Here is a 461,373-nt window from a genome sequence, read left to right on the forward strand (position 1 = left end):
TTTTTGATAAAAATATGTCAAGTTTACTAAAAATTACTCAAAAAACACTAACTATTAACAGTTAAATGTGCAATTGTAGCAACTGTAAAGGGAATTACATACAAGAATAGTATCTTTGTATCCTTAAATTCAAGTAAATGCATAAAACTATTACTGGCTTTTCTAAATTGTCGAAATCCAAAAAAATTGATTGGATCGTAGACACCTATTTTTCAAATAACGCTAATGCTAAAACCATTTTAAAACAATATTGGAATAGCGATAGTAAACTTCAACAACTGCATGATGAATTTATAGAAAATACAATTACCAATTATTATCTTCCTTTTGGTGTAGCTCCAAATTTCTTAATTAACGGACAAACCTATACAATACCAATGGCAATTGAAGAAAGTTCGGTCGTTGCTGCAGCAAGCAAAGCTGCGAAATTTTGGTTTGATCGTGGTGGATTTAAAACTGAAGTGATTTCAACGACGAAAATTGGTCAAGTTCACTTTACTTATGATGGTAATTCTGAAGTTTTAGAGTCATTTTTCAATGGAATAAAATCTAAATTCTATGAAGATACGTCGTCTATCACTAATAGTATGGTGAAACGTGGAGGAGGTATTTTAGATATCGAACTCAAAAACAAAACTGAAAGTCTAGATAATTACTATCAATTGCATGCCTCGTTTGAAACCATGGATGCCATGGGAGCAAATTTTATAAATAGTTGCTTAGAACAATTTGCAACAACATTAAAGACAGAGGCACAGACTAAATTGCAAGGCAATATTAATGTTGTGATGAGTATTCTGTCCAATTATGTCCCAAATTGTTTAGTACGAGCTGAAGTAAGTTGCAAGGTTGAAGATTTAACTGAAAACCCAAACATATCACCTGAAGCATTCGCAGAAAAATTCATTCAAGCAGTTAAGATTGCAGAAGTTGAACCATATAGAGCAGTTACTCACAATAAAGGCATTATGAATGGCATAGATGCCGTTGTTTTAGCAACAGGTAATGACTTTAGAGCCGTTGAAGCTGGAGTTCACGCCTATGCTTCAAGAAAGGGAACTTACAGTAGTTTAACACATGCTGAACTGAATAATGGGTTGTTCAAATTCTGGATGGAAATTCCTTTAGCTCTTGGCACTGTTGGTGGTTTAACAAGTTTGCATCCTTTGGTGAAATTGGCTTTAGAAATGCTAGGTAAACCTTCAGCTAAAGAACTTATGCAAATTGTTGCTGTTGCTGGTTTAGCTCAAAACTTTGCTGCTTTACGATCGTTAACAACCACTGGGATACAAGAAGGTCATATGAAAATGCATCTCATGAATATTTTAAATCAGTTTGAGGCCACTTCAGAAGAAAAAAAGATTCTAGTATCACATTTTAAAACAAATGCTGTTTCGCATAGCGCAGTAGTAGACACCATTAATAAGTTAAGAGCCAACAACTAGTGAAACGATATTATAGCCATGGAAAATTGCTCCTCACAGGAGAATACGTCGTTCTTGATGGCGCTATATCATTGGCTATTCCTACTAAATTTGGACAAGATCTTTTGGTTAAGCCTATTGAAGATTCTAAACTCTTATGGAAAAGTTTTGACGAAAACAACGTGGTTTGGTTTGAAGCAACATTTTTAATTAAAAATAATGAGATTCTGAAACCAGTTCAGGATAACGATTCTATTTCTAATCGATTGCTACAAATTTTAAACGCTGCCAAACAACTTAATCCTGAGTTTTTACATGGAAATCAAGGGTTTGACATTAACACCCAACTTGAGTTTCCAAAAAATTGGGGTTTAGGCACCTCTTCTACTTTAGTCCACAATATTTCAAAATGGGCTAAAATCAATCCGTATACGTTACTTGATTTAACTTTTGGAGGTAGTGGTTATGATATTGCTTGTGCTGAAGCTAAAGGACCTATTACTTATAAGAAGATCCTGAATCAAGTTCAGGATGACAACAAACAGGATAACAAAAAAAGAGAAATCAAAATCGTTAGTTTTAATCCTTCATTTAAAAGTCACTTGTATTTTGTTCACTTAAATCAAAAACAAAATAGTAGAGAAGGTATATCTCAATATAGAGCTAATACTTCCGATTTAAGAAATGATATTGAACAAATTAATCGAATTACACATAACATGATTGGATGTGATTCGTTGGAACACTTTCAAGAATTAATAGATGGCCATGAACAAATTATTTCTAAAATCATAAAACAAAAACCCATCAAGGAGCAACTTTTTAAGGACTTTAATGGCAGCATTAAAAGTCTCGGAGCTTGGGGAGGCGATTTTGTTTTAGCCGCTTCAGACTATAATCCTAAGCAGTACTTTAAAGACAAAGGTTTTTTAACCGTTATTGCCTATGATGACATGATTTTAAACTAAAAAAGCTCCACATAACGTGAAGCTTTTTTATATTTTAAATGACAAAGTCTAGAAAAACTTAGCTCTATTATCTTCAATATCTGCCGTTTCTTTTAAAGCTTCATACACTTTGGTTTGCGCTGCGCCAGTTCTTGCAGTACTTAAACGATTTGCAATTGCTTGGTAATTGTCTAATGATGTAGCCTCGTTAATTTTAGTAACTTGAACAACATAAACACCTTTATTTCCAATAATCGGTTTAGAAACGCCACCTTCTTCCAATCCGAAAGCAGCACCAACAACTTTAGGTTCTGCACCAGCTCCAGATAAGGTTGGGTTTTTCATATTTACAGCAGTTGCTGTGTTTGTAGCTTTATTTTGATTTTTAGCAATCTCAGCAACTGTAGTTCCTGTGATACCTTCTATAATCATTGCCGCTTTTTTACCATTTCTTATTTCAGTAAGTACTGTTGCAGAAGCGCTCTCAGCATCCATTAATCCTTTTTTAGTCGCTTTTACAACTTGAACTACAGCATAACCTCCACTAGGAATAGAGAAACGTTTATAATCTCCTACCTTTGTTCCATCTTCAAAAGCCCAACGAACAATTGCTCTTTGGCTCCCTAAACCTGGAATGTTTTCATCAAGTACCTTAATACCATTAACTGGTTTAGTAGTTAATTCACGTGCCTTTGCAGCATCTTCATAAGATTCCTTTTGCAATGCTAATTCAAACTTAGAAGCTTCAGTAAATGTTGCATCAATAGTTTTTTCAGATGGCTCAATAGCACGTGCTATTGTCGCAACTTTAATTGCTCTTGATTTATTCTTTTGATCTAAGATTTCAATAATATGGAAACCAAATACAGTTTGAACTACACCTATATCACCTATGTTATTTTGAAATTCAAAATCGCTAAATGGCTTTACCATTTGAGTGATTGGGTGAAAATCATACTCACCACCATTCTCAACACTTCCTTTATCTGAAGAGAACTCAGTTACTAATTCAGGGAATTTTGAAGGGTTAGCTGTCACAACTGTTTTTATACTATCTGCTAATGCTCTTGCATCTTCAATGGTTGCTGTAACGTCTGGTTGAGCACTTTGAGCTCCAAGGTGAGGCACTAAAATATGTCTTACTTTAACTGAATCTGGCAATTGTGTTTCGGCAACTACTTTAGATAATTTGTAGAATCCGTTATCTTTATAAGGACCGTAAATCCCACCAACCTTAGTATTATAAATTGTATCTGCAGCTACTGTTGGTAATTGAGATTTAGTTAAAAATGTATCGCTATACGAAACATCTGAATTAGAATTTACAAAATTTTCTACATCTGTTGTATTTCTAAAACCAATAATAGTATCTGTATTTTTTGTAGATTCATTAAATAAAGCTTGATTATCTAATAACTTTAATAAATCAGCTTTTAGGTTGTCTTCATCTTCAATACTAGCAACTTCTTTAAATTCAACAAAACTAATATCTCTGGTTGCATCAACTTTATATTGGTCTTTATGCTGACCAATGTATTTAGTAATATCTGCTTTAGACACTTCTACCAAGCTATCTGCAATAGATGTAAAAGGTATTTGAACATAACTTAAATCTCTCGTTGCATTTTCTAACATATAGTCAACTTCAGCTTCTCCTAAAGTAGCATTTACACCAGCCTTAACCATAGCGTAATACGCTCTTTCTTGAGCTCCTAATGCTATATTGTTTTCTGTACTAACCCATTGTTCATAGTTAATTTGAAATGTACTCAATGGCGCACTTTGTCCGTTAAGAGCTTTTAGGTTATTTACAAACTCAGTTAGTTTATTTTCATCAAAAACACCAGCTTCATTTTGAAATTCAGGATAACTTGAAAAACTTTGTTTAAGTAAATCTTTCATTTGATCTTGTTCAACACTTAAACCTAGGTTATCGAATTGAGATGCCATAATTGCTTTTCTCACTTCTTGATCATAAACTCTAGACATTGCTTGAGTTGATGTAGAATTTGGACCTAACTGATTTTGCATTTGCTCAACTCTGTTCATAAAGTCAGTTCTATTAATGTTTGTACCATTTACGGTAGCAACTACATCTTGAGAACCTCCAAAAAGCGCATCACTGTTTCTAAACAAATCGGTAAGTACAAATGAGAACAATGCTAGTGCAATGATTAGAATCAAAAACAAAGAACGTTGTCTAATTTTATTTAAAACTGCCATTTTATGTATATTTTATCAAATAATAAGTGGGCGAAAATACCATTTTCTATTAAATAATAAAAGGAGAATTATGTTTTTATTACTTAAATATCAAGGTATGTGCAAGACTTTGGATGAGTGTCGGGTTTTATCGGTTAAATACTGGAGACACCTTATAATTTTTCAAACTACTTTTCGTGTGAATTGACTTACTTATTTTTAAATATCTAATCTTCTTGGATAATTTTTAATTCAACGACATCAATCTTAGTAGATGACACCTCTAAAATTTTAAATTTAAAGACACCAATAGTAACAACATCACCTTCTTGAGGAATTTCTTCAGCTTCGTCAACAATTAGTCCTCCAAGGGTTTCATAGTTTTCTCCATCCGGAAGGTTTAATTTATACGTTTCGTTAATATAATCCACTTCCAAACGAGCAGAAAACCTGAAATGATTATTCTCTAATTTTTCTTCTGTTAATTCAACACTATCATGTTCATCTTCTATTTCACCAAAGAGTTCTTCAACGATATCTTCTACAGTCATTATACCGGCAGTTCCACCATATTCATCAATTACCACAGCAATACTTTTTCGTTTTTTAGTTAAAATATTAAGTACATCTTTCACTAACATGGTTGCTGGAACAAACACTACTGGTAATGTAATTCCTTTTACAGATTTAGGCTTTTTGAATAATTCAAACGAATGTACATATCCTAAAATATCATCAATAGAATCTTGATAAACTAATATTTTTGACAGACCACTATCAATAAACATTGTACTAATATTCTTCACAGATTCCTTTACGTCTACAGCAATAATTTCGGTTCGAGGCACCATGACTTCACGTGCTTTAACTTCAGAAAATTCTAAGGCATTCTGAAAAATCTGAATCTCGCTATCGACCTCATCATGTTCTTCAACAGATTGCATTTGTTCGCTAATATAATTCCCTAACTCAACCTTGGTTAAAGCCAATTCTACATCATCACCATCGGTTTTAAAGAAGGCTTTCAACACTTTATCTGAAATCCAAATGATAAATGAGGATAAAAACCAAAAGAACAAGTAAAATAAATACGCTGGAAAGGCAAATATTTTCAAAAATGAATTCGCATATATTTGAAAAAACACCTTAGGTAAGAATTCGGCAGTAATCAAAATAATAACTGTAGAAATTACCGTTTGTGTTAGCAGACTTAAATCATTAAGTAAATAATTTAAAACTTGATAATCTGTGGGCAATTTCGATTGGAACCAAGCCACTAAAACATCACCCATTAAGAAACCATAAATAACTAAGGCTATATTGTTTCCAATAAGCATAGTTGCAATAAACTTAGAAGGCTTTGCAGTTAAAAGTGTCAATATTTTAGCAAGAAAATCACCTTGCTTTTTTTCAATCTCTATGTGAATTTTATTGGAAGACACATATGCTATTTCCATACCTGAAAAGAAGGCAGAGAGCAATAACATTATAATAATGGTCAGGATGCTTAAGTCCATATTTATTTAGGATTCCTATCGTCAAATTTTTTCCTGAAACGTTTTCGGAAGAAAAACATAAAAATAGCTAACGCTGCAAAAACGAATGAGATATAAGATCTATTGGTTCCATCATTCCAACTTGCAAATCCATCATAAATAAAAAGCACACCAAAAAAAAGGTATATGTATTGAAAAAATTGAAGTAGCTTCATATCGAAAATAAATATTTACTACAAAGATAGAGATGTTTTACTAAATTAGTTAAACTATTAGTCTTTTAAAAGCATATCACCACTTCCTTCGAGTATGGTATAATTTTTAAATTTAGTATCAGAATCAAAAATATTTCCTTTTCCATGATTAGAAGTCGCAGATTTTAGTCTTACTTGTTGATTAGTAAATAACCATTCGCGCTTTTGGTCGTAATACAACTGATCTGCAAATAGGCTATCATTTTGCGGTGTAATTAAAATTACATTCCCTTGTAAATCGATTAAATCAGTTTTATTATAAACAATTGCATAGTCTGCCAAAATAATATTTTTATCTCCGTTTTCATCGAAAAGAGACAAGTTCACGCCTTCTGGAAACTCAGAAAATGAAAACCCTCTATTTGAGTAATCTAACATTTTCGGGCTTTTGAGATTTGCAATTACTTTACCATTGGCATCTTCAGCTTCAGTATATCTTAAATCGATATTTTTTGCTTCACCAATAGGTTGATTTTGAAGTACTCCTATTTGCTGAACATCTTTAAAATTGTTCTTACATGAAAAAAACATAGTCACAACAATTGTTGTGACTATGACTATTTTTATATGTAAAAACTTTAATTTCATTTACAGATTAGGCACTTTCACACTACCACCAATCCAACAACCAATGTTAATTGTTGTACCTGCATTTCCTTCCTGGAAAATCTCAGATTTAGTTGGTGCATTTGCATTATAAGAATTAGCAGCTTGTTGTGCAGCAGACTTCATACTCGCATCTACTCTTCCTGCTTTTAAAGCTTCTTCAGCTGCATACCAAAACACAGCTCTTTTATTAAAGTTAGTGTCACCACAACTATTAGCACTCTTAGCATACATTGCAGCTATTTGCAAGTGAGGTGTCCCATCTGAAGGATTTAACTTTAATGCTTCTCGGTAGTAATTTCTAGCAGCTCCATAACTTCCACGTTTTTTATAGGCATTGGCAATTTTCTTAGCCAAACGTCCTTTTTTAAACACATCTGTCTCTAACTCGTAAGCTTGTTTAATGTAATCATCTCCTTCTTTGTTTTTGTCTTGCTTATATAAAATAGTTGCGACAAAGTATTTAGTATCTGCAGAAGGCGCAGTTGCATCATACGCTTTTACTAAATCAATGTATAAAGGATCATCAGTACATTCTTTATTATACATTCTGCTCACGGCTCTTTTTAACCAAATAGCATCCGTTTTATAAGTTGGAAAATCTTTTTGGTATAGTGGAATTAAATTCTCACAATTAGCTAACTGACCAAGATATGTATCTAAACTTCCTGATATTTTATCATTAGCTACTAAAGATTTTTGATAAAATGGCTTGTATTTCCCTTCTTTCTTTGATAATGCTTGTCCAGCTTCTTCTTTCTCAATTAGTTTATTCAACTTAATTGTATAATCCGCATTAATTGTTTCTAACTGCTCAGACACATCATCATATTTATTAAATACATCTTGTATTGGCGCTTGACCAGCTTTAAATAAATCTACAATCTTAGTAAAGTACACATATAATCCTTTAGCACTTGTAAAGTTTTTTAAGTCTTGCTTATAAGCTTTATCAAAGGCATCATATACTTGTTTATCTGTAAGACCCATTTCTTTTTGGTTGTCATACATCAATAATCCTTTATCTGTAAGCACCTCTCCTATATCATATTTACTTGGGTAATACTCCATTCCCTTATCCCAAACAACAATCAGATCATTAATAAAATCCAGTTTTTCTTGTCCAGCAGAGTTTTCAATTTTATGATCTAGTATCTTTTCACCGTATGCGTAAATAGCATAACCAAACTTTGGACATTTGTTTCTCACTTTCATCCAAGGTTCATAAGCTTCATCATATTTCTTACTCTTAACATAATCGCTCATTATGGTTAAGTTAAGCATACACTCTTCATCTTGCTGAGCAAAACCGAAGTTTGCTGTTAAAAACAAAGCAGCTAATACTAAAATAATTCTCGTTTTCATTGTCATAATTTTATGTTAGTTATATTTTCTTTTTTCGAACCATCTATCGTTTAATGATAGACTTAGTTGGAAATTCACAAAATTTTCTTGTATTAAATTCTGGTTAGTTGTACCTCTTCTACCAAGTTCAAAACCAAGGTTAGCATTTGAAAAATATTTCCCAACTGGTAATCCAACTCCAAAAGATATGCCAAACTCGTTTATTGTTTCATTATTTATTTCTAATCCAGTATTCTCAAAATGGATACCACCTCTGTAAGTGATTCTTTTCCAGTAAGAAGAGAAATAATCAGGATCTGGAACAAAAAATCCTCCAATAGAAAAATTAGATGCATTTACAAAATTAGCATTATCTATAGTTACTATTGGGTTTGAAAATTTACTGGTATTAAGATACGTATACTCTGCTCCTAAAAACCATTTTCTTGGCGCTCCAATTCCTGCTCCAAAAGACAATCTAGATGGCAGCCTTAAATTAGTTTCATCTAAACCTTTTGCTTTTAAATCTTCATCGATTGAATTTACAACAACTTCTTGACCACTTTGCTGATTTATTACAATAGTTGCAAGTGATCTTGTATTTCTTGATGAAATATCACTTTGTGGAGAATATGTGAATCCAGATTGTAATTCAAGTTTGTCATCAATCATGGTTTTATATGTCAATCCAAAATTGATATTTAAACCACTCAAGTTTGATTTATTTTCCTCTCTTGATTGATATTGAATAATATTTCCTTCATCATCATATAGAAACTCAATCGCTGTATTCTCGATGTTTCCAAAATTATAATTCATATCAATTCCTGCACTCAGCTTATCTGTAATTCTATAGCCTAGACCCACAAATGCTTTATTTAAACCTCCTTCCCCTCTATATCTATTTACAACCTGGTTACTACTATTCGTGTTTTCTAATTTGTAACCCACTGAAGTATATGGCAAAATACCTAAACCAAATCCTAATTTATTTCCAAGTGGCATTGATATGGTCATATAATCTACTGTAGTAGAACTTGTCTTTGCGCTTCCAGAATCTGCTTTTAAATTGATTTTATTATGACTCGTACCAATTGCAAATTTAACTGGACGACTTTCATTATTAAAAATCTGTAAATTCGGACCTACATATGCAGCAGGATTTCTAAGGTTAACATGAATACTATCTGTATAGATACTCAATCCACCCATGCTTCTATTTTCTACTGTTCCTTTAAATTTTAAAGAACCTATTCCATAAAACGAATATGGAGAAGCTGTACCTTCTTGAGCATTCATTTGTAATGCAAAAAAAGCAACTAAAACTAATACAAGTTTTTTTATCATTATTGTGTATTATATTCTAAAATAAAATTCAAACCTTCTAAAAGAAAATTTGAATTGGCAAATATGCCATTTTTTAATTGTTTAGACAAGAAATTGGTATCTCCTCCTGTTAAAATAACTGTTAAATCCGAATATTTTTCTTTATAGTCATTAATAACACCATCTATTTCTTTCAAAACACCAAAAACAACTCCGGAATGAATTGAACTATCTGTAGTGTTTCCTATTATAGATTCAGGTAGTTTAGATTCAAGTAACGGAAGATTTGCGGTTAAATTATGGAGACTTTTATATCGTAATCTTATTCCAGGTGAAATTGCGCCACCGAAATATTCATTTTCAGTATTTATAAAATCGTAGGTAATACAAGTTCCTGCATCTATAATAAGTACATTAGAGTTTGAAAACTGTTGAACCGAAGCGCTAACTAACGCTATTCGATCAACACCAAGAGTTTTAGGTGTTTTATAAAGGTTTTCAAAAGGTTGTTTTGTTTCAGAATTTAAAACTAAAATATCAATCTCTGATGCGACAGCCAGAACATCTTCTTCATTTAATTTACCTACAGACGAAATTATTCCTTTAGAAATAATTGGATACTTATTTAGCACCTTCCTAATCGAAATTAAAAACCCATCATGTGGTGTTACAAATTTCTCAAATAGCACATTGTCTTGAAAAACAGCCAGTTTCACTAAGGTATTTCCTACGTCTATTATTAAATTCATCGTAAATTAATAAGTGGTAAACATACAAAATGCAAAAAAAACTTAAAGTCGGTTTAACCAAAATATAACATATTAATCTATTGTAATTATTGATGTTTGGCATTTTAATAAATAAAGGCAATAAATTTTTAAAGTTTCTTTTTGGTAATACTAAAAATGCATATATATTTGCACTCTCGTTTTAAACGACTGGTGCCTTAGCTCAGTTGGTAGAGCAAAGGACTGAAAATCCTTGTGTCCCTGGTTCGATTCCTGGAGGCACCACCACTAAAAAGCCTTAAACATTTGATTTCAAATGATTTAAGGTTTTTTTGGTTTTTAGAAGGAACAACAAAAGGGACAGAGCACTCTTTAAACATTACCTGATTTTAGGCTGAATAAATGAATAAAACTACGAATAGAACTCAATTTTAGAGTTCTATTCGTAATTGCTATGTTAATGATTGTGATCTGAATGGTCTTCTGATTTCGTTTCTCCAGATTGATTCATCATCATTTCATGGTCGTATTTGCAACAACCTGGTAAATCTTTATAAGCTTCTTCACTTCCTGCAACTTTTTCAGTATCGTAACCTGAAGCTGCTATAGCCTTATGAATTGCCATGGCATCAGTTTTGGAAGCATCAAAAGAAACATCAATTTTCTTTTTATCGACATCCCAACTAGCACTTGCTACACCATCTACTCCGTTAGCTGCTTTTTCAATAGTACTTTTGCACATTCCACAATTACCTCTTACCCCAAAAGACAGGTCTGTCATTGCCATTTCTTTTGATACTTCTGTAGCCGTAGTTTCTTCAACTTTTTTGGTTTCGTTCTTACAACTTGTTAAACCTAATGCTGCTATTACAGCTACACTTAAAATTACTTTGTTCATTGTTTTAAAATTTAATTGTTATTATTTGATTTATTATTCTATCACTTGTTTTACTTCTCCACAGGTTAACATTGCTTCACCAAAATATGGATTGATTACTTTTTCTTCTGTACTCAACCAATATGCACCATTGTTATCATCTGCCATCGGACAAAATTCTACATACACTTTTTCCTTAACACCAAATAGTTGAACAGCACTTATTAAGTGTGATGATAGATGTTTGAAATGATCTCTTTGTGCTTTAATATCTGACGTTTTAGAAATAGATGTTGCAGAAGATTGTATTTCTTTTATTAATGACATCCAATGTGTGTGAGCATTATTGTCTGATAACAATTTCATATCTACTTTACCTAAATTATTCAATAAACTTGATGCATTAACTGAAGTGTTTTTTGAATCTTCTTTAACTAAAGCATCTTTTAAATTGATATAATCATAGTAAACAACTTTTAATTGTTCTTGAAATTTCTCTGATACTGTCAATCTTCCGCTCATATTAGCATGGTCACTTTCTTTTTTTGATGCCTTATTATCCATTCCTGAATGTCCTTCGTGACCAGTCATTACTTTTCCACCATCTTTATTCATCATTGATTTTTTGCCTTGTAATTGTGCTGCTGCATCTACAGTAAATGTTCCGTTAGTTACTATTTCATTGCCAACAAATAAGCCTTCTAAAACTTCATATTCATTACCAATTTGATTACCTAAAACAATTTCTCGCATTTCAAAAACGGTTTGGTCTGGATTGGTTTTTAAATAAGCCACAGAACGTTCACCTGTCCAAAGTACAGCAGAGGATGGAATTGTTAATACTTCATTATTACTACTTAAAACTCGTTCAATATTTGCTGTTACAAACATTCCTGGTTTAAATACATCGTTTTTATTAGTAAGCACCACACGTAAGGTTACTGTTCTTGTTCTGGTATTTAAAATTGGCTCAATAAAATCTACTTTCCCTTTAAACTCTTTATTAGCATAAGCGTTTGTAGTCACTAAAACTTCTTGCCCCTTTTTAAATAAATCGATTTGATTTTCATAGACATCAAAATTTGCCCAAACCGTATTGAGGTTTGCAATTTTGAGCAATGGTTGACCCTGTTTTATGTAGTCACCTTGTTCTACTAATTTTTCGGTAACTGTTCCTGAAACCGTTGCATAAACTGGAAAGTTTTCTTTTACTTTTCCAGTTTCTTCTATTTGATTGATTTGATTTTCAGAGAGCTTCCACAATTTTAATTTGTTACGAACCGCTTTGTATAATGTAGGTTGTGATTCCTTTAATGATGAAGCTGTAATCAATTCTTGTTGTGCTGCATACAATTCTGGCGAATAAATGGTTGCTAATAATTGACCTTTACGGACTTCTTCTCCTGTAAAACTGATATTCAAACGTTCTATTCTACCCGAAAAATAACTTACTTGTACTGCATTAGCTTCTTCATTTTCAGCAATTTTACCAGATAATTTAATTGTGTTGCCATCAACATTTCCTTTACCGACTATGGTTGTTTGAATATTGGCTAAAGCCATAGCATTTTCGGTTAATTTGAATTGGTCTGCTAATAAACCATCAGAGCTATTTTCAGCAGGAATTAAATCCATACCACAAATAGGACAATCACCTGATTCTGGTTGCATAATTTGTGGATGCATAGAACACGTCCACATTTGATTAGTTGCTGAAACCTTATCGTGATTGTGCTCTGTTTCTTCTTTTGATGAACCACCAAATAGGAACCAACCCAAGAGCAAACCTACTGCCAATAAACCTATGTATATGACTATTTTATTATTTTTCATTTTCTAATCGTTTTATCATTGCTTTCATTTCTTCTATTTCCTTTTTCTGTGCTTTAATAATATCCTCTGCTAATTGTTTAACTTCTGGGTCTTTTATATCTGCTCTTTCGCTTGTTAGAATTGCTATGGAATGATGTGGTATCATACCCTTCATCCAAAGTACATCACCAACTGTTGATTCTTGGTCACGTACTAAACCTAAAGCTCCAAGAAAAAGAACTATACTACCTATTACAATTCCTAAATTTTTCTTTTTACTGCTATACATATTTTTCATAAAGAAAAACATAATTAAAGCCATTGTAGAGATCCCTAAACAAACCATATAGAATCTTGTAAGACTAATCCAAACGTGGTCAAATTCGTATGTATTGAGATACATAGTGATGTACATTGCAACAAAAGATGCTCCCAACATTAAGAAGAACTTTGTGTAGTTGCTCATTCCGTTTTTGTGTTCTTGTGTGTTCATAATTTTTGGTTTTTGTGTTAATATTTTTTTCTTTAATTTTCTAATTGTAGGTGAGGAAGTAAACCAAAGTAAAAATCCGCTTAATACAGTAATTAAACCCAATAGAGAAAAGACTCTTAAAACAATTGTATTAAAGTTATCCCTTCCTTCATAATCCATCGTATGTGTCATCCATAAAAAATCAAACCAACGCCAACTCCGATGTCTTACGGTTTGAAACTTCCCATCAGTAATAGATACATAGGATTTAAGAGCTTCATCAGATTCATAGGATATTACATAAGCAGGTAACAGCTTTTCTCTGTACTCGTGTTGTTTTCCTGTTTCACCAATCTGCTCTATAGATACTACCTTTAAGCCATCTTTCATATTAAGTTGTGCTATATACAAAGCCTCTTCTTTTGTGATATTAGATTTTAAACTCCCATCGATAGCATTGTATAGCTGATTGTTATTCACCCAGTAGTAAGGCGAATTATTAATGTCTCTCAATTCAATAGTATTGATACCTTGAGAACCATTAAGTTGTGATGGACTAATGAGGTTGTTAAATGCTTTAGGCTGGTATTCCATATTTTTAAAATGGTCTCCGTGAATTTCATCAATATTTGTCCAACTAAAATACAGACCACTAATAGTCCAAAATAAAAACTGAATACCCAAAAACAACCCTAAATAGCGATGTGTTTTCCTTATTTTTAATGCTGTATGCCTGTTTACCATTTTATTGATTTATTTTGAATTGAAAGCTAATTGTAACCTTTTCCCAAGCAAGAGAAATACTTCCTTCAGTTTCACTAATCTTATTTACTTTATACTCTAAATGCTCTGTAATTTTATCTGAAATACTTGGCGTCACTTTAAATCGTATCACATCATCATTTGCATCATAATCGTCTTTCCCGTGCTGATTCCAGTTTTTATTAATCATTATAGTCCAATCCTCTTTTGATGGAATTGTAAAAAATCCATATTTACCTTTTGGAAGAATATCGCCATTTATGATTAAATCCTTATTTGTTTCTATCCAAGTGGCATTATGCGCTCCTGCCTGCCATACATTGTCATAACCAACTAACCCACCAAAGATGATTCGCCCTCTTACACCTGGTGATGAATAGTCTATACGAATATGCGCATCGCCAATCATTTCCATTACAGATGTATGTGGGCTTAGAGGTTTCTTTTTAGATGGTTCTGAATTATCATCAATTACCTTTTCAGATTTACTATTAAAAACATCTTTATTTTTTTCTTTACAACTCATTATTAGAATTCCTATAACTAAAATTATTTTTACTGCTTTCATACTATTTTAATTTATTTATATTTAAATCAGCAAGCGCCTTACTAACACTTAATGGTATTTTGTCAAAAGACACATGTCTCTTAAACAAAAACCATTTTTCTTTACGAATTACATAAGGTGTAAATCCAGATTTATAACACCCTTTTAAAGATGGAATATTCAAAAGATTAACAAAAACTATTATTCTATTATACCCGCTTTTAAAACCAACTTCGGATATTAATGACATCGCTCTAGGCATAACACCTAATCCTCTAAAATCTGGGTTAGTGTAAACACCTTCAATCAAAGCTTCATGCTCCTTTAGGGTAGGAAAAAGGTCCCCAAAATAATTTTTAATTTTAACATTTTCAGATGAACCTATTAACCATTGTTTGTAACAATTATTGTTATTAGAATCAAATGCTATATAACAAGTCTCCATTCTTTCTTTTACCAACCTTTCGTGTCGAAATTGTTCTTTTAATGTATTTAAATCTGAGTCTTTAAATGGACGAATTGAAAAACTTATTTTCGAATTAGGGGTTATAAAGCTTTTGCTTGATTCTCTCTCAAATCCAATTGAAGTTATTTCTGAATTAATTCTAGTGGAAATATTTTTGATAATAATCCTCAAATTGCCTGACCAAATTAATTTAGCTGCTATTTTCAATCTCATCAAGAACTTCTTTAGATTCTTCATTATTTTATATATTTATATTTCTTAATCTCAACGCATTTGCTATTACTGAAACAGAGCTAAAACTCATTGCTAACGCAGCTATCATAGGCGATAATAAAATGCTAAAAAATGGGAATAATACGCCTGCTGCAACTGGCACACCTAATGTGTTATAAATAAGTGCAAAAAATAAATTTTGCTTTATGTTTCTCATTACGGAATGACTTAAATTTTTAGCCTTTACTATTCCGTGTAAATCGCCTTTTATTAACGTTATCATTGCACTTTCTATAGCTACATCTGTTCCTGTACCCATTGCAATACCTACATCACTTTTTGCCAATGCTGGTGCATCATTAATACCATCTCCTGCCATAGCAACCACTTTTCCTTTTTCTTGCAGTTTCTTTACTTCTTTGAGTTTATCTTCTGGTAGCATACTGGCTTTAAAATCTGCGAGATTAAGTACTGATGCTACAGCTTGTGCTGTATCGTGATTATCGCCTGTAAGCATTATAACATCAATGCCTTTATCTTGAAGTGTTTTAATTGCTTTGGCACTTGTTTCTTTTATTTTATCTCCAATAACTACATAGCCAACAACGGTTTTATCTATCGACAAATAAGAAACTGTCTTACCTTGTTTTTGGTAAGATTTAGCTTCGTCTTTCATTGTAGAAGTAATATCTGCTTTGGCATATTCCATCATTTTAGGATTACCTAATGCTATTTTTTTATCATTTATTATAGCTTCAACACCTTTTCCTGTAACAGCACTAAAGTTTTCAGATTTTGTTATTTCAGCATTATGCTCTTTTCCATATTTAACAGTTGCTTCTGCTAATGGATGTTCGCTATTGGTATTTAATGAAACGATGTATTGTAGTAGCTCTTTTTCGCTTAAAGCATCACTAAAAGCACCTACTGTTTCTACCGTTGGTTTTCCTTCTGTAATAGTTCCAGTTTTATCAACTATAAGTGTATTTACCTTATCCATTTTTTCAAGAGCTTCTGCATTTTTAATCAATACACCATTTTGAGCACCTTTGCCCACACCAACCATTACAGACATTGGTGTTGCTAAACCTAAAGCACAAGGACACGCAATGATTAGTACTGCAATTGCATTCACAAACGCATACACATAAACTGGTTCTGGACCCCAAATTGCCCAAACAATAAATGTGATAATAGAAATAAGAACTACAACAGGTACAAAATATCCTGATACCTTATCTGCTAAATTCTGAATAGGTGCGCGACTTCTACTTGCATCATTAACCATATGAATGATTTGTGAGAGTAACGTATCACTTCCTACTTTTTCCGCTTTCATCAAGAATGATTGATTCCCATTAATTGTTCCGCTACTTACTTTATCTTCTTGAGATTTGTTTACAGGAATAGGTTCTCCTGTAATCATAGATTCATCAATAGTTGTTTCGCCTTCAGTTATCACACCATCCACAGGAATTTTATCTCCTGGTTTCACTTTTAGAATATCATTTAATTCTATCTCATCGATACTGACTTCAACTTCTTCACCATCTACTATTTTAATGGCTTTATTAGGTGCTAACTTTAATAATTCTTTTACTGCCGAATTGGTTTTGCTATGTGCATGAGCTTCTAACAACTGTCCTAAAAGCACCAAGGTTAGAATAACCGTTGCTGCTTCAAAATAGACGTGTACTGCACCTGATTCAGTTTTAAATTGTTCAGGAAATACATCTGGAAATAACATTCCAAACACACTAAATAACCAAGCCACACCTGCACCAATCCCAATTAGGGTAAACATATTGAGATTCCACGTTTTTATACTTCTATAAGCACGTTCAAAGAACATCCAAGTAGCATAGAATACGACTGGAATTGATAAAACGAATTGAATCCAGTTCCAATATTTTTGTTCCATTATATCGTACAAAGGATTGTTATTGAGCATTTCGCTCATTGCGATTATAAAAATTGGGAAAGTGAAAACGGATGCTATCCAAAACTTATTCAATAGTTTTTTATAGGTTTTTTCTTCTGCTGAAACATCTGGTTGCATTGGTACTAAATCCATACCGCAAATAGGACACGAACCTGCCTCATCTTTTACAACTTCTGGGTGCATTGGACACGTCCATTGTTCAGTTGTAGCTGTTGTTAGATTTTGTTCTTCGACCAAATCCATTCCGCAAACAGGACAATCTCCTGCTTTATCATAAGTTTTATCTCCTTCGCAATGCATAGGACAATAAAATGTACCTGTGCCTTTTGCTTTTGGTTGTTTTTCCTTTTTATCTTCTAAATGGTGATGATGTTCACCTTGTTTATGAATACTGTATCTCCCACCATCATTTCTTAAGGCTTCTTGAAATGTTTCTATAGGAATATGCGATTCCATTTCGATTGTAGCTTCTGCCTTTTCTAAATTGACTGTTGCTTTTGAAACACCTTCCACTTTAGAAAGTGTTTCTTCTACGTGAGTACGACAACCGTTGCAAGTCATTCCGTGTATGTGATATGTGTGTTTCATCTGTTGTTATTTATTTTTTCTTAATGGACAGATGTAATTCGCTTATAAAAATCTTGAATAGATTTATAATAAATACATCTACTCATTTCATTACTATTGTATTAAATAATTAATAATTGTGCTTTGCACATAGTAGCCTTTAATAGACTCTATTTGGTTCATTTGAAACTTTAATTGTAGTTCTTGAATATCTAAAACATCATTAAAATCAATCGTTCCTGTTTCGTAGCTTTTGATTAAAATTTCTTCAGCATCTTTGGCTTGTTTTAAGCTCTTGGTTTGCGTAGCATAACTTATTCTTGCAGAAATTCGTTCATTAATCGCTTTACTTAAAAGCGTTTCCAAAGTGTTTAATCGTTCTTGTTTTTGAGCTGTTATTTCTTGCTGTTCTAACTCATTTTGCTTGGTTTGAGATTTATATTTTTTATTAAAAATTGGGATTGTCAACGAAACCATTGGCATCACAATATCTTTACCGTTATCCGAGAAATTCATATCTGGTCTTTCAGAAACATTGATATAGTCTAATCCAAAACCAATCATAGGACTGCTTTCTTTTTGGTTTAGTAATTCTGATTGCTCTATGGATTGAAATAGTTTATCATACTTCAACAATTCGGGATGTAATGCTAAATTTTTAGTAGTGATTTCAAAGTCTTCTGAAGGCATCATTAAACTATCTACTACAGTAACAGGAACATCATTTTCCCTGTTCAAAAGATTATTCAAATTCGTTTGTTCTGCTAAAAACTGTTGACTTAAAACATCTTTTAGTTGTTGCATTTCATTTTGACGCATTTGTAATCGCAACACATCTACAGCAGATGCTTTACCAACCTCAACAGAGGTTAGTGCTAATGTCTCATAGGTTTCCAATAGTTTAATGTTTTCTGTTAGCACCTTTTGTTTCGATTTGTTGGCGTATAAATTATAATAGGATTGTGATACAGAAGCCATCAATTTTCGTTTTGCAATAACAATGTCTTCATATTTTGCATCAACTAATGATCTGACATAATTTTCTCGTGAAGTAATTGTTCCGAACCACGGTAACATTTGTTTAGCAGATACTTTAAAGCGTTGCGCTCCTGTTCTCGTTTCTGGTTCGCTCACAAAGTAACCTACACCAAATTCGGTATTAGGAATGGTATTGACTTCGTTTACTTTTTCAGAAGCTCTTTTGTATTGCAACTCAAATTTTTGAATTTCTGGATTGTTATTTAATGCTACATCAATAAGCGTTTCTAACTCTTGACTTTGTGCAGAAAGAACAAAGCATAAAGAACAAAGAACAAAGACTGTTTTTAAATTGATTTTTAAGTATTTCATTTTGTTGCTCTTTTAAGTTGAACTTCGGATTTCCAGCTATATAATACTGGAACTACAAATAAGGTTATTAAGGCTATAAGCATTCCACCAAAACTTGGTATTGCCATTGGAATCATAATATCGCTTCCTCGTCCTGTTGAGGTTAGAACTGGTAATAATGCCAAAATTGTAGTAGCTGTAGTCATTAAACAGGGTCTGATACGTTTTTCTCCTGCTTCAACTATGGACGCTCTAATTTCCTTTTTATTCTCTGGTGTATTTCTATCAAAAGTTTGCGTTAAATACGTTGCCATTACTACACCATCATCTGTTGCAATACCAAAGAGTGCAATAAACCCAACCCAAACCGCTACACTTAAATTAATGGGATGCATCTGAAATAAGTCTCGCATATTTTCGCCAAAGAAATTGAAGTTTAAAAACCAATCTTGACCATAGAGCCATATCATTATAAATCCACCTGCAAACGCTACTGCGATACCTGTAAATACCATTAATGAGGTTGCCACAGAACGGAATTGGAAATACAGAATTAAAAAGATAATTGCCAAGACTAATGGCACAACAACAGATAGCGTTTTTTCTGCTCGTAATTGATTTTCATAAGTTCCTGTGAATGCATAGTTGATTCCTTTTGGAACTATTAATTCGCCTGAATCTATCTTTTCTTGGATTAATGCTTGTGCATTTTCAACAACGCTTACTTCTGCAAAACCATCTAATTTATCAAACAAGACATAACCTACTAAAAAGGTATCTTCACTTTTAATGACTTGTGGACCTTTTTCGTAGCGAATGGTTGCCAATTCGCTTAATGGAACAGGACTGCCTTTTTCAACTGGCACATAAATCTGTTGTAAGTCTGTTGGATTTGCTCTTAATTCTCTTGGGTATCGCACACGAACACCATATCGCTCACGACCTTCAACCGTTTGTGTTAATACCATACCACCAACTGCTACTTTTAATACATCCTGAACATCTTGTATAGAAATTCCATAACGTGCAATTTTCTCTCTATCAATATCAATTAACAAATAGGGTTTACCAACGATACGGTCTGCAAAAACAGCTTCCTTTTTAACGCCTTCGGCTTCCTTGATAATGTTTTCTAATTGCACTCCAAACGCTTCAATTTGCTTTAAGTTTTGACCTTTTACTTTAATTCCCATAGGTGCTCGCATTCCTGTTTGAAGCATTACCAATCTGGTTTCAATAGGTTGTAGTTTTGGTGCTGATGTAACACCTGGCAATTTGGTGACTCTTACAATTTCATTCCAAATATCGTCCGGTGATTCAATTTCTGGTCTCCAATTACGATAGTATTCGCCATCCTCATCTTCAATTAGTTGAGATCTTTGGACATTTAATAAAGTTGATTTGATTATCGCTTTGTTCTCGACTGCGCTCGAACTGACAGCTATATTTACGTTATGAATTAATCGACCATCTTTTAATTCAAACAAACCATCCTCATTTACTTTGTAACGTTGGCGTACTCTGCTTTCATTCAGCATATACTCTGGCTTATACTGAATCATATTCTCGTACATTGATAGTGGTGCTGGATCTAAAGCTGATTCTGTTCTTCCTGCTTTACCAACCACCGTTTCAATCTCTGGAATACTGGCTACTGCCATATCTAATTGCTGTAAAACTCGTTTATTTTCTTCGACGCCGGAATGAGGCATTGAAGTTGGCATAAGTAGAAATGAGCCTTCATTTAAGGATGGCATAAACTCTTTGCCTGTATTCTTCATAATGAAAAACCCTGCAATTACAATAGCTGTTGGTACAGATAGAAACAATAATTTATTATCTAAACACCACCTTAAAATACGTGTGTAATATTTAATGAATAATGAGAAAACACCTAATAAACCAAAGCATATAACACTTACAAAAATGAGATTCCAGAAGATACTTTTATCAACACCTAATGGTCTCCAATATTCGGCTAACAGGAATACTATCGCTGATACCGAAATAATAATATTGATAAGGTTGGCTTGTTTTTCTGATACTATTTCCTGTTGCTTTATAAGTGCAACAATTCCAAAACCAATCAATATTAAACCTAACCAATAACCGTAAACTATTGCTACTATACCCAATGCTATAAAAATGCCATTTAAAACATATTTAAATTTGGTTTTAATGCTTTTCTTTCTGAATAAAAATGCTGCAAATGGTGGTATTAAAAACAAAGCAACAATAATAGATGCTGTTAAAGCAAAGGTTTTTGTAAAGGCTAATGGTCTAAATAATTTTCCTTCTGCACCAATCATAGTAAATACAGGAATGAAACTGATTATTGTTGTCATTACTGCGGTAACAATAGCGCCTGAAACTTCTGCTGTCGCATTATAAACTACTGTATTAATGGATTGTGTTCCATTATCTTCATCCAAATGCCTTATAATGTTTTCTGAAAGTATGACACCGACATCAACCATTGTACCAATAGCAATTGCAATACCAGATAAAGCGACAATGTTTGCATCTACACCAAAGAACTTCATAGCTATAAAAACCATTAAAACCGCAACAGGCAATAAGCCAGAAATTAATATTGAAGCTCGAAGATTAAATACCATAATGATAATAACCAAAATGGTAATTAGGATTTCTAAAGTCAATGCCTCGTTAAGTGTGTCTAATGTTTCTTGAATTAATACTGTTCTATCATAAAATGGTACTATGGTGACTTGTGAGGTTCTACCATCTGCTAATACTTTTGAAGGTAATCCTGCACTTAATTCGTTAATTTTCTCTTTTACATTATTGATTACTTCCATTGGGTTTGCACCATATCGCGCAACTACAACAGCACCTACAACTTCAGCACCTTCTTTATCTAATAACCCACGTCGTGTTGCAGGACCTAAAGAGACTTTTCCAATATCTTTAATTCGTATTGCTGTATAATTTTCGGAAGTAACGACTGCATTTTCTATGTCTTCAATAGATTTCACATAACCTAAACCACGTACTAAATATTCTGCATTATTAATTTCAATAGTTTGTGCACCAATGTCTTTATTACTTTCCTTAACTGCTTTTACAACGTGATGTAATCCAATATTATATTGACGCATCAATTCAGGATTAACATCTACTTGGTATTCTTGAACATAACCACCAATAGATGCTACTTCAGAAACTCCACTTGCAGAGGACAGCGCATATTTTACATAGTAATCTTGAATGCTTCGTAATTCTTGTAAGTCCCAACCACCAGTAACGTTTCCGTTTTCATCACGTCCTTCAAGTGTGTACCAAAATATTTGTCCTAATCCTGTTGCATCTGGTCCCAAAGCAGGATTAACACCTTCAGGTAATAAACCACTTGGTAATGAGTTTAGTTTTTCGAGAATACGACTTCTGCTCCAGTAAAATTCTATATCTTCTTCAAAAATGATATAGATACTTGAAAAGCCAAACATAGACGAACTACGAATGGTTTTTACTCCAGGAATACCTAACAAGGATGTGGTTAATGGATAGGTAATTTGGTCTTCAATATCTTGTGGTGAACGACCATCCCACTTTGTAAATACAATTTGTTGGTTTTCTCCAATATCTGGAATTGCATCTACAGCTACAGGATTGCTTGGTAAAAATCCTGTATCCCAATTGAAAGGTGCATTTACTGTACCCCATCCTACAAAAAGGACGAGTAGTAGTACTGCAACGAGTTTATTCTCGATAAGAAATTTGATTGCTTTATTAAGCATATATTTTGATTATTAAACAGTTAGACATTGGTGTTGAGAAAACACCGAATACAACAAATTATCCACATAGCATAAAGCCATAGGATAAAACAGTCTATTGTTTAAAAATCAAATTAAATAAGTCTCGTCAATCTTAAAGATTTGCCTGACGACGAGTGGTGGTTTGTACTCTTCGTAAGAAGATACATTGTTATCTAAACCTTCGAAAAGGTTAATATAGGTATGAACAAATGAAGCAATGAATACCTGTTGTTCAAATGAAATTTTGTCAACTTGTAATTGAAGTTCGTCTTGACCTTCAATTGCTAATTGTTTATCATCGCAACAATTTTTCTTGGTAATAGAACATCCTTCAGTAGAAGGTTTTTCCATTTCCATACCGCATCCTTTGGCTTTATGGAAAATAGCCGTTTCTACTAAAGTATCTCCGCAATAATGCATATTCATAGTAAATGACATTGTAGAGAATAACACTACAAAAGCCATTGCTAAAGACATTATTTTATGGAATACTTTTTTCATACTGATTGCGAAGTTACAAAAATTTAACAACTCCTTATTTTGTTTAACAGAAGTTTAATGGTTAACTCCATCTCATTTGTTGTAATCTAACTGCATTTAATATTGCTAATAATGCTACACCTACATCTGCAAAAACCGCTTCCCACATTGTTGCTAAACCACCTGCTCCTAAAATCAATACAATCACTTTTACTCCAAATGCTAAAATGATGTTTTGCCATACAATTTTACGAGTGGAACGACTAATTTTAATAGCCCTTACGACTTTTGAAGGTTGGTCTGTTTGAATGATAACATCTGCTGTTTCAATAGCCACATCACTTCCTAAACCACCCATTGCTATTCCTACATCACTTGCTGCTAAAACTGGCGCATCATTAATTCCATCACCTATAAAAGCAATTTTATTTTCAGGATTTTGTTTTAAAAGCTCAACTTCATTTAATTTATCTTCTGGTAACAAACCACCTTTAGCTTTTTCAATATTTAATTCTCTTGCTACTTGTTGGGTAATGGAATCCTTATCACCTGAAAGCATCTTTATATTATTAATACCAACTTTATGTAAGGCTGTAATTGTTTCTTTTGCATCTTCTTTTAATTCATCTGCAATGACAACATAACCTGCAAATTCATTGTCTATAGATACTAATACTATAGATTCTACAATAGTTTCTGTTTCCTCTAAAATTTTAATATTATTGGCTGACATTAGGGCTTTATTACCAACTAAAACAGTCTTACGATTTACTATACCTTTTAAACCTTTTCCTGCTATTTCTGTAACTTCGGAAGCCTCATAATCTGCGACTTCACCTTTATATTCTAAAATAGCTTTTGCAATAGGATGTGTGGATTGTTCTTCCATCGCCATTAAGTACTTCATAAAATCGGATTCTTCCCAACCAATAGCCTTTACTTCTTTGATTTTAAAAACGCCTTTGGTTACCGTACCTGTCTTATCCATTACCAACGTGTTAACTTTGGTCATTGCATCTAAAAACGAAGCTCCTTTGAACAAAATTCCATTTTTTGAAGCTGCTCCCAAACCACCGAAATAACCTAATGGAATTGATATTACCAAAGCACAAGGACAAGAAATTACAAGAAAAATCAAGGCACGATACAACCAATCTCTAAAGACATAATCATCTACAAAAAAGTATGGAAGAAACGTAACACCTATTGCTAAAAACACAACAATTGGTGTGTAAATTCGAGCAAATTGTCTGATGAATAATTCTGTTTTAGATTTGCGAGCTGTTGCGTTCTGTACCATATCCAAAATCCGAGCAATGGAACTATCTTTAAATTCTTTGGTGGTTTCAATTTCAATTACTCCATCCATATTAATACTTCCAGCAAATACTTTTTCGCCTTTTGCAATAGTATCTGGTTTGCTTTCGCCTGTTAATGCTGCTGTGTTGAATGAACCTTTGTCGGAAAGTAGAATACCATCCAATGGAATTTTTTCTCCCACACGTACTTGCACTTTTTCGCCAATTTCAACCGTTTCAGGACTTACAGACACATAATCATTGTTGCGATATACCAGAGCTTCATTTGGTCTTACATCAAGTAAGGCTTTTATATTTCCTTTTGCTCTGTTAACTGCTGCATTTTGGAATAATTCCCCAACTGCATAAAACAACATTACTGCTACTCCTTCAGGATATTCGCCAATAATAAACGCACCAATAGTAGCAATAGACATTAAAAAGAACTCTGTAAATACATCGCCTTTTTTAATACTTGCCAAACCTTCTTTTACAACAGGAAGCCCAACTGGTAAATAAGCAATACCATACCATATAATGCGAATCCAATCCTTGAAAAAGGTAACATCAAAATAGTCTAACCCAATACCAATAATAAGCATTGAAAAACTTATGATTGCTGGAATATAGGCTTTAATATTACCTGAACTGCCGCTATGATTGTGACCATCATCGTGACTATGTTGCTCTTCTGAATTTGGTTTTAAATCTCTTAAATTGACTTTTTTTTTCATTTTGAATTGAATAAATTTTTAATATCATTAGGTATAGGCATAGATTTTAATGGTGGTACGTTTGCACCACCTGTGTTACCAAGTGGCACGTGGTCAATAAATGATTTCCAATAACCAACAAGTAACCTAATAATTTGACCGAGTACTTCTTTAGTATCTTTTTGCATAAATCCAAACTTTAGCATTAACCAATGTGAATAGGTATGTTCTATTGGGTAAGATTGCCCTATGATATGACTGCGTTCTAAATGATACCACGCATTAGTAAAATCACTTTTAGCCAAAGCAACTTCATATAAACCAAGTTCTTTATTATAAGCATCTTTTAAATACTTTGGTATTTTATAATTCAGTTTCATTATTATCTATTTTTATTGTAAAAATATAATACCAATGCGTGCAATGGAAGTGCAATTATTGTCCACTACATTTATCACAAATACCTTTTACTACTAAGTTTACATTTTCTGAAACGAAGCCTTCTGGCACTTTAATTTGGGGAATCTTATGATCTGTTAAGCAAATGGTTTCATTACAGTTATTGCAATGAAAATGCAAATGCAAATCGGTTTCAATCTCGCAATTACAGCCGTTTTCACACAACGCATATTTAGTGATTCCTGTACCATCATCTATTTGATGCACAATATCCATTTCCTCAAATGTTTTAATAGTTCTGTACAAAGTGGTTCTATCTGCCTTTTCAAAAGCATTTTCTATATCACTTAATGTTACTGCTACTTCCTTTTCTGCAAGAAACTTATAAATTAATAGACGCATTGCCGTAACTCGAATATCTTTTGACTCTAATAATTGTTCTATTGTTTGCATAATTAATGTTCGTGTTCTGCTTCGCCTTTTTTCATTTCTGCTATAAGATAATAGGCATTGTTATAAGCGAATTTTGTGATTTTATCTTGTTCTTCAGTAAATTGAACTGCTATCCAATTGCCATCTTTCGCTCCTAAAAGCACTTCAACTGGTTTAAAACTCCAATCGTCATTTTCTTTTTCTGCCGAAAACACAAAAAATTTATCACCTTCTTTTACTATCGCACTTTCGGGCAACGCCATAGTTTTCGTATTTTCAGTTTGGATTTTCCCTTGAATATACATTCCAGGAATTAGAATGCCTTTTTTGTTTTCAATTTCTGCGTGTACGTGTACCGCTTTAGGGTTATCTTCAAATGTTTTACTTACGGAATAAATTTCTGCTGTTAATTCTTCATCTTGCATTGTTTGTACATTAAAGGTTACTTTTTGACCTTTCTTAACTTTATACACATCTTTTTCAAACACCATTAAGTCGGCGTGAACGTGATGTGTGTTTACTATTTCAAAAAGTTCGGTTTGTGGTTCAACATACTGTCCTGTTTTTACTTCTACCTTTTGTACATAGCCTTCAATAGGACTTCGCAAGGAAATACTATGAGAAATTGTTCCATTTCGTACTGATAACGGATTTATGTTTAATAGTTTCAATTGGGCTTCCAATCCATTTACCATAGCTTTAGAAGCATCATATTCGGCTTCGGCTTTTTGAAAATTTGCGCCAGAGCCAACTCCTGCATCATATAATTTTTGCTGACGCTCAAAGTTCTTCTTTAAAAAAATACTATTGCTAAAAGCATTCAAATAATCGGTTTGCATTTGAATAATATTTGGATGTGAAAGATATGCCACAACTTGACCTTTATTCACTTTGTCTCCTTCAATCACTTTTATGGATAATACATTTGCACCAACTACAGAAGTTATTGCTGCTTCACTTTGTGGTGGCACTTCCAATGTGCCATTTGCTTCTACATAACCACTCATATTACGCAATGCAATTGTGTCTATCTTCATTTTTAAGGCTTCAAACTGTTGTTGTGAAAGCATCACTTCTTCGCCTTCGCTATGGTCATCGTTTTTTTCAATCTTTTGTTCTTCGTTATGGGAATGGCCATCAACTTTTTTATGGCTTTCTTTATTTCCGCAAGCAACAACTAAAAATGAAACTGTTAGTAGTGCTAAAATTAAATATCGTGTGTTTTTCATTGTCTTATTGATTAAAATATTGTAGTTGAAATGTGCTTTCTAAATAATTTATTAATGCTTCCTGAGCTTGTAATTCAGATTGAATAGCTTCTTTTATAAGTTGTGTAAACGCTGTGTAATCAATCTCTCCTTCTTTATAAGCAAACAAAGCACCAGTTTTTTGTTCTTTAATAAGTGGTAATACTTCATCCTTATAGAATAGCCAAGATGTTTTCCATTTTTGGTGATTTTCTTTGGCTTGATTAAATTTAGATTGCACTTCCTTTTGCTTGAACTGCATATTTGATTCGGCAATTTGCCTATCAATTTTTGCAGTTCTAACTTGTGCTTTTGTTGTACCAGATAAAAACGGTATGGAAATACCAGCTTGATAGGTATAAAACCCTGAATTTCCGTTTACTTTTTGCAAACCACCTTGAAGGTTTAACTTTGGTAAATTTTCAGCTTTGGCAGCTTTAAAGTTTGCTTCTGCCTCTGCGAGTTGAAGTTGAGAAATAGTATATAAAGGGTGTGCTTCTATACTAAAGGATTCTACATTTAATTCATTCTCTATATTAATTTCATCTGAAACCGTGAAAAAATCATCTGAAATCAACCACAAGTTTAATTGTTGTAAAGCAATAACATATTCGCTTTTTGATTGCAAAAATTTATTCTGTATCTGTAAGGCTTGATTTTTGGCAGCCGAATATTCTAACCGTGAAATAGCTTCTACTTCATAATTTAGCGCTACTGCTTTTTCAAAGTTGGCATAAATAGAATCTAACTCCTTGTATAAATTATAATTCCTTTTACTCTGTAAAGCATTTGCCCACGCTTTTTTTACTTCCAATTCTAAAGCTAATTCTGAAAGCTGAAAGGCTTTTTGGGCTAACTGAATACGTTGCTCCTGTAATTTTCTCTTTGGTGAAATACCAAACACGTCTATATTTGATTGACCAACACCAATAGTTGTATAAATACCATTTCCGTTATTAATTTCTTCGCCACCTGTAAAAATTTGGGTAGTCCCAAAATCGAAAGCAGTTCCTTTTAATTGTTGTTGCTTATCAATTTCAAGTTGTTGTTGTTTTAAACTTGGATAGTTTTCTTTAGCCAATTTTACAGCTTCTTGCATCGAAATAATAGGTAACGAATCATTTATTTGTTGCGCATTTCCAGATATTGGGAACAAAAACATAAAAGCTATGATGGTAGTAACTATAATTACTTTTTGGTTAGCTCTAAAATGGAATGATTTATTTTCTACCCAATGATATAATATAGGTAAAACGAATAATGTTAATAATGTAGAGGTTAACAAACCACCAATTACAACGGTTGCTAAAGGTCGTTGTACTTCGGCTCCAGCTGATGCTGAAATTGCCATAGGCAAGAAACCCAAAACATCTGTAAAAGCGGTTAACATAATAGGTCTAATTCTTCGTTTTGTACCTTCTATAATTCTATCTTTTAGGTTGGTAACTCCTTCTTCTTTTAACTCATTCAAACCACTAATCATTACTAATCCGTTTAATACTGCTACACCAAACAACACAATAAAACCAACACCTGCCGAAATACTAAAAGGCATATCTCGTAACCACAATGCTACTACACCACCAATGGTTGCCATTGGGATTGCGATGTAAATCATCAAGGTTTGTGGTAAGGATTTCAATGCAAAATAAATCAGTACAAAAATGAGTAACAAGGCAATTGGAACAACAGTTTGTAAACGGTTACTGGCACGTTCTAAATTTTCAAAAGCACCACCATAGCGAATGAAATAACCTGATGGCAGTTCTAATTGTGCATCTAATTTAGTTTTGATTTCGCCTACCAATGATTTAACATCACGACCTCTTACATTGATACCTACATAAGTTCTTCTGTTGGTATTGTCTCTACTGATTTGCATTGGACCTCCTTTGTAACTTACATCAGCTATTTCGCGAAGCGGAATTTGCGCACCAGAAGGCAAGTTGATATACAAATTTTGCACATCTGTAATATCCTTTCGATTTTGCGAAGTCAAACGCACAACCAAATCGAACCGTTTTTCACCTTCAAAAATAACGCCTGCCGTACCTCCTGCAAATGCGGATTGTACAATTTGGTTTAAAGTATTTATTTGAAGTCCATATTGTGCCAATTTATTTCTGTTATACGAAATCGTCATTTGCGGCAAACCTGTTGTAGCTTCCGCTTTCATATCGCCAATACCATAAGTACCAGCAATAATTTTAGATATTTCTTCTGCCTTTTGTGATAGCACCTCTATATCTTCACCATAAAGTTTAATAGCAATATCTTCACGAACGCCTTCAAGCAGTTCATTAAATCGCATTTCAATAGGTTGTGTAAACTCATAGTTAACACCAGGAATTATTTCCACAGCTTCTTTCATTTTTTCAATGAGTTCGTCTTTTGTTTCAATGGTTGTCCATTCGCTTTTTGGTTTTAAGATTACAAAAACATCGGCTAAATCCATTGGCATTGGGTCTGTTGGAATTTCGGCAACACCAATTCGACTTACTATTTTTTCAACTTCTGGAAACTTTGCTTTTACAATTTGTTCAATTTTTGTAGTGGTTTCAATCGTTTCAGTTAGAGAACTTCCGGGTTTTAAAATGGCGTGAAATGCAATGTCTCCTTCATCTAATTGTGGAATAAATTCGCCACCCATTCTCGTGAACATAAAGACTGTAATTCCGAATAGCACGACTGCCATACCAATAATCCATTTCCCTTTTTGCAATGCCTTCACCAATAAGGGTTGGTACTTATCCTCAACCCAATGCACAAATCTATCACCATACGATTTTTTATCGCTTTTTGGTGCTCTTAACACCAGTGCAGACATCATTGGGACGTAGGTTAAGCAAAGTACCATCGCACCTATCATCGCAAAAATGAAAGTCAATGCCATTGGTTTGAACATTTTCCCTTCAATACCTTCTAATGCTAATATTGGTAGAAATACAATTAAAATAATTAACTGACCGAAAAAGGCAGCATTCATCATTTTTTTTGAGGCATTTGCTGCAACACCATCACGCTCTTTAGATGTTAACTTCTTTTTCTTTAGGACTTGTGAAGCAATTAGAAAAACGGTACTTTCTACAATAATTACAGCACCATCGACAATGATACCGAAATCTATTGCACCCAAACTCATTAGGTTTGCCCAAACATCAAACACATTCATTAGTATAAATGCAAATAATAAAGACAATGGAATTGTTGAAGCAACGATTAAACCACCTCGCCAATTTCCTAATAAGAAAATAAGAACAAAAATAACTATCAATGCGCCTTCAATAAGATTAGTAGCAACCGTTGAAGTCGTTTCTGCTATTAATTTACTTCGGTCTAACAAAGGTTCGATAATGACTCCTTCTGGTAGCGATTTTTCAATTTGAGCCATTCGTACTTTAACATTCTCAATAACATCGTTTGAATTTGCACCTTTAAGCATCATAACCAAACCACCAACGACTTCGCCTTCGCCATCTTGAGTTAAAGCGCCATAACGAATAGCAGCACCATACTGTACTGTAGCAATATCGCCAACAGTAATTGGAATATTGTTTGTGTTTTTAACCGTGATCTTTTTAATATCCTCTAAACTACGTACCAATCCTTCTCCACGAATAAAATTGGCTTGATGGTTCTTTTCAATGTATGCACCACCTGTGTTTTGATTGTTGGCTTCAAGAGCTTCAAAAACATCAGTAATGGTTAAACCAATAGCTTTTAGTTCGTTTGGGTCAACAGCCACTTCATACTGTTTAATTTTGCCACCAATGGCGTTCACTTCAACAACACCTTCCACCATTGCCATTTGACGCTGTACAATCCAATCTTGCATGGTGCGTAAATCGGTAATTGAATATTTGTCTTTATATTCTGGTTTTACTTTTAGTGTGTATTGATAGATTTCTCCTAAACCAGAAGAAATTGGTCCCATAGTTGGCTCACCAAAACCACTCGGGATCTGTTCTTTAACTTCGTTTAGTTTTTCAGCTACTAATTGACGCGGGAGATACGTTCCCATATCATCGTCAAAAACTATAGTAACCACAGATAAACCAAAACGAGAAATGGAGCGGATTTCCTGAACGTCAGGTAAATTGCTCATTGCCACTTCTACTGGGTAGGTTACAAATTGTTCTATGTCCTCTGTACCTAAATTAGGTGCTTGCGTAATGACCTGTACTTGGTTATTGGTAATATCTGGAACAGCATCGATTGGTACTTGGGTCATACTCCAAATACCTGCTCCAATAATGGTAAGCGTTAGCAAACCAATAATGAATTTGTTATTGATTGAAAAATCAATGATTTTATTAATCATAGAAAATGTTTTAATTCAGTTAAACTTTTCGGTACAATTCTGATATAGAAAATAGAATTACACGAAATGAAAAGAACCTTTTAGGCTCAAAATTGGATATAGTCATCCTTTAAATAACTGAATTATGCCCTTGGTGGCTGGAAAAGTGATTCCAAATATCTGGAAGTGAAGTTTACTTTATGTAAGTTATATTGTTTTTTCTCTTCAAACTTTAATCGATAGTTTAAAGCCAAATTGTTGTTCAAAATAATTAATACCAAAGGGTGACAACACTGATTATGGGAATGGATTGGTGTATTCTCCTTATCTGGGTTATGATGATGCTCTTCATTTTTAGCATCATTGCCAAAGTAGTCTTCCACTACATATTCAAAGAAAGAGTCGCCATAAACTTTGTGGTCTTGATAATGGGTAATGATGCTTGAAATTTCTTTTATTGGGCCACAAAAGTCAATATCTATGCTAATCCCTTGAAAAAAGAATAAAATAGACATTGATATGGAAACGAATATTTTCATATAATTTAGACAAATATATTAATTATTTAATGCAATGGTATTGCAAAGTCTTATTGAAAATACTTAAAAAATACGTTGGCGAGTAAATACAGTTGAAAACATTCTCATTAAAACAACAAACATTATTAACTATCAATCTCCTTCTCCTTTGTTTGATTTGAAATTGTTTATTCATTTTTTCCCTATAAATAGATAAAACAGATGCATCTTGTTTTAAGAAACAATACAATGAAAATAATTAATTCTTTTAATTATTTCTATGCAAAATAGTATTGAAATTTATCCATTTTACTTGCGATAGAAGGAAAGGACATTGGTTTAGATTCTAATTTTATATATATATCTTTTAAATCCAACAAGGTTGAATTGATGTAGTATAGGTCATGCTCATTATTGTCAAGTGGTTTTCTGCATATTTCTAACTCTTCAATAAGTTGTTTGCATACATCTGGGGAATTGTTTTGAGCAATAGCATTAATTGATTCAACAATAAACCTTATAGGGTTGCTATACTCATCAAATTTAAACTCATTATTTTCATAGTAAGTTTTAATTAATACAATGATATATGGGATTGATTTTGGGTTGTTATGCTTAGGAAAGTCCTCTGTACGTAAACTATTTTTAGTTCTTCGAGTATATATTTTTTGTTCTTTAATCCAATTATTAAAATATAGGAATGCCTTTTCATAATTAGATTTAATAAGGTATTTAATAGTGATTAATTCTTTTGAGTGTTCATCATTTGCATTATAGTAATATCGTATTTTATCAATAACGAAATCACTTTGGTTATTTTCAATTAGAATATCGAAAATTGACCATACTATATCATCTGTAATCTCTTCTTGCATATTTTTGTTTGCAATTTTTTTAAGTAAATCTACAGAAGGGTTAATTTGGTAATATTTCTTTAAGATTTCTTTTCTAAAGTAATGGTTTTGATTGTTATCTAATAAGTAGTCTTCTATTTTAGGATAAGCCTTTCTTAAGCGGTTATCAATAGCATAGATAAAGTGGTTTTTTCTTATTTGCTCAACATTAATGCCTTTTTCAATGTTTCGAATAATCCTATCATCAACAGTTGATTTATCTAATATTTCACATATATAGCCAATACCATGATGCTGTCCGTTAAAATTCATTGTGCCATCAACCTCCAATAATTCTAAAAGTATTTCATCAGGATACTTTAAATTAAGTAGATTTCTAAAATACCAAAGAAAATCACATTCCTCTTTATCTAATAAAGATTCTGATTCAAGATTTATGGATTTAATCGATTCTTGGCACCAATTATTGATAAAATCATATTGCTCTTTTGTAATCTTTACTCCTTGATTTAGTCTGTTTTTCCGTTTAGAATGAATTTCCTCTTTAATTTTCTTTATTAGGTATAATTTGCTGTTGATTAATTTAAAAACATCACCACAGCTAACGTGTTTGAAATCAGAAAGACGTAGTGTATCATGGACAATATTAATGGATGATTGAGGAATAGATTTTTGTAATTCAAGACTTTTCCAATAAATTTGCTCAAAATCGTGAAGAGTCTCCCAACTTGTCCTATCTGATTGAAGATTATTGAATAGAATTTTTATTGAATCTTTTATCCTACTTTTGTCAAATAATAAATCAAAATTTAAACTCTCTTTAACATCATTAAATTGTTTCCATTGACTCCTCTTTACCTCTTCTAAAATATCTCCTTCAAAATCATAGCTCGTCTCTTTTAGAATAATTCTTTGAAACTCTAAACTTAACTTTAAATTATCCCAACTTAGAATATTTCTAAACTGTAGTATTGCTTTGCTATTGATATTGTTCTTTATGTATTCTTCAGCCAAAAAACTGATACATTTTTCAGTAGCTATATAAGACATAAATCGCACGCCAATTTTATTTCTTAGTGTATAGAATTTTAAAAAGCCTTTGTGTTGGGTATTCGTAATTTTAAAAAACTCACAAAATCGTTTTTCAAATTCAAAGAGGTATTGCCTTTTTTTAATTCCTATATAAATAAAATTCACAACTTTGTCTAAAACCTTTTCATCATTAGAGTACATTGCAGATAGCCTTTTAACTGAATCTGTAATTTCACTTTCGTTAAGATGATAATTGTCCTTTCTTATTAAAAGAAAATCTAAAGCAAATAAAAATGAATCAATATCACGAAATTGCAAAAGAGCATTCTTCAAATTTTGTCTTTCATTAGAAGCAATATTCCTCTCTTTTGGGTGCTTTCGTTCCTTTTCACCGCTTATTACTTTAGCTACTTTCTTAATATAATCTATATGATTATTAGGGTCAACCGATTTTTCATTGATAAATAGCTCTTTTTGAAAACATTCTAATATGGAAGTAAATATTCTGTGATGGTCATTTTCTTGAATTTTAGACAACAACTTTGTAAAGAACTCTTCATCTAAATGATATTCTAATCGTTTTACAAACCTTAATAAATCTGATTTTGCATCTAAATCAAAATCTTCATTATTATCATCTAAATATTTTAAGACCAAAGCCTTTATTTCTTTTTCTCTTTCATTCAAACTCATGTGAGACAATAAATCAAAAGCAGATATTCTTGTTCTTCTATGATTTGTTATGTCTTTTATTTCAGAGATTAAAAAATCAATATTTTTAACGTCGTCTCCAAACTTGGCAATTTTTATTGTTTCACTATCATTCGTCCTTATCCACAAAGTATTAACCTTACATCTTTTAATAAAATAATCCTGAAAAACATCTGACCTTATGTCTTTCGATATTCTGTCTGAATCAGATTTAAATAGAACTTCTGAATCGTATTTTTTTAGCCATTCAGTTAAATTTATGTAAGTTTCATCAGTTGATTCTAAATCATTAATCAAATAGGATATTGAATTTAACCATGATGGGTGCGTTTTATTATTATCAGAATTAAGACTAATAAAGCTAATGATTTCATCAAATGGAAGCTTCATCAAGGCTTTTGAGACAAAATACTCTTGAAGGTTTTTATGCTCAAACTGCCATTTATCAGCGTTGTAAACTTTTTCAATAAAACAAGAATTAATTAGTTCTGCCTTATGATTTGGAATTAACATTGTTAGTTCGGAATCTTCAATCACTCTTGATTGCATAGCCTCTATAGTTAATGCAGTTTTTTTACATGCGGAAAATATTATAGACTTATCATATTCTTTATTCTGAAACTTTCTAACCCTATCTTCCTCTAACCTTTTATCAACGTATTTTTCAATTAGGTCAGTTTTGTTTTTTGGTAAACTGGAGTTTTCCGAATAGTATTCTCCGAAAAGGTTTAAATAAAAAGGGTTTTCTAAAAACTCTCTTTGGTCTTCATTAACATGTAAGCCTAAAATTACTTTACGTGGAAATTTGAATGCTGACTGTAAATGATTTATTGCGCTTTGATAGCTTATACTGTCAAGAAAAAAGCATTCAAATTTTGGTATTCCTTTTACAATATTTTCATAAATGTTGGTTCTACAACTAAGAACAAAATAAATATTCTGAAATTCATCTTTGTTATTAGAAATGAAGTTTTGGAGTTTAGCCTTAAACTCATTTATATAGGATATTTCATCCAAGCCATCCAAAATAATCAAAAGGTTAGGTATCTTATCCCAATCTTTTGGAAGAAAATCACTTATTTTACTATCAATAGTAAAACTGTTTATTACTCTGTAAAAAGGGATGGTATTAGTTTCTTCTCTATTCTCCCAAAAGTATTGTGCCAGTTCAGCTAATTCTACAGATTTGCCTAAACCTGGATTTCCTAACAATGCCAACCCATCATTTTTTGATTTTAAAATATTGTCCTTAACTATTGAGATTAGATTATCTGAATCATCTTCTTCGTGATATAAATATCTATGAGACTTCTTAGCTTTTCTTTCCTTAATTAAACTTCGTGGAATATAATTTGAACATTTTTTTGCATTCGAAATAAATTTTTCTTTATCCTCTTCGCTAACTATGATTTTTCTAAAGCTGCCCCTTGAAAAAATAATACTTTTGAACCTTTCAATTTCCTCCTCTTCATTAATTTTAAGACTACACTCTTGTTTGTAAATTTCCTTGTAGATGTCTTTGTTTAAAGCAAACAAGTTTTTAATCCCATTTGATTTCTCTAATAGTCTTATATCGAAAGGGAAAATTCCATTTAATGTTGGTTCTGATTTTTCTGCATTCTTACTATTTTTAAAATCGGATTTGGGACTAACGAATAGCGCCATATCGTTCTCACTCAATTTATAATTAGTTAAAAGTTCATATGATTTCGTAACTATACTAGCAAAGTTCACATCCGTTGAGTAATCTTTACACTCTATATAAAATATTCGCTCTTTATAATCTTTACCAATAGCTATTTGGACATCAAAACCATCTTGTGTTCCATTAAATTGGATACGCTCTTTATGAACTAAATATCCTAACCTTTTGAATAGATAAGAGAAGAACTCTTTAGTTAATTTTTCAAAATTTTTACCATCATTTTTCATTAATGAAGTTTAGTCAATTTTCTAAAAAATACCAAGGACTTAGTTATTTTTGATTCAAGTTTAGTTCGATTAAGATTATAATCATAAACCCTCACAAACAATTCATCCAAAAACTTGACTTATTATTGCTCCTCTTTAGAGTTTTTAATATTCTCTTGAATGGTTAGGTTGTGAAAATACATGGTGTAATTTTTATAGGCACGTTCTACTGCTAAATTATCTTGTTGGGTTAAATAGGCTTTTAATATTGAAGTTTGGAATAATGCCATAAATTTAATTACCAATAATACGGTCGGATAAAAGTAACAAATATTGTGGTCATTTACCTATAGCAATTATTTATAATCAAAAAAAAGGATGCTTATTTGTAGTATGTTGTTGTAACATTCTTTTCAACTCATTTAACTCATTCTTCAAGGCAAGAATATCACCTTTTGTTGCGGGCAATGTATTTGGAGCAAACAATTTTTTTGCGGTAAAAATAGCCGCATCGGCAGCAGCACAACCTATTGTCGTATTCGAAATAGAAGCTGCATTTATCTTAGGAACTTTTTGAATGGTTTCAATCTTGTTTTCTATAGCTTTAATAGAATCCATTATATCAGTTTTTACAGGAAGACTTAAACTCTCAACTTTTGATAACATTTCTTCTTTTTGATAGTGTCCTGAAACATATTTATAATCATTTCTTTTATAACTTGCCTTTGTTTTGCAGCTCGTGGTGCAATACACATGATTGGTTCTTCTAGCTTCAAAAGTTTGGAAACAATGTTTACATAATTTTGTTGTTTTCATAGTTTTTTTAAAATTTTGATTAATTAAAACGTAAAATAAAGTTTAATTTAACCTTTTATCTTCTCATGCTCTTTCCTTTAAAAACAACGATGTTAAACATTTCAAAGAAACGGTCGTGCATCCTTCCACCATACCTTTTACCTAAATCTAACAATGTTTGCTCTATGTTGTTTTCGGGATTCGTATGGTTGCACGTTACATAAGTTATGTATTTTTTTTCGTTTTGTTTAAAGAGAATATCCTCAATTACATCACAATTTCCGTAGTTGCTTGCAATTCGTTCTGAATTAATATCGTCAATAAACAACTTTGGCCTTACCGTTTTATCCAACATATAACTCCTATCAAATGGTGTAGGACATGCTTCATAACTTTTTACCAAATCTTTTGCACCATAGCCTTTAAACCTTAATATTTTATGCTTATTAAATATTTTCTCAAACACCTTAAAATATGCACTTTTGCCAATGCCATAACTCCCCACTACCATCAATCCTTTCTTAAAAGATGGTTCATTCTCAGCATATATAAGGTTTTCACATTTAAAGAACTCTAAATCATTTAAAAAGTAGTAAAACAAAACCTTGATATTTGCCAAGTTATCAGTAGACCCTTTAAATTCTCTACGATATTCCATTTGAAACTCGATAATAAATTCGTCCCATAACTGCTGTTTGGTGAAGATTTGTTGTGGATGCATTATCAATTTCGGACAATCAGTTTTCACTTTTTGTGTTTTAAAATTGCTAACTAATTCCCCGATTTTTTGTGTCTGGTTAAGTCTCATAATTTCATTATCTATTAGTTAATAATTCAGGTTTAACTTTTGTTGAAATCATTTTAGGTCGTTCATTTGCAGCCCATTTATTTAAACGTTTCTCAATTTCAAAAAATCGTTCTGTTTCAAAACGCATTTTTGTTTTATCAGCGTTAAGCTCGCTCCAGTAATCAAAAAAAGATTCTAAAATTATATTATCAAAAGTGGAGTGAGAGAAAACCTTGTCTCTAAATATCTTTTTTCTATTTTTTATTAAATTATTATTAGTATTCGTTGTTGCTAAATGATTGTCATTTGATTGTGAAATGTTTGTTACTTCATTGCTATTTGGTATGTCATTTGGCGTGTCATTTTGTGACTGACCAACTTCAACAACAAAATCATTTAATTTTGGAAAGCTGATTTTAGTATAAGCTGCTGTAGTTTCTACTTTGAGGTAATTTGTTTTTTCTAATTTTGATAAAGCTGTTCTTACCTTACTTACCGTTAGCCCCGTTTCGACTGTAAGTTTATCGTAAGATGTAATAAACTCTCCTTTATTCACAACAATCCCCTGCCATTTTTTTTTGCTGTAGTTAACCCTTAGCAAACAATGCACGAACAATTTGCAAACATTAACATCCGTATACCATTCCCAATCGATTAACTCACGATGTAGCATTATAAATCCTTTGTTTATCATACTATTCCTGTTTAATGAGTTTCGAAAAAATATCACTCTTTTTGTAGTAGACACGATTCCCTAATCGATAACTAGGGAGTATACCGTTTTTGCGCCAATTCCAAAGTGCTTGTTTGGAACATTTTAGAATTTCAAGAGTTTCACCAACCGTGAGAAGCTCTTCTTCATTTTTTTTAGGTGGCTTATATTTATCAAAAAACTCCTTTAACTTACAATCAACACCAATCAAGATATTTTCAGTAAGCTCCTCGGGAGTTGTTTGATAAACGTGTGTTTGTGTTGATTTCATTTGATGCTATTTCAATTACTCCATTTCAAAACTACATCATAACCAACTGTTTTTCAATTTTTTAATGTATATAACAGTATATATACAGCATGAAAATTAAGTGTAATCCGCATCAGGAATTGAAAACCCTCGTTTGTCAAAAACCTCTTTAGCCTTCTGGTATCTTTTATTACCTGAACTCAAATATATTTCTATTGATTTTGGAGAATCACAATCTTCAATAGAAAAAGCTTTAAATAATTCTCTCGATAGACGAGAGTTATTAATTTCTCCACGAGTTTTATCGGCTTCCATATATCCCTTATTTATCAACTCTCTTATGACAATAGCCAATTGTGAAGGGCCAGAAATCCATTTAAGAGGTTTAGTCATAGCCTTTTCTTCATATTCGTCAACAAAACCTTGAACTATTTGTATTCTTTTCTTAAATTGATTTTGCAGTTTCTTTAGCCCTGCAAGGTGATACATTTTTGGATAGTCTAAGTCCCAATTATAAATAACCCCTTCGCTTTCAATAAATCCACCTTCCAACACTTCCTCATTATAATATCCACGCCCTTGAAAATTAGGTTCTGCATTCTCAATAATTTCTAAAATTTTTGGAATGATTTCAAGATCGAGAATAGAGTAATATTTTTCAGGATTCTCACAATAATCATAATGATATTCAAGAAAATCCGTTAGTTCAATTATTCTTGTATCGAACAGAAGTTTATAAATGAAATATTTTAAATAAAAGTTAACGTCTAACTTAGGTTCATAACAGCAGTAATTCTGTAATACAAATTTTGAGCTGTTTTCAATATCATCTTTATTCAACTGATTAAATTCTATTTGATGAATTGCGAATGCGTCTTTATCGTTCATAAATAAATTTTTATTAATTACTAATTTTTAAAAAATGCACTTTCGGCTATTTTCACAGCACGTTCTTGAGGTGTCACTTTAATGTACTTGTAAAATTCTCGCTCTGTAGAATGACCGCTTATAGCCATAATATCCATTGTGGGCATTTTTGACAAATATGCATTTGTGCAAAACGATCTGCGAGCTGTATGTGAAACAATTAGACTATGCTTTAATACCGTTTCAAGTTCTTTTTTCCCTCCAGTTGTTTTTTGAATAGTTATTTGCTCATTTATTTTCGCTTTCCTACCTGCCTCTTTAACAAATTCATTGATATCAGGAGCGTTTAGTTTTCGAGGAAGATTACCATTATACCTCTCTTTCATTATAAATTTTATCCTTGGATGAATAGGCACATAAACCGTTTTAGAGGTTTTTTTTTGCTTAAACTCAAAAACTTCTCTACCATCAAATGTTTTTATTTGACCTTTTGCAATACCATTGTAATCTGAAACTCTTTGACCTGTATAATAACCTATCAGAAAAATATCTCGTGCGAGTTCCCAATCTTTAGTTTTAGACAGATCCACCTTAAACAAAGCATCAATTTCTGATTCATTAAGGTAAATTGAAATTGTTTCCTCTGATACCGCTTTAAACTCTCGATGTCTATATTTAAAATTAGTATTAACACCATCTTCAGATGCCCTATTTAAAATGGTGATTAGGTTTTTGATGTGCTTGCCGATGGTATTTATAGAGTAATTATTGTTTTCTAAATATTGTATGAATGTATAATAGAATTTTAAATCTATGAGATTAAAATCCAAATTGTATTTGACGTTTTTATTAAATTCCCTTAATCTATTTACAGTTTGCTTATATGACCTTACTGTGACTGGACTTAATTTGACTGCTCCTATATTTTTGGCTTGATTTTCTTTGCGTTTTATAAAATCATCAGCAAATTCAAAAAATGAAGTGATTAGTTTATCAACTTCCTCCGTTTCACGAATTATATTAACTAACAAACCTCTAAGGATATCTCTGTTTTGTTTCTCAACTTCTGATAGATTTGAAACTTGATTAGCAAAGTCTGAACAAAACCTCAACAAATCCTTATTTACTTTTTCCCTATTTTTCAATGTTGATAACGCTCTAATTCTTTGATTAGATTTATCCCAATTTTTAGGAATTACTTTATAACCTGTAGCAAATTTTAGACGATTATTTCTCCCAAAACTGTAATCTAAAATTATTGAAGTTTCTGCTTTAGCGTTGACGTCTTTTAATCTATATTTAATGGTTCCTGAAGTAGATTGAATTGCTCTGCTCATAAAATAATAATTTAAATATATTTATTAGGGGACAACAAAAGGGACAACATCCTCTTTACTTATTGTTATATCAAATATAGATAAATTATTCAAAAACCTATATTAAATCAAACAAATTAAGGCTTAAGATTAAATATAGTTAAAATAAGATAACATATGTTCAAGTCAAAAATGGTACTGGAGGCACCACCACTAAAAGCCCGATTCTATTTGAATCGGGTTTTTTGGTTTTAACTAGGATTATAAAGCGAAATATTCATTTTAAAAAATAGTATATTAGCTTGTTCAACTTTATTTAATTAAACAACTTAAAATTACATGTGCAAAGACAAATTTATGCAAGAAGCTGTTAATGCAGCTCTAAAAGGAATGAATAACAATGAAGGCGGACCATTTGGTTGTGTAATCGTTAAAGACGGAAAAATCGTTGGAAGAGGAAATAATAAAGTAACCTCAACTAATGATCCAACAGCACATGCAGAAGTCACGGCAATTAGAGATGCTTGTAAAAATTTAGATTCATTTCAATTAGATGGTTGTGAAATTTATACCTCATGTGAACCTTGTCCTATGTGCTTAGGTGCTATTTATTGGGCAAGACCAGATAAAGTATATTATGGAAGTAATCAAGTAGATGCAGCAAATATTGGATTTGATGATGAGTTTATTTATAAGGAAATTCCGTTACCTTACGCCGAAAGAAGCATTCCTTTTGAGCAATTAGCTCGTGAGATTGCTTTACAACCATTTCAAGAATGGACCAAAAAAGAAGATAAAACTGAATACTAGTTCATGATAACCTTCATTTTAAATAATAAAACTATTAAAACGTCTGAACATTCTGGGATGACATTACTTGATTTTGTGCGATATGAACAACGTCTTACTGGCACCAAAATTGGTTGTCGTGAAGGTGATTGTGGTGCATGTACTGTTTTAGTTGGAACACTTAAAAATGATTCGATTAAATACCAAAGTATCACCTCATGTATTTCTCCTTTAGGAAATGCCCATGGAAAACATATTGTAACTGTTGAAGGCACAAATCTTCAAAACAAATTAACTGCAGCTCAAGAAGCTATGAAAGCAAATTATGCAACGCAATGCGGATTTTGCACTCCTGGATTTGTGGTTGCATTAACAGGTTTTGCTTTATCAAATTCAGAAAACAATCTAAACAATGCTTTAGATGCTATAAGTGGAAACATTTGTAGATGCACAGGTTACAAAGCCATTGAAAAAGCTGCAATTCAAATGGTTGAGCAGCTTCAAAACCAAAAACATGACACCAACTTTAATTGGCTGATTGAAAATGAATTTATTCCAAACTATTTTAAAACCATAACTAAACGACTTACTGACTTAGAGACTAAGGATAGAAATCAACCTAAAGGAAAATTTGTTTCAGGAGGAACTGATTTATACGTTCAACAAGCTGATCATTTAGCTGATAATTCAGTCCATCTTATTGCCGAAAAAGACTATTTAAAAGGTATTCAGATTGAAAATAACAGTTGCACAATTGGCACGAATTCTACTGTGTCTGATTTATGGAATCACATTGAAATCAATACTTATTTTCCTAATCTAAAAAAACACCTTAAACTGGTCTCTTCAGAGCAAATACGAAATATGGCTTCCTTTGGTGGCAACTTGGTAAATGCCTCTCCAATTGGCGATATGACTATTTTCTTTTTAGCCCTTAATAGTGATATTACTGTTTCAAATAAAAATGGCAATGAACGACAAGTTCCACTTAAGAAGTTCTATCAAGGCTATAAAACCTATGATTTAAAAGAAGGTGAATTATTAACAGCTATTAGCTTTAAATTACCAACTAATTCTTCTTTTTTTAATTTTGAAAAAGTCTGTAAACGAACACATTTAGATATTGCTAGTGTCAATTCTGCAATTCAACTTTCTGTTGAAAATGATATCATTTCAGAAGCACATGTATCGATTGGTGGAGTTGCTGCTATTCCGAAGTATTTACATGAAACTTCAAAATTTTTATCTGGAAAACGGTTAGCCTCAGAAACAATTCTTGAAGCTAATTCTATTCTTCAAAATGAAATCGCACCAATTAACGATGTGCGTGGTACAAGTGAATACAAACGATTACTTGGCAGACAATTATTTTTTGCACATTTTACCAAATTATTCCCTAAGCAATTCTCATTAAACGACTTTGTTCAACATGCATAAACATAAACCAAATAACACATTGGGTTCTAAATTAGATGCAGTTTCTAAATCATTAAAACAGAGCATCAAAAATTTAGATTCCTATACACATGTTAGAGGTGAATCTTTGTATGTAGATGATGTTAACATTAGGCAAGGTACGTTTTATGCTGTTGTTTTTGACTCACCAAAAGCGCATGGAAAAATTAAACATATTGACTATTCTAAAGCGGAAGCTTTAGAAGGTGTTGAACGTATTTTTACCTACAAAGATGTTCCAGGTGAAAACCAAATTGGAGGTATTATTCCTGACGAACCTTTATTTGCTGAAAATGAGGTTCATTTTTGGGGAATGCCAATCGCTTTAATTGTAGCTGAATCTGAATTTATTGCTAGAAAAGCAAGAGAACTAATTGAAATTGAGATTGACGAATTACCAGTAATAACAACTGCAAAACAAGCCAAAGCAAAAGGAAGCTTCATCAATGCACCTCGATCCTTTAGTTTGGGTGATACTCAAAAAGGATTTGAAGAATGTGACTATATTTTTGAAGGCGAAACCTTTTCCAATGGTCAAGAACATTTGTACATCGAAGCACAAGGTGCTTATGCCGAACCTCTTGAAAAAGGCAATATAAAAATCACATCTTCAACCCAAGGACCAACTGCTGTTCAAAAAACAGTGGCAACGGTTTTGGGTGTTGCTATGCATAAAATTGAAGTAGATGTCACACGTCTTGGTGGTGGATTTGGAGGAAAAGAAGATCAAGCTACACCTTGGGCTGTAATGGCTGCTTTAGCAACCTATCATTTAAATCAGTCGGTTAAACTAGTATTAAACCGTCATGACGATTTACGAATGACAGGAAAACGTCATCCATACGAAAGCACTTATAAAATAGGATTATCAAAAGACTTGAAAATTTTGGCCTATGAAGCTGAGTTTCTTCAAAATTCTGGAGCTGCTGCCGATTTATCGCCTGCTATTGCCGAACGAACTTTATTTCATGCAACGAATAGTTATTTTGTTCCTAACGTAGAAACCACAGTCATTAGTTGTAAAACAAATTTACCTCCTAATACCGCATTCAGAGGTTTTGGTGGTCCTCAAGGCATGTTCGTTATTGAATCTGCAATTGCCAGAGCGGCAAATGACATTGGTGTATCTCCTAGACAAATTCAGGAAGCAAATCTATTAGATGAAAACGACAGCTTTTCTTATGGTCAAATTGCGAAACAAGTAGAAGCAAAAAACACTTGGAATTCTGCAAAAACCATATATGATGTAGAAGCGCTTGAAAAAGAGGTTAAAAACTTCAATACAACGAATTCCAGCTTCAAAAAAGGATTAGCTTTTATGCCAATCACTTTTGGGATTTCATTTACGAATACACCAATGAACCATGCTCGTGCTTTGGTTCATATTTATCTCGATGGAAGCGTAGGAATTAGCACAGCTGCAGTTGAAATGGGACAAGGTGTGAACACGAAAATGATGCAAATTGCAGCTCAAGTATTTTCCATTCCTATTGAAAAAATTAAAATTGAAACCACAAATACTACTAGAGTTGCAAATACATCCCCTTCTGCTGCAAGTTCTACAGCCGATTTAAACGGAAAAGCAACCTTGAAAGCTTGTAATGCCTTACTTGGTCGTTTGAAAAAAGTGGCTTCTGAAGAATTAAATGTTTCCGAAGACGTCATCGAATTGAAAGATGAATACATCTATATTAAATCTGAAAAATCAGAATTAACTTGGACAGAACTCATCGGTAAAACCATGTTGAAACGCGTTGCTTTGACTGAAAATGCGCACTACGCCACGCCAGAAATTCATTTTGATAAAACCAAAGAAAAAGGCCATCCATTTGCTTATCACGTCTACGGAACAGCCATTATAACAACTACTGTAGATTGCACTCGTGGCACCTACGAATTTGATTCGGTTAAAATTGTTCATGACTACGGAAAAAGCATGAGTGAAGGCATTGATTTAGGTCAAGTCGAAGGTGCTTTGGCGCAAGGAATCGGTTGGATGACCATGGAAGAAATCGCATATAATGATGATGGACGATTACTGTCAAATGCTTTATCGACGTATAAAATTCCAGATATCTTTTCTGTACCGAAACACGTGGAAGTGATTCCTGTGGAAACTCAAGGTCATGACTTAGCAATCTTAAAATCTAAAGCCGTTGGAGAGCCTCCTCTTATGTACGGAATTGGTGCTTATTTTGCGATTCAAAATGCTATTAAAGCTTTTAATCCTGATTATGATTTAAAATTTCATGCGCCAATGACTCCAGAGAAAGTTTTAATGAGTCTTTATAATAAATAAAAGCGATATCGCACTACACTACAAAAAACAAAACATATTAAAAGGCGCACTAATTTACAGTGCTGGAGATACTATTCCTGCGTTTTTATTAGATGAGTTTTCATGGTATCGATTACTTGGAATGGTCTTTATTGGTGCAACTTTTTATGCATTTGAAATTCCGAATTACTTTGATTGGATTGTTAAAAAAACAGAACATTTAAAAAGCTTAAAAGCGACCTTAACCAAAACAGGTTTAGCTATTTTATATTTTAATCCGTTGTGGATTGCAAGACATTTATTATGTATCAAATTATTCTCAGGCCAAATAGAAGCTATTGGTTTTAATCTTCTTGAAATAGCATTTTGGTCGTTTGTAGTCAATATTCCTATTTCGTTTATTGCGAATTATGTCATTCAGAATAGATTCAAACTCAAATGGCGTTTTTTAGGAAGCGCTCTGTTTTCAGCAATTATGGCAATTTATTATGCCTTAAGTGAGACTCTTTTTAGTTAACAAATTACATTTCGCATCAATTACAGAATGACAGATTATTCAGAAGGTAAATTAAAATGAATACAATTTGAAATACTATTCGCCATAAAATATTTGAAACGCGTATACCCTTTTAAGTATTTTGTTTCCTTCCAAGTGTATAAAATAATCTGTCGGAAATACGGAAATAAGTCCATAGCATTAGAAATATCGTCTTTGTACTTCGACTTCTTTGTACTGAGATATTTCTGAACCAATTTCAATAGAAAAGGTCCTATGACTAAATACCAAAGTAGTAAAATTAGTAGACTACGTAGCATGATATAAACTCCTTTTTGCCAACCAAACAAATCGCCTCCAAAAAATGTAAACGCCAAAACAATAATGGTGACTGTTAGTAGCCAAATCCAAACCACTTTAAATTTAAATGCAGCTTTAGTTGTCTTCTTTTCAGGTTCAATTTCGTTAGGTACTAAGTAAAAATTGTCTTGCTTCTTATTCGAAATGATCTTGATCATACTTCTAATGAATAATCCGGCTAGAATTCCGCAAATTCCATAAACTAATAGATAAGTCGTCACTAAAACCGAAGCAGTTGATGTTTCAGAAACAAAATCCATTTTTCTCTGGACATAAGCGCCATATATATTAATAGCATCCCAAAGTTCAGTTCCATAAACAATAGTGAGAATTAATAATTTTTGAAGCGCAGATTCTAAAAATGTAACCATTCCTAAAACCATTAAAGTAGCGCCTTTCCAAGAAAACTTCGAAAACAAAAAGGCACCAACAAGCGCTTGAAAGCTTACGGCTACATACGCTCCAAATGGAGAATATGGACTAACAGCCATTTTTATAATTAAAACAATCAATAGTGCTTTTAAAATAGCCTTCCATTTGTTTTCTGCATAGTACGCAATTAAACTAATGAGTAAAATAGCAATTCCGCCAACAATTATTCCGGTAAAAGGTGTTTTAAAAACATGAAGAAATCCGCCAAGACCTGATTCATTTAAAGCCCAAAGAGCAGTTAATTTATCTATTACAGATTTATTATTCTTCATCCTTTGTAGTGCACTTCTAGTAATTGAGCAACAACACTAATCGCTATTTCTTTGGGTGTGTCACCTCCAACTTGCAATCCAATAGGACAAACCACATTGCTCATCCCTTCTTCGATATTCATCTCTTTTATGAGCATATTATTAAATCGAACGCGTTTTGTTTTACTCCCAATTAATCCTAAGAATTTAGTGTCATTTTGAAGTGCCATTGCAACAATTTCGAAATCAATGGAATGATCATGAGTTAATACTAAAACATAGCAGTTTTTTCCCCATTTCACAACATCTCTAAATGTTTTAAAGTCATCGATATTAACTTGACAACAGGTTATATTCTCATCTAATGTTTTGTCCTTAAACCAATCTTTACGAGAATCGATAAGATTAACTTTAAATGGTGTATCAATTAAAATATTAGCTATTTCTAAGCCAATATGTCCTGCTCCAAATAAAAATAATTCCGGTAATTGATTCATAGGTTCTATCATAAATTCAACTTTTCCTCCACAGCACTGTTCAAACTCGGGACCTAGCGTATAACTAGATTCAATAATCCTATTTTCGTTTAAGGCTCTTATGGCTTCATCAGTAGCCATAAATTCCAACTTCCCACCTCCTATGGTTCCAAATAGCGCTTTATCTTGCGTAATAATCATTCGCGAACCAACAACACATGGTGTTGACCCTAAACATTTTGTTACAGTAACTAAAGCGACAGGTTGTTGCTTTTTATTAAATTCCGATAATAGTTCAATCCAATTCTTCATTCCTTGTAAAAAGAGAATTTAAAAGTAAGGTTTTTTTAGTGTAAACCATATTTCATTTTAGTGATAAAAAATAAATTAGCTTTCTGCTAAATTTTCTGTTAAGTTTGATAATTAAAACCGACTTAAAACCTAATATCTACTTTTTACGTAGATGAATTAACGCTTAAAATTTTAAATATGTCAAAAACATATTACGACCCAGCCGATCTTAAAAAATTTGGAAAAATTACTGAATGGAGTGAAGAATTGGGAACTAAATTTTTTGAATACTATGGAAAAGTTTTTGAAGAAGGCGCTTTAAGTGCTCGAGAAAAATCTTTAATCGCTTTAGCAGTATCGCATACTGAACAATGTCCTTATTGCATTGATGCGTATTCGCAAGACGGACTTCAACGTGGTATTACCAAAGAAGAAATGATGGAAGCCATTCACGTTGGTGCAGCAATAAAAGGTGGTGCAACTTTAGTACATGGCGTGCAGATGATGAATAAAATTAATAAACTAGACGGTTAGTAGTTGATGACGAAATTAAAGACCCAATCTCTACATAAAAAAGGAAGCGATTTAGCACATAGCAATAGACAATTAGAAATTTTATCAAATGGTATTTTTCAAAATGGAGGATTACCAACTTTTAAAAATAAGATTTCCGAAACAAGTCAGTTTCCTTTAAAAGCGAGAAAACTTGAAATACTTCAAATAAATGTAGGCTATATGTGCAATCAAGTCTGTGATCATTGTCATGTTGATGCTGGTCCAGATAGAAAAGAAATAATGACTAGAGACACGATGAAACAGTGTTTGGAAGTGATTAAAAATTCTGGTGCACATACTTTAGATTTAACTGGTGGAGCTCCAGAAATGAATCCAGATTTTAGATGGTTTGTTGAAGAAGCTTCCAAAGTTGGCATTAAAGACTTTATAGTAAGATCTAACTTAACCATCATTAGAGCTAACAAAAAATATTACGATCTACCAGAGTTTTTCAAAAAGCACAATGTTCATGTAGTGAGTTCAATGCCGCATTGGACAAGAGGAAAAACAGACAAACAAAGAGGCGATGGAGTTTTTGACAAATCAATTAAAGCCTTACAAGATTTAAATGCTATTGGTTATGGCATGCCCAATAGTAATTTAAGACTAGACTTAGTTTATAATCCTTCAGGTGCTTTTTTACCAGGTGATCAAAGGTCTATGGAAAAAGATTTCAAAAAGGCATTACATGATGATTTTGATATTCAATTTCATAACCTTTTTGCTATTACTAATCTTCCAATATCTCGTTTTCTAGATTACTTAATTGCATCAGAAAACTATGAAGATTATATGTATCAATTAGTAGAAGCTTACAATCCTACAGCAGTTTCAAATGTCATGTGCACCAATACCTTATCAATAAGTTGGGAAGGTTATTTGTACGATTGTGATTTCAATCAAATGTTAGAACTACCAGTAAACAGTAAGGTAAAGCATATTTCAGATTTTAATGAAGAATTATTGGAAGGACGAAACATAGTCATTTCACAACATTGCTATGGATGCACAGCTGGTGCAGGAAGTAGTTGTCAAGGTGCTGTTATATAATATGAGAATACTGATTATATACATCGTTTGTTTGTTTTCATTTTTCAGCTTCTCGCAAGAAAACTTATCAGAGTTGTTAGGAAAATATAATTCAAATCAAGTCCCCTATATTTCTGTTGATCAATTATCGATACAAAAAACTGAAGTCATTCTTTTAGATGCGAGAGAACCAAAAGAATATGCTGTAAGTCATCTTAAAAATGCCCTTTGTGTTGGATATGAAAATTTTGATATTGAAGTTTTAAAAAACCAAATACCAAATAAACAACAGGAGATTGTTGTGTATTGTTCTCTTGGAATTCGTTCAGAAGTAGTGGCAAGCAAATTGAAAAAAGCTGGATATGCCAATGTAAAAAATTTATATGGTGGAATTTTCGAGTGGAAAAATAAAAACGGTTCAGTTGTCAATGCTCAGGATAAAGAAACAGATAGCATCCATACGTTTTCAAAAAAATGGAGCAAATGGTTAAACAATGGAATTAAAATTCATGAATAAGGAACTCGTCATTGTTTTCGTGAAAAACATCACATTAGGAAAAGTAAAAACCAGACTTGCAAAAACTATTGGTAATGAAGCTGCATTTGAAGTTTATAAAGCACTCGTAAAAGTCACAGAAGAGGCAACAGACGATTTAGATAATGATTTACGAATCTATTTTTCTGATGCTGTTGTAGATACCAAATGGCAAAATGCGTATAAAGCTGTTCAAGAAGGAAAAGATTTAGGTGAACGCATGAAAAACGCATTCTTAAAAGGTTTTCAAGATGGTTACAATCGCATTGTCCTAATTGGATCAGATTTACCTGACATTAATGCTTCTCACATTCGAAAAGGTTTAAACGCTCTAGAACATTCTGAAGTTGTTTTTGGACCTGCTGAAGATGGTGGTTATTACCTCATAGGCATGTCAAAAATGAATACCAAAGTATTTGAAAACAAACCTTGGAGTCAAAGTTATTTATTATCTGAAACGCTTTCAGAATTGAAAAACAACAATACAACATTTGCTACCTTAGCTGTTTTAAATGACATTGATACATTTGAAGACTTAGAAACATCAGATTTTTATAAAAACAACGAAGAATTACAATACAAAATCAAACAACTAAATGATTAAATTCATAACAGAAACTGCTAATTATCTGGCTGATAAAGGTTTTAAAAATCCTGAAATCGGAATCATCTTAGGGACAGGCTTAGGTAAACTTACAAACGAAATTGAAGTGATTTGCGAAGTGAGTTATAATCACATTCCTAATTTTCCAACAGCTACGGTTGAGTTTCATAAAGGTAAATTAATTTATGGCCTAATAGAAGGAAAAAAAGTGGTTGTGATGCAAGGACGTTTCCATGTTTATGAAGGCTACACTTTACAAGATGTCACCTTTCCCGTAAGAATTATGAAAAAGCTTGGAATTAAAACACTACTAGTTTCAAATGCTGCCGGTGCCATAAACCTAAACTATAAAAAAGGAGAATTGATGTTGATTGATGATCATATTAATTTACAAGGAAGTTCTCCATTAGCATTTAAAGGGGTTGAAGAACTAGGAGAGCGATTTACAGATATGAGTGCACCCTATAATTTGGAAATTAATGCCAAATTTAAAAGCATTGCAAAAGCACATAACATCAAATTACATGAAGGTGTTTATGCGAGTGTTGTTGGACCACAATTAGAAACAAGAGCAGAATATAGAATGCTCAAAATTATTGGTGCTGATGCCGTTGGGATGAGTACAGTTCCTGAAATCATTGTTGCGAACCATTTAAATATGAAAGCAGCTGCAATTTCGGTATTAACAGACGAATGTGATCCAGACAACTTAAAAGCAGTCGATATAGCAGAAATAATAGCAATTGCCGGAAAAGCAGAACCTAATATGATTACCCTTTTTAAAGAATTAATAAAAACTATTTAATGTGTAATATATGTTACACATTTTTGTTGATGAAGAGACTACCTTTATGAATCAAAATATGATACAATAATTTAAGCTATGAGCTACTTAAACGCAACTAACGATTTATATAAAGAAGCAGCCTTAACACCTGATGTTGGTTTATGCTGTACTACGAACCCTATTTGGGAATTACCAGGTTTAAAAATCCCAAGAATCATGCAAGAAATGAATTATGGCTGCGGAAGTACAGTTCATGCTCGTGATTTAACAAACAATCCTAAAATGCTTTATGTTGGTGTTGGAGGTGGTATGGAATTACTACAATTTGCCTATTTCAATCGTCAAAAAAGTGGAGTTATTGGAGTTGATGTTGTAAACGAAATGTTAGAAGCATCTCGTAAAAATTTCATCGAAGCTGAAGCTCAAAATGATTGGTTCAAATCTGAATTTGTTGATCTTAAAAAAGGTGATGCTATGCATCTTCCTGTTGACGATAATAGTATCGATGTGGCAGCTCAAAACTGTCTATTCAATATTTTTAAAGCTGATGATTTAAAGAAAGCCATTGAAGAAATGTATCGCGTATTAAAACCTCATGGTCGTTTAGTAATGAGTGATCCTACTTGTGAGCAACCCATGAATGACGAATTGCGAAACGATGATAGATTAAGAGCACTTTGTTTAAGTGGAAGCTTACCTATTTCAGAATACATAAAAGCTCTAACTGATGCTGGCTTTGGAACTATTGAAATTAGAGCAAGAAAACCGTATCGAATCTTAGACCCTAAACATTATCCAACAAACGAATTGATTTATATTGAATCTATTGAAGTTGCAGCCATTAAAGACCCTATGCCAAGTGATGGACCTTGTGTTTTCACAGGAAAAGCGGCAATTTATTATGGTGAGGATGATTATTTCGATGATAAAGCTGGACATGTATTGCTTAAAAATCAACCTTTAGCGATTTGTGATAAAACGGCTGGAGTTTTGGCAAACTTAGAACGAGATGATATCTTTATAAGTGAATCTACATACCATTATGATGGTGGAGGTTGTTGCTAGAAGATAATCGTCATTTATTTATCTCACTCATTCAAGAAAATAAAATTATCATAAAAAAGCGCATCGTTAAAGAATGCGCTTTTTTTTGATTAAACTAACCATGCATAACCATCAACTCTTCCTAATATAAATATTACCAGAGATGGTTTCCATTTCTAAAGGAAGTGTTCCTCCATTTATTTGTTTTGAAACTCTATTATGAGATCCATTGTAAGATTTACTAGACGTGTTTTTTCTAAATTCTAAATCTGAATAAATCGTGCCTGTCAATGATTTTGCTCTTAAATCGGCTTTTTTTACGGTAACATCTAATGCTCCACTGATGGTCTTTAGTCTAAGCTCTCCATCATATTTTTTAATTATTACGTCTCCAGATATTAAATCAGTAACTAAATCTCCTTGAAAAACATCCATAATAACACTACCAGAAATACTTTTTATTTTTAAATTGACATTCTTAGGAACTATGACCACATAATTTATAATTGTTGTCCTATCGCAATTGTTTCTGTTTTTATCCTTCCATTGGTTTTTAAAATAATCTCCAAAATCTGAATATAGTTTTAAATGTCTTGATGAATTGTCTGTTTTAATATTGAAAAACGCATTACCTACTCCATCATCAATATTAACTGAAGCTTTCACTTTTATATCATTTGTATTGCCGTGTTCTACTCTTATATCTTGCGCAAATTTAAAATCGAGAAATACATCTTGGTTTTTTGATAGACTTTCTTTGATTTCAACATGTCGTTGTGCATGAAGTGTTGCAACACTTAGCAAAGCAATTATTATTAATTTATTACTCACGCCTCTCCTATTATGGAAGAGTTCGTGAAAAAATGAGATTTTTTTCATGTGTTCGATTTTTTGATTGATTATTGTTTTCTTAGATATACGTTTCCAGTGGAAGAACGTAAGACGATTTTGACACCTCCATTATTGAGTTTAGTTTCAATTCTTTGGGTAGAACCTACAACCTTCATTCCATCGCTTGTAGGTATTTGTAAATCAAAATCGGTATAAATGGTTCCCATGTTAGAACGCAATTCTAAATCGGCTTTCGTATTAGCTGGAAGAGACACATCTACAATCCCTGTTGAACTACTCATAGTGATTGGTGACGATTGGCTAACGCTTGAGAAATCTACATCAATAGTTCCAGTACTGGTATGTGCAGTAATTGGACCTGTAACATCTTTAAGGATAATCTTGCCAACATTTGTGTTCACTTCTATTTCCGAAGAAAACCCTCTTAAAACCGCACTCCCTAGATTACCACAATCTAAATGAATATCCATAGTTTTTGGTAAAATAATTTGCAATCCGCTACGTTGCATCCATGATTTTAAATCTTTAATTCGTAATACAGTGCCTTCTTGCTCAATAGACATTCCAAATCCAGTATTATCGACTCCTCCAGAGTACACGGCTTTTAGGCCTTTAGAACGATCATCCCTATTATTCTCCTCACAATCGTGACATTCTACATTATGCTCATGGTCACAATTGTCATGATCGTGGTCGTCATTATCATACACATATTTTGTGAATTTCAATTCATTCGTTGTACCCGCTATTATCTTAACATGTGTACCTGTTTCAATTTTTACTTTTGTAATGCCGTTTAAACGCTTCGAATAATCTTCTTGAGCATTGGTAAACATAAAGCATAATACTGCTATAAAATTTACTATAATTCCTGTTCGTTTTATCTGTTTCATTTTACTGATTTTTTAATTGATTCTTATTAAATAATTTCCGAAATACCACTGTTTGCCTGCTCTTTTACAAAATCTGCTGTATCCTCGTGCTCTAATAATTGTTGCATTGGAGCAATCGCGCGTTTCTCCTGGATTTTTACCAAAAATTGAATAATTGCAATTTGTAAACTTGGATCTTTCTGGGTAGTTAGTGCTTCAATAAACGCTTCTTTTACAATAGTTGATTTTGGAAATTCTGATAATGCTTCTGCTGCAGCTAATCGCACATTCATATTTCCGTCATATTGCATACGTTCTATTAACGCTTCTAATATTTTAACGTCTGGTTTTACAAAGTTTTCTGTAAAACTTACGGCTTGAATACGTTTACTTGGTGATTGATTTTCAATCATTGCCAACATCATATCTTCTCTTAATTCAATGGTTTCTTTTTGTAATGCAGAAATTTCTTGATTTGCAGTCTGTTTCGAATTGTGACTACCTAAAAAATAACCACCAAACATCAATATAATGGAAGCTGCAATTTGAAATGCTTGTTTCCATGGAAAATCTTTTTTCGATTCAGTAAGCTTCACAATTTTATCATCATGCCATTGCTTTTCTTCCTCTAAGAGGTTATAAAATCCAGTTCTTAAGTTATCACTTGGAGTTTCTTCTTTTACCTTTTCAAAAGCCAAAAACAGTGCCTTTGTGTCTTCATAATTTGACTTGCAAGCATCACATGATTTTATATGTTGCTTAATGTTTTGAGAATCTTCAGGAGGCAATTGGCCATCAATAAAATCTACTAATTGTTCTTCTATATTTTTACACTCCATGACTATATGGTTTCTAAATAAACGGTTTTCAATTTTTTTATAATACGATGTATCTTCACTTTAACTGCACCTTCACTGCTTCCAATTATATCTGCTATTTTATCGTATTTTATGCCTTGAAATCGATTTAAAATGATTAATTCTTTTTCTTCTTTATTCAATATGTTTAATGCGTAATGCAAATGGGCAATATCATCATTTCTTTCAATCTTACTATCTGCATTATTACTGGCAACAAATTCGAGATTTTCGGTATTTGATGTTTTTTTAGACTTCTGATAATGATCTGAGAATACATTACGTGCAATCTTAAAAATCCATGACACAAATTGTCCGCCTTTGTAAGATGTTCTATAACGCATGACTTTATAAAAAACAGCTTGAGTCATGTCTTCACAAGCATCCTTATCTCTTATCATTTGAAAATAGAAATTATACAACCGCTTGTTATAGCGCTCAAAAATGTGAGCCATAGCATCTAAATTTCCTCGAGATACATCGAGCATTACTTCTTCGTCGGTTAGTCTTTTCAATTCTCTTTGATGGTTGTTTGGTATGAAGACCTTTAATTTACAAAAAGGTTACACAAGCCTATTATTTTTTTTAAAAAATGTATCTTTATAGTCTATGGAAAAATATCTCGACATAATAAAAAACTCGTACTCTGGCTATTGGAATTACCTCAAAAATGAGGTTCTTTTTGAAAATAACTGGGACAATTATTTTTATGGACTTATTATTATTTCTATTGCAGTTTGGTTATTAGAAATTACATTTCCGTGGCGAAAAAATCAAGCGTTGTTTCGTAAAGATTTCTGGCTAGACACCTTTTATATGTTCTTTAATTTTTTTATTCTGAATTTAATTGTGCTCATCGCCTTATCAAATACAGCTGCCGAATTCTTTAACGATATTTTAGGTGCTGTTGGTTTATCGCTTTCCAGTTTTCAATTATTTGATTCTACAGATTTACCAAAATGGTTAGGTTTACTGATTTTCTTTTTAGTGAATGATTTTGTACAGTGGAATACACACCGATTATTACATCGTGTGCCTTGGTTGTGGAATTTCCATAAAGTACATCATAGCGTAAAAGAAATGGGATTTGCAGCACATTTACGCTACCATTGGATGGAACCTGTTGTTTACAATTCCATTAGATATATTCCTTTAGCAATTATTGCAAATTATAGTGCGCAAGATGTTGCTATTGTGTATTTCTTCGCTATCGCAATTGGACATCTTAACCATGCAAATTTGGGTTGGGACTACGGAAAACTAAAATATATCTTTAACAATCCGAAGATGCATATTTGGCATCATGCAAAAGAACTACCTAAGCATGTTAGGTTTGGTGTTAACTACGGACTAACATTAAGTATCTGGGATTACATTTTCAAAACAAATTATGTTCCGCATAGCGGAAGAGACATAGAATTAGGTTTTGATGGTGATGAACAATTCCCAAAAGATTTTATTAGTCAGGAGTTATATCCGTTAAAGAAAAAGTAGATGTCAATTAAACCTATTTCAATTTTAGTCTTAGTGTTATTAATAATTTCTTGTGGAAGCAGCAAACAAATTGCTAGTACTTCTACAACAGAGGAAGTTATTCAAGTTGAAGAACAAAAAGAGGAAGTGTTCGAATCAATTGAAAATGAAAGCACTACAACCATTGAAACTCCATCCGAAATAGAATCGAATGAAACTATTTCTGAAGTTGAAACTGAACCTGAAATAACTGGAAGCCAAGACACAGAAGTATTTAATCATGAAGCATGGAACAATTTGCTTCAAAAACATGTTTCAGAACAAGGCAATGTTAATTATAATGGTTTCAAATCTGATAAAACTGAATTTTACAGCTATTTGAATTCACTTTCTGAAACACCACCTGAAGATTCTTGGAGCAAAGATGAAACACTTGCGTATTGGATGAATGTTTACAATGCGTTTACCATAAAACTTATCTTAGATAATTACCCAATACAAAGTATTAAAGATATTGATGGACCTTGGAATCATCGTTTTATTAAAATAGGAGCTAAATGGTACACGCTTAATGACGTAGAACACAGGATCATTCGAAAAATGGATGAACCTCGTATTCATTTTGCATTAGTTTGTGCCGCAGTTTCTTGTCCGAGATTATACAATAAAGCCTTTACATCCAAAAATCTGGATTCCGATTTAGTCCTTCTAACAAAAGGGTTTTTAGGTGATTCGTCTAAAAATGAACTTAGTGAAAGTAGCATCAAATTATCTAAAATATTTAAATGGTATGGAGGTGATTTTAAATCAAACGAAAGTTCTTTAATCGACTTCTTAAACCAATATTCAGACGTTACAATTTCAGAGAAAGCAAAAAAAAGCTACAAAGATTATAATTGGAATTTGAATGACTAAAATTTCTATTATAATTCCAGTTTTAAATGAAGAAAAAGACATTGGAAAACTCCTTGTTCATTTAAATGAACATTCTTCAAAATCGAATATAAGTGATATCATTTTAGTGGATGGCGGAAGCCAGGATAATACAATACAAATCATAAATAAAGTCACTTCGAGCGCAGTCGAGAGGTCTCGAAAAAGAGGTTTCGACTGCGCTCAACCTGACATAACACTTTTACATTCTGAAAAAGGACGTGCTAAACAAATGAATCTTGGAGCAAAAAAAGCAACTGGCAACATCCTTTATTTTTTGCATGCTGATTCTTATCCACCAAAACATTTTGATGATCTTATTATTTCTGAAGTCAACAAAGGCCATCTAGCTGGTTGTTTCAGAATGCAATTTGATAGTCAACATTGGTGGCTAAGATTAGCAAGTTGGCTCACGCAATTTTCTTGGCGAGCATGCAGAGGTGGTGATCAAAGTCAGTTTATTACGCGTGAACTTTTTAATGAAATTGGAGGTTATGATGAAAGCTTCATCATCTACGAAGACAATATATTAATCAATGAACTATACGAAAGAAAGCAATTTATTGTCATTAATAAAAAGATTCGCACTTCAGCAAGACTTTACAAAAAGCATGGAATTTGGACCTTACAATACCACTTCTGGGCCATCTATGTCAAAAAATGGTTTGGTGCGTCGGCAGATGATTTATTTGCTTACTATAAGACACATATTAAGTGATTAACTTTTATTTCTTCCTTGTTCACTTGGATATAAATCTTGTAAGGTCTCACTTTGAAAAATTTCTTTTGTATGAATATCTATAGCAGATAGTTTTCCAGTAAATGCAGCTCCTGTATCAATATTCCAAACGTTAATTGCATTCATAGGTTTGTCTTTATAAAAATTTATTGTTGGTGTATGACCAATATAAATTTCGAAATACTGCTTTAACCGATTTGGATACAGTTCAGAATCCTTTTTGATACTATTATCCATCGTTATTGCCATTTCCCAAAGCGTGCGATCAAAATAAAAATTTCGAAAATTATATTCTTTTTCAACGCCATGCATTGATGTAAAACCTGCATGAATAAATAATCGATTGTCATCATCAATATGGTAAAGATCCATAGCATCAAAAAAATACAAATGTTGTTTCTTTTCTGCTTCCGAAAGAGATGCATAACTTTCAACTGTTTCTTGTCCACCATGAGCTAACCAAACTGGTTCACCTTCGCCAGTTCGCAACCAATCTTCACACCAAACATCGTGATTCCCTTTAATAAAAATACAGGTATTTGTTTTCGATAATTCCATTAAATACTGAATTACCTGAGCAGACTCACTCCAGCCATCAACATAATCACCCACAAAAATGAGTGTATCGTCTTTACTAACCTTAGCAATTTCCATAAGTTGAATCAATCCTCGTAATCCTCCATGAATATCTCCAATGGCAAGTGTTCTCATAATTTACTTTTTAATACAAATATAAATAGGTAATTTGATTTATTCGGACTTATAAAAGGATTGAATTATGGCTTCAACAGGTTTGTTTTGAGGTGTAAATTGATTGTCTTTATCGCCTCCACTTTTATCGTAGTTATGAAACCATTTCCAAACAAATCCTCCTGCAAACCAGTCTTCATGCCAAAACTCTTCAAATAATGCTTGCGTTGCATTTGCTTGCCCTTCAAAATTTAACGACTGAATTGTGTGGTCGCTTTCCCATGGTTCTTTACCAGTAAAATCCATACTTCGGTAGCCATATTCAGTAAATAAAATTGGTTTATTATGTGTTTCAGATAGTGATTTGATAAGCTGTTTATGCTTTTGCCAACCAGCTTTACATTCTTCAATCGTAGGCGTTTGATTGTCACTCACTGGAAAGTAAGCATCAACTCCAATATAATCAACATCACTCCAAAATGGTGTGCGTTTAAACTCATCCCAATTGGCTGCATACGTTAGTTTCCCTTTGTAAACACTTTTAATTTCTTTTATTAATTTATGCCAATATTCAGGACGTTCTTTGACGAAGTTTTCTAATTCGGTTCCAATACAAAAGATTTCAGCATTAGTTTCTTCAGCGAGATCTACGTATTCTAAAATAAACTTAGAATAGGATGCTTCTAAAGCTTTCCAGTTATCTTCATTAGACATTTTTATAAGTCCGGTAAATTCGCCTTTCCAAACCCAAATTTGAGGCTTAATCATGATTTTGACCTTCCGCTTTTTTAAGGCTTCAATATATTGTTTTGCTCCTGCTCTAGTTTCTCCAAACCATTGTCTATCTGTATTATGAATAATCTCAGGATGCTCTAAATCACGTATAAAACCAAAAGGCATAATTGCAGTATAATTCGCACCAACTTTAATTACAGGTTCTGTATGTGTTTCATTAATAGTTTCGGGCGACGCAACAAAACTAAGTCCATTAACTTTTTCTTTCTGCGCAGCACATGCGGATACTATAAAAAGAAGAAGTAAAACACGTAATGTCAAAATTATTCTCATACCAAATATTTAATCTTTAAATTTAATCAAAAAGCCAATACCGTTTAAGGTTTTAACAAAACCTTCGACAAAAGATTCATCTAACTTAAATCTATGGATAATATCGTAATCATCGGAAACGGAATTTCAGGAGTCACTTTAGCAAGACATATTAGAAAGCTTTCCGATAAAAAAATCACAATTATATCTTCAGAAACTGATCACTTCTTTTCACGTACTGCGCTCATGTATATTTATATGGGACATATGAAATTTGAACACACACAACCTTATGAAGATTGGTTTTGGAAAAAGAATAAAATCGAATTACGTAATGCATACGTTGAAGCCATAGATACCGATAATAAATCTTTAAAACTTGCTAATGGTCCAGTTCTCAACTACGATAAATTGGTCATTGCTACTGGAAGTAAACCAAACAAATTTGGATGGCCTGGACAAGACCTTAAAGGTGTTATGGGAATGTATCATAAACAAGATTTAGATAATCTAGAGGTACATGCACCTAATAATAAAGTTTGTAAAAGAGCTGTGATTGTAGGTGGTGGACTTATAGGCATCGAACTTGCCGAAATGCTAAACTCGCGACGTATTCCTGTAACATTTTTAGTTCGAGAATCTAGTTTTTGGAATGGCGTTTTACCAGAAGGTGAAAGTCAGATGATAAATAGACACATAAAAAACCATCATATCGATTTGCGGTTATCAACAAATCTAAAGGAAATAAAATCTGATGAAAACGGACATGTAAAATCCGTAGTCATTGAAGAAACAGGAGAGGAAATTGCTTGTAATGTCGTTGGATTAACAGCTGGTGTTTCGCCAAATATAGGTTTTGTGAAATCTTCAAAAATTGAAATTGGCAGAGGTGTTAAAGTTAATCGCTTTCTTGAAACAAACATTCCAGATGTGTATGCAATTGGAGATTGTGCCGAACAACATGAAGCCATTGGAAACAGAAGACCTATTGAAGCCGTTTGGTATTCAGGTCGAATGATGGGAGAAACATTAGCGCAAACCATTTGTGGTAATCGTATGGCATACAAACCAGGTCATTGGTTTAATTCTGCCAAATTTTTAGATATTGAATATCAAACCTATGGTTGGGTTTTTGGAAAAAAAGGAAGGCCAGACTATGAACAACATTTCCATTGGAAACACAATGATGACACTAAATGTATCACAGTTGCTTATCACAAAGACAGTAATGAGTTTTTAGGAATTAACACCTTTGGAATTAGAATGCGTCATGAAACATTTGATACTTGGCTCAGTGAGAAAAGAGATGTTGATTATGTGATGAATCATCTTTCTGAAGCAAATTTTGATCCTGAATTCTATAGTCATTACGAAGCTGAAATCTTATCGGCTTATAACAAACAACTAGAAACCGCATAACCATGAGTAATAAAATAAATCATAGCATGTCTTTAGCAAAACCTGACGCTTTAGATATTACAACCAAACAAAAAGTTGCTTTAGCAATTGGCATTGTAGGTTTACTAATTTTAACATTAGCAATTTTAAATACTAATTTTCCAAATCAAGGCTTGTTTTTAAGTTTATCACTAGGAATGATTTCACTTGGAATAATTATCTATTCAAGGGAAGCCTACTTGACCAAATTAGAAGGCATAAAAAATGATGGTGTTTGGTTTAAATCCATTTCATCTCGAGGAATTTGGGGTTGGATAGTTGGTGTTATTCTAACGTCATTTTATATTGTGCTGTATTTTTATCCACAGTATTTGGGCTTAGGAGTTGATGGTGCTTCTAACAATGGTTTAATTAGCTTATTTGACCCTCTTAGTCAGTTATTAAGCGGACGAAATGCAAGTCAGTGGTTTGTTTACGGAACGCTGTACACCATAGCTATTCTAGCTTTTGGTTATAAATTTATTCTAAAGTATAGACACAACCGATATCAACAAGTTCGAACAATTTCTGTGATGTTTTTCCAATTAGGTTTTGCCTTTTTGATTCCAGAATTTATGTATGTCATGAACAACGATTTACCTTATTACGATTTAAAAAGTGTCTGGCCTCTCAATTATTACATTTTTGATGAATGGTCTGTAAAAGGTTTTTTATCGAATGGAAACATTGGTTTAGCCTTGATTTTATTTGGTATCATTTCAATCTTTGTTATTTCACCAATATTAACTTATAAATACGGAAAACGTTGGTATTGCTCTTGGGTTTGTGGTTGTGGTGGATTAGCAGAAACTGCAGGAGACTCCTTCAGACATTTATCATCTAAAAAAATGTCTGCTTGGAAATTAGAACGCTGGTTAATTCATCTTGTTTTGGTATTCTCAGTGGTTATGACAACTGCAATGGTTTATACGTACTTAGGGTATGATAGTAATGATTTTTGGTTAACAAAAGCTGTATTTATTAGTTTGGTGATTGGATTCTTAACACTAGTATTTGTGGGAGTTATGCTTTTTAAAAGACATGAATTAGGTAAAGACGCAAAATATGGTGCGATTGGCTTCTTTGTTGTAATTGGTTTATTAGTAACTATGCATTTCACTGGTTCGACAGATCACGTCTTCTATGTGAAAGCTGGGACTTTACGATCTACTTACGGAATTTACATTGGCTCCATTTTTTCAGGAGTTATTGGGACAGGTTTTTATCCCATCCTAGGAAGTCGTTCTTGGTGTCGATTTGGCTGTCCTATGGCTGCTATTCTTGGTTTTCAACAACGTTTATTTTCTAAATTTAGAATTACTACAAATGGTGGTCAATGTATTTCGTGTGGAAATTGCTCCAACAGTTGCGAAATGGGTATTGACGTTCGTCACTATGCTCAAAAAGGTGAAAACATTGTGCGTTCAAGCTGTGTTGGTTGTGGAATATGTGCTGCAGTTTGCCCAAGAGGTGTTCTTAAATTAGAAAATGATAGCATGAAAGGACGTATTAATCCAACTGAAATTCTTTTAGGGAATGATGTCGATCTAATGGAATTGGTAAACGAAAAATAAGATATTGTATTTTTACACTTTCAAACCAACTAAATGCCCAATATAAAAGTTATTATTCCTGCCTACAATGAAGCAGATTCTATAGCACATGTCATTAAAGATATTCCAGATATTGTAAATGAAGTTATTGTAGTCAGTAATAACTCTAATGATGGTACAGAAGTAATTGCTGAAAAGGCTGGAGCAACAGTTCTTACTGAAGAAAACAAGGGTTATGGTTATGCTTGTTTAAAAGGAATGGGTTATATTTCTGGTCTACTAGAACAACCTGATATTATTGTGTTTTTAGATGGTGATTATAGTGATTACCCAGAAGAACTCACTAAAATAGTTAATCCAATTATTGAAGACAATATCGATTTTGTAGTTGGAGCACGAGTAAAACAATTAAGAGAAAATGGGTCGATGACCATTCCTCAAGTTTTTGGAAATTGGCTCGCTACCACTTTAATGTCCTTATTCTTTAGAGCAAAATTTACAGATCTAGGACCTTTTAGAGCTATTAAGTATGAAAAGCTTCTTAATTTAAACATGGAAGATAAAACTTATGGTTGGACCGTTGAGATGCAATTAAAAGTCTTAAAACAGCGATTGACTTATGTTGAAATACCCGTAAACTACAGAAATAGAATAGGTGTCTCAAAAGTTTCAGGTACCGTAAAAGGTGCTATATTTGCAGGCGTAAAAATCTTAGGTTGGATTTTTAAATACAGTTTAAAAAAATGATTCTCGAAACGATAATTATTGTCATTTACACTATAGCAATTATACTGATTTTCATGTATTCTTTAGCTCAACTCAACCTGCTATTCAATTACCTGTCTTCAAAAAAAGCAAATAAAGTTTGTGATACTTTTGATTTATCTAAACCAGAAGAAGTTCCTTTTGTCACCATTCAACTTCCTGTTTTTAACGAAATGTATGTTATGGATCGTTTGCTGGACAACATTGCACTTATTGATTATCCAAAAGATAAATTGGAAATCCAAGTACTAGACGATTCTACAGATGAGACTATTGAAACAACAAGACTTCACATAGAAAAAATTCAAACTAAAGGTCTCGACATAATACACATAACGCGAACGGATAGGTCGGGTTTTAAAGCTGGTGCATTAAAAGAAGGTTTGGAAATTGCAAAAGGTGAATTTATTGCCATTTTTGATGCCGATTTTCTTCCTAAACCAAATTGGCTAAAACGTACAATTCCATATTTTAAGGATGAACATATTGGTGTTGTGCAAACGCGATGGAGTCATATTAATCGTAACTATTCAATACTTACTAAAATTCAAGCTTTTGCTTTAGATGCTCATTTTACACTCGAACAAGTTGGACGAAATAGCAAAGGGCATTTTATCAATTTTAATGGAACAGCAGGAATTTGGAGAAAAGATTGCATCCTAGACGCTGGAAATTGGGAAGGCGATACCTTAACTGAAGATTTAGATTTAAGTTATAGAGCACAACTTAAAAATTGGAAATTTAAGTACCTCGAAGATGTTGAAACTCCAGCTGAATTACCTGTAGTTATAAGTGCTGCACGTTCACAGCAATTTCGTTGGAACAAAGGTGGCGCTGAAAATTTCAGAAAGATGTTAAAGCGAGTAATTTCCTCAAAAAACATTTCAGCTAAAACAAAAATTCATGGATTACTACATTTATTAAACAGTACCATGTTTTTAAATGTTCTTATTGTTGCTGTCCTGAGCATACCAATGTTATATATCAAAAATGAATATGCTCATCTACGGTTTTACTTTTACTTCATGAGTTTTTTCGTAATGAGTACTGTAATCTTTTTTATCTGTTATTGGTTTATGTATAAACAGATATATGGTAGTGGTTTTAAAAATTTCTTCAGTTACATAGGACTGTTTTTTACATTCTTTACAATAGCAATGGGATTTTCACTACACAACTCTATTGCTGTTTTAGAAGGTCATTTGGGAAAACGAAGTGAATTTGTTCGTACACCAAAATTTAATATTAGCACCTTAAAAGATTCTTGGAAAGGAAATAAATACCTCAGAAAAAAAATATCGCCTCATGTCATTATAGAAGGCATCCTTATGCTCTATTTCGGATTTGGTTTATATAGCGCATTTATAGTTGGAGATCAAGGCGGTGATTTCGGATTATTCCCATTTCATTTAATGCTATTCTTAGGTTTTGGTTATGTGTTCTTTAAATCAATATCCTCAAAAATGTAATGCAGTTCTGGAAATTTTATAAAATTCCGTTGTTGCTTACTTTTGTTGGCCTTTTTCTCTATTGGCTTTTTAGTTATAACTTAATAAGAACAGAATATACTAAACTTATTACATTCTATACTGCGCTTTGGATTATATTTATTCTGCTTCTGAAGTACGCTAAAGACAACATCAAATTCTTAACCATTATTGCCTTTCTATTTCGAGCAGTTTTCATTTTAGCAATTCCAAATTTATCACAAGATTTCTATCGCTTTATTTGGGATGGACGCATGATTCTAGAAGGATTTAATCCATACTTATATACTCCAGTATCGTTTATAGATACGCAAAATTTTCCAGTAGCTCAAGCTAGAGAATTATATGCAGGAATGGGACAACTTAATGGAAGTCATTTCACCAATTACCCACCTTTAAATCAATTGTGTTTTGTAATTGCAGGACTATTTTCTGGTCATAGTATTTTGGGTTCAGCAATGGTATTACGTTTATTAATTGTTGCTGCCGATTTCGGAACTCTCTACTTCGGAAAACGCTTGCTTAAGCAACTCAATATTCCGGTTAAAAATATCTTTTGGTATATTTTAAATCCGTTTATTATTATTGAATTAACTGGGAACTTACACTTTGAAGGTGTTATGATTTTCTTTTTAGTTTGGAGTTTATACCTATTACATTCAGGCAAATGGAAATGGGCAGCAGTTATATTTGCTCTATCAATTTCGGTGAAATTGATTCCACTTCTTTTTTTACCATTGTTGTTTCGATACTTCAAATCAACTTCGCTCAATGACCAGAATAAAAACAATGAGATTCTGAAACGAGTTCAGAATGACGATTCCTCTTCAAAAATTGACTTTAAAAAGTTGATTTCATTTTATGGTATTATTGGTTTAACAACATGCTTACTATTTGCGCCTTTTTTCTCTTCGGAATTTATTAATAATTATACGCAAACAGTTGCACTATGGTTTCAAAATTTCGAGTTTAATGCAAGTATTTACTATGTTGCTCGAGAGATAGGCTATCTATTTACAGGTTATAATGAAATTGCATTAATTGGAAAAATAGTATCAGTTGTAATAGTTGTGTTTGTCCTTGTATTATCATTCTACAAAAGGCAGATTTCAACCAAAACCCTTCTTACAACAATGCTCTTCGCCTTTTCCTTTTATTTGTTTTTGAGCACAACTGTGCATCCTTGGTATTTAGCAACCCTTTTAATTTTGAGTGTATTTACTAATTATAAGTTTCCATTGGTATGGAGTTTTGTAATTATATTCAGTTACTTGGCTTATATTAATCTCAACAAAGCTGATAAATCTGAAAATCTATGGATAATAGCTTTTGAATATGGTATCGTTTACGCGGTTTTGATTTGGGACGTCTTAATTTCAAAACGTTTGAAACACCAATAAAAAAAACCAACTCATCTGAGTTGGTTTGTTTATCATATAAAATATTTTATAGTTTATTAAGCGCTCTGATTGTATAGGTTTCAATCTCATCTTCATAACCATCTTCATCTTTTAAAGTTTCAGATTTTATAGTATAAGTGACCATGAATTTTGAGCCTATAAGTTTTTCAGATTTTAAATCGAATGTTTTTAGGAGTGATTCATCAATGTCTTGAAATGTCATTGTGTATTCTTCATCTTCTTCATTAATGCCAATAAAATTGTAACCGTAATCTTCTTTACCATCGAAAACACCTTCAAATGTTTCAGTAGAATTTACAGAAACCATTGATGTCAAAAAGAATAAACATACCATTAAAAAGCTAGCATTAATTGCAGTTTTTGTTTTCATTTTAATAAAATTTAAACGTTGAAAATAAGAGTTGTTTCCTTCGGAAGCTAACCACTTCAAGTCCGTTAGTGCTTTTAGTAATGTCATCATGATGACTTACATGTGGAATAAAATATATGCGTTTTTAATAAGTACTAGATTTGACAACCAATGTGCAAAATCTAAAAAATGATTTAGGCTTTAAAAATATTGTCTTCTTTTTTAAAACATTTAAATTCCAACATATAGTCGTTAGGATCTTTAACAAAAAAGGATTGATGCTCTCCAGCTTTATCTTTTAGAAATGAGCTATGATCTACAAGTTCTAGTTTTTTTTCCTTTAGTTTCTTATAAATGGTGTTCCAAATGGTTTCATTAACTATAATTCCAAAATGGAAGGATGGTAAAATTTTACCTTCAAATACGTAATTGGGACTATTAAAATTAAACTTTTGGGCTTTAATAAATGTCAATTGATGCCCAAATAAATTAATATCTACCCAAGTTTGGGATGACCTTCCAATTGAGGCTCCAATAGTTTCAATATAGAAGTTTTTGGTTTCCTTTACACTTAAGCAAGGTAGTGACATGTGAAAAGCTGTTTCCATAATAAATGAATTTAAAGCAAGTCGTTAATTTCTATAAAGTAAATTACAAAATAATCTGAAATAAAATTCAAAAAAATTAATCTAAATCCTCTACGTCTTCGTCACGAGTTAGGTCTGGATCTTGTACTGCATCTGGATCATCATCTTCAAATTCTTCATAGTCATCTTCATCATAATTTTCCATGGTCAATTCAAGTTTCGTACTCACTTTTACTAAGTACTTAGTATCTTCAGTAGTGACTTCAACAGCTTCAACGGTTTCATTATTGGCATTTCTGAAGGTGATGATGTTATCATCATCATAGCCATCAGGATATTTCTCAACCAACAAGGCTAAAATTTCAGGAGTTAATTTTTTAAAATCAACAATAACTCGTTTTAAATTTGCGTCTTTGTGTTTCATTTTTCTAATAATTGGAGCTAATTTAGCCTAAATATAGTATTTATTTTTCTACACGGATAACGTTATACACATCTTTTCTTCTGTCTTTTAAATTTTTCACAGCTCCAAAAGAATGCAACTCCCTTAACAAACCTAAATCGACGTCCGCTACCAAAATCATCTCGGTATTTGTTGTAGCTTCTGCTTTGATACCACTACTTGGAAATGAAAAATCACAAGGTGTAAACACAGCCGACTGTGCATACTGAATATCCATGTTATTAACGTTCGGTAAATTCCCAACACTTCCTGCAATAGCAACATAGCACTCATTTTCAATAGCTCGTGCTTGCGCACACAAACGCACTCTAGAATAGCCATTTTGAGTGTCTGTTAAAAACGGTACAAATAATATATCCATACCTTCATCAGCTAATAATCTAGATAATTCTGGAAACTCAGAATCATAACAAATTAAAATTCCAATTTTACCACAATCTGTTTGAAAGGTTTGCAATTTATGACCTTGTTGCATGCCCCAAACTTTTGCTTCATCTGGCGTAACATGAATTTTTTCATATCGTTCTAGACTTCCATCTCTTCGACATAAATAACCTACATTATACAATTTATCATCAATAAGTTCTGGCATACTTCCAGTAATAATATTGATATTGTATGAGATTGATAATTGTTGCATTTTTTCAACAATAACCTTAGTATATTTAGCTAATTCTCTAATCGCATCTGGCTCGTGCATATGATTATACTTTGCCATTAATGGTGCATTAAAAAACTCAGGGAATAATGCAAAATCTGATCTGTAAGCCGCAACACTATCTACAAAATACTCGACTTGTTGCATTAATTCTTCCAAACTATTATAGGTTCTCATTTGCCACTGTATTAACCCTAACCTTACAATAGTTTTAATGGTAGTTGCCTTCTTTCTTTTATTTGTATAATATATATTATCCCATTCCATTAAAACGGCATACTCATTAGATGCTGTATCACCTTGTAAATAGCCTTTTAAAATTCGAACAGGATGGAAATCATTAGAAATTTGAAAATTTAAAACGGGATCGTGAATTTCTTTGCGTTTTACTTTTTCGATATATTCTTTTGGTGTTAATTCTTTATGCTTGTGAAAATTTGGCATTCGTCCGCCAAAGACAATACCCTTAAGATTTAAGTTTTCACAGATTTCTTTTCGGTAATCATAAAGACGTCTTCCTAAGCGTAATCCTCTAAATTCTGGTTTTATAAAAACGTCTATTCCGTAAAGGACATCACCATCAGGATCGTGGTTTTTAAATGCATCACCTTCAATAATATCGGCATAGGTATGATGGTCATCAATTTGGTCGTAATCTACAATAAGAGATAGCGCGCATCCAGCAATTTGTCCATCAATTTTAATAACCACTTGACCTTGAGGAAACTTGGTTGTAAGTTGTTGGATGTGATCTTTTTTCCAATAAGAATCTAACACGCCTCCATAAGATTCGAGCGTTGCCGATTTTAATTCTTCAAAATCAGCAACCGTTAAATACTTTAACTCTATATTTTCAATTTTATGATCGTCCATTATAAATCTAGAAGGTAAGCAAAAATTAATGGTGCTACGATTGTCGCATCACTTTCAATAATAAATTTTGGTGTATCAATATCTAATTTTCCCCAAGTAATTTTCTCGTTAGGCACAGCTCCAGAATAGGAACCATAACTTGTTGTAGAATCACTTATTTGACAAAAATAACTCCAAAACGGTGTTTCTGGACGTTCCATATCTTGATATAGCATTGGCACAACGCATATTGGAAAGTCTCCAGCAATACCTCCTCCAATTTGAAAGAAACCTATTCCTTTTTGGCAATTGTCCGTATACCAATCAGCCAAAAATGTCATATACTCAATACCAGACTTCATAGTACTTGCTTTCAATTCGCCTTTAAGCACATAACTAGCAAAAATGTTACCCATTGTACTATCTTCCCAACCTGGACAAACGATAGGTAGATTTTTTTCTGCTGCTGCATACATCCAAGAATCTTTTAAATCAATTTCATAGTGTTCTTCTAATACACCTGATAATAATAACTTGTACATATACTCATGAGGTAAATAGCGTTCACCATTAGCTTCAGCATCCATCCATATTTTTACAATATGTTTTTGTATTCTTCTGAAAGCTTCTTCTTCTGGAATGCACGTATCTGTAACTCGGTTTAGTCCTTTTTCTAATAAATCCCATTCATCTTGAGGTGTCAAATCTCTATAATTTGGCACACGTTTATAATGTGAATGTGCAACTAAATTCATAATATCTTCCTCAAGGTTTGCACCTGTACAAGACACAATATGCACTTTATCCTGACGAATCATCTCAGCAAAAATCTTTCCCAATTCGGCAGTACTCATAGCTCCTGCTAATGAGACTAACATTTTTGCTCCTGAATTTAATTGATCTTCATATCCTTTTGCTGCATCAACTAAAGCTGCGGCATTAAAGTGTAAATAATACTTTTCTATAAACTGTGATATACTTCCTTTAGTTGTCATCGTCATCATTAAATTTAGAAACCTTGTTAGATTTTCCGTTAGATTCATTAAAATTATTATCGAAATCGTCTTCAGCATCGTCGTTCAAAAACTTATAACTTAGCATTTTGTAATACAATTTTGCTGCAAGGAAATCTGAAGACTTTTCATTAGAGTTTGGACATAATTCTACGATATCAAATCCTATTACATTTTTTTCTTCAAAAACCTGACGTAAAAAATCTAAAGTTTCATACCATAGTAAACCACCGGGTTCAGGCGTTCCTGTAGATGGCATAATTGAAGGATCAAATACATCTAAATCAATAGTGATATAAACATTTTCGGTCATTTGATCTATTGCAGAATCGACCCAATTATCATCTTCTGCCATGTCGTGAGCAAAATAGGTTTTATCTTCATCCATAACGGTAGTTTCGATCACATCCATACTACGAATACCAACTTGAATTAGGTTTGTCGTCTGACTTGCTTCATACAAGGCACAAGCGTGATTGCTTTTGCTACCTTGATATGTTTTTCGTAAATCTGCATGTGCATCTAATTGTAATACAGTTATATTATCAAAACATTCGTTGAATGCTCTAATTGTTCCTATTGAAATAGAATGTTCTCCTCCGAAAGTGGTTACAAACTTATTCTTTTTAATGTAAGTTTTGACTGCTTGGTGAACTGCCTCGACCATAAGTTCAGGAGAGCTATTTTCTGTAACAGGATCTGCCAAAAACACACCTTGTTTATACACTTCTGTTCCTGTTTCAATATCATAAAGTTCCATGTTTTCAGAAGCATTTAAAAACGCTTCAGGTCCTTTATCTGCTCCTTTTTGCCAAGTACTTGTACCATCATAAGGTACTGGAATTAGTACAATTTTTGAACTGTCTAATTTAGAATATTGGTCTTCTATTCCTGCGTAACTTTTATTGCTCATTATAACCTAAGATTTTAAGTAAGTCTTCACTTTTTTGTTGTTCACTAAATAATTTTGTGGTGATGTTTCCGTCATCATCCTTGTTTATTAAAATATGCTTTGGAGACGGAATTAAGCAGTGTTGCAAACCTCCAAATCCACCAATAGATTCTTGATAAGCTCCTGTATTAAAGAAGCCAATATATAAGGGTTTTTCTTTATTGTACTTTGGAAGATAGATAGCGTTCATATGTTGTTCGCTATTGTAATAATCATCACTGTCACATGTTAATCCGCCTAAAAGCACTCGCTCATAACTATCATACCAACGGTTAATTGGCAACATTATAAAGCGCTTATTGATTGCCCAGGTATCTGGTAAAGTCGTAATGAAAGACGAATTAATCATGTTCCATTTCTCACGATCATTTTGTTGTTTTTGATATAAAATCTCATAAATAGCTCCACCACTTTCTCCAACAGTAAAGCTTCCGAATTCTGTAAATATATTTGGCACATCTACGTCTTCCTCTTCGCAAACTAGTTTGATTTGATTCACGATTTCATCAACCATATAAGCATAATCAAAATCGAATACTAAGGAGTTTTTAATTGGGAATCCACCACCAATATTTAAACTATTAAGTGAAGGGCAAATCTTTTTTAAACTTGTGTAAACTTTCAAACATTTTGCAAGCTCATTCCAGTAATATGCATTATCACGGATTCCTGTATTGATAAAAAAGTGAAGCATCTTGAGCTCTACCTTATTATTATTCTGAATTTGATTCTTGTAAAAAGGAACAATATTCTTATAACCAATTCCTAACCTTGAGGTATAGAATTCAAATTTTGGTTCTTCTTCTGAAGCAATACGAATACCGACATTAAATTTTCCTTTGATTTCAGCTGAAAGAAGATCAATCTCCTCATAATTATCAATAATAGGAATCGCATTTTTATGTCCATTATTAATTAATCGCGCAATATTAGTAATGTATTGCGCACGCTTAAATCCGTTACTTATTACAAAAGTTTTATCTGTAATTTTCCCTTCGGCCTTTAGCCTTTCAACAATATCAATATCAAATGCAGAAGACGTTTCAATATGAATATCATTGGTTAAAGCTTCATCTAATACATGCTTAAAATGTGAGCTTTTTGTGCAATAACAGTAATGATATTTTCCTTTATAATCATTCTTTACAATAGCATCGGCAAACCATTGTTTTGCACGATTTATGTTATTAGAAATTTGAGGTAAATATGTGAATTTTAGAGGTGCTCCATACTGTTCAACCAATTCCATAAGGTTGACATCATGAAACTCTAATGTTTTGTTTTCAAGTTTAAATTCTTCTTGAGGAAAATCAAACGATTGATTCACCAAGTCAATATACTTTGTGTTCATTATTATTTTTTTAAAATTTAAGGGTATAAACTGAAATTAAAATTCAGCATTTATGCGGTATTAAATTTTAAAAATCAAACTTGAATTTGAGGATGAGTTGTAGGAATGAACCCAAACAAATGTTGGCTCATCAATATGTAGTAAGCGGAAGTAAGCTCTAAAATTCGGTTACTTAATCTATAAGCTGCTTTTGAATATGACTTCCTAATTTTCAAAAACCCGAACATAAAAACATGTTTCAATGTGTTCAGCTATATGCTTTGCTTTAAAATATAAATTCTTAAAAAGCGACGCAAATGTAATTTATTTTTTGACACGCAAAACATTTTTAGATTTTTTTTTAACTAATATTTTCAAAGAATTTATTTTATAATCTTTAATTTTATGACTTACTCATTAAAATGTAGGTTTCACTAAGTGAAACAGTTAGAATACTAAAAGTAAATTGATATCAATCTATTCATTTCATAGTTTTGATAGAAACAAAATCATAATAATCATGGAAACACAAGTAAAACTTTCTCAAAGTAGAACAGACTTAATTAGAACTAGGATGATTCAATATTTATTATTGGGTATCTTTATGATTGCTACAGTGGCATTCAATACAATTTCTGCTCAAACACAAACAACAACTACTACTGAAATTACGGTAAAAGGTAAAGTAAGTGATGAAACTGGGCCTCTGCCAGGAGTAAATATTGTCCTTAAAGGTAGTAAGACTGGTGTAATAACAGATGAAAACGGAGCATTTACCTTTCCAAAGTTATTAAGTTCTGGTGATGTATTGGTGTTTAGTTTCTTGGGATATGAAAAACAAGAAATAAAAATTGATGCAAGTACAACGTTCATCAATTTAACCCTAACGACAGACCTTGTCGAAATTATGGGTGCGCCAAACTCAGACACACCTTATAAGTCTAAACGCTAGAAATAAGAATCTCTTTTTAGAATTGAACAGAACATAATGAGATACTTATTGCTCTTCATAGTTGCATTTCAATCTCATGCTCAAATATCTGATTTTGATCATATTGATTTCAAAAAAGCAGATCAAATAGCATTAGCCTGTAAAGATGAAGGGCTTGATAATTTACCACAATTATCTTTTAAGCTTACTGAAAACTTAACTACAGATGTTGAACGGTTTAGAGCTATCTATAAATGGGTGTGCTCAAATATTGCCAATGATTACAATCTCTATTTAAGGAATAAAAGAAAACGAACAAAGTTTAAAAATGATAGCCTAAAACTTAAGGCTTGGAATGATCGTTTTAAGAAAGAAATATTTAGAAAACTCCTAAAACAGGACAAAACGATTTGTACTGGTTATGCTTATATTGTTCAAGAACTTTCAAAATTAGCTAACTTAGATTGTGAAATTGTACATGGGTTTGGACAAACAAGTACTACTAACATTGAAGAATTTGATGTTCCTAATCATTCTTGGAATGCAATAAAATTAAACAACAAATGGTATCTCTGTGATCCTACTTGGGCAAGTGGCATTCCAAACCAAGAAACATTCGCCTTTAAATTTCAATATAACGATGGTTATTTTCTTGCCGACCCAAAACTCTTTTCGGTTAATCATTTTCCCTTAGAAAATAAATGGTCACTTTTAGACTCTAATCCGACTTTTGAAGAATTTTTAGGAGCACCTATCATTTATGGCAAAGCCTATTCCAATTTAACGGATCATAAGTATCCTAAACAAATGCATCAAGTGATTCTGAAAAATAATAAGGTCACATTCAGATATCAACTTCAAAAAACAGTTGATGCTAAGGATGTTCATTTTTTAATCGACAATGGATTTCATCCTAAAACTGTAAAACCCTCAAGTATTGTTTTAGATAATTTGTCTTTGACTTTAGAGCTCAAATTTGAAGACACTGGTTTTTATGATACACACTTTTTAATTGGAAACGATTTGATTGCTACGTATACCTTTAAGGTTGAGAAATGAAAGCAATCATCTACAACATCTTTAATGTATTGAGTTCTTGTTCGGTCAAATGTTTCCAATGACCACGAGGTAAATCTTTTTTAGTAAGGTGACCAATGGCTACACAATCTACACGTACAATATCGTATTTTAAATAATCAAAAATGGTATGCAAAATGGTATTTCCGGTATTTTTAATCTTAAGACCAACTTTAGATTTAGGAGCATCTTCGATGTAACTAATTTCTTCAACAGGCACTAATTTCCCTTCAATCTTTAAGCCGTCTTGGATCTTTTTTAAATCTTCAAATTTCAAGTTTTTATCCAATTCTATTTCGAAGAGGCGCTCCACACCATTTTTAGAATTTGTAAACTTCTTAACAATAACATCATCATTTGTAAACAACAGTAATCCAGTAGAATTACGTCCTAAACGTCCTATTGGCTTTATTCGTGCAGATGTTGAATTAGCAACCAAATCCATAACTGTTTTTCCTTTGCTTTCACTAGTGGTAGTAGCAAAGCCTTTAGGCTTATTTAATAAAACGTAGGTTTTCTTTTCTGGATTTATACGAGCACCATCAAATCTTACTTCATCTTCAAGTTTCACCTTGTAACCCATTTCGGTAACCACCTTTCCATTTACAGTAACACTTCCTACTGAAATATGCATATCAGCATCACGTCTAGAACAAATGCCTGAATTGGAGATGTATTTATTCAATCGAATCACATCCGGATTTGAAGGTTTTGAAGGCGTTTGTTTTTTCTTAATAGGCGCATTTACTCTTGTTGGAGCATTACCTCTAGATAAACTATTGCTTTTGGCATTATCACGTCCTCTACCCGATTTTTTATTGGTAGGCTTACTTGCTCCTCTTCCTGAAGGTTTCCCTTTTCCGCTTGTGCCTTGATGTCTGCTCATAGTTACTAATTTTCCGCAAAGGTAGTATATTACTCCTTACGAATCGAAATATTCTGTCGTAGATTGACGTTTGCGATTTACGGATAGTTTTGTGACGTCTGGCCTCGAATAATGCCCAACAGGATCAAAGTTTTGTCGCTCTTCTAATACGCGATTAAAATCTAAATTAGCAACAATCAAGCCTTCTGTACTTAAAACAGGTTCAATAATCCATTCGCCATCAGGACCAGCAACACAGCTTCCTCCATTTGCAAGAACATTAGGAGATTTATCTAGAATATTTTCAATATGTGGTGTATCCTTCGGAAAGTCGTCTTTAGTCATTACACTAGATACTGAAATGACATAAGATCGAGATTCTCTGGCTATAAATCGTGTAATATCTTTGGTATTATGTTCACTACCAGGCCAAACTGCGATGTGTAAATTTTCACCTAAACCATACAATGCAGCTCTTGGTAATGGCATCCAATTTTCCCAGCAATTCAGTCCACCAACAGTAAACTCTTTAAGTGAATGCACTCTAAGTCCGTTTCCATCTCCTGGAGCCCAAGTTAAGCGTTCATCATAAGTGGGTTGAAGTTTTCTATGAACTGATTGAATACTTCCTTCGGCATTAATATACACCAAAGACGCATATATACTATGACCACCACGATCTCCAGGTCGTTCAATAACACCTAAATAGACTGCCATTTTATGCGTTTTTGCTAAGTTACAAATAGCATTTAAATCGCCTTTTTCAATCGTAATAGAATTCTTTACATAATGTGCATGAAGTTCTTTATTAACTGTTTTATTCCATTCTGCTCCTCCAGTTAATGCAAGCCAAAACGGATAGCCAGGCACCACACCTTCTCCAAATACAATGAGTTCAACATCTGCTTTCGCAGCTTCGATAATTGAATTTTCAACCTTTTTAAGCGTCTCGACTTTATTCAACCAAACTGGAGAAATTTGAGCTAGTGCAACTTTAAGGATATGATTCATTAGATTCGGTTTAAAACAAGGTTTACATTAATCAGAACAATACTAAACACACCTGCTAAAATTATAAATTTTAAAATATTATGTAGAATTAAATACTGAGTTTTGGTGTTTGACTTCCAAAGCAATACTAAAAAAACAAGTAGCAAAACAACAGATAAATAGAAGAACAGATACATGTGACCAACGTCATAATGATTTAAAAGCAGGTACACAGGAATACTTGTAAGTAATATCAAAACTGTCAACATAAGTTTTGATGCTTTTTCACCATAAACCACAGGAATTGTTTTATAATCTAATAAAAGATCACCTTTCACATTTTCCAAATCTTTAGTGAGTTCTCGCATAGAAATTATTAAAAATAAAAAACAAGCATGAACAAAAATGACAGATTCAAAGTTTTTGTAATACAAGAAAATGGCAAAAAATGGGGTAATCGTTAAAATAGCTGATATGAGATTACCTATAAAAGGGAGTTTCTTTAGCTTATGTGAATAAAACCAAATTCCGAAGATATAAACGGAGAAAAACAAAACTGCACTAAACGACACATAACTTGCCATGACGACAGCAAAAAAATTAAGCACGAAATAAAAAGACAACTTTGTATTCTGACTTACTAAACGGTCTAATTTAGATTTATTGGGTCGATTAATTAAATCTTTTTCTGAATCGTAAAAATTATTAATGATATAACCTGCAGCAATGGTAGCTGCCGAAGCCAACACCAACATTAGTAAATTTAAATCAAGTAAAACTGCTTTTAAGGGTTTGTCGTGTGCAAGTATGTAAATAGATGCTAAGTATTGAGCAATAACGATCACAAGAATATTGTAACCACGCACTACAGAAAACATACTGAAAAATTTCAGTAATATGTGTTTTTGTTTGCGCGTAAACATCAATACGAATTAATTGGATAAATACCTTTTGTATAATTTAAAAAGAATAAATACTATCCCAACAAATCCTAGGATAAGGAATGCTTGCCAAACAAATAAACTAACTGAAAAGTCACTAATTGTATTTTGCATAGGATTAAAAATTATAGACCACTTCTAATTTGTAGTCTCTAAGTGATTGTTTGGCAGTATCGATATCTTTCGTAAATCCTAAGATATAACCTCCTCCTCCAGAACCACATAATTTTAGGTAATACTCGTTAGTTTCAATTCCTTTTTTCCAAAGTTCATGAAATTGTTGTGGAATCATAGGTTTGAAATGATTCAATACCACTTTTGATAATTGTTTTGTGTTTTTGAAAAGGGATTTTACATCTCCTTTTAAGAAATCATCAACACAAGCATCAGTATGTTTAATAAACTGATCTTTAAGCATGCTTCTAAAACCTTCTTGTTTCATGTTTTCCATAAAAATTCGGACCATAGGAGCAGTTTCTCCTATAATTCCAGAATCTAATAAGAATACTGCACCTTTACCTTCCGTTTGTTGTGCTGGAATTCCAGTTGCTTCAATATTATCGTGAGAATTTATTAAAATAGGAATGCTTAAATAGCTATTTAATGGATCTAATCCCGAAGATTTTCCATGGAAAAACGATTCCATTTCAGAAAAAATCACTTTAAGTTTTAATAACTTTTCTCTTGTTAAGTTTTCTAAAACTGTGATTTTATCATATGCATATTGATCATAAATAGCAGCTACTAATGCACCACTACTTCCAACTCCATATCCTTGAGGTATAGATGAATCAAAATACATTCCTGCTTCTACATCATTAGCTAAAGTTTCAATATCAAAAGTCACTAATTTAGCATCTATCTCTTTAAGATAAGCTACAAAACGTTTCAAACTTTCATTAGACTTTACAGCGTCTTGAGACGGATTTTCTTCAGTCTTTAATGCGCCATTATAAAAGTTGTAAGGAATCGATAAACCTTTAGAATCTTTAATGATTCCGTACTCTCCAAAGAGTAAGATTTTTGAGTAAAAAAGTGGTCCTTTCATGAATATCTAGCAATTTGCTTTAACAAATATACGTATTATTCTATTATTTGGTTTATTATCAAGCGTTAAGTCTTTTATAATATTTTGATTTTTAATCGGAAATCAGTTGTGCACCAAAGCCAATTTGATCGCAAATAAAATGTCCGTTTTGACAATAGTTAACTAGTTCAGTTCTAATAAATTCTAAAACTGAATCCTTTTCGCTTTCAGGATATAACACATGAACATTGGCTCCAGCGTCTAAAGTGAAACACACTTTTGAATTAGTTCTGGTCCGATAAGCCCATATTTTATTAATGATTTCCAATGTATTAGGTTTCATCAAAATAAAATAAGGCATACTGGTCATCATCATGGCATGAAGCGTTAAGGCTTCACTTTCTACGATTTTTATGAAGGTATCTACATCGCCAATTTTAAAAATATTGATAAGTTTAGACATGTTTTCATGAGCTTGCTCAAAACGTCGAATAGCAAATGGATGGTTATGCATTAAATTATGACCAACAGTACTACTGACTTGCTTCTCTCCTTTATCAACTAATAAAATAGTGTCTTGATAATTTTTGAAGTTTTGATGCACTGTATAAGGGTATTTTACCCCAAACAAGTCTGAACTGCCTTCAATGTCTTTATGAGTTCCCCAAACAATCAAGTCACCTTCAATACTTCTACAAGCACTTCCGGAACCTAGGCGTGCTAAAAAAGAGGCTTTTTTATTGAAATTATCTTGAGATTCTTCGCTTTCGTTCTGAAAGTCATTAAGTTCATTCTCAATACTCATCAAACATAACGCAAGAGCACTCATACCTGATGCCGAAGATGCAATACCAGAACTATGAGGAAAAGTATTGGACGTTTCTATTTTAAAATGATAATCTCTTAAAAATGGCACATAGCGCTCTATTCGTTTAAAGAATGTTTCAATTTTTGGTTTGAAATCATCTTTCTGCTTACCATCTAAAAACACGTCAAAAGAAAAAGAATCGCTATTATCCTTTTTTGAATAACCTAGCGTTGTTGTAGTTTTACAATGGTCTAGGGTAAAACTTATGGATGGATTCTCTGGAATTTGATGGTCCTTTTTTCCCCAATATTTAACTAAAGCAATATTGCTTGGTGATGACCATGTGACGCTTCCATGCTTAATTTTATTGAAATAAGACTTAGGAATAAATTGTTGTTCTGACATTAAAATATATTCTTTTTCAAAAATAAGGTATATTTAAAACATAATACAATAAGAATAAACTGATAAATTAGACTTTATTGAAAATAGATATTCTTTACAGCTTTGTTATTGCAGCAATATTCCAAGGGTTGTTACTTGGTTCATTTATATTATTTTCTAAAAAGTATAATTTAAAATCGGCTAAATTTCTAGGTTTAATGCTTTTAATGGTTGCTTTGTCGCAATTGCAATATTTCATTGAAGACCTTGAAAACGTATCATGGCATGAATTCAATTTAATTTATCTGCCCTTTGGTTTTTTAGAAATTCCTTTTTTATACTTTTTTATTAAATTTTACCTCTACCCAAAAAGTAACATAAAAAAAGTTGAGTGGCTACTATTTATTCCTGCAGTATTCTTTATGGTAAATACAATTGCTTTTAAAATAGTTTCGCTAATTACTAACCAAACATGGAAAACTAATCAGTTTCTTAATGAATCTTCAGATTTGACAGATTCTTATGGAGATTATGTAAACATATTATTGCTTCTAATTGTCCTTTGTATTCTTTTCATTAAAATTCGAAACTACAAAAAGCGAGCATCGCTTATCAATAACCAACAGATAATTTCAGAATTTATTTGGCTAAGGGTCTTTCTAATTTTACTGCTAATAACAACTATACCTTGGCTCTATTATACATATCAATACATGTTAGACGAAAATGCTTTCTATATGCCTATGGATCTAATTGTAAGTATAATCATATATATTATGGGATATATTGGAATGCATAAGTTGAATATTTTAAGTGAACGTAAAAAGATTAGATCATCAAAAATTGAAAACTATGAAACACCCAATAAGAAAACTTCAAAAAACAACCATATTTCAAGACTTGAAGACATTGTCTATAACAATAAGCGTTATTTAGATTCTAATATTTCATTAGATCAATTATCTGAAGAACTACAACTTAGTAAAAGTCACCTGTCTAGAATTATAAATGCTGAACTTAATACAAACTTTAGCGGCTATATTAATTCCTTAAGAGTGGATGAAGCAAAAAAACTATTACTAAACCCTGAATTTTCAAAATACACTTTGGTCTCCATTGGACTAGAATCCGGATTTAATTCTAAAACAACATTTAATAATACCTTTAAAAAATTTACAGGACAGACTCCTTCTCAATTCAGGAAAAACACTACAAATTAGTTCCGATAGTTGCGAAATAGCAATAATCCGAACGTCATAATTTGGTTCCTAAGTACTTTAGATTCATAATTTTAAAACTTTTATTTTATGAATCGTTCAAACGTATTATTCAAAGTGATACTTGCTGCCATTATGTGTGTGCCTTGTATCAATTCGGCCTCAAATCCAGAAAGAGAAGCTACACTCTCAGTGCAACCTTCAGAATCTAAACAAAAAAGATCTCTAAATTACTTTCTTATTACATATACGCAGCAAAATATGCTATCTGCTATAATATCAGTCCAAAAGATTGGACATTAAGCGTCAATCCCAATTACAATCCTAATGGTGACCTCAACGTAATTAGCACTTGGACGGAAGCTCAAATCAACCATTAATATTCTACTCATTTAATAATTAGAAATCATGAAAACATATATATACACATTATTTACAATCTTAATTTCATTTTCTGCCATAGCTCAAACTACAGATATAGTTACAGGAATCAGTGACCCTAAACGAATGTTATTGGATGATAACACACTTTATTATGCAACTGACGATACTTTATTTAAAATTGATATAACAGAAGCCACTCCTGTACCACAACAAGTAATAGCGGGTTTAGCTGGTATACGTGGTTTGGCAATAGATGGTAATACACTTTATATCTCAGAATTCAGCGCTGGTAGAATTTCTACAATTGATGTTACCGATACAAATCCTACTCGGTTAGATTTTATAACTGGGCTTAACACTCCCAATTATCTTCTGATTGATGGTGATTTTTTATACTATTCAGATCCAAATAGTAGTATAGTTGAAAGAATTGATATTACAGAAACAACTCCGACTAGAGTGCTAGTTTCCACAAGTGGCTTTAATTTTTCCCCTACAGGACTTGCTATACAGGGAGACATTCTTTATATGGCTCAAGGTATTGCAGATAGGGTTTCAATAGTAAATGTGGCAGATGCAAATACATCACCTACAAATCTGGTAACTATGTTGAATGTGCCTTTAGGTATTGTTATTGATAATAACCAATTATTTATTGCAGAGAGATTTGATAATAAAATTTCTGTGAAAGATTTAAGTAGTTCAGGTCCTTTTGCAACAGATTTAGTAACAGGACTAGACAATCCTTTTGATATAGCAATAAATGATACTACTATTTTTATTCTTGAGAATGGTGCTAATAAAATATCCAAATTTGATAGAGCATTAGGAATAGGTGATTTTTCAATAAACAACATTAGTATCAGTCCAAATCCCGCTGAAGACTTTATAAAAGTTAATATGCTTTCTGAAACAGAAAATTATAATATTTATGACATTTTAGGAAAACAAATTGCAAATGGCAGTATTTCCCCTATGGAACGATTAGACATTTCTGATTTATCTGGTGGTATGTATTTGCTTAAAATATCTGAGAAAGAAGCAGTGCGATTTATCAAAAAGTAAAGCGAGTATTGATGTTTCTGATTTAAGGATGACACACATCAATCAACTTATAACTAGTGACAATCCAAATTATAATCCAAATGGGGGTTTAAACGTCAATGGCACTTGGACAGAAGCTCAAATCAATAATAAATCAACCTACATATTCAAAATATTAAAACTATTAATCATGAAAAAACACATACTTTTATTAATACTTATATCTGCATCAATTACTACTAATGCACAAAACGAATTTACTGGCGAAGGCGATGGTTATTCATGGGATGATCCTTTTAATTGGATTTCTGGCGATGTACCTTTCAATGGTGAAGATGTTTTAATTGATGGCTTTGCGGTTGAATTTATTGGTTCTTCTTTTACTTATGGATCTCTAAGTTTAGCAAATGGAGCAAATTTACTTATGTATGGAGATTTAAATATATCTGGAAATCTTAATGTAGATAATTTTAGTGTCATTTCTCCAATTATTACAGATCTAAATGATTATGCTAAAGTTATTTTAGGAGGTGGTTATTCCTTTTTTGGAGATGTAGATATTAGTTTTTCTGCTTATGTGCCACAAATAGGAAATAGTTATCAAATTATTCAAGGAAACTCAAATTTTTGTAACATAGCTACTACCGATATTGTTCCCGAAAATCAATCTGGAGGAGGCTATGAAACGACATTAGGCATTCAATGTCAAGCTGATGGTATATTATTTACTGTGATAGGTATTAATTATACATCTGCTAAATCATGGGATGGAGAAGCAGGCAATGGATTATGGAATACACCTACAAATTGGGATCCAAATGGTGTACCATTAACGACAGACATTGTTATAATCAACTCACCAACTGGTGCTACTGTTACTACAGATGGTGCTGGAACAACAACTGCTGATCGTATTATCATTGGAGATAATAATGAATTGGTAATAAATGGTAATTTAGATATGTTTTCTTTTGTAGGCGTTAATGAGTCAGCCAGTTTAAATTGGAAAGCGGGATCTCTTTCTAGAATTGATACTAATGTTCAGTCATTTATTATTAATAGAGGCTCAATTCTTGTAGATGGACCAGGAGATAAAACTATAGAGAATGGATTTGAAATTACATCTCAAGGAGCAAACTCTTCAATGGTTGTAAGTGAAAAAGGATTTGATATTAATAATGGTACCGTTACAATTTACCGCAATAATCTTGTTATTGATGGGGACAATATAATAATTGGTTATACCAGTGGCTCTCAGCACACTTTAAGAATATTAAATAGTGAATCGTTGATAAAAACTTCAGGCACTGGAATATCTTCAGTAAACTTAACAGATTTACAAATAGGACCCTTCGCAAGTGTTATTTGCCAAGAAGGCACTTTGGCTTTTGGAGAAAACTTAACAAATAATGGAACTTTGTCAGGTAGTGGTAGTTTCCAATTACCTAATTCACATGTAGAAACAGGAAAAATTTCTCCTGGAAATTCTCCCGGAATTCTAACCATTGTTGGAAACTTAACAACAGCTTCTGAAGCGGTTTTTAATATTGAAATCGATGGCCCAACAATCGGCACTGAATATGACAAAGTTGTCGTACAAAACAATGCTGATATTAGTGGAGGTATTAATATTATTTTAGGGTATTTACCTCCTACTGATGCCGTATTTGAAATCATTTCAGCATCATCTCTTAATACTACTAATTTACCAGAAACTATTGAAGCCGATTTTGGTGGAAACTCAATAATTTTTTCAGTTGAAAGTAAAGATAATGCTATTTACTTAGTTGGACCAGGAGCGACATTAAATACTTTAAATGATGACCTAGCAGGTTTTAAGGTGTATCCAAATCCAACAAATGGACATATAAATGTAAATGTAGGACCACACACTAGAGAATTAAACATTATTGTTTCAAATATTCTCGGACAAGTTATTTCTAATGAACGATTCGTAAATACAAATACTGTTGATTTAACTATTGACGGTAGTCCGGGAATATATTTTGTTAACATTAAAACTCTTGCTAGAAAATCTAAAACTATGAAAATCATTAAACGGTAAGCATTTCCGTAACATCAAGTATTTTTATTACATTATACCATTCCTCATTAATTTTGAGTAATGGTATTTGTACGTTTAAAAAATACTACTTAGCTCAATAAGTTTAACCATAGTTTTATAATTTCTTGAGGTCGCTTTTAGGTTTAGCTTTCTCTCAAACGAATTCATATTAAATTTAGAATTGCCATAACCTATGGAAGAATGAAAGTACAGACAATCTTTAATAATTATTATTTCTTCATTATCGAACGTTATATCTGAAACCAAACTCAAATATTCTGCTTTTGGAATTTCACTCAGCATAATGAAATAACTAGTCGCCTTTTTTTCTTCTGAAAATGGACAGGTGTCAAAAATGATTTGTAATTCTTTTCTTGTTTTGGCAATCACAGGAACTTCAAATCCGAAATGGTCTAAAATCGACTTTTGAATACGACTTTCAATTTCTTTTTTATCTGAAAGGGACGATTGTAAAATTATATTTCCGCTTTGAATGTAAGTCGCCACATTTTCAAAACCAGATTTTGAAAGTATAGCTCGTAGTTCAGCCATGGGCACTTTTTTATGTCCACCAACATTTATTCCTCTTAAAAGTGCAATATATGTTTTCATAATTGTGACATCGATTTTGAAGCAATAAATGCGCCAGACCAAGCATTCTGAAAATTGAAACCACCTGTAATGGCATCAATATTTAAAATTTCTCCTGCAAAAAACATGTTTTCATGAAGCTTACTTTCAAAGGTTTTAAAATTCACTTCTTTAAGGTTAATTCCACCAGCAGTGACAAATTCTTCCTTGAAAGTGCTTTTGCCAGTAACCTTAAATGTTGCTTTTGTAAGTTGAGCTGCTAATTGTTCTAATTGCGATTTATTCAAATCTGCCCAACGTGTATCATTAGTCATTTCTGAAGCCAACACTAATTTTTGCCATAAGCGTTTTGGCAAGTCAAATTGGGCCATTTTAAACACAGTTTTCCTAGCAAAATCTTGTTTTAAATCTTTTAATTCTTCCAAACAATCATCAAAGGTTTGCCTGATAAAATTGATTTCAATTTCAAATTTATAATCGCGTTTCGCTAATTCTATTGCTCCAAATGCAGATAATTTTAAAATTGCAGGAGCACTCATTCCGACGTGAGTTATTAAAAGTGGACCTTCACTATATAAATCAGAATCGACTACAGAGACCTCAACATGTTGTGCTACAACTCCTGGAATATCTGCAATGCGTTCATCTTTTATATCAAATGTAAATAACGACGGAACTGGCTGAGAAATCGTATGTCCAAGATCTTCTAATAACTTCCATATTTTAGGATTGCTTCCAGTGGCAATTAGAAGTTTTGCACAAGAAAAATCACCTTGGTTAGTGTTAATTTCAAAATTGAGACCTTTCGACTGCGCTCGAGGTAACACGTTAATATTTTTTACAGAATGATTATATAACACATCAATCTGATGCGTTTCAACTTCATTTAGAAAACAATCTATTATAGTTTGAGATGAATTTGAAATAGGAAACATTCTTCCATCGTCTTCTATTTTCAATTCGACACCTCTTTTTTCAAACCATTCTATAGTATCTCCAGTCATAAATTGATGAAAGGGTCCTAACAATTCTTTCTCACCTCTTGGATAATTTAAAACCAATTCGGAAGGCATAAATTCGGCATGCGTGACATTACAACGTCCTCCACCTGAAATTTTAACCTTCTGAAGTCCTTCTTTACCACGCTCAAGAATAGCAACTTTTAAAGCTGAATTTTGCTCTGCACTATTAATCGCAGCAAAAAAGCCTGCTGCTCCTCCTCCAACAATAATAATATCGTATGCCTTCATATCATATCAGGATTATCAGAAATTATACCATCAACTTGATATGTTTTCACTCGTTCGATAGTTGACTGGTCATTAACTGTCCAAGTTAAAACTTTATAGCCTTTATTTTGAGCTAAACTCACATTATCTTTTGTTACTAATGCCACATTTGGATGAATGGCATAGGCATTAATGGTTTCAGCAAAATCTATAGCATCTAAAACACTAGCTTTGGTTAAAACACCCAAACGCAATTGATTATTGAGTTTATAAACCATCTCTAATTCCTGATGCTGAAAGCTTGAAATTATAAAATGGTCAACATTCCAGTGCTTCGTTTTGATATAGTCTTCAATTATTTTACAAGTCGTTGTCGCTGTATCTCGACCTTTCAGTTCAATATTTAGAAGGCATTTTTTATCAATAGCATCAAGAACCTCTTCTAATGTAGGAATCTCATATTGATTATTTACTTTCAGTTTTTTGAGTTGCCTTAGAGTATGCTTTGCGACTTCACCAGTCCCATTTGTCATTCTATCTAAAGTGAAATCATGAAAGACAACTAGTTCTCCTGAAGCACATCTATGAACATCAATTTCTATAGCATCAACTGCAAGATTTAAAGCTTTTTCTACTGACGCAATTGTATTTTCAGCAACATATGTTTTTGCGCCTCTATGGCCTATTTTTAAAATTTTTTTTGACATTATTTTGGACGCATTAAACCTTCTTGAGCCACAGAAGCAATTAAAACACCATCTCTTGTAAATAAGTTTCCTATAGCAAAACCTCTAGCATTAGATGTGTTTGGGGATTCGATAGAGTAGAGCAACCAGTCGTCATAATCAAAATCTCTAAAAAACCACATTGAATGATCTAAACTAGCCGTTTGTGTATTATTCCAATTGGCTTTGCTCGCATGTCTATTCATGGCAGAAGTTAGAATATTATAATCTGAAATATAAGTTAAAATTTGTTGTTTAGCGCTTCTATCCAAATTGGAAACATCTCCTTTAAGTTTCACCCAAACATCTGTAAAAGGCGGTAAATCTTTTTGATCTAATGGATTAGGAATTTGAGTTGGTTTGAATTCTATAGGACGTTCAATTTCAAAAAACCCTTTAATTCTACTCGGAAGCACATCACGATAGGTATCAAGCAAATCTGTCCAACTCATTAATTCTTCTGGAGGTTTAATATTACTCTTCATCTCAATTTGATGCTCATAACCTTCTTCTAGTCTATGAAATGAAGCTGATAAAATAAATATAATCGTTTCGTTTTGTAATGCAGTTACCCGTCGTACTGAAAAACTTCCGCCATCTCTCGCAACACCAACATCATAAACTATTGGCACCTCTAAATGTCCTGGTTCTAAAAAATAGGAATGTAAAGAATGTAAAATCCTCCCATTTGTAATTGTTCGAGAAGCGGCATTTATGGCTTGAGCTAACACCTGACCTCCAAAAACATTTGGACTACCAACGGTTTTACTTAACCCTTCAAATTTGGTGTCTTCAATTTGTTTTAGATGAATCAATTGTAATAAATCTTGTACTGAATTCATAAGGCAATGTTTATTTTTCCAAAGCTAAAAAAAATGGTAATTCTAAAGGTCCAAAAAAGTGAACTTTATATTTAGTTTAAGATTTAAAATTTTAGTTTTACGATAACTATGTTATATTTCGTACTATGAAAACATATATAAAACATATTTTAATCGGTCTATTTTTCATGTCTTGCAAAACAGGAAATCTTGATGTTTTAGCGGACATTTCTTCTAGCTTAAAAGAAACATCTGCTATAGAAAAAATTAAGGGTTCGGATGTGTTATGGGTCATACAAGATGCAGGAAATACGAACCATTTATATGGATTAAACCTTGAAGGAGATATTGTAAAGGATATTAAAATTAACAACTCAGAAAATATTGACTGGGAAGATTTGGCATCAGATTATGAAGGCAATATTTACATAGGTGATTTCGGCAATAACAATGAAAAAAGAACAAGTTTTACTATTTACAAAGTTGATAATGCTGAAAATGCAACATCTTCTACACATGCAAGCGTAATTAATTTTACACTACCAGAAGACATGGATTCGGTAGATTTTGAATCGTTCTTTTTGTATAATGATTTCTTTTATATTTTCAGTAAAGACCATAAAAAATGTGAACTCATTAAAGTCCCTAACAAAATTGGCAATCATGTAGCACGTTACATTTCGAAAGTTAAACTTAAGGGCAAACATACTAAGGTGACTTCAGCCGATATTAGTGAGGACGGCAGGACTGTAGTTTTGCTTAATCATGATAAAGTATGGAAGTTATCAGGTTACCAAAGTGATGATTTTTTTAGCGGAAAAATAGATGCTTTAGAGTTTGGTCATGACACTCAAAAAGAAGGAATAAATCTAGTTATGGACAACCAAGTTCTTATTTCGGATGAAAAAAACAAAAATGAAGGCGGATATATTTACCGTTTTGATTTAAAATAAATAAATCTATTTACTCTAATAACTTTGTCATTTTCACATAGCTGTAATTAATTTCACCTAGATGTTTGTATCTCTCTTCGTCATCTTGTAGTTCTCCCCAACCAAAATTCCTTTCAATTACCTCATCTTGATATTGATTTAATAACTGTTCTGAAATTAATAAATATTCGTCTTCCTTAATATCATTCTTTAAAAGACGATGAGCAACAATAACATCTTCTCCCATGAGTTTGATGCGATTACCTATTTGGACAGATTCTACATTATCTCCAAAATGGAGGATTATTTTCAATCCTAATTGAGGTACATTACTGACTCCTTTCTCTTTACTATATTTCTTAGATAATGCATCTAACTGTTGATAGAATTGAGTGAAAAATGACTTGCATTGATTTATTAAGTCTTTAAAAGGAGGCAGCTCTCCTTTTTTAAAAAACAAAATTGCATCGCCTTCAATTTCGGAAACTCTCAAACCAATTTCGTTGGCGTAAATAATCTCATTTAAAAGTGCTGGAATGACTTTAGCACTTAATTCTATGTTTGTATCACTCATAAAACGAGTAAATCCACTAATATCTGGTATGCAAATTAATGTTGGATTGTGAAGTGCCATCGTACTATCTTTATGTATTAAAAATTTAAACCAAACCCAAAAGAAAACCTTAAACCTTCAGTGCTATTAAATAAGTTGAAGGTTCCTGAAAGGCTATCTGCAGCCGTAATCCAAAAACCTCCACCATAATCGTTATGCCATTTATTTGAAAAATCCCCTTTCAGCCATACTCTACCAACATCAAATCCACCAAAAACACCAATTTGCAAAGGTAATGTATTCGTTTTAAACGAATTAAAACTGTAACGCAAATCTGCGCTCCCAACAAATGAATTTTTCCCAGTAAATCGTTCCGTACGATATCCTCTTAATCCATTTTGGCCTCCAATGTTTGCTGCTTGATAAAAAACTAAGTCATCTCCAACTCTTACTTGTAATCTAGCATCTGTTTTTAATACCAACTTTCGATTTCGACTTAAGGCATTATAAAAGCCTAAATCCGTATTAAGATAACCATAGGTGTTTTTTGTTTCTTCAAATTCGGTTTTTCCACCAGCATTAATAAGGAATGTCATTCCGCGAGTTGGATTTAACTTATCATCAAAACTAGCGTACTTATATTCTGCTTCAAGCGCTCCGAAGATTCTCCTACTGTAGAAATCTTCGAAAGGCATTGCGAACTCAGCAATAAATCGATCAGGTGTATTATCGATTTCAATGGCTTCAACAATGGCTCTAAATCCATAATCACTACCGAAGTTTCCTTTCTTGAGGATTCCAGCTTTTGCCATGTAAATACTTGTCTTAACCCTGTTAAAATCTAGGTCAAGTTTATCATCATTATTAATTGTTTCATTTCCATAACCAAAGAAATTATTCGTAAAGTTTTCAGAAGTAAATCGACCTCCAACATGCAAGTTCCAATTATTCATTATATTGGCAAATTCACCATCGTAAGCAAGAGAAAATCCACTAGTAGCAAAAAAATAACCTCCTTTAAAGCGGTGTTGTTGTGAGTATGGATTTCTTTGAAAACCATTCTTAGTTTTTACAAATTGAAAGCCCAATGACATGCCGTCATCAGGATTAAAACCAATGGCAGGTGTAATCACACTAGTATTTACAATATGCTTCTGAAAATCAAAAAGATTAAGGGTATATACATCTGTTAATCTTATTGTACCTCCATTGTTTTCTTGTATAGTATTTTGTTTACTTTGATGATCATAAACTTTAACTCTTCGACCAGATTTAATAATATAAGTATCATTTTCTTGGCCTCCAATGAGCCTCGTAAAAATAAGATTATTGGCTTTTCCAGTAACTTCAAAAATGTCTTTATCATCTAATCCATATATCCAGAGTTCTTTGGTGACATCCTTATGAAAAACTTTATCGACGATTACTTCACCTTTTTTTCCATCAATAATTCGTGATATTTTAACATGTGTTTCATTATCACCAATTCTTATTACTTCAATATAGTCATCCTTATCAGTACCTGTTAAAATTACTAATTCATTCAAAAACTCATAATATCTTTTAGCAATATCTAGAAGGTTTGATCGTCTTCCTTTTAAATTTTTCTTTATTTCATCTAAGGTTTCGTCTTGCACTTCTTTAGGTACTTTTGAAAACGCTTTTTCTATAACCTCATCTGTAATATTCTCTTGTAAAAATTGAGCATGTTCTAGCCATTTTTCTTTGGTTGCTTGCTGTACCATTATACGGTCTAGTTTTACACCTGCTGCATTCATCCATTCAATATCTTTGAGCTCATCATCATACACTTGCAATTGCTTTGTAGATCCTGAAATGATTCGCATTACATCTAATAACGCTCCATCAAAGTTTGAAAATACTTGATCTCGGTCTCTTGGAATTGGTCGAAACCATTTATCACCATTTTCTTGGTCAAATTGTGCCCAACGCCATTGATCTTGATGACGATCCCAATCTCCAATTAGCATATCAAATAAACGTGCTCTCACATAAGCATTTTCATCAATTTTATACTTTTCATCTTCTCTAATTTTCTCAATAATATCATGAGTGCTTTCAATATCATCAGCAAAGCCAAAATTTCTTTCGTTAGAATAATTATCTTCTGGTCGTTCTTCGATCATATACAATTCTCCACCATAATCATTATTATATTTCCCTAATTCCTTGTGCTTTGGAATAAAGTAAATCTTTGGATTGGTATGAAAAATTTCTGCAGCGTCAGATAAATCTGGAACAACAGTAAAAGCATAAGGATGTGCTGCTGTATAAAAATCTTGAATTAAACCTTCTATAGCCGTTTTTTCAAACTCGTCTTGGATATATGTGTCTTTAAATAAAACCGTTTGTAAATATTGTGTAGCACTTTTACGAAGCGCTCTCATATTAAGTTGACGACCATCTTTAGTTTTCAATCGGAGTGACCTTGTTTGATGTCCTCCTCCAGCTCTAACCACTTCTAATCCGCCATACAACGTATCTAAGGTTGCAACTTTGACCTTAATTTTTGTACTGTATAAATCTCGATAATGGCTTCCCCAAACAGATTCAAAAAAACCAGAGACATCAGTTTCCTCTTTAGAATATACTGATGCTTCAATTTCTTGCGGAAAACTTTCAGGTAAATCTGAAACATCATAATCTTTAGTTGGTTCATATACTTCTTTTGCGAAAAGTCGTTTAGGTTGACCATTCTCTTCTCCATAAATGGTGACCCAACTGCTGCCATCTTTAAATACTGTTAATTCGGCAAAACCTTGTTTTCCATAAGAAAATAAACCATTATTACTTAACTGGGCAAAAGACTCTTTGGCACCTGAACCTGAAACAATTTGTTTGATTTTCTCGTTTTCAATGTACTGAAGTGTATGCTCATGCCCTGAAACAAAAACCAGGTTATTAGCATCAAATGCTAATGTTTCTAAGCGTTTCATTAATTGATTATAACGTTCATTAAATCGGTCTTGAATTGAAACACCGCCTTGAGTTCTAATTTGAGCAATTAAAGAAGCTACAACGGGTACTGGAAATTTACTTTGCGTTGGATATAAATGTTTTTTTGCTGCATAATATCCACCATGTACTCCATTGGTATACATAGGATGATGCATTGCTAAAATGATGGTTTTATTCTGTGCTTTTTTTAGCTCACCTTCTAATTCTTCAAAAAAGCGATTTCTTGTTTTGATTTCACATTCATCATTTATTGTTGGATTGTCATTCCAATTCTCTAAATACCATTGCGTATCTATAGCAATTAACTGAATAGATTCACTTACATCAATACTTTCAAGCGGACAACCATTTTCTGGTTGAAATGTGTTTTTACCAAGTGCATCTTCTATATACTTTTCTTGCCGTTTTAAGCCTTTAAGTCCCTTTGCATACCAGTCGTGATTACCTGGAATAAACAGAACTTCTCCTTTAAAACCTTTAACTGCTTTTATTTGACCATTGAGGGCATTCTCTGCTTCATCTCTACCTTTTTTGCCTTTAGCAGGCAAACCATCTGGATAAATATTATCTCCTAGAAAAATAGTATAATCATCTTTTGTGTCCTTATTTTCGATATGATTATTAAAAGCTGTTAAAGCTTTAGACATTCCTCCATTAGGCGATTTACCTGCATCACCAATTAAATAAAAAACTTTATCTATTTCTTTATTTGGTAGTTCAACAGTTTTATCTTCTTCTGCTTTATATTGAGCTTTATAAGTAGCGCAAGCATTTAAGAATACAATTGCTACGAGTATTGAAATTATCCTAAAAGGTTTCTTCATAATTTTATTTAAAAGTTTTTCCATTAGGAAAGACTTTTTATTATTAGTGTTAAGCTTAAATATATTAATTCTAAAACTATTTTTTAGTTTAGAGGTGTTTCATGAACTACAAGATAACATTGAACAGCCTACTTTATGTCTAGCCCAATCTGGACGTTTAGCAAACCATTTTTCATGATTTGGTTGTTCATTATAAGGTTGTTTTAGTAATTGAAACAACTCATCAATTAAATTATAATCTCCTTTATCTGCGTCATCAATTGCTAATTGAGCCATATAATTTCGGAGCACATATTTTGGATTTACTTTATTCATTTTTACTTGCCGGTCAGTATCAGAAATCAATTCTTTTTCTAATCTAAAATCATAACGTCCAAACCAATCTCGCCATTGTTGTGCAATAGTATCAGATACTTCATTTGAAACATAAAAAGCATCTTTTACAATGTCTAAACCTTTTTTACCATCACCTTTTTTAAAGTTACTTAAGTTTCTGAAAAAGATAGTCATATCAGTTTCTGTTAGTTGCAAAGCATCTTCTAGAGCTTGAATTAGTAAATGATCGTTCTCCTCTCTAGTTTCTAATCCTAACTTTGATTTCATCATTTGCACAGATTGTGTTTCAAAATCAGTTTTATAACGCTCTAATATATTTTCTAAAGGTTCGGTGTCTTCAATTAAAGGATATAAAGCATTGGCTAGTTGGTATAAATTCCAAAGTCCGATATTAGGTTGGTTTCCAAATCTGTATCTTTTATGTTGGCTATCGGTTGTGTTTGGCGTCCATCCAAAATCGAAACCTTCCAGCCAGCCATAAGGTCCATAATCTATGGTTAAACCTAAAATTGACATATTATCTGTATTCATCACACCATGAACAAAACCGACACGTTGCCAGTGAATAATCATTTGCAATGTACGTTCTGAAACTTCAGCAAAAAACTTAATATACGTCTCTTTTGAAGGAACTCCTAAATGTGAGAAATGGTGCTTTATCGTAAAATCAACTAAAATCTTTAATGTTTTATGATCTTGTCGAGCCGCAAAAATTTCATAACTGCCGAATCGCAGAAACGAAGGTGAAATTCGAGAAACTATTGCTCCTTTTTCGTAAGCAGAATTACCATCATACAACATATCTCTTAAGACCTCATCTCCAGATAAAGCCAAAGACAAAGCTCTAGTAGTTGGTACTCCTAAATGGTACATAGCTTCACTGCATAAATATTCTCGAATAGACGAACGCAAAACTGCTAAACCATCTGCAGTTCTTGAATATGGCGTTTCTCCAGCACCTTTAAGTTGCACTGTCCATTGCCTATTATTATGCTCAATTTCAAACAAATTAATAGCTCTACCATCTCCTAATTGTCCTGCCCAATGCCCAAATTGATGTCCACCATAGCACATAGCATAGGGTTTTGTGTTAGGTAAAAGTTGGTTTCCAGTAAAGACATTTACAAATGATTTAGTAGACAAATCACTTGCTGAAATACCTAAATTTACGGCCATTTCTTTTGATACGTGGAGCATTTCTGGAGCATTTGTTTGCCTAGGATTTACATAGGAAAAACAAGCTTCTTTTACTTGTCGTCTCGAATTCTCTAAAATAGGATCTGAAGGTAATTCTTCAGTAAAAGTATGTTTGAAGTTTAAATTCATTCTTTTTTATCTAGCCATTTTAAAAGCTCTTTTTCTGACGGATTTCTCAATCGCTTAGTATTAATAGTTATAGTTGGAAAATTGAGTTTCCTATTGCTGTATAAGTTACGCAAATCTTCAGCAAAATTTAAATTTTCCTCAACATCGTAAAACTTATAATTAAGATTTCGGTTTTCAAAAATGGTTTTATAATATTGTGTTTTATGGCACCTTTCGGTGCCATAAAGTTTGATTTCTAGTTTCATTATCTACGTTTATTAAACCTAAATGGTTTTCTAAAAACTAATTAATTGTTTTTAAAAAATCTATTGCTGCATCAGGATTAATATGAAAATCACTAAACACAACATTATCATGTTTATCAATAAACAAAAACCAAGGTGTTCCTCCTGTTTGATATTTATCCATAATTATAGATCGTGACTTTCCATCATGTCCAGCATCATGACCAAATGGAATTTGTAGCTGGTATTGCTTTTGGGTGTCTACCATTTTTTGATAGGTGTTAGCGTGATGCCCTTCAAAAACAGTTTGTATCGCTAAAAAAACTAGGTTATTATTTCCTTCTAAGGTCTCTACCATCTGCTTTAAATCTGGTAATCCTTTGCTATGGCAACCTGGACACCAACTTTGAAAACAATACACAATTTTAAATTTTCCTTTAAAGTCTGATAGTTTAATTGGATTAGATTTATTACCGTTGGCATCAATCCATTGGTTGACGTTAAATTCAGGTGCTTTAAACGCTTTGTTTTCTTCTACTTGTTTTGACATTTTTAATTGTCCTTCCTTTTCTTAATTAAGATTATTTCAATTTATCGGCATGCAGCTTACGAAGCTTAGCTAATTTTGGAGTAATCACAAAACTGCAGTAGCCTTGAGATTGATTTTCTTTATAATAGTTTTGATGTTCTTTGGTCGCCTCATAAAACACCTTTAAAGGTGAAATTTCAGTTACAATTGGGTTTTCATAATACGGCTGAAGTTCTTTAACCACAATTTCTGAACTTTCTTTTTGCTCTTCATTATGATAAAAAATCACTGAACGATATTGTGTACCACGATCTGCACCTTGACGATTTAAAGTTGTTGGGTCATGAGTCGTCATAAAAATGACAACAATATCTTCAAAAGTGATGATATTAGCATCAAAAGTTACTTGAATGACCTCGGCATGACCAGTTAAACCTGAGCAAATCTCACGATACGTTGGATGACCAGGAACAGTTCCTCCAGAATATCCAGATACTACTTTTTTAACACCTTTTACTTCTTGAAACACAGCTTCTGTACACCAAAAACAACCACCTCCTAAAGTGGCAATTTGTAAATTTCTAGTTGTCATTAGTCACCTCCTTTTCGAGCTGCATAGATTCTGAATTGATACAATATCGCAATCCGCTTGGTTCTGGACCATCAGGAAATACATGACCTAAATGGCCATCACACGTATTACACATAACTTCGACACGAACCATTCCGAATGCTGTATCTCTTTCGTATTTAATGGCATTTTCTTTAATAGGCTGAGTAAAGCTCGGCCAACCTGAACCCGAACTAAACTTTATCGTAGAATCGAATAAAGGTGTATTGCAACAAATACAGTTGTATTGACCTTCATCATAAATACTACATAAAGCTCCACTATGTGGTCGCTCTGTTCCTTTTTGTCTTGTAATTCTAAATTGCTCTGGAGTTAATTGAGCTTGCCATTCGGCTTCTGTTTTTTCTACTCGTTTGTTTGGAGTAGGATTTCCCTTAACGGAAAAGTTAATCACTTCTTTCCAAGTAAGCATATAATAGGTCCTTTCTTTTTTTAATTAATATTGTATGCTTTCAACTTAATAATAGTCGATGTAAGTTTCAATTCCTTACACCATTTATCTTTTCATGGATTGATGAAAGCATTTTATAAATTTACGACAAATAAAAGCACATATATTACATTAACTAAAGTTTAGTATTTTTACTAAAAATCAAATCTTCTTATGGATACTTTAATTGCTAAAGCTGAAACGTTTGTTTTTGAATTATTGAAAAACGAATTAGATCAAACCTATTTGTATCATAATTATAAACATACTGAACGTGTATTAAAAAGTATACGTGAAATTATTAAGAACACCGAATTATCAAAAGAAGATGCCTTAATTCTCGAATTAGCAGCTCTCTTTCATGACACTGGTTATATTGAAGGTGCAGATAATCATGAAGAGAAAAGTGTTGAAATTGTCACAAAATTCCTAAAAGAACAAGATGTCGAAAAGACAATTATTGAGTCTGTTGGCAAATGCATTATGGAAACAAAATTTAAGGAGGAACCAACAACAAAACTCGGGAAAATAATAAGAGATGCAGATGCGTCCCATTTTGGTAAAAAATATTTTAGTGAAGCAAGCGAATTTTTAAGAAAAGAGCTCGAATTAAGACACATAAATACCTATTCACCAACTGAATGGCGAAATGAAAACATAAAAGTACTAGCTAAAAAGCATCAATTTTATACTGATTATGCATTGAAAAATTGGCAACCTACTAAAGACAAGAATCTTTCAAAACTCTTCAAAGCAAAGAAAAAACAAAAACAAAAATTCAAGAAAGAAGAAATTAAAGCTAAATACAAAGCACAATATAAAAATGACAGTCCTGAGCGTGGTGTTCAGACATTTTATAGAGTTGCGCTTAGAAATCATATAAAACTAAGTGATATTGCTGATACAAAAGCCAACATTTTACTTTCTGTAAACGCTATTATAATTTCTGTTGTTTTGGCTAATTTAATTTCTAAATTAGATACCAATCCTTATCTAACTTGGCCAACAGTTATATTTACCTTATTTAGTGTAATATCTATGGTCATGTCTATTATTGCTACACGTCCTAATGTTACGAGTGGCCAATTCACAAAAGAAGATGTAAAAAACCAAAAGGTAAATTTAAGTTTCTTTGGAAACTTTCATAAAATGAAACTAGAAGAATTTGAATGGGCTATTCAAGAAATGGTTAATGATAAAGACTACATTTATAAAGCGTTAACTAAGGATTTATATTTTCTAGGAAAGGTATTAGAGCGTAAATACAGAATCCTTCGGATTACCTATACTGTTTTTATGGTAGGCATCATTGTGTCTTTAATAGCCTTTGGTATTGCTGTGAAAAATAATCCAGGAATAGATATTCAAGAGGTTTTAGATCCAGACTCTGAAACCCATTTAATTCAAGAAAAGAAGGATCATAAAAATTTGTATGCTGTCTAAGATTTAATCTCTTTCATTAAATCATCATAAGTATAAAAATCTTTATCATTGTTTTCCTTGTGATACAGTACGCTTACTCTAATCGCTTTTAGACCAGTTACTGCCTGTAAATCTTGCAACTCAACGATTTCTACATCATCATCTAAATACTTTTTAGATTGTAAAAATTTAATATATCTCAAGTATTCAACTTCATCTTGTTTTTGTGAGTAAACAATGCTGATCTTACCTTTTTGAGTTACACGTTCCTTAGTACCTTTGATATAAGCCTTATCAACTCGTTTTTTAACAATTTCGTATCGAGCATTATAAGTGCCATCGACATCAAATTGTTTTTCATCCATTCTAAAACTGATAGATAAGGGTTGATTAAACACTAATATCATTGAAGCTACATCAAGATGGACTGGAAATTCAGATTGCATTAAATAAAATGCATTTTCCATTTCAACCATCACTTGTAATTGCCACAATCTTAAGTTATATAAGTAAATAGGATTAAAACTTTCATCTTTGGTAATAGACTCACCTATGTACATGTTGTGTTCAACACCATCTGTTTTAAACCGTTCAAAATAATGAGGATACATTGCTTGAGCTTCAACCTGTTTTTTATCAAGAAGTGAAGCCATTTCTTTGTTGATTAAGGCAATGGTATCATCGTAGTTTTTTCTGTGATGGTATAAGACTTCAACCTTATCATCAATACTATCAAAATAAGAATCTAATTGTGATTTTAATACGTCTATTGATTGAAGGTGTTGCAAAACAGGATCAATATCGTGCTTAATAAAAGCTGATATTTGTTGTTCACTATCCACTTGAAAATTCTCTTTTAAGCCTTCTAAATAACTATTTATTTGAAACAAACACTGCTCATAAATTGGCAAGTTTTCTATTTTCAATGCATTTTCAACGATAGATTTTATTGCATTTAATTGAATTGTCAAATCTTCTCTTGTTGCTGAATTTCTGGCTTCTGAAGATCCCTTGATATCAATTTGTCCATATAATGGATAAATATTTTCGAATGCAATTTTATTAAAGTTTGGTTCAATACCATTAAGCTTGTCCTTAATAAAGTTTTTCGCTTCTTTTTCAAATAGCCAATGTACACTAGGATGAATTGAAGTACATTCCGTTTGAATAATGGCTTCAATTAAATTCTTTTCTTCATTCTTAGAACGTTCAACAGCCGACACAATAAATGGCATCACATCATTTAATTTATTGGCATTAATACTATTTAGAATTTTTGGTTCTTCTGAAACAATTTCAAGAATTCCCATTAATCCTTCTTCATTGGCAATAGGAGCTAAAATTGCGCTCTTTATATTTTGGTTTTTAAGGGTTTTATATTGTGGTGCTTTTCCTTTTGATAACTCATAATATTTATCGACATCTGAAACAGTGTAGAATTTTTTATCTTGAAGTAAGGTTTTATAAGACCTACTACATAAGGTTCCTGAACAAGAATTAGATTCTAAATCATGAAGCAAAAAACTATTCATATCAGTTCCATAAACACGTTCAAAACGACTTTCTTCCTCATTAAAAATTGAAAAACCGACTTTAATTTCTTTTAAGCCTAAAAGCGAACGGAAGATTTCATGAAAATCATCCATAAATCCTTCACTTTGTCTTTTCTCTTCACCAATTAAAGCAGTTTTTATATTTGAAATAGATTGGTCATCAGTAACATTAAAAATATTAGAAATCACAAATCCTTTAAATGTATAGCTGTCTTGTGGAAACTTCTCTTTCCATAACTCAATATTTTCGAAATTATCTAAAAGTTCATCGATATCATTTTGAGTTATTTTTGGCGCGCTTTCAGTCCGAACAATTTCCGTAAAATCGGCATTATACAATATTTTATAAAATTGCATAATTCCTTTAGCATTCGGAATTTCGTAATAAAACGGTCGTTTGAAATTCATTTCAAATCCATAACAAAATGCTAGAATAATAGTACAAGCGATTATATACCTATCATCTTCAGGCATATTCTTTATCTTCAATTCGAAATCATCTCCTGCTTCTTGTATAATACTTTTGAAACGCTCAGAAGAGTTAAAAATAAGATTATGAAAAGGAACAGATGCTGTTTTAATTTCATTTTTAGACAACACTGGACTAAATGAATCTTGCAGTATAATTCCAATTTCTTTTTCGCGTTCTTTAAGGATTGAAATATCACTAAACCCTTCTCGAAGAACTGGATAAGCATCAGCTGTTTTTAAAACACGCTTCGCCTTAGCAGCAATAAATTCATCGTCACTTTCAGCTAAAGCCTCATAATGCTTAAGCAGTTTGTTAAAACTAACTAAGAGTTTAAAAGGTGACACTAGATTATCGTTGATGTCTTTCATAATAACATTTTGGAACATATAAAGTTACAAATTAATAGTTTGGTCGTTATTATTAAGACTTTCTTACGTTAAAAATGTTACAAGAATAGTTTTTAATCGGTATAATATAATTGAATTAAAATCCTAAAATTCCATAAGTCCAATTAGACCCATCACTAATAAAAATAAGTGTTTTTGTTCTATGACCTCCTCCTAAACCTGTATCCATGTTTACTGGCCCAACAAATCCAGTACTACTGTCGCCTGCAAAAAACAAAACACCAGCAGTAATATCTGTAGGAGATAAAACAATGTCTGCATTCACAGTATCTTGAACGTTTCTTATGATATAGATTCTTCCAGGAAAATCACCAGCATTAGGCAATTGAAAATCTTGATCATTAACTGTAGGAATGACCGAAATATAGACACCATCATCAATAAGTGTTGGAGTTCCTGCACCTGTTAAAGTCACATGTTTTACAGATAGATTCCCATTAATATCTAACGTACTTTGTGGAGTTACAGTTCCAATGCCAACTTGAGCGAATGTAGATATACCACTCAATAAAATTACTAGTATTAAAATTCTCTTCATAATCATTCCTTTTTTATTATACTGATTGCAGTACCACCACCTTCAGCAAGTTCTAATGTTAATTTGGAGCGATTATTAACAGTCAAGGTTTCAATTTTTATATCCAAAGGGTTTTTATCCCAATGAGCATCTTTTCCATCTTTATAAATAATAGCAATGTAGTCTTGATTCTCCTCTAAAAAGTTAAAACTAACATCAAATGTTCTAGAATTTTCATCAGTAATACTTCCTAAAAACCAATTACCAGTTTCACGTTCTTTTCTTGCTATAGTAACAAAGTCTCCCACTTCTCCATTTAAAACTATAGTCGATTCCCAATCTACACCAACATCCTTTATAAATTGTAAGGGTTCTGAATTAGCTTCATAGTGTTCTACTAAATCTGCTACCATTTGTATTGGACTATAAATTACAACATATAAAGCCAGTTGTTGGGCTAGTGTTGTATTTACTTGATTGTCTTTTTTGTAGTCATTAAATTTTATATTGAAAATCCCTGGTGTATAATCTATTGGTCCAGCTAGCATCCTTGTGAAGGCAACAATAGGTAAATGCTCAGGTGGATTTCCTCCTTCTTGTCCCCAAATACTAAACTCTTGGCCTCTTAACCCTTCACGTGTTATCGCATTTGGGTAAGTACGTCTTAAGCCAGTTGGTTTTATCGGTTCGTGTGCATTAATTGCAACCTGATATTTGGCAGCTTTTTCAACAGTATGGTTGTAATGGTTTACCATAAATTGTCCGTGATGATATTCTCCTTTTGGTTTTAGCCTACCAACATATCCTGTTTTTACCGAATGAATTCCTAAACTTTGCATTAATGCATAAGCAGTATCTTGTTGTTTAATATAACCTTCAACATCTCCATAAGTTTCATGATGCATGATTATATGAACTCCTTTTTCTTTGGAATAAGCTAGAATTTCCGATAAGTTGTAATCTGAATATGGAGTCACAAAATCAAAGCCACCTTCTTCAGCTGCCCATCCTGTGTTCCAACCTTCAACAAGAACACCTTTAATATTATTTTTCGCTGAAAAATCAATATACTGTTTAACATTTTCTGTTGTTGCTCCATGATGTCCTGAGTTCATATCCCAAGACGATTTACCTAAATGCATTTCCCACCAAACACCAGTATATTTCATAGGTTTAAACCAGGATACATCTTCAAGTTTATTAGGCTCATTAAGGTTAACAATTAAATTAGATTCTATTAAATCTGATGCACTATTTGTAATTTGAATTGTTCGCCAAGGTGTATAAAACGGCAGGTTTCGTTTGACCTTATAATCTGTATTTTCAGAACCAACCAGGTTGCTTTCAAGATTTAATTTTTCAGTGTCTACTTTCAAAGTCATCCCAGAATAATTCACTAATGCTGCCTCGTGAAAACTCAAATGCGTACCATCTTTTCCAACCATCGTGACAGGTGTATTCACCGCATTTTCTGGAATATATGTCTGAGCTATAGGTTGATTTACATAGTTTAGCGCATTAATTTCTGAAAACTTTGTTGTTTTATACAAGTGTTCATAGATATCCCAATCTCCTGGAATCCAAAAGGTTTTATAGTCTGCAGTTAAATTGAATTGTGTATGTTCTTCGGTGATAAAAACCTCATCCCAATTGTCTTGTTTTGGGAACTCATATCTAAAACCAATTCCATCATCATAAACTCTAAAAATGATGTTTAAAAAGCGATTTGGTGATACTTTTTCTTGAAGCTCTATTTTGAGTTCATTATAATTATTGACTACGTCCAATTGTTCTCCCCAAGGCATTTGCCAAGTTTCATTAAACACTGAACTATTTGAGTTTTTTACAATGAAATTTTTATCGAAATCAGGCACATCTTTAAAATCAAAACCTAAAAAAGACGTATCAATAATCACCTTATCTTCTTTGGTAACCTTATAATACGGTTTACCGGTTTTAGAAAGGCTAAAACTGACTTTAAGAGTATTGTTTGGTGAACCAACTTTCAAAGATTGCACTTCGGAATCATGGCATGACACCATTAAAAAGACAGATATGACTATCAATATAGCTTTCATTATTTGACTTTATTTCTTTTCTAATAGAACGATATCATATTCTGAATTTAATATCGCATTTCCATTATTAACTGTAACATCTTGTTTAGAATATGCATCATGAAGTGTTACTCCATCCTTAAAAACCTTTGAAACGTTTAAGGTCTTTTTACCTAATTCCAAATCTAAACCAACCACTACTACATCCTTGTAATTGCCTTTTGAAAATGTTCTATAAAACAGATAAGGTTTCTGAGAAATCCTTTGGTGCCTTCCAGCTCCAATTGCAGGATGTCTTTCTCTAAATTTTCCTAATTTTTGCCAATGACTTAACACTTTTTTTGTTCTTGGGCTTTTCGCAATTGAATCCCAATTCATTAACGAACGTAAAGTTGCATCTCCAACAGTCTCAGGTATAATAAGCGCACGTGAGGATTCATCTCCGTAATACACTTGAGATGTTCCTGGTGACAACAATAACTTATTAGCCGTTTCATATGGCTTTTTCCTTTGGGCATCAAAAGGCCTACCATCGTCATGAGACGTTAAATAATTTAGAGTGCCAAAGTCTTTTAGATCACCATGTAATACTTCAAAGTAGCGATTGAACAATGCTTCATATTCCATCTCTTTAGAATTCCATTTAAACTCAAAATTTATCAAACTATGAAAACTTGCAGGATCAAAATAATTCACCTTCCTATCTCCAAAATCAAATTCCTGACCTGAACTTACACCGTAATTATACACTTCACCCACGATGTAAAAACCATTATCATCAAGAACCTTATCAGGATTGTTCTTTTTATAATCTGCAAACGCGTAATCACACTCCGTTTTAAATTCTTCCCAAACATTTTCTTCCGTATGTTTTACTGTATCAGCTCTGTATCCATCTACTCCAAATTCTGTAATATAATCTGTTAACCACTTTATAATGTAAAAACGTGGAGCTCTTGGGTGACCTGTGCGTTTAAAAAAGGCATCTAATTCAGCAACTTCTTGTTCGTAACGACCTTCAGATTTCCACTTTTCAACTAATTGAGGAGGTAGCTCAACATTATCATTACTTTCAGTTTTAATATCTGGTAAATTAGCAACTAACGTACATGTTATTGTACTCTCGTAATCATTGTATGTACATTGCGGACCAGTTCTAACCCATTCCTCAGGCCAAACAGGATCTTTATCTGTGACAGGTCCTGTGTGATTAATTACAGCATCTAAAACAATTCTTATTCCTCTGGCATGCGCTTCTTGTACCAATTCATGCAAATCTTCTTTTGTTCCAAAATTAGGATCAATTTTTGTCCAATCTTTTGCCCAATAACCATGAAAACCGTAAGTAACTCCAGTCCCTTCATCGGTTCCTCCATGGATCTGTTCCACGATTGGTGTCATCCAAATGGCGTTGATTCCTAACTCTGTAAAATAACCTTCCTTTACTTTTTGAGTCACACCTTTGATATCTCCACCTTTAAAACCTCTGAGTTTTGCCGTTTCCAATGTTCTATCAAAATTAACATCGTTAGACGAATCTCCATTATTGAAACGATCTGTTAATAGAAAATATAGATTAGCACCTTCCCAAATGAAAGGCCGATCAACAGTTTCTGAAACTTCATTAGTAACCTCAACTGCGGTTTGATTATTGTTCGTATTGTTGTCTTTACAACTCAATGCTAATAAGATTAAAATTATTGTTATTAGTCTTTTCATATTACTTTATTTTTAAAATAAATGATTCAAGTGGCTTGATATCTATCCTTACTTTTGCTTTACCGTTTTCAACTTTTAATGTTGAAGTATAGTTATCATATAATTGGTCTTTAACTTCGTATTCACCATTTTCAAGGTTCAATTTTTCAACTAAATCTTCAGGTAATTGCAACTCAAAACCATAGGTGTTTTCTGCATTGAAGTTTGTAACAATTATTAATTTTTCATCATCACTCCAACGTACATAAGACAAAACTTTATCATTGTACCATGCTGTGTTTTTATGGTTATAGGCATGAATATCTTGATAGTTTGAAGCTAAGGCTGAACTGTGTATTGTAAAGTTCAATAAACGCTTGTAAAAATCTCTTAATGCCTTTTCATCCTGAGTTGATTGTCCACCATCAAATTGTTTTTTGTTTACCCATCGCACCATACTTGGCACTGAGCCATAATCAAATATTGAAGTACGAGTTGGATCACCAAAACCTAAATCTTCAGCACCTGGCTCACCAAATTCTTGTCCGAAATATACCATGGTTGGTGATGTACTAATCGTTGCTGAAACTACCATTGCTGGTTTTCCTTTTTCTGCACTTCCTGCAAAATCTGGACTAGCAATACGTTGTTCGTCATGATTCTCTAAGAAGTGAAGCATATGGTGTTCAATATCTTTTAAATCCTCTTGTATAGGCGGAATATTATCTGTTTTTCCATGACCTTGCATAACATGTTTCAATGTATCATACAATTGAACTTTGTCATACAGATAATCCATTTTCCCTTTTTTAATATAGTCTCTATATAAACTCGGATTATAAACTTCGGCTAATAAAAATGCATCAGGATTTTTCATTTTAATATGCGAATTCATATAACTCCAAAATTCTACTGGAACCATTTCAGCCATATCAAATCTAAATCCGTCAACGCCTTTAGCTGTCCAATACAAAGTAATATCCTTGAACTTTTTCCAAGAACTTGGAATTGTTTTGCCTTTCCAAAATTCAAAATGAGATTTGTAGTCTTCATTTTCAGAACCTTCAGGAAGCTCATCAAAATTTTTCTCACCATCAGGACTAACACCATAATTCACTTTTACAGTTTCGTACCAATCGTACATATCTGGTTGCGATGCTCTTGATCCGTTACCTGTCCATTTTGCTGGATTTTCGTCAAATTTACCATCTGCCATTGAATGATTTTCACCACCTAGAGGCTGGTATCCGTTTTTCCAATTTGGGACGATAAACGCTTCACCAGGATTGTAATAAAAGTTGTTATTGACATCATAAACCACTGTTTTGTCATCTTCAGCACCAAAATCTGAAGTACCTTCAGGATTAGATAAACTTTGATAATTTCTCGCGACGTGATTAGGTACTATATCGATAATGACTTTTAATCCAGCCTCATGAGAACGTTCAATAAGTGCTTCAAATTCTTGCAAACGACTATCTACATTTTCAGCTAAATCTGGATTCACATTATAATAATCTTTAACGGCATAAGGTGATCCTGCGCGACCTTTAACGATATCTGGATCATCATTAGAAATTCCGTATTTGGTATAATCTGTAATCACATCATGATGCGGCACACCTGTATACCAAATGTGAGTAACACCTAAATCTTTGATTTCTGCTAATGCTTTATTAGTAAAATCACTAAACTTTCCAACGCCATTTTCTTCCATAGTTCCCCAGGGTTTATTCGTTGTATTCGTGTTTCCAAATAATCTAGTAAAGACTTGATAAACGACTTCTTTTTTCTTCATTTCAACTTTTGGCTTTGTAGGTTCTTCAATTGTTTTTTCTTCGTGTTTACATCCAAAAAAACAAGTAATAACTAGTAATAACAGGATTAGTTTTGTTTGATTCATTCGGATTATTTATTTAGTTTGATTTTGATTTCGGAATTTTTGATGTAAACAAATTCTAAAAGTTTATGTTCATTCTTCCATGAAAAATCCACTTTCTTGCCATTAACTTTGACGTACTTTGGTTTATCGATGTTGTGAATTTTCATTGTAAAGGCTGTTTGTTTATCAGCAAATGGCACTCCCAATATTGAAGTGCTAATAATTTTTAGTATGTTTCCATTTCTATAACCTGACAGTTTAAAAAACTCAAAATTTGCTTTTTCAAAAGCACTTGGTAAGGTTCCTCCATCATTATAGAAATTACTTTCGCTAGTTATTTCGTTGTCGTCATAATAATAATGAACTTCTATATTTTCACCAGTATAATCAGAAGTAGATTGAACCACCTTGGTCATTGGAATAAAGGCACCAGCTCTTACATAAGTTGGAATTGAATTTTCTTTTAATTGAATAGTTTGTGTTTGTCCACCTTCAAATTTTTTACCTGTATAGAAATCAAACCAATTAGAGTTCTTCGGAAAATAGACTTCTTTATCTGAAATACCAGCCTCTAAAATAGGAGAAACCAAAATATCTTTTCCCCATAAATAGGTATCTGAGTAAGTAAACAAATCTGAATTATTTGGTTCTTCAAAAAACAAAGGTCGCATCAAAGGAACTCCTGTTTGATTATTCTCAAACATAAGATTATAATTATATGGCAAGAGTTTATAACGTAATTCTATCGCTTGCTTTGCCAGAGCTTTCGCCTTATCACTTCTAAAAACCGGTTCACTTGCTACATCTTCTTGAGCGTGCGGTCTAAAAATTGGTTGAAAAACACCATACTGTAACCATCTTACATACAATTCGTCATCAAGATTTTCACCAGCAAAACCACCTAAATCACTATGCATATAACCTAAACCTTGCATTCCCATTTGAAGTGCAATTTCGGGTTGCGATTGCAATCCTCCCCAAGTTCTATTCACATCACCAGACCAAGGGACTAAGCCGTAACGTTGTGAACCTGAATAACCAGCTCGCATTAGAATAAATGGTCGTCTGTTTGGGTCTGCTTCTAAGCTTGATTCATACACTAATTTTGCCCAATCATGACCGTAAATATTATGGACTTCGTCAGCAGAACCAGTGGCATGTTGTACCCAACTTGGATGTACTTCAGGTTCTCCTAAATCTCCCCAAAACCCACTAACTCCCATATTAGAAATATCTTTGTATATATTTTTAAACCATTGTTTTCCTTCAGGTTTATATATATCTACAATGCCTGTATTACCAAAATAGAAATCATATTTTGCAGGTTTTCCAATCGAATCTTTTGCTAAAACATCTTTTGTTACTGCTTCATCCCACTTTTTGGAAGTGGTTAAAATAAAAGGTTCAGTAATGGTAATCGTTTTTACGCCTTTATCATTTAAGCGTTTAATCATACCTTCAAAATCTGGAAATGAATCTCTAAGGACTTCAAGATTTCCCATAGTACCTTTCAACTCTTTTCCGAACCAAAACAAATCCAAAATTATAGCATCAACTGGAATTTTATCTTCTTTGAATTTATCGATAGTCATTTCAACTTCTTCTTGAGAATGGTATCCAAATCGACTCGAAAAATTACCTAAAGCCCAACGTGGCAGCATTGGCTGTTTCCCTGTTAAATCTGTATAGTTATCGACGATATCATACCATGAATCACCAGCAATCACCTGATAGGTTTTACGTCCTGAAATGGTTTCATAAGTTAAAGTATTGTCACGTCTACTGTCTAAGTCTAAAAACCCAATTGGTGCATTGTCAAAATGTACCATGTATTTATTTGAAGACATCACAATGGGCAATGTAAAATTCATTAATTCACTATGAGTTTCATAACCATAATGTGCTTTATTATAGAGCTCTAAACGGTTACCACGTCGATTCATCCCTAGTGCTCTTGCACCTCCACCATATAAGATTTCATCTTTTGTGAGATTGAATTGAATGGTTTCCAAGCTATCATTTTTAACGTAACCTACTTTTTCTGAAATGATTGGATTATCCTTATAATTATAAGAAATTTGAAAGGGTGATTTAGATATTTTTACATCAATTCCATTGGACTGTAAAATAATATTTTCAGTAGTATCAAAAAATTCAACTTTAGGGTTTTTAGCTTCTAAAACAACTGCATGTGAATTACTGAGAACCGTTTCTCCCGTTGGAATAAAGGTTGTTTCAATAATTTCAGAAGTATACCATTGTATCTTATAACTACCATCAGAAACATTAATTTGCAATTGATTATTTTTCCATGTTGCATCAATAAAGGTTCTTTCTTTGACGTTTTCAGAAAACAACCATAATATTGTTTCTTCAAAATTAGTTCTCCAAAGTTCTTCGTTATGTTCACCTTCGGGAACAATTTTAGACTGTATATTTTTGGGATTAAAACCTTGATTTTTTAAAATGGTTATGACCCTATTTAAATCAGTTTCCGTCTGGCTTATTTCTTCAAAACTCACATTACCACCTTCTTTTCCACCAGCCAAAAAATACAGTTTGGAGTCTTTTAAGTTTCCGTGGCTTTTAGAAAACTCATTCACTTCTGGTGCAAACCAGAATGCAGGTGAAAAAATGCCTACTTTACCGAAAGTATCTGAATATTTCAAGCCTGCATAATGTGAAATCAATCCACCCATCGAGCTTCCTATTATAGCCGTATTATTCTTATCTTTTAAGGTTTTATAGTTGTTATCGATATACGGTTTTAAAGTTTCAACAATAAATTTAGTATATGCTTCTCCTTTGCCTCCACCATATTTTTCGTTTTTCCAAGGTGAATATTCATCTAATCGTTTTGTCCCTCCATTATCGATACCAACAACAATCAATTTTAGGTCTTTTTCACTATATAATCTATTAAGTGTTTCATCTACACTCCATTCTCCTGAAAAAGACATGCTATTGTCAAAAAGGTTTTGACCATCATGCATGTAAACTACGGGATATAATTCGTTTGATGTATCATAATTTGGAGGTAAATATAACCAGATACGACGTTTTGTATTGAGTTGTGGAATCTCAAATTCTTCAGATAAAACGGACACATTTTTAGTAGCTGTGGATACCTTTTGGGCATCAAAAAGATTGGTCCAACCAGCAATTTTTACATGCATGGTGTCGTTTGCTTTTTTAAAGATGTAGTTTCGGTTATCAATGGCCTCACCTTTATAGTTACATTCTACCGATTGCCATGATCCTTGTGTGAATTTGAATAGCAAATTTTCAGAAAATGGTAAAGTGATTTGGTATGTTCCATCTTTTTTTTCGAGTCTGTATTGTTCTTGTCCACCAGTCCAATCTTCAAAACCACCTGAAATAAAAATGGAGGCATTCTCCGGAGTTTCTTCAGGGAGATTATCAACTACAATAGTTACTTGTGCAGAAACACTAAATCCGATAAGTAAGCTTAATATGTATGCGAGTTTTTTCATTTAGAAACTAGTGCTTTGTCGTTAATAGAAATACCCCTTTTGAATCCAAGCTGAACGTGTCTTTCCATATGAATGTATCATCAGAAATGATGTTTTTTAAAGTTTTTCCTTCTAAACCAACTTCAGAATAACGCTCTAAATCTAAAGTTACTGGCTTATCATTTTTATTTAAAAAGAGAACAACGGTTTCATCTTCAGAGGAACGTGTTAACACATATATACCATTAAATGGCGCAAAATGTATTGTTTTACCGTCATGAATGGCTTTACTATGTTTTCTGTAATTTAATAGTTTTCTCATAAATAATTGCATGTCTTTTTCATCCTCTGACAAACCTTCACCTGTGAATGCATTTTTGGTATCACCTTCCCAACCTCCTGGATAATCTGTGCGAATTAATCCATGATCACCAGGTTTTTCGAAATCGTTCATCAAGATTTCGGTTCCATAATACATTTGTAAAATTCTAGGCATTGTCGCATAGGTTGCTACAGCCATTTTAGTGTTTGTGATATCACCTTTCAATTGTGTAAAAATGCGACTCATATCGTGATTGCCTTCAAAAACCATTATATCTTTCGGACTCGCATAATGGAAATCGTTGGCTAAACCTTCATAGATTTTTACTAAACCTTTATCCCAAGATTCTGTTTCATTTAGCGCTTCAACCACTTTAACTTGCATTGCAAAATCCATTGATGACCTTAAATTTGAATCATAACCATCTCTATTATTTGCACCTTCTTGCCAGTATCCAATAAGTAATGGATTGTAACTCCATTCTTCTCCTACGATGCTAAAGTTTGGATACTCTGTCATAATTGCTCCAGCCCAATCACTCATAAAATCTTTATCTGGATATGGATATGTATCTTGACGAATGCCACCTAACTGAGCTGTTTCAATCCACCAAATACTATTTTGTGTAATGTATTTAGCCATAAAAGGATTACGCTGATTTAGGTCTGGCATTGTCGCCACAAACCAACCTTGAGAATTACCATCGCTATCGTATTTTGAAGCATATGTATCTTGATTAGTAGTTCGTCTATGATTAGAGTTAATTGTTGTTTTCCAATCCCAATTGTCAATATTTTTTTCATAATTGGCTTGAAGATTCACCCAATCTTTAAACGGTAAATCTTTCATCCACCAGTGTTCTAATCCACAATGATTAGCTACTTGATCCATGACTAATTTCATCCCTTTTTCTTCTAACTTTAGAGACAAGTTTTGATACTCTTCAAGCGTTCCAAATCGTGGATCTATTTGATACAAATCTGTAATAGCATAACCATGATAAGAACCTTGCTTCATATTATTAGTTAGCATTGGCTGTGGCCAAACTGCTGTAAAACCTAAATCATGAATATAATCAATATGCTGAGTAATACCTTCAATATCTCCTCCATGCCGTGCATAATTATCAGTTCTGTCAATGGTTCGCTCAAGTAATTCTGGCTGACCTTCAATCGACAAGGGTGAATCATTATTGGTATTTGCGTTTGCAAAGCGATCTGGAGTAATTAGGTAAAGTGCGTCAGAACTATTAAACCCAAGATAATCTTCGGCAGGTTTTTGTCGCGTTTTTAATTCGTAAACATCAATCAACTCATCGCCATTTTCATTTTTGAATTTGATATTGAATTTACCAGCTGCGGTCGTTTCAGAAATTATAAGATCGATAAATAAATAGTTGTTACTGTTATTTCCATTAGAAACCTTACCTAAAGAAATGCCAGGATATGATATACTTGGTGTATAATCTCCAATATTGTTATGCTTTACTAAAAGCTGAAGTTCATCATTTTTAAAACCAATCCACCAATTTGGTGGTTCAATACGTTCAATATTACTTTGATTTATGAATTCAGATTGTTGTTCAACTGTCTTAACATCTTCTGAAGTATGTTCTTTACAAGACACACTTAAAACGATGAGACATGAGAAACATAAATAGATAAGTTTATTCATAATAACCAATTTAAGTGTGTTCGATATTTATACAGTTACCAAATTATTTGGACTTATAATTACTGATTTACCATTAACCAAAATTTCTAAATCGTGGTGACCTTCTAGTTCAAAATGCGTTTGATCTTTACAAGCGTTAACTTTTATAATTTGGTTTCTGAAGTTCACTTTAAAAGAAAATCCTTCCCATTGTTCTGGAATTTTAGGTTCAAAAGACAAGGTGTCCTTCACAATTCGCATACCACCAAAACCTTCAACAATGCTCATCCAAGTTCCTGCCATAGATGTGATATGAAGACCTTCTTCAACTTCATGATTATAATCATCTAAATCTAAACGAGAAGTTCGCAAATAAAACTCGTAAGCCTGTTCCATGCGGTTCAATTTAGCTGCTTGAATACTATGTACACAAGGCGATAATGAACTTTCGTGAACTGTAAAAGGTTCATAAAAATCAAAATGTCGACCTAACGCTTCAGTAGTAAAATGATCTTCAAAAAAGTAGAATCCTTGTAGTACATCTGCTTGCTTTATATAAGGCGAACGCAAAATGCGATCCCAAGACCATTTTTGGTTAATTGGCCGTTCACTTTTTGGCAAATCTGAAACGGTAATTAATTCTTTATCTAAGAATCCATCTTGCTGTAAAAAGACGTTCTTTTCTTCATTAAAAGGAAAGTACATATTATCAGCAACGGCTTTCCATTGTAATAATTCAGCTTTTGACAATTTCGCTTTATGCATAATTCTTGTATAATCTGAACTATACTCCTTTTCTATTTTATCAATATTCTCTAATGCATACTCAATACACCATTTTGCGATATAATTTGTGTACCAATTATTATTGACATTGTTTTCATATTCATTCGGACCAGTTACACCAAGCATAACATATTGGTTTTTTGCTTCAGAAAAATTAACACGTTGATGCCAGAATCTGGCAATTCCAATTAAAACTTCTAGACCTTTTTGTGGTATATAACTGTAATCTCCTGTATAGCGATGGTAATTATAAATCGCAAATGCAATGGCGCCATTACGATGGATTTCTTCAAAAGTAATTTCCCATTCGTTATGACATTCTTCACCATTCATCGTTACCATTGGATACAATGCTGCGCCATTAGAAAAGCCTAATTTTTCAGCATTTTCAATCGCTTTCTCTAAATGATGATAACGGTATTCTAAAAGGCTCTTTGCAACATTTTGGTCTTTAGTTGCCATATAAAAGGGAATGCAATAGGCTTCGGTATCCCAATACGTACTTCCGCCATATTTTTCACCTGTAAATCCTTTAGGACCAATATTTAATCTAGCATCTTTCCCAAGATACGTTTGGTTTAAGTGAAAGATATTAAAACGAATCCCTTGTTGAGCAGCTACATCACCTTCGATGGTAATATCAGCCATATCCCATATTTTTGCCCAAGCTTGTTTTTGCATATTAAGTAAAGCTTCAAAACCTAACTCAGAAACTTTTTTCAATGTCTTTTTTGCTTCGGAAACCAATTCATTTTTATCATGGTTTCTATCAGATATGTATCCACCAAACTTTGTGAGTGTAATTGTGTCTCCTTTAGTGACCTGATTTTGATAGGTAAATGAAATCTTATCAATGGCATCATTAACGGTTTTGTCATGCTTTAAAACAGTTCCGTTTAAAGCCACTTGGGTTTGCATTGACGTACATACATAGAAATGAGTTTTCATGGTTTTAGACACGATAAATGCTTGTTCATCTTCGTGATTGACACTAAGCACATCCCAAAATTTATCATCCCAGTTAGAATCTTCATTGGTGATACCATTATCTAAATAAGGAGAAAAAACAATTTGAGCGTCATTGTTTACAGCCGTTACATTATATTCTATAGCACCAATCTCATCGATGTCTAAACTTAAGAATCGTTTAGTTTCAACTTTAACTTCAATAAAATTCTGAAGTGTTGCTCTAAAACTTCTTGACAACCAACCTTCTTTCATGTTGAGTTCCCTTTTAAAATCTTCGACTTTATTGCACTTCGCTAAATCTAATGGCTCTCCATTAATTGAAACGTTAATTCCAATCCAATTTGGGGCATTTAATACTTTAGCAAAATATTCAGGGTAGCCGTTTTTCCACCAACCAACTCTGGTTTTATCTGGATAATAAACACCTGCAACATAACTTCCTTGAAATGTTTCTCCCGAGTAATGCTCTTCAAAATTAGCACGTTGACCCATAGCTCCATTTCCAAGACTCATTAAGCTTTCTGAAGACTTAACATATTTTGGGTCGAAACCTTTTTCTATGATTGACCAGTTATCTGGTTGTATATAATTTTTATTCATTCTACTTTAAAAATCAGTTATTGATTGATAAATTATTTGATTGTTTACGTATTTGTCCTGAAATAATTTGCTCAATAAACTCTTGAGACATTTCAGTGAAATCTTTGAAAATAAAATCAGCTTCATGCAGTACTGATTTATCACCAATACCAATAGAAATCATATTAGCACTATTTGCAGCTTGAACACCTGCAACTGAATCTTCAAAAACGATACAGTCTTTAGGATGAACTCGAAGAAGCTTGGCACCAATTAGAAATACCTCTGGATCTGGTTTTGCTTTAGAGACATCATTACCATCAACAATAGCTTCAAATTTTTCTAACAGATGAACCTTTTTTAAAATTGGAGTAGCATTTTTACTTGCAGATCCTAAAGCAATCGCTTGTTTGTTTTCAATAAGAAAATCTAAAACTTTAGACACGTCTGGAAGAATTTCTGACGCATCCATTTTATTGATATAACTTAAATAGTCTTCATTTTTTTTAGACATAAGATTTTTAAAATCTTCATCTGAAAGGGTTTGATTTCCCCATTCTAATATTTTTTCTAACGAACGAACTCGGCTTACACCCTTAAGTTGTTCATTTTGTGCTTCGGAAAAATCTACGCCAATGCTTTTGGCAAGTTTCTTCCAAGCTAAAAAGTGATACTTAGCTGTATCAACAATTACTCCATCGAGATCAAAAATAAATCCTTTTTTATGCATTGTTTTCTACTGTTTGATTATCCTTAACTGTTAATGATATCACACCTGCTAATATCATTGACACTCCACCAATTAATAAGGCATAGATAGGTTGGTTATCGAAAAATTTAGACACTAAAAACCCTAAAATTGAAGCTGCTACTAATTGTGGAATAACTATAAAAAAGTTAAAAACTCCCATATAATAACCCATTTTGCTAGATGGCAGTGAACCTGAAAGCATAGCATAAGGAATAGATAAAATACTTGCCCAAGCAATACCGACTCCAATCATTGGTAACCATTCTATAGTAAATACAGATGGGTTAGATATAAAATAGAGTGACATTAAACCTAATCCTCCAGCAACTAAGGCAAGAAAGTGGGTAAATTTTCTACTTGTTTTTTTAGCTAATAATGGTAAGAGAAAAGCCACTGCTGCAGCGATTATATTGTAGTTAGCAAACATGGCTCCTACTTGATTTGCGCCCAAATTGTATGCATTAGATGTTGTATCTGTCGCTTTGTAAATATGCTCTGTCACCGCAGGCGTCATATAAATCCACATAGAAAATAACGCAAACCATGAGAAAAATTGTACCCAAGCCAATTGTTTCATTATCTGAGGCATGGATTGAAAATCATTCATAATATTAACAAAGCCACTTTCAGTTTTATTATTCTTCTGTAGAAGTCCAGAAATCAACATGGCAATTCCACCAAGTGTAATAAGCCCAAGAGTTAGAACAAATAAATCCTTTTTAAGGTCAAAATGGTAAACTAAATATGTTGATATCAACCCAATTAATGTTGTAATTAGACCTTTCGACAAATGTGAGTTTCCATTATTCTGAAACCATTCAGTGGAAGGCTTTTCTTTATCGAAACGTGCATTTTCCTCAGCATCAAAAACTTTCATTTCTTCAGGAGAGTATTCTTTAGATTTTAAAACCGTCCACAATACTGCAATTAAAAAAGCTGCACCTCCAATATAAAATGAATATTTCACTGAATCTGGGATAACACCTTCGGGTGCAGTATTTGAGATTCCTATGTAAGTCATAAATTCCGGCAACCTTGAGGCAATATAAGCGCCAATACCAATAAAAAAACTTTGCATTGCAAAGCCTTTAGTCAATTGATGTTCAGGAAGGTTATCTCCAACAAAAGCTCTAAACGGTTCCATGGAAACATTAATTGATGCATCCATAATCCACAGCATTCCTGCTGCAAACCATAATACTGGCGAATTAGGCATCACAAATAATGCTAATGATGCTAAAATAGCTCCAATTAAAAAATAAGGACGACGTCGACCCAGTTTAGAATGCCATGTACGATCACTAAAATATCCAATTATTGGTTGTACAATCAAACCTGTAAGTGGTGCAGCAACCCAAAGAATAGGAATATCTTCAACTTCTGCTCCAAGGGTTTGAAAAATTCGACTGACGTTAGCATTTTGAAGGGCAAAACCCATTTGAATTCCTAAGAAACCGAAACTCATGTTCCAGATTTCCCAAAAACCAAGCGTGCGCTTTTTCATAATAGTATGTTTAAATTAATACTATTGACAAGCGATAAAACTTATCAAAACTTAAATGTAGAAGTGAAAATATAAGTTTTGATTTGGTTGTAAATATAGTAAAGTTTTTAATTATTCGATATTAAATCTATTATTTGGTCGATTCTCTTTCGATCAAATCGGTTTCAATAACAACGGTTTCATAGATTTCTTCTTCCTCTTCTTCCGTTTCATCTAATTCTAACCTGTTGATTAATAAATCGGCAGCCTTTTCACCAATTTGTTGTCCGTGTTGCCTTACTGTAGTTAGACTAGGTGTTGAGTGTTTTGAGAGCACACCATCAGTAAAACTAATAACTTGAAGAGACTCTGGGATTTCTAATCCGAGTTTTCTTGCGACCTTAATTGCAGTTACTGCATACAATTCATTAACTGCAAAAATGCCATCAATTGATTTGTTTGATTTAAATAATTGTTCAATTTCCTTCTCTAAAGCATCCAAATGATCATCAGAAAGAAGCTTATCTTCAATCTTCAATATTAGAGATGCCTTAGGGTGTAATTTATGTTCTTCAAATGCTTCTAAATAACCTTGTGTTCTTAATTTCCCGACGCTAACATAGTCTTTAGTAGTAATAATAGCTATGTTTTTACAACCATTAGATATTAACTTTTCTACAGCCTTTTTCGCACCTTTGACATCATCTACAATGACTTTATCACAAGGGATTTCATTAACAACACGATCAAACATTACGATTGGCATTCCTTGATTAATAGTTTCTGTAAAATGATGGTAATCTTGTTGTTGCAACGTCTCTTTAGAGATGGATAAAATAAAGCCATCAATACTGCCGTTAGCAAGCATTTGCATATTAATTACCTCCTTATCGAATGATTCATTTGAAAGTCCAACAATAACATTATAGCCTCGTTTGTTTGCTACTAATTCAATACCAGTAATTACTTTTGAAAAGAAGTGATGCACAATTTCGGGTATAATAATCCCAATAGTTTTAGTTTTTCTGTTCTTAAGGCTTAAGGCAATATTATTGGGTCTGTAGTTATACAATTTTGCGAACGCTTGTACTTTTTGCCTTGTATCTTCACTAATTTCAATACTGTTTCTAAGCGCTTTAGATACCGTAGATATTGAAACATCTAATTCTTTAGCAATCTGTTTTAGCGTAACTTTTCTTTTCATACAAAAAAGGTAAAATTTAGAATCAAAATCTAATAAAATATAAAATCCTTGAACAAGGTTAGAATTGACTATTTATATATTTTTTATTATTTTTAAAGAAAAAAGGTTGCTCCTATATTTCTTAATATATCAATAAAGATATTCTTTTATTGTAAAATCCATAATTATAGGATGTTTTTTATTGATTTCTGTTAATTTAAAAAAAGTTTTTAACACGAAAACGTTTTCGCTACACAATTACAAACGGATAATACAGTATTTACTCAAAAAATACATAATTTTAACCTTAGAAGTGAAAATATAATCAATTAACTAAATGAAATTAACTTAAAAATAGTGTATGAAAACATTTTTGAATAGCTTGCTATTACTCGCTTTTTTGTTACCTGCAACTTTATTTGCACAAACTACGGTAACAGGAACTGTAACAGATCAAGCTGATGCATCTCCCTTACCAGGTGTTAATATCCTTGTTAAGGGCACAACAACTGGAGCCTCAACAGACTTTGATGGTCTTTACAGCATCAAAGTTAATCAAGGCGATATCCTAGTATTTTCATATTTAGGATATGTTACTCAAGAAATCATTTACTCTGATCAATCTCCTTTGGATGTAGCTTTGGTAGAAGACGCAGCTCAATTGGATGAAATCGTCATCATTGGTTATGGTACAACTACAAAAAAGGATGCTACAGGTTCAGTAGAATCTATTACCTCTGAAGATTTTACAAAAGGTAATATCGTAACTCCTGAAAACCTTTTACAAGGTCGAGTTGCAGGTGTAACAGTTAACACAAGTGGTGCGCCAGGATCTGGATCTGAAATAAAAATTAGAGGTGGTTCTTCTATTAATGCATCGAATAATCCATTAATTGTAATTGATGGCTTACCAATCACCAATGATAATGTAAATGGTTCTAGAGGAATTTTGGCTAGTATTAATCCAAACGACATAGAATCTTTTACAGTATTGAAAGATGCGTCTGCCACAGCTATTTACGGTTCTAGGGCATCAAATGGTGTAATAATTATTGTGACTAAAAAAGGTAAATCTAATTTCAGTGCAGATTATGATGTGCAATTCACTTTTGGTGAAATTGCTGATCGCATAGATGTTTTTTCTGCTGATGAATTTAGAAACTTAGTAAATTCTCAACCTATTAATGGAACTACACTTAATACAAGTTTATTGGGTAATTCAAATACAGATTGGCAAGACGAAATCTTTAGAGAAACAGTTTCTGCACAGCACAATGTAACGCTTAGAGGATCATTATTTAAAGCTTTACCTGCTCGTTTTTCTTTTGGAGTTACAAAACAAGAAGGTGCACTTCTAACCTCTGAATTTGATAGACGTAACTTGTCTGTAGCGTTAAACCCTAGTTTATTTGATAATCATTTAAAAGTAAATGTAAATGCAAACCTTTCTTTTGAAGATAACAGATTTGCAGATTCAGGACAAATTGGTGCTGCTTTAAGATACGATCCAACTCAGACAGTTTATGATTCTACATCTCCATTTGGTGGTTATTATCAACATAGAGATGGAGATTTAATCTCATTAGGAACTCAAAACCCAGTTGCATCGTTGTTACAAACAAATAACCAATCTGATGCTGAACGTTTTTTTGGTAACATAAACTTAGATTACAAGTTTCATTTTTTACCAGAGTTAAAAGCTGTGTTAAATTTAGGTTTTGATCAAACTTCTGCTTGGGAAGATCAAAATGCAGTTTTTGCAACAAATAATGATGTAAAAGGAAACAAAGAAATAAAATACCAAATTAGAAAGAATCAATCTCTTGATGGTTTTTTAAACTATAAGAAAACATTTGGTGATGTTGGCACAGAACTTACAGCAGGTTATTCTTATCAAATTTTCACCAACGATGGTTTTTTTACTGGAAATAAATTAAACCCACTAAGTAATAGTGACACATTTACCGATCCAGATGTAGTTAACATTGGTTTTTTTGGTAGAGCTGGCTTAAACTTTTTTGAAAAATATTTATTAACGCTTACCTATAGAAGAGATGGTACGTCTCGTTTTGGACCTGATAATCGATGGGGTGATTTTTATTCCGGTGCATTAGCATGGCAAATAAGCGATGAAGATTTCTTAAAAGATTCTAAAACGATATCTTATCTTAAATTAAGAGTTGGTTATGGTTTTACAGGCCAACAAGATATTAGTGAAAAAGACATCTTTTTAGAAAGATACCGTACAGGAAACCAAAATTCTCAATACCAATTTGGAAATCAAGTAATACCTTCATTAATACCATCACCTATTAACCCAGATTTAAAATGGGAAGAAACTGGGACCATTGAATTTGGAATCGATTATGGTTTGTTTAATAACAGAGTAAGTGGTAGTTTAAACTTCTTTCAAAAAAATTCTCAAGACCTATTATTTAATGCTCCAGTAGCAGATGGTAGTAACTTTACGAATAGTATAATTCAAAATATTGCTGAATTAAGAATTAATGGTATTGAATTCACAACAGATGTTGAAGTCATTAAAAAAGAAGATTTTAACTTAAATTTCAATTTTAATGCGACATTGTTAGATCGAGAAGTTACTTCTTTACCTTCTGGTCAAGATGTTACTACTGGAGGAATTGCTGGTGGAACTGGAAACTTTATTCAGTTATTTAGCCAAGGTCAGGCACCTAATTCATTTTATGTATTTAAACAGTTGTACGACAACCAAGGTAATGCTATTGAAGGTGCTTATGCTGATTTAAATGGAGACAATATTATTAATGATCAAGATCGTTATCTAAGAGCTAATCCAGATGCTGATGTTATTTTAGGATTTCAAACTAGTTTAGATTATAAAAACTTCGATTTCTCTTTTAACTTAAGAGCTAATATTGGAAACTATGTGTATAATAATGTAAATTCTTCAAGAGCTCAATATGAGTTATTACAAGATAATGCTGTTTTAGGAAATATTCCTACTTCTGTTACTCAGACTAATTTTCAAAGAACATCAGACGTTATTATTTCTGATATCTATTTAGAAAACGCATCGTTTTTGAAGATGGATAACATTACATTAGGGTATACCTTTAAAAAATTATCAAACGTTGTTAAATCCGTAAGACTTTGGGGAGGCGTACAAAATGTATTTGTAATTACAGAATACAGCGGTTTAGATCCAGAAGTATTTAACGGTATCGACAATACAATCTATCCAAGATCACGAAATATTTTATTTGGTGCTAATATTAAATTTTAAAAGACTATGAAAAAAAGAATTAAAAACATTGGTATCTTATCATTATTGTCCGTGTTTATGTTATTCTCTTGTACAGAAGACCTAAACATTACACCTAACGATGATGATACTTTATTAGGCTCAGAACTTTTTGAAAGTGAAAGTGCTTACAAACGAGTTATTGCAGGTGTCTATGGAAATTTAGCATTAACAGGAACAGAAGGTCCAGGATCATCCAACATTGCAGGTATTGATGCAGGAACCAGTCAATTTGGACGTGTACTCCTTTACATGCAAACCTTAACTGCAGACCAAATGATTTGGTCCTATGAAAACGATCCAGGTACAAGAGAACTTCAACGAAATATTTGGACAGCTCAAAACCCACTTATCTTGGGAATGTATAGTAGAACTCATTTAACAGTTGCATTAGCGAACAATTTTTTAAGAGAAACAACTCAAGAAAAATTAGATAGTAGAGGTGTTTCAGATGCTGTACGTCAAGATATCGTAGCGTATCGTGCAGAAGCAAGATTACTTAGAGCATTATCTTATTATTATATGATGGATCTCTTCGGAAAAGCAAATTTTGGAACAGAAGCTGATCCAGTGAACACTGTATTACCTGTAGCCAATAGAGCAGAGTTATTCAGTTTTATTGAAAGCGAATTACTCGCAATTGATGATGACCTACTTGATGTTGGAGCAAATCAATCAGGAAATATGCAATATGGAAGAGCTGATAAAGGTGTAGCCTACATGATTCTTGCAAAAATTTACTTAAATGCCGAAGTTTATATAGGACAAGACAGATATTCAGATTGTATGAATTACTGTCAACAATTGCTTAATTCTGGTTATACATTAGCTTCGAATTATAAGCATAACTTCATGGCAGACAACAATATCAACTCTGCAAAAAATGAAATTATTTTCCCTATTGTATCAGATGGTTCAACAACACAAAACTTCGGTCCAACAACTGTAATGATTAATGGTTCGGTTGGTAGTCTTGAGGTTAATGGTTCTGAAGTTGGAGTTAGTGAAGGTGGCTGGGGAGGCGCACTTAGAGTAAGAAAAGAATTTGCTCAATTATGGCAAGGTGGCGATTTTTCAAATGACGATCGAAATACTATTATATCTGATGGACGACCAATTGGCATAACTGATATTTCAGATAGAGATACAGGGTTTATCATTCAAAAATATTCAAATGTCAAGTCTAATGGACAGGCAGGAATTGATCAAACTTTTGTTGACACAGATTTCCCTTTATTTAGATTAGCAGATGTACATCTGATGTATGCTGAAGCGCATTTAAGAGGTGGTGGTGGAACTATTGATACAGCAGTTCAATTAATAAATGATTTAAGAATGCGTGCTAACAACCCTAATTTAATAACAACTGGAGAATTAACATTGCCTTTTATTTTAGATGAGCGTTCAAGAGAATTACATTGGGAAGCTCACCGAAGACAAGATTTAATTCGATATGGATTATTTACAGGTGGAAATTACAATTGGGCATGGAAAGGAAATGGAAGTAATGGTATCGCTATACCTTCACATTTAAATTTGTTTCCAATACCTAATTTAAGTATGTCATCAAATCCAAATCTTACTCAAAATTCTGGGTATTAATAAAAAATTTAACAATGAAAAAAATACAAAAAATCCATATTTTTCTAGCTGTATTATCGTTTGGTCTGTTTACAATTGCTTGTGAAAATGACGAAAATATATTTACAGCCACAGAAACAACTCCAATTGTATTATCAGAAGTTCCAATTTCTATGATCGAATTAGATCCTTCAAATCCTGGAAATGCTGCTGTAACATTTAATTGGAACGAAGCAAATTATAATCAACAAGCTTCAGAAAACTATGCAGTACAAATGTCATCGGATGAGTCATTTACCAATCCTGTAAATGCTACTTCAGTTGTTGGAACAACATCTGCTACATTATCTGTAAATGAGTTAAATTCTGCAGCAGGATCTGCAGGATTACCTCCTTTTATGTTTAGTACAATATACACTAGAGTTGTGAGCTCAATAGGTTCTCAAAACGGACTTCCTGTGGCTTCTAACGTTATTAGTTTTCAAGTGCAACCATATTTCAATTATGTATTTAAAGATTTCTATTTAGTTGGTAATGGAACTTCTGCCGATTGGAATAATAACAACAATAATCCTCCATTATTTAGAGATTCTGAAAACAATAATCTATATCGTTATACTGGATTCTTTACCAAAGGTGGTGGTGGATTTGATGATGGTCGATTCAAAATTTTAGAAGTACGAGGACAATGGCAACCACAATGGGGCGTAGCAGCTGCTGAAGGAAGTGACACTATTGAATCTTCTGGAAACATTGCTGGTAATCCGGCAACTCAAGATAGTGATCCTGGTCGTTTTGGTGTAGCTTCTGATGGCTATTATACCTTTACAATTAATTTTTCATCGAATACCTATACCATGGATTCTACAGATGAATCTGGTTCGACAAGTTTTTCAAGTATGACATTACAAGGTGATGCTGTAGGAACAGATACTGCTTTTACACAATCTAGCTTTGACACTCATTTATGGTACATTTCTAACGTAAATCTTCAACCTGGTGATTTACAAATTATGACAAATACTGGATCTACATGGGGTGGGTCAACTTCTTTTTCTGGAGTAGCAACCGATGGTGGCGGAAGCATTCCAGTTGTAGTTCAAGATGATTATGAAGTTTGGTTTAACGACTTAACTGGAGACTATATTCTGATTCCACAAAATTTATAAAAATAACACTATGAAAATAAATAAAATTACTGCGTTAATACTAGGTCTATTCTTAGTCTTTGTCGCATGCGAAACCGAAGAAAGTTTAGAAATCACTTCTCCTGATGCCACATTTAGGTTATTAGATCCAGCGATATCTAACATTAATTTAAATTACAATTTCCCAAACAATGAAGCATTTTCAATTGTTTGGAATGATCAATTAACTTCTGGTTCTGGAGGTTATATGGTAGAATTATCTCCAGATGCTTTATTTGAAAGTCCTTTGGTAATAGGTTCTTCTACTACTGACCGTTTTACCATGACTACTGCAGAATTTAATTCAATTGTTTTAAATGAAGGTGCAGATGCATTTGAACCCTTTACAGTTTTTATGAGAGTAACAACTGGATCTGAAATTTCAAATAGTGTAAGTTTTAGTGTATCATCATATTCTGAAGCTGCTCCCGTGATTTCTAGTCCAGATAGTACGTTTTCAATTGTTTTACTGGAAACTACTCCAAATGATGAAGCAATAAACGTTGCTTGGAATGATCCAGATTTTGGAGAAAACAGTTCGGTGGATGTTGTTTATGAAGTACAATTTGCAGTAGCTGGAACAAGTTTTGCTGGTGCTGTTACTGAAAGTGCAGATGGAATGACTTTTTCAAGAACTCATGAGTTATTTAATGACATAGTTTTGAATGCTGGACTTATTGCTGAAGAAGTTGGCAACCTAGATGTAAGAATAAAAGCTACCATAGAAATGGAAGCTGGAAATATGGAACGTTTTTCTGACGCAGTTACTGTTGCAGTAACGCCATACAGTGTAGAACTTGCTCCAATTCTTTATGTTGTAGGTGCAGGTGCTGTTGATGCTGGTTGGTCATGGGACACACCTATTGAATTACCTTTACAAGGCACTAAATACTCTGGAAATATAAATTTAATTAATGATGCATTCAGATTCTTCACGGTAAACAGTGATTGGGGTTCTGGAAGAAACTATCCTTTTTATGAAGGTGCAGGTTATACTATTGATGCTAATTTAGCAAATGCTTTGGATGGTGACAGTAACTTCCAATTTACTGGTACACCTGGAGAATATTTTCTAGAAATAGATACTGTAGCTAAAACAATTACATTAGGTCCACCTGTGGTTGGTCCAAACTGTAATAACGATCAATTATGGTTAGTTGGTGCTGGTATTGTTGATGCTGGTTGGTCTTGGGATACTCCTGTTGCTCTACCTTGTACTGGAAACGGAACATACTCTGGAAATGTAGCTTTAACAAATGACACTTTTAGATTCTTCTCAGTTAATAGCGATTGGGGAAGTGGAACGAATTATCCAACGTATGAAGGAAATGGATATACTATTGATAGTAACTTTAGTAATGCCATGGATGGGGACAGTAATTTCTCTTTTGATGGAACTCCAGGTACTTATTTTTTAACAGTAGATGATATTAACAAGACTATAACTTTAGCACCAGAACAACTTCAATGTGACTTTGATCAATTATGGATGGTTGGCGCAGGTGTTGTAGATGCTGGTTGGTCTTGGGATACTCCGGTTGCTTTACCTTGTACTGGTGCTGGAATATACTCTGGACAAGTTGCATTAACTAATGATGCTTTCAGATTCTTTACAGTTAATAGTGATTGGGGAACAGGTATTAACTACCCAACTTACGAAGCAGATGGATATACTATTGATACAGATTTGAACAACGCCATGGATGGCGATAGCAATTTCTTTTTCAATGGCACTCCCGGCACATATACTGTAACCGTAGATACCGGGAATTTAACAATCACAGTAGAATAAATAATAAAATTCTTATTAAAGGCTATGTGAATACATAGCCTTTTTTATAAAACATTATTACTATGAAAAAACTTTTACTCTCTTTAATTACATTTATTTCATTAAACACTTTTGCTCAAGTTACCTTGAGTGTTGGTGCAATTGAGGTCGACCAACCTGTAACCATAACACTTGATACTAACAACACAACTGGAACAAACTGTAATGGATTTAACAACCCTTCAAAAGTATACATGCACTCGGGAATTGGTAATAATTCAGACGCTTTTGGTTTTAGTGTTATAGGTAATTGGGGACAAGATGATGGTGTTGGTCAAATGACAAATGAAGGAGGAGGTATATTTAGTATTACAATTACGCCTCAAACGTATTATGCTATTACCCAACCTCAAGCAGATGCTGCTACTCAAATTGGGATGGTATTTAGAAATGAAGATGGTACTCAAGAGTTAAAAGATGATGGATGTAATGATTATATATTTCCTATCGGAAGTGTCCAAATAATTATTAATCAACCCTCTAGTGAATTGGTTGTTATAAATTCTGGAAGCAATTTAAGTGTCAGCGCCACTATTAAATTTCAAGGAAGCACAACTGTTCAAGGTACTTATGAGATTTTTTATAATAATGTGTCGATTGCATCTGGATCTTGTGGATTTCCAGCTTGTAATTATACAATTAACAATATTACCCAAAGTGGTACTGTTAAGGTTGTTGGTTCTCCACCAGCACCAAATGCTTCTGAGTCTGGTGAAGCTTCTTTTGAAGTTGTAGTAGTTCCTACTGTTGCAGATCAGGCATTACCTGCTGGAGCAGTTGATGGTATTAACTATGGCACAGATGCTACCAAAGCAACCTTAGTATTAAATGCACCTGGCAAAGAGTTCATTCAAATAGCTGGAAGTTTCAATAACTATACACCAACCAATGCCCATGTTATGAAACGTGATCCTTCAACTGGAAAGTATTGGTTAGAGTTAACAGGTCTAACGCCAGGACAAATTGAAACATATCAATACTGGGTTTTTGATACTAACCCAATCACGAATTCTCCTGGATTAGTAAAAACTGCAGATCCCTTTTCAACTCTAGTATTATCACCTTTTGATGATCCTTTCATTCCAAGTAATAGTTATCCTAATTTACCAGTATATCCAGCGGGTCAAGAACGAGAAGTAACTGTTCTTCAAACCGGACAAACACCATATAATTGGCAGGTACCAAACTTTCAAAAGCCTAAAAAGGAAGATTTAATTGTTTATGAAGTACTTGTTAGAGATTTTGATGCTGACCGTAATTATCAAGACTTAATTGATCGTATAGATTACTTTAAAAATCTTAATGTAAATGCCATTGAATTAATGCCAGTAATGGAATATGAAGGCAATGAAAGTTGGGGCTATAATACAGCTTTTCACATGGCTTTAGACAAATATTATGGTACTGAAAATAAACTCAAAGAACTTATTGATGTATGTCACCAAAACGGAATTGCAGTTATTCTTGATGTGGCTTTGAATCATGCTTTCGGAAGAAACCCAATGCAACGAATGTGGATGAATGATCCTGATGGTGATGGCTGGGGTGGACCAAGTAGTGATAATCCTTATTTTAATGTAGTACCTAAACATAGTTATAACGTAGGCTCAGATTTTAATCATCAAAGCAGTTTAACTCAAGAATATACTCGACGTGTTGTTAAGCATTGGATTGAAGAGTTTAAAATTGATGGATTCCGTTGGGACTTAACAAAAGGATTTACTCAAAATTGTGAAAATAACGAAGGGTGTACAAATAGTTACCAACAAGACCGCGTAGATATATTGAAGGCTTACGCTGATTACTCCTGGTCTTTAGATCCTACTCACTATGTGATTTTTGAGCATTTAGGTTCTGAAAACGAAGAAAAAGAATGGGCTAATTATCGTTACAATGAAGGCAAAGGAGTCATGATGTGGGGAATAATGAACAGCCAATATAACCAATTAACTATGGGTTATAATTCTGGTAATAATATCAATGCTGTCGGTCACAAATCTCGTTCACAATTTCAAGGAGCTAGAGTTATAGGTTATGCTGAAAGTCACGATGAAGAACGCCTAATGTATAGAAACCTACAATTCGGAAATAATACAAATGCTTCTCATAATGTTACAGATTTAAATACTGCTTTATCAAGAATGTCAGCATTAGGAGCTGTAACCTTAACAGTTCCTGGACCTAAAATGATTTGGCACTTTGGAGCTCTAGGAATGGATAACTCAATATTTACATGTAATAACGGTGTCGTTAACGAACCAGGAGGAACCGATGGCGATTGTAAATTAGACACAAAACCACAGCCTCAATGGACAGAAAATTGGTTGGGTGATGTTAATAGGAAACAAATCTATGATGATTGGGCAAGACTGAATGCTTTAAAAATTAACGAACCTGTTTTTGAAGGAGATTACGCAATTACATCTGGAAGTTTAACTCCAAGAATAGATGTTTTTGACACCTCTCTTCCATCTTCATCATTAAGGAATGTTGTTATACTTGCAAACTTTGATGTGATTTCAAGAACTATAAATACTAGTTTTCCAACTGGTGGAAATTGGTATGACCTCATGGATGAAACTGGTAGCACAATCTATAATGCCGCAACAGTAACTATTCCTGCTGGTCAATTTAGAATCTTTGGAAATGTACCTTCTACTTTAAGTAATGAAGCCTTTATAGCAAATAATACTTTCGGTATTTATCCAAACCCAGTAAATACATCATTTAAAACGAATAAGGCCTTAGAACGATTAGAAATTTTTGATATCACTGGTAAATTAGTAAAATCATTTAGTGGCGAGTTCACTAAAAATGATTCTTATGATATTTCAGATTTAAGCCCAAGCCTTTACTTAGTTAAAATAGAAAATAAAAATGGTCAAACTTTGACATCAAAAATATTAAAACTTTAAATTGATTTATAGCAATTTGAATTAGCCTGAAAAAGCTTTCCATATTTTTTGGAAAGCTTTTTTTACAATAGAATAAAAAAAGCCAACTCCAAAGAGTCGGCTTTTTATTTTGTACAGGCGGAGAGACTCGAACTCTCACACCTTGCGGCACTAGATCCTAAGTCTAGCGTGTCTACCAATTCCACCACGCCTGCAACTTTCCAATGAATATTGGGTTGCAAATATAAACAATACTTTCAATATTCAAATAACTTTAATAGTGAAAAAATCATCTTCATTTTTGTATTTTTGAATGAACATAAAATTTGACGTATATGCAAAACATTCAATCCTATATAAAAGACCATAAAGACAGATTTCTAAGTGAATTGATAGAACTGCTTAAAATTCCTTCTGTTAGTGCTGATCCCGCTTTTAAAGATCATGTTATTCAAACTGCCGATGTGATAAAAGAAAGTTTGTTACAAGCAGGTTGTGACCATGCTGAAATATGTAAAACTGATGGTTTTCCAATTGTTTATGGTGAAAAAATGGTTGATAAAAACCTTCCAACGGTATTGGTTTACGGTCATTATGATGTGCAGCCAGCAGATCCTTTAGAACTATGGGATTCACCACCTTATGAGCCTGTTATTAAAAAAACAGAAATACATCCTGAAGGTGCTATTTTTGCTCGTGGTGCTTGTGATGATAAAGGACAAATGTATATGCATGTTAAAGCCATGGAATTCATGACAAAAACAGATCAATTACCATGTAATGTGAAGTTCATGATTGAAGGTGAAGAAGAAGTTGGAAGTGTTAACCTTTCAAAATTTGTAAAAAACAATCAGGAAAAACTCAAGAATGACGTCATCTTAATTTCTGACACTGGAATGATTGCTCAAGATGTTCCATCAATAACTACTGGATTAAGAGGTTTAAGTTATGTTGAAGTTGAAGTTACTGGCCCGAATAGAGATTTACATTCTGGATTATATGGTGGAGCGGTTGCGAATCCTATTAATATTTTAACAAAGATGATTGCCTCTCTTCATGATGAAAACAACCACATCACAATTCCTGGATTTTATGATAAGGTAGAAGATCTTTCTGATGAAGAAAGAGCAGAAATGGCAAAAGCACCTTTTTCCTTAGAAGGCTATAAAAATTCAATAGATATAGATGCTGTTTATGGTGAAAAGGGCTATACAACTAACGAACGAAACTCCATAAGGCCAACACTCGATGTTAATGGCATATGGGGAGGATACATTGGAGAAGGCGCTAAAACGGTTATCGCGAGCAAAGCTTACGCAAAAATATCTATGAGATTAGTCCCTCATCAAGAATGGGAAGAAATTACAGACTTATTTAAAACTCATTTTGAAAGCATTGCACCTGCTGGTGTAAGAGTAAAAGTAAAACCGCATCATGGTGGACAGGGTTATGTAACACCTATTGATAGTATCGGCTATAAAGCTGCTTCAAAAGCATATCAAGATACGTTTGGAAAAACACCTATACCTCAGCGTAGTGGTGGAAGTATTCCTATAGTTTCACTTTTTGAACAAGAATTGAAGAGTAAAACCATTTTAATGGGATTTGGTTTAAATAGTGATGCAATTCATTCTCCTAACGAACATTTTGGTGTTTGGAATTATTTTAAAGGCATTGAAACAATTCCATTGTTTTATAAGTACTTTACTGAATTGAGTAGATAAAATTATCTACTCTTTTACAATTTTATAAGTTCCTGTTTTTTCAGAAGATGAGACCTTTAAGAAATAAATACCTCTAGGAAGATTTTTTATTTGCATTGAAATGGCTTCATTGGTAATACTCTTTTGCATTACTAATTTTCCGGACACATCAAATAAATCTAACGCAATAGATTCGGTATTTCCAGAAATTTCGACATTAAGGTTTGACTTTACTGGATTAGGAAATACTTTGATCTCATTAGCTAAAAAATCATCTAGGCCTAATGTCAGGAATGCAACACAATCACTGATTTCTACACAAGTACCAGAGGTAACTTCAACCGCATAGTTTCCGCTAACTGTCGGAAGATAAGATTGTGCAGTTGCTCCAGAAATTGGAGAATCTGTATCACAATTAATCCATTGGTATGAAGCAGAAGCTTGATTAGAAGTTAAGGTGGTAACTGTTTGGGTAATCCTATTATCTACACCAACCAATCCTCCTACTGTAGCCATATACGCTGTTGTTAGTTTTGTTAACTCATAAAAATATGGTAAGTCTAATGTACTATAACGATCACCTGAAGAATGATAAAAAGGAGTTTGGTCATTGGTTTCCCATGATTCACCTAGCAATACTGCAGAATATCCGTTGGCCCAAAAACTTGAATGATCACTTGAAAAAGTTCCAGGATTAACCTCAATCACACTTAAATCGAAAGTATAACTATTTAACACGGCAATAATGTCGTCTTTCATTGCAATGGAACCTGCAAAATTTCTGACATCAATATCAAATTGATTATCACCTGCAGATCCTGAAGGATCACCATCGTAACCCATCATATCTAAATTTAAGACACCCAAAATATTGTCGCCATTCCCAGCAGCTTGAGCTGCATAAAAGGAAGATCCATTTAACCCTATTTCTTCTTCATCCCACAAGGCATAAACTATTGTATTGTCAAGACATTGTGTTGATAATAATCTTGCTGCTTCTAAAACAGCAGTAGTTCCTGTAACATTATCATCTGCACAATAGTCTGCTACCGAATCGTAATGCGCACAAATAATATAGATATCATCAGGATTGGTTTTTCCTAATTGAGTGGCAATTATGTTTCTTCCGTTACTATTGAAGGATTGATCTGTAATAGTCAGATTATTATGTTGCTCAAGTTTTTGAACTAAATAATCTGCAGCTAAATCGTTATTAGCTTGTTGTCTATTGGTAATGGTTACTGAATTTCCATCGACAACTGTAGCTGTTTCTCCTGAAAACTCTTGAATTGTTAGCGATAGTGTGTCTAAACTAACTTTATCAATAATATCTTGAATCGATTGTGCTTGTGAATTAAACGCACATAAAAAGAGGCATAAAATAGTAGTTTTAAAAGTTTTCATTGTGGGCAATTTTTCTTTTAATTTCTTCAAATATAGTGGATTTTAGTTACATACAAATTCTAAAATGTTGTTTTATAAATCTGAAAAACCTTAACTGAATGGTCTTTTTCTTAATAAAAAGTGTAACATCTGTCATTTTTTAGCGTTCTAATAGATAATCAATCAAAATCAAATCATCATGCTCAAAAAATTCTTCATCATCTGTTCAGGATCTGACACTGATATACTAAATAACTGCTCAATAGGGGAACAAAACAAATTTGCTGGCATTGGAGCCACAGTGTTTTTCACTGCTGTCATGGCTTTTATTGCTTGTTCTTATGCCTTATATACCGTTTTTGATAATCTTTTTGCAGCCATAGCTTTTGGCTTTGTTTGGGGATTATTAATTTTTAATTTAGATCGCTTTATTGTGTCTACCATTAAAAAACGTGACAGTATTATTGATGAAATCATTCAGGCTTCTCCTAGATTATTGTTAGCCGTGATTATTGCAGTTGTGATATCAAAACCTTTAGAACTGAAAATTTTTGAGAAGGAAATTAATCAAGTGCTTTTAGAACAAAAGAATGATTTGACCTTAGCTAATAAAACACAAATTGCACAACAGTTCACACCAAATGTACAGGCACTTGAAAGCGACATAACTAATTTACAATCCCAAATAAACACTAAAGAAGCTGAAGTTAATGCGCTTTATAGTACATACATTTCTGAAGCCGAAGGAACTGCTGGAACACATCTGTTAGGAAAAGGTCCAGTATACAAAGAAAAGCGGGATAAACACGATGCTGCTTTAGCAGAGTTACAGCAACTTAAAACAGATAATAAAGCTAAAATAACCTTAAAAGAAGATCAAATCACACAATTAAAATCAGATTATGATACTCAAGTCGTAACCTCACAACCTATTATTGATGGTTTTGATGGTTTAATGGCTCGTGTAAATGCATTAGGTGAATTGCCTTGGTTACCATCACTTTTTATTTTATTGTTGTTTTTAGCTATTGAAACGTCTCCTATTTTCGCGAAGTTATTATCACCTAAAGGTGAATATGATTATAAATTAGAAGATGCTGAGACCGCAGTTAAAACATGGGTAGAGCAGAAAGTAAATGAGCGTAAAATTCTTTTAAAAACAGACCAAACCCTCAATAACAAAATCTATAACGATATTGCAGAAGAAGATGAGCTTTACACGTATAAGCGAAAAAAAGCAAGGGAATTAATGCAACTTCAGGCAGATGCTTTTTTTAAACATCAAAAAAATGCATTATAGCAACTAGGCCGCAGATATTTTTGGGCTTTCTGATTTAAAATGGTCGTATAAATCTTTACATCCTAAGCCAATAATTGATAAACGTTTATGCTTAATGATCGATTCGTTGTGTAATTGCGCTATTGCAGTAACACCATGTCGATCTATACTTTTTAAATCTTCAATACTTATTGTAATTGCATTAGCTTTTTCAAAAATATTTCTGAATTTACTTTTAAACACATGAATATTGTGTCTATCTAAAGAGCCTTTTACTTTAAAAAAGTTGTTTGAATGTGTAATTTCTAAGTCCATAATAGCATTTTAAGGTTAATTTCACTGTAAATTTTGGTGCTAAAATCAATGATTTCTGACTTCAATATCCAAAATTATAAACAGCTCTTGCTATTTATTCGACAAAATGTATAATTGGTAAGATTTGGTTCATGAATGGTTTTTTTTATCCGATAAAATGCACAACAACAGCCTATTAAAATATTTAATTGGTATTTGTTTTATGAATGTAATTATTAATTCTGTCCTCTAAAATTGCAAGGGTAACCGTTCCTTGATTTAAAATAACATCATGAAATTCTCTAATATCAAATTTTGAACCTAGTGCGAACTCCGCTTTTTTACGAAGTTCTCTTATTTTAAGTTCGCCTATTTTATAAGACAAGGCTTGTCCTGGCCATGAAATATATCGATCTGTTTCTGTACTTATTTCGTGAAGTGATAATGCTGTATTTGAAGCCATATAATCTACAACCTGTTTTCGTGTCCAGCCTTTAGCATGAATTCCCGTATCAACAACTAATCTGCAAGCTCTCCACATTTCGTAGGTTAACTTACCAAATTCTTCGTAAGGTGTAGTGTACATTCCCATTTCTTCAGCTAAAAACTCACAATATAATCCCCAACCTTCACCGTAAGCAGATAAATATAAATTTTTTCTAAATCTGGGAATGCTATCACCTAATTCATTATTTAAACTCCCTTGCAGATGATGACCTGGAACAGCTTCATGAACTGTTAATGAAGGCATTGTATATAAAGTCCTACTTGGCAAATTATAGGTGTTAACCCAATAATAACCCGGATCTGTACTTTCTTTTGTTGTACCAATATAGCGACCTGTTGTATATTTTGGTGCAATAGCATCAGGAACTGGAGCAACACCATAAGGTTTACGTGGTAGGGTTTTAAAGAAACGTGGTAATTGCGCATCAGCTCGTTTAGCCATGTCTCTAGCTATCATTAGCAATTGTTCAGGTGTTTCGGCATAAAACTGTTTATCTGTTCGTAAAAAATGGAAAAAATCTTCAAAGCTTCCTTCAAATTTTAAATCACTGATAATAGTTTCCATTTGAGATTTTATCCTTGCAACTTCTTTGAGCCCAATTTGATGAATATCATCAGCACTATATTGGTTACTCGTTGTATAATAATTAATTCTATTTTGATAATACGCATTTCCATTTGGCGTTTCAGAAACACCTAATGTAGTTCTAGTCTTCGGAAGGTATTCCGTTTCAAAAAAGGTTTTTATTCTTTTAAACTGTGGTGTCACACTAGTTTTAATAGCCACCTTAGCTGCAGTTAAAACGGAGTCTTTTTGACTTTCACTTAAATCACTAGGAAGGCTTTTGAATGGCGAATAATAAAAACTGTCTTCATAATTGTCAACGATATGTGTATCGTAAGTCGATTCATACCCTTCGAAAATAATTCTTGGTTGAGAGACTCCTTTTTCAAGACCATGACGTAAATGCACTAAATTTTGATTTACAAACTCAGGAATAGCATTCAGTTTTTTAAGATATTCTTTAACTTGCCAATAGTTAGTAAGCGGTCTAACTTCATAGGTTAAATTGGAATGAAACCCTGAATCTGATAACAGAGGGTTCAAGTAACCTTCAAATTCGTAATAATCAATTTGATCCTGCAACACAAACTTTAAAAGCGTTAATGAAATTTGTTCAGTTTCATTTAAGGTTTCAGTATCAATTTTGGACAATTCATTCAACTTTATTTGAGCAAACTCAGCTTCAGATTTGTAATAGTCTTTTGTAAAAAGTCCTAAAGGATATTCATTTCTATCGTAACCTTCATGGTCTTGATAGTTGTCAATTATGGCTTGCAATTCTTCGGATGCAGACCTTAAGTTTGCACTTTCTTGAAAGGAAAACAAACTAAAAAAAAGAATTAGGATTACAGGTTTTAAATACGACATAAATTTAAATTTTTATTTTGACGTTCTTGATGTTTTTTAAGATCCAAAGGCTGACGGATTATAGGTATTGAAACCAAATGATTTTCAATCTTAATTTTATAATTTCTTTACATATTTGGTGATAATCACAATTTGTTGCGCTCCAACTTTACCTTCAATATATTCAGCATTCTCATGATCTAATCTAATGTTTCTTACCGCAGTTCCTTGTTTAGCAACCATACTAGAGCCTTTCACTTTTAAGTCTTTCACTAAAACAACCGAATCTCCTGATTCTAAAATCACTCCATTAACATCTCTATGAATTATTTTATTCGCTTCATCTTCATGTTCTCCAGTAGCTCTAGCTAGAGCAATAGCATCATCATCTAGATACATCATGTCTAACAAATCTTTGGGCCAACCTTCAGCTCGAAGACGTTGTAACATGCGCCAAGCCATAATCTGAACTGGTACATTTTCATTCCACATACTATCATTCAAACATCTCCAATGGTTAGGATCCATATCGGTATTGCCTTCAATTTGATCCTTACACGTCTTGCATACGAGAATATCATTTGCCACATTTTCATTTAAAGAAGGCGGAATTGTATATTGAGATAAATCGTTAGTTGCACTGCATAATTCACAGCTATTATTACTTCGTTCTTGAAGGGTTTGTAATACACTCATTTTATTTTTTTTACAATGATAGGTAAATTTACCAAGACCACAGTTACAATAAGGACTCACGCATTTTTTTAGTCATGCCTTTAACAACCATATCATAAGAATGATCAATTAACTCATAAATAAGTTTAGGTTGCAATTCACCACTATGAATATAAACACTGTTCCATTGTTGCTTATGCATGTGATAACCTGGTTTGATACTTTCATAATCTGCTCTCAGTTCTTGAGCGTATTCTGGATCACATTTTAAGTTTATAAAGGCTTCTCCTTCTTCCCATTTTTTCAATGAAGCTAAGGCAAACATCTTTCCCAAAACTTTAAATACTAAGGTGTCTTGATCAAATGGGAAATGTTCTGAAACTGCCTTCTTTTGCATACAGTAATTTCTATAGTCTTCTATATTCATTTTAATAACCGTTCCATTACTTTTTCTGGATGCTTGAGTTCAGTAAATCCAAACTGTTCGTATAGTTTGTGTGCATCTGATGTTTTTAACATCCACGTTTTACACAATTGAAGCAAGGGTTCTTCATTTATAGCTTTCATTAATTGCTTAGCATAGCCTTTCCCTCTAAAATCTGGTAAAATAAATACATCCATTAGATACACAAAAACTACATAATCTGTTGCTATTCGAGCAAACCCAATTTGCTTGTTATCGATATACACTCCAAAACACAAACAATGTTCAATTGATGTTTTAACTTCATCTTTTGATCTTCCTTTTGCCCAATACGTTTCAGTCAAAAACTCTTGAATCAAATTGACATCCAACCGCGATTTGTCCTTTGATATTTCTATCACTCCTTAAGTTTTTTAGGTGTTTTATCTTCAATTTTTAAAGCTGAATAATCTAACTTCCAACCAATAGTTTCAACAATAGTTTCAATAAGTAACACAGATTCTAAAGCTTCTTTTTTAGCTACCTCGTATAATCCACTTTCTGGTACTTTATTCATAATATGAAGTTTCGCTTCGTTGTGTAATTCGGTTAAATCTGATGCTTCAAACTTATTGAACATACCATCAGTTTTATCATAGTAATTTAAATCGGTTTCAATAGATAAGACTTCTGGTTGCGGAAAATGGAATAGTTTAACTGTCTTGGTCTTCATATCAGACTCTAGTTGAATTTTTGATAAGTCAAATCCAACATGTGCTTTCGCATTAATAACTACAAGTGCTTTTTTCCGACTTGTAATGAGTTTAAGATAGCGCTCTTTTACATCTTCATAATGGTAAATCTCAGCAAAATCACCTTCTACCGTAATAAACTTACAGACTTTCTTAATCTTATCTAATAAAATCACAGATTGGGTATTGGTTCTTTTTTTTATACTGAATTGTTTCACCAACGTAACAATAGCTAAGGTTACTAAGATGCTTATGATAATGATAAAAAATGTTTCCATACTAATTTAATTGCTTTATAGAATCTGAATAAAGACTAAAAATTCACTTTAATATTATTGAGAACTTTAAATAAAACTGGTTTACTTGGTGACGCATCATTTTCAAAAGGAGCGATTTGCAAGTTTAAAAAATACTCTCCATCATCCACTTTATTTGGGACATATATAAATTCGGTTATTGTGCAATCCTTCCTGAGTTTCCCGTTAAAATTCCAAAATGCCTTATGTGCTTTGAGTTCACCTCCATCTTCTTCCCTATCAACACTAGGCAAATCAATTAGTAAATGTTTAATGCCTTTGCTTACCAAGTATTCAACTGCATCTTCTTTTAAGTACGTCCAATTCGTTTTTGAATATTGCTTAGACAATTTATCTTTCATATTTGGCAACGTTCTTATTACAATGGCATCACGTTTTTTATTTCCTAGCGCAAACTGCAATTGTTTTTTTGAAATGACTGTGTCTTTCAAATATTTCTCAGCAGCTACAGAAATAACTTCAGCAAGGAAGAAAAACTGTTTTAAATTTTTGTTTACAGAGTGAAATTCTTTGGTAATATGTCCTACACATTCAGTATGTGTGCCATGTGCATGCGGATTAAATTGAATGTTATTAAAGTTAACATCTGCGCCTTCTGAAACACTTCCTATCCAATCGTCTGAATGAACAGGTTCAATTTTTGGCTCATCAATATACCATGCATTCACATTTTTTATTGAAGCTCGCATAGGAATAGAGATATCTAATGGTTTTGATAAATCTATTTGTAGTTTTCTGGAATTGTATTGGATTGTTGCTAACACTATAAATTAATTTTAAATAAATCTGAAGCTATTCCATCACATAAAAATTGTCCTTTTTTGGTGACGCGTAAATGCTCATCATCAATATACAATAAATGTTGATGTATAAAAACTTCTGATTGTTCAATTAGGTAATCTTTAAAAACTGTGCCAAATTCGTTTTCTACTTTATGAAATGACACACCCCAAATGGTTCGCAAACCTGTCATGATATACTCATTATATTGATCAGTAATCGTCAAAAACTCAGTTTCTATTGGTAGTATTTCGTTTTGAATCGCCTTTATATATTTTGAATTATTACGCACATTCCAACCGCGTTCTTTTCCATTAAAAGAATGTGCTGAAGGTCCAATACCTATATACGATTTACCTTGCCAATAAGCCGAATTATTTTTACTAAAGTAGCCTTCCTTTCCGAAGTTAGATAATTCGTAATGCACAAAACCCGAAGTCTCTAATGTTTCTTTTAGAATATGAAATTGTTCGTGTGCTAGGTCATCATCTACATCACTTATAAGTCCTTTCTTGATGAAACTTGCTAAAGCTGTTTTTGGTTCTACTGTTAAAGCATAACTTGAAATATGCGGAATATTATAAGACAAGGCTAATTCTATATTTTCCTTCCATCGCTCATTACTTAAACCTGGAATACCATAAATTAAATCGACCGAAATATTCTCAAAATATTGTGTTGCTTGATCTAAACATACTTTGGCTTCGTCAGCATTATGAGCACGATTCATAAGTTTAAGATCGGCTTCAAAAAAGGATTGAATACCAATACTTAACCTGTTTATTGGTGATGTCGATAAATTCTGGATTTGTTTAATTGAAAGATCATCGGGATTCGCTTCAAGTGTGATCTCTGGATTTGAAATCACTGTATAGTTTTGATAAATGGTAGCTATTAAAAACTGAAGCTCTTTAATCGTTAACAAACTTGGAGTTCCTCCACCAAAATAAATCGTTTCTACAGTAGTATTCTTAAATTCATCCTTTCTAAGTTGAATTTCTTTTCCTAACGCATTTACCATCTCATCCCTTTTCTTCAAACTTGTTGAAAAGTGAAAATCGCAATAGTGACAAGCCTGTTTGCAGAATGGTATGTGGATATAGATGCCTGAAATGTGTTTAATTTTTAATTGTTATATCTTAGATTAAATTTGGGTTGAAATTTCCGTTTAAGGACCAATCGTCTTCTGAAAGCTAAAAAAATAGCATATCCATAGTAGCCGAAAATTAAAATAATCATAAACCAAATTAGCTTATTTTGCTTTTTTTTGAATCGCGTTAAATACAATTCTCGACCAACATAATATAAAAATGCAAATCTTAGAATTAATAGTGTTTGAGGTGTAATAAATTGATCCAAATGTTTTTATTTCTTTACACGATCACCATTCTGCTTCACAAAACTCGACCAACCAGAATAACTTTTACCTATTTCAATCCGACCTTCATTATAAAAATGGCAAACTGCTGCCGCTAAACCATCCATCGAATCTAAATTTTTAGGCAAAGTTTTCAAGCCTAATAAACTTTGTAACATTTTTGCCACTTGTTCTTTACTAGCATTTCCACTTCCTGTAATGGCCATTTTAATTTTCTTAGGCGAATATTCAGTAATTGGAACTTCACGCGATAAACCTGCTGCCATAGCAACACCTTGTGCTCTTCCAAGTTTCAACATACTTTGAACATTTTTCCCAAAGAAAGGTGCTTCAATTGCAATCTCATCTGGATGATGTGTATCAATAAGTTCAATAGTGCGTTCGAAAATAAGTTTTAATTTAAGATAGTGATCGCTATACTTCTTGAGGTCTAACTCATTGAGCTGTAAAAAGCGCATTGATTTACCTTCAACTTTTATGAGTCCGAAACCCATAATAGTCGTTCCAGGATCAATTCCTAATATAATTTTTTCTTTAGTCATCTATTAGCAATATTGACATCCACTTAATGAGAATGTAATTCCGAAAGTAATCGTTAAAAGATTTCCACTAAATGAGCCAAAACCTTCTGTTATTGGGTCAAAACTTCCTCCTAATCCCAATATATAAGACACATCTGTGTATAATGACATGTACTGACTTAAGCCGTAATGCACTTCGAGACCAGCCATCATATTTAAAAACGATACATTATTATTTGTGTAATTACCCAAAGGCTTCACCATACTATAACCAGGTCCTGCATGTGCTACCAAACCCATTTGTTCTGGTAAAAACGAAAGATATGTGGTTGGATCATATACAAACTGAGCATTTATTCTTGTGTAATTAATTTTAAATGTAGGCGAATCATTTCCGTTTGTGAATCTATTAAATCCAAAATCTAGTTTAGCACCAAACTGTGGTTTAAACATACGTTGGAAACCAGCATTAATTGTTGGAAAATTCATGGGCTTCGATTCAAACCCTTCTACAAAACCAGATTGTGAAGGACTATTTAAACCTAAAGCGATTTGTGCTTTCCATTTATTAGTATCTCTTTGAGCAAACGAAACTATCGTAAACAACAACGTTATAACTAAAAATTTATGTTTTTGGGTTTTAAAAATCGACATCATATCATTAAATGGTTTATTTTGCATTTCTATGTATTTTGCAAGCCTTCCATACAAAACTAAACAATTCTTTCTTGTACTTATTAAATTAAGTATCGTTGTTGGTGCATTTTATTTTATCTACCAAAAATTAACAGAAAACGACGAACTCGATTTTCACGTTTTTATCGATTTTTTGAAAGAAAATAATACTTTTTCAACAAAAACTGTCCTTTTTTTACTGTTTTTAACGCTTTTTAACTGGTTTTTAGAAATTTTAAAATGGAAAGCCTTAGTCGCCACAATTGAAAACATAAGCTTCAAAAATGCTCTTGAACAAAGTTTAGGGTCTTTAACGGCTTCATTATTGACACCAAATCGAATTGGAGAGTATGGAGCCAAAGCCATATACTATACTCTAGGAAAGCGAAAAAAAATAGTTTTGTTGAATTTCTTAGGTAATATGATGCAAATGGGAACCACTATTGTATTTGGTAGTTTTGGTTTATACCTTTTAAATTCAAAATATGACCTAAATATTGATTACTTCAAAGTATCTCGCTTTGCAGTTATTATTGGTGTTGTCGTACTATTTGCCATTTTTGGTCTCAAACAAAAAAAGTTTAAAATTAAAGGGTTTTCAATTGAACGACTAGTACAATTTTATAAAAACATTTCAGCTAAAACAAAAATCATTGGACAGGTTTTATCTGTAATAAGATATCTTGTCTTTTCTTTTCAGTTTTATTATTTACTTACAATTTTTGGTGTAAACGTCAGCTATTATAATGCCATGGTTGTGATCACTACAATGTATTTATTAGCTTCTATTATACCTTCTGTTTTTATCTTTGATGTCGTTATAAAAAGTAGTGTTGCTGTATATTTGTTTTCAATTGTTGGTGTAAACGATTTTACAACACTTAGTATCGTAACTTTAATGTGGCTTCTTAATTTTGTTTTACCAAGTGTATTTGGAAGTTATTACGTGCTAAATTTTAATTTACCTAAAGACAACAACTTATAATGCTCATCATCTCAATAGTAATCATCGTTTTATATCTGCTTTTGATTGGTAGTTTTACTATTGGATTTGACAAGATAAAGTTAATAACTCTAGAAGATATTCCTGCCAAAGTTAGTTTTAGTATTGTAATTCCATTTAGAAATGAAGTACAGAATCTTCCTGATTTATTACAGTCCATTTTAGAGTTACATTATGCTAAAGACAAATTTGAAATTCTTTTTGTTGATGACGATTCTAAGGATGATTCTGTAAAACTAATTCGAAGTAAATTAAGTAAAACACAGATCGATTTTAGCATTATTACGAATGACCGTAATTCTAGTGCTCCAAAAAAAAACGCGATTACTAAAGCCATTTCCAAAACTAAATATGAATGGATTGTAACTACAGATGCTGACTGCAAACTTCCGAAATATTGGCTGGATAGTTTTGACTGTTTTATCCAGAAAAATGATGCTAAATTCGTTGTAGCTCCTGTCACCTATTATGAAGTAAACTCGTTTTTAAAACGGTTTCAACTGCTCGACTTTTTGAGTCTTCAAGGTGTTAGTATTGGAGGTTTTGGAATGCATAAACCTATATTGTGTAATGGTGCAAATTTGGCTTATACCAAATCACTATTTTCAGAATTAGATGGTTTTAATGGCAATACACATATTTCTAGTGGTGATGATATTTTCTTATTACAAAAGGCAATCAAAAAATGTCGGAAAGAGATTCATTATTTGAAAAATGAACATGCAATTGTAACAACTTTAGCGCAACCCAATTTTAAAAAATTAGTATCTCAACGCGTACGTTGGGCAGCAAAAACATCAAGTTATAATAGCCTTTTTGGAAAACTAACTGGACTAATTGTATTTTTAATGAACGGTTTTTTAGTGTGTTCACCTCTGCTAACTCTTGCAGGATTTATATCACCAAAAACCTTGTTGTATACCTTTGTTATTAAATTTTGCATTGATTTTTTATTACTGTATAAAACGGCTCGTTTTTTCAACCAAGAGTCGTATTTAGGATCTTTTCTTTTTTCAAGTTTTATTTATCCATTCTTTTCTGTTTACGTAGTTTTTATCTCAGTATTTAAAGGTTACAAATGGAAAGACAGAGCTTACTCCAAATAGTGTTATCTCATTTATTTTTGTTAGATTTACGGTAACAATACCCAATATCCTGATGAAAAAAATAATCTGTATTCTTTGCTTTATTCTTAGTGTTTCGTTTTTACAAGCTCAAGAAAGCTATACCATAAATGGAGAAACACTTGAATTAAAAACTGAAGTAGATGGTAAATTAGATTTGCTTTGGAATATTATAGATGGTACCTATCGCTATTTTGTAAGAACTGAGGATAATACCATTACTGAATTAAAAAACACAAAGGCAGATCGAAAATTTCAAGAAGAATACAAAACTTTACTCAATGAGTTGACTAATAACTCTATGTCTACAAAACGTCTGAATCTAACCTTATTTAGCTTAAAAGAGTTTATAGATGCTTATAATGTTTCTGCCGATAGCAATTACCAATCTAACGTAAGCAGGAGTAAATTTCAATTTAGAATTGGAGTTTTTGGAGGTCTGACTAATAGTCCTTTTGTTACAAATCCAAACAATGAAAAAACACCCTTATTTGGTGCAGAATTAGAAGTATTAGAAGCTGACCGTATTTCCAGACATGCAGTGTTTATGCAATTAAAACATGTTATTGAACAAGAAGATATAAAATATTCTACGACAGAATTATCATTAGGTTATCGCTTTCGAGTGATTAATAAAGAAACATTTAGCCTTTATGCTAATGTGAAATTTGCTACTCTTAACTTCTCAAATTCAACTGTAATATCAGATGTTAATGGTGTTATAACTACAGAAGAATTTAACGAAACCGCTTTTGACGTGCCTTTTATCTTTGGAATTGGAGCAGATATTAATGTAAGTAAAAACAGTTTTATTACATTAGCTTATAATGAACTCTTTGCCTTACTTATTGATAATCAAGGTAATTTCTCAACTGATTTCTCGATTGGATACAAGTTTAAATTGTAATGCGCTTAACTAATTACAAAACCAATAATCCCGTATTTTCAGAGTACTTCTGGGACGACCAGAACCCTTCTAATAAGAAAATGACCGTTTCTGGTATTTTGTTTAAATCACTACTTTGTATTTTAGTTATTGCTGCTATTACAGGTTACATATGGAAACTTAACGAAGATGGCATGCCTGTAAAATGGTTTACACTTGGTGGTATGTTGGCCGCAATTATAATAAGTGTAATCATTTCAGTAAGACAGCATTGGGCACCTTTTTTAGTTCCGTTATACACAATTGCAAAAGGAATTTTTCTAGGTGGATTTTCGGCTTATGCACATAAACATTTTCCTGAAATGCCATTCCAAGCCATTGGTGTTACTATAGTTACGTTTTTTGTGATGCTCTTATTTTATCAGACTAGAGTCATTGTGGTTACAAAAAAGCTAAGAAGCGTGATCATTACGTCTGTGGTAAGCATAATGGTTGTGTATATCATCTCTATGGTTTTAAATTTCTTCGGAATCAAAAGTTACATTTGGGGAACATCTTGGTTTGCCATTATCTTTAATTGTATCGCTGCAATCGTAGCATCCTTCGCCTTACTTTTGGATTTTGATTATATAGAACGTTATAAAAATAAGGCTCCAAAATTTAAAGAATGGCTCGCAACTTGGGGACTTCTAGCCACACTCATTTGGCTCTATGTAGAAATCTTAAGGTTGATGCAAAAATTGGCTATTCGATTTTAATAATTATTGGTAAACTAAATTGGGTTGTGACTTGCTGACTTCGTTTTATTGCTGGAAATATTTTAGGTAACGAATCTAGACTTTTACGCAACAAACTATCTAATTGTGGAATTTCTTGTTTTGTTAACGCACTACTTGTAATAGAATTGATTGAAAACTCACCTTGATTATCTATAGTAATCTTTAATTGAATAGTATCTTCAATAGACTCTGAAACCATAATATGATGTTGAGATAAATTCGTATTTAAAATATCTCGTAAGGTATTTTCGAAGCATAACTTTTTATTTACTTTTCCTAAAGTCGAATCACAGGATGAAAATGTTGGGTATTCATCTACATCATTCCATGTAAAGAGTTCCAATTCATTTTCTAATAATTCTTCAGAATATACCTTTTTCTTGTTGAAGTCATCACAAGACATCACGTTGATAAGCAATAGAAAAATAAGTATGCGCTTCATGTTGGTTGAACTGAAAGCGAAAAGTACAATTTTTTTAGATATTATAATGGTTTACTCTTTTTCCTTAAGAAATTTTTCGTTTTTCAATTCTGATAATCGATGTTTTGCAAAATTTTTGAAAGGAGAATTAGGATATCTTTCAATAAAATCTTCATAAACTTTAATTTTAGGATCTATGTCTGCATAATAATGATCTTTAGTAGTCACTATAAAAAACGCTGAAGACACATTCTCGGGATTCTCTTTTACAGATACTTTAAAAGCTTCAATAGCTTCTTTATAACGTTCTTGTCTGTTGAGTACCATTCCCAATTTTTGATACTCATAATCCAACGGAATGTCTTTTAGTTTTAAGGCTTGTAACATGTACTTTTCAGCATTTTCGTAATCATTAAGCCGTTCATAGTAGGTTCCAATTACAAAAAGTGCATTTGCATCATTTGGATTATATTTTAAAGCTAATTTTCGTTGCGTAATTGCCTCTTCATATTCTGAAGAATCAGCATGAATAATACTCAACTTTTCATGTATAAATTCTGAAGATTCACCTAAATCAATGAGCTTTTGAAACCAAACTTTAGCGTCTTTATAATAATCTTGATAGTAATAATTCTGGGCTTTTAAACTTATGAGTTCTAGATTGTTTTCATAACTCTCTAAGCCTTTATCAATATAGCGATGAGAGATGTCATGTTTCCGTTTTATTAGAAAATGCTTCGCAATTTTGAATATGGCTTTTTGATGTGTATTGTCTAAATCGTAAGCAGTTCTAAACCGATTCATAGCAGTTGAATCCTTCATTTTTTCTAGTGCCAAACCCATTTCATAATGGTAATTCGGATTGCGATAATCGACATTCATTAATTCATTAAACACATCGATTGAGGCTTCAAATTGTTTTGTTTTTGACAAGAGTTTAGCATACTCGTATGTCGTTAGAGCATCTTCAGGATGTGCTTCTCTAGAGAGCTTATAATAGTTTAGCGCAAGTTCATAATTACCAATGGCTACATAAGATTTTGCAATTTTATCGTAAACTTCATCTGGATTATTATGAGATAGATACGTTGTTATGGCCTTACTATAATTGCCATTAAGGTATAAGCTATCTGCAATAGTTAAAACCGAAGACTGAGCTTCGGTTTTAGATATCGTTATAAAAAATAATAGGGCAAATACTGTTCTCATTAATTTTTCTTGTCTTCTTTATTATCAGGTGCTATTTGAAATACTATTGGCAAACTATAAGGCACAGTTACTGCTTTTCCATCTTGTTTTCCTGGTTTAAATTGTGGTAATAAATTAATTACCCGTATGGCTTCATCTTCTAATTTAGGGTGAGGTGCTCTCGCCTTAACATCAACAAGGTTTCCGTTGGCATCAATCTTAAAAATAACCCAAATCTTTTGTCTTCCAACTAATGCAAGTTCCTTTGCTAAATTGAGATTGAAATTTCTATTAACGTGAACCGCTATCCCATTACTCAAACAAGTTTTTCGTTCATCATTCGTTTTTAAGTTTTCACAAGACACCATAATTGGAACTTCATCAACAACTCCAAAAGGCACTTCTACAGTTTCAATAACATCTTGAAACATAGGGTTATTTATACCATCATTTGAAGTTAGCACTAGTAATCTTTTTAATGATTTTTCTTCATATTCAGACAAATGTCCTTGCACTTGAATTTGTTCAAATACAGCATTAATAGCTTTTACTAAATCCGTTTGATTTGGAGTATTCATATACTTTTGAACCTTGTTAACCAATTCTAGATCTACCTCAGTTCCTGAAAATAGTTTGACTAATAACTCAAACCCTTTCTCTTCCTCTGGTGTTATATGACCTTTAATTTCAACTTGATGTTTTATAGCATCTATCTTTTTAGTTAAAACTGTTTCTTTTTGATTTTCATCATTTGATTGAGAATTTTGAGTTAGTGTTGTTTCTTCAATGTTTTCTGGTGTCTGCGCATATGAAGTGGTATACATAAGCATTAAAAACACCACAGGTAATAACAATGTATATTTTAGAATATGCACTTGTTTTGATTTTGTTTTACTCAACATAATAATTCGTTTTTTGATTAATGATTGTTTAAAGAATGGATTCACAAATGAAAAGCGTTGTGTTTCAAAAACCTGAGCCAACAAATTGTTGTAATACTCAGCTATACTTTGTTGCTTAACAGCTTTTTCATCGGCAATATATTCGTGTAATGTGGAGATTCTATTTTGATACACATAAACTAAAGGGTTGAACCAAAATACGATTCGGAGCACTTCAAAAAATAGTAAGTCTAAAGTATGTTTTTGCTTGACGTGAACTATTTCATGTTCTAAAATTGAAGTGCGATCTTTCACATTTATATTTTCACCCAAAAACACATAATGAAAAAATGAAAATGCTGCATTACTATTGATAAGGTTAATAATTAATAAGTTATTGCTCCAGCGTTTTGGGTGTTTTGAAGCCAACAACACCAGCTTAAAAATTTTGAATATTAAAATTAGTAATGCGAGACACATTCCGCTAGCAAGGATGATATTCCAAACAGAAATTGATTCAGGTTTAATGGTGATTCCGGCAAGATTAGCCAAGTCAGATTGAATTGAATTTGTTTTAGTCACGCTACCCATTATAACTTCTGGCAAACGAATAACAAATTCCTCTGGCATAATGGCTTTTAAAAAATCTATCTTAATAAACGGAATCAAAATAGACAGTGCTGCCGTTAACAAAAGATAAGCTCTATTCCAATTGAAGAAGGTTTCTTTCTGAAGAAATACGTCGTAAATTATTAAAAACCCAAGTTGAAAGGCAACGACTTGCAATATATAGTGTAGCATGTTAAGCGTTGTTTTTATTAATCTCTTTTAAAATAGATTCCATATCCTTAAGATCTACATCATTTTTCTTTACAAAAAATGATACCATACTCTGAAAAGACCCTTGAAAATAATTATCCACCAAAGTGTTTATAGATTGATTACTGTAATCTTGCTTTTGAACAATTGGAAAATATACATGCCCTTTACCTTGCTTTTCGTAATCAACAAATCCTTTGGTTTCTAGTATCCTAACTATTGTTGAAACCGTATTATAAGCAGGTTTTGGCTCTGGTAATTGTGCAATAACATCTTTAACATTGGCTTTTTTTAACTGCCATAGAACTTGCATAATTTCCTCTTCTGCTTTTGTAAGTTGCTTCATTTTATATCATTTAAACATTCAAATATAACTAAAAATTTAGTTTAAACTAAATTTTTAGTTGAATAATGTAACAAAAGTATGGTTATGACGTCTAACTAATTGAATTTTAATCTTATTAAATGGATATATTTTTAACCATACTTGCTGCCTTTTTTATGATTTTAGGAATAATTGGCAGTTTTTTACCAATCTTACCTGGTCCTTTAACCAGCTGGATTGGATTACTTATTTTACATCTTACTGATGTTATTCCAATGAACTGGACATTTTTAATTATTACACTTATCGTTGCCATTATAATATGGATCCTAGATTATATTATTCCTGCAATGGGAACTAAACGTTTTGGAGGAAGTAAAGCTGGCATGATTGGAACTTCAATAGGCTTAATTATTGGATTGTTATCACCCATTCCTGGAGGGATTATTATTGGTCCATTTGTTGGAGCCTTAGTTGGAGAACTCCTAAACAAAAGTGAATTTGACAAAGCACTTAAAGCTGCATTTGGGTCATTTTTAGGGTTTTTAGCATCGACTTTTGTGAAATTTATTGTAGCGCTAATATTTTTAGGGCTCTTTATAGTGAAGCTTGTTGAATATCAAGATGTACTTTTTTAATACAAAATAGATCTAAAGACAAAACCTAACAGCTCATTTGAGTTGTTAGGTTTTTTTCTTTGCTATTAATTCAACAAAATACTTAGAGGGATTAATTAATTCTGTTGACTAGTCAAATATAGGTTTAGATAATAACTTTTTGTTGCGGAAAAACCGTAAACTTCATGCGGAAAAACCGTAGTTTCTAGGAATGACAGGTGTTTGAAGATGTGATTTAAATGCAAAAAAGCGTCAAATAAGTTGATTTATTACAGAAAACCTTTCTTTCTGGCTTCCATAATCAAAGATTCATCCTTTCCATCTGAAATCGAAAATAGTAATTTAAGTTGCTTTTTTCGTTTTTCAATGGCACTCATCGATAGATTAATATGTTCTGGGAGGCTTCTAGTTTTCATGCCTTGTGCTAACAAATGAAGAATTTTTCTATTAACTTCATCTACATAAATTTCATTAATCACCGATTTATTTAAAAAGTTAGTAACCGTACTACTATAATATGGTGGATCAATTAATATATGATGAAAAGCTTCAGCGAGTTCACTAGATGTTAAATCACTTTTAATTAAAAAACCGTCAGGATTAATTTCTTTTACAATACTATGTATGCGATAAGATTCATTAAACATGGTAAGAATAATAATCTTAGCATTAGGCAATAAATTTTTAGCAATTTTAGCTAAATCCTCTCCAGATGTGATTTTTCCATCAGCCGAAGGTGGCAAACTAATATCAAAAAAGCAAACGTCGTAAGGTCGTTCATTTGCCGCTCTTTCCATTAATAAGTTAGCTGCATCACATGTATTAGCAGTATCGATTACTAAAGTCTGGTTGTCATTTTTTGTAGCCATCAACGTATTCTGATATCCTTCAATTATGATAGGATGATCGTCAACCATTAAAATATGAATGTGCTGCATTATGGGTTGGTTTTATAAGGAATTTCTATGTTTATGGTTGTACCTTCATTTATCTTGGAAACAAAATTTACTGCACCTTCTAAATCATTAACTCTAGCATTAATGTTCTTTATTCCGATGCCTTTTTTGCTCTTATTAACATCAAATCCTAATCCATCATCGGTGATGGATAATAAAATTACGTTATTTTTTAATTGAAAACTAATTTTAACCGCTTCGGCTTTGGCATGTTTATATATATTTTGAAGCGCTTCTTGAATAATTCGATAGATATTAATTTTGTTTTTATTTGAAACCATTTCCCAGCTGACATCGTCGGTAAATTCAAACTCAGATTTTAGTTGATAGGCTTTGGTTTGTTTATCAATCAATTCTGAAACAATATCCATAAATCCTGAGCCAGAGACAAAATCGGTATTAAGGTCGTGGGATATTTTCCGAATATCATCTTCAATAGTTTTTAATTCATTGATGTAATTAGATCTGTTTTGAATAGCCTCTTTGCCCTCTGAAAAATTTAGGCTATCAAGACTAAGTCGTGTCCCAAATAATCGTCCTAAAATGCCATCATGCATTTCCTGAGAGATCCTCTTCTTCTCATTAGCTCTTGCTTCGTCAACTTTATCTTGTTGCGATAACATCAGGTTATAGATTTCCTCATTTGCTTTTTGTTGGTCTTTTTCAAACTGAAGCTCTTTGTTTTTTGCACGTTGTGTGATTATGATATACAAGAAAAATAAAGTCACTAATAATACCGCAGACACAATTAACAACCACATTCGTTGTTGGGACATCCGTTCGTTGTCTGCTTCCAATTCATCTGTCTCTAATTCAATTCTAGCAAATTTGTTCCGCACATTGCGTTCAACATTTAATAGACTATCACTAAGTTTAATATGTTCATTAAGATATGCTTTGCCTTCCTCACCTCCTTTTAGTTCAGAAAGAACTTTCAAGGCATCTAATAAAATTTCATTTGAAGAGGTTTCTTTTGCTATTTTATAAGCTGTATTAACATATTTAAGTGAGGAATCTTTCTCCTTTAATTCTAAATAAAATTTTGAAAGATCAATGCTAATTGGAAGCTTTGTTAAGTTGTCATTAAGGCTATCACTTATGTGATAAGCTTCTTTAAAAAGAGCCTCTATTTGATCATTATCCTTATGGTTTGCCACAAATTTTGTAAAGGCTAGATTATCTAAAACAAGAGGATAGAATGTGGGATCGTAAACATTGTAATCATTTTTAATATTAACTAAACCTTGATATAATTCTAGAGCCTTATCATATTTCTTTTGTTTGCGATATACAAAAGCCTTATTGTTTTGTGTATAAATTTCATTATAAAATCCATTATCAATTTTTCTATTCACTAATTCCGCTTTGTTATGATAGTCAAGTGACTCATCAAAATGACCTAGTTTTAATGAAATAATTCCTAACAGATTATTTAAATTATATAATTGTTGTAAATTATATTGACTTTCAGAAAAAGTTTCAAATAGTTTCAATGCTGATATAGCATTTTCCTCACTGCTTATATAATCTTTTTCAGTTTCTTGAATATCCGAAATAGTCATCAAAATATAAGCCTTGCTTTGCAAAAATTCCAGCTTATCATAAATTTTTATTGATTTCGAATAGTAGAAATAGGCACTATCATTTATGTTCTCATAGTAATAAGATTGAGCAATATTTTGATAAGCCGAAGCAATTTCTAATGAGTCCATTAGTTGAAAAGCAAGCTCTAAATTAACTTTATTTAAAATTTTAAATGACTCATAGTCATTTGCTTCGAATTTAAGTAGTGATAGGTTCTTTCTTGTTTTAAGGATTAAAGTGTCGTTGTTTAACTTATTTGCCAAGTTTAAAGAAACACTAGCATAAGCTTCTCTATCAACTAACGGAATAGTTATATCCTTAGATAACGTAATTAAACTATCTATTTTTGATATACTATTATTTTGTTGCCCGTTGGCATAGATTGAAAGTAAAACAAAGAAATAAAGAAAGTAACTCCTCATTAAAAACATCTTTAAAGTAATTTCAAATTTAGTTTAAATTAATTAAAATTAAGCTTACAAAAAAGAATAGCACTATCTATATAGATAGTGCTATTTTAAAAAAGAATGTTATATGTTGTTATATCCCTAAACTTCCACCTGCTGGAGGGATAGTTTTGTTTTTCTTAGCATGCGCTAATAAATCATACGTTGATGAGTTTTTTTTAATTTGAGTAACATTTTCTTTTACTACCTCTGAACTTGATTGTCCAGATAAAGTAAACAATGCCACGGCTAATAGTAGGAATGTAATTTTTAGGGTCTTCATAATTTTATAATTTAGGGTTTATTAAAATTCTATTGTTGTTAATAATTAAATAGCATCAAAAAATGCCAGTCGAGGGAAGAATGGATTATTAACTAAATGACAAAACTGCCAAAAATTCAAAAAATTTCTGAGGGAATTTTAAACGTACAATACGTCTAAAACATAGAATGGATTAATAAATTTACCTTGATAAGTGATTTAGGGGCTTATGAAGGACTGTAAACATACTACTATTTTACGTGTCAACAAAAATAAATCAGTTTAAATGTATTATTTCATCGATGAAATGCGTTATTTATATAAATTTTTGTTCATTACGTGTTAATAACTCTGCTAATTCAAAATTTAATTAATACCATTTCCCATTTGAATGTCTTATTGCCTATTTAATTGTATAACACCCATCAAAAAGCATATATAATATCAAAACCAGAATTACGGTTAGGGTAACTCCCGTCTTAAGAGCAAAATCGTTCAAAACACCATCAGTTATTTACATCAAAGGGTAGGTGTTTCTTCATAGCTAAGGTAATTACTAAGTGTGAGTAAAACTTTAATACAACTAAAAAGCCTTCCAATATTCAATAAAGAAAAAAGGAAAGCCTTCCATTAGTAGGTTGATATACAGTATTAAGTCCTATACAACTATTAAGATTTATCTAAACCTCAACGATATTACACATAAAAAAAAGCTCCAATTTCTTGGAGCTTTAATTTTGCAATGTTTAGCGTTTTGGAAGGGTAAAAAGTTAAACCCTTTTAATCCAAGACTTATATTGCTATTATTTAATAATAACTTTTTTGGTGACTTCTTGACTGTTATTTTGAACAGTTACAACATACACACCAGAATTAAATCTAGATACATCAATACGGTTATCTAATAATGTACTATCAAGTTCTGTACTTAATATTAGTCGACCTTGAATATCATATAGACTCAACATTGTTTTATCATCTAATAATTGTCCACTTACAACTAATTCCTTAGAAGAGTTTAAAGCGAAAATATTAAGCGAATCAAGACTGTTATCTAAGTTTGATAAAGCATCTTCAGATGCTCTCAAGAAGAAACGTCCAGTTCCAGATAATGCTGTTGTTGGAGTAATCACGTAATCAGAATTATTTAATAATGTTACGGTGTTAGCCACTACATCTTCAAGATATATATTAACAGAAGCTGGTAAACTCATATCATCAATGCTAAACGTTAATTGCTCACCTTGATTTGCATGTACTCCTAAAGGAATAACTACATCTGAAAGATCCGACGAATTAACAGCTTGTAAAGTCATTGCTTTTCCAGCGTTATCTTGTACTAGATGAGAATAGATAGCAAAATCAGGAGTTGAATCTCCAAATAGTGCAGCATCATATCCTAGATCGAATCCAAGACTTGCATTAGCATTAAAATAAATATCAGTACCAAAAGCATTACTAGCTGTACTCGCTTTTAATGACACATAATTTAATTCAGCATTACGACCAACGATGAAATCATCGCTAGATCCAGTTCTTCTCATTGCTGGAGTAAACTCTAGATCATAAGCGGCAGTACTAGCTGCATCAGCGCTCACGAAGAATCCTTGTCCAGGAGCCATTACAGTAGATGGAGTTGTCGTTGCTAAGTTGTAAACTGTCCAACCATTAAGAGCACTTCCGTCATATCCGTAGATAGCAGCAGTTGTTGCTTCAAATAATTGAAAGTTAACCAAACCACCAACATCTTCTAAAAGGAAGTTCTGTACATTTAAGTATGATGGGTAAGGGTTACCTACCAAGTTCCATGCTGCATTATTAGAGCCAGTATTTTGGATATCATTAGTTACAATTCCATTATTATCTACACCTGAAAATGTAACTGTACCGTTATCTGTAGTTCCTGATCTATATCCTACACCAGGATCTAATGTTGTTGTTTCAGTAGCAGCCCAATTTACATATTGACCTGTTACTTTTTCAAGTGGTCCAAATAAGAATAATGTACCATTATTTAAGATATTTGGATTAGCTGCAGCAAACACATTAAATGCCTGTCCTGTTAAAGGAGCTGACACTAAATCGTTACTACCTGTTGATCCAGATCCATTCATATTGATATGACGATCATAAGTCATAGCACCAATAACAGAACCATTACGAATTAAACTAGAATAACTAGTAGAATTAGATTGTAATGTTAATCCAGTAGTTGCTTCAAGTGTCGTTCCTGAATTAACAGTTACACTTGCTCCAGGATTTACTATCATAGAATTACAAGTAAAATCTGCACCAATCACTAAATCACCAGCTGCAATGATAATATCATCTAAATCATTTGCAGGAGTTCCAGGTGTCCACACACCATTAGTATATGTATATGTACCAGGTACGTTATCATAAACTGCAACATCATCAACAAACAAGGTATCTCCATCATTATTTTCCCAAACAATAGCTACATACACATTTGTATCAGAATTATAAGCACTTAAGTCTACTACTAATTGTTGGTAAGTAGTATTGTCAAATTCAGTATAAGTTGCAATAGTCGTAAACGACGCATGATCCGTATCTGTAGTAGATACTCTAATAGTTAATTCACTTCCATAATCTGTTGTAAAAGATTCTCTATGGAAAAATGATAATTCAGGATTAGTTAAACCACTCAAGTCAAATGCAGGAGTTACTAACCAATCTTGAGGATCACCACCTCCTTGGAATGTAGAATATCTTACAGTGGCAGCACCTGATCCAGAATTTGCCGTTGTAGAAGTTGTCCAATCATATGTAGTACCCAAACCGTTAGTTCCTCTAAATGAAGTCCAACATGTTGGAGGCACACCACTTTCGAATCCTTCAGTGTAAGGGAATGTAGTAAATGTATTACAAGCTGATGAGAAATTAATTGGTCCAATCCAATCACCAAGTTGTCCACCACCACAATCAGATCTTACATACACTTCGTAGTCAGATTGAGCTGTTAAGCCAGTTGCGGTATATGGATTACTAGTTGTTGCTGTACCAGCTCCTCCAGGTGTTCCTGTTCCTTGAGCTTGTACTGCTACTTCCCATGCAGTAGTTCCATTATTAGTCCATGCAATATCTGCTGCAGTCGTTGTAATGTTTGAAACAGCAATTGCTGAAACATTAGGACATGCAGGAATTGCACTTACTTCAAACTGTCCGACATGGAAATCATAATCTTGTGCATCATCAACAGTTCCTTCAGAAGCAAAAATTGCAAATTGCACAGTACCAGTTTCGGCAGTTAAATCTTCAGTATATTCTGTACCTGCAGGCTGAAGTGCATCAGCAGCAGTCCAAGTAGTTAAATTAACCCATGTTGAACCACCATCTGTAGATATTAAGAGTTGTACCTGATCATCAGATCCCATAGTATCAGGATTCGTAGAACTTAACCAATCTGTAACTGCAACGTTAACAATTAATTGGTAAGGACCACCAGTTGATAAATCAAAGGCTGGTGATAATAACCATTCTCTTTTAGTTGTACCGAACATGTTGATACCATTACTTGAACCTACACCATACGATGTACCTTGTCTCCAGTCTGAAGCTCCAAGTCCACCAGGACCAGCAGCAACTTCGCCGCTACCAGCTTCATCCCAGCATGAGTCAGGAACGTTAAGTGACATATCAGCAGTATAATCTGGAGTAAGAGGACCACATAATGTAGTAAAATCTACAGGTCCTACCCAAGAACTAAATCCGTTAGCAGCACAATTAGCTCTAACATACACTTCATAAGCTGTATTATTTGCTAATCCAGTTGCAGTATGAGGATTATTAGTTGTCGCTGTTCCAGAAGCAGGAGTTCCTGTTCCGTCAGCTTGAACTGCAATTTCCCAATCAGTTTCTGTACCATTAGAAGTCCAACTTACTTGAACTGAATCAAGGTTAAACGTATCTATTGTTAATCCAGATACTGCAGGACATAATGCCTCAGTTGTAAAGTCCACAGGACCTACCCATGCACTAAACTCACCACCACCACAATCTGCTCTTACATATACTTCGTAAGCAGTCAATTCTGTTAAGCCAGTTGCAGAATAAGGATTACTTGTTGTTGCTGTACCAGGAGCACCAGGCGTACCTGTACCATCTGCTTGCACTACAACTTCCCAATCTGTTTCTATACCACCAGCAGTCCAGCTAATTTCAGCTGTTTCAGCAGTAAAACTGTCAATAGTTAAACCAGTTACATCAGGACATAAAGGATCATAAATGCTCACAGTATCGAAGGCAACACCTTCATCTTGACCTGATCCATCAGAACCAAATGCAACTCTAAAAATAACGCTACTTTGACCACCTAGACCAATTAAACTATTTTTAGCTGCAAGCCATCCAGCAGAACCATTACTAGTAGAATTTCTTCCAGTCCAACCTACTTGTTGTCCACCAGGTGTTCCACCAATTGTTCCATCATTATACCAGTTATTAGGATCATTAAGTGCACCAACATTTTGCCAGCTCACACCACCATTGATTGATGATTGTAATACCATACCATCCCAACTAAACTCAGCATTATACCAAACGCTAATTTCAATTACAGGATTAGCAAGTGAACTCATATCAAATGGAGGACTCGTTACAGTTGAATCATCATTTGCATTATAGGCACCAGTTAAGTTAGTTACCCATGCATCAGTACCTGAATCGGCACTATTTATAATTGTGTTTGCAGGAGCACCAAGTTGCCATGTACCATTTGCTGTATTATCAGCAGTCCATCCACCGTCACCAGCATCAAAATTTTCATTGTATGGGAATGTTGTAATTGCATTAGACGTCGTTGTAAAATCAACTGGTCCAACCCAAGCACTAAATCCATCAACACCACAATCTGCTCTTAAATACACTTCATAAGCTGTTAAGGTAGAAAGTCCAGTTGCCGTATAAGGATTACTAGAAGTAGCAGTTCCCGCTCCTACTGGAATTCCTGTACCATCAGCTTGCACTGCAATTTCCCAAGCCGTTGCTCCACCTGAAGCCCAACCGATTTCGGCTGTTGTACTTCCAGAATTATTTATAGCTAAACCAGAAGGATCAAAACATGCTGGTCCATTTAAGAAACTTACATCGTCAATTGCGATATCATCATAGAATTCTCCAGAATCCGCAACTGAGAAACGAGCTTGCGCAGGTCCTGTAAAAGTAAGGCCTCCTAAATCGATGATTTGTTCTTCCCATCCAGCAGTATTACCACTTAAAGTAGCCATAGTATTCCAAGCTGCACCGTCATAAACGCTTACAGTTAAAGTTGCACTAGAAAAACCTTCGTTATCACTAATGAGATAAAAAGATAAAGCTGGTGATGTTAAAGGTGTCAAATCTACCAATGGCGACAATAATTGTGCATCTGCCGCATCAGGCGTAGAATCATCTATAACAGCATAATAAAGCCCAGAAGGGGTTGTACCAGATAAAGTACCACCATTACCAACATGGTTAGGTCCCGTAAGATTGAATAACCAATTCTCATCACCTCCTAATGTCCAACAATCTGGAACTGCTCCAGCGTTTTCAAAATCTTCAGTATAAGGCGCTGTTTCCACTGCACAAGCAGTTGTGAAATCAACAGGGCCAATCCATGTTCCATAATTTCCACCACCACAATCAGCTCTTACATAAACTTCGTAAGCTGTTTCAGCAGTTAAACCTGTTGCTGAATAAGGACTACTTGTTGCAGCTGCACCAGTTGTAGGCGAACCTGTTCCGTCTAATTGAACTAGAACTTCCCAATCCGTTTCAGTTCCACCAGCTGTCCAGCTAATTTCGGCAGTTGTATCTGTATTACTATCAATAGTAATACCTGCAACGTCAGGACATGTAGGAGGTACTCTTACGATAAATTGTCCAACATGGAAATCATAATCTTCTAAATCATCTACAGTTCCATCCGAAGCCCAAATCGCAAATTGTGCGTTACCAGTGTAAGAAGATAAATCTTCTATATATTCTGTTCCACCAAGAGCAGGTTGGTTTCCAACATTCCATGTTGTTAAGTTAGTCCATGTTGCACCTCCATCTTCAGAGATCAATAACTGAACTTCATCATCAGAACCCATGGTATCAGCTGTAAATCCGTCGTTCCAATTTGAAACGGCAACATTTATTTCCAATTGGTATGAGCCACCAGATAAATCAAAGGTTGGTGAGATTAACCATTCTCTATCTGTATTACCAAATAAATTAATTTCATTTGAACCACCTATAGCATAATCTGTATCATCTTGCCAATCTGAAGCACCGAAGCCTCCAGGACCAGCAGCAACTTCACCACTTCCAGCTTCTTCCCAACATGAGTCAGGAACATTAGTTGACATATCTGCTATATATGTAGGTACAAGTGCACTACATAAGGTTGTGAAATTCACAGGGCCAGCCCATAAACTAAAAGAACCTCCACCACAATCGGCTCTTACATAAGCTTCATAAGCTGTATCCCCAGTAAGTCCAGTTGCCGTGTAAGGATTTGCGGTAATAGCAGATCCGGCTCCTCCAGGTGTTCCTGTTCCAGCAGCTTGAATTGCTATTTCCCAATCTGTTTCTCCACTATTAGCTGTCCATGCAAATTCAGCACCAGAACTAGTAACATTAGATACTGCTAATGCAGTAGGATCAAAACAGAAATTACCACAAGCTTCAACAGTCATTAAGTCAATAGACATATCACCAGAGAAATTTGTTCCACCTGATCCTGTCTGTTTGAATTCTATATAAATAACTTGACCCATGTAAGCGTCTAAATTAACACCAACTGGCACCCAAGCATCTGCTCCACTTGTTTGGAAATCTCCAACCCAAGTAAATTCATTTGTAAAAGGTCCAGCAGCAGATGTTCCAACACCTACTTCAAGTGTACCCATATCTGCTCCATAAGCGTGCATATAAAAAGCAAGTTCAGCGCCATCTACAGCATTCGTTAAATTAATTCCTGGACTCACAATTGAGCCAGAATTTGTATTATTTCCTGATGCTTCCCAGTTCATATAGTTAGCTCCACTAAATGCAGTATCTGCACCTGTATTTGTAGATGTAGCTCCATCTGGAATTTCCCAAGAATCATTTCCTGAATTTATATCACCAGTCCAACCGCCTACAGCATCAAATTCTTCTGTAAACACAATTGATGAAGTACCTGTTGTACAAGTCACACCTGCTGGTGCGTCTGGTGGGCAAGGATCATTAATAAATTGACCAACAGAAAAATTACAAGATCCATCGGTAATATCTACAACTTGTATATTTGGAGATAAGGCACCATTAGGAAATGGTCCAACAATATTTGAACCCACTACAATCGGCGTTGGTGCAAGACCAACGAGGAATGTTGCTGTTCCTACAGAGGCAACATCAACGTCAACTGTAAATGTTCCAGCAGCACAATTTGGCACTACTACAGCACTGTTTACAACAGCTGGCACACATGCAGGAGCACTGATATTGACATCAAAATCTAAAGTTACACCAAATGAACCATTATAACATGGATTAGGAGTAGCTTGACCAGAATCGGCAGTACCAATTCTCATTTTATGCTGACCTACAGCAGCTGAACCAGGTACTGTAAACGAAGCATTTAAAGTCGTTGGATTAGCGCTTGTTGATACACCAGAATATACTAGCTCTCCTGGATCGGTTAAATCTCCGTTATCATTAAAATCTATCCATATATGTGTATCGTAAGTAAACCCAGTTACAAATGTAATTTCTACATTAAGTGGGAGACCTTGACTCAATTGGTTTATAGGACCTGAATGGTCTGTATATGACACCGCAGTTGTAGGGTAGTCATCAAGACCTACTCTTACATTATTAATCCCATTATTATCAATTGAAGTTGGCACTGACACACATAAACAAGCATTTGCAGCTGTAGTATAAGATTGCTCAGTACATGGTGTTGTTCCCACAACATTATAAGGAGAAATGGTATAGAAATATGTCGCTCCAGGAGATTGAGAAGGAATAGTTGTAGATGTTACATTACCTAAATCTACATTATCAAAAATACTATTGTCACCTGTACTCGTACCTGCAGTTATGCGATAGCCATCAGCTGTTGCTGAAGCATCCCATGAAATAGGTGTATCAAAATTACCACAACTTCCATCTGGAGAAGAGGTAAATGTTGCTGGACAACTTGGTGCAGATGAAGGCAACGTTGTAAAATCAACTGGTCCTACCCAAAGGCTAGTACCACTACCTCCACAATCTGCTCTTAAATACACTTCATAAGCTGTACTTGGTGTAAGACTTAAAGCGAAATGAGGATTACTTGTAATTGCTGTACCAGAAGCCGGAACACCTGTTCCGTCTGCTTGAACTGCAATTTCCCAATCCGTTTCAGAAGCACCATTTGTCCAACTAATTGTTGCACTTGATGCATTAAAACTAGCAATTGTTAAATCAGTTGGTGCAGGACATGCAGCCACTTGATTTGCATAAAAATTATCGATATAAAAGTAATAATCACCTGCAGCCCAAGTATTAAATACTCTAAATCTAAGATCTGAACTCGTTGGTACTGATGCACCAGGAATAGTAACACTAAACGTTGTACAAACGTTAGAGTTGCTATCATTAGAATCATCAATAGTACCAGCGGTAATCCACGTAGCACCATCGTTGGTAGAATACTGTAAATCAGCAGTTCCCCAACCATCAGCTGTAGCTACAGTTGCAGCAGACCAATCAACTACTTTGTAGTCAATGGAAAATGTAATATCAGTTCCATTAGAAATAGCAACCTGATTAGGTGAAGTCATGCTTCCACCTGCAGCAGTAAAAATGTTGTCTCTTTCAGATTGCCCAGCACAAACTTGTGATGTTGTGTTGGCATAAGTATCTGTCCATCCCGCGGGAGTACCAGAATCGAAGTCCTCGTCAATCGACACTTGTCCATACGAGCACACGGCCAATAAGGAAAAGAGTAAAAATGTAAATTTTTTCATAAAAGTTAAATTAGTTAATAGCTTAATGTTTGCACGAATGCATTAATTAATAAAATAGGTAGGTAATTTTAGAAGAAATGGAGATTGAATAACAATTAAGCAAGTTATATGTTAAATTATTATCAAGAAAACAAATATAACAAAACCCAAGAATTTTCAAACTTTTTGTTTATAAAAAATAGTTTATTCTTTTAAGTGATACTTTTCATAGATGAAAGGCATTTATAACAAAAGTTTTCAACATAAAAAAAAGAAAATGTTTTTGAAAAATTTGTGCCAAGGAAAGGTTAAAAAACAAAAAAGCATCCCGATTTTCAATTAAGAAAAAAGGAAAGCTTCTCATCGGTAAGAACTCAAAAAAAATTGAATTTCTTACAACTCTCAGATTCCTCTGAGAACAACACAACGTTTTTGTATCGCTTAAAAAAAGCTCCAATTTCTTGAAGCTTTAGTTTTGCAATTTTTTAGCGGTCTGGACGGGACTCGAACCCGCGACCTTCGCCGTGACAGGGCGACATTCTAACCAACTGAACTACCAGACCGTTGCTTTATTGCGAGGGCAAATATACATTGCATTTTTAATATCACAAATCTTTTATTAAGATTTTTGAGAAAAATTTTAAATAAATTTTTGACGCTCTACCATGTATGTCGTTAGGATCTTATCAAAAGGTTGATTAATGTCTGCTTCAACATATTTAATTTGATATTGCAAACATTTCAATCTAATCGCTTTAAAGTACTCTTCTACAGCTATTTCATAACCTTCTTTAACTGTATCTGGATACAGGTTAATAAACTCATTGGTCTCCACATCAATAAACCGTTTTGGCGCATTATCAAAATCAAACTTAAGCTCTTTATCTTTATCAATCACATGAAATAATACAACTTCATGTTTGTTATGTTTTAAATGCCTTAATGCTTCAAATAATTTCACATCATCTGTAGACGTTTGGAACATATCGGTGAAAAAGAAAATTAAAGAGCGCCTGTGAATGTTCTCTGCAATTTGATGCAAATAGGTATACGTTTCTGTTTGTTTATTAAGCGATTTAGTAACGACGGCATTACTTAATTGACTAAGTAACATTTGATGGTGACGTTCACTTCCTTTCTCTGGTGCATAATAATCATACGCATCACTATAAATGCTTAAGCCTACTGCGTCACGTTGCTTTTTTAAGATGTGCATGAGCGATGCCGATGCTAGTGCCGCAAAGCCAATTTTATTCAAATTTGAAATACTGAAATCTTTCAGTTCAGGATAATGCATTGAACTGCTATTATCTATAATAAGATGACAACGTAAATTGGTTTCATCATCATAACGTTTGGTATAAAGTTTATCCGTTTTGGCGTATAACTTCCAATCGATATGACGTGTGCTTTCACCTTGGTTATAGATTTTATGTTCGGCAAACTCAGCTGAAAACCCATGAAACGGACTTTTATGCATTCCTGCAATAAAACCTTCCACGACTTGCTTAGCAAGAAGTTCTAGGTTTTTAAATCCTCCAGCTTTATTGAGTTCTGCTTGTAAATTCATTATCTATTTTAGAATACCATCAACAATTCCGTAAGCTTTAGATTCCTTTGCTCCCATCCAATGGTCACGATTAAAATCTTTCATCACCTTATCAAAATCCTGTCCGCAATTATCTGCTAAAATTTTGGCACTTAATTCTTTTGTTTTTAAAATTTCTTGAGCCGTAATTTCAATATCACTTGCTTGTCCACGAGCACCTCCACTTGGTTGATGAATCATGACACGAGCATGCGGTTGAATAAAACGTTTGCCTTTAGTTCCAACAGATAACAAAATCGATCCCATTGATGCAGCTAAACCTGTACAGATCGTTGACACATCACTTTTTAAAGATTTAATACAATCGTACATGGCAAAACCAGATGTTACATAACCTCCAGGACTATTAATATATAAATGGATGTCTTTGGTTTCTAACGCATCTAAATACATCAAACGATCAATCACGTGTTTCGCCGATTTATCATCAACCATTCCCCAAAGAAACACCTTACGTTCCTCTAATAATTTATTATCAATTATATCTTGTGCTTTAGTTTGCTTGCTCATATCTATTTTGTCTTAGGTCTTAATATTAGCTAAAAATAAAAAAAGGTTCACCATATTGGCAAACCTTTTATCATTTCTTTTAGATAATATCTTATAATAAAGAATCGATAGCTTCTGTATACGCGTTTTTAGGAGCAACTCCTACCTGACGACCTACAACTTCTCCGTTTTTGAAAACTAAAACCGTTGGAATATTACGAACGCCATACTTTGCAGCAAACTCTTGATTTGCATCAACATCTACTTTACCTACCACAGCTTTACCATCGTATTCTGTACTTATTTCGTCAATGATTGGTCCAACCATTCTACATGGTCCACACCAAGCAGCCCAAAAATCTACCATTACTGGTTTGTCACTATTTAATACTGTTTCTTCAAACGTTGCATCTGTTATTTCTAATGCCATAATTATATGTTATAAATGTGTTTAACTTCGTTTTAATACACAAAATTAGTCAAAAATTTTGCCAAACCTTACAATGGCAGTATTTGTTTTGATTATAAGGTTATTGATTCAATATATACTTTTTTGGGCACTTCCCTCTTCCACAAAAGTTACAGAGGGTCAGGCTTTCACTACTCGCTCTATTCGAGGAGCTCAAACAAGCCGTTCTATCCTTAGCGCAAACACATTATTTTATATGCAACCAAAAAGTTGCGTATTAAATATTTTTAGTATAATTTAGCAATCTCAAAATAAGGTATTAACCAAAAGACTAACATAATATGAAAGATTCTATCACAAAAGAAAAAGTATTTAACCACCCAATAGATAAAGTTTGGAATGCCATTTCAAAAGGCGAAGAAATTTCAACTTGGTTTATTAAAGCTGACTTCAAACCAGAGAAGGGATATAATTACACCTTCACGGCTAGTGAAGACAAAGGCTGTTTAACCATTACAGGAGAAGTTAAACAATCTAATCCTTATGTATTAGAATATACCTGGATTGTAGAAAATACTAATGTTGAAACGACGGTAACATGGACCTTAACACCAACTAATAACGGCACTAAATTACATCTAGAACATTCTGGCATTTCAAACTATGCTGGAGACTCAGCAATTGCAATGTTTGAGAGTTTTAATGGCGGTTGGGATGGTTGTATCAATCAACTCATCGATTATCTAAAATAACAACTTGATGCAAGATAGAATCACACAATTATTTAAGGCTATTGCAGATCCAACGAGGCGTGATATATTTCATGCCTTAGTGATTGCAAGTTCGGCATTATCAATTTCACAAATTGCAAATCAATTTGAAATTAGCCGGCAAGGCGTTACCAAACATATTAAAACTTTAGAAGATGCTGGCCTCATTCATTTAGACACAAAAGGTCGGGAACGTTTTTGTAATGCCAATGCAAAACCACTCAAAGAGCTCAATAAGTGGATGAAATTTTATGAACAATTTTGGGATGACTCTCTTGACAATTTAAATGACTACTTAGACACTAAAACGACCTAAGACTTAATCGTTTTTTGGTTTTTTATTTGAAAAGAACCAAATATTAAACTTGCACCACAGACTATAGTCATTAGGTGATCAGAAAAGGCATCTCCATTAACCAATCCAATAGAAGCTGCAGTCAAACCTGCAGTTCCAATAAAAAGCAAAATGTATTTTGTACGTTTCATATCTACGGTTTTAATTTATAGATATGTAGTAAACGATCTTAAAATGTTTCACTAATTCAATTTGTAGTACACTCCATCGGTATCCAATTCTTGAAGAAGTTCTTGAGAAATTTTGACCTTTTGTTTTCTACTTGGCAGATTCAATTTGATTTCCTCGTCGTTATCATAGATTACAAAATTGAGCGCATGATTACCTTCATGAATTCTAAACAGATCTTGAAGTTTAGCAATTCGCTGTTCCTTTAAATCATCAATATTTAGTTGAACTGATAGTTTCTTTGCGTAGGTATCCATCACATCGTGAAGCAATTGAAAACTATTAAATTGCAATCTTGGATCGCTCTTTTTTCCTGTCTCACGATTTACCCAACCTTCTCGTACATAGGACTTCACATAGACAAAACTATTTTTAACCAAAAAGTGTCGATACTTTAGATATTCTTCTCCAAAAATTCTAAACTCATAACTATCTGTATAATCTTCAACCATAAATAAAGCCCAACCTTTACCTTGTTTACTCACACGATGTTGCACATCTGTAACTACACCTCCAAAGGTTATTTCGCGATTGACATAATTTTCTAACTCATTAAAAAGTGCCAAGTTACCATTACAAAAGGTTTTCATTTCAATTTTAAAATCATCTAAAGGATGACCTGAAATATAAACACCAACCACTTCTTTTTCTTGAGCTAATTTTTCCATTGTTCCCCATTCTTCACAAGGTGGAACTATTGGTTCTGCTATCTGAACTTCACTAGTTGCGCCAAACAGACTCACTTGAGCAGAATTTTCATTTTCCTGATGTTTAGCTCCATATTTAATAGCTTTTTCCAAAAAGGTAATTCCATCACCATCATCATGAAAATATTGCGCACGATGCGCTTCTCCAAATCCGTCAAAACCTCCAGCCAAAGCTAAATTTTCAAATGCTTTTTTATTAGCTGCGCGAAGGTCGATGCGCTTGGCTAAATCAAAAATTGATTTAAAGTGACCCTCTTTTTTTCTGTTTTCAACAATCGTCATTACAGCACCATGACCAACACCTTTGATTGCTCCCATTCCGAAGCGAACTGCATAATCTTGATTCACTGAAAATTTATAATACGACTCGTTGACATCTGGACCTAAAACATCTAATCGCATACGCTTACACTCTTCCATGAAGAAGGTTACCTGCTTGATGTCGTTCATATTATTAGACAGCACAGCTGCCATGTATTCTGCCGGATAATGTGCTTTTAAATACGCTGTTTGATAAGCAATCCATGCATAGCATGTTGAGTGCGATTTATTAAAGGCATAACTTGCAAATGCTTCCCAATCTTTCCAAACTTTTTCTAGAATTTTAGCATCATGGCCTTTAGCACTTGCTTGTTCTATAAATTTTGGTTTCATTTTATCTAGAACCGCAATCTGCTTTTTACCCATTGCCTTTCGGAGTACATCGGCTTCACCTTTGGTAAAGTCGGCTAACTTTTGAGAGAGTAACATTACCTGCTCTTGGTAGACTGTAATTCCGTAGGTTTCTTTTAAGTATTCTTCCATTGCTGGCAAATCGTACTCAATATCTTCATCACCATGTTTACGACGCACGAAACTCGGAATATATTCCATTGGTCCAGGACGATAGAGGGCATTCATTGCTATAAGATCTTCAAACACCGTAGGCTTTAAATCTTTTAGATGTTTTTGCATTCCAGGCGATTCATATTGGAATACACCAACTGTTTCTCCCTTTTGAAACAACTCGTAAGTTTTTTCATCATCTAATGGAAAATGATCAGGATCAAGCAAAATATCATGCTTTGCTTTTACAATTTTTACGGTATCCTTAATTAAGGTCAAGGTTTTTAAACCAAGGAAATCCATTTTGAGCAAACCAGCATCTTCAACAACAGAGTTATCGAATTGTGTCACATATAAATCTGAATCTTTAGCGGTCGCTACAGGAACAAATTTAGTAATATCATCAGGTGTTATGATCACACCACAAGCGTGAATTCCAGTATTACGAACAGAACCTTCTAAAGTTCTTGCTAGATTAACCGTTTCAGATTCTAAGTCATCTCCATCAGCAATATTGAGTAACTGATTTACTTTTTCTAAATCTTCAGCTCTAAATTTCTTTCCTAGTTCTTTTTCATCAAGTCCAAAAATCTTATTCAGCTTGGACATTGTCGGAATTAATTTCGCAATTCGGTCTGCATCAAATAATGGCAAGTCTAACACTCTAGCCGTATCTCTTATAGATGACTTTGCAGCCATGGTTCCGTAAGTAATTATTTGAGCCACTTGATTGGATCCATATTTTTCAATCACGTAATCCATGACACGACTTCGACCTTCATCATCAAAATCGATATCAATATCTGGCATACTAATACGATCCGGATTTAAGAAACGCTCAAAAAGCAAGTCGTACTTTAACGGATCAATATTTGTAATCCAAAGGCAGTAAGCAACCACAGAACCTGCTGCAGACCCTCGACCTGGACCAACAGAGACATCCATATTTCGAGCCTCACGGATGAAATCTTCAACAATTAAAAAGTAACCTGGATAACCCGTATTTTCAATTACACTCAATTCAAAATCAAGACGTTCTATAATCTCTTCGGAAAGGTCTTCGTAGCGCTTTTTAGCACCTTCATAGGTTAAATGTCTTAAGTAAGCATTCTCGCCTCGTTTTCCGCCATCGGCTACATCAGCTTCATCTTTAAATTCTTCAGGAATATCAAATGCAGGCAATAAAACATCTCTTGCTAATTGATAGGCTTCCACTTTATCTACAACCTCTTGAATATTAGTAATCGCTTCAGGAATATCTCTAAACAAGGCTTTCATCTCTTCTGAAGACTTGAAATAATATTCTTGGTTGGGTAAACCGTAGCGATATCCTCTTCCACGACCAATTGGAGTCGCTTGTTTTTCGCCATCCTTAACACATAATAAAATATCATGTGCATTAGCATCTTCTTGTTTGCAGTAATAGGTATTATTTGATGCAATAAGTTTCACATCGTGTTTCTGTGCTAACTTAATAAGCACTGGATTCACACGATTTTCATCTTCTTGATTATGTCGCATTAACTCCACATACAAGTCATCTCCAAACTCTTCTTTCCACCAGATTAAAGCTTCTTCGGCTTGGTTTTCTCCCACGTTTAGCACTTTACTTGGCACTTCTCCATAGAGATTCCCTGTAAGACAAATTAAATCTTCTTTGTATTGCTGAATGAGTTTTTTATCAATTCGTGGTAAATAGTAAAAACCATCTACAAATGCATGTGATGATAGTTTAGCTAAATTGTGATAGCCATTTTTATTTTTAGCAATCAAAACAACCTGATAACCATTATCTTTTCGAGTTTTATCAGCATGATCTTCGCATACAAAAAACTCACAACCAAGGATTGGTTTAATTTCTCTTAAATCTGATGTTTCGCCTTTTTCTTGAGCTTCTACAATTTTCGCTTTAACAGATTTATTATGATTATTCACTGCTTTCACAAAATGAAAAGCTCCCATCATATTGGCATGATCGGTTAAAGCTACAGCTGGCATTTTATGTTCTGCTGCAACAGCAACCAAGTCAGAAATACTAATGGTAGATTGTAACACTGAAAACTGTGAGTGGTTATGAAGATGCACAAAATCAACATCAGCTAGGCCAGAAATGTTCTGTTTTATTTCTGCTTCTGAAATATCATCAACCTGTGCCTTTTGGAGTCGTTCATTAATTTTGGCACTTTTCTTTTTAAGGTTGATGTGCTTTAGACCTATTAATTGAATCGTTTGCGGATTCTTCGCATTAAAATTCTGAAAATAATCAGGTTGAACGTCTAATTGCTCTTTTGTGTATTCACCTAATCGAATCAATTCAAAAAAGCAACGCGTAGTTGCCTCAACATCTGCCGTTGCATTGTGAGCTTCAGCAAAAGGTGTACTGAAAAGAAACTGGTGTAATTCTGTTAATGTCGGAAGCTTAAACTTTCCATAACGACCACCTGGAATTTCACAGAGTGCAGCAGTATGTTCTGTACAAGTATCTAAAACAGGAAGTTCTTGAAGTTGATTTGTAATATCTTCTCTTACAAATTCGGCTCCCATAATATTGAGATCAAACTTTACATTTTGACCAACAACAAACTTTGTTTTAGATAATGCATTATTGAATTTTTCAAGCACTTCTTGCAAAGGAATACCTTGCTCCTGCGCTAATTCTGTAGAAATTCCATGTATTTTCTCAGCATCATAAGGAATATTAAAACCTTCAGGTTGTACCAAATAATCTTGATGATCAATACAGTTTCCCATGTCATCATGCAATTGCCAAGCTATTTGAATGCATCTTGGCCAATTATCAACATCTGTAATTGGTGCATCCCAACGTTTTGGTAATCCTGTAGTTTCAGTATCGAAGATTAAATACATGTAATTTTATTTCTATTTTAAATCTAAACCTTACGAAGTATCGCTTGGAAAGTAAGTCCATAAAATTACGAAGAAACTCCTCTTTTTTAAAAGGAAAGTTATAAACAGTTTTAAACAAAAAAAGTCAGCTCAAATGAGCTGACTTAAATACATTATATAATCGTAATTAGGATACTAATTCTTCGTGAACTTTTTCTGAATTAATTGCAGATTGAATTGAATTCTTATGCTTTATTAATAAACTATCAATAGTTGGTGGCAAGTTACTTTCTTTCAGTATTTCGTTATACTCTTCAAGACTGGCCTCTTCACCTCTAATTGCCTCTTCAAGAATTGCCTCTTCATTGTTTGAACTGAAAGTTGATTTTAATGACATCCAATTGCGATGCATTGTTCCTTTAAAACTTCCCGAATCTTCTGGAATTTTTCCATACTGTAAGATTTCAGTTCTCAATTCTTTTGCAAATTCACTTCTTTCGGATGCTCTTCTTTTAAAGAACATTTTTAATCTATCACTATCAACATTATTAATGGCATTCATATAGCCTTTTTCTGCATCATAATTTTTTACTAATAATTCGTTTAACTTGTTTGAAATTTTTTCTGAATACTTCATATTATCTTTTACATTTTTAATTCCAATACTTTCTTTTGTGATGCGTATTGTTTCACATCCAACTGTATAGAGTATAAGAATAAATGTAGGAAAAATCGAACAAATTAACATCTTTAACAAAGTCTTATGACTATTTAACAAAAAAAGCAGCCCATAGGCTGCTTTTTGTATATCATATTTAAATTGTATTACATATTGTCTAAATAATCTGGGATTGTATCGCCATCTGTGTCTACAGCATCTGCAGGATTTCCATCCATATTTGGATCTGCATTTTCATTTTGTGTTAATATGCTATCACCATCATCATCATTATCTAAATAGTCTACATCGCCATCGCCATCTGTATCAATAGGGTTTCCATTTTCATCTTTAGCTTCATGAATCGTAAGAATACCATCACCATCATCATCGTCATCTAAATAATTAAAAATCCCATCACCATCTGTATCATCATCAAACATACCATCGCCATTAAAATCTTCAAAGGCATTCGGGATTCCATCTCCATCATCATCTCCGCAGTTTATACTATCAAGTTCTAATTGAATAGTTCCATCAGGATCTCCACAAAATTCGATTTGTTCTTGTAAATAGAATTGATAATCTGTACATGCTAAGACATAATTTCCAATGGTAGCCAATTCAAATGCTGCCTCAGCTACATCTCTATTAGCTACAGCAAATTCACAAGGGAAAGGACATGGATTTAAATCGTTGATTTTTATTTCAAGGGCACCATTAAGATCGTTACAATACGTTCTTTGCTGAAGCATTGCTTGTACAAAAACTTGACAAGCAGTCGTATAATCATCACTACTAATATATGTAAGTTCAGGAGCTGTTGTGGCATCGAAAGCTGCTTGAGCTAAAGCAGTCTCTTCATCAGCGTCGTCACAAGTAAAAACTACAGCAGGAATACTCCCAGATGTTAAAGGTACTTTATAAAATATTCCGCCATTAAGTGGGTCCTCTTGAGTAGTTCCACTAAAGTTGACAACACGTAATCCAGATGCATCAAAAGCATTAAAACGGAACGTTCCGGAAAATGTGTTATTTAAAATCTCATCTAAGTTAATTTCGCCTAACTCAGGGTAAAGTGTCACGCTAGGATCTGGTCTGTTATTTGTAGAAAAGACAGTGCCATCTGCATCCGTAAATCGTGCTTCCATAGAATTCACATCGCCTAAAATATAACGACCAACTGCAACAGAAGGTATTTTTAGTTCTAATGTTTCCACATTATTTCCTCCTGTAATGGTTAAATATCCATTAATATCTATCGAAGCATTAAAAAATTCTGCTCTCCAGAGTACATAATCTTTATTTCCTTGTATTGATGGCGAATTGAATTCAACTTCATCTCCACAACTAACAAAAGTTATAACTGTTATGAGAAGTATAGCTAGTCTTTTCATTGGGTTTAATTTTTCTTCCTCTAAATAAAAATGAGGCACATTTTTAGGTAAATATAACGTTTTAGAACTTCCAAAAGTATAATAAAATTTCAATATTACTTAATTTCAAATAAAATGTTCTAAATTAAATAATTGTATTATCTTTGCGCTCTCATTAATAATAGAGGTCGCGAACCTCACTAATTAATTACATATGTCAGTTAAAATTAGATTACAAAGACACGGTAAAAAAGGGAAACCTTACTACTGGATCGTAGCAGCAGATGCAAGATCAAAAAGAGATGGTAAATACTTAGAAAAATTAGGTGCTTACAATCCAAACACTAACCCAGCAACTGTAGAATTAAATGTTGATGGTGCAGTACAATGGTTACAGAATGGTGCACAACCAACTGATACAGCCAGAGCAATTTTATCTTATAAAGGTGCAATGCTCAAAAATCACCTAGCAGGTGGTGTTGCTAAAGGTGCTTTAACAGAAGAACAAGCAGAAGCTAAATTTAATGCTTGGTTAGACGAAAAAGCAACTAAGGTAATGGCTAAGGAAGCTGGTTTATCTGAAGCTCAAGCGAAAGCAAAAGCTGATGCATTAGCCGCTGAAAAAGCAGTAAATGAAGCAAGAATAGCAGCTGCGGCTCCTGTTGTTGAAGAAGAAGTAACTGAAGAAGTAACCGAAGAAGCTCAAGCTGAAGGTGAAGAAGTGACTGCTTCAAACGAAGAAGAATAGAAATTTTTTTTTATACTTTTAAACTCCGATACACTGTATCGGAGTTTTTTTGTTAAATAGCACAATTACTTATGAATAAAAAAGAGTGTTTCTTTCTCGGTAAGATTGTTAAAAAATATAGTTTTAAAGGGGAGTTATTAGTCAAATTAGATACTGACGAACCTGGATTATATGAACATATGGAATCTGTTTTCATAGAAGTTCGAAATAATCTAGTGCCATTTTTTATAGAATCTTCTCAACTTCATAAATCTGAATTGTTACGTGTTAAATTTGAAGATGTCGATACCGAAGAAGATGCTGATTCACTCATCAAAAGTAATTTATACTTACCACTAGAGTTTTTACCAAAACTAGATGATGACAAATTTTATTTTCACGAAATCATTGGATTTAAAGTAGAGGACAAAAACTTTGGACATGTTGGTGTTATTAAATCTGTAAATGATTCTACTGCACAGTCGTTATTTGAGATAGATCGAGATGGCATAGAAATCTTAATCCCAATGAATGATGAGTTTATCTCAAAAGTTGATAAAGCGAATAAAACCATTTTTGTTAACACTCCAGAAGGATTGATTGATTTGTATTTAGATGAATAAACCATTTCAATTCAAACAATTTAGTTTAGATCAAGATCAATGTGCAATGAAAATTGGTACAGATGGTGTTCTATTAGGTGCATGGACTTCAATTGAAAACAACCCGTTTTCAGTTTTAGATATTGGTGCAGGCACTGGAATTTTAGCTTTAATGATAGCACAAAGAAGTCATGCCGAAGTGATTGAAGCTATAGAAATAGATGACCGTGCCTATGAACAATGCGTAGATAACTTTGAACAATCCCCTTGGAATGATCGTTTGTTTTGCTACCACGCTTCTTTAGGTGAGTTTGCTGAAGAAATTGATGACACTTATGACTTAATTATTTGTAATCCACCTTTCTATTCTGAAACTTATAAAACTAAAAACGACCAACGTGATTTGGCTCGATTTCAAGATGCCATGCCTTTTGAGCAATTATTAGAACGTATGTCGTCTTTATTATCTGAAAAGGGAGTATTTTCAGTAATAATCCCATGTAATGAAGAACAACATTTCATCTCATTAGCCAACAAAATTACTCTTTTCCCAAAACGAATAACGCGCGTAAAAGGCACACCTTCATCTGATATAAAACGAAGTCTAATTGAATTTTCATTTTCTAAAACAGTAACAAAAACCACTGAATTAATCATTGAAAACTCTCGTCATAACTACACAGAAGACTACATCAATTTAACAAGAGATTTTTATTTAAAAATGTAAGTTATTGGCGTATTATTTATAGTCATTTCTAATTGTTTGTCAGAAGGTAATTGATAAATGCGTAAATTAGAAGACAGCTTATCACCTAACAATAATGCGTATGCCATCTAAATTCCATATTGATTCCGATATTACAAAAGCAGAAACACTTCCAACTTCGTTTTATAAAGACCAAGCCACTTTTGAAAATCTAAAAGAACAAGTGTTTCTAAAATCATGGCAGTGGATTGGCGATGAAAATCAAGTTGCCTTATCAGAATCTGTCCATCCGTTTGTTCTTCTCGACGGCTTTCTAACCGAGCCCATGGTGCTTACTAAAGATGACCATAACAGTATAAATTGCTTAACAAATGTCTGTACGCATCGCGGAAATTTAGTTGCATTGCATTCAGGAAAAACCAATAAACTCACGTGTATGTATCATGGAAGACGCTTTAATCTTAAAGGCGAATTCGAACATATGCCCGAATTTAATGACGCTAAAAATTTTCCAAGACCTTGTGATAACCTACACAAATTTCCATTAAAAAAATGGGGTCCCTTTTTATTTGCTGGATTACATCCAGCGTTCGATTTTCAACAAGTCATTGATACAATGAACGAACGTATTGGGTTTTTACCTTTAGAAGATTTCCACCTCGACACAACATTATCAAAAGATTTTCTAGTTCATGCGCACTGGGCTTTATATTGCGATAATTACCTCGAAGGATTTCATGTTCCTTTTGTTCATGAAGATTTAAATGCAGTATTAGATTACGGCAGCTATACTACAGAAATTTATGAGCATTGCAATTTACAAATTGGTTATACAAATGAAGCTATAGACGTGTTTGATTTACCGAAGGATCACATTGATTACGGGAAAAATGTTGCCGCTTATTATTATTGGGTATTCCCAAACATGATGTTCAATTTTTATCCTTGGGGACTTTCTATAAATATTGTAAAACCACTTGAATTAAATCGAACTAAAGTCTCTTTTATTTCTTACGTATACGATCCTTCAAAACTTGATAAAGGTGCAGGAAGTGCACTAGAAAAGGTTGAACGAGAAGATGAGTTCGTAGTTGAAAATGTTCAAAAAGGTGTTCGTTCTTCTTTTTATAAGGCTGGTCGATTTTCTCCAACAAGAGAACAAGGTGTTCATCATTTTCATTTGTTGTTGTCCAAATTTCTAAATGCTTAAGTCCAAATAATTTCATTTTTTATATACTAAAATCTCATCTTTAAATTGTCAACTGAAAACGTTTTCGTTACTTTTGTGATTCAAACAAAACAACATACAAATGAAGCCAGATTTATTCGAAGCACCTGATTATTATAATCTTGATGAATTACTTTCTGAAGAACATAAATTAGTACGTGATGCAGCTCGAGATTGGGTAAAACGTGACGTTTCACCTATCATTGAGGAGTATGCTCAAAAAGCTGAATTCCCAACACAAATTGTTAATGGCTTAGCAGAAATTGGTGCTTTTGGTCCTTACATTCCTGTTGAATATGGAGGTGCTGGATTAGATCAAATTTCTTACGGTTTAATCATGCAAGAAATTGAACGTGGAGATTCTGGTGTTAGGAGTACTGCTTCTGTACAATCATCTTTGGTCATGTATCCTATTTGGAAATACGGAAATGAAGAACAACGTATGAAGTACTTACCAAAATTAGCTTCTGGAGAATGGATTGGGTCATTTGGGTTAACCGAACCTGATCATGGAAGTAATCCTGGAGGAATGGTAACCAACTTTAAAGATATGGGAGATCATTACCTTTTAAATGGTGCGAAAATGTGGATTTCAAATTCTCCTTTTTGCCAAATTGCAGTAGTTTGGGCTAAAGATGAAAGTGGACGTATTCATGGTTTAATTGTAGAACGCGGTATGGAAGGCTTCTCAACTCCTGAAACACACAATAAATGGTCGCTTCGTGCAAGTGCTACTGGTGAACTTATTTTTGACAATGTAAAGGTTCCTAAAGAGAATTTATTACCTAACAAATCTGGTCTTGGAGCTCCTCTTGGTTGCCTAGATTCTGCACGTTTTGGTATTGCTTGGGGAGCAATTGGAGCAGCTATGGATTGCTATGATACCGCTTTACGATATAGCAAAGAACGTATTCAGTTTGGCAAACCTATTGGTCAATTTCAATTACAACAGAAGAAATTAGCTGAAATGATAACTGAAATCACAAAAGCTCAATTACTTGCATGGCGTTTAGGCGTTATGCGTGAAAATGGAACGGCTACATCTGCACAAATTTCTATGGCGAAACGTAACAATGTGGATATGGCACTAAAAATTGCTCGTGATGCTAGACAAATGTTAGGCGGCATGGGAATTTCTGGCGAATATTCGATCATGAGACATATGATGAATCTTGAAAGTGTGGTGACTTACGAAGGAACTCACGACATTCATCTTCTTATTACAGGTTTAGATGTCACTGGTCTAAACGCCTTCAAATAGTCGCTAAGCGACATTTAATTATCGCACTCAGACTGAATTGTTGCGGGTAAAATAATTTTATAGAAATTTAAGAAAATGCTTCTCGTTTAAGAGTAGCATTTTTTGTTTACATTTACTTCATGTCTTCAAAAACTAGATTAGATCGCGCTTATAAAAATGCCAAAATTGTCAACTTTGATAATTCTAGTAAATATGTTCTTTTTAGTGATTGTCATCGAGGTGATAATAGTTTTGCGGATGACTTTGCCAATAATAGAAATATTTATTTCCATGCCTTAAAGCATTATTATGCTGAAGGTTTTAGTTACTGTGAACTTGGTGATGGTGATGAATTATGGGAAAATCTCTCGTTTGATTCCATTTTGAATGCACATAAAAATGTATACATGCTTATGAAGTTATTTCATGAGCAGAACCGTTTACATATGATTTGGGGAAATCATGACATGGTCTATCGCGATCCAAAATATGTAGAAAAGCATTTATCGACTTATTTTGACCCTAAAATTGGCGAAGACGTAGAGTTATTTTGTGACCTCAAATATCAGGAAGCTGTAGTATTAAAACATTCTGAAACTGATCAAGAGCTGTTTTTAACACATGGTCATCAAGCAGATTGGTGGAATTATATTTTTTGGAAGTGGAGTCGGTTTTTAGTTCGTATTCTTTGGAAACCATTAAATGTTATGGGCATTGCAGATCCTACGAGTCCAGCAAAAAATTATAAAGAATTAATTAAAGTTGAGCGCAGAACTAAAAAGTGGATTATAGAAAATAACAACTTAATTACGGTTGTTGGTCATACACATAGGCCTCGTTTTCCTGAACCAGGAGATATTGCTTTTTTTAACGACGGAAGTTGTGTGCATCCCAGAAGCATTACAGGTATTGAAATTGAAAATGGTGAAATATCTCTAATCAAATGGCAAATTGCCACTACTGATGATGGCACATTAAAAATTGTTCGGGTTTTATTAGAAGGTCCTCGAAAACTTGCAGCTTACAAAACTGAATAGTTTAAGCTAAACACTTTTAAGCTTAGCCTTCTGAGCCTTTGTTTTCATGTGTGAAATTTTATTTAGCACTGTAATTTTATCTGTATAGGTTTTACTGCAACCTATGACATCATTACGAGTTGGTTCAACAAATTCGAAACACCAACTTCCACAACTTAAATTTTTAATTTTATAGAATACGTCTTTATGACATTTACTACGCATAAGGCGAATCATTTGAAGGCACTCAACCCTTGTACTGAAAGATTTACTTGAAAATTCAATCTTGTCATTATACTTAAATAAAATTCTGTAATCTTTTGGTTTAGATGTAAATACTACAAAAACTGCCATAGTGTATTCTTATGACCATATTTACGTAAAAAAGAGTGGGATGGTTTTACTCCAATTAACTTTCTGGAGCTAACTCGACTTCTAAGCCTTCCATGTCTGGAGTCATTTGAATTTGGCAGCCTAAACGTGAATTATCCTTAACATAAAACGCTTCACTTAGCATTGCTTCCTCATCATCTTGCATTTCTGGCAATTCGGTTTCACTTAACACATAACATTGACAAGACGCACACATGGCCATGCCACCACAAATCCCAATCGTTCCTTCTGGAGCCAATTCGTACGAACGAACAACTTCCATAAGATTCATAGCCATATCTGTTGGTGCTAAAATCTCGTGCGTAACACCAGCTCTATCGGTTATTTTTATGTTAATATCTTGTTCCACTACTCTATCTTTTTAACAACTGCCTTTGGCGCTTCTTTTCGTGTACCATCAAATCCATCTACTCCACTTACTGTTGTATATTTCAAAACGTATCGTTTTCCTGGATTTATAATTTGGTAAGCGGCTTGACACATTAATGTGGCTTCGTGAAAACCACAAAGGATTAACTTTAATTTTCCTGGATAGGTATTGACATCACCAATAGCAAAAATGCCAGGAATATTGGTTTGATAATCTAAAGCATTATTTACTTTAATTGCATTCTTTTCAATTTCTAATCCCCAATTTGCAATAGGTCCTAGTTTTGGTGACAATCCAAAAAGTGGTACAAAATGATCACACTCTTTTTTGATTGTTTCATCCTCCTTCTTTATTAATAGTGCTTGTATTTTATTATCGCCTTCAAGTCCCACAACCTCAGCAGGAGTTATTAATTCAATTTTGCCTTGGTTTTTTAATTCTTGAACTTTTTCTACTGAATCTAGATGGCCACGAAATTCATTACGCCTATGAATTAGTGTCACTTCGCTAGCCACATCACTTAAGAAAATACTCCAATCTAGAGCAGAATCTCCTCCACCAGCAATGATGACTTTTTTATTTCTATAAATTTCAGGGTCTTTAATAATATATTCTACACCCTTATCTTCGTAGTCTGTAATGTTTTCTAATAATGGTTTACGAGGTTCAAAACTTCCTAATCCACCAGCAATTGCCACTACAGGAGCTTGATGTTTTGTTCCCTTATTGGTTGTTACAATAAAGGTCCCATCTTCTTGTTTATCGATTGTTTCGGCACGTTCTCCTAAGGTAAAACCAGGTTCGAACTGTTTACATTGTTCTAATAATTTATCGGTAAGATCACCTGCAAGAATTTCGGGATAAGCTGGAATATCGTAGATAGGTTTCTTAGGGTAAATCTCAGAACATTGTCCGCCAGCTTGTGGTAATGCATCAATTAAATGACATTTTAATTTCAATAAACCTGCTTCAAACACTGTAAATAAACCAGTTGGTCCAGCTCCTATGATGAGTATATCTGTTTTAATCATTTTAGTTCTGAGAAAGTAGGAATCTCATGATTTCTACTTTCATTTTAATTTAAAACCTACAAGGTTTTGGAAGCCTTGCAGGTCATATTCATTTATATTTTAGTAATGACAAAGTTCTCTAAATTTAAATCTAAATTTAATGACATTTATCAGTTTGCGTGAAGGATTGAGGCTTTGTTGGAGCTCTTTTTTATGTTCCTAGAGATTCTTCGACAAGCTCAGAATGACAAGTAAAAAAAGCGACTGCCGAAAGCCTGACCCTTGTGGTCACGCCCAACTAAGCTTCAATATTAATAACCTGTTCTATTTGAGGCGCATATTTTTTAATGGTCATCTCAACACCAGATTTAAGCGTCATTTGATTTACACTACAACCAACACAAGCACCTTGTAATTGCACCTTAACCAAGGTATCATTTTCAATAGATAATAATGAAATATCGCCTCCATCACTTTGTAAAAAAGGACGAATTTCATCTAATGCTTTTTCGACATTCAGTCTAAGTTCTTCTGTACTCATATGTTATTTCTTTACTGCTGAACATCCAGCCATAGTGGTTATTTTAATCGCTTCGGTTGGTGGCAAATCGTCATTTCTTCGAACCACTTCTTCAACAACATTTTGAGTTAGCTTCTCAAATGCTTGTTCTAAAGTTGTAGCAGTTTGCAAGGCTGCTGGACGACCTACATCTCCTGCTTCTCTAATGCTTTGAACCAATGGCAACTCACCTAAAAATCTCACATTTAAATCTTCAGCGAGGTTTTTAGCACCTTCTTTTCCGAAGATATAATATTTATTGTCAGGAAGCTCATCTGGTGTAAAGTAAGCCATATTTTCGATAATACCCAAAACAGGTACATTGATGCTTTCTTGCTGAAACATAGCCACTCCTTTTTTGGCATCTGATAAGGCAACATTTTGAGGTGTACTTACCACAACAGCTCCTGTAATTGGTAGCGATTGCATGATACTTAGATGAATATCACCTGTTCCTGGAGGCAAATCGATTAACATAAAATCGAGTTCTCCCCAAGCCGCATCAAAAATCATTTGGTTGAGCGCTTTTGCAGCCATTGGACCTCTCCAAACAACAGCTTGATCTGGTTTTGTAAAAAAGCCAATCGATAGCATTTTTACGCCATAGTTTTCTACAGGACGCATTTTAGATTTCCCATCGACGTTAACGGCTAATGGTCGTTCTAATTCTACATCAAACATAATTGGCATTGATGGGCCGTAAATATCGGCATCTAAAACACCAACTTTAAATCCCATTTTTGCTAAAGTCACAGCAAGGTTAGCTGTTACTGTAGATTTACCAACACCTCCTTTACCGGAAGCAATAGCTATTATATTTTGAATACCAGGAACTTTTTTTCCTTTAATTACATTAGGCGCAGACTTGGCTGGCGCATTCACTTTTACATTTACCGATATTTTAGCCTTTTCGTACACCTTATCATGAATGGTTTTCATGATTTCTACTTCGGTTTTCTTTTTGGCTTGTAAACTAGGATTCGTGATTGTAATATCTACAATAACCTCATCGGCAAAGGTTACTACATTTGTAACTGCTCCACTCTCCACCATATTTTGTCCTTCACCAGGTGCAGAAATAGTTTCGAGTGCTTTGAGTATATCTTGTTTGTTTAGTTTCATAAGTTTAAATTGTGTGAAAACAGTCTTTAACTAAAATAGGTTTCAACTGAGCTCAACCTGACAAGTATTCTTATCTAGATTAATTCTAAATGCAAAGATACTTAATAAAGCTTGAAGTTTAAAGTGTTAGGATTGCAATTTCCTATAGCTTAATTAGGATAGATTATCTAAGTAAAACGCCTCTATAATTCCTTAGCTGGATCCCAAAAAATCTGATCTAAATCTTGTATTTGGTTGTCTATAACGGTAATACCTTCGCTCTCTAACAATTGTTGCATAAGATTAGTGCCATCAAAATGGTGTTTTCCTGTGAGAAGCCCTTTTCTATTTACAACACGATGCGCAGGAACATCTTTTCCGTGAGAACCATTCATGGCATAGCCTACCATTCTAGCACTTCGTTTTGCGCCTAAATAATTGGCTATGGTTCCATAACTGGTCACTCTTCCGTAGGGAATTTGTTTGGCAACCTCGTATACTTTATCGAAGAAATTTAAAGTTTCGGGCTTCATATTAAAGATCCTTTATAATATGAATCAAAGTTATAATTGCTACTACTCCAGTTATAAGTCCAATACTTTTATTCATATTCTTTTGGGATGTAAACTTTTTACTTTTGATTTTATCAAAAAAGAAAATATAAACGTACAGCATTACGAAAGTTCCCATTGAAGCACCAGAACAATAGGTTAATATACTCGTAGGATCAAACGCAAACCAACCAAAACCTGCAATAGTTATGGTCATATAAGCTTGATATGGAATAGGAAACACATTTATAGCAGACAAAAACATCCCTTGAAATAGACGACTGTGTTTACTACTTCTTGAATCGGTTTCTACATCTGGTTTGTTTTCAGATTTAGCAATTAATAAAAAATAAATTGTGATTAATATAAAAATAACAAAAGCAACACGTTGCAAAATTTCTACAACATCTCTGTGATTACTCAAATAACGAGCAAACATTGCTGCTATATAGGTCTGTAAAAAAACAATAAGACAAACACCAATAGAAAACATAATCCCTCTATTGGAGCCTTCTTTTAAACTAATTTTTGCTGCAGTCATATTTAATAGTCCAGGTGGAATAACGCCTAAAAGCGCTATCAATAAACCTAGAAAAAAAATAACTGTAATGTTCAAAATCTATTTTAATTTAAACCTAATATACGTAATTGGTTTGTTATGCTCTAAATATTGAGATTCGTAAAAGGTTTGAATGCCTGTTACATCCTCTGGACTCCCTTCTTGCTTGTACACATCATGATTAGCATAGAGAATGTCGTGACCTTCACCTTGTAAAAGACCTAAGGTATAGCCATGCATAAATTCGCTATCGGTTTTTAGGTTAATAATGCCATCAGGTTTTAAAATGGTTTTGTAGCGTTGCAAGAATTGAGAATTTGTCATCCTGTGTTTGGTGCGCTTATATTTTATTTGTGGATCTGGAAACGTAATCCAAATTTCATCGACTTCATTTTTGGCGAAAGCGAAATCAACGAGTTCAATTTGAGTTCTTAAAAAACCAACATTAGGAATACCTTCTTCAATAGCCGTTTTTGCACCTCTCCAAAATCGAGCTCCTTTAATATCAATACCTATAAAATTCTTTTCAGGATATTTTTTAGCCAATGCCACAGAATACTCTCCTTTACCACATCCTAGTTCTAAAACCAAGGGATTGGAGTTCTTAAAAAAGTTGGCTTGCCAATGTCCTTTCCATTGAAAATTATCGGTTACCAATTCATCTCTTGATGGCTGAATGACATTTGCAAACGTTTCATTTTCATTAAAACGCTTTAATTTGTTCTTACTTCCCACAGTTCATAAAATATTTCGTCAAAATTAAGGAAAGATATTAGTATTATCTTTGTTTTTAAGTGTCATCTTTAATTTTGAAACTATTGAAATTCTATAACTAGTTCAACCAATGCACAATCGACCTAAAAAACGAATATTAGTAGCTCCATTAAATTGGGGCTTAGGTCATGCTACGAGATGTATACCTTTAATACAAGCGTTGGTTGCAAATAGTTTTGAGCCTGTAATTGCAAGTGATGGCGTAGCTTTAAAATTATTACAAAAAGAATTCCCTAATCTTGAAACGGTTAATTTACCTTCCTACAACATTTCCTACCCAAAAAACGGGCAATTTTTTAAATTGAAAATGCTTCAAAATTCGCCTAAACTAATTAAAGCTATTACGGCAGAAAAAAAAGCTACTGAAACTATTGTTAAAGATTACAGTATTGATGGGATTCTTTCAGACAACAGATTAGGCGTGCACGACAAACATATTCCATGTGTATTTATGACACATCAATTAAAAGTGTTAAGCGGAAACACGACGTGGTTAAGCACAAAAATGCATCAAAAAATTATCACTCGATTTGATGAATGCTGGGTGCCTGATACTATTGGTGACGATAACTTGAGTGGCGAACTTGGTCATTCAGATTCTGTTGGAATTACTTTGAAATATATTGGTCCGTTAAGTCGCTTTAAAAAGTCAGAAAGGCAATTAAAATATGATCTTTTAGTTTTACTTTCTGGTCCTGAACCTCAGCGAACTCTATTAGAAAAATTACTTTTAAAAGAACTCGAGATGTATCATGGTAATGTGTTATTTATAAAAGGTGTTGTTGATGGCGAATCTAAAGCATCTATTAATAAACATATCACTATCTATAATTTTATGACTAGTGATGCATTAGAAAATGCAATAAACGAAAGTAAAATTATCTTATCGAGATCAGGCTATACAACAGTTATGGATTTAGCGAAACTTGAAAAAAAAGCGTTTTTCATTCCAACTCCTGGACAATTTGAACAAGAATATATAGCTAAACGATTAACAAAATTAGGGTTTGTACCAAGTTGCGACCAAAAAGAATTTAAAATTGAAATGCTAAACTCAGTTGATGACTTTAGAGGATTACATTTAACTGAGTACACAACAAACTATAAAAAGCTATTCCGCCTTTTCCAAGGTGAATGAGAACTCACTCCCAACACCTAATTCACTTTCAACATAAATTCGCTCATTATGAGCTTCAATAATATGTTTTACTATCGCTAGCCCTAAACCAGATCCACCTTCTTTTCTTGAACCACTTTTGTCCACTCTAAAGAATCGTTCAAAAAGGCGAGGTATATTTTCTTTTGAAATCCCTTCCCCATTATCTGTTACTCGAACAATCACTTTATTTTTTATAAGATTTTCTATACTAATTTCCGTTGTGCCTTTTTCTCTGCCATATTTTATAGAATTAACTATCAAATTTGTGAGCACTTGCTGAATTCGTTCCTTATCGGCAGAAACCATAATTGGAGAATCGTAATCTAAATCAAAAGTCAGTGTGATTTTCTTTTTAGCAGCTTTCATTTCCAATAAATCAAAGACATTTTTTACCAAATCAATGATATTGAATGTTACAATATTCAGTCTCAAATCACCAACTTCTAATTTGGTAATCATATCTAAATCTTTAACAATGTAAATAAGGCGTTCTAAACCTTTACTGGCTCTAGTAAGGTATTTTTCTCTAACATTTTTATCATCAATTGCGCCATCAAGTAAGGTTAACAAATACCCTTGAACTGTGAATAAAGGTGTTTTAAGTTCATGGGACACATTTCCTAAAAACTCCTTTCGATACTCTTCTCTAACGATTAAAGTTTCAATTTCAAGCTTTTTATCACGAGCGAACTTATCGATTTCTTGTGTTAAAGTTGCCATGTCAGTTGTTATTGGCTGCTTTCTTAAAGTTGTAGATTCTAAAAGCGTTAAATCATCGTAAATTCTTTTAATCCGTCTGTAGATAAATCGCTCTACTCTATATTGAATGACTAAAAAAGAAATGAGGTAAGTGAATATGGCAAAAGCTAACAGATACACAACATCAACTGAATGTAATAAATACAAAAAAACACTCGATAAGAGCGTTAAAAAAATAGTGACGTATAATGAAGTTTTAAAAGCAAACTTATACGTTTTTTTTATTTTGTTTTGCATCAATCTACAAACTTATAACCAACACCTTTAACGGTTTTAAAGCTTTCGTCTCCAATTTTTTCTCGAAGTTTTCTTATGTGGACATCGATTGTACGACCACCAACAACAACTTCATTTCCCCAAACTTTATCTAAGATTTCTTCTCGTTTGAAGACTTTACCTGGTTTTGTTGCTAACAAAGATAACAATTCGAATTCTTTTCGAGGTAAAATGATTTCTTTACCGTTAAGCGCTATTTTATACTCTTCTCTATTAATGATTAGATTTCCTATTTTAAGAATGCTGTCGGAAGGTTCTTCGTCTTTAAGTCGCCTTAATAGGGCTTTTACTTTACTCACCAAAACTTTTGGTTTGATTGGTTTTGTAATATAATCATCTGCACCAGCGTCAAAACCTGCCATTTGTGAATAATCTTCACCTCTTGCCGTTAAAAAGGTAATAATTGTATCTCTTAAATTTGGGTTTTTTCGTATTTGTTCACAAGCTTCAATACCATCCATTTTAGGCATCATGACATCTAAAATAATTAACTGAGGTTTTTCTTTTTTTGCCAATTTAACAGCTTCAAGACCGTTTTCAGCAGTCATAACTTTATAGCCTTCGGCAGACAAATTATAACCAACGATTTCTAAAATATCTGGTTCATCATCAACCAGCAAAATTTTAATATCTCTTTTTCTCATAATAAAGCTGTTCTTTATAAAATAGAAAGGGTTTGCCATACATTTCACAAATCCTAGGTAAAGATAAAATTAATAACAAAAAAATTACTTATCCAATTCATTAATAACATTAAGTTAACCTTGCAATTCATCCAACAAAGGTTTTTACAATGATGACCTAGTTTAACATTTTTTTGGTACAAATTTTGGTGTATAATACTTAAATTCAGTACTAAATTATTAACGTGATGAAAAATTACCTATTTACTTTTTTAGTTCTCGGTGCCTTAAACTTTCCTTATTTAGGTCATACTCAATCGTTGGATACAACTAAACCCTCATCAAATATCGAAGGATTATCTATTTTTCCAAATCCTGTAACAAACGGAAAACTCTATGTTATAACTAAACATAATTTACCAAAAAGCATTGAGATTTATGATGTTTTAGGAAAACAAATAATTGCAACTTCAATTTTAGGGGAATCCATTAATATTTCAAGACTATCTCCTGGTCTCTACATTCTCAAAATAAAAGAAAATGAATTATCAGCAACTAGAAAACTGGTTGTAAGGTAATTAGACGTCTATATTATCATATTGTAAAATAGCGCTTTATCACTTTATTAATTAGTAAAAACCCTTAAATCTTGTTATATTTGTTCCGCTATTTTTATTATCAATCTAAAATTATATAAATTATGAAAAAACTTTACTTTTTATTAGTAACTCTTTTAGTTACTAGTTTGTCTTTTGGACAAGATTTAGTTATTACTGGGATTATTGATGGTCCTCTTCCTGGAGGCTTTCCAAAAGGTCTTGAATTATATGTCGTAAATGACATTGCAGATTTAAGTGTTTATGGAATTGAAAGAGCTGGAAATGGAAATCTTTCTACGGGAACTCAAACTTATACATTCCCTGCAGATGGTTACACTGCTGGTGATTTTATTTACATTTCTCCTGAATCACCATGGTTTACGCAATATTTAGGAATTGCTCCTACATATGAAGTTACAGGTGGTGAATTAAACAATAATGGTGATGATGTGGTAATCTTATATGCTAATGGTTCAGTTAGCGATGTTATAGGTGTTGATGGTGTAGATGGTTCAGGTGAAACTTGGGAATACCTTGATGGTTGGGCTTACAGAATTGATGGTCAAGGTCCAAATGCAACATTTGATGATGCAGAATGGACTTATAGTGGAATTAATGCTCTTGATGGTTGTGACCTTGGTGATGACACAGGAACTAATGCAGGTTGTGCTTCAGTATTTCCATTAGGAACATACTCTCCAACTGTAAACACTAATCCAACAATTAGTATCACATCTCCTAACGATGGACAACCACTTGATTCGGGTACAACTATGGTAGATGTAGATTTTACAGTAGCAAATGCACCTGGTGCAACAGTTAATATTACAGTAGTTATAAATGGAGGAACTCCAGATGTCAACAACGGTGTTTCAAGTCCGTTTCAAATTAGTTCTTTAGCTGATGGAGACTCTGTAACAGTTACTGCTGAATTGGTTGATGGTGGTATTTTAGATTCTGACACGATTAGCTTTACTGTTGCTTACCCTTGTACTTTGCAAGTAGGGACGATTACTGAAACTTGTGATGCCGTTAATCCTGGACCTGGAGATACTTATAACGTAACTATAGCTTATACTGGAGCTGGAAATTCTGATTATACAGTTGATACTGGTGGAATTGGTACTCTTGGTGGTGATGATCCTGATAGTGTTGCTGATGGTACTATTACAATTACAAATATTCCTGAAGGAACAGATTTTTCTGTGCTTTTCTCTGGAGATGCAAGTAATTCTAGCTGTAGTTTCTCAAGAAATATTAACAGCCCTAACTGTGATCCTCAATTAACATTACCACTTTACGACACATTCACATATGCTGATGGTCCTTTAGTTGGAAACAGTGAATGGGCAAGTCATGGTGGAACTCCAGATGATTTAGTAGTGACTTCTGGTCAAGCTTTAGTTCAACATGGAACGCCAAGTGAAGATGTGAATTTACCGTTTACTTCAGTTTCAGGAGTACTTTATTATGCATTTGATATGACAGTTCCTGCATTAGCAGCACCAATTGGTGATGGTGGCGGAACAGATTTTGAATACTTTGCACATTTTAAAAATGATGGATTTGGCTTCAAAGCTCAACTTGATATTGTCGCTCCAACAGGTGGAGGAGATTACTCAGTAGGTATATCTAGTGATCAAAATACTGCAGATGCAACTTGGGCATCAGATTTATCCTATGATACAACATATAGAATCACTGTAAAATACGATCAAGACACAAATATTGCACAACTTTGGGTTGATGCCTCTTTAGAATCTGACACATCTATTTTAGGTGCTGACGAAGCTGATCCAGGTGATACTGTGGCATCTTTTGCTTTCAGACAATCTGATTCTTCTGATAACGAAGGCATCTTAGTTGATAACTTAGCAATAACACAAACGTTTGCTCAAACGCTTTCTAACGAAGAGTTTACCATTGCAAATGGTTTTAAAGTATATCCAAATCCAACATCATCAGGATTTGTAAATATCTTAAGCGCTAACAGCGAAAACATGTCTGTTGCTGTTTATGATATTTTAGGAAAACAAGTTATTAATGAAACATTAAATAATAACCGCTTAAATGTATCTGCTCTAAATACTGGAGTTTATATTTTAAAGGTGACGCAAAATAATGCTTCAGTTACTAAAAAATTAATCATTAAGTAATCACTTAATTTTTATAATACATTTAAAAGCGTTGTCTGTTGGCAACGCTTTTTCTTTTTAAGTACTTTTGTAGTGATGATAAACACTCAGGATATCTTTTCGTTGTCTTCAAACGATGCATTCAATTCTTTAGCACTAGATGTTTTTAAATTTCAGTTTAATAACAATCCTGTGTATCGTTCATTTTGTGATTTATTATATAAACATCCTAGTGATATTTCGCGAATTGAAGATATCCCCTTTTTACCCATTCAGTTTTTTAAAAGCCATAAGGTATTAAGTTCGAATGATCCTATTGAAGCTACGTTTTCAAGTAGTGGCACAACAGGATGCATTACAAGTAAACATTTTGTGACAGATCTTAACCTCTACCAAGACAGTTTTAGAAAAGGTTTTAAGGCGTTCTACGGAAATATTGAAGATTATGTCATCTTAGCGTTATTACCAAGTTATTTAGAGCGACAAGGGTCTTCTTTGATTTACATGGTGAATGATATGATCTCACAATCTAAACATACTGAAAGTGGATTTTACTTAGATAACATTTCAGAATTAAGAGAACAGCTTATCACTTTAGATTCCGAAGGACAAAAGGTATTGCTCATCGGTGTTTCATTTGCATTATTAGACTTAGTTGAAACCTATCAATTCGATCTTAACAATACAATTATAATGGAAACTGGTGGCATGAAAGGTCGCAGAAAGGAACTGGTTAGAGCCGAATTACATTCGATTTTAAAACAAGGATTTGGTGTTTCAACTATTCATAGTGAATATGGTATGACCGAATTATTAAGCCAAGCCTATTCTAAAGGTAATGGGAAGTTTGAATGTCCTAATTGGATGCGAATACTCACGCGTGATCCTGAAGATGCACTTGCGCTTCAAACACCTCAAAAAACTGGAGGTATTAATGTCATAGATTTGGCAAATATCAATTCGTGTTCATTTATTGCAACTCAAGATTTAGGTCGTGTTGCTAAAGATGGTACTTTTGAAATTATTGGCAGATTTGATTCTAGTGACATTAGAGGATGTAATTTATTAGTTTTGTAAAATAATGTGAAAGGTTCACCATAAAAAGCCGACAAAAATCAGGAAGCTATTATTTTTAGAATAGTATAGAATTCTATGAAAAAGAAGACTTGGCTTCAACCGTTGGTTGGTTAATGTTAAACGCCTCATCAAATGATGAGGCGTTTTTCTTTACATTACCTTTATAATGTATGTATTTTTCTTTCCTTTATTCAGGATGATATACTTTCCATTTATCAAATCGTCTTCAGATAATTGATAATCTTCTTTTACCTTTTCTTTATTAACTGCTACTGCATTTTCTTTTAAAGCACGACGTGCATCACTATTAGATGCTAAGAAATTCGTTTTGGCAGCTAAAGCTCCAATCATATCTAATTCTGACAACTCATCTTTAGAAATTTCGGCTTGAGGCACACCTTCAAAGACATCTAAAAAGGTTTTTTCATCTAAAGTTTTAATATCTGCCTTAAAGGTTTTACTAAACAAAATATTAGACGCTTTTTCGGCATTTTCAAAATCTGATTTTGAATGTACCATCGTTGTAATTTCTTCAGCCAAACGCTTTTGTAATCCTCTTTGGTGAGGTGCTTCTTGATGTGCAGATACAATTGCTTTTATCTCATTCTCAGTTAAAAAGGTGAAAATTTTGATATATTTTTCGGCATCTTCATCACTAGAGTTTAACCAATATTGGTAGAACTTGTAAGGCGACGTTCTATTGGCATCTAGCCAAACATTTCCACCTTCAGACTTACCAAACTTAGATCCATCACTTTTCGTAATTAATGGACAAGTAATAGCAAATCCTTTACCTTGAGCGATGCGACGAATCAATTCGGTTCCTGTTGTAATATTTCCCCATTGATCGCTTCCTCCCATTTGAATGCTACAATTATTTGCTCTGTACAAATGCAAAAAATCATAGCCTTGAACTAACTGATATGTGAATTCTGTAAAAGACATTCCATCGCTAGATTCCGAAGAAATTCTATTCTTCACAGAATCTTTAGCCATCATATAATTGACTGTAATGTGCTTTCCAACATCACGAATGAATTCTAAAAATGAAAATTCTTTCATCCAATCATAGTTGTTCACTAATTCAGCAGAATTAGGCACATCACTTTCAAAATCTAAAAAGTGAGCCAATTGATTCTTAATTGCGTCTTGGTTATGTCGTAAGGTTTTTTCATCTAATAAATTACGTTCACTAGATTTACCTGAAGGATCACCAATCATACCAGTTGCTCCACCAACCAAAGCATATGGTTTATGTCCACAGCGTTGATAATGTGCCAATAACATGATAGGCACAAGGTTTCCTATATGTAAAGAATCTGCTGTAGGATCAAACCCAACATAAGCAGAACGCATTGTTTCCATTAAATGATCTTCTGCGCCAGGCATTGTATCATGAATCATTCCTCTCCATTGTAACTCTTCAACAAAATTCTTTATCATATCAAGTAAATTAGTAATCTTTGGCAAATATAGATTTATAGCTCAAAAGAAAAAAGTCTAATTTTACAAAATGATTTTAGTTACAGGAGGCACAGGATTGGTAGGTTCGCATTTATTGTACAAGCTTGTTAGTGAAAACGAACAGGTTAAAGCGATATATAGAAGAACACAAACACTAGATCGCGTAAAACATGTCTTCTCTTATTATACCGAAAACTATCAAAGCCTCTACGAAAAGATTGAATGGATTGAAGCCGATTTAAATGATGTTCCTGATCTAGAACTAGCGTTTAAAGACGTGAACCTTGTTTATCATTGTGCTGCATTTGTGAGTTTTGAACCAGATAAATACTATCTACTCAGAACTGTAAATATTGAAGGCACTGCTAATATTGTTAACCTTTGCATTTCAAACAAGGTCAAAAAGCTTTGCTATGTTAGTTCAATTGCAGCAATTGGCCATGAACCAAATCCAAATCAATTCATAACCGAGCAGACTGATTGGAATCCAGAAGACGATAATAGTGTCTATGCTATTACAAAATATGGAGCTGAAATGGAAGTTTGGAGAGGTACTCAAGAAGGTGTTCCTGCCGTTATTATTAATCCTGGAATTATTTTAGGTCCAGGATATTGGAAAGGTGGTAGTAGTGGAAATTTGTTTAGACTAATTCACAAAGGCCTAAACTATTACGGATCAGGATCTTCTGGTTATATTGATGTTTGGGATGTTTGCGACATTATGTATCAATTAATGAAGAGCGACCTAGTAAATGAACGTTATATTTTAATTTCTGAAAATTTATCGTTTAATGACTTTCAGACAAAAGTTGCCAAAACCTTGAATGTAAAACCTGCGAAAAAAGTTGCCACTCCTTTTGTTTTGGAACTTGGCTGGCGATTAGATTGGCTAACAAGTAAACTGTTAGGTAAACGCAGAAAACTTTCAAAACAACTCGCTAAATCTGTTAGAACCCAAAGCGTTTATAATAATTCAAAAATTAAAAACGCTTTACAAATGGAGTTTAATAGTATAGATAATTCAATCGATAAGGTTGCTAAATTCTATTTAAAAGACACCAAGAGCATTTAATTTTTTCTATATGATTTTAAGTTCTTTCCTGGTTTAATGGAATCTCCAATTTTTTTAATAGAATCTAATCTTTTCTTTCTTCGTTCTTCTTCAAGTTCTTTTTCTTTTTCAAAAAATGCCTTCTTTGCCTTTATTTTTAATTCAACCTTATTTATTAAGTCTTCATACGCCTTAACATCATAGGCGTAATATTCATTACTCTTTACAAATTGTAGACTATCGATTTGATGTTTTTCAAAAATATAAATCGTTGGTGTAACATTATTACTTTGAAGCAAACCATGATCTGATCCTTTCGCTGCATTAAACACAAACACATCGAAAAGCACATCTGCCATCTTATCCTTAGGAATTAAATTATCTGGCTTTTTAGGTCTCTCTATACGATGACAAGCAAAGCATAACCCTAAAACTAATATGAGAAGGCTTATACGTTTTATCATCGGTTAAAAGTTAATCGTTTACCTGCTTTAACATCAATTACCTTAAAATTATTGTATGCTAAAATTCCATTTACAAAAGTGTGTGTAATTCTTGATTTAAATGTAGTACCTTCAAAAGGAGACCAGCCACATTTATATAAAATATTTTCTTTATTTACTGACCAAGGATTATTGATATCGATAACGACCAAATCTGCGAAGTAACCTGGTTTTATATAGCCTCGTTTTTCAACTTCAAATAAAATTGAAGGATTATGACACATCTTTTCAGCAATTTTCTCTAATGATATTTTTCCTTTGTGGAACATTTCAATCATAGCAACAAATGCATGCTGAACTAAGGGTCCGCCAGAAGGTGCTTTAGTATATATCCCTTTTTTTTCTTCTAGCGTATGAGGCGCATGATCTGTAGCAATGACGTCAATTCTACCATCTAAAAGTGCTTTCCATAACTGGTCTCTATCTTTTGCTGTTTTAACGGCAGGATTCCACTTGATAAGCGTTCCTTTTTTATCGTAATCTTCATCACTAAACCATAAGTGATGAATACAGACCTCAGCAGTAATTTTTTTATCTTTTAAAGGAATTTTGTTTGTGAACAAACTCGTTTCTTTACCTGTTGACAAATGAAATACATGTAATCTTGCTCCAGTTTTTTTGGCTAGTTCTATAGCTTTAGATGATGAAATATAGCACGCTTCTTCACTTCTAATAATTGGATGTTTACGTATTGGAATGTCTTCACCATATTGATCGATATGATCTTGCAGATTTTTTCTAATGGTCGCTTCATCTTCACAATGTACAGAAATAACCATCTTGGTACTACTAAAGATTTTTTCTAATACCTTAGGATTGTCCACCAACATATTTCCTGTTGATGATCCTAAAAATAATTTTAATCCTGCAACCGTTTTTGGATCGACCTTTAAAATTTCGTCAAGATTATCATTTGTACCACCAAACATAAACGAGTAATTAGCGTATGATGTTTTTGCTGCAATATCAAATTTATGTTCTAATGCTTCCACAGTTGTTGTTTGCGGATTAGTATTTGGCATCTCAATAAAAGATGTTATTCCACCTGCAATAGCAGCTCTAGACTCTGTTTCTATATTTGCTTTATGTGTGAGACCTGGTTCTCTAAAATGAACCTGATCGTCAATAGCTCCAGGAAACACATAATTGCCTTCTACATCAATAATAACAACATCTGCAGATTTAGCACTTATAGTATCTGAAACTTCCGTAATAATATCGTCTTCAATTAAAATATCACCTTCTGTGATTTTGCCTTCATTTACAATTCTAGCATTTTTAATAAGTGTAGTCTTTGTTTTCATTTATGTAATTCTCAACCGTTAACTCCTCTATTTAAGAACTAAATAGGCTTTTTAGTTTCATATTAATAACACCAAAAATAGCTTCAGAAATAATACTTCCACTCATTTTTGATTTCCCTTTTGTTCTATCGGTAAATATAACTGGCACCTCAATAATATTGAATTTTTGCAAATAGGCTTTAAATTTCATTTCAATCTGAAATGCATAACCAACAAACTTGATATTATCTAAATCAATAGCTTCTAAAACGTTTCGTTTATAACAGACAAATCCAGCTGTTGTATCATGAATCCTCATTCTTGTAATCAATCTCACATATTTCGAGGCAAAATAAGACAGCAATAAACGCTTCATGTCCCAATTCACAACGTTAATATTATTGTTAATATACCTCGATCCAATTGACATGTCTGCCTCTTTTGCAACGCAAGCGTTATATAAACGAATAAGATCGTTTGGATTATGAGAGAAATCGGCATCCATTTCAAAAATGTAATCATAATGCTTTTCTAAACACCATTTGAAGCCTGCAATATATGCAGAACCCAAACCTGTTTTTTCTTGTCGTGATAACAAAAAAAGCTGATCTTTAAACTCCTCTTGTAACGCTTTAACTTTTAAACCCGTTAAATCTGGCGAATTATCGTCGACCACCAATATATCAAAAGCCTTATCTTTAGAAAATACAGCTCGAATAATTGCTTCAATATTTTCTATTTCATTATAGGTTGGTATAATGACTATGGCGTCTCTCATTAGAATAAAGTCGTTGTAAGTTTTTATCAACTTTGACAAAAGTAAGTTTTTAAACGAATAATTTAACAGTAAAAATCATAAACAATGTTAATCTTAATAAATCTCTAAAAAGTATTGAAATATAAAGTGATACAACATCGAAATTTCTTTATAATTTTACAATATGCTTAGAGAAGTTATATCTAACGATTGGTTTACCGTTTTTCTAGTTTTAGGATTAGCCTTTATTACCTTGTCGAAATTTTTATTTGCGCCCAGATTTAAAGATTTTGTTACGGTAATCGGTAATTCGAAATACTTAAAAATTTATGCTAGAGATCAGAAATTTATTGATGGTTTTGATGCCTTATTATTTCTTAATCTCATTATATCAGTATCTGTATTTTCTTATATTGTTTATGCATCGTTAGTACATCCATCAGAATTTGACCTCACGCAATTTTTTAAACTTATTTTTGGTATTGGAGTCCTCTTTTTAATTAAGGTGCTTTTAGAACGTTTAATAGGAAGTGTTTTCGAAATAGATTCACTAATAGATGCTTATTTATTTCAAAAAACAACATTCAAAAATTATACGGGCTTTTTATTACTCCCTATCAATTGCATACTAATATATACAATTGCTCCAACTAAGCCTGTTATTTATGGATGTATTGGCTTAATAATTTTGATTAATCTCCTTGGATTTTTGACCTCTTTTAAAAATCATCAAAAATTATTATTAAATAATTTATTCTATTTTATTTTGTATCTTTGCGCTCTTGAAATTGGACCCTATCTAATTTTATATAAGTTAATTAAAGATTTTAACGCTTAAAACACTTAATTGGATATGACGAAAGTGAAAACGATTTTAGTATCTCAACCAGAGCCTAAAATAGAAAACTCGCCTTACTTTGATCTTCAAGAAAAGCAAAAAGTAAAAATTGATTTCAGACCTTTTATTCATGTTGAAGGAGTAGAAGCTAAAGATGTCAGACAACAAAAAGTTGATCTTGTCAATTATACGGCTATCATACTTACGAGTAGAAACTCTGTAGATCATTTTTTTAGAGTAGCTGAAGAAATGCGATTTAAGGTTCCTGACACCATGAAATATTTTTGTCAATCTGAAGCCGTTGCCTATTACTTACAAAAGTATGTAGTTTACAGAAAACGTAAAATTTATGTAGGTAAACGAACCTTTGCAGATTTGTCGCCTTTAATTAAAAAGTACAAAGACGAAAGTTTCCTTTTACCTACAACAGATAAATTAAAACCTGAGGTTCCAGAAATTTTAGATGGCTTAAGCGTTAAATGGAAACAAGCAACGTTTTACAAAACGGTTATTAGTGATTTATCAGATCTGGCTAATGTATACTATGATATTTTAGTGTTTTTCAGTCCTTCAGGTATAGAATCACTATTTCATAACTTCCCAGAATTTAAGCAAAATGAAACGCGTATAGCTGTTTTTGGAAATACGACTATAAAAGCTGTCGAATCTCATGGATTAAGAGTTGATATTGCGGCTCCTACTCCAGAGACACCATCTATGACTATGGCTTTAGATAAATATATAGAAAAGACCAATAAAGGAAAATAACAGTCTTTAAAAAACATAAAAAAAGCGATTTCTAATTGAAATCGCTTTTTTTGTTTAACACTAGTAACTAATTAAAACGTATAGCGTTGAGGACCACCACGTCTTATTTCTTCACTAGCATAATCTTCAAATTGTTTAAAGTTTTCACGAAATGCATTTGATAGTTTAAAAGCTGCTTTATAATAAGCTTCATCATTATTCCAAGACTTTCTTGGGCTCAAAACTTCTTGAGGAACTCCAGGACAAGACCTTGGTTGTGCAACTCCAAAAACTGAATGAATATGATAATCGTCATAGTTATATAAACCTAATTCTCCATTAAGTACTGCTGTTATCATAGCACGAGTATATTTTAATTTCATACGAGTACCTACGCCATAAGGACCACCTGTCCATCCCGTATTAACTAGCCACACATTTACGCCAGCCTCTTTCATTTTAGCACTTAACATATCAGCATATTCCGTTGGATGTAAGGGCATAAAAGGTGCTCCAAAACATGCAGAAAAACTTGGTTGAGGCTCAACAACACCAGCTTCTGTTCCTGCAACTTTTGCTGTATATCCAGAAATGAAATGATATGCTGCCTGACTAGGTGTTAATTTTGAAATTGGAGGCAATACTCCAAACGCGTCAGCTGTAAGGAAAAATATATTTTTTGGGTTTTTACCTATGGAAGGTACTTTTATATTATCGATGTGATAAATAGGATAACTTACTCTTGTGTTCTGGGTAATTGATGTATCTGCATAATCTACTTCACCCTTTTCATCAAGGATTACATTTTCAAGTATAGCACCTTTTTTTATAGCCTCATAAATTTCAGGTTCTTGCTCTTGAGATAGATTAATTACTTTGGCATAGCAACCTCCTTCAAAATTGAACACAGTATTTTCATTGGTCCAACCATGCTCATCATCTCCAATTAAACTACGATCGGGATCTGTTGACAATGTTGTTTTACCAGTACCAGATAAACCAAAAAAGATGGCAGTATCTTCGTCTTTACCAACATTAGCACTACAATGCATAGGTAATGTATTTTTAAATACAGGAAGAATAAAGTTTAATGCAGAAAAGATACCTTTTTTAATTTCTCCTGTATAACCCGTTCCACCTATTAATGCAACTTTTTTAGAAAAATTTAAAATCGCGAAATTATGTTGTCTTGTACCATCAATTTCAGCATCAGCCATAAATCCTGGCGCATTGATTACTGTCCATTCAGGTGAAAAGCTTTTTAATTCATCTTCTGTTGGACGCAAGAACATGTTATAGGCAAACATATTACTCCAAGGATACTCATTAATTACACGAATATTTAATTTGTAATTAGTGTCAGCACATGCATAACAATCTCTTACAAAAACTTCTTTTTCTGAAAGATAATTTACAACCTTATCATAAAGCTTATCAAATGCATCTGGTTCAAACGGAATATTAATATTTCCCCACCAAACCTTGTCTTTAGTAATATCATCTTTTACAATAAATCTGTCTTTAGGAGACCTTCCTGTAAACTCACCTGTGTTAACGGCTAAAGTTCCTGTTGAGGACTCAACACCTTGACCTTTTTCTATTGTAATGTTATGAAGTTCGTCAGCAGATAATTGATATCTAATTTTAGCATTTTTAATACCATAATCATCTAACGCAATCGATTTCGTACTTTGTGTATGGTTTACCATAATTTGTTTATGTTGTTTAGACTGCAAAATTAAACAATATTTTAAAGTACAGCCTTTAATTTATGATTTATCAGTACTCATTTTTAAAAAGTTTATCAACAATATGAACCAAGCTATTATTAATAACAAACCACCTATTGGTGTCATAAATCCAATATTTTTAAAATCAAATGATGTCAATACGTTTGTAGCTAGACCATAAATTGATCCCGAAAAGAAAATCAAACCAAGGATGACTAAATAGAAAATGATTCGTTTTGATTTTTCTGAGATCATTTTTAAATTCCCTAAAACAAGTAGGAAAAACGCATGATACATTTGATATCGCACTCCTGTTTCAAATGTTTGCTGCGACTCCAGTGGAATTAAAGATTTCAATCCATGAGCTGCAAAAGCTCCCAATACAATTGCAAGCAGTCCTAAAATAGTAGCTGTTATAAAAATAGTCCTATTCATATAATTGAATTTTTGGTTTTAATAACCCTTAGTATTTAGTAAATTCGTCACAACAAAACTACTCAACAAAATCCATTATGCGAAAGATTTTAGTTATTGGTGCAGGAAAATCTGCATCGTTCCTTATAAAATATTTATTAAATAAATCTACTGAAGAAAACCTTCACATTATTGTAGGTGATATCAATATTCAAAATGCTAGAAAACTAATTGATAATCATGAAAATGGTCAAGCTATAAACCTTGATATTTTCAGTAGCCATTCAAGACAAGATGCTATTGAAAATGCTGACATTGTAGTATCTATGCTTCCTGCACGTTATCATATTGAAGTTGCCAAAGACTGTATCACTTACAGAAAACATATGGTAACCGCTTCTTATGTAAGCAAGGAAATGGAAGATTTAGACAATGCAGCAAAGAATAAAGGGCTCGTGTTTATGAATGAAATAGGCGTTGATCCTGGTATTGACCACATGAGTGCCATGAAAATTATTGATGATATTAGATCTCAAGGTGGAAAAATGATTCTTTTTGAATCCTTTACTGGTGGACTTGTTGCTCCTGAAAGTGATAACAATTTGTGGAATTACAAATTTACATGGAACCCTAGAAACGTGGTTTTAGCAGGTCAAGGTAGTGCTGCAAAGTTCTTACAAGAAGGTACTTATAAATATATTCCCTATAATCGATTATTCAGACGTACAGAATTTTTAGAAATTGATGGCTATGGACGGTTTGAAGCTTATGCTAACAGAGATTCTTTAAAATACCAAGATGCTTATGGCATGGATGATATAAAAACCTTATATCGAGGTACAATTCGTCGTGTTGGGTTTGGTCGTGCATGGAACGTGTTTGTTCAATTAGGAATGACAGATGACAGTTATCATATTGAAGATAGTGAAAACATGAGTTATCGCGATTTTATAAATGCATTTTTACCGTATAGCCCAACGGACTCGGTTGAATTAAAATTCAGACATGCTTTAAAAATTGATCAAGATGATATTGTTTGGGATAAATTGGAAGAGTTAAATCTTTTCAGTAAAACTAAGATGGTTGAACTTAAAGAGGCAACTCCAGCCCAAATACTTCAAAAGATTTTGGAAGATAGTTGGACATTACAAGATGAAGATAAGGATATGATAGTGATGTATCACAAATTTGGATATGAACTTAATGGTAAGATGCATCAAATAGATTCAACAATGGTTACCAAAGGTGATGACAGAACGTATACTGCCATGTCAAAAACTGTAGGTTTACCAGTAGCCATAGCAACTTTAGCTATTTTAAATGAAAAAATAACCACTCCAGGAGTACAAATTCCAATTCACAAAGAAATATATGATCCTATTCTAAAAGAATTAGAGGACTTCGGAATTAAATTTACTGAAAAGGAAGTTCCTTATTTAGGTTACAATCCTTTAAATGTGTGATAATCAATTCTTGACAAACAAGAAAACGAGATGAAAACTGTTAACCAAAACATACAAATTGATGGTATTGATAAAAAGATATTAAGAGCTTTAATGTCTGATGCTAGAACTCCTATTCTCGAAATTGCACGACAAGTTGGTATTTCGGGAGCTGCAATTCATCAACGCTTAAGAAAACTTGAAAAATCAAAATTGATTTCAGGTTCTAAGTTTGTTATCAATCCTAAAGTTTTAGGCTATACAACAATGGCTTTCATTGGTGTGTTTTTGGATAAAGCGGTTAGTAATCCTGAAGCTGTAAAGCAATTACAAAAAATCCCGGAAGTTTTAGAATGTCATTACACAACAGGCAACTGGAGTATTTTCATTAAAATTCTGTGTAAAGACAACGAGCATCTTATGCATGTACTCAACAATGACATTCAATCTATTACAGGAGTTTCAAGGACAGAAACCTTTATTTCATTAGATCAACAAATAGATCGACAAATAAAGATTTAAATCGCCACTTTCTTACTGTTTAATCAGTTTCTTCTGGATTAAAACGCCATCATTAACAACATGTAGAAAGTACATACCTGTTTGTAATTGTGATATATTCAGATGGTTTTCTCCCATAACCAAACGTCCTTCTAGTAACTTTTGTCCATTCATATTGAATATTGAATATAAAGCATCTGATTGCAAAGAAATGGTAAATTCGCTGTTTACAGGATTTGGATATATTGAAAGTTTTTCATCAGAAAATGAAACTTTTTTTGAATCTAAAACGTCTTGGCTAAACCTATTTCCATACGTGGCTACATAACGACAATTTCTCCTGAAACTACTTGTTGGATCAATGTTGGTCCAATTCGCACCACTGTATGCAGCATCATCAACTTGAATACAAGATAGGTCAGGATTATTAGTGGCATTAAAATAAAAAACCTTGGTATTGTTTCCATTCTTAACATTTAAACCAAACAATTGATTACTTCTGCAATCTAAAGACAATAATGCTTGATTATTAACCAAATTTAAGCGAGTTAAGGTGTTCCCATTACATGCTATAGATTTTAATGCGGTATTATTACTTAAATCCAGGCTAGCGATATTATTATTACTTAATCCCAAATACAATAAATTTATATTATTGCTGAGATCTATATTGGTTAAATTATTAAAATTACATCCTAAAGTAGTTAGTTCAGTAAAATCTTCAATCCCAGTAAGATCAGAGATAGCTTTAGCATTAACATCTAAAGAAGTAACCGTATTAATATTAATTGTTGGAACATAATCATCTAATGGTCCAGAATCATAACCCAAATCTATTAAGGCTTGTTCAAAATTATCATCCGGAACATAGGTTGTACTGTTATAAAAGCAGTTGTCACTAAAACTAGTTTGTACGTCAATGAATGTCCAGTTTGCTTCGCTGTATGTTGCATCTTCAACCTGAATACAAGCTAAATTTGGATTAAGCAAAGCATTAAAATAGGTAATAATTGTGTTATTCCCATTTTTTAAATTTATGCCTGTCAATTCATTACTAAGGCAATATAAGGTCTCTAATAGCAGGTTGTTAACAAGACTTAAATAGGTTATATTATTGGTATGACAGTTTAAAAGTTCTAATGCTATATTATTGCTTACATCTAAATTAGTTAAACTATTATTAAAACACTGTAAAATTTCTAAGGCTAAATTATTACTTACATCTAAACTGGTTAGGTTATTAGAAGATACATCTAAACTAGTTAATGTTGTGAAATCTTCAATTCCAGTAAGATCAGAAATCGCATTATTACTAACATTTAAATAAGTGATGGTATTAATATTAACAGTAGGGACATTATTATCTAAGGCTCCAGAATCATAGCCTAAATCTATTAAGGCTTGCTCAAAGTTGTCATCTGGAACAAAGGTGTTTTGAGCATTGATATTAAAGCTTAAAAAAGCTAGCAAAAGAAAAAAGTTAAGCTGTCTCATTTTATGTGGTTTTGTTGGTTAATGAAAAGATTCAAGGAATCCTAACAACATAAAATTACATCCAATGCATTGATTTATTGATAATTAAAAAGTATAAGAGGCTTTTTTTTAAGTGAGAAGAATGATATTATCAGTAAACGAATGTTTATAATAATGATAATGAATTAAGCAGTTTTTCTTTATTCGATTTACTTACAGGAATTGTCTTTTTATTGATAGTTAAATACCCATCAAATAAGGCATCAATCTTTTTGAGGTTTATGATATAAGAACGATGGACTCTCAAAAATGAAGAGTCATTGAAATTAGCTTCAACATATTTTAAGGTTCTACTAATTAAAATTTTTCTTTCTAAAGTATGGGCATAACAATAAAAATCTGAAGCTTCAAAAAAAAGGATATCGGCTTTACTTAGTTTAATGAATTCACTTTTGTTTTTTATAAAAAGAGAATCATCATCAACCGTGGTTTCACTTTCACCAGTGACGTTTGCATTCAATTTAAACAGTGCAATTTCTATATTATTTCTCAAACTTGCTATTGTAAAAGGCTTGCTTATAAAACCTGCAGGCCTCGTTAATTTAACGCGTTCAGTTGTTTCAGAATCTGTAAGTGAAGTCAAAAACACATATGGAATTTTACTTTTTTTCTGTAGTTTTTCAGCCACAGTTATGCCATCAACAGTACCTTTTAAAGTGATATCTAAAAGGACCAAATCAGGTTGTAAATCATCAATATCGTACAAGGCTTCCTTTCCATTATTGGCAATACCACAAATAGTATAGCCTTCTTCTTCCAAAGCCGTTTTAATAGTTCTAGCAATAATAGGTTCGTCTTCTACGATGTAAATAGATTTCATAATTACAATATATCGTTTTCATTTAAAATAATAACCACCTTTGTGCCTTTTGGATGCGTGTTTTGTAAGGACTGAAAACTAATTTTTCCATTAATTTTTTCAGATAAATCTTTTACCAAGGACAATCCAAGTGAATCTTTTTTGTCACAATCTTCTAAAAGTCCAATACCATTATCACTTACCTCAAGAACAATGTTATCTTCTTGTCGTTGTAGTTTAATTTCAATTATATTATTAGTTGTTTCCTCAGTAAAGGCATACTTCAAGCTATTAGTAACCAACTCATTAATAATGAGCCCTAAAGAAGTAACCACTTCAATATCCATAATAATGGGCTCAACCGAAAGTTTTTTTTCAATATTAGGCAGACTATAAGACGACAATATATCAGCTATTAACGCCGTGATATAATCTTTACAGTCTATACCAGAAGTATGATCCTGTTTGTACAATTTTTGATGTAAAACAGCCATAGAATTAATCCTATTTTGTGTTTCTTTTAAGGCCTTTGAAGCTGCTTTATCTTTAATAGTAGAAGATTGCAAAAATAACAATCCGGAAACAATTTGAAAGCTATTTTTAACACGATGATGTGTTTCTTTAAGTAGCATGTTTTTTTCTCCAACGGTTTTTTCTAACAATTGTTTTTGAGTAGCCAATAACTTGCTTTTAGATCGGTTTTTTGAATATAAAAACGTTAGTAATGACGCGACAATCAAACCTATTATGGCAAAAGACAAAAACAATTTACGTTGTTTCTCGTTTTTTTCGGCCTCAAGCTTTTGCAACTCTTGCTCTTTTTTAAACGCATATTGCATTTCAAGTTGTGTTTGCTTTTTTATGTTTTTTTCACTGAATAAAGAATCTTTAGTCTTAAGGTAGATCTCATGATTTTCAAGAGATTTCTCAAATAAATTTAATTGCTTATACGCTTTATACAAGCAATCACAAGAGTTTCTGTAAGATTCTAAATCACTTTGTTCTAAGGCCAGTTTTTTGGATTGTTCACAATCATTTTTAGCTTCTAAATAGCGTTCTTGTTTTAAAAATAATTCACCTCTATAATTTAAAGCTAAAGCCAGTCTACCATCTAGTTTGTTGCTCAAATAATAATCATACGCAATATTTAAAAATTCAAGAGCCTTTTCATCTTCTCTATTTTTTGAGTATGCTAGGCCAATATTTAAATCAGAATTAGCAATTAAACGAGGATGTGCTTCACCTTTTATTTTTAGTTGTTTCCCTTGTTCTAGCACTTGTATGGCGTCTTTAATCTTTCCAGAATTTAAAAGCGATTCGCCTTTATTAGACATAATTACACCTGCGTTTACAGTAGCATTAAGTTTTAGAGCGGCTTGATACGCATTATCATAATAGGTTAGTGCTGTATCATAATCTTCCATTTGATTATAAAAATTTGCTAATGAATTGTTCAATACCAAATTTTGACCTTTAAACTGATGTTTTTCAGCATCTGTAAAATCCAAAGTATCAATCTTGTCCATTAAATTTTTTGATTCTAACATCGTAGAAATAGCCAAAACCACATTACCTTTTTTTCTGTAAATAGTACCTTTAGAATTTAGAACTTTGGCCTTCAAAAAAAGCAAATCTCCATCATTTAAGTAATCATTAGCTTTTTCATTATATATCAACGCTGAATCTAACTCTGAATTGAAATAGTAATAGTTTCCAAGTGAATAATACGATTGGGCTAAAAACTCGTTTTGATTTGATTGAGTAGAAATTTCTAATGCTTTATTCAGCAATTTTTTAGTATCTGAAACATACCTGTATTTTCCTGCAGAACCGGTTAACTCACTAATTCGTTCTTGATCTGAAGATAGATTATCTACATTATGAATTATAGAATCTATAGTTTTACTTAAGGTATTTGATTCTTGTTGAGAAAACAATATCATGGAACAACTTAGAGCAACTATTAGAGATAACTTATACTTCAAAATGATTTATAAAAATAGTGATAATTAAAATTAATAATTCAAATAATGTAAAGCTACTTAAATAACAAGGTAGAGCATCCTCAAAAAAGGGGAACTACTATGATTTATTAGTAAAGCGATGGTTTTTTAAAGTTAAGCTATATAATCTAAACTAAAAAGCCTCTGAAAATTCAGAGGCTTTTTAGTGTATGCTAATTCTGTTTAATCTCTTGACAAAAATATGCTGAGTATATACCAAAATAGTAACATTAAAGATGCAAACAACCCTAATGCAGCAGGAATATAATCTTCAGTTGTATATTTATTTACCAAATTAGAGGTTTGATATAATATAGAACCTCCAGCAAGCAAACACATGGCTACCGAAAACCATAGCCCTAAATTAAATCCGAAAAGTGTTCCTGCAACGATCAACCCAATGGCTATAAAAAAGCCAATTGTTAATCCCGTTTTCATAAATGAAAAGTCCTTTTTTGTAACAAACACCACAGCAGACAATCCTGTAAATAGTGCTAAAGTTACAATAGCTGCCTGATTTAAGAGTTCTGGACCAGACTCCATATAAAATGCAGCAATATAAATAAGAGGCACAAAAATAAAAGCTTCTGCTAGAATGTAAAGTCCGAAAGCTAAATATTGTGTGTTTTTATTTGGCGATTTTAGTGCCATTCGTTCAGCATAATTAGTTGCAAACATAAATCCTCCAAGCATAATTAACCAACGATAGCCTTCTGTCATAGATAATGCAAAGTCAATTATAGTTTGGCTTTGGAGTAATAAATATTCAAAGAGAATAAAAAAGAGTACACCACCTGCAACATGGCTATATGTTTTTTTGTAAAAGGCAACGCGATCTACATCAGATACCTCATTGAGTAATACAGGTTCTTGAATTTGATTTTCCATAAAAATGTTTGATTGTTTAGAATATGAAATGTAAGAAAAAAGTCGGATAATTAACATATCCGACTTTATATATTATTTAAAAACTATTATTAGTCTCTACCTCCAAACACTTGAAGTGCCCAATACAATAATGAAGCAAGAGCTCCAATTGCTGCAACTAAGTACGTTCTGGCTGCCCATTTTAAAGCATCTTCTGAACCATTATATTCTTCAGGAGTTACCATGTTTTTAGCTTTTAACCAAGCCAACGCTCTGTTACTTGCATCATATTCCACTGGTAATGTGATAAAACTAAACAAGGTCGCAAATCCCATAAAGACTAATCCTGAAACAGCTACCCAATAGCCCATACCTACTCCAGCAGCAGCACCAAGAATTAAACCTCCAATGACTAACCATTGTGACATTCCTGATGTTACACTTACAATTGGGACCAAAGCTGAACGCATGCCTAAAGCGCTATATGCTTGTGCATGTTGAACTGCATGACCAACCTCATGTGCAGCAACGGCTGCAGCAGCTGCATTTCTTTGATTGTAAACAGCTTCACTAAGGTTTACTGTTTTATTTTTCGGGTTATAATGATCTGTCAACTGACCTGACACTGAAATCACCTCAACATCACCTATGCCATTATCTGCTAACATTTTCTCGGCAATTTCTCGTCCGCTCATGCCATTACGTAATTGCACTTTAGAATATTGAGCAAACTTTCGTTTTAATTTGCTACTCACTAACCAACTCACTAAAGCTATCGCTCCAATTAGCACGTAGTATCCCATCATTCCATTCATACTTTTTTTATATTAAAATTATACCTTAAAGATAACAAAAAGTGCGCCAATTTTGATCTAGGAAATTTTGTCAGTTTTTATATGGTATCGATAGACCAATTAAAAGCTTCTGCAATCTCTCTGAAAACAATTTTACCATTTACAATATTCAGACCTTTTGCTAAAGTTTCATCTTGTTTGCATGCGTTTTCCCAGCCAAGATTAGCCAGTTTCAACACATAAGGTAAGGTGACATTTGTGAGAGCTAAAGTTGACGTATAAGGAACTGCACCAGGCATATTCGCAACACAATAGTGCACAACATCATTAATAATATAAGTTGGGTCTTCATGAGTCGTTGCTTTGGTGGTTTCTATACAGCCTCCTTGGTCTACTGCAACATCAACAACTACAGTTCCTGGCCGCATATCTTTTAACATATCACGTGTGATCAGCTTTGGTGCTTTGGCGCCTTTTATCAATACACCTCCAATAATTAAATCGTGATCTTTAATACGTTTTCTAATATTGTATTCGCTGGAAAATTCTGTAACGACATGGTTTGGCATCACATCATTTACATATCGCAATTGCTTCATATTGATATCCATTATAGTCACATGAGCTCCTAAACCAGCTGCCATTTTAGCCGCTTGAATTCCAACAATACCAGCACCTAAAACCAATACTCTTCCAGGAGGCACACCAGGTACACCACCGAGTAAAACACCTCTTCCTTTGATTGGTTTTTCTAGATATTTAGCACCTTGCTGTATGGCCATTCGTCCTGCCACTTCAGACATTGGAGTTAATAATGGCAAAGAACCATCTTTATCTTCAACAGTTTCATAGGCAATACAAACGGACTTGCTTTTAAGCATCTGTTTCGTTAGCACTTTGCTCGATGCGAAATGAAAATAGGTAAAAATGATATGCTTTGATGTAATTAAAGGATATTCGTCTTCTATTGGTTCTTTTACTTTGACAATCATATCACATGATGCATAAACTTCTTGAATTGTATCTAAAACTATAGCTCCAACATTTGTATAATCTTGATCGAAAAATCCGCTACCAAAACCGGCATTTTTTTGTACAAATACAGTGTGGTTGTTTTTAACTAATTCGAAAACACCTGAAGGAGTCATTCCTACACGATTTTCATTGTTTTTAATTTCTTTAGGAACTCCTATAATCATAAGTAGAAAAATTTTATGGTTGCTGAAAGAAAAATACGATGAATATTTTATCGGAACTTACTGAAATTTGAGTTCTTAATAATTTTTATGAAATTCTCAAATATGAACCCTCAAAATATGAAGTATTCAATTTTTTAAAAAAATGATGCCATGAAAGTACAAGAAATCATTCTAAAGTAGTAGCAACTTTCAAAACTTTGTCATCTTCAAAGACAATAAGCAATTGTTCACGTTTTGATTCGAAAAAACTAGGCGGATTCCCTAATCTGTAAAGAAAGAAATCCTTTTCTGTAGATGCTACGGAGTTAGGTTCTCCCAAAAGCATTATAACTTCATCTTTAGTTTTATCCTTAAGCATTTGCGATTCAATAATATCGTCGACCATTTGATAACGCCTTGTTGGTTCACTTCTCCATTGGTGTTTATCAAATCGCTCTTCAAACACGTAAATTAAAGACGTTGTAATTACAAAAGCTGCAAATAAAAATAAGCCAATCTTATCATTTCTTTTGAGCTTATATATATTCATATCTTATCCTACAATATTTACAATCTTACCCGGTACAATAATCACTTTTTTAGGCGTACGACCTTCTAATTGCGCTATGGTTTTTTCGTGAGCCATAACCGCTTTTTCGATCTCATCTTTTGTCATATCTAATGGCAATTCTAAAGTAAAACGCATTTTACCATTAAATGATATTGGATAATTCTTGCTGCTCTCAACTAAATGACTTGCATCAAATGTTGGAAAAGGTGTTGTAGAAATAGACGTTTCATTACCAAGTCTATTCCAGAGTTCTTCTGCAATATGAGGTGCATAAGGTGAAATCAAAGCTAATAAAGGTTCAAGAATTGCTTTACTTGTACATTTTTGAGCGGTTAATTCATTTACTGCAATCATAAAAGTAGATACAGACGTATTAAACGAGAAGTTCTCGATATCGTCTTCCACTTTCTTGATGGTTTTATGAAGTGTTTTTAAATTGTCTTTTGTTGGTTCTGAATCATCGACTTTTAAACCATTATCGTCAATATATAATTTCCATAGTTTTTTAAGGAAGCCATGAACACCAGTAATACCAGCAGTATTCCATGGTTTAGCTTGTTCTAATGGACCCAAAAACATTTCATACAAACGTAAGCTGTCTGCGCCATATTGCTCGCAAATGGCATCTGGATTGACGACGTTGTATTTGGACTTGGACATTTTTTCTACGTCTCGACCTACTTTGTAAACGCCATCTTCTAAGATGAATTCTGCATCTTTAAATTCTACTCTCCAGTTTTTGAAAGCTTCAATATCCAGTTCCTCTGAGGCATTTACAAATGACACGTCTGAATGTATAGGTTGTACCCGTTTGCCTTCAATTAATCCTTTTGACAAAAATCTATTGGTACCTTCTTCTCTATAAACAAAAGCACTCGTCCCAAGGATCATTCCTTGGTTAATTAACTTTTTAAAAGGTTCTTCAACATTTACAAAACCTCTGTCTTTCATGAACTTCACCCAAAAACGTGAGTACAGTAAATGTCCAGTGGCATGTTCGCTTCCACCTATATATAAATCGACATTTTCCCAATAGTTCAACGCATCTTCAGTAGCAAAAGCTTCATCTCTGTCGGCAAGGTCTTCCATATACCTGAAGAAATACCATGAGCTTCCTGCCCATCCTGGCATGGTGTTTAGTTCAAGAGGATAGATTCCGTTGTCTAAGGACGTCTCGACTGCGCTCGACGTGACAGAACCAGATTCTTCGCTGTGCTCTGAATGACAAAGGTCGTTTGAAACTACTTTATTATTTTTTGTATCCCAAGACCAATGTGTTGCACGACCTAAAGGTGGTTCACCTTCTTCTGTTGGCAAGTACTTTTCAACTTCTGGCAACACGATTGGTAAATGTTCTTGTGCTATCATTTGTGGCATTCCATTTACATAATACACAGGAAATGGTTCGCCCCAATATCGTTGTCTGCTAAACACAGCATCACGCAATCTGTAATTCGTTTTTCCTTCGCCTTGTTTAAGTTTTTCTAATTCGTAAATAGCAGTTTTAGTTGCTTTCTTATAATTTAATCCGTTAAGGAAATCACTATTCGCAATCTTTACATTCTCTTTAGATGCAAATGCTTCTTCTGAAATATCGACACCTTCAAAAATATTAGGAATAGGAATATTAAAATGTTTTGCAAAATCATAATCACGTTGATCACCACAAGGAACTGACATTACTGCTCCTGTTCCGTAGCCTGCTAAAACATAATCACCAATCCAAATTGGAATGGGTTCTTTTGAAAATGGGTGTTCAGCATACGCTCCAGTAAATGCTCCTGAAATGGTTTTTACATCAGCCATACGGTCACGTTCACTTCGCTTTGCCGTCGCTTGTATATAAGCTTCTACTTCTGCTTTTTGAGCTTCCGTAGTTATTTTTGACACCAATTCGTGTTCTGGAGCTAAGGTCATAAATGACACACCATAAATGGTATCAGGTCTTGTTGTGAAGACTTCTATTTTATGAGACGTCTCGACTGCGCTCGACGTGACAGCAGGAATCACATTGAAAGTTACAGATGCTCCAACCGATTTTCCAATCCAGTTGCGCTGACTTTCCTTAAGAGAATCCGTCCAATCTATAGTATCTAATCCTTGAAGTAAGCGTTCAGCATAAGCCGAAATACGCATACTCCATTGCGTCATTTTCTTTCTAATTACAGGATGACTTCCTCGCTCAGATAAGCCATTCACGATTTCATCATTGGCTAAAACGGTTCCTAGTGCTGGACACCAGTTCACTTCCGTTTCTGCTAAATAGGTCAATCTATATTTTAATAAGATGCGTTGTTGCTCTTCGGAAGAATAACTAGTCCAATCTTCAGCAGTAAATGATTCAACATCATCATCACAAGCTGCATTAATTTGTGTATTCCCTTCAGCTTCAAACACAGCAATTAATTCTGAAATTGGTCTTGCCATATTTGAATCTGTGCAGTAATACGATTCGAATAACTGTATGAAAATCCACTGTGTCCATTTGTAATATTCTGGATTACTAGTGCGTACCTCTCTACTCCAATCGAATGAAAATCCAATTTGATCCAATTGACGACGATAGGTTTTAATATTCGTTTCGGTAGTAATTGCAGGATGCTGACCAGTTTGAATGGCATATTGTTCTGCAGGCAAACCAAAACTATCGTAACCTTGAGGATGCAATACATTAAATCCTTTATGACGTTTGTAACGCGCATAAATATCACTAGCAATATAACCTAACGGATGGCCAACGTGTAAGCCTGCTCCACTAGGATAAGGAAACATATCTAATACATAATATTTAGGCTTAGCACTGTTATTTTCAGCTTTAAATGTTTGGTTGTCTGCCCAATATTTTTGCCATTTGGCTTCTATCTCGTTAAAATGATAACTCATTGTTGTTCTGCAAATTTAGACCGCAAATTTAAAGGTATTACAACACATTTAAAAGTTTAAGCGTTGTAAACATTATACAAAGAGATTTCTTTTATATTTTTACACCATCAACGCCTTAGAATATGAGTTCATCTTTTGACAGATATCAAAAAAGAAAATTAATTACGTCTTACTTTTCAGTCGTAATAAGTATTGCATTAGTCTTGTTTTTGTTAGGCTGTTTGGGCTTACTCGTTTTGAATGCTAAAAAAGTAGCTGACCATTTTAGAGAGCAAGTTGTAGTGACTATCTATTTGAATGATTCGGCAAAACAAGTTGAAGTTGATCAATTAGAGAATACCTTAGCCATGGCTGAATACACTAAATCGACCGAATATGTTTCAAAAGAGCAAGCTGCCGAATTGATGAAAGCTGAAACTGGTGAAGATTTTATGGATTTTGTAGGTTATAATCCCTTACAAAACTCCATTGATGTCTATTTGAAAGCAGATTATGTGACGAATGAGACACTAGATGGTATTTCGGAAGAATTAGCTAATAAAAAATTTATTGAAGATATCACTTACGACAATGATCTTGTAGAATTGATGAATAATAACGTCAAGAAAATCACATTTTGGGTGTTATTGCTCAGTGCTATATTTACATTAATTGCGGTTTTATTGATTAACAGTTCTATTAGATTAGCTGTTTATTCTAAACGTTTTATTATAAAAACCATGCAAATGGTTGGTGCGACGAAAACATTTATTAGACGTCCCTTTGTTTTTAAAAGTGTACAATTAGGAGTAATTGGAGCTGTTGTTGCATTAATAGGAATGGGAATTGTATTGTATTATCTCGATCTAACCTTTCCTGAATTAGAGCTGCTACAGAAACCTGTTTTGGTAGCTGCTTTATTTATTAGCATCTTTTTATTGGGTGTTTTGATTACATGGATAAGTACGTTTATTGCAACACAGCGTTTCTTAAATCTGAAAACAGATCAGTTATACTATTAATATTTAATTAAGAATTTGCTCTAAAATTTCTTTTATATTTACACCATTATTTAATCATGGGAGAACAAAAACGCAAAGAGACCACTAAAAACGAATTCATATTCGGAAAGAAAAACTATAAGTTCATGCTTATCGGTTTAGGCTTTATAGCCCTAGGTTTTATCTTAATGTCTGGTGGTGGAAGCGATGATCCTAATGTTTTTGACCCTTCTATCTTTAGTTGGAGACGAATTCGACTTGCTCCTGCTATGGTGTTGATTGGCTTCGGAATTCAAGTGTATGCTATTCTGTTGAATCCGAATAAAGATTCAAAATCTTAATTATAAATTTACCTTCTTTTTAGCTTTTCATGTCTCTATTTTGATATTTTTGCCACATGGATATCATTGATTCAATTATTTTAGGCATTATTCAAGGATTAACAGAGTTCTTACCTGTATCATCCAGTGGTCACTTAGAATTAGGTAAAGCCATTCTTGGAGATGAATCCATTCCGAAAGAAAGTTTATTATTTACTGTTGTTTTACATTTTGCGACTGCTTTAAGTACCATCGTGGTCTTCAGAAAAGATATTTGGTCTTTATTGAAAGGTATTTTAAAATTCCAATGGAATGACGATTTGCAATTTGCATCTAAAATTGCAGTATCCATGTTACCAGCTGCTTTAATTGGATATACTTATGAAGCTGAATTAGCTGAATTATTTGGCGGAAGCATCAAACTTGTGGGCTTCATGCTAATCTTAACCGCTTTACTCCTATACTTAGCAGACAAAGCCAAAGACACCAAAAAAAATATCTCATTTAAAAATGCCATAGTAATTGGTTTTGCACAAGCTATTGCCATGTTACCAGGTATTTCTCGATCAGGAGCCACCATCTCGACATCTGTTTTACTAGGAAATGATAAAACTAAAGCAGCTCGTTTTTCTTTTTTGATGGTTGTCCCTCTAATCTTTGGAAAAATAGCTAAAGACATTATAGGTGGTGAACTCACTTATGACAGTTCAAACTTTACATCTTTAAGCATCGGATTTATTGCTGCTTTTGTATCAGGATTATTTGCCTGCACATGGATGATTAGCATCGTAAAGAAAAGTAAATTGATCTACTTCTCTATTTACTGTGTGATTGTTGGTTTAATCGCGATTGGAATCGCTTCAATCTAAACATATGCTTACTGCTGAAGATTATCAAGCTGGACAAGTTTTACTTATTGACAAACCACTAACCTGGACCTCATTTCAAGCCGTTAATAAGTTGCGCTGGGAGATTAGACAGGCTTTCAATATAAAAAAAATAAAAGTTGGCCATGCAGGAACTCTTGATCCTTTAGCTACGGGATTATTGATTATTTGTACTGGAAAAATGACCAAACAAATCAATACATTTCAAGGTCAAGACAAAGAATATACTGGAACCCTTGTTCTCGGAAGCACAACACCTTCATTTGATTTAGAAACAGAAATCGATCAAACATTTCCAACAGATCACATCAATAATGATCTTATCTATGAAGCGACATCCCAATTTATTGGAAATATTGAACAATTTCCTCCTGTGTTTTCTGCGTTAAAAAAAGATGGCAAACGTTTATACGAATTTGCTAGAGCTGGAGAAGACGTGGACATCAAATCACGAACAGTCAGTATTTCAGAATTCGAAATCACAACTATTGACGGTAACCTCATCAATTTTAGAGTGGTTTGCAGTAAAGGCACATACATTAGATCGTTGGCTCACGATTTTGGGAAAGCACTAAATTCGGGTGCTCATCTTTCGGTATTAAGGCGCACAAAAATTGGTGAATATCACGTTAATGATGCCATGTCACCAGAAGATTTTATTGCAAAACTATCCTGAATTTTTAGTTACACTAGAATTGTATTTCAACTTCTTTTAATCTAAATTACTTATCTTAACGTATATCATATAGCAACCAAAACTAAAAATTAACCTATTTGAAAATCTTAGATAAACATAAAGCCTTGCTGATTACATTCTTAATTTCTGGAACTGTAGTCCTGGCTATGTTTAGTCTTCAGATTAAAAAAGCTGGAGAATTTATTTCTGAAAGTTACTACGAAATAGAACCTCAAACTATTGAAGAACTAAAAGCTTTGGAAGAAGAACTTAAGGCTGCTGAAGCTGCAAAATCGACAACCAACGAAGCCTTTAATGAAGATCAAGAGTTTAAGGACATGATGAAGAATTTCAAATCGATGGCATCCAACGACATTGAAAAAGCAACTGAGAAACACGAGGAAATTTCAGAAGAAACCTCAGAAACTCCAGATGATGTAATAACTTTTAATTCTGATTATAACAGTTCAAAAGCCTATGCGGTAAATGAAAAAGAGCGTCAATCCTTTAATAAAGCAAATGATATTTTAGCAATGCACTCTTCAAAAAAAAGCGATAAGAATAGTACCTCTAATAAAAGCAGCAGTGTCACATTTTCGTTAAGAAATAGAGATAAGGTAAGATTAGATCCTCCAATATATTTGTGTGAAACCACAGGAAAAATTGTGGTCAATATCACAGTTAACTCCAATGGTTTAGTTACAGATACGTATATCAATACATCTTCATCTTCAAACAATCAATGTTTAATTGATCACGCATTAGAGTATGCAAACAAAGCCATCTTTTCTTCTGATGCAAACTCAAAAAGTCAGATAGGATCTATTACGTATTATTTTAAAGGAAAAGGTTAAAGATCGAGTAAGGTCATAATATCATCAATGATATTTTGACCTTTATTTTTATTGTACCAACCTTGTAAGTCTTCTTTAAATTCAGGTGTTAATGTTCCATGTTTAGCCTTATAATCATTTACCAATTGCGTCGCTTCACTTGGTCTTGGCCCAAATGTATTTAGAACATCACCAGTAGTGTTGTCAATCATGATTAATTTCGCAATTGCGCGTCCACCATTAGTTAAAAACTGATCCATTAAAGCTTCATTATCATCTCTTAAAACCAATTTCAAATTGATGTTATCTGTAAGTTCTGCAATTTTATTTAGAACTGGAATTACATGAGCTGCATCACCACACCAACTTTCTGTAATGACAAGCCAAGTCACGTTTCTATTGAATCTTGAAACTTTGTCTTTAATCGCTTCTGAAATTTTAATGGTCTTATCCCATCGCTTCATTCGTCGGTCATTTAGCATTGTATAATTTACTAATGCTTCCGTTTTATCATTTCCTGTAGTTGAACCTTGTTCAACTAAATCACGGACTAATGTGCGATAATCTTGGTATGAAATTCCTTTGTGTAAGCTTTCGCTAAGGATGTCTTTTACTGCTATATGTTCCAATGTTGTCATAAATTTTAAGTTGCAATTTAGTTTAAACTCACCCAATGAAAAATGACTAAAATCATATAATCAAAAGTCTTCATTGGATCGTCAAGAATTAAGACGAAAAATCATTTAAATACTTACTACATAAAGTTCTAAATTTTAACTAAATATATATATTTGCATGAAATATTTATTTTTAAAACATATCATGAAAAAACTACAAAGCATCCTATTAATTACACTTTTAAGTGTAACGACCGTTTTCAACTCTTGTTCATCATCTGATGACTCAACGACACAAGATAGCACTACTACTGTAGCAGAAGACCAACAAAACATTGAAGCTTCAATGACTCAGCTACTAAGCTGTTTACAAACATTTGAAGATGGTGCTTTTTCTACTGAGTTACAAGACTTTTTTAATATTGCAAATGGCGAAATCTATAGTGATTATGCTGATTTGCTTTTAGATAGATTAGATGTTTTTAATATTGAGTTTGAGAATTTTTCATTTAGCTCTCACGTAGGAATCTATGCATGGAATGCTACTTCACAAAATTGGGATTTCACTAATAGCGCTGATAATACTATGGTGTTTTTGTTTCCACATGATGAAAATAGTGCATCAAATAATGTAGAATTAGCCATTACATCTTATGCATCTCAAATGGTAACTTTTGATGGCGAAAATTCTGAATTACCGACGGCTTTTACTGGCTACATTAAAAAGAACAATATAGAACTTTTTAATATCTCATTATCTAATGTTGTGTATGAGGTTAATTCTAATTTTTCTTTTCCTTCAAACATTGATTTAAGTGTGACAACAGCTCCATTTACACACACTATTAATTTAAGTAGAAACACATCAACAGAGTTTGATTTTACTTACGGATTACAAAACAATGGTTCATGTGTAACTAGTATCATGTCAACTATTGTTTTAAACACTTCAGATTACGCAAACATTGCAGGTGCTGAAGATTTTTCACATGCATTTGGTACAGTTTTACACCAAAACTTCGAAGTTAGATATAGTGTTGAAATAGACAATTTAGCTGTAATTGATGGTGATATAACTGTTAGTCAAATTAATCAATTTGTTAATGCAGATGCCTACTACAACAATGCTAAGGTTGGTGATTTAGTTTACAATGAAGAAGCTGATGGTAGTGCTTTTGTAACTATTATTTACCAAGACGGAACTAGTGACAATGTTACACGATATGTTGGTGACGATTTTGTAAACCAACTAGAAACGATTTTCTCGGCATTTATTAACTAAATGAAACACCTCATCGTATTACTTTCAGTATTGTTTACATCTTTTGGGTTTTCTCAAGATGTAAACGATACTGATTTTTTTTTTCCAAGACAACATAAACACCAAATAGGGATTGGTGCTTCAGAATTTGTAAAAGTCGTTTTTAATTCTGATGAAAGTGCTTATACTATTGATTACCGTTACAAATTAAACACAGACTATTCCTTAAGATTTGGTGTAAGCTATTTTAGCGATAATGATGAAAATGCTTCAACAGAAGCTGGAATAAAAGTTGGAATCGATAAAAATATAAAGTTGTTAAAAAAATGGGAGTTTTATTATGGTGTGGACATTCTCACTAGATATGAAAAATTCCGAAGCTCCAATAGGGAAGCTTACAAAATTGGAGCTGGTCCAATTCTTGGTATCGCCTATTATATTAGTCCGAACTTTTCCCTGTCTATTGAACCGCTTTTCTTAATTCAATACAATTTATTTGTTGATAATGATACTTTTGGAGATAAAACAAACGAAAGCTTTAAAGTTGGTTTTAGAAAAGTAGGACTTGTTAACCTTAATTTTCATTTTTAGTCTAGATTTTCTATCTTATAACTTCTTGAAATACATATTATGACCAAACATAAATGCGGTTGGTGCCTTGGCAGTGATTTATATGAAGCTTATCATGATGAAGAATGGGGTGTTCCTGTTTTTGATGATGATACCTTATTCGAGTTTTTAATTTTGGAAACGTTTCAGGCTGGTTTAAGTTGGATTACTGTTTTAAAAAAACGAGACAACTTCAGAACTGCTTTTGATAATTTCGACTATAAAAAAATCGCAACCTACAATCAAAAAAAGATAGATGCTTTATTACAAAATGAAGGTATCATCAGAAATAAATTGAAAGTAAACGCAACCATTACAAATGCACAAGCGTTTATGAGCATTCAAAAAGAGTTTGGCTCGTTTTCAAAATACATTTGGGATTTTGTTGATGGCAAACCCATAAAAAACAGTCTCAAGAATTACAAAGATGCACCAGCAAACACACCATTAAGTGATGCTATAAGTAAAGATTTAAAAAAACGAGGTTTTAAATTTGTAGGTTCAACAGTTGTGTATGCGCATATGCAAGCAACTGGAATGGTTAATGATCACGAAGTCAATTGTTTTAGATATAATGACGTTTAATCTAAGTACTTCAAAAATTCATCTCTAGACATATCTTCTGCTCCCAAACTATCAAGGTGATTTGTGTACACTTGGCAATCTATTAGCTTATAATTTGTGTTTTGAACAAACGAAATAAATCCAACTTTGCTGGCATTACTTACTTTGCTAAACATACTTTCACCGCAAAACACTCCATTATTTAAATCTATCCCATACAAGCCTCCAACTAATTCGTTTTTTAACCAAACTTCAACAGATTTTGCAACACCTAACTCGTGAAGTTTAATGTAATCATTTTTTAAATCATTGGTAATCCAAGTACCTTGTTGACCATCCCTTTTTATGTTTGAACAGTTACTTATAACAGCTTCAAAATCTTTGTTTATTGTAATTTCAAAATCTGAATTTCTTAAGACTTGCCTCATACTTTTTGATACTTTTAATTGCTCAGGGAACAACACAAAACGAGGATCAGGAGACCACCACAAAATTGGATCAGTATCATCAAACCACGGAAAAATTCCGCTTTTATAGGCCAATATTAACCGCTCAGTAGATAGATCACCTCCAAATGCTAAAAGACCTTCATCTGTAGCTTTGGAAACATCTGGAAATGTTATGTCTTTGGTGAGTAATATCATATTTGTATGCGTAAAAAATCAATAAAAAACCTCAATGCTAAAAAAACATTGAGGCCTAATTTATAAGGTTCCTGCCTTCGCAGAAAAAAGGTTCCTTAGAAAGGAAGATCGTCGTGATCTTCTTCGTTTAAGTTTGTTGCTGGCTCAAATGCTTCAGCTGGAGCAACAGGTGGCATATTTTCGTCGGTAGCTGCAAGATTTTCAATTCTCCAACCTTGAACCGAATTAAAATATTTAGTCTCTCCTTGTGGATTAACCCATTCTCGTCCTCTTAAGTTGATATTTACTTTTACGCCTTGACCAACTTGATAGCTATTTAATAAATCTGTTTTGTCTTGAACAAATTCAATTAAAATATGTTGTGGATATTGTTCCTCAGTAGTAACTACCAATTCTCTTTTTCTAAAACCGTTGCTACCAAAAGTTTGCGTTTCGCCAATCATTTTTACTTTTCCTTGTACTTCCATTCTCGTAATACTTATAATTAATTTATGTTATTATTTTTATGATAATAATAGCTTCCAAGCGCTATTAACATCGCCATAGCTTAGATAATTTCTAGCTATTTTATGTTTTTGTCTATGAGACATTTCTCTAATATTTGGATAACGTTCACTTACATTATCTATAAATGCTTCCACTTCTTTTTTTGTTGGTAATACTTCTACATTACCTAACATTCCTAAATCATTTCCTGTTAAAATCATACTGTTTTTAACTTCACTTGGCATGGCATCAACTCCAATACCCAATGTTGATAAAGGCTTTGGAATTTCAAAAAAGCCGCTTTTTGCTCTATTGTAATAGTTGCCTCCAGCTCTCGCAACTAAATCTAGTTTTTCTTGAATTATAATTTGTTTATCGTCCATTACTGAATCATCAATATGAAATTTCAAAACTTCACATATAATGAGATTACCAGCTCCTCCTTCTGTTCCTAGTTCAATAATTTCATTGACCTTACATTCAAACTGAACAGGAGATTCTGCAACTCTATAGGGTTTGACCACTTCAGATTCTAACATTGTCAAACCTGATTTATCAAACTCATTAACACCTTTTGCGTATTCTGTACTACTCAAAGACATTTGCTGAACAATGTCATAATTAACAACATTAATAACAACCTCCTTAGTGTCTTGAGCATTTTCTAGAGTATGCTTTATTGTATTATTTCTAACACGACGAGCAGGTGAAAAAATGAGTATTGGTGGATTGGCACTAAACACATTAAAAAAACTAAAAGGAGACAAATTAGGATTACCGTCTGAATCTATTGTACTAGCAAAAGCTATTGGCCTTGGTGCTACTGCACTTAACAAATACCCATGTAATTTTGCTGTTGAAATACTTTTAGGATCAAAAGATGCCATCTAAACTTTTCGTTTTACCTATTAAAAAAGCAAATGTAACCATAATGCTAAAGTTATGAAAGTGATTTGCATAGCCTTAGAACAATATTATTAACATAAATCCATTATATTTAAAATTCAAAAATTATACTTGATGGCTCAAACCATGAACAGAAACTTAACACGATGGGTTGTCATTGTGGCTTCCTTTATTATTATTTCACTTATTCTTTGGAATACTTACGTGTTTTTTCAACATTTTAAAGATGAAGAACGTGCAAAAATGAAAATTTGGTCTTCTGCGCAAACCGAGTTTCTAGAATCTGAAAACAATCCGAACTTAGATTTAATGTTGCAAATTCTTAATAGCAACACTTCTACTCCAATTCTGGTTATGATTAATGATACACAAACTGTTGGAGTAATAAATAATATCGATGAATCTAAAACTAAAGATTCAATAGCTGTAAATAAGCTTATTACAAAATTTAAAAATGAGAACAAGCCTATTGAAGTCTTTTTTGAAGGTGAAGTCTATTCAACAATTTACTACGGTAACTCTCCTCTACTTAATAAACTAAAGTATTATCCGTTAGCACTTTTGCTTATTATTTTTCTATTTGCTGCTTTAGCGTATTTCTTTTATAAAAGCTCTAGAACAGCCGATCAAAATAAATTATGGACAGGAATGGCAAAGGAAACTGCACATCAAATTGGAACGCCATTATCTTCACTCGTTGGTTGGACAGAAATATTGCGTTCTGAGCAAGTCAATCCTGATTATTTAGTAGAAATAGAAAAAGACATTACACGGTTGCAAACCATCACTGATCGTTTTAGTAAAATTGGTTCGGTTCCAAAACTTGAAAAATTAGATATCGTCAAAGAAACCTTAGACTCGTATGAGTATTTAAAAGCGCGATCATCAAAATTAATTGACTTTGAAATCACTGCTCCTAATGACGTAATGTTTGTCAATCTTAATCAACAATTGTACAGTTGGACGATTGAAAATTTAGTTAAGAATGCCATTGATGCTATGAAAGGAAAAGGGCAACTAAAATTGGCCATTACAAATGATGGAAAATTTGTAAAGATTCAAGTTAAAGATACAGGTAAGGGAATCTCAAAACAAAAATATAATACCATTTTTCAACCTGGTTACACTAGTAAAAAACGAGGTTGGGGTTTAGGTCTTTCTTTAGCAAAACGAATTATAGAAGATTACCATAATGGAAAAATAAAAGTGCTTAACTCTGAAATTGGTAAAGGAACTACGATGCAAATTTCATTAAAACTATTGTCTTAACTTTAAGATATGAAAACGCAACAATATTTCACTTTAAAGGAAGTTCAGCTCAATAATAATTGTCCTGAATGCTATTCTAAGGATGGACTAGAGCTAACATTTAAGCAGAAGTTTGTTGAAAACTTATTCTATAAAGCTATTACAGAAGATACGGTTCATGAAATGCATTGTAAAACCTGCAACACTGATATTTTCCCGGTGCGTTGGACACATGACATTGAACAAGTTGTCGATTATCAAAAACGAGCTGTAACACCTAAATCAAAATCTTTAAAACTCAAACTAGCAGGTTGGGTTTTTATAAGTGTTGACTTACTCCTTTTAATTATCGTAATGCTGTTTGTAACTGGAGTTTTATCCTTTTAATTATAACTGAGAAGCGATGCTATTTGCAATAGTTTGTAGCTCGTCATTATCAAATTTCACTTTATTAATAAATCGAGCATCCTCCATGGTGTTAAGTGGAATTAAATGCACATGTGCATGCGGCACTTCTAAGCCAATAACAGTCATTCCAACTCGTTTGCAGGGCACAGCTTTTTCAATGGCAATAGCAACTTTTCTAGAAAATTCTAAAAGACCATGATACGATGACTCTTCTAAATCGAAGAGTTTATCAACTTCTTTTTTAGGAATACAAAGCGTATGACCTTTGGCATTCGGATTGATATCTAAAAACGCTAAGTAATCTTCAGTTTCTGCAACTTTATAACATGGTATTTCGCCTGTTATGATTTTCGTGAAGACAGATGCCATTGTTTGATTTATTTAGGAGTGTATGTAAATATAAAAAGATTCCTCTTTTGAAGGAACCTTTTTGCAATATATTAATGAGATTCCTGCATGTGCAGGAATTGATTATCTAGAAATTTCTAATATGTCAAATTTCATAACACCATTTGGTACTTGAACTTCTGCAACTTCACCAACAGATTTTCCCAGTAAACCTTTTCCAATAGGTGAATTTACAGAGATTTTACCTGAGGCCAAATCTGCTTCACCGTCAGCAACCAATGTATAGGTCAATTCCATGCCATTTGTTTGATTTTTTATCTTCACTTTAGATAACACCAATGCTTTAGATGTATCCATTTGAGATTCATCAATAACACGTGCTCCAGCTAAAGTGTCTTCAAGTTTAGAAATTTTCATTTCTAACATGCCTTGTGCTTCTTTTGCTGCATCATACTCTGCATTTTCACTTAAATCTCCTTTGTCTCTTGCTTCTCCAATTGCTCGAGACGCATTAGGTCTCTCAATATCCTTTAAATGCTTAAGCTCGTCTCTTAACTTTTTTAATCCTTCAGGAGTATAATAAGATACTTTACTCATAATTCATTCGTTTATTAATAAAAAAGATGCTGAAATCACAGATTCATGAATACCTTGATTTATAATAGATATTTATGAATAAACTAGTTCAGCACAAAAAAATCCCGTTCACACGAGATTTGTTATACAAAGATACAAAATATTTATTTCAACCTTTAAAATATTGTAAATTGCCTCCAAAATTTAATGCACCAATGAAGAAACTTGTATTCATTTTATCGCTCTTACTTTTAACAACTTGTAAAAAGGATGATGGCGGCAATATAAATAATTGTAATTTTTTACCCAGTATAGGTGTGAATAGAACCATTAGTTTGAACCTACCTCAGTATAGTCAATTACAATTTACTACAAATTCTGTCTACATCCCAAATGAAGGAGTGGCTGGAATTTATGTGATTAATGTTGGTGGAAACTTTAGAGCTTTTGATGCTGCTGATCCAAATCACGTGACAGACACTTGTTCTTTTATGAGTGCTAATGGCGTTCTGGTAACCTGTGGTTGTGCCGATGAAAACCAATACAATTTATTAACTGGTTTTTCTGAAGGTGGCCAATTAGCTTGTGCCTTACAGGAGTATCGAGTAACTGCCAATGGATCGGAATTAACTATTTCCAATTAACTCAAAAGAACTAAAGTCATAACAAATTAAAACTTTAGGGTTGCTCCTAATAAAAAATTGGTAGTGGCTTGTGGGTAAAACCCATTGCCTTCTACCGTAGTTATTGTTCCTGGATTTGTAAAATCGTCATCATAGGTGAAATAATAACCATTAGACACATACTTTTCATTAAGAATATTATTAATCAATCCTGTAAAAATCACGGCATCAAAAATTGATTTTGGCTCAATGGTATATGAGATATTAAAATCATTGACAAAGAAGCTGTCTAGTTTTGACAAGTCCGCCTCAGTATTACTCATGAATTGTTCTCCTACAAATTTGCTCAACAATGACATCTGTAAGTTTTTAATGGGTTGATAAACAATAGCATTGGCTGCAATAAGCTCTGGTGAAAACGCAATATTTGTTTTTCCTAAACTCACTAATTCACCATCAAAAGGAATAATTGTTTGTTTATTTTTATTTGAACTCAATGTCACATTAGGTTGTAAAGTTAATTTTGATGACACAGGAATTACAGCTTCTAATTCTAGTCCCAAACGATAGCTTTCTCCACTATTAGTTCTAATTGGATTACCAACACCATCTATATTTCCAGTAAGCACCAATTGTTCATTATAAAGCATAAAATAAGTATTTGCATTAAAACTAAAATTGCCTTTTTTATGTCGCCATCCCAACTCGAAGTCATTAAGTTGTTCTGGTTTTATATCTGCGTTATTTTCAAAGTCATCACGACTCGGTTCTCTATTCGCTCGAGCATAAGAAAAATACAAATCATTGGTTGAATTTAACTCATACGTGATTCCGGCCTTCGGATTGAAAAATGTAAAGTTTTCATCAACTCTAAAATTAGTCAAATTAGAAGCTATTCCAGAAGTTGCATAATTCACATTTCTCACTTGTAAATCACCATAAAGTTTTATGTTTTCGTTCAACCTAAAATTAGCTTTGGCAAAGACTGATAAATCATTTTTCTTGCCATTACCTTCATAATAACGATCTCTAATATCACTTTGACTAGCAAATTCTGCCCAAATAACTTCCCCAAAATGATCACCATCATAATGACTGAAGGACGTTCCAAAAATCATATCTAAATTATTGTGCTTATAATTTGCGCTAGCATTAAACACGTAAAAATCATTTTCTAACCAACGACGACGAATAAGGTCTGTTGTGTTTACAAGTTCTCCGTTTACGGATAACTCTTCAAAACCGTAGGTTGAAAAATCATCATCCTCTCTAAACTGTTCAAAAAACCCACGACCATACGTATAATTCAATCCAACTGCAGTGGACCATCGATTACTAACACGTTGACTCCAATGTAATTGATAATGATCTTGTTTATAGTCATCAACTTCACGATCATAAAACTGAGTGCTTCCATCATCATCAGTATAAATTCCTGCAGAATTAAACGTTCTGTCCTCTTTAAGTGTTTGTGCATCAATACCATTCCATGCCTGATATGTTACTTCATTTCCACCAAAAGTGATAGCTTTTATAAGTGTATTGTCATCAATATATGAACCTTGCAAAAAGTAAGATTTCAAATCTGTCGAAGCTCTGTCAATATAACCATTTGAAGCAATATTAGATAAACGACCAGCAATTTCGAAGTGTTCATTTAATAGACCTGTACTAAATTTTAGGGTATGTTTTCTAGACTTAAAACTTCCGAAGGAATTAGAAATCTCTCCATTTGCTTCTTTTGAAACAGCATCTGTAAGCACATTGATACTTGCGCCAAAAGCGCCAGAACCATTAGTAGAAGTTCCGACACCTCTTTGCAGTTGTAAACTTTCTACAGAAGATGCAAAATCACCTAAGTTTACCCAAAACGTACCTAACGATTCTGCATCATTATAAGGAATACCATTAATGGTAATATTAGTAGATTGAGAGCTTATTCCTCGAACACGAATTCCAGTATAACCAATTCCTCCACCAGCATCTGAAGTGGTTACAACAGAAGGCAAAAAGTTTAATAATAAGGGAATATCTTGTCCTAAATTACGTTTAGCAAGCTGCTTTTTAGTAACATTAGAATGCGTGATTGGCGATTTGGCATCAACGCGAACAGCCTTAACTAAAACTTCATCAAGTGTTTCAACTTTAGTAGAATCTTGTTCTTTTTCTTGTGAAAAGACACCATACGATAATGCAAAAAGACATAAAAATGTAAGTGCGTTTTTAGTTTTTGTACCTTTTAGAATAGTAAAATTCATGCGATTAAATAAAAATAATCGAATAAAAAGAGGTTATTATTCTTTGTTAAAAATTAATTTTTTGAGCATTGAACTTGTACAATATTGACATGATGTTTTATGTTTTGAATCCTTACATGTCTATTTTAAACATATTTAAATTCAGAAGTACAAACAAACATTGATAACCTAATTGCACTCGCTAAAAATGTCAACTGGACACTTTCTTTACGCTCGCTTCCTAAACAGCATTACCTGTTCTAGGTTCAATGGGTATGATCTCAGCCGATAATAGGCACCCCTTTTTTGAGAACGTTGCAAAGGTAAAATAGATTTATCGAATGGGCATCAATAATCTTTAGTTTTTTAATTAATCAATTTGAGGTGGTTTACGATTGGTCTTCTTCTCAGCATTTTTTCGCTTGTTTGCTAATCGCTTTTTTTTAACCGCTTTCGGTGTTTTTGTTGGAATTCGTTCTTTATCTTCAATTAAATTACTAGTGATTAATTCTAAAAACCGACCTATAACAATGGCTTTGTTTTTATGCTGACTTCTACTCTCTCCACATTGTAAAATCAATACAAAAGCTTTAGTTAATCTTGTTTCTAAATTAATTTTGAGAAGGTCCTTTTGCTCTTCAGATAAGACTTCAGAAGATTCTAAATCAAAGGTCAGTTCAACTTTTGATGCTGTTTTATTGACATGTTGTCCTCCAGCGCCAGAACTTCGAATAGCTTTAAAAGTTAATTCATTTAATAAGGCCTGTTCATTAAACATTAGATTTGATTTGATGAGGCGCTTTTAATAAATCATTAACCGTTTTTACAGGATTGAAAGTGATTAACGGAACTTCTACAAAAACTGTATTCCAGTTTGCCATACTACCATTCCAAAGTCCAGGCAATTCAAGCGCCTTTAAGTCTTTGCCTGTTTTAGTTTTCATGGTAATAAAAGCAGCTTTAGCATCAATAAACTTTTTAAGATCAAACTTATCACCCTTATAATTTTTAATTCCGCAAACTAAATCTACTGGATTAAAGTGTGTCGCATTCTTTAAAATTAGTTTTTGAACTTTACTTTTTTTATTAATCTGGGCAGATTCTACGATTTGAAGTGATATGTTTCCACTTTCATCTTTAATCCAAAATGGTCCACCACCAGGTTCTCCCTCATTTTTAACCATTCCGCAAACACGAATAGGTCGATTTAGTTTTTCAGTTAAATATTCTATTTGATAAATTCGAGAATATTTTTCAAACTCCGAACTAATCTTTACATTCATTGAATTGACTAAAAACTCACCAATTTCTATGAGTTGTTCCTCAGAAACAATGCCGTCCTCTAAAACCTCTAGATATTTAAATACTTGTTCTTGTATCTTTAATAAAATACCTGCCAATACTTTTTTATACTTTACAACTTCATTCTTGTATTTATAGGTAACAACATTGTCAATATTTTTAATAAAAATAATATCCGCATTTAAATCATTTAAATTTTCGATCAAAGCACCATGACCTGAAGGTCTAAAATGCAAGGAACCATCATCTTCTCTAAACGGTTTGTTTTTTGGTGTTACAGCGATGGTATCTGTAGATTCTTTTTGATAGGAAAAAGAAATATCAAATTTAGAACCTGTTATTTCTTCTACTTTTTGTTCAATTCTTGAAAACTCTTCATCAAACTTATGATTGTGTTTTTCTGAGATGGTAAAATGAAGCTTTGTCGATTCGTTATTAGATGAATACAAAGCAGATTCGTATAAATGTTCTTCAAAAGCCGTAGAAACAACTTGCTTTTTATATTTATGAAAAGGCATTAGACCTTTTGGAGAATTGCCATAATCTAGTTTACCAGTATCTAACATCATCTTCACGAAATTTAAACGCTGTTCGTTTATTGACAATGAATCAAAATTAGGATAGGTTTTATTCAGTTTTTCTTGAACAATGTGATAAAACGGGAACTTTTCTAGACCAATAAAAAAAAGGGATAAGTCATTATTTTTATATCGATTAATATAGGAATTGATACTGCCTTTTTCCAGATCATATTCCTCTAAAAAACTATATAAAAACTTAAACATTCTGGTTGCAGCTCCAGATGCCGGAACGAATTTTAATATGGAAACACTATCTTTTTTAGATTCAAAATAAGACATGAATTCCTGCATATCATCCTCTGACAGACTTAATATACCATCATTTATTGTAGCTTCTGCAACTAAATTTGCAAAAGGAATTCCATTTTCAAAAAGCTCAATTTGCTGTTCTACTTTTCTTAAAGTAAGTCCTTTACGTTTTATTTGTTGTTTATCTTTTTCTGAAAACATCAATTTACTTTGTTTAAAAGTTCATGTATTTGGGTGATGCAAATGTTAAGTCGTTCTTCAAAACTTCCTTTAACAATACAATATTTTTTTTTAGAATCTACTAGTGCTTGTTCAAAGGCAGTAAACATTTTTAACCTTGAATTAGGCTGATCACGAATTCCATCTGCTTCCCAAGGACTGTCAATATAAGTCAAAAAATATAAATCATAAGTGTTTTCTAGAGCATATTTTTCAACTATATCTGGGCAAAATCCATTATAATAAAACTCAGAATAGACTTTAGTTTCCAGCAAATCGGTATCACAAATTAAAAGTCTATTTGCATTTTTGAGTTGTTCATTTTCCGAATTCATTTGTCCGATAGCAATTGGTAACACATCACCTTTTGTTAGCTTTAAATTCTGTTCTGCCTTAGTTTCAGCATAGGTACGAGAAAATTCCTTTACATAAACTGTATCAAAATATGCAGCCAATTCTTTAGCTAGAGATGATTTTCCAGTAGATTCTGGACCATATAAAACTACTTTTATACAGTTTGAGTTTCCATCTGAGATTTGTTTAAGCTTTTCTTCCATGCTAAATAGCCTTGTATTGCTAAAATGGTAAATATTAAATACTGCAAAGATAACATTCCCCAACCTCTATACGCATAAAGTGGTACAGTGATAATATCTGCAAAAATCCAAAGTGTCCAGTTTTCTAACTTTTTATTTGCCATAAACCACATGGCAGTAAAAAATATTCCTGATGTAAAAATATCAATATAATTAGAAGAATCAATGACTGTTCCGTAGCCTTTATAAATCAAGTACGTTACGAGCATTGTTAGTAGAAACATTCCAAATCCAATCAACTTTTCTTTTGTGTTTGTTCTAGAAATCGGCACAACATATTTATTATTCTTTTTTCTTGACCAATTCCACCATCCATAAATACTCATAACTGAATAATAGAAATTCATCATCATATCTCCCATGAGTTCATCATGAAGAAAAATATAAACGGTAATTATCGTTGCCACCAATCCTGTTGGATATACTAAAATGTTTTCTCTTGTTGCGAAAATGACACTTGCAATACCAAAGAAAAAAGCTATCGCTTCAAGAACAATGAGATGAGTCGCTCTATTTTGATAAATTTCGAAAAGAAACTCAAAAATGTGGTTCATAGTCGTAACGATCAGATTTTACAATTTTAATATGAAGCAATCCTCTTTCTATTAGTTGAAACACCTCTTTTATTTCAATAGTTAACAATGCCATTACCTCATCGTAGTTACCATAAATTTGGGTACTCAAAGGATTTTCGAGGACTTTTAAATTTGATGACCGCAGCTTTTTTATAAAATGAATTATTGCTGGTTCATAATCATCTTGCAAGGGCGTTAAAGTTAATTCAACTGATATGTTCATGGTTTTTGAGATTCTAGAGAATAGATAAAAGAAAATAGACAAGACTCGCATCTTAATTTTCTAACCTTTTATTCTTTTCTCTATATTCTATTTTTTATTTCTTTAATTCATCAAAGAAAGCATCATCTTCTTCAAAAGCTGTCCCAATAACGACTAGATCTGCTCCAGAATTGTACGCGTCCTTTAATTGCTTTTTAGTTCTAATTCCACCTCCAACAATTAATGGAATACTTAGTTCCTGCTTTACAGAATTGATAATTTCTAAGGGTACAGGATGTAAAGCACCACTGCCAGCTTCGAGATATATTAATTGCATTCCTAGAAGTTCTCCTGCTTTTGCTGTGTCTACAATTTGTTGCACATTTTGTCTTGATAGTGGTGTTGTTTTAGTCACTTTTTCTACAGACGTTTGTTTACCATTTTCTATCAAAATATAGCCCGTTGGAATAACTTCCAAGCTAGACTTTCGCAACTTGGAGACCGCTGTAATGTGTTTACTAATAAGGTAATCTGGGTTAGTTCCAGAAATCAAGGATAAAAACAACAATGCATTAGCATCATTTGTGATTTGAGTTACATCACCTGGGAATAAAACAATAGGCAAATTGGTGTGCCTTTTAATTTCAACAACTAAAGCTTTCGTGTCATTATCATTAACCGTACTTCCACCAACAAAAATATGTGTTGCTATGGATTGATTTAGTTTTTGCATGAATTCAGATATCACCTTAGGCTTAATTTTATCAGGATCCATCAAAACTGCCAAAAGCTGTTCGCCTTTAGAAATTGAACTTCGTATATTTTTTTGAACTGCTTTCATTTAGGTGGTTACATAAGCACACGTAAATCCTTCAAATTCTAAGAAATGTGTATTGAATCTGTATTTTTTGTTTTGGTAATCTATCCATGCTACTGTTTCTGTGTCCTCTATCATAAACGGAATAACTAAAAAATGTTCTCTAAACAACATTCCTGGCGTTGCAAACAATTTGTATAAGGATTCTTTAATTCCCCAAATCACTGTAAGTTTTTTGATGTAATCATTGTCATTTTTAGATAAGTAATAAAACTCATAATCCACAAATTTTTTTGCAATAATGGTTATTTTATCACGCTGTTTTTCAATGTCAATTCCAACGTCATTATCACTTATTATTACTCCAGAAAATGTAAACGAATGTGTTATAGAAATGTGTTTTCCATCTTTTAAATGTGGCTTCCCATGGTTGTCATAAAATAAATCTTGATCTGTATAACCAAAATCTCGAAGTAGATGACGCACACTCAAAAAACCACGTTGATGAAGCTCACTTTTCATTCCTAAAACACGTTCTAAACTGTTAGGTTTTAAGTCTAAGGGTTTTAATAACTCTTCATAAGACTCTGTAATCTTCCAGATTTTAACAGTAGTTTGTGAGTTTACATCAATAGTTTTATAAAGTGGCATTTAATTATCTGAAACTTAATGGTTATCTTTGCATCGCCTAAGGCGAATTTGGTAATTTTTAATATAGCGAATTTAGTTATTTAAGCCATAAACCCAAAGGCTATGCAATTTTAAAACAAGAAAAAGATATGAGTACAAAAACTGTTGCTTACGTACCGAATAAGGTAAAAGACATGTCGCTTGCGGCTTGGGGAAGAAAAGAAATTAAATTGGCCGAAGCAGAAATGCCAGGATTAATGAGTTTACGTGAAGAGTATAAAAATTCACAACCGTTAAAAGGTGCTCGTATTGCTGGATGCTTGCATATGACCATTCAAACGGCTGTTTTAATTGAAACATTACAAGCTTTAGGTGCAGAAGTAACTTGGAGTTCATGTAATATTTTCTCTACTCAAGATCAAGCTGCTGCTGCTATTGCTGATGCAGGAACTGCTGTTTATGCATGGAAAGACATGACAGAAGAAGAATTTGATTGGTGTATTGAACAAACCTTGTTCTTTGGTGAAGACAGAAAACCTCTAAATATGATTTTAGATGATGGAGGAGATTTAACCAATATGGTGTTAGATAAATATCCTGAATTAGCTTCTGGAATTAATGGTTTATCTGAAGAAACTACAACTGGTGTTCACCGTTTATACGAACGTGTAAAAAACGGTACTTTACCTATGCCAGCGATCAATGTGAATGATTCGGTGACTAAATCTAAATTTGATAACAAATACGGTTGTAAAGAATCTGCTGTAGATGCTATTCGTCGTGCAACAGATACAATGTTAGCAGGAAAACGTGTAACTGTTTGTGGTTATGGTGATGTTGGTAAAGGAACTGCTGCTTCTTTTAAAGGTGCTGGTAGTATAGTTACGGTAACTGAAATTGATCCAATTTGTGCTTTACAAGCTGCCATGGATGGTTTTGAAGTCAAAAAACTAGAAACAGTAATTGGAAACACTGATATTGTTATTACCACTACTGGAAATAAAGATATAGTTCAAGCACGTCATTTTGAAGCATTAAAAGACAAAGCAATCGTTTGTAATATTGGTCACTTTGATAACGAAATTGATATGGCTTGGTTAAATAAAAATCATGGACATACCAAAGATACTATTAAGCCACAAGTTGATAAATATAATGTTAACGGAAACGATGTTATCATTTTAGCTGAAGGTCGTTTAGTAAACTTAGGTTGTGCTACAGGACATCCAAGTTTTGTAATGAGTAATTCATTTACAAATCAAACTTTAGCACAAATCGAATTGTGGAATAACAAGGAAGCTTATGGAAATGATGTATATATGTTACCAAAGGCTTTAGATGAAAAAGTAGCAAAATTACACTTGGCAAAAATCGGAGTTGAGCTTACTGAGCTTCGCGAAGAACAAGCTAGTTATATTGGTGTTCAAGTTGAAGGTCCTTACAAACCTGAGCATTATCGTTACTAGATCATTAGATTTTTAGAGCGCTCCGCTTTTAGATAACAAGAAAACCCTTGCAGAGATGTGAGGGTTTTTTAATAACCCGTCACCAACAATCGCCTTGCTCCTCCCAATCCACATTTTTGATATTGATTATAAGCTTTCGCTGCACGATCACTAATTTCAGAATCAGCTTCATGTAGTATCCAACCATCAATTGCCCATTTTAGTGTATATGCTTCGGGAGCCATTAAACCTGTTGTCCAAACTAACGGATTTGCGTTGGTTTGTTTTAAATATGGCTTAAAATAATCTCTGCTAATACACGCCAAAATAATGGCATCACGCTTATTTTCATTAATTGGTTTAAAATCTCCATCAACACGAAACTCCATTAAACCATCATGACCTATATACGATAACAATTGAGCATCACCTCCAAAGTTTAGTATTTGATCTTCATACATTATATGTAAAGGATTTCGTCCAGCTGTAGCTTCCAAAAAATCAATAGTTGTTTGCTTAATGTACTTTCCGTCATAAGCATCAGCTAAAAGATAAGTGTTGGTCGTTTTATGTTTAAATAATACACGTTCTAAAATATGATTACTTATATCTGTTTCCGAAGCCATTAACGTCCAATCCTTACTGTTCTTAAAATGAGTTTTTACACCATAGAGAGCTGACCAATATAAATTCCCTTTAATATCTTGACCATTGCCAAGTTTAGCAGGAACAGGTACAATGCCTTGATTCACATTATCACATAATGCAACAAATACATGAATAGTTTTAACTTCCTGAGCAGGTAGATTATAGATACAAATGAAAATCAATAAACTTAAAACTAGTTTTTTCATAGAATGAATAACGACTATATATCAAAAATAGTATCTTTATAATTCAACAATTTTTATGCAATTCACACCAAAATTAACCAACGTAGAAACCTCCATTTTTTCAGTAATGAGTGCTTTGGCCAACGAACACAATGCTATTAATTTATCTCAAGGGTTTCCAAATTTTAAGAGCGATCAAAAATTAATTAATGGAGTAACTAAAGCCATGAATTCTGGTTACAATCAGTATGCTCCAATGGCTGGAAGTATGGAATTACGCAAAGCTATTTCCAATAAGTTTCAAATTCTATACAATTCAAGCTACAATCCTGAAACTGAAATCACAGTGACTGCTGGTGCAACACAAGCCATTTTTACAATTATTTCTTCATTTATAAAACCTAATGACGAAGTCATCATTTTTAAACCAGCTTATGACAGTTATCAACCTTCAATTGAAGCCAATGGTGGAAAAACCATTGGGATTGCTTTAGAAGCTCCACATTATAAAATAAATTGGGATGTTGTTAAGGACCATATCAATCCTAAAACAAAAATGATCCTTATCAATACGCCACACAATCCTACCGGTACTGTCATGAGTAAAAGTGATATGCTAAAACTTCAGGAACTCACTAATGATACAGACATCATTGTTCTCAGTGACGAAGTATATGAGCATATAATTTTTGATGGTGAGCAACACCAAAGTATCTGCCGATTTCAAAACTTAAAGCAACGCAGTTTTATTACAGCGTCTTTCGGAAAAACCTTTCATAATACTGGATGGAAAATTGGTTACTGTTGCGCTCCAAAACTATTAATGGAAGCGTTCAGAAATGTACATCAGTTCAATGTGTTTTCAGTACATCATCCAACTCAAAAAGCCTTAGCAGATTATCTCCAAGATTCAAGTCATTATTTAGAATTGCCAAGTTTCTATCAAGAAAAGCGCGATACGTTTTTAGAACTTATTAAAGATTCGAGGTTTACATTTACACCTTCTAAAGGCACTTATTTTCAGGTCTTAGATTATTCTGAAATTACAACTATGAATGATGTTAAATTTGCCAAACAATTAACCATTAAAAACGGCATTGCTTCAATTCCTTTGTCCGTTTTTTACGACAACAAAATTGACCATAAAGTCTTGCGTTTTTGTTTTGCTAAAACCCATGACACCTTAAAACAAGCAGCCGACATTCTCAATAAAATTTAACAATAACTTAAGTGACTTCTTCATTACATTTGTGTCTAATTTTAAACGCAAATATTTAATTACAATGAAATATATTATCTTATTATTCATCTTAATGTTGAGCATATCTGTAACTGCACAAGACATTGAAAAAGACGGAAAAGTGTATCAGGTTAAAAACGAACGTATCTTTTTAGACGGAAAAGATGTTACCGAAATTTTAACTCTTGAAGAAAAATCAGCCCTTTTAAAACAAGCTAATATCGTTTCGGAAAAAATCAAACTCAAAGAGAAAGCATTAAAGGAAGACGCTAAATTTCAAAAAGATGCTGAAAAACTAGAAAAAGACAAGAAAAAAGCCGAAAAATCACAGAAAAAAGCTGAAAAGAAGCAAAAAAAGGCTGAAAAAGCATTAAAACAACAACAAAAAGCTCAAGATAAACTTGAAAAAGCCACTAAGAAATTAGAGAGCTCTCAAAAAAAATATGATAAGCTAAAACGAAAAGGCAAGCTATCACCTCAGGATGAAGCCAAATGGCTAAAAAAAATTGAAGGTTATAGAATGGCAATTAAAAAAGCGAAAAAGAAGGTTTAATCAACTTCTTTTATAAACAAAATATCTATTTCAGTTATTTTATTGATAACTGAAATAGATTTTTTTATGTCCAAAAATTTGTAATTTTAGTTCATGAATAACGAATTAAAAATCGCCTTAATACAATCTAATTTGGTTTGGGAGAACCCAGAGCAGAATAGACAAAATTTCAATGCTAAAATTTCGTCTATATCTAACTCAGTAGATATATTTATTTTACCAGAAATGTTTACCTCTGGTTTCACAATGAATGCCACTGAAGTTGCTGAAACCATGACAGGAGAAACAATCTCTTGGATGCAAAAACTTTCTAAGGAAAAAAATGCCGCAATTACGGGAAGCCTAATTATTAAAGAAAATAATACTTTTTTTAACCGATTAGTATTTGTGCATCCAAATGGCAAAATAGATAGTTATGACAAACGACATACATTCACATTAGCTGGTGAACACAAAGTATTTACTGCTGGTCAACACAATATAATCATCAATTTTAAGGGTTGGAAAATCAAGCCTTTAATTTGTTATGATCTGCGTTTTCCCGTTTGGGCAAGAAATAGTGAAAATTATGACCTGCTTTTTTATGTTGCTAATTGGCCAAAAGTAAGAGTTAATGCTTGGGATGCTTTGTTGCAAGCTCGAGCAATAGAAAACATGAGCTATTGTATTGGTATTAATCGTGTTGGTTTAGATGGAAATAACTTTGAATATTCTGGACATTCAGCAGCCTATGACGTACTTGGTAAACGAATGGATTCAATTCCTTATGATACAGAAGCAATTGAAATTATAACTTTAGACAAAACTCACATTGAAACGTATAGAAACAAACTTGGGTTTTTAAATGACAAAGATGATTTTAATCTAGTTTAAAAACCTCTTCTGGATAATCCCAACCAGCTCTTCCATCAATCAAGCCTATAGCATAACTTACGCGCTCAGGCTGTATTTGTAATAAGAAGTTTCCAGAGTCCCATTTTTGATTGCCATTAGTATCATAAATTACACGAATATAATACATGCTTGGATCTAAATTTTTAAAATCAAACAACTGTTCTTCTGTAGCAAATTGCTCGTATTTAACTACACCTTTATCAGTGGTTAGTTGAACAATAACTGGATATACTGCATTTTCTAATCGAACACGAATATTAGTATAATCAGCCAAGGTTTTTGTTCTCAACGCATAACTTAATGTGTCGTTGACATTGCCAAAAAAATCTTCAAAAGTGTTGGGCAACATTTGAATATTATATTTATCAGACTCTTTCTTTTCAAAGCTAAATTGATACCTATTTTTAGGCTCATCATAACTTGTTGTAAACGGAACAATAATCGAATCTTTATCTAAAATAGTGACTTGTTTTTCGTCTAGTTTTACAAAAGGAACAGAACCTTCAATTATAAAATCTTCTGTAAAGTTCAAGGTTCCTGTTTTTATAGCTTTTATAACTAATGAATCCTTCTCAATGTCTCTAAATTTATGAGTTAAGGTATCTACAAAGGTTTTATTTTTAATTACAAAAAGTACCGAATCCAATTCAATCTTTGGCTTGTACCAATAATACATAGTGTCTTTTGAAATATCTTTTGTAATTCGTTTTTCAAAACCTTCAGGTGTATCACCTAATAAGTCAATGGTCATATCTTCATAGTCGCCTTCAAATCCAAAACCAATTTTCTGACCTGCAATTTGTTTAGGACGTTTAACATCAAAATCTAGAACTTCTTTAAACAATTTTAAAGTATAACTCGTATCTGTTGGGACTGAAACAACACCTTCGTAGAAACCGATTTTATCACTTTTTTGCTGATAGGTAAAGTTTCCATTTTCATCTTTAAGTGCAACAAGTTTATATTGTCCTTCTTTAATATTATCAATACTAAAGGTTGTTAAACTATCGAGCGTATTCGTAATATATTTTGGTTTCTGTTTGTAAACCGTAGAGTCAGTATAGGTAGAATCTAATTCATATAACATGACGGAAACAAACGTATCAGGCTTTAAATCTATAGCATCCAGTATTGTACCTTTAACTGAAAGCGAATCAATAACATCTCCAGTAGAAAACACATACCTATAATAATCGTACGGATTTTCTTCGTTGTTATCAACAATACTCTGACCAAAATTAAAAGCATAAGTCGTATTGTCTTCAAGTGTATCGTTAATGACAATCTTAATATATTTACTTGCAGCACCTAAAGGCGTAATTGTAGGTTCTGTATCCATTGGAGGTGAGATAATGAGTTGCTTTTGCAAATTCTTCATCTTTATAAATTCATTGAAATAGATACGAATTTCATTCCCTCTGAAATTAGTAGAGAAATTTTCTGGGACAACTTTTAGAATCAATGGTGGTTCAATATCTTTTTCTCCACCAGAAGGTCTACCTCTATTAGCACAGGTGTAAAGCATAGTTATACTTAACACTAAAACTAAATTCTTAAACCATTTTATACGCATTGTAAATTTCGAATTTTAAACAAATTAACAACTATTTCGAGCATAGTCAAAACAATTAACGTGCTTTTGACACTATAAAAACTCTAATCTGTAATTGCCATTGTTGCAACACTAAGTTTTAGACCATCAATTGTAAAAAGTGCGTTCGCACAAGCTTCAATTGTTGCACCTGTGGTAATAATATCATCCACTAATAACACATGTTTATCTCTTAAGGTATCGCTTTCTGAGATTGTAAAATTTGCTTCAATATTTGAACTTCGTTTCAATCGATCCTTAAATACTTGTGTTTTTGTTGCTGTTGTCTTAATTAAGGTACTTGAATTATAATCTGCATTTAAGGCTTTTGCTAATGCTTTTCCGAATTTATCAACTTGGTTATACCCTCTTTCTTTTTGTTTTGCTTTATGTAACGGAACAGGTATAACTACATCTATTGTCGTATACGTCTCAGCATGTTTAAGTTCTTCACCTAACCATTCACCTAAAACCTGACCTACAATTTCATGATTTCTATATTTTAAATTATGCATGAGTTGTTGAACTATTCCCTTTTTTGAAAAATGTAAAAGTGCAGTGGCTTCTTCAATTTTTATTCGACCATATAGCATTTTATGAACTGCATTAGATCTGTCAAAATGAAAGTTTGTTAATGGTAATTGATGTCTGCATGTTGTACAAATATGTAATTCATTGTCGGTCAAATGGTTTTGACAACCCAAGCAAATCTTCGGAAAAAACAAGTTTAACAAATTTATTACCATTTCATCGAATAAAATAAATTATCGTAATCATATTCTCTAGTTTCGCAAAGTAAAATAACAAAATTAATAATGATAGTTAACCCTCGATTATTTAACTATAGATTAATTATTGGTTCTTTAATAGTTGCTGTTACAGTATTAAGCGTTTTTAGTTATACTAATTATCAATCCATTCAAACGCATCAACAATTTTTAGAACAAGAAAAGAAACTCGTAGAAAGTGAGTTATCTCAAATGATAACAAGATATGACGAAGTTTCTGTTTCTAATGATATAATCGCATCTCAACTTCAGGTTGCCAAAAAAGATACTAAAGTCGCTTTAGATTCTTTAAGCATGCTTAAAAGCGATCTTTCTGTTATTTCACGATTCAAAGAACAACTTTACAGCTTAAAATTAAAGAATAAAACCTTATTCACTGCTATTGACTCTCTTGATTTGGTAAATCAAACTCTTAAAGAAGAAAATCAAATAACACGAAATGAATTGGTAAATCAACGTCGAGCGAACCATTCCTTATTAGAAGCTAATGAAAATCTCAATAGAAGTTTAATAAAAGGAGCTTTACTCACTGCAAACTCATTTAAAGCTAATTCGTTTACAAAAATTCTTGGAAAAAAACGTGCAACTAACAACGCTAAAAAAGTAGATCATATAGAAGTGTGTTTTACTTTGGCTGAAAACTCATTAACTGAACAAGGAGAAAAAGAAATCTACATCCAAATTGTGAATCCACAAAATAACGTTGTGTCTGATCAAGGCGCTATTGTTTTCGGAAACTCTTCGTTAATATATAGTTCTAAAAAAACAGTAGAATACTACAACGAAGTTATTGATATCTGTTTAGATATTGAAGCTGATGCAGATGAAAGACCATTAACAAAAGGCACTTATTTTATTAATGTTTTTCATAATGATCGTCAATTAGGAAGTACTCAAGTAAAATTAAATTAACGATACCAATATAATTTATTAAAAACCGCTCTATAAATTGGAGCGGTTTTTTATTTTTGCACCTATGGCAAACGAAGATCAATTTAAAAAGGTAATCTCTCATGCAAAAGAGTATGGTTACGTGTTTCAGAGTAGTGAAATCTACGATGGATTAAGTGCAGTATATGATTATGCACAAAATGGCGCAGAACTCAAAAAGAACATTCGTGACTACTGGTGGAAAGCCATGGTGCAAATGAATGAAAATATTGTTGGTATCGATGCTGCAATTTTTATGCATCCTACCACTTGGAAAGCTTCAGGTCACGTTGATGCATTTAACGATCCTTTAATTGACAATAAAGATTCTAAAAAACGCTATCGTGCAGATGTTTTAGTGGAAGATTATTGCGCTAAAATTGAAAACAAAATAGACAAGGAAATCAGTAAAGCTGAAAAACGTTTTGGTGATGCTTTCAATAAAGAAGAATTTGTAAGCACCAACGGAAGAGTTGTTGGTTATAAAGAAAAAATTGATACCATTCTAAAACGTCTTGGGCAATCGCTTGAAAAAGAAGATTTAGCCGATGTAAAAGCCTTGATTGAAGAATTAGAAATTGCCGATCCTCTAACAGGTTCTAGAAATTGGACAGATGTCAAACAATTTAATCTAATGTTTGGTACTAAATTGGGAGCAAGTGCTGAGAGTGCGATGGACTTATACTTACGTCCGGAAACTGCTCAAGGTATTTTTGTCAACTTTTTAAACGTTCAAAAAACTGGACGTATGAAAATTCCGTTTGGTATTGCACAAACAGGTAAAGCCTTCAGAAATGAAATCGTTGCAAGACAATTTATTTTTAGAATGCGTGAGTTTGAACAAATGGAAATGCAGTTCTTTATTAAACCAGGAACTCAAAAAGAATGGTTTGAGCATTGGAAAGACACACGAATGAAATGGCATTTATCACTAGGAATGGGACAAGATAATTACCGTTTCCATGACCATGAAAAATTAGCCCATTATGCTGATGCAGCTACAGATATTGAATTTAGATTCCCATTTGGTTTTAAAGAATTAGAAGGGATTCATTCGCGCACAGATTTCGATTTAAAACAACACGAAGAGTTTTCAGGAAAGAAATTACAATATTTTGACCATGAAGATAATGCAAGTTATACACCTTATGTTTTAGAAACATCTATTGGTTTAGACCGTATGTTCTTAGCTATCTTTTCTAATGCATTGGAAGATGAAACCCTGGAAGATGGAAGCGTAAGAACTGTTTTAAAATTACCAGCAGTTTTAGCACCAACAAAGGCAGCCGTTTTACCTTTAGTAAAAAAGGATGGCTTACCTGAAATAGCAAGACAAATCATTGAAGATTTAAAATGGGATTTCAATGTGATTTATGATGAAAAAGATGCTGTTGGAAGACGTTACAGACGTCAAGATGCCAACGGAACTCCTTTCTGCATTACTGTAGACCACGATACTTTAGAAGACGACACCGTTACCATTCGTCATAGAGACACCATGGAACAGCAACGTGTTAAGATTGAAGATTTACGTGAGATCATCAAAAAAGAAGTCGATGTGAAGCATTGGCTTCAGAAAATGAAATAAAAAAACTCCTGTGAAGACAGGACTATTAAGATAAGGACTCCCAAGCTAATTTAGTTTGGGAGTTTTATTATTAAAAATGGGTTACTAATTAAAAGCGATAACCAACAGTAATAGCAATTTTACCTACAAAATCACTATAATAATCACTTTCCATTAGGTTACGACCAACACCAAAACTTAATTCACCAACGAAACCACTCTTTGTATACCATTTCCCTCCAGCACCAAAACCAAGAGCAAAATTAGTTTCTGTTTTTTTAATTTCTACGATATCAATAAAAGGATCAAAACCATCTAATAAACCTAATGATTCATTGTAATTGGTAGAATGTAACATCCCAAATCCCTCTAAGAAAAACCCTGAAGCATATTTATTGCCAAAATAGATTCGGTAATAAGGAGAAATATAATAATTGATTTCATCTTTTATGTCTTTGTCATAAGGTAAAACCACATTTAATCCAACACCAGATTCTTGATTCAACAAACGCTCGTAGGTGATATCAAACGCACCAACAACAGTATATAATGCATTTATTTTTATTTCATTTGATCGCAGAGCATCATCATCTCTTGTTTGGTCATCTTGCGCAAAAAGTGAAGCAAAGAACATCAAACTCATTGTAGTTAAAATATACTTTTTCATTATCTAGTTTAGGTTTAGTATTGGGTTATAATTAAAGATGCAATAGTATTAAAAAGGTTGCGTAAGAAAAAAATATTTTTAGAATTTAAAAATATGCTTTCAACTGAACTGTTCCTGTATGAATGGTTTTGCTTGATTCTGTTTTTCTTCCGAAGTAATTAAGGTTTAAATCTAAAAATTTAGTCAATTTCTTTTGTGCTAATAAACTCCATGTAAAGTTATTTCCAGGCTGAAGACCTTCTAAAATTTGATAGGCTACAGGAGTGTTAGGATTACCATCATATTCATTTTTGAAATAATTGACTTCTCCTGTTAATGCGATTTTTTGTGCATTATTATAAGTGAATGATAATCCGAAATTATTTTGCAATAAACTTTCCATATTACCAATTGAATTTTCTTTAGTCGTATATTGATAGAAGACATCAAAACGAGCATTGTCATTAAAGATATAAGACAACTTTGGTTCAAGACGAATTTGATCTAAGGTATAATTTCGAGACACAAAATTCTCATTGATACTTTCATTTATTTCTAAACTAGATTCAAAATTTATCAACCAACTTGTCGCGAATTTATGATTAAACTGAAGCTGATGACTCTGCAGTTTATTTTCTTGAAATCCTACAGATAAAACAGACCGATTTGTGTTATTTAAAAAGGTATACGAGGTCGTGAATTTCTGCTTCCCTCGATTAAAAAACAAGACATTTCTTATACTTTTATTAAGTGCCAATTGATTCTCTTTGTCTTTTGAAAAGGGATTCAAATCAAAAGTATTTCCTTGCCTTTCATCTTTGCGATCTATCAAAAACGAGGTTTGGTTATAAAAATGAGACCAGAATTTCTTAGTGTTATTTTCTGAAGTTGACCACTGTTGCGGATTTAGTGTTAGTGTTTGACTTAATCTGTTTTGATGCGTTCGAACAAAGACTTGATTTGGTAATAACACACGAATAAAACTACCTTCATCGACAAATTGTGCCAATTCAAATTCGTCGAGTTCTTGAATATTGTTGTTATTGTAATCGATCCAAGTGTAAGCACCTTGACCTGGTTCAACTTCAACATAAGTAAAATCTTGACGCGGTAAGGTACCTGAATTGGTTTCAAAAACGGTATTCCAAATGATGAAATTATTGAACAACTTCTGATTAAAATTCAATCTTGAATTCAATGATTGGTCATTTTCTAAATTTGGATCTTCTTGTTTTAATCGTCTGTAATTTGCAAAAATAGCCAAGTCTGTATGCTTATTTTTTATAATTCGAGATTTGATATAGTAGGTGTTAGAACTGTTAACCTTTTCAATACGATTCAATCGCAAACTATCATTAACTCTTTGTTTGTATCCAATTTCTACAAAAACGTTTGTACTATCGCCTATACCTGTAAAAACTTCGTATGATGTAAAGCGCTGACTTAAATTCGTTAATGAATCATTAGATTTTAATCGTTGCTCATTATCTTCCATTGCTAGCTTCGTTCCAACCCATTGCTTTTTAAAATTATAAACAACACGATTGTAAGACCTTAAAAAGGTAGATTGTGATGCACTACTATTGTTAGTTAAATAACTCGATGTTGAAAAAATATTGAATTGTTTTAACCTCAGATTTGCTAAAAGATTATGACGATTACCATTAAAATTTTCAGAATAATTCAAATGTTCAAACTTGTAATTTGCCATTCCTTTTTCAGGATGAAAAACTTCTAATCCTGAAGACAATAAACTCTGATTACCGAGTGGGTTTTCTAAATTCCAATCCCTATTAAATTCAGGTCTATACAAGCGTTCTATAGTTCTAAAATCTTTCTGAATAATATCTGCATCACCATAAGCACTCAAGTTCCATAAGCTATCTGTTTTAACTAATTGTTGCCTCACAGTTAACTTTCCTGCAAACCCATCATTATTAGTATCGTCAACACTAGAAAACAAGTTCAAATCATTTCTACTTCCAGCTAATTCGAATAAAATGTCTGTACTTTCTGTTGGCTTATACGTTCCGTTGACTACGGCTACCTGCAATTTCACAGGAGCAATCAATTGTACAATAGGTTCATAATTACCTTGAAGTACACCTGCAATTGGTGGCACATATTCATAGACATTATTTAAAGGATTAAAAGTTTGACCTTCAAATTCAGTTTTAATATTATAGTTTCCTTGATTAATGCCAACCTGTGTAAATCGAACGCTAAACAATTCATCATCTGGATTATTTGAAAACACAAAGATCTCTTCTCCTCCAACGATGTCTTTTCTGTACAAAATACGATTCTCATCAAAGGCTTCCTCCACATCAGAAGGCGCAACCATTAAGGATTGATTATCTCCAGCCTCAGCTAAAATTGCGACTTGTTCTGAAGACAAATTTTGTTGTAAGGGTTGATTTTTAGAATCGACTTCGGAATACACAGAAACTCCAAGTTTTAATTTTTCCGTTTCATAATTTCCACCTCCAAAAACGGTAAAACGAGAAAAATTCCGTTCACTAAATTGATAATCTACAGTAATTCGCATTTCAGAAGTAATGGGAAATGTAGAGTTGAAAATTATTTCACCTGCATTATAATCGATAATATAATCTTTGTTTTCACCTCGTTCGATAGCTATTCCATTGACATACACAGTTTCACTTCCAGAGACAATCAATACAAACAACTCGCTATTAGGACCACGCAATTTATAAGGCCCTTGATTTCCTTCTTGTGCTGTAAATTGGCTACTCGTAAACTGACCTCTAACTAATGCTCCAGAAGCAAATACATTTGATTTTGAGTCTTCTTTATCAAAATCTACATTGACCAATAAACCTTGTACGCGTTTTGTAAACGAAGCAAAATAACTGGTCTCGTTAATTAAATCTATATCACCTGCTCTAATATTCCAGGAATCACTAAAAAGTTCAATAAACACCTGATCAAATTCATCTAATCGTTGTGAATAACCACTTTCTTGTAAGGGAATATTGGCATCTTGAATAGAAGCTCTCAACGATACTTTATCACTTAACTTTCCTGAAATTTGCAAATCCAATTCACTATTTAATACCGAATTTTGATTATTCCCAATCGTGACACCACGAGAAATACTTCCAGACGTACTTAATCCATCAAAAGGTAAAAACGAACGTTGCACGTTAGATTGATTTAACTTGTATAATCGTTGAAGATTATCAGTGTTTTCTACAATAATGCGTTCATCTAATTGAAAATACTTTTTGGTCATAAAATCTGGATACCTCAAATAATCAATAACAATTGAATCTGTTTCAACAGGTTTCTTAAATGTCAATATGGCTTTTGAAAAATCAATATGATAATATGAAGAATCAATTATGGTATTATCTTTTCGTCGTAAAATAAAACTACTGGTATTAATACTAACAGTATCAATCTTTATGGAGTCTTTAACCCTTACTTTTTTAGTCCTATAATTTGAGGTTGGCTCTTGCGCAAATGCAGAGCAACCCATAATAAAACAGATAATTGAAATAGCAATTTTCATTCAGTATATAAACTTCTAAAGACAGAAATTATTTTATCCTTAAAATCGGGTTAAAATAATAGTGTAAAAGTACAGTATTATTTAATTTAGGCCGATAATCGGCATTTAACAATAAATATCTAATAAATTTATATTATGAAAATAGTTTCCTACAACGTAAATGGTATTCGTGCAGCAATGAATAAAGGCTTTGGCGATTGGCTTATAAGTGCAAATCCAGATGTGATTTGCTTACAAGAAATCAAGGCCATGAAAGAACAAGTAGATATTGAAGCCATAGAAAATGCAGGTTACAAGTATAATTATTGGTTTAGTGCACAAAAAAAAGGCTATAGTGGCGTAGCAATTTTGAGTAAAACAGAACCAAATCATGTAGAATATGGAACAGGTATTGAATCTATGGATTTTGAAGGTCGAAATTTAAGAGTAGATTTTGATGGATTGTCTGTAATGAGCATGTATTTGCCTTCAGGAACTAATGATGCGCGATTAGCACACAAATTTGAGTATATGGATATGATACATAACTATCTCAATAACTTACGAAACGAGTTGCCTAACTTAGTCGTTCTTGGTGATTATAATATTTGCCATGAAGCTATAGACATTCATAATCCAAAAATGAAAGGTGTTTCTGGTTTTTTACCTGAAGAACGTGAATGGCTTGGAAACTTTATCGATAGTGGATTTATAGATTCATTCCGATATTTGCATCCTGAGAAACAAGAATATAGCTGGTGGAGTTATAGAGCGAATTCTAGAGCAAATAATAAAGGTTGGCGATTAGATTATGCTATGGCCAGTCTTCCTTTACAAGAAAACATCAAACGAAGCGTTATCCTTTCGGAAGCCGTTCACAGTGATCATTGTCCTATTTTAATTGAAATTGATAACTAAAATATAAACAAATCAATAACTTAATATTACAACCTATGTTCAAAAAATTGTCATTAATAGCACTAACATTAGTTCTATATACATCTTGCGTTTCAAAAAAGATTTACACAGATTTAGAAGATAAATATGCTGAGCTAAAAAAAGAAAATCGAAAGTTGTCTACTAACAATCAAGATTTAGAAACGGTCTTAACTAAAGCAACTAATGATTTAGCGAAACTTCAGAAGGACTACGAAAACACATTAGCACAACGTAACAAATTACAATCTGAATATGATGCTACCAAAGCTAATCTTGACAATCTAAATGCGTCTTACGATGCCTTAGAAAAGAATAGTTCAGCTTCTATAGCTGAGAATTCTAAAAAGAATCGCGAATTATTAGCACAACTTGAAGCTAAGGAACAAGCATTAGCTGCAGAAAATACTAGACTTGATAAATTGAAACAAGAGCTGGAAGCACGTTCACAACGTGTAGCCGAATTAGAAAATGTAATCGCTTCTAAAGATGCGGCAATGACCAAACTAAAAAATGCCATTTCAAAAGCACTAACCAACTTTGAAGGCAATGGACTAACCGTTGAACAACGCAACGGAAAAGTATATGTGTCTATGGAGAACAAGTTATTATTTGAATCTGGAAGTTGGGCTGTTGGATCAAAAGGGAAACAAGCCGTAAAACAATTAGGTGAAGTTCTAGCTGAAAACCCTGAAATTGCCATTTTAATTGAAGGTCATACAGATAATGTCCCTTATAAAGGTAATGAACAACTCAGTGGAAACTGGGATTTATCGGCCAAGCGTGCAACTGCCATAGTAAATATCTTAAGAGAAAATGCTACGATAAATCCGGAGAATTTAACTGCTGCAGGTCGAGGTGAATTTGCACCTATAGCAAGCAATGACACTGCCGAAGGCAAAGCTCAAAACCGTCGAATTGAAGTGATTTTAACACCTAAGCTTGATGAAATTTCTAAGCTCTTAAATGAGTTGTAATCCAAAAAATAATCTTAACACAGATTTAGACCTTTCATTTTTATAAAGCTGAAAGGTCTTCTTATCTTTACACATCATTAAGTAGAATAAGTGTCGCACTGAGCGCAGTCGAAGTGTTTCTTATCCTATTGAAAATAAGTTTAATTAAAAAGACTCCTACCTTCGAAGGAAATATTATGAGATATACAACACTTCCAAAAACCGATATAAAAGTTAGTAAAATATGTTTAGGCACTATGACTTGGGGAAATCAAAACACCCAAGACGAAGGATTTGCTCAAATGGATTTGGCATTAGATAGAGGCGTAAATTTCTTTGATGTAGCTGAATTGTATCCTGTTCCTGCAACCGCAGAAACTTATGCTGAAACTGAACGTATTATTGGAAATTGGTTTAAAAAAACTGGATATAGAGATAAGGTGGTTTTAGCTACAAAAATTGCTGGACCTGGAGATTATACGGCTCATATTAGAACTAATGGTTTTAGTAAAGAAGCACTTAACGAAGCAGTTGATAACAGTTTAAAGCGGTTAAAAACCGACTATATTGATTTATACCAGTTGCATTGGCCTGAGCGACAAACCAATATGTTTGGTGTAAGAGATTATACGCATAGTTCTAAAGATCCATGGACCGATAATTTTAATGAAATTCTTCATAATCTAGATAACATTATTAAATCAGGTAAAATACGTAAAGTTGGAATTTCGAACGAGAAAGCTTGGGGAACGATGCGTTATTTTGAAGAATCTAATGCTCATGATTTACCACGAATGATAACCATTCAAAATGCATACAATTTATTGAATAGAGTTTTTGAAGGTGATATGGCTGAAATTGCTATTCGTGAAGAGATTGGTTTGTTGGCTTATTCACCAATGGCATTTGGAGTATTGTCTGGGAAATATATTAAAGGAATTGAAGGTGAAAAAGCCAGGTTAAAACTCTTCCCTAGATTTGCAAGATATAGTGGAGACAAAGCAACTGAAGCTACAAAACGTTATTTAAAAATTGCTGAGGATAACAATATGACTTTAGCACAAATGTCGTTAGCATTTGTAACTGATAGACCATTTATGACGAGTAATATTATTGGAGCAACATCATTAGAACAATTAGAAGAAAATATTGATAGTATTAATATTAGGCTAAGTGATGAGATTCTAAAAGCCATTAAGGAAGTGCATGATGACATTCCAAATCCAGCACCTTAATAGTTATAATAGTATTAAAAACAAAAACCCCTTTCCGTTACTACGAAAAGGGGTTTTAGATATTATTTGATTTCCTTACCATTTTTATCAATAAAATGGTATTCAAGATATGTGTAAGCATCTCTAGGTAAAACTTTTACCCATTTTTTGTGTTCTAAAAACCATTTAGAACGTACTGATGGAAACCCTTTGGTTATAAAGGCTGCTATAAACGGATGCGCATTTAAGGTTATCTTTTTATAGTCTTTTTTGAAGAGTCTCTCTAGGTCTTGAGTAATGCGTTGAATCACTTTAATTGGTGCTTCAATTTCTTCACCTGCAATACCATTTGGATTGTCTTCTTTTGTTTTAATATTGCGTTCTGGGCGAACACGTTGTCTGGTAATTTGTATCAAACCAAACTTACTAGGTGGCAAAATCTTATGCTTTGCCTTATCATCATTCATTTCGTCACGAAGATGATTGTACAATTTTTTTCGATTCTCTGCTTTTCCCATGTCAATAAAATCTACAACTATAATGCCTCCCATATCACGTAAACGTAATTGTCGAGCAATTTCTGAAGCAGAAATTAGATTGACTTCTAAAGCAGTGTCTTCTTGGTTTTTTTCCTTGTTAGATCGATTACCACTATTAACATCAACTACATGCATCGCTTCGGTATGTTCAATTACCAAATAAGCTCCTTTTGCCATGGAGACTGTGCGACCGAAAGATGTTTTTATTTGACGTTCAATACCATACTTTTCATAAAGTGGCACGCCATTTTTATACAGCTTTACTATTGATTCTTTAGCAGGTGCAATTTCTTGCACGTAATCTTTAATCTGTCCATAAAGCACTTCGTCATCTACTGTAATACTTGAGAATGAATCGTCAAAAATGTCTCTTAAAATTGAAGAGGCTTTGTTCATTTCACTCAACACCTTACTAGGATGATGTGCTTTATTTAATTTTCTACACATTGCTGTCCATCTATTCAGCAAATTCTGTAAATCTTTGTCGAGTTCGGCAACTTTTTTGCCTTCTGCGACAGTACGAATTATAACGCCAAAACCTTTAGGTGTGATGCTTCTTACCAAACGTTTTAAACGTTCTTTTTCTTCTTTTGACTCAATCTTTTGAGAGATTGAAATTCGATCAGAAAATGGCACTAAAACAATATAACGACCTGCTATAGATAACTCGCTACTAATGCGAGGACCTTTGGTTGAAATTGGTTCTTTTACAATTTGTACTAATAGAGATTGATTTGATTTTAAAGCGTTAGCTATGCTTCCGTTTTTATCAATATCTTTCTCAAACTGAAAATTTTTCAGTAAAAAATCGGTATGTCTACCTGCGCTTACACGTTTAACGAATTTTAAAAGGGAAGGTAATTTTGGTCCTAAATCATGATAATGCAAAAACGCATCTTTTTCATAACCTACATTTACAAATGCAGCATTTAGACCAGGAACAGCTTTACGTATTTTGGCAATAAATATATCACCAACGGCAAAGTTGTTATCATCTTCATCTTTGTGTAACTCGATAAGTTTTCCATCTTTTAATAAGGCAAAATCAACAATATCAGAACTCGATCTTATAATCAATTCTTTTTCCATGTTGTTAATTTTAATCTATTTTGATTCATTTCAAAACAGATGGATTTTAATTTTGACACAGGATGTTTAATCCAGTAAACTCATGCACTACGAAGGTATACGTAATGAAAACTCATGAATTTTATATCAAAGAACGTTGTTTTTAAAATTGAAAAAGTAGTTAAAAAACTACTTTCTCAATTTATTTCTTTTTGTGACGATTAGCGCGTCTACGTTTTTTACGCTTATGCGTCGCTACCTTGTGTCTTTTTCTTTTTTTACCACTTGGCATAAATAAGTCTTTTTAAATTAATGTTTCTTTTTAATGTTTTAGTTGACCTCAACATTGGTCTTAACACCTTCAACAAATACTTTTGCAGGTTTAAATGCAGGAATATTATGTGCTGGTATTTTAATTGTTGTATTTTTTGAAATGTTACGTCCAGTTTTCTCTGCTCTTGTCTTTACGATAAAACTTCCAAAACCTCTTAGGTATACATTATCACCACCTTCTAAAGATGATTTAACTTCTTCCATAAATGTTTCAACTGTTGCTTGAACATCTCCTTTTTCAATTCCTAATTTATCAGAAATTTTAGCTACTATATCAGCTTTTGTCATTGTTATTAATTTTAGGGTTATCTATTAATTATAAGGGTTGCAAATATAGGTAATTTAATTTCAATATTTCAAGCGTAATTAATTAAAATTTAACCTTATAAAGATTTATTTTTGCGGTAATTATAAAATATATATGAATTTTAAGATAGTTTTAACTAATTGGTACTCAACAAATAAGCGAGAACTCCCTTGGAGAAACACTAAAAATCCGTATTACATTTGGTTATCAGAAATTATCTTACAACAAACCCAAATTAAGCAAGGCTTACCCTATTACGAAGCATTTGTCTTGAAATACCCAACAGTTTTCGACCTTTCAATTGCTAAAGAACAGGATGTTTTAAAACTTTGGCAAGGTCTCGGATATTACTCCAGAGCTCGAAATCTACATGACTCAGCAAAGTATGTTGCTATTGAATTAGACGGTGTCTTTCCTTCTACATATTCAGAACTTATAAAGCTTAAAGGTGTTGGTGATTATACGGCAAGTGCAATTGCTTCAATCTGTTTTAATGAACCAACAGCTGTGGTTGATGGAAATGTGTACAGAGTATTGTCACGTTATTATGGAATAGACACTCCTATTAACTCAACAAAAGGCATCAAGGATTTTAAAACATTAGCTACATCCTTAATAGATACCGAAAACCCTGGAGATTACAATCAGGCAATCATGGAATTTGGAGCTACACAATGCAAACCGAAAAATCCTAATTGTAATAATTGTCCATTAAATACTAGTTGTATTGCACTTCAAAAGGGAAACGTTGATAGTCTTCCTGTAAAATTGAAGAAAACTAAAATAACAATTAAGTACTTTAATTTTTTAGTACTTATGTCTTCAGATAAAAGAACACTTTTTGAAAAAAGAGTAACAAAAGGTATTTGGCAGAACATGTATCAATTTCCGTTAATAGAAACAGAACAAGAACTTTCTTCTAAAAGTTTCGATTCACATCCAAAAATCAGTGCTTTTTTTAAAGATATAGCATTCGACTTTAGCTTATATAACACCAAAGAGCTTGTTCATAAACTTTCACATCAACATTTGTTTACAAAATTCTGGATAGTTGAAGTTGATAAACTCCCAAAACAGGGCATACCTATTTCAGAATTAAAAGCCTATCCAACACCGATTGTAATTGGAAATTTCATAGAGGAATTTAATTTTCCTATATAAAGAACTCACAATTTTTTCATACTTTTAATACTACCATTACAAATTGTTTAATTTTGTAATGTTAAACAACAAATAACTATGTCTGGAACATTAAATAAAGTGATGCTAATTGGGCATTTAGGTGATGAAGTAAAAATGCATTATTTTGATGGTGGAAACTGTGTTGGACGATTTCCATTAGCAACTAATGAAACCTACACGAATAAACAAACTAATGAACGTGTTACGAGTACAGAGTGGCATAATGTAGTGGTTAGGAATAAAGCAGCTGAAATATGTGAAAAATACCTTTCTAAAGGTGATAAAGTATATATTGAAGGGCGTTTAAAAACTAGAAAATGGCAAGATGATAAAGGAAATGATCGCTATTCAACAGAAATACAATGCACAGATTTTACGTTTTTAACTAATAAAAATGAAGCACCAACTGGTAATAGTGGTCATCAACCTGAATCTAATCAAGCAACTCCAAATACAGCGTCGCAACCCATAACAGAGGACAATGACGACTTACCATTTTAAACATTAAATATTCTATAGTGGATCCTGAACCCTCGTGTTTTATACTATTACTACTTTCTGGAAATTCAGCATTAATTTCTGGACTCATACTATTATTCGTTTTACTATTTTGTTCTGCATTAGTTTCTGGTGTTGAAGTCGCCTTATTTTCATTAACAAAATCTGATATTGATACTGGTTTAGAAGCACAACCAAAAGCATTTTCAATCATTTCTAGGTTATTAGAACGTCCCAAAAAATTACTTGCAACCATTTTAGTCGCGAATAATTTTATCAATATTGGTATTGTTATTTTGTTTGCTTATTTAGGCGAAACATTATTCTATAATATTGAAGTCGCTTGGATGAGATTTCTATTAGAAGTTGTAGTAATCACCTTTTTAATTTTATTATTTGGGGAGATTATCCCTAAAATTTATGCGAGTAGAAATCGAGTTAAGTTTTCTACATTTATGGCAATTCCTTTAAGAGTATTAGATTTTATTTTTTCTCCTGTGAGTTTACCAATGCGATTTGTAACCTTGGCTATTCATAATGGCTTAGGGAAACAAAAATCAAATATTAGTGTTGATCAATTATCTCAAGCTTTAGAGCTTACTTCAAATAGTGATACTACCATTGAAGAACACAAAATTTTAAAGGGTATTGTGTCTTTTGGAAATACTGATACAAAACAAGTGATGCGACCTCGAATGGACATTTTCGCACTTAACGACGAACAGAAATTTAGTGAAGTAATTCATGAAATCACAAAGAATGGCTACTCAAGAATACCTGTTTATAAAGATAATATTGATACTGTAACAGGTATTTTATACGTTAAAGATTTATTGCCTCATATAGATCGTAAAGAATTTGATTGGACAGGTTTACTTCGTGAACCGTTTTTTGTTCCAGAAAACAAAAAATTAGATGATTTAATGGTTGAATTTCAAGATAAAAAAGTTCATTTAGCTGTTGTCGTTGATGAATACGGTGGAACCTCAGGATTAGTTTCTCTAGAAGATGTTATCGAAGAGATTGTTGGTGATATTAGTGATGAGTTTGATGATGATGATGTTGTGTATACTAAAATTGATGATCATAATTTTACCTTTGAAGGTAAAACCACTTTAAAAGATTTTTATAAAATTATTGACGTAGAAGACGAATCTGTATTTGAAGATTATAAAGGTGAGGCTGAAACTATTGCTGGTTTTGTTTTAGAAATCTCTGGAATATTTCCAAGACTGAAAAGTAAAATAAATTTTAAAAATTACGTTTTTACAATTGAAGCAATTGACAAAAAACGTATCAAAGACATAAAATTTACCATATTGAATAAATAAGAATGTCACCTCGAGTGCAGTCGAGAGGTCTTTAAATTCTTAAAACATTAGGTTTCGACTGCGCTCAACCAGACATTCATTCAATCGAATTAAACTATGAGAAAGTTTCTTTTATTATGCGTTGCTATATCCTGTGTTGCTTGTGGAAGTGATCCCATCCCAAAACCAAAAGCAATGTTACGTTTGGAATATCCTCAACCAAGGTATAAAAAAGTAGATATCTCATTACCATTTACTTTTGAAAAGAATGAAGTGGCAGATCCAATTACAAATATTAAATTAGATGGCATTAATAATCTTTATGGCGTAAACATTAATTACCCAAAATTAAAAGGAACTGTATATCTCACTTATAAAAAAGTTAAAAACAACAACCTTACTGACTTATTAAGAGATGCTCAAAATCTCACTCAAAAACACACGATGAAGGCTGATGAAATAGAAGGTGATATTTATGAAAATCCTGAACATAAGGTTTTCGGGATGTTTTATGAAGTTGGCGGTAATGCAGCATCACAATCTCAATTTTATGTAACAGATAGCATCAATCATTTCTTGGTTGGCTCACTTTACTTTTATGCAAAACCTAATTACGACTCTATCTATCCTGCCGCAGTATATCTAAAAAACGATATTAAGCACATAATGGAAACTATTGAGTGGAAAACGAACTAGGTTACTTTTTCTTTTGATAGTAGTTTATCAGGTTTTGAGTTGAATGATCATGTGAATTAGACACCTTAGGATCAACTAATTCTTTCAAAATCGTATTAGCCAATTGCTTTCCGAGCTCAACACCAAATTGATCATAGCTAAATATATTCCAGACAATGCCTTGCACAAATATCTTGTGCTCGTACATTGCAATTAACTTCCCTAAACTTTCTGGAGATAATTTATCTATCAAAAAAGTAGTTGTAGGTTTATTCCCTTCAAATATTTTAAAAGGAGTTAACGCTTTTATTCGATCTTCAGGAATTCCTTGAGCTTTTAATTCATTAATTACTACCGATTCAGGTTTACCATTCATTAATGCTTCGGTCTGAGCAAAAAAGTTAGACATTAACTTATCTTGATGATCTTGATTTCCATGAAGGGATTTTGCAAATCCTATGAATTCGGCTGGAATCAGTTTCGTACCTTGATGCATCAACTGAAAGAACGCGTGCTGAGAATTAGATCCTGGTTCTCCCCAAATAATAGTTCCTGTTTGATAGTTTATTTTGTCTCCATTACGATCAATGCTCTTCCCATTACTTTCCATAATACCTTGCTGAAGGTAAGTGGCGAATTGATTTAAGTATTGCGAATACGGAATAACAGCTTCACTTTCGGCATTAAAGAAGTTATTATACCATACACTTAAAAGTGCCGTAATTACAGGAATGTTTTGATCAAAATCTGCTGTTTTAAAATGCTCATCCATTTTGTGAGCACCTAATAAGAGGTTATCAAAGTTTTCAAAACCAACAGCTAAACTGATTGATAAACCAACAGCGCTCCAAAGAGAGAATCGTCCACCAACCCAATTCCACATTGGGAAAATATTAGTTTCATCAATACCAAAATCTTTTACTTTTTCAATATTGGTAGAAACCGCTACAAAATGATTTGAAACTGCTTCAATTGGAGCGTTTCTGAGAAACCATTCTCTTAGCGTATTCGCATTAGATAACGTCTCTTGAGTGGTGAATGTTTTCGAAACAATCACAAATAGTGTGGTTTCAGGATTTATATTTTTAATGACCTCATTAACATGATCGCCATCTACATTACTCACAAAGTGAGTTGTCAATTGATTTTTATAATATGCTAAAGCATCAACTACCATTGCAGGTCCTAAATCTGAACCTCCAATCCCAATGTTTACAACATCTGTAAATGCTTTTCCTGTATAACTTTTTAATTCACCATTGATTACCTTTTTCGTGAAGTCTTTAATTTTGTTCTTGACTTCATAAATTTCAGGCATTACATTTTCTCCATTAACAATGACTTTAGCAGCTTTAGGACTTCGTAAGGCTGTATGCAAGACTTCTCGTCCTTCTGTTTTATTAATCACAGCACCTCCAAAATATTTATTCATGGCATCTTTTAAATCCACCTCATTTGCTAATTCTACGAGTAAATCTAAAGTCTCTTTAGACATTCGATGTTTTGAATAATCTACATAAAAGTCTTCCCATTTAATGGTCATTTCATTTGCTCTATTCCTATTATTCGCAAACAATTCTGTCAAATGTGAATCTTGTATGGTATTAAAATGTGCTTGTAATTTGCTCCAAGCTTTAGTTGTAGTTGGGTTGATGGTTTTTAATGCCATTATTGAATTTTGGAAGTTAGTACATCATCTTCAGTAGGAATTTCAATTGCATTGTCTTCAAATTGAATTTGATCTAACTGAGATTTTAAAGGTTTAATAAATTCTGTGTATTGTGCTTTTAAAGAATCTGGAATAGACTCAGCAGCTGGTAATTTTTCTCTAAATGGATCAACTTGCTTTCCGTTTTTCCAAAAACGATAGCAAACGTGTGGTCCACCAGTATTTCCTGTCATTCCTACCCAACCAATCACATCACCTTGCTTTACAAATTGGCCTTTTTTGACCTTTTGTTTTTGCATGTGCAGGTATTGTGTGCTGTAGGTTCCGTTGTGCTTAATTTTTACATATTTTCCATTACCTCCTCTACGAGTAGATTCTGTGACAGTACCATTAGCTGTAGCTAAAATTGGTGTTCCAATTGGAGCAGCAAAATCGGTGCCTTTATGAGGTCGTAATTTATAACCATAATATGCAATGCGTCTATTTAAATTGTATCGAGAAGAAATTCGACTAAATTGTACAGGTGCTTTTAAAAATGTACGTCTTAAACTCTTTGTGTTTTCATCAAAATAGTCAGCAATGTTTTTAGTGCTATCAACCATAAAATTGAATGCATAAAACGATTCATCTTTATGTTGAAAATAAGCAGCATCAATACTTTCAATTCCTGCATAAATAGAATCTTCAATAAAACGTTGTTTGTATACAATCTTAAAACGGTCTCCTTTTTGTAGTCTGAAGAAATCAATCGTCCAAGCATAAATATCACTCATATCGTTGATTAATTGATATGGCAAGCCTTGAGATTCCATGGTTTCAGATAAATTGTTCATTACAATTCCTGAAGCTTCTCTTTCAACTAGACTAATAGGTTTTTTTCCTCTATAGGTTTCAATTGAATCTGTAAATTTAATGACTACATAATCGATGCTATTAGGCTGATAAATGAAACACTGAGGTGTTTGTAAAGAGTCGTTAGTACATAATAAGGTGTAAGGCTTACCTAGTTGTAGTTTTCTTATATCAAAACTATCTTTTACCTTTTCAGCAATATTAAAAATTCGAGGATAACCAATATGATTGCGTTCAAGGATTTCTCCAAAACTATCCCCTTTTCTAATCGTATCTTTTTTTACAATAAAGTCCTCAAGAACAAACCCAAATTCTTTTTTGGGTTCTGGTACTATCACTGTTTGTAAATCCTCAGTCTCTACTTTTTTATCGTCGTCTTTACACGACCATAGACCAATACCGATAAGAAGTGCTATTAATAATTGTTTTGGTTGCATTAATTAGTTCTATAAATTTTCTCCCCAATTTTTTAATTCGTCTTCACTCCAAAGTTCTGGGAAAAAAATGCGTTTCTGATACTTAGGATGCATATACTTTTTCCAATCGCTTCCTCCTGTTGCTTCGCCATCTCCTGTACCACTTTCAATATAATGTTTTGCTGCGTTGTAATGAGCAATTACCCAAGTGATATTTACTGTATAATCATAGTGACGCATTGCTTTAACTAAATCGGTATCTTTTTGGTCTGCTTCAGGTAATTCTTTAAAACGAGTCCATAAATTCTTAGTATTATACGTTTGCATAAACCGGATAAAATCACCCTTGTAGCGTTTTTCAAAATTTGTTAAAAGTGTAGACTTTTTTCCAGTTTTATAATCTTTTCCAGCCGCTTGCCAATATAAATGTTCGAAGGCATGTTCAAAAGGTGTCTCTCTATCTATGGTTGCTCTAAATCTAAAATCGATAAGATTAATCAATTCAGTAGATGCAAATTCTATCATTCTATATTGCGCACTTTGGAATCCACTCGCAGGTGTTAAGGTATATCGGAATTTCATATATTGTTCAACACTCATACCATCTTGCATAATGGTAAATGAAGTGGTTAACATATCGAAATAACGACTAATTCGCATGAGTTTATTTTCAAAGTAGACCACATCTAAATCTTCTTTTTCTGCAACTTGCTGAATTTCCCAAAGTATCATTTTGAAAAGCAACTCATTGATTTGATGGTATGCAATAAACACCATCTCATCTGGAAAAGTAGTACGCTGAATTTGTAAGTTTAGCAACGCATCTGTTTGAATATAGTCCCAATATGTAATAGGCTTGCTATAAAGCAAGCCATATAAATGATCATCGGTATCTTGGTCTATTTTTGTATACTTTTCTTGTAGTTGTTTAAAGATATCGTCAAATTTGTGTATGTCGTCCATGTTAGTTAGTCAAATTGAATTTGAAAAGAATGCTTTAGTCCTTTAAAAGCTTCTAAGTTTGCTTGAAGTGAACCTACGGCCAAATCTGCTTTAATTTTTAAAGGAATTTTATTGTCGTCTGCACTTACCCAAAGGGTTAAACTTTCTTGTTCTTTAAAAACACGACCAGCCATTACATATGGTCTAAACTTTAAGGTTTTAACTTTTCCGAATTCGGTTTCAATAGTTTCTCTTCCTAAAAACTTTAATTTAAAATTATAGTTTTCTTCATCAAAAAACATATTAAGCTTCACAATTTCACCTTCCCTTATACTTTCAGTATCATAATTATTACGAAGGTAATAAAACGCAGAAACCATATCCTGCACATCCTTTTCGGTTGCTACTGTTTTTTCTGTTTTATGCTTTTTATTAGCGACTAATGCTTCTTGTTTTTCATGATCAAAATCGATTTCAATGTCTTTGGTGTGACCTCCCTCATCAATTTTCCTAACGAATTTATAAGGCATTCCTGTTTCCTTATCTATATAACTTTCGTATCTATCTTTTACTTTAAAAAACCATTTGATTGCTCCTGTAGTCCACCCTTTACCAACAACATGATATACAGGCTTTCCATTTATCTTAGATTCTTTAACTTCAAGAGTGGCATTTCCGGCTTTTAAAAAATTACTGTAACTCATTTCAAATTTGAACCATTCTCCTTCTTGAAATGCAGATTTCTCTTGTGCAAAAGATATTTGCATCCCAAACACAAGACCTATTATTAGTAGTATATTTTTCATTTTTATCATAATTGTAAAGTAACTTTTATAGTTACATTTTATTGTTTAGTAAGGAGAATTACAATTACTGTTCCAAAAATAAAAAAAAACTCGAGACCAATAGTAAATATAGTTGTTATAGTTATGTTAGAGTTTAACAAAATAAAAACCTACAAGATTTATACTGTAAAGCATTCAGCATAAAAATTGTAGGCAAATACATGTAAACAATTCTATATTTTACAAAGTCCCTCTTTTAGACTGCTCACGTTCGATAGACTCAAATAATGCTTTAAAATTTCCAGCGCCAAAACCTTGTGCACCCATTCGTTGAATGATTTCAAAAAATAGGGTTGGTCTATCTTCAACAGGTTTTGTGAAAATTTGTAGTAAGTAGCCTTCTTCATCAGCATCAACAAGAATTGATAATTTTTGAAGTTCTTTAATATCTTCTTTCATCATGTCCATATGAACTCCTAAACGTCTAGGAATGTCATCATAATAAGCTTGAGGAGGTGGTGGTAAAAACTCAACACCTCTTGCTTTCAACTGAGCAACTGTTTTAATGATATCATCTGTTGCTACAGCTATATGTTGTACACCTGAATCTTCATAAAAATCTAAATACTCTTCAATTTGAGATTTTTTAGCGGCTTTGGCTGGTTCATTAATTGGGAATTTAATTCGACCATTACCATTACTCATAACTTTACTCATAAGTGCTGAATATTCGGTATGAATTTGTTTATCGTCAAACGATAGGAAATTCACAAATCCCATCACATCTTCATACCATTTTACCCAAGTATTCATTTGTCCCCAACCTACATTTCCGACCATGTGGTCTATATATTTTAAACCAACTGGTTCAGGATTATAGTCTGATTCCCATTTTGTAAATCCAGGCAAGAATACTCCTGAATAATTTTTACGTTCAACAAACATGTGAACGGTTTCACCATAGGTGTAAATTCCAGCACGAACAACTTCTCCAAATTCATCCTTTTCTACTATAGGCTCCATATATGATTTTGCACCTCTTTTTGTAGTTTCTTCATATGATTTTCTTGCATCATCTACCCAAAGTGCTACAACTTTAACACCATCACCATGTTTAACAATATGATCATTAATTGGAGATTTGCTATTAAGCGGAGTTGTTAATACCAATCGTATCTTATCTTGTTTTAACACATAACTTACAGCGTCTTTTGAGCCTGTTTCTAAGCCTTTATAAGCATGAGACTGAAAACCAAATGCTGTTTTATAAAAATGAGCTGATTGTTTTGCATTTCCTACATAGAATTCAACATAATCTGTTCCTAATAGTGGTAAAAAATCCTGAGCGCCTTCAAAGATTTTCTCCAATCCGTAATTGACACTTTTTACTTCTTTTGCCATAATAATATTCTTTTATAAAATTTTTGTTTTTTGTTAATTGCTTAAACTATCTAATTCTATTTTAGTTTCTAATACTTCATCAATATTCAAGGAATCTATGCGAATTGTATCCTCTTCCATTTCATAATAATCGTCATCGTAGTCATAAATGGAGTCATTTTCCCATTCATATTCAAAATCATCACCATTTTTTTGCATATCGTAACCTTCCATAATAGCAGTGGATAATAATGCACCATAAATCATAAAATAAGCAAGGTAAAACAAGGTCACAATTGAACTCATTATTAATGCTATAATATTTAAAATTTTAGCTGTAGAGACATTGCTCCTGCTTTGATGTGCATAATTTTCAGAATTTAGCTGAAACTCTTTTAAACTCTTATTAGCCATTACCAATCCAACAATACTTAAGATTAAAGGAATAAAAGCAAAAATTCCACAACAGCAACCAGCAAAAGACATAACAAGGGCAATAATGCCTAAAATCATTGCGGTTGGGTCTGCTGGTAATTTATTATAACTCATATAAATATCCCATAAAAAACCTCTTGTTAGATAAGGAACTCAGTATTGGGTTTCCCGAGTATTTGATTGATAAAATATTAGTGCTCTAACCAAGATTTGTAGTAATCCTCGTCTGCTATTTTTAATGCTTCTTCTGTGATTTGTAAAGGTTTAAACGTATCCACCATTACAGCTAATTCTTCCGTTTTTACTTTACCAATACTACGTTCTGTTGCTCCAGGATGTGGGCCATGAGGAATACCTGCTGGATGCAATGAAATATGACCAGCTTCAATATCATTACGACTCATAAAATCGCCATCTACATAATACAATACCTCATCACTATCAATATTACTGTGATTATATGGCGCAGGAATACTTTCAGGATGATAATCATATAAACGAGGTACAAAACTACAAATCACAAAAGCATCAGTTTCAAAAGTTTGATGAATTGGAGGTGGTAAATGAATACGACCTGTAATAGGTTCAAAATCATGAATTGAAAATGCATAGGGATAATTGTAACCATCATAACCTACAACATCAAAAGGGTGCGATGCGTAGACCATTTCAAAAATATCGTCTTGCTTTTTAACTTTCATTAAAAAATCTCCTGACTCGTTGTAAGTTTCCAATTCTTGTGGTTGACGAAAATCCCGTTCACAAAACGGAGAATGTTCTAATAACTGTCCAAACCAATTTCTATAGCGTTTAGGTGTATAAACTGGTCGTCTTGATTCGACAATAAACAATCTATTATCTTCAGTATCAAAATCTATTTTATAGATAATTCCTCTTGGGATTACTAAATAATCTCCATATTTAAAATCGAGATTTCCTAAATGAGTTCTTAATTTACCTGTTCCTTTATGAACAAAAATAACTTCATCAGCATCAGAGTTTTTATAAAAATAATCTGTAGTTGATTGTTTAGGAGCTGCCAGAATAATCGTACAATCACTGTTGGTAAGTACAGCTTTTCTACTATCGAGATAATCATTTTCTGGTTTTACTTGAAACCCTCTCAATCTATAGGATTGAATACTGTTTTTCTTAGCAATTTTAGGCGCAATGCTATATTGTTTTTTGATGGCTTTGACTTGAGTTGGTCGTTGTTCGTGGTATGAATTTGTTGACATTCCGTCAAATCCAATAGTTCCAAACAATTGCTCGTAATACAAGCTACCATCTTCTTTTCTAAATTGTATATGTCGCTTATGTGGAATCTGTCCAAGCTTATGATAAAAAGGCATTTTTTTTAGTTTAAAAGTTGATTTGTTTATACGTTAATACGCATAAATTAAAGTGTTTTAAAGATACAAAAAATGATAGCTTATTCCGGATTTCTCTTAATAAGAAATTGAAGGTGAGATAATAAATCTTTGAATATTAGATTTAGCATGATTCAAATATCGTGAATTTGATTCAAAACTAAAACTCTATTTTAATATAAATGTATAGAATATTTTCTATATTAAATAATATTTTTTATATTTGTTGGGCTAGGCATTAATCTTTTGGTTAATTAAGAAGTCTCCTTAGATTAATAAATAGCATGTTGCAACACAACAGGCGCTTGTTTTTTTTAATTCTTCTTAAATCAAATAACATAAAAAATGACTTCTTAAATTTCAGACTTCTTAAACAAATTGTGTATTAACCAACCCGAATAAGGGACCAATTTATTTAAAAACATGAAAACTATATTTATAAAAATAATCAAAAAAACCAAAGCAATACAACTATGTGTAGTGGGAATTATGTTATTCTTCACTAATTGCGAGAAAGAATCTATGAGCAAGTCAATAGACCACAATTCATTTTTAGTGGAAAATGGGAATAACAATATAATAAAGACAGGGAAATTTAATGACTTTAAAGAGCTAAAATCCTTTGTCGAAAAAATAAAAAAAGAAAAGGAAAGTCTATTACATCGAACTTCAATTGAAGATAATAATGATTTTACAATTCTAGAAGATAGAGACATTTACATTTATGATGATGGTCTAACTACATCGTACACAATGGCAATTCAAAAGGAAAATCAGAGCACATTTAGTTTTAGTAATCTAGTTGTCAAATTCTCAAATAATGATACAACTACTGCATTTATTCTAAATTATATTCCTAGTCAAGACTATTTGAACAATTATGTAAACGACCCTCAAATTCCATTTCAAGGTGAAGTAAACTATGAGTCTATTGATTATGATGGTAGTTTAGACGACCTCAATGCTAGATATACTTGTAATAGTATAACAGTAACCTATTGTAATTATGGTGGAGAAGTTCATGCGGCTGGCGAAAATTGCACACCTTCATTCATGTTTGATGTTACCTATGATATTTGTTATGATAGTAATAACGGACAGCCATTAAATGAATCGATAGATCCACCTGCTGGGCCAAATAATGGAGGTGGTGGAAGTAACTCTAATCCAACAATTCCGCTACCAACCGATACATGTGAAGATTCTAATACGGGAAATATAGGACTAATTGGAGGGAATGGAAACTGCTACTCAAGCGAAATGTTAGCATTGTCAGATGAACTTGAAGAAATATTAGATGGAATTGATTACGAGTATGACAGCTCATTAACTGACTATGAAGTCATAAGCTTTAATACTGTAGACGAATTTGAAGAATTCCATGACAGCATTTTTGATGATGTTGAAACTGAAGATAGTGAAACCTCTAACGATGATGGAATTTCAAAAACAAAAACCTTTGACCACATTTTCGACATAGGCATGTTTTCCTATACTATAAAAGTAGAAGTAGAAACAACAATACCTAGTGCGAACTCTTGCGATTGTATGGTAGTTGAAGATGTTACAACCATCCTAATTGGTAATACCACACTTGTGGAATGGGAACAATTAGGTAATCACACTACAGAAGTTTCTAGTGATGGTAGCGAACTGACTGTTTACACTAGAGGAACAATGACTGTAGGTGTTAAAATTGATGGCTATCCATTTAGAACTACATATTTAGTTACTTTTGTACAAGTATTTGATTACTCAACAGGTTATGTTATAGAGTATTATCTAATTAAAGAATAATTCTTAAAAATCAATGTTATGAAAATGTTATATACAATGTTACAAAATGAAAATATATATCGCACAGAAACTGATGCATTTAGTACTTTTCCGGGTACTTATATGATTATTATTTATTTTATATTCTTACTACTTTGTTTTATAGCAATTGTCTATTTGTATGTACTTGTGATTAGGTACTTGAAACTAAAAATAAAAAAGCTTAAAAAAGAGTTATAAGTGATGTTCTGATCCTGAAGGCAACAGGATTATCAAAGGGGTAATTGATTTTACCAATTATCCCTTTATTTTATTGCTATTATTTTAAAACCAAAATCCAATATTAAAAAACCAGATGCCTTTACGTTGTTCTGGCGAATAAGTAAACTTACCTTGAATTGGTCCTAAAAAAGTTTCAACTCCATAACCAATTGCATAACCTCGATAATCTGGAAGTGTAAACCACTCTCCAGTTTCAAAAATCTCATTATCAACATTAGCCCAGTTTCCTTCTAAAGTAATATGATGTTTCTTAAAAATTTCATAGTCAGCCGAAACAAATGCTTTAACATAACTATTACCAGTTAACGAAATAAAATCATAGCCATAAAAAGGAATGAAGTTATTTATAAAATTGTTTCCGTAGCCGCCTAAAGCAAAGTCTAAAGTGTTTGTGGTATTCTCTCCTATTTTAAAACCTCCTTCAGTTTTTAAATTAAAAGCTAATTTATCTGTCACACTAAATGCGTATCCCATATCGGCTTTTACGATTGAAAAAGAATCAAAACCTACATTAAACCCAGACGATAATAAATACCAATGCATATCACCATTAAAATAAACGCCTCTTTTAGGAAAGTACTTATTGTCATAGGTGTCCAATTTTAAATTTCCAAAAACACTTCCATAATCTGTGTTTTCAAATAGAAATTCATCGGTTTGTGAATTGAGTGTAATGGTTTCCGACTTAATTTTAAGCCTTTTATGCTCTGCGCCAATACTAAATGCAAAATCTTTCCTGAAGGACGTTTGCAAATAAAATTGATTGGTCTGGTCTTGAATCTCAACATCAATTTTATTTAGCCCAGAACCGACAATATCGTTAAAATTTTCTATTAATAATTCAGGATTAATGCTCTTATGAAATTGATTATATCTAGATCTAATCCCTATACTCCAATAAAACCCTTTATCAATTAAATATTCAAAATTATATCTCACATTATCACCTAAAATGACATCTAAGGATGCTATATCATTATCAAACAACAATCTTTTTTTAGTTAAATTAACTAGCGCTGAACTTTTATATAGGTCATCATAATGTAGTCCAAATTTTAAAAATGTTGTAATCTCGTTCTCCATTAAAGTTGCATAAAGATCATAACCAACTTTGCCTTCAGATTTTTTAAATTGAAATTTAAACGTATCAAAATTATTAGTGGCAATTAGGTTATTTACACCTCTATCAAAGTCTTCATAACTTACTTTAGTGTCGTCTCTAAATTTTAGTTTTCCTAGAATGTAAGCTCTAGTATATCTATTATTCCCTTTTATTGTAATCAAGTTAATATTAATACTATCCGATGAAACCATATTAATATTAGGCCTCAACGTATTTGCTGTTGCATATTTAGGCAAGGACTTTAAGGCTTCTATTTTTTTTAAAGTTGCCTGTTTCCCATTTTCGATAATTTTTTGGCTTTCACTAAACGATACGACCGTAAAATCTTTAATATCCGGATTGATATAAATATCTGTTATCTTAGATTTCAACTTCATATCATTGATCGTTCTGAAATTGTTTATCTGAAGTAATACATCAGGTGCCGATTTTAATTCACTTCTATCTTTAAGGTCGTCTTGCACGTCTATACCAATAATAATATCCATCCCTTTAGCCTTAAGTTCATTTATTGGATAATTATTGACAACTCCACCATCAATTAATAATTGACCATCAATCATAACGGGTTGAAATAACGTTGGAAACGCACCACTTGCAGTAACTGCTTCTGATAAATTTCCAGATTCTAACATAACTGCTTCTCCGTTTTCTACATTAGTGGCAATACAAAAAAACGGAATAGGCAATTGGTCAAAACGTTCAATATCACTGACATGCAAAGTGAGTTTTGACATTAAATTAAATACATTTTGACCTCTTGAAAGTGCAGAAGGTAACTTCACCTTGAACTTATCGAAAGGTAGATTTACCGAATATTTTTCAGAGTTATCACGCTCGTAAAACGTTTTTGCAGAACGAGGTAAATCATCACTGATTACCTTATCATAATCTAAACTTTTAAATATTGAATCTAGTTGTTTACCTGAATATCCTGACGAATATAAAGATCCAACAATAGCTCCCATACTGGTTCCAGCGATATAGTCTATTTTAATACCGAGGCTATCAATTACTTTTAAAGCTCCTATATGCGCAAAACCTTTAGCTCCACCACCACTTAAAACCAAACCAACTTTTGGAGCAGCAGTATCTATAGCGTCTTGCGCCCTTGAAAAAAAGGACACACCTAACATTAATATTACGATAAGGAATTTTTTCATTTTGACTTATAGTAGGCTTTTATTTTTTTTGCTCTCGATTGTCCAACCACTTGTTCTAAATCTTTTTCATCGGCTTCTGCAATTCGCTTTACTGATTTAAATTGTTTCATTAAAGCAACAACAGTTTGTTCTCCAATTCCTGGTATGGTTTCTAATTCGGTAGTTAAGGCATTTTTACTTCTTCTATTTCTATGATGCTCAATTCCGAAGCGATGTGCTTCATTTCGCAATTGTTGAATTATTTTAAGAGTTTCGCTTTTTTTGTCTAAATATAAAGGAATTGGGTCGTCCGGATAAAATAATTCTTCCAAACGCTTCGCAATTCCGATTATTGCAATTTTTTTTCTAAGATTTAAAGCATCTAAGCTTTTTAAAGCTGAAGACAACTGTCCTTTACCACCATCAATAATAATTAATTGTGGTAACGATTGATTTTCATCTAGTAAGCGTTTATATCTACGATAAACCACCTCTTCCATTGATGCAAAATCATCTGGACCGTCAACCGTTTTAATATTAAAATGACGATAATCTCTTTTACTTGGTTTTCCATCTTTAAATACTACACAAGCTGCTACTGGATTTGTGCCTTGAATGTTAGAATTATCAAAACATTCTATATGACGTGGTTCTTCAGATAATCGTAAATCTAATTTCATTTGTGCCATAATTCTATTGGCATGACGATCTGGATCTACTATTTTAACTTGTTTAAAACGTTCCATTCTATAATACTTCGCATTTCGAAGTGACAGCTCTAAAATTCGTTTTTTATCACCTAGTTTCGGAATAGTTACTTTCAAATCTTCACCTAAATCTACTTTAAATGGTACATAAATTTCTGTTGAATTTGAGGTGAACCGTTGTCTAATTTCGGTGATTGCTAATTCTAATAATTGCTTATCGGTTTCGTCAAGTTTCTTTTTTATTTCGAGTGTGTGCGACCTTATAATACTTCCATAGGACAATTGTAAAAAATTTACATACCCATAGCCTTCATCACTTTTAATTGTAAACACATCGACGTTACTAATTTTAGGATTTACAATTGTAGATTTTGCTTGATAATTCTCTAGGATTTCAATTTTTTCTTTAATGCGCTGCGCGTCTTCAAATTGCATTTCTTGCGCCAACTGCTTCATTTGTGTTTTAAATTGTGATAATGAATCTTTAAAATTTCCTTTTAAAATTTCTCGTATAGCTATAATATATTGATTGTATTCTTCTTCCTTTTGAAAACCTTCGCAAGGACCTTTACAATTCCCTAAATGGTATTCTAAACACACTTTGTATTTGCCTGATTCAATTTTTTCTTCGGAAAGATTGAAGTTACATGTCCTAAGATGGTACAATCCTTTAATTAAATCTAATAAGGTATGAACCGTCTTCATACTAGTGTAAGGCCCGAAATATTCTGAACCATCCTTAAAAACACGTCGTGTTGAAAACACTCTAGGAAAACGTTCTTTTTTAATACAAATCCATGGATATGATTTGTCGTCCTTTAATAAGACATTATAGCGAGGTTGATACTTTTTTATTAAGTTATTCTCCAATAAAAGCGCATCCTTTTCTGTTTCTACAACAATATGCTTGATGTTAGCTATTTTTTTAACTAATACTCGAGTTTTGCCATTCTCATGTGTTTTGGCAAAATAAGAACTAACTCTTTTCTTTATGTTTTTAGCTTTACCTACATAAATAAGCTTCCCTTCAATATCATAATATTGGTAAACACCAGGTTCTCGAGGCAAGGTTTTTAATTGTAAATCTAATGAAGGATTTTCCATTATTTCAAAGTTAGTATTTACTAATTAAAATGGCTTTTATATAGTGAAAATTATTTGAGAATTATAGTTTTTAAACCATTCTAATAATTACCTTGCGCCACTTTTCATACAATTATAAATGACAAAAAAAATTATAGGTCGTGTTGACATGGTTAACTTTCCTAAATTGAATTTAAAGCAGATTGCGGTAAAAATTGACACGGGAGCTTATACGTCTGCAATTCACTGTTCAAAAATTATTGAACAAGACAATACATTAATTTGCACTTTTGAGAGTAAAGGTCATCCTAACTTTAAAAGTGAACAGATTATATTTGATAATTATACATTTACAGATGTAAAAAGCAGTAACGGATTTAAAGAAAATCGTTATAAAATCAAATCAGAAGTCATATTCTTTGGTAAAACCTATAAGATTAACTTAACTTTAAGCACTAGAGACGACATGAGATTTCCTGTATTAATTGGACGTCAATTTTTAAGTAAAAAATTTATAGTAGACGTTAACATGGAAAACGTTTCTTTTAACAACACACAAGAATGAACATTGTAATTTTATCAAGAAATCCACATTTATATTCTACTCAACGATTGGTTAAAGAAGGTGAGGCAAGAGGTCATGAGGTTGAAGTTATCGACCCATTAAAATGTGATATTATCATTGAAAAAGAAAAACCTACTATTTATTATAAAGACAGATACTTAGATTATGTTGATGCCATTATTCCTAGAATAGGTTCTTCAGTGACGTTTTATGGTTGTGCGGTTGTTCGTCAATTTGAAGAAATGGGTGTGTTTACAATTGTTACTTCAGATGCCATTCAACGTTCAAGAGACAAATTGCGCAGTTTGCAACGCTTGAGTAAAGCTGGAATTGGAATGCCAAAAACAGTGTTTACAAATTATTCTCGTGATGTAGAAGAAGTTATTGAACATGTTGGTGGAACACCAGTTATCATTAAACTTTTAGAAGGCACACAAGGTTTAGGTGTTGTTTTAGCTGAATCAAAAAATGCTGCTGAATCAGTTTTAGAGGCTTTCAACGGACTTCAAGCTCGTGTGATTGTTCAAGAATTCATTAAAGAAGCAAAAGGCGCTGATATTAGAGCATTGGTTGTAGACGGGCAAGTTGTTGGTGCTATGAAAAGACAAGGTAAAGAAGGTGAATTTAGATCAAATTTACATCGTGGTGGAAGTGCCAATATCATTAAACTTGATACAGACGAATTAAAGCTAGCAATGAATGCTTCAAAAGCATTAAAATTACCTGTATGTGGTGTTGATATGTTACAATCTGCAAGAGGTCCATTACTTTTAGAAGTAAATTCAACTCCAGGTCTCGAAGGTATTGAAGGTGCTACTGGTAAAAATATAGCAAGAGCAATTATCACTTTTATAGAACGTAATAGAAGCTAAATGAGCGATAAAAACGTATTAGAAATATTAGGTGAAAAAATACCCTTAGGTAAAAGTGCGACAGTAAGTTTTGAAGTTGCTAAACTACATACTCGTAACACCTTAGATGTGCCTATAATTATTGAGCGTTCAAAAAAACCAGGACCTACGGTTCTAATTACAGCAGGTATTCATGGTGATGAAATAAACGGTGTTGAAATCGTTCGACAACTTATAGCTAAAGGCATAAATAAACCAAAGAAAGGAACTATTATATGTGTTCCTGTAATCAATGTATTTGGATTCTTAAACATGGATCGATTATTTCCCGATGGTCGTGATCTTAATCGTGTTTTCCCAGGAAGTGCAAATGGTTCTTTAGCAAGTAGAGTTGCACATTTTGTTATGACAGAAATTGTCCCACATGCCGATTTTGTAATGGACTTTCATACTGGAGGAGCAGATCGATTTAATGCGGCACAGATTCGTATAATAAAAGACGAACCAATCTTATCTGAGTTGGCTCTTGTATTTGGCGCACCTTTTATATTTTATTCAAAAAACCTGAACAAATCTTTTAGAAACTCATGCTATAAGTCAGGGGTTCCAATGCTATTATTTGAAGGTGGAAAATCTTTTAATATTCATTCAAACATTACAAATACAGGTGTAAATGGCACCAAACGGATTTTATATCATTTAGGAATGTTACATTCAAAATTTAAAGTCTCTAAACCAAAAACTAAAGCAACTATTATAGAAGACAGTAAATGGGTGAGAGCTAAGTTTTCAGGAATGTTTAAAGCCACGGTTGCTATAAATACATACGTAGATAAGGATGATGTTATAGGAAATATTACAGATCCTTATGGAAGTTTTAATCACTTCGTTAAAGCACCTAATGCTGGGTATATTTTTAATGTAAATGAATCGCCAATCATTTATCAAGGTGATGCCATTTTTCATATTACAACCGCTTTAAAAAATGACTAAAGCTGAATTAAGAACAGCATACAAATTATTAAGAAAACAACTTTCTGAAGATCAAGTTGAACACTTGAGTTTGCAAATCGCAAATCAATTGCTCACTTTACCAATCTGGAATCATGCGTTTTATCATACGTTTTTATCTATAACTGAACATAAAGAAGTGAACACAGATTACATCCTAAATATTCTCTCTGGAAAAGACAAACACATTGTAATATCGAAAAGTGATTTCACAACCATAGAAATGGCTCATTACCTGTTAACTGATAGTACAACAATCAAAAAAAATGAATGGAATATACCTGAACCTTTAGATGGCATTTCAATTGCTACTGATAAAATTGATGTCGTTTTCATTCCCCTTTTAGCATTCGATGAAACAGGAAATCGCGTTGGTTATGGCAAAGGATTCTATGACAAATTTTTAGCAAACTGTAAACCTAAAACTCTAAAAATTGGATTATCTTTTTTTGAAAGCGAAACACAAATTAGTGATGTTTTTGAAAGCGATATAAAATTGAATTATTGTGTGACTCCTGAAAAAATCTATATATTTTAAAGCAAAAGGTTTTCTGTTTCCTTAGGTTCTTCCTCATTTTTAAAAGCCCTTTTATTAAAGAAAATTAAGATTCCTATTCCTGTGCTTATTGCCATATCTGCAATATTAAATACAGGCTCAAAAAAAGTAAAATATTGTCCACCATAAAAGGGAATCCAATTTGGTAAAACTCCACTCCACATTGGAAAATGTAACATGTCTACCACTTTGCCATGAAAAACAGCATCATAACCTCCATTAGAAGGAAGAAAAGAAGCAACTTGACCAGCGCTAGTATCAAATATAACTCCATAAAAAACAGAATCAATAATATTACCTAATGCGCCTGCAAAAATAAGAGAGACTGCAAAAATGAGAGTTTTAGAACTCTTAATTTTGATTGATTTATTTAGCCAATATCCAATTCCAATTACAGCTAAAATTCTAAAAATCGTTAAACATACTTTAGCAGTTCGATCTGAAATAAACGAAATAAAGTCACTAAGTTTCGTTCCCCAAGCCATGCCTTCATTTTCAACAAATAAAATTTGAAACCATGAAAACACTTCTGTTTTTTCATTTAATGAAAAATGTGTTTTAATGTAGATTTTTGACAGTTGATCTGCAATTAAAATAATGATAATAAGGAGTGTCGCTTTTTTTAATGACATGCTTTGGCTTTACAAGTGGCAAAAATAAGATTATTTCCATTTGGATTACTGGAAATTGAAAAAAGAAAAAAAATCGCTTCAATTATTATGAAACGATTTTTTTAATATCCTTTTTAAAAAACTTAATAGTTTATCTGAAATAATTCCTGTTTTTAACAGGACTACGTTATTGCATGTTTTTAGCTTCGATACTTAAAGTAGCATGAGGTACAAGTTTTAATCGTTCAGGATTAATTAATTTACCTGTTACTCTGCAAACTCCATAGGTCTTATTTTCAATTCGAATAATAGCATTTTTCAAATCTCTAATAAATTTTTCTTGTCTAATTGCTAATGCCGAATTTGCCTCTTTGCTCATAGTTTCGCTACCTTCTTCAAACGCCTTAAACGTTGGAGAAGTATCATCTGTACCATTATTATGGTCGTTCATGTATGCACTTTTTATGAGTTCTAAATCGTGTTCTGCTTTTTCAATTTTGTCCAAAAGCAATGTTTTGAATTCGGATAAATCCTTATCTGAATATCTTATCGTTTTATCTCCTGCCATGTTTTTAAATTTTTTGTATAAACAATTTGGTATTTACATCATCAAAAGCAATTTCTATACCATCTTTTAGGTCATCTAAAATTTCCAATTCGTCGGTAAGTGTTTCCGTTTTTATATACTCTAAATTTTTGTTTATCGCGTTAATAATTTGTTCATCTTTTTGAAACTGTACTGCAATTCTATCCGTTAATTCAAAACCAGAATCTTTACGCAAATTCTGAATTCTATTCACTAATTCTCTTGCAATACCTTCTTTTTGCAACTCTTCAGTTATGGTCACATCTAAAGCTACTGTCATTGCTCCTGAACTAGCCACAAGCCATCCTTCAATATCCTTTGATGTTATCTCAACGTCTGATTGTTCTAAAGTAATGTTTTTTCCATTAATTTCAACGTCTAAACTACCATTTTGCTCGATTTTTTTAATGTCTTGGGCAGAAAAACTGTTAATTGCCTGAGCAACAGCCTTCATATCTGCGCCAAAACGTGGTCCTAAAACCTTGAAATTTGGTTTAATTTGTTTCACTAATATGTCTGAAGCATCTCCTAAAACCTCAACAGATTTTACATTCACCTCTGACTTTATCAAGTCTTGTACTGCTAAAATTTCTTCCTTTTGCTCTTTGGTGTCAATAGGAATCATAATCTTTTGCAATGGCTGACGCACTTTAATCTTTTCTTTAGCTCTTAACGACAAGACTAATGAAGAAATTGTTTGCGCGCTTTCCATTTTACGTTCTAAAGCCTTATCAACATATGAGGCATCAAATTTGGGAAATTCAGCTAGGTGCACACTTTCAAAAGTTTCCTTTTTGGTTACCGAATTTAAATCCATATACAAACGATCCATAAAGAAAGGTGCAATTGGCGCTCCCAATTTTGCAATAGTTTCCATACAGGTATATAACGTTTGGTAAGCCGAAATTTTATCAGATTGATAATCACCTTTCCAGAAACGTCTTCTACTTAAACGCACATACCAGTTACTCAAATAATCTTGTGTGAAATCTGAAATTGCTCGTGCAGCTTTTGTCGGTTCGTACTCAGCATAATAGTCATCCACTTTCTGAATTAATGTATGAAGTTCAGATAAAATCCAACGGTCAATTTCTGGACGTTCAGCCAAAGGCATATCAGCTTCAGCATAGCTAAAACCGTCCAAGTTGGTATATAAAGTAAAAAACGAATAGGTATTATATAAGGTTCCGAAGAATTTACGTTTCACCTCTTCAATTCCATCTAAATCAAATTTTAAATTATCCCAAGGATTGGCATTCATTATCATGTACCAACGTGTAGCATCTGCTCCATAAGTTCCTAAAGTTTCAAAAGGATCGGTTGCGTTACCCAAACGTTTCGACATTTTTTGTCCGTTCTTATCTAGTACTAGTCCATTAGACACTACGTTTTTGTAGGCTACAGAATCGAAAACCATTGTTCCAATGGCGTGAAGTGTGTAGAACCATCCACGAGTTTGATCGACACCTTCAGCAATAAAATCGGCTGGAAAAGATTTCCCTTCGTCAATGAGGTCTTTATTCTCAAAAGGATAATGCCATTGTGCATAAGGCATCGAACCAGAGTCGAACCATACATCAATTAAATCGCTTTCACGTTTCATTGGTTGTCCACTTTGTGACACCAATACAATTTCATCAACGATGTTTTTATGTAAATCTATGGTCGCGTAGTTCTCTTCAGAATTGTTTCCAACTTCAAAGTCTTGGAAGATATCTTTAGAAAGCACTCCAGCGTCTACAGCTTTTGCCATTTCTGACTTTAATTCTCCAACAGAACCAATACAGATTTCTTCTTTACCATCTTCAGTTCTCCAAATTGGTAATGGAATTCCCCAATATCTAGATCGCGATAAATTCCAATCGTTTGCATTTGCTAACCAGTTACCAAAACGACCTTCTCCAGTTGATTTTGGTTTCCAGTTGATGGTTTTGTTAAGATCATGCATTCTATCTTTTACATCAGTAACTTTGATGAACCATGAATCTAACGGATAGTATAAAATTGGTTTATCAGTTCTCCAACAATTTGGGTAATTGTGTTTATATTTTTCAACCTTAAAGGCTTTATTTTCTTCTTTTAATTTGATAGCAAGCTCAACGTCTATTGAGCGTTCTGGAGCTTCACCATCATTGTAATATTCATTCTTGACATACTTGCCAGCAAACTCACCAAGCTCAGGTCTAAAACGACCTTGTAAATCGACTAAAGGCACTAAATTTCCATTCTCATCTTTTACTAAAAGCGGTGGAACTTCTGGTGTTGCCTGTTTAGCTACCAAAGCATCATCTGCACCAAACGTTGGTGCTGTATGTACGATTCCTGTTCCATCTTCAGTGGTTACGAAATCTCCAGAAATGACTCTAAATGCATGTTCAGGATTATCATTTGGAAGTGCGTAAGGCAACAATTGCTCGTAAGTAACTCCGACTAAATCTTTCCCAACAAATTCTTTGACTACGAAGTAAGGAATCTTTTTATCACCTGATTTATAAGCTAACAATTCTGACTTGTCTTCCACCAAATTATACTTTCCAGAAAACTGATAGTTCACTAATTTCTTGGCTAAAATCACATTCATTGGTTGAAACGTATATTGATTATAGGTTTCAACTAAAACATAATCAATCTTTGGACCTACAGTTAATGCTGTATTACTCGGCAATGTCCAAGGTGTCGTCGTCCAAGCTAAAAAGTAAATATCACCTTCATTTTGCAAAAAGTCTGGTAATGAATTTTCATTGGCTTTAAACTGAGCAACCACAGTTGTATCAGTCACATCTTGATAGGTTCCGGGTTGGTTTAATTCATGAGAACTTAAACCTGTTCCTGCTTTTGGTGAATAAGGCTGAATTGTGTAGCCTTTATAAAGTAAGCTTTTATCATAAATTTGTTTGAGCAACCACCAGACACTTTCCATGTATTTAGGATCGTAGGTAATGTATGGATCATCCATATTAACCCAATAACCCATTTTTTGGGTTAGGTCGTTCCAAACATCTGTATAACGCATAACGGCTTTACGACAAGCTGCGTTATAATCTTCTACAGAAATTGTTTTTCCTATATCTTCTTTAGTAATTCCTAGTTCTTTCTCTACACCAAGTTCGATTGGCAAACCATGTGTGTCCCAACCTGCTTTTCGCTTTACTTGAAAGCCTTTCATGGTTTTATATCGCGGAAAAATATCTTTAATTGCACGTGCTAAAACGTGATGAACTCCAGGTAATCCATTTGCAGAAGGTGGTCCTTCAAAAAAGACAAAAGGCTCATTCCCTTCTCTGGTAGAAATACTTTTTTCAAAGATGTTATTTTCTTCCCAATAGTTAAGCATGTCTTCTGCAACCTTTGGTAAGTCAAGTCCTTTATATTCAGGAAATTTCATCTGATATTTTTTAGTTTGTTATTATGGATAAACAAAAACTTTATTCAAAGATATATTGCAAAATGCAAGTATCGATAAACCCAAGTTTTAACGCTCATAATATCATTGTTCTAATCGAGTCGCGAAATTAAGGAATTTTGCTAAAATTATGAGTGTGTTGATGGCAAAAAAGAGAATGTGTTAATCGTCATACCACTTGACGTATTTTATATCATCAATTTGTAATTTATCAAATATTGAAAATCACAATTACGAATACGATGAGTAGCGCAATTAATGATACAATTCTTTTTGCGTTTTTCATGATTGAGAAAATAATGCGTTTATTATTGTAAAGACACTAAAAACTACCATTACAAATACGATTAGTAATGCTATTATTGATACAATTGTTTTTACATTTTTCATTACAGAGATAATGATGTCTGATTATTTAGACACCAAAACCTCTAAGAAGTCACATACATGTTGCATTAATGTTCAGAATTTCAAAAACAAAAAAAGCAAACATTATAATGTTTGCTTTTTACGATCTGCTATTAGATATTTGGGATTAAAGGTTTGTTAGTTAGATCACAAACGTAAGCACTTCATTCTCCAAACCCAATAACATATGTTAATTTCCCTTCATTTCTTTTCTAATTCTGCTTAACTGAACTGCAGTAATATTCAGGTATGATGCAATTTGATATTGTGCAATTAGGTCATCAATATCTGGTATTCTACTTTTTAATAATTGATATCGCTCTGTAGCATTCAATGAAATAGTCTCAAATTGTTTCTTTTCATAAACTATAAATAGATATTCTAAAACTCTATTATAAACATTACTTATTTCAATAATTGTTTCTGTCAAACTGAAGAAGTCATTAAAATCTACCTCATAAACTTCACAGTTTGTTAGAGCTTCATAGGTTAAGAATGATGGTTTTTTAGTCAAAATTGAACTTAGTGGTCCAACAAAACTTATTGGTGAATAAATGTTTTTGGTGTATTCCTTTCCTGCTTCGGAAACACGAACAGAACGCATTAAACCTGAAGTTAAAAAATACAATTTCGTACTCTTACCTCCTTGCTTAATTATAGTATCACCTGATTTTAATGTTTTTCTACTCGATAGATTTTTAAGAATCAAAAAGGTGTCTTTAGAAACATTAAATTTTGACTTAAGAAAATCAAAACTTGGATTCTCCATTTTTTTAGTTAGTTAAAGGTTGGTATGAGTCAAGTTTATCATTTTCGAAATTGAAAACAAATAATACCTATGAAGATGCTAATAAAATGGTTAATGTGTTGAAGGAACTCTTAACTAAACCAAAAAACCAACCAAATCTTCAATTTTAGAAATGAGTTGAATTTTGATCACTGTATTTTTAAGTGCTATTTTATTGTATTTAGACACAAATATGGTTGAAAACCCTAACTTTTCAGCTTCTAAAATACGTTGTTCTACTCGTTGAACTGGACGAATTTCACCTGACAAGCCTACTTCGGCAGCAAAGCAGAAATCACTTGCTAAAGACTCATCTTCATTAGAAGATAAAATAGCAGCTACAACAGCCAAATCTATAGCAGGATCATCTACAGTAATTCCTCCTGTGATATTTAAAAAAACATCTTTTGCGCCCAATCTAAATCCAGCTCGTTTTTCTAAAACTGCCAATAACATGTTCAATCGTTTGGCATTAAAACCTGTTGCACTTCTTTGAGGTGTTCCATAAACTGCTGTGCTCACTAAAGCTTGAACTTCAATCATCAACGGTCGCATTCCTTCAAGAGTTGCTGCAACGGCATTTCCAGAAAGTTCTTCGTCTTTTTGAGAGATTAAAATTTCTGATGGATTAGAAACTTCTCTGAGACCAGAACCTTGCATTTCATAAATCCCTAATTCATTTGTAGAACCAAATCGGTTTTTATTAGCTCGAAGTATTCTGAACACATGATTTCGATCGCCTTCAAATTGTAAAACCGTATCCACCATATGCTCCAAAATTTTTGGTCCAGCGATATGGCCATCTTTAGTAATATGACCTATTAAAATTACAGGAGTTGCAGTTTCTTTAGCAAACTTAATGAGTTCTGTTGTACATTCTTTAATTTGAGAAATACTTCCACTAGAAGACTCGATGTAGTCACTATGTAATGTTTGAATCGAATCAATAACTACAATATCAGGCTCTAACTCCTCAATTTGTCGGAAAATATGTTGTGTTTTGGTTTCTGTTAAAATATAACAATTGTTTGTGCTGGGATTAATCCGTTCAGCACGCATTTTTATTTGCTGTTGACTTTCTTCACCAGAAACATACAAGGTTTTATAAGGTAGTTTTAAAGCGATTTGAAGTAATAATGTGCTTTTTCCAATACCAGGTTCGCCTCCTAGAAGTGTTAAAGATCCAGGCACTAAACCTCCACCAAGCACACGGTTAAATTCTTGATCATAGGTATCAAGTCTTGCCTCTTTAGAGGTGTCAATTTCATTGATTTTTAATGGTTTCGAAACACGCTTAGACGTTGAAGATGGCGCTTTCCAATCGCTTTTTTCTGGCTTTTGAATAACTTCTTCAGTTATGGTGTTCCATTCTTTACAAGCTGTACATTGTCCTTGCCATTTTGAATATTGGGAACCACAATTTTGACAAAAAAAGGTTGTTTTTAATTTAGCCATATGTATCTTCCGTGAAAACGGAAACCTCTTAATTTTTAGAACAGCTAAATTAAGATATTTTTAATTGATATCTTTAAACCAAGTGATAAGAGATATGATTTTTATGGCAGCTAATTTTGAAGGCATATTGATAAAAACAAATGCCTTTACCTTATGGTACAACCATTCAAAAAGATAATCGGTTGAGTATATGCTAAATTTAGTTTTCTTCATCTTCATCATCATTTTCGTTATCATCAATTGCTAAGTCTTGCAATCCTTTTAATTTCGACTTGATATATTCTTTGTCGATTATAATTGTTTCACCAAGTGTTAAAGCCGACTCATAAAACTTTGTTGCCTTTTTGTTCTTACCCAATTTTTCAGCATGTAAGGCTAAGTAGTACGTTCCTAGTAGTGAGTTTGGATCTTGTTTATTGGCTAACTTCCCTATGTTTTGTAAAGATTCTAAATCATTTCGTTCTTCGGCAATCGCAACAATTTTAGCAAACTCATCTTCCGTTATTGGTTTAACAATTCCGAAGTATTCTTCAATGCGCTCATATCTATTTACAATATATTCGTCTAGAGTTCCTTCATACGTCATTACTTTTTCATTGATTTCTTTTTCATCTAATGGCTTGAAAATCTCAAAAATCTTGTCTAAAGATTTAGATAGTGCTCCAGTAACCAATGTGTAATGTGTATCTCCTTGCAGTTCATCATAATAAAAGGTCAATTTTTGAGTATCTAACGTTTTAAGAATGCTACTTGTCTCACGAATTTTATTTTTCAAACTAGTAACATCTTTATCACTTGTAGCTACATAATAAAAAACATCATTCTTTAAATGCCCTAAACGAGTTGCAAGATTACTTGACATGGTTCCTTTATAATCTGGACTTATATTTATGTAAGCCTGAAAAACTGGTTCATCTGTAAATAAGTAAGCGTTTATAAAATTTGCCATTTTGTTATGACCAATAGCCACTCTAAATGGGCTTGTATTATAATTATCATCTATATAAGGAAGGAGTTCATTTTGTACAAAGTCATAAAAACGCTTTCCAGATTCAAAAGGCATTCCGGTAAGTTCATCAAAATAACCGTCATAAAAACGTTCTTCACCTTGAACTATTCCAACGACAATAGATTCGGGCATTTCTTTAAAATACGTCTGAAAATGTACTTGACCTAAAACGGGTTCAAACAAATAATCGCCATCAAATACAATAATTACTGGATGCTTTATTGAAGATTCAGGATCATAATTATTAGGCAATCTGATTTTTATATCTCTCGTTGTATTGAGATATCGAGACGGCAATTCTTTATTAATGGTCTGTGAAAAAAGTGAAGTACAACATAGGACTACACATGAAATAAGTAGGTATTTTTTCATCGTTTAGTAGGGATTTGGGAGAGTAAATATAACACTCTTTACGACAAACCACACATTTATTCGATGAACGGTAAAAAATTTTAAGAATTAATCTTGAAGCTCATAAATTTTGTCGAGCAACATATCTTTGGTTATATGATCTGATTTTTCAAGTAAAAGACCTGATTGATAGCTGTTTAAGGCTCTTTTTAAGTTTCCGTCTGCCTCGTAATACATACCTTGGTAGTAAGCACTAATCATAGACTCTGGATATTCCTGCCTTGCTAATTTTGCAAGTTCTTTTAAAGATTCTACATCGTTTTTTTTCTTTGAAGCCGCAGCAATAGCCCTTAAATCATTCTCAACAACTTTCTTTTTAAAGCCATAAAACAACTCAATATCTTCATATTTTTTCATTAAATAATCAAAAGGACTTCCGCTATATTCTAATACGTTCTCTTTGTATTCCTTTTTAGTGATTGGTTTATAAAATGAAAATATTTCGTTTAATGCTTTAGGGATTCCTAAACCGACTAAAGAATAATGATTAGCATCTTGAAAATCATTAAATCTGTAATTGAAGAACTCGTTATCAATTCCTTTTAAAGCATTATCTAGGGCTAAAATGTCTGTTCTTAAACTTTTCACATCATCATCAGCCGTAGCTAAATAATAAAACGTATTTCTATCTATTAATGGTGCTCTCTCACTCATCATAGTTGCCATTTCGGGAGCTAGTTCAGGGCTAAGTAATACATAAGCTCTAAATAAAGGCTTGTCTTTAAAAAGGTAGTAATTAATAAAATTAGCACTCATATCATGTCCGATAGCAATTCTGAAGTCTGAAACCATATAATTATCTTCAATATAAGGAATGAGTTCCATGCCTAAAAACTCAAAGAAATTTGCGCCTTCTTCAAATGGGAAATTAGTCTCATCTGCATAAAAGAAATCATCGTTTCTTGTTTCGCTTTGGTTTATTCCAACTACAATACAATTAGGAATGTCTTCCCAATAGGATTGATAATCTGTATTCCCTACTACTGGTTCAAACAGATAATCACCATCTAAAACAATTACCAAAGGATATAATACTTCCTCTTCTGCATCATAATTTCTTGGAAGTTGAATTTTAATATCTCTTGATCCTCCAAGCTTTGAAGACTCAAAAGGTTCATAAATTACTTGAGCATTTAGCGAATATGTAAAAAATAGAAGTAGTGCAACTAAAGTAAAATGCTTCATCATGGTTATAGTATTATAGAAATGCAAGGTAAAAAATTATTCCGTTCTATTATAGATAGGTAGATAAATTAGAGATAAGCCACCAAGAACAATAATCATAAATGTTTGTGATGACCACATAATCCAACCAAAAGCTATACTTGGTTCTTTAGCTATTGCAAATATTGAAAAAGCGGCATAGACTGCAACCGGATAAGAACCAATACCACCATTTGTTGCGGCAATGCTAAAACTTGCAGATATAAATCCTATTAAAATTGCAGCAAAAGGCAAGCTAGATGTTTCTTCAAGGGAAAGCGAGGTCACATAAAACATAAGCACATACATTCCCCAAATAAATAGCGTATGAAAAATAAACGCCCATTTCTTTTTCATTTTAAAAATTGTCATTATTCCTTCAACCAATCCAGCAACAAAAGTTCTAACCTTTATGGCAATTTTAGTCTGACTTCTTTTAATAAACACAAGAAGTAAACTAATAAACACGAGTATTACAATTAATCCTATAATGATTTTTTGAGGTTCAAAACGTTCAGAAAAGAACTGATAAATGAAATCGAATTCTAAGAATAGTGTGATAGAAATAATTCCTAACATGACCAGCATATCTGCCATTCGTTCTGCTACTATTGTTCCAAAACCTTTTTCAAAAGGCACACCTTCATAATTAGTTAAAATAGTTGCTCGAGTAATTTCTCCAGCTCTTGGAATGGTGTAATTTACCAAATAGGTTGCAAATACAGCCATAATGCTATTGGGTAATCTCAATGTGTAACCCAAAGGTTCAATCATAAATTTCCAACGATAAGCACGAGAAAGATGACTTAATAAACCGAAAAATAGCCCTAAACTAATATAGAAATAATCCGCATTTTTAAAATAAGTGAATAATTCTTCAATTGAAATTTTAGACAGAGAATACCATACCAGTAACACTCCTAGTAATAAAGGGAGCACTATTTTTAGGAACTTAGCTGTCTTTTTACTCAAAAGTTTATTTTAAAAGATTAGTAGCTTCATCAGGGAATACTAAAGATGGTTTGAACACTTTTGCGTCTTCTATATCCATAAACGCATAAGTAATTAAAATAAGTGTATCTCCAACTGAAACTTTACGAGCTGCAGCACCATTTAATGTGATTTCACCACTTTTTCTCGGCCCAGGAATACAATAGGTTTCTAAACGTTCACCATTATCATTATTTACAATTTGAACTTTCTCTCCTTGAATAATGTTTGCGGCCTCCATTAAATCTTCATCAATGGTAATACTACCAATGTAATTAAGTTCTGCACCAGTGACTTTTACTCTGTGTATTTTAGATTTTACGACTTGAATTTGCATGGATCAAAGATAATTAATTTAGAGCGATATTATCTATAAGTCTAATATCATCAGCATATACGGCTATAAATGCTCTGTATGTGTTATTGTTAGATTTTCGTTTTACGGTTTTTAGAGTGTCTACATTTGCTATTATAAAGTATTCCAATTCTAATAATTCATGGTTAGCAAATTGATTTTCAACCCATTTTGTTACCTTATTTGCACTAGATACACCAAACTTTTCTTTGGCAGCATTTAAGGTTTTGTAGATAAAAGGAGCTGCTTTTCTGTATTCTGCTTTCAACCTCATATTTCGAGAACTCATTGCCAAACCATCTTTTTCTCTATGTATTTTGCAACCTACAACTTGTACAGGAAGGTGATGTTTTTCAACCAATTTCTTCACAATCATTAGCTGCTGAAAATCTTTCTCTCCAAAATAAGCTTTATCAGGTTGTACAATTTCAAACAGTCTTTTTACAATTGTACCTACACCATCAAAATGCCCATCTCTAAACCGACCTTCCATTTCATGCTCTAATCCATCATAAGAAAATGAAGTCGATTGAACATGTTCACCATAAATATCTTCAACTGTAGGTGCGTACACAGTAATTTTGGTTTTAGATATCCTACTAAGTAATTTAGTGTCTTTTTCTAATGTTCTTGGATATTTCACAAGGTCTTCTTGGTTATCAAATTGCGTAGGGTTTACAAAAATGCTAACCACTACAATATCATTTTGTTGCAACCCTTTTTCAATCAAAGATGCATGACCTAAATGAAGTGCACCCATTGTTGGTACAAAACCAATTGTTTTATTATTTACTTTAAGATGCTCAAGATAACTGTTGAGATCTTTTTCATTGTAGTATATATTCACGTTATAACAAAAGTTTAACAGCGTGCAAACTTAATATTTTACTCGCAATCTGCATAAATTTTTGTAATTTTGCATGTTTTTTATTTTTAATTCCAAAAACGACAGATTTATGAAAGATAAGAGAATATTGTATGTGTCATCTGAGGTTGTACCATATTTACCAGAAACTGAAATTTCTTCAATGTCATTTGAAGCACCAAAAATGGTAAACAAACAAGGAGGACAAATACGAATATTTATGCCTCGTTACGGGAATATAAATGAACGAAGACATCAATTGCACGAAGTTATCAGACTTTCAGGTATAAATCTAGTAATCAATGATTTAGATATGCCTTTGATTATTAAAGTTGCTTCAATTCCTAAAGAAAGAATTCAAGTGTACTTTATTGATAATGAAGAATATTTTAAAAGAAAAGCAACACTGACTGATGAAAACGGGAAATTGTTTCCAGATAATGATGAACGTGCCATCTTTTTTGCTAAAGGTGTGATTGAGACTGTAAAAAAATTAAATTGGTCTCCAGATATTATACATGTTAATGGATGGCTTGCATCCTTATTACCATTATATCTTAAAGAGTTTTATAAAGATGAGCCTTTATTCACTGAAAGTAAAATTGTGACATCAATATACAATCAAAGCTTTGAAGGAACGTTAGATAAAGATATGATCAAAAAAGTAAAATTTGATAATATTGAGGACGAAAGAATTAAGTTACTAGACACCCCTAATTATGGCAATCTTATGAAAATCGCTATAGATCATTCCGATGCATTAATTAAAGGCTCTAGTGATTTACCTAAAGATCTTGAAGATCATCTAGACGCTTGTGAAAAACCGGTTTTAGATTATTTCCCAATTGAAGAATTTGCTGAACCGTACACAGAGTTTTATAAAAACAAAGTACTTAATTAGTAGAAAGCATACATGAAAAAAAAGAAAATTGCCCTAAGAAACGTATTGATTCTTGCTATAACAACAAGCTTTTTTATTGCTTGTGATAAAGATTTTGCAACTATAGAATCGGATATAGTAAATAATGATAATGCTACAAATTTTGATGTTTCATCAAGAGATTTTGATGTTATAGCTTATACAAAAGCATTAGCTCCAGTTCAAACTAGCACACTCCCAATTAATTTATTGGGTATTTATAATGATCCTATCTACGGACAAACAACTGCGAATGTGGTTACACAACTAAGGTCTTCTACTATTAATCCAGACTTCGGAGCAAATGTTGAACTGGACTCAGTAGTAATTAGCATCCCTTACTTTAGTACTGCTGTTTCTGTAAACGATGATGGTGAAACTATTTATGAATTAGATTCTGTCATTGGAACTTCACCAATGAAGCTTTCCATATATGAGAGTAATTATTTTTTAAGAGATTTTGATCCAAATTCAAGTATTAACGATCCACAAGTTTATTTCTCAAATCAATCAACAGGAACTAGCCCAATTATTGATGCACAACTAGAAGGCACATTAATTTACGACTTTAACTTTTTTACTCCTAGTGAGAAACAAATACAGTTAAAAAATACAGAAGGTGAACTTATTGGTCAGTCAGTACCAGCTTTACGTATTTCTTTCAATGCTAATGATCCATTTGAAGAAGACGAAATTACGTATTGGACTGAAAAAATTATTAATAAGTCGGGAATGCCTGAACTTAGTAATGCCAACAATTTTAATGATTATTTTAGAGGCATTTATTTCAAAACTGAAGCTATAAATGACGCAGGAACTATGTCATTGTTAAACTTTGCAAATAGTAATGCTAATATTACATTGTTTTACACTAGAGATAGCTCTATTAGTGGTTCTGAAGAACGTGTACAATCTACATATACTCTAAATTTCAGTGGAAACCGAGCAAACTTTTTATCAAATGACTTCGTATTCCCTATCGGAAATGAAACTCTTGGTGATGAAAAATTATTCTTAAAAGGAGGTGAAGGCTCTTTAGCAGTTGTAAAATTGTTTGATGGCGAAGACCTAGACGACGATATTCTTTTCAATACCTTCGAATCTTTCAAGAATGAATTTGTTGAAATGGATGATGACGGGAAGTTTGTTAAAAGTAAAAAACTAATAAACGAAGCTCATCTTGTTTTTTATGTAGACCAATCGAGTCTAACAGATGTTGAAGAACCAGACCGTATTTATTTATACGACATGGAAAATAACACACCTTTAATTGACTACTTATTTGATACAGCGAATACAATTTCACCTATCAATTCAAGAACTGGTCATTTAGGGAGGTTAGAACGTGAAGATAATGATGACAGAAATGGCATAAGGTATAAGATAAGAATTACAGAACATATAAATAATCTGTTAATTAGAGATTCAACAAATGTTGACCTTGGCTTAGTTGTTTCTGGGAATATTAACTTAGAAAGTAATACTCGAAATTTTGATGTATTAAACATGAACGATTCCAATGATAAAGTCCCAGTGAGTTCAATAATTACCCAAAGAGGTACAGTTCTTTTTGGAAATAACACTGCGGACGAAGAAAAAAAATTATATTTGGAAATCTTTTATACAGAACCAAATAATTAGAAATTACTATGTGCGGAATTGTTGGATACATTGGTCATCGAGAAGCTTACCCTATTATTCTTAAAGGTCTTAAACGATTAGAATATAGAGGCTATGATAGTGCAGGAATTGCTCTATTTGATGGGAGTGATATTAAATTATCAAAGACCAAAGGTAAAGTTGCGGATCTTGAGGAAAAACTTGAAAAAGAAATTCCAACCAATGGAACCTTAGGTATAGGACATACACGTTGGGCAACTCATGGTGTCCCTAATGATGTTAATTCACATCCACATTATTCTAATTCTGGAAATCTTGTGATTATTCATAATGGTATTATTGAAAATTATGAGTCTTTAAAGAAAGAATTAATTAAAAGAGGATATACGTTTCATTCTGATACAGATACAGAAGTACTAGTCAATCTTATTGAAGATGTCAAGAAAAATGAAAACACAAAATTAGGTAAAGCAGTACAAATCGCTTTAAATCAAGTTGTTGGCGCTTATGCTATTGCAGTTTTTGATAAAAACAAACCTAATGAAATTGTAGTTGCTAGACTTGGTAGTCCTTTGGCTATAGGAATTGGAGAAGGAGAATTTTTTATTGCAAGTGACGCATCACCTTTTATTGAATACACAAAAAATGCTATTTACCTTGAAGATGAAGAAATGGCTGTTGTGCGATTAAAAAAAGGTATTAAGATTAGAAAAATAAAAGATGACTCCCTTGTTGATCCTTATGTTCAAGAACTTCAACTTAATTTAGAACAAATTGAAAAAGGAGGTTACGATCACTTCATGCTTAAGGAAATTTACGAACAACCAAATGCAATTCTAGACACATTTAGAGGTCGTATGCTACCTAATGAAGGCATTATAAAAATGTCAGGCATAGAAGATAATATGAAAACCTTCTTAAATGCCAATAGAATAATTGTTGTCGCATGTGGTACGTCTTGGCATGCAGGTTTAGTTTCAGAATATATTTTTGAAGATTTAGCTAGAATTCCTGTAGAAGTTGAATATGCATCAGAATTTAGATACAGAAACCCAGTAATTACAGATAAAGATGTTGTGATTGCTATTTCTCAATCTGGAGAAACAGCAGATACATTAGCGGCAATTAAATTAGCAAAATCTCGAGGCGCTTTTGTCTTTGGTGTGTGTAATGTTGTTGGTTCATCCATAGCAAGAGAAACAGATGCTGGAGCTTATACTCATGCTGGTCCAGAAATTGGAGTAGCTTCTACAAAAGCTTTTACAACACAAATAACGGTCTTAACTTTAATTGCTCTTAGACTAGCTAGAGCAAAAGGTACAATTTCAAGCTCCGAGTTTAGACATCATATGATTGAGTTAGAGCTTATTCCTAGTAAAGTAAAAAAGGCACTTGAATCTGACGCTTATGTTAAAACTATTGCAGATATCTACAAAAATGCAAGTAACTTTTTATACTTAGGAAGAGGTTATAATTTCCCGGTTGCACTTGAAGGTGCTTTAAAACTTAAGGAAATTTCATACATCCATGCAGAAGGCTATCCTGCCGCAGAAATGAAACATGGTCCAATTGCTTTAATAGACGAGAATATGCCAATTGTTGTCATAGCAACAAAAAAAGGACATTACGAAAAAGTAGTAAGTAACATTCAAGAAATTAAATCTCGTAAAGGAAAAATAATCGGAATCGTAACTGAGGGTGATGAACAAGTAAGGGATTTAGCAGATCATGTGATTGAAGTTCCTGAAACAATAGAATCATTAACACCTCTATTAACTACAATCCCGTTGCAACTTTTATCCTACCACATTGCGTTGATGTTAGGTAAAAATGTTGATCAGCCTAGAAATCTTGCTAAAGCTGTAACTGTAGAATAACGTTACGTTTTAATCCTGTTTCCTTCATTTGTTTAGAATTCAATAAAAAAACTATAGTATTTTTATTGAAAACTATTATGCATGCATACTTTTTTGAGAAAAATTTATTTCGTTAGCATTAAATTCTATATATTGCTATACTAAATTTAACTAATTCCCTAAAATGAAGACACTCTTAAAAACTATGATGCTGTTTTGTTGTGCATTCTGTTTTGCGCAAACAACAGTAAAAGGTAAAATCATCGACAATAATGGTCAACCCTTACCAGGAGCCAATGTTATTGTATCTGGAACAACTACAGGTACGATTTCAGATTATGATGGAAACTATACCTTGACCGTTAACCAAGATCCACCATTTACAATACAAATTAGTAGTGTAGGTTTTGAAACTGTAAATCAAGAAGTTACAACAAACCCTCAAACTATTGATGTCACCCTTGTAGAAGGTACTGAATTAGATGAAATTGTTATTTCAGCTTCTAGAACTCCTGAACGAATCTTTGAATCTCCAGTAACTGTTGAACGATTTGGACTAAAAGAAATCAAAAATACTGCTTCAGCAGATTTTTATGGAGGTTTAGAAAATCTCAAAGGAGTTGATATCAATACCAACAGTTTAACCTTTAAGTCTATTAATACCAGAGGTTTTGCTGCTTTCGGTAATAACAGGTTTGTACAACTTGTTGATGGTATGGACAACTCTGCTCCAGCACTTAACTTCCCTTTAGGAAACTTGTTAGGTATGACTGAAACAGATGTTCAAAGCGTTGAAATATTACCTGGTGCTTCTTCTGCTCTTTATGGTGCAAATGCATTTAATGGTATTTTATTCATGAGAAGTAAAAGTCCTTTTGATCATGCTGGAATAAGTGGCTATGTTAAAAGAGGTATCACTTCACAAGAGGCTGCAGGAGATAATGATTATACTGACGTAGGTGTTAGAATGGCACACAAGTTTAGTGATAAATTTGCGGCTAAAATCAACTTTGGATATTTAAAAGGTACTGACTGGTTCGCTACTAATTATGATGATAAAGACAGATTAGGTGGAACCCGAGAGACAAACATAAATTATGATGGTGTAAACGTCTATGGTGATAATGTTACCACAAATATTAGAGACGCAGCGCCTGCAAGTATTCAGGGTCTTATTCCTGATGTTAATGTAAGTAGAACAGGATACACTGAGACTGATTTAACCGATTATAATGCCGAAAGTGTAAAGGCAGATTGGGGTTTATATTTCCGTCCTTGGGCAAATGATTTTGAAATCCAATATGTAGGTAAAATTGGAACAGGTTCAACTGTTTATCAAGGGGCACAACGTTATAGAATAGACAACTTCTTTTTACAACAGCACAAATTAGAATTTAAAGGTGATAATTTCTTTGTAAGAGGATATGTAACTGCAGATAAAGCTGGAGATACATATATTATGGATGTTGCAGGACCAAACTTATTACAAAAATGGAAGTCTCATGAAGATTGGTTTGGCCAATACATTGAAACATTCGTTGGTGCTACCCTTGGAGGTGCTACTGAAGCAGAAGCTCATGTTGCGGCCAGAGGAGTTGCTGAGACTGGCAGGTATGAGCCAGGAACACGAGAGTTTCAACAAGCTTTTGACCAAGTAACTAGTCAAACAAGTTTTTTAACTGGATCTGCGATTAGAGATAACTCACAAATTTATCATGGTGATGCTAATTATAATTTCGGAGATATGGTAGAATTTGCTGAAATACAGCTTGGTGGTTCATACAGAACTTATCGATTAAATTCTTTTGGAACTATATATGCTGACGAGAATGGACCTATCACTTATTCTGAGCTAGGTCTTTATACACAATTACAAAAAACACTAGAAGTCAATGAAAACTTAGAACTAAAATTAACAGGTTCAATACGTTATGATAAATCTGAATTATTTGATGCATTTTTATCACCAAGACTTTCAGCAGGTTTAACTGTAAACGAAAACCATAACTTTAGAGTATCGTATCAATCTGGATTTAGAAACCCAGACACCCAATCTTTATACATTGGTTTAGAGACGGCATTAGGTACGCTAGTTGGTGGTGCTTCTGATATAGGTGAACGTTTTGAAAGACCTTACTCTGTAAGTCAATTTGCTCAAAATAATCTAGGTCAGCCATCATCTATAACTCAAACTGCTGCAGCTGCCTATACCAATTCATTATTTGTTTCTGTTGCAGGTGAATTAACTAACGAAGACCGTGACGTAAGTTCTAATGGAAGTAATTTTATTGGGAACTCTAATTTTGTTAAACCTGAAAGAGTAAGTTCTTTTGAAGTAGGTTATAGAGGTAAAATTAAAGGTTTCGTTATTGATGCTTCTGCCTATTATAATTCTTATAATGATTTTCTTGCAAACGAATCTGTTGTAGCTCCGCTTTACGGAGATGTTTCAAATTTCAACCTTACGGGTTATGACCCAAACAACCCTGGATCTGTAGCAGGATTAAATTCAGACACTCAACAAATTTTAGCAGCATTAGACAATGGTGATGTTAATGTGTATCAAACTTATACAAATTCTGAGGAATCGGTAAACTCTTATGGAGCTGCAATAGCAGTGTCTACAAAAGTGTTTAAAGATTTTGACTTAAGTGCAAATTACACCTATGCTCATTTAGATTTTGATGTAAAAGCTAATCCAGACTTCAGAACTAGTTTTAATACGCCTGATCACAAGGTAAAAGCTACATTCGGAAATACAGATTTATTTACGAATTTTGGATTTAATGTCGCTTGGAGATGGAGTGATAATTATTATTGGGAATCATCATTTGGTGATGGTGAAGTTCCGGCATTCCATGTATTGGATGCGCAAGTAAATTATAGAATTCCAAGTTTAAAATCATCAATAAAAGTTGGAGCAGTTAATCTACTTCAAGATGAATACTTTACTGCATTTGGAACTGGTTTAATAGGGTCTCAATACTATGTGTCTTGGACAATTAATAACTTATAATAATGGAAAAGAAACTATTTAAAATGAAAAAAATAAAGTATATATTTCTATCACTACTTGCACTAAGTATGATAGCCTGCGAGAATGACGTCGTAAAAGATTTTAGAGAACTAAATGAGAACGATGATGTTACTCTAGAAGAATTAACTGTTGGATCAGCAGATTTTTCTAATTATGTGGCAATAGGAGCCTCATTTACAGCTGGATTTTCTGATGGAGGTTTATTTAAAGCTGCCCAAGAACGTTCATTTCCTCAACTACTGTCAGAACAATTTGCTTTTGGTGGTGGAGGAAGTTTTACTCAACCGTTAATGGATGACAATACAGGTGGAATATTAGTTGGTGGCTTTGCCTCTGGTTATAGATTAGTTTTTGGTGGTGAAGGACCAGTGCCTTTAGATTTGTTTTTAACTAGTCAAGGAGCTCCTGTGCCTCCAATTACAACTGAAGCTACAAATAACATTGGAAGTAATTTTAATAATTTTGGAATTCCAGGTGCTAAAAGTTTTCATTTTGTGACTCCTGGATATGCTGCATTTAATCCTTTTTATACACGTATAGCTTCAGGACCTTCATCTACAGTTTTAGGTGATGCTTTAGCACAAAACCCGACATTTTTCACTTTAAGTGAAGTTGGAGGAAATGATGTGTTAGGATATGCAACTTCTGGAGGGTCAGGTGTTGACCAAACAGGAAATATTGATCCATCAACCTATGGCTCTAATGACATTACAGATCCTAATGTATTTGCTAGTGCGTTATCAACTATGGTTTCTGCTTTAACTCAAAATGGAGCTAAAGGAGTTGTAACAACTGTTCCTGACATTACAAGTTTATCCCACTTTACAACTGTTCCTCACAATCCTGTTCCATTAGACGCAGCAACTGCTGCAGCTCTAAATCAAGGTTATGCTGCGTATAATGGTGGTCTTCAAGCGGCTTTTGCTGCATTAAATGGTACTGGTTTGTTTACGGCAGAAGAAGTTGCAAAACGAACTATTTCATTTTCTGAAGGAGAAGGCAATGCAATGGTTATTATAGACGAAAATTTAACCGATTTAGGTGCAATTAACCCTGCATTCGCTGGTATACCGCAATATAGACAAGCAACTGCTACAGATTTATTTGTATTGCCGTTAAGTTCACTCATTCCACAAGGCTATGGCACTCAAATTCCACTAGAAGATAGATGGGCACTTACTCCTGAAGAACAAACAGCAATTGCAAACGCGACTTCTGCATACAACGCAACAATTAATGCTATTGCAGACTCAAATCCAAATCTAGCAGTAGCAGATTTAAGAGCTGTTTTAGAACAGGCCTCAACGTCAGGTTATCCTTATGATGAGTTTATTATGAATACAGATTTAGTTTTAGGCGGATTAGTTAGCTTAGATGGAATTCATCTTACATCTAGAGGCTATGGCTTAATGGCTAGAGAATTCTTAGTTGCAATAGATGAAGCTTTTGGTTCAAACTTTATTGCCTCTGGAACAACTCCAGTTGCAGATATTTTACCAACAAATTATTCACCCTTATTGCAATAAAACACTATAAAATATTACAAAAAAAACACCTTCATTTTGAAGGTGTTTTTTTATGCAGAAAAAAGCAAATAAAATGGCTTTATTTTTAAATTAAAAAATATATCTTTGCAGCGCGAAAAAGTAGTGCTTTGTAATCATTGTATTAAGTCTATTTTTCAGTATTGAAATATCTAAACATTAAACACATAAGTAATGTCAAAAGTTACAGGTAAAGTTGCACAAATAGTAGGTCCAGTTATCGATGTTCAATTCGAAGCTGGTACTGAACTTCCAAAAATTTATGATTCGTTAGAAATTAAAAGACCTGATGGTTCTCTTTTAGTATTAGAAGTACAATCTCACATTGGTGAAGATAGTGTTCGTACTATTGCGATGGACTCATCTGATGGTTTAAGTAGAGGGACAGAAGTTGTAGCTACTGGTGCTCCTATTCAAATGCCAATTGGTGATGATGTTTACGGACGTCTTTTCAATGTAATTGGAGATGCTATTGATGGTATTGGAGATTTACCTAAAGCAGGAAGTGCAGGTTTGCCAATTCACAGACAAGCACCTAAATTTGAAGATTTATCAACATCTACTGAAGTATTATTCACTGGTATTAAGGTAATCGATTTAATTGAGCCTTATGCAAAAGGTGGTAAAATTGGTTTATTTGGTGGTGCTGGTGTAGGTAAAACAGTATTGATTCAGGAATTAATTAACAACATTGCTAAAGGACATGGTGGACTTTCAGTATTTGCTGGTGTAGGAGAACGTACTCGTGAAGGAAACGATTTACTACGTGAAATGTTAGAGTCAGGTATTATCAAATATGGTGATGACTTTATGCATTCTATGGAAGAAGGTGGATGGGATTTATCTAAAGTTGATAAATCAATAATGAAAGAATCTAAAGCAACATTCGTATTCGGACAAATGAATGAGCCTCCTGGAGCTCGTGCTCGTGTGGCACTTTCAGGATTAACTATAGCAGAATATTTCCGTGATGGAGCTGGTGAAGGACAAGGAAAAGATGTACTTTTCTTCGTAGATAACATCTTCCGTTTTACACAAGCTGGTTCTGAAGTATCTGCATTATTAGGTCGTATGCCTTCTGCGGTAGGTTACCAACCAACATTAGCAACAGAAATGGGTGCAATGCAAGAACGTATTACTTCAACAAAAAGAGGTTCTATTACATCTGTACAAGCGGTTTACGTACCTGCAGATGATTTAACCGATCCTGCTCCTGCTACAACCTTTGCTCACTTAGATGCTACTACAGTATTATCTCGTAAAATTGCTGAGTTAGGTATTTATCCTGCTGTGGATCCATTAGATTCTACATCACGTATCTTAACTGCTGACATTTTAGGTGCTGAGCACTACGATTGTGCACAACGCGTAAAAGAGTTATTACAACGATATAAAGAATTACAAGATATTATTGCCATCTTAGGTATGGAAGAATTATCTGAAGAAGATAAAATGGCTGTTGGTAGAGCTAGACGTGTTCAACGTTTCTTATCACAACCGTTCCACGTAGCAGAGCAATTTACTGGTATTCCTGGTGTATTAGTTGATATTAAAGAAACTATCAAAGGTTTTAATATGATTATGGAAGGTGAATTAGATCACTTACCAGAAGCGGCATTTAACCTTAAAGGTACAATCGAAGAAGCTATTGAAGCTGGAGACAAAATGCTTGCTGAAGCATAAAACAGTAAGAAGTAAAAAGTAAACAGTGGTAAATTACTACTAATTACTAATTACTGATTACTAAATACTTTAAAAAATATGTATTTAGAAATTGTATCACCAGAAGCTACATTGTTTAGCGGAGAAGTAACTAGCGTTGCTGTTCCTGGTGTAATGGGTGAGTTTGAAATGCTAAATAATCATGCACCTGTTGTATCACTTTTAAAAGAAGGAAACGTAAAGATTAATGGAAACATTACCTTAGAAGAAGAGGTTGAAGCTAAATTCAATAAAACTGATAAAGGGTTTTGGTTACCAATTTCTTCTGGTACTATTGAAATGAAAGACAATAAGGTAATCGTACTCGCAGATTAAGTTTACTTTATATTCAAATATTAAAAACGCCAAACATTATGTTTGGCGTTTTTGTTTACTTTAACTTATTGTTCATTCTTTAGAATACAATTCAATATTTCATTATATATATTTGTGGTATGGAGTCAACCATAATAATATCTGAAAATAAAAGACCATTTTGGCAATTAATTATTGCCGCATTGCTATTTACATTTGCGTCTTATGTCATACTTATTTCATTACTAGACATAAATTGGTCATTTAAAGACGTATTACCTATGGCCCACAGTTTAGAATTTGTTGTATTTATTTCAGCAATAGCAATTGGTTTTTGTTCTCATAAATGTGTTTATATCGACATCCAAAATTCCAGATTTAAGCCAACTATGGAAATTGGATTTGTAAAAATTGGTAAATGGAAAATTATTAAAAATTATCAATATGTTTCTGTTTTTTATGATCCGTCAAAAAGTGAATCAGAACAATTTGAAGTTAATTTATGGTATGAACGAAACAAACATTTTGAGCTATATGCAAGAAATAATTATAGAAATGCCATGGAAATAGCTTATAACCTATCTGAAGAATTAGAAATTGATCTTTTAGATGCTACAATAAAAAACGACTATAAGTGGATAGATAAGGAAGAATTAAAACAACAAGCAAATGAGCAAACTTCCTAAAAAACTTAACAACAAACTAGAAAAGCGACAGCTGGAAAATGCCTTTCGTCAATTAGGTAAATCAAACAACCTCATTGATTTTTCGTCTAATGACTATTTAGGCTTCTCAAAATCTGAAACTATTTTCAATACAACTCATGAGTTTCTAAAAACTCATAACTGTAAACACAATGGTGCAACAGGTTCTCGTTTATTATCTGGAAATCATAAGCTATTTAAAATTGTAGAAAATCAAATAAGCAACTTTCATCATTCGGAAACAGCTTTAATTTTTAATTCAGGTTATGACGCTAACTTAGGATTCTTCTCTTGCGTTCCTCAGCGCAACGACATAGTTTTATTTGATGAGTTTTGTCACGCCTCAATTCGAGATGGCATCACCATGAGTAATGCTAAAGCTTATAAGTTTAAACATAATAGCATAGAAGCAATTGAGACATTAATTCTTCGTCATTCTGAACTTGTTTCAGAATCTCATCAAGACGTTTATATTGTTACCGAATCTGTGTTTTCTATGGATGGTGATTCTCCAGATTTGTCCCAAATGTCTCAATTAAGCAAAAAATACAATGCCAACCTTGTCGTTGATGAAGCTCATGCTCTTGGTGTGTTCGGTACAAAAGGTAATGGACTCATAAACGAATTGAAAATTGAAAATTCTGTTTTTGCACGAATTATAACCTTTAGTAAAGCTTTAGGAGCTCATGGTGCTGCCATTTTATGTCATCAAGATCTTAAGGATTATCTCATTAATTTTTCAAAACCTTTTATTTATACCACTGCTCTTCCACCTCATTCTTTAGCAACTATAAAAATATCATATGATGTACTTGTCGCACTGAGCACAGTCGAAGTATCACACATAAAACAACTACATCATAATATCAATTTCTTTAAATCAGAATTAAATCGACTCAACCTTAAAGAATTATTTATTGGGAGTCATTCTGCAATTCATTGCTGTATAATCTCAAGAAATGAAAACGTAAAACACATCGCTCAAGAACTTCAAAATCATGGTTTTGATGTAAAAGCCATACTATCTCCTACTGTTCCAAAAAGCAAAGAACGTTTACGATGGTGTTTACACAGTTACAATTCTTCAGAAGAAATCACAAAAGTCTTAGAGTTACTTGCTACTTTTGTTTAAAATCAATGCGTCTTTATGATCGACAATTATACTATACTAACTACCTTTCCGTATTCAACAGAAGCTCAAATTACAAAATCTAAACTCGAAGACGAAGGTATTGCAGTAATGCTATTAGATGAAAAAACTGTAGATTCAGATCCTTTAATAAGTCAAGCCATTGGTGGTGTAAAACTTTTAGTTTCAGATAGCGATTTTGAAAAAGCCCTAAAAATTTTCAACGCCATAAGACCTTATGAACTTGATTCAAACAACAATCCAATTCATTGTCTATCTTGTAATTCAAGTCATATTTTAATTGCACCCTTAGAACGGAAGAACTTATTTCACATGCTATTTCCCTTTTTTGAAAAGACAAAATACATTTGTAACGATTGTAAAACAATATTTTAATGCACACATATTTCATTACAGGAATAGGAACTGATGTTGGAAAAACTATAGCTTCAGCTATTGTTACTGAAGCTCTAGAAGCCGATTATTGGAAACCAATTCAAGCCGGAGAATTGGAATATTGCGACACTAAAAAGGTTATAGATTTAGTATCAAATAAGAATTCTAAATTTCATAAAAACAGCTATGCTTTACAAACTCCTATGAGTCCGCATGCTGCAGCAGAAATCGATGGCATTTCAATTGAACTGAAACACATAAAGACTCCAAAAACTAAAAACAATCTAGTCATTGAAGGTGCAGGTGGATTATTAGTTCCCATAAATAATAAGAACACGATTATAGATTTAATCGAACCAGATTATAAGGTTATTGTCGTATCTAGACATTATTTAGGAAGTATAAACCATTCCCTTTTAACGATAAATTTATTACAAAATAAAGGTTTTGATGTTTCCATAATTTTTAGCGGAAATGCACATAAAACCACAGAAGATATTATAACAAAAATGACTAAAGTAAAGGTTATAGGTCGTATCGATGAAGAACCATACTTTGACAAAAATGTAGTGAAAGCATATGCAGAAGAATTTAGAGATAATTTATGACACTAAAACAAAGAGATAAAAACCACATTTGGCATCCATTAACGCAACATAAATTGCATCCTGAAACCATTGCAATAACAAAAGCTAAAGGTTGTATGTTATTTGACGAAGATGACAATGAATATATTGATGCTATTGCGTCTTGGTATACCTGTATGTATGGCCATTGTAATCCATATATAACTGAAAAAGTTGCTGACCAAATGCGAGTTTTAGACCAGGTTGTTTTTAGCGGATTTACTCATGAACCAGCCGTTAAATTATCCGAAGCTTTAATTGACATACTTCCCAACAATCAAAACAAGCTCTTTTTTAGCGACAACGGATCCACATCTGTTGAAATAGGAATAAAAATGGCGTTGCAATACCATTTCAATCGCGGTGAAAAACGTAAGGTATTAATTGCTTTCGAAGACGGGTTTCATGGTGATACGTTTGGAGCGATGAGTGTTTCTGGGTTATCCGTTTATAATGGTCCGTTTGAAGATTTCTTTTTAGATGTTAAACGCATTCCAACACCAAATGGTGACAACCACGACACTATTTTAAATCAATTAAAACTATTAGCCACTACTCATAAAATTGCAGGTTTTGTCTACGAACCTTTAGTGCAAGGTGCAGCAGCAATGAAAATGCACAATGCTGATGGTTTAAATAAAATTCTAAACTTTTGTAATTCACAAAACATCATCACTGTTGCAGACGAAGTAATGACAGGGTTCGGTAAAACCGGAAAACATTTTGCTTCAGACCATTTAGCAACCAAACCAGATATTATGTGTTTGAGTAAAGCCTTAACTGGTGGCTTATTACCTATGGCAATTACAAGTTGTTCGCAAGATATTTATGATGCTTTTTACAGTGATGATTTAAGCAAAGCACTGTTTCATGGCCATACGTATTCTGCAAACCCATTGTCATGTACTGCTGCTTTAGCAGGAATTGACTTACTCAAATCGGATGACATTCGAAATAACATAATACGAATTATAGCATCTCATCAAGAATTTGGTAAGCATATTCAAAACCATCCTAAAGTAGCTTCTATTCGTCAAACAGGAATTATTTTTGCATTAGATTTAGATATTGAAATGGAACGTTATGGGAATCTTCGCGACAAACTCTTTCAATTTTTTATGAAAAATGGTGTCTTCTTAAGGCCTTTAGGTAACACGATTTATATTCAAGCGCCTTATGTTATTTCTAAAGAACAACTTCAAAAAGTGTATCAAATTGTAGAAGACGCTTTAGAAATTATTTAGGACGTTACCGCAAGGGTCAGGCTATCCACTATATCTTTTTAATAAAAAAATTAAAAAGGATGCCGTTTCTATCCTTAACGCAAAAAATATGAACTCTTATTAATACCTTTGCTAAAATCAAATCTGTTTGAAACAACCAATCTCCATAACTGCAATTTCATCCATTTCTCCCTTAGGACACACTCCTGAAGATATTTGGACTAACTATAAAAACCATGCGCATTTTTTTACAAAAAAGGATGGCAATTGGGTTGCAGAATTAACGTCAGAAGAAAAAACAGAAATTAACAGTTTAAGGCAATCTAACACAAAATTTAAAGCACTTGACGATTCAGTGCTATTTGCCATTTATACGTCTCGACAAGCTATTAAAAATACCAATTGGGACGCCAGAGATAACTTCGGAATTAACATTGGATCTTCAAGAGGTGCAACTGCACTTTTCGAAAAATATCATGCAAACTATATTCAAAATCAAAAGGCAAAAACCTTAACCTCTCCTACTACTACTTTAGGTAATATTTCATCTTGGGTTGCCCATGATTTACAAACTAAAGGACCAGAAATATCACATTCAATTACCTGCTCTACGGCTTTACATGCCATGCTAAATGGTATCGCGTGGATCAATTCTGGAATGTGTAATAAATTTCTAGTTGGTGGCAGTGAAGCAGCGTTAACGCCATTTACAATTGCGCAAATGCAGGCCTTAAAAATATACGCAAAAGCTAAAAACGTTGAATATCCAAACCAATCTCTAAACCTCAACAAAATGTCTAACACAATGATTCTTGGCGAAGGTGCTGCTATGGCTTGTTTAGAATTGGGAGAAAAACCAATGGTTTTAGCAAAAATTATTGGGATTGGATATGCCACAGAAATCTTAGAACATAACGCTTCCTTATCGACAAACGCACTTTGTTTTCAACGTTCTATGACGATGGCCTTGGGCAAATTAAAACCAGAAGACATCGATGTTATTGTTACACACACTCCTGGAACTATAAAAGGTGATCAGGCCGAAATAAATGCGATTAATTCAGTTTTTTGTAACAAAACGCCTTCATTAACTACTAATAAGTGGAAGATAGGTCACAGTTTAGGTGCCTCCGGACTTTTAAATATTGAAATGGCAATTTTAATGTTGCAAAAACAAGAATTCATTTCAATACCTTACCTAAAAGCCCAAACACCTAAGCACATCAAAAACATCCTAGTAAATGCAGTTGGTTTTGGTGGAAATGCAGTGTCTATTTTACTTTCAAAATAACATTTGATATCTATTGTAGGACATTTTTAAAGGTCTTATATTTAATACTAATTTAATACTAACCGACTATGGAATGGTTTTCAGATTTAGATGGATTCTCACAATTCTTTTGGGTTATTGCCCTAATAGGATCACTAATTTTCGTTTTTGTTATCATTACAACCTTTTTAGGTATGGATGGTGGAGACGACTTTGATGGCGTAGATTCTGAAATGGATGCCGATGCTGGAATTGGATTCCAATTCATCACCTTCAAAAATCTTGTTGGATTCTTTACCATTTTTGGGTGGATCGGAATCGCATGTATAAATTCTGGACTATCAAAACCATTGAGCGTTATTATTGCTTTAGTATGTGGGATTTTGATGATGACTATTATGGCAGCCATGTTTTATGGAATGCGAAAATTGTCAGATAGCGGAACACTTAACTATAAAAATGCAATAGGTGCCATAGGAGAAGTTTACTTAACCATTGGTGGAAATCGATCTAAAATGGGAAAAGTTAGTGTTAGAGTTCAAGGAACTTTAAGAGAACTCGAAGCGCTTTCAGATGCACTTTCTGAACTCAAATCTGGAACCATCATCCAAGTGGTAGATGTCACAAGTAATGGCATTCTAATCGTAGAACAAACAAAAAAACCAATAGAACCAATTAAAACAGAAACATATGAACTACCTAGTAACACAGAGTAACTTTGACTTAGGCTTTCCTATTGCAGCTGTCGCTGCAATACTTTTCATCTTTGTCTTTCTCATCATTCTTATAAAACGTTATAAGCGTTGTCCTTCAGATCGTATTTTAGTGGTCTACGGAAAAGTAGGTGGTGGACAATCGGCCAAGTGTATACATGGTGGAGCCGCTTTTATTGTGCCTGTTTTTCAGGATTATGAATTCTTAGATTTAACACCAATCTCTATTGAAGTTAATTTAGTAAACGCATTGTCTAAACAAAATATTCGTGTTAATGTACCTTCGCGATTTACCATTGGTGTTTCTACTGAACCTGGTGTGATGCAAAATGCTGCAGAACGCCTACTAGGCTTAGGTCAAAATGAAATCCAAGAATTGGCTCAAGAAATTATTTTCGGACAATTACGTTTGGTTGTTGCTTCAATGGATATTGAGGAAATTAATAACGATCGTGATAAATTCTTAACCAATATTTCTGCAAGTGTTGAGTCTGAATTAAAGAAAGTTGGACTTAAATTAATCAACGTAAATATTACAGATATTGTTGACGAGTCTGGATATATTGAAGCATTAGGTAAAGAAGCTGCTGCACATGCCATTAACGCAGCTCGTAAATCGGTTGCCGAAAAAACTAGAGATGGTTCTATTGGTGAAGCCAATGCTGTACAAGATGAAAGAACACAAGTTGCAGCTGCCAATGCACAAGCTGTAGAAGGAGAAAACACTGCAAAAATTGCTGTTGCAAATTCAGATTCGCTGCGTCGTCAACGTGAAGCAGAAGCTGAACGTGTGGCAATCGCTTCAGAAAAAGTTCAAAGTGCAAGAGCCTTACAAGAATCTTATGCAGCAGAACAAGAAGCAGAAACTGCAAGAGCTGAGCGCGAACGTTCTTCTCAAATGGCAGATGTTATTGTTCCTGCCGAAATTGATAAACATAAAGTTGAAATTGATGCCGAAGCTGAAGCTGAACGCATCAGAAGAAGAGCAAAAGGTGAAGCTGATGCTATACTTTTTAAAGCACAAGCGGAAGCTCAAGGGCAATTTGAAATTTTGACGAAACAAGCTGCAGGTATGGAGCAAATCGTAAAAGCTGCTGGTAACAGTAGTCGAGATGCTGTTCTATTATTAATTGCGGACAAATTACCTGAGTTGGTAAAAATTCAATCAGAAGCTATCAAGAACATCAAAATTGATAAAGTAACGGTTTGGGATAATGGCGCAAATGGTGAAGATGGAAAATCGTCTACTGCTAATTTCTTGTCAGGAATGTACAAATCTGTTCCGCCTCTTCAAGAAATGTTTAATATGGCTGGTATGGATTTACCTGAATACCTAAAAGGTAAAGACAAAAAGGAAACAGAAGACCCAAAATCACTTCCGAAGAAAAAGGAAGATGATAAAAATTAATAACTTAAAATCCGCTTAATAGCGGATTTTTTTATGCAATAAAGTCACAATTCTACCCTCGAATTAGATTGTTAAAAAACAATTTATAATTACGACTTAGTTTTTAGAATTTAATAATTATAAATTTTATTTTTGACTTATGAGCGAAACAAGACACAATTGGACTAAAGAAGAAATTCTAGAGATATATAATACACCGTTAATGGAACTGCTATACGATGCAGCAACAATTCATCGTAAACATCACGATCCTAATACAGTTCAAGTGTCTACTTTATTATCAATTAAAACTGGAGGTTGTCCTGAAGACTGTGGTTATTGTCCACAAGCTGCACGATACCATACCGATATTGAAGGTAATGATTTAATGACCGTTCAACATGTGAAAGCCCAAGCTTTAAGAGCAAAATCTTCAGGAAGTTCTCGTGTTTGTATGGGAGCCGCATGGCGAAATGTAAAAGATGGTGAAGAGTTTGATCAAGTATTAGAAATGGTTCGTACCATTAATAAACTAGATATGGAAGTTTGTTGCACACTAGGTATGATTACCGAAAACCAAGCGCAACGTCTAGCTGAAGCTGGTTTATATGCCTACAATCACAACTTAGATTCTTCCGAAGAATATTACAAAGAAGTGATTTCCACTCGAGGTTATGAAGACCGTTTAGAAACTATTGATAATGTTCGAAAAACAAACGTTACTGTCTGTTCTGGAGGAATTATTGGTATGGGAGAAAAAGCAGAAGATAGAGCAGGAATGTTGGTGGCTTTATCAACGCTTAATCCACAACCAGAATCAGTTCCAATTAACGCATTAGTAGCTGTTGAAGGGACACCTCTTGAGGACCAAAAACCTGTTTCAATTTGGGACATGGTTCGTATGGTCGCAACAACAAGAATTGTAATGCCAGAAACTCAAGTACGTTTAAGTGCTGGTCGTACCGAAATGACAAGAGAAGGTCAAGCGATGTGTTTCTTTGCTGGAGCAAATTCTATTTTTGCTGGTGACAAACTTTTAACTACACCTAATCCCGATGTCAATGAGGATATGGAAATGTTCAAAATGCTAGGTTTAAATCCACAAAAACCATTCATCAAAAAAATGCAACCAGAATCGGTTGAAGCCAAAGATTCTCTATTTCAGCCACTTGGAGAAAAACCAAGATGGTCACGACCAGAACATACTATAGAGCGTAACGAAGAGGCTAAGCAAAAAGCAAAAGCACTTAAATAATAATGTTAATTACAGTTTCAATTATATTTATTGCGCTTGGTATTGCTATAAAATACGGTAAAATGTATTTTTTAATTGCAGGTTATAATACCATGCCAGAAAAAGAACAAAAAAAATATAATATTGATGGTATCGCTAGTGTTTTTAGAAATGCAATGTTTGGCATGTCATTGATAATGATTTTAGGTTATTTTATTTCAAAATGGATTGAAAACCCAAAAATTCAAATGTATGCACTCTTGGGAGCAATCCTTATAGGTTTACCTTATCTATTGATTGTTTCCAATTTGGATATATACAAAATTAAAAAAGAAGACTAGACCATTTTGTAGTATTCTACTTGATTTCTAAAGGACTAAAATTTAACAAACAATTTATTTCGTTTCACAACGTTTTCTTACCTTTGAACAATATCATTTTCTGATGTCAACACTGAATCTTCAAGACATTCCTCGTGTGAAAAACATCACCAAAGAGGAATTTATAACCAACTACCTTAAGCCACAAAAACCTGTGGTTATAGAACATTTTATTGAAGATTGGCCAGCATATAACAAATGGAGCTTAGATTACATGAAATCAGTCGCTGGCAACAAAATTGTCCCTTTATATGATGACAGACCAGTAGATTACAAAGATGGTTTTAACGATCCACATGCAAAAATGAAAATGAGTGAATATGTTGATTTACTCAAAAACGAGCCTACAAAATATCGCATATTTCTTTGGAATATATTAAAGGAAATCCCACAATTGCAAAAGGATTTTACCTATCCAGACTTTGGGTTAAAACTAATGAAAAGTTTACCAATGCTGTTTTTTGGTGGTGAAAATTCACACACATTTATGCACTATGATATCGACTTAGCTAACATCTTTCATTTTCATTTTGAAGGTAAAAAACTATGCATTCTATTTGATCAAAAACAAAATGAATATTTGTATAAAATTCCGCATTCCTTAATTACTAGAGAAGATATTGATTTTTCTAATCCTGATTTTAATAAATGGCCAGCTCTAAAACAAGCCAAAGGTTGGCAATGCCAATTAAACCATGGTGAAGTTTTATATATGCCCGAAGGTTATTGGCATTATATGAAATATTTAACTCCAGGTTTATCAATGAGTCTACGAGCAATTGCTAGACGACCTAAGCATTTAGGTAAAGCAATTTACAATGTTTTAATCATGCGCCACTTTGATAATCTAATGAGACAAATCAAAGGTCAAAAATGGATAGACTGGAAAAATAAACAAGCTATTTCTCGCACAAATAAGAGTTTTTAAAAGAACTACTTTAGTATAAAAAACTTGTATATATTTGCAAACTTAAATTTTAGACAATAACTATGAAAAAAATATTTTTTATTATCGCATTAGCATCTGTTTCATTAGTAAATGCACAAGCATTTAAAGGAAAAGGAGATCAAAAATTTCAAGTTGCAGCTAATTTTCAGGATGAAGCATCGGGTCTTAACATAAGTTACGATTACGGTTTAGGAGAAAACTTCTCTGTAGGAGTATCTTCAACATATGCCTTAGGAATAGATAGCAGATTAGATGCAGACTTTGGTGATCGTTTTGATCTAGAAGCGCGATTTAATGCAAATTTGGGTAACGTGATAAATATTGATGATAATTTCGATGTGTATCCTGGATTAAATCTTAGTTTAAAAAATTTCGGTGGTCATGTTGGAGCACGCTATTTCTTTTCAGAAGGGTTTGGAGTCTTTACAGAAGCAAATTTCCCTCTAGCGAAGTATAGTACTGACCAAACAAAAATCAGTTACTATATCCACAACCAGTTTACTGTAAATATTGGAGCAACATTCAGTTTATAATTTATAAATCAAAAACTCAGAAAAGCATCTTTTTAATTGAAGATGCTTTTTTTTATGGAATTAATTCACGGATTTTATCGTACACCAAATGACTTTCCCAGCCCCTATAAAACAAATAATCAGCTAGTTTTTTACGCTTTTTTTGAGGGTTAGATTCTCTTATCATATGCACTCTTTTTAAAGCTAGATCGTTGAAGGTATCTATGTATGCCTCTTCATCAATTTCTTTAAGGGCAATTGATATAATTGTTTTGTTAATATCTTTTCGTTTCAATTCTAACTGTAAGCGCTGTCTTCCCCATTTCTTAATTCTGAATTTTCCACGAACAAAGGCCTTAGCGAAGCGTTCTTCATTTAAAAAATTATGCTGAAGTAAATGAACAATAATCTTATCCCTAGCTTCAGGAATCATATGCATCTCAAACAATTTTTGAGACACTTCTTTATGACATCGTTCTTGATAAGCACAATAATGTTCTAAACGTTTTTGGGCTTCATCAACCGTATATGTTTTTTGAGAAATCATAGTGCAAAATTATAACATTTTGTTAATAAAAGACGTGACTTAAACCGTTCATTATTAACTATTTTTGCGTAAATTTGTAAGCTTGCCTATAAGGCAATTAAATTGATTATCCCGATGAAAAAAAATTACGCCCTTTTCGTAATCACATTCTTATGTGCAATTTTGTCTTCTAATGGACAGGTATCTGACCTTATAATATCAGAATATGGTGAAGGTTCTACAGGTAATAGTAAATATGTTGAAATTTATAATGGTACTGGAGCTGCAGTTAATCTAGCTAATTATCAAATATGGAGAGTATCTAATGGTGGTACATGGGTTACAAACCCAGATAACTTTTTTTTACCTTTATCTGGTACTTTAGCCGATGGTGCAACTTATGTTATTGGAAATAACGGAACTGATGTTCCCGGAGCAGATTTATATGATAGTATTACTGCATGGAATGGTGATGATGCTGTAGGCTTGGCAAAAGACATTGCTGGAACATTTACACTTATTGATGCTATTGGAACTGATGGTGCTGATCCAGGTTCAGGTTGGAATGTCGCTGGAACGACTAATGGCACAGTAGATAATCGACTAACAAGAAAAACAAGTGTTTGTAGTCCAAACACGAATTGGACAACCTCGGCTGGAACTAACACAACTGACTCCGAATGGGTTGTTACGAGTTATACTACTGGTTCTGCTAATACAGGACACACATCTGTTTGTACTGATACCTATGTGAAATTCACAAACACCACATCCTCTATAGTCGAAAATGGTGTATCCATAGCAATTTGTGTAAGTATACTTAACCCTTCGGCGAGTTCAGCTACTAGCGTAGATATTGTATTAAATGGAGGTTCATCTGCAACAAATGGTATTGATTATGATGATGGTTCTGCTGCATTTTCATTTCCACTAACAGTTACTTTCCCTGCAAATACTAGTGCAGATCAATGTATGACTGTTTTTTTTCCTATAGATGATTTAATTTATGAAGATGATGAAATTGTTGTTTTAGATTTAACCAATCCAACCGGAGGCACATCTGCAGCTTTAACATCAAATCAGCAACATGTTTTAACTATTGTTGATGACGAAACACCTGTAATTGCAGATGTGGTTATTACTGAAATCATGTACAACTCTATAGGTGCAGATGACGAGTGGATTGAGATTTGCAATACTACAGGAGCTTCTCAAGTACTTAATAATTATACCATCGAAATTGCTGGCACTACTCGATTTACCTTTCCTGCAACTGGGTCTACAATTGCCCCAGGAGCATGTATTACAATAGCATTGGCAGATAGTGGTGATGCTACTTTTAATCCTGGTTGCCCTTTTACAGCAGATTACTCAAATGGTATTACTGGCACTTCTGGAGTCATTCCAAATAGTCCTTCAATAGCTGGAATAGATATTGAAATTATTGCTTCAGACTCTGTAACAGTTGTCGACATTGTTAATTTTGATGATGCTGATGGAGGTGATGGAGATGGGTCATCTCTTCATTTTAACACAAATGCAAGTGACAATTCGGATACAGGTACAGATTGGCAACCTGTTACAGTTGGTGGCTCTCCTGGTATAGACTCATTAATATCGCCGTGTGATACTCCTGCTGCTGAAATTAATGTAACTCGAAATACGTTTAGCACTATTCCTGATGGATCTCTTGCAAATACCGGTTTTAATACTGTTTTTTCTGGTACACCTATTGGTAGCTCCACGTTACCTAAAACCTATTACATTATAAATGAAGGGAATTTAGATTTAGATGTTACATCCATTAGTCTTGATATTGGAACTAACTTTAGTTTACAAAATTTACCAACATTACCCATAACTATTACTCCAACGGATCCTCCTGTTGCTTTTGAAGTTGTGTTTAACCCACAAAGTCCTATTGGCATTAAAACTGACACTGTTAGAATCATTAATTCAGATCCAGATACAGCTGATGCAACTTATACATTTAATGTTGAAGGAGAAGCTGAATGCTCTGCCTCAGTAATTTCTTTATCTCCTACATCTGGTCCTGCTGGAACAATAGTAACAGTAACTGGAACTAATTTAAGTACTGCCACAGCAACATTTAATACTATTCCAGCAGCTTTTATTAACAATATTTCTAGTACAGTAATGGAAGTTACTGTTCCCGCAAATGCTCCTTCTGGTAGCTTAGAAATATTAGATGATTCTGGTTGTCCAGCATCTGCAGCATTTACTATAATTGAAAATCAAATTGGATCCTGTGAAGGCAGCTCGCCTTTAACTGAATTGTTTATTTCTGAAGTAACGGATGCAACTTATGGAAGTTTATCTTACATTGAAATATATAACCCTACTGCATCAGATATTAATTTGACAGACTATGAAATTAGAATTTATTCAAATGGATCTGATGGCACAGGAATTCCTGACACTTCAACAAACCCTTTTCCTTCAGTTCAACAACTTTCTGGAACGATTATCGCAGGTCAAACATTTGTTTTAACAACTGGAACTGCTCCGCCTTTAGATAACTTCCTTTGCTCTGTAGCAGGTGGAGATGGTAGTTATGGTGACCAGATTAGTAGTAGTTTGTCAGGTGTTAATGTCACAACTAATGGTCATGACTTCATTGGTTTGTATAATTTTAATACTGGTACTTTGATAGATGCTTTTGGAGGTTTTGCTGATGATGATTGGATGGATAGTTTAAGCACTTCTATTACTGGAACTAGAGGTTTTAATTTTAGAAGACTTAACACAGCATCACCATTACCTAATTCTACTTTTGATGAAAATCAATGGAATATTATTGATTGGTCTGGGTCAGGATCTTCAACATGTGTTACCACCAATAATTACGCAGAGATTGGAACTTATGATTTTTCAACCGCAGTGCCTCCAACGAATATCATGGGAGCTTCATCAACGGTGTCCCCTTGTGATTTAACAGCAATGATAACCGTAAGTGGAGACGAAGGTTTTGTTGGCGGATTGCCACTTGCATATCAATGGTACTCATTCGCTCCAGGAGACCCTTCAGGATGGGTTGCATTATCAGACAATGCAATTTATAGTGGAACTAATATGGCCTCATTAAATATCGCAAATACTTTTGGTCTTGATAATTATCAATACTATTGTCAAATTAGAGAAAACTTGGATACATGTTATACGGCTAGCCAAGCTATTAGGCTCGTGACTCAAAGCACAACTTGGATTTCACCAGGTGTTTGGGATAATGGCGCACCCGATATTAACACGAATACAGTATTAGATTTTGATTATGATACTACAACCTCAAGTTTTAGTGCTTGTAGACTAACGATTAATTCAGGCACTTTAAATATTAGAAATGGTGATTATGTTGAAGTATATAATGATTTAATTATAGATGGAACCTTAGACATTGAAACTGAAGGCTCTTTAATAATGATTGATGATGCTGGTACTGTAACTAATAATGGTACTACAAATGTTCACAAAACTACTACAGAAATGGAAACTTACGATTATACGTATTGGTCTTCTCCTGTAGATTATTCTGTTTCTGGAACTGCAGTACAGACTATTTTAACTGGATTCCGTCCAAGCAAAATTTATAGCTTTAATACATCTCAATTCTCCGATTTAGATGCTGATAGCTTTGATGATGATCAAAATTCATGGACTCAGCATTTTTCATACATGTCTAGTGGTTCTGGTTATGCAGCAATGACAGATGGTGGTAATGGACATTTTCGCACTATTACTTTTAATGGACGTCTAAATACAGGGATTATTTCAGTTCCAGTTTCACTAAGTCAAAATAATGCTGACGCAAATGATGACTGGAATTTATTGGGTAATCCATATCCCTCTGCAATTTTTGTAGATGACTTTGTAGATCATAATACCAACCTAGATGGTACTGTATATCTATGGACACATGAAGATGACATTTCAATTTCAAATCCTGGGCCTAACGCATACAATTTTAATTCTAATGATTATGCCATGTATAATCGTGTTGGAGGTGTTGGAACTGCTTCAACTGGAAATCCGGCAAGTACTGTTCCAACTGGATATATTGCTTCTGGGCAAGGATTTTTTATTGATGCGATTTCTGCTGGTACTATTGAGTTTACCAATGCCATGCGAGACAGAACATATAGCAATGATGACTTTTTTAGAAATTCAGAATCTGATTCTTCTACCTTACCTTCAATAACGGAAAAAGATAGAATGTGGATAAATATGACAAATCCTGATGGTGCATTCAGTCAAATATTAATTGGATATTTGGCAGATGGAACCTTAGGAAAAGACCGTCTGTATGATGGTATACGCTTAGAAGGCTCCAATTATATCGATTTCTATTCTAAAGATGACACAAACCTGTATAAATATGGTATCCAAGGCAGACCACCATTTACCATGGAAGATGTTATTCCATTAGGCTACGAATCGGGCATATTAGGTGAATTAACTATTTCTCTTTCTGAAACTGAAGGCGTATTAAACACCGTTACTGTATATTTAAGAGACAATCAACTTGACATAATCCATAATTTAACTAATTCCGATTATACTTTTACAACAGGAAATGGTGATTTTTCAAATCGTTTTGAAATTCTTTTCCAAGCAGAAGCCTTGTCAATTATTGACAATGAAATTGATCCAAACCAATTGTCTATTATCGAATTACAAAATGGAAGTGTGAAATTTTCAGTTAAAAATAATTTAACGATTAACACAGTTGAAATTTTAGATCTTTTGGGAAGAACGCTTTACAAATTAAAAGGCAATAATGCTACTGAAATATTTGAATTACATAATTTAAGTCAGACAGCATATATCGCTAAAGTAGGTTTGTCTAATGGTCAAACAATAACTAAACGAGCAATTAAACGTAAATAATTTTAAATATAAAAATTAGAAAGGCTTCAACTATTTGAGGCCTTTTTTAATTTACAAACTGTACTTTAAAGATACAATTAAATTCCTTCCAGGTGCAGTAATACCTGAAGAATATGTTAAGTATCTTTGGTCTGTTATGTTCTCTAAAGCCGCTGTAATTGTCGTCGAATTAGAAAATCGATATTGCGACCTTAAATTAAGAGTATACCACGAAGGAGCATATGGATTCCCATTATTATCTAAAGCATAGATAAAATCTTTAGACTGTTCAGAAGGTGCTAATTGATCAAATGATAATTCATTATTGTATTCTAAAAAAGCATCTATTTGGAATTTATCTTTCTGCCAAACAACGTGTGTGTTACCAAAGTTAGGCACCACATGTCGAACAGGAAGTTCTAATCCATTATTGTCCTGAGTTCCACCAATTACATTGTATTGAGATAAGAGTTTCATCGTTTCAGAAACTCTAAATTGAATTCCAGCTTCAAAACCATAAATTCGTTCTTTAGATACATTTTGTATGGCTTGTACATTACTTAATTCGCCATCATACACAATTTGAGAGCTTCCATTTAATGTGAAGTCGCTTCGTGTTAAGGCATTATCTAAAAAGGTATAATAGGTAGCCATATCAATAATACATACATCATCAAAATTAAGTTTTAATCCCAATTCACCTCCATAAGCATATTCTGCTTTAAGATTTGGATTAGGGACCACCACCGAACCAGGTTCAGAATCAAAAACTTTCCCAATGTCATCAATATTAGGTGCTCTAAATGCGGTTGATGCATTTAATTTCCACTGAATCATTTCATTTGGAATCCAACTAATTCCTGCTGTACCTGTTAAAGCTCCTGTATCAATTTTCGAGTTATCAAAAGGTAAATTTAAAAACACATTGTTTTCAGTAAAATCAGCATGAGCAATCACATAATTATATCTTAAGCCAGATTGAAAGACAAACTCACTATTGGGTTTATATTTAAAGCTTGCGTAAGCTGCCATTGATTGCCAATCTGAACCGTTAGGATATCTTGAGACTGTAATACTTGATTCATTGGTTGTAATGTCTTCAGTGAAACCATTTGAGCCTACTCTATTATAAACATATTCTAAGCCGTAAAAGAGTTCACTTTTTTTACTTAATTGCTTTTCAAAATCAACATTTAAAGAGTAAGCATCAACAGACTCTTCTCTTACACTTCTTAGACTCGATTGAAAATCACGATCAAACCTACTCTCTTGAAAATTTTGATAAGCTGCTGTTGCTTGAATTTTATCATACAGATTAGAACTACTACTCAGTTTAGTAACCTGAAAATTACCCATAAACCAACGTTGTGGTCCATAAGTCCACTCTGCAGATCGCAGTTCATTGCCTCTATACCTCTTTAGTCTATCATACCTTGAATATGAGGATGTGGTTGTATAGTATAAACCTAGATCAAAACTTAAATCTTCTTTAGGCTCATATCGTACTTTCTGCAACACATTAATTTGATCATATCCAGTTGGCACTTGAATTCTTGGGTTAGCATTTTGAACAATAATATCTTGGCCATTTACTGTTTCAATATATTCTGGTCTTAAATAAGCATCAGAACCATGTTTACCCATTTTTAAATCATCAAAATCGGTATAACTAAAACTGCTTAAGAATGCCCATTTTTTTAAACCAAAATTAACATCTAAATGCCCTGTTTTTTCTTTGTTTGCTGTGGCGTATCTGGCAACAGCATTCGCATTAAAGTACATAGAATCTTTATACGATAATTGAGGCTTTTGAGTGTAAAAACTCATAACACCTCCAATGGCATCACTACCGTATACAACTGATCCTGCTCCTAAAGTAATTTCTGTATTTTGAATTGTAAATGGATCAATTGATATCACGTTTTGTAAATTCCCACTTCTAAATATGGCATTATTCATTCTCACACCATCAACAGTAATTAAAAGTCGATTAGTAGAAAACCCTCTAATAATAGGGCTTCCACCTCCTAATTGACTCTTTTGAATATACACATTACCTGTGCCTTCTAATAAATCTGCACTGGTTTGCGGATTTGCAAACTCGATCTCAGCAGAATTTATATTAACTATTGTTTGAGGAATATCACGTTTACTTTGTTCAAATTTTGACGCTGAAATCACAACTTGATTCAAGCCTTGCACTTTAGGTACTAATAAAACGACATTATTATTATTTAATATTACATTCTTTTCAGTGGAAAACAGCACATAAAGTATATTCTGAAAGTAAATTGTTTCATTAGAATCAAATTGGTCTAGAGATGCTATGCCATCAATATCAGTAATAACAGATTTATCTTTTTCTAAATTATAAATAGTAACTCCAACTACTGGTATTTGTGTTTCCTGGTCAAGTACTTTAATGTCTTGAGCATTCGCGCTTAAAATAGCACATAAACAAATAATTAGTATGGTAATTAACTTCATAAAATGTAAAGATATTTCTAATTGAATACTTGATTAAATACTTGTAGAGATTTTGGTTTTTTAAAGCTGCCCAAATGTAATTCAAAATATAACAATAGCATGGTTAAAAACGATTGCCTTTGTTTTGAACTTATCTTAATTGTTTTTAATTCATCAAAATTTATGCCTAACAACCTTTTTAAAAGTATTAAATTTTCTCCTGAAACTGAATACACATTTGACTTCTGAGTTTCAAATAAGCCATTAGAAAGATTAAAGTAAGGTGCGTCACTATTTGTGTTTTCAGGATAAAAACCTAGATACTGAGTTAAATTGAGCAAAAACAATAAATGAAAATTTGAAAATTCTTCTTGATAGTCTAACCATTTAAATGTGACCTCAAGATATTCATAAAGTTCTAGGTTTTGTTCCTCTTCTTTTAAAACCGTGGCTAAAATTTCTGCCAAAAACATGGCTATAGAACTCTTAAAAACATTGGTATGAATACTTCTATATATATAATCAATCTTAACCTCTTTAATATATTGAAGCGATTGATTGGCTTTAAAACTTTCTTCAATTTGAAGTTGAGATAATAATTGAAAGTAAACAGCTTTCGAGTTTCCTTTAGTAGCTTTTAATGCACCACGTATTAAATATGAAACTAGACCTTTTTGTCTTGTGAAACATGTTGCAATAAGATCATTATCACGATATCTTATTTTAGAAATAACAATAGCCTTGTTTTTGTTGAGCATTATAATATGCAGTAAATATTACCTTACTATAAGTAGTTTTAAAATTTTAGTTTCAAAAGAATCTAAATCAGATATGAAAATGAGATAAACTCCAGTTGCAACAACATTATTTGCTAGGTTTTTTCCGTTCCAAATTGCTGTTCCTCCATCTATTGCAAAATTATAATTAGCTCTAGACGATCTTTGGTTTACTCTAGATTGTGCTTCTGCAACAAGATTTCCTTCAATATCTGTGATTTTTATATTTACGTTTTCTGTGAGACTAGAAATTTTTACGCCGTTATTTATATCGTTTAGATTGTTTGATCCTAAAATATTATATTCTGGTCGAACTGGGTTTGGATATACAAACGCATTATCTAGAGTGTCTTCTGGTTTAGTTCCGCCAGATGAAAAGGAAAGCAGTCCATTGGGTGTTGCTATATAAACTCGTCCTGAAGAAGGATCTATTGACACTTCATTTATATTATTAGTTGGTAAAGGGGAATTATCTTTAGTAAAATGAAAGATGGTTTCTTGTCCGTCTGGAGAAAAATAAAATAGCCCAGAATCTGAAGTTCCTACCCATTTGTTATTTGAACCATCTACAGCTATTGTTGTAATTAATTGATTTGAAAGTAATTCTTTAGGAATACCTTCTTCTAAAATCACAATATTATTAACGGCTGGATTGGTAAAAAAATTGGCTGGATTAAATAATATTCTTAATCCTTTTTCTGTCCCTATCCATAACTGACCATTATTATCAATGGCCAAGGCTTTTACATAAGGAGAAGGGAAGTTAAGTGCCTCACCAGAGGCAGAGCTTAGTGAATCAGTTCCTCCATTTTCATTAAAACCTACAACTCCAAAAGAAAAGGAGCCCACAAATTTATTGTTTTGATTGTCGGTAACTAAAGAGGAAAATCCAATGTTTGAATTAAAAGGAGGTACAGGAATGATTGAAGTAAAATCATAAGAAGTCCATTGACCATTTTCAAACTTATTCATTGGTCTTGGATTTCGAACATTCATAACCCAAAGAGCTCCATTTCTGTCAAATGTAGATGTTGTAATTAGTTTAAAATTTCCTGAAAAAGGTGTTAATGTGCTATTATCTTGATTATAGAGTATCGTTGGTACTTCATCATTAAACTCAATTAATCCGGACCAATAAGACCCAATAAAAACTTGATTATTATCAAAAGGATTGACTGTAATATTAGACAAATAGAAAGGTTCTTCAATAACTGATGCAATGGTATCAAATGGAGTATTAATCCATTCCTCATTTTTATAATGACTAATTCCTGTTTTTCTTATTCCTCCATTAAAATTAAACGATCGTGAATAACCTCCAAAAACGGCCCATATTTCGTTTGAAGGCGTTTGAATTGAAAACACATTATTTCGAAGAGGTCCTTCAGGATGAATTTCCTCAAAATCATTAAGATTACTAAATGTTGATTTAATAACTCCTCGTCCTGGTTTGCCATCATTAATAATACCCATCGTCCCTATAAATATTTCATCTTGGCTATTTATTGTTCCTGCTGTAAATTCAATACCTAAATCAGGATCATTATCTACTACAGCAATGAGGTTGAATAAAGCATCATAAATATAAACTGTTGTTACTGTTGTAACTACTAAGTTAGAACCCTTACTTCTCATATCAATAGGCAATAATGGGTACTGAAATATTTGCGCAAAGGGATTAACAAGAACATCAACAATAGCTCTATTAAATCCAATCGCATAAATTTTGTCCTCAACACTTTCTATAGCCTTAAAATTACCACTTCTTATAATTTCCCACTGATTAAAATCAATAAGATTAGGGTTTGACAAATCTGCCTTTTTTATACCATTACCATCAGTACAAGCTGCATAAACAAACCCATCATAAACTGTAGTTTGATTTACTGTTATTTGCGAGCCTCCAGAACCTATGAAATAGGTGTCTCCAAATTCTAAACGTTCTAAATCATACACAGAAATACCATAATCTGTAGAAATATACAGTAATCCTTCGTGCTCATAAAAATGATTAATGTTTTTAGTATCTGGAGGTATTGTCACTTTATTTAAAATGTCGATAACCGTCAACACTTCGTTGTCGCTTAAAACAATATCTATTAAGCCTGTATCATAACCTATAACTAGTATGTCATTAACTTCACTGTAATAAAGACTTGAAATTTTACCGCCAGACAAACCTTCAATAGTACTTATTTCATTAATTTCATTGGTGTTATAATCAAATGTAAATACGGCATTTTCTGAGGCAGCGAATAAAACGTCTTCGCTACTTGAAAAATCTATAATATTTAAGTAAGAAAAATGTCCCTCCCATAAACTAGAAAAATCTTGACCATAAATTGGTCTAGTAACTATTAATAATAAAATAACTGTTAGTAGTCTGAAAGGCTTCATTAATATAGTGCTTTGAGAGGCTTAAATATTAACCAAAAATAACATATTTTATTGTATATTCGATTTTCGTTTTAAATTAAGATATGTTATTTAGCAGTCCTGTTTTTCTCTTTCTTTTTTTACCCTTAACATTACTATTATATTACATTTTCCCGAAAAAAATTAAAAATGCTTTTCTGCTTTTAATGAGCCTAGCTTTTTATAGTTGGGGAGAATCAGAACTTGTTTTATTAATTGTATGTTCTGCTATAATAGATTTTTCATCCGGATTGATAATAGAAACCGGTAGAAAAAAGCTTGGGTTATATTTGTCCTTAATTTTTAATATTGGAATTCTACTATATTTCAAATATGCTGATTTTACTTTTACAAACTTAGCGGCTTTTCTTAGCAATTTTAACATTAGTATTGAAGATGCTACTAGATTTTCTGATGTGATTTTACCTCTAGGTATTAGTTTTTACACATTTCAAACTATGTCTTATACTATTGATGTTTATCGTGGTCATGTGAAAGCTGATAGGAATTTCATAAATTTTGCAACTTATGTAACACTCTTTCCGCAGTTAATAGCGGGTCCAATAGTGAGGTATAAGGATGTCGAATCAGAACTTAAAAGTCGTAAAACTACAGTACCTCTTTTTACAGAAGGAATAGAACGCTTTATTATTGGTTTGGCAAAAAAAATGTTAATTGCTAATAATTGTGCTTTTTTAGCAGATGGAATTTTTAATATGCCAACTGGTGAAATGTCTTCGTTTCTTGCTTTTTTGGGAGTACTTGCTTATAGTTTTCAGATTTATTTTGATTTTTCTGGGTATTCAGACATGGCTATTGGTCTAGGAAAAATGTTAGGTTTTAATTTTCCCGAAAACTTCAATTACCCATATATATCAAAATCAATAAGAGAATTTTGGAGGCGTTGGCATATGACGTTATCACATTGGTTTAGAGATTATGTTTACATTTCTTTAGGTGGAAACAAAAAAAGTAATTTAAGAACTTATATCAACCTTTTTATTGTGTTTTTTGTAACTGGGTTATGGCATGGAGCTAGTTGGACCTTTATTATTTGGGGAATGATTCATGGATTATTTATCATTATAGAACGTATTGGTTTTGATAAAACATTGAAGAAATTGCCAAAAATAATAACACACCTTTATTTATTATTCATAGTGTCTCTGTCTTGGGTGTTTTTCAGAAGTGAATCAATTTCTGATGCTTTCATTTATTTAAAAGCTATGTTCTCATTTAATGTTCAAACAAACACTGAGTTTTTATATTTCTATTGCTCTAAAGAAACGTTTGTAGTTCTTTTATTAGCTGTATTATTTTCGACTCCATTACATAAAAAAATTAATCAATTTATTGTTTTACAGTTTAAAAACAACTTAAATATTTATCATGGATTAAGATATTCATGTTTATTATTTCTATTCATTATTAGCTGTATTTACATTTCGATAGACTCCTACAACCCTTTTATTTATTTTAGATTTTGATTGAAAACAAAAACATAAAACTAATATTCGGCATTCTGTTTTTGGCATTCTTAATAGTGCCTAATGTTCTTTTATTTTCTAGTGGTAACGATAATAAAAAATTTCCTGTATTAACGTTAAGTAATCCATCTCAATCTGTTACAGTTTTTGATAAGTACTACAATGAAAACTTTGGACTAAAACCTCAAATGGTTGAATCTTACATAAATTTTAAATTACAAGTCTTAAATGAACCACCTCTACCAAATAGGGTTGTTACTGGTAAAGACGGTTGGTATTTTTTAGGCAATCAACATAAAGATTTATTAAATGACAGCTTCGGAAACTATCCCTTTTCAAAAATTGAACTTGAAAAAATTAAAGATAAAATACAAGCCATTAAAGAAAAGTTAGAATCAAAAGGTATTGCTTTTTTTATTGTTGTACCACCTAATAAGCACAGAGTTTATTCTGAAAAATTACCATTTAGACTAAATCAAAATACAACACGACTAGAAGCCTTAAATTCATATTTAAAGAATGAGATTGATTTTGAATTAATAGATCTAAGAGATACACTTATCGCTAGTAAGGACAAAGAATTACTTTATTACAAAACGAATACACATTGGAACGATCTTGGCGCTTTCATAGGATATCAAAAAACCGTTAACGCTCTAAATTTAGATGTTACAAAAGTCAATATTTCTGATTACAATCTTGAATATAATCCGATAAAAAGAGGTGATATTACTGAAATGATTAATTTAAAATTTAAAGAAAGTGCTGTTTTCTTGAATAAAAAAACAAATGCAGAAATCATACGATTAAAATCCAATCGTAATCATTTACACTTTAAAAACCCAAATGGAAATAAAAAGCTAATCATGTACAGAGATTCTTTTTCTAATGCTTGGATTCAATTTTTTAATCAAAGTTTTGGTGAAATAATTTATTTTCGAGGTTATAAAATTAACGATCATATTGTAACTAAGGAAAAACCAGATGTTATTGTATTTGAAATTATTGAACGAAATTTAAGCTCAATTTTATTAGACTTATAAACAAAAAAAGACCTTCTATAACGAAGGCCTTTTTATAAATATTTCTTAGGAATTATTATACAACACCTTGAGCTAGCATAGCATCGGCAATTTTAACAAACCCAGCAACATTTGCTCCTTTTACATAATCTACATAACCATCATCTCTAGTTCCGTAAGTCACACAAGATTGATGGATATCATCCATGATTTTATGAAGTTTTTCATCTACTTCTTCTCTGGTCCAATTCATACGTAATGAATTTTGACTCATCTCTAATCCTGAAGTAGCTACACCACCAGCATTTGATGCCTTACCTGGTGAAAATAAAACTTTTGCTTTTTGAAATGCTTCAATGGCTTCAGGTGTAGTAGGCATATTCGCGCCTTCAGCTACAGCTATAACATTATTATTAATTAATGCTTGAGCTTCATTTCCATTTAATTCATTTTGAGTTGCGCAAGGCAAAGCAATATCACAATTCACAGACCAAGGTCTTTTTCCTTCATGATAGGTTGCAGACGAATATTTGTTAACATATTCACTTATTCTTCCACGTTTAACGTTTTTAAGATGCATTACATATGCTAATTTATCTGCATCTATACCTTCAGAATCATGAATATATCCTCCAGAATCAGACATTGTAATTACTTTAGCTCCAAGTTGAGTTGCCTTTTCACATGCATACTGTGCCACATTTCCTGATCCAGAAATAACTACAGATTTACCATCCATAGTATCATTATTAGTCTTTAGCATATTCTGTGCAAAATAAACACAGCCATAACCAGTTGCTTCAGGTCTAATTAAAGAACCACCATAAGACATTCCTTTCCCAGTTAATACACCAGTAAATTCATTTTGAAGTCTTTTGTACTGACCAAACATATAACCAATTTCTCTTCCACCTACTCCAATATCTCCTGCAGGAACATCTGTATTTGCGCCTATATGCCTAAATAATTCAGACATAAAAGATTGGCAAAAGCGCATAACTTCATTATCACTTTTCCCTTTAGGGTTAAAGTCCGAACCTCCTTTTCCGCCTCCCATTGGAAGTGTAGTTAAAGAATTCTTGAAAACTTGCTCAAATCCTAAAAATTTAAGGATACTTAAATTTACGGAAGGATGAAATCTTAAACCACCTTTATAAGGTCCGATAGCAGAATTAAATTCTACTCTAAAACCTCTATTTACTTGAGTATTCCCTTGGTCATCAATCCAAGGCACTCTAAAAATAATTGTGCGTTCTGGTTCAACCATTCGCTCTAATAGCATTTTCCCTTGATATTTAGGATTATCTTCAATAAAAGGAATTACTGTCTCGGCAACTTCGTGCACAGCTTGTAAGAATTCGGTTTCGTGACCGTTTTTTTCTGTAACAAGATTTAAAAAAGTTTCAATTTTATCTTTCATCTATTAAATTATTAATAATCATTGTTCATTTTAGTAGGACAAAGATACATTATCTTTAAAATTTACGCATATATTTTTTTATATTCTCAATATAGCATTGGCAAAATAAATATAATCTAATTTAAAAATAACAAGAGGAACTACTTTTGTTTGGTAGTTAGAGCAGTTTTTATATATTTGTTAACAAATATGCCCTTGGTAATTAGAACTCTATGACGCTTAATTTTAAACAATTAACATTTGTATTCGTTTTCATGATGGGTATGAATGTAGTGTATGCTCAACTCGGATTTTCACACGAAATAGGCGTTATTGCTGGCCCTGTAGCTTTTCAATCAGATTTTGGAGTACGTTATGATTTCGAAACTAACTCTGGTAATACAGGTATTGGTGTTGGAATAGTTCACTATATTAACTTCGCATACAGAGCAGATTGTAACTGTTATTCTACAGATACTTTTTTTAACGATCATTTTAAACTTAGAAATGAAATCTCTTGGAATAAAACCGCATTAAACCATTTTGGAGAATGGGTAGATCGTGCTTCGACTAATCCAAGATATGAACCTTTACTTTACCATACTGGTTCGGCAAACAATTTTGATATTGGAACACAAATAGAATTTTTCCCTAAAAGTATTCGTTCGTTTCAGGCCTTTAGTTATTCGTTTGCACCATTTGTAAGTTTAGGTGTGCATTTTACGTCATTCAATCCTTCTGTGGAAACTAATTATTTTGACGGTAACATCAATAATGAGAACAACTTTTTCCAAGGCTGGGTAGATGCTGCTAATCCTAACTTTAATGAAGATCCATTTTTATTTGATGAAAGCGGCACAACATGGTCAGTAGTTGGAAGTATTGGTACACGATACAAATTAACTGTCCTATCTGATTTAATGGTAGATTTAAGATGGCAATACTTTTTTAATGACCGAGTAGATGGTTTAGATCATAATTTAAAATCTAACAAAGCTAACGACTGGTTAGTTTGGTTAAATTTTGGATACATCTATTATTTAGATTAAACTAAAAATATCTTATAATAAAAAAGACCAAGTCAAAAACTTGGTCTTTTTTATTTTCAACTATTTGCTTTAGCAATTATCCAATTGCTTGTTTTAAATCTTCAATTAAATCTTCTTTATCTTCTATACCCACACTCAATCTTATTAAAGAATCTACTACACCTGTTTTTTCTCTTTCTTCTTTAGGAATACTGGCATGAGTCATACTTGCTGGATGACCTGCTAAAGACTCAACGCCTCCTAAAGACTCAGCTAAAGTAAATAGCTTAAGATTTTCAACAATCTTAATAGCTTCTTCATAGTTATTTCCCGTTGTAGTAAAAGATACCATACCTCCAAAATCATTCATTTGGGCTTTTGCGATGTCATGATTAGGATGACTTTCGAAACCTGGCCAATAAACGTTTTCAATTTTAGGATGATTTGCTAAAAATTCTGCAACAGCTTTACCATTTTCACAATGACGTTGCATTCTAATATGGAGTGTTTTAATTCCTCTTAACGCTAAAAAACTATCTTGAGGACCACATACTGCTCCACTGGCATTTTGAATAAAATACAAACGATCTGCTAAATTTTTATCGGTAACTATTAAAGCTCCCATAACTAAATCACTATGACCTCCTAAATACTTAGTTGCAGAATGCATAACAATATCTGCTCCTAAATCTAAGGGTCTCTGCAAATAAGGTGTTGCAAAAGTGTTATCTACTGCCAACAATATATTATGTGTTTTTGCTATACCAGCAGTTGCTTTAATATCAATAATATTCATCATTGGGTTTGTAGGTGTTTCAACCCAGATCAATTTTGTGTTTTCATTAATAAAATTTTCAATATTTGAAGCATTTTCCATGCCAACAAAATGGAACTTAATGCCAAATTTCTTAAAGATGCTTGTAAACAATCTGTACGATCCACCATACAAATCATTGGTTGAAATCACCTCATCTCCAGGTTCTAATAGTTTTATTACAGCATCAATAGCAGCCAAACCAGAACCAAACGCCAACCCATATTTTCCATTCTCTATACTTGCAAAAGCATTCTCTAAAGCATTTCTGGTAGGATTGTGAGTTCTTGAATATTCATATCCTTTATGACCTCCAGGTGTAGATTGTGCGAAAGTAGATGTCTGATAAATTGGAGGCATTACACTTCCATAAGCTGGATCATGCTTTTGTCCACCATGAATGGTTTTAGTATTAAATTTCATAAATCTTAGTTTTCTATAAGTCCTCATTGATTGGAGACAAATACATATGATAAGCAACAAATTAAAACTTTAATTCGTTGTATTCAAATGTATGTAATACCTTTATTGAATGTTTAACAAATTGGACCAGATTTTGAAAAAATATTGTATCATAATTGTTGCTTTAAGTACTGTTTTCTCTTGCCAAGAAGATGTGAAAATTGACTTCGTAGAAGAAAACATTGAAATGTCTCAAGATGCTGAAATATCAATAAACTTTCCAAAAGCCGAAGGTCATAAATCGGCCTCGGAATTGATAAATACAACCATTCAAAATTATATTGTCAGTCAAACTTACTTGGGTGAAGATTCTTTAACTAATCTTTCAATTGCAGATGCTGTAAAACGTTTTAATACTGAATTTAAAAACTTTAAAACCAATTTTCCTGATAGTGCTCAAAAATGGGAAGCATTCATAGATGGTGAAGTTACCTATAGTTCTCCAGAAGTTATAAGTATTGCTATTAATACTTATTTAGATACAGGTGGAGCTCATGGAAACACGAATATTAAATTCTTTAATTTCGATCCACAAACAGGTGAATTGTATTCAATGGATGACTTAATAAAGGACAATAAAAATCTATCAGAACTAATTGCTGACCAATTAAAAGAAGAGGTTAAATCAAATTCAGATGAACCAATAGAAGACTTTTTCTTCGGTAAAGATTTTCAGCTTCCAGAAAGTATAGGTTATAGTGATGAAGGTCTAATCATATTATACAACCCTTACGAAATAGCATCCTACTCCCAAGGGATCATACAGTTTACAATTTCCTTTGAAAAGGTTAGCTCTTTTTTAAACGTAAATTAATCTGCCCCTTTAAACAATCGTTTTATAATTGGCTCAACAGTTAGTCCTTGTCCAATAATTGAGAACACAACGATTATATAAGTAATAACTAAAAACAACTCGCGATGCATATCTGGAGTTAAACTCAAAGCAAGAGCAATAGAAATTCCACCTCGCAATCCTCCCCAAGTCATTATCAAATTGGTGTGTTTTACAAATTGTAATTTTTTATCGAAGAATTTAATTGGCAACCATAAGGACATGTATCTGCTTAATAACACAAGAGGAACTGCAATTAAACCAGCTAAAATATAGTCAAATCTAAACGTAAGCACTAGCATTTCCATACCTATCATAACAAACAGAACAGTATTTAGCAGTACGTCTATTAATTCCCAAAATTTATCAACATATGTTTCTGTGATGGCAGACATCGAAGATTGTCTTACTGTATCGTTACCAACGATTAATCCTGCTGTAACCATAGCCAAAGGAGCCGATAAATGCCAATGATGTGCTAATAAACTTCCACCCATAACAGTAGCAATGGTGATGATAACTTCAACTTCATAATCATCGATAGACTTTAGTAACTTATAAGTGATATAACCTAAAATGAGTCCTAATCCAATTCCACCTAATACTTCTTTTCCAAATAATGTCGCTATTTCTCCAAATTCTATAGCTGTATCTGGTTTAGCTGCAATAGCAAAAATGGTTAAAAAAACCACAACACCTACGCCATCATTAAACAAGGATTCACCAACTATTTTGGTTTCTAATTTTTTAGGAGCACCAGCTTTTTTTAAGATTCCTAAAACTGCTATAGGATCTGTTGGAGATATTAATGCTCCAAATAACAAGCAATATAAAAAAGCAACATCAAGTCCTAATATTTGAAGAAGGTAATACGTTAAAATTCCAACTAAAAACGTAGATACTAAAACACCTAAGGTGGCAAACACCAAAACTGGCCAGCGCTGAATTTTTAATTGATTAAAATTGGTATGCAAAGCGCCTGCAAATAACAAAAAACTTAGCATGATTTGAAGCAGTACAGTTTCAAAATCTATTTGGGAAATGAGTTCTTTTTCTCTTAATAACAACGTATCATCAAACTGACCAATGGCTACGACAATAATCGTAAAGACTATAGTAATTAACATTAATCCAATAGTGATAGGAAGTTTTAAAAATTTAACATTGATATAAGCGAAAAGTGCAGACAATACGATTAAAACCGATGCAATAGCATAATAATCCATAGGTGCTTAAATTTTCGATAAAAGTAACTAATTTTATTATGAAATCCGTTTACTTTGCACTAAGCAAAACATCATCTTGAATGGTTTCAAGATTTGCAAAACCATACCATGAAAAAAATTTACCATCTCAAAACTTGCAATACTTGTGATCGAATCATAAAAACATTAGACTTACCTAATGATTTCATTTTTCAGGATATAAAATCTGACGACATTACAGTCAAACAAATTGAGCAACTTAAAGATTTATCTGGTAGTTACGAAGCATTATTTAGCAAACGAGCAAAACTCTACAAGGAAATGGGATTAAAAGACCAAACCTTAAGTGAAGCTGACTTTAAACACTATATTTTAGATCATTATACCTTTTTAAAACGTCCTGTTATAGTTGTAAATGATCAAATATTTATTGGTAATAGTGCTAAAACTGTAGAAGCTGCAAAGGCTTATATCCACTCTAATGAATAGTAGAAAATTTGCGCTTTTTGCTGTGTTTTTGGTTCAAGTTTTATATGGACTAAATTATACTTATGCTAAAAATGTAATCAATGAAGGTTTTGTGCAAACTTTTGCTTTTGTTCTTTTAAGAGTTGTAGGTGCAACCATTCTTTTTTGGATTTTTAGTTTCTTTTTTAAACAAGAGAAGATTGCTAAAAAAGATTATGTAACCATTTTCTTTGCCTCACTATTTGGTGTTGGTATAAATATGCTTCTGTTTTTAAAAGGCTTAGAATTGACAACTCCAATCCATGCTTCTGTAATTATGACCATTACTCCAGTAATTATATTGGTTCTGTCTATTTTCTTCTTAGATGAGAAGCTGACTAAATTAAAGGTGTTAGGGATTATATTAGCTTTTTCTGGAGGTGTTTTACTTACTGCTTTAGGTAATTCTACCAGAGTTGGAGACAACGTAGCTTTAGGTAATTTATGTATTTTTATTAATGCCATTTCTTACAGTATATATGTCATTATCATAAAACGACTTACTGCAAAGTATCATCCTTTTACATTTATAAAATGGTTATTCTTATTTGGTATTCTATTCACTTTACCATTTGGATATCAAGAAACCTTAGAAATTCAATGGCATACATTTACTCCATATATTTGGTTTTCGGTATTGTTTGTGATTGTTGGAGCTACATTTGGAACCTATCTTTTAAACCCTTTAGCTCTAAATTCATTAAAAGCTTCTACAGTAGGCACTTTCATTTACTTACAGCCAGTAATTGCTGGAGTTTTTGCAATTGTTATGGGAGTAGATGCTGTTAGTCCAATTAAATTAGGAGCTATGATTCTTATTTTTTCTGGTGTTTATCTTGTTACCAAAAAACCTAAAGTATCAACCTAAATTTTTGGGTGCTTTCCCAGATATTCTTGTATCGTCTTTTGTTAATAGTTTAAAATGTTTTGTCTTCGGAAAACCTTCAGATTGCAATAATAAAGCCTCAGGTAAAACCGTTAGTTTGCGTGTGTTTATATCTATCCAAGATCCTAACATATCACTCGACGCAAGATGATTCCCTTTTTTATCATATAAATTATGCTCAAACTTAAAGAACATCCCATCTTCACTTAATCCTGAAACCTCAACAGTAACCGTAATTGGTTTCCCTAAAAACGATTCTTTATAATAATAAGTGTGCTCATAAAATACTACTGGTCCAATACCAAATTCGGTCAAAGTTTCCATAGAAAATCCATACGCCATAAAAAAGCCCATCCTTGCATGACTCATGAAATTTGTATAGGCTGAATTCGCCAAATGACCATTCGCATCAATATCACTCCAACGTATTTCAAACTCTTTTTTATACATAGTAATCCATTTAAGTTTCAAAGTTATTGATTTTATAATGCTAAACCATGATTTATAACGTTATGATTTTCCTTACCTTTGTTCAACTTTTTTTTTAAAATTCATATGATACAATCAATGACTGGTTACGGGAAATCTGTAATTCAACTTCCGACCAAAAAAATATCAATAGAAGTAAAATCGCTAAATAGCAAAAACTTAGATCTTAATACAAGAATGCCTTCGTTGTATCGTGAAAAGGAATTGAGTATTAGAAAACTCATCGCCTCTAAACTAGTAAGAGGTAAAATTGATTTTTCATTATATATGGAAATTACCGGAGAAGAAACCTCTACTCAAATCAATAAAACAGTTGTTATGCAATACATTAAACAGCTTAAGGATGTTGTAGATGGTGATGAAACTGAATTATTAAAAATGGCGATTCGACTTCCAGATGCGGTAACGACTGAACGTGATGAAATAGATGAAGATGAATGGTCTCAAATTTCAAAAGAAATTGACAATAGCCTAGGAAAGATTTTGCAATATAGAATTGATGAAGGAAAAAGTCTTGAAGATGAATTTATCTCTCGTGCACAAAATATTTCAGATATACTTGATGAAGTCATTGCAATGGATCCTGATCGTATTGATGGTGTTCGCGAACGTTTAAATAAAGGTATATCAGACATTAAGGAAAAGGTAGATGAAAACCGATTTGAGCAGGAACTTGTGTATTACATTGAGAAATTTGATATCACTGAAGAAAAAGTGCGTTTAAAAAATCATTTAGACTACTTTCAAAAAGCTTTAAAATCTGACGACTCTAATGGAAAAAAGCTTGGTTTTATTTCTCAAGAAATGGGACGAGAAATCAATACCATTGGTTCTAAATCAAATTATGCTCCTATGCAAAAACTAGTTGTTCAGATGAAAGATGAGCTTGAAAAAATTAAGGAACAGTTATTGAATGTACTGTAACTAGTTAATACTTTAAATCAAATCTGTGTCAGAAATAAAGAATAAAAATAGAGGAAAGTTACTTGTGTTTTCAGCACCATCAGGTTCTGGAAAAACAACCATTGTTAGGCATTTACTCGAACAGAAGGAGCTTAATTTAGAGTTTTCTATTTCAGCAACATCTAGAGAAAAACGCGGAAATGAAATCCACGGAAAAGATTATTATTTTCTAGACATCAAAGATTTTAAAAACAGAATCAAAAACGATGAGTTTTTAGAATGGGAAGAAGTTTATCGCGATAATTTCTACGGCACCTTAAAAACAGAAATTGAACGTATTTGGGGAAAAGGTAAGAATGTCATTTTTGATATTGATGTGTCTGGAGGATTACGAATAAAGAAAAAGTTCCCACAAGAAACCTTAGCGGTTTTTGTGAAACCACCAGATTTAAATGAGCTTATCATTAGACTTAAGGAACGTGGTGAAGAAAGTCCTGAAAAAATTAGTATGCGCGTTGCAAAAGCACCTGCTGAATTGGCAACTGCGCCTTTATTTGATGAAATTGTTCTCAATAAAGATTTAGATAAAGCATTGGATGATGCGTATACACTAGTGTCTAATTTTATTAAATCATAATCATGAAAGTCGGATTGTATTTTGGAACGTTTAATCCAATCCATGTTGGACATCTCACCATTGCAAACCATTTAGCCGAATATAGCGATTTAGATAAAATCTGGTTTGTAGTGACACCTCACAGTCCCTTTAAAAAGAAAAGTTCCTTGTTAGATAATCGTCAACGTTATGAAATGGTATATCGCGCGACTGAAGATTACACAAAACTAGAACCTAGTGATATTGAGTTCAATTTACCGCAACCCAATTACACAATAAATACACTTACCTATCTCAAAGAAAAATATCCTGATTATCAATTTGCACTCATTATGGGTGAAGATAATTTAAAGAGTTTTCACAAGTGGAAAAACTATCAGCTTATTCTAGATAACCATGATATTTATGTCTATCCTAGAATTTCTGAAGGAACTATAGATGTTCAATTTAATACCAATTCAAAAATTAAGAAAGTTGATGCACCTATTATGGAATTGTCTTCAACGTTTATAAGACAATCTATCAAAGATGGTAAGAATGTTCGACCAATGTTACCTGAACATGTATGGGAATATTTGGATGAAATGAATTTTTATAAATAAGAATCTGAAGTTAAAAACTATGGCGAACAATAAAATGCTAATTTATATTAAGGATGTTTTAGAAAATTTGCCTTCTAGTTGGTTGAATCTAACAACCCATCGACTAGATATTTATAATGAAGAATTGGCTAAAACTCAATTCTTAGAACAATTTGAAGCTCTATATCAAAAAAATAATTCTGAATTTCCAGCACTCAACAATTTACCTACAGCTTACGATTATATTCGTTTAGGTCATCCTTTATCTTGTGTCTTAGAATGGGCAATCGCTAAATTACATCATTTAAATCCTGAATATGTAATTAGTTTTTCATCAAAGACAATTCCTGTTTTGGCTGTACTAAGAAAAAACTTGTTAGACCATAAAAACACACAAATTATTTATAAAAATGAATTACCTGATACTTTTGATATCGAAGTTCTAAGACGTGTTTATGGTTATACTTTTGAATTAAAAAAAGTGGACACATTAGAAGAGGTTACTAAGTTTGATGGAAGCACTATTTTCATATCACAAGACACTACAATTACAAAAAGTGAACTCCATCCGAATATTGACTTTTTCATCAATACTTATGATCAGCTTGGTAGTGTTTTGTTAATCAATGGTGATCAAAATGAAAGTTATATCTCAGAAATTCAGCATGTAAGACGAAGAGAAACGATTGCAATGACACCAATAAAATGTCTTGCTGCCTTAAAGTTTTTGGTAAATGAAACTTTTATTGAAAATACGGAAAGTAATGTCAATTTCAGAACCAATAAATCTTTAGTATTAGATTCAATTACAGACATTACAGGTACCACAACCAAACCACTTGTTGGGTCTAGTGGACTTTCAATTCAGTATGCCATAATGATGGGATTAATTCATTATGCTCAAGAACATCATAAAGGAAAAGCTATCAAATTTGTTGTGCCTCCAAATTGTTATGGCGGAACAAACGACCAAGCAAGACGAGTTGCAACATGTAATGATAATGTAGAAGTGTTGGATTTACCAGTTGATGGCGACAACGATATGGTTCAGAGTATAGATTCTATTTTAGATTACATTGCTAAAGAAGATGCTATTCCTTATATCATAGCTGAAATCCCAACAAATCCTAGAGTTGAAGTTCCAGATCTTACACAATTAAAAGCAACGTTAAGTGCAGTACGAAAAACTGCAACTGGTGATATTGCTATCGATCCAGTATTTATATTAGATCAAACATTTTGCCCTAATGTTCACTTTTTAGGTGAAGGTAAAATACTCTCAACTGTGAGAACTATTTCATATGCTAGTGGCTCAAAATTCCCAAGTGGTGGACAGTGCACTGCTGGTTATTGTGTGGGAAATAATAAAGCTGAAGCCTTGATGGAAAACATAGTAAAGCATTTGGTTCTTTGCGACAATGAAGCGACACCTCTTCAAATGGAAATATTAGCAAATCAGTTGCCTTCAATGAATCAAAGAATAAGTGATGCTTATAAGAATACACGAGAATTTGTGACCTTCATCCAGGAAACTTTACCAGAAGCAAAAATCAATTTTGTTTCCGAAGAACTAGCAACACAAGGGTTTACACCATCTGTATTTTCATTAGATCTTCCGACAAAAGGGTCGACTGCTGAAGAAAAAGAAGCATATAAAAGAGTCTTAAATCATAAATTAATCAATGTAATGATTTCAGAAATACCTAACGAAAGTAAATACTGTGTTAGTTATGGACAACTAAAAGGCTGTTATTGGACAATTCCTGCAACTTCTACTCAAGGAACAACTAAAGAAGGTGATAAAGATTATATTGCTCGTGTAGCACTATCTCCAAATATGGATCTTGAACGTCACAAAAAAGTCTTTTTAGACTTTGTTAGAGATATCAGCTAATTTCAAAAGTGATAATAGGCATTTTCTAAATGCTCAATCTCAAATTGTTTTCCGTTTTTCACAATAGCAATGATATCAAAACGAACTTCAACATCAAGTTGATTTGTAGTTACATAATTATCTACAGCCTTAACAATTCGTTGAATCTGCTTAGGTTTTAAAAAGTCTTGTGGATTTCCAAAAGCAATACTAGAACGGGTTTTAACTTCAACAATAGCAAGTGTATTTTCTTTTTGTGCAATAATATCGACTTCAGCTTTTTGAAATATATAATTACGTGAACGAATTTCGTAACCGTTCTGCTGCAAAAAATTTACAGCCAATTCTTCCCCTTTTTTCCCTAATTCGTTGTGATTTGCCATTTAACTTTTATAATGAGTATCAATATAAGCAATTGCTTCATCTTGACTTAAAACGGCAAACTTTTTATAGCGATTATGAACATCAACAATTTCATCTAAGGCTTTTTCAACAAGCGGTTTGTTTTGCCATGTATTTAAATGCGCAACTACGGTTTTTAAACACCCATTTTTGTAGGCTATTTGTCCGAGCACATGAACCAAAGTATCTGAAACACGTCTGGTTTCATCAAATTCTAATTCTTTTAATAATGGCAAAATATCCTGAGGATGCGTTCGTCCGCGAAGTTCAATTCCATGACAAATTTCACGTCTTATTTCTTTATCAGAATGTTTTAGATATGGTTTAGCCCATTGTAAAACAGGAACAGGATTCTTCTCTCCCATTTTTTTGATAGAACCAATAACCGCATTCCGAACGCGATGATGGTTATCAAATAAACCCAAATTCATAAAATGTTCTATTTTATCAAAATGAAACTTTCCAATTTCACCAGCTGCATTTATAACTGTTTGTCGGACTAACTCATCATCAGATGTCATTAATTCATCCAATACTGAAAAAATAGAGGCTTGTAATTTTGGCTGTGAATAGAAAATTTTACCGATTGCCAGGTATCCCGTTTTACGAATATAGGTGTCTTCATCTGAAAAATATAAACGGATTTTTTCGGTGGTACCTAACGATAAATCAGCAGCAATATCCTGGTTGATTTTTTCAACAAGTTGATCTCTTTCAGGTTTTGGTAAGTCATAAAATGCCATGATAGGTTATTCTTTTGATACTTCTAATTTATAACCAACACCATGAACATTCGTGATTTTTATTGACGTATCTTCTTTCAGTTTTTTTCGTAATTTAGAAATGTAGGTGTCTAAACTTCGACCAACAAACACACCATGATCTTCCCAAACGCGTTTCGATAACTCATCTCTTTTAACCACATCATTTAAGTTATCGCATAAAATTTCTAATAATTCACACTCCTTTTTTGATAAGCTAATTTCTTTCTCAACGTAAAGTAATTTGCTTTGGTCTTTATCAAATTTATAATTTCCGATTTTATAAAACAACGGATCAATTGAAAGTTTCTTAGTCTTCTTCCGCTGGCTGATTACTAAACCTATTATTAAAATTAAAGGCAAGATTAACCAAAGATAAATACTTGACGAATCTGTTTTATCACTTTCAAAACCTATTTGAATGGTATAGCAATTTAAAGGCAATTCACGTCCAGCACAAGGAATAATACTTTCTTCTTCGTTATTTCTCATCTCATAACTATAAGCAACTTCCTTGTCGCTACATTGAATAACTTCAACACGGTAATGATTATGCAGATCCGCTTTAATTAAACTATTTTTAACTGCTGTAACCAGATTGTTCGGTTCAAAAGAGAGCTCCTGTTCAAATGACAACTCATACTTTTCAGTGTCAATTTTAGTAATGGGTAAAATTAAAGTTGTAGAATCTTGATTTGATAATAATAAGGTATTGCCAACATCTCTGAGTGCAATTTTCGTGATTTCTATTCGTGAATCATCTTGATTACAAGACGTAAAATTTAACGTTATTAAAACAGCAAGAATTATGTAAGCATATCTTTTCATAGGCTTTACAAATAAATGACAAATAAAGGAAACACAATACCTATTCACATTTCTTTTACACTTTTTTGACACTTGAATTGTCCTTTTAAAAGGTTTACTTGAAATAAAAATAAAAAACGGAAATCTAAAAATGTCTAATTTTTGAAATTCAAAGTAGACCTGTTTTTCTCTACTTTCAACTCAATAATTTTTCCTAAAACCATAGCGCGATTATCCTTTTCGTGACCTGCAGGCATATTAAATGCAATAGGAAAATCATAGGTTGCTAAAGCATCAAGAACAAGTTGCTCAACAGAGGTTCCCCAAAGCGTGGTGTTTTTTCTTAGTTTACTCATATCACCAACAATAAGACCTTTACAATTCTCAAAATAACCAGCACGCTTTAAACTCTGAAGCATACGATCTATATGATATTTGTACTCACCGATTTCTTCAATGAACAAGATTTTACCTGTCATATCTATACTCGTTTTAGAACCCAACATCGTGTGTAACATGGTAAGGTTTCCTCCAATTAGCTGACCACTAGTCTCACCTGTTCTATTATAACTGGACCCTTCTAAGGTGTAATTTACTGGATGCCCGAAAATGGTAGATTTAAACGTCGATAAGCTTTCTTTGATGTCGTCTAAATCTTTAGTCAAACTCACACACATCAACGCATGAATCGATTGAAATCCTTCATTGTGAACTTGATTATGTAAAGCTGTGATATCACTATACCCAATAATCCATTTTGGATGATTTCTAAACTTGCTATAATCTAATTTATCTAAAATTCTAACCGTTCCGTAGCCACCTCTTGCACACCAAATTGCTTTAACACTTGGGTCATCTAACGCCTTTTGAAAATCTTCACAACGTTCATCATCTGTTCCTGCAAAATGATCAGATATACTAAAAACGTGATTCCCAACAACAGCATTCAAACCCCAACTTCTTAATAATGTAACCGCTTGCTGAACTTCATCATTTCTGTTTTTTAATATTCCTGAAGGTGCAACAATAGCTACAGTATCTCCAGCTTTTAAGTATGGTGGTTGTATCAAAGCAGTTTGTTTTTGTTGAACATCTATAACTTGAGCATTCGTGTTTCCGAAGAAAATAAGCACACAACTCAAGAGTAAAAAATATCGAATTTTAGACATATTGTAAATGTACATTTTTTTTCTAAATCCCTTGCAAATTGCGTACTTTTGTGGCTTGTTAAATGAATACATTTGTCATTCAGAGCAAGGCGAAGAAGCTTTAAAAACATGTTTCGACTGAGCTTAACATGACATAATTAAAACGATATGAATACTCCAAAAAGATATACGATTACTGCTGCATTACCATACACTAATGGTCCTATTCATATTGGTCATTTAGCTGGTGTTTATGTGCCTGCAGATATTTACGCGCGTTACAAACGCTTAACGGGAAATGATGTGGCATTCATTTGTGGAAGTGATGAACATGGTGTTCCAATTACAATTAAAGCAAAAAAAGAAGGCGTATCACCTCAAGATATCGTCGATAAATATCATGCAATAATTAAAAAATCGTTTGAAGACTTCGGAATTACGTTTGACAACTATTCTCGTACAACTGCAAAAATTCACCATGAAACAGCATCCGAGTTTTTTAAAACCTTATACGATAAACATGAATTTGTTGAAGAAGTAACAGAACAACTTTATGATGAAGAAGCCAATCAGTTTTTAGCTGATCGATTCGTTACTGGCACGTGTCCAAAATGTGCTAACGAAGAAGCTTATGGAGATCAATGTGAAAATTGCGGTTCTAGTTTGAACGCAACAGATCTTATCAATCCAAAATCGGCTATTACTGGAAATGTTCCTACATTAAAAGAAACTAAGCATTGGTTTTTACCCTTAAATAAACATGAAGACTTTTTAAAAGAATGGATTTTAAAAGGACATAAAAAAGATTGGAAACCTAATGTTTACGGACAAGTAAAATCGTGGATTGATGACGGCTTAAGACCAAGAGCAGTTACTCGAGATTTAGATTGGGGAATTCCTGTTCCTGTTCCAGGAGGTGAAGGCAAAGTGCTTTATGTGTGGTTTGATGCGCCAATTGGTTATATTTCCGCAACCAAAGAATGGGCTGAAAAGGCAGGAAAAGATTGGAAACCTTATTGGAAAGATTTAGACACAAAGCTGGTTCACTTCATTGGAAAAGATAATATCGTATTTCATTGCATTATTTTTCCAGCAATGCTTAAAGCAGAAGGCTCTTATATTTTACCAGATAACGTTCCTGCAAATGAATTTTTAAATTTGGAAGGGAAAAAATTATCGACGTCTAAAAACTGGGCTGTTTGGTTGCCAGATTATTTAGAAGATTTTCCAAACCAACAAGATGTGTTGCGTTATGCTTTAACAGCTAATGCTCCCGAAAGTAAAGATAATGATTTTACTTGGAAGGATTTTCAGGCGAGAAATAATAATGAATTAGTAGCCATCTTCGGAAACTTTATCAATCGGGTTGTTGTTTTAACCAACAAATATTATGACGGAATTATTCCAGAATCTTCAGAATTTTCAGAAGTTGATAATGAAACTTTAGCTGCAATAAAAGCCTATCCATCTGTTATTGAAAGTTCAATTGATCGGTACCGATTTAGAGAAGCAAGCCAAGAATTAATGAATTTGGCACGACTAGGAAACAAATATCTTGCTGACGAAGAACCTTGGAAATTGATAAAAACTGATGAAGTTCGAACCAAAACTATCATGTATGTTGCCCTTCAAATTGCAAGTGCTTTAGCAACATTAAGCGAACCATTTTTACCATTTACCTCAAAAAAATTAAAATCTATTCTAAATATCACATCGAGCGCAGTCGAGATGTCTTGGTCTGATATTTCAACTAAAAGTGTACTCATTCCATCAGGACATCAAATTGGTAAAGGTGAATTATTGTTTTCTAAAATTGAAGACAAAACTATTCAAGAACAATTAGATAAATTAGAAGCGAGTAAAAAAGCTAATGAAGCTGCTAATAAAGAAATAGAACCTCAAAAGGATCTGATTTCATTTGAAGATTTTACAAAACTTGACATCAGAGTAGGAACGATTCTCGAAGCCGAAAAAATGCCTAAAACAAAAAAACTGCTCATCTTAAAAGTTGATACTGGTATAGACACGAGAACAATTGTTTCAGGTATTGCTGAAAGTTTTACACCTGAAGAAATTATAGGCAAGCAAGTTACTGTATTAGTCAACCTAGCGCCTAGAGCATTGCGAGGTGTTGAAAGTGAAGGTATGATTTTAATGACTGAAACTCCTGAAGGTAAATTGGTATTTGTAAATCCAGATACAGCTGTAAATAGTGGTTTACAGATAAGTTAAAGCAATTTAAATAAATAGCTAAATACTGATTTGTTTTATTTCTATTTATAACTGCTTATCTTTGTTAAAAACGAAAAGGTTATGTTATCAAAAACTATAGAAAGTGCATTAAATAAACAAATACGAATCGAAGCCGAATCGTCTCAAGTATATTTAGCAATGGCTGTTTGGGCCGAAGTCAAAGGATTAGAAGGTATTGCCAACTTTATGTACGATCAATCTGACGAAGAACGTGAGCACATGCTTAAGTTGGTGAAATTTGTAAACGAACGTGGAGGACATGCTTTTATTTCAGAATTAAAAGCGCCAAACGTTACGTTTAATTCGTTTAAAGAAATGTTTGAAAAATTATTAGCCCACGAAATCTTTGTTTCAGAAAGCATTAATGATTTAGTTCATATCTCTCTTGAAAATAGAGACTACGCGACACACAATTTCTTACAATGGTATGTTTCTGAACAAATTGAAGAAGAAGCAACAGCCAGAACCATCTTAGATAAGGTAAATATGATTGGAGATGACAAAGGTGGATTATATTTATTTGATAGAGATATTCAACAATTAACGGTTGTGAGTTCTGCGGCTCCAGATAATGCTCAATAAGTGTTAAAAATTATTTAGATTTAATTTAAATAATTATTTTTGTACTGTTGTTTATTAGTAAATTCAATGGGCAAAAAAAAGAACAAAAAACTCAAGAAAGAACGAATTAAAATTCTTCAATCGTCTGGCTTTGGTAGTTTAGGTAAGGTCAAACCTGAATGCTGTAAAAAATATAAAAAAGCAGAACACAAACGTTGTAAAAAATGTCCTTGTTTTGATTTAATCAAAAAAGTAGCCTAAACTTTTTAGTCAATCTAAACTGACCCATTATTATGCTGAATTTCTACTTGCATTAATATTTCCAAATAAAGAACGCATCACTATTTTTTCATAAACAGCAATCTCTTCTTCATTTCTAACTTCAGCTTTTTCTAACTCCTGAATCTTCTTAAGAGCATATTGTTGAATCGTTAATAATGGCAAAACTATAGATTCTCTTACATCAATTGATGCTTTGCCAACAGGTTCGTTTTCCATCAATTCTTCAGAACCTGTGAGTTTCAATAGCAGGCGCTTAGAGGTTAGGTATTCCGCATAAATTATATTCCAAAACGCTCCAAACTCTTTATCATCTGCCATATACTTCGTTAAATCAAAAAAGGATTTTGATAAAGACATCATGCTATTTTCAACCAATGTTTTAAAGAATTTTGACTCATTATATAACGTTTTAACCTTGTCAAATTCATTATTATCTTCATAGTATTTTAGTGCTGTTCCGACCCCAAAAAAACCAGGTACATTTTGTTTTAACTGACTCCAACTCCCAACAAAAGGAATGGCTCTCAAATCTTCAAACACTAATTTAGAAGACTTCCCTCGTTTAGAAGGTCTACTTCCAATATTTGTTTTTGCATAATATTTCAAGGTACTCATACGCTCTAAATAGGGAAGAAATTTCGGGTGATTCTTAAAGTCTACATAGGTTTGATAACTCAACTCAGCCAAATGATCCATAACAATTTTATCATTAGATGACATGGCATGATTTTTATCATTTAACCGATTAGAAATCCCAGAACTTATCAATTGTTCCATATTATACTGTGACGATTCTATGGTTCCAAAATTAGAACTAATCGTTTGACCTTGAATAGTTAACTGAATTTCTTTGTCTTCAATTGTTGGTCCGAGTGATGCATAAAACTGGTGTGTTTTTCCGCCACCTCTTGCAGGTGGACCTCCTCTACCATCAAAGAAAATAACATCAATTCCGTAACGTCTTGATAATTCTGTAAGAGCTTCTTTTGCTTTAAAAATTGCCCAATTTGCCATTAAATAACCACCATCTTTGGTACCATCACTAAACCCAAGCATTATGGTTTGCTTATGACCTCTTTGCTCGAGATGTGATCGGTAATGTTCATCTGAATACAAATCCTCCATGACCTTTGGAGATGCTTTTAAATCGGTAACAGTTTCAAAAAGCGGAACGACATCTGCAGTCAAGTTATCACCAAATGCTACGACTTTCAGCATTGCATATAGCTGAAGTACATTTAGGGTTGTTTGATTATTACTGATGATATATCGATTACACGCTATTTCTCCATTTTGCTCTTGAATAGACTTCATAGCCTTAATGGTTTCAGTAATATTGATGGCCAATTCATCTTTAAATTTAATATTACCGATAGTCCCTTTAATTCCAGAAAGATGTTTTAATTGATTTTCAAGTGGCAAATCAAAATAATTATCAGGAAATATGTCACTTCCGTTTGCATTAAGTTCATTCACTAATGCTGTAAACATTTGATCGTGAACACGGCTATCTTGGCGAATGTCTAAACTGGCAAAATGATATCCAAAAAGGGTTGTCCTGTTAATTAGTGTAGTTAATTTATCGACAAAAAGGGACTGATGTTCTGTGATTAACATCTCTCGAATAGTTTTCAATTCAGACCTCAACTCTTCAAGTGTAATTTGATAGTTTTCTTCCCTATCAAGTAAAGTGTTATGCAGTTTGTGATTTAAAACAATAACACGCTCTCTTAATCCGCGAAATGTAAGACGCCGTCTTAAATACTTAACATCTTTAATGTAATTTTTAATGATTGATTCCTTAAGTTTTTTTGCAACATCTAGTGTTATTTGAGGTGTAACAAAAGGGTTTCCATCTCTATCTCCTCCTGGCCAAAAGCCAATATTAATAATAGAATTATCAATTTCTTCATCATCAAATATATTTTGCTGAACGTAATCGTAAATGGAACCAAATGAATGGTAAAACACATTTTTCAAATACCAGGTAAGATTTACAGCTTCATCATAAGGTGTTGGTTTTTTATCTTTAAAAAACGGTGTTTTACCAAGTTGGGCTAAAAGACTGTTAATTTCTGTAAGGTTATCGTATTTAATAGCTTCTGCCAAATCTGTAATAATTCCTAATACAGTTCCCGGATAAAACTGGGTTGGATGTGCTGTTAATACAATTCGTACTTTAAACGATTCAAGATATTCTTGTAACAATTGTTTTTTATGCTCAGCTTCGGCATTCTCTTTTAAACTGCGTAAAGTTCCAATACCTTCCATATTATGAACTACAGAAAAAGCAGCATCTTCAACGGCATCAAATAATACGACTTGTCTTTCTATGTATTGAATAAATCGAAACAATAAATTAATTTGACTTTGATTATTTCGTCTTCCCTGATATTTCTTAAAAAAAGTCTCTACAATTGTGGTTGGGTTTTCTCCTTTTTCAAATCCATTTTTACAAGTTTCATAAAAAAGTGGTAGTAAAACCACCGTTTTAGAAATTGTATCAAAAGGCAAAGTCATAAAAATACTGTTATAGATTTGGTATTTTGACAATACATTTTGCTTAAATCTTGTAAGTTTTGGTTGAGTCGACATAGAGTTACTTCTTTTTATAAAGATACTAAAGGTTACCCTTTTATGTGAGCCACCCTTTATTTTTACGTAATTCTCAAAATAAAAGCGTCTTTTTGATAATGATTCAGAAAATCAAACGTTTTAATTGTGAAATTTGTGAATTATAATGGATGGGAAATTATTCTTTTTAATTATAATGTATAATTTTACATAACATAAAAAATGTAGCTTTTTTTGTACAAAACTAAAATTTTATCAATGATTATACGATTCTATTCATTACTTTCTAAAGTACCATTTGTAGGTCTATTAAGTCTACTTTTTATTTTTCCGTATTCATCATACTCCCAAGTAGAAAAAAGTATCATTTCCTCTTTTGAAACCTATTCTAAACTACCGAGAGAAGTGGCTTATTTACATTTAAATAAATCAATATACATAAAAGGAGAATCTATTGCATTTTCTGGCTATGTAATTGATAAAAACACAAAAAAACCTTCTGAATTAACTACCAATTTATATTGTGTCGTAACAGATCAAAATGGTAAAACCATAAAGAGTCAGTTAATTAGAGTTTCCAATGGCTTTTCTTCTGGTTCATTTGATATTGATAACGATTTTAAGTCTGGAGAATACACCATTAAAGCGTATACAAATTGGATGCGAAATTTTGACGAACAAAACCTATTTGTTGAAAACATTAAAATCATTGATCCAGAAACCGATGAATTTGTAAAACCTGAAACATTAAAAAACACCATTGACGCTCAATTTTTACCAGAAGGAGGACACATGGTCACTAATGTACAAATCACCGTTGGAGTTGTTTTAAAAGATGCTAATGGTTTTGGTATCTCTTCAGTTGAAGCGGAAATTTTAGACAGTAAAAACAGTACAATTACAACGTTTAAAACCAACCAATTTGGAATAAGTAGGTTTTTGCTTACTCCTAAAGCGAATGAAACCTATACAGCAGAATTTGAGTATTTAGGTGAAACTTTTAATTTTAAAATTAACACTATTGATCTAAAAGGGTTCTCGTTAAGCTTAACTGATTTAGGTAAAAACGTTGCCCTTAAATTTAACACTAATTCAGAAACACTGCCAAGTATTAAAAACGAAACTTATAAATTGGCCATACATAACGGTAAATCTATTAAAGTAACCGATTTTAATTTTGAAGGTTTAGAAGTTGTAAAGCTTCTAAGTAAAAATGATTTATCACCTGGAATAAATATTTTTACAGTTTTTGATAAAGACAATAACCCGTTATTAGAACGTCTTTATTTTAAACATGACGGTATTGAAAATTTAAAAACTGAAACGCCTACAGTACATAAAGCGACTTATGATTCATTAACGGTTATGTTACCAATTAAAGCTATTACTTCTGAAATTAATCACAACATAAGTGTTTCTGTGCTGCCAGATGAAACGAAATCATACCAGAGTCATCATAACATTATATCTTATATGTTCTTGCAACCTTATGTAAAAGGTTATATTGAAAACGCTGCCTATTATTTTGAAAATACAGACAGACGAAAAATATACGAATTAGACAACCTTTTAATCACTCAAGGTTGGAGCAGTTATAACTGGAATAACATTTTTAATACACCTCCAAAAAACACGTATGTTTTTGAAACTGGAATAGGATTTAAAGCCAACATTAATACTAAAAAATCGAATCAGTTTTTAATGTTTGCTTTAAGAGAAAGTAAAGGCGATGTTTTTGTTACAGGAGCTAATGAAAAAAACTTTATAAAAACAGGCTTATATCCTTACAATGATGAAAAAGTTAAAATAGGTGAAATTGACAAAAAGGGGAAAATGAGTACTCCAAATATGTACCTTCAATTTTCACCTTCAGAAATATCGTTATATTCTAATGCGTTTTCAGTATTAAAAGCGAAATCAAAATCATTGACTTCTACAACACAAATTCAACCATTTACCCAGTCTATTTTAGAAGGCACACAAACCTTAGATGAAATTTTAATTGAAACCAATAAAAAAGAAACTAAAACAGAAGGACTTGAAAAACGGTCTTTTGGCAACGTTGAAGTTTTTGATGATAGAACAAGGTTAGCCAATAGGACTTTAGCACAATACTTAAGCAAAAAAGGATTTGTTACTTCAGATTATGGTGGTGTGTTATCAATAACAGTTAGAAATCCTTTAACCCCAAATAATACAACTCCAGTCGTGTATTTAAATGATGTGTTGTTGTCTGATTTTAGTTTTCTTGCCACTTTTGATATGAATAGTGTTGATTATATAGAAATTAATAAAACTGGTCTTGGTAGCGGTATGAGAGGAGGAGCAGGTATTATTAAAATTTATTCCGATCCAAATGTCGAAATAAAAAGAAAGTATGGTGATAATTACAAGACATATGATATTCCTTTAACATTTACAAAATCTAAACAATTTTACACACCTAAATACAGCTATTACAAAACACGTTTTTTTAAAGAGTATGGTGTTATTGACTGGATTCCTAATGTACAAACTGATGCAAATGGGAACTTAGTTTTTAGTGTTTTTGATACAGGAATTGAAACTGTGAAATTGTTCATAGAAGGCATTACTGATGATGGTCGTTTTATTGTTGAAGAAAAAACCATTAATTTGAATTAACACTATTAAAATCAGAATTAGTAAATTCAATTTGATCTCAAAACTTTAATTCATTTAATCACTACATTTGTGATATTAACCTTCAATTAAATAATTATGTATACTACTGTTCTTATGCTCCATTCATATTGGGCATACCTCGTTTTGGCCATGCTAGTTATAGCCAGTTTTAATGCGCTTACCAAATATTTTGGTGATAAAGAATTTCATGCTGTAGATTTTAGAATCGCATTATTTACTCTTATCGTTTCTCATATCCAATTATTAATTGGCTTAGTGTTATATTTCGTATCACCTAATGGATTTAACAATATAAGTGCTAACGGAATGGGTGGATTAGATGCGTTTGCAAGATTATTGGCAGTAGAACATCCTTTTGTTGGCATCCTTGCAGTTGTCTTTATTACCATGGGTTATTCAAAACATAAAAAGAAATTGACATCAAAACCGAAGTTCAAGATGCTTTCTATCTTTTATACATTAGGTTTATTATTAGTCCTTTCAAGAATTCCATGGTCTAACTGGCTTTAATATTAATTATATTTCATAAAAAAAAGCGCAAACTTAAGTTTACGCTTTTTTTTATGATTTGTTAATGAATTTATTGTTCTTCAACTTCCCTAATTAAATATACATAAACTGGAAAGTGGTCACTAAAACCATTTGTAAATCCACCATCAGCAAAACTTCTGAATGGATATCCTTTCCAACGACCTCTTGGGTTGGTTAGGTATTGTTTATTATAAATTCCTGCTTTATAAAATCTAAACGATGAGTAATCATCTTTTTCAATAAGAGGTTTGGTAAACATGATTTGATCAAACAAACTCCAAGCATCTCTCCAAGCTGTAGTACCATAACCACTTTTCTTAAACATATTTTCGTAAGGATTATATATTCCTTTTAATGCAACATCTTCCTTTTCATTTTTAGCTTCTAAAACTTTTTTAACGCTATCGTTAGTCGGATCGTCATTTAAATCTCCCATGATAAAAATCTTTGCATAAGGATCAATAGACTGCAAAGAATCTTTTAGTCGTTTACTTACTTTAGCGGCAGCAACCCGTTTTGGTCTACTTCTAGCTTCTCCTCCACTTCTTGATGGCCAGTGATTAACAATCACATGAATAAGATCTCCATCTAATTCTCCAGAAACTAATAATTGATCTCTTGTTTCTTTACGTTCTCTGGTTTTATCATCATAAATCATTAAGACATGAGAACTATGGGTAATCGGTCTGAATAATTTCTTTTGATACAAAAGTGCAACATCAATCCCTCTGACATCAGGAGATTCGTAGTGGATAATTCCGTAATCTCTACCAACCAACAACGGATCATTAACCACATCAACTAAAACTTGTCTGTTTTCAATCTCACAAACACCAATAAGTGCTGGTGAATTTCCTGTAACATCAGAACCAATATCTGCAATAACTCTAGCCATATTATGAACTTTTTTAACATAGATTTCATCTCTATTGGCTTTTATCTCCATCATTGGACTTCTTTCGTCAAATTTGGTCGTATCATTTATAGTGTCAAATAAATTCTCTAAATTGTAGAAAGCTAACGTGTGAATTTTAAAACGTTTTTCTTTTTTTTCCTCTTGAGAAAACCCGCTAATTGTGATCAAAAAGCAAAAAATTGCTAAAGGAAAATGATGTAATTTCATAGTGTTAATATTATGTTAGTATTATATCTAATCAAATCTTGAGCCAAAAGTATGTATTTATTATAAATAATGTAAATTTGCAAGCCTTAAATAACCAATATTTAATGCGCAACCAATTTATTAACTAAAGATTAGGCATGAAAAAAAGTTTATTGATTTTTTTACTCGGAATTTTTTCTGCGTTTACAACCTTTGCTCAAGAAACTATTGTTAAGGGTAGTGTTCTTGACGGTACAACAGGAGAACCTATTCCAGGAGTAACGATTACCATTGAAGGCACGTCAATTGTGACAACCACTAATTCTAATGGTGAATTTCAATTTGAGACTATAGTTCCTTTAGGAGAACAAGTACTCAAAATTGAATCGACAGATTACGTTACTAAACGTTATCCTATTGTTGTAAACGAAGGTCAAACCGTTGATATTAGCGGAATGACATTAGATTACGATTCTAGTGATAAAAAAGACTTGTTTATTATCTCAATTTCTGATGATAACTTAAACAGTGAAGATGATGGTTTAACAGACAATGTTTCTGGTTTATTACAATCATCTAGAGATGTGTTTTTAAATGCTGCTGCATTTGATTTTAGCGCAACATTTTTTAGACCAAGAGGATTAGACAATGCCAATGGTAAAGTTCTTATCAATGGTGTAGAAATGAACAAACAGTTTAATGGTAGACCTCAATGGGGAAACTGGGGAGGAATAAACGATTTACAACGTAATCAAGAGTTTACCATGGGTATGTCTGCAAACGATTACACTTTTGGTGATCTCGCTGGAACTAATAACATTATAATGAGAGCTTCTAAATACAGAGAAGGTGGACGTGTATCTTACGCAAGTGCCAATAGAAGCTATACAGGTCGTGTTATGGCTAGCTATAATTCAGGTGTACTTGAAGGTGGCTGGGCATTTTCAGTTCTTGCATCTAGACGATATGGTGATGAAGGATTTGTAGATGGAACATTATATGATTCAAATTCTATCGTTGCAGTTGTTGAAAAACAGTTAGGTGATAAGCATAGTCTTAACTTTACTTCTATTTATGCTCAAAACAGACGTGGTCGTTCTACAGCAATTACAGAGGAAGTTTATAACCTAAAAGGACGAGAATACAACCCTTTTTGGGGAGAACAAAATGGTGAAATTAGAAACTCAAGAATTAGAGAAATTAATGAACCAATCTTAATGTTGAATCACTATTGGGAAATCACACCAAAAGTTAGATTGAACACTAACATAGCCTACCAGTTTGGGGAAATTGCCAATTCAAGAATTGATAACAATGGCTCACGTCTTGATGCTATTAACGATGGTCAATACGGTGGTGCTCGAAATCCAACCCCAGAGTATTACCAAAACTTACCTAGTTATCATCTTGATGATCCAAACCCAACAGCTTATGATTATCAATTAGCGTACATAGCACAACAAGAATTTATAAATGACGGACAATTAGATTGGAATACGCTTTACGGAGCTAATGCTATTAATGGTTATTCTGTTTATGCACTTCAATCTGATGTGATAGAGGATAAACAACTATCTTTTAACTCCATTCTTGATGCCGACTTAGCAGATAATATTAGATTAAATGCTAATTTTAGTTATAGAACTTTAAATAGTCAAAATTATGCACGTATTGACGATTTATTGGGTGGATCAGGTTATTTAGATATTGATGCTTTTGCAGAACAACAAGCAGGACAGCAATCTGTAGGGCAAGCACAGAGTGATATTAGAAATCCAAACAGAATAGTTACTGAAGGTGATCGTTATAAATACAATTACGACATCAATTCTGATGTAGCAAGTGGTTTTGCACAATTTCAATTTAAATATGATAAAATAGATTTTTATGTAGGCGCTAATATTTCACAAACTACATATCAAAGAGATGGTAAGTATGAAAATGGATTTTTTAAAGATCCTAATCCAGCTTTAGGTGAAACTGGTTTCTTAGATGGTTTTGGTGATATTACTTCTTATGGCGAAAGCGAGAAATTAGAGTTTTCTAACTATGGAGTTAAAGCTGGTTTTACCTATAAAATTACTGGGAAACATTTAATAGATGTTAACGGAAGTTATTTCACAAAAGCTCCTTCAATTCGAAATTCATTTGGAAATGCAAGACAAAGTAATCAAATTGTTTTAGGTTTAGAAAGTGAAACAATTCAGAGTTTTGATGCCAGTTATATCTATAGATCACCAACAGTAAAAGCTAGACTTACTGGATTTTATTCAGGCTTTCAAGATGGTACTGATATCGGCTTTTTCTTTACTGAAAACTCAAGTAATTTTGTACAAGAAGTTCAGACTAATATCGATAGACGCCATATTGGTGCTGAATTAGGTATTGAAGCTCAAGTAACTCCAACTATTAAGTTAAAGGCTGCTGCATCTATCGGACAATACACATTTACTAATAATCCAGACCTATATTATACCGCTGCAGATTTTTCAACTATAAGGACTTTACCTTTAAATGGAATACCTACTGAAGTTGCACAAAAAACCGTGTTAACTTATGGTGATGGTACAACTGCATTAAAAGATTTACATGTATCTGGTGGACCTGAGCGTGCATTTCAAATAGGTTTTGAATATCGTGATCCAGATTTTTGGAATATCGGTGTTACAAGTAACTTCTTCTCACATGCATACGTAGATGCGAGTGCTTTAAAACGATCTGCTTCTTTTACTCAAGATGTGGACTTGTTGCCTACACTGCCGGGTGTTAATGGAGGTGTAGATATTCCAAATAACGGAAATTTTAGTGGCTACACGTTTAACGATTATGACGAAGAAGTGGCTAAAGAATTATTAAAACAAGAACAATTTGACAGCTATATGTTAGTGAATGTTATAGGTGGTAAATCTTGGAAAGTAGGCGATTATTTCGTCGGCTTTTTTGCAACTATCAATAACGTATTTAATCAAGAATATAGAACAGGTGGTTTTGAGCAATCTAGACGAGTAGATTATAGAAGTCAGATTGAAGAGCAAAATAATGATGGTGGTCCAGTATTTGGAAACCGTTATTTCTTTGGTAATGGCACAACATACTACCTTAATGTATATTTAAGATTTTAAAAAATGAAAAATAAATCACAAAATAGTTTCCAATCTTTTGGGAAAAATAAAAAAAGAAGAACAATGAAAACAATTAATTTAAACAAAATCATATTACTAACTTTAAGTTTAGTAGTATTTAGTGCTTGTGTTCAAGATGATGATTTTGATACACCAAATCTCTCATTTGGAGAACCAAATATTCCAGCAAGTCAAATAAGAACAATGGGGTCTTTAGCTGGTGACTTAGCTCAAGCTCAAGATAATTTTGGTGAAATAGATTATGAAGATGAATCAACTGTAGTGTCTTACACATTTAATGATAATGATGAATACATAACAGGTTATGTTATATCATCTGACGAGGCAGGAAATTTCTTTGAAGAATTAATAATTCAAGATAACTTTGAAAACCCAACTGTTGGGATCAAAGTACTAATTGATGTAAATCCATTATTTACTAAATATGAAGTAGGTAGAAAGGTCTATATAAAGGTTAGTGGCCTTTCTGTAGGAATTACAAATGGTGTTTTATCGATAGGAGTTCTAAATGGAACTGAAGTAGATAAAATCCCATCAGGATCTGAAACTAATTTCATTCTTAGATCTAATGATGTCGAAACTATTGTACCCCTTCCATTAACTATTTCTAGTTTCTCTAGTGATAAGACAAACATGATGGTTGGATTAGCTGACGCTCAGTTTAATAGAAATGAAGTTATTAATAATTCTCTTACTTATGCTGCTGAAGGATCTGATGAATTTGATGGAGAAAGAACTCTTGAAAGCTGTACTTCGAGTGCTACTGTTGTTTTTAGTACAAGTACGTTTTCCGATTTTAGAGGTTTACTTTTACCTAGTGGTAGAGGAAGCATAAATGCAATTTTAACTAAAGATTTCTTTGGTGAAGTGTTCAATTTATCAATAAACACTCCTGAAGATATTAATTTTGACGATGAGGCAATGCGTTGTGATCCAATTGAAATTTCTTGTGGGTTAGCTGCAGCTGCTGGACCAAACAACTTATTTGAGGATGATTTTGAAGGTCAATCAGTAAACTCATTAATTTCAGGAAACGGTTGGACGAACTTTATTGAAGCTGGAACTGAAGGATGGGAAGCATACACGGCTGGAGGTACAAACGCATCTCAAGGTGTGTCAGCAAGAGTTGGTTCATTTGGATCTGGTGATTCAAGTTCTGTAGCTTGGTTAATTACACCTCAAATAGATTTAGATACTAATCCTGGTGCAACGCTTCAATTTGAAACATCTAATAGTTTCTCTGACTCAAGTACAATGGACGTATTATTCTCAAATGATTGGGATGGAACTGAGGCTGGAATATCAACTGCAACTTGGGGGATTTTATCTGATGCTTATGTAACAGATGATGATGATTTCTTTGGTAGTTGGTTTGAATCTGGAATTGTAGATCTTTCTTGTGCAACTGGTCAAATTCATATCGCTTTCAAATATGTTGGAAGTGGTGTTGCTGAATTTGATGGAACTTACGAATTAGATTTTGTAAGCATAGACGCTCAATAAAAATAAAACCATATATTTAAAGCCACACCAAATTGGTGTGGCTTTTTTATTTACAGCTAACATGACAACATTTGATACTATTTTTTTTAGCGTTTTTAATCACTTTAAAGCAACGCATAAACAAAAAGCTAATACAATTGCTATAGTTTACCTTTCACTCTTGCAAATCGCATTAGTTTTAGTCTTAGGCGTATTCTTCTCTATATTTTTAGAACAAATGCACGTTACAATGTTTTCTGCATCAAAAGGATGGACTCTTTTTATTATGACAAGTGTTTTTATTTACTTTAGAAATTGGATTACTTATAGTGGTAGAAAACGAAAAGTTTTGAATGCTAAAACGAATAAAAAACAAACAACCTATAGTATTTGGTTATTATGGTTTCTTTTATTAGGCACTATTACTTTAGCCATTGTTTTATTAAACGCATAAAAAAAGCCTCTTAAATTAGAGGCTTTTTTTATAAGTAATATGTAATTAATTCTCTCTTTGGATATAAACCCAAGCGCTTCTTTGCTTTCCGTTTTGATATTCCATAGTATAGAAGTAAGTTCCAACTGGCAACTCATCTCCATCATTTGTCTGTCCAAACCATTCATTGGTATAGTTCTTCTTGGAATACACTAAAGTTCCATTTCTATTAAAAATTTCTAGTTTAGTTACACCATAACTACTTAAATCAAAGACTTCATTCAAACCATCTCCATTTGGAGAAATACCTTGAGGAATAACGCATGTTTCTAACTCTATTACAGTAATGACTGTACTATTAGAACAACCTGTATCATTGAAAATCACTTCTATTTCATAATCACCAGCATCTAAAACTGGAAGGGTTAATCCATTTTCACCAGATATCAATCCATTATCTAAGTACCAATTGATCGATACTTCACCTTCTGTATAATTATCAGGTGTTGCTTCGATAATAATCGGCACTATCGCATTAGGACATACTTCATAATCAAAGTCTGATGTAAATGAAGTTAATGGTTCTGTTCCTATAACTAAATCAAAGCTATTAGTCACATAACAATCTGCAAAGTCTACTGTTTCAACTCTAACAAATACTGTTTCCCCAGAACTATTATATGGACTAGATAATGCTCCAGTTCCTGCCATAGCATCAGCTTGAGAAGCATGATAAGAAACAATTAACTGTGAAGCATCTTGACCATTTAATACATTAACGTCATTTGAAACTAAATCAAAGGTTGCAATACCATCGTCATCATTATCGCATCCAATCATATCAACACTTTCAGCTGTATGAGTAGGACTTGAAATAGATAAACTAAAGCTAGTTGTTTCAAAACACCCTGTAATATTATCTTCAATTCTAATGTAAATTATTTGAGGATTCGATGTATTGGCATATGGTGATGTTAATTCATTAGCATCAATATCTGCATCTGCTTGAGTTTCGTGATAAGTCACTGTAAAATCAGCTGGACTTTGCGGACCTAAAACAACACTAGTATTAACATTAATATCAAATACAGCTTGGTTGGTTGTAGAACATGCCGTTAAATCATCTGGCGTATTTGCAACCACTGGTTTAGGTAAAAATTCAATTAAAACTTCGTCATCAATAATACAAGATGGTGAGAAAATAATTTGAACAGTATATAAACCTTCTTCAGTTACCGAAAGTGTTGAAGCTGTTTCTCCAGGAATAACAAATCCATCCTGATACCATACATGAGCTACATTAGGTGCTGAAGTATCTAAAATGATAGGCTCATCTTCACAAACTGCATTTCCGCCAGCAATTGTAATATCACCTCCTAAGTCGACCTCTCCAATATCAAAACTACCAGCTTTCAAGAATACACCTGAATCCCATGCACTATCCCTTGCATCTGCTATAACTAATTTAATATGATACGTTTCACCGATATTCACTTGAGAGAATGCTGTAAACACTGCTGTTCTTCCATCAAAAGAAATTGGAGGCAAGTTGTCTGGAATATATTCACCAAAATATTGCTCATTTACTGCTGGACATGATCCATTATCGGGATGAATATTAGTTACCAAAATTGGGTCTGTAGTACCAGGTACGACAGCCAAATTAGTAGTAACATTATTAGAATCTGTCAATAAGAATGCAAATGCATCTGAGAATTGGCATTCAAATCCTCCCATATCATATTCTTCAGAAGCCATAAGAAAGTCAAAACTCAATTCATCATTTAGCGGTACAAAGTCAAATTCTATTATGGTTGCGTTATTCGTATCATCACCTGCAATAGCAGTCAAATCTGGATCTCCAGGCCATCCTGTAGTTCCACTAGACACAAAATTCACATTTGGTCCCGCTGCTTGACTTGCATCACCTGTAGTTAGCAATAGTCCATCTTCAAACGGGAAGCCTCCATCGGGATTAGAAAAATATCCTATTCCATTATCCTCACCAAAATTAGTACCAGTTGAAAAGGTAACATTTGAAATTTGAGCACAAGGGCTATCTATTAAAACATCTATTACTAGCTCTTCAGGTGTGTATGTTGTTTGATCAACTAATACATTACCAGATCCTGGTCTTATACATAGATCAAATGTATAATCAACGGCATCACTACCTGCAGAGAATATTCTAACATAATACGTATTTCCTATAGTCAAGACTGGCGTAACGCTAGCTTCAGCATCAGAACAATATAATTCAACTAGAGCATCACAAGTTCCTTCATAAACAGCATGATCAATATCTTGGAAGAAACCTCCTCCATTTATATTTAATATTGAAATAATTTGAATGTCATTTAGTGCAGTAAACTCATACCATACATCATCGTCAGGATTTCCACCACAAGTGCCACCTGGCACTCCAGAATCTGTACCTTCTAATAAGGTTCCTGGAGTAATTAATGTGCAAGTGTCATCTGCATTGACTTGTGCAATTGTTGCATTACATGGATTATCATTATCTGGCGGACATGCCAATAATTGAATTGCCGAACTATTAATAACACAATTACCATCTTGGTCGTTACTCAAAGTAATTACCACATCAACACCAAAAGGAAATGGTCCAACTTGATAAACACCAACAGCATTCGCTGAAACTGTGGTAGCATCTATATTATTCGAAATTGTTAACGATGTAGCGTCACCTAAGGTTGTAACATTTACATTAACCAAAAATTGTTGTCCATTTGCACAATCATCAATAACTTGATAAGTTGCTGCTGGATTGATACATGTTGCACATGATACTGTAAAATCTATCCCATCTGGAAAGGCACCAGACGTACAACTTACAGAGCCATCAGATAATACTTGAATAGTAATTGTATCGCCAGGAGATTGAAAAGTTAAACCTGATATATCACCATCATTACCTTCGTCATTATAAAGCTCAATACCATTTCCATCTGTGATTAATAAGAAATCAAATGGGTCTCCTTCTATCTCACCTTGATTTATTGTTAAATTAAGTGGTGTCCCATCAGAACTTGTATAGGTTAAAATCACAGAATCACCATTATCATAACATAAAAAGCCAGCTATTGGTCCACCTGCACAATCCACTACAGTATCTAAACAGAGGTCTTGAGTTAAAGCACTACTAGTTATTTCACAATTGGCGTCATCATCATTTGCAACTGAAATTATAACTGGAACATTATTAGCATAAGGTCCAAAAGTCACAACGCCTAAAGCACTTACTGTCTGTGGCGCACTTCCTTGATCATCACTTATTGTAATTGACGTAGCAGAACCTAAATTAGTTAAGTCAACATCTACAAAGAATTCTGGGCCAACTACACAGTTTGAAACTACACTATAGGTTGCCTCCGGATTTACACATGTTGCACAAGCAACATTAAAATCCCATTGTGCTGTACAACATCCACTTCCTGATGCACAACTTACTGATCCATCTGAATCTATTTCAAAAAACATCGAATCGCCAACTGAATCAAAAGTTAAGCCTGATAAGTCCCCTCCGTTATTACCTTGAAATATTAAAGTCCCTGTATTATCAACTCCATCATATATTAATATATCATCACAACAACTCTCTATTCCACCCGCATTAAACGTGATTCTAAGTGGACTTCCATCTGAAGATGTAAATGTCCAATTTGTTGTATCATTATTATCATAACAATATGTTATGTTTGTTGGAGCCTGTGTACAATCTATAGTATAATCAGATTGTATAGTCGTGGTAAAATTAACAGGTCCAGCCCAAGAACTAAACACTCCGCCTCCACAATCTGCTCTCAACCAAACTTCATAATCTGTAGAAAAATTTAATCCTGTTTCATTTACTGTTGTTGTCCCTACTGTTGTTCCTGGTCCACTTGGTTCTCCAGACCCAGCTGGCACTACTACATATTCCCATGATGTTTCTCCATTATTTGCGTTCCAATTAATATCTGCTGATGTTCCTCCTATATTGGATACGATAATACTACTTGGTGCAATACAAAATGAACCACAAGTTTCTACACGCATTAAATCTATAGACATATCACCTTCGAAATCTCCAGTACCTGTATGACTAAACTCAACATATATTGATTGACCCAAATAAGCATCTAAGTTTATTCCTACTGGAACCCACGGTTGACCTCCATCAGTTTGCAATTCTCCTGACCATGTGAATAAAGTCGTAAATGGACCCGTAGCCGAATTTGAAACACCTACATTCATAACTCCTGTGTCTGCTCCAAAGGCATGCATATAAAAAGATAATTCTGCACCATCAATTGCTGCCGTTAAATCTATTGCTGGACTTACTGCTGAAGCTGTTGCTGTTGTCCCACCTGATGCTTCATAATTCATAAAACTTGCACCACTAAATGCTGCATCTGGTCCAGTACCTCCTGATCCAGAATCATTTGGAATCTCCCAAGTACCATCTCCACCATTCAAATCTCCTGTCCAACCTTCTACTGTATCATACTCTGCAGAATAAATAAACGATGAACTACCTGATGCACAAGTTACACCAACTGGTGCTGGTGGTGGTGTATTAAATGTTCTAAAGTTAATTGGTCCAGACCAAAAACTAAAACCATCTACTCCACAGTCTGATCTTATCCATACTTCATAATCGGTATTAGCGGTTAAACCTGTAACACTATATGGAATACTAGCTGTTGGTGTTCCTGAACCTGTAGGTTCTCCCGTTCCTGCTGCTTGAACTACAACTTCCCAATTTGATTCTGCACCACCAGTAGTCCAATTTAAATCTGCAGAAATATCTGTAATATTTTCAACCGTTATACCTGAAGGAAAATCACAAGAAGAATTATAAACAATTACATTATCTAGCAACCAATACCAGGCCCAAATATTTCCATCATTATAAGTAAAACGTATTTGCATATTAGCATTTGAGTATGCTGTTATATCAATATGCTGCTGATCTGGTGCATTAAAGTTGCCTATATCTGCTGTTTGATTTAATACTTCAATCCAGTTAGTTCCATCAAAAACTTCAACAATTGCAGTGTCACCACCACCATTATTATAGTACTGATCAAAATCTAAATAGAGTAATACTGCACCTGTTGTATCAAACACAGGTGTTGTTAAGATTTCAATTAGCTCAACTCCATTACCATTGGCATCGCTATCAACTATGGCAACGTTGCTGCCGTTTAAACCGTTAGCTCCACCTTGCAACCCGGAAATCCAAGAATCACCTGTAGCGCCACCTGTATCACCTATTTCCCATGTAGCCGGAATCTCGATGTCAAAATCCTCTTGAAGATATGTTTGTGCATTTATACTTACGGAAAGTATAAACAACATGCTTATAAAAATAATTTTTTTCATTTGATTTAGTTGAAGTCGTTAATCTTATTTTTGGTTAGACTACATTATTAAACACAAAAAGCTCTGCTAATTAAACAGAGCTTTTATGATTGGTTAGTTAGTCATTATATTTTATTACTTATTTTGCTTGTGGTCCTCCGCTTACAATAATAAATTCTGATCTTCTATTCATTTGATGATCCTCTTCAGAGCAATTTGATCCACAATCAACTTTAGGTTCATTCTCTCCTTTACCCATTCCAGTTATTCTAGCCTTATCTATGCCTTTAGAAATTACATACTGAACAGTTGTCTTTGCTCTTCTGTCTGATAATCTCTCATTATACGATGCAGGTCCTCTATTGTCTGTATGAGATAGTGCACTAATAACCATATCTGGATATTTATTCATAATCTGAACTAATTTATCTAATTCAAAAGCAGCTTGAGCAGTTACATTTGATTTATCAAATTCAAAGAAAATAGGATTTAAAATTATTTCCTCTGGTCCAACAATAACTTCAATAGGGTCTAACATTATGTTAACTTTTTCTTCTTCGTTTTCTGAAGCACCAACAGTAATCTTCTGACTTACATAGCCATCTAATACAACTTCTAATTCAGATTGAACTCCTGTCTCAACAATAAAATCAACTGTACCATCAGAATTGGTCACTTTGGACAACACTTTATTTCCTTGATCATCATATAACGTTACACTTGCTGCATTTACTGGTTGTCCTGTTTTAGAATCTACAACAGTTCCTGCTATTAATACATCAAATAGAGGTTGCAATTTCTTAATTGCATATACATCATCACCACCTAAACCGCCATCTCTATTAGATGACACATAACCTTCTCCAGATTCTTCATCAATAGTAAAAGCGAAATCATCAGCACTACTATTCACAGGGATACCTATATTACGAACTGGTCCCATTTTACCATCTACAACTTTGGAAACAAATACATCAAGGTTTCCTAAACCTAAATGTCCGTTCGAAGAAAAGTAAAGGATACTCTTACTGCTAACAAATGGAAACTTTTCCACTCCAGAAGTATTTACTTTCTGCCCTAAATTCTCTGGTTCACCTAATGATCCATCATCGTTAATAGCAGCTTTATATATATCTGCTTGACCAAATCCTCCAGGCATATCCGAAGAAAAATAAAGGGTCTTACCATCTGGACTTACAGCAGGTTGTGCTATTGAATATTCTTTACTATTTATTGGGAATCCTTGCACATTACTCCAAGTACTTCCTGATTTAGTAGCCTTGAATAATTGAAGTCTACTATATCTTACTTTGGTAAGAGAATCCTTTTCATATATCTTTTCAAAATAACTCTCTCTTGAAAAGTACATGGTTTTTCCATCCGGCGCAATAGATACAACACCTTCGTGATATTTTGTATTAATATCTTCCTCAACAAGTGTTGCTGCTTGATACGTACCATCTTCATTCTTTACTAACTCATAAATATCTAAAAACGGTTCTTCATTCCAACCATAGTTTTTTCGATTAGTGTTTCTAGCAGATGCTATATACAGTTTACCATCCTTTAATGTTCCTCCAAAATCTGCATATTTTGTATTGAATCCTAAGCTCTGAACGTTGAATTTTTTTCCTTTTTCAAGAATTTGTGGTAAATAATCAGGATTCTCTCTGAAAGCTGTTGCTCTGTCATCACTTGGTCTCATTTGAGCAAACTTTGCCATTTGCACATTTGACTCTTCATATTTCCCATTTGCCTTTAACATTTGAGAATATTTAAATATCATTTCAGGTGCATCCGAAGTTTCGAGGGCTTTCGCGTACCAGGTTTCGGCTTCTTGCGTATTAAATACATTGTAATATGATTCGGCCAACTGCCCATAAACATATCCATCGCCTTTTCCGTTATCAATTAATTTTTTATATGCTTCTGCAGCATCAACAAACTCATATCTTGCGAAATGTTTATCTGCTTTTTTTGTGTTACTATTTTGAGCTATTAAGCTAAAACTACCTAATGCTACTATTGTAAAAAGTGTTAATAATTTTTTCATAATGTTTAGCTTAGCTGGTTAGAAATATCTAGGTGAACGTGAAACTTTTCTTGGGAAGTTCAAATCAAATAATAACATGAACTCGTGAGATGCTGGAGCATATTTTTTAATATCTGAAGTTACAGCATCATATGCATACCCAATTCTAATTACTGGAGTAACAGCAAAATTAACTAAATACGAAAACGAATCGTCCAATCTATATGAGCCTCCTACTTCAAATTTCTCAAAAAACAATGCATTTAAATTAACATCGTAAGAGGTAGGAGCATCAAAAGAAGATTTAACCAAAAAAGAAGGTTTTAACTTTGTGTTTGGTGATAGTTGAAACACATAACCACCAGTTAAAAAGTAGTGTGATGCTTCTGTACCTAGTTTTTGACCATTAGCGTCTAAATGAACCGAATTTAAAATATTAGGCACCGAAAAAGACAAATAATAGTTATTTGTATAATAAAAGACTCCAGCACCAATATTAGGAGTGGTAGAGTTAATATCTTGAAAAAGGATAGGATCATCATCAATTAAATCTAAACCTCCTAATCCAATATCATGGAAAGTCGCGCCTGCTTTTATACCAAAAGCTAAACGGTTTGTACCTCCTAGCTTTAAAGTATAAGAGAAATCGGCATATGCGTTTGTTTCTCTTACTGGACCAATTTCATCTGAAATAACAGATAAACCAACTCCTACTTTTTCACCAACTGGAAGATGACCAAAAAATGTACCTGTTTTTGGTGCACCATCTATACCTGTCCATTGTGTACGGTATAATAATCCAAACGAAAGGTTTTCTCTAGATCCTGCATAAGCTGGATTAATCACATTCATGTTATACATGTACTGTGTATATTGTGGATCTTGCTGTCCATACATTTGTGTTGCAATGAGAAATACAACAATAATATAAAGTTTTTTCATCTGTTAATTTTTAGTTGTTTTTAGTTGTTGGATTAAATTGGTACAGCAAATTTCTACTTTATAAGACAAATACTGTACGTCTTAAATATTTATTATTTTTTAATTTTAATTTAGTCGTTGTATGTAAACCCATGCTGCTCTTTGTTTACCGTTCTCATATTCCATTGTATAGAAATATGTTCCAACAGGTAATTGGTCTCCATTATTAGATTGACCATACCATTCGTTAGTATAATTATCTTTAGAATACACTAAAGTTCCATTTCTATTAAAAATTTCTAGTTTAGTGACATCATAACTACTTAAATCAAAGACTTCATTTAAACCATCTCCATTTGGAGATATTCCTTGAGGAATAACACAATTTGGTAATTCTATCACAAGTTGTGATGTAATAGTAAAACACATTGTTTGATTATTTATAACTTCAATTTCATAAAGACCTGCATCTATAACAGGAATAGTTAAACTATTTTCACCACTAACAATACCACCTTCAAAATACCAGTTTATGGTCACATCACTTTCGCTATAATTATTGGCTGTAGCAGTCATAAGTATAGGAGTTGTAGCACCAGGACAAACTTCATAATCAAAGTTTGTAGTAAATGTCGTATTTGGCAATGCGTCTACAACAAGCTCCATTGTGTTTGTAGTGTAACAATCAAAAGCTATATTGCTTTCAACTCTAACATAAATAGTTGCTGTCCCACTATTATACAAAGAACTGGTGTCTATTGCTCCAGTGCCTGCATCTGCATCTGCTTGCGTTTCATAATACGTTACTGTAAAATCAGTAGCACTTTGACCACCAAGAATATTGGCATCTCTAGTTGCTAAATCAAACGCAGTGATTCCATCAAAGTCGTCATCACATTCTGAATAAACATCTGTATTGGCAGTTGGTGTTGGACCAGATATAATTAAATCGAAACTAGCTGTAATATAACAAACGGTTGCATTTGCATTTTCCACTCTTACAAAAATTGTTTGAGGATTTGAAATATTTGTATATGGAGACGTTAGTGCTCCTATTCCAAGTTCGGCATCAGCTAATGTTAAATGATAAGTCACATTAAAATCTGCAGCATTTTGAGATCCAATTACAACTGGTGTTTGAATTTCTAAATCAAAATCTTCAAAGCCATCACCTGAAGCATCATCACAAGTAATAATATCTCCTAACACAAATGTATTATCAGGTGAATCGTTTACAACAAGATCCATAGTCGTAGTTGTATAACAATCAAATGCTAAATTACTTTCTACTCTAACAAAAATAGTTGCTGTTGGACTGTTATATGGACTAGTTAAAGCTCCTGTACCTGCTTCAGCATCTGCTAAAGTTGCATAATATGATACTGTGTAATCGGCAGCACTTTGACCACCAAGTACAATAGCATCTCTTGATGGAAGGTCAAACACACCTAAACCATCTAAATCGTCATCACAAACTGGATAAGTATCCATTTCCGCAGTTGGAGTTGGACCAGAAATAATTAAATCAAATGATGTTGTTGCAAAACAGAATGTAGCGTTTGCATCTTCAATTCTTACATAAATTGTTTGAGGATTTGAAACATTTGTATAAGGTGATGTTAAAGCATTGATACCTTGTTGTGCTTCTGCTAAGGTTAGATGATATGTAACATTAAATTCAGTTGGATCCTGAGTTCCCAGCAAAGTTGCTGTTTGGATTTCTAAATCAAAATCTTCAATCTCATCACCAGAAATATCATCACAAGTAACAATATCTGGTACTGGGTTAGCAACCGGTTCAGCTCCAAAACAAACTGTAACTTCATCTTGAGCTTGCGATTGACATTGATCATCAAATGCAATAACTGTATAAGTACAACATTCGGTTACTGTTAATGTAGAACCTTCTTCACCTGGAATTATAAATCCGTCACAGTACCACTCAAAGCGATCTGCAAAAGGTGAGTCTGCAACTATATCGTAAGAAGCAAATCCACATAATTGCTGATCCTGACCTAAATCTACTTGAATTTCAGCAGTAACGTTACCATCTCCTACGTCATTCCCATTAGTTTGACTAATAGAAATTGATCCTGGATCATCAGAGAAATTTGTTACAAGTAACATATAAATTTCACCAGTAAGAGCATTATCAATAGTTAAGTTTTCGGTAGGTGCAGCTGAATAGCTACAATCAACAATATTTCCAAAAGGATAAAAGTTTGGATTAGTTGTATTATTTGGACATGTTGGACAATCATCAAAAACAATGTTTAAACATGCATCTTCAACAGAAACAAATGGTCCCCAAAGTACAAAATCAACATCCAAACCGTTTCCAGCGTCATCCACTTGATCAATTTGAATTTCAATTAATCCCGGATCACCAATTTGAATAATATTCCATGTTGGGTTTGGTGCAGTGCCTAAACATGCAATATCATTATTATCTGGAATTCCAATAATATTAGACGTTATAAGCGCTCCTCCATCTTCACAGAAGTTTTCAGCATTTTCACAAATAATATTTGTTGGTGCGTTTTTAATACATAAATCAAACGTACTTGTTTCAGAAGCACTTCCACCAGAGAACACTCTAATAAAATAGGTATTGCCAACTACTAATTCAGGTGAAACACTTGCTGTATTATCATTACACTCTAATTCAACTAAATTATCACATGTACCTTCATAAATGGCATGGTCTATATTAAATGTTCCACCAGCAATATTAAGAATCGAAATAAGTTGAACTTCATTTTCTGCTACAAACTGAAACCAAACATCATCATCTGGATCACCAGTACATGTACCATCAGGAACACCTGAAGGTGTAGCCTCAATTAGAGAACCAGCTGTTAATAAATCACAAGAATTATCTGTATTTACAACTGCAATAGTTGCATTACATGGATTATCATTATCTGGTGGACAAGCCAACAATTGAATTGGGCTACTATTTATAACACAGTTAGCATCTTGATCATTATTAGTAGTAACAACTACATCCACTAAAAATGGGAATGGACCAATTTGATAAACTCCAATAGCATTTACTGGAATTATTGTTGCATCTATATTATTAGAAATTGATAGAGACGTTGCATCACCCAATGATGTAACATTTACGTCTATCAAAAATTGATCTCCATTAGCACAATCATCAATGACTTGATAAGTAGCTATCGGATTTACACATGTTGCACAAGCCACTGTGAAATCCCATTCTGCAGTACAACAACCACTTCCTGAAGCACAACTAACCGATCCGTCTGAATCAATCTCAAAAAATAACGAATCTCCAATTGAGTCAAATACTAGACCTGATAAGTCTCCTCCGTTATTACCTTGAAATAATAAGGTTCCTGTATTATCAGTACCATCATATATTAATATATCATCGCAACAACTCTCTATTCCACCTGCATTAAAAGTAATTCTAATTGGACTTCCATCACTAGATGTAAATGTCCAATTTGTTGTATCATTATTGTCATAACAATACGTAATATTTGTTGGCCCAACCACACAATCTATAATAAAATCTGATTGTATCGTAGTTGTAAAATTAATAGGTCCTGCCCAAATACTAAACGTACCTCCGCCACAATCTGCTCGAACCCAAACTTCATAATCTGTTGAGAAATCTAATCCTGTCTCATTTACTGTTGTAGTCCCTACTGTTGTACCAGGACCACTTGGTTCTCCAGTTCCAGCTGGTACTACAACATATTCCCATGATGTTTCTCCATTATTACCATTCCAGTTGATATCTGCTGTTGTTCCTCCTACATTAGATACAACAATACTACTTGGTGCAATACAAAAGGAGCCACAAGTTTCAACACGAACAAAATCAATAGACATATCACCTTCGAAATCTCCAGTACCAGTATGACTAAACTCAACATATATTACTTGACCTAAATAAGCATCTAAGTTAATTCCGATTGGTACCCAAGGATCTGCTCCTGAAGTCTGTAAATCTCCAGCCCAAGCAAATTCTGTTGTAAATGGACCTGAAGATGATGTTGAAACACCAACATTCAGTAAACCCATATCAGCACCAAAGGCATGCATATAAAATGATAATTCTGCGCCATCAACAGCTGTAGTTAAATCTATTGCTGGACTTACGGCTGAAGCAGTAGCTGTTGTACCACCTGATGCTTCATAATTCATAAAACTTGCTCCACTAAATGCAGTATCTGCTCCTGTAGCTCCTGATCCTGAATCATTAGGAATTTCCCATGTACCATCTCCTCCATTTAAATCTCCAGTCCAACCATCTAAACCATCAAACTCGGCTGTAAATATAAACGAAGAACTTCCTGATGCACAAGTTACACCAACTGGTGGTGGCGGTGGAGTGTTAAATGTAGTAAAGCTAATTGGACCTGTCCAACTACTTAATCCATCTACACCACAATCGCTACGTACCCAAATTTCATAATCTGTTGTTGCTGTTAACCCTGTTGCTGTGAAAGGATTATTTGTAGTAACCACCCCAGGACCAGATGGCACACCTGTTCCGGCTGGCTGAACTACAACCTCCCAAGATGTTTCTGAACCTCCTGATGTCCAACTTATTGTTGCTGTAATATCTGTAAAAGAATCTAAAGCCAAGTTAATAGGCTCTGGACAAGTTGGCGGAGTTCTTACTCTAAATTTACCGACATGGAAATCATAGTCTTCTGCATCGTCATTAGTTCCATCAGAAGCCCAAATCGCAAATTGAACGTTTGCACCAGTTACTCCTGATAAATCTTGAATATATTCCGTTCCACCAAGTTCAGGTTCATTTGCAGCATTCCAAGTTGTTAAAGTAGTCCAAGTTGTACCACCATCAATACTTTGTAATAATTTCACTTCATCATCAGACCCCATGGTATCATCTTGAAATCCATTGAGCCAGTTTGTTACTGCAACATTTACTTCTAATTGATAACCACCTGCCGATAAATCGAAAAATGGTGATAATAACCATTCTCTATCTGCATTACCAAATAAGTTAATAGCATTACTATCTCCAAAAGCATAATTTGTTCCATCACGCCAATCTGAAGTTCCAGAACCACTAGGCCCATCAACTATTTCACCATCATTAGCTTCATCCCAACAAGCGTCTGGGACATTTACTGCCATGTTAGCATTATAATCTGGAGTTATCGCACCACAAGGTGTTATAAAATTAAAAGGTCCTACCCAACTACTAAATTCACCACTACAGTCTGAACGAACATAAACTTCAAATTCTGTATTTGCTGTCAATCCTGATCCTGTATAAGGATTATTATTCATTGTTGAAGTTCCAGAGCCCACAGGTTCACCCGTTCCTGCTAGTTGTACTACAACTTCCCAGTTGGTTTCTGAACCTCCAGCTGTCCAAGTAATATCTGCAGTCATCGCTGTAATATTAGCTACAGTGATTCCAGATGGTTCAGGACATGAAACTTCAAAAACATTTATAGAATCAAATCCAATACCTTCGTCAACCACACTTCCATCCGATGCAAATGCAAATCTTAGTAAAACACTACTTTCTCCTGCAAGTCCTATTAGGGCATGACGAGCTACTACCCAGCCACCTGAGCCAGTGGCATCTCTTCCTGTCCAACCTATTGCTTGACCTCCAGGATTTCCACCAATAGTATCATCATTATACCAATTATTAGGATCTCCTAAACCTCCAACATTCTGCCATGAGGCACCTGCATCTATTGAGGATTGCAAAACCATACCATCCCAACTAAATTCTGAGTTCCACCAAATACTAAATTCTATTGAAGGAGCGCTTAATGAAGTAAAGTCAAAAACTGGACTCACAACAGAAGCATCTTCATTTGAAGCATAATCACCTGTTAAATTGGTAACCCATGCATTAGTACCAGAATCGGCACTATTAATTATTGTATTAGCTGGTGCTCCTAATTCCCATGAACCAGCTGCTGGATTATCAACTGTCCAACCGCCATCTCCAGATTCAAAATCTTCAAAATATGGGTAAGAAACAATTTGTGCATTTGAATTCCAAAGAGAAAAAACAAGGAAAAATGCTAATAGAAAAGTAATCTTTTTCATGTGATATATACTATTAATTGTTTTTATAATTTACTGGTGCTAAACCCCTTATACTTAGTTACTCAAAACAGAGACTAAGTAAATAAGGTTAAACAAAACAAGAAAGGGGGCAAATTAATAACCGAAGATAAAAAAAATGGTTATTAAGAAAGCCTTAACAATGTTATAATAGATGAAGTGCTGTTTTTATCGATTAAAAGTTTAAGGCTTTAGTTCATCACACTTAAGCGTATATAAACGGGAAAATGATCACTAAATCCACCTTTGTATTTTTTACCTGAATAAGTCCTAAAGGGTTGCCCTTTATATTTACCATGAAATTGGGTTAAAAACTTTTCATCAAATATATCTGCATCTTCAAATTTTAAGGCTAAATCATCCGTTTCAAAAAAATTAGTTGTGAATAATATTTGATCAAATACATTCCATTTAAATTTATGGTTTTGAGTTCCTCTAGAGTAAGAACCTAAAGTTTTCATTGGATTAAACAACTGACCTTTTATTGTGAGTAATTTTACGCTTTCATTATTTGGATTGTCATTAAAATCACCCATAACAATTATTTTTGGATTGTCTTCTTTAATCTTAATTGCTTCAATGATTTCAATAGTTGATTCAGCAGCAGCTAGTCTATTAAGAGAAGATTCTTCAAGTCCGTCGCGACGAGATGGCCAATGATTAATTATGCAGTGGATTAATTCACCATTTAGTCTACCAGAAACTAACAATATATCTCTAGTATAGTCTTGTTCGCCATTCTCTTTTTCAAGATATACAGAATATGGTTTAGAATATTCTAATTCAAACTCATCTTTATTGTAAATGAATCCAACATCAATTCCTCGTTCATCTTGAGAATCATAATGTACTATATCGTAATTAAAATTCTTCAATTTATTGGTGTCAATAAGATCTTGTAAAACCTTTTTATTTTCGGCTTCAGCAATTCCAATTAAAGTAGGTGGCTTATGTGTGTTATTAGAACCAATCTTTGAAATAGCTTCAGCTAGTTTATTTAGTTTTCGATTGTATCGATTTTTTGTCCAACGCTTTACTGAACTAGGTAAAAAATCGTTATCATGTGTAAGTCCATTATCTACAAAATCAAAAAGATTCTCTACGTTATAAAATGCGACTGTGTAATGCTGTTCACTTTTATTTTCTTTTTCCACAAAACAAATTTAAATTTTAAAATACAATCCACATACTTTCAATTATGTAACTTTGTGAATATTTTGATTTATGATAGAAAAAAAAGATATTCAGCTCGAAAAGGCTGTACTTATAGGAGTTATTACTAAAGATCAAGACGAAGCGCGTTCTAAAGAATATTTAGATGAACTAGAGTTTTTGACTTATACTGCTGGTGGTGAAGTGTTAAAGCGGTTTACACAGAAAATGGAGATGCCAAATCCAAAGACCTTTATTGGTTCTGGTAAAATGGAAGATGTAGAGAAATACATTAAAGACAATGACGTTGGAACGGCTATTTTTGATGATGAACTCTCTGCGGCTCAGGAAAGAAATATTAGTAAAATTTTAGGCTGTAAAGTTTTAGACCGTACAAACCTAATTCTAGATATTTTTGCTCAACGTGCAACTACCAGTTATGCAAGAACTCAAGTAGAACTTGCACAATGTGAATATTTACTACCTAGATTAAAAGGGATGTGGACACACCTTGAACGACAAAAAGGTGGTATTGGAATGCGTGGTCCTGGAGAAACAGAAATCGAAACCGATAGACGTATTGTTCGGGATAAAATTGCATTACTAAAAGCCAAAATAAAAACTATTGATAAGCAAATGGCTGTGCAACGAGGAAATCGTGGCAAAATGGTGCGTGTGGCTTTAGTTGGTTATACTAATGTTGGAAAATCAACCTTAATGAATGTCATTAGTAAAAGTGATGTGTTTGCTGAAAACAAATTATTTGCAACACTTGACACCACAGTACGAAAAGTGGTCATTCAAAACTTGCCATTTTTATTAACTGATACCGTAGGATTTATTAGAAAGCTACCTACACAATTGATTGAGTCTTTTAAAAGTACGCTCGACGAAGTAAGAGAAGCCGATTTGTTGTTACATGTTGTTGATATTTCACATGCAAATTTTGAGGAACACATTGATTCTGTAAATAAGATTCTAGGTGAGATTGACAGTTCTGATAAACCAACAATTATGGTTTTTAATAAAATAGATGCTTATGAGGCAGAACCTTTAGATGAAGACGATTTAATAACTGAAAAAACTTCTGCTCATTATACACTACAAGAATGGAAAAAAACGTGGATGAATAAGGTAGGAAACAATGCTTTATTTATTTCTGCGTTAAATAAGAAGAATATAGATGTCTTTAAAAAACGTGTTTACGATGAAGTTAGAGAGATTCATGTGACTCGTTTTCCATATAATCATTTTCTATATCCTGATTATGAGGAGGAACAATAAAATAACAAGTGTAAAAAAAAAGGCTGTCTTAATAAAGACAGCCTTTTAATTTTATATCAAATTTGATTACCAAATTCTAACTCTATTTTCAGGAGCTAACCACATAGCATCACCTTCTTTAATATCAAACGCATCATAAAATGAATCAATATTTTTAAGAGGTTGCGTTGCTCTCACAATACCAGGAGAATGTGGATCTGTTTTAATAAGTGTGCGTAATGCATCATCTCTAGTTAAGGTTCTCCAAACAGTTGCCCATGACATAAAAAACCGCTGTTCTGGTGTAAATCCATCGATGTTTTCAGGTCTTCCGTTTTCTTTAAAGCTTAACTGTAAACCGTCATATGCTCCAAGAACACCACCTAAATCACCAATGTTTTCGCCTAAGGTAAATTTACCATTAACATATACACTATCTAAAACTTCGATTGCACTATACTGATCTGCTAATGCATCACCACGTTTAGTAAATTCTTCCAAATCTTTCTCTGTCCACCAATTATTAAGGTTACCATCTCCATCAAAGCGCGCACCAGAATCATCAAAAGCATGAGAAATCTCATGACCAATAACTGCTCCAATTCCTCCATAATTTACAGCATCATCAGCTGTATAGTTATAAAATGGTGGCTGTAATATTGCTGCAGGAAAAACGATTTCATTATTTGTCGGATTGAAATAGGCGTTAACCATTTGAGGAGGCATTCCCCATTCACTTTTATCGACTGGCTCATTAATTTCAGATAAATTCTTTTCTTGAGACCATTTTCCAACAGCCATCATATTTTCTGCATAGCTATTGCCTTCTTTAACCATAAGGGTTGAATAATCTTCCCATTCATCTGGATAAGCAATCTTAACTGTAAATTTGTCTAATTTTTCAACCGCTTTCTTTTTTGTTTCTTCTGTCATCCAATCCAATTTCATGATTCTGTTTTGGAATGCAGTAATGACATTAGCAATCATCTCTTCAGCTTTCGCTTTAGCTTCTGGCGGGAATTTTGCTTCAACATATAATTGACCAATAGCTTCACCAACAGTACCATCAACAGTACCTAAAGCACGTTCATCTGCAGGGCGCATTGCCTTTGCTCCATTTAAGGTTTTAGCATAAAACTCCCAATTTGCTTTCTCAATTTCTGTACTTAAAAATCCAGCTGCATTATCAAGGGTACTCCAGTGCATTAATGTTTTAATATCTTCAATTGATGTAGTTTTTAAGAAATCATTTAAAGCAGCCATATACTTAGGTTGCATAACATTGATTGTACCTAAATCTTTTGTAATTCCCATATCTGCTACAAACTTATTCCAATCAATGGCTGGTGTCATGTTCTGTAGATCAGCAACCGTTAATGGGTTATTGTAATTACGAGCATCTCTCATCGCTACTTTATCTAATCTAGGTTCAGCTAATTTAGTTTCCATAGCTAAAATTTTCTTCGCAGCTGCATCTGCATCTGCTTTACTATAATTGATAAACTGAAGCATTCTAGCTATATGTTCAACATATTGTTGTCTTATTTCTTTAGATTTTTCGTCTTGATCTAAATAATAATCTCTTTGTAAGCCTAATCCTCCTGGGAAAACCCAAGCAATATTCATGCTACTATCACTCATATTTGTTGAAGCTCCAATACCAGCAAAAGGTGCTGCAACTCCCATTGTAGATGCATAAACCGTTTGCATGTCTTCAATGTTTTTAATCCCATTAATTTTATCAAGTAAGGGTTGTAAGGGTTGTATACCTGCCTCATTACGAGCAATGGTATCTAACTCAGTTTCAAAAATTAGTAATGCTTTTTTTTGGTCTGTACCTTCTGCATATGTTCCTAATTCTTTAGATGTGTTTACAATTTCTAAAACATCTTTTCTTGTCGCTTTACGCAAAACTCCAAATCCGCCCCAACGTGTTTCGTCATCTGGAATTGCTGTTGATTTTGCCCAATTACCATTTACATAATTGTAAAAATCTTCTTTTGGATTAACAGTTGTGTCCATGTTTTCCAAGATAATTCCTGGAATTTTCTCAACCATTGCTGTGTCTTCTTTTGGCTCTTCTTTACATCCTAAAAATGCAAAAACTGCCAAAACAGAAAGTATCAAAATACTCTTGATATTAGTTTTCATAGTGTTTGTTATGTTTTAATTTGATTTAAAATTAGTTATTAATTAGAAGCCTTAACTCGGCATTTGTTACATATTAACAAAACATTAAGAAAAACAAATCTTTACTTTTTTGATTTATTCTGGTTTTGAAATGTTATTTGCCTCAAACTCAAGCTTTTTATTGATTTGAAGATTAAGGTTTGAAAACGCAATAAACATCTCCTTCAACCCTTCAAGTTGTTCCTTTTTAGAAATATTGTCTAGTAATAGTAAGCTATTTATTTTAAGCATTTTAGTTTCTAAAGCCGTTATTCTGGCGTAAACTTCATTTGTACTAACTGCCTTTGGAATTTCTGTCCTAAAATCATTTATAAAAGTCGTAATCAAGCTAATATCGCTTTTTAAAAATGACAAATCTGCCGTTTTTAAATATTCCATTTGTGTGTTTAACTCTTGATATTTTTGCCAATCTTTAAGTGCATTCTGAGCATCATTACTTAATCCGTAGTCATTATACTTTAGATTTTGAATCTCAGATTTTGTAATCGTATTAGATGATTTCTCATCTACTGTAGTTTCAATCACTGTGTTTTGAGTATCTGTTTTACAACTAAGTATTAATATACTGAGAAGACTATATAGTAAAACTTTCAAACGCATAAATTTACAACTAAATTTAGCTGTAAATATACTTAAAGCGAATGTACTTTGAAGTCTATTACCATGGATTTAACAAAAAATAAAGTGTTGTTAATTTTAAGCATTAAAGTTTTGAGTCCCTTTTATTCTTAGTATTTTTGAGTCACATTAATTAGCATATAGTTTTATGTCAAAAGTATTAATCATTGGTGCTGGTGGTCAGATTGGTTCAGAACTAACACAGAAGCTGCGAGAAATTCATGGCAACAACAATGTTGTTGCTAGTGATATTAGGTTTTCAAATTTAGACACTGTAAACTCAGAACTTATTGAAAATCTAGATGCAAAAAACTTTGATGCGGTTAAAACTTGTGTTGAAAAACACAATATAGATACGGTCTACCTAATGGCTGCAATGCTAAGTGCAACAGGTGAAAAACACCCAATGATGGCTTGGGATTTAAATATGAATTCTCTATTTCATGTCTTAAATCTTGCAAAAGAAGGCCTTATAAAAAAAGTGTTTTGGCCATCTAGTATTGCCGTGTTTGGTCCAACGACGCCTTCAATTCAAACACCTCAACATACGACTATGGAACCCACTACAGTTTATGGTATTACTAAACAAGTAGGTGAGCGTTGGTGCGAATACTATCATAAACAATATGGTGTAGATGTTAGAAGTTTACGATATCCTGGAATTGTAAGTTGGAAAACGATGCCTGGAGGTGGCACTACTGACTATGCAGTTGAAATTTATCACAAAGCTCTAATCGATAAAAGTTATGAATGCTTTTTATCTGCAAACACTGAACTCCCAATGATGTTTATGGATGATGCGATTAATGCTACAACAAAGCTTATGCAAGCACCTTCAGAAAACATTAAAATAAGATCTTCGTATAATTTAGCGGCTATAAGTTTTACTCCAAAAGAATTAGCAGCTTCTATTGCAGCACATATTCCTGAATTTGAAATCAAATACAATCCAGATTTTAGACAGAAAATTGCAGACAGTTGGCCTAAGTCTATTGATGATTCTTCAGCGAGAAGAGATTGGAACTGGACACACAATTACGATTTAGAAGCTATGACCTCTGAAATGTTAAAACAATTGAGGAGCAAGTATGATTCTGAAGCTAAAGTTTCAACTTAAATTTCGCACTTAAAGACTCATTTTAAATATTTTACACCAAAATTAATCCACAAAAAAAGTCCAACATTTCTGTTGAACTTTTTTTTGCTCCTCTTCTTGGGCTCGAACCAAGGACCCTCTGATTAACAGTCAGATGCTCTAACCAACTGAGCTAAAGAGGAGTGTTTCTACGCTTTTGCGAGCGCAAATATATATTATTTTTTAAGTTTCACAAACAAAAAAAACAAAAAAATTATTCTAATCTTTTTTATATCCAATCATTAATATTGGCAAACAATACTAAAGTAATTAATATTATAAATCCAACGAGTTGAGCGCGTTCTAAAAACTTCTCACTTGGAGCTCTACCTGATATCATTTCAAATAATAAAAACATGACGTGTCCTCCATCTAGTGCTGGTATAGGTAATAAATTTAAAACTCCTAACATTATTGAAAGAAAGGCCGTAAGAATCCAAAATGCTTGCCAACTCCATACACTAGGAAAAATACTATAAATCGCTTTAAAGCCACCAACGCCTTTATAGGCTCCTGTGCTTGGATTAAAAATAGCTTTTAATTGAGCTCCATATTTATTAAGCGTATCTACAAAATCTGTAGCTCCTGCTCCAAAACTTTCACCAAATGTGTAGGTTTGAATAGCAATATCATAATAGCCTAATTCTGCAAATCGATCATTGTCATAGGCTGGCTGAATTCCGAATTTTCCATTTTCATCAACTCTTAATTGTCTTGTTATGGTCTCATCTCCTCTCAACAATTCAACATTTAACGTTTGATTCTTATAATTTGTCATTAAAGAATCTAACTGATCAAAATAGCGTAATGGCTTTCCATCAATAGCAGTAATAATATCTTCAGCTTTAATATCTAGTGATTTATTTAACGACGAGTCATCAACATTCGCAATCATAAACGGAATACGACGTTCAAAAAGTTCTTTGCTTTTTGCAGAGGTAAATTGTCCAAGAAAATCTTCAGGTAAATCTATTACTTGTTCCTGACCATTTCTTTTAATCGTTATTTTTTCAGCACCAATAATGTTTGAACGTACATCATAATCATTTATCACTTTGATGTCATTAACCGCTAATATTTTGTCTCCTGTTTTAAAACCTAAACCTTGAAGAAACTCGTTTTCAATCCAATAACCATCTTTTAAGCTTTCTATTTTGGTCGTTTTATCACCATATGTAAAGGCAATGAAGACATAAATAACATAGGCTAAAATAAAGTTAACTGTTACACCACCAAGCATAATTATTAAACGTTGCCAAGCAGGTTTAGAACGGAATTCCCATGGCTGAGGTGGTTGAGACATTTGTTCTTTATCCATGCTTTCATCTATCATTCCGGCTATTTTTACATAACCTCCAAGAGGCAACCATCCAATACCATAAACTGTTTCTCCTATTTTTTTCTTAAATAAAGAGAATTTGATATCAAAAAATAAGTAGAACTTCTCTACTTTGGTTTTAAATAACTTTGCAGGTATAAAGTGTCCTAATTCGTGCAGTACGATTAGAAGTGAAAGGCTTAATAAAAATTGTGATATCCGTATTACAAACTCCATGTATCTCTAGTCAAAATTTTACAAGACACAAAAGTAGTGTTTTGGTGTCATTTAGAAAACTATATTTAGAGTTTAACCTAATTTTTTAGTAGACTTTTATTAATTACACCCTTGTCTGTTTGAAATTGAATAATAAAGAGTCCATCAGAGAATGAAGATACCTCAATTTTTTCTGTCCATTCTGAACGATATAATAGTTGTCCAACTGCGTTATAAATTGCTATAGAATTGACCTTTAAAGATTCTGGTTTTTGAATATTTATTAGTCCTGAAGTCGGATTAGGAAACACTTTAAGTTTAGATTCATTTTCAATTTCAAAATCATCAATACTAAGCACTTGATTATTGGCCGAAATAATATCAAATTCTGGGTTGAAAAGCACATTCTGAACTTCAAAATTTACGGTTTCAGTAAACTGTTGCATATTGAAAGTATGGTCTAATACCACATCTAATTGTTCACCTAATGTTCCTGATAAACGCACTAGAACTGGAGCTTCAAAAAATGAAACTGAAGGATGACTTTGAGTTTGTGAAAGCTGAATTGTAATGTCATTTGTTGTAGGTTGATTCCAATTAACGGTATAGCTTGGATAGCCTTGATTGAATAACCAATCGTTAAAGAATTCGGTTAAATCTTCACCTGAAGTTGTTTCCACTATAGAAATAAAATCTTCAGTTTTTGCATACCCATAAGCATGTTCAGGAGCACTTAAATAATTTTGTAAGGCTTGAAAAAAATTGGTGTCACCTAATTTTTTTCGAAGCATGTGCAATACCATAGATCCTTTGTTATAACTCAATCTCCCGCTAAAAATACGCCCAACATTTGTTGTATCGATATCACTTAAATATACAGCTCCACCTGGTTGAGAAGTGATTGAACTAATGCGCTGTTGTTTCCATGCTCTAAATATGTCATTGCCATCAAAATTCTCAAAAACTAGACCTGACAAATACGTTGCAAAGCCTTCGTTTAGCCAGATATCTTTCCAACTTCCGCAAGTGATTTTGTTACCAAACCATTGGTGAGCTAGTTCATGAGCTATTAAATTTCTTCCGTAGCCACCCATAAATGAAACTGTCGTGTGTTCCATGCCTCCTCCGAAACCAAATTGAGCATGACCATACTTTTCATCTTCATATGGATAAGCTTCAAAAAGATTTATAAACAAGTCCATTATATCAACAGTAACTGGTGTACTAGCTTGAGCATTCGCTAAGCTTTCAGAATACACATAATTAACAATATCAAATGGGTTACCATTATTTGGAACTTGATGTGAATATACTTCGTAATTGGTTACAGAAATAGCAATTAGATATGCAGGAATTGGATATCGATGTTTGAAATGCGTTGTTTTATTTAATCCATTTATAATCTGACTTTGCTCTAAGCCATTGGAAACTGCAATGTATTGTTCATTGGTTGGATTAAAGGTTGGCGATGTAATAAATACATCAATAGAATCTATTTTGTCTATCAAATCTTGTTTACATGGCCACCAAGCTTTTGCTCCATACGGTTCAGACAAGGTCCAAATTGTAGGATCACCACTATGGGTTTCCTGCACAAAAGAACCGAGACCAGAACTAATTGGATTTCCAGAATAGCTAATCGTTAAAGAATCTAAAACTCCTATATTTTGAATTACAGGCAATGATACAATCAATTCATCATCAGAATTTTGCGTGAATGTCAACATAGATCCTCTTTGCTCGACTTGAGATACTGTCATATTATTCGACAAATCAAACGTAATGTCAATCATGTTCTCTTTTGCTTCAAAATAAGTTGTAATATCACCTGTAATAAAAGCAACCGAAGGATCCACTTCTAGTTCTAATCTGTGGTATTTTAAATCGTAATTACCAGTATTTAAATTGGCACGATGCATAATTTGGCTTAAGGCCGATTTAGCTTCGGCAATACGAACGTCTTCTAAGGTTTCATTGAAATCTTGTGCAAACAAATTAAAAGACAATAAACAAAAAAGCGTTAGTAATGGTATTCTCATGAGGTTCTAATTTTCTTTTCTATAGCAATATAGCGTGTTAAAAGTACTGAATTTGTTATAAATGTGTCGTATTTTTGCATTCAAATCTTACATTAAAGCCCTAAAAAACAAGTCATGCTAGCGTTTTTTAAACAGTTTAAACTCTTTTTCATTGTATTATTAGTTGTTTCAGGAATTATTATTTCTATTTTTTATTCTATCCTTAAGGTTGAACAACCTTTACCAATTTATCAACCAAACCGAATTGATGCATCTCTTGTAGATAGTACAATTCAGCACAAAAAGAAATACCACACCATAGCAGATTTTAAACTTATCAATCAAAATGGCGAAACGATTACACAAGATACTTACAAAGGAAAAATCTATGTCGCTGACTTCTTTTTTACAACATGCCAAACCATTTGCCCAATAATGACCGATCAAATGCATCGTATTCAAGAAGAATTAAAACTTGATCCTGAGGTTTTATTATTATCACATTCTGTAACACCAGAAATAGATTCTGTTGCCCAATTAAAGCAATATGCCGTCGAAAAAGGTGTAAATGATAATAAGTGGAATCTCGTTACTGGAGATCGCAAACAAATTTATGACTTGGCTCGAAAATCGTATCTTGTAGTTAAAGACGATAATTCTGAAGATTACGGAATGATTCATACCGAAAACTTCGCCCTTATAGATAAAGACAGACAAATTAGAGGTATTTACAATGGGATTAGTCCGACTTCAATAGACTCCTTACTTCTAGATATCAAACGACTGAAAAAAGAATATCAATAGTTTTAAGATAACTATTTCTTTACATAAACTTTTTGACTTATTTTTGCTTCTTTAAAATCAATCTAAATAAGCTTGCAAGCAACATTAGCTGACATAAAACGTGGACAACAAGGCATTATCACTGATGTCTCATCAATTCACATTCCTCTTAAGTTATTAGAAATGGGGTGTTTACCAGGAAATATGGTCGAGCTAGTTCAAGTGGCTCCATTTGCAGATCCTATGTATCTAAATATTAATGGAACACACTTAGCCATTAGAAAAGAAACTGCTATTCACATTTTAATCGAAATTACCAATGCCTAAACAAATTAATGTTGCGCTTATTGGGAATCCGAATACGGGAAAAACATCTGTTTTTAATGCCTTAACAGGTTTGAACCAAAAAGTTGGTAATTATCCTGGAATCACTGTTGAAAAAAAAGAAGGGATTTGCAAGTTACCCAGAGGTGTAAAAGCTCACATTATAGATCTTCCCGGAACTTACAGCCTTAATGCGTCTTCTTTGGACGAAAACGTTGTGATTGAATTATTGCTAAATAAAAACGATAAGGATTTTCCAGATGTGGCAGTTGTAGTGAGTGATGTTGAAAACCTGAAACGAAATCTACTGCTTTATACCCAAATAAAAGATTTAGAGATTCCTACCATTTTAGCAATCAACATGTCTGACCGAATGCAATATAAAGGCATTCAGTTAGATATTCCCTTATTAGAAAAAGAATTAAAAACTAAGATTGCTCTTATAAGTACACGTAAAAATAAAGGTATTGACGAGCTTAAAGAACTTATATTAAATTTCAAGGAGCTTTCAATCAAACCTTGTGTTAATGCCTCTGAAATTGATCCCAATTATTTTGAAGGGTTACAAAAAACATTTCCAAATCAATTATTATATAAACTTTGGTTGGTTATTACTCAAGATGTTAACTTCGGAAAAACAGACAGAAACGAAATTGATGCTATCAATAGTTTTAAAACAAAGAGTAAAGCAGATTTAAAACGACTACAACAAAAAGAAACCATAAAACGGTATCAATTTATAAATAATACCCTTAAAAAAGGCCAAACTATCGATTTAAAATCTGCTAAAGATTTACGAATACAACTCGATAGAATTTTGACCCATAAGGTTTGGGGTTATTTAATATTCTTTGTCATTTTATTAACCATTTTTCAAGCTATTTACGATTGGTCTAGTGTTCCTATGGACTTTATAGACAGTGTTTTTGCTTCTTTTAGTGAATGGACAAAAAACAGTTTGCCTCAAGGCGCATTTACAAATTTAATTGCTGAAGGTATTATTCCTGGTCTTGGAGGCATTGTGATTTTTATTCCACAAATTGCCTTCCTATTTTTATTTATTGCCGTTTTAGAAGAAAGTGGATATATGAGTCGTGTTGTATTCTTAATGGATCGAATTATGAGGCGTTTTGGATTAAGCGGAAAAAGTGTTGTGCCACTAATTTCGGGTACTGCTTGTGCGATTCCTGCTATCATGGCAACTCGAAATATTGAAAGTTGGAAAGAACGTTTAATCACTATTTTAGTAACACCTTTTACAACCTGCTCTGCAAGACTTCCAGTATATCTGATTATTATCGCCTTAGTCATTCCTGAAGGCCGATTCATTGGATTAAGTTATCAGGCACTAACTTTAATGCTTTTATATTTAATCGGATTTGGTGCTGCAATAATTTCAGCTTGGATTTTAAACAAAATACTTAAGATAAAGAGTAAAACCTTTTTTGTAGTTGAGATGCCAAATTACAAATTACCATTATTTAAAAATGTTGTTTTAACTGTAATTGAAAAAACAAAATCATTCGTATTTGGAGCTGGTAAAATAATCTTAGCAATTTCAATAGTATTATGGTTTTTGGCCTCTTATGGTCCAGGTGAAGACTTTAATAATGCTGAAAGTATTGTAACTACTGAATATGCATCTCAAGATTTAACTGCTGAAGAATTACAACAAAAAATAGCCTCACATAAATTAGAACATTCCTTTATTGGGATTGCTGGACATGCTATTGAGCCTGCAATTCGTCCCTTGGGTTATGATTGGAAAATTGGTATTGCCATTGTAAGCTCATTTGCCGCTAGAGAAGTTTTTGTAGGAACCTTAGCCACAATTTATAGTGTAGGTAACGATGAAGAAGAAACCATCAAAAATAGAATGGCTGGTGAAGTAAATCCAATATTAGGTGGACCATTATTTAATTTTGCTAGCGGAATTTCACTACTTCTGTTTTATGCGTTTGCCATGCAATGTATGAGTACTTTGGCAATTGTTAAACGTGAAACCAATAGTTGGAAATGGCCAACTTTACAACTTGTAATCATGAGTGGATTTGCTTATATTGTAGCTTTAATCGCTTTTCAAGTATTGAAATAAGATGAATACTATTATACAAAACATCCTCGTTTTTACTACACTTGGACTTGCTCTACTTTTTTTAGTGCGAAAATTCATCTGGAAACCAAAAAAGGCTTTATCTAAAGCTTGTGGTACAGATGATGGCTGTGGATGTCAATAAAACGATTTTTCAAAAATAACATATTGTCACCTCAAGCAAAGTCGAGAGGTCTTATAGTAACAATTGGAGTAATTAGGTCTCGACTGCGCTCGACCTAACAAATTACATTAAAGTAAAAATTAATTATACTTCCGAAGCCAAGCCAAAGTATGAGCAACCTTACTAATTAAATTGCTTGGTTTTTTATAAATGCCATGTGATGCATCTGGTAATTCAACTAATACGGTTTCAATTTTTCTTAGTTTTAAAGCATGATATAATTGTTTAGCTTCACTTGGAGGCGTGCGCAAATCGTTTAACCCAACAATTACCATTGTAGGTGTCTCTATGTTTCCAACCAATGACAATGGTGAGAATTTCCAATACGTTTCAAAATTTTCCCAAGGTTGTCCAGGATATCTCGAATTAGCATAACCAAAATAATTGTCTGCTACTAATGTTTTACTTATCCAATTAATAACAGGTTTATGCACAACTGCTGCTTTAAAACGGTTGTTTTTTCCAATCATCCAAGCTGTCATTATACCTCCTGCACTTCCTCCAGTAACATATAATTTATTAGTATCGACGATTCCTTTGTTGACTAAAAAGTCAACTCCATCCATTACATCGTTATAATCTTGTCCAGGATAATTGTTGTATAACAGATTCGCAAACTCTTCACCATAACTTGTGCTTCCCCTAGGATTTGGATAAAATACCACATAGCCATCAGCTGCATATAATTGCATTTCAGGAGAAAATCGGTCACCATAATTAGAAATTGGTCCTCCATGATTTTCAACCAATAAAGGGTAGGATTTAAACGCATCATAATAAGGCGGTTTTACAATCCAACCTTGAATAGATCTTCCATCAAACGTTGAGGTATACCAGACTTCCTCTACTTGACCTAATGTTCTATAATCTAAAACATCAGAATTTAAATGGGTAATCAATTTTGGTCGTTTTTGTTTTGGTTGTATCACTGCTAACTCTGATGGATATTCTGGTCGAGAATGTGTGTAAACAATTGTTCCATTATTTGACATCGAAAAAGATCCACCACCATAAGGTCGTCCAATGGTCGTACCTCCTAAATTATCTGCAAGTTTTGTGATTTTTCCAGAGATAGTAATGTATGCAACTTTAGTATTCCCTTTATCATCATAAGTGAAATTCAATCCTTTTCCATTGGTGTCCCAAGAAATATTTGAAACACTTCTATCCAAATCTGAAGATATAATTCTACGATTACTTCCATCGGTATTCATTAGGTGCAAAACGGTGTTTTGATAAGTTTGTACTTTATCCAAATGCCCCAAAAAAGCAATGGTTTTCCCATCTGGTGAAACTTTAGGTGAATAATCAGGACCATCTTGAGTGGTCAATACAGTTATGCTTTTAGTCGCGATATTGACGCTATATATTTCACTATTATTGAATCTATATTCCCAATCTTCTACTCTATTTGCAGCAAAAAAAATAGTGTTTCCATCGGGAGAAAATGACAAATTGCTATTATGATCATAATCATCTGTTGTGATTTGATGTGCTGAACCTCCTTCAGAAGGAATACTAAAAATATGTGTAAAACCAGGTTCCATATAACCTCCTCCATCTCTTTCGTGTTTTAAGCGATCTGTTATTCGTGCTGGTTTCGCCCAGTTTGCACCTTTAGGCTTTGAAGGCATAGTAGCTATAACTGGAGGCTTTTTAGAAATAAACATTGTAAAAGCAAGATGTGTTCCATTTGGCGACCATGTTAAATTGCCTGGTGATTTTTCCAGATGAGATAATTTTGCGATTTGTCCAGTTGCAGTCCAGTACATATATAATTCTGAACCTTCAGTAGTTGCACTTATAAAAGCAATGCGATCTCCACTTGGTGACCATCTAGCTTGTGATTCATTTACTTCCCTTGAAGTTAATTTTCTATGTGAAGTCCCATCAGAATTGATAATCCAAAGATTTCCTTGGGATTTGTCATTCATAATATCAAAACCATTTCGTTTGTAAACTATTTGTGAACCATCAGGAGAAATTTGAGGATCTGAAGCCCATTCTAATTCAAAAACATCTAAGGGTTGAAATGGTGTTTTTTCAGCCTGAGCAAGAACGAATTGAAATGTAAAAACTAAAATTAAAAGTGTACAAAATCGAGACATGTGAAGATCTTTAAAATTAAAACGTGAAATTACTAATTATAAGAAAACCGTCCTAACTTAAATATTTTAGTTACATTTGTAAAATATTTAAGCAAGCTTAAAAATTAATTAAAGCACTCAAAATAATGTCCGTAGCCATCGAAAATTTTGTAAAAGCTATTTACAACAACGACAAGCATGATATCAAAGATACCAAACCAGGAAATATAGCTAAACAACTAGGAATTTCTAATCCTGCAGCTACAGACATGGCGAAAAAATTAGCTGCAAAAGATTTATTGCATTACCAAAAGTACCAAGCACTTCAACTCACTGAGAAAGGCAAAAAAATGGCACTTAATGTCGTGCGTAAACATCGACTCTGGGAAGCTTTATTATTTAAAATGTTTGATTTATCACTACATGATATTCATCGCGAAGCTGAATTACTAGAGCACCAAACTTCAGATTTACTCGCAGAAAAAATTAGTGAATATTTAGGTCACCCAAAATTCGATCCTCATGGAGATCCAATTCCTAATGCTGATGGTGAAATCACTACAACAGATACATCTATTTCCCTTTCGGATGCTGAAGAAGGAAAAACATATACAATCGCTAGATTAATGAGTGATGATAAAGAATTTTTTGAGTTCTGCGCACTAAACGAAATTAAATATCGAAATACACTCTCAATTATCAAACAATTTAGCGGTAACAAAATGACCCAAATATTAATTGGTTCTAATACCATTGTGTTGAATGAAAACTTTACTAAAATCATATATGTTGATGAAAATTAAAAATAATTTACTGTTGCTTTTCTTACCAATCGTATCTTCTTGTGGCAGTTTATTTGCACAACCAAATGAGGATTCAGTTACAATTTCTGAACCTTTAATAACTGATAGACCTGATGCTACAGAATCACCTCAAACAATTGCGCCTGGTTTTATTCAAGTAGAAACTGGTGGGTTTTATGAAAGTTTTGAAGACCATTCTATAACAACAGAAACATTTACCTATAATACTACTTTAGTGCGTTTGGGATTATTTGACAATTTAGAATTACGCATTGGTTGGGATTTTGTTGAAGGACAAACCACTATTAATGGAAGCAAATTAAATGATGTTACTAGCGGATTTAATCCTCTCCTTTTTGGTGCCAAAATTGGAATTTCTAAAGAAAAAGATTGGATGCCAGAAATGGGATTTCTATGTCATTTATATCTTCCGTTTACTGCAAGTCAAGACTATAAACCTGAAACAACTGGTGTTGATTTCAGATTTTCATTCGCACATACATTAAGTGAAAAATCTAGTCTATCCTATAATTTAGGGGCGCAATGGGGAGATGATTCACCAGAAGCAGCTTACATTTACTCCTTGTCATATGGCTATGGTATTACCGATAATTTAGGCGCTTATTTTGAGTTTTATGGAGATTTTCCTGAGGATAATAAAGCCAATCATTTTTGGAATACTGGTTTAACATATTTAATTTCTAATACTGTTCAATTAGATGCCACTTTTGGGTCTTCAATTACTAAAGGCCAAGATCTATTGCTCAGTGCTGGAGTGAGTTTCAAATTACCTACTAAATAAAAAAACATGAAGACAATCAAAACACTATTCACTTTACTACTTATTATTCCTTTTTTAAGTTGCAAAAATGACACGCCTTCTAACGGAAAACTCAACGTGGTTACTACTACTTCTATGATAACAGATTTAGTCAAAAACATTGGAGGTAATCATATCAACCTTAAAGGTTTAATGGGAAGTGGAGTTGATCCTCATCTTTATAAGGCAAGTGAAGGCGATGTGACAAAACTCGTGAACGCAGATATTATCTTTTACAACGGTTTGCATCTTGAAGGTAAACTTGTTGAGGTTTTTGAAAAAATGGGAAGCCAAACAAAAACACCAATTGCGTTAGGAGAAGAATTAGATAAAAACACCTTGATTGGGTCAGATTATTTTGCATCTAATTACGATCCTCATGTGTGGTTTAATATTGATTATTTTATGCAATTTGCCGAAAAAGTGACACAAGTGCTTATAGAAAAAGACCCTGAAAATGAAGACCATTATACATCTAATCATACTTCATATATTAATAAACTAGTAGCGCTTCAGACAAAATTGGAAGGTATTATTGAAACACTACCAAAAGAAAAAAGGGTTTTAGTAACCGCTCATGATGCCTTTAATTACTTTGGAAAAGCCTACGGTTTTGAAGTCGTTGGATTACAAGGCTTATCTACTGCAACTGAAGCTGGCGTTCAAGATGTACAAAAATTATCTACATTTATTATCGAAAAAAACATTAAAGCTATTTTTGTAGAAAGTTCGGTTCCTAAACGAACTATTGAAGCCTTAAAAGCTGCGGTGAAATCTAAAGGTCATGACGTTTCAATTGGTGGCACTTTATATTCTGATGCTTTAGGAAATGCTGGAACTATTGAAGGCACGTACATTGGGATGTTTGAATACAATGTAAATACAATTGTTAATGCGCTTAAATGATGGAACACAAAATTGCAGTTCAAATAGATGATTTAACAGTAGCTTACAACTATAAGCCAGTACTTTGGGATATTGATTTAGAAATTCCGGAAGGCGTACTTATGGCTATTGTTGGACCCAATGGTGCAGGAAAATCAACACTTATTAAATCTATTTTAGGAATCCTAAAGCCTATTGCAGGAAGCGTTACTATTTATGGCAAGTCTTATGAAAAACAACGGTCATTAGTTGCCTATGTACCACAAAAAGGAAGTGTAGATTGGGACTTTCCAACCACTGCTCTTGATGTAGTAACAATGGGTACTTACGGAAGTTTAGGATGGATAAAACGTCCGAGACAAAAAGAAAAAAAGGCTGCGTTAGAGGCGCTTGAAAAAGTAGGAATGCTACCTTTTAAAAACCGACAAATTAGTCAGTTATCAGGTGGACAACAACAACGCATATTTTTGGCAAGGGCTTTAGTTCAGGATGCATCAATTTATTTTATGGATGAACCATTTCAAGGTGTAGATGCAACAACAGAAATAGCAATTATCAATATTTTAAAAGAACTCCGAAAATCGGGTAAGACTGTTATTGTAGTCCATCACGATTTACAAACCGTTCCTGAGTATTTTGATTGGGTTACCTTTTTGAACGTGAAAAAAATAGCCACTGGTCCTGTTAAAGACATTTTTAATGATGATAATTTAACTAAGACCTATGGAATTAATTACAAAGTAAGTATTCAGGAATAATGGATATCCAAGAGTATTTTTCTTTAGTCTTTTCAGACTACACATTGCGAACCATCACACTTGGAACAGCTATTTTAGGAGCTGTCACAGGAATGTTAGGGAGCTTTGCTGTACTTAGAAAACAAAGTCTTTTAGGTGATGCAATTTCTCATGCAGCTTTGCCAGGCATCGCAATTTCGTTCTTAATTACAGGTGCAAAAGATAGCAATACTTTACTGCTAGGCGCTTTAGTTAGTGGTTTGATTGGTACCTTTTGGATTAGAGGAATTATAACTAAAACACATCTAAAATCTGATACCGCTTTAGGACTCATTCTTTCTTTGTTTTTTGGCTTCGGAATGTTATTACTTACATTCATACAAAAACAACCTAATGCCAATCAAGCAGGATTGGATAAATATTTATTCGGGCAAGCAGCAACGTTAGTTGAAAGTGATGTATGGATGATGGCTATTGTGACTGGAATTTGCCTTTTTGTACTCCTACTATTTTGGAAAGAATTTAAGATTTTATTATTTGATAAAGACTATGCCAAAACACTTGGTTTTAATACTAAAACTATAGATATTCTAATAACAAGTTTTATAGTTTTAGCAATCGTTTTAGGTCTTCAAACTGTTGGTGTTGTATTAATGAGTGCCATGTTATTAGCGCCAGCAGCAGCAGCTCGTCAATGGACAAACAGCCTTTCTAAAATGGTGTTTCTTGCTGCCTTATTTGGAGCGTTTTCAGGTGTATTTGGAACTGCAATCAGCGCAAGTCAAAACAATTTATCAACTGGACCAGTTATTGTTATTGTTGCAGCTGTATTTGTATTTGTCTCTTTTGTGTTTTCACCAAGTCGAGGTTTACTTTTCAAACAAATCCGTTTTATCAAAAATAGGCGTGATTTAGAGCTTCATAAAACCTTAGCTTTTATGTATCATATTGCTGAAACACACGAAGATATTTCGCATCCACACGAAGTTAAAATTTTAAATAATTTTCAAGGATTCACAAAAGGCACTTTAAAAAAATTAGTGGAGAAAAACTATGTAACACTCGAAGGATCGACTTGGAGTTTAACTACTGAAGGTTTTAATTCAGCTTTAAATCTATATAACCAATTGACCAAACAAGATGAGTAGTGCGCAAATAGAAATACAAATCATAGCGAGTCTGGTTGCGATAGCTTGTGCAATTCCAGGCACATTTTTAGTGCTTCGAAAAATGGCAATGATAAGTGATGCCATTAGTCATTCAATTTTACCAGGAATTGTAATTGGTTTTTTTATAACACAAGATTTAAATTCACCTTTACTAATTCTGCTTGCCGCTATTACTGGTGTAATTACTGTTGTATTAGTTGAATATATACAAAAAACTGGATTGGTAAAAGAGGACACAGCAATAGGATTGGTCTTTCCCGTCTTGTTTAGTATTGGTGTGATTATGATTGCGAAAAACGCTAATGATATTCATTTAGACATTGATGCCGTGTTGCTTGGAGAATTAGCTTTTGCACCTTTTGATCGTTTACTTATTTCAGGAATTGATGTTGGTCCGAAATCCCTATGGATTATTGGAAGCATACTCATCATAACCATTGCATTATTATTCGCTTTTTTCAAAGAATTAAAGCTGAGTACATTTGATAAAGGCTTGTCAGCTTCCCTAGGATTTTCTCCAGTTATTATTCATTACGGATTAATGACTGTGTCTTCGGTAACAACCGTTGGTGCGTTTGATGCTGTGGGAGCTATTCTAGTTGTGGCATTAATGATTGCTCCAGCTGCATCAGCTTACCTATTGACAACAAACTTAAAGAAGATGCTCATTTTATCCATTATTTTTGGTGTATTTAGTGCCGTTTCTGGTTATTGGTTTGCACATTGGTTAGACGCTTCTATATCTGGATCTATAACAACAATGCTTGGTATATTGTTTTTATTCGTGTATTTATTTGCGCCAAGCAAAGGTATTATTGCTGTCATTTATAGAGAAAAACAACAACGAACAGAAGTCTCCTTACTCACATTTTTACTGCACTTAAAAAATCATGAAGATGAACGAGAACGTCATGTTAATCATTTAAATGAACATATCAATTGGCAAAAAGTACGTTCAAAAACAGTTTTAGATTTAGCCATGAAAAACAATATGATTGAAATTGATAAAAATATTGTTTCATTGACCTCAAAGGGTGATGAATTCACAACCCAAGCAATTGACTATATTATAACCAATGAAGACTCTCAGATAGAAGACATGAAAGATGATTTCTTCTTATTTAGAGGCTAATTTATTGCTTAATAAGCTTGTTTCCTGTTATCCAAGATATTTCAGATTCAAAAAATCTGATGGATGTGTCAATAACCCTGTCGGATTTATCTCTTGGTGATTTACTAATAAATCTGGCTTTAGTTCCGCTAAAATCTAAAGTAAATTTATCATCTAATTCTGAAGTTTTCGTAGCAAACGAAATGATTTTATTAGTTTGGGTCCAAGTCCCTTTACCATACGTATGAGTTTCTGGAGGAATGCCACTTTCAATTCTACGATAATTATAATATTCAAAAGTTCCGTCGGCATAAAGTGTAAGTGTTCGACTTAGCTCAAATTCATTAGAATCTGTTGATTGAGATTTCAATTGATAGACTCCTGCTACATCTTGAGCATTTAGGCTTATTGAACTTAAAAGTAGAACAAATAATAATAGATATTTCATTAGTAATCGTTTTGGTTGACTAATTCTGTATCACAAATTTTATGCCTTTTTAATCTAATTTTATAGTCTTTTTAAAAATCCCATTCTTATCAGTATTTTTTTGTACAAACCACATTATGGATGCAATTATAGCAACCACAACTAGTATAACTGAAGTTACAATAAATATTGTCGACTCATTAAGTTCAGAAGATTGCTCACTTATTACACCTGCAATTTTATTGAATATTAGTATTGGCAAACTCACTACACTTAAAATAATAGCTAGATATTTCGGATTTGAATATTTTGTAGTAATTGCATAAAGCATTGGAGATAGAAAAGCTTCACTCAGAGCCAGTAATAAACCTGACGCAATTAATATCATTGTACTTCCTTCTTCTGAATTTTCAGAAAATGAAATCATCAATCCTAAAGCCAAGGCTGAGAACATTAATCCTATACAGAATTTAGCAAATTGATTCGTATAAATGAATGTCCAAATGATAGCTAAAATTAATGTAAATACGATTCCTGAACCAGATGTAATATTCATCCAATGTGAAAACTCCAATCCTGAATCGAATATATACATTGAAGTCAATCCAGATGACATTTCATAACAAGCCCAAAAAATACCAGAAAAAGTAATAGCCACAAAAACAAATAGAATATGGATAACATTAATGTAATTCAAAGGCATTTTTTTTGTTCCTAAATCTTCATCTGTATTAAAAAAGCCTATTAAGGTAGCAAGTAACATTAGTATGCCTCCAAAAATAAATCCATAGCTAAAATTTTCACTGCCAACTAAACCAATCAGCATTACACCTAGAAAAGCACCTATGTTAATAAAGAAGAATAATCCGGAAAATCCTGCATCTATAATTTTGGGTTTATTTGAATACTGTTTCCCGAATTGAGCTAATACATTCGGTGAAAATAATCCGTTTCCAATTACTAAAAGACCAACACCAATGTATAAAAATGACATGCTTGAGAAACAAAGTAAAAAACAACCGAGTGTTTGCAATAAACCTCCAAATAAAATAGCTAATTTATTTCCTATTAGAAGATCTCCTAATAAAGATCCTATAACCTTAGAAAGGTAAAAACTAAGTGTCAACCAACCATAAAAACCAAGTGCTTCAAATCTTGTCATGCCTAAACTTTCACTGACCATATAAAGGATTAATATGGAGCGAATACCATAATAAGAAGCTCTTTCTATTCCGTTTGAAATGGCATATAGTAGTGCATTAAATGTATGTGTGTGTTTTTCCATTCTGTTCAATTTATCTCGCGCAGTTCACACAAAACAAGCTTTCTGGTCTTATGAAGATTCTACCAATAGGAATCGTTTGTTTGCATTTTAAACAGACACCGAAATCATCATCATTTATTTTAGATAGCACAATTTTTAAGGTATTGAGTTTACTTTCTGCTTGTCGTAAAGACGCTTCATTTATAGTTTTATTATTAATCGCATCCATTCTACTTACACGTCCAATAGCGTCATTTGGAGCAATTGGTTTCGTAAGGTCTTTGTAGTGTACAATAGATGCTTCAGTTTTTGAAATCTCATCTAAAATTGTCTGCTTTATTTCTGCTTTATCCATAACGTATAATTATGTAATTCATCTAAAATAAGCGATTTAAATGAAAGTTTTGCTTTTATTGTCGACTATAATCTCCTCAATCTAAACCTATGGAATTTATTGAATATATAACAGGAAAAGGCGGCATAATGATTCTCGGCTTAATTGTCGTAGTCGTTTTTATCTACAGAAAATATAAAGAAAAGCGTTATTTTAAAGACATCGAAAAACGGAGAAATAATAAGGGTCAAAACAATTAAAAACCTCGTTCTTTTTGTAATTGTTCATAAGCTTTTTGCACTTGTCTAAATTTCTCTTCAGCACCTTTTTGATGTTCCTTTCCTAAATGAATCACCTTATCTGGATGGTACTTTTTAGCCATCTTTCTATAGGCTTTTTTAATTTCATCAACCGTTGCACTTTTAGTGATTTCCAAAATTTTATAGGCATTATCACTACTGTCGTAAAACATGGCTTTAATACTTTCATAGTCACGAGAACTAATCCCTAAATAACCACAAATAGTGTAAATTTGTGTGACCTCAACTTCGGTAACCATACCATCTGCTTTAGCTATTCCGAAGAGAAAATGCACCAATTGTAAACGTGATGCATGATCCATCATTTGTTTAATCTGTAAACATACTTGACGTGTTGGAATTTGCTGCTGGCTAATATTCTTAAATAAACGAAAGGCATGATTTGCACGTTCTTTTCCATACATACTAACAAACTGTTGCCTAACAAAATCCAATTCTTTTTGATCTTGAACACCATCAGCTTTAATCACTACAGAAGCCAAAATAAGTAAACTCACTTCAAAATCTCCCGATTGCGTTTGTGGTCGTTGGCGTTGTCTTTCATAATTAGGCGTTTTACGATACGTTCCTCTACCAGATCGTTTACTTGTAGTTGGTCCATCACCTAATAAAAATCCTCCTTGCTGAGCAGTACTATCAATTAAACTCCCTATAGCTAATCCTATAATAGCACCAATTGGACCACCAAAAGACCAACCTAAAGCACCACCAATCCATTTTGCAAAACTCATGTACCTGTTTTATTTTTTAATATTTCAAATATACTATAGTTAGTAGGCTTTTTTCATTATTTGTTACCGAATTTACACATAGAAAACTTAAATAGCTCTATAGAAACTGCCAACTAAAGACTTAAGACTACATACTTATTTTCCGTATCTTTGCAATCTAAATATTAATCTTATAAATTTTAAATATATGTATCCAGCAGAATTAGTAAAACCAATGCGTGAGGATTTAACCAAGGTTGGTTTTGAAGAACTACATACATCAGAAGCTGTAGAAAATGCATTAGCAAAAGAAGGTACAACTCTTGTGGTTGTAAATTCTGTTTGTGGTTGTGCAGCAGCGAACGCTCGTCCAGGAGCTCGAATGAGTTTGCAAAATGCAAAGCGTCCTGATCATATTGTCACTGTTTTTGCAGGTGTTGATAAAGAAGCTGTTGATGCAGCAAGAGCACATATGATTCCATTTCCTCCAAGTTCACCAAGTATGGCTTTGTTCAAGGATGGTGAATTGGTTCACATGTTAGAGCGTCATCATATTGAAGGTCGTCCAGCAGAATTAATTTCTGAGAATTTAATGGATGCCTATAACGATCATTGCTAGAAAAGCAATATGCTAAAGAATTAAAAACCACGATTTAGTCGTGGTTTTTTTATGGCATTAAATTACATTTGCCACATGAGAAAACTATTGGCTTATCCATTAACAGTTTTATACTTGTTTGTCTTTGGAGTGACCTTACTAATTTTTCATCCAATACAATGGATTTGCTTTAATGTTTTCGGATATCAAGCCCATAAAAAAAGTGTAGATGTACTTCAGTTTTGTTTAGTAAGATGTCTTCATATTTTGGGCACACGCTTTACGTGGAACAATCCACATAATATTCCAAAAAACAGACCTTTAATTATTGTTTCTAACCATCAGAGTATGTACGACATTTCTCCAATCATGTGGTTTATGAGACAACATCACATCAAGTTTGTAAGTAAAAAAGAACTCGGCAAAGGTATTCCAAGTGTATCGTATAATTTACGACATGGTGGCTCCGTTTTAATAGATCGGAAAAACCCTCGTCAGGCTTTACCAGCAATGCTCAACTTTGGAGCCTATATTGAACAAAACAATCGCTCTGCAGTAATCTTTCCAGAAGGGACACGAAGTAAAGATGGACACCCAAAACCCTTTAAAACAAAAGGTCTAGAATTGCTATTTAAAAAAGCACCTTCAGCATTAGTGGTTCCGATAACTGTAAATAATTCATGGAAAATGTTACGCTATGGAAGCTTTCCAATGGGAATTGGGAATCACTTAAAGTTTACTGTACATCAGCCAATTGAATTAAGTTCAGTTGTGGATCAAAAACAGCTTATCAAAGATATTGAACAAACAATTACTACTGCCATACACATAGATAAATGACAAAAGACCAATTACAACATATTAAATTAACTGAAGCGTTTGTAAAAACAACTTTAGAGTCTGCTGAAGGTGGTCACGATTGGTTTCACACCTTAAGGGTGTTTAAAAATAGCTTACTCATTTCTAAAAACGAAAAGGTAAATGATTATATCGTCGCACTTGGAGCATTATTACATGATATAGCAGATAGTAAATTTCATAATGGTGACGAAGCCATTGGTCCACAAAAAGCTCGAGAATTTTTGTTTATAATTGATGTCGATTCAGAAACAATAGAACATGTTGTTAGCATTATAGAAAACATCTCTTTTAAAGGCGGAAATGTCACTAAATCCTTTTCTTCAATAGAATTAGATGTTGTGCAGGATGCAGATCGATTAGATGCGCTTGGTGCCATTGGTATTGCAAGAACATTTAATTATGGTGGTTTTAAAAACCGCAAGTTGTATGACCCGTCAATTGCGCCTGATATGCATATGACTAAAGAAGTCTATAAAGCTTCGACTGCACCAACTATTAATCATTTCTACGAGAAATTACTTCTCTTAAAAGACCGAATGAATACCAAAACCGGAATGCAAATTGCGGAAAGCAGACATAAATTTATGGAAACGTTTCTTCAACAGTTTTATGCTGAGTGGAATGGTGAACAGTAAATTAATTTTCCAGTGCCACTTCTAAGGCAGTAATTTTATTTTCAATTACAGACATTTCTTGGCCATAATGGATAATATCATCTACTGTTAGTGAATCATTAGTGTTCATAAAATTTAAAATTTGCTTTTGCTTTACTAAATAATATTCTAATGTAATGTCTATTTTATCTTCCATTTTTAATTGATCTTATTGAACCCTTATTTTTAATTCGCTTCTATATTTTGATGCACTTTTTCCTGTAAACTCTTTGAACAATTTATTAAAATGGGAGAAATTATTAAAGCCACATTCATAACTCACATCCGTAATACTCATTTGGCTTTCAGATAATAATTTAGTGGCATGCACTACGCGATATTCATTTACGAGTTTTGTAAATGTTTTTCCTGTCACTTTCTTAAAATATCTGCAAAATGCTGGTACAGTTAGACTTACTTTATCAGCTATTTCATCCAAAGAAATATGTTGTGTAAAATTTTCGTTAACATGCTTAAAAATGATATCTAATTTAGCACTATCTTGAGGTTCAGCTTCAATTGCAAATCCATCCGCATTTAAAATTATATAATCCTTAGACTTTGATAAACCATGTAAAATTTCAAGCAGAATCATTATTTTCTTAAACCCTTCTTTTTTCGATAATAATTCAAACTTATGTCCAATTTTCTCCTTTGTCTTAACTCCAAAAAGAATTCCACCCTTAGCAAGTTCAAATAAATTACTAATACCTGCCGTTTCGGGTACATTAAAAAAGTGTTCTCCTAAAAACTCTGGTCTAAACTGAACAATAGTTTGACTACCATTTATTGTAAGTCGATCTGCAAATCCATTATGAGGTAAATTAGATCCTATTAATAACAACTGACTATTGTTGAAATACGATAAATGACTTCCAATATGCCGCTTTCCGCTTCCTTCATTTACATAAACTAATTCTAACTCTGGATGAAAATGCCAAAAAGGTTTATTCTCTCCAATATAGGCTTCATTGGCTATGACTTTGATTGAACTACCAAACTCTGGGCTTATTTTTTCTAAAGTAGGTTTTCTTGTACTCATATGAAATGCATTACTACAAAGTTAACTGATAACACAAATCCAAATGTATGTTTAATTATCAAAAATCTATTCTAAATTAACACTAAAAATACTTTAAGCCCATCATTGTGTTAATTTAGAACATATATATGGCAATATGGATGTTTTCTAAGGTTTCATACTGGCATAGATTTGTCAAATAAATCATTAAACCCAAATTATGATGAGAACAATTAAAAAAATAACACTAGTAGTATTAATGTTTGTAACAACATTAAGCTATGCAGAAAAAAGCAACAATGTAATCCTTTCAAAAATTGCAGTAGTAGAATTTACAAATGCTAAAAAAGGGCAGCAATTAATAGTTAAAGATGAGTTTGGAATAATTCTTCACTCAGAAACTATTACAAAAAATGGCAATCTCTCTAAAACGTTTGACTTAAAACAACTTAAGGACGGAAATTACACTATAGAATTAGAGAAAGACTTTGAGATTTTAATTAAACCTTTTGAAATAAAAAATAATAGGATTGCATTTCTTAAGGACAACGATCAGACATTGTTTAAACCAGTTATTAGAACAGAAAACAATAAACTTTTGGTTTCTTTAATGTCTCTTGAATCTGAATCAGTTAACATAAAAATTTTCTACGAGGATGATCTTATTTATTCTGAAGCTTTTGAAGGTAAGAAAACTATAAATCGAATATATAAACTCCAAGACAGAGAACTAGGGAATTATTATGCAATTGTCAAATCAGACAATAGAACCTATATTGAATATTTCAAGCTTTAAACTAAAATAAGATATCATAAAAAAGGCTACCATTTTGGTAGCCTTTTTTATAAGGTTATTGTTTAAAAACTAAGCTTTAAAACTTGTTTTTCCTTTTTTCTGTTGCCTTCAAAAAGAATACTCATTCCATTTTCAGACATCACACCATGCATCGTTTTATATGTCATTTTAGAATCTTTATCATCAACAATAATATCATAGTTAAACGATCCGTCTGGTGTAATTTCAATCACATAAAGATTTAATTTTTTCACCTTTTTCTGCTTGAACTCTATTCTGTCATCTCTTAATTTCCTTACATCATCTGCTCCGTTTAAAAAGAGATACATATTGCCATTTACAACTGTTGAAGAAAATGATAAGTAGCTTCCTAAACTACCAGATGTTGCTTGTCTCTTATTTATCGTCCTAATCCATTGTAATTCACCTGAACTATTAAGTTTACATGTATAAATATCATTGTAATGATATACATAATAGGTACTTGTATGCCCATTAGTACTTGTTCTCGTATGTACTGTAATATAAAACTCTTCAGCATTAAAATAAATATCACCCATTTCGTCAACTATAAAATCTCGGTAAGATAAAAAAGGCAACTCTTTCCCTTTTTTCTTCTTTCTTTTCCCTCGTTTCTCACCGTATTTATCAATCATGAATTGTTCAGTAAATTCATTGAAAGTTGTAGTTTCTATGTTTAAGGTTTCAGGATTGAGTTTAAAATAACAAATGCCTTTATAATCATCAGAATCTTTGTCAGAATAAGACCCTAAAGTAAAAAGGTTGCCTTCGTCTAAGGAGATACCCATTGATTGAATATAATGGTTTTCGGTATTAAAAACATTTCTTTTTGTTTCTGTTGAACTCACTTTATAAACAATATAATCGTAGTTAATTACACCCTTCACCTTATCCCTGAATTTCTCATTCTTGTATGCTTTACCCAAATAATAAACAGAACCATCTACGTCACTTACAGAAAATGAATTATACTGAAAGTATTTGTCCTTAATATCTTCTGTGAAAATTTTATCATTAACTTTTTCCCATTTGTTATTATAGACTATAATTTGATGTGTTTCTTTTTTGTCATCTTTGATGTCGAAGTTAAATGCGATAAATTCATTATTATTTGACACCTGTACTTCTCCTGTAGGATCATGGTCAATTTTCCCAACATTTGTAATTGGAATAAACCCAATTCCGAAAAAGAACGGTTTTTTCACATCCTTTTTATCTATGGAGAATAATTTTTTATCAGAGAACTCTAGAGTATTAGGATCTGCAGTTAACACATAATAATCATTGGTTTTATCTTCTTTATTCTTTCTATACTCTATGATATTAACTTTATTATCTTTAATGAAGATGTTCTTGATGCCACTATTATCAATTTCCATTTCATTACTAGCGACAAGATTAAGGTCTAGATCATAGTATTCGAGGTAATAACCTTTGGGAAGTCTTGCAATACCACCCATAAATTGTCTTACAATTAAAATACCTCCATCTGTATTACTACAACTAAAAACAAGTTTAGAATGTTTCTTTTTATCTTTCGTTATCTCACTTTTTTGAACTTTGATTTGATCTATTTGCCCATAAGTGATGAAAGGCATACATAGCATGATAGCTATGAAAAGTTTGAAACTTGTTTTCATATATAATTAATTAAATTTATTGATTTATTTTCCTGGAAAGTCTGCTTTTCTTTTTTCTAAAAAGGCTGAAGTCCCTTCTTTAAAATCTTCTGTTCCGAAACATTTTCCGAATTGTTTAACTTCAGTTTTATATCCATCAACACCATCTTTAAAATTTGCATTTATAGATTTGATAGCGGCTTTAATAGCTACCGAAGAATTTCTCATAATCTTACTAGCAATTTTTTCAGCAAGAGGCATTAACTCATCCGGAGATGTTACATGATTTACCAAGCCATAATTTAAGGCTTGTTCGGCATCGATCATTCCGGCTGTCATCACCATTTCCATAGCGCGACCCTTTCCCACTAATTGTGGTAAACGTTGTGTTCCTCCATAACCAGGAATAACTCCAAGAGATACTTCTGGTAAACCCATTTTAGCATTTGAACTAGCAATTCTAAAATGACAAGCCATTGCCAATTCTAGACCACCACCTAATGCAAAACCATTAACAGCCGCAATGACTGGTGTCGATAAATTTTCTACAAAATCAAATAGCAACTCTTGGCCTTTGGCTGCTAATTTTCCACCTTGTTTGACATCAAAATCGGCAAACTCACTAATATCTGCTCCAGCAACAAAAGCTTTCTCTCCACTACCTGTGATGATAATCACCTTAGTGTCTTTACTTTTATTAGCATCATCAAATGCATCATGCAATTCTTGTATGGTGTCTTTATTTAAAGCATTTAGTTTGTTGGGTCTGTTGATGGTAATTGAAGTTATGTTGTTGCTTGTATTCGATACTATATTTTCGTAATTCATGTGCTTTGTCTTGTTATATCTTCGGAAACGTAACTGTAAAAGTGGTTCCTATTTCTTGTTGTGATGTAAAGGTAATACTTCCTTTATAAGTTTCCACAATATTTTTTACCATGGCCAGTCCTAATCCCATTCCACTGGTTTTAGTTGTAAACTTAGGTTCAAAAATCTTGTTTTTATTCTCGTCGGAAACACCTATCCCATTATCTTCGACAGTAATCTTAACCATATCATTTTCTGAAGCCACCTTAACCTTTATCTTCGGGTTTTCTTTGTCATGTGGAATTGCTTGAATGCCATTCTTTACTAAGTTAGTGATTACTCTAATTAACTGCGTACGATCAAAATTCGCCATTATTTCATTTTCATCAGAAGAAAACTCAATATAATCTTCGCTAAATATATCTAATGCCAGTTTTACGATATTAGTAACATTAAGTGTTTCATTCTTTTGCGCTGGCATTTTAGCAAAATTCGAAAATGCAGAAGCAATTGAACTCATTGTATCAATTTGTTGAATAAGTGTCTTACTGTATTCATCTACCTTTTGGTAAATATTTTCGTCTTCTGGATTAAATTTACGCTGAAAACTTTGAACACTCAATCGCATTGGTGTTAAGGGGTTTTTAATTTCATGAGCAACTTGTTTTGCCATTTCTCTCCAAGCTTGTTCTCGTTCACTTGTCGCCAACTGAACTGCACTTTCTTCAAGCTGATCAATCATACTGTTATATGAATTAACTAGAGTTGATATTTCCTCACTTGATGATTCAATATCTATCTTTTTATTACGTTTTTCCAAACGTGTTTCATTGATTTTATCTGACACTGTTTTCAATGTTCGAGTTATATATTTTGAAAGTAAAAGAGCTAAAATTATGGCTATAAACATCATAAATAAATAGGCATAACCAAGGCGTTCTAAAAACTCGTTCAGTTCTTTATTTAAAAAATCATCATTTTCTAAATACGGTAAATTTAAAATAGCTAAAGGCTTAGATTTTGAATCGTAGATATAAGTATAAGACGACTGGAATGTCTCTCCATTTTTTTCATTTTTTACAACATACCTATGCTCTGCAGTATTTGAAATTGCATTTAAAATTTCGACATCTATACATTTTATAATGGAATCAGGTTCAAAGCTAGCTTTAGAAGATTTAAGTAAGGTGCCATCTAAATCGTAAAAGTTGATTTTCATTCCGTGAATAGCAGCAATTCTATAGATTTCGTCCTTGAATATCAATGAGACTTTTTCGGTTTCAACAGGATAAGTTGTTTCCTTGATAACATAATTAATATCGCTGATAATAGCACGTTCCTTACGTTCGAGTCGTTCTTTATGATAATCAATTGCTTCTTCATTGTATTGGTAAATGGTGACACCAGCAATCAATATCGATGCGATAAGCACCAGTACTATCATGGCAAAAAAGATACGAACACGTAAAGACAATTTTTTTAATCTCATCTGAAAATTTGTAGTGAATCTAGGCAATAATTCGTTTAAATGTAACAATAATTAAGCCAATATTATGCATCAGGATTTTTGTGTCGAATATTTTTATACAGTTTAAAACCTAACATTAATAAAATTCCTAGGACTAAAATTCCAACGACACCAAACACCCAATTAATTGCACTCTTAAGAATTACAAGAAATACAACAGCAAACAATATAAAAGTAGCACCTTCATTCCAAAGTCGCATAAAATTGGATGTAGTTTTTACTTCATCTCGCTGTAATTGTTTATAATATTGATGTGTTTTTAATTGATATAAAATCAATAACACAACAAACGCAAGCTTAACATGCATCCAAGCTTGCTCTAACCAAATTGGTTGTAAGATGATTAACCAAATTGCAAAACCAGTAGCTAAAATTGAAGAAGGCCATGTAATAATATTCCATAATCGTTTCGCCATTAATTTCAATTGTTTCACAAGAATCTCCTTTTCTGGAGAAGGCTTATGAAAGGCTTCAATTTGGTATACAAAAAGTCTAGGGATGTAAAATAAACCTGCAAACCAAGTGACAACAAAAATGAGGTGTAATGCTTTTATATAATTGTAATACTCCATTAATCTTCTACAAATAAATAATTTAATTGCTTGGTGTTAAATGCAGTATTAAACGCACTAATTTCATCACTTATTAATCTATTAAAAGTATCTAATTGGACTTTTATTTCTGAAGTTAATTCGTTTTTTACAGCAATATCTTGATCTGTAGGCGCAAAATCTCCCATGCCAACTAGGGCGTTTAAATGTCCTAATTTGTTGGTTAGTCGAATTGGAAAGTTTAACGGATCTTGACCACTTCTATTTTTAGTTTGATACAAAGCTTCCTCTATTTTTGTGAAGTCTTCTTTGAGCTTTTCTGCTTTGTCTAATAAATCTTTCAAATCAGCATTGCCTTTGTATTGTGTTTCAAAAGCTGACAATTGTTCTTTAATATTTCTAATTTTCTTAATCGATTTATGAGCGTCATCCATTGTTTTATTGACGTCAGTAATAAAATCAAATTGCTTTTGCATATCAGCCTGAGAACTTTCAGCTCTTTGATCTGCAACAATATTAAAGGCTTGTGGGAATGCAGTTCCATTTACATTAAGATGCACTTTATATGTACCAGGAATTGCAACTGGTCCGTCTAAACTTGCCCACCACAAAATCATGCCATCCAGTTTTTCAGCACCTTTATAAGTCATATCCCAAATGAACTGATTCATGCCTTTTTTTACGTCGAGTTTATCTTCTTTTTTATTCTTTGATGAATAGGTTTTTATAGTGTCACCTTTCTGATCAAAATATGTTAATGACACTTCATCATTCTCTTTGTCGTAACCTTTTAAATTGAAATACGTCATTACACCATTAGGATGATTCGTACCAGAAGTTTTACTGTCCTTATAATAACCACCGTGAATTCTGTAAGTGTCTTTAGGTTTGAACAGTGTGTTTTCCGCAGAATTGGAGCTACTTAATTGATGTAAAACAGTCAAATCATCAATTATCCAAAGACTTCGTCCTTGAGTTGCCACAATTAGATTATTATCTTTTATTGCTAAATCTGTAATTGGAACAATTGGAAGATTCAATTGAAATGGTTGCCAATTTGCACCATCATTAAATGAAATATACATCCCAGTTTCAGTTCCAGCATAGAGCAAACCTTTCTTTTTAGGATCTTCTCTTAATACCCTTGTAAAATGTTCTGGGTTAATTCCATTTGTGATTTTCTTCCACGTTTTTCCGTAGTCTGTAGTTTTGTATAAGTAAGGCGCAAAATCTCCTGTTTTGTATTTCGTTCCAGCAATGTAACATGTTCCTGCATCATATGCACTCGGTTCAATACTGTTAATCATCATCCATTCTGGCATTCCATTAGGTGTAACATTTTCCCAATTTTTTCCGCCATCTTTTGTGACATGAATTAATCCATCATCACTTCCTACCCATAATAAACCTTCAGTTATTGGTGATTCTTGAGCTGCAAAAATAGTACAATAGTATTCTACTGATGTATTATCTTGTGTTATTGGTCCACCTGAAGATTTTAATTTTTCAGGATCATTTCGAGTTAAATCTGGACTAATAATTTGCCATGATTGCCCTTCATTTTCCGTAACATGTACATGCTGAGAAAAGGTATACAAACGATCTGGATTATGTTTTGAAAATATAATGGGGAAATTCCACTGAAAGCGATATTTCATACCTTCTGCACCATGACCCATGGGATTATCTGGCCATACATTAATTGCTCTAACGGTTCCTCGTTTATGATTATATCGTGTTAGAAATCCGTCATAACTACCACCATAAACAATATCATTGTCTTCAGGATCTATAGCTATATGTGCCGATTCTCCTCCAGCCGTAGATTCCCAATCATTATCAGTAATTGACCAACCATCTGTTCTATGCGGAATTCTAATGGTTGAATTATCTTGCTGTGCAGCATAGATACGATATGGGAAATGGTTATCTGTTGTTACACGATAAAATTGCGACGTTGGTTGATTGTGATATGTACTCCATGTGTCTCCTCCATCATAAGTAACTTGAGCACCTCCATCATCACCAATAATCATCCTATTTGGGTCTTCAGGAGCTATCCATAAATCGTGGTGATCACCATGTGGAGCATTGTAAGTACTGAATGATTTTCCACCATCGGTACTTTTATGGTAACGTACATTTAAAACATAAACCACATCTACATCTTGTGTATCTGCATATAATCTGGTATAATACCAAGCACGCTGACGTAATTTACGTTCGCTATTTACCTGAGACCATGTCTCACCACCATCTTCACTTCTATACAATCCACCTTTATCTTTATTTTCAACAATAGCCCAAACACGTTGGTTATTTACTGGAGAAACCGTTACTCCAATAATTCCTAAAGTCCCTTCAGGAAAGCCATCTTTGGTTGAAATTTCTGTCCAAGTTTCTCCTTTATCTGTACTTTTCCAAAGTGCTGAACCATCTCCTCCTGAACTCAAACTATAAGGTGTACGTTGTACTCGCCATGTTGAAGCATATAATATCCTTGAATTTGTTGGATCGATAATTAAGTCAACAACACCTGCTTGGTCATTTGCAAACAAAGTTTTCTTCCAAGTTTTTCCGCCATCTGTGCTTTTATAAACACCACGATCTTGTGTTGGTTTATATATATTTCCTAAAACACCAGCATACACAACATTATGATCTGTTGGATCAACAGCGATTCTTGGAACATGGCGAGAATTTTTCAATCCGGCAGACATCCAAGTTTTACCTGCATCAACACTTTTCCAAATCCCATAACCTGAAGACACATTGCCTCGCACTGTTTTTTCACCACCTCCAACATACAGTACATTAGGATCACTTTTTGACACTGTAATTGCTCCAATACTTCCGCCAAAAAATCCATCAGAAATATTTTCCCAACTTCGTCCTCCATTGAGAGTTTTCCAAATGCCTCCACCTGTAGAACCAAAATAATATAAATTGGGTTTATTAGGAACACCTGTAACTGCAGCGCTTCTTCCACCTCGAAAAGGACCAAGTAATCGATACTCTAAAGCATCGTATTGTGATTCATTATAAGTTTGAGCTTCTAATTGAGTGAAGTTTCCGATAAGAAAAAGGCAAAAAATAGTAGTGAAAAATCTCATAGTAAGATTGGTTTTGTTAGTTGCATAAAAATAAGCATAAAAAAATGTTATGCAGTCGACTTGTTTAATTTTAACTTGACTTCACGATTCAAAAATATTGCTGTAACAGCAGTAGATAAAACATCTGAAATTGGAAAGGACATCCAAACACCAAGTTCGCCAAAAAACTTTGGTAAAATAAAAATCAATGGAATAAAAAAGAACCCTTGACGAGTTAATGTTAATAATAATGCAGGAATTGCTTTTCCAACAGCTTGAAAATATGCAGCTCCAATAAGCTGAATAGCTATAATTGGTGTGGCTGCAAAAACCCAACGCATAGCAGAAGGTGTTTCTTTTATAACTTCAGCATCTGTTGTAAATAATCTTGTGATTTCTTCCGGAAAAATCATCAACATAATAAACACCAAAGTGCCTAAGACTGTTGCGAACTTTAAAGCAGTTGCGATGGCTTGTTTAACACGTTCATATTGGTTCGCTCCATAATTAAATCCGGCAATTGGTAAAAATCCTTGTGTGATTCCAAAAACTGGAAATAAGGCAAACATGAGCATTCGTCCAACAATGGCATATGCTGTAACTGAAGTTTCACCACCTAAATCGTATAAAATATTATTCATAAACAAGTAGGTAATACTCACAATCGCTTGTCTTGATAATGTTACAAATCCTAAAGATCCTATTTCTTTTACAATGGGCAGTTTCAATCTAAACTGGCACTTATTTAGTTTTAAATCTGAATTTTTAGACATAAAATACCAGAGAATAAACAAAAAACAAAGTAGATACGATGCTGTTGAAGCCCAAGCTGCTCCAGCCATGCCTAAATCCATCACCTTAATAAATACATAATCTAGAACCAAATTCCCAACCGATGGAATCATCATCGCATACATAGCAAATTTTGGTTTTCCTTCAGCTCGTATAACGGTATTACCCATCATACAAAGTGCTAGGAAAGGAATTCCGTATAACACAATCGTATAATAGATTTTAGCAGGTTCGAAAATGGCACCTTTACCTCCAAACACAGGAATAATATCATCTACAAATAGGAGTCCAGGAATAATTAATAAGACTGTAAATAAAAGTGTTAGGGTGATTTGATTACCAAAAGTTTGTAACGCTTTAGTCACATTATTAGCACCTAATGCACGAGAAATAATAGAAGATCCTCCAATACCAATACTCATACCTAAAGCGGCAATAAAAAAAGAGACAGGAAGCACAACATTAATAGCCGCAATTGCTATTGAACCAATCCATTGTCCAACAAAAATAGTATCTACTAAAATGTTGAGCGACATGACTAAGATTCCAATTGATGCTGGAACTGCTTGTTTAATAAGTAATTTACTAATTGGCTGAGTTCCTAAATCTTTTGAAGCCGTTTTAGCCATTATGCAATAATGGTTTCAGATTTTGCCCATTCATTGATCCAGTCAGATAAGAGATCAACAAATTCTTGGTCATCATTTAAACAGGGCACTGTTGTAAACTCCTTTCCTCCCATTTCGTGGAAAATTTCTTCACCTTCCATCGCTATTTCTTCAAGTGTTTCTAAACAATCACTAACAAATGCTGGTGTGACAATAGCCATTTTTTTGATGCCATCTTTTCCTAATCTCTCGATTGTTCTATCTGTATACGGTTGTAACCATGGATCGAATCCTAAACGAGATTGGAAAGATGTTGAATACGTGCCTTCTTCAAAATTCAAAGTCTCTGCGACCAAACGTGTCACTTCTTTACATTGATGTCTGTAACAAAATTCGTGAGCAGGAGATGGTGTTGCACAACAACTGCCATCAATTTTACAATGTGATTTTGTGATATCACTTTTTCTAATGTGACGTTCTGGAACACCATGATATGAGAATAATAAATGCTCGTAGTCTTTACCTTCTAGATGTTTCGCGATAGAATTTGATAAGACTTTAATGTATTTGGCGTTGTTATAAAACGCTTTTAAATCTTGAATGGTAATATCAGGAAAATGTTCTTTTCTTATGCTTTCTGCTAACACCAAAATGGTTTCAGTAGTGGCCATTGCAAATTGAGGATAAAGCGGTATTAAAAACACTTCATCAACACCTTTGTCAACTAATTCTTGAATGCCTTTTTTAATGGTCATACTTCCGTATCGCATGGCTAAAGCCACAGGAAAGTCAACTTGATTCTGAATCTTTTCTTGTAATCTTTCTGATAATACAATCAAAGGCGAACCTTCTTTCCACCATATTTTTTTATAGGCTGCTGCTGAAGCTTTCGGACGCGTGTTTAAGATAATCCCTTTTACGAGCAATGTTCTAGCCCAAAGCGGCACGTCAATAACGCGTTCATCCATTAAAAACTCACCTAAATATTTTTTGACGTCTTTCGGTTCTGGAGAATCTGGAGAACCTAAATTTACGAGTAAAACTCCTTTCATGTATTTGTTTTTCTTTTAGCAATTTTCTTTTGCAAAAATACGATAGTATTTTTTAAACGCAGTTAACTCAACGACATCAAATACTTCTTTGGTGTCGTTCCATATTTCTTTTTAAAAGCCGAAATAAAATGACTCGATGTACTGTAGCCTACTTTAAGTCCGACTTCATTTACATTGTGATTTCCTGCTTCTAATAATTTTCTTGCAACTTCCATTTTATAATCAAAGAGGAAACTAAATACAGAGTCACCATAAATCTGCTTAAACCCTTCTTTTAACTTTTTCAAACTTAGTCCTATTTCTTCTGAAAGCTCTTGTAATGTTGGTGGTTCTGACATTCTAGAAATAATAATATCCTTTGCTTTTCGTATTTTAATCACATTGGTTTCATCAACTAAAAATGGACATTGCTCAACATCTGCATCTTCGCTTCTATTAAAATACAAACTCAATACTTCTAATCCTTTTCCTTTAAAATAGAGGCTCTTTATTGAACTATTTAAATTGTAATTAATAATTTGATTCAATGCAATAGCCATAGAAGGCGAAATTTTTCCATCCTTATAATATTTCTTGTCCTTATTATCATCACTTAAAAACGTAATATAATCTGCCTCTTGAGAGAATAGTCCATGGAATTTCTTTATGGAAACCAGTACAGATACTAACCATGATTTCGAGTGTACTTCTAAATGAATAGGTAAATCTCGTTGTGGATTGTATAATAATAGCGAATTTTCCTCTTCAATCTTTAAGCGATAATTACCATTATTAAAGATAAATTCGCTTGAGCCTTTAATACAAAAATGAAATTGAATGAAACTACTATTTATCTCACGTTCAACAATTTGAACTTCATTTGTGTTATTTTGATAGGTTAGCACGAAAAACCCCTCGTCTAATTTCGTTTCTTCAAAAGAACCTCTAGCGATATTTTTTGATGCTGAAACATTAGGATTATTATTATTGTTATTTAGATTCATTCTAAACTAAACTGTTTTAAAGCGTTGATTTCACTGCAAAAGTATGACAATAATCATATTTTAATAAGAAATCCTTTTAAAAAACCACAAACGATACTAAAAGTTCTTCTAGCGTTGTTTTTTATCTAACAAGCTTTCTATTTTTGTTCATGTAATTTCCAAATCAGGTATGGAGCACTACAATAGGTCGAGAGGCACAACATTTTATGCAATTGGTCTCAGCTATAAAAAAGCTGATGCTGAAATTCGTGGTCATTTTAGTTTAGATGAAACTTCTAAAATTGCTGTATTAGAGCAAGCTAAGCAAAATGGAATCGAAAGTTTAATTATTACCTCTACTTGCAATAGAACTGAAATTTATGGATTTGCTGAACATCCATTTCAACTTATTCAATTGCTTTGTGATAATACCAAAGGTACTGTTGAAGAATTTCAAAAAGTAGCTTACGTTTACAAGAATAGAGATGCTATTTCTCATATGTTTAGAGTAGGATCTGGATTAGATAGTCAGATTCTTGGTGATTTTGAAATTATAAGTCAATTAAAAGTTAGTGCAAGATTGTCTAAAAAATATGACTTATTCAATCCATTTTTAGAACGATTAGTAAATGCTGTTATTCAAGCGTCTAAACGTATTAAGACTGAAACTGAAATTTCTTCAGGAGCCACATCTGTCTCGTTTGCTTCGGTACAATACATAATGAATGAAATTGAGACGGTTTCAGAAAAAAATATATTACTCTTCGGAACTGGGAAAATTGGAAGAAACACCTGTGAGAATTTAGTAAAACACACTAAGAACGAGCACATCACTTTAATCAATAGAACAAAAGACAAAGCTGAAGCTGTAGCTGGAAAATTTAACCTTTTGGTGAAAGATTATGCGAATCTTCAAGAAGAAATTAATACATCAGATATTTTAATCGTGGCCACTGGTGCTCAAAATCCAACAGTTGATAAGCATTGTATTCAAACCACAAAACCTTTGTTGATTCTCGATTTATCTATTCCGAAAAACGTTAATGAAAATGTAACCGATTTAGATAATGTAACTTTAGTCCATTTAGATCATTTATCTCAAATTACTGATGAAACTTTAGAACGAAGAAAAGAACACATTCCTGTTGCCGAAGCTATTATTGAAGATATCAAATCTGATTTTAATGCCTGGTTAGCAACACGAAAATTTGCACCAACTATAAAAGCATTAAAACATAAGCTTACCGATTTTGCTTCTGCAGAATTAGATACGCAACGTAAAAAGATGAGTGACTTTAATGAAACTCAAGCTGAAGTTATTAGTAATAATATCATACAGAAAATAACAAATCACTTTGCGCATCATTTAAAAGGCAATGATGTATCTACAGATGATAGCCTTGAACTCATAAAAAAAGTGTTTCAATTAGAAGCAACCTCAGACAATGTCTAAAATTATAAGAATTGGAACTCGTGATAGCGAACTTGCGCTATGGCAAGCTAAAACCGTACAAAGTCAACTAGAACATTTAGGCCACAAAACACAATTAATTCCCGTAAAATCAACAGGAGATATCGTGCTTGATAAGCCTATCTATGAATTGGGAATTACTGGTGTTTTTACTAAAACATTAGATATTGCATTACTAAATGGCGACATTGATATTGCGGTTCACTCTTTAAAAGATGTGCCAACATTACTTCCGAAAGGGATTGTACAAGCTGCCGTGATTAAACGTGGAAACGTTAGAGACTGCCTGGTCTTTAAAAAGAATGAAGAGTTTTTATCTCAGCGAGATGCAATAATAGCAACAGGAAGTTTAAGACGAAGAGCGCAATGGTTAAATCGTTATCCAACTCATACCATTGTTGGTTTACGTGGTAATGTAAATTCTCGTTTGCAAAAGTTAGAAGATAATGACTGGAATGGTGCTGTTTTCGCAGCTGCTGGATTGGGTCGACTTGATATCAGACCTGAAGAAAGTTTCAATCTAGAATGGATGATTCCTGCACCAGCTCAAGGTGCCGTTATGATTTCTGCCCTTGAAAATGATGAAGAAACACTTGCCATTTGCGCCGAAATCAATCACAAAGACACAGAAATCGCAACTTCAATAGAACGTAAATTCTTAAACCTATTAGAAGGCGGTTGCTCTGCGCCAATTGGTGCATTAGCATTTGTAAAAGATGAAGAAGTACATATGCAAGGTGTTTTATTAAGTCTTGATGGAAGTAAAAAAATTGAAGTTCAACGTACTGTAGCTTTAGAAAAACATGATGAATTAGCTCAGTTTTGTGCTGAATATATTATCGAACGTGGCGGAAAACGATTAATGGACAATCTTAAAAAATCGTCTCAAGATGTTAATATTTATTCAACCAAAACCCTTACCGATGATCAGAAGCAATTATTTCATGACGATGTGATTTCGGAAAGTTCAGATTTTATAAAAATTAGTTTAAATAGAATTGCTCCAAAGGTCTTACGACCCTTACCAAAAAATGTCATCATTACAAGCAAAAATGCAGTTGAAGCTTTACTAATGAATTTTGCCCCTCAGGAATTACAGTTTGAAAATATCTATTGTGTTGGTAGAAAAACCAAACGACTTGTAGAACGCAAAATTGGTAAAGTAAAACACATCGAAAATAGTTCTAAAGCATTGGCTGAATATTTAGTTGAATACATCGAAGGAACTGAAGTTACGTATTTCTGTAGTGCTATTCGCTTAGATGAATTACCAACAATATTGAACGAAAATAATATTGAGGTTAATGAAGTTATAGCCTATGAAACTAAATATGATTCTGTAAAAATTAACGACGCGATAAAAGGTGTGATGTTTTATAGTCCATCAACTGTACAAAGTTACAAGCAAGAAAATGACGATGATATTATTGCATTCTGCATAGGAGAAACAACAGCAAAAGAAGCCAGTAAACATTTTGATGATGTTAGGATTGCAAAAATCCCAACCGTTGAAAGTGTTATAGAATTAGTAAACGAACATTACGTTTAAGATGATAAAAAACGATTTATTTTTAAGAGCATTAAAAGGAGAAACTGTTGAACGTCCACCTGTATGGATGATGCGCCAAGCTGGTCGCTATCTTCCAGAATTTATGGAGATCAAAGCTAAGTATGATTTCTTTACACGTTGCCAAACGCCAGAATTAGCAAGTGAAATCACTGTACAACCAATTCGTCGTTATGGAATGGATGCAGCAATTCTATTTAGTGATATTTTAGTGATTCCTCAAGCGATGAATATTGAGGTACAAATGAAACCTAATTTTGGGCCTTATTTGCCACATCCTGTTCGTTCTCAAAAAGACGTCGATAATGTCATAGTTCCTGACGTAAAGGTGGCATTAAATTATGTGTACGAAGCCATTAAAGCAACCAAAGAAAAGCTTAATGATGAAATTCCATTAATTGGTTTTGCTGGTTCACCATGGACGATTTTATGTTATTGCGTTCAAGGGCAAGGCAGTAAAAACTTTGATAAAGCAAAAGAATTTTGTTTCACAAATCCAATTGCTGCTCACCAATTATTACAGAAAATTACAGACACCACAATTGCCTATTTAAAAGAAAAAGTAAAAGCGGGTTGTAATGCGGTTCAGATATTCGATTCTTGGGGAGGCATGTTATCTCCAGTAGATTATCAAGAATTTTCATGGCAATATATTCAACAAATTATTAATGCTTTAAAAGATGATGCTCCTGTTATTGCCTTTGGAAAAGGCTGTTGGTTTGCCTTAGGTGACATGGCAAAATCTGGAGCTTCCGCTTTAGGAATTGATTGGACTTGTTCTGCAAGAAACGCAAGATATTTAACTGGTGGAAATATTACTCTACAAGGTAATTTTGATCCAACACGATTGTTTTCTCCGCCTTCTGAAATTAAAAAAATGGTGCACCAAATGATTAACGAATTTGGAAAAGATAGATATATTGTAAATTTAGGTCATGGAATTCTCCCAAACATTCCTTTAGATAATGCAAAAGCATTTATAGATGCCGTAAAAGAGTATAAGGCTTAAAATAAGTTGGGCGTTACCATAAAGGTCGTGCTCTCACAAGTCGCTATCAGAGATGAGCTCCAACAATTGCTCCATCACTAACGCATAATTGAATTACAATTATTATTTTAGTTCTTTAAATTAAAAGATTTCTACTTTCATAAGAAAAATTATGATTAAGAATATATTAAAAGGTATACAAGCATATTCAGGTGCTTTAGCGTTGATTTCAAAGCTAAAGCTCTGGAACTACTTTTTAATTCCAATTGCTATTAGTGTCATTACAGCAACAATTATTTTTCTTATAGCTTATGGCTTTTCTGATGACATTAGTGACCTAATTATGAGTTTATTGCCAAGTTGGGCTGTAACTTCGTGGGTACAAGGGATTTTTACTTTTATTAGTGGTCTTGTCATTTTAATCATTGGTTTAATCCTTTACAAGCATATTATAATGGCATTATCTGCGCCTTTTATGAGTCCTGTTTCAGAAAAAATTGAAGTCTATTTAACTGGTATTGAGAGGCATAATCATAGAAATACAACCTTTAATGAACAACTTTGGCGAGGCATTAGAATAAACATGAGAAACCTTGGAAAGGAACTACTAATTTCAATGCCTCTACTGCTACTAAAATTTATTCCAGTCGTAAACATATTTTCAACGATTATGTTGTTCATTATTCAAGCCTATTACGCTGGTTTTGGAAATATAGATTATACTTTAGAACGTCATTTAAAATATCGTGAAAGTGTTCAGTTTGTAAAAAAACATAAAGGTATCGCAATTGGAAACGGAATTGTTTTTATGTTGTTTTTATTCATTCCTGTTATAGGTGTTATTTTAGTGTTGCCATTTAGTGTGACTGCGGCTACAATGAAGACAGTTAACCTTCTTAAAGATGAAGACCTTTTTTTAGAAAATAAGATTTTAGTACCATGATTGCACAATTTGATGGCTTCGAAATCAATCCCATTCATGAAGGTGATGCATGGAAAATTTGCGACTTTGTAATTGCAAATACTGATCGTATAAAACGATACTTGCCAAAAACATTAGAACAAAACCAGAATCCGACATTATCCCAAATCTATGTTGAAAATCGCGTAAAAGCGTTTCAAAATAAAGAACTATTTGTGTTCACTTTAAAGCAATCTGAAACACGAAAACTTGTCGGACTCATTATTATCAAAAAGGTTGATTGGACCATAAGGCAAGGCGAATTTGCTTATGCTATAGATTATAATTGTACAGGAAAAGGTATCATGTCTAAAGCAGTTGAAAAACTTTCGGTATATGCCTTTGAAACTTTAGGATTAGAACGATTTCAAATTATTGTTCACAAGGATAATCAACCAAGTATTAGAGTCGCTATAAATAATAACTTTGAATGGCAAAACACCATAGAAAAGGCATTTACTCCAACAGGAGAACAACCTTTAGATATGGAGTTATACGAATTATATAAAAATGAAAGATAAATTCTTCAATTACATACACGAATTACAAGATTCCATTGCAACTAAACTAGAAACTCTTGATGGAAAAGCTAAGTTTCAAGAAGACCTTTGGAAGCGTCCAGAAGGTGGTGGTGGAAGAACTCGCGTGATAGAAAATGGAGATGTATTTGAAAAAGGTGGTGTCAATATATCTGGAGTTCATGGAAAACTCCCAGAAAGTATGCAAACCTATTTTGGTGTTAAAGATGCCGACTTTTTTGCTTGTGGATTAAGCCTTGTATTGCATCCTAAAAACCCAATGGTTCCTACTGTTCATGCAAATTGGCGCTATTTTGAAATGTATGACCAAGATGGTAATATCGTTGACCAATGGTTTGGTGGTGGACAAGATCTAACGCCTTATTACTTGTTTGAAGACGATGCGAAACATTTTCATCAAACCTGTAAAACGGCTTGTGACAAGCATAACCTAGAATTCTACCCAAAATATAAAGCGCGTTGTGATGAGTATTTTTACAATACTCACAGAAATGAAGGTCGAGGAATTGGTGGCTTATTCTTTGATTATTGCAAGAAAACCGAAGATATGAGCATGAAAAACTGGTATGATTTTGTTACTGAAGTTGGTAATAGTTTCCTTGATGCTTATGTTCCGATAGTTGAAAAACGAAAAAATTTAAAATACACAAAAGAACAACGTGATTGGCAAGAAATTCGTCGTGGTCGTTATGTCGAATTTAATTTGGTTCATGATAAAGGCACACTCTTCGGATTAAAAACTAACGGAAGAATAGAAAGCATTTTGATGAGTTTACCACCTCATGTGCAGTGGGTTTACGACCATCATCCAGAAGAAGGAAGTGACGAAGAAAAATTACTAAATGTTTTAAAAAACCCAATGGATTGGGTTTGAATTTGTCATTCAGAGCAAAGCGAAGGATCTTTTAGTATAGCATAGAGATTCTTCAGTCGCTGCACTCCTTCAGAATGACATCAAATAAAAAATAAATTATGTATCCATTAAGAAGAAACCGAAGATTAAGAACCAACGACGCTATTAGAAGCTTAGTTCGTGAAACGATAATTACACCAAACGATTTTTTAGTTCCACTTTTTGTTGTGGAAGGTAAAGGTATCAAACAAGAAATTGCCTCGATGCCAAATTACTATCGCTTCAGTTTAGACTTGTTAGAACATGAAGTTAAGGAACTCTGGAAATTAGGTTTGAAATCAGTATTGTTATTTGTGAAAGTTCCAGATAACCTAAAAGATAACCAAGGCACTGAAGCTTTAAATCCAAACGGATTAATGCAACGCGCTATTAAAACCGTTAAGAATGTATGTCCTGGCATGTTGGTCATGACAGATGTTGCACTCGATCCATATTCGTCTTATGGTCATGATGGTATTATAGCTGATGGAAAAATCATCAATGATGATACAGTCGATGTTTTAGCTGAAATGAGTTTATCGCATGCTGAAGCTGGAGCAGATTTTGTCGCTCCAAGCGACATGATGGATGGACGAATTCTTTCCATTCGTGAGGCCTTAGAAGATGATGGATATACTGATACTGGTATTATGAGTTACTCTGCAAAATACGCCTCTGCTTTTTATGGTCCATTTCGAGATGCCTTAGATTCTGCTCCTGCAGATATAAAAGACATTCCTAAGGATAAAAAAACCTATCAAATGGATTTTTCCAATCGTTTTGAAGCCCTTAAAGAAACAGAAATGGATATTGATGAAGGTGCAGATATTGTCATGGTAAAACCAGGATTGTGCTACTTAGATATTGTTCGAGAAATAAAAAATGAAGTCGATGTTCCCGTTGCTGTATATCAGGTTTCAGGAGAATATGCCATGCTTAAAGCTGCTGCCGAAAAAGGATGGCTAGATCACGATGCCGTTATGCTAGAACAAATTATTGCGATTAAACGTGCTGGAGCAGATGTAATTGCGAGTTACTTTGCTAAGGATGTTGTGAAATTATTATCGTAAATTCGCATTAATCAAACTAAAAACTATCTATGGGATTACTGATATTTTACGCTATCATATCCATTTTCTTTTCCTTTTTATGCTCGATACTAGAAGCTGTACTTCTTAGTGTTACTCCAACATTTATTAATTTAAAAAAGAGCGAAGGAAAAGCTTATGCTGACGACTTAGAAGTTCTTAAAAAAGATGTTGATCGTCCACTAATAGCAATTCTAACTTTAAATACAATCGCTCATACTGTTGGAGCAATTTTAGTTGGTGTGCAAGCAAAAGTAGCTTATTTAGAACTTTACGGTTCTACTAAAAGAAGCATTTTGGGCTTTAATTTCACTGAAGATTTAATGGTAGGAGTTGTGTCCACAATTATGACTATTTTAATTCTTGTGGCTTCTGAAATTATACCTAAAACAATTGGAGCAACCTTTTGGAAACAACTCGCTAACTTCACTACTAAAGCATTACACGTTTTAATTTTTCCTTTAAAATGGACAGGTATTCTATGGCTTTTACAACTCACAACAAAACTTATTGGTGGAAAAGGTCATGGTAGCGTACTGAGCAGAGAAGGCTTTTTAGTAATGGCAGATATGGCTCACGAAGAAGGTGTGTTTCAAGAAAATGAAAGTAAAATTATAAAAAATTTACTAACCTTTAAAGAGGTGTTTGCTAAGGATGTGATGACGCCAAGAACCGTTATGAAATCTGAAGATGAAAAAACAACTGTTGAAGATTTTTTCATGAAAAACATGAATCTTCGATATTCTAGAATCCCATTATATGCCGATGATCCGGACAATATAAAAGGACTTGTTTTAAAAGGTGAGGTTTTTAAAGAAATGGCCTTAAATAATGGGTCTAAAAAGTTATCCGAATTGAAACGAAATATTATTGTTGTTTCTAGAGATTTACCAATACCAAAACTTTTTGAAAAGTTAGTTGAAAGCAGAAATCATATGGCTTTAGTTGTAGATGAATATGGTTCGGTTAGCGGATTAGTTACAATGGAAGATGTCATCGAAACACTTTTAGGATTAGAAATCATGGACGAAAGTGATAATGTGTCAGATCTTCAACATCTAGCAAGAAAAAGTTGGGAAACTAGAGCAAAAAAATTAGGTATCATTAATGATGAACCTTCCGAAGAAAACGAATAATCATGGAAACTTGTATTATGTCTTCACCTTTAGGTTTTACCAAAATCGTTGGTGACGAACATGGTATTGCTCAAGTGACTGTATTAAATTCTGAAGAAAAAGAAACAGACATTATTCCGGTAGAACTTGAAGATTGTGTGATTCAGCTCAAAGAATATTTTGAAGGAACTCGTTCTGAATTCAACCTCATCTTAAACCCTCAAGGAACCCCATTTCAGAAAAGTGTATGGAAACAATTAGAAACCATACCTTACGGTAAAACGTTTTCCTACTTAGAACTTTCAAAACAACTTGGCGACATAAAAGCGATTAGGGCTGTGGCAAATGCTAATGGGAAAAATCCATTATGGATCATTATTCCATGTCATCGTGTTATTGGAAGTGATGGTAGTTTAACTGGATATGCTGGTGGATTATATAGAAAACAATGGTTGCTAGAACATGAAAGTCCTTACAAACAACAACGCCTTTTTTAAGGTATAAAATTGTTATTTTTAATGAACGATTTTACAAACAAAAAACAAACTAAGAACTATAAATCACTAATATAGACTATTTTCTATATTTTTATTATCTTTACTTTCAAATAGAATTCATTTTATGAAATATTTTAAGTTAATCCTATCTTTCCTTTTTACCTTAAGTGTGTTTTATGTATTAGACACAAAGCTAGGGAGTATTCCTCCTTTGGGTAAATTTTTAGCACCAACTGAAGGGATTTGGCAAAACGAAACTGATGATGCCACTTCCGGAAACATCTCCATTAACAGCCTTGAAGATTACGTTACAGTACATTACGATGCACATCTTATTCCTCACATCTTTGCAAAGAATGATTATGATTTATACAAAGCTCAAGGCTATATTACTGCTAAACATCGTTTGTGGCAAATGGAGTTTCAAACCTTTGCGGCAGCTGGCCGAGTTTCAGAGATTATTGGAGAAAATGGATTAGATTTTGACAGAGCACAACGTAGAAAAGGTATGTTATTTGGCGCCGAAAATAGCTTAAAGGTAATTAAAAATGATCCAGAAGCCCTAAAATATCTTGAAGCTTATAGTGCTGGCGTGAATGCCTACATTAATCAGCTTCAACCAGAAGATTATCCCGTTGAGTACAAACTATTAGACTATCAACCAGAAGCTTGGAATATTAACAAGACCATGCATTTATTGATGTATATGACAGATATGCTCTGCGGAAGAGATTCAGATTTAGAATATACTAATATGCTTCGTAAGTTTGGGAAAGAACGTTTTGATTTGTTATTTCCAGACTTCTTCGATGTTAACGATCCGGTTATACCAAAAGATACCGATTGGAGTTTTATTGATGTTGAACAAACCGAAACACCTCTAAGTGAGTTACCATTAGATTCTATTTCAGAAACAATGGAGAAACCGCATCCTAATAATGGCAGTAATAATTGGGCTGTTGCTCCTGAAAAATCCTATTCTGGTAATGCCATATTGGCTAACGACCCACATTTAGGACTTAAACTACCTGCAATTTGGTTTGTTATGCAATTAAACTCACCAAACCAAAATGTATTCGGAGCAACACTTCCTGGTGCTTTAGGTGTTATAATCGGATTTAATAATGATATTTCTTGGGGAGTTACAAATGCAACAAGAGATGTAAAAGATTGGTATAAAATTGAATTTCAAGATGCAACTAGACAAGCCTATAAATATGATAACGCTTGGAAAAAAACGTCGGTAAGATTAGAAGAAATTAAAATTAGAGGCAAAGAAACTTATATCGATTCTGTTATCTACACACATCATGGTCCAGTGAGTTATGATCATACATTCAAAAGTGATGACAAGAAAAAAGGCTATGCCATGAAATGGGCTGGTCATATTGGACATAATTTTACTAAATTATTTTTAAACCTCAATAAAGGAAAAAACTATGATGATTATTTAAACGCTATTTCTAATCACGTGGCACCTGCCCAAAACTTTGCATTTGCATCAACTAAAGGCGACATTGCCTTATGGGTTCAAGGTCAGTTTCCAAATAAATGGGAAGGTCAAGGGAAATTTTTACTCGATGGAAGTAATCCAAAACACGATTGGCAAAGTTTTATACCGAAAGAATTTAATGCACATACTAAAAACCCAGAACGTGGTTTTGTGAGTTCTGCCAATCAACATCCAGTTGATGAATCCTATCCGTTTTATGTGTTTAATGACAGCTATGGAATTTATAGAAATCGTATAATTAATGACTATTTCAGAAAAAGAGAAACGCTTAACATTCAGGATTTTAAAAGCCTTCAAAACAATAATTTTAATCTAAAAGCTAAAGAATTAGTTCCTTTTATGCTAAGTAAAATGGAAGGTCCTTCGCTTACTAATGATGAACAACTGCTACTAAATTATGTTAGACATTGGAATTTAAATAACAGCATTGACAATGTTGGACCTAGTATTTGGTCGACATGGATTAAACACTTGTATAGAATGACTTGGGACGAATTTGATTTAGAAGATGAAGCGCTCAAAGCACCTTTTATGTACCAAACCATTTACATGTTAAAAAACCATCCTAATGATCCATTTATGGATATTGTTGAGACTCCCGAAAAAGAAACGGCTATTGATTTATTCAGTCTTTCATTTAAAGCTGCTGCTAAAGAGTTAAACGAATGGAAAACAGAAAACGGAGACTACGAATGGAAACATTTTAAAGGCGCTTATGTTGGTCACTTATTACAAGCATTACCTGCTTTTTCAAGATTTGATATTCCTATTGGTGGCGATCGAAACACTGTAAATGCGTCTGACATAAATCATGGACCTTCATGGCGAATGATTGTTGAAATGTCTTCTCCGCCAAAAGCTTACGGAATTTATCCTGGTGGTCAATCTGGCAATCCAGGAAGCCGTTATTATGACAATTTCATTGATGATTGGGCAGCTGGGAACTATTATGACTTACTTTTCATGCAAGACAACAACTCAACTGAAGGGATAACATCAACTCAAACACTAACACCAAAACAATGAAAAAAAACGTTATCAATTTTATAGCCACAATTGGCACTGCATTAATCTTATCTCAATTTTTACCTTGGTGGTCTGTGATGCTTGCGAGTTTTATAACAGCTATTCTTTTCAGCCTAAAAAAAAGTGCTGTATTTTTTGTGCCGTTTTTAGCAATTGCTCTGTTTTGGATGGCGTATGCTTATTGGTTAAGTAGCGTCAACGATTTTACCCTTTCAAAAAAAATTGCTGTCTTACTACCTCTTCAAGGTAATCCATACTTGCTTATACTAGTTACAGGAATTGTTGGTGGTTTGGCAGCTGGAATAGCTGCTATTTTTGGTAAGCAATGTGCGTCATTATTTAACACAAAAGCCTAGTATTATGATTTCTAAACTCAACTTAGCAAATATTTTGTTTTTAGACATCGAAACTGTTCCGGAGACTGAACACTTTTCGGATTTAGATGCTACCAAGCAGCAACTGTGGGAATCAAAATCTCAATACCAACGACGTGATGATTACACAGCAGAAGAATTTTATGATCGCGCTGGAATATGGGCTGAATTTGGAAAAATTGTTTGTATTTCGGTTGGATATTTTACCTATCAAGGTGATGTAAGAACATTTAGAGTCACCTCTTTTTATGGTGATGAAGAAAAAATTCTGAAGGATTTTAAAAACCTCTTAATCTCTCATTTTAGTCAGACCAAGCATTTACTTTGTGCGCACAATGGTAAAGAATTTGATTTTCCATATATAGCAAGGCGCATGATTATTCACAACATAGAATTACCTTATAAATTAAATCTATTTGGAAAAAAACCTTGGGAAGTACCTCATCTTGACACTTTAGAATTATGGAAGTTTGGGGATTATAAAACCTACACCTCCTTAAAATTATTGACTAATGTTTTAGGAATTCCTTCACCAAAGGATGATATTGATGGTAGTGAAGTTTTTGGTGTGTTTTATAAGGACAAAGATATCGATCGAATCGTGACCTATTGTGAAAAAGACACCATTGCAGTAGCTCAAATATTTTTAAGATTAAGAGGTGACGAACTGCTTCATGATAATGAGGTTATTCATATTTAGGATTGCAAAAAGGATTGAACGATTTGTTTGAAATCCTTTTTTATTTCTAAAAAAGATTGAGTAGTGAAAGCCTGATTTTTAGTTATTCATCGACACTTAATTGAAAAATTCAATAACTAAAAATTTGCCCAAATAAAAAAAGTCCAGACATGACATCTGGACTTCTTAACTACGAGTTAGTTATCATTATTGTTTAATAAATCGTTTAATTAAAGTCTCACCTTCAGTAGTAAATTTAATCTGATAGATTGCTCCATCTAAATGACCAATATCGATTGAATTTCCTTTAAGTTCTCCTCTAGCTACAATTTGACCAACTATATTGTATACTTCATATGTTACGTTAGTATACTTAGTAGCAACATTTAATAAGTTCCCTTTCACAGGATTAGGATATAATTTAATCTCTTTAACACCATTTTCAATAAGTGAATCTGCAATCACATCTCCTTTAGCAGATGATCCTGTTGAAAGATTAATGTTATCAATAGCAATATCTGCTTGCCAAGTATTACCTGTCACTCTATTAAAGCGTAATTGTAAACTTCCGCCAACATAAGCTGATAAACTTACACTTGCCGATTGCCATGAATTACCTAGGTTTCCTGAACTATTCCAAATTGAAACCCAAGTTGCACCATTATCATTACTAGCTTCTAAATCTAAAGTTCCCATATTAGACGCTCCATATTGATGATAATTGAAACTAAACGTTGCTGACGATTGAGTACTTAAATTAAAACAAGGTGAATTGACAATTGCGCGTTTGTTTGGATATCCAGTGTTGTTTCCTGAGGCCTCAACATAAATGTAGAAACTACCTTGAATTGCACTTGCTGGTCCAGTTCCGCTTGAAGGTGTACCATTAGCATCTCTTGTCCAGTTTATATCATCTGCAGTTGATTGCGTCCAAGAACCAAAATTAGTTTCAAATCCTTGAGTGTAAGGATAGGTTGTTATACCTCCTGAACAACCAGAAACCACAACTTCACCTTCTGTTAAACTCACATCGTCAATTGCTATATCTGCTTGCCATGTATTTCCTGTAATTCTATTAAATCGTAACTGAACACTTCCTCCAACATAAGCATTAAGGTTCACATTAGCCGTTTGCCATGAATTTCCTAAGTTACCTGAACTATTCCAAATTGAAGACCAACTTGCTCCATCATCATTACTTATTTCCAAATCTATAGTTCCCATGTTTGTAGAACCAAACTGGTGATATTTAAATGTAAATGTAGCTTCTGATAAGGTTGACAGATTGAAACAAGGTGAGTTTAAAATCGCCTGCTTATTTGGATATCCTGTATTGTTTCCAGATGCTTCAACATAGACATAAAACGAGCCTTCTGAGGCACTTGCTGGACCTGTTCCACTTGAAGGTGTACCATTAGCATCTCTTGTCCAGTTAATGTCATCTGCGGATGACTGAGTCCAAGCTCCAAAGTTAGTTTCAAAACCTTGGCTATATGGATAAGAACTAATTCCAGCAGAACAACCTGTAGAAGGTTCAGAAACATTAACAATTCTTACCACTTCGGCAGCTGCATTTCCAGCAGAATCAGAAACATTATACGTAACATTGTATGATCCAGCAGAAGCAGTATTAACGTTACCGGCAATTACAATGTTGGAGGTTAGATTTCCATCTATATTATCTGTTGCTGTTGCACCTTGTTCATTGTATGTGTCACCTACTAATAAATTTATTGTAGACGATCCAACTAACACTATTACTGGCGGAGTTGTATCCGCACTAACCACAACTGTTCTTGTTACTTGATTAGCAGCATTTCCAGAAGAGTCACTTACATTGTAATTTACAAAGTACGTTCCTGCAGAAGCTGTATTAACTGTTCCAGTTGTAACAATACTTGATGTTAAATCTCCATCTAAATTATCTGTCGCAGTTGCGCCTTGTTCATTATACGTATCACCAACATTTAAGTTAACTGTTGAGGCACCAATTAGAGTTATAACAGGAGCTATTGTGTCAGGATTTACGGTTACGGTTCTTGTGACTTCTGCAGCATTATTTCCTGCAGCATCACTTACATTGTAAGTAATCGTATAAGCTCCAACTGTATTTGTATCTACGGTATCACCTCCAACGACAATACTAGAGGTTAAATCGCCATCAATATTATCTGAAGCTGTAGCTCCAGCATCAGAATAAGAATCACCAAGTTGTAAACTAATACTTGCCGAACCAACAAGAGTAATTACAGGAGCAGTTGTATCTGGAATCACATTTACAGTTCTAGTGACTTCAGTTGCATTATTTCCAGCAGCATCACTTACATTATATGTTACTACATAGGTTCCGCCTGCACTTGTATTCACTGTGTCACCACCAATTATAATGCTTGATGTAAGATTTCCATCGACATTATCAGTTGCGGTTGCGCCTTGTTCATTGTATATGTCACCAACATTTAAGTTGATTGTAGATGCACCATTTAATGTAATTACTGGAGCTTCTATATCTGGTCCAGAGCCTTCAATGATAACCGTATAGTCTTCAACTTCACCATAAGTAAAATTATCGCATGGTCCTGGCACTTGATTATAGCGCATAGTAACTCTCATCCTAGTTGAATTTTCAACAGCACTTGATGGAATTGTAAAACTTCCACTTACAGATGTCGCCTGAGTATTACCTTGCGAAAAGACTTGTTCATTTGCGTCTGAAAAATCACCATCTCTGTTATAATCAATCCAAACACCATACGCTTCGTTATAAATTGTACCAGTCCAAGTTGGAGTTACCGTTATAGTATATTGCGTGTCTTTAGTTAAGGTTGTAGAAATACCTGTAAAATCTGAATAAAATTGTGGTCCTGAGCTATTATCAATAGTGTTTAATTGAACTCTACTAATATATTCATCGTTAGTATTTGTGCTTGCTGAATCACAATAATCTAACTGTACATCAGTAGTCGTAAAGTTTATTGAGCTACTGTAAGCTGAATTGCTTCCACCAGAACACTCACTACGTACTTGTGCTTCATATTGCGTTAAAGCTGTTAAACCTGAGATATTTGATGAAATTCCATTAACTGTAGTTGTGATCCAGATTGAAGCTCCAACTTCACGATATCTTAAATCATAACTTGCGCCTGGAACAGCATCCCAACTTAAGGTTGCAGTAGTTGATGCAACATTTGAAGCCACTAATCCAGTTGGAACATCTGCGTTACAAACAACAGGAGCACCGATTGTAAAGTTAGTATTTGATATATCAAAGAAAATATTGTTAGCGCCTCTTACCATGACTCTATTTTGATTCCCTTGACTATTTGGTACTACAATGTCATGAGAGCCATCATTTGGAACACCAGAAGCCAATGATACAGAATAGGTATCTCCACCATCTGTTGATAAGAAGATATCAACATTTGCCGCATTAACGCCATTTCCAGTAGTTCCAGCTACATTCCAAGTTACTGTTTGAGTAGTTCCTGCATCCCAAGTTACATTTGTATTTGGTGAATTAAGAACGAAAGGTCCTGCAGTACCATTAACGGTAACCACCATATCATCACTACTATTAGTTCCTCCACCCGCAACATTGTCTCTAACAGTTAATCTGAAGTTAAGAGTTCTTGCTACGTTAGGAACAGCTTCCCATTGCCATGACGTTGCACCCGTTTTAATCGTTGAAAGCCTTGGAAAGTAACGATTCCTAGATGTTGTTGGTTCATATGCCCTAAAAGCAACTCCTGTAGTAGCTGTTGTACTTGGATAGGTTGAAGATGCATTGTTTTCATCCATTTGTTCCCAACAATACGTTAATGCTCCAGCTGACGTATCTGCATCTGTAGCAGAACCATCTAACACAAAAGCAGTTCCATTTGGAATGGTATAATTAGAACCTGCATTAACTACAGGAACTGCGTTACCAGTATTGGTATTGGTTTGACAACTTGTACTTTTTACATAATCAGTTACTTGTTCAATTGAAACGGCATGGAAATTTGGTGTTACATTAGGTTCTACATCAGTTGCTCCTGTTATTCCTGCATAACTCATAATAGTTGTTCCACTGCCTGGTTCTACTTGTACATTAGTGCCTTCGTTTCCATTGAAAGTCCATGTATGGTTCGCACCAAACTGGTGTCCCATTTCATGCGCTACATAATCTACATCAAAGAATTCTCCTTCTGGAACTGTTGCTGAGGTCCAACCACTTCCTTTTTGATTATTTACACAAACACAACCTATACAACCTGCATTACCGTTGTTTTGTAAATTTGCAAATAAGTGTCCGATATCATAATTGGCTTCACCAATATTACTTGTTAGTGTACTTTGCAATTGTCCGTTATAAGACCCTGTAGTAGTATACGGATCACTTCCAGAGTTGGTGTAAATAACATCATCGGTATTTCCAATAAGGACCATATTTATGTTGAAATCGGTTTCAAAAATTCCGTTAACACGTGTCATGGTTTGGACGATTGCAGCTAATGCTAATGCTTTCGTTCCTCCATGATAATTTGTGTATTCTCCTGTTGCCGAAACGACTAATCGATAAGTTCTTAAAATACTATCGTCTGCATTTCGCATTTCCATGCCAGTATCAGAATTCATCGATTTGTTCATGCTTTCAGTGACAGAACACTCAAAATCGTCATTAAAGTTAATTCTGTTTGCTCTGGTAAATACGGAATACACAGAAGCATCATCAGTAATAGCTTCTATAAATGAAGCAGGTTTATTTGCCGAAAATCTAATACTCTGGAAACCTAAAGGGGTTACACTAAATCTAATAACAGCTGTAGGATCGTCAATACCTTGACCAGCATAGGATTTAATTTCTGGATATTTTGCTGATAATTCAGGATCCATAACTGAGGCTTCAAAAACTTTGAAACGTTCAAATTCTCCATCGGCACTTGGAAAGGATAATATCATATTAGAACCTTTTGAAACATTCCCCCTTTGAGGTGCTTTAGATAACGTCTGTTTTAAACGTTCTTTATTCAACGCAAATGTTTGTGTTGTTGGTAGGTCTTGTTTGCTAGGTTTAATTCTTAGATTTTTGTCGATTGTTTGTTTTTGCCAAAGTGATTTACTTTGTGACATTGCATAACTTGTGCTCATCAAAAAGATGACTAGTAGTAATTTAATTTTCATTATTTAGAAGGATTAAAGGATTAGCTTAATAGCGAAAAATTCAAAGCTGAAATTAGCGTTTTTCGCAAAGAAATAGCCGAATTGTTAATAAGTATGCAATAAAAATTAAATATTTACGGTTTTTCCGCAACAACTTTGAAGAAAACGCCTACATTCATAAATGTGTCTCTATAAAAAAAAGCTCAGATTAACATCTGAGCTTTTATATTTATTGTAATATGTGTGATGTCTATTTATCTTATAATTAGCTTTTTACTAATTGTACTAACCGCATCTGTAAGTTGAACTAAATAAACACCTTTTGAGTAATTTGATGCATCTATTGTATTTATTACATTACTCGTGTCTAAATCTGTTCTTAGTATTGCTCTACCTTGAATATCATAGAGTACAAATGAAGTGGCTTCTGTTAATTGTCCCTTTACTATGATTTCTTTTGTATCTGAATTATTATAAATCTGTAGCTCATTAAGATTAGATTCTAATACGGATAAGGTTTCCGCTTCAAATCTAACATAAAAACGTCCTGTTCCTATTAAATCTGTGGTAGCTGTTAAATTATAATCTGATGTGTTTAATAGTGTCACTGTATTTGTTAGTGTGTCTTCAAAATATACATTGTATTGCAAATCTGAAGTATCCATTCCAATGGTCACTTGTTGGCCTTGTAGTAAATTAATCCCAACTGGAATTACAGTGGTCCCATTAACATCATCGAATCCTATCGTTTGAATAGCCATGTTTAAATCTTGACCTGATTCAGTTAATTCTGTATAAATCGAAAATGTTGAAGGCTCTTCTGAAAACAATTCTGCATCATAGCCTATGTTCAGTCCTAAAGTGGCATTATCCTTAAAGTAGATGTCTGTATTATAGGTTCTATCTGGCTTACTCATGGTTATTACAAAATGAGCTAAGTTTGCATTTCTTCCTGCAATAAAATCATCTGTTGTTCCTGTAGACCTCATGGATGGTGTAAAACTAACATTCGATCCTGCTACCTTGGAGGACACAAAAAATCCTTGTCCAGGTGCAATTAAAGCTCCTGGATTATTATCTGAATAAGCCATATTCCAAATTGTCCATTCCGTTCCAAATGTTAAATCTGCATCATAGCCATAAACCGCAACTGTATTAGGATCTAATTCATTTAAATTGGCTGATAAAAAATCTTCTAGCTTTATATAGGACGTATACGGATTACCTATTAAATTCCACTTCGCATAATCTGTCCCTGAATGTATGATTGGAACTGTTAAAGGACCTGTGGTCACTGCTCCTGTAAATGTAAATGTATCATCATTTGTAGATGCTGCTCGATAGCCTTTTGCTGCTTCTAAATTTACGGCCTCTACATTTGAAAATAATCCATAATCATTTAATGGCTTTTCAAAAGGTCCAAACAAATAAAGCGTCTGTCCCGAATTTGCAAATACATTTGAATTATTTGAAATAAAACTCGTAAATGCTTCTCCACTTACTGGTGGTGCAATAATATCATTTCCTCCCGAATTTGAGGTGACATGACGTTTGTACTCAACATCTCCCATTACTGTACCGTCAACTAGTAAACTCGAAAATTCATTCGAATCTGAATTTAATGTGAAAACTCCGTTACTCATAACATTAATATTTCCTGCTACAGTAATATTGTTAGCTTTATCAACATTAATAGTGGCTCCAGAATTAACAGTTAAATTATTTATACTAATATCTGCACTATTTACATTATAGGTGCCGTCTAAAATTAATACGTTATCAGCTGTTGTTGTGCCGCTTGGAGCATTCGGATCCCAAGTTCCACCAGAATATAATAGACCATCATATTTAACATTAACGGTATAATCTTCTACTTCTCCATCAAAATCTGTTAGACAAGAAGTTGGATCGGCATTGTACTGGGCAGATACTCTCATTCTTGTATTTCCAAAATTCATACTTTCTGGAATAGCAATTGATAAGGTTGGTAATGCTCCATCTGCAACACCTTGTATATCACCCAGATCGTATTCTTCTCCACTATCGTCAAAGTCGCCATCTTGATTCCAATCAATCCACACAAAGGCATGAACTACGAAATTTCCATCTGTATCAACATGAACTGTAAGGTCTACATTTGTACCTTGAGTAACATCTGTACTTATATTTGTAAAATCTTCGTAACCGACATCTTTTGGAGATCCATCAACATTATCAATAGTTCCAAAAATCACTCGCGTCACTCCGGTTTGGTACAATAAATCTCCAAAAGAATCACAATATTGAAATGCCGTAACATTTACAGTTCGAATAACCTCAATAGCAGGATTCCCAGCAGCATCACTTACATTATAGGTTACTAAATAAGTACCTATAAGATTTGGATCAACAGTATCTCCACCAACTACAATACTTGAAGTTAGGTCTCCATCAATATTATCTGTTGCTGTTGCTCCTAATTCTGTGTATGATGATCCTACATTCAAGTTGATTGTTGAAGCACCATTTAAAGTAATTACAGGAGCTTCTGTATCTGGTCCGATTCCAATGTGATCAATTGCAATATCACTAGCAAAACCTCCACCAGTTGTACCGATAAACCTCAGTTTTATGTTTTGATTAAGGTATGTTGCTAAATCAATACTTTCAGAATTCCAAACATCACCCTGATTTCCAGATATTGTGAAAATATTTGACCAAGACGCACCATTGTCGATAGATACTTCAACCGCAATCGTTCCTGCATCAACTCCAAACATATGGTGATAAAAAGATAGTGTTGCTGTAGTTAATCCGTTTAAATCAAAACAAGGGCTTTCAAAAATAGCTGTTGAGCCGGCTCCTATTTCTCCTGGTGATCCGTTTGAAGAAGCTTCAAGAAATAAATAGTTCCCACCAACTGTAATATCATCTGAAGGTCCTGTATTTCCAGAAGGTGTTCCACCTGAATTTAAAATCCAATCTCCATCATCACCTGCGATATCATACCAATCTCCAAGACCTGAATCAAAAGTTTCTAGATATGGATAAGATGTTATTTGCGTTCCTGTACAAGGAGGTATTGCTGTCGTTGTAAACGTAATTATTCCTGAGTAAGCAGATGTTGAATTATCTGGGCAACGGCTTCGTATTTGGGTTTCATAATCTGTTTCTGGCGTCAAACCTGTTAAATCAAAAGGAGTATTGCTTGTAGAAACATCAATCCATGTTCCTGAGCCGACAACTCTATACTGAATATCAAAAACAACAGCAGTAATCGTGTCCCAAGTTAAGGTAGCTGCTGTGGCGCCAACATTAGAACTCGCATAGCTTGTTGGCACTGAAGCCGTACAAGGGATTGGTGCTGCAATCGTAAAATTAGTATCCGAAATGTCAAAGAAAATATGATTTTCTCCTCTTACCATAACTCTATTTTGTGTTCCTTGGTTATTAGGCACAATAATATCATGCGAACCGTCATTAGAAACTCCTGTTGCTAGAGTTATAGGATATGTGTCTCCTCCATCAATAGATAAGAAGATATCAACATTTGCAGCATTAACGCCATTTCCAGTGGTTCCAGCTACATCCCATGTTATTGTTTGAAATGAATCTGCATTCCATGTTACATTTGTATTTGGAGAATTAACTACAAATGGACCAGCAGTTCCATTTACGGTGACAATCATATCATCACTACTATTAGTTCCACCACCTGCAACATTGTCTCTAACAGTTAATCTAAAGTTAAGTGTTCTTGCTACATCTGGCACTGCTTCCCATTGCCATGACGTTGCTCCTGTTTTTATAGTTTCAAGTCGAGGTAGATATCTGCTCGTAGTTGTAGTTGGTTCATAAGCCCTAAATGCCACTCCTGTAGTAGCTGTTGTACTAGGATAAGTTGAAGATGCATTATTTTCATCCATCTGTTCCCAACAATAGGATAGCGAACCTACTGGAGCATCAGCATCAGTTGCTGATCCATCTAGTTCAAAAGCAGTCCCTTTTGGTATGGTATAATCTGCACCTGCATTTACAACAGGGATTGCATTCCCTGTAATCGTTTCTGTTTGACAACTTGTGCTTTTAACATAGTCTGTCACTTGTTCAATTGAAGCAGCATGAAAATTTGGTGTTACATTAGGAGCAACATCGGTAGCTCCAGTAATTCCAGCATAACTCATTATTGTTGTTCCACTACCTGGTTCCATTTGCACATTTGTTCCTTCATTTCCTCCATGAGTCCATGTATGATTAGCTCCAAATTGGTGTCCCATTTCATGCGCTACATAATCTACATCAAAGAATTCTCCTTCTGGAACTGTTGCTGAGGTCCAACCACTTCCTTTTTGATTGTTTACACAAACACAACCTATGCAACCTGCATTACCGTTGTTTTGTAAATTTGCAAATAAGTGTCCGATGTCATAGTTTGCCTCTCCAATTGTACTTGTAAGCTCACCTTGAAGCTGTCCGTTATATGCACCTGTAGTTGTATACGGATCGGTTCCGGAGTTTATAAAAATTACATCATCTGTGTTAGCTAAAAGCTCCATGTTAACATTAAAGTCAACCTCAAAAATTCCATTAACTCTAACCATCGTTTGTACGATAGCGGCCAATGCTAAAGCTTTCGTGCCTCCATGATAATTTGTGTATTCTCCTGTTGCCGAAACGACTAATCGATAGGTTCTTAAAACTCCATCATCAGCATTTCGCATTTCCATGCTATTATCTGAATTTAAGGTTCTATTCATGCTTTCAGTGACAGAACACTCAAAATCGTCATTAAAGTTAATTCTGTTTGCCCTGGTAAATACGGAATACACAGAAGCATCATCAGTAATAGCTTCTATAAATGAAGCAGATTTATTTGCTGATAAACGCATACTCTGAAAACCTAAAGGCGTAACACTAAATCTAATAACAGCTGTAGGATCGTCAATACCTTGACCAGCATAGGATTTAATTTCTGGATATCTTGCTGCTAATTCAGGATGCATTACTGAGGCTTCGTAAATTCTAAAACGCTCAAATTCGCCATTTTCATTTGGAAAGGATAATATTAGATTTGAACCTGTAGTAGATTTACCTCTTTGAGGCGCTTGACTCAATGCTTGCTTTAAACTAGCTGTGTTTAAAACAAATGTTTGTGTTCTCGGTAAATCTAGTTTACTTTGTTTTACACTTTGAGTATTCCTGATTGTTTGTTTTTGCCAAAGTGATTTACTTTGTGACATTGCATAACTTGTGCTCATCAAAAAGATGACTAGTAGTAATTTAATTTTCATTATAATAGAGCATTAAAGAATTTAGAATCGATAAATATATAACATTATTGTTTTTTTTTATGCATAAGGTCTAAAGAATCGACGAGATACATAACTTATAGACCCTTAAGACCATTAATAGTCACAAAAGGAAACTTAGTTTTAACATTTTAAATTGTAAAAAAAGCTCAGATTAACATCTGAGCTTTTATATTTATTGTAATATGTGTGATGTCTATTTATCTTATAATTAGCTTTTTACTAATTGTACTAACCGCATCTGTAAGTTGAACTAAATAAACACCTTTTGAGTAATTTGATGCATCTATTGTATTTATTACATTACTCGTGTCTAAATCTGTTCTTAGTATTGCTCTACCTTGAATATCATAGAGTACAAATGAAGTGGCTTCTGTTAATTGTCCCTTTACTATGATTTCTTTTGTATCTGAATTATTATAAATCTGTAGCTCATTAAGATTAGATTCTAATACGGATAAGGTTTCCGCTTCAAATCTAACATAAAAACGTCCTGTTCCTATTAAATCTGTGGTAGCTGTTAAATTATAATCTGATGTGTTTAATAGTGTCACTGTATTTGTTAGTGTGTCTTCAAAATATACATTGTATTGCAAATCTGAAGTATCCATTCCAATGGTCACTTGTTGGCCTTGTAGTAAATTAATCCCAACTGGAATTACAGTGGTCCCATTAACATCATCGAATCCTATCGTTTGAATAGCCATGTTTAAATCTTGACCTGATTCAGTTAATTCTGTATAAATCGAAAATGTTGAAGGCTCTTCTGAAAACAATTCTGCATCATAGCCTATGTTCAGTCCTAAAGTGGCATTATCCTTAAAGTAGATGTCTGTATTATAGGTTCTATCTGGCTTACTCATGGTTATTACAAAATGAGCTAAGTTTGCATTTCTTCCTGCAATAAAATCATCTGTTGTTCCTGTAGACCTCATGGATGGTGTAAAACTAACATTCGATCCTGCTACCTTGGAGGACACAAAAAATCCTTGTCCAGGTGCAATTAAAGCTCCTGGATTATTATCTGAATAAGCCATATTCCAAATTGTCCATTCCGTTCCAAATGTTAAATCTGCATCATAGCCATAAACCGCAACTGTATTAGGATCTAATTCATTTAAATTGGCTGATAAAAAATCTTCTAGCTTTATATAGGACGTATACGGATTACCTATTAAATTCCACTTCGCATAATCTGTCCCTGAATGTATGATTGGAACTGTTAAAGGACCTGTGGTCACTGCTCCTGTAAATGTAAATGTATCATCATTTGTAGATGCTGCTCGATAGCCTTTTGCTGCTTCTAAATTTACGGCCTCTACATTTGAAAATAATCCATAATCATTTAATGGCTTTTCAAAAGGTCCAAACAAATAAAGCGTCTGTCCCGAATTTGCAAATACATTTGAATTATTTGAAATAAAACTCGTAAATGCTTCTCCACTTACTGGTGGTGCAATAATATCATTTCCTCCCGAATTTGAGGTGACATGACGTTTGTACTCAACATCTCCCATTACTGTACCGTCAACTAGTAAACTCGAAAATTCATTCGAATCTGAATTTAATGTGAAAACTCCATTATTTATAATGTTTCCTCCTAATGTCACATTAGATGCTTGATCTACATTAATAATAGCTCCAGAATTAACAGTTAAATTATTCATACTAATATCTGTACTAATTACATTATAGGTGCCGTCTTCAATAAGTACATTTTTCGACGCTGTCAAATTAGTTGGAGCGTTTGGTGTCCAAGTATTAGCACTATACACTAAACCATCAAATAAATTAATGGTATAATCTTCCACTTCACCATAATCATAAGATCCACATGTATTTGGGAGAGTATTATAACGCATTGAAACTCTCATTCTTGTTGTCCCTAAAACCACACCTGATGGAACATTGAATGTCGCACTTACAGAAGTGTTTTGAGTAGGAGATTGGTTCATTACACGCTCTGCAGTTGTAAATGTACCGTCTCTATTATAATCTATCCAGACTCTGTAACCTTCTGAATACGTACTACCTGTCCATTGCGGAGTGACTGTTATCGTATAACTTTCACCTGGAATAAGAGTTGTCTTAATATTGGTAAAATCTGAATAGCCTTGTGCTCCAGAATTATTATCTATAGTATTTAATTGGACTCTAGAAATAAATTCATCTGAAAAATCATTTCCTTGAGATGCACAATACGAAACTGATGATGTTGTAAAACTAAAACTTGCCGAATATACTGAAGTGCTTGCTCCACAAATAGATCTTACTTCAAATTCATAATTTGATGCTATACTAAGTCCAGTAAGATTATGAGAATTGGTTGTTAATCCAAGAACATCAATCCATGATGGAGCTCCAACTTCTCTATATCTCAAATCAAAAATCGAACCTGTTGACGACCAACTCAAAGTCGCCGAATTTGTTGTTATAGCTGACGCATTTAAACTATTAGGAACGGAAGGGATAATAGGAGTAAGTTGAACATTTGCCAAAGTAACTGTAGTTCCATCAGTAATAGATTGGCTCGATACTGTTACAGATTGATAACATGGTGCTTCAAAAAGAAGACTGTATGTTCCTCCTTTAATTGGTCTGTAATATGCACCATGATTATCTGTATATATTTCTGAACCGTAAGCATCATGACCAACTACAGTCACTTTTACATCTTCAATTGGATTGTTCGTTATTGCATCTTCAACAACACCTCTAAAGCCGTAAGTTCCTTGAGTTAAATAGTCTAATAACGCATCTCTATTGTAATACCAATAGTCATCTAACGAGCTTTCGGCTAAAATTTTAACATCAGACAATTCAATAGTAACTTCTCTACATTGTTGATAAAAATTCATATAATCTTGTCTTCCTCCATATACACGATACCATTCAGCACCATGCGTAACTCCAGGACTTTGCGCGTAATCATTATGCCAAGCTTGGTTTCCAGCATTCTCATCCCAATCATCATCATCTGTCATATAAGAAGCTTTATTAGTATATGCAGGTGTTGAGGTTGTACCAGAATTCGCATCTGTTTGACAATGTGTTGCATATTCAACACCTATATGTTCAAACCAATCATTATCTGCATGAATATATTGAGCGGAATACGCATTATCAAAAGGGTAATTAACTAATTCTGTTCCTCCATGGAAGTTGGCAGAAATTACAAAATCATGTGCATCAGCTAAGGCCATAAATGCCAAAGTTTCTGTTTGGTAAGCATTTCCATCGTCATGAGGACCAGCCACATTATCTGGATAATTTCTATTAAGATCTATATTATTTCCGTTTCCTCTTCTCGCTTGCACAACTGAGGTATTAGAAGCGCTATTATGATAAGTTCCATCCGGATTTGCACTTGGATTAATCCAAATTTCTGCATTCTCCACTAAATTTTTAACTCTGGCATGATCTGCATGACCAGTATTGTTATAAACGGTTATTATATAATCTATTAATGTAAGCATCATTGGGTAACCAGCAATCTCATCGCCATGCATTGATGATGTTAACATTAGTTTTGGCTCCTGTTCATCGGTAGCTACATTGTCTGATATTTTAACAAACAACAATTCTTTATCTCCTTGGCCAGTTAGACCAATACTAACCATTTCAACTAAACCAGGATTATCATCTTCAAAATGTTCCATTTGATGTTCATACTCGGCATATGTTGGGTAACTAGTTAAAGGAAATGAAAGTTGATCACCTGGAGCTCTCGCAGCTAAGGGTCTAACATCATATATAGCAGATTCATCTACTTCGTTTTCACTTTTTGGAATAGTAAAAGGAATGTTTTTAGTTTCAAATTGTCTAAACTGAGTCTCATTGGCCCAAGCTTTAACTGTTTTGGTGCTAGAATCATAATTAACTAAAGACATATTACGTGTTAAGATTTCCAAATCTTCTGCTCTTTCTATTTGAAAAGTAAACGTAAGTTCGCCTTTGGTTGTAATGTATTTTTCGGCCTTTTCTTTTTCTAAATCTTGGGCTTCAATTTGTAAAATTTGTGAATTTACATTAAGTAAAAACAGCAATAAAGCGGCTAAGGTGAGTGTGATTTTTTTCATTTAATTTGGGATTTCAATAATTTTGTCTTGGCTAATATATAACATATTAATTACTTTTCATCCATGAAATGCATAAAATATCGATGAAATGCACGTTTAAAAAACATAAAAATACATAAATTATTGATAACCAGCGTGTTGGTTAAAATTTAATTATTTGTCCTTTAGGTGTTAAGAAATACAAAAGATGTTTTTTAATATTTCATCATGTACAAATTTTCTATTTTTACATATGCCAAATACCATTTTGCTAGATGTAAATGACCTTTCAATCTCATTTTTTAATAAAGAAAACGAGACTGAGATTATTCACAATATTTCCTATCATATAAATACCAATGAAATTCTTGGAATTGTAGGCGAGTCAGGTTCAGGGAAATCTGTATCATCATTGGCTGTGTTAGGGTTACTTCCAAAGAAAATTTCTAAAATCACTAACGGAATAATTAACTTCAACAACAAGGATTTAACGACACTGTCTTCAAATGAGTTCCAAAAAATTAGAGGAAATGATATTGCAATGATTTTTCAAGAACCAATGAGTTCTTTAAATCCTTCAATGACCTGCGGAAAACAGGTTATTGAAATTCTTCTTCAACACACCGACTTAACAAAATCTGAAGCTAAAGCTGAAACACTTTCGCTTTTTGAAAAAGTAAAATTACCAAGACCAGACCGCATATACAAAGCCTATCCTCATGAAATATCTGGTGGACAAAAGCAACGTGTCATGATTGCCATGGCAATTGCTTGCAAACCAAAACTATTAATTGCAGATGAACCTACAACAGCTCTAGATGTAACTGTTCAAAAGGATATTATTGAACTTTTAAAACAGTTACAAGCTGAAGAAAATATGAGTATAATATTTATTTCTCATGATTTAGCACTTGTTTCAGAGATTGCAGATCGGATTTTAGTGATGTATCAAGGTACCGTTGTTGAACAAGGACATGTGGCCGATATTTTCAACAATCCTCAACACATTTATACTAAAGCATTGCTAAGTTCTAAACCTTCTTTAGCTGTTCGTTTAAAGCGTTTACCTACTATAAAAGATTTTATGGAAGGGAATTCAAAAACTGAAACAATTACAACAACTCAACGTAAGCTAGCTCATAAAACCTTATATGATAAACCACCTTTATTAGAAGTTAAAAATCTTGAAAAAGAATACCTCTCAAAATCTGGTTGGTTTGGGAAATTAGAATCATTTAAGGCTGTAAATCAGGTTAGCTTTAAATTATACGAAGGCGAAACTTTAGGGTTAGTTGGCGAATCTGGTTGTGGTAAATCGACTTTAGCAAACGCTATTCTATTGCTAGATAAATCGACTGCTGGACAAATTTTATATCGCAACTCTGATATCACTAAACTCAGTACAACTGCCGTACGACAACTAAGAAAGGATATTCAAATAATTTTTCAAGATCCCTATGCCTCTTTAAATCCGAGAATTCCTGTAGGAAAAGCCATTATGGAACCCATGAAAGTTCATGGGATAGGCTCTTCTGATTCTGATAGAAAAGAAAAAGTATTAGAATTATTATTAAAAGTAGGACTTGACGAAAATTATTTTAATCGGTATCCTCATGAATTTTCAGGAGGTCAACGACAAAGAATTGGAATTGCAAGAGCCATTGCTTTAAAACCAAAATTGATTATTTGTGATGAATCGGTTTCTGCTTTAGATATTTCGGTTCAAGCACAAGTATTAAATTTATTAAATGACCTAAAGGATAATTTCGGATTTACATACATATTTATCTCACACGATCTTGCGGTCGTTAAGTATATGTCTGATCAATTATTAGTTATGAATAAAGGAAAAGTAGAAGAAATGGACGATGCAGATACCATCTACGACAGTCCGAAAAAAGAATACACTAAAAAACTTATTCATGCCATTCCAAAAGGATTATAGCATGAATATTTTTTTAGTTAGGTTTAAGATGTTTTTGAGCAATCTTAATGTGCTTCTGAAATTAATTTTTATCTTATTTTCAGAAACCGTAGGTTTAAGTAGATTTGGGGCAAAAAAGTTCATAGGTTAAAATTTATGATAGATTTGGGGCAAATCATAAAGTTAAGTTTATGGTAAATTTGGTTAATAGTTTGTTTTGATTTGGTTTTGTAAATATGTAACCTATTTTTAATTAATCAGACTAAATACACAATAAATCGATGAAATACATAAAATTTTAACTTTTTACAAGTGTTTTGAGGTTTTTTCTTACAAATTGTTAGATATTAATTTTCAATAGGAAACAAAAAAACCACTAAAAAGTGGTTGTGCATAGTCGTTATTTATTAAACTCCTATCAAATGTTCATTTCAGGAATATCACCTTCAATAATTAAAGTGCCTTCGGTTGCATTTTTTATATCTTCAACTGAAACACCTGGTGCTCGTTCTAAAAGTTTAAAACCTTGACCTGTAACCTCCATTACAGCTAAATTAGTAACTACTTTTTTTACACAGCCTACACCTGTTAATGGTAACGAACATTTTGATAACAATTTAGAGTGCCCTGCTCTATTGGTATGCATCATAGCCACTATAATGTTTTCAGCACTAGCAACAAGATCCATTGCGCCTCCCATTCCCTTAACCATTTTCCCTGGAATTTTCCAATTTGCGATGTCTCCATTTTCTGACACTTCCATTGCGCCTAAAATTGTTAAGTCAACATGTTTACCTCTTATCATTGAAAAACTTGTAGCCGAATCAAAAAAACTAGCTCCAGGTAGTGTCGTAATAGTTTGCTTTCCTGCATTAATGATGTCTGCATCTTCTTCTCCTTCAAAAGGAAAGGGTCCCATTCCTAAAACACCATTTTCACTTTGAAACTCAACTTCTATATCATCTCGCACATAATTAGCTACTAAAGTAGGAATACCAATCCCTAGGTTAACATAATAACCATCTTGAACTTCTTTTGCTATTCGCTTTGCAATTCCGTTTTTATCTAACATATTAATCTCTTTGTCTTACAGTTCTTTGTTCAATTCTTTTCTCGTAGTGTTCACCTTTAAAAATGCGTTGCACAAAAATACCAGGTATATGAATTTGATTTGGGTCTAATTCACCAACAGGCACTAATTCTTCAACCTCGGCAACTGTGATTTTTGCTGCACCACACATATTCGGGTTAAAGTTTCGAGCTGTTCCTTTAAAGATTAGGTTACCTGCGGCATCACCTTTCCATGCTTTTACGAATGCAAAATCTGCATTAAACGCATGTTCTAACACATACATTTTTCCATCAAATTCTCGAGTTTCCTTTCCTTCTGCTACTTCAGTACCATAACCTGCAGGTGTAAAAAATGCCGGAAAACCTGCCTGAGCAGCTCTACAACGTTCGGCTAAAGTTCCTTGCGGTATTAATTCAACTTCTAATTCACCAGATAGCATTTGTCTCTCAAATTCGTCATTCTCGCCAACATAAGATGATGTCATTTTATCAATCTGCTTCCCTTGTAGCAATAAACCTAATCCAAAATCATCAACACCAGCATTATTAGAAATACATTTAAGGCCTTTGGCTCCAATTTTCACGAGTTCTGCAATAGCATTTTCTGGGATTCCAGATAAGCCAAAGCCTCCAAACATAAAGGTCATATTGTCCTTTACATCATCCAAAGCTTCGGAAACATTAGCTACTTTTTTATTTATCATTATTATAAATTTTGATACCGAAAAATACGAAATAAAAAAGCCATTCTAAAATGAATGGCTTTGGATTTTTTTCGAAATTCTTTGGCTTATTGATTAAAAATCAAGAACATCTTTTAAATCATCAACTGGATCTTTCTCAGTTGAATCATCATCAACTAATTTGCTACAATCTACTTCAATTGAAAGGTTTTGTGGTTTCTCAAAATTTCCTTTAGAAATATTTAATTCTGAATCTGCATAACATTCTTTCATATATAAAGCCCAAATTGGTAATGCCATAGCTGCACCTTGGCCGTAAGTTATCGTCTTAAAATGAGCGGCTCTATCTTCTGCTCCTACCCAAACACCTGTGACCAAATTTGGAACCATTCCCATAAACCAACCATCACTTTGATTTTGTGTTGTTCCTGTTTTACCTGCTATTGGATTGGTTAATTCGTATGGATAGCCTGTAATGACTTCTTTATATTCAGGTACTTTTGTTGCCCAACTATGCACTAATCGTCTACCCGAACCAGATTCAACAACACCTTGCATTAAATTTACTGTGGTATAGGCTACTTCATCACTTAACACATCACGACTTTCAGGTGTAAACTGGTACAAAACAGTCCCGTTTTTATCTTCAATACGAGTCACCATTACTGGTTTATTGTAAACGCCTTTATTTGCAAACGTAGCATAAGCAGCAACCATTTCATATACGCTTAAATCTGGAGTTCCTAATGAAATGGCAGGAACAGGAGGAATATCTGATTCTACTCCTAAATTTCTTGCCATATCTATAACTGGTTGCGGTCCTACTTTGTCCATTAATCGAGCCGTTACAGTGTTTACTGAACCTGCCAAAGCAGCTTTTAAGGTTAAAAACCCATCGTAACGACCATCGGAATTTTTAGTCGTCCAAGGATCTGGATTACCATATTTGTCGGCCTCAATAGTTATTTGTTGTCTTGGTAACGTATCACAAGGCGATAAATGCAATTGATCTATCGCAGTTGCATACACAAATGGTTTAAATGTAGAGCCAACTTGTCGTTTACCTTGTTTGACATGATCGTATTGAAAATGCCTATAATTCATTCCTCCTACCCAAGCTTTAACATGTCCAGTTTGGGGATCCATAGACATCATTCCAGGTTGCAAAAATGATTTATAATAGCGCATAGAATCAATAGGTTTCATAACCGTATCTATCTCAGATGCTTTACCATCTATCCATGCAAACACAGTCATTTGTTTCGGTTTATCAAAAGATGCTTCAATCTCTTTTTCGGTCTTGCCTTTACTTTTCAAAACTCTCCAGCGCTCAGAACGTCTCATCGAGTTTTTCATTAAAGATTTTATTTCACTTTCATCAAGTTCTAAAAAGGGTGCTGTTTTATTTCTATCTGGTGTATTCTGATGATCAAATTCTGCTTGTAGCCTTGGCATGTGTCGTTGCACAGCGTTCTCAGCATATTCCTGCATTCTGGAATCTATAGTGGTATAAATTTTAAGTCCATCATTGTACAGATTATAATTTTCACCATCAGGTTTAGGATTATTTTTAATCCAATCTTTCATAAAACCATCTAAATATGCTCTAAAGTAAGTAGCAATTCCTTCACGATGAGATTCTGGAGAATAGTTCAAATCTAATTCTGTTTTTTGAAGTGAATCTTTTTGAGTTTCAGAAATGAACTCATACTTTTCCATTTGGCTAAATACAACATTTCTTCTATTCTTTGTACCTTCAGGATTACGATGCGATCTAGGATTATACAACGATGAATTCTTAAACATCCCAACCAACATTGCTGATTCTTTAATGTCTAACTCTTTTGGTTCTTTCCCAAAATATATTCGTGCAGCACTTCTAATACCATCAGCGTTATTTCCAAAATCATAAATATTGAAATACATCGCAATAATTTCTTCTTTTGTGTATTGACGCTCAAGTCGAATAGCAATAACCCATTCTCTTACTTTTTGAAATACGCGTTGTATTTTATTTGAAGATACTTGTTTTGTAAATAGTTGTTTCGCTAATTGTTGTGAAATCGTACTCGCTCCTCCTCCTTTTCCAAATTTGGCAATTGCTCTAAGTGTTCCTCGAGCATCAATACCAGAATGGTCATAATATCTAATATCTTCAGTAGCAACTAATGCATCAACTAAGTGTTTTGGTAATTCTTTGTAATCAACTGGAGTACGATTATCATTTAAATAAAATTTCCCTAGAGTTTTATCATCTGAAGAAATAATTTCAGTAGCTAAATGAGTTTTAGGGTTCTCTAGAATAGTATGATCTGGCATTTCTCCCAAAAGTCCCCATGACGCAAATAAAAACATGAGTACAAATAACAAAACACCACCTGTAAATGTCATCCAAAACCAGCGTACGTATTTAGAAAAATCTCCGGATGCTGTAGATGCTGATTTCTTTTTTACTGTTTTTTTTGCCATAATCAATTTGAATTATCTTCCTCAATTCTAAAACCAACATCTGTAATGCCTTCGAGATTTAACACACCTTTTACTTCTCCATTTTTCCGCATGGCATGTTGAATATTAATTTGGTAGTCTCCAGCTTCATTAAAAACGAAAGGTTGATCATACCCTTTATACCAAAGTTTATTTTCTTTTAAATCTGTTAGACCTGAACCTAAAAATGTTCCATCTGGTGCTGCCATTCTATATTCTAATGTATCTTTTAAAGTCTTTCCATTCGGATAATTTAACTCAACTACTAAATACAAGTTACTATACTTATAATCGTTTGTATTTCTCAAATTAATAAACAAATTATAATTATTTATGGTATCGGGTGGTGAAACCATAAATGAAATAACTGAATCTTTATGCCATTGATCTGGCACAGACTTATATTGGTCAAATACACGATTAGAATCGCATGAAACCGCAATCATGAACATTAGTAAAACAATGCAATACTTACTTTTTGGCATTATTCTGAGGCTTTTGACGACGTCTTTGTTTTCCTTTATTATTTCTACGTTTGTTTTTATGTTTTGGACTATCGAAACGTGTTAGGCTATCTTGACCAACAACGTTTTCAAACTCAGTTTTAGTATCTTCAATCAATTCTGCTGCATATTCTTCTAAGCTTGCTATTTTCTGTTTCGCTTTATTCTTATCAATAATTTCTTTGACTTGATCTGTATTCAGAACATGCCAATTCATCCATTCCCCTTCGTAAGCATACCAAAGATGTCCTTTAAAAATATCTGTTTTTTGACAAACAGCAGTTCCTTTTTCAGTATATAATTTGGTGTCTTTTTTCGGAAAAGCTTTTAAGGCATCTAGATAAGCATCCAATTCATAATTTAAACAACATTTAAGTTTCCCACACTGACCAGCTAACTTTAGCGGATTAAGTGAGAGTTGTTGATATCTCGCTGCAGATGTACTAACTGACCTAAAATCGGTTAACCAAGTAGAGCAGCATAGTTCTCGCCCGCATGAACCTATACCTCCGAGACGAGCAGCTTCTTGACGAAAACCAACTTGTTTCATCTCAATACGCGTTCTAAATTCGCGTGCAAATAATTTAATAAGTTCTCTAAAATCTACACGTTCTTCGGCAGTATAATAAAACGTAGCTTTACTTGCATCTCCTTGATATTCGATATCAGAAATTTTCATTTTAAGCTTTAGGTCTATAGCAAATTGACGTGCTTTCACCTTCATTGGTTCTTCTTTGTCTCTGGCATCTGACCAAACATCAATATCTTTTTGAGACGCTTTTCTATAGAGTTTCAAGACATTTTCTTCGTCATTAATTTCTATTTTTTTGCGCTTCATTTGCACTCTAACCAATTCACCTGTAAGGGTTACCATACCGATATCATGTCCAGATTGTGCTTGTGTAGCAACAATATCTCCTATGCTTAACGTGAGGTTTTCGGTGTTTTTGTAGTATTGTTTTCTTCCGTTTTTGAAACGTACCTCAACACCTATAAAAGGTTCTTCTCCTTGAGGCAACGACATATTGGCCAACCAGTCAAAAACAGTAAGTTTATTGCAGCTATCTGTGCCGCAAGTTCCATTGTTTTTACATCCTTTTGGTTGTCCATCTTTTCCAGTTGAGCAACTGTTACAACTCATAAAATTTTTTATATAGATTCTGAAAAACAGTGTTTCCAGAAGACGATTCATAATTCTTTTGAAATGTAAAGATAAGATTATTTATCGAGTATAATAATTGAAAAAAATAGGTGATTTACATTTCTAAATAATGACATAAAATATTGTAATACAGGGTTTTAAAATAAAATTGGTATCTTATGCTTACTTTCTAATTTATTTTAGATGATATCATATAAACTTAAAACCAATAATTATGAATTCAAAAATTACACTATTCCTTTTGACAATGCTTATCACATGTTTCGGAATTGCTCAAACACCTGGTGCTCCTTCTGTTAGCGCAGGACCTCCTATTAATCCTGATAAAAAAGCGTGTTTAACTCCAGAACAAAGAAGTGATCTGATTCAGGACATTAAAGTTAATATTGAAAATTTGAGGTTAGATGATAAACTGTCATTTTCAGAACAACGACGAGGAAATCACCCGCTATTTATTTGGCCTGTGCAAAAAGCTAATGATGTAACCTTCAACGATTTTTATAGCATTTATAATTATGTAGATCATAATTCAGGATTCCCGAATCAGCTTACCGATTTTAATTGTGGCACAAGGACTTATGACACCACAGGTGGATATAATCATAAAGGAGTTGATATTGTTACATGGCCATTCCCGTGGAAAATGTTAGAAGACGACGGTGTTGAAATTATTGCAGCAGCTCCTGGCCAAATCGTTTTTATTAGAGATGGTGAATTTGATCTTAGTTGTTCCCAAAGTACAACAACACCTTGGAATATAGTGGTAATACAACATAGCGACGGAAGTGTCGCGCTTTATGGACATATGAAAAATGGTTCTACTACAACAAAAATTGTTGGAGATATGGTTTCTGAAGGGGAATATTTAGGTATTGTAGGAAGTTCTGGCCAATCTGATATTCCTCATTTACATTTTGAAGTTTACGAAAATAACGTAAATGGTGTAGGTGTTGATTTAATAGATCCATATTCTGGGACTTGTAATACTATGAATCCTGATTCTTGGTGGCAATCTCAACGGCCTTATTCTGATCCAAAAATAAATGCTGTATTAACGCATAGTGCTGCTCCTAGTGTATTTCCTCCTTGTCCAACAAGCGAAACACCCAATTTAAGCAATGACTTTGAAACTGATGATGAATTTTATTTTACTGTTTTTGTAAGAGACCAGACCGTTGGAGATATTATTAGTTTTGAAATTCTAAGACCAGATAATACCTCTTTATTTGGTAATTGGAATGTTACCGTTCAAACAACATCTCCTAGTTGGTATTATCAATATGGCGCTTATACAGGCTATTTTGAAATGGTAGGTGAATGGACATGGCGTGCTACTTTTGGTGGAGATACCATTTCACATACATTTAATGTTACAAGTTCTTTAGGTGTAGATGAGACTAGTTTTAATCAAACTTCAATATTTCCAAATCCGTTTAATGATGTCATTAACATTTCTTCATCAAGTAAAGTGGTAAAAGCTCATATTCTAGATGTTTTAGGAAAATCTGTATTTTCCATTGAAGATGATTCAAATGGAATTATTGAAATAAATCCCTCAAGTTTATCAAACGGAATGTATTTTGTAAGGCTTGAAAGTGATACTAACGAAATGAAAACAATTAAGCTAATTAAAGAATAAAATAAAAAGGCTCCAATTTAAAATGGAGCCTTTTTCTATTTTTTTAAGACCTCAAAAATGTTTCTTAAGTCTTTTTTATAAGGCAAATGATCTGCCCTTCCTTTTTTGAAAATATCATTACTATTACCTTGACCTTTTCGTAATTCTTTTTGCTCTTCAAAAGGCAATCTATTAATTTCCATACAATTTGAAGAACAACAGTTTTCCATTTGTGCTTTGCAGTCATCACATTGTATAAATAATAAATGACAAGCTTCATTAGCACAATTTGTATGCAGATCTGCTGGTTTACCACATTGATGACAATTAGCAATGACATCATCAGAAATTCGCTCTGATCGACGTTCATCAAAAACAAAGTTTTTACCTAAAAATTTATTTTCCAAATTATTGGCTTCAACTTGTCGTACATAATTAATAATACCTCCTTCTAACTGAAATACATTTTTAAATCCTTTGTGTTTGTAGTAAGCACTAGCTTTCTCACATCGAATTCCACCTGTGCAATACATCACTAGGTTTTTATCTTCCTTATGTTCTCTAAGATCTTCTTCAATTAAGTCTAAAGATTCTCTAAACGTATCTACATCTGGAGTCACAGCGTTTTTAAAATGTCCAATCTCACTTTCATAATGATTGCGCATATCAACCAAAACTGTATTTGGATCTTCAATGAGTTTATTAAACTTTTCAGCACCAACATGCACACCTTTATTGGTAACATCAAAAGTGTTATCATTTAAGCCATCTGCAACAATTTTATGGCGCACTTTTACTTTTAGCTTTAAAAAAGCAAAATTATCATGCTCTACAGCAATGTTAAGTCTTACATTTTCTAAAAAGGAAATGGTATCTAAATGATTTTTAAAAGGTTCAAAGTTTTCAGCAGGAACAGAAAGTTGTGCATTAATGCCTTCCTTAGCGATGTAAATTCTACCTAAAACGTCAAAATCGTTCCAAGCTAAAAACATGTGGTTTCTGAAAATTTCGGTATTGCCAATTTTGGCGTACTTATAGAAAGAGATGGTTAAGCGTTCTTTTCCCGCTTGTTCAATAAGTTCTGCTCTTTCTTTAGCACTTAAGTTATTGTACAGTTGCATGCTATACTAATTTTTAAGGTTAAAGACTATTTTTTTGTAATGAGTTGCAAAGGTATAAATTTTAACAGAATTTCAAATCACAAGCATAAAAAAGCCCTTTAGACGATCTAAAGGGCTTTTTTGAGGACTAACTCGTTATTATTAATATTTTTAATTTGATCTTAAAAATATTTAGCGAGTTAGCCTCCATCGGCTTTACAATTACTGTTGACATGTACAGCAACTGAAACACCTAATGAGTTGTTAAAAATAATTTTTCTAAAAAATTTCATTCTGATTACAAGAATTAAATTTAAGTGGATATGTCAGTTTCCTGACTTTTTTCATAGCAAGATTTCCCAATCTCAATTAGTAGATGCAAAATGTTTAAAAAGGTTGCGTCAGAAGATTGAAAAAAATTAAAAGTTATTGTAATTTAGCAGACCTATCAAATAAAAACAGATTGAAATGAGCAGTGAAAAAGACGCAAAATTAAAAGCCTTAAAACTAACCTTAGACAAGCTTGATAAAGCCTACGGTAAGGGTACAGTAATGAAAATGAGCGACCAGGCAGTCGTTGATGTTGATGCCATATCTTCTGGTTCTTTGGGACTAGATATTGCTTTAGGTGTTGGAGGTTACCCTAGAGGAAGAGTAGTTGAAATTTACGGACCAGAATCATCAGGTAAAACAACACTAACGTTACATGCTATTGCTGAGGCACAAAAAGCTGGAGGAATTGCTGCTTTTATAGATGCAGAACATGCTTTTGACAGAACTTATGCTGAAAAATTAGGTGTAGATATTGATAATCTTATCATCTCTCAACCAGATAATGGTGAGCAAGCGCTTGAAATTACTGATAATTTAATTCGCTCAGGAGCCATAGACATTGTGGTTATAGATTCTGTTGCAGCACTAACTCCTAAAAGTGAAATTGAAGGTGAAATGGGAGACTCAAAAATGGGTCTTCATGCACGTTTAATGTCGCAAGCATTAAGAAAATTAACTGGGTCAATTAGTAAAACGAATTGTACGGTTATTTTTATTAACCAGTTAAGAGAAAAAATTGGAGTAATGTTTGGGAACCCAGAAACAACAACTGGAGGAAATGCATTGAAATTTTATGCTTCGGTTAGATTAGATATTAGACGCTCTACTCAAATTAAAGAAACTGATGGTAATGTTGCTGGAAATAAAACTAGAGTCAAAGTTGTAAAAAATAAAGTCGCTCCACCTTTTAAAATGTGTGAGTTTGATATTATGTATGGTGAAGGGATATCTAAAGTAGGCGAGATTTTAGATTTAGCCGTTGAACATGAAATCATAAAAAAGAGTGGTTCTTGGTTTAGTTATGGAGAAACCAAACTCGGACAAGGTCGAGATGCTGTTAAAGCCTTAATAAAAGACAATCCTGAATTGATAGATGAACTCGAAGCTAAGGTAAGAGCGCTCATTAAAGGTGACGCCTAAAACAAAACAAATACACACAAAAAATCCCTTAATTGGGATTTTTTTGCTTTTTAGACGCAACCTTTATGTAACTATTGCATCTACGTAGTGATTAAGGCTCGTATTGCCTAAATATTTAATTATATGAAAAAATTATTTTTACTAGGTTTTTTAATCTGCTCTGCATTATCATGTAGTGTTGAAGGTGATGATTCGCAAGAATTTTTTTATGAAACCTTACCTATTGAAAGCGTTGATATGCCTACAGAATTTCAGTTTGGAAATACATATCAAATAACCATGACCTACTTAAGACCTACTGGTTGTCATTTATTTAATGATTTTTATTACGTAAGTGAAGGCGATCAGAGAACCATTGCGATTATCACTAGCGTTTTTCCTAATCAAGATTGTGAAACATTTGAAAATGAAGAGGTAGAAGCAACATTTAATTTTAGAGTAAACAGCGTTGGACCTTACGTATTTAGGTTTTGGCAAGGTGATGATGAAAGTGGTAATGACATCTACTATATCGTAGAGGTTCCTGTAGTAGACTAATTAAATTCGTATAAATTAATAAAACCAATACGTTTGAGTTTAGAACAACTCATAGCACAATGTAAAAAAAATGATGCTCAGGCTCAAAGTCAAATATACAAGCTCTATGCGAGTAAACTGTTTTCGATTTGCTTGAAGTATTCGCGTAACTATGCAGAAGCTGAAGATAATTTACAAGATGCATATGTTACTATTTTTAAAAAAATAGACCAGTTTAAAAGTAAAGGCTCTTTTGAAGGTTGGTTAAAAAGAATAACTATAAACACAGCCTTGCAACGCTATAGAAGTGTTGGTGTTTTTGACATAATTAATGAGAATCAAATTGAAGATGTTACAGTTGAAGTTGATGAAGACAGTATTAACTTAGATTTTTTATTACAAATCATTCAAGACTTACCAGATCGTTACAGATTGGTATTTAACTTGTATGCCTTAGATGATTTCTCTCATAAAGAAATTGCGAAAATGCTTGACATTTCAACAGGCACATCAAAATCTAATCTTGCTAGAGCACGATTGATTTTAAAGGAAAAAGTAGAACAATACAAAGCGAATAGTAATTCGCAAAGTTTATAATGAACGAAAAAAAGAATATCGACAAACTCTTTAAAGAGCAACTCAAAAACTTTGAGGTTGCTCCCAAAGATTATGTCTGGGAAAACATAGAAGCAAAACTACATGAAGACAAACGCAAAAAACGTCGTGTCATTCCTATTTGGTGGAGAGTTGCTGGAATAGCTGCAGGTTTGGTTGTTTTATTTACAGTTGCTAACCAATTATTTAACACCTCTGATGAACATGGTATTTCAAAAGATACTATTGTTGATGACAACAAAACAAATACTAACTCCAATTCTCAAGATGACAGTAATACCTTAATACTAAAGGATGCATCTAAAGAATTATTGGGAACAGATATTCCAGTAGAAATTGTTGACACCAACACTAATACTTCCGCTGAAGAAGACGAATCAACAATGAATAAAAACAGGAGTAACACTATTACTTCAGACACAAAAGTTAATCCAGTGCTAGTTTCAGAGGATTCTAACGGAGAAAACTCTCATGAAAACAAAAATAATAGTAGTTCTACTAATTCTAAAGATTATAATAAAATTCAAAAAGATAAAAGAGGTTTGATTGATAAATCCTTAACCAAAGATGCCGTAGCAAGTACTTCAAAATCAACCTCTAAAAACAATCAAGATTCACAAAACTCCATTAAGGATAAAACTGAAATTGATGCCATTCTTAAGTCAACAAAAACTAATCCAAGTAGGACTGTTGCTGATGTTACTACTAAGGATAAAAACACGGATACAATTACCGCAAAGACAGCATTAAATAAAAATAGAGAGACACAAAATACGATTAAGAATCCATCTGAAATTGATGCCATTCTTAAGTCGAATAAAACGGATTCAAAAACAACTGTTGCTAACGTAAATACAGAAGAAAAAAGCACTACTGAAATTGAAAACAATTCAACAGAAGATACCCAAAACAAAGAAAAAGAGGACGATGTTAATACTATAGAAAATGCAATTGCTGAAGCCGAGAATACAGATGAAAAAGAAGAAGAGGAAGAGAAACTAAACAGGTGGAGCGTTTCACCAAACGTAGCGCCTGTTTATTTTAGTTCTTTAGGAGAAGGCTCATCTTTAGATCTTCAATTTGTAGAAAACACCAAAGAACCTGAAATAAGTATGAGTTATGGTGTTAACGGAAGTTATGCATTAAATAAAAAATTCAAAATTAGAGCAGGTGTCAATAAAATTCAATTAGGACAAAAAACAAACGATGTGCTAATTTTTGAAAACAATAATCCGGTAGCAAGTGCTAATCGTCAAATAGCGAATGTAAACTTGGTAGATAGTATGAGTACACATTCTATTTATAGTGCACGTAATTTTAAGTTTGATAATGCTCCTGCCACTTTATTTACTCAAGAACAAGGCTCGTTAGATCAACAACTTGGTTTTATCGAAGTCCCAATTGAAATTGAATACAACGTCGTAGAACGTAAAATAGGATTAAACTTAATAGGTGGTTTTAGTGCACTAATTTTAAGTGATAATGATGTGTATGCAGTTTTAAATAATGGTGATCGTACTCGTTTAGGAGAAGCTAGTAATGTAAAGGATTTGAGTTATACAGCCAATTTTGGTGTTGGTATTGACTATAATATTTCAAAACAGTTTCAATTTAATCTTGATCCAACCTTCAAGTATCAAATAAATACGTTCAATAATACCTCTGGAGATTTTAAACCTTTTTTCATAGGTGTATATACAGGACTCAGTTTTAAGTTTTAGGTTTTTTTTAGTTGGTTAGAAGTTATTGTTGATACAATAGCAATCAAAAAGCTACTCTGTGCCAAGAGTGGCTTTTTGAGTTTTATTAAATACAGTTAATTGGTTTAAAATTAGAATGTGTGATTCTTCATTAAGTTTTCTAGTATCTTCAATTGTTGATTTTTCTGTAGAAATAAATTTATGGGTTTTAGCTCTCATAAGACCAGGACTTCCGCTAAAAAACGTATACGAAAATCGCTTTTTGTTATCTCCGAAAGTTATTGGAACAATAGGAATATGATGGTTTATTGCCATTCTAAACGCTCCATCTTTAAATGCATCTAAAACTATTTGTTCGTCAGGAACTCCGCCTTCCGGAAAAATACAAATACTCATGCCTTGTTTTAATCGTCGTTGCGCTCTCAAGAAAACAGCTTGTCTACTTTTAGGGCTACTTCTGTCAACTAAAATACTTGTGCGTTTATAGAAAAACCCAAACAATGGGATTTTTGCTAATTCCTTTTTTCCAACAAAAACAAATGGGTTTTTCACAGTAACTAACATGAGCATGATATCTGCCATCGATGTGTGATTAGCAATAAACATATAGCTTTTTGAAGCTTCTAGAATTTGCTCTCTTTCAATTTTCACATTAAAACCCATACCAATCAAAATAAACCAAGCCCAAAAACGAGCAATCTTAAAAAAGAATGGATACCAAGATTCTCTAAGGATTGAAATAACCAGTATAGGAAATAGAATTATAATTGGAAGCGCTACCAAAATGTAGAACCATATACGATATAATACCCAAAAGATGTACTTAAATAGCTTCATGTGGCTCAAAACTACTCAAATTAATTCAACAATTCTACTAAAAAAAGTACCTTTGCTGACGATATAAGTTGAAATAGGAATTAAATATATTTCCGTTGTAACGGAAAATAATTATGGCAAGAATACTTACAGGAATACAAAGTACAGGAACACCACATTTGGGTAATATTTTAGGCGCAATCTTACCAGCAATAAAAATGGCAAACGATGAAAAAAATGAATCATTTTTATTTATTGCAGATATGCATTCGCTTACACAAATAAAAGATGCTAAAACACTTCGTCAAAATACCTACTCTACTGCAGCTACTTGGTTAGCTTTTGGACTAGATGTTAATGAAACTGTGTTTTACAGACAAAGTGATATTCCTCAAGTTGCTGAATTATCTTGGTATTTGAGTTGTTTCTTTCCTTACCAACGATTAACACTTGCTCATAGTTTTAAAGATAAGGCTGATCGATTAGAGGATGTTAACGCTGGATTATTTTCTTATCCTATGTTGATGGCTGCAGATATATTATTATACGATTCAGAAATTATTCCTGTTGGAAAAGATCAACTACAACATATTGAAATGACTCGTGATGTGGCATCTAGATTTCATGCCAAAATGGGTGAAACTTTTGTGCTGCCAGAAGGAAAGGTTCAAGAAGACACCATGTTGATTCCAGGTACTGATGGTGCAAAAATGAGTAAAAGCAAAGGCAATATTATCAATATATTTTTACCTGAAAAAAAACTACGTAAGCAAATCATGTCTATCGAAACAGACAGTACCCCTATAGAAGACCCTAAAGATTGGAAAACTTGTAACTGTTTTGCTCTATATAAGTTATTGGCTTCAGATTCTGAAATTAAAACGATGAAGTCTAACTATGAAAATGGAGGTTATGGTTATGGTCATGCAAAACAAGCGTTATACGAATTAATGCTTTCAACCTTTGCTGCGCAACGTGAACGATATGATCATTATATGGCAAATCTTAATGAAGTTGATGCTGCTTTAGCCATTGGAGCTGAAAAAGCAAGAGCTGTTGCTAATGATGTTCTAAAACGAGTTAGAGAAAAAACGGGTTATTAAAATGAAAAAATTAATATGGTTTACCCTTTTAAATACCTCTGCAATGGGATTGTTGATAGTTTCACGAGTAGGTTCTGAAAAGGACAATATGGACTGGGTTCTTATTGCAATTGCCTTTCTTCTTATACTAGTCAATTTAATTCACTTTTTCGTAGAACGCAAGAAACTAAACAAGCTCAAATAATTTACCTGGAAGTGGTCGGGTGACGCCTTTTAATTCCATCGTTAATAAAATACTTGCAACTTTAAAGATGGGCATTTTACATTCTAAAGCAATACTATCTAACAATTGCTTATCCTGTTCTTTTAGATAATCATAAATAATTTTTTCTTCAGCAGTCAGCTCCACAAATAGCTGTTTTTGAATGACAGGTTGTGTCTTGGTTTCTAACTCCCAATTTAAAATATAAGGAATATCTAATGGATTTGATAGCACATGTGCCTGTTGAAATTTAATTAAATTATTACAACCTAAACTTTGGCTATCAGTAACGCGACCTGGAACGGCAAATACATCTCTATTGTATGAATTGGCAATATCAGCAGTGACTAAACTTCCGCCTTTTTCGGCAGATTCAATAACAATAGTTGCTTGGCTTATTCCAGCAATAATTCGGTTACGTTTTAAAAAATTGTTTCTATCAAAACTGTCTGTGCTCCAAAAATCACTTAAAAATCCACCATTCTTTTCAACATTCGCTATGTATTTTTTATGTGTTTTTGGATACACCTGATTTAAACCATGGGCCAAACACCCAATAGTTTGTAAGTTGTGTTTCATAGCTGCTTTTTGTGCAGTAATATCAGTTCCATACGCAAATCCAGATACGATAATTGGATTAAAAACTGCTAATTGTTCGATGAGTTTTTCACAAAATGCAACGCCAAAGGTTGTGATTCTTCGAGTGCCAACAATACTAATAATTCGTTGCTGTTTTAGATTTACATTACCCTTTTGAAACAACAATATTGGAGCATCAATACAATGTTTCAATTTCTCTGGATACAAATCTTCAGTAAAATACAAGCAAGAAATTTTGTTTTCTTTAATAAACTGAAGTTCATCTTCTGCTGCTTTTAAGTGTTCAGAATTAAATAATCCTTTAATCGTAGACAATCCGATCCCATCAATTTTAAGAAGATGTTGTCGTTTTTCTTTAAGTACAGCTTCCGCAGAACCACAATAATTGATTAACTTTTTAGCCGTAACATCTCCAATTTTTGGAACGTGCTGCAAGGCTAAAACATAAATTAGTTCGTCTTCTGACATTTTATATAGATTATATTCTATGAAAATAATAAAAATACCTTGTTAATAAATACTTAAGCGGATGTTTTATTCGCGTTTAAAAATTTTTAACTTTGTTTCTATGCAACTAGAGACTTACATCAGCGATTTATTATATAGATATGATTGTGTAACTGTACCTGAGTTTGGTGCCTTTTTAACACATCGAGTATCTGCAAAAATTCACGAAACAACACATGCTTTTTATCCTCCAAAAAAAGCCTTGTCGTTTAACGAACAACTACAAAATAATGATGGTTTATTGGCGAATTATATAGCTGATGTTGAGAAGATTCCTTACGAAGTTGCTGTAGAAAAAGTTGCTAAGCACGTCAAGTCAATTAAATCTTATTTAGTTGAAGGCGAAACGATTGCATTTGAAAACATAGGAGAGTTGTTGCTGAATAAAGAAGGAAAAATTAATTTTGAACCTTCACTTCATATCAATTACCTAACGGATGCTTTTGGTTTAACTCAATTTACTTCTTCAGATATTTCTCGTGAAGTGTATAAAAAAGAAGCTGAAGCTATAGAAGATGTAATTCCTCTTACTGTTACACCTGAAAAACGTAAATCGCGTCCTTATTTAAAGTATGCCGCAATTGCGCTTATTGCGTTAACTATAGGAGGTTTCAGTGCTTCAAACTATTATGGAAATCAAATTGAAAGTCATAATCAATTAGCTCAAGAAGAGGCTAATCAGCGATTGGAGGCAAAAGTCCAAGAGGCAACTTTTATTATTGATAATCCATTACCAGCTGCTACCCTTTCTGTAGAAAAACAACAAACAGGCAATTACCATATTGTTGCTGGAGCTTTTAGAATAGAGGCCAATTCTGATAAAAAAGTTGACCAACTTAGAGCTAAAGGTTATAAGGCGAGAAAAATTGGAGCCAATAAATACGGACTTCATCAAGTTGTTTATGCTAGCTATTCTGATAGATTAGAAGCATTGCAGGCATTAAAACAAGTAAAGCGTGAGCATAACAGAGATGCTTGGTTATTGGTTAAAGCTTTAGATTAATTGTATATTCTCTTTCAAAAATCATATTTCACCTTACCTTTGTGGTTTCAAATCAAAATGATATTTCCGTTCAATCGGAACTAACTATTGCGCATTTTTATGAAACCAAAAACAGCATTTCATTCAAAAACCATTATGACCGATTTGGTCTTACCAAGTGAAACCAATCCGATAAATAATCTCTTTGGTGGTGAGCTTTTAGCACGAATGGATCGGGCGGCAAGTATTGCTGCAAGACGTCACAGTAGGCGTATTGTAGTAACGGCATCAGTAAATCATGTTGCGTTTAATAGATCTATTCCTTTAGGCAGTGTAGTAACTGTTGAGGCTAAAGTATCTCGTGCATTTAGCAGTTCGATGGAAGTATATCTTGATGTTTGGATTGAAGACAGGGAATCTGGTGAAAGTATTAAGGCTAATGAAGCGATTTACACCTTTGTTGCTGTTGATGAAACCGGACGTCCTGTTAAAGTACCTCAGCTTATTGCCGAAAGTGCTTTAGAAAAAGAACGTTTTGAAGGCGCTTTACGACGTAAACAATTAAGTTTAGTTCTTGCTGGAAAAATGAAACCAAGTGAGGCTACAGAATTGAAAGCATTGTTTACGTCTTAATTTACATTTTAAATACCCAAATGGCTGGATTTTGTGTTTTAGAATCTTTATACACACCAAAACCTAACATGGTTTCTCCATTAGATTGATTTGTAAAAACTTCTCCTATTTCCTGTTTAGTAACGACTTTATCGCCTTTCTTAACGTAAATTTTAGACATGTTTTTATATACAGTAATATAATTACCATGTCGAATCATAACCACAGGATTAGCATTAGGAATCACTAAAATCTGGGACACTTCACCATCAAAAACTGCTCTTACTTTAGTGCCTTTTTCGGTGGCTATTTTCACACCTTGACTATTTATAGTAACCGTTCTGTCAATTGGAGACGGTTGCGTTCCATATTTAACTTTCACCACTCCTTTTTCTACTGGCCAAGGTAATTTTCCTTTATTAGATTCGAAGTTTCTAGCCAATGCTTTAGCCTCAGGAGTTAATACAAATTTACTTGTAGGTGAAGACGTTTTGCCTGCTTTCTTATTTGAAGCTGCTATAGCTTCACGAATTAAGCGATCTATCTCACGATCAATTCTATTTATTTCTTGTTGCTTTTTCTTGGCTTGAGAAGCATATGTGTTTAGGTTTTTTCGAATAGAAACCATTAACTCTTCCTGTTCTTTAAGTTCAATTTCAAGCTGTTTTTTTACTTCTCTATTCTCTAATACAAGTCGGTCTTTGTCCTTTTTTTGACGTAATAAATCAGTATTAAGTTCTTGTAATTTAAGAGTTTTGGCTTTTATAAGTTCTCCTTGTTCTTCTTGATAGCTCGTATATTGTTTGATGTATTGTAAACGTTTGTAGGCTTGTTTGAAATTATCTGAAGACAATAGAAACATCACTCGGCTTTGTTCAGATTTGCTTTTATATGACTTTACAATCATATCGGCATAATTATCTTTTAACTCTTTAAGTTGATCTCTTAAACTTGTAATTTCGTTTTGATTGGCGTTAATTTCGCGAGTTAACAGATTTGCTTGATCGTTAGTTACCTTGATTAAATTACGTCTTACATTTACCTTGGTGTTTAAATCTTCAACTAAAGACACTAAAGACTTTTCCTTTTTTTTATCTGAAAACAAGAGTGCGTTAATTTGCTTTAGCTCGTTCTGATATTTTTGGCGTTTCGCTTCTAGTTCCTTTTGTTTGCTACTTTGAGAATTAGCATGAGGCATACTTAAAAATAAGCAAATCAAAACAATGATGTAGGTTGGTTTATGGTGCATCGTCTAATATTATTTCTTTAAATCCTGAAGGAATTTTAAATGGAAAACGGACTTCTTCATTAAGTGAAACCGATTTGTATTCCATAGCAATAATAACTTCTTCATTATTTTCAACTGCCATAATTTTAATGTCTTTTGGCAGAATTTCTTTATCAACATCCTGATAGGCTAGATAATCCACTTGAAGAAAGCGCTTCTTTAGGGGTTGCATTAACTGTTGTGAATCCATTTTAAAATGAGAAGGATTCAATAACAAAAAAAGTTCTAACAATACAGCTTGCTCTTTAGGTTGTAAAATGTATGATTTATCATTAGTCGAAGCGATATACTTTCCATCTTTCAAATTAAAAAGCGACTCTCCTAAAAGTAAACTTTGCACTTTTTTAAAATTCAATTCAACACCCAATAAATTACTTAATAATGTATAATCACCTTTAAAGTATTGGTTGTTTATTTTATCATAAAAACTTACTTCATTTGGGGTAATCATGGCTCTAGCTAATCCTAAAGTAGCACTAATCCAAATGGTTTTATCCTTTTCCATTCTAAGATTAACGGTGTAGCCTTGTTCTTGTAAATCCTGAGTGTAATCAATTTTAACTCGTGCTTGAAGGGTTTTAAATTTAGAATCTTGCTTTGTGTTTTCCTTAATCAATTGCTTCGCAGAAATGGTATTGTCAATTTCTCCAGAACTTGCAATTGTTCTTGCTGACTTACAAGATATTGCAAGACAAACTAAAAGAAGGATACTAAGTTTTATGATTTTCATAATACTATTGCTGTTTAGACAATGCTTCTGCCTTTTTAGCAAACGCTTCAGATTTGGTAATATTATTATTTTGTTTGTATGCAATACTTAATTGGGTATAAAAATCGGATAACATTTTAGAATCATCTACTACGAAATCGGTTCCCATATCTAGGCTTTCAATAGCTTTTTTAGGATTATTTAATTTGTTATTTGCAATACCATTAACTAAATATAAAATTGGTTGGGCAGGATATAATTCTAAGGTTTCTGCACTTAATTTTGCTGCTTCAGCATCTTTATTAAGATCTAATTGCAATAAAAGGACATCCTTAATCGTATTAAAATCATTTGGGTTTTCCTTTAAGATTTCTTTAAAATAACCTAGAGCTTTGTCTTTATCATTAGCCTTCAAGTGGTATTGTGCTAATTCTTTTAAAGTTTTTTCGCTTTTATCATCATCAATTAGCGCTGTTATTTCAATCAACTGAGATTCGTATTCAGGATTATTAGAAACAAAAGTTACAAAGTCATTAAACACTTTAGCTTTAGCTTCGGGTTTAATATTTGGGCTTGTAAGTACAATCTTCATCGACTGAATAGAGCTTTCAGTATTATTATCGTCTAAATAAAATTTGTATAATGCTAAGTGTACCAATTCTGATTCTGGATTTGATTTTAGCAGGTCTTTTGCTGTATCAAATGCTTTTTCTGTATCACCTGTTTCGCTATATCGATAAATTAATCTAAGATAATTTGCTTCGTCTTCAGGATTACTTTTAACACGATCTTCTAAGTTTTCAATACGTTCATCATCGTCTCCTGTTAAATCATATATTTGATTTCTTAAAAAATCTCTGTCCTGATTATAACCAAATTGCTGGTCAAGTTCATCAAGAATATCTAGTGCGTTTTTATACTTTTTAGCTTCTATATAAAGACTTGCTAAATCCTGTTTGTAATCAGGATGAAACTTCACCAATTGCTTTACTGTTTTTAGCGCTTTGTCTATATCATTTTGCAACATATAAACATGGTATAGTTCATCTAAAAACCATTCGTTTTCTGGAGATTTAGAAATTGCTTCTTTTAGTGCATCTTCGGCAGCTCCAAAATTTTTAAGTGCTTTATAATTTTTTCCTAGCTCAAAAAACAGTGTTGGATCTGCATCATTAATTTTTATACATTTGAGTAAGGCATCTACTGAACGTTGGTAGTTTTCGATTCCTTTTTGCTTTAAGGCTTCAAAAAAGTGTTCTTGGTAAGCATCTTCATAATTTCCTAAATCATCATCTGGTCGTTTATTAAAATCGACTTGAGCGTATGTATTCTGCGAAAGCATAAAGATTCCGAGAATAACAAACAGGATGTGATATTTAGTTTTCATATAGTAGGTACTTTGCTCTGACTGATCGATTCAATAATTATTCCAAAATTGAATAATCACCAATACTAATACTTGAAAAATTACCATCATAACTAACGTGATTACCAATCATAGCATTGTCTAAGTTAGCATTTTTAATGGTTGTATGCGTTTGTATTAAGCTATTTTTAACGGTTGAATTATCAATAGTACAATTATGTCCTATACTAACGTTAGGACCTATAGTTGCATTGTTCAATGTTACATTTTCTCCAATACAACAAGGTTCTATAATTGTAGAATTGTTGTTCACCACAGAATTTGCAATAAGCTGTTCATCTCCATCAGCAGTTAAAAAGCCTAACATTTTAGCATTAGTTTCAAGCGTTACACTTTTATTCCCACAATCCATCCATTCATCAACTGTTCCAGTTTTAAATATTCGTCCTTCAGCCATCATTCGTTTAATACCATCATTAATTTGGTATTCTCCACCATTCATGATATTTTCATCAAGGATTTCTTGAAGCTTTCCTTTTAAAACTGCAACATCTTTAAAGTAATAGATTCCAATTACGGCTTGATCACTCACAAAACTTTCCGGTTTTTCTACTAATTCAACAATTTCTTGTTTATCGTTTAGTTTTACAACACCATAGGCTTCAGGGTTTGCAACACGCTTAGTCCAAATCACACTATCTGCCTCAGGATCTAAATCAAATTCTGCACGAATTAAGGTATCGGCATACGCAATTACGGCAGGACCAGACAATGAGGGCTTTGCACACATAATAGCATGACCAGTACCTAAGGGTTGATCTTGTCGGTAAATAGAAGGTTTTGCTCCTAAACTAGTTGCTAAACTTTTTAAACTCTCTACAACCTCATCTCCAAACCAAGCTGGATCACCTAAAACAAACGCTATTTCTTCAATTGGTTGTTTTAAAACTTTGGCAATATCTTTTACTAGTCTATGAACAATTGGTTGTCCGGCAACTGGAATTAAAGGTTTAGGAACAGTTAAACTATGTGGTCTAAGACGAGAACCTCGTCCAGCCATTGGTACTATTATTTTCATATTTTAAGTTGATTCGTTTATTGGTTGAATTATTTTTTCGTTTTATTTCACACCTGTACTTCCAAAACCACCTTCACCTCGAGCGGTACTTGAAAGTTCATTTACGTCTTGCCATTGTGCACGTTCGTGTTTAGCAATTACTAACTGTGCAATTCGTTCTCCATTATTGATTACAAAATCTTCACTAGATAAATTCACTAAAATTACACCTATTTCACCTCTATAATCTGCATCAATAGTACCAGGAGCATTAAGAACTGTAATCCCTTTTTTAGCTGCTAATCCACTTCTTGGTCTAACTTGTGCTTCAATTCCAACTGGTAATTCTATGAATAAACCAGTGCCTACAATACTACGTTCTAAAGGTTTTAATGTTCTAGATTCTGAAAGACTCGCTCTTAAATCCATTCCTGCAGAAGCTATGGTTTCGTAATGCGGTAAATCGTGATTGGATTTGTTGATGATTTTAATTTGCATGTATACTTATTTTGAAATTCTTCGCTTTGCTCAGTATGACAGATTAGTTGCGCTTTAATATTTGTTTTAATTCCTTCCGTTCTAAAAAAGCAACTATAGCCACAAAGAGTAACAAAAATACAGTTCCTAACAACATATTTCTATCTAAATGATAATAAGTTATGAAACTTAATGCTGTACTTATTAGAAGATAAATTGCTATTCGACTCACATCATAAGGAACAGGATAATATAGTCGTCCTAAGGCATAGGATATAAACATCATCAAACTGTACGCAATAAGGGTTGCGTAAGCACAAGCCATGAATCCTATTTTAGGAATGAACACGATATTAAACCCAATAGTAATTGCGGCTCCAATAAGGGAAATATACATTCCGAAACGGGTACGATCTGTAAGCTTATACCAAATAGAAAGGTTATGGTAAATACCTAAACAAAGATTTGCTAACAACACAATTGGGACAATATCTAAGGCCAATAAATAACTTTCTTTTTTAATAAAAACAGGTCTTAATACATCAATGTAAATAACCACTATCATTAAACCTAAAGCACCAACTATAGTAAAGTATTTTAAAATCGTTGCATAGGTTTGTGTGGCATTATCTTTATCGGAATGATTAAAGAAAAATGGCTCTGCTCCCATTCTAAATGCTTGAATAAATAAGGTCATAAAAACCGCTAATTTATAGCATGCACTATAAGCTCCATTAACAAACTCTCCTTCAATTTGTGGCAACAACCACTTGTCTAAATTTTCATTAATTACAAATGCAAGGCCAGCAACCATAATAGGCCAACCGTAATTTAAGAGTTGCTTTAAAATTTTCGGCTGAAAGTTTAGTTTCGCCTTAAAGAAATAAGGTGAAACCAAGATTAAAACAACTGCACTTGCAATAAGGTTGGCTATAAATATATATTCTACATTGTTTTCAACACTAAATAGTGATCTCAAACCTTCTGAGCCGTAGGTTGTAGATAATAACAATACGTTTAAAACAACTATAACCAGTACATTAATCAATTTAATTGAGGCAAACTTTATAGGTCGACCAGTAACTCTTAAATAGGCAAACGGAATCACAATCAAGGTATCTAGAAGTGTAATCCCAACGAGAAGGGAATAGAAATCAGTATTGATTCTTAAGGCTTCAGAAATTGGAATCCTAAATACAAAAAGTAATATTCCAAAGAGAAAAGTACTCGCAACAATGGTAATCATTGCCGTAGATAAAACACTGTCTTTGTCTTTATTCTTACTAAAAAACCGAAAGAATGAAGTTTCCATTCCATACGTAAGAATCACGTTAAAAAAGGCAGCTACAACGTAAAACTCTGTGTTTTCAGAATAGCTTTCATTAGGAAGTACATCTGTATGTAAACGCACCAAAAGAAAATTAATCAGCCTAGGTAAAACAATAGCTAAGCCATAGATAATGGTGTCTTTAAAAAAAGTTTTTAGAACGCTCAAAAGTTATATTTTGTTCTGCTAAAAATACGTTTTTAGCTAACGTTTACCAAAGTTATATTATTGACCATTTGGCGAAGCACTTGGATAGTGAAGTTTCTTGATTATAATATTTGATATTTTATAATACATCGTTTTGTCTCCTTTTTTGTAGGTGATTATACATTCGTCATCATTAATCTCAAATGGCATTTCTTCTTTTAATTTTGGAACTTTATTTTTAGACTCCTCCTTCATGTCGGAACTCAAAATGATATCATTTGGCTCATTAAATTCTGTTGAAAACCGACCAACGTATTGCATTTGGTTTCCGTTTATGAATTCAAGCTTGACTTTTTGACGTCTAAAAAACATACTATCCAAGGAAATTGAAGTATCTGACACAGGAATAAACACATTAATACCAGAGCCTCCTCCTTTTATTCCAGCTACCCATTCTTGGGCATACACTTCTCCAAGTTCAAATGGTGCTTTCTTTTGTAATTTTTGAGCCGTTGAACATTGTGAAAAGCTAGCCATAAATAAAAGCATTACAATTAAAGATGATATACGTTTTAACGATTTCATAGACGTGTTGTTATGATTATAAATATACGATTTCAAATTTAATGCCATAAAAAAACCTAACTCGTAAAAGTTAGGTTTTAGTCTATATAATTTTGTGTTATGACACTTCGACTGCGCTCAGTGTGACACCTTTTTTCAATTTGTTAGTTATTCAAAGCTTCAGCTCCACCAACAATTTCTAAAATCTCATTAGTAATAGATGCTTGACGTGCTTTGTTATACGTTAATTTTAACTGATCTCTTAACTCAGTTGCATTATCTGTTGCTTTATGCATTGCTGTCATACGAGCTCCATGTTCACTAGCAAAACTATCTCTTATGCTTTTGTATAATTGTGTTTTTAATGACTTTGGAATTAGTTGTTCAACAATTTCAGCTTTAGAAGGTTCAAAAATGTAATCTAAATTGACATTCGAATCACTTTCAAAAGGAACAATTGGTAAAAACTGTTCAGTCATAACAATTTGAGTCGCAGCATTTTTAAACTTGTTGTAAACGATTTCAATTTTATCAAATTCACCATCAACAAATTTCTCCATTAACATTTCTGCAATTTCAGCCACATTATCAAAAGTTAAGTCATCATAAACTTCACTTTTATTACTGATAACTTTATTCGTTTTCTTAAACGCATCATTAGCTTTCTTACCAATAGCTAAATAAGAAACATCTTGATTAGCGTATTTTTCTATTGCTAGCTTAGAAACTTCTTTAATGATGTTCGAGTTAAATGCTCCAGCAAGACCTCTGTTAGAAGTAATAGGTACCAAAAGTACTTTTTTAACCTCCCTTTGATTTGAATACTTGCTTCCTGAATCTGCATCTAAAGTTGCGCTTAAACTTTGTAAAAGTTCAGTCAACTTATCTGAATACGGTCGCATTGCTGTAATAGCATCTTGTGCCTTTTTCAATTTTGCAGCAGATACCATTTTCATGGCACTGGTAATCTGCATCGTTGAAGACACTGATGATATTCTATTACGTATTTCTTTTAAGTTTGCCATTCTTATTATTTGATTAGAATGTTATATTTTCAAAAAGACTCTTCGACTGCGCTCAGAGTGACAATTCTAATTTAGCTTAGAGTTGAAAGTAACTTTAAACTTTCCAACTCTAAACTTTGAACTATTTATGCTCTATACTTACCTGATAAATCTTTAGCGACTGTCGTTAACGTGTCGATAACTTCATCAGTTAATTTACCTGCTTTTAAAGTCGTTAACACACCATTGTGTTTCGCTTTAAGGAATTCGATATAATCTCTTTCGAATTCTTTTACCTTTTCAACAGGAACGTCTCTTAATAAGTTTTTAGATCCAGCGTAAATAATTGCAACTTGATCTTCTACTGTAAATGGATCGTTTTGTCCTTGCTTTAAGATTTCAACGTTACGTTTACCTTTTTCAATTACGTTTAAGGTTACAGCATCTAAATCTGATCCAAACTTAGCAAACGCTTCTAATTCACGGTATTGAGCTTGATCTAATTTTAATGTACCTGCAACTTTCTTCATTGATTTAATTTGTGCGTTACCTCCAACACGAGATACAGAAATACCTACGTTAATTGCTGGACGAACACCAGAGTTAAACAAATCACCATCTAAGAAAATTTGTCCATCAGTAATAGAAATTACGTTTGTTGGGATATATGCAGAAACGTCACCTGCTTGTGTTTCAATAATTGGCAAAGCTGTTAAAGAACCTCCTCCTTTTACCATTGGCTTTAAGCTGTCTGGTAAATCGTTCATTTGCTTAGCAATTGCATCATCATTAATAACTTTTGCAGAACGCTCTAATAATCTTGAGTGTAAGTAGAAAACGTCACCAGGATACGCCTCACGTCCTGGTGGACGACGTAATAATAAGGAAATCTCACGATACGCAACAGCTTGCTTTGATAAATCATCAAATACAATTAAAGCTGGACGACCAGTATCTCTAAAATATTCTCCAATAGATGCTCCTGTAAAAGGTGCATAAACTTGCATTGCAGCAGGATCTGATGCATTTGCAGCTACTATTGTTGTGTATGCTAACGCTCCTTTTTCTTCAAGAGTTTTAGCAATTAAAGCTACTGTTGAAGCCTTTTGACCTACAGCAACATAAATACAATATACAGGCTCACCTGCATCGTAAAATTCTTTTTGATTTAAAATGGCATCAATACAAACTGCTGTTTTTCCAGTTTGTCTATCTCCAATAACCAACTCACGTTGACCTCTACCAACTGGGATCATAGCATCAATTGCCTTGATTCCTGTTTGTAGTGGTTCAGTTACTGGCTCACGATAGATAACACCTGGAGCTTTACGCTCTAAAGGCATTTGATACGTATCACCAGAAATTGGTCCTTTACCATCAATTGGAGTACCAAGCGTATCAACAACACGACCAACAATTCCTTCACCTACATTAATAGATGCAATTCTATTGGTTCTTTTTACTGTTGATCCTTCTCTAATTGCTACTGAAGGTCCTAACAATACAATACCTACATTATCTTCCTCAAGGTTAAGTACGATTCCTTCTAGGCCACCATCGAATTCTACTAATTCTCCGTATTGTGCATTTGAAAGTCCGTAAGCACGTACAATACCATCACCAACAGTTAATACTGTTCCTACTTCGTCTAATGAAGCACCTGCTTCAAAACCTGAAAGTTGTTGTTTTAAAATTGCTGAAATTTCAGCTGGTTTTACTTCTGCCATCTTTATTTAGATATTAGACGTTAGATGTTGAGATGAAAAACATCTCCTCTAACATATTTTTAGTTTAATGTAAATTCTCTTTTTAACTTGTTTAGCTTACTAGCTATACTAGCATTGTATTGAATATCTCCAACACGTAAAATGAAACCACCGATAATGTTTTCATCCACAATATTTTCTAACTCTACAGATTTACTAGTTAGATCCTTGATTTTAGCCATCACTTTGATTTCTAAATCTTCAGTCATCGGAACCGCTGTAGTTACTGTTGCCTTTTCTTTACCAATGTGAGCTTCGTATAACTCGTTGTATTTACTAGCTACATCGGCAACAACATTGATTCTATTGTTATCAACTAAAACATCAAATAGTTTTGATGATAAAGGATTTAAACCTGTAAACACTTGATTTAAAATGTCTTTTTTGGTGTCTTGTTTTGCAATAGCGTTCTTTAAAGCTGAGTCTAAATCTGCATTTTCAGATACAGTTTTAGCGATAAGTTTCATATCATTATTAACAGCTTCTTCAGATTTCTGATCAACTGCTAAGCTTAAAACTGCTTTTGCGTAACGTATTGCTGCTCTAGTTCCTGACATAGTCGTTTAGTTTAATGTCGCTTCACCTAACATAGACTCCACCAATTTGATTTGTTTGTCTTTGTTAGAAAGTTCTTCACGTACTACTTTTTCTGCAATTTCTATTGAAAGGTTAGCAACTTGCGACTTTAATTCTGCAATAGCTGCTTTCTTTTCTGTTTCGATTGATGCTTGAGCTTGAGCTACTAGTTTCCCAGCTTCTTCTTTTGCTTGGTCTTTAGCATCTTCAATCATTTTGTTTTTGATCTCACGTGCTTCTTTGAGCATAGATTCGCGTTCAGCTCTAGCTTCTTTTAATAATTTTTGATTATCTGCTTGAAGGTTTTGCATTTCAAGTTTTGCTTTTTCAGCAGAATCGAGCGCATTTTTGATACCTTCTTCTCTATCATTAACAGCATTTAACATTGGTTTCCATGCATATTTCTTCAAAAGAAGTAATAATAACACGAATAAAAGTGTTTGCCAGAAAAATAGACCAATTGAAAAATCTTCTAATAAATTCATAATATATAAATGTTATATCAATTTAATTTTTAATTAAAGCAACCTTGCAACCAACCGTTACAAGGTTACTTTTTTCTAAAGTGTTTTAGCTTACTGCAAATAAAGCAGCAAATCCAATACCTTCAATTAAAGCTGCTGCAATAAGCATAGCTGTTTGGATCTTACCGTAAGATTCTGGTTGACGAGCGATTGCTTCCATAGCAGAACCACCAATTTTACCAATACCAATACCAACTCCAATTACAACTAAACCTGCACCTACCATTACTGGGATTTCCATAATAAATATATTTAAAAATTAAACATTCAAATTTAAACTCAAATTAATGAGAGTGTGCTTCTTCATGATCATGCTCTTCTGCAGCAAAACCAAAATATAAAGCGGATAACATTGTGAAAATATAAGCTTGTAACAATGCTACCAATATTTCAATAAGTGAAATTGCGAAAGCCAAACCAAATGATAATGGACTTCCTAACCAACTTTTGAAAATAAACATTAAACCAATTAAACTCATTAATACAATATGTCCTGCTTGCATGTTTGCGTAAAGACGTATTAATAATGAAAAAGGTTTGATAAAAATCCCTAAAACTTCAATAGGAATTAATATAATATATAAAGGCACTTTAGCATACCAAGGCATAGAATCTCCTAACGGATCAAAAATATGCTTCCAGTAATCACTAGTTCCTGTTAAGTTTGTTAATAAAAACGTTAATATCGCTAAAGAAGCTGTTACTGCTAAATTACCTGTTACATTAACTCCTAATGGAGTTAAACCAAATATGTTTAAAAACCAAATAAAGAAGAATACGGTTAATAAAAATGGCATATACTTCATGTACTTTTTCTCTCCAATATTAGGAATAGCAATATCATCTCTAATATAAAGAACGATTGGTTCGAAGAAACGTCCAAATCCTTTTGCAATACCACCATTATTAGCATAAGATCTTGCTAAGCCTCTAAATAAAAAGAACATTAGCAAACCTGTAATGATTATCATTACAACACTTTTAGTAATAGAGAAATCTAATGGTTTTACGTTTGTTGGATGATGCTCTTCATCATAATTAATTGTGCCTTGAGCATCTGTTTTGTATATTTTACTATGGTATAGTTTGTAATAATCACCATCAACTTCAGCAAGGGTTTCTCCGTGATGAAATTTTGAAGACGAAAATACTTTCAAACCATTATCCCAAAGAATAACAGGAAGAGGAGCTCCAACATATACATGTTCTCCAGCGTCGTTGGTATATGAAAAAAGGCTGAAATCATAAGAATCTTTCAAGTGATGTTGAATATATTCCTTTATTTCAGATTTTTTATCTCCTCCTTTAGCAGCATCGTCGTTTTTACCAAACGAAACGAATGAAACTAAACATAGTAATAAGGTAATTGTCTTAACGGTCATTTTTCTTTGCATATCACTCAAAATAATAGTGGCCTAAAAATCGCTGCAAAGGTAGGTTTTTATTTAAAAAACAAAAACAATTTCAAACTTTATTTTTAGGTGTTAATTTTGGATGGAGAGCGAAAGCAATTATTCCATTTTATTCAACCATTTGGCAAGGCTAAATGTTTCAAGAACTAAGCTCAAAATATAAGGCACAAAAAATGCTGCAAACTCTAATTTTGAAATATCTCCATCGGCTTTATAAAACGGATAAAACACAATAAAAAAGACAATAAACTTTAGGAAACTTCCTCCTAAAAACAAAAAGCCAAGTTGATCTTTGTATTTGTCTTTCATTTTATAAAGAAAACCAAAAATTGAAATGGCTAAAACGGCATTAACTACATAAGCTAATACGATTTTGTTTTCGTATAATGGAAGTGATTTTGAACTAAGAACAAACAGATGAATAGCAAAGGCAACTACTAATAAAATAGAAAGCTTTACAGTAAAAGAAGTAAACGTATTGTTCATTTAATATTTAATTCGGTTGAGTTGTTTTACGACTATAAATAAAGAAATCCCAACACCTAAAAGCGTACAAATAACAACATAAAGTTTACCGCTATCGTTATATGACGTGTCAAGCCATTTTCCTAACATGACAAACAAGTAGATAATCACACCCATTTCGATGCCAATTCCAGAAAGTATGGCGACGTTTTTAAGCGGACTGACCTTTTTCTGGTTGTTTTCCTGGTTGGATTGAGGTTTGTTGTCCTGTTCTTGAGCCATTATTAAGTTCTTTTAAAGCGCCTTTCATTGAGCAAGTTGCATTAAATGTTGCTCCAGGTTCAACTGCTAATTTACCAACGATAACTTCACCTTCAACATGAGCAGAAGATTTTAAAGACAAGGTGTCCGATAGATATAATTTCCCTGAAAATTTACCTTCAATATCAGCATTGGCACTTTTAAGTGTGCCGTTTATTATTCCTGTTTTACCAACAACAACTTTTCCTGGTGTTTTGACATTGCCTTGAACTGTACCTTCAATTCTAAAATCACCATCACTTATAATATCACCAGTTATGGTTGTTCCTTTAGCAATTGTGTTTTGCTGTGAGATTGTTTCTGTTGCCATTTTTCCTGTTTTTTTATCTGAAGAAAACATAGGTTTTTCTAATTATTGAGATGCTAAGTATTCGTTTAAATTTTTATGTCTCTGAATGATTTCATAGTTAGGTGATGAAATTGAATAGAAATCACGAACAATTTTGTGTTTATTTTCCTCCAAAATTTCAGCAAAACCTGAAGCGCCTTGTGCACTTTTTAAACCATGAACAACTACAAAAATAGTGTTTGTATCATAAACATCAATTGAGGTTGTTAAATCAAAATAAGTGACTTTAGAAACAGCATCGTTTAATTTTTCAACAAACGTATTAATTTCTTCTGTTTGATCGGCTTCAAATGGATATAATACATTAAAATGTTTTGCAGATTCATTATCCACAAACTCCTTCTTAGCTAAAACAGGTATCACCTCACTAAGTATAATTTCCGCTTTCTTTCCTTCTTCTGAATTTGGATAGGTTAAAGCAATATAATTTACACCTGCTTTATAATCTTCAAAGCCATATAAACGACCTTTTGCTGATGCCTTTAAAATTTCAAACTTTGGAACCATTACGTCGCCTTCAAACTTTAGAATATTAGCTTCCGCAGCTGTGATTACCTCAGCATATTCTTGATCATTAAATTTTTCATACAGCGATTCATAAATTCGCTCTGGACTGTTTTCATCTTTGGCAAATTCTGAAGTAGGATTCAATAAAATCTGAGCATATCTCGAGTCGGCATGATTAGAAATAATATCATTTTTCATGTTCTCTGCCTTACTATCTAAGCCAAGGTCAACATAAATTTTATATAAGTTATACTTAGAAGGTAGTATTAATCGTTCTTCAGGATTATTAAGTAATAATTTCTCTAACTTGTCCTGAGCAAGTTCATGTTCTTTGAACTTTTCTTTATAAATAGAACCTAATTGGTAGTACGCAAAATTTCTTTCTTTAC

Annotated in this window: 391 protein-coding genes, 4 tRNA genes and 1 pseudogene (1 of these 396 running past the window's edge); 163 read left to right on the forward strand and 233 right to left on the reverse strand. The window is 33.1% G+C overall.

Annotated features, from left to right (window positions below):
- The first annotated feature begins 137 nt into the window (after window positions 1-137).
- Together VOI25_RS00710 and VOI25_RS00715 are read left to right on the forward strand one after the other, a co-directional pair.
- Window positions 138-1,445 carry a hydroxymethylglutaryl-CoA reductase, degradative gene (locus tag VOI25_RS00710; protein ID WP_323786963.1) on the forward strand — a complete coding sequence of 436 codons (1,308 nt, stop codon included), beginning with the start codon at window positions 138-140 and terminating at the stop codon, window positions 1,443-1,445.
- Window positions 1,445-2,392 (forward strand): GYDIA family GHMP kinase, encoded by a 948-nt coding sequence (locus VOI25_RS00715; protein ID WP_323786964.1) that lies wholly within the window; start codon window positions 1,445-1,447, stop codon window positions 2,390-2,392. The genes VOI25_RS00710 and VOI25_RS00715 overlap by 1 nt, the downstream gene beginning before the upstream one ends.
- 48 nt (window positions 2,393-2,440) lie before the next feature.
- Here the strand turns inward: VOI25_RS00715 and VOI25_RS00720 are convergent, their stop codons facing one another.
- The 6 genes from VOI25_RS00720 to VOI25_RS00745 form a co-directional block, all read right to left on the reverse strand.
- A complete protein-coding gene (locus VOI25_RS00720) occupies window positions 2,441-4,594 on the reverse strand; it encodes a SurA N-terminal domain-containing protein (protein ID WP_323786965.1) in 2,154 nt (717 codons plus the stop codon).
- 206 nt (window positions 4,595-4,800) lie between these two features.
- Window positions 4,801-6,090 (reverse strand): hemolysin family protein, encoded by a 1,290-nt coding sequence (locus VOI25_RS00725; RefSeq protein WP_323786966.1) that lies wholly within the window; start codon window positions 6,088-6,090, stop codon window positions 4,801-4,803.
- Between the two features lie 251 nt (window positions 6,091-6,341).
- Window positions 6,342-6,911: an LPS export ABC transporter periplasmic protein LptC gene (gene lptC / locus VOI25_RS00730; protein WP_323786967.1), complete on the reverse strand. Its 570-nt coding sequence runs from the start codon at window positions 6,909-6,911 to the stop codon at window positions 6,342-6,344.
- Entirely contained in the window at window positions 6,912-8,294 is a 1,383-nt protein-coding gene (locus tag VOI25_RS00735) for a hypothetical protein (RefSeq protein WP_323786968.1), read from the reverse strand.
- A gap of 15 nt (window positions 8,295-8,309) precedes the next feature.
- Complete coding sequence (locus VOI25_RS00740) at window positions 8,310-9,620, reverse strand: hypothetical protein (protein WP_323786969.1); 1,311 nt, start codon at window positions 9,618-9,620, stop codon at window positions 8,310-8,312.
- Window positions 9,620-10,348, reverse strand: a complete 729-nt coding sequence (locus VOI25_RS00745; protein WP_323786970.1) for a type III pantothenate kinase — start codon at window positions 10,346-10,348, stop codon at window positions 9,620-9,622. The genes VOI25_RS00740 and VOI25_RS00745 overlap by 1 nt, the downstream gene beginning before the upstream one ends.
- Before the next feature lie 191 nt (window positions 10,349-10,539).
- Here VOI25_RS00745 and VOI25_RS00750 point away from each other — a divergent pair.
- Window positions 10,540-10,615 (forward strand) — tRNA-Phe (locus VOI25_RS00750).
- A 169-nt stretch (window positions 10,616-10,784) separates the two neighbouring features.
- Here VOI25_RS00750 and VOI25_RS00755 read toward each other — a convergent pair.
- From VOI25_RS00755 to VOI25_RS00870, 24 genes and pseudogenes are all read right to left on the reverse strand, one after another.
- Window positions 10,785-11,225 carry a heavy-metal-associated domain-containing protein gene (locus VOI25_RS00755; RefSeq protein ID WP_323786971.1) on the reverse strand — a complete coding sequence of 147 codons (441 nt, stop codon included), beginning with the start codon at window positions 11,223-11,225 and terminating at the stop codon, window positions 10,785-10,787.
- Window positions 11,226-11,258: 33 nt separating this feature from the next.
- Entirely contained in the window at window positions 11,259-13,037 is a 1,779-nt protein-coding gene (locus VOI25_RS00760; protein ID WP_323786972.1) for an efflux RND transporter periplasmic adaptor subunit, read from the reverse strand.
- Entirely contained in the window at window positions 13,027-13,509 is a 483-nt protein-coding gene (locus VOI25_RS00765; protein ID WP_323787622.1) for a DUF305 domain-containing protein, read from the reverse strand. Before VOI25_RS00765 ends, VOI25_RS00760 begins: the two co-directional genes overlap by 11 nt.
- Window positions 13,510-13,530: 21 nt before the next feature.
- Window positions 13,531-14,232 (reverse strand): annotated as a pseudogene (locus VOI25_RS00770) (PepSY domain-containing protein); the annotation flags it as partial.
- A 1-nt stretch (window position 14,233) separates the two neighbouring features.
- On the reverse strand, window positions 14,234-14,818 hold the full coding sequence (locus tag VOI25_RS00775) for a DUF2911 domain-containing protein (protein WP_323786973.1): 585 nt from the start codon (window positions 14,816-14,818) through the stop codon (window positions 14,234-14,236).
- A 1-nt stretch (window position 14,819) separates the two neighbouring features.
- Window positions 14,820-15,500, reverse strand: a complete 681-nt coding sequence (locus VOI25_RS00780; RefSeq protein WP_323786974.1) for a GNAT family N-acetyltransferase — start codon at window positions 15,498-15,500, stop codon at window positions 14,820-14,822.
- Between the two features lie 4 nt (window positions 15,501-15,504).
- Window positions 15,505-18,006 carry a heavy metal translocating P-type ATPase gene (locus VOI25_RS00785; RefSeq protein WP_323786975.1) on the reverse strand — a complete coding sequence of 834 codons (2,502 nt, stop codon included), beginning with the start codon at window positions 18,004-18,006 and terminating at the stop codon, window positions 15,505-15,507.
- 93 nt (window positions 18,007-18,099) lie between these two features.
- Window positions 18,100-19,335: a TolC family protein gene (locus VOI25_RS00790; protein ID WP_323786976.1), complete on the reverse strand. Its 1,236-nt coding sequence runs from the start codon at window positions 19,333-19,335 to the stop codon at window positions 18,100-18,102.
- Window positions 19,332-23,072, reverse strand: a complete 3,741-nt coding sequence (locus tag VOI25_RS00795) for an efflux RND transporter permease subunit (protein ID WP_323786977.1) — start codon at window positions 23,070-23,072, stop codon at window positions 19,332-19,334. The genes VOI25_RS00790 and VOI25_RS00795 overlap by 4 nt, the downstream gene beginning before the upstream one ends.
- Window positions 23,073-23,180: 108 nt before the next feature.
- Complete coding sequence (locus VOI25_RS00800) at window positions 23,181-23,594, reverse strand: HYC_CC_PP family protein (protein WP_323786978.1); 414 nt, start codon at window positions 23,592-23,594, stop codon at window positions 23,181-23,183.
- 61 nt (window positions 23,595-23,655) lie between these two features.
- Window positions 23,656-25,605: a heavy metal translocating P-type ATPase gene (locus VOI25_RS00805; RefSeq protein WP_323786979.1), complete on the reverse strand. Its 1,950-nt coding sequence runs from the start codon at window positions 25,603-25,605 to the stop codon at window positions 23,656-23,658.
- Entirely contained in the window at window positions 25,602-25,964 is a 363-nt protein-coding gene (locus VOI25_RS00810) for a DUF3703 domain-containing protein (RefSeq protein WP_323786980.1), read from the reverse strand. Before VOI25_RS00810 ends, VOI25_RS00805 begins: the two co-directional genes overlap by 4 nt.
- 55 nt (window positions 25,965-26,019) lie before the next feature.
- Window positions 26,020-26,436 carry a Fur family transcriptional regulator gene (locus VOI25_RS00815; RefSeq protein ID WP_323786981.1) on the reverse strand — a complete coding sequence of 139 codons (417 nt, stop codon included), beginning with the start codon at window positions 26,434-26,436 and terminating at the stop codon, window positions 26,020-26,022.
- A gap of 2 nt (window positions 26,437-26,438) precedes the next feature.
- Window positions 26,439-27,644, reverse strand: a complete 1,206-nt coding sequence (locus VOI25_RS00820; RefSeq protein WP_323786982.1) for an efflux RND transporter periplasmic adaptor subunit — start codon at window positions 27,642-27,644, stop codon at window positions 26,439-26,441.
- Window positions 27,645-27,648: 4 nt separating this feature from the next.
- A complete protein-coding gene (locus VOI25_RS00825) occupies window positions 27,649-31,983 on the reverse strand; it encodes a CusA/CzcA family heavy metal efflux RND transporter (RefSeq protein WP_323786983.1) in 4,335 nt (1,444 codons plus the stop codon).
- Window positions 31,984-32,105: 122 nt separating this feature from the next.
- On the reverse strand, window positions 32,106-32,501 hold the full coding sequence (locus VOI25_RS00830) for a hypothetical protein (RefSeq protein ID WP_323786984.1): 396 nt from the start codon (window positions 32,499-32,501) through the stop codon (window positions 32,106-32,108).
- Between the two features lie 257 nt (window positions 32,502-32,758).
- On the reverse strand, window positions 32,759-37,009 hold the full coding sequence (locus VOI25_RS00835) for a hypothetical protein (RefSeq protein ID WP_323786985.1): 4,251 nt from the start codon (window positions 37,007-37,009) through the stop codon (window positions 32,759-32,761).
- A 122-nt stretch (window positions 37,010-37,131) separates the two neighbouring features.
- Complete coding sequence (locus tag VOI25_RS00840; protein ID WP_323786986.1) at window positions 37,132-37,278, reverse strand: hypothetical protein; 147 nt, start codon at window positions 37,276-37,278, stop codon at window positions 37,132-37,134.
- Between the two features lie 76 nt (window positions 37,279-37,354).
- Window positions 37,355-37,804: a hypothetical protein gene (locus VOI25_RS00845; protein WP_323786987.1), complete on the reverse strand. Its 450-nt coding sequence runs from the start codon at window positions 37,802-37,804 to the stop codon at window positions 37,355-37,357.
- A 55-nt stretch (window positions 37,805-37,859) separates the two neighbouring features.
- A complete protein-coding gene (locus tag VOI25_RS00850) occupies window positions 37,860-38,531 on the reverse strand; it encodes a hypothetical protein (protein WP_323786988.1) in 672 nt (223 codons plus the stop codon).
- A 67-nt stretch (window positions 38,532-38,598) separates the two neighbouring features.
- Complete coding sequence (locus VOI25_RS00855) at window positions 38,599-39,264, reverse strand: hypothetical protein (protein ID WP_323786989.1); 666 nt, start codon at window positions 39,262-39,264, stop codon at window positions 38,599-38,601.
- Window position 39,265: 1 nt separating this feature from the next.
- The gene (locus VOI25_RS00860) at window positions 39,266-39,553 is read right to left on the reverse strand and encodes a helix-turn-helix domain-containing protein (RefSeq protein WP_323786990.1); all 288 of its coding nucleotides are present in this window, start codon (window positions 39,551-39,553) and stop codon (window positions 39,266-39,268) included.
- 96 nt (window positions 39,554-39,649) lie between these two features.
- Window positions 39,650-40,420, reverse strand: coding sequence for a hypothetical protein (locus VOI25_RS00865; protein ID WP_323786991.1), 771 nt, complete (start codon window positions 40,418-40,420; stop codon window positions 39,650-39,652).
- A gap of 20 nt (window positions 40,421-40,440) precedes the next feature.
- Entirely contained in the window at window positions 40,441-41,736 is a 1,296-nt protein-coding gene (locus VOI25_RS00870) for a site-specific integrase (protein WP_323786992.1), read from the reverse strand.
- 318 nt (window positions 41,737-42,054) lie between these two features.
- Between VOI25_RS00870 and VOI25_RS00875 the strand changes: the two genes are divergently transcribed.
- The 4 genes from VOI25_RS00875 to VOI25_RS00890 all read left to right on the forward strand — a co-directional run bounded on the left by VOI25_RS00875 (window position 42,055) and on the right by VOI25_RS00890 (window position 46,754).
- Window positions 42,055-42,525: a nucleoside deaminase gene (locus VOI25_RS00875; RefSeq protein WP_323786993.1), complete on the forward strand. Its 471-nt coding sequence runs from the start codon at window positions 42,055-42,057 to the stop codon at window positions 42,523-42,525.
- A gap of 3 nt (window positions 42,526-42,528) precedes the next feature.
- Window positions 42,529-43,941 (forward strand): FAD binding domain-containing protein, encoded by a 1,413-nt coding sequence (locus VOI25_RS00880; protein ID WP_323786994.1) that lies wholly within the window; start codon window positions 42,529-42,531, stop codon window positions 43,939-43,941.
- Window positions 43,934-46,258 (forward strand): xanthine dehydrogenase molybdopterin binding subunit, encoded by a 2,325-nt coding sequence (locus VOI25_RS00885; protein ID WP_323786995.1) that lies wholly within the window; start codon window positions 43,934-43,936, stop codon window positions 46,256-46,258. The genes VOI25_RS00880 and VOI25_RS00885 overlap by 8 nt, the downstream gene beginning before the upstream one ends.
- A gap of 121 nt (window positions 46,259-46,379) precedes the next feature.
- Complete coding sequence (locus VOI25_RS00890; protein ID WP_323786996.1) at window positions 46,380-46,754, forward strand: hypothetical protein; 375 nt, start codon at window positions 46,380-46,382, stop codon at window positions 46,752-46,754.
- Window positions 46,755-46,789: 35 nt separating this feature from the next.
- Here VOI25_RS00890 and VOI25_RS00895 read toward each other — a convergent pair whose 3' ends face one another.
- Window positions 46,790-47,797, reverse strand: a complete 1,008-nt coding sequence (locus tag VOI25_RS00895; RefSeq protein WP_323786997.1) for a hypothetical protein — start codon at window positions 47,795-47,797, stop codon at window positions 46,790-46,792.
- Entirely contained in the window at window positions 47,794-48,564 is a 771-nt protein-coding gene (gene xdhC, locus VOI25_RS00900) for a xanthine dehydrogenase accessory protein XdhC (RefSeq protein ID WP_323786998.1), read from the reverse strand. The genes VOI25_RS00895 and xdhC overlap by 4 nt, the downstream gene beginning before the upstream one ends.
- A gap of 177 nt (window positions 48,565-48,741) precedes the next feature.
- On the opposite strand from xdhC, the gene VOI25_RS00905 reads away from it, so the two are divergent.
- The 6 genes from VOI25_RS00905 to arsM all read left to right on the forward strand — a co-directional run bounded on the left by VOI25_RS00905 (window position 48,742) and on the right by arsM (window position 53,118).
- Window positions 48,742-49,077, forward strand: coding sequence for an arsenosugar biosynthesis-associated peroxidase-like protein (locus tag VOI25_RS00905; protein WP_323786999.1), 336 nt, complete (start codon window positions 48,742-48,744; stop codon window positions 49,075-49,077).
- 6 nt (window positions 49,078-49,083) lie between these two features.
- Entirely contained in the window at window positions 49,084-50,148 is a 1,065-nt protein-coding gene (arsS, locus tag VOI25_RS00910; RefSeq protein WP_323787000.1) for an arsenosugar biosynthesis radical SAM (seleno)protein ArsS, read from the forward strand.
- A 1-nt stretch (window position 50,149) separates the two neighbouring features.
- Window positions 50,150-50,644, forward strand: coding sequence for a rhodanese-like domain-containing protein (locus VOI25_RS00915; protein ID WP_323787001.1), 495 nt, complete (start codon window positions 50,150-50,152; stop codon window positions 50,642-50,644).
- Window positions 50,622-51,266, forward strand: coding sequence for a TIGR04282 family arsenosugar biosynthesis glycosyltransferase (locus VOI25_RS00920; RefSeq protein ID WP_323787002.1), 645 nt, complete (start codon window positions 50,622-50,624; stop codon window positions 51,264-51,266). The genes VOI25_RS00915 and VOI25_RS00920 overlap by 23 nt, the downstream gene beginning before the upstream one ends.
- Complete coding sequence (locus tag VOI25_RS00925) at window positions 51,259-52,071, forward strand: purine-nucleoside phosphorylase (RefSeq protein ID WP_323787003.1); 813 nt, start codon at window positions 51,259-51,261, stop codon at window positions 52,069-52,071. The genes VOI25_RS00920 and VOI25_RS00925 overlap by 8 nt, the downstream gene beginning before the upstream one ends.
- Before the next feature lie 78 nt (window positions 52,072-52,149).
- Window positions 52,150-53,118: an arsenosugar biosynthesis arsenite methyltransferase ArsM gene (gene arsM / locus VOI25_RS00930; protein ID WP_323787004.1), complete on the forward strand. Its 969-nt coding sequence runs from the start codon at window positions 52,150-52,152 to the stop codon at window positions 53,116-53,118.
- Between the two features lie 111 nt (window positions 53,119-53,229).
- Here the strand turns inward: arsM and VOI25_RS00935 are convergent, their stop codons facing one another.
- The 4 genes from VOI25_RS00935 to VOI25_RS00950 are packed head-to-tail and all read right to left on the reverse strand — an operon-like array spanning window position 53,230 to window position 56,193.
- Window positions 53,230-53,976, reverse strand: coding sequence for a hypothetical protein (locus VOI25_RS00935; RefSeq protein WP_323787005.1), 747 nt, complete (start codon window positions 53,974-53,976; stop codon window positions 53,230-53,232).
- Between the two features lie 20 nt (window positions 53,977-53,996).
- Complete coding sequence (locus tag VOI25_RS00940; RefSeq protein ID WP_323787006.1) at window positions 53,997-54,842, reverse strand: DUF4097 family beta strand repeat-containing protein; 846 nt, start codon at window positions 54,840-54,842, stop codon at window positions 53,997-53,999.
- Between the two features lie 26 nt (window positions 54,843-54,868).
- The gene (locus VOI25_RS00945) at window positions 54,869-55,660 is read right to left on the reverse strand and encodes a HEAT repeat domain-containing protein (protein WP_323787007.1); all 792 of its coding nucleotides are present in this window, start codon (window positions 55,658-55,660) and stop codon (window positions 54,869-54,871) included.
- Window positions 55,661-55,662: 2 nt separating this feature from the next.
- Complete coding sequence (locus VOI25_RS00950) at window positions 55,663-56,193, reverse strand: sigma-70 family RNA polymerase sigma factor (protein WP_323787008.1); 531 nt, start codon at window positions 56,191-56,193, stop codon at window positions 55,663-55,665.
- A gap of 94 nt (window positions 56,194-56,287) precedes the next feature.
- On the opposite strand from VOI25_RS00950, the gene VOI25_RS00955 reads away from it, so the two are divergent.
- From VOI25_RS00955 to VOI25_RS00965, 3 genes are read left to right on the forward strand one after another with little or no spacing between them, the layout of a single operon-like run.
- On the forward strand, window positions 56,288-57,172 hold the full coding sequence (locus tag VOI25_RS00955; protein WP_323787009.1) for a sterol desaturase family protein: 885 nt from the start codon (window positions 56,288-56,290) through the stop codon (window positions 57,170-57,172).
- Window positions 57,173-58,066: a DUF547 domain-containing protein gene (locus tag VOI25_RS00960; protein WP_323787010.1), complete on the forward strand. Its 894-nt coding sequence runs from the start codon at window positions 57,173-57,175 to the stop codon at window positions 58,064-58,066.
- A complete protein-coding gene (locus VOI25_RS00965) occupies window positions 58,059-58,802 on the forward strand; it encodes a TIGR04283 family arsenosugar biosynthesis glycosyltransferase (RefSeq protein ID WP_323787011.1) in 744 nt (247 codons plus the stop codon). The genes VOI25_RS00960 and VOI25_RS00965 overlap by 8 nt, the downstream gene beginning before the upstream one ends.
- Here VOI25_RS00965 and VOI25_RS00970 read toward each other — a convergent pair whose 3' ends face one another.
- Window positions 58,803-59,534 (reverse strand): metallophosphoesterase, encoded by a 732-nt coding sequence (locus tag VOI25_RS00970; protein WP_323787012.1) that lies wholly within the window; start codon window positions 59,532-59,534, stop codon window positions 58,803-58,805.
- Between the two features lie 39 nt (window positions 59,535-59,573).
- On the reverse strand, window positions 59,574-60,581 hold the full coding sequence (locus VOI25_RS00975) for a glycoside hydrolase family 113 (RefSeq protein WP_323787013.1): 1,008 nt from the start codon (window positions 60,579-60,581) through the stop codon (window positions 59,574-59,576).
- Between the two features lie 93 nt (window positions 60,582-60,674).
- Between VOI25_RS00975 and VOI25_RS00980 the strand changes: the two genes are divergently transcribed.
- From VOI25_RS00980 to VOI25_RS01000, 5 genes are read left to right on the forward strand one after another with little or no spacing between them, the layout of a single operon-like run.
- Entirely contained in the window at window positions 60,675-61,979 is a 1,305-nt protein-coding gene (locus tag VOI25_RS00980; RefSeq protein WP_323787014.1) for an FAD/NAD(P)-binding oxidoreductase, read from the forward strand.
- 2 nt (window positions 61,980-61,981) lie between these two features.
- On the forward strand, window positions 61,982-63,571 hold the full coding sequence (locus VOI25_RS00985; RefSeq protein WP_323787015.1) for a 4Fe-4S binding protein: 1,590 nt from the start codon (window positions 61,982-61,984) through the stop codon (window positions 63,569-63,571).
- Window positions 63,572-63,604: 33 nt separating this feature from the next.
- A complete protein-coding gene (locus tag VOI25_RS00990) occupies window positions 63,605-64,297 on the forward strand; it encodes a glycosyltransferase family 2 protein (RefSeq protein WP_323787016.1) in 693 nt (230 codons plus the stop codon).
- Window positions 64,294-65,784 carry a cellulose synthase family protein gene (locus VOI25_RS00995; protein ID WP_323787017.1) on the forward strand — a complete coding sequence of 497 codons (1,491 nt, stop codon included), beginning with the start codon at window positions 64,294-64,296 and terminating at the stop codon, window positions 65,782-65,784. Before VOI25_RS00990 ends, VOI25_RS00995 begins: the two co-directional genes overlap by 4 nt.
- Window positions 65,784-67,202, forward strand: coding sequence for a mannosyltransferase (locus tag VOI25_RS01000; protein ID WP_323787018.1), 1,419 nt, complete (start codon window positions 65,784-65,786; stop codon window positions 67,200-67,202). The genes VOI25_RS00995 and VOI25_RS01000 overlap by 1 nt, the downstream gene beginning before the upstream one ends.
- A gap of 46 nt (window positions 67,203-67,248) precedes the next feature.
- On the opposite strand, the gene VOI25_RS01005 is transcribed toward VOI25_RS01000, so the two are convergent.
- The 7 genes from VOI25_RS01005 to VOI25_RS01035 all read right to left on the reverse strand — a co-directional run bounded on the left by VOI25_RS01005 (window position 67,249) and on the right by VOI25_RS01035 (window position 73,448).
- Window positions 67,249-67,683, reverse strand: a complete 435-nt coding sequence (locus VOI25_RS01005; protein ID WP_323787019.1) for a hypothetical protein — start codon at window positions 67,681-67,683, stop codon at window positions 67,249-67,251.
- A gap of 83 nt (window positions 67,684-67,766) precedes the next feature.
- Window positions 67,767-68,180, reverse strand: a complete 414-nt coding sequence (locus tag VOI25_RS01010) for a bleomycin resistance protein (RefSeq protein WP_323787020.1) — start codon at window positions 68,178-68,180, stop codon at window positions 67,767-67,769.
- Window positions 68,181-68,256: 76 nt separating this feature from the next.
- A complete protein-coding gene (locus tag VOI25_RS01015) occupies window positions 68,257-68,583 on the reverse strand; it encodes a hypothetical protein (RefSeq protein WP_323787021.1) in 327 nt (108 codons plus the stop codon).
- A 40-nt stretch (window positions 68,584-68,623) separates the two neighbouring features.
- Window positions 68,624-70,153, reverse strand: a complete 1,530-nt coding sequence (locus VOI25_RS01020; protein ID WP_323787022.1) for a bifunctional GNAT family N-acetyltransferase/carbon-nitrogen hydrolase family protein — start codon at window positions 70,151-70,153, stop codon at window positions 68,624-68,626.
- The gene (locus tag VOI25_RS01025) at window positions 70,153-71,127 is read right to left on the reverse strand and encodes a deoxyhypusine synthase family protein (protein ID WP_323787023.1); all 975 of its coding nucleotides are present in this window, start codon (window positions 71,125-71,127) and stop codon (window positions 70,153-70,155) included. Before VOI25_RS01025 ends, VOI25_RS01020 begins: the two co-directional genes overlap by 1 nt.
- The gene (speB, locus tag VOI25_RS01030) at window positions 71,117-72,058 is read right to left on the reverse strand and encodes an agmatinase (protein WP_323787024.1); all 942 of its coding nucleotides are present in this window, start codon (window positions 72,056-72,058) and stop codon (window positions 71,117-71,119) included. Before speB ends, VOI25_RS01025 begins: the two co-directional genes overlap by 11 nt.
- Complete coding sequence (locus tag VOI25_RS01035) at window positions 72,048-73,448, reverse strand: arginine decarboxylase (RefSeq protein WP_323787025.1); 1,401 nt, start codon at window positions 73,446-73,448, stop codon at window positions 72,048-72,050. Before VOI25_RS01035 ends, speB begins: the two co-directional genes overlap by 11 nt.
- A gap of 499 nt (window positions 73,449-73,947) precedes the next feature.
- On the opposite strand from VOI25_RS01035, the gene VOI25_RS01040 reads away from it, so the two are divergent.
- Complete coding sequence (locus VOI25_RS01040; protein ID WP_323787026.1) at window positions 73,948-74,379, forward strand: carboxypeptidase-like regulatory domain-containing protein; 432 nt, start codon at window positions 73,948-73,950, stop codon at window positions 74,377-74,379.
- A 36-nt stretch (window positions 74,380-74,415) separates the two neighbouring features.
- Window positions 74,416-75,417, forward strand: a complete 1,002-nt coding sequence (locus tag VOI25_RS01045) for a transglutaminase domain-containing protein (RefSeq protein ID WP_323787027.1) — start codon at window positions 74,416-74,418, stop codon at window positions 75,415-75,417.
- A 10-nt stretch (window positions 75,418-75,427) separates the two neighbouring features.
- On the opposite strand, the gene VOI25_RS01050 is transcribed toward VOI25_RS01045, so the two are convergent.
- The 5 genes from VOI25_RS01050 to VOI25_RS01070 form a co-directional block, all read right to left on the reverse strand.
- Entirely contained in the window at window positions 75,428-76,321 is an 894-nt protein-coding gene (locus VOI25_RS01050; protein WP_323787028.1) for a pseudouridine synthase, read from the reverse strand.
- A gap of 36 nt (window positions 76,322-76,357) precedes the next feature.
- Window positions 76,358-77,311: a carbon-nitrogen hydrolase family protein gene (locus VOI25_RS01055; RefSeq protein ID WP_323787029.1), complete on the reverse strand. Its 954-nt coding sequence runs from the start codon at window positions 77,309-77,311 to the stop codon at window positions 76,358-76,360.
- On the reverse strand, window positions 77,311-78,213 hold the full coding sequence (locus VOI25_RS01060; protein WP_323787030.1) for a geranylgeranylglycerol-phosphate geranylgeranyltransferase: 903 nt from the start codon (window positions 78,211-78,213) through the stop codon (window positions 77,311-77,313). The genes VOI25_RS01055 and VOI25_RS01060 overlap by 1 nt, the downstream gene beginning before the upstream one ends.
- Before the next feature lie 136 nt (window positions 78,214-78,349).
- Entirely contained in the window at window positions 78,350-79,279 is a 930-nt protein-coding gene (locus VOI25_RS01065) for a mevalonate kinase (RefSeq protein ID WP_323787031.1), read from the reverse strand.
- 91 nt (window positions 79,280-79,370) lie between these two features.
- Window positions 79,371-80,471, reverse strand: coding sequence for a diphosphomevalonate decarboxylase (locus VOI25_RS01070; RefSeq protein WP_323787032.1), 1,101 nt, complete (start codon window positions 80,469-80,471; stop codon window positions 79,371-79,373).
- Window positions 80,472-80,548: 77 nt separating this feature from the next.
- Here VOI25_RS01070 and VOI25_RS01075 point away from each other — a divergent pair, with 77 nt between their 5' ends.
- From VOI25_RS01075 to VOI25_RS01090, 4 genes are all read left to right on the forward strand, one after another.
- Window positions 80,549-81,670 carry a helix-turn-helix transcriptional regulator gene (locus VOI25_RS01075; protein ID WP_323787033.1) on the forward strand — a complete coding sequence of 374 codons (1,122 nt, stop codon included), beginning with the start codon at window positions 80,549-80,551 and terminating at the stop codon, window positions 81,668-81,670.
- Between the two features lie 87 nt (window positions 81,671-81,757).
- Window positions 81,758-81,970 (forward strand): hypothetical protein, encoded by a 213-nt coding sequence (locus tag VOI25_RS01080; RefSeq protein ID WP_323787034.1) that lies wholly within the window; start codon window positions 81,758-81,760, stop codon window positions 81,968-81,970.
- 105 nt (window positions 81,971-82,075) lie between these two features.
- Window positions 82,076-83,116 carry a T9SS type A sorting domain-containing protein gene (locus VOI25_RS01085; protein ID WP_323787035.1) on the forward strand — a complete coding sequence of 347 codons (1,041 nt, stop codon included), beginning with the start codon at window positions 82,076-82,078 and terminating at the stop codon, window positions 83,114-83,116.
- A 169-nt stretch (window positions 83,117-83,285) separates the two neighbouring features.
- A complete protein-coding gene (locus VOI25_RS01090; RefSeq protein ID WP_323787036.1) occupies window positions 83,286-85,160 on the forward strand; it encodes a T9SS type A sorting domain-containing protein in 1,875 nt (624 codons plus the stop codon).
- A gap of 75 nt (window positions 85,161-85,235) precedes the next feature.
- Here the strand turns inward: VOI25_RS01090 and VOI25_RS01095 are convergent, their stop codons facing one another.
- The 4 genes from VOI25_RS01095 to VOI25_RS01110 are packed head-to-tail and all read right to left on the reverse strand — an operon-like array spanning window position 85,236 to window position 88,547.
- Entirely contained in the window at window positions 85,236-85,772 is a 537-nt protein-coding gene (locus VOI25_RS01095) for a DUF1697 domain-containing protein (protein WP_323787037.1), read from the reverse strand.
- Window positions 85,769-87,001 (reverse strand): NAD(P)/FAD-dependent oxidoreductase, encoded by a 1,233-nt coding sequence (locus VOI25_RS01100; RefSeq protein WP_323787038.1) that lies wholly within the window; start codon window positions 86,999-87,001, stop codon window positions 85,769-85,771. Before VOI25_RS01100 ends, VOI25_RS01095 begins: the two co-directional genes overlap by 4 nt.
- On the reverse strand, window positions 86,998-87,687 hold the full coding sequence (locus VOI25_RS01105; RefSeq protein WP_323787039.1) for a glycerophosphodiester phosphodiesterase: 690 nt from the start codon (window positions 87,685-87,687) through the stop codon (window positions 86,998-87,000). Before VOI25_RS01105 ends, VOI25_RS01100 begins: the two co-directional genes overlap by 4 nt.
- On the reverse strand, window positions 87,687-88,547 hold the full coding sequence (locus VOI25_RS01110; RefSeq protein WP_323787040.1) for an acyl-CoA thioesterase II: 861 nt from the start codon (window positions 88,545-88,547) through the stop codon (window positions 87,687-87,689). Before VOI25_RS01110 ends, VOI25_RS01105 begins: the two co-directional genes overlap by 1 nt.
- 125 nt (window positions 88,548-88,672) lie before the next feature.
- On the opposite strand from VOI25_RS01110, the gene VOI25_RS01115 reads away from it, so the two are divergent.
- Window positions 88,673-89,479 carry a hypothetical protein gene (locus VOI25_RS01115; protein ID WP_323787041.1) on the forward strand — a complete coding sequence of 269 codons (807 nt, stop codon included), beginning with the start codon at window positions 88,673-88,675 and terminating at the stop codon, window positions 89,477-89,479.
- A gap of 10 nt (window positions 89,480-89,489) precedes the next feature.
- Here the strand turns inward: VOI25_RS01115 and VOI25_RS01120 are convergent, their stop codons facing one another.
- From VOI25_RS01120 to msrB, 7 genes are all read right to left on the reverse strand, one after another.
- Window positions 89,490-90,092, reverse strand: coding sequence for a DUF2652 domain-containing protein (locus tag VOI25_RS01120; RefSeq protein ID WP_323787042.1), 603 nt, complete (start codon window positions 90,090-90,092; stop codon window positions 89,490-89,492).
- 17 nt (window positions 90,093-90,109) lie between these two features.
- On the reverse strand, window positions 90,110-93,838 hold the full coding sequence (locus VOI25_RS01125) for a metallophosphoesterase (protein WP_323787043.1): 3,729 nt from the start codon (window positions 93,836-93,838) through the stop codon (window positions 90,110-90,112).
- Window positions 93,839-93,913: 75 nt separating this feature from the next.
- The gene (locus VOI25_RS01130) at window positions 93,914-95,476 is read right to left on the reverse strand and encodes a protein adenylyltransferase SelO (protein WP_323787044.1); all 1,563 of its coding nucleotides are present in this window, start codon (window positions 95,474-95,476) and stop codon (window positions 93,914-93,916) included.
- Window positions 95,473-95,721 (reverse strand): glutaredoxin domain-containing protein, encoded by a 249-nt coding sequence (locus VOI25_RS01135; protein WP_323787045.1) that lies wholly within the window; start codon window positions 95,719-95,721, stop codon window positions 95,473-95,475. The genes VOI25_RS01130 and VOI25_RS01135 overlap by 4 nt, the downstream gene beginning before the upstream one ends.
- Window positions 95,722-95,758: 37 nt before the next feature.
- Window positions 95,759-96,250, reverse strand: coding sequence for a peroxiredoxin family protein (locus VOI25_RS01140; protein WP_323787046.1), 492 nt, complete (start codon window positions 96,248-96,250; stop codon window positions 95,759-95,761).
- A gap of 31 nt (window positions 96,251-96,281) precedes the next feature.
- Entirely contained in the window at window positions 96,282-96,821 is a 540-nt protein-coding gene (msrA, locus tag VOI25_RS01145; RefSeq protein ID WP_323787047.1) for a peptide-methionine (S)-S-oxide reductase MsrA, read from the reverse strand.
- Window positions 96,811-97,272, reverse strand: a complete 462-nt coding sequence (gene msrB, locus VOI25_RS01150; RefSeq protein WP_323787048.1) for a peptide-methionine (R)-S-oxide reductase MsrB — start codon at window positions 97,270-97,272, stop codon at window positions 96,811-96,813. Before msrB ends, msrA begins: the two co-directional genes overlap by 11 nt.
- A gap of 192 nt (window positions 97,273-97,464) precedes the next feature.
- Between msrB and VOI25_RS01155 the strand changes: the two genes are divergently transcribed.
- Complete coding sequence (locus VOI25_RS01155; RefSeq protein WP_323787049.1) at window positions 97,465-98,733, forward strand: Pycsar system effector family protein; 1,269 nt, start codon at window positions 97,465-97,467, stop codon at window positions 98,731-98,733.
- Here VOI25_RS01155 and VOI25_RS01160 read toward each other — a convergent pair.
- From VOI25_RS01160 to VOI25_RS01210, 11 genes are all read right to left on the reverse strand, one after another.
- Entirely contained in the window at window positions 98,730-101,105 is a 2,376-nt protein-coding gene (locus VOI25_RS01160) for a GAF domain-containing protein (protein WP_323787050.1), read from the reverse strand. The two genes, VOI25_RS01155 and VOI25_RS01160, sit on opposite strands and share 4 nt — an antisense overlap.
- Before the next feature lie 115 nt (window positions 101,106-101,220).
- Complete coding sequence (locus VOI25_RS01165; RefSeq protein ID WP_323787052.1) at window positions 101,221-101,682, reverse strand: hypothetical protein; 462 nt, start codon at window positions 101,680-101,682, stop codon at window positions 101,221-101,223.
- Between the two features lie 2 nt (window positions 101,683-101,684).
- Window positions 101,685-103,739, reverse strand: coding sequence for a glycoside hydrolase family 97 protein (locus tag VOI25_RS01170; protein WP_323787054.1), 2,055 nt, complete (start codon window positions 103,737-103,739; stop codon window positions 101,685-101,687).
- Between the two features lie 9 nt (window positions 103,740-103,748).
- Complete coding sequence (locus tag VOI25_RS01175) at window positions 103,749-105,437, reverse strand: alpha-amylase family glycosyl hydrolase (protein ID WP_323787055.1); 1,689 nt, start codon at window positions 105,435-105,437, stop codon at window positions 103,749-103,751.
- Between the two features lies 1 nt (window position 105,438).
- Entirely contained in the window at window positions 105,439-107,319 is a 1,881-nt protein-coding gene (locus VOI25_RS01180) for an alpha-amylase family glycosyl hydrolase (RefSeq protein ID WP_323787056.1), read from the reverse strand.
- Window positions 107,320-107,324: 5 nt separating this feature from the next.
- Window positions 107,325-110,792, reverse strand: a complete 3,468-nt coding sequence (locus VOI25_RS01185; protein WP_323787057.1) for a TIM-barrel domain-containing protein — start codon at window positions 110,790-110,792, stop codon at window positions 107,325-107,327.
- A gap of 7 nt (window positions 110,793-110,799) precedes the next feature.
- Entirely contained in the window at window positions 110,800-112,767 is a 1,968-nt protein-coding gene (locus tag VOI25_RS01190; protein WP_323787058.1) for a glycoside hydrolase family 13 protein, read from the reverse strand.
- Window positions 112,768-112,794: 27 nt separating this feature from the next.
- On the reverse strand, window positions 112,795-115,101 hold the full coding sequence (locus VOI25_RS01195; RefSeq protein WP_323787059.1) for a glycoside hydrolase family 65 protein: 2,307 nt from the start codon (window positions 115,099-115,101) through the stop codon (window positions 112,795-112,797).
- Between the two features lie 13 nt (window positions 115,102-115,114).
- Window positions 115,115-115,810 (reverse strand): beta-phosphoglucomutase, encoded by a 696-nt coding sequence (gene pgmB / locus VOI25_RS01200; protein WP_323787061.1) that lies wholly within the window; start codon window positions 115,808-115,810, stop codon window positions 115,115-115,117.
- Window positions 115,803-117,335, reverse strand: coding sequence for an MFS transporter (locus tag VOI25_RS01205; protein WP_323787062.1), 1,533 nt, complete (start codon window positions 117,333-117,335; stop codon window positions 115,803-115,805). The genes pgmB and VOI25_RS01205 overlap by 8 nt, the downstream gene beginning before the upstream one ends.
- Before the next feature lie 130 nt (window positions 117,336-117,465).
- Complete coding sequence (locus tag VOI25_RS01210; RefSeq protein WP_323787063.1) at window positions 117,466-118,518, reverse strand: LacI family DNA-binding transcriptional regulator; 1,053 nt, start codon at window positions 118,516-118,518, stop codon at window positions 117,466-117,468.
- A 340-nt stretch (window positions 118,519-118,858) separates the two neighbouring features.
- On the opposite strand from VOI25_RS01210, the gene VOI25_RS01215 reads away from it, so the two are divergent.
- From VOI25_RS01215 to VOI25_RS01235, 5 genes are all read left to right on the forward strand, one after another.
- Window positions 118,859-121,762: a SusC/RagA family TonB-linked outer membrane protein gene (locus VOI25_RS01215; protein ID WP_323787064.1), complete on the forward strand. Its 2,904-nt coding sequence runs from the start codon at window positions 118,859-118,861 to the stop codon at window positions 121,760-121,762.
- Window positions 121,763-121,768: 6 nt separating this feature from the next.
- A complete protein-coding gene (locus VOI25_RS01220; protein ID WP_323787065.1) occupies window positions 121,769-123,382 on the forward strand; it encodes a RagB/SusD family nutrient uptake outer membrane protein in 1,614 nt (537 codons plus the stop codon).
- Between the two features lie 14 nt (window positions 123,383-123,396).
- Window positions 123,397-124,530, forward strand: coding sequence for a SusE domain-containing protein (locus VOI25_RS01225; RefSeq protein WP_323787066.1), 1,134 nt, complete (start codon window positions 123,397-123,399; stop codon window positions 124,528-124,530).
- Window positions 124,531-124,540: 10 nt separating this feature from the next.
- A complete protein-coding gene (locus VOI25_RS01230) occupies window positions 124,541-126,340 on the forward strand; it encodes a SusE domain-containing protein (protein ID WP_323787067.1) in 1,800 nt (599 codons plus the stop codon).
- Window positions 126,341-126,402: 62 nt separating this feature from the next.
- The gene (locus tag VOI25_RS01235; protein ID WP_323787068.1) at window positions 126,403-129,294 is read left to right on the forward strand and encodes an alpha-amylase family glycosyl hydrolase; all 2,892 of its coding nucleotides are present in this window, start codon (window positions 126,403-126,405) and stop codon (window positions 129,292-129,294) included.
- 112 nt (window positions 129,295-129,406) lie between these two features.
- Here VOI25_RS01235 and VOI25_RS01240 read toward each other — a convergent pair.
- Window positions 129,407-129,488 (reverse strand) — tRNA-Leu (locus VOI25_RS01240).
- Between the two features lie 120 nt (window positions 129,489-129,608).
- Here VOI25_RS01240 and VOI25_RS01245 point away from each other — a divergent pair.
- Complete coding sequence (locus VOI25_RS01245) at window positions 129,609-130,997, forward strand: dipeptidase (protein ID WP_323787069.1); 1,389 nt, start codon at window positions 129,609-129,611, stop codon at window positions 130,995-130,997.
- A gap of 6 nt (window positions 130,998-131,003) precedes the next feature.
- Here the strand turns inward: VOI25_RS01245 and VOI25_RS01250 are convergent, their stop codons facing one another.
- The gene (locus tag VOI25_RS01250) at window positions 131,004-132,380 is read right to left on the reverse strand and encodes a M28 family peptidase (RefSeq protein WP_323787070.1); all 1,377 of its coding nucleotides are present in this window, start codon (window positions 132,378-132,380) and stop codon (window positions 131,004-131,006) included.
- 178 nt (window positions 132,381-132,558) lie between these two features.
- On the opposite strand from VOI25_RS01250, the gene VOI25_RS01255 reads away from it, so the two are divergent.
- Window positions 132,559-133,659, forward strand: a complete 1,101-nt coding sequence (locus tag VOI25_RS01255) for a DUF4407 domain-containing protein (RefSeq protein WP_323787071.1) — start codon at window positions 132,559-132,561, stop codon at window positions 133,657-133,659.
- Between the two features lie 3 nt (window positions 133,660-133,662).
- Here the strand turns inward: VOI25_RS01255 and VOI25_RS01260 are convergent, their stop codons facing one another.
- The 10 genes from VOI25_RS01260 to VOI25_RS01305 form a co-directional block, all read right to left on the reverse strand.
- On the reverse strand, window positions 133,663-133,953 hold the full coding sequence (locus tag VOI25_RS01260; protein WP_323787072.1) for an STAS domain-containing protein: 291 nt from the start codon (window positions 133,951-133,953) through the stop codon (window positions 133,663-133,665).
- A 184-nt stretch (window positions 133,954-134,137) separates the two neighbouring features.
- The gene (locus VOI25_RS01265) at window positions 134,138-135,871 is read right to left on the reverse strand and encodes a DUF885 domain-containing protein (RefSeq protein ID WP_323787073.1); all 1,734 of its coding nucleotides are present in this window, start codon (window positions 135,869-135,871) and stop codon (window positions 134,138-134,140) included.
- Between the two features lie 96 nt (window positions 135,872-135,967).
- Complete coding sequence (locus VOI25_RS01270) at window positions 135,968-136,546, reverse strand: PhnA domain-containing protein (protein ID WP_323787074.1); 579 nt, start codon at window positions 136,544-136,546, stop codon at window positions 135,968-135,970.
- 43 nt (window positions 136,547-136,589) lie between these two features.
- The gene (locus VOI25_RS01275; RefSeq protein WP_323787075.1) at window positions 136,590-136,952 is read right to left on the reverse strand and encodes an MmcQ/YjbR family DNA-binding protein; all 363 of its coding nucleotides are present in this window, start codon (window positions 136,950-136,952) and stop codon (window positions 136,590-136,592) included.
- A complete protein-coding gene (locus VOI25_RS01280; RefSeq protein WP_323787076.1) occupies window positions 136,949-137,350 on the reverse strand; it encodes a GNAT family N-acetyltransferase in 402 nt (133 codons plus the stop codon). The genes VOI25_RS01275 and VOI25_RS01280 overlap by 4 nt, the downstream gene beginning before the upstream one ends.
- Window positions 137,347-137,958: a DUF4230 domain-containing protein gene (locus tag VOI25_RS01285; RefSeq protein WP_323787077.1), complete on the reverse strand. Its 612-nt coding sequence runs from the start codon at window positions 137,956-137,958 to the stop codon at window positions 137,347-137,349. The genes VOI25_RS01280 and VOI25_RS01285 overlap by 4 nt, the downstream gene beginning before the upstream one ends.
- 35 nt (window positions 137,959-137,993) lie before the next feature.
- The gene (locus tag VOI25_RS01290) at window positions 137,994-138,761 is read right to left on the reverse strand and encodes a cyclase family protein (RefSeq protein WP_323787078.1); all 768 of its coding nucleotides are present in this window, start codon (window positions 138,759-138,761) and stop codon (window positions 137,994-137,996) included.
- Window positions 138,761-139,891, reverse strand: a complete 1,131-nt coding sequence (hemW, locus tag VOI25_RS01295; RefSeq protein ID WP_323787623.1) for a radical SAM family heme chaperone HemW — start codon at window positions 139,889-139,891, stop codon at window positions 138,761-138,763. The genes VOI25_RS01290 and hemW overlap by 1 nt, the downstream gene beginning before the upstream one ends.
- 251 nt (window positions 139,892-140,142) lie before the next feature.
- Window positions 140,143-140,697 carry a crossover junction endodeoxyribonuclease RuvC gene (ruvC, locus tag VOI25_RS01300; RefSeq protein WP_323787079.1) on the reverse strand — a complete coding sequence of 185 codons (555 nt, stop codon included), beginning with the start codon at window positions 140,695-140,697 and terminating at the stop codon, window positions 140,143-140,145.
- Window positions 140,698-140,700: 3 nt separating this feature from the next.
- Window positions 140,701-141,357 (reverse strand): cell envelope biogenesis protein OmpA, encoded by a 657-nt coding sequence (locus VOI25_RS01305; protein ID WP_323787080.1) that lies wholly within the window; start codon window positions 141,355-141,357, stop codon window positions 140,701-140,703.
- A gap of 4 nt (window positions 141,358-141,361) precedes the next feature.
- On the opposite strand from VOI25_RS01305, the gene VOI25_RS01310 reads away from it, so the two are divergent.
- The 4 genes from VOI25_RS01310 to VOI25_RS01325 are packed head-to-tail and all read left to right on the forward strand — an operon-like array spanning window position 141,362 to window position 145,122.
- Window positions 141,362-142,336 (forward strand): lysylphosphatidylglycerol synthase domain-containing protein, encoded by a 975-nt coding sequence (locus VOI25_RS01310; protein ID WP_323787081.1) that lies wholly within the window; start codon window positions 141,362-141,364, stop codon window positions 142,334-142,336.
- The gene (locus VOI25_RS01315) at window positions 142,336-143,460 is read left to right on the forward strand and encodes a glycosyltransferase (RefSeq protein ID WP_323787082.1); all 1,125 of its coding nucleotides are present in this window, start codon (window positions 142,336-142,338) and stop codon (window positions 143,458-143,460) included. Before VOI25_RS01310 ends, VOI25_RS01315 begins: the two co-directional genes overlap by 1 nt.
- 52 nt (window positions 143,461-143,512) lie before the next feature.
- Complete coding sequence (locus tag VOI25_RS01320) at window positions 143,513-144,385, forward strand: hypothetical protein (RefSeq protein ID WP_323787083.1); 873 nt, start codon at window positions 143,513-143,515, stop codon at window positions 144,383-144,385.
- A complete protein-coding gene (locus tag VOI25_RS01325; protein WP_323787084.1) occupies window positions 144,385-145,122 on the forward strand; it encodes a Bax inhibitor-1/YccA family protein in 738 nt (245 codons plus the stop codon). The genes VOI25_RS01320 and VOI25_RS01325 overlap by 1 nt, the downstream gene beginning before the upstream one ends.
- Here the strand turns inward: VOI25_RS01325 and VOI25_RS01330 are convergent.
- Genes VOI25_RS01330 through VOI25_RS01345 form a run of 4 tightly spaced genes read right to left on the reverse strand, consistent with a single transcriptional unit; the run spans window position 145,109 to window position 148,798 of the window.
- Window positions 145,109-145,585 (reverse strand): hypothetical protein, encoded by a 477-nt coding sequence (locus tag VOI25_RS01330; protein ID WP_323787085.1) that lies wholly within the window; start codon window positions 145,583-145,585, stop codon window positions 145,109-145,111. The genes VOI25_RS01325 and VOI25_RS01330 overlap by 14 nt on opposite strands.
- Before the next feature lie 51 nt (window positions 145,586-145,636).
- Window positions 145,637-146,773: a tetratricopeptide repeat protein gene (locus VOI25_RS01335; protein ID WP_323787086.1), complete on the reverse strand. Its 1,137-nt coding sequence runs from the start codon at window positions 146,771-146,773 to the stop codon at window positions 145,637-145,639.
- On the reverse strand, window positions 146,773-148,434 hold the full coding sequence (locus VOI25_RS01340) for a M56 family metallopeptidase (protein ID WP_323787087.1): 1,662 nt from the start codon (window positions 148,432-148,434) through the stop codon (window positions 146,773-146,775). Before VOI25_RS01340 ends, VOI25_RS01335 begins: the two co-directional genes overlap by 1 nt.
- Before the next feature lies 1 nt (window position 148,435).
- Window positions 148,436-148,798, reverse strand: a complete 363-nt coding sequence (locus VOI25_RS01345) for a BlaI/MecI/CopY family transcriptional regulator (protein WP_323787089.1) — start codon at window positions 148,796-148,798, stop codon at window positions 148,436-148,438.
- A gap of 119 nt (window positions 148,799-148,917) precedes the next feature.
- On the opposite strand from VOI25_RS01345, the gene VOI25_RS01350 reads away from it, so the two are divergent.
- A complete protein-coding gene (locus VOI25_RS01350) occupies window positions 148,918-149,415 on the forward strand; it encodes a DUF456 domain-containing protein (protein WP_323787090.1) in 498 nt (165 codons plus the stop codon).
- Window positions 149,416-149,663: 248 nt separating this feature from the next.
- Here VOI25_RS01350 and VOI25_RS01355 read toward each other — a convergent pair whose 3' ends face one another.
- The 8 genes from VOI25_RS01355 to trxA form a co-directional block, all read right to left on the reverse strand.
- Complete coding sequence (locus VOI25_RS01355) at window positions 149,664-150,332, reverse strand: response regulator (protein ID WP_323787091.1); 669 nt, start codon at window positions 150,330-150,332, stop codon at window positions 149,664-149,666.
- Window positions 150,332-152,356, reverse strand: a complete 2,025-nt coding sequence (locus VOI25_RS01360; RefSeq protein WP_323787092.1) for a tetratricopeptide repeat protein — start codon at window positions 152,354-152,356, stop codon at window positions 150,332-150,334. Before VOI25_RS01360 ends, VOI25_RS01355 begins: the two co-directional genes overlap by 1 nt.
- A 118-nt stretch (window positions 152,357-152,474) precedes the next feature.
- Window positions 152,475-152,663, reverse strand: coding sequence for a hypothetical protein (locus tag VOI25_RS01365; RefSeq protein WP_323787093.1), 189 nt, complete (start codon window positions 152,661-152,663; stop codon window positions 152,475-152,477).
- A gap of 782 nt (window positions 152,664-153,445) precedes the next feature.
- Window positions 153,446-161,629, reverse strand: a complete 8,184-nt coding sequence (locus tag VOI25_RS01370; RefSeq protein WP_323787094.1) for a T9SS-dependent choice-of-anchor J family protein — start codon at window positions 161,627-161,629, stop codon at window positions 153,446-153,448.
- Between the two features lie 468 nt (window positions 161,630-162,097).
- Window positions 162,098-162,171, reverse strand: a tRNA-Asp gene (locus VOI25_RS01375).
- Window positions 162,172-162,248: 77 nt separating this feature from the next.
- Window positions 162,249-163,178 (reverse strand): DUF58 domain-containing protein, encoded by a 930-nt coding sequence (locus VOI25_RS01380; protein WP_323787095.1) that lies wholly within the window; start codon window positions 163,176-163,178, stop codon window positions 162,249-162,251.
- 3 nt (window positions 163,179-163,181) lie between these two features.
- Window positions 163,182-163,727: an ATP-dependent Clp protease proteolytic subunit gene (locus VOI25_RS01385; protein ID WP_323787096.1), complete on the reverse strand. Its 546-nt coding sequence runs from the start codon at window positions 163,725-163,727 to the stop codon at window positions 163,182-163,184.
- Window positions 163,728-163,818: 91 nt separating this feature from the next.
- Window positions 163,819-164,136 (reverse strand): thioredoxin, encoded by a 318-nt coding sequence (gene trxA, locus VOI25_RS01390; RefSeq protein ID WP_323787097.1) that lies wholly within the window; start codon window positions 164,134-164,136, stop codon window positions 163,819-163,821.
- Window positions 164,137-164,456: 320 nt separating this feature from the next.
- Here trxA and VOI25_RS01395 point away from each other — a divergent pair, with 320 nt between their 5' ends.
- Window positions 164,457-164,867 (forward strand): SRPBCC domain-containing protein, encoded by a 411-nt coding sequence (locus tag VOI25_RS01395; RefSeq protein WP_323787098.1) that lies wholly within the window; start codon window positions 164,457-164,459, stop codon window positions 164,865-164,867.
- A gap of 7 nt (window positions 164,868-164,874) precedes the next feature.
- A complete protein-coding gene (locus VOI25_RS01400) occupies window positions 164,875-165,201 on the forward strand; it encodes a metalloregulator ArsR/SmtB family transcription factor (RefSeq protein ID WP_323787099.1) in 327 nt (108 codons plus the stop codon).
- On the opposite strand, the gene VOI25_RS01405 is transcribed toward VOI25_RS01400, so the two are convergent.
- From VOI25_RS01405 to VOI25_RS01420, 4 genes are all read right to left on the reverse strand, one after another.
- On the reverse strand, window positions 165,198-165,371 hold the full coding sequence (locus tag VOI25_RS01405; protein ID WP_323787100.1) for a hypothetical protein: 174 nt from the start codon (window positions 165,369-165,371) through the stop codon (window positions 165,198-165,200). The genes VOI25_RS01400 and VOI25_RS01405 overlap by 4 nt on opposite strands.
- Before the next feature lie 51 nt (window positions 165,372-165,422).
- Window positions 165,423-169,808, reverse strand: a complete 4,386-nt coding sequence (dnaE, locus tag VOI25_RS01410) for a DNA polymerase III subunit alpha (RefSeq protein ID WP_323787101.1) — start codon at window positions 169,806-169,808, stop codon at window positions 165,423-165,425.
- A gap of 166 nt (window positions 169,809-169,974) precedes the next feature.
- Window positions 169,975-170,424: a PA2169 family four-helix-bundle protein gene (locus tag VOI25_RS01415; RefSeq protein WP_323787624.1), complete on the reverse strand. Its 450-nt coding sequence runs from the start codon at window positions 170,422-170,424 to the stop codon at window positions 169,975-169,977.
- A 188-nt stretch (window positions 170,425-170,612) separates the two neighbouring features.
- Window positions 170,613-171,842 carry a DUF6252 family protein gene (locus VOI25_RS01420; protein WP_323787102.1) on the reverse strand — a complete coding sequence of 410 codons (1,230 nt, stop codon included), beginning with the start codon at window positions 171,840-171,842 and terminating at the stop codon, window positions 170,613-170,615.
- Between the two features lie 193 nt (window positions 171,843-172,035).
- Here VOI25_RS01420 and VOI25_RS01425 point away from each other — a divergent pair, with 193 nt between their 5' ends.
- From VOI25_RS01425 to VOI25_RS01435, 3 genes are all read left to right on the forward strand, one after another.
- On the forward strand, window positions 172,036-172,569 hold the full coding sequence (locus VOI25_RS01425; RefSeq protein WP_323787104.1) for a 30S ribosomal protein S16: 534 nt from the start codon (window positions 172,036-172,038) through the stop codon (window positions 172,567-172,569).
- A 71-nt stretch (window positions 172,570-172,640) separates the two neighbouring features.
- Window positions 172,641-173,171, forward strand: a complete 531-nt coding sequence (gene rimM / locus VOI25_RS01430; RefSeq protein ID WP_323787105.1) for a ribosome maturation factor RimM — start codon at window positions 172,641-172,643, stop codon at window positions 173,169-173,171.
- Window positions 173,164-173,877 carry a tRNA1(Val) (adenine(37)-N6)-methyltransferase gene (locus VOI25_RS01435; protein WP_323787106.1) on the forward strand — a complete coding sequence of 238 codons (714 nt, stop codon included), beginning with the start codon at window positions 173,164-173,166 and terminating at the stop codon, window positions 173,875-173,877. The genes rimM and VOI25_RS01435 overlap by 8 nt, the downstream gene beginning before the upstream one ends.
- On the opposite strand, the gene VOI25_RS01440 is transcribed toward VOI25_RS01435, so the two are convergent.
- Window positions 173,862-173,984, reverse strand: coding sequence for a hypothetical protein (locus VOI25_RS01440; protein ID WP_323787107.1), 123 nt, complete (start codon window positions 173,982-173,984; stop codon window positions 173,862-173,864). The two genes, VOI25_RS01435 and VOI25_RS01440, sit on opposite strands and share 16 nt — an antisense overlap.
- On the opposite strand from VOI25_RS01440, the gene VOI25_RS01445 reads away from it, so the two are divergent.
- From VOI25_RS01445 to VOI25_RS01455, 3 genes are all read left to right on the forward strand, one after another.
- On the forward strand, window positions 173,978-175,066 hold the full coding sequence (locus VOI25_RS01445) for an aromatic ring-hydroxylating dioxygenase subunit alpha (RefSeq protein ID WP_323787109.1): 1,089 nt from the start codon (window positions 173,978-173,980) through the stop codon (window positions 175,064-175,066). The two genes, VOI25_RS01440 and VOI25_RS01445, sit on opposite strands and share 7 nt — an antisense overlap.
- A 100-nt stretch (window positions 175,067-175,166) precedes the next feature.
- Window positions 175,167-176,345: an acyl-CoA dehydrogenase family protein gene (locus tag VOI25_RS01450; protein ID WP_323787110.1), complete on the forward strand. Its 1,179-nt coding sequence runs from the start codon at window positions 175,167-175,169 to the stop codon at window positions 176,343-176,345.
- 119 nt (window positions 176,346-176,464) lie between these two features.
- Complete coding sequence (locus VOI25_RS01455; RefSeq protein WP_323787111.1) at window positions 176,465-177,361, forward strand: serine/threonine protein phosphatase; 897 nt, start codon at window positions 176,465-176,467, stop codon at window positions 177,359-177,361.
- A 6-nt stretch (window positions 177,362-177,367) separates the two neighbouring features.
- On the opposite strand, the gene VOI25_RS01460 is transcribed toward VOI25_RS01455, so the two are convergent.
- The 8 genes from VOI25_RS01460 to trmB form a co-directional block, all read right to left on the reverse strand.
- Window positions 177,368-177,694: a hypothetical protein gene (locus tag VOI25_RS01460; RefSeq protein ID WP_323787112.1), complete on the reverse strand. Its 327-nt coding sequence runs from the start codon at window positions 177,692-177,694 to the stop codon at window positions 177,368-177,370.
- A 55-nt stretch (window positions 177,695-177,749) separates the two neighbouring features.
- Window positions 177,750-178,082: a 2Fe-2S iron-sulfur cluster-binding protein gene (locus VOI25_RS01465; protein ID WP_323787113.1), complete on the reverse strand. Its 333-nt coding sequence runs from the start codon at window positions 178,080-178,082 to the stop codon at window positions 177,750-177,752.
- On the reverse strand, window positions 178,082-179,134 hold the full coding sequence (locus VOI25_RS01470; protein WP_323787114.1) for an NAD(P)/FAD-dependent oxidoreductase: 1,053 nt from the start codon (window positions 179,132-179,134) through the stop codon (window positions 178,082-178,084). The genes VOI25_RS01465 and VOI25_RS01470 overlap by 1 nt, the downstream gene beginning before the upstream one ends.
- Window positions 179,135-179,411: 277 nt before the next feature.
- Window positions 179,412-179,654 carry a NifU family protein gene (locus VOI25_RS01475; RefSeq protein WP_323787115.1) on the reverse strand — a complete coding sequence of 81 codons (243 nt, stop codon included), beginning with the start codon at window positions 179,652-179,654 and terminating at the stop codon, window positions 179,412-179,414.
- Window positions 179,655-179,657: 3 nt separating this feature from the next.
- Window positions 179,658-180,794: an Mrp/NBP35 family ATP-binding protein gene (locus VOI25_RS01480; RefSeq protein ID WP_323787116.1), complete on the reverse strand. Its 1,137-nt coding sequence runs from the start codon at window positions 180,792-180,794 to the stop codon at window positions 179,658-179,660.
- A 182-nt stretch (window positions 180,795-180,976) separates the two neighbouring features.
- Window positions 180,977-181,306: an MGMT family protein gene (locus VOI25_RS01485; RefSeq protein ID WP_323787117.1), complete on the reverse strand. Its 330-nt coding sequence runs from the start codon at window positions 181,304-181,306 to the stop codon at window positions 180,977-180,979.
- Between the two features lies 1 nt (window position 181,307).
- Window positions 181,308-181,940, reverse strand: a complete 633-nt coding sequence (locus tag VOI25_RS01490) for a LysE family transporter (protein ID WP_323787118.1) — start codon at window positions 181,938-181,940, stop codon at window positions 181,308-181,310.
- Window positions 181,941-181,943: 3 nt separating this feature from the next.
- Window positions 181,944-182,618, reverse strand: a complete 675-nt coding sequence (trmB, locus tag VOI25_RS01495) for a tRNA (guanosine(46)-N7)-methyltransferase TrmB (protein ID WP_323787119.1) — start codon at window positions 182,616-182,618, stop codon at window positions 181,944-181,946.
- A gap of 109 nt (window positions 182,619-182,727) precedes the next feature.
- Between trmB and VOI25_RS01500 the strand changes: the two genes are divergently transcribed.
- Window positions 182,728-183,795 (forward strand): glycosyltransferase, encoded by a 1,068-nt coding sequence (locus tag VOI25_RS01500; protein WP_323787120.1) that lies wholly within the window; start codon window positions 182,728-182,730, stop codon window positions 183,793-183,795.
- Here VOI25_RS01500 and VOI25_RS01505 read toward each other — a convergent pair.
- The gene (locus tag VOI25_RS01505; protein ID WP_323787121.1) at window positions 183,769-184,812 is read right to left on the reverse strand and encodes a sensor histidine kinase; all 1,044 of its coding nucleotides are present in this window, start codon (window positions 184,810-184,812) and stop codon (window positions 183,769-183,771) included. The two genes, VOI25_RS01500 and VOI25_RS01505, sit on opposite strands and share 27 nt — an antisense overlap.
- Entirely contained in the window at window positions 184,812-185,495 is a 684-nt protein-coding gene (locus VOI25_RS01510; RefSeq protein WP_323787122.1) for a response regulator transcription factor, read from the reverse strand. The genes VOI25_RS01505 and VOI25_RS01510 overlap by 1 nt, the downstream gene beginning before the upstream one ends.
- A gap of 227 nt (window positions 185,496-185,722) precedes the next feature.
- Here VOI25_RS01510 and VOI25_RS01515 point away from each other — a divergent pair, with 227 nt between their 5' ends.
- The 3 genes from VOI25_RS01515 to VOI25_RS01525 all read left to right on the forward strand — a co-directional run bounded on the left by VOI25_RS01515 (window position 185,723) and on the right by VOI25_RS01525 (window position 189,285).
- A complete protein-coding gene (locus tag VOI25_RS01515) occupies window positions 185,723-186,052 on the forward strand; it encodes a T9SS type A sorting domain-containing protein (RefSeq protein WP_323787123.1) in 330 nt (109 codons plus the stop codon).
- A gap of 122 nt (window positions 186,053-186,174) precedes the next feature.
- A complete protein-coding gene (locus VOI25_RS01520) occupies window positions 186,175-188,229 on the forward strand; it encodes a T9SS type A sorting domain-containing protein (protein WP_323787124.1) in 2,055 nt (684 codons plus the stop codon).
- Window positions 188,230-188,304: 75 nt separating this feature from the next.
- Complete coding sequence (locus tag VOI25_RS01525; RefSeq protein WP_323787625.1) at window positions 188,305-189,285, forward strand: acyl transferase; 981 nt, start codon at window positions 188,305-188,307, stop codon at window positions 189,283-189,285.
- A 150-nt stretch (window positions 189,286-189,435) separates the two neighbouring features.
- Here VOI25_RS01525 and tyrS read toward each other — a convergent pair whose 3' ends face one another.
- Window positions 189,436-190,728 (reverse strand): tyrosine--tRNA ligase, encoded by a 1,293-nt coding sequence (gene tyrS, locus VOI25_RS01530; protein WP_323787125.1) that lies wholly within the window; start codon window positions 190,726-190,728, stop codon window positions 189,436-189,438.
- 70 nt (window positions 190,729-190,798) lie between these two features.
- Between tyrS and VOI25_RS01535 the strand changes: the two genes are divergently transcribed.
- The gene (locus VOI25_RS01535; protein WP_323787127.1) at window positions 190,799-191,821 is read left to right on the forward strand and encodes an NAD-dependent epimerase/dehydratase family protein; all 1,023 of its coding nucleotides are present in this window, start codon (window positions 190,799-190,801) and stop codon (window positions 191,819-191,821) included.
- Here VOI25_RS01535 and VOI25_RS01540 read toward each other — a convergent pair.
- From VOI25_RS01540 to VOI25_RS01550, 3 genes are read right to left on the reverse strand one after another with little or no spacing between them, the layout of a single operon-like run.
- Complete coding sequence (locus VOI25_RS01540) at window positions 191,818-192,264, reverse strand: DUF4296 domain-containing protein (protein WP_323787128.1); 447 nt, start codon at window positions 192,262-192,264, stop codon at window positions 191,818-191,820. The two genes, VOI25_RS01535 and VOI25_RS01540, sit on opposite strands and share 4 nt — an antisense overlap.
- Entirely contained in the window at window positions 192,261-193,607 is a 1,347-nt protein-coding gene (locus tag VOI25_RS01545) for a dihydroorotase (RefSeq protein ID WP_323787129.1), read from the reverse strand. The genes VOI25_RS01540 and VOI25_RS01545 overlap by 4 nt, the downstream gene beginning before the upstream one ends.
- 31 nt (window positions 193,608-193,638) lie before the next feature.
- Window positions 193,639-194,364 carry a polyprenol monophosphomannose synthase gene (locus tag VOI25_RS01550; protein ID WP_323787130.1) on the reverse strand — a complete coding sequence of 242 codons (726 nt, stop codon included), beginning with the start codon at window positions 194,362-194,364 and terminating at the stop codon, window positions 193,639-193,641.
- Between the two features lie 163 nt (window positions 194,365-194,527).
- On the opposite strand from VOI25_RS01550, the gene VOI25_RS01555 reads away from it, so the two are divergent.
- Both VOI25_RS01555 and VOI25_RS01560 read left to right on the forward strand, forming a co-directional pair.
- Window positions 194,528-195,181 carry a DUF4271 domain-containing protein gene (locus VOI25_RS01555; protein WP_323787131.1) on the forward strand — a complete coding sequence of 218 codons (654 nt, stop codon included), beginning with the start codon at window positions 194,528-194,530 and terminating at the stop codon, window positions 195,179-195,181.
- A gap of 15 nt (window positions 195,182-195,196) precedes the next feature.
- Window positions 195,197-195,949, forward strand: coding sequence for a uroporphyrinogen-III synthase (locus VOI25_RS01560; protein WP_323787132.1), 753 nt, complete (start codon window positions 195,197-195,199; stop codon window positions 195,947-195,949).
- A 71-nt stretch (window positions 195,950-196,020) separates the two neighbouring features.
- Here the strand turns inward: VOI25_RS01560 and pckA are convergent, their stop codons facing one another.
- Both pckA and VOI25_RS01570 read right to left on the reverse strand, forming a co-directional pair.
- A complete protein-coding gene (pckA, locus tag VOI25_RS01565) occupies window positions 196,021-197,637 on the reverse strand; it encodes a phosphoenolpyruvate carboxykinase (ATP) (RefSeq protein ID WP_323787133.1) in 1,617 nt (538 codons plus the stop codon).
- A 60-nt stretch (window positions 197,638-197,697) separates the two neighbouring features.
- Window positions 197,698-198,093, reverse strand: a complete 396-nt coding sequence (locus VOI25_RS01570) for a DUF423 domain-containing protein (RefSeq protein WP_323787134.1) — start codon at window positions 198,091-198,093, stop codon at window positions 197,698-197,700.
- A gap of 77 nt (window positions 198,094-198,170) precedes the next feature.
- On the opposite strand from VOI25_RS01570, the gene VOI25_RS01575 reads away from it, so the two are divergent.
- On the forward strand, window positions 198,171-199,535 hold the full coding sequence (locus VOI25_RS01575) for a saccharopine dehydrogenase family protein (RefSeq protein ID WP_323787135.1): 1,365 nt from the start codon (window positions 198,171-198,173) through the stop codon (window positions 199,533-199,535).
- 30 nt (window positions 199,536-199,565) lie between these two features.
- Window positions 199,566-200,036 carry an Lrp/AsnC ligand binding domain-containing protein gene (locus VOI25_RS01580; RefSeq protein WP_323787136.1) on the forward strand — a complete coding sequence of 157 codons (471 nt, stop codon included), beginning with the start codon at window positions 199,566-199,568 and terminating at the stop codon, window positions 200,034-200,036.
- Between the two features lie 12 nt (window positions 200,037-200,048).
- Here VOI25_RS01580 and VOI25_RS01585 read toward each other — a convergent pair whose 3' ends face one another.
- The 8 genes from VOI25_RS01585 to VOI25_RS01620 all read right to left on the reverse strand — a co-directional run bounded on the left by VOI25_RS01585 (window position 200,049) and on the right by VOI25_RS01620 (window position 210,643).
- On the reverse strand, window positions 200,049-201,509 hold the full coding sequence (locus VOI25_RS01585; RefSeq protein WP_323787137.1) for a T9SS type A sorting domain-containing protein: 1,461 nt from the start codon (window positions 201,507-201,509) through the stop codon (window positions 200,049-200,051).
- A gap of 145 nt (window positions 201,510-201,654) precedes the next feature.
- On the reverse strand, window positions 201,655-202,368 hold the full coding sequence (locus VOI25_RS01590) for a LytR/AlgR family response regulator transcription factor (protein ID WP_323787138.1): 714 nt from the start codon (window positions 202,366-202,368) through the stop codon (window positions 201,655-201,657).
- Between the two features lie 2 nt (window positions 202,369-202,370).
- On the reverse strand, window positions 202,371-204,290 hold the full coding sequence (locus VOI25_RS01595; protein WP_323787139.1) for a histidine kinase dimerization/phosphoacceptor domain -containing protein: 1,920 nt from the start codon (window positions 204,288-204,290) through the stop codon (window positions 202,371-202,373).
- 243 nt (window positions 204,291-204,533) lie between these two features.
- Window positions 204,534-205,238, reverse strand: a complete 705-nt coding sequence (locus VOI25_RS01600) for a Bax inhibitor-1 family protein (RefSeq protein WP_323787140.1) — start codon at window positions 205,236-205,238, stop codon at window positions 204,534-204,536.
- A gap of 89 nt (window positions 205,239-205,327) precedes the next feature.
- Window positions 205,328-206,023: a zinc metallopeptidase gene (locus VOI25_RS01605; protein WP_323787141.1), complete on the reverse strand. Its 696-nt coding sequence runs from the start codon at window positions 206,021-206,023 to the stop codon at window positions 205,328-205,330.
- Between the two features lie 86 nt (window positions 206,024-206,109).
- Window positions 206,110-207,210, reverse strand: a complete 1,101-nt coding sequence (gene ald, locus VOI25_RS01610; protein WP_323787142.1) for an alanine dehydrogenase — start codon at window positions 207,208-207,210, stop codon at window positions 206,110-206,112.
- A gap of 166 nt (window positions 207,211-207,376) precedes the next feature.
- Window positions 207,377-207,739 (reverse strand): hypothetical protein, encoded by a 363-nt coding sequence (locus VOI25_RS01615; RefSeq protein WP_323787143.1) that lies wholly within the window; start codon window positions 207,737-207,739, stop codon window positions 207,377-207,379.
- A gap of 3 nt (window positions 207,740-207,742) precedes the next feature.
- Window positions 207,743-210,643, reverse strand: a complete 2,901-nt coding sequence (locus VOI25_RS01620) for a leucine--tRNA ligase (RefSeq protein WP_323787144.1) — start codon at window positions 210,641-210,643, stop codon at window positions 207,743-207,745.
- A gap of 122 nt (window positions 210,644-210,765) precedes the next feature.
- On the opposite strand from VOI25_RS01620, the gene VOI25_RS01625 reads away from it, so the two are divergent.
- The 5 genes from VOI25_RS01625 to VOI25_RS01645 all read left to right on the forward strand — a co-directional run bounded on the left by VOI25_RS01625 (window position 210,766) and on the right by VOI25_RS01645 (window position 214,360).
- The gene (locus VOI25_RS01625; protein ID WP_323787146.1) at window positions 210,766-211,644 is read left to right on the forward strand and encodes a cell division protein FtsX; all 879 of its coding nucleotides are present in this window, start codon (window positions 210,766-210,768) and stop codon (window positions 211,642-211,644) included.
- A 56-nt stretch (window positions 211,645-211,700) separates the two neighbouring features.
- Window positions 211,701-211,964: a DUF3098 domain-containing protein gene (locus VOI25_RS01630; protein ID WP_323787147.1), complete on the forward strand. Its 264-nt coding sequence runs from the start codon at window positions 211,701-211,703 to the stop codon at window positions 211,962-211,964.
- 56 nt (window positions 211,965-212,020) lie between these two features.
- Window positions 212,021-212,812, forward strand: coding sequence for an undecaprenyl-diphosphate phosphatase (locus VOI25_RS01635; RefSeq protein WP_323787148.1), 792 nt, complete (start codon window positions 212,021-212,023; stop codon window positions 212,810-212,812).
- Between the two features lie 4 nt (window positions 212,813-212,816).
- Complete coding sequence (gene truB / locus VOI25_RS01640) at window positions 212,817-213,506, forward strand: tRNA pseudouridine(55) synthase TruB (protein WP_323787149.1); 690 nt, start codon at window positions 212,817-212,819, stop codon at window positions 213,504-213,506.
- Between the two features lie 98 nt (window positions 213,507-213,604).
- On the forward strand, window positions 213,605-214,360 hold the full coding sequence (locus VOI25_RS01645; protein ID WP_323787150.1) for a hypothetical protein: 756 nt from the start codon (window positions 213,605-213,607) through the stop codon (window positions 214,358-214,360).
- Here the strand turns inward: VOI25_RS01645 and VOI25_RS01650 are convergent.
- Window positions 214,357-214,977: a thioredoxin family protein gene (locus VOI25_RS01650; RefSeq protein ID WP_323787151.1), complete on the reverse strand. Its 621-nt coding sequence runs from the start codon at window positions 214,975-214,977 to the stop codon at window positions 214,357-214,359. The genes VOI25_RS01645 and VOI25_RS01650 overlap by 4 nt on opposite strands.
- A gap of 184 nt (window positions 214,978-215,161) precedes the next feature.
- Between VOI25_RS01650 and VOI25_RS01655 the strand changes: the two genes are divergently transcribed.
- Genes VOI25_RS01655 through VOI25_RS01665 form a run of 3 tightly spaced genes read left to right on the forward strand, consistent with a single transcriptional unit; the run spans window position 215,162 to window position 217,411 of the window.
- Window positions 215,162-216,238: a hypothetical protein gene (locus VOI25_RS01655; RefSeq protein WP_323787153.1), complete on the forward strand. Its 1,077-nt coding sequence runs from the start codon at window positions 215,162-215,164 to the stop codon at window positions 216,236-216,238.
- Window positions 216,239-216,808: a hypothetical protein gene (locus tag VOI25_RS01660; protein ID WP_323787154.1), complete on the forward strand. Its 570-nt coding sequence runs from the start codon at window positions 216,239-216,241 to the stop codon at window positions 216,806-216,808. It abuts the gene before it with no gap.
- 39 nt (window positions 216,809-216,847) lie between these two features.
- Entirely contained in the window at window positions 216,848-217,411 is a 564-nt protein-coding gene (locus VOI25_RS01665) for a DNA-3-methyladenine glycosylase I (RefSeq protein ID WP_323787155.1), read from the forward strand.
- On the opposite strand, the gene aat is transcribed toward VOI25_RS01665, so the two are convergent.
- The 3 genes from aat to VOI25_RS01680 form a co-directional block, all read right to left on the reverse strand.
- A complete protein-coding gene (gene aat, locus VOI25_RS01670) occupies window positions 217,408-218,034 on the reverse strand; it encodes a leucyl/phenylalanyl-tRNA--protein transferase (RefSeq protein WP_323787157.1) in 627 nt (208 codons plus the stop codon). The genes VOI25_RS01665 and aat overlap by 4 nt on opposite strands.
- 95 nt (window positions 218,035-218,129) lie before the next feature.
- Window positions 218,130-218,501 (reverse strand): DUF3127 domain-containing protein, encoded by a 372-nt coding sequence (locus VOI25_RS01675; protein ID WP_323787159.1) that lies wholly within the window; start codon window positions 218,499-218,501, stop codon window positions 218,130-218,132.
- A gap of 36 nt (window positions 218,502-218,537) precedes the next feature.
- Entirely contained in the window at window positions 218,538-219,407 is an 870-nt protein-coding gene (locus tag VOI25_RS01680) for a flavin reductase family protein (protein WP_323787160.1), read from the reverse strand.
- A 145-nt stretch (window positions 219,408-219,552) separates the two neighbouring features.
- On the opposite strand from VOI25_RS01680, the gene VOI25_RS01685 reads away from it, so the two are divergent.
- Both VOI25_RS01685 and VOI25_RS01690 read left to right on the forward strand, forming a co-directional pair.
- The gene (locus tag VOI25_RS01685) at window positions 219,553-220,695 is read left to right on the forward strand and encodes a HAMP domain-containing sensor histidine kinase (protein ID WP_323787161.1); all 1,143 of its coding nucleotides are present in this window, start codon (window positions 219,553-219,555) and stop codon (window positions 220,693-220,695) included.
- 9 nt (window positions 220,696-220,704) lie between these two features.
- On the forward strand, window positions 220,705-221,061 hold the full coding sequence (locus tag VOI25_RS01690; protein ID WP_323787162.1) for a hypothetical protein: 357 nt from the start codon (window positions 220,705-220,707) through the stop codon (window positions 221,059-221,061).
- Here the strand turns inward: VOI25_RS01690 and VOI25_RS01695 are convergent, their stop codons facing one another.
- The gene (locus VOI25_RS01695; protein WP_323787163.1) at window positions 221,062-221,451 is read right to left on the reverse strand and encodes an HIT family protein; all 390 of its coding nucleotides are present in this window, start codon (window positions 221,449-221,451) and stop codon (window positions 221,062-221,064) included.
- Window positions 221,452-221,553: 102 nt separating this feature from the next.
- On the reverse strand, window positions 221,554-222,027 hold the full coding sequence (gene greA, locus VOI25_RS01700; protein WP_323787164.1) for a transcription elongation factor GreA: 474 nt from the start codon (window positions 222,025-222,027) through the stop codon (window positions 221,554-221,556).
- A 74-nt stretch (window positions 222,028-222,101) separates the two neighbouring features.
- Between greA and VOI25_RS01705 the strand changes: the two genes are divergently transcribed.
- A complete protein-coding gene (locus VOI25_RS01705) occupies window positions 222,102-222,650 on the forward strand; it encodes a hypothetical protein (protein WP_323787165.1) in 549 nt (182 codons plus the stop codon).
- A 26-nt stretch (window positions 222,651-222,676) separates the two neighbouring features.
- On the opposite strand, the gene VOI25_RS01710 is transcribed toward VOI25_RS01705, so the two are convergent.
- The 8 genes from VOI25_RS01710 to VOI25_RS01745 form a co-directional block, all read right to left on the reverse strand.
- Window positions 222,677-224,887 (reverse strand): TonB-dependent receptor, encoded by a 2,211-nt coding sequence (locus tag VOI25_RS01710; RefSeq protein WP_323787166.1) that lies wholly within the window; start codon window positions 224,885-224,887, stop codon window positions 222,677-222,679.
- Window positions 224,888-225,236: 349 nt separating this feature from the next.
- Complete coding sequence (gene arfB / locus VOI25_RS01715; RefSeq protein WP_323787167.1) at window positions 225,237-225,644, reverse strand: alternative ribosome rescue aminoacyl-tRNA hydrolase ArfB; 408 nt, start codon at window positions 225,642-225,644, stop codon at window positions 225,237-225,239.
- Window positions 225,637-227,199, reverse strand: coding sequence for a DUF4301 family protein (locus tag VOI25_RS01720; RefSeq protein ID WP_323787168.1), 1,563 nt, complete (start codon window positions 227,197-227,199; stop codon window positions 225,637-225,639). Before VOI25_RS01720 ends, arfB begins: the two co-directional genes overlap by 8 nt.
- The gene (locus VOI25_RS01725; RefSeq protein WP_323787169.1) at window positions 227,199-227,774 is read right to left on the reverse strand and encodes an ATP-binding protein; all 576 of its coding nucleotides are present in this window, start codon (window positions 227,772-227,774) and stop codon (window positions 227,199-227,201) included. Before VOI25_RS01725 ends, VOI25_RS01720 begins: the two co-directional genes overlap by 1 nt.
- Entirely contained in the window at window positions 227,726-228,367 is a 642-nt protein-coding gene (gene pnuC / locus VOI25_RS01730; protein ID WP_323787170.1) for a nicotinamide riboside transporter PnuC, read from the reverse strand. The genes VOI25_RS01725 and pnuC overlap by 49 nt, the downstream gene beginning before the upstream one ends.
- The gene (locus VOI25_RS01735; RefSeq protein WP_323787171.1) at window positions 228,351-228,611 is read right to left on the reverse strand and encodes a thiamine-binding protein; all 261 of its coding nucleotides are present in this window, start codon (window positions 228,609-228,611) and stop codon (window positions 228,351-228,353) included. The genes pnuC and VOI25_RS01735 overlap by 17 nt, the downstream gene beginning before the upstream one ends.
- Before the next feature lie 94 nt (window positions 228,612-228,705).
- Window positions 228,706-229,431, reverse strand: coding sequence for a geranylgeranylglyceryl/heptaprenylglyceryl phosphate synthase (locus VOI25_RS01740; protein ID WP_323787173.1), 726 nt, complete (start codon window positions 229,429-229,431; stop codon window positions 228,706-228,708).
- Window positions 229,432-230,058: a 4'-phosphopantetheinyl transferase family protein gene (locus VOI25_RS01745; protein WP_323787174.1), complete on the reverse strand. Its 627-nt coding sequence runs from the start codon at window positions 230,056-230,058 to the stop codon at window positions 229,432-229,434.
- A gap of 128 nt (window positions 230,059-230,186) precedes the next feature.
- On the opposite strand from VOI25_RS01745, the gene ahcY reads away from it, so the two are divergent.
- A complete protein-coding gene (ahcY, locus tag VOI25_RS01750; protein WP_323787176.1) occupies window positions 230,187-231,503 on the forward strand; it encodes an adenosylhomocysteinase in 1,317 nt (438 codons plus the stop codon).
- 68 nt (window positions 231,504-231,571) lie between these two features.
- Here ahcY and VOI25_RS01755 read toward each other — a convergent pair whose 3' ends face one another.
- Window positions 231,572-232,336, reverse strand: a complete 765-nt coding sequence (locus VOI25_RS01755) for a hypothetical protein (protein WP_323787177.1) — start codon at window positions 232,334-232,336, stop codon at window positions 231,572-231,574.
- A gap of 55 nt (window positions 232,337-232,391) precedes the next feature.
- Between VOI25_RS01755 and VOI25_RS01760 the strand changes: the two genes are divergently transcribed.
- From VOI25_RS01760 to VOI25_RS01770, 3 genes are all read left to right on the forward strand, one after another.
- Window positions 232,392-233,534 (forward strand): methionine aminotransferase, encoded by a 1,143-nt coding sequence (locus VOI25_RS01760; RefSeq protein ID WP_323787179.1) that lies wholly within the window; start codon window positions 232,392-232,394, stop codon window positions 233,532-233,534.
- A 64-nt stretch (window positions 233,535-233,598) separates the two neighbouring features.
- A complete protein-coding gene (locus VOI25_RS01765) occupies window positions 233,599-234,108 on the forward strand; it encodes a hypothetical protein (RefSeq protein ID WP_323787180.1) in 510 nt (169 codons plus the stop codon).
- Window positions 234,109-234,201: 93 nt separating this feature from the next.
- Window positions 234,202-234,981, forward strand: a complete 780-nt coding sequence (locus tag VOI25_RS01770; protein ID WP_323787181.1) for an amidohydrolase — start codon at window positions 234,202-234,204, stop codon at window positions 234,979-234,981.
- Here VOI25_RS01770 and VOI25_RS01775 read toward each other — a convergent pair.
- Both VOI25_RS01775 and VOI25_RS01780 read right to left on the reverse strand, forming a co-directional pair.
- Complete coding sequence (locus VOI25_RS01775; protein ID WP_323787182.1) at window positions 234,968-236,527, reverse strand: Ig-like domain-containing protein; 1,560 nt, start codon at window positions 236,525-236,527, stop codon at window positions 234,968-234,970. The genes VOI25_RS01770 and VOI25_RS01775 overlap by 14 nt on opposite strands.
- A 131-nt stretch (window positions 236,528-236,658) precedes the next feature.
- Window positions 236,659-237,279, reverse strand: coding sequence for a ComF family protein (locus tag VOI25_RS01780; protein ID WP_323787183.1), 621 nt, complete (start codon window positions 237,277-237,279; stop codon window positions 236,659-236,661).
- Between the two features lie 129 nt (window positions 237,280-237,408).
- Between VOI25_RS01780 and VOI25_RS01785 the strand changes: the two genes are divergently transcribed.
- Entirely contained in the window at window positions 237,409-238,293 is an 885-nt protein-coding gene (locus VOI25_RS01785; RefSeq protein WP_323787184.1) for a hypothetical protein, read from the forward strand.
- Between the two features lie 64 nt (window positions 238,294-238,357).
- Window positions 238,358-239,899, forward strand: a complete 1,542-nt coding sequence (locus VOI25_RS01790) for a glycine--tRNA ligase (RefSeq protein WP_323787186.1) — start codon at window positions 238,358-238,360, stop codon at window positions 239,897-239,899.
- 88 nt (window positions 239,900-239,987) lie between these two features.
- Here VOI25_RS01790 and VOI25_RS01795 read toward each other — a convergent pair whose 3' ends face one another.
- Both VOI25_RS01795 and VOI25_RS01800 read right to left on the reverse strand, forming a co-directional pair.
- Window positions 239,988-240,545: a DUF3575 domain-containing protein gene (locus VOI25_RS01795; RefSeq protein WP_323787187.1), complete on the reverse strand. Its 558-nt coding sequence runs from the start codon at window positions 240,543-240,545 to the stop codon at window positions 239,988-239,990.
- Window positions 240,546-240,630: 85 nt separating this feature from the next.
- On the reverse strand, window positions 240,631-244,059 hold the full coding sequence (locus VOI25_RS01800; protein WP_323787189.1) for a hypothetical protein: 3,429 nt from the start codon (window positions 244,057-244,059) through the stop codon (window positions 240,631-240,633).
- 135 nt (window positions 244,060-244,194) lie between these two features.
- Between VOI25_RS01800 and VOI25_RS01805 the strand changes: the two genes are divergently transcribed.
- The 3 genes from VOI25_RS01805 (at window position 244,195) to VOI25_RS01815 (ending at window position 247,165) form a co-directional block, all read left to right on the forward strand.
- Window positions 244,195-244,956, forward strand: a complete 762-nt coding sequence (locus tag VOI25_RS01805; protein ID WP_323787190.1) for an exodeoxyribonuclease III — start codon at window positions 244,195-244,197, stop codon at window positions 244,954-244,956.
- Between the two features lie 35 nt (window positions 244,957-244,991).
- Window positions 244,992-245,951 (forward strand): OmpA family protein, encoded by a 960-nt coding sequence (locus tag VOI25_RS01810; RefSeq protein ID WP_323787191.1) that lies wholly within the window; start codon window positions 244,992-244,994, stop codon window positions 245,949-245,951.
- A gap of 176 nt (window positions 245,952-246,127) precedes the next feature.
- Complete coding sequence (locus tag VOI25_RS01815; protein WP_323787192.1) at window positions 246,128-247,165, forward strand: aldo/keto reductase; 1,038 nt, start codon at window positions 246,128-246,130, stop codon at window positions 247,163-247,165.
- Between the two features lie 62 nt (window positions 247,166-247,227).
- Here VOI25_RS01815 and VOI25_RS01820 read toward each other — a convergent pair whose 3' ends face one another.
- Window positions 247,228-248,772, reverse strand: a complete 1,545-nt coding sequence (locus VOI25_RS01820) for a ribonuclease E/G (protein ID WP_323787193.1) — start codon at window positions 248,770-248,772, stop codon at window positions 247,228-247,230.
- 309 nt (window positions 248,773-249,081) lie between these two features.
- The gene (locus VOI25_RS01825) at window positions 249,082-249,372 is read right to left on the reverse strand and encodes an HU family DNA-binding protein (RefSeq protein WP_028870804.1); all 291 of its coding nucleotides are present in this window, start codon (window positions 249,370-249,372) and stop codon (window positions 249,082-249,084) included.
- A 133-nt stretch (window positions 249,373-249,505) separates the two neighbouring features.
- Here VOI25_RS01825 and mutY point away from each other — a divergent pair, with 133 nt between their 5' ends.
- From mutY to gldD, 4 genes are all read left to right on the forward strand, one after another.
- Complete coding sequence (mutY, locus tag VOI25_RS01830) at window positions 249,506-250,552, forward strand: A/G-specific adenine glycosylase (protein ID WP_323787194.1); 1,047 nt, start codon at window positions 249,506-249,508, stop codon at window positions 250,550-250,552.
- A gap of 78 nt (window positions 250,553-250,630) precedes the next feature.
- Window positions 250,631-251,074 (forward strand): single-stranded DNA-binding protein, encoded by a 444-nt coding sequence (locus tag VOI25_RS01835; protein ID WP_323787195.1) that lies wholly within the window; start codon window positions 250,631-250,633, stop codon window positions 251,072-251,074.
- Window positions 251,075-251,091: 17 nt separating this feature from the next.
- Window positions 251,092-252,402, forward strand: a complete 1,311-nt coding sequence (locus VOI25_RS01840; protein WP_323787196.1) for a gliding motility-associated protein GldE — start codon at window positions 251,092-251,094, stop codon at window positions 252,400-252,402.
- Between the two features lie 96 nt (window positions 252,403-252,498).
- Window positions 252,499-253,077: a gliding motility lipoprotein GldD gene (gene gldD / locus VOI25_RS01845; protein ID WP_323787197.1), complete on the forward strand. Its 579-nt coding sequence runs from the start codon at window positions 252,499-252,501 to the stop codon at window positions 253,075-253,077.
- 1 nt (window position 253,078) lies between these two features.
- Here gldD and pgi read toward each other — a convergent pair whose 3' ends face one another.
- The 7 genes from pgi to VOI25_RS01880 all read right to left on the reverse strand — a co-directional run bounded on the left by pgi (window position 253,079) and on the right by VOI25_RS01880 (window position 260,887).
- Window positions 253,079-254,725, reverse strand: coding sequence for a glucose-6-phosphate isomerase (pgi, locus tag VOI25_RS01850; protein WP_323787198.1), 1,647 nt, complete (start codon window positions 254,723-254,725; stop codon window positions 253,079-253,081).
- On the reverse strand, window positions 254,725-256,014 hold the full coding sequence (locus tag VOI25_RS01855) for a M23 family metallopeptidase (RefSeq protein WP_323787199.1): 1,290 nt from the start codon (window positions 256,012-256,014) through the stop codon (window positions 254,725-254,727). The genes pgi and VOI25_RS01855 overlap by 1 nt, the downstream gene beginning before the upstream one ends.
- Before the next feature lie 9 nt (window positions 256,015-256,023).
- The gene (locus VOI25_RS01860) at window positions 256,024-256,956 is read right to left on the reverse strand and encodes a tryptophan 2,3-dioxygenase family protein (protein WP_323787200.1); all 933 of its coding nucleotides are present in this window, start codon (window positions 256,954-256,956) and stop codon (window positions 256,024-256,026) included.
- 5 nt (window positions 256,957-256,961) lie between these two features.
- On the reverse strand, window positions 256,962-257,741 hold the full coding sequence (locus VOI25_RS01865; protein WP_323787201.1) for a DUF3108 domain-containing protein: 780 nt from the start codon (window positions 257,739-257,741) through the stop codon (window positions 256,962-256,964).
- Window positions 257,742-257,960: 219 nt separating this feature from the next.
- Window positions 257,961-259,121, reverse strand: coding sequence for a 4-hydroxyphenylpyruvate dioxygenase (gene hppD / locus VOI25_RS01870; protein ID WP_323787203.1), 1,161 nt, complete (start codon window positions 259,119-259,121; stop codon window positions 257,961-257,963).
- Window positions 259,122-259,154: 33 nt separating this feature from the next.
- Complete coding sequence (locus VOI25_RS01875; RefSeq protein WP_323787205.1) at window positions 259,155-259,649, reverse strand: CCC motif membrane protein; 495 nt, start codon at window positions 259,647-259,649, stop codon at window positions 259,155-259,157.
- 77 nt (window positions 259,650-259,726) lie between these two features.
- A complete protein-coding gene (locus VOI25_RS01880; protein WP_323787206.1) occupies window positions 259,727-260,887 on the reverse strand; it encodes a homogentisate 1,2-dioxygenase in 1,161 nt (386 codons plus the stop codon).
- 540 nt (window positions 260,888-261,427) lie between these two features.
- On the opposite strand from VOI25_RS01880, the gene VOI25_RS01885 reads away from it, so the two are divergent.
- On the forward strand, window positions 261,428-262,702 hold the full coding sequence (locus VOI25_RS01885; protein ID WP_323787207.1) for a hypothetical protein: 1,275 nt from the start codon (window positions 261,428-261,430) through the stop codon (window positions 262,700-262,702).
- Window positions 262,703-263,005: 303 nt separating this feature from the next.
- Here VOI25_RS01885 and VOI25_RS01890 read toward each other — a convergent pair whose 3' ends face one another.
- Together VOI25_RS01890 and uvrC are read right to left on the reverse strand one after the other, a co-directional pair.
- The gene (locus VOI25_RS01890; RefSeq protein WP_323787208.1) at window positions 263,006-265,249 is read right to left on the reverse strand and encodes a patatin-like phospholipase family protein; all 2,244 of its coding nucleotides are present in this window, start codon (window positions 265,247-265,249) and stop codon (window positions 263,006-263,008) included.
- Complete coding sequence (gene uvrC, locus VOI25_RS01895) at window positions 265,246-267,039, reverse strand: excinuclease ABC subunit UvrC (protein ID WP_323787209.1); 1,794 nt, start codon at window positions 267,037-267,039, stop codon at window positions 265,246-265,248. The genes VOI25_RS01890 and uvrC overlap by 4 nt, the downstream gene beginning before the upstream one ends.
- 118 nt (window positions 267,040-267,157) lie before the next feature.
- Between uvrC and VOI25_RS01900 the strand changes: the two genes are divergently transcribed.
- Genes VOI25_RS01900 through VOI25_RS01915 form a run of 4 tightly spaced genes read left to right on the forward strand, consistent with a single transcriptional unit; the run spans window position 267,158 to window position 269,983 of the window.
- On the forward strand, window positions 267,158-267,583 hold the full coding sequence (locus VOI25_RS01900; RefSeq protein WP_323787210.1) for an ATP-dependent zinc protease: 426 nt from the start codon (window positions 267,158-267,160) through the stop codon (window positions 267,581-267,583).
- Window positions 267,580-268,455: a 30S ribosomal protein S6--L-glutamate ligase gene (rimK, locus tag VOI25_RS01905; protein ID WP_323787211.1), complete on the forward strand. Its 876-nt coding sequence runs from the start codon at window positions 267,580-267,582 to the stop codon at window positions 268,453-268,455. The genes VOI25_RS01900 and rimK overlap by 4 nt, the downstream gene beginning before the upstream one ends.
- Window positions 268,456-269,427, forward strand: coding sequence for a succinylglutamate desuccinylase/aspartoacylase family protein (locus VOI25_RS01910; RefSeq protein ID WP_323787212.1), 972 nt, complete (start codon window positions 268,456-268,458; stop codon window positions 269,425-269,427). It abuts the gene before it with no gap.
- Window positions 269,420-269,983, forward strand: coding sequence for a 5-formyltetrahydrofolate cyclo-ligase (locus tag VOI25_RS01915; protein WP_323787213.1), 564 nt, complete (start codon window positions 269,420-269,422; stop codon window positions 269,981-269,983). Before VOI25_RS01910 ends, VOI25_RS01915 begins: the two co-directional genes overlap by 8 nt.
- Here VOI25_RS01915 and VOI25_RS01920 read toward each other — a convergent pair.
- From VOI25_RS01920 to panC, 11 genes are all read right to left on the reverse strand, one after another.
- Window positions 269,980-270,633: a lipoprotein signal peptidase gene (locus VOI25_RS01920; RefSeq protein ID WP_323787215.1), complete on the reverse strand. Its 654-nt coding sequence runs from the start codon at window positions 270,631-270,633 to the stop codon at window positions 269,980-269,982. The two genes, VOI25_RS01915 and VOI25_RS01920, sit on opposite strands and share 4 nt — an antisense overlap.
- A 166-nt stretch (window positions 270,634-270,799) precedes the next feature.
- Entirely contained in the window at window positions 270,800-271,180 is a 381-nt protein-coding gene (locus VOI25_RS01925; protein WP_323787216.1) for a TraR/DksA family transcriptional regulator, read from the reverse strand.
- A gap of 4 nt (window positions 271,181-271,184) precedes the next feature.
- Window positions 271,185-274,583 (reverse strand): isoleucine--tRNA ligase, encoded by a 3,399-nt coding sequence (ileS, locus tag VOI25_RS01930; RefSeq protein WP_323787217.1) that lies wholly within the window; start codon window positions 274,581-274,583, stop codon window positions 271,185-271,187.
- A 616-nt stretch (window positions 274,584-275,199) separates the two neighbouring features.
- Entirely contained in the window at window positions 275,200-275,778 is a 579-nt protein-coding gene (locus VOI25_RS01935; protein ID WP_323787218.1) for a Crp/Fnr family transcriptional regulator, read from the reverse strand.
- A 114-nt stretch (window positions 275,779-275,892) separates the two neighbouring features.
- The gene (gene radA / locus VOI25_RS01940) at window positions 275,893-277,251 is read right to left on the reverse strand and encodes a DNA repair protein RadA (protein ID WP_323787219.1); all 1,359 of its coding nucleotides are present in this window, start codon (window positions 277,249-277,251) and stop codon (window positions 275,893-275,895) included.
- A 60-nt stretch (window positions 277,252-277,311) separates the two neighbouring features.
- Entirely contained in the window at window positions 277,312-277,464 is a 153-nt protein-coding gene (locus VOI25_RS01945) for a hypothetical protein (RefSeq protein ID WP_323787220.1), read from the reverse strand.
- Window positions 277,451-278,632, reverse strand: coding sequence for an alpha/beta hydrolase (locus VOI25_RS01950; RefSeq protein WP_323787221.1), 1,182 nt, complete (start codon window positions 278,630-278,632; stop codon window positions 277,451-277,453). The genes VOI25_RS01945 and VOI25_RS01950 overlap by 14 nt, the downstream gene beginning before the upstream one ends.
- A gap of 87 nt (window positions 278,633-278,719) precedes the next feature.
- A complete protein-coding gene (locus tag VOI25_RS01955) occupies window positions 278,720-279,859 on the reverse strand; it encodes an alpha/beta hydrolase (protein WP_323787222.1) in 1,140 nt (379 codons plus the stop codon).
- A 33-nt stretch (window positions 279,860-279,892) separates the two neighbouring features.
- Complete coding sequence (locus VOI25_RS01960) at window positions 279,893-280,846, reverse strand: lysylphosphatidylglycerol synthase transmembrane domain-containing protein (protein ID WP_323787223.1); 954 nt, start codon at window positions 280,844-280,846, stop codon at window positions 279,893-279,895.
- Between the two features lie 4 nt (window positions 280,847-280,850).
- Complete coding sequence (gene panD, locus VOI25_RS01965; protein WP_323787224.1) at window positions 280,851-281,201, reverse strand: aspartate 1-decarboxylase; 351 nt, start codon at window positions 281,199-281,201, stop codon at window positions 280,851-280,853.
- A gap of 13 nt (window positions 281,202-281,214) precedes the next feature.
- Window positions 281,215-282,066 (reverse strand): pantoate--beta-alanine ligase, encoded by an 852-nt coding sequence (gene panC / locus VOI25_RS01970; RefSeq protein WP_323787225.1) that lies wholly within the window; start codon window positions 282,064-282,066, stop codon window positions 281,215-281,217.
- Window positions 282,067-282,175: 109 nt separating this feature from the next.
- Between panC and VOI25_RS01975 the strand changes: the two genes are divergently transcribed.
- The 19 genes from VOI25_RS01975 to VOI25_RS02065 all read left to right on the forward strand — a co-directional run bounded on the left by VOI25_RS01975 (window position 282,176) and on the right by VOI25_RS02065 (window position 303,620).
- Window positions 282,176-282,985: a glycogen/starch synthase gene (locus VOI25_RS01975; protein WP_323787226.1), complete on the forward strand. Its 810-nt coding sequence runs from the start codon at window positions 282,176-282,178 to the stop codon at window positions 282,983-282,985.
- A 12-nt stretch (window positions 282,986-282,997) separates the two neighbouring features.
- Window positions 282,998-284,644: a DUF4270 domain-containing protein gene (locus VOI25_RS01980; protein WP_323787227.1), complete on the forward strand. Its 1,647-nt coding sequence runs from the start codon at window positions 282,998-283,000 to the stop codon at window positions 284,642-284,644.
- 8 nt (window positions 284,645-284,652) lie between these two features.
- Window positions 284,653-286,500 (forward strand): glutamine--fructose-6-phosphate transaminase (isomerizing), encoded by a 1,848-nt coding sequence (gene glmS, locus VOI25_RS01985; protein ID WP_323787228.1) that lies wholly within the window; start codon window positions 284,653-284,655, stop codon window positions 286,498-286,500.
- A 163-nt stretch (window positions 286,501-286,663) separates the two neighbouring features.
- Window positions 286,664-289,495: a TonB-dependent receptor gene (locus VOI25_RS01990; RefSeq protein ID WP_323787229.1), complete on the forward strand. Its 2,832-nt coding sequence runs from the start codon at window positions 286,664-286,666 to the stop codon at window positions 289,493-289,495.
- Between the two features lie 23 nt (window positions 289,496-289,518).
- The gene (locus VOI25_RS01995; protein WP_323787230.1) at window positions 289,519-291,042 is read left to right on the forward strand and encodes a G-D-S-L family lipolytic protein; all 1,524 of its coding nucleotides are present in this window, start codon (window positions 289,519-289,521) and stop codon (window positions 291,040-291,042) included.
- A gap of 192 nt (window positions 291,043-291,234) precedes the next feature.
- Window positions 291,235-292,743: a F0F1 ATP synthase subunit beta gene (atpD, locus tag VOI25_RS02000; protein WP_323787232.1), complete on the forward strand. Its 1,509-nt coding sequence runs from the start codon at window positions 291,235-291,237 to the stop codon at window positions 292,741-292,743.
- Window positions 292,744-292,821: 78 nt separating this feature from the next.
- Window positions 292,822-293,097, forward strand: a complete 276-nt coding sequence (locus VOI25_RS02005; protein ID WP_323787234.1) for a F0F1 ATP synthase subunit epsilon — start codon at window positions 292,822-292,824, stop codon at window positions 293,095-293,097.
- A gap of 119 nt (window positions 293,098-293,216) precedes the next feature.
- Entirely contained in the window at window positions 293,217-293,762 is a 546-nt protein-coding gene (locus VOI25_RS02010) for a hypothetical protein (protein ID WP_323787236.1), read from the forward strand.
- Window positions 293,746-294,912, forward strand: coding sequence for a pyridoxal phosphate-dependent aminotransferase family protein (locus tag VOI25_RS02015; RefSeq protein WP_323787237.1), 1,167 nt, complete (start codon window positions 293,746-293,748; stop codon window positions 294,910-294,912). Before VOI25_RS02010 ends, VOI25_RS02015 begins: the two co-directional genes overlap by 17 nt.
- 15 nt (window positions 294,913-294,927) lie before the next feature.
- A complete protein-coding gene (locus VOI25_RS02020; RefSeq protein WP_323787239.1) occupies window positions 294,928-295,305 on the forward strand; it encodes a DUF2007 domain-containing protein in 378 nt (125 codons plus the stop codon).
- Window positions 295,305-295,913, forward strand: coding sequence for a dethiobiotin synthase (gene bioD / locus VOI25_RS02025; RefSeq protein ID WP_323787241.1), 609 nt, complete (start codon window positions 295,305-295,307; stop codon window positions 295,911-295,913). The genes VOI25_RS02020 and bioD overlap by 1 nt, the downstream gene beginning before the upstream one ends.
- A complete protein-coding gene (gene bioA, locus VOI25_RS02030) occupies window positions 295,910-297,175 on the forward strand; it encodes an adenosylmethionine--8-amino-7-oxononanoate transaminase (RefSeq protein ID WP_323787243.1) in 1,266 nt (421 codons plus the stop codon). The genes bioD and bioA overlap by 4 nt, the downstream gene beginning before the upstream one ends.
- A gap of 127 nt (window positions 297,176-297,302) precedes the next feature.
- A complete protein-coding gene (locus tag VOI25_RS02035) occupies window positions 297,303-298,445 on the forward strand; it encodes a beta-ketoacyl synthase N-terminal-like domain-containing protein (RefSeq protein WP_323787244.1) in 1,143 nt (380 codons plus the stop codon).
- A gap of 68 nt (window positions 298,446-298,513) precedes the next feature.
- The gene (locus VOI25_RS02040) at window positions 298,514-299,140 is read left to right on the forward strand and encodes a hypothetical protein (protein ID WP_323787245.1); all 627 of its coding nucleotides are present in this window, start codon (window positions 298,514-298,516) and stop codon (window positions 299,138-299,140) included.
- Entirely contained in the window at window positions 299,115-300,545 is a 1,431-nt protein-coding gene (locus VOI25_RS02045; protein WP_323787246.1) for a flotillin family protein, read from the forward strand. Before VOI25_RS02040 ends, VOI25_RS02045 begins: the two co-directional genes overlap by 26 nt.
- Window positions 300,546-300,684: 139 nt before the next feature.
- Entirely contained in the window at window positions 300,685-301,779 is a 1,095-nt protein-coding gene (bioB, locus tag VOI25_RS02050; RefSeq protein ID WP_323787247.1) for a biotin synthase BioB, read from the forward strand.
- Between the two features lie 2 nt (window positions 301,780-301,781).
- Window positions 301,782-302,099: a DUF3784 domain-containing protein gene (locus tag VOI25_RS02055; protein WP_323787249.1), complete on the forward strand. Its 318-nt coding sequence runs from the start codon at window positions 301,782-301,784 to the stop codon at window positions 302,097-302,099.
- Between the two features lie 103 nt (window positions 302,100-302,202).
- Window positions 302,203-303,066, forward strand: a complete 864-nt coding sequence (locus VOI25_RS02060) for a cupin-like domain-containing protein (protein WP_323787250.1) — start codon at window positions 302,203-302,205, stop codon at window positions 303,064-303,066.
- A gap of 62 nt (window positions 303,067-303,128) precedes the next feature.
- On the forward strand, window positions 303,129-303,620 hold the full coding sequence (locus VOI25_RS02065; RefSeq protein WP_323787252.1) for a DUF6646 family protein: 492 nt from the start codon (window positions 303,129-303,131) through the stop codon (window positions 303,618-303,620).
- A gap of 52 nt (window positions 303,621-303,672) precedes the next feature.
- Here the strand turns inward: VOI25_RS02065 and VOI25_RS02070 are convergent, their stop codons facing one another.
- Window positions 303,673-304,146 (reverse strand): regulatory protein RecX, encoded by a 474-nt coding sequence (locus VOI25_RS02070; protein ID WP_323787254.1) that lies wholly within the window; start codon window positions 304,144-304,146, stop codon window positions 303,673-303,675.
- A 114-nt stretch (window positions 304,147-304,260) separates the two neighbouring features.
- Here VOI25_RS02070 and VOI25_RS02075 point away from each other — a divergent pair, with 114 nt between their 5' ends.
- Window positions 304,261-309,030, forward strand: coding sequence for a lamin tail domain-containing protein (locus tag VOI25_RS02075; RefSeq protein WP_323787257.1), 4,770 nt, complete (start codon window positions 304,261-304,263; stop codon window positions 309,028-309,030).
- A gap of 51 nt (window positions 309,031-309,081) precedes the next feature.
- Here VOI25_RS02075 and VOI25_RS02080 read toward each other — a convergent pair whose 3' ends face one another.
- Genes VOI25_RS02080 through VOI25_RS02090 form a run of 3 tightly spaced genes read right to left on the reverse strand, consistent with a single transcriptional unit; the run spans window position 309,082 to window position 314,648 of the window.
- Complete coding sequence (locus VOI25_RS02080; protein ID WP_323787259.1) at window positions 309,082-311,496, reverse strand: TonB-dependent receptor plug domain-containing protein; 2,415 nt, start codon at window positions 311,494-311,496, stop codon at window positions 309,082-309,084.
- Between the two features lie 17 nt (window positions 311,497-311,513).
- Window positions 311,514-312,233, reverse strand: coding sequence for a DNA repair protein RecO (gene recO / locus VOI25_RS02085; protein ID WP_323787261.1), 720 nt, complete (start codon window positions 312,231-312,233; stop codon window positions 311,514-311,516).
- Window positions 312,234-312,251: 18 nt separating this feature from the next.
- Window positions 312,252-314,648, reverse strand: coding sequence for a two-component regulator propeller domain-containing protein (locus tag VOI25_RS02090; protein WP_323787263.1), 2,397 nt, complete (start codon window positions 314,646-314,648; stop codon window positions 312,252-312,254).
- Between the two features lie 185 nt (window positions 314,649-314,833).
- On the opposite strand from VOI25_RS02090, the gene VOI25_RS02095 reads away from it, so the two are divergent.
- Complete coding sequence (locus VOI25_RS02095; RefSeq protein ID WP_323787265.1) at window positions 314,834-316,153, forward strand: MBOAT family O-acyltransferase; 1,320 nt, start codon at window positions 314,834-314,836, stop codon at window positions 316,151-316,153.
- 41 nt (window positions 316,154-316,194) lie between these two features.
- A complete protein-coding gene (locus tag VOI25_RS02100) occupies window positions 316,195-317,196 on the forward strand; it encodes an alginate O-acetyltransferase AlgX-related protein (RefSeq protein WP_323787267.1) in 1,002 nt (333 codons plus the stop codon).
- 55 nt (window positions 317,197-317,251) lie between these two features.
- Here VOI25_RS02100 and gdhA read toward each other — a convergent pair whose 3' ends face one another.
- Window positions 317,252-318,595 carry an NADP-specific glutamate dehydrogenase gene (gene gdhA, locus VOI25_RS02105; RefSeq protein WP_323787269.1) on the reverse strand — a complete coding sequence of 448 codons (1,344 nt, stop codon included), beginning with the start codon at window positions 318,593-318,595 and terminating at the stop codon, window positions 317,252-317,254.
- A 212-nt stretch (window positions 318,596-318,807) separates the two neighbouring features.
- Here gdhA and VOI25_RS02110 point away from each other — a divergent pair, with 212 nt between their 5' ends.
- Window positions 318,808-319,623 (forward strand): THC0290_0291 family protein, encoded by an 816-nt coding sequence (locus VOI25_RS02110; protein ID WP_323787271.1) that lies wholly within the window; start codon window positions 318,808-318,810, stop codon window positions 319,621-319,623.
- Between the two features lie 76 nt (window positions 319,624-319,699).
- Here the strand turns inward: VOI25_RS02110 and VOI25_RS02115 are convergent, their stop codons facing one another.
- On the reverse strand, window positions 319,700-320,866 hold the full coding sequence (locus tag VOI25_RS02115; RefSeq protein WP_323787273.1) for a cystathionine gamma-synthase: 1,167 nt from the start codon (window positions 320,864-320,866) through the stop codon (window positions 319,700-319,702).
- Window positions 320,867-320,972: 106 nt separating this feature from the next.
- On the opposite strand from VOI25_RS02115, the gene VOI25_RS02120 reads away from it, so the two are divergent.
- Window positions 320,973-321,692 (forward strand): DUF3298 and DUF4163 domain-containing protein, encoded by a 720-nt coding sequence (locus VOI25_RS02120; protein WP_323787275.1) that lies wholly within the window; start codon window positions 320,973-320,975, stop codon window positions 321,690-321,692.
- Here the strand turns inward: VOI25_RS02120 and VOI25_RS02125 are convergent.
- The gene (locus tag VOI25_RS02125) at window positions 321,689-322,936 is read right to left on the reverse strand and encodes a sodium:proton antiporter (protein ID WP_323787278.1); all 1,248 of its coding nucleotides are present in this window, start codon (window positions 322,934-322,936) and stop codon (window positions 321,689-321,691) included. The two genes, VOI25_RS02120 and VOI25_RS02125, sit on opposite strands and share 4 nt — an antisense overlap.
- 108 nt (window positions 322,937-323,044) lie before the next feature.
- Here VOI25_RS02125 and VOI25_RS02130 point away from each other — a divergent pair, with 108 nt between their 5' ends.
- Window positions 323,045-323,404, forward strand: a complete 360-nt coding sequence (locus VOI25_RS02130; protein WP_323787280.1) for an arsenate reductase family protein — start codon at window positions 323,045-323,047, stop codon at window positions 323,402-323,404.
- Complete coding sequence (locus VOI25_RS02135) at window positions 323,397-324,290, forward strand: DMT family transporter (RefSeq protein WP_323787282.1); 894 nt, start codon at window positions 323,397-323,399, stop codon at window positions 324,288-324,290. Before VOI25_RS02130 ends, VOI25_RS02135 begins: the two co-directional genes overlap by 8 nt.
- On the opposite strand, the gene VOI25_RS02140 is transcribed toward VOI25_RS02135, so the two are convergent.
- Window positions 324,282-324,758, reverse strand: coding sequence for a thioesterase family protein (locus tag VOI25_RS02140; RefSeq protein WP_323787627.1), 477 nt, complete (start codon window positions 324,756-324,758; stop codon window positions 324,282-324,284). The genes VOI25_RS02135 and VOI25_RS02140 overlap by 9 nt on opposite strands.
- A gap of 105 nt (window positions 324,759-324,863) precedes the next feature.
- Between VOI25_RS02140 and VOI25_RS02145 the strand changes: the two genes are divergently transcribed.
- Genes VOI25_RS02145 through VOI25_RS02160 form a run of 4 tightly spaced genes read left to right on the forward strand, consistent with a single transcriptional unit; the run spans window position 324,864 to window position 328,791 of the window.
- A complete protein-coding gene (locus VOI25_RS02145; protein WP_323787284.1) occupies window positions 324,864-325,721 on the forward strand; it encodes a YicC/YloC family endoribonuclease in 858 nt (285 codons plus the stop codon).
- 25 nt (window positions 325,722-325,746) lie between these two features.
- Entirely contained in the window at window positions 325,747-326,337 is a 591-nt protein-coding gene (gmk, locus tag VOI25_RS02150; RefSeq protein WP_323787286.1) for a guanylate kinase, read from the forward strand.
- Between the two features lie 2 nt (window positions 326,338-326,339).
- Window positions 326,340-326,918: a nicotinate (nicotinamide) nucleotide adenylyltransferase gene (nadD, locus tag VOI25_RS02155; protein WP_323787288.1), complete on the forward strand. Its 579-nt coding sequence runs from the start codon at window positions 326,340-326,342 to the stop codon at window positions 326,916-326,918.
- A gap of 19 nt (window positions 326,919-326,937) precedes the next feature.
- A complete protein-coding gene (locus VOI25_RS02160) occupies window positions 326,938-328,791 on the forward strand; it encodes a cystathionine beta-synthase (protein WP_323787290.1) in 1,854 nt (617 codons plus the stop codon).
- Window positions 328,792-328,793: 2 nt separating this feature from the next.
- Here the strand turns inward: VOI25_RS02160 and VOI25_RS02165 are convergent, their stop codons facing one another.
- From VOI25_RS02165 to VOI25_RS02180, 4 genes are all read right to left on the reverse strand, one after another.
- The gene (locus VOI25_RS02165; protein ID WP_323787292.1) at window positions 328,794-329,153 is read right to left on the reverse strand and encodes a YraN family protein; all 360 of its coding nucleotides are present in this window, start codon (window positions 329,151-329,153) and stop codon (window positions 328,794-328,796) included.
- Complete coding sequence (locus VOI25_RS02170) at window positions 329,154-329,915, reverse strand: HEAT repeat domain-containing protein (RefSeq protein ID WP_323787294.1); 762 nt, start codon at window positions 329,913-329,915, stop codon at window positions 329,154-329,156. It abuts the gene before it with no gap.
- Window positions 329,916-329,921: 6 nt separating this feature from the next.
- Complete coding sequence (locus VOI25_RS02175) at window positions 329,922-330,761, reverse strand: winged helix-turn-helix domain-containing protein (protein WP_323787296.1); 840 nt, start codon at window positions 330,759-330,761, stop codon at window positions 329,922-329,924.
- 134 nt (window positions 330,762-330,895) lie between these two features.
- Window positions 330,896-331,909 (reverse strand): LD-carboxypeptidase, encoded by a 1,014-nt coding sequence (locus tag VOI25_RS02180; RefSeq protein ID WP_323787298.1) that lies wholly within the window; start codon window positions 331,907-331,909, stop codon window positions 330,896-330,898.
- A 147-nt stretch (window positions 331,910-332,056) separates the two neighbouring features.
- Between VOI25_RS02180 and metG the strand changes: the two genes are divergently transcribed.
- Together metG and VOI25_RS02190 are read left to right on the forward strand one after the other, a co-directional pair.
- Window positions 332,057-334,120 (forward strand): methionine--tRNA ligase, encoded by a 2,064-nt coding sequence (gene metG / locus VOI25_RS02185; RefSeq protein WP_323787300.1) that lies wholly within the window; start codon window positions 332,057-332,059, stop codon window positions 334,118-334,120.
- An 81-nt stretch (window positions 334,121-334,201) separates the two neighbouring features.
- On the forward strand, window positions 334,202-334,723 hold the full coding sequence (locus tag VOI25_RS02190) for a ferritin (RefSeq protein WP_323787302.1): 522 nt from the start codon (window positions 334,202-334,204) through the stop codon (window positions 334,721-334,723).
- A gap of 270 nt (window positions 334,724-334,993) precedes the next feature.
- Here VOI25_RS02190 and VOI25_RS02195 read toward each other — a convergent pair whose 3' ends face one another.
- Window positions 334,994-337,579, reverse strand: a complete 2,586-nt coding sequence (locus tag VOI25_RS02195) for a phosphoenolpyruvate carboxylase (RefSeq protein WP_323787303.1) — start codon at window positions 337,577-337,579, stop codon at window positions 334,994-334,996.
- 237 nt (window positions 337,580-337,816) lie between these two features.
- Between VOI25_RS02195 and VOI25_RS02200 the strand changes: the two genes are divergently transcribed.
- The gene (locus tag VOI25_RS02200; protein ID WP_323787305.1) at window positions 337,817-340,201 is read left to right on the forward strand and encodes a hypothetical protein; all 2,385 of its coding nucleotides are present in this window, start codon (window positions 337,817-337,819) and stop codon (window positions 340,199-340,201) included.
- 96 nt (window positions 340,202-340,297) lie between these two features.
- Window positions 340,298-340,732, forward strand: a complete 435-nt coding sequence (locus tag VOI25_RS02205) for a hypothetical protein (protein ID WP_323787307.1) — start codon at window positions 340,298-340,300, stop codon at window positions 340,730-340,732.
- A 70-nt stretch (window positions 340,733-340,802) separates the two neighbouring features.
- Here the strand turns inward: VOI25_RS02205 and VOI25_RS02210 are convergent, their stop codons facing one another.
- Window positions 340,803-341,876, reverse strand: a complete 1,074-nt coding sequence (locus VOI25_RS02210; RefSeq protein WP_323787309.1) for an endonuclease/exonuclease/phosphatase family protein — start codon at window positions 341,874-341,876, stop codon at window positions 340,803-340,805.
- A gap of 137 nt (window positions 341,877-342,013) precedes the next feature.
- Here VOI25_RS02210 and VOI25_RS02215 point away from each other — a divergent pair, with 137 nt between their 5' ends.
- From VOI25_RS02215 to VOI25_RS02225, 3 genes are all read left to right on the forward strand, one after another.
- Window positions 342,014-344,977, forward strand: a complete 2,964-nt coding sequence (locus VOI25_RS02215) for a TonB-dependent receptor (protein WP_323787311.1) — start codon at window positions 342,014-342,016, stop codon at window positions 344,975-344,977.
- 63 nt (window positions 344,978-345,040) lie between these two features.
- Complete coding sequence (locus tag VOI25_RS02220; RefSeq protein ID WP_323787313.1) at window positions 345,041-346,501, forward strand: DUF5689 domain-containing protein; 1,461 nt, start codon at window positions 345,041-345,043, stop codon at window positions 346,499-346,501.
- A gap of 61 nt (window positions 346,502-346,562) precedes the next feature.
- A complete protein-coding gene (locus VOI25_RS02225; protein ID WP_323787314.1) occupies window positions 346,563-346,934 on the forward strand; it encodes a hypothetical protein in 372 nt (123 codons plus the stop codon).
- A gap of 45 nt (window positions 346,935-346,979) precedes the next feature.
- Here VOI25_RS02225 and VOI25_RS02230 read toward each other — a convergent pair whose 3' ends face one another.
- The 5 genes from VOI25_RS02230 to VOI25_RS02250 form a co-directional block, all read right to left on the reverse strand.
- Window positions 346,980-352,301: a choice-of-anchor L domain-containing protein gene (locus tag VOI25_RS02230; RefSeq protein WP_323787315.1), complete on the reverse strand. Its 5,322-nt coding sequence runs from the start codon at window positions 352,299-352,301 to the stop codon at window positions 346,980-346,982.
- A gap of 118 nt (window positions 352,302-352,419) precedes the next feature.
- On the reverse strand, window positions 352,420-354,333 hold the full coding sequence (locus tag VOI25_RS02235; protein WP_323787316.1) for an OmpA family protein: 1,914 nt from the start codon (window positions 354,331-354,333) through the stop codon (window positions 352,420-352,422).
- A gap of 18 nt (window positions 354,334-354,351) precedes the next feature.
- Window positions 354,352-355,254, reverse strand: a complete 903-nt coding sequence (locus VOI25_RS02240) for a type IX secretion system membrane protein PorP/SprF (RefSeq protein WP_323787318.1) — start codon at window positions 355,252-355,254, stop codon at window positions 354,352-354,354.
- A gap of 105 nt (window positions 355,255-355,359) precedes the next feature.
- Window positions 355,360-361,314: a gliding motility-associated C-terminal domain-containing protein gene (locus VOI25_RS02245; protein WP_323787319.1), complete on the reverse strand. Its 5,955-nt coding sequence runs from the start codon at window positions 361,312-361,314 to the stop codon at window positions 355,360-355,362.
- Window positions 361,315-361,523: 209 nt separating this feature from the next.
- Window positions 361,524-362,486, reverse strand: coding sequence for an endonuclease (locus VOI25_RS02250; protein WP_323787320.1), 963 nt, complete (start codon window positions 362,484-362,486; stop codon window positions 361,524-361,526).
- A gap of 70 nt (window positions 362,487-362,556) precedes the next feature.
- Here VOI25_RS02250 and hflX point away from each other — a divergent pair, with 70 nt between their 5' ends.
- Window positions 362,557-363,768 carry a GTPase HflX gene (gene hflX / locus VOI25_RS02255; RefSeq protein ID WP_323787321.1) on the forward strand — a complete coding sequence of 404 codons (1,212 nt, stop codon included), beginning with the start codon at window positions 362,557-362,559 and terminating at the stop codon, window positions 363,766-363,768.
- A 66-nt stretch (window positions 363,769-363,834) separates the two neighbouring features.
- Here hflX and VOI25_RS02260 read toward each other — a convergent pair whose 3' ends face one another.
- Both VOI25_RS02260 and VOI25_RS02265 read right to left on the reverse strand, forming a co-directional pair.
- Window positions 363,835-365,898, reverse strand: coding sequence for a M13 family metallopeptidase (locus VOI25_RS02260; protein WP_323787322.1), 2,064 nt, complete (start codon window positions 365,896-365,898; stop codon window positions 363,835-363,837).
- A gap of 114 nt (window positions 365,899-366,012) precedes the next feature.
- Entirely contained in the window at window positions 366,013-366,531 is a 519-nt protein-coding gene (locus tag VOI25_RS02265) for a hypothetical protein (RefSeq protein WP_323787324.1), read from the reverse strand.
- Window positions 366,532-366,703: 172 nt separating this feature from the next.
- Between VOI25_RS02265 and VOI25_RS02270 the strand changes: the two genes are divergently transcribed.
- Window positions 366,704-367,672, forward strand: coding sequence for an NAD-dependent epimerase/dehydratase family protein (locus tag VOI25_RS02270; protein ID WP_323787326.1), 969 nt, complete (start codon window positions 366,704-366,706; stop codon window positions 367,670-367,672).
- Window positions 367,673-367,759: 87 nt separating this feature from the next.
- Here the strand turns inward: VOI25_RS02270 and VOI25_RS02275 are convergent.
- From VOI25_RS02275 to VOI25_RS02285, 3 genes are all read right to left on the reverse strand, one after another.
- Window positions 367,760-367,833 (reverse strand) — tRNA-Asn (locus VOI25_RS02275).
- An 86-nt stretch (window positions 367,834-367,919) separates the two neighbouring features.
- Window positions 367,920-369,245: an RIP metalloprotease RseP gene (gene rseP, locus VOI25_RS02280; RefSeq protein WP_323787327.1), complete on the reverse strand. Its 1,326-nt coding sequence runs from the start codon at window positions 369,243-369,245 to the stop codon at window positions 367,920-367,922.
- A gap of 77 nt (window positions 369,246-369,322) precedes the next feature.
- On the reverse strand, window positions 369,323-371,263 hold the full coding sequence (locus tag VOI25_RS02285) for a M1 family aminopeptidase (RefSeq protein WP_323787328.1): 1,941 nt from the start codon (window positions 371,261-371,263) through the stop codon (window positions 369,323-369,325).
- Window positions 371,264-371,377: 114 nt separating this feature from the next.
- On the opposite strand from VOI25_RS02285, the gene VOI25_RS02290 reads away from it, so the two are divergent.
- The 4 genes from VOI25_RS02290 to VOI25_RS02305 all read left to right on the forward strand — a co-directional run bounded on the left by VOI25_RS02290 (window position 371,378) and on the right by VOI25_RS02305 (window position 374,586).
- The gene (locus tag VOI25_RS02290; RefSeq protein WP_323787329.1) at window positions 371,378-372,046 is read left to right on the forward strand and encodes an SCO family protein; all 669 of its coding nucleotides are present in this window, start codon (window positions 371,378-371,380) and stop codon (window positions 372,044-372,046) included.
- Window positions 372,047-372,118: 72 nt separating this feature from the next.
- Window positions 372,119-372,352: a FeoA family protein gene (locus VOI25_RS02295; protein ID WP_323787330.1), complete on the forward strand. Its 234-nt coding sequence runs from the start codon at window positions 372,119-372,121 to the stop codon at window positions 372,350-372,352.
- The gene (gene feoB / locus VOI25_RS02300) at window positions 372,345-374,444 is read left to right on the forward strand and encodes a ferrous iron transport protein B (RefSeq protein ID WP_323787331.1); all 2,100 of its coding nucleotides are present in this window, start codon (window positions 372,345-372,347) and stop codon (window positions 374,442-374,444) included. Before VOI25_RS02295 ends, feoB begins: the two co-directional genes overlap by 8 nt.
- Before the next feature lies 1 nt (window position 374,445).
- Window positions 374,446-374,586 carry a FeoB-associated Cys-rich membrane protein gene (locus tag VOI25_RS02305; protein ID WP_323787332.1) on the forward strand — a complete coding sequence of 47 codons (141 nt, stop codon included), beginning with the start codon at window positions 374,446-374,448 and terminating at the stop codon, window positions 374,584-374,586.
- A 119-nt stretch (window positions 374,587-374,705) separates the two neighbouring features.
- On the opposite strand, the gene VOI25_RS02310 is transcribed toward VOI25_RS02305, so the two are convergent.
- Window positions 374,706-376,733 (reverse strand): S9 family peptidase, encoded by a 2,028-nt coding sequence (locus VOI25_RS02310; protein WP_323787333.1) that lies wholly within the window; start codon window positions 376,731-376,733, stop codon window positions 374,706-374,708.
- Between the two features lie 125 nt (window positions 376,734-376,858).
- On the opposite strand from VOI25_RS02310, the gene VOI25_RS02315 reads away from it, so the two are divergent.
- Genes VOI25_RS02315 through VOI25_RS02340 form a run of 6 tightly spaced genes read left to right on the forward strand, consistent with a single transcriptional unit; the run spans window position 376,859 to window position 382,258 of the window.
- A complete protein-coding gene (locus tag VOI25_RS02315) occupies window positions 376,859-377,515 on the forward strand; it encodes a metal-dependent transcriptional regulator (protein ID WP_323787334.1) in 657 nt (218 codons plus the stop codon).
- Window positions 377,505-378,317, forward strand: a complete 813-nt coding sequence (locus VOI25_RS02320) for a transporter (RefSeq protein WP_323787335.1) — start codon at window positions 377,505-377,507, stop codon at window positions 378,315-378,317. The genes VOI25_RS02315 and VOI25_RS02320 overlap by 11 nt, the downstream gene beginning before the upstream one ends.
- A 6-nt stretch (window positions 378,318-378,323) precedes the next feature.
- Complete coding sequence (locus VOI25_RS02325; protein WP_323787336.1) at window positions 378,324-379,241, forward strand: metal ABC transporter solute-binding protein, Zn/Mn family; 918 nt, start codon at window positions 378,324-378,326, stop codon at window positions 379,239-379,241.
- The gene (locus tag VOI25_RS02330) at window positions 379,241-379,978 is read left to right on the forward strand and encodes a metal ABC transporter ATP-binding protein (protein WP_323787628.1); all 738 of its coding nucleotides are present in this window, start codon (window positions 379,241-379,243) and stop codon (window positions 379,976-379,978) included. The genes VOI25_RS02325 and VOI25_RS02330 overlap by 1 nt, the downstream gene beginning before the upstream one ends.
- Window positions 379,978-381,105 carry a metal ABC transporter permease gene (locus VOI25_RS02335; RefSeq protein WP_323787337.1) on the forward strand — a complete coding sequence of 376 codons (1,128 nt, stop codon included), beginning with the start codon at window positions 379,978-379,980 and terminating at the stop codon, window positions 381,103-381,105. Before VOI25_RS02330 ends, VOI25_RS02335 begins: the two co-directional genes overlap by 1 nt.
- Window positions 381,098-382,258, forward strand: coding sequence for a metal ABC transporter permease (locus VOI25_RS02340; RefSeq protein WP_323787338.1), 1,161 nt, complete (start codon window positions 381,098-381,100; stop codon window positions 382,256-382,258). The genes VOI25_RS02335 and VOI25_RS02340 overlap by 8 nt, the downstream gene beginning before the upstream one ends.
- Window position 382,259: 1 nt before the next feature.
- On the opposite strand, the gene VOI25_RS02345 is transcribed toward VOI25_RS02340, so the two are convergent.
- From VOI25_RS02345 to VOI25_RS02355, 3 genes are read right to left on the reverse strand one after another with little or no spacing between them, the layout of a single operon-like run.
- Window positions 382,260-382,685, reverse strand: a complete 426-nt coding sequence (locus VOI25_RS02345; RefSeq protein ID WP_323787339.1) for a hypothetical protein — start codon at window positions 382,683-382,685, stop codon at window positions 382,260-382,262.
- Between the two features lie 49 nt (window positions 382,686-382,734).
- Complete coding sequence (locus VOI25_RS02350; protein ID WP_323787340.1) at window positions 382,735-383,949, reverse strand: MFS transporter; 1,215 nt, start codon at window positions 383,947-383,949, stop codon at window positions 382,735-382,737.
- A 10-nt stretch (window positions 383,950-383,959) separates the two neighbouring features.
- Complete coding sequence (locus VOI25_RS02355; RefSeq protein WP_323787341.1) at window positions 383,960-384,283, reverse strand: TraR/DksA family transcriptional regulator; 324 nt, start codon at window positions 384,281-384,283, stop codon at window positions 383,960-383,962.
- 89 nt (window positions 384,284-384,372) lie between these two features.
- On the opposite strand from VOI25_RS02355, the gene VOI25_RS02360 reads away from it, so the two are divergent.
- The gene (locus VOI25_RS02360) at window positions 384,373-384,522 is read left to right on the forward strand and encodes a hypothetical protein (RefSeq protein ID WP_323787342.1); all 150 of its coding nucleotides are present in this window, start codon (window positions 384,373-384,375) and stop codon (window positions 384,520-384,522) included.
- On the opposite strand, the gene VOI25_RS02365 is transcribed toward VOI25_RS02360, so the two are convergent.
- Window positions 384,519-385,313: a TerB family tellurite resistance protein gene (locus tag VOI25_RS02365; protein WP_323787343.1), complete on the reverse strand. Its 795-nt coding sequence runs from the start codon at window positions 385,311-385,313 to the stop codon at window positions 384,519-384,521. The two genes, VOI25_RS02360 and VOI25_RS02365, sit on opposite strands and share 4 nt — an antisense overlap.
- A 187-nt stretch (window positions 385,314-385,500) precedes the next feature.
- On the opposite strand from VOI25_RS02365, the gene VOI25_RS02370 reads away from it, so the two are divergent.
- The 3 genes from VOI25_RS02370 (at window position 385,501) to VOI25_RS02380 (ending at window position 387,386) form a co-directional block, all read left to right on the forward strand.
- On the forward strand, window positions 385,501-385,911 hold the full coding sequence (locus VOI25_RS02370) for a BrxA/BrxB family bacilliredoxin (protein WP_323787344.1): 411 nt from the start codon (window positions 385,501-385,503) through the stop codon (window positions 385,909-385,911).
- A gap of 75 nt (window positions 385,912-385,986) precedes the next feature.
- Window positions 385,987-386,730, forward strand: coding sequence for a lysophospholipid acyltransferase family protein (locus VOI25_RS02375; protein WP_323787345.1), 744 nt, complete (start codon window positions 385,987-385,989; stop codon window positions 386,728-386,730).
- Window positions 386,727-387,386, forward strand: a complete 660-nt coding sequence (locus VOI25_RS02380; protein ID WP_323787346.1) for an HD domain-containing protein — start codon at window positions 386,727-386,729, stop codon at window positions 387,384-387,386. The genes VOI25_RS02375 and VOI25_RS02380 overlap by 4 nt, the downstream gene beginning before the upstream one ends.
- Window position 387,387: 1 nt before the next feature.
- On the opposite strand, the gene VOI25_RS02385 is transcribed toward VOI25_RS02380, so the two are convergent.
- A complete protein-coding gene (locus VOI25_RS02385) occupies window positions 387,388-387,561 on the reverse strand; it encodes a hypothetical protein (RefSeq protein WP_323787347.1) in 174 nt (57 codons plus the stop codon).
- Window positions 387,562-387,573: 12 nt separating this feature from the next.
- Window positions 387,574-388,446 carry an AraC family transcriptional regulator gene (locus VOI25_RS02390; RefSeq protein WP_323787348.1) on the reverse strand — a complete coding sequence of 291 codons (873 nt, stop codon included), beginning with the start codon at window positions 388,444-388,446 and terminating at the stop codon, window positions 387,574-387,576.
- Between the two features lie 202 nt (window positions 388,447-388,648).
- On the opposite strand from VOI25_RS02390, the gene VOI25_RS02395 reads away from it, so the two are divergent.
- On the forward strand, window positions 388,649-389,221 hold the full coding sequence (locus VOI25_RS02395; protein ID WP_323787349.1) for a hypothetical protein: 573 nt from the start codon (window positions 388,649-388,651) through the stop codon (window positions 389,219-389,221).
- A gap of 62 nt (window positions 389,222-389,283) precedes the next feature.
- Here the strand turns inward: VOI25_RS02395 and VOI25_RS02400 are convergent, their stop codons facing one another.
- The 8 genes from VOI25_RS02400 to VOI25_RS02435 all read right to left on the reverse strand — a co-directional run bounded on the left by VOI25_RS02400 (window position 389,284) and on the right by VOI25_RS02435 (window position 400,274).
- Window positions 389,284-390,882, reverse strand: a complete 1,599-nt coding sequence (locus VOI25_RS02400) for a hypothetical protein (protein ID WP_323787350.1) — start codon at window positions 390,880-390,882, stop codon at window positions 389,284-389,286.
- A gap of 24 nt (window positions 390,883-390,906) precedes the next feature.
- On the reverse strand, window positions 390,907-391,689 hold the full coding sequence (locus VOI25_RS02405; protein ID WP_323787351.1) for an enoyl-CoA hydratase/isomerase family protein: 783 nt from the start codon (window positions 391,687-391,689) through the stop codon (window positions 390,907-390,909).
- A 13-nt stretch (window positions 391,690-391,702) separates the two neighbouring features.
- Complete coding sequence (locus VOI25_RS02410) at window positions 391,703-393,157, reverse strand: sensor histidine kinase (RefSeq protein ID WP_323787352.1); 1,455 nt, start codon at window positions 393,155-393,157, stop codon at window positions 391,703-391,705.
- A 62-nt stretch (window positions 393,158-393,219) separates the two neighbouring features.
- Window positions 393,220-393,768 carry a CopD family protein gene (locus VOI25_RS02415; protein WP_323787353.1) on the reverse strand — a complete coding sequence of 183 codons (549 nt, stop codon included), beginning with the start codon at window positions 393,766-393,768 and terminating at the stop codon, window positions 393,220-393,222.
- Complete coding sequence (locus VOI25_RS02420; RefSeq protein ID WP_323787354.1) at window positions 393,768-396,860, reverse strand: VPS10 domain-containing protein; 3,093 nt, start codon at window positions 396,858-396,860, stop codon at window positions 393,768-393,770. The genes VOI25_RS02415 and VOI25_RS02420 overlap by 1 nt, the downstream gene beginning before the upstream one ends.
- A gap of 47 nt (window positions 396,861-396,907) precedes the next feature.
- Window positions 396,908-398,260, reverse strand: a complete 1,353-nt coding sequence (locus VOI25_RS02425) for an MATE family efflux transporter (protein WP_323787355.1) — start codon at window positions 398,258-398,260, stop codon at window positions 396,908-396,910.
- Window positions 398,260-399,291 carry a ferrochelatase gene (hemH, locus tag VOI25_RS02430; protein WP_323787356.1) on the reverse strand — a complete coding sequence of 344 codons (1,032 nt, stop codon included), beginning with the start codon at window positions 399,289-399,291 and terminating at the stop codon, window positions 398,260-398,262. The genes VOI25_RS02425 and hemH overlap by 1 nt, the downstream gene beginning before the upstream one ends.
- A 62-nt stretch (window positions 399,292-399,353) precedes the next feature.
- A complete protein-coding gene (locus tag VOI25_RS02435) occupies window positions 399,354-400,274 on the reverse strand; it encodes an AraC family transcriptional regulator (RefSeq protein ID WP_323787357.1) in 921 nt (306 codons plus the stop codon).
- Between the two features lie 169 nt (window positions 400,275-400,443).
- Here VOI25_RS02435 and hemA point away from each other — a divergent pair, with 169 nt between their 5' ends.
- The 12 genes from hemA (at window position 400,444) to VOI25_RS02495 (ending at window position 412,984) form a co-directional block, all read left to right on the forward strand.
- On the forward strand, window positions 400,444-401,706 hold the full coding sequence (hemA, locus tag VOI25_RS02440; protein ID WP_323787358.1) for a glutamyl-tRNA reductase: 1,263 nt from the start codon (window positions 400,444-400,446) through the stop codon (window positions 401,704-401,706).
- Complete coding sequence (gene hemC, locus VOI25_RS02445; protein WP_323787359.1) at window positions 401,699-403,273, forward strand: hydroxymethylbilane synthase; 1,575 nt, start codon at window positions 401,699-401,701, stop codon at window positions 403,271-403,273. Before hemA ends, hemC begins: the two co-directional genes overlap by 8 nt.
- A 1-nt stretch (window position 403,274) precedes the next feature.
- On the forward strand, window positions 403,275-404,300 hold the full coding sequence (hemE, locus tag VOI25_RS02450) for a uroporphyrinogen decarboxylase (protein ID WP_323787360.1): 1,026 nt from the start codon (window positions 403,275-403,277) through the stop codon (window positions 404,298-404,300).
- A gap of 151 nt (window positions 404,301-404,451) precedes the next feature.
- Window positions 404,452-405,222 carry an EI24 domain-containing protein gene (locus tag VOI25_RS02455; protein ID WP_323787361.1) on the forward strand — a complete coding sequence of 257 codons (771 nt, stop codon included), beginning with the start codon at window positions 404,452-404,454 and terminating at the stop codon, window positions 405,220-405,222.
- Window positions 405,219-405,761, forward strand: a complete 543-nt coding sequence (locus VOI25_RS02460) for a GNAT family protein (protein ID WP_323787362.1) — start codon at window positions 405,219-405,221, stop codon at window positions 405,759-405,761. Before VOI25_RS02455 ends, VOI25_RS02460 begins: the two co-directional genes overlap by 4 nt.
- Window positions 405,751-406,653 carry an oxygen-dependent coproporphyrinogen oxidase gene (gene hemF / locus VOI25_RS02465; protein WP_323787363.1) on the forward strand — a complete coding sequence of 301 codons (903 nt, stop codon included), beginning with the start codon at window positions 405,751-405,753 and terminating at the stop codon, window positions 406,651-406,653. Before VOI25_RS02460 ends, hemF begins: the two co-directional genes overlap by 11 nt.
- Before the next feature lie 98 nt (window positions 406,654-406,751).
- Window positions 406,752-407,741 (forward strand): porphobilinogen synthase, encoded by a 990-nt coding sequence (gene hemB, locus VOI25_RS02470; protein WP_323787364.1) that lies wholly within the window; start codon window positions 406,752-406,754, stop codon window positions 407,739-407,741.
- Between the two features lie 29 nt (window positions 407,742-407,770).
- Window positions 407,771-408,895, forward strand: coding sequence for a hemolysin family protein (locus VOI25_RS02475; RefSeq protein WP_323787365.1), 1,125 nt, complete (start codon window positions 407,771-407,773; stop codon window positions 408,893-408,895).
- 2 nt (window positions 408,896-408,897) lie between these two features.
- Window positions 408,898-409,371, forward strand: a complete 474-nt coding sequence (locus VOI25_RS02480) for a methylated-DNA--[protein]-cysteine S-methyltransferase (RefSeq protein WP_323787366.1) — start codon at window positions 408,898-408,900, stop codon at window positions 409,369-409,371.
- 124 nt (window positions 409,372-409,495) lie between these two features.
- Window positions 409,496-411,910, forward strand: a complete 2,415-nt coding sequence (locus VOI25_RS02485) for a penicillin acylase family protein (protein ID WP_323787367.1) — start codon at window positions 409,496-409,498, stop codon at window positions 411,908-411,910.
- Complete coding sequence (locus VOI25_RS02490) at window positions 411,907-412,266, forward strand: hypothetical protein (protein ID WP_323787368.1); 360 nt, start codon at window positions 411,907-411,909, stop codon at window positions 412,264-412,266. Before VOI25_RS02485 ends, VOI25_RS02490 begins: the two co-directional genes overlap by 4 nt.
- Before the next feature lie 4 nt (window positions 412,267-412,270).
- A complete protein-coding gene (locus VOI25_RS02495) occupies window positions 412,271-412,984 on the forward strand; it encodes a 3'-5' exonuclease (RefSeq protein WP_323787369.1) in 714 nt (237 codons plus the stop codon).
- A gap of 186 nt (window positions 412,985-413,170) precedes the next feature.
- Here the strand turns inward: VOI25_RS02495 and VOI25_RS02500 are convergent, their stop codons facing one another.
- From VOI25_RS02500 to VOI25_RS02510, 3 genes are all read right to left on the reverse strand, one after another.
- Complete coding sequence (locus tag VOI25_RS02500; RefSeq protein ID WP_323787370.1) at window positions 413,171-418,126, reverse strand: immunoglobulin-like domain-containing protein; 4,956 nt, start codon at window positions 418,124-418,126, stop codon at window positions 413,171-413,173.
- Window positions 418,127-418,359: 233 nt separating this feature from the next.
- Complete coding sequence (locus VOI25_RS02505) at window positions 418,360-423,342, reverse strand: reprolysin-like metallopeptidase (RefSeq protein WP_323787371.1); 4,983 nt, start codon at window positions 423,340-423,342, stop codon at window positions 418,360-418,362.
- A gap of 251 nt (window positions 423,343-423,593) precedes the next feature.
- Window positions 423,594-427,472, reverse strand: coding sequence for a M14 family zinc carboxypeptidase (locus tag VOI25_RS02510; RefSeq protein WP_323787372.1), 3,879 nt, complete (start codon window positions 427,470-427,472; stop codon window positions 423,594-423,596).
- A 232-nt stretch (window positions 427,473-427,704) separates the two neighbouring features.
- On the opposite strand from VOI25_RS02510, the gene VOI25_RS02515 reads away from it, so the two are divergent.
- A complete protein-coding gene (locus VOI25_RS02515) occupies window positions 427,705-429,396 on the forward strand; it encodes an ABC transporter ATP-binding protein (protein WP_323787373.1) in 1,692 nt (563 codons plus the stop codon).
- Between the two features lie 397 nt (window positions 429,397-429,793).
- Here the strand turns inward: VOI25_RS02515 and VOI25_RS02520 are convergent, their stop codons facing one another.
- From VOI25_RS02520 to VOI25_RS02540, 5 genes are all read right to left on the reverse strand, one after another.
- Complete coding sequence (locus tag VOI25_RS02520; protein WP_323787374.1) at window positions 429,794-430,447, reverse strand: CoA transferase subunit B; 654 nt, start codon at window positions 430,445-430,447, stop codon at window positions 429,794-429,796.
- A 1-nt stretch (window position 430,448) separates the two neighbouring features.
- A complete protein-coding gene (locus tag VOI25_RS02525) occupies window positions 430,449-431,150 on the reverse strand; it encodes a CoA transferase subunit A (RefSeq protein ID WP_323787375.1) in 702 nt (233 codons plus the stop codon).
- A 93-nt stretch (window positions 431,151-431,243) separates the two neighbouring features.
- The gene (locus tag VOI25_RS02530) at window positions 431,244-433,598 is read right to left on the reverse strand and encodes a penicillin-binding protein 1A (protein ID WP_323787376.1); all 2,355 of its coding nucleotides are present in this window, start codon (window positions 433,596-433,598) and stop codon (window positions 431,244-431,246) included.
- A 2-nt stretch (window positions 433,599-433,600) separates the two neighbouring features.
- The gene (locus VOI25_RS02535) at window positions 433,601-434,101 is read right to left on the reverse strand and encodes a gliding motility lipoprotein GldH (protein WP_323787377.1); all 501 of its coding nucleotides are present in this window, start codon (window positions 434,099-434,101) and stop codon (window positions 433,601-433,603) included.
- Entirely contained in the window at window positions 434,088-435,260 is a 1,173-nt protein-coding gene (locus VOI25_RS02540; RefSeq protein ID WP_323787378.1) for a regulatory iron-sulfur-containing complex subunit RicT, read from the reverse strand. Before VOI25_RS02540 ends, VOI25_RS02535 begins: the two co-directional genes overlap by 14 nt.
- A 235-nt stretch (window positions 435,261-435,495) precedes the next feature.
- Between VOI25_RS02540 and VOI25_RS02545 the strand changes: the two genes are divergently transcribed.
- Window positions 435,496-436,920: a peptidoglycan DD-metalloendopeptidase family protein gene (locus tag VOI25_RS02545; protein WP_323787379.1), complete on the forward strand. Its 1,425-nt coding sequence runs from the start codon at window positions 435,496-435,498 to the stop codon at window positions 436,918-436,920.
- 35 nt (window positions 436,921-436,955) lie between these two features.
- Here VOI25_RS02545 and VOI25_RS02550 read toward each other — a convergent pair whose 3' ends face one another.
- Window positions 436,956-438,020, reverse strand: coding sequence for a rhodanese-related sulfurtransferase (locus VOI25_RS02550; protein ID WP_323787380.1), 1,065 nt, complete (start codon window positions 438,018-438,020; stop codon window positions 436,956-436,958).
- A gap of 447 nt (window positions 438,021-438,467) precedes the next feature.
- On the opposite strand from VOI25_RS02550, the gene recA reads away from it, so the two are divergent.
- From recA to VOI25_RS02570, 4 genes are all read left to right on the forward strand, one after another.
- Complete coding sequence (recA, locus tag VOI25_RS02555; RefSeq protein WP_323787381.1) at window positions 438,468-439,472, forward strand: recombinase RecA; 1,005 nt, start codon at window positions 438,468-438,470, stop codon at window positions 439,470-439,472.
- A gap of 123 nt (window positions 439,473-439,595) precedes the next feature.
- Window positions 439,596-440,009, forward strand: coding sequence for a hypothetical protein (locus VOI25_RS02560; RefSeq protein WP_323787382.1), 414 nt, complete (start codon window positions 439,596-439,598; stop codon window positions 440,007-440,009).
- Window positions 440,010-440,042: 33 nt separating this feature from the next.
- A complete protein-coding gene (locus tag VOI25_RS02565) occupies window positions 440,043-440,585 on the forward strand; it encodes an RNA polymerase sigma factor (protein WP_323787383.1) in 543 nt (180 codons plus the stop codon).
- On the forward strand, window positions 440,585-442,324 hold the full coding sequence (locus VOI25_RS02570; protein ID WP_323787384.1) for a hypothetical protein: 1,740 nt from the start codon (window positions 440,585-440,587) through the stop codon (window positions 442,322-442,324). Before VOI25_RS02565 ends, VOI25_RS02570 begins: the two co-directional genes overlap by 1 nt.
- 51 nt (window positions 442,325-442,375) lie before the next feature.
- On the opposite strand, the gene VOI25_RS02575 is transcribed toward VOI25_RS02570, so the two are convergent.
- Window positions 442,376-443,140, reverse strand: a complete 765-nt coding sequence (locus tag VOI25_RS02575) for a lysophospholipid acyltransferase family protein (RefSeq protein ID WP_323787385.1) — start codon at window positions 443,138-443,140, stop codon at window positions 442,376-442,378.
- A gap of 113 nt (window positions 443,141-443,253) precedes the next feature.
- Between VOI25_RS02575 and trpS the strand changes: the two genes are divergently transcribed.
- Window positions 443,254-444,222 carry a tryptophan--tRNA ligase gene (gene trpS, locus VOI25_RS02580; RefSeq protein WP_323787386.1) on the forward strand — a complete coding sequence of 323 codons (969 nt, stop codon included), beginning with the start codon at window positions 443,254-443,256 and terminating at the stop codon, window positions 444,220-444,222.
- A gap of 1 nt (window position 444,223) precedes the next feature.
- On the forward strand, window positions 444,224-444,406 hold the full coding sequence (locus VOI25_RS02585; RefSeq protein WP_323787387.1) for a hypothetical protein: 183 nt from the start codon (window positions 444,224-444,226) through the stop codon (window positions 444,404-444,406).
- Here VOI25_RS02585 and dprA read toward each other — a convergent pair.
- Complete coding sequence (gene dprA, locus VOI25_RS02590) at window positions 444,389-445,492, reverse strand: DNA-processing protein DprA (RefSeq protein ID WP_323787388.1); 1,104 nt, start codon at window positions 445,490-445,492, stop codon at window positions 444,389-444,391. The genes VOI25_RS02585 and dprA overlap by 18 nt on opposite strands.
- A gap of 100 nt (window positions 445,493-445,592) precedes the next feature.
- Here dprA and VOI25_RS02595 point away from each other — a divergent pair, with 100 nt between their 5' ends.
- Together VOI25_RS02595 and VOI25_RS02600 are read left to right on the forward strand one after the other, a co-directional pair.
- On the forward strand, window positions 445,593-446,534 hold the full coding sequence (locus VOI25_RS02595; protein ID WP_323787389.1) for an SPOR domain-containing protein: 942 nt from the start codon (window positions 445,593-445,595) through the stop codon (window positions 446,532-446,534).
- Window positions 446,535-446,633: 99 nt separating this feature from the next.
- On the forward strand, window positions 446,634-447,146 hold the full coding sequence (locus VOI25_RS02600) for an acyl-CoA thioesterase (RefSeq protein ID WP_323787390.1): 513 nt from the start codon (window positions 446,634-446,636) through the stop codon (window positions 447,144-447,146).
- A gap of 1 nt (window position 447,147) precedes the next feature.
- Here the strand turns inward: VOI25_RS02600 and VOI25_RS02605 are convergent, their stop codons facing one another.
- From VOI25_RS02605 to VOI25_RS02685, 17 genes are all read right to left on the reverse strand, one after another.
- On the reverse strand, window positions 447,148-448,374 hold the full coding sequence (locus tag VOI25_RS02605; RefSeq protein WP_323787392.1) for a murein hydrolase activator EnvC family protein: 1,227 nt from the start codon (window positions 448,372-448,374) through the stop codon (window positions 447,148-447,150).
- Window positions 448,364-449,143, reverse strand: coding sequence for a DUF4292 domain-containing protein (locus VOI25_RS02610; protein ID WP_323787393.1), 780 nt, complete (start codon window positions 449,141-449,143; stop codon window positions 448,364-448,366). The genes VOI25_RS02605 and VOI25_RS02610 overlap by 11 nt, the downstream gene beginning before the upstream one ends.
- A 4-nt stretch (window positions 449,144-449,147) precedes the next feature.
- Complete coding sequence (locus VOI25_RS02615; protein ID WP_323787394.1) at window positions 449,148-450,509, reverse strand: tetratricopeptide repeat protein; 1,362 nt, start codon at window positions 450,507-450,509, stop codon at window positions 449,148-449,150.
- A 37-nt stretch (window positions 450,510-450,546) separates the two neighbouring features.
- Window positions 450,547-451,566: a sugar nucleotidyltransferase gene (locus VOI25_RS02620; RefSeq protein ID WP_323787396.1), complete on the reverse strand. Its 1,020-nt coding sequence runs from the start codon at window positions 451,564-451,566 to the stop codon at window positions 450,547-450,549.
- A gap of 42 nt (window positions 451,567-451,608) precedes the next feature.
- Window positions 451,609-452,043 carry a dUTP diphosphatase gene (dut, locus tag VOI25_RS02625; RefSeq protein WP_323787397.1) on the reverse strand — a complete coding sequence of 145 codons (435 nt, stop codon included), beginning with the start codon at window positions 452,041-452,043 and terminating at the stop codon, window positions 451,609-451,611.
- 43 nt (window positions 452,044-452,086) lie between these two features.
- Window positions 452,087-453,517, reverse strand: coding sequence for an oligosaccharide flippase family protein (locus VOI25_RS02630; protein WP_323787398.1), 1,431 nt, complete (start codon window positions 453,515-453,517; stop codon window positions 452,087-452,089).
- 57 nt (window positions 453,518-453,574) lie between these two features.
- Entirely contained in the window at window positions 453,575-454,081 is a 507-nt protein-coding gene (locus tag VOI25_RS02635) for a hypothetical protein (RefSeq protein ID WP_323787399.1), read from the reverse strand.
- 143 nt (window positions 454,082-454,224) lie between these two features.
- Window positions 454,225-455,085 (reverse strand): ATP synthase F1 subunit gamma, encoded by an 861-nt coding sequence (gene atpG, locus VOI25_RS02640; protein ID WP_323787400.1) that lies wholly within the window; start codon window positions 455,083-455,085, stop codon window positions 454,225-454,227.
- 125 nt (window positions 455,086-455,210) lie between these two features.
- Window positions 455,211-456,791 (reverse strand): F0F1 ATP synthase subunit alpha, encoded by a 1,581-nt coding sequence (gene atpA, locus VOI25_RS02645; protein ID WP_323787401.1) that lies wholly within the window; start codon window positions 456,789-456,791, stop codon window positions 455,211-455,213.
- 59 nt (window positions 456,792-456,850) lie between these two features.
- Window positions 456,851-457,387 carry an ATP synthase F1 subunit delta gene (gene atpH / locus VOI25_RS02650; protein ID WP_323787402.1) on the reverse strand — a complete coding sequence of 179 codons (537 nt, stop codon included), beginning with the start codon at window positions 457,385-457,387 and terminating at the stop codon, window positions 456,851-456,853.
- Between the two features lie 6 nt (window positions 457,388-457,393).
- Window positions 457,394-457,891, reverse strand: coding sequence for a F0F1 ATP synthase subunit B (locus tag VOI25_RS02655; protein ID WP_416376059.1), 498 nt, complete (start codon window positions 457,889-457,891; stop codon window positions 457,394-457,396).
- An 85-nt stretch (window positions 457,892-457,976) separates the two neighbouring features.
- A complete protein-coding gene (gene atpE / locus VOI25_RS02660; RefSeq protein ID WP_008272393.1) occupies window positions 457,977-458,171 on the reverse strand; it encodes an ATP synthase F0 subunit C in 195 nt (64 codons plus the stop codon).
- A 43-nt stretch (window positions 458,172-458,214) separates the two neighbouring features.
- On the reverse strand, window positions 458,215-459,312 hold the full coding sequence (gene atpB, locus VOI25_RS02665; protein WP_323787403.1) for a F0F1 ATP synthase subunit A: 1,098 nt from the start codon (window positions 459,310-459,312) through the stop codon (window positions 458,215-458,217).
- Window positions 459,313-459,441: 129 nt separating this feature from the next.
- The gene (locus VOI25_RS02670; protein ID WP_323787404.1) at window positions 459,442-459,828 is read right to left on the reverse strand and encodes a DUF6168 family protein; all 387 of its coding nucleotides are present in this window, start codon (window positions 459,826-459,828) and stop codon (window positions 459,442-459,444) included.
- Window positions 459,829-460,089: an AtpZ/AtpI family protein gene (locus VOI25_RS02675; RefSeq protein ID WP_323787406.1), complete on the reverse strand. Its 261-nt coding sequence runs from the start codon at window positions 460,087-460,089 to the stop codon at window positions 459,829-459,831.
- Window positions 460,019-460,468, reverse strand: coding sequence for a polymer-forming cytoskeletal protein (locus VOI25_RS02680; RefSeq protein ID WP_323787407.1), 450 nt, complete (start codon window positions 460,466-460,468; stop codon window positions 460,019-460,021). Before VOI25_RS02680 ends, VOI25_RS02675 begins: the two co-directional genes overlap by 71 nt.
- Before the next feature lie 12 nt (window positions 460,469-460,480).
- Window positions 460,481-461,373: the final stretch of a hypothetical protein gene (locus VOI25_RS02685; protein WP_323787409.1), read on the reverse strand. Its footprint extends 1,648 nt past the window's final position; only the last 893 of its 2,541 coding nucleotides appear in the window; the start codon falls outside the window, past its right edge; its stop codon occupies window positions 460,481-460,483.

It is taken from the genome of Psychroserpens sp. (assembly GCF_034670085.1).
GTDB lineage: Bacteria > Bacteroidota > Bacteroidia > Flavobacteriales > Flavobacteriaceae > Psychroserpens.

Bases quoted from the DNA above. Each gene is read 5' to 3' on its own strand.
- VOI25_RS00710 (WP_323786963.1), top strand. From the start codon at position 138: ATGCATAAAACTATTACTGGCTTTTCTAAATTGTCGAAATCCAAAAAA.
- VOI25_RS00720 (WP_323786965.1), bottom strand. From the start codon at position 4,594: ATGGCAGTTTTAAATAAAATTAGACAACGTTCTTTGTTTTTGATTCTA.
- VOI25_RS00725 (WP_323786966.1), bottom strand. From the start codon at position 6,090: ATGGACTTAAGCATCCTGACCATTATTATAATGTTATTGCTCTCTGCC.
- lptC (WP_323786967.1), bottom strand. From the start codon at position 6,911: ATGAAATTAAAGTTTTTACATATAAAAATAGTCATAGTCACAACAATT.
- VOI25_RS00735 (WP_323786968.1), bottom strand. From the start codon at position 8,294: ATGAAAACGAGAATTATTTTAGTATTAGCTGCTTTGTTTTTAACAGCA.
- VOI25_RS00740 (WP_323786969.1), bottom strand. From the start codon at position 9,620: ATGATAAAAAAACTTGTATTAGTTTTAGTTGCTTTTTTTGCATTACAA.
- VOI25_RS00745 (WP_323786970.1), bottom strand. From the start codon at position 10,348: ATGAATTTAATAATAGACGTAGGAAATACCTTAGTGAAACTGGCTGTT.
- VOI25_RS00755 (WP_323786971.1), bottom strand. From the start codon at position 11,225: ATGAACAAAGTAATTTTAAGTGTAGCTGTAATAGCAGCATTAGGTTTA.
- VOI25_RS00760 (WP_323786972.1), bottom strand. From the start codon at position 13,037: ATGAAAAATAATAAAATAGTCATATACATAGGTTTATTGGCAGTAGGT.
- VOI25_RS00765 (WP_323787622.1), bottom strand. From the start codon at position 13,509: ATGAACACACAAGAACACAAAAACGGAATGAGCAACTACACAAAGTTC.
- VOI25_RS00775 (WP_323786973.1), bottom strand. From the start codon at position 14,818: ATGAAAGCAGTAAAAATAATTTTAGTTATAGGAATTCTAATAATGAGT.
- VOI25_RS00780 (WP_323786974.1), bottom strand. From the start codon at position 15,500: ATGAAGAATCTAAAGAAGTTCTTGATGAGATTGAAAATAGCAGCTAAA.
- VOI25_RS00785 (WP_323786975.1), bottom strand. From the start codon at position 18,006: ATGAAACACACATATCACATACACGGAATGACTTGCAACGGTTGTCGT.
- VOI25_RS00790 (WP_323786976.1), bottom strand. From the start codon at position 19,335: ATGAAATACTTAAAAATCAATTTAAAAACAGTCTTTGTTCTTTGTTCT.
- VOI25_RS00795 (WP_323786977.1), bottom strand. From the start codon at position 23,072: ATGCTTAATAAAGCAATCAAATTTCTTATCGAGAATAAACTCGTTGCA.
- VOI25_RS00800 (WP_323786978.1), bottom strand. From the start codon at position 23,594: ATGAAAAAAGTATTCCATAAAATAATGTCTTTAGCAATGGCTTTTGTA.
- VOI25_RS00805 (WP_323786979.1), bottom strand. From the start codon at position 25,605: ATGAAAAAAAAAGTCAATTTAAGAGATTTAAAACCAAATTCAGAAGAG.
- VOI25_RS00810 (WP_323786980.1), bottom strand. From the start codon at position 25,964: ATGAAACTGAATTATAAAATACCAAAGTATTTAAAAGATGCTTATAAT.
- VOI25_RS00815 (WP_323786981.1), bottom strand. From the start codon at position 26,436: ATGCAAACAATAGAACAATTATTAGAGTCAAAAGATATTCGAGTTACG.
- VOI25_RS00820 (WP_323786982.1), bottom strand. From the start codon at position 27,644: ATGAAAAACACACGATATTTAATTTTAGCACTACTAACAGTTTCATTT.
- VOI25_RS00825 (WP_323786983.1), bottom strand. From the start codon at position 31,983: ATGATTAATAAAATCATTGATTTTTCAATCAATAACAAATTCATTATT.
- VOI25_RS00830 (WP_323786984.1), bottom strand. From the start codon at position 32,501: ATGAAAATATTCGTTTCCATATCAATGTCTATTTTATTCTTTTTTCAA.
- VOI25_RS00835 (WP_323786985.1), bottom strand. From the start codon at position 37,009: ATGAAAAATGATGGTAAAAATTTTGAAAAATTAACTAAAGAGTTCTTC.
- VOI25_RS00840 (WP_323786986.1), bottom strand. From the start codon at position 37,278: ATGGCATTATTCCAAACTTCAATATTAAAAGCCTATTTAACCCAACAA.
- VOI25_RS00845 (WP_323786987.1), bottom strand. From the start codon at position 37,804: ATGAAAACAACAAAATTATGTAAACATTGTTTCCAAACTTTTGAAGCT.
- VOI25_RS00855 (WP_323786989.1), bottom strand. From the start codon at position 39,264: ATGATAAACAAAGGATTTATAATGCTACATCGTGAGTTAATCGATTGG.
- VOI25_RS00860 (WP_323786990.1), bottom strand. From the start codon at position 39,553: ATGAAATCAACACAAACACACGTTTATCAAACAACTCCCGAGGAGCTT.
- VOI25_RS00865 (WP_323786991.1), bottom strand. From the start codon at position 40,420: ATGAACGATAAAGACGCATTCGCAATTCATCAAATAGAATTTAATCAG.
- VOI25_RS00870 (WP_323786992.1), bottom strand. From the start codon at position 41,736: ATGAGCAGAGCAATTCAATCTACTTCAGGAACCATTAAATATAGATTA.
- VOI25_RS00875 (WP_323786993.1), top strand. From the start codon at position 42,055: ATGTGCAAAGACAAATTTATGCAAGAAGCTGTTAATGCAGCTCTAAAA.
- VOI25_RS00880 (WP_323786994.1), top strand. From the start codon at position 42,529: ATGATAACCTTCATTTTAAATAATAAAACTATTAAAACGTCTGAACAT.
- VOI25_RS00885 (WP_323786995.1), top strand. From the start codon at position 43,934: ATGCATAAACATAAACCAAATAACACATTGGGTTCTAAATTAGATGCA.
- VOI25_RS00890 (WP_323786996.1), top strand. From the start codon at position 46,380: ATGGTCTTTATTGGTGCAACTTTTTATGCATTTGAAATTCCGAATTAC.
- VOI25_RS00895 (WP_323786997.1), bottom strand. From the start codon at position 47,797: ATGAAGAATAATAAATCTGTAATAGATAAATTAACTGCTCTTTGGGCT.
- xdhC (WP_323786998.1), bottom strand. From the start codon at position 48,564: ATGAAGAATTGGATTGAACTATTATCGGAATTTAATAAAAAGCAACAA.
- VOI25_RS00905 (WP_323786999.1), top strand. From the start codon at position 48,742: ATGTCAAAAACATATTACGACCCAGCCGATCTTAAAAAATTTGGAAAA.
- arsS (WP_323787000.1), top strand. From the start codon at position 49,084: ATGACGAAATTAAAGACCCAATCTCTACATAAAAAAGGAAGCGATTTA.
- VOI25_RS00915 (WP_323787001.1), top strand. From the start codon at position 50,150: ATGAGAATACTGATTATATACATCGTTTGTTTGTTTTCATTTTTCAGC.
- VOI25_RS00920 (WP_323787002.1), top strand. From the start codon at position 50,622: ATGGAATTAAAATTCATGAATAAGGAACTCGTCATTGTTTTCGTGAAA.
- VOI25_RS00925 (WP_323787003.1), top strand. From the start codon at position 51,259: ATGATTAAATTCATAACAGAAACTGCTAATTATCTGGCTGATAAAGGT.
- arsM (WP_323787004.1), top strand. From the start codon at position 52,150: ATGAGCTACTTAAACGCAACTAACGATTTATATAAAGAAGCAGCCTTA.
- VOI25_RS00935 (WP_323787005.1), bottom strand. From the start codon at position 53,976: ATGAAAAAAATCTCATTTTTTCACGAACTCTTCCATAATAGGAGAGGC.
- VOI25_RS00940 (WP_323787006.1), bottom strand. From the start codon at position 54,842: ATGAAACAGATAAAACGAACAGGAATTATAGTAAATTTTATAGCAGTA.
- VOI25_RS00945 (WP_323787007.1), bottom strand. From the start codon at position 55,660: ATGGAGTGTAAAAATATAGAAGAACAATTAGTAGATTTTATTGATGGC.
- VOI25_RS00955 (WP_323787009.1), top strand. From the start codon at position 56,288: ATGGAAAAATATCTCGACATAATAAAAAACTCGTACTCTGGCTATTGG.
- VOI25_RS00960 (WP_323787010.1), top strand. From the start codon at position 57,173: ATGTCAATTAAACCTATTTCAATTTTAGTCTTAGTGTTATTAATAATT.
- VOI25_RS00965 (WP_323787011.1), top strand. From the start codon at position 58,059: ATGACTAAAATTTCTATTATAATTCCAGTTTTAAATGAAGAAAAAGAC.
- VOI25_RS00970 (WP_323787012.1), bottom strand. From the start codon at position 59,534: ATGAGAACACTTGCCATTGGAGATATTCATGGAGGATTACGAGGATTG.
- VOI25_RS00975 (WP_323787013.1), bottom strand. From the start codon at position 60,581: ATGAGAATAATTTTGACATTACGTGTTTTACTTCTTCTTTTTATAGTA.
- VOI25_RS00980 (WP_323787014.1), top strand. From the start codon at position 60,675: ATGGATAATATCGTAATCATCGGAAACGGAATTTCAGGAGTCACTTTA.
- VOI25_RS00985 (WP_323787015.1), top strand. From the start codon at position 61,982: ATGAGTAATAAAATAAATCATAGCATGTCTTTAGCAAAACCTGACGCT.
- VOI25_RS00990 (WP_323787016.1), top strand. From the start codon at position 63,605: ATGCCCAATATAAAAGTTATTATTCCTGCCTACAATGAAGCAGATTCT.
- VOI25_RS00995 (WP_323787017.1), top strand. From the start codon at position 64,294: ATGATTCTCGAAACGATAATTATTGTCATTTACACTATAGCAATTATA.
- VOI25_RS01000 (WP_323787018.1), top strand. From the start codon at position 65,784: ATGCAGTTCTGGAAATTTTATAAAATTCCGTTGTTGCTTACTTTTGTT.
- VOI25_RS01005 (WP_323787019.1), bottom strand. From the start codon at position 67,683: ATGATGACATTACTAAAAGCACTAACGGACTTGAAGTGGTTAGCTTCC.
- VOI25_RS01010 (WP_323787020.1), bottom strand. From the start codon at position 68,180: ATGGAAACAGCTTTTCACATGTCACTACCTTGCTTAAGTGTAAAGGAA.
- VOI25_RS01015 (WP_323787021.1), bottom strand. From the start codon at position 68,583: ATGAAACACAAAGACGCAAATTTAAAACGAGTTATTGTTGATTTTAAA.
- VOI25_RS01020 (WP_323787022.1), bottom strand. From the start codon at position 70,153: ATGGACGATCATAAAATTGAAAATATAGAGTTAAAGTATTTAACGGTT.
- VOI25_RS01025 (WP_323787023.1), bottom strand. From the start codon at position 71,127: ATGACAACTAAAGGAAGTATATCACAGTTTATAGAAAAGTATTATTTA.
- speB (WP_323787024.1), bottom strand. From the start codon at position 72,058: ATGAGCAATAAAAGTTACGCAGGAATAGAAGACCAATATTCTAAATTA.
- VOI25_RS01035 (WP_323787025.1), bottom strand. From the start codon at position 73,448: ATGAACACAAAGTATATTGACTTGGTGAATCAATCGTTTGATTTTCCT.
- VOI25_RS01040 (WP_323787026.1), top strand. From the start codon at position 73,948: ATGGAAACACAAGTAAAACTTTCTCAAAGTAGAACAGACTTAATTAGA.
- VOI25_RS01045 (WP_323787027.1), top strand. From the start codon at position 74,416: ATGAGATACTTATTGCTCTTCATAGTTGCATTTCAATCTCATGCTCAA.
- VOI25_RS01050 (WP_323787028.1), bottom strand. From the start codon at position 76,321: ATGAGCAGACATCAAGGCACAAGCGGAAAAGGGAAACCTTCAGGAAGA.
- VOI25_RS01055 (WP_323787029.1), bottom strand. From the start codon at position 77,311: ATGAATCATATCCTTAAAGTTGCACTAGCTCAAATTTCTCCAGTTTGG.
- VOI25_RS01060 (WP_323787030.1), bottom strand. From the start codon at position 78,213: ATGTTTACGCGCAAACAAAAACACATATTACTGAAATTTTTCAGTATG.
- VOI25_RS01065 (WP_323787031.1), bottom strand. From the start codon at position 79,279: ATGAAAGGACCACTTTTTTACTCAAAAATCTTACTCTTTGGAGAGTAC.
- VOI25_RS01070 (WP_323787032.1), bottom strand. From the start codon at position 80,471: ATGTCAGAACAACAATTTATTCCTAAGTCTTATTTCAATAAAATTAAG.
- VOI25_RS01080 (WP_323787034.1), top strand. From the start codon at position 81,758: ATGAATCGTTCAAACGTATTATTCAAAGTGATACTTGCTGCCATTATG.
- VOI25_RS01085 (WP_323787035.1), top strand. From the start codon at position 82,076: ATGAAAACATATATATACACATTATTTACAATCTTAATTTCATTTTCT.
- VOI25_RS01090 (WP_323787036.1), top strand. From the start codon at position 83,286: ATGAAAAAACACATACTTTTATTAATACTTATATCTGCATCAATTACT.
- VOI25_RS01095 (WP_323787037.1), bottom strand. From the start codon at position 85,772: ATGAAAACATATATTGCACTTTTAAGAGGAATAAATGTTGGTGGACAT.
- VOI25_RS01100 (WP_323787038.1), bottom strand. From the start codon at position 87,001: ATGAAGGCATACGATATTATTATTGTTGGAGGAGGAGCAGCAGGCTTT.
- VOI25_RS01105 (WP_323787039.1), bottom strand. From the start codon at position 87,687: ATGTCAAAAAAAATTTTAAAAATAGGCCATAGAGGCGCAAAAACATAT.
- VOI25_RS01110 (WP_323787040.1), bottom strand. From the start codon at position 88,547: ATGAATTCAGTACAAGATTTATTACAATTGATTCATCTAAAACAAATT.
- VOI25_RS01115 (WP_323787041.1), top strand. From the start codon at position 88,673: ATGAAAACATATATAAAACATATTTTAATCGGTCTATTTTTCATGTCT.
- VOI25_RS01120 (WP_323787042.1), bottom strand. From the start codon at position 90,092: ATGGCACTTCACAATCCAACATTAATTTGCATACCAGATATTAGTGGA.
- VOI25_RS01125 (WP_323787043.1), bottom strand. From the start codon at position 93,838: ATGGAAAAACTTTTAAATAAAATTATGAAGAAACCTTTTAGGATAATT.
- VOI25_RS01130 (WP_323787044.1), bottom strand. From the start codon at position 95,476: ATGAATTTAAACTTCAAACATACTTTTACTGAAGAATTACCTTCAGAT.
- VOI25_RS01135 (WP_323787045.1), bottom strand. From the start codon at position 95,721: ATGAAACTAGAAATCAAACTTTATGGCACCGAAAGGTGCCATAAAACA.
- VOI25_RS01140 (WP_323787046.1), bottom strand. From the start codon at position 96,250: ATGTCAAAACAAGTAGAAGAAAACAAAGCGTTTAAAGCACCTGAATTT.
- msrA (WP_323787047.1), bottom strand. From the start codon at position 96,821: ATGACAACTAGAAATTTACAAATTGCCACTTTAGGAGGTGGTTGTTTT.
- msrB (WP_323787048.1), bottom strand. From the start codon at position 97,272: ATGCTTACTTGGAAAGAAGTGATTAACTTTTCCGTTAAGGGAAATCCT.
- VOI25_RS01155 (WP_323787049.1), top strand. From the start codon at position 97,465: ATGGATACTTTAATTGCTAAAGCTGAAACGTTTGTTTTTGAATTATTG.
- VOI25_RS01160 (WP_323787050.1), bottom strand. From the start codon at position 101,105: ATGAAAGACATCAACGATAATCTAGTGTCACCTTTTAAACTCTTAGTT.
- VOI25_RS01165 (WP_323787052.1), bottom strand. From the start codon at position 101,682: ATGAAGAGAATTTTAATACTAGTAATTTTATTGAGTGGTATATCTACA.
- VOI25_RS01170 (WP_323787054.1), bottom strand. From the start codon at position 103,739: ATGAAAGCTATATTGATAGTCATATCTGTCTTTTTAATGGTGTCATGC.
- VOI25_RS01175 (WP_323787055.1), bottom strand. From the start codon at position 105,437: ATGAAAAGACTAATAACAATAATTTTAATCTTATTAGCATTGAGTTGT.
- VOI25_RS01180 (WP_323787056.1), bottom strand. From the start codon at position 107,319: ATGAATCAAACAAAACTAATCCTGTTATTACTAGTTATTACTTGTTTT.
- VOI25_RS01185 (WP_323787057.1), bottom strand. From the start codon at position 110,792: ATGAAAAAACTCGCATACATATTAAGCTTACTTATCGGATTTAGTGTT.
- VOI25_RS01190 (WP_323787058.1), bottom strand. From the start codon at position 112,767: ATGAATAAACTTATCTATTTATGTTTCTCATGTCTCATCGTTTTAAGT.
- VOI25_RS01195 (WP_323787059.1), bottom strand. From the start codon at position 115,101: ATGAATAAAAATTATATACAACCAGATAACTGGTCAATCATAGAAAAA.
- pgmB (WP_323787061.1), bottom strand. From the start codon at position 115,810: ATGCATAAAAAAGGATTTATTTTTGATCTCGATGGAGTAATTGTTGAT.
- VOI25_RS01205 (WP_323787062.1), bottom strand. From the start codon at position 117,335: ATGAAAAAGCGCACGCTTGGTTTTTGGGAAATCTGGAACATGAGTTTC.
- VOI25_RS01210 (WP_323787063.1), bottom strand. From the start codon at position 118,518: ATGAAAAGAAAAGTTACGCTAAAACAGATTGCTAAAGAATTAGATGTT.
- VOI25_RS01215 (WP_323787064.1), top strand. From the start codon at position 118,859: ATGAAAACATTTTTGAATAGCTTGCTATTACTCGCTTTTTTGTTACCT.
- VOI25_RS01220 (WP_323787065.1), top strand. From the start codon at position 121,769: ATGAAAAAAAGAATTAAAAACATTGGTATCTTATCATTATTGTCCGTG.
- VOI25_RS01225 (WP_323787066.1), top strand. From the start codon at position 123,397: ATGAAAAAAATACAAAAAATCCATATTTTTCTAGCTGTATTATCGTTT.
- VOI25_RS01230 (WP_323787067.1), top strand. From the start codon at position 124,541: ATGAAAATAAATAAAATTACTGCGTTAATACTAGGTCTATTCTTAGTC.
- VOI25_RS01235 (WP_323787068.1), top strand. From the start codon at position 126,403: ATGAAAAAACTTTTACTCTCTTTAATTACATTTATTTCATTAAACACT.
- VOI25_RS01245 (WP_323787069.1), top strand. From the start codon at position 129,609: ATGCAAAACATTCAATCCTATATAAAAGACCATAAAGACAGATTTCTA.
- VOI25_RS01250 (WP_323787070.1), bottom strand. From the start codon at position 132,380: ATGAAAACTTTTAAAACTACTATTTTATGCCTCTTTTTATGTGCGTTT.
- VOI25_RS01255 (WP_323787071.1), top strand. From the start codon at position 132,559: ATGCTCAAAAAATTCTTCATCATCTGTTCAGGATCTGACACTGATATA.
- VOI25_RS01260 (WP_323787072.1), bottom strand. From the start codon at position 133,953: ATGGACTTAGAAATTACACATTCAAACAACTTTTTTAAAGTAAAAGGC.
- VOI25_RS01265 (WP_323787073.1), bottom strand. From the start codon at position 135,871: ATGTCGTATTTAAAACCTGTAATCCTAATTCTTTTTTTTAGTTTGTTT.
- VOI25_RS01270 (WP_323787074.1), bottom strand. From the start codon at position 136,546: ATGAGTGTATTACAAACCCTTCAAGAACGAAGTAATAATAGCTGTGAA.
- VOI25_RS01275 (WP_323787075.1), bottom strand. From the start codon at position 136,952: ATGAATATAGAAGACTATAGAAATTACTGTATGCAAAAGAAGGCAGTT.
- VOI25_RS01285 (WP_323787077.1), bottom strand. From the start codon at position 137,958: ATGGAAACATTTTTTATCATTATCATAAGCATCTTAGTAACCTTAGCT.
- ruvC (WP_323787079.1), bottom strand. From the start codon at position 140,697: ATGACTAAAGAAAAAATTATATTAGGAATTGATCCTGGAACGACTATT.
- VOI25_RS01305 (WP_323787080.1), bottom strand. From the start codon at position 141,357: ATGCAAAATAAACCATTTAATGATATGATGTCGATTTTTAAAACCCAA.
- VOI25_RS01310 (WP_323787081.1), top strand. From the start codon at position 141,362: ATGTATTTTGCAAGCCTTCCATACAAAACTAAACAATTCTTTCTTGTA.
- VOI25_RS01315 (WP_323787082.1), top strand. From the start codon at position 142,336: ATGCTCATCATCTCAATAGTAATCATCGTTTTATATCTGCTTTTGATT.
- VOI25_RS01320 (WP_323787083.1), top strand. From the start codon at position 143,513: ATGAAAAAAATAATCTGTATTCTTTGCTTTATTCTTAGTGTTTCGTTT.
- VOI25_RS01325 (WP_323787084.1), top strand. From the start codon at position 144,385: ATGCGCTTAACTAATTACAAAACCAATAATCCCGTATTTTCAGAGTAC.
- VOI25_RS01330 (WP_323787085.1), bottom strand. From the start codon at position 145,585: ATGAAGCGCATACTTATTTTTCTATTGCTTATCAACGTGATGTCTTGT.
- VOI25_RS01335 (WP_323787086.1), bottom strand. From the start codon at position 146,773: ATGAGAACAGTATTTGCCCTATTATTTTTTATAACGATATCTAAAACC.
- VOI25_RS01340 (WP_323787087.1), bottom strand. From the start codon at position 148,434: ATGCTACACTATATATTGCAAGTCGTTGCCTTTCAACTTGGGTTTTTA.
- VOI25_RS01345 (WP_323787089.1), bottom strand. From the start codon at position 148,798: ATGAAGCAACTTACAAAAGCAGAAGAGGAAATTATGCAAGTTCTATGG.
- VOI25_RS01350 (WP_323787090.1), top strand. From the start codon at position 148,918: ATGGATATATTTTTAACCATACTTGCTGCCTTTTTTATGATTTTAGGA.
- VOI25_RS01355 (WP_323787091.1), bottom strand. From the start codon at position 150,332: ATGCAGCACATTCATATTTTAATGGTTGACGATCATCCTATCATAATT.
- VOI25_RS01360 (WP_323787092.1), bottom strand. From the start codon at position 152,356: ATGAGGAGTTACTTTCTTTATTTCTTTGTTTTACTTTCAATCTATGCC.
- VOI25_RS01365 (WP_323787093.1), bottom strand. From the start codon at position 152,663: ATGAAGACCCTAAAAATTACATTCCTACTATTAGCCGTGGCATTGTTT.
- VOI25_RS01370 (WP_323787094.1), bottom strand. From the start codon at position 161,629: ATGAAAAAATTTACATTTTTACTCTTTTCCTTATTGGCCGTGTGCTCG.
- VOI25_RS01380 (WP_323787095.1), bottom strand. From the start codon at position 163,178: ATGAATTTACAAGCAGAACTCAATAAAGCTGGAGGATTTAAAAACCTA.
- VOI25_RS01385 (WP_323787096.1), bottom strand. From the start codon at position 163,727: ATGAGCAAGCAAACTAAAGCACAAGATATAATTGATAATAAATTATTA.
- trxA (WP_323787097.1), bottom strand. From the start codon at position 164,136: ATGGCATTAGAAATAACAGATGCAACGTTTGAAGAAACAGTATTAAAT.
- VOI25_RS01395 (WP_323787098.1), top strand. From the start codon at position 164,457: ATGAAAGATTCTATCACAAAAGAAAAAGTATTTAACCACCCAATAGAT.
- VOI25_RS01400 (WP_323787099.1), top strand. From the start codon at position 164,875: ATGCAAGATAGAATCACACAATTATTTAAGGCTATTGCAGATCCAACG.
- VOI25_RS01405 (WP_323787100.1), bottom strand. From the start codon at position 165,371: ATGAAACGTACAAAATACATTTTGCTTTTTATTGGAACTGCAGGTTTG.
- dnaE (WP_323787101.1), bottom strand. From the start codon at position 169,808: ATGTATTTAATCTTCGATACTGAAACTACAGGATTACCAAAACGTTGG.
- VOI25_RS01415 (WP_323787624.1), bottom strand. From the start codon at position 170,424: ATGAAGTATTCAGAAAAAATTTCAAACAAGTTAAACGAATTATTAGTA.
- VOI25_RS01420 (WP_323787102.1), bottom strand. From the start codon at position 171,842: ATGAAAAGACTAGCTATACTTCTCATAACAGTTATAACTTTTGTTAGT.
- VOI25_RS01425 (WP_323787104.1), top strand. From the start codon at position 172,036: ATGTCAGTTAAAATTAGATTACAAAGACACGGTAAAAAAGGGAAACCT.
- rimM (WP_323787105.1), top strand. From the start codon at position 172,641: ATGAATAAAAAAGAGTGTTTCTTTCTCGGTAAGATTGTTAAAAAATAT.
- VOI25_RS01435 (WP_323787106.1), top strand. From the start codon at position 173,164: ATGAATAAACCATTTCAATTCAAACAATTTAGTTTAGATCAAGATCAA.
- VOI25_RS01445 (WP_323787109.1), top strand. From the start codon at position 173,978: ATGCCATCTAAATTCCATATTGATTCCGATATTACAAAAGCAGAAACA.
- VOI25_RS01440 (WP_323787107.1), bottom strand. From the start codon at position 173,984: ATGGCATACGCATTATTGTTAGGTGATAAGCTGTCTTCTAATTTACGC.
- VOI25_RS01450 (WP_323787110.1), top strand. From the start codon at position 175,167: ATGAAGCCAGATTTATTCGAAGCACCTGATTATTATAATCTTGATGAA.
- VOI25_RS01455 (WP_323787111.1), top strand. From the start codon at position 176,465: ATGTCTTCAAAAACTAGATTAGATCGCGCTTATAAAAATGCCAAAATT.
- VOI25_RS01460 (WP_323787112.1), bottom strand. From the start codon at position 177,694: ATGGCAGTTTTTGTAGTATTTACATCTAAACCAAAAGATTACAGAATT.
- VOI25_RS01470 (WP_323787114.1), bottom strand. From the start codon at position 179,134: ATGATTAAAACAGATATACTCATCATAGGAGCTGGACCAACTGGTTTA.
- VOI25_RS01475 (WP_323787115.1), bottom strand. From the start codon at position 179,654: ATGAGTACAGAAGAACTTAGACTGAATGTCGAAAAAGCATTAGATGAA.
- VOI25_RS01480 (WP_323787116.1), bottom strand. From the start codon at position 180,794: ATGAAACTAAACAAACAAGATATACTCAAAGCACTCGAAACTATTTCT.
- VOI25_RS01485 (WP_323787117.1), bottom strand. From the start codon at position 181,306: ATGAAGCCCGAAACTTTAAATTTCTTCGATAAAGTATACGAGGTTGCC.
- VOI25_RS01500 (WP_323787120.1), top strand. From the start codon at position 182,728: ATGCACAATCGACCTAAAAAACGAATATTAGTAGCTCCATTAAATTGG.
- VOI25_RS01505 (WP_323787121.1), bottom strand. From the start codon at position 184,812: ATGCAAAACAAAATAAAAAAAACGTATAAGTTTGCTTTTAAAACTTCA.
- VOI25_RS01510 (WP_323787122.1), bottom strand. From the start codon at position 185,495: ATGAGAAAAAGAGATATTAAAATTTTGCTGGTTGATGATGAACCAGAT.
- VOI25_RS01515 (WP_323787123.1), top strand. From the start codon at position 185,723: ATGAAAAATTACCTATTTACTTTTTTAGTTCTCGGTGCCTTAAACTTT.
- VOI25_RS01520 (WP_323787124.1), top strand. From the start codon at position 186,175: ATGAAAAAACTTTACTTTTTATTAGTAACTCTTTTAGTTACTAGTTTG.
- VOI25_RS01525 (WP_323787625.1), top strand. From the start codon at position 188,305: ATGATAAACACTCAGGATATCTTTTCGTTGTCTTCAAACGATGCATTC.
- tyrS (WP_323787125.1), bottom strand. From the start codon at position 190,728: ATGATAAAGAATTTTGTTGAAGAGTTACAATGGAGAGGAATGATTCAT.
- VOI25_RS01535 (WP_323787127.1), top strand. From the start codon at position 190,799: ATGATTTTAGTTACAGGAGGCACAGGATTGGTAGGTTCGCATTTATTG.
- VOI25_RS01540 (WP_323787128.1), bottom strand. From the start codon at position 192,264: ATGATAAAACGTATAAGCCTTCTCATATTAGTTTTAGGGTTATGCTTT.
- VOI25_RS01545 (WP_323787129.1), bottom strand. From the start codon at position 193,607: ATGAAAACAAAGACTACACTTATTAAAAATGCTAGAATTGTAAATGAA.
- VOI25_RS01550 (WP_323787130.1), bottom strand. From the start codon at position 194,364: ATGAGAGACGCCATAGTCATTATACCAACCTATAATGAAATAGAAAAT.
- VOI25_RS01555 (WP_323787131.1), top strand. From the start codon at position 194,528: ATGCTTAGAGAAGTTATATCTAACGATTGGTTTACCGTTTTTCTAGTT.
- VOI25_RS01560 (WP_323787132.1), top strand. From the start codon at position 195,197: ATGACGAAAGTGAAAACGATTTTAGTATCTCAACCAGAGCCTAAAATA.
- pckA (WP_323787133.1), bottom strand. From the start codon at position 197,637: ATGGTAAACCATACACAAAGTACGAAATCGATTGCGTTAGATGATTAT.
- VOI25_RS01570 (WP_323787134.1), bottom strand. From the start codon at position 198,093: ATGAATAGGACTATTTTTATAACAGCTACTATTTTAGGACTGCTTGCA.
- VOI25_RS01575 (WP_323787135.1), top strand. From the start codon at position 198,171: ATGCGAAAGATTTTAGTTATTGGTGCAGGAAAATCTGCATCGTTCCTT.
- VOI25_RS01580 (WP_323787136.1), top strand. From the start codon at position 199,566: ATGAAAACTGTTAACCAAAACATACAAATTGATGGTATTGATAAAAAG.
- VOI25_RS01585 (WP_323787137.1), bottom strand. From the start codon at position 201,509: ATGAGACAGCTTAACTTTTTTCTTTTGCTAGCTTTTTTAAGCTTTAAT.
- VOI25_RS01590 (WP_323787138.1), bottom strand. From the start codon at position 202,368: ATGAAATCTATTTACATCGTAGAAGACGAACCTATTATTGCTAGAACT.
- VOI25_RS01595 (WP_323787139.1), bottom strand. From the start codon at position 204,290: ATGATATTGTTTTCTCAACAAGAATCAAATACCTTAAGTAAAACTATA.
- VOI25_RS01600 (WP_323787140.1), bottom strand. From the start codon at position 205,238: ATGGAAAATCAAATTCAAGAACCTGTATTACTCAATGAGGTATCTGAT.
- VOI25_RS01605 (WP_323787141.1), bottom strand. From the start codon at position 206,023: ATGATGGGATACTACGTGCTAATTGGAGCGATAGCTTTAGTGAGTTGG.
- ald (WP_323787142.1), bottom strand. From the start codon at position 207,210: ATGATTATAGGAGTTCCTAAAGAAATTAAAAACAATGAAAATCGTGTA.
- VOI25_RS01615 (WP_323787143.1), bottom strand. From the start codon at position 207,739: ATGAATATATATAAGCTCAAAAGAAATGATAAGATTGGCTTATTTTTA.
- VOI25_RS01620 (WP_323787144.1), bottom strand. From the start codon at position 210,643: ATGAGTTATCATTTTAACGAGATAGAAGCCAAATGGCAAAAATATTGG.
- VOI25_RS01625 (WP_323787146.1), top strand. From the start codon at position 210,766: ATGAGTTCATCTTTTGACAGATATCAAAAAAGAAAATTAATTACGTCT.
- VOI25_RS01630 (WP_323787147.1), top strand. From the start codon at position 211,701: ATGGGAGAACAAAAACGCAAAGAGACCACTAAAAACGAATTCATATTC.
- VOI25_RS01635 (WP_323787148.1), top strand. From the start codon at position 212,021: ATGGATATCATTGATTCAATTATTTTAGGCATTATTCAAGGATTAACA.
- truB (WP_323787149.1), top strand. From the start codon at position 212,817: ATGCTTACTGCTGAAGATTATCAAGCTGGACAAGTTTTACTTATTGAC.
- VOI25_RS01650 (WP_323787151.1), bottom strand. From the start codon at position 214,977: ATGACAACATTGGAACATATAGCAGTAAAAGACATCCTTAGCGAAAGC.
- VOI25_RS01655 (WP_323787153.1), top strand. From the start codon at position 215,162: ATGAAAAAACTACAAAGCATCCTATTAATTACACTTTTAAGTGTAACG.
- VOI25_RS01660 (WP_323787154.1), top strand. From the start codon at position 216,239: ATGAAACACCTCATCGTATTACTTTCAGTATTGTTTACATCTTTTGGG.
- VOI25_RS01665 (WP_323787155.1), top strand. From the start codon at position 216,848: ATGACCAAACATAAATGCGGTTGGTGCCTTGGCAGTGATTTATATGAA.
- aat (WP_323787157.1), bottom strand. From the start codon at position 218,034: ATGATATTACTCACCAAAGACATAACATTTCCAGATGTTTCCAAAGCT.
- VOI25_RS01675 (WP_323787159.1), bottom strand. From the start codon at position 218,501: ATGGAAGTACAAGGAAAAGTAAAAATGATTGGCGAAACGCAAACTTTT.
- VOI25_RS01680 (WP_323787160.1), bottom strand. From the start codon at position 219,407: ATGGCATCTTTTGATCCTAAAAGTATTTCAACAGCAAAATTACATGGG.
- VOI25_RS01685 (WP_323787161.1), top strand. From the start codon at position 219,553: ATGAACAGAAACTTAACACGATGGGTTGTCATTGTGGCTTCCTTTATT.
- VOI25_RS01690 (WP_323787162.1), top strand. From the start codon at position 220,705: ATGAAAACGCAACAATATTTCACTTTAAAGGAAGTTCAGCTCAATAAT.
- VOI25_RS01695 (WP_323787163.1), bottom strand. From the start codon at position 221,451: ATGGCATCTGTCTTCACGAAAATCATAACAGGCGAAATACCATGTTAT.
- greA (WP_323787164.1), bottom strand. From the start codon at position 222,027: ATGAGTAAAGTATCTTATTATACTCCTGAAGGATTAAAAAAGTTAAGA.
- VOI25_RS01705 (WP_323787165.1), top strand. From the start codon at position 222,102: ATGAATAAACTAGTTCAGCACAAAAAAATCCCGTTCACACGAGATTTG.
- VOI25_RS01710 (WP_323787166.1), bottom strand. From the start codon at position 224,887: ATGAATTTTACTATTCTAAAAGGTACAAAAACTAAAAACGCACTTACA.
- arfB (WP_323787167.1), bottom strand. From the start codon at position 225,644: ATGTTTAATGAACAGGCCTTATTAAATGAATTAACTTTTAAAGCTATT.
- VOI25_RS01720 (WP_323787168.1), bottom strand. From the start codon at position 227,199: ATGTTTTCAGAAAAAGATAAACAACAAATAAAACGTAAAGGACTTACT.
- VOI25_RS01725 (WP_323787169.1), bottom strand. From the start codon at position 227,774: ATGGAAGAAAAGCTTAAACAAATCTCAGATGGAAACTCAAACTGTATA.
- pnuC (WP_323787170.1), bottom strand. From the start codon at position 228,367: ATGAACCACATTTTTGAGTTTCTTTTCGAAATTTATCAAAATAGAGCG.
- VOI25_RS01735 (WP_323787171.1), bottom strand. From the start codon at position 228,611: ATGAACATATCAGTTGAATTAACTTTAACGCCCTTGCAAGATGATTAT.
- VOI25_RS01740 (WP_323787173.1), bottom strand. From the start codon at position 229,431: ATGAAAGCAGTTCAAAAAAATATACGAAGTTCAATTTCTAAAGGCGAA.
- VOI25_RS01745 (WP_323787174.1), bottom strand. From the start codon at position 230,058: ATGCCACTTTATAAAACTATTGATGTAAACTCACAAACTACTGTTAAA.
- ahcY (WP_323787176.1), top strand. From the start codon at position 230,187: ATGAGTACAAAAACTGTTGCTTACGTACCGAATAAGGTAAAAGACATG.
- VOI25_RS01755 (WP_323787177.1), bottom strand. From the start codon at position 232,336: ATGAAAAAACTAGTTTTAAGTTTATTGATTTTCATTTGTATCTATAAT.
- VOI25_RS01760 (WP_323787179.1), top strand. From the start codon at position 232,392: ATGCAATTCACACCAAAATTAACCAACGTAGAAACCTCCATTTTTTCA.
- VOI25_RS01765 (WP_323787180.1), top strand. From the start codon at position 233,599: ATGAAATATATTATCTTATTATTCATCTTAATGTTGAGCATATCTGTA.
- VOI25_RS01770 (WP_323787181.1), top strand. From the start codon at position 234,202: ATGAATAACGAATTAAAAATCGCCTTAATACAATCTAATTTGGTTTGG.
- VOI25_RS01775 (WP_323787182.1), bottom strand. From the start codon at position 236,527: ATGCTTTACACCTGTGCTAATAGAGGTAGACCTTCTGGTGGAGAAAAA.
- VOI25_RS01785 (WP_323787184.1), top strand. From the start codon at position 237,409: ATGATAGTTAACCCTCGATTATTTAACTATAGATTAATTATTGGTTCT.
- VOI25_RS01790 (WP_323787186.1), top strand. From the start codon at position 238,358: ATGGCAAACGAAGATCAATTTAAAAAGGTAATCTCTCATGCAAAAGAG.
- VOI25_RS01795 (WP_323787187.1), bottom strand. From the start codon at position 240,545: ATGAAAAAGTATATTTTAACTACAATGAGTTTGATGTTCTTTGCTTCA.
- VOI25_RS01800 (WP_323787189.1), bottom strand. From the start codon at position 244,059: ATGAAAATTGCTATTTCAATTATCTGTTTTATTATGGGTTGCTCTGCA.
- VOI25_RS01805 (WP_323787190.1), top strand. From the start codon at position 244,195: ATGAAAATAGTTTCCTACAACGTAAATGGTATTCGTGCAGCAATGAAT.
- VOI25_RS01810 (WP_323787191.1), top strand. From the start codon at position 244,992: ATGTTCAAAAAATTGTCATTAATAGCACTAACATTAGTTCTATATACA.
- VOI25_RS01815 (WP_323787192.1), top strand. From the start codon at position 246,128: ATGAGATATACAACACTTCCAAAAACCGATATAAAAGTTAGTAAAATA.
- VOI25_RS01820 (WP_323787193.1), bottom strand. From the start codon at position 248,772: ATGGAAAAAGAATTGATTATAAGATCGAGTTCTGATATTGTTGATTTT.
- VOI25_RS01825 (WP_028870804.1), bottom strand. From the start codon at position 249,372: ATGACAAAAGCTGATATAGTAGCTAAAATTTCTGATAAATTAGGAATT.
- mutY (WP_323787194.1), top strand. From the start codon at position 249,506: ATGAATTTTAAGATAGTTTTAACTAATTGGTACTCAACAAATAAGCGA.
- VOI25_RS01835 (WP_323787195.1), top strand. From the start codon at position 250,631: ATGTCTGGAACATTAAATAAAGTGATGCTAATTGGGCATTTAGGTGAT.
- gldD (WP_323787197.1), top strand. From the start codon at position 252,499: ATGAGAAAGTTTCTTTTATTATGCGTTGCTATATCCTGTGTTGCTTGT.
- pgi (WP_323787198.1), bottom strand. From the start codon at position 254,725: ATGGCATTAAAAACCATCAACCCAACTACAACTAAAGCTTGGAGCAAA.
- VOI25_RS01855 (WP_323787199.1), bottom strand. From the start codon at position 256,014: ATGCAACCAAAACAATTATTAATAGCACTTCTTATCGGTATTGGTCTA.
- VOI25_RS01860 (WP_323787200.1), bottom strand. From the start codon at position 256,956: ATGGACGACATACACAAATTTGACGATATCTTTAAACAACTACAAGAA.
- VOI25_RS01865 (WP_323787201.1), bottom strand. From the start codon at position 257,741: ATGAAAAATATACTACTAATAATAGGTCTTGTGTTTGGGATGCAAATA.
- hppD (WP_323787203.1), bottom strand. From the start codon at position 259,121: ATGGCAAAAGAAGTAAAAAGTGTCAATTACGGATTGGAGAAAATCTTT.
- VOI25_RS01875 (WP_323787205.1), bottom strand. From the start codon at position 259,649: ATGAGTTATAATAAATTACCAGCAGACCCAACCGCAATGATTTTAGGC.
- VOI25_RS01880 (WP_323787206.1), bottom strand. From the start codon at position 260,887: ATGCCTTTTTATCATAAGCTTGGACAGATTCCACATAAGCGACATATA.
- VOI25_RS01885 (WP_323787207.1), top strand. From the start codon at position 261,428: ATGAGCAAGTCAATAGACCACAATTCATTTTTAGTGGAAAATGGGAAT.
- VOI25_RS01890 (WP_323787208.1), bottom strand. From the start codon at position 265,249: ATGAAAAAATTCCTTATCGTAATATTAATGTTAGGTGTGTCCTTTTTT.
- uvrC (WP_323787209.1), bottom strand. From the start codon at position 267,039: ATGGAAAATCCTTCATTAGATTTACAATTAAAAACCTTGCCTCGAGAA.
- VOI25_RS01900 (WP_323787210.1), top strand. From the start codon at position 267,158: ATGACAAAAAAAATTATAGGTCGTGTTGACATGGTTAACTTTCCTAAA.
- rimK (WP_323787211.1), top strand. From the start codon at position 267,580: ATGAACATTGTAATTTTATCAAGAAATCCACATTTATATTCTACTCAA.
- VOI25_RS01910 (WP_323787212.1), top strand. From the start codon at position 268,456: ATGAGCGATAAAAACGTATTAGAAATATTAGGTGAAAAAATACCCTTA.
- VOI25_RS01915 (WP_323787213.1), top strand. From the start codon at position 269,420: ATGACTAAAGCTGAATTAAGAACAGCATACAAATTATTAAGAAAACAA.
- VOI25_RS01920 (WP_323787215.1), bottom strand. From the start codon at position 270,633: ATGTCATTAAAAAAAGCGACACTCCTTATTATCATTATTTTAATTGCA.
- VOI25_RS01925 (WP_323787216.1), bottom strand. From the start codon at position 271,180: ATGGCAGGAGATAAAACGATAAGATATTCAGATAAGGATTTATCCGAA.
- ileS (WP_323787217.1), bottom strand. From the start codon at position 274,583: ATGAAATTTCCTGAATATAAAGGACTTGACTTACCAAAGGTTGCAGAA.
- VOI25_RS01935 (WP_323787218.1), bottom strand. From the start codon at position 275,778: ATGGAGAATCCAAGTTTTGATTTTCTTAAGTCAAAATTTAATGTTTCT.
- radA (WP_323787219.1), bottom strand. From the start codon at position 277,251: ATGGCTAAATTAAAAACAACCTTTTTTTGTCAAAATTGTGGTTCCCAA.
- VOI25_RS01945 (WP_323787220.1), bottom strand. From the start codon at position 277,464: ATGAAGAAAACTAAATTTAGCATATACTCAACCGATTATCTTTTTGAA.
- VOI25_RS01950 (WP_323787221.1), bottom strand. From the start codon at position 278,632: ATGAAAAAATACCTACTTATTTCATGTGTAGTCCTATGTTGTACTTCA.
- VOI25_RS01955 (WP_323787222.1), bottom strand. From the start codon at position 279,859: ATGATGAAGCATTTTACTTTAGTTGCACTACTTCTATTTTTTACATAT.
- panD (WP_323787224.1), bottom strand. From the start codon at position 281,201: ATGCAAATTCAAGTCGTAAAATCTAAAATACACAGAGTAAAAGTCACT.
- VOI25_RS01975 (WP_323787226.1), top strand. From the start codon at position 282,176: ATGAAAGATAAGAGAATATTGTATGTGTCATCTGAGGTTGTACCATAT.
- VOI25_RS01980 (WP_323787227.1), top strand. From the start codon at position 282,998: ATGAAAAAAAAGAAAATTGCCCTAAGAAACGTATTGATTCTTGCTATA.
- glmS (WP_323787228.1), top strand. From the start codon at position 284,653: ATGTGCGGAATTGTTGGATACATTGGTCATCGAGAAGCTTACCCTATT.
- VOI25_RS01990 (WP_323787229.1), top strand. From the start codon at position 286,664: ATGAAGACACTCTTAAAAACTATGATGCTGTTTTGTTGTGCATTCTGT.
- VOI25_RS01995 (WP_323787230.1), top strand. From the start codon at position 289,519: ATGAAAAAAATAAAGTATATATTTCTATCACTACTTGCACTAAGTATG.
- atpD (WP_323787232.1), top strand. From the start codon at position 291,235: ATGTCAAAAGTTACAGGTAAAGTTGCACAAATAGTAGGTCCAGTTATC.
- VOI25_RS02005 (WP_323787234.1), top strand. From the start codon at position 292,822: ATGTATTTAGAAATTGTATCACCAGAAGCTACATTGTTTAGCGGAGAA.
- VOI25_RS02010 (WP_323787236.1), top strand. From the start codon at position 293,217: ATGGAGTCAACCATAATAATATCTGAAAATAAAAGACCATTTTGGCAA.
- VOI25_RS02015 (WP_323787237.1), top strand. From the start codon at position 293,746: ATGAGCAAACTTCCTAAAAAACTTAACAACAAACTAGAAAAGCGACAG.
- VOI25_RS02020 (WP_323787239.1), top strand. From the start codon at position 294,928: ATGATCGACAATTATACTATACTAACTACCTTTCCGTATTCAACAGAA.
- bioD (WP_323787241.1), top strand. From the start codon at position 295,305: ATGCACACATATTTCATTACAGGAATAGGAACTGATGTTGGAAAAACT.
- bioA (WP_323787243.1), top strand. From the start codon at position 295,910: ATGACACTAAAACAAAGAGATAAAAACCACATTTGGCATCCATTAACG.
- VOI25_RS02040 (WP_323787245.1), top strand. From the start codon at position 298,514: ATGGAATGGTTTTCAGATTTAGATGGATTCTCACAATTCTTTTGGGTT.
- VOI25_RS02045 (WP_323787246.1), top strand. From the start codon at position 299,115: ATGAACTACCTAGTAACACAGAGTAACTTTGACTTAGGCTTTCCTATT.
- bioB (WP_323787247.1), top strand. From the start codon at position 300,685: ATGAGCGAAACAAGACACAATTGGACTAAAGAAGAAATTCTAGAGATA.
- VOI25_RS02055 (WP_323787249.1), top strand. From the start codon at position 301,782: ATGTTAATTACAGTTTCAATTATATTTATTGCGCTTGGTATTGCTATA.
- VOI25_RS02060 (WP_323787250.1), top strand. From the start codon at position 302,203: ATGTCAACACTGAATCTTCAAGACATTCCTCGTGTGAAAAACATCACC.
- VOI25_RS02065 (WP_323787252.1), top strand. From the start codon at position 303,129: ATGAAAAAAATATTTTTTATTATCGCATTAGCATCTGTTTCATTAGTA.
- VOI25_RS02070 (WP_323787254.1), bottom strand. From the start codon at position 304,146: ATGATTTCTCAAAAAACATATACGGTTGATGAAGCCCAAAAACGTTTA.
- VOI25_RS02075 (WP_323787257.1), top strand. From the start codon at position 304,261: ATGAAAAAAAATTACGCCCTTTTCGTAATCACATTCTTATGTGCAATT.
- VOI25_RS02080 (WP_323787259.1), bottom strand. From the start codon at position 311,496: ATGAAGTTAATTACCATACTAATTATTTGTTTATGTGCTATTTTAAGC.
- recO (WP_323787261.1), bottom strand. From the start codon at position 312,233: ATGCTCAACAAAAACAAGGCTATTGTTATTTCTAAAATAAGATATCGT.
- VOI25_RS02090 (WP_323787263.1), bottom strand. From the start codon at position 314,648: ATGAAGCCTTTCAGACTACTAACAGTTATTTTATTATTAATAGTTACT.
- VOI25_RS02095 (WP_323787265.1), top strand. From the start codon at position 314,834: ATGAGCCTAGCTTTTTATAGTTGGGGAGAATCAGAACTTGTTTTATTA.
- gdhA (WP_323787269.1), bottom strand. From the start codon at position 318,595: ATGAAAGATAAAATTGAAACTTTTTTAAATCTTGTTACAGAAAAAAAC.
- VOI25_RS02110 (WP_323787271.1), top strand. From the start codon at position 318,808: ATGACGCTTAATTTTAAACAATTAACATTTGTATTCGTTTTCATGATG.
- VOI25_RS02115 (WP_323787273.1), bottom strand. From the start codon at position 320,866: ATGAGGACTTATAGAAAACTAAGATTTATGAAATTTAATACTAAAACC.
- VOI25_RS02125 (WP_323787278.1), bottom strand. From the start codon at position 322,936: ATGGATTATTATGCTATTGCATCGGTTTTAATCGTATTGTCTGCACTT.
- VOI25_RS02130 (WP_323787280.1), top strand. From the start codon at position 323,045: ATGAAAAAAATTTACCATCTCAAAACTTGCAATACTTGTGATCGAATC.
- VOI25_RS02135 (WP_323787282.1), top strand. From the start codon at position 323,397: ATGAATAGTAGAAAATTTGCGCTTTTTGCTGTGTTTTTGGTTCAAGTT.
- VOI25_RS02140 (WP_323787627.1), bottom strand. From the start codon at position 324,758: ATGTATAAAAAAGAGTTTGAAATACGTTGGAGTGATATTGATGCGAAT.
- VOI25_RS02145 (WP_323787284.1), top strand. From the start codon at position 324,864: ATGATACAATCAATGACTGGTTACGGGAAATCTGTAATTCAACTTCCG.
- nadD (WP_323787288.1), top strand. From the start codon at position 326,340: ATGAAAGTCGGATTGTATTTTGGAACGTTTAATCCAATCCATGTTGGA.
- VOI25_RS02160 (WP_323787290.1), top strand. From the start codon at position 326,938: ATGGCGAACAATAAAATGCTAATTTATATTAAGGATGTTTTAGAAAAT.
- VOI25_RS02165 (WP_323787292.1), bottom strand. From the start codon at position 329,153: ATGGCAAATCACAACGAATTAGGGAAAAAAGGGGAAGAATTGGCTGTA.
- VOI25_RS02170 (WP_323787294.1), bottom strand. From the start codon at position 329,915: ATGGCATTTTATGACTTACCAAAACCTGAAAGAGATCAACTTGTTGAA.
- VOI25_RS02175 (WP_323787296.1), bottom strand. From the start codon at position 330,761: ATGAAAAGATATGCTTACATAATTCTTGCTGTTTTAATAACGTTAAAT.
- VOI25_RS02180 (WP_323787298.1), bottom strand. From the start codon at position 331,909: ATGTCTAAAATTCGATATTTTTTACTCTTGAGTTGTGTGCTTATTTTC.
- metG (WP_323787300.1), top strand. From the start codon at position 332,057: ATGAATACTCCAAAAAGATATACGATTACTGCTGCATTACCATACACT.
- VOI25_RS02190 (WP_323787302.1), top strand. From the start codon at position 334,202: ATGTTATCAAAAACTATAGAAAGTGCATTAAATAAACAAATACGAATC.
- VOI25_RS02195 (WP_323787303.1), bottom strand. From the start codon at position 337,579: ATGTCGACTCAACCAAAACTTACAAGATTTAAGCAAAATGTATTGTCA.
- VOI25_RS02200 (WP_323787305.1), top strand. From the start codon at position 337,817: ATGATTATACGATTCTATTCATTACTTTCTAAAGTACCATTTGTAGGT.
- VOI25_RS02205 (WP_323787307.1), top strand. From the start codon at position 340,298: ATGTATACTACTGTTCTTATGCTCCATTCATATTGGGCATACCTCGTT.
- VOI25_RS02210 (WP_323787309.1), bottom strand. From the start codon at position 341,876: ATGAAATTACATCATTTTCCTTTAGCAATTTTTTGCTTTTTGATCACA.
- VOI25_RS02215 (WP_323787311.1), top strand. From the start codon at position 342,014: ATGAAAAAAAGTTTATTGATTTTTTTACTCGGAATTTTTTCTGCGTTT.
- VOI25_RS02220 (WP_323787313.1), top strand. From the start codon at position 345,041: ATGAAAACAATTAATTTAAACAAAATCATATTACTAACTTTAAGTTTA.
- VOI25_RS02225 (WP_323787314.1), top strand. From the start codon at position 346,563: ATGACAACATTTGATACTATTTTTTTTAGCGTTTTTAATCACTTTAAA.
- VOI25_RS02230 (WP_323787315.1), bottom strand. From the start codon at position 352,301: ATGAAAAAAATTATTTTTATAAGCATGTTGTTTATACTTTCCGTAAGT.
- VOI25_RS02235 (WP_323787316.1), bottom strand. From the start codon at position 354,333: ATGAAAAAATTATTAACACTTTTTACAATAGTAGCATTAGGTAGTTTT.
- VOI25_RS02240 (WP_323787318.1), bottom strand. From the start codon at position 355,254: ATGAAAAAACTTTATATTATTGTTGTATTTCTCATTGCAACACAAATG.
- VOI25_RS02245 (WP_323787319.1), bottom strand. From the start codon at position 361,314: ATGAAAAAGATTACTTTTCTATTAGCATTTTTCCTTGTTTTTTCTCTT.
- hflX (WP_323787321.1), top strand. From the start codon at position 362,557: ATGATAGAAAAAAAAGATATTCAGCTCGAAAAGGCTGTACTTATAGGA.
- VOI25_RS02260 (WP_323787322.1), bottom strand. From the start codon at position 365,898: ATGAAAACTAATATCAAGAGTATTTTGATACTTTCTGTTTTGGCAGTT.
- VOI25_RS02270 (WP_323787326.1), top strand. From the start codon at position 366,704: ATGTCAAAAGTATTAATCATTGGTGCTGGTGGTCAGATTGGTTCAGAA.
- rseP (WP_323787327.1), bottom strand. From the start codon at position 369,245: ATGGAGTTTGTAATACGGATATCACAATTTTTATTAAGCCTTTCACTT.
- VOI25_RS02285 (WP_323787328.1), bottom strand. From the start codon at position 371,263: ATGAGAATACCATTACTAACGCTTTTTTGTTTATTGTCTTTTAATTTG.
- VOI25_RS02290 (WP_323787329.1), top strand. From the start codon at position 371,378: ATGCTAGCGTTTTTTAAACAGTTTAAACTCTTTTTCATTGTATTATTA.
- feoB (WP_323787331.1), top strand. From the start codon at position 372,345: ATGCCTAAACAAATTAATGTTGCGCTTATTGGGAATCCGAATACGGGA.
- VOI25_RS02305 (WP_323787332.1), top strand. From the start codon at position 374,446: ATGAATACTATTATACAAAACATCCTCGTTTTTACTACACTTGGACTT.
- VOI25_RS02310 (WP_323787333.1), bottom strand. From the start codon at position 376,733: ATGTCTCGATTTTGTACACTTTTAATTTTAGTTTTTACATTTCAATTC.
- VOI25_RS02315 (WP_323787334.1), top strand. From the start codon at position 376,859: ATGTCCGTAGCCATCGAAAATTTTGTAAAAGCTATTTACAACAACGAC.
- VOI25_RS02320 (WP_323787335.1), top strand. From the start codon at position 377,505: ATGAAAATTAAAAATAATTTACTGTTGCTTTTCTTACCAATCGTATCT.
- VOI25_RS02325 (WP_323787336.1), top strand. From the start codon at position 378,324: ATGAAGACAATCAAAACACTATTCACTTTACTACTTATTATTCCTTTT.
- VOI25_RS02330 (WP_323787628.1), top strand. From the start codon at position 379,241: ATGGAACACAAAATTGCAGTTCAAATAGATGATTTAACAGTAGCTTAC.
- VOI25_RS02335 (WP_323787337.1), top strand. From the start codon at position 379,978: ATGGATATCCAAGAGTATTTTTCTTTAGTCTTTTCAGACTACACATTG.
- VOI25_RS02340 (WP_323787338.1), top strand. From the start codon at position 381,098: ATGAGTAGTGCGCAAATAGAAATACAAATCATAGCGAGTCTGGTTGCG.
- VOI25_RS02345 (WP_323787339.1), bottom strand. From the start codon at position 382,685: ATGAAATATCTATTATTATTTGTTCTACTTTTAAGTTCAATAAGCCTA.
- VOI25_RS02350 (WP_323787340.1), bottom strand. From the start codon at position 383,949: ATGGAAAAACACACACATACATTTAATGCACTACTATATGCCATTTCA.
- VOI25_RS02355 (WP_323787341.1), bottom strand. From the start codon at position 384,283: ATGGATAAAGCAGAAATAAAGCAGACAATTTTAGATGAGATTTCAAAA.
- VOI25_RS02360 (WP_323787342.1), top strand. From the start codon at position 384,373: ATGGAATTTATTGAATATATAACAGGAAAAGGCGGCATAATGATTCTC.
- VOI25_RS02365 (WP_323787343.1), bottom strand. From the start codon at position 385,313: ATGAGTTTTGCAAAATGGATTGGTGGTGCTTTAGGTTGGTCTTTTGGT.
- VOI25_RS02370 (WP_323787344.1), top strand. From the start codon at position 385,501: ATGTATCCAGCAGAATTAGTAAAACCAATGCGTGAGGATTTAACCAAG.
- VOI25_RS02375 (WP_323787345.1), top strand. From the start codon at position 385,987: ATGAGAAAACTATTGGCTTATCCATTAACAGTTTTATACTTGTTTGTC.
- VOI25_RS02380 (WP_323787346.1), top strand. From the start codon at position 386,727: ATGACAAAAGACCAATTACAACATATTAAATTAACTGAAGCGTTTGTA.
- VOI25_RS02385 (WP_323787347.1), bottom strand. From the start codon at position 387,561: ATGGAAGATAAAATAGACATTACATTAGAATATTATTTAGTAAAGCAA.
- VOI25_RS02390 (WP_323787348.1), bottom strand. From the start codon at position 388,446: ATGAGTACAAGAAAACCTACTTTAGAAAAAATAAGCCCAGAGTTTGGT.
- VOI25_RS02395 (WP_323787349.1), top strand. From the start codon at position 388,649: ATGAGAACAATTAAAAAAATAACACTAGTAGTATTAATGTTTGTAACA.
- VOI25_RS02400 (WP_323787350.1), bottom strand. From the start codon at position 390,882: ATGAAAACAAGTTTCAAACTTTTCATAGCTATCATGCTATGTATGCCT.
- VOI25_RS02405 (WP_323787351.1), bottom strand. From the start codon at position 391,689: ATGAATTACGAAAATATAGTATCGAATACAAGCAACAACATAACTTCA.
- VOI25_RS02410 (WP_323787352.1), bottom strand. From the start codon at position 393,157: ATGAGATTAAAAAAATTGTCTTTACGTGTTCGTATCTTTTTTGCCATG.
- VOI25_RS02415 (WP_323787353.1), bottom strand. From the start codon at position 393,768: ATGGAGTATTACAATTATATAAAAGCATTACACCTCATTTTTGTTGTC.
- VOI25_RS02420 (WP_323787354.1), bottom strand. From the start codon at position 396,860: ATGAGATTTTTCACTACTATTTTTTGCCTTTTTCTTATCGGAAACTTC.
- VOI25_RS02425 (WP_323787355.1), bottom strand. From the start codon at position 398,260: ATGGCTAAAACGGCTTCAAAAGATTTAGGAACTCAGCCAATTAGTAAA.
- hemH (WP_323787356.1), bottom strand. From the start codon at position 399,291: ATGAAAGGAGTTTTACTCGTAAATTTAGGTTCTCCAGATTCTCCAGAA.
- VOI25_RS02435 (WP_323787357.1), bottom strand. From the start codon at position 400,274: ATGAATCTAAATAACAATAATAATAATCCTAATGTTTCAGCATCAAAA.
- hemA (WP_323787358.1), top strand. From the start codon at position 400,444: ATGGAGCACTACAATAGGTCGAGAGGCACAACATTTTATGCAATTGGT.
- hemC (WP_323787359.1), top strand. From the start codon at position 401,699: ATGTCTAAAATTATAAGAATTGGAACTCGTGATAGCGAACTTGCGCTA.
- hemE (WP_323787360.1), top strand. From the start codon at position 403,275: ATGATAAAAAACGATTTATTTTTAAGAGCATTAAAAGGAGAAACTGTT.
- VOI25_RS02455 (WP_323787361.1), top strand. From the start codon at position 404,452: ATGATTAAGAATATATTAAAAGGTATACAAGCATATTCAGGTGCTTTA.
- VOI25_RS02460 (WP_323787362.1), top strand. From the start codon at position 405,219: ATGATTGCACAATTTGATGGCTTCGAAATCAATCCCATTCATGAAGGT.
- hemF (WP_323787363.1), top strand. From the start codon at position 405,751: ATGAAAGATAAATTCTTCAATTACATACACGAATTACAAGATTCCATT.
- hemB (WP_323787364.1), top strand. From the start codon at position 406,752: ATGTATCCATTAAGAAGAAACCGAAGATTAAGAACCAACGACGCTATT.
- VOI25_RS02475 (WP_323787365.1), top strand. From the start codon at position 407,771: ATGGGATTACTGATATTTTACGCTATCATATCCATTTTCTTTTCCTTT.
- VOI25_RS02480 (WP_323787366.1), top strand. From the start codon at position 408,898: ATGGAAACTTGTATTATGTCTTCACCTTTAGGTTTTACCAAAATCGTT.
- VOI25_RS02485 (WP_323787367.1), top strand. From the start codon at position 409,496: ATGAAATATTTTAAGTTAATCCTATCTTTCCTTTTTACCTTAAGTGTG.
- VOI25_RS02490 (WP_323787368.1), top strand. From the start codon at position 411,907: ATGAAAAAAAACGTTATCAATTTTATAGCCACAATTGGCACTGCATTA.
- VOI25_RS02495 (WP_323787369.1), top strand. From the start codon at position 412,271: ATGATTTCTAAACTCAACTTAGCAAATATTTTGTTTTTAGACATCGAA.
- VOI25_RS02500 (WP_323787370.1), bottom strand. From the start codon at position 418,126: ATGAAAATTAAATTACTACTAGTCATCTTTTTGATGAGCACAAGTTAT.
- VOI25_RS02505 (WP_323787371.1), bottom strand. From the start codon at position 423,342: ATGAGCACAAGTTATGCAATGTCACAAAGTAAATCACTTTGGCAAAAA.
- VOI25_RS02510 (WP_323787372.1), bottom strand. From the start codon at position 427,472: ATGAAAAAAATCACACTCACCTTAGCCGCTTTATTGCTGTTTTTACTT.
- VOI25_RS02515 (WP_323787373.1), top strand. From the start codon at position 427,705: ATGCCAAATACCATTTTGCTAGATGTAAATGACCTTTCAATCTCATTT.
- VOI25_RS02520 (WP_323787374.1), bottom strand. From the start codon at position 430,447: ATGTTAGATAAAAACGGAATTGCAAAGCGAATAGCAAAAGAAGTTCAA.
- VOI25_RS02525 (WP_323787375.1), bottom strand. From the start codon at position 431,150: ATGATAAATAAAAAAGTAGCTAATGTTTCCGAAGCTTTGGATGATGTA.
- VOI25_RS02530 (WP_323787376.1), bottom strand. From the start codon at position 433,598: ATGGCAAAAAAAACAGTAAAAAAGAAATCAGCATCTACAGCATCCGGA.
- VOI25_RS02535 (WP_323787377.1), bottom strand. From the start codon at position 434,101: ATGCCAAAAAGTAAGTATTGCATTGTTTTACTAATGTTCATGATTGCG.
- VOI25_RS02540 (WP_323787378.1), bottom strand. From the start codon at position 435,260: ATGAGTTGTAACAGTTGCTCAACTGGAAAAGATGGACAACCAAAAGGA.
- VOI25_RS02545 (WP_323787379.1), top strand. From the start codon at position 435,496: ATGAATTCAAAAATTACACTATTCCTTTTGACAATGCTTATCACATGT.
- VOI25_RS02550 (WP_323787380.1), bottom strand. From the start codon at position 438,020: ATGCAACTGTACAATAACTTAAGTGCTAAAGAAAGAGCAGAACTTATT.
- recA (WP_323787381.1), top strand. From the start codon at position 438,468: ATGAGCAGTGAAAAAGACGCAAAATTAAAAGCCTTAAAACTAACCTTA.
- VOI25_RS02560 (WP_323787382.1), top strand. From the start codon at position 439,596: ATGAAAAAATTATTTTTACTAGGTTTTTTAATCTGCTCTGCATTATCA.
- VOI25_RS02570 (WP_323787384.1), top strand. From the start codon at position 440,585: ATGAACGAAAAAAAGAATATCGACAAACTCTTTAAAGAGCAACTCAAA.
- VOI25_RS02575 (WP_323787385.1), bottom strand. From the start codon at position 443,140: ATGAAGCTATTTAAGTACATCTTTTGGGTATTATATCGTATATGGTTC.
- trpS (WP_323787386.1), top strand. From the start codon at position 443,254: ATGGCAAGAATACTTACAGGAATACAAAGTACAGGAACACCACATTTG.
- VOI25_RS02585 (WP_323787387.1), top strand. From the start codon at position 444,224: ATGAAAAAATTAATATGGTTTACCCTTTTAAATACCTCTGCAATGGGA.
- dprA (WP_323787388.1), bottom strand. From the start codon at position 445,492: ATGTCAGAAGACGAACTAATTTATGTTTTAGCCTTGCAGCACGTTCCA.
- VOI25_RS02595 (WP_323787389.1), top strand. From the start codon at position 445,593: ATGCAACTAGAGACTTACATCAGCGATTTATTATATAGATATGATTGT.
- VOI25_RS02600 (WP_323787390.1), top strand. From the start codon at position 446,634: ATGAAACCAAAAACAGCATTTCATTCAAAAACCATTATGACCGATTTG.
- VOI25_RS02605 (WP_323787392.1), bottom strand. From the start codon at position 448,374: ATGCACCATAAACCAACCTACATCATTGTTTTGATTTGCTTATTTTTA.
- VOI25_RS02610 (WP_323787393.1), bottom strand. From the start codon at position 449,143: ATGAAAATCATAAAACTTAGTATCCTTCTTTTAGTTTGTCTTGCAATA.
- VOI25_RS02615 (WP_323787394.1), bottom strand. From the start codon at position 450,509: ATGAAAACTAAATATCACATCCTGTTTGTTATTCTCGGAATCTTTATG.
- VOI25_RS02620 (WP_323787396.1), bottom strand. From the start codon at position 451,566: ATGAAAATAATAGTACCAATGGCTGGACGAGGTTCTCGTCTTAGACCA.
- dut (WP_323787397.1), bottom strand. From the start codon at position 452,043: ATGCAAATTAAAATCATCAACAAATCCAATCACGATTTACCGCATTAC.
- VOI25_RS02635 (WP_323787399.1), bottom strand. From the start codon at position 454,081: ATGAAATCGTTAAAACGTATATCATCTTTAATTGTAATGCTTTTATTT.
- atpG (WP_323787400.1), bottom strand. From the start codon at position 455,085: ATGGCAAACTTAAAAGAAATACGTAATAGAATATCATCAGTGTCTTCA.
- atpA (WP_323787401.1), bottom strand. From the start codon at position 456,791: ATGGCAGAAGTAAAACCAGCTGAAATTTCAGCAATTTTAAAACAACAA.
- atpH (WP_323787402.1), bottom strand. From the start codon at position 457,387: ATGTCAGGAACTAGAGCAGCAATACGTTACGCAAAAGCAGTTTTAAGC.
- VOI25_RS02655 (WP_416376059.1), bottom strand. From the start codon at position 457,891: ATGAATTTATTAGAAGATTTTTCAATTGGTCTATTTTTCTGGCAAACA.
- atpE (WP_008272393.1), bottom strand. From the start codon at position 458,171: ATGGAAATCCCAGTAATGGTAGGTGCAGGTTTAGTTGTAATTGGAGTT.
- atpB (WP_323787403.1), bottom strand. From the start codon at position 459,312: ATGACCGTTAAGACAATTACCTTATTACTATGTTTAGTTTCATTCGTT.
- VOI25_RS02670 (WP_323787404.1), bottom strand. From the start codon at position 459,828: ATGAACAATACGTTTACTTCTTTTACTGTAAAGCTTTCTATTTTATTA.
- VOI25_RS02675 (WP_323787406.1), bottom strand. From the start codon at position 460,089: ATGGCTCAAGAACAGGACAACAAACCTCAATCCAACCAGGAAAACAAC.
- VOI25_RS02680 (WP_323787407.1), bottom strand. From the start codon at position 460,468: ATGTTTTCTTCAGATAAAAAAACAGGAAAAATGGCAACAGAAACAATC.